This is a genomic window from Agrobacterium tumefaciens (assembly GCF_005221385.1).
Lineage (GTDB): Bacteria > Pseudomonadota > Alphaproteobacteria > Rhizobiales > Rhizobiaceae > Agrobacterium > Agrobacterium tomkonis.
Genome location: NZ_CP039904.1, coordinates 172,281 through 633,653 on the forward strand (window position 1 = coordinate 172,281; position 461,373 = coordinate 633,653).

Below are 461,373 nucleotides of genomic sequence, written 5' to 3' on the forward strand. Positions count from 1 at the left end.
GCTTCAGCCCGCCTCCCGGCAGGTGATGGTCGATGGCATCCACGCCGAAAGGCAAGCTCTCGTGCAGGCGATGAGGGCCGTTACCGATCCTTTCCAGCCTTTCACGCAGCTCTTCGACAACGAGCAACTGGTCCGCGCGCTTTTGCATGGCATGACGGGTTTCAATTCCGGATTTTTAATCTTACTGTTCTTGTTTTGTTCCTATTTCAGCAAAGAGTCAAGCAACAGGCTGCCGCTCATCAACAGTTTGCATGGGAAGAGAAGATTCAGCCCTTGCAGCGCTTCGTCCCGCCGTTAAAACGGAATTGTCCGCTCGCTGCCGTTCTTCTTGCGAGAACCAATGCGCCACGGACATCAGGGTTTTGGAGGAAACCGCCGATGATCGCCAGCATTCTGATTGCCGTGGTTGCGGCCATCCATATTTACATCGTCATTCTGGAAACGCTGCTGTGGGAAAAACCAACCGGCCGCAAGGCCTTTGGCCTCTCGGCGGATTTCGCCCGGCAGACAAAAGTCCTTGCCGCCAATCAGGGGCTTTATAACGGATTTCTGGCAGCCGGGCTGATCTATGGGCTCATGCAGGGCGATACCGGGCTGAGCTTCAAGGTCTTCTTCCTCACCTGCGTTCTGGTGGCCGGTATTTTCGGCGCCGTTACCGCCAATACCATGAAGATCCTGTTCATTCAGGCACTGCCCGCCCTTTTGGCGCTTGGCGCGCTCTGGATTGGAGTATGAACCGATGACCGCATGGAATGACAGCCGCGCCAAAGACGCCCTCAACCGGATTTTCCTGGCGGCAGTCGCAAGTGCCGATCCGGCAAAGGTGCTGCAACACCACCTTCCCTCCCCGCCCAAAGGCCGCTGCGTGGTGGTTGGGGCCGGCAAAGCCTCGGCCGCCATGGCCGCAGCGCTCGAAGCGGCATGGCCGCATGTCGATCTTTCCGGCGTGGTGGTGACCCGGTATGGCCATGCCGTTCCGACCAGTCGCATCGAAATCATCGAGGCCTCGCATCCCGTGCCTGACGACAGGAGCGCGGAAGCCGCAAAACGCATTCTCGCCGCCGTTGAGGGCCTGACCGCCGACGACATGGTCATCGCGCTGATTTCCGGCGGTGGTTCGGCGCTGATGGTCGCCCCCGCCGAAGGCATGACGCTTGCCGACAAGATGGCCGTCAATCGTGCCCTTTTGACCAGCGGTGCGACGATTTCCGAAATGAACGCCGTGCGCAAGCACCTCTCCCGCATCAAGGGCGGGCGGCTGGCGCTGGCCGCCAAACCGGCCAAGGTCGTATCGCTGCTGATTTCCGATGTACCGGGCGACGACCCCTCCGAGATCGCCTCCGGCCCGACGGTTGCCGATCCAAGCGACATTGAAACCGTGCGGGAAATCGTCTCGCGTTATGAGCTCGATCTTCCCGAAACCGTACGCAAGGTATTGGAAAAGGGCGAGGAGACACCGAAGGCCGGCGATATCGATGAGGATGTCAGGATGATCGCCGCCCCCTCGCTTGCCCTGCAGGCGGCGGCGGAAGAGGCGGTGAAGCTCGGCCTTACGCCGCTTATCCTCGGCGATTCCCTTGAAGGCGAATCCAGGGATGTCGGTGCCGTCATGGCCGGCATCGCCCTTTCCGCCAGCCGCAAGGGCCTGCCGGTCAAAGGCCCGGCCGTGCTGCTTTCCGGCGGCGAAACCACTGTCACGCTGAACAGGGGAGTTGGCGGCAAGGGACCGGCCGGCAAGGGCGGCCGCAATACGGAGTTCCTGCTGAGCCTTGCGCTGACGCTGAAGGGTGCAGACGGCATCTGGGCCATTGCGGGCGACAGCGACGGCATAGACGGCGTGGAGGATGCGGCGGGTGCCGTGGTGACACCGGATACGCTTGCCCGCATGCGGGCTGCCGGTGTCGATCCGCGCCAGTCGCTCGTAAACCACGACAGCTATACCGCTTTCAAAGGGGTCGGTGATCTCGTGGTGACGGGGCCGACGCTGACCAATGTGAATGATATCCGGGCGATTTTGATCGGCTGAAATCGGCAGCGTTCGAGGCCATCAGCTGCGTCCATCCTCAGGCAAGACCATTTTGACTATATTCTCGGAGAGGTATAACCTGAGGGCATGTCCTTTGGAGCCTCAGCCATGCGTTCTGGAGTGCTCATAGCCGGGCTGATCATGGCCCTCATGCCCACCTTGGCGGATGCTCACAATTGCAAATGCCGAAATCGCGGCACCATGTTCGAACTCGGCCAGACATCCTGCCTGAAGGTTGATGGCGGCTCCTATCTCGCGCGCTGCGAGATGAAGCTCAACGTCTCGTCCTGGACCAAGGTTCAGGACGGCTGCCCCGTAACACAACGGATGCCGCAGCAGTCGACACGCATCAATTGATTGTCGTCTTATGCCCCTGCCCGAAGTGCAAATAGCGGCGCGTTCTGCCCTTCGACCATGATGGTGATGTCTTCAGCGGCCACGGGCTTCGAAAACAGGTAACCCTGCAACTCATCGCAGCCGCACAGATGCAGGATGGCGGCCTGTTCCTCGGTCTCGATGCCTTCCGCCGTCACCGGAATATCGAGCGATTTGGCCAGCGCCACGGTTGCCTGCAGCATTTCCAGCGACCTGCCGCCGTGTTCCAGCGCCATGACCAGCGAGCGGTCGATCTTCATCCGGTCGAACCCGAAGCGGCGCAGATATCCGACGCTTGCAAATCCAGCGCCGAAATCATCAAGCGCAATATGCAGGCCAAGCTGTTTCAGCTTGTCGATTGCAGCACTTGCCCGCTCCGGATGCTGGATGAAATAACCTTCCGTCATTTCCAAGCGCAACCTTTCGGATGGCGTCTGCGTGGCCGCGAGAATATCCGCCACATAACCGGAAAAGGCGGGATTGCGGAATTGCACCGGGGAAATGTTGACCGATAACTTGATGGACGGCCATTGCTGCGCCGTCTCGCAGGCCTTGTGCAGGACGAGAAGGCCGAGCCGGTCGATAAGGCCGCTGGTTTCGGCAGCGGCAATGAAGATATCCGGCGGCACGAAACCATATCCCGGCCGCTGCCAGCGGGCCAGCGCCTCCACCCCGGTGATGCAGCGCGTGGCAGCGCTGACGACCGGCTGGTAGACCACCTGTATCTCGTCGTTGAGGATGGCGGAGCGAAGATCGGCTTCGAGCTGCAGCTTTTCCTCGCGCAGCGCATCCATCTTCAGCTCATAGGAAACGTAACGCCCGCGCCCGTTCTCCTTGGCCTGATACATGGCCATATCGGCACGGCGCAGCAATTCCTCGCCATTGATATCACCGGCACGGGAGACCGAAGTGCCGATGCTGCAGCCGATGCTCGCCACCCTTTCACCGATGCTGAAAGGTTCGGTGAAAAGTTCAAGCAGCGCCAGACACAGCTTGCGGCCTTCCGACCAGACATCGTTGCCCTGAATGGCGATGGCGAATTCATCGCCGCCGAGCCGCGCCAGCACCGCGCCTTCCGGCATCAGCACCCGAAGCGCCGCCGCCACGCCCTTGATCAGCCGGTCACCGGCAGCATGGCCGTAGGAATCATTGATTTCCTTGAAACCGTCGAGATCGAGGTAGAGCAGCTTGATATCGGTCTTGTCGTGACGGGCCTTGCCAACCATGCGGTTCAATTTGGCAAACAGGCCGGCGCGGTTGCTGAGCCCGCTCAGGCGGTCGCGCAGCGCCTCTTCCCTTGCCGCCGCCTCATCCGCCTTCAGCCGGTCAAGCGTGGCCGAGCCGATGATGAGAAGCACCAGAAAGAACGTGCCGGCAATACCGAGCGCGGTGAAAACGATCGGCCTTGCCTCGCTGAAGCTGACATCGCCCGGCAGGTGCGAACGCCAGGCGAGCCGGGCCAGCACATTGCCCAGCGGATTGACGATATCCACATGGTTCTCCACCGGTCCATCACCATATTGCAGTTCCAGGCCGTCGATGACGTAGTTGCGGGCAAGCTTGTCCACGGTCGCCTGCCGGAGATGGCGGGCGAAAATCAGATAGCGCCGCTCAGCGCCAACCGGTGGAAGAACGCCCGATTTGAGCCGCACCAGCGCCACGCCGGCGGCGGCGATACCGTCTTCGGTCTTCACGAAACCCGTGACCTGCGAAGCAATGCCGGGACGCATGGCCTGCACGCGTTCAATCATCTCTCTCAGGCCACTACCAAAATAGATGTCATGCGCCCATTTGACCGGCTTGCCGTTCTGATAGGCCATGCGAATCCTGCCATCCTCATCGAGAATAACGGCGGTGTCGAAAAGCTCGTTGTTGACCGTCATGTCGCCGTAATTGCTGGCTACCCAGTCGAACCTGTCAGGCGCATAGACATATTCGGCGGCGTCGTCCCAGGCGGCGTAGTCATTCAGCGTAGCGCCAAGCTGCTCGCGGAAGGTGACCAGAGCGCCCGCCGTGGTCTCGCGTGAGCGGGCATTGTCAAGCAGGTTCGCCTTTTCCCGGACCTGGCTGAGGGCGGACAGCACCAGCGCGGTGACGATGAGAAGCACCAGCGCAAAGGTGGACAATACGATGCCGACGGCGGTTCTGCGCCCGACCGGCAAATATTCCCCAATGTTTCGCGGCGCAATCCGCATAAATTCCCCTTCGAAAGCATCATCTTGCGAAGGAAACATTCAAAAGCCGTTAAACGGCATTGTGACGCCGCCCCAAAAAGATACGGGTATAAAACGACAGTCTGGCCACGAAGCTGAAAAATCCTTCCCTAAAATGGCGGGGGTTTTTCATGAAAGACGGATTTCCCGCCCAAAGGAAAAGAAAAAACCTCCCCCGCGAACGGGAGAGGCCAGAACTTTTGCACTTGCGAACCGGATTACCAGGACGGGATGACCGTGCCGTTGTACTTTTCCAGAATGAAGGCCTTCACTTCCGGGCTGTGGTAGGATTCCACCAGCGTCTTCACCCAGGGCTTGTCCTTGTCCTGCGCACGGACGGCGATGATGTTGGCGTAAGGGGACTTCTCGCTTTCGACGGCGATGGCGTCCTTCTTCGGGTTCAGGCCGGCAGCCGTCGCATAGTTGGTGTTGATGACCGAAGCGTCGGTGTCGTCAAGCGAACGCGGCAGCTGGGCGGCGTCAAGCTCGACGATCTGGATGTTCTTCGGGTTTTCGGTGATGTCGGCAGGCGTTACCTTCAGGCCGGCCTCTTCCTTGACCTTGAGCACACCCTTGGAAGCGAGAACCAGCAGCGCACGGCCGCCATTGGTCGGGTCGTTCGGGATGCCGATGGTCGCGCCGTCCTTCAGCTCGTCAAGGTTCTTCACCTTCTTGGAATAAACGCCCATCGGGGTGGTGATGGTGGTGCCGACGCTGACGAGATCGAACTTGCGGTCAGCGATCTGGTTGTCGAGGTAAGGCTGGTGCTGGAAGGAATTGGCCTGCAACTCGCCATCGTTCAGCGCCTGGTTCGGCACGACATAGTCGGAGAATTCGATGATATCGATATCGAGGCCCTTGGCGGCTGCGATCTTCTTCACCTGTTCCATGATCTGCGCGTGCTCGGCGGGGGTGACGCCGATCTTGATGGTCTCGGCCAGCGCCTGACCGGCGGTGAAGAGGGCGGCGAGCGAAGCCGCGAGGATGAGTTTTTTCATGGGTGTCTCCTTGGGTTGTTATTATAAACGCAGTTAATTCTTGCGGGTCCGCTTGTCGAAGCTGCGCGCCAGCCGGTCACCGGCGCTCTGCACCAGCTGCACCAGCACGATGAGCACCAGAACCACCGCCAGCATCACGTCGGGCATGAAGCGCTGGTAGCCATAGCGGATGCCGAGATCGCCCAACCCGCCGCCGCCGACCGCGCCGACCATGGCCGAATAACCGATGAGGCTGACCAGGGTGAGCGTGAGCGCCAGCGTGATGCCGGGCTTGGCTTCGGCGAGCAGAACCTTGGTGACGATCTGCAGCGGGGTAGCGCCCATGGCGCGGGCAGCCTCGATGAGACCCTTGTCCACCTCGCGGATTGCCGCTTCCACCAGCCTTGCAATGAAGGGCACGGTCGCGACCGTCAGCGGCACGATGGCCGCATTGGTGCCGATCGACGTGCCGGCGACGAGACGGGTGAAGGGAATGATCGCCACGACAAGAATGATGAAGGGGGTGGAGCGCGCCGCATTCACGATGAGGCCGAGGATGCGGTTGGTCATCGGGGCGGGAAACAGTTCGCCCTTGCCGCTGGTGGCGAGGAAAACGCCCATGGGCACGCCCATGATGGAGCCGACGATGCCGGCGACCGCGACCATGTGCATGGTCTGTAGCAGGCCCTTCAGCAGAAGGTTGAAGATCATATCAGGCGACATAACCGAGCACCTCCGTGTGAAGACCGGTTTCCGCATAAAAGCGGCCGGCGCGGGCCGTGACGTCAGCCGAAGCCGGATAGGAGACAACGAGCGAGCCAAAGGGTTCGCCGGAAATTTCCTCGATGGTGCCGGCGAGAATGTTCACGTCGGGGCCGATTTCAGCGACCAGACGGGCCGTCAGCGGCTGGAACGCCGTTTCGCCGAAGAAGACGAGACGCACCAGAACGCGATCGCCTTCCGCCGCCTGCGGCTTCAGACCCGAAGTGACCCAGTGCGGCAGCTTCACGCCGACCGAGGACGACAGCAGGCTGCGGGTCGTCTCGTGTTTCGGCGCGGTGAAGATGTCGAAGGTCGTGCCTTCCTCGACGATCAGGCCCCTGTCGATGACAGCCACCTGCGAGGCGATGGTCTTTACCACTTCCATTTCGTGGGTGATGAGCAGCACGGTCAGGCCAAGTTCGGCATTGATGCGCTTGAGGAGTTCGAGAATGGACTGCGTCGTTTCCGGGTCAAGCGCCGAGGTCGCCTCGTCGGAGAGGAGCAGCTTCGGCTGGGTGGCAAGCGCGCGGGCAATGCCGACACGCTGCTTCTGGCCACCGGAGAGTTCGGCCGGATAACGCCTCGCCTTGTCGGAGAGCCCGACGAGATCAAGCAGCGGTCCAACGCGGGTCTCGATTTCCCTTTTGCCCATGCCTGATATTTCGAGCGGCAGCGCCACATTGTCGAAAGCGGTGCGCGACGACAAAAGGTTGAAGTGCTGGAAGATCATGCCGACCGAGCGGCGCAGCGTGCGCAGGCTCTTTTCATCCAGCGCCGCGACATCGACGCCATCGACGACCACACGGCCGGACGAGGGTTTTTCAAGGCCGTTGGCGAGGCGGATGAGCGTCGACTTACCGGCACCGGAGCGGCCAATAATGCCGGTGATCGAGCCTTTCGGCACGACGTAATCGATACCGGCAAGAGCTGCGAAGCCGGGCTTGCCGTCGGCGCCGCCGAATGTCTTGGTCACGCCTTCGAACGTGACCATCGGGTCGTTGACCGCCCGCTCCGGGGCCGCCTGTGGCCGGGTCGCGGGCGGTGCCGCGGATGATAGAAAACTCATTGTAAACTCTGGGAAAACGCGTGACGGATCGGGTCTCAAAAAATCCTGTTGCGGCACGAAACCGCTCTCTTCATGCAGCCTAGGGGCACATTCGATAACAGCTGATTTTCCGGGTCATTTCGTCAGGCTTTCACTCAGAAATGCCGGGGATCGGCAATTCGATGGCGCATACTTGCCCGCACGCGCCACCTTTTAACAGGGATGTTTTTTCAATTATCTGAAAAGAGAGAAAAAATCTACCGCAAAGCCGCCTTGGCGACCCTGCGGCAGTCAAGATTTCGCGACGATATGAAAATCACACGCGGCTGGTGAATTCCGCAAGCGGGCGGCGCACCTTTTTCAGGTTCACCAGCCAGTCGCCATCGGGCTGGCGATAACCCAGCGGCAGGATGGTAACGGAGCGCAGACCCTTTTCTCGCAGGCCCAGAATTTCATCGAGCTTCGCCGGATCAAAACCTTCCATCGGGGTGGAATCCACACCCTCGAAAGCGGCCTGCGCCACCGCCATGCCGAAACCGATATAGGCCTGACGGGCGGCATGTTCGAAATTCACCTGCTGGTCGCGCTGCGGATAAGAGGTAAGAAGCATCTGACGATAGGCTTCCCAGCCTTCATTCTTGATGCCGCGTTCTTCATTGACCAGATCGAACATGTGGTTGATCCGCTCTTCGGTGTAGTTGTCCCACGCCGCAAATACCAGCAGATGCGAGCCTTCGGTCACCTGCGCCTGGTTCCAGGCGATTTCACGGATCTTTGCGCGCACGTCAGGATCGGTGACGACGATCACCTCGAAGGGCTGAAGACCGCTGGAGGTGGGCGCCAGCCGCGCCGCCTCGACAATGCGCTCGACCTTGTCTTCGGACACCGTCTTGGAAGGGTCCATTTTCTTGGTGGCATAACGCCAGTTGAGTTTTTCGATAAGCATGTTCGTTTTCCCTTGGGAGGACCAGCCCGCCCTGCCCCTTGGGTGACAGAACGGGCGCTACGCTTCGTAGCCTGTCTGACATAGGCGACGGGCTGGCGGGCACAAGCAGGCACCGCCAGGTAACCGATAAAAAAGTTTGTAAAACTGATAATAAGGAGAGAGAACTTTTTACGGGGAGGCTTCGCGTCCTCGCCTGTCAGGGGTGCGACAGGTGAATTTCACGCGCCTGCCAGCCTCCCCACCCTCATTCCTGTGCTTGTCACAGGAATCCAGCCGGCGCGCGTCTGCGCGACGGAGAGACTCCTTTCAGCCCAAGGACTTGGGCTGGCTGGATCCCTGTGACGAGCACAGGGATGAGGGCGAAAGCCTCACCCCTTCGCCAAACCATGGTTGCCCTTCGGGAAACCCGAAGCCAGCGCGCTGTACCATTTGCCGCTGTTCTTCAACGTACGCACCTGCGTGTCATAATCCACATGCACGAGGCCGAAGCGCATGCGATAGCCTTCGGCCCATTCGAAATTATCCATCAGGCTCCAGGCGAAATAACCGCGCATCGGGTAACCGTCACGAATGAGATCGGCGACGATGCCGAGGTGTTCGGCGTAATAATCAAGCCGCGGCTGATCATTCACCTCGCCGTTTTCTATGCCCATATTATAGCAGGCGCCGTTTTCGGTGATGTAGCACTCCGGCAGGTCGTATCGCTTGTAGAGGGTCTCGACCAGCGACTGCAGCGCCGGCGCGTAAACCTCCCAGCCGATATCGGTCTTCACATCACTCACGGCGGGAGCCGGTGTGGTGGCGGGGAATTCCGCACCCGGCGTCGCATCGTCGGCAACGCGCATCGGCGTGTAATAATTCAGGCCCCACCAGTCCAGCTTTTGGCTGATGATGGCGAGGTCTTCCGCCTCCACGACAGGCATGCGGCTGCCCAGCGCTTCCATCATCTCAGCCGGATATTCACCCTTGAAAACCGGATCGAAAAACGCGCCGTTGTGGAACTGGAAGGCCCGTTCGGCGGCTTTCAGATCAGCTTCGCTGTCGGAAGCGGGAATGACGGAATGGGCGTTCAGCACCAGCCCCACCGGCACCCTTGGCGCGACATGGCGGGAGGCCTCCACGCCGAAACCATGGGCGAGATTGATGTGGTGCATGGCGGCAAGGGCCGCCTCCATGTTGCGTTCGCCCGGCGCATGAATGCCGTAGAGATGGCTGAGCCACACCGCGCACCAGGGTTCGTTGAAGGTCGCCACCGCATCCAGCCGGTCGCCGAGGCGGGCCATGACGGTCTTGGCATATCGCTGGAAGGCATGGGCGGTGGAACGCGACGCCCAGCCGCCGTCGCCCATCAGCGTCAGCGGCAGGTCCCAATGGTAAAGCGTCGCATAGGTCTTGATGCCGCGCGCCTTGCAGCCATCAACGAGCCGGTCGTAAAAATCGAGCCCCTTCTCATTGATCGGTCCAAAACCGTCAGGAATGATGCGCGGCCAGGCGATGGAGAAACGATAGGCCTCGACACCCATCTCCTTGATGAGATCGAGGTCTTCTTCCCAGCGATTATAATGGTCGCAGGCGATATCGCCATTGTGACGCCCGAAGACATGGCCCGGCATGTTGCAGAAGGCATCCCAGATGGAGGGCTTGCGGCCATCCGCTTTGGTGGAGCCTTCGATCTGGAAGGATGCGGTTGCCACACCGAACAGGAAATCGCCGGGAAAACGGGCTGCAAGCGCTTTGGGATCGGTCATCGGAGAGGCCTTCTCATATCCATCGAGCGTGAAAAGATGAACAGCGGTTTAGACCAAGTCGGCCAGCAGGTACAGCCGGAGCTGTTGAAATCTACAACGTTTCAGAATGGGAGGTTAACAAGTCCAAAGCGCTTTACGCACGGAAATTCACCGCGGCGGCAAGGCAGCGGGGCGAGACATCGGTCCGGCAAATGCGGATGGGATGAAAGTGTGGTGAAAGTCGTGCATTTGCCGGACCGCGTCTTGCGGGCCGTGATAATGGCCCCTTTTTGGTCAGGGTATTTTCACGGCACCTATCGGATCGGTCCCTCCCCGCTTCTGGCATTGCGGGGCGCCTTTCCGAAACATGATCTGCCAGAACCACGCTTGTCGATGCCGGCCACCGGTTCGCGAAGGACGCCGCGCGTATCGCCCTGCCGTTCCGGTTGCGGGAACAATGATGCGGCCGAAAGAGGCGATGGGGAAAAGCGGGGAGCAATTTTGCGGCAAGTGATTGGGCGAAAAGAGCCGGCGGCGGAAAATCATCCACCGCCTGCCTGTGTTATTCGAGCAATGCGTGACGGTCACGCAGCCTGCGGCGCAAGACTCGCCGAGCCAGGCTTTCTGAGCAGCAGCACCGAGACGGCGGCAATCATGCACATCAGGCCGGCAATCTGCAGCGCGGGCATATAGGTGTCGAAGTCGCTCTTGAAGAAACCGGCGCCGAAGGCGGCAGTGGCGGCGCCCAACTGATGACCGGCAAAGACCCAGCCGAACACCAGCCCCGCCTTTTCGCGGCCGAAATTCTCTGCGGCGAGCTTCACGGTCGGCGGCACGGTCGCCACCCAGTCCAGCCCGTAAAATACGGCAAAGACCGAAAGCTCCACGAAGCTGAACCCGGAAAAGGAGAGATAAAGCAGGGACAGGCCACGCAGACCGTAAAACCAGAACAGCAGGAAACGGTTATCGAAACGGTCGGAAAGCCAGCCGGCAAAGATGGTGCCGAAGAAATCGAAAATGCCAATCACCGCCAGCGTGCCCGCCGCCGTGACGGCGGCCATGCCGAAATCACCGCAGATCGAAATCCAGTGGGTCTGGATAAGGCCGTTGGTGGAAAGCCCGCAGACGAAGAAAGTACCGAACAGCACCCAGAAAACCGGGTTTCCGGAAACGCTTTTCAGCGTCAGAATCGGCGATACCAGCGTTGCGAGGAATTTGTGATCCTGCTTTGGCGGGTGCACCACAACCGTCTCGCCATAGGCCGGCAGGCCGAGATCGGCGGGATGATCGCGCATCAGCAGCAGCACGAGCACCATTGCGACCGCAATCACCGCAACCGTCATCGTCAGGGCCATCCGCCAGCCATAAGCTTCGGTCAACGCGGCAAGCAGAGGCAGGAAAACCAGCTGGCCGGTGGCGTTGCTCGCCGTCATCAGGCCGATCACCAGTCCCCGCCGCTTGGAAAACCAGCGTGTCGCAACCGTCGCCCCGAGCACCAGCGCCGTCATGCCGGTGCCGACCCCGATCACCACGCCCCAAAGCAGCAGCAATTGCCAGACCTCAGTCATGAAGAACGAAAGGACGATGCCGCCCATGATCAGGGCAAGCGCCGTCGACACCACCTGCCGGATGCCGAAATGGTTCATGAAGGCGGCGACGAAAGGTCCGAGCAGGCCAAAAAGCACCAGGCGCACGGCCATGGCGGTGGAAATATCGGCGATATCCCAGCCGAACTCCTGATGCAGCGGCTGGATCATCACCCCCGCAGACCCCATGGCGCCGGCGGTGGCCAGCATGGTCAGAAAGGTGGTGGCGGCGACAACCCAGCCATAATGCAGGTTTCTGCCGGCCATCCAGCTGGCAAGGCGTGTGGAGAGCATGTTCAAGGTCCCTTTCCAGCGGCCTTTGGCCGAGTCCTGCGGGCATATACCCGATTTTACGGGCAGATACCCGCTTCATGATCAAAAAATTACAGGGCGGCGAGCAGTTCCTGCAATTGCGCGGTCTTTTCCGGCCCCAGCCGGGCCTCAATCTCGTCCTGAACGCCGTCCCAGAGCGGCGCGCCCGTCTTCAGGATCGCCTGCCCCTCGTCCGTCACGGTCAGCACCGCTTCCCGCTGGTCCTCGCCGTGGCCGATCGCCACCAGCCCCATGCGCGCCAACACCTTGGCGTTGCGACCGACGGTGGAACGATCCAGCTCCACCCGGAAAGCAAGATCAGTGAGCGACACCGGCGCGGTGCGATTGATGTTTCGCAACAGGCTGAACTGGCCGATATTGACGCCAAGCGGCGCCAGCGCCTCGTCATAATAGGACGAGACCTTGCGGGATGCTTTGCGCAACAGAATGCAGTGGCAGCTATTGTTTGGCATTTGTCTGGGTATATACCCGCAAATCCCCAAGGGCAAGAGGCGTTCGGGAAAATTATCGGCAGGGAAAGGCCTTCGCACAGACCATATGGCGGAAAGAATAAACCCCGGCTTGAGCCGGGGTTTGATATCAGCATCGGGGCTCGGCTCAGGCCGAAAGCCGGCGGCCATTTGCCACCAAAAGACCGGCAGCGCCTTCCAGCCATCCGGCTTTCAGCTCCAGCGCCAGGAAACGGCTGCGCTCGAACGGGCCGGGCATGATCAGGTGCTGCGCCTTGTTGGCAAAAAAGCCGAAGCGCTCGTAATAGGGCGCATCGCCGACCAGAAGGATGGCGCCATGGCCGCGTCTGGTGGCTTCGGCGATCGCCGCGCGCATCAGCGCCGAGCCGATGCCCTTGCCCTCATGGGCGGCATCGACGGCCAGCGGGCCGAGCAGCAGCGCATCGACGGCGCGGCCTTCGCGCGAAATGCCCGCCTCGACATTCCACAGGCGCACCGTGGCGATGACATGGCCGTCCTCATCACGGGCGACCAGCGCCAGGCCTTCGGCCGGAACGCGGCCTGCACGCAGCTTCTCGGAAGACTTGCGGCGGCGGCCGGCGCCCATGGCGCGGTCCAGCAGGTTCTCACGGGCAACGACATCGCCCGGATTTTCCTGATCGACATGAAATGTCTGCGGTGTAAAAAATGCCCGTACCGAATTCAAAAGAGCGGCCATCCTTGGCCTCCCGTCACACAACCGCCCACACGCGGCCCTTGATGAAAAATGGTGGAGCCGTTCCGGCCCGCCGACACGCTTTCCTCGGCTGGAAGAGGAGCAGCAAGCAGGGATTTGCGCAACAGCACAATCGGCAGGGCCGGAACGGAAGCTTGGTCGAGACGCCGCCCTTTTCAGCGGACGGCGTTCGGACTTTCAATCAGCATCGGATTTCCCGAAAAGCGCGTACGGCTTTCGGTTGGATGCCTTAGATGACGTAGGCCTTCAGCGGCTCGAAGCCATTGAAGGCAACTGCCGAATAGGTCGTCGTGTAGGCGCCTGTGCCTTCGATCAGAACTTCGTCGCCGATGGTCAGCGAGACCGGCAGCGGGTACATGTTCTTTTCATACAGCACGTCGGCGCTGTCGCAGGTCGGGCCGGCCAGAATGCAGGGCTGCATCTCGTCCTGATCACGCTCGGTGCGGATCGGGTAACGGATAGCCTCATCCATGGTCTCGGCGAGACCGCCGAACTTGCCGATGTCGAGGAACACCCAGCGGTGGTTGTCATTGTCGGACTTCTTCGACACCAGAACAACTTCCGCCTTGATGACGCCCGCATTGCCAACCATGCCGCGGCCCGGCTCGATGATCGTCTTCGGGATCTGGTTGCCGAAGTGCTTGCGCAGCGCCGTGTCGATTGCCTGGCCGTATTCTTCAGCGGCAGGAACGTCGCGCAGGTACTTGGTCGGGAAACCACCGCCCATATTGACCATCTGCAGGTGAATGCCCTGCTTGGAAAGCGAAGCGAAGACGCGCTTTGCATCGGCAAGTGCTGCATCCCATGCGTCGAGGTTCATCATCTGCGAACCGACATGGAAAGACACGCCGTAGGATTCCAGACCCATCTGATGCGCATAGACCAGAACGTCGACGGCCATCTGCGGCACGCAGCCGAACTTGCGCGACAGCGGCCATTCAGCGCCTTCGCCATCCGTCAGAACGCGGCAGAACACGCGGGCGCCGGGGGCGGCACGGGCAACCTTCTCGACTTCCTCATGGCTGTCCACGGCGAAGAGATCGATGCCGAGCGCGTAAGCGCGGGCGACATCGCGTTCCTTCTTGATGGTGTTGCCGAAGGAGATACGGTCGGCCGTTGCACCGGCATCGAGTGCCATCTGGATTTCAGCCACGGAGGCGCAATCGAAGCTGGAGCCGAGCGAAGCGAGCAGCTTCAGGATTTCCGGAGCCGGGTTTGCCTTGACGGCATAATAGATCGCGCTGTTCGGCAGGGAATGCCGGAACGCGTTGAAATTGTCGCGCACGACGTCGAGATCAACCACAAGGCAAGGGCCTTCGGGACGTCGGGTCTTGATGAAGTCGAGAATGCGTGCAGTCGTCATCGATATATTCCCTATAAAACCGACTCCGGAAAAATCCGGAGGACAAAGGACGCTCGAGATATGCATTCGAATCAGCCGGTGGAGGCGCAGAATCGATAGCATACGCTCAAGGCGTGAATATGAACGATGCCCTGCCAGAGCATCATTCGGCTTTGTCTGCCATCGATTGGAGGGATTGACCCGACCGCACTTCAGGCAATGATGGTGTGCCTCTTCAGTACCCCGGCTGATGGAAAGCCGGCAGAGAACCAGAAAGGCCCGCACCGTCGTTGCTTCATATGTCCTCGCATTTCCCGGTTGGCCGGAATAGCGACTGGAGGGGTTAGTTCCAGGTACCTTACCTAAATCCTCACCACATCGAGGACTCGGCGGACACACATGGGCACGTGCGACTTTGGGCAGCACGGGAAATAAGAATATTCGCAGTCATAATCAAGAGGTTTTTTTCACCATTTAGCGGATTTTTTCAGCAATGAATTTAGGGTTGAACAGTCGCCCTTCAGCGTTCAATTATATGGAACGAACCGGAGGATTTCCATGGACACGCTGACCCGCATCCGCGCCTTTATCGATGTCGTCGAGGCGGAGGGTTTTTCCGCCGCCGCGCGCAAGACCGGGCGCTCCAAGGCGCTTCTGTCCAAATATGTGCGGGAACTGGAGGATGATCTCGGCGCATTGCTCCTCAACCGCACGACAAGGCAGTTCTCGCTGACCGAGGCCGGGCACACCTATTACCGCACCGCTTCCGACATTCTGAAGGAGATCGACAACCTCGCCGATCTGGTGCGCGAGAAGAATGCCGATCTGAAGGGCAAGCTCAGGATTTCGGTTCCGCGCACCTTCATCGACGCCGATGTCGGCCAGAGCCTGATCGATTTCGCCAAGGAAAACCCTGAACTGTCGCTGGAAATTGTCGCGGAAGATCGATTCGTTGATCTGATCGAAGAGGGTTTCGACCTTGCCGTCCGGATAACCCGGCTCGAGGATTCGGGCCTCATCGCCCGCAAGCTTTCCGATTTCCGCGTCTATGCGGTGGCGACGGCGGATTTCGTGGCCCAGCATGGGCCGCTCAACGGGCCGCAGGATTTTTCCCGCGTTCCCTTCATCATCGACACCAATACGCGTTTTCACAATACGGTGCGATATCTGGAGCCGGATGGCGGCTCGAACTCAGTCACGATCAGCGGGCCGATCGAGGTCAACAGCCCGCAGGCAACGCTGCGCGCCGCCCGCGCCGGCCTCGGCATCGCCATGGTGCCGGATTTCATCGCCCGGCCCTATATCCAGTCCGGCGAGCTGGTGACGCTGTTCGACGATTATATTTCCAAGGACCGCGGCATCTATGCGGTCTATCCGCATCGCCGTTACCTGCCGGCCAAGGTGCGCAGCTTCGTGGATTATCTCTCCGCGTGGTTCAGGAAGAATGGGTGAGAAGTGGAGAGCCGGATGGCTTTCACCGAGCACCCCTCCGTCATGCCGGACTTGATCCGGCATCCAGCCACGGCGCGTCTGCGCCGTGAAAGAGTCTTTTGCGATCAATGACTTGATCGCGCTGGACCCCGGATCAAGTCCGGGGTGACGGTGTGCGGATGCAACGGCCTCATTAAAACCTGATCTCTGCAAGTTTTTCCACCCATCACCACGCCCGCCTTCCAGCGGGCGTCGCATGGCCGGAGCCCTTATCAGAACGGCGAATCCGGGAAGTAGAACTGCTCGGCATTCTCCTTGGTGATCAATGTCGCGTCGAGAATATAATTCCCGGCAACCGGCACCTGATCGTAAAAATGCCCGGCCGTCAGCTGCATGGCGGTCGCCACCATCGCCGGCGGATAGAGCACGTCGACCGGCACCAGCTTGTCGCCATCCATGACCTTCTTGATCATGTCCTTGGAGCCGGCACCCGCAACGATATACTGGATATCGGTGCGTTTCGCCTGCTGGATCGCTTCCAGCACGCCGATCGCCATGTCGTCATCCTGGCACCAGACCACATCGATCTTCTTGTATTTGGTCAGATAGTCCTGCATCACGCGGAAGGCGTCGTCGCGGTTCCAGTTGCCGTATTGGCGGTCGAGAACCTTGACGTTCGAGCCGGCGATGCCCTTGTCGAAACCATCCTGGCGCTGCTGGTCGATGGGGATCGGCAGGCCGCGAATGACCACCACTTCCGCATCCGGCGTGGTTTTCTTGATGTATTCGCCCGCCACCTGGCCAAGCGCCGGGTTGTTGCCGGCAACATAGAGATCGCGGATGGAATTGTCGTTGACGCTCGGCGCGCGGTCCACCAGCGCAACGAAGGTGCCCTTGTCCTTGATCTCCTTGATGGCGTTGACCAGTGGATCGGGATCGGACGGCAGCACGACCAGCGCGTCCAGCCCCTGAACGGCCAGATCCTGAAGCGCGTTAGCCTGATTGGCGGCGTCCGGCGATGTCTTTACGATCACATTGAGCCCCGGATGCTCCTGCATCAAAAGCTTCGCCACCCGCTCGGCATGGTAGACGACACCCGCCGTCCAGCCGTGATCGGCGGCCGGAATGGATACGCCGATCGTGACCTTCTTGTCCTGCGCATGGGCCGAGCCCGCCAGCACCGCAGCCAGCGCGGCAAAGGCCACGCCGATGAATTTTCTACGCATAGTCTCTTTCCTCCCAAGACCGGGGCGTTCCTCCTTCAACCGCACCTGCCCCACATGGCGCGGCGTGATACGTCACCTGCGGCTGAGCGAACGCTGCACCAGCATGGCGATGATGATGATGGCCCCCTGAATGGCGCCGATCAGATATTCGCTGACGAAGTTCGACAGGATCATGATGTTGCCGACGATCTCCAGAATGAAGGCGCCGCAGATCGTGCCCCAGATGCGCCCCACCCCGCCGCGCAGCGCCGTGCCGCCGACAACGACGGCGGTGATGGCCTGCAGCTCCCACAACATGCCCGTGGTGGCCGAGGTGGAGGCAAGACGCGGCACATAAAGCAGCACCGCCACCGCAACACACAGCCCCTGCACCACATAGGCGATGGTGCGAACCCGGGCGACCGAAATACCGGAGTAACGCGCCACATCCTCACTGGACCCTACTGCGGTCAGATGCCGGCCGTAACGGGTGCGGTACAGCACGAAGGCGGCTATTGCCGCAGTGACGAAGATGACGATGACTGGTACCGGCACGCCCAGAACATTGCCGAAATAGACCGGTCGATAAAGCGTCTGGATTTCCGGATTGCGCAGCGTGATAGCACCACCCTGCGACAGCCATGTGGTCAGCCCGCGATAGATGCCCATGGTGCCGAGCGTGGCGATGAATGGCTCGATGCGGCCGATGGTGGTTATGAGGCCGTTCGCCAGCCCGCAGGCCGCGCCGATGGCGAGCGCCAGCGCCATGGCGGCAAGCAGCATTAAAAGCGGACTGGTGATGACGCCGCTGTTCATGAACAGGATCATCAGGCTCGCGACAAAAGCCACCATAGCTCCAACAGAAAGATCAAGCCCGCCCGAGGTGATGACGTAGGTTGCGCCAAGCGCGATGATGGCGATGAAGGCGCTGCGGGTGACGACATTCAGCAGATTGTCGATGCCGATGAAATTGGGATTGGCGATAGTGCCGAGAACCAGAAGCAGGGCCAGCGCCACAAAGGGCGCCACGGCGCGCAGATCCCAGTCCTTCGAGGTCTTCGGCGTCTTGCCGGTGTCAGTTGCGGCCTCGGTCATGTTTCCCCTCAATTGTCTTTTCTTCAGGCCATATCTTTCGAAACCCGCAGCCTCAGGCGGGTTCCTGCGTGTGAACGCCGGTCGCCAGCGCCACAATATCGTTTTCGGTCATGCGCTCGCCCGTTACCTCGCCGACGATCCGGCCGGAACGCATCACCAGAATGCGGTCGCAGATGCCGATCAGTTCCGGCATTTCCGAGGAGACGACGATGATCGAACGTCCTTCGTCTGCAAGCTTGGCGATGAAGCGGTAGATCTGTTCCTTGGTGCCGATATCGATGCCGCGCGTCGGCTCGTCGATGATGACGATGGACGGATCGAGCAGCATCATCTTGGCGAGAAGCAGCTTCTGCTGGTTGCCGCCGGAAAGTTGGCCCGCCAGCAAATCCTTGCGGCCGGTGCGGATATCGAAATCATGGATGGCATCATCCAGCGCCGCCGTTTCCCGGCGGGTATCGATCTGGAACAGCCGGCTGAATTTTTTGAGCGAAGCAAGCGTGAGATTGACCCGCAAATCCTTGGTGAGCAGCAAGCCCTTGCCCTTGCGGTCTTCGCTCAGATAAACGATCCCGGCCTTCAGGCTGTCTTCGGCCTTGGCGAAATGCACCTGTTTGCCGAGATGGCGGATCGTGCCCCGCCCGGCCCGCAGGCCAAGCACGCCCTCCATAAGCTCGGTCCTGCCCGCGCCGACAAGACCGGCAAAACCGAGGATTTCGCCTTTGCGCAGGCCGAAACCGGCATCCTGCGCATAACCGGGGACGTTAAAATGCTCCACCTCAAGAACCGGCTCACGCTCGCTGCCAGCGTTCCGGTCGGGATAGAGCTTGGCCACATCCCGCCCCACCATCAGCCTCGCCATATCAGCCGGCTCCAGCTCCGAAGCAGGATGCGAGGCGACCAGCCTGCCGTCGCGCAGCACCGTCACCCGGTCGGCTATCTCCTTCACTTCCGGCAGGCGGTGCGAAATATAAAGCACGGCCACGCCTTTCGCCCGGATGTCGCGGATGACGTTCAAAAGCGCGTCGGTTTCGATAGGCGTCAGGCTCGCGGTCGGCTCGTCGAAAATCACCACGCGATGCGGCACCAGCAGCACACGGGCAATCTGCACCAGCTGCCGCTGGGCAATCGACAGACTGCCGACGATGGCGTCGGGATCGATCGTGCCGCCGAGATCGCCAACGGCCTTGCGCGCACCATCGCGCATGGCGCGGTCGTCCATCATTGGACCTTTATGCAATTCGCGGCCGAGATAGATGTTCTGCGCCACCGTCAGATCTGGCGCCAGCAATATTTCCTGATGTACGAGAACGATGCCGCGATGTTCGGCATCCACCGGCCCGCCAAGCGTAACGGCTGCGCCATCGATGAGGATTTCACCGCCCGACGGCTTTTCATTGCCGGCCAGCAGCTTCATCAGCGTCGATTTGCCGGCGCCGTTCTCGCCGATGATGGCGTGCACCTCGCCGGCGCGCACCGCGATCTCGATATCCTTCAGAACCTGAACCGGCCCGAAGGATTTCGACAGCCCGACCGTCCGGACAAGAACGGGGGCTGAAGTTTCGTCAGCAGAAGCCATGCGCCGTCACCGACAGCCGGTGAGAACGAACGGTTTTTGCCCCTCGATTTTTCCTGATTTGACCATAGGCGAACTCCTCCCAAAGCTCAGGGAAGAAGCTAACGTCCGTTTTGAGGTACGTAAAGCAAATTTCGCTCGTCTTTTAGAATACACTGAAATTTGAAGGGGACTTCCCAGCCCGACGGCGGATCGGGTCAGGGATTGGCGGCGCGCCTGAAGCCTTTCATCAGGCTATGCACGGCCTTACCGCCGTCTTTTGAAAGGTCGAAGCGCTTGCCGAACAGCAGCCAGTCGGAACAGATGCCTTTCAGCAGCCAGTAGAGTGCCCCGAGCGCCGATTCCGCTGTCCAGTTGTCGTTGAAGGCACCTTCCGCCTGCGCCCGCTCGAAAGCGGCTTCCAGCCGATCCTTGTGGTAGCGGTCCAGCTCCTCCTGCGCATGCAGGACAGGGGCGAATTCGTCTGAATAGCTGGTACGCAGGCTGATGGTCATGATGCGCTGGCGTTGTTCGTCCTGCGCCAGAAGTGCCAGCCACTTGCAGGCCGCCTCCTCGATCTTGGCCAGCAGGGTCAACCCCTTGAGATCAGGATCATCGAAATTAAGCAGATCCGATTCCGGCAGCGCCACCGATTTGTAAAGGCCGATGAAAAGGTCGGTCTTGCTGGAGAAATGCCAGTATATCGCCCCGCGCGTCACCCCGGCCGCGACCGCTACCTCGTCCAGTGAGCTATTGGCCACGCCCTTTTTGAAGAACACACGCTCGGCAGCGGCAAGGATCGCCTGACGCGTCTCTTCTGCCTCGGCCTTGGTACGGCGCATGCTGATGTCTCCTTCCAATCGTGACACGGCGCTTTCGCACCGTGCCTTTTTTTGTCGTGCCGGGCTGTCATTCACATGAATACACTCAGATGACTTTCGGCCAGGCCTTCACATCCGTTTTATTCCGCCGGCGACACGGCGTCAGCAGCAATCTTGTCGTCCTTCTTCCGATCCCCGAAAAACTTCATGACAAACACGAAGAAGACGGGGACGAAGAAGATCGCAAGGATCGTCGCCGAGATCATGCCGCCCAGAACGCCGGTACCGATGGCGTTCTGGCTCGCCGCACTGGCGCCCGACGCAATTGCCATCGGCAGCACGCCGAGCGAGAAGGCGAGCGAGGTCATCAGGATTGGTCGGAAGCGCAGGTGCGCCGCCTCCACCGTCGCATCATAGGTGGATTTGCCCTCTGCGCGCAGATCCTTGGCGAATTCGATGATCAGGATCGCGTTCTTGGCCGAAAGCCCGATGATGGCGACGAGGCCAACCAGGAAGTAGACATCGTTCGGCATGCCGCGCAGCATCACCGCCGCCACCGAACCGATGACGCCGAGCGGCACCACCAGCATGACGGAGAGCGGAATGGACCAGCTTTCATAAAGCGCCGCGAGAAGCAGGAAGACGAACAGCACGCTGAGGCCGATAAGGGCCGGCGCCTGCGAGCCGGACTGGATTTCCTGCAGCGACTGGCCGGTCCATTCGAAACCGAAGCCGTTTGGCAATTCGCCCGCCAGACGCTCCATTTCGGCAATCGCATCACCGGAGGAATAACCGGGCGCCGACTGGCCGCCGATGCGGATCGCCGGATAGCCGTTGTAACCCACCACCTGCGAGGGGCCGCGCACCCATTCCACCGTGGCGAAGGAGCTTACCGGCACCATGCCGCCATTGGCATTGCGGACGTTGAGGTTCAAGAGATCCTCGGTCTTCATGCGCTGGCCCTGCTCCGCCTGCACCGTCACGCGCTGCATGCGGCCGGCATTGGGGAAGTCGTTGACGTAAGACGAACCCATATTGGCCGAGATGGTGGCGTTGATGTCGCTGAAGGTCACACCGAAGGTGTTGGCCTTTTCACGGTCGATGATGAGGTTGACCTGCGGAGAGTCCGGCATGCCTTCCACGCGCAGGCCGGCCAAAATGGGGCTTTTCTGCGCTGCCGCCATCAGCTGTGCTCCGGCGGCGCTCAGCGCCGTCTGTCCGGCACCCCCGCGATCCTGCAGGCGGAAGGTAAAGCCGCTGGAATTGCCGAGACCCTGAATGGGCGGCGGCGACAGCGTGAAGGACATGGAACCCGGCAGGCCCCACAGCTTGCCGTTGATGCGTTGGGCGATGGCGGAGGCGGAATCCTCCGGTCCACGCTCGCTCCAGTCCTTGAGCGTCGCGAAGGCGAGACCGGCATTCTGGCCGGAACCGGAGAAGGAGAAGCCCGAAACTGCAATCACGCGATCGACCGCCGGCTCCGCCAGGAAGATCTTTTCGATTTCCTGGATGGATTGCAGGGTGCGTTCGCTGCTGGCTTCCGCCGGCGCCTGAATGTCGACGATCAGGTAACCCTGGTCCTCATTGGGCAGGAAGGAGCTGGGCAATTGCATATAGGCCCAGCCGAGACCGGCAAGCAGCGCCGCATAGATGACCATGAAGCGGCCGGAACGCTTGATGATGCTGCCGACCGACGAGGAATATTTATGCGAGGCCTTGTCGAAGCCGCGGTTGAACCAGCCGAAGAAGCCCTTCTTCTCATGGTGCCCGGCCTTGATCGGCTTCAGGAACGACGCGCAGAGCGCCGGCGTCAGCGACAGGGCAAGGAAGCCCGAAAACAGGATGGAAACCACCATGGTCAGGCTGAACTGCTGGTAGATGATGCCGACGGCGCCGGGGAAGAAGGCCATGGGCACGAACACCGCCGTCAGAACCAGCGTGATGCCGATGATGGCGCCGGAGATCTGGCCCATTGCCTTGCGGGTCGCCTCCTTCGGCGACAGATGCTCTTCCGCCATGATGCGCTCGACATTTTCCACCACGACAATCGCGTCATCGACGAGAATGCCGATGGCGAGAACCATGGCGAACATGGTGAGAACGTTGATCGAGAAGCCCGAAATATACATGATGGCGCAGGTGCCGAGCAGCGCCACGGGCACGACCAGCGTCGGGATGATGGTGTAGCGGATGTTCTGCAGGAAGACGAACATCACCACGAAGACGAGGATGATCGCCTCCACCAGCGTGTTGATCACCTTCTGGATCGAGATTTTCACGAAGGGGCTGGTATCGTAGGGAATTTCATATTCGATACCCGCCGGGAAATAACGCGACAGCTCCTCCATCGTGGCGCGCACGCCCTCGGAAGTCTGCAACGCATTTCCCGTCGGCGAAAGCTGGACACCGATGGCCGCACTGGGCTTGCCGTTCAGGCGGCTCGAGAAGGTGTAGCTTTCCCCGCCCACCTCGACCCGCGCGACGTCGCGCAGCCGGACGGAGGAACCATCCGGATTGGCGCGCAGCACGATGGAGCCGAATTCTTCCGGCGAGGTCAGCTGGCCCTGCACGTTGACGGTGGCAGAAATCTGCTGGCCAACGGGGTTTGGCGATGCGCCGATGCGGCCAGCCGCGACCTGCGAGTTCTGCGCCTGGATGGCGCCGATGACATCGCTCGAGGTCAGGCTGAGACCCAGCATCTTGTCGGGGTCCATCCAGATGCGCATGGAGCGCTGGGTGGCGAACAGCTGCGCGCTGCCGACGCCGGGAACGCGACGCAACTCACCAACCACGTTACGGCTGAGATAGTCGCCAAGGCCGATGGCGTCCGTATTGCCGTCCACGGACGTCAGCGCCACCATCATCAGAAACGAGGTTCCGGCCTGCTCAACGCGCAGGCCCTGCTGCGTCACCGCCTGCGGAAGTCGGGGTTCGACGCGGGCGATACGGTTCTGAACCTCGACCTGCGCCTCACCGATATTGGTGCCGGGTTCGAAGGTGACGTTGATCGAGATACGGCCGGAGGATTCCGACGTCGATTCGAAATAGATCAGACCCGGGACGCCATTCAGCTCTTCCTCGATGGGACGCGTGACGCTCTGATAGATATCTTCCGGCGATGCGCCCGGATAGGTCGTGCCGACGGAAATCTGCGGCGGGGCCACATTCGGATATTGCGCAATCGGCAGCATGGGAATGGCGAGCAGGCCCGCCAGCATGATGAAGATGGCGACGACCCAGGCAAAAATGGGCCGATCGATGAAAAAACGTGCCATGGAAATCGGTCCTTATTGCTTCGCGGCCGGGGTCTCAGACGAGGTCTCGGCCGAAGCCGCGCCTTCGCTGCCGGCGGCGGCAGCGACATCGGGCTCCGCAGACCATGGCTCAGGCTTCACCTTGGCGCCCGGCGCGGTTTTCTGGAAACCTTCGGCAACGACGCGGTCGCCGTCCTTCAGGCCTTCCGTAATCACCCAGCGATCGCCAATCGAGCGGCCGACGCTGACGCGGCGCTGTTCGACCGTGTCTTCGGCATTGACGACAAGCACGCTCGCCTGCCCGCCCGCATCGCGCTGCACCGCCTGCTGCGGCACGGCAAAGGCTGCCTTCTGGATGCCCTGCTGGATCTGCACGCGGACATACATGCCCGGCAAAAGGTCGCCGTTCGGGTTGGGGAATTCGCCGCGCAGCGTCACCTGGCCGGTGGTTTCATCCACTGCCGCTTCGGAGAACAGCAGGCGGCCCGAAATCGGATAACGGGTGCCGTCATCAAACAGCAGATTGACTTCCGCCTCGTTTGGGCCGGTCATCAACTGGCCATCCTGCAGGGCCTTGCGAAGGCGAATGAGATCGGCGGCCGGCTGGGTGAAGTCGGCATAGATCGGATCGAGCTGCTGGATCGTTGCCAGGTTCTCCGAGCCGGTGGCACTGACGAGTGCGCCTTCGGTAATGCGCGCCCGACCGATCATGCCGCTGATGGGTGCGGTGACATTGGCATATTGCAGATTGAGCTTGGCTTCCGCAACGCCGGCCTCGGCCACCGCCACTTCGGCATCCGCCTGCGCCAGCTGGGCGATAGCATTGTCGAATTCCTGCTGCGAACCAACATTCGAACGGCGCAGCTGCTGCTGCCTGTCAGCCGTCTGCCGCGCCTGCAGCTGTGCGGCCTGCGCCCGGCGCAACGTGCCTTCGGCGCTATCGACGCGCACCTGGAACGGCGCGGGATCGATCCGGTAGAGCACATCGCCCTCCTTCACCAGCGAGCCCTGCTCGAACACCCGCTCGACAATGATGCCGGAGACGCGCGGGCGTACTTCGGCAAGCCGCGTCGGCGCGATGCGTCCCGGCAATTCATTGGTGATGGGCAGCTCTTCCTGGCTCACGGTCACGACCTTGACCGCGCCGGGCGGCGGCGCGCCGGGCGCAGAGGCCTGCTCGTCGCTACATCCGACCAGAACGATGCCCGTCAACAACACCGCTACGATCTGCCCCAATTTCTTCGCCATACTGCGCTCCGACTCCACAAAAAAGGTCACATTTACATACATACTAAGACGTATGTAAAATTCGGGCAACGGAATTGTTGCAGCGCAACAGCGGCCTCACGCGCTTGTGAAGATGTGTAAGGCCCTGACAGAACACCAAGGAAGAGTGGAACCGTGAAATGGGAGAGAGGGTCGGGCCAATTGCGCCGACGTCATCCTCGGGCCTATCCCGAGGATCTGCCACCGTATCGATTTTATTCGACGTGGTTAGATCCTCGGCACAAGCCCACGGATGACGTCGGGATGATGCAAATCGTCGCGGAAGACAAGAACGCCCCGCGCCTTGAAGCGCCCTCGCCTTTCTTCAGAACAGACGCTTTAGCGAAGTGGCTTCCGGCTGCGGACTGCTCTTCGGCGTCTCACTATTGTCGGCGGATCTGCTGCGCAGGGCCGCATAATAGGCGTTCTTATGTTCGTACATATTCATATCGGCGCGGCGCACCAGCGATTCCATCGCTTCGCCGGATTCGCTGGTCGCCACTCCCAGCGACAGGCTGAGCGGCGCACTTGAATAAAACTGGTTGTTGATCTTCAGCAGCTCATAGACTGTTTCGACCATGGCGGCGGCAATCTGCTTGTCGGCGCCGGGAAGAAGAATGGCGAATTCATCGCCGCCGATGCGCGCAGCATGGTTGGGCGCGGCCACCACGCCGTTCAGCACCTCGCCCACCCGCCGCAGCAGGGCGTCGCCGGCATCATGGCCGAGCTTGTCATTGGCCTCTTTCAGGCCGTTGAGATCGATGACAATGGCAGAAACGGGCCGCAGCGCACTGCGCTCCAGCCGGTTCAACTCGTCCGAATAAAAGGCGCGGTTATGCAGTTTGGTCAGCACGTCGTGCTTGCCGAGATATTCGAGATAGGCTTCCGCCTTCTTGCGCGCGGTGATGTCCGTCAGCGCCACCTGCACCAGCGACCAGTCGCGCTCATGGCCGGGGAAGACGGAAAAATGCAGGAGCACATGCCGCTCCGAACCATCCAACGCGTAATTCACCACCTCGCGATGGTGAGTGAGATTGCCGTTCCAAAGCTCCATCAGCTGTTCCCGGAACGGCTTTTCCATCTCGCCGCGGAAAATATCGCCGAGCCGCTGCAATAGAACCTGCCGGTCCGGCGCGCAGAACAGGTCAAGCGTGGCGCGATTGACGTCGATGACGCGGATTTCGCTCATGCATTGGCGCACAAATTCGGGATGCACATCCATGAACACGCGGAAATCGATGATGCCGCGTTCCCGGACTTCCTCGATCAGTCGCCGCACCCGGCTGAAATCCTCCACCCAGAGCGAAACCGGCGAATGCTTGAACATGCCCTCGGCATAACGGCGGTTGAGAAGCTCCTTGCGGCGGGCTTCTTCCCGTTCCGTCACATCCTCGGTGGTCAAAAGCAGCCGGCCGAGCGTGTTCTCGTGGCCGGGTATGACCGCGCCGCGCAGCTGGATATCAAGCCGCCTGCCGCCGATCGAATAATTCACCGCATTGCTGGTGAATTCCGTCCGCCCCGCCCAGAGTTCGGAAAGCTCGTTCACATGGCTTTCCAGCATGTCGTCGCGAAAAATCCGATGCAGATTGTCGACGAGATGCGCCTGATCGCGCGCCTCGAACAGTTCCAGCGTCTTGGCATTGACCTGGATGACGCGGATTTTCTGCGAACACGCCGCCACACGCGATAAATCTTCCAGAAGAAACGCCCTGAGATCCTCGACGCCCTCAGCCCGCCAGATATCGAACTGGCTCTTCACCGCGCTGAAATCCTCGATCCACATCGCCACCGGCGCGAGATTGAAGATATTGGTATCGATCGTCTCACTCATACGGGCAGTCTTCTCAAGGGTGGATGCAGGCGGATGCCAAACGGTGCGGCACGGCGACGACCGCCCGCATATCGGGATTTATTAGGGATATTCGATTTAACGCAAGCATTTATCGCGCAACCTGCCGGATTGCGCGATAATTCACGGATTTCGCCGCTGGGATGCCCTTTACCAGAGCTTCACGTGACGGTTCACATCCTTGTAGAGCAGGTAACGGAACCGGCCCGGGCCGCCCGCGTAACAGGCCTGTGGGCAATAGGCGCGCAGCCACATGAAGTCGCCCGCCTCAACTTCCACCCAGTCCTCGTTCAGCCGGTAGACCGCCTTGCCCTCCAGCACGTAAAGACCGTGTTCCATCACATGGGTTTCCATGAAGGGAATGGTCGCACCCGGCTGGAAGGTAACGATGTTGAGATGCATGTCGTAACGCACGTCTTCGGGATCGATGAAGCGGGTCGTCGCCCATTTGCCATCGGTATCGGGCATGGCCGACATGGCGATCTCGTCTTCATGCGAAAAGATCGCCGGCGGCGGCTCCAGCCCGTCAACCGCCTGAAACGCCTTGCGGACCCAATGGAACTTGACCGGCGCCTTGCCGGAATTCTTGACCTGCCAGCGCGCACCGGCCGGCAGGAAGGCAAACGAGCCCTCCCGCAGCGCATGCTGCGCGCCCTCGAACGTCACGGTCATTTCGCCTTCGACAACGAAGATCGCCGCTTGCGCCCTCTCGTCCGGCTCCGGCCGCTCGCTGCCGCCATCGGGCTGCACTTCGACGATATATTGCGCGAAAGTCTCGGAAAACCCCGTCATCGGCCGGGCGATGATCCAGGCCCGCGTGCCGGTCCAGTGCGGCAGCACGCTTGTCACGATATCGGACATCACGGTCTTGGGGATGACCGCATAGGCGGTCTTGAAAACAGCCTTGCTCGACAGCAGTTCCGTCTGCCCCGGCAGACCGCCCATATCCGAATAATATCTCTTCATTTCAGCCATTCCATTCTGCAACGCATTCCGCGCGGATTCTTAGGCCCGCGATGTGGTTTAATCAAATGGTTATTGGCAGAGGGCGGCCTAAACAACGATGACATTGGGCACGGAGGTGGCCGCGCATTTCTTCTCCGCGCCGGGGAGAAGGTGGCCCGAAGGGGCAGATGAGGTGGCAACGCCAGCGATATGAGGAGAGCTCGCCCCCTCATCCCGCTGCCGCGGACTTCTCCCCGGCGGGGAGAAGACACAAGCGGCACGCGCTCGCTTCCCGCGAAGGAATAACGAGCGCGGCTTTCTGTCTCACACCTTCTTACGCATCGTCGCATAGACGATATTGTGGTTCTCGCCGAAGAACACCTCCGCCTCGATACTTGCAGGATCGGCGCTGGCATTGACGATCCGCCACATATCCGCCTTCGAGCGCAGCAGCAGCGCCCAGTTCATGAAGGTCTCCATATAACCGTCGACGACGATATCTTCGGAGAAGTTGGCGAAGAGGAACATGCCGCCGGGTTTGAGCATCTCCATGCAGCGCCGTGTCAGCTTGATCGCCACACGGTCGTTCAGATAATCATACAGGCCGGCCGCATAGATCAGATCGAAGCTGCCGAGCTCCTGCGTGCGCAGCACGATATCGCGGACCGAACCGTCAATTGCCTCCACACCGCGGCCGCCGAAATCACGGGCGACGGAGCCGACACTCAAGGGATCCTGATCCAGTGCCACCCAGCGCTTGATCCTGCCCTCTTTCAGCGCCACCGAAGCATCGGCCTCACGCAGGTGGCCGGAGGCGATGGTGAGGATTTCCGTCTCTTCGCCGTGGCGGGCGGCAGCCTCATCCACGAACCGCGTCAGCAGATCCCGCCGCTCGCGCACGGCAACCGAGGAACTAGCGTCCTTTGTGTAATCGTAAAGGGCGGCCCCCAGCGGCGAAGCGTTCTTCACCAGTTCGGCAACGCTGTCATGAGCGTAGATGAAGTCGAGCAACTGGGCGTCGCCGGAATAACCCCTCGGCTTTTCGAACGACCACCGGGTGAAGGGATCTTCGAGAAAACGCTCCGACACGGAGTGATTCTGCACCAGGGGGATCAACTCCGCCCACACGCTGGAGTGGAGCTTATCTCGCAATCCATGCAGTGCGCCCGCCGTTCGATGTATTATCTCACGCGCCGAAACGCCATTGTCGAATTGCTGCTGTGCCAATTCGAGAATGATGGCGATCTCTGCTTTCGCAACTGCGAACTGCTCATCGAATGTCTCCGTTCTGCGTGCAAAAATCTCTTTTGCGACAGTATCCGGGGTAATCAGACTTGCCCCGTCAAGATTTTTCTTCTTTACCCGCACCACTTCAGCCTCCAGTATTAACACATTGTTAACTATACGTTTCTCGGAGACGGAAGGCCACTCGCTTTCGATTTTTGAGCGGTGTAGGGATAGATTAGTAGATTAGCGTATTTTTTTGGTCACACTCGTGGGCATAGGAGAAAGCGGATACGCGATTTAGTGAAACTTAATGTTGCGAACGTATGATGCGTTCTTCCTTTCCATGTTCTCCGCACGCATCGGCGAAGATCGGCAGGAACCCGCACCGGGTGCGACAGCACACGGAAAAGTGGAATAAGCAGTTACTTAATAAAGTATACGCAACACTATGGGAAAGTGCATGAAGCACACATTGGGAGAGGTGGGAGGACAGCAAGACTATCGGCGGCCGGACTCCCGGTTTTCTGATGAACTTCTTGCCCTTTACCAGCAGGAAGGTGAGCGCAGCCGCCGTGGTTCGATCAGACAGGGCCTGTGGACGGCCGTTTTCATCTATCTTCTGTTTGCCGTCACCGACATCATTCTGATACCCGACGTCGCTTTCTACGCCATCATCGCCCGTCTGGTCGTGGTCTTCTCCTCGCTGCTGACGCTGGAAATCCAGCTGCACAGGGGCGCCAGCACGGCTGCCCTCGACCTCACCTGCGCGACTGCGCTCGTCATGGGCTATATCGGCTGGCTGCTGCCTTCGCTTTTGACCGACAACCTTGAAAACATGTCCTATTACATGGTTTTCGGGGCGATCTTCATGATGGGCGCCAACCTGTTCTTTACCTTTCGTTTCCACCTGTCGCTCGTGTCATCAGGTATCATTCTCGTCACCTATTTTCTGGCGTTGACGCAGTTTCCTGAAGATGTGTTCTACAAGGTGGCTTTCGGCACCTTCTATATTTCCTGCTTCGTTTTCACCTCCTATGTGAACTGGAACCTGAACCGGGAACGGTATCACGTCTTTCTCAACGCGCTGGAGGCCAAGGCCCAGCAGAAGGCTGCGGATGAACGCGGCCAGGCGCTGCTGCGGCTTTCAAATACGGATTCGCTCACGGGCCTGCAGAACCGTCGCGCCATCGACCATCAGCTGCGCCTGCTGTGGGACAATTGGAGCAAGAAGGAGGAAGGTTTCGCCGTTCTCCTCATCGATGTCGACTTCTTCAAGAAATACAATGACCGTTATGGCCACCAGGAAGGCGACAAATGCCTGGTTACGGTGGGCAATGCGCTGCAGGATGCAATCGCCGGGCATGGCGCTTCCATCGGCCGTTATGGCGGTGAGGAGTTCATCGTTCTCGTGCCGTTCAAATCCAAGCAGCAGGTGGGCGAGCTGGCCGAAACGATCCGCCACACCGTCGAAGACCTGTCGCTTGCCCACGACCAGCGCCGGGACGGCACCTTCGTCGTCACCGTCAGCATCGGCGCGTCCTTCACCCGCGCCAATCCGGACGGCAAGCTGGAGAAAATCATCAACGAGGCCGACCGGGCGCTCTACATTGCCAAGGGCAATGGCCGCAACTGCATGAAGCTGTTCGATCCGGACGATCCGCAAACCAGCGACGAGACGGAAAACATCGCAGCGCTTCTGAAGATCGCCATTGCGGAAAACCTCATTTCCCTCGTCTACCAGCCGATCCTCAACGTCTCGACCAATGAAACGCCGGGCGCCGAAGCGCTGATGCGGCTTCGCCTGCTCGATGGCAGCGCCGTTTCGCCCGGCATCTTCATTCCGATTGCCGAGCGCACCGGTACGATCATGGAACTCGGCCTCTGGACCATCAAGACCGTCTGCAAGCAGATTCTTGCCGATGACCGGGTGGACGTGGTCAGCGTCAACGTATCCCCCATGCAGCTGAAGAATCCGGGCTTTGCCACCTCGGTTGCAGCAATCCTCGTCGAGGCCGGCATCGCCGGCAACAGGCTCGCCTTCGAGATCACCGAAGGTCTGGATATGGAGATGCATTCGGATGTGCTGCGCTGCCTGAATGACCTGAAAACGCTCGGTATCAACATCTGGCTCGATGATTTCGGAACCGGGTTTGCCGGCCTTTCCTGGCTGCGCATGACCGATTTCGACACCGTCAAGATCGACCGCTCCTTCCTGCATGACAGCAATACGCCGCGCGGCCGGGCAATGCTGCAGGACATGATCCGCCTCATCCGCAACCGTGGCCACAAAATCCTGATTGAAGGCGTGGAGACGGAAGAACAGCTGCGGCTGGTGCGCCAGCTGGAGATCGATTATGCGCAGGGCTATTATCTCGGACGCCCGGTCGTCGCCGAACGGCTGGGGGCGGCGAGAACCCCCTATCCGCGTCCCAACATGCTGCTGCGTCCCGCCTGACGGACTACGGCCCCTGCCTTAGTGATAGGCGGGCGGCACGATCGAGAATTTCGACGCCAGTTCCGCAAAGGCCGCGCGGGTAACGGGATCAACGGGCGCGCCTTCCCTTTCCCGCCTTGCCGCAACCGCCCATTCCCGGTCGCCCGGTGCCATGACCTTGCAGTCCTCGCGCGCGGGTGAGCCGCGCAGCACTTCGAGATAACGTTTCATGCCCTCATCGAACACTTCCCGTTCAAGGAAGGCTTCGGGCTTCAGCGCCAGAACGAAGGCTCCTAGTCCACGCGGCGTGGAAAAATCGGGCCCGCCCATGGGGTCTATGTCGAAACTGAGTTTCATGCCGCTGAGAACGGCGCTGAAAATCTCGACCATGCCCGCCAGCGCCGCGCCCTTGAAGCCGAAAGCGCCGCCGAGTGGCGCCAGCATTTCAACGGCATGGGGATCGCGCGTGTCGATGCCGTCACCGTCAGACGCGACACCATCAGGCAATTGCTGTTCGAGGCTGCGGTAAAGCAGAACCCGATTATAGGGCACGGCACTGGTGGCCATGTCCAGAAGCCAGGGCATGTCATCCGCCGCAGGCACGCCAACGGCAATCGGGTTGGTGCCGTGGAAGCGCATCGCGCCATCATGCAGGCGCACGAAACTGTCGGAATTGCAGACGGCAAGGCCGATATAACCCTGCCGCGCCGCTTCCAGCGCATAGGCGCCGGCAGGGCCGAAATGCGAGGAATTGCGGATCGCCACCGCGCCGATGCCGAATTTTTCGGCCAGCGTCATGGCATTGTCCATGGCCGCATAGGTGGCGCGGGCGCCGTGGGCATGGTCGGCATCGATGGTCGCCACCGCGCCGAAGCCCGAGACGCGGCGGATCTGCGGCCGCCGATTGAGACGTCCGCCTTCAAGGGCGGGAATGTAGTGGGCAAGCAGGCGCACGCCGTGGCTGTCGACGCCGAGCCTTGTGCCATGCATCATGGCGCGGGTTGCGGCATCGGCCGTCTCGTCATCCGTGCCGGCGGCCAGGAAGGTGCTGCGGCAGAACCGCTCCAGCTCATCCAGCCTTGCGAGAACGGTGGCGTTTTCATTGCTGTGCGACATGCGGGGAACCCTCCCGATTCCAGAATCCATGCCGCACAGGCTATTCACGGAGCGCGTTTTTGCAATCGAATATCGCGCCCAGCGCATCGGCCCGAAAATCGGAACGATTTTCGACAGGAACGATGTGCGGACTCTGGGTGTTAGAGCGTCCTTTGTGCGCCCGAACGGGCGCACGGCGCTCTGATAATCAAATCAGTCGTCCGTCCCCATCGCATCATAGGGATCACGCTCACCGGCGATGATCGCGCGCTTGCCGACATGGTTTGCAGGGCCGACAATACCTTCCTGCTCCATACGCTCCACCAGCGAGGCGGCGCGGTTGTAGCCGACCGACAGGCGGCGCTGGATATAGGACGTCGAGCACTTCTTGTCGCGCATCACCACCTTGACGGCCTTTTCATAGAGGTCGTCGCTGTCATCGTCGCCCATCGAAGTCTTGTCGAAGACGGCGGCATCCTCTTCCGCCTCTTCATCCGCCTCTTCGGCGTCTTCCGTGACGGTACCGAGATATTCCGGACGCCCTTGCGTCTTCAGATGTGCGACGACCTTTTCCACTTCCTCATCCGATACGAACGGACCGTGGACACGGGCGATGCGTCCGCCACCCATCATGTGCAGCATGTCGCCCTGGCCGAGCAGATGCTCCGCGCCCTGTTCGCCAAGGATGGTACGGCTGTCGATCTTCGACGTCACCTGGAAGGAGATGCGGGTCGGGAAGTTCGCCTTGATCGTGCCGGTGATGACATCGACCGAAGGACGCTGGGTGGCCATGATGAGGTGGATGCCGGCGGCACGCGCCATCTGCGCCAGGCGCTGGATCGCCCCTTCGATCTCCTTGCCCGCGACCATCATCAGGTCGGCCATCTCGTCAACGATGACGACGATGTAGGGCATGGCCGTAAGGTCCATTTCCTCCTGCTCGTAAACAGCCTCGCCGGTGGCGCGGTCAAAGCCGGTCTGCACGTTGCAGAACACCGTTTCGCCCTTGGCGCGGGCAGCGGCTGCCCTTGCATTATAACCGTCGATATTGCGCACGCCGAGACGCGACATCTTGCGATAGCGGTCTTCCATTTCGCGCACGGCCCATTTCAGCGCCATGACCGCCTTTTTCGGATCGGTAACAACCGGCGTCAACAGATGCGGAATGCCGTCATAGACCGACAGTTCGAGCATCTTCGGATCGACCATGATCAGGCGGCATTCTTCCGGCTTCAGACGGTAGAGCAGCGACAGGATCATGGTGTTGATGGCGACCGACTTGCCGGAACCGGTGGTGCCGGCAACCAGCAGATGCGGCATCTTGGCCAGTTCGGCGATGACGGGTTCGCCGCCAATGGTCTTGCCGAGGCAGAGCGCGAGCTTCTGGCGGGTTTCGGCATAATCCGTCGCTTCGATCAGTTCACGCAGATAGACCGTTTCGCGCACCGGGTTCGGTAGTTCGATGCCGATGACATTGCGGCCGGGCACGACGGCGACACGGGCCGAGAGCGCCGACATGGAGCGGGCGATATCATCGGACAGACCGATGACGCGCGAGGATTTGACGCCGGGGGCCGGCTCGAATTCGTAAAGCGTCACGACAGGGCCGGGGCGGACATCGATGATCTCACCCTTGATGCCGAAATCCTCCAGCACGCTTTCCAGAAGCCCGGCGCTCTGTTCCAACGCTTCGGGCGTCATGGTCGTGGTCTGCTGGACACGGGCTTCCTGCAGCAGATCGATGGAGGGATATTGATATTCTCCCTCGGCAAAGACCGGCGCTTCGCGGAACATCGGCTGCGAAGCCTGAATAGGTGCGCGGGGCGTGAAGCGCGGCTCTGCCGCCACTCTTGCTGCCGGCTGGCTTTCAATCGGCTGGGCCTGCTCGATCGGCCGCTGCGGCTCGACGAAGACGGGGACTTCCGTAACCGGCTGCGGCGCGATTTCCTGTTCTGCGGCCGGAGTGGCGACCGGAACGACAGCCTGACGCACACCAATTTCCCGGTAAAGCCGGATCGCGGAACCGCCCGGCACGGTGACGACCGGAGGCTCGGCTGAAAGCACGACGGCAGCGGCCGCCGACACAGAAACGGCAGGGATCGACACCGTCAGCGCCGGGTTCGTCAAAGCGGGATTTACCAGGGCGGGATTTGCCAGAGCGGGATGTGCAAGGGCCGGATCGGCAAAATTGGCCCGCAGATAGGCGGGAACGGTCTCGCCCGCTGCCACCGGCAGATCAAGCGTCATGACTTCCCAAAACAGCTCATCCGGCAGATGGGCGGCGAAGGCGGGAACGGATGCAGCCGGCATGGGGGCCTGCGCCGCAGCAACTGGCTGGACGGCAGGCAGCGACTGAACGGAGGAGAATACCCTCTGTAACGGCGCTTGCACCATGGGCGCGAATGTCGCGGCCTCCGCTGGCGCCAGTGCGGCGGCAGCGGCTTCTTCCGCCTGCTTGCGGGCAAGTTCGAGACGCAATTTATAGGTCAGCGCCCTGGCACCGCGCGCATCGGGCGGCTGCGGCAGGAACGGCATGCGCGGCGGCGGCACACGCTGCTCCGCCGGCTTTACGACCGGCTGAGCTATGGTAGCAGCGTCCTCATGTGCGACGGCCTGCTGCGCCGTCGCCTCCGGCTCCATCGTGTCCGGCGCAGCGACAGCCACGACTTCCTCTTCGAGAATATGGAGTTCTTCCGGAATATTCGGCGTCTCGACCGGCATGCGTCGACTGAAGGCGCTTTCCGGCGTGCGGGTAAAGCGCACATTGGGGCCAAGCACAAAAGCATTCTGCCAGCCGGGCATTTCGGCACGGCCTTCAATGGCGTCGGCTGCGCTGACATCGGCATTTGGACGGGGCGCGGCATTTGCCTTCATCGCCGTCTGCTGCCCGGCAACCGCCTTGCCGCCGGCATGACGGGCGTTTTCGCTCCCCTCCCCTGCGTTATTGGACGAATTCTGGAATCTGGATCGGGAGAAGCTCATGGCAGCGTGCACACTCATCATAAACGTACATATTTCGGTCTCCCTGAAATAGAAAATAAAGGTTAATTACCCCTTTCCAAACGGCGCCTCGGCGGCAGATTTCACCTCACCCACTGGCCCTTTTGGGTATGCGCCCATGGCAAAAACGAAGATCAACAATTTGTTTTCATTTAATTAAATCGATTTTTCCGCCGGCTGGGGATATTCCGCAGCAACCGGGGAAAACCAGATTGGCGTGCGTGAGGCATATTGTTTCTTCAAACTCACCCGCAACGTAAAATCATTGCTGTAAAGGCCGCGAATTAACGTGGACACTGCCGAGGTTGCAGTCTTAAGATCGGCGTGCCGCGGGCCAAGCGGAAAAGCCCGTCTCGCCCTCATTTCCGGAGTGAAATTCATGTCGCCTGTCCAGCTTTCCCGCCGCTCGCTTCTCAAGACCTCGCTTGCTCTTGCCGCAACCACGGGACTGGCGGGAATTGCCGCAGCGCAGGAGAAAGCCGCAGGCCGGCTGATCGTCGCGGCCGATTCGGAGCCGAAGAACCTCAACCCGGCCATCGTCGCCTCGAACGGCGTGTTTTATATCGCCAGCAAGATCGTCGAGCCGCTGGCGGAAGCCTCCTTTAATGGCAAGGACGGGCTTGAGCCGCGGCTTGCGACCGAATGGCAGGGATCGGATGATGGCCTCAGCGCCACCTTCAAGCTGCGCGAAGGCGTGACCTGGCATGACGGCAAGCCCTTCACCTCTGCGGATGTGGCCTTTTCGGCGCTCTCCGTGTGGAAACCGTTGCAGAACCTCGGCCGGCTGGTCTTCGCCAATCTGGAAAAGGTGGAGACACCTGATGACCACACGGCCGTCTTCCGCTTTTCCAAGCCCACGCCGTTCCAGCTCATCCGCAATGCGCTGCCAGTCGTCACCAGCGTCGTGCCGAAACATCTCTATGAAGGCACCGATATCGCCACCAATCCGGCCAACACCAAACCGGTCGGCACCGGGCCTTTCGTTTTTGCCGAATACAAACCCGGCGAATATTACCGCCTGACCCGCAACCCGAATTACTGGGACAAAGGCCAGCCGCAGCTCGAGGAAATCATCTATCGCGTCTTGCCCGACCGCGCAGGGGCCGCCTCGGCGCTGGAAGCGGAAGAAATACAGCTGGCCGCCTTCTCCGCCGTGCCGCTCGCCGATCTTGCCCGCATCGCCAAGCAGCCGGGCATCAAGGTGATTGCCGACGGCTACGAAGCGCTGACCTATCAGCTGGTGGTGGAAATCAACCACCGCCGCAAGGAACTGGCCGATCTCAAGGTCAGAAAGGCCATTGCCCACGCCATCGACAAAAAATTCGTCATCGACAAGGTGTTCCTCGGTTACGCCACGGCATCGACAGGTCCCGTGCCGAAAAACGCACCGGAATTTTACACCGACGATGTCGAAACCTATGATTTCGACGTCGCCAGGGCCAATGCCCTGCTGGATGAGGCCGGTTATGCGCGCGGACCCGACGGAAAGCGTTTCGCGCTGAAGCTTCTGCCCGCGCCCTATTTCAACGAAACCAGACAATTCGGCTCCTATCTTCGTCAGGCGCTTCAGGAAATCGGCATCGATGCCGAGCTGGTCAATAATGATGCCGCCGCCCACCAGAAGGCCGTCTATACCGACCACGCCTTCGATCTGGCCGTCGCGCCGCCGGTGTTCCGGGGCGATCCGGCAATCTCCACCACCATTCTCGTGCGCTCCGGCATTCCCGCTGGCGTCGGTTTCTCCAATCAGGGCGGATATGAGAACAAGGCGCTCGATACGCTGATCGACAAGGCGGCGGAAACCGTGGATACGACTGCGCGCACCGCGCTCTACAAGGATTTCCAGAAGCAGGTTACAGCCGATCTGCCGCTCATCAACGTCGCCGAATGGGGTTTCATCACGGTGGCGCGCGATACGGTCAAACATGTCGCCAGCAATCCGCGCTGGGCGGTTTCCAACTGGGCGGATACCGCGGTCGATAGTTGAGGCCGCGCCGTGAAACGTGCGACGTCTTTGCTGCGGCGAAGGGCACTCAGCGCCATTCCGGTGCTGCTGATCGTTCTCATCTTCACCTTCGTCCTGCTTGAAAATGCCTCCGGTGATGCGGTGGATGCCTATCTAGTTTCCATCGGCGGCGGCGATGCCGGGCTGCGGGACGCGCTGCGCGAGCAATATGGCCTCAACGGTTCGATGCTCGCCCGTTTCTGGCTTTATGCCAGTTCGGTGCTGCGGCTCGATCTTGGCTGGTCGCTTGCCTTTGACCGGCCGGTGCTGGGGCTGATCCTTGAGCGGCTGCCGAACACGCTGTTGTTGATGGGCAGTGCCACGGCACTCGCCTTCATCCTCGGCACCGCGCTCGGCATCGTCGCCGGCGCGCGTCCCGGCGGGCTGACGGACCGCGTACTCTCCACCTTGTCGCTCACGCTTTACGCCACACCCGGCTTCTGGCTCGGCCTCGTTCTGGCCATCGTCTTTGCCGTGCAGCTTCGCTGGCTGCCAACCTCGGGCATAGAAACCATCGCCTCGGGCAAACAGGGATTTGCAAGGGCGCTGGATATTGCCCGCCATCTCGTGCTGCCAGTCGCCAGCCTCGGCCTCATCTATCTGGCGCTGTTCCTGCGCGTCATGCGCACCGCCATGGCGGCAGTCTGGCCGCTGGATTTCGTGCTCTTTGCCGCGTCCAAGGGGCTTTCCAGACGGCGCATCGTGTTGCGTCACGTTGCCCGCAACGCGGCGCTGCCGCTCATCACTGTGCTTGGCCTGCAGGCCGCCACCATGCTGGGCGGCAGCGTGGTGATCGAAAGCGTCTTTGCCATTCCGGGTTTCGGCCGGCTGGCGCAGGAGGCTGTCAGCGGCCGCGATACGCCGCTCCTGATGGGCATTATCCTCACCAGCGCCGTCTTCGTCATCCTCGTCAATCTCGTCGTCGACATTCTCTATTCCGTTCTCGATCCGCGCATCGGCAGCGGGGAGAGTGCGGCATGAATTTCGTTCTCCGGCTCCTGCGCAGCTTCGAAGGTGTGACGGGCACCGTCATCCTCACATTGCTGGCGGTGACCGCGCTTTCCGCTCCACTCCTGTTCCCCGGTGACCCGCTGGCGATCGTCGGCGAGCCGCTGATTGCGCCCTTTACGGATGTCGCCCTGCCGCTCGGCACCGACCGGCTGGGCCGCAATGTGCTGGCCGAACTTGCCCATGGCGCGCAGGCATCGCTGCTCGTCGGCATGGGTGCGGCCGCCGCAGCACTTGTTTTCGGCACCGTTATCGGCACGATTGCCGGTTTTGCCGGCGGCCTCGTGGATGAAGCGCTGATGCGCGTCACCGATGCCTTCCAGATCGTGCCGAACTTCCTGCTGGCGCTTGCCTTCGTCAGCACCATCGGCCCCTCCATGCCGACAGTCATTCTGGCCATTGCGCTCGGCGCATGGGCGGATCCGGCACGGCTGATGCGGGCGCAGGTGCTGAGCATCCGCGAGCGCGATTATGTGCAATCCGCCCGCGCCATCGGCATGCATCCGCTGGAAATCGCCTTCCGGCAAATATTGCCCAATGCCCTGCCGCCGGTTCTGGCGCTCGCCGCCATCATCGTCGCCGCCGCCATCCTCACCGAGGCCGCGCTCTCCTTCCTCGGGCTTGGCGATCCCAATATCGTCACCTGGGGTTCGATGATCGCGGAAGGACGCAACGTGCTCCGCTCAGCGGCGTTCCTGTCCGTCATCCCCGGCATCGGCCTGCTGGTCACGGTACTCGGCGTCTACCTTCTCGGAGAAGGCATCAACAGGGCGATGGCAACGAGGAGGCAAGCGCCATGAGCGGCAACGCCCTTTGCCGGATCGACGACCTCAGCGTCCGCTACACCGCGGCCGACAGCCCGGCGCTGTGCAAGGTTTCCCTGACGATACGGCAGGGACAAAGGCTGGCGATCATCGGCGAAAGCGGCTCGGGCAAATCCACACTCGGCAAGGCAATCGCCGGTCTTCTTCCCAGAACAGTACGGGTCTCGGGCGATATATCCTGGAGCCGCGACAGTGGTCTTTTCACCGGCAGGCCGATGCCGGGGCGCGATATCGGCACGATCTTTCAGGATACCGGCGCGACGCTGAACCCGGTCCTGACCATCGGCGAACAGGTGGCCGAAGGCGCGGTGCGGCATCTCGGTCTCTCCTGGAAAGCGGCGCGCGATCTTGGCCGCGATCTTCTGGAAAAGGTGCGGCTGCCGCATCCCTCCCATCTGCTCTCCGCCTATCCGCACCAGCTTTCCGGCGGACAGAGGCAACGTGTGGCGATTGCCGCCGCCATTGCGGCGCGCCCTTCGATCCTGATTGCCGACGAGGCGACGAGCGCGCTCGACACGGTGACCCAGGCGGCCATCGCCACCCTTCTCGATGATCTCGTGCGCGAGGAAGAAAGGACGCTTGTTTTCATCACCCATGATATCGGTCTTGCCTCCAGCCTTGCCGACGACATCGCGGTTTTAAGCGCCGGAGAGCTGGTGGAACACGGCCCGGCCCGTCGGGTGCTTTCCGCGCCCGCGCATGCCTACACCCGGACCCTGCTTGCCGATTACCTCGATCTTTCGACCCCGCCGCTCGTCAGCGAGGCCGCGCCATGAACGAAACCCTTCTGAGCGTGGATGGCCTTTGCAAAAACTACCGCACCGGCGCAAGAACGGTGACGGCGCTCTCCGATATCTCGTTTTCGCTCAAGCGTGGCGAGACGCTGGGGCTTGCCGGCCCCTCCGGCTGCGGGAAATCGACACTGGCGCGCATCCTCATGCGGCTGATCCCCGCCGACGAAGGCGCGGTCCGTTTTGAAAACCGCAACTGGCTTGCACTCGGCGGCAGCGCATTGCGCGCCGCCCGGCAACAGATGCAGATGGTGTTTCAGGATACGCATGGTGCCTTCAACCCCCGCGCAACCGTCGAAGATGCCATAGGCGAGCCGTTGCGCATTCACCGCATCGTTCAGAGGCGTGACCGCCCGGCGGAAATACACCGCCTTCTCGACCGTGTCGGCCTGCCCGCCGCCTATGCCGGCCGCTCCGTTTTCGAACTTTCGGGCGGGCAGAGGCAGCGTGTGGCGATTGCGCGCGCCATTGCGCCCAAACCGTCGCTTCTCATTCTGGACGAAGCGGTCTCGGCGCTCGATGTTTCGGTTCGCCGGCAGATTCTCGAACTTCTGGTGGAAATACAGCGGGAAACGGCGATTTCCTGTATTTTCGTGTCCCACGATCTCGCCGTCATCCGCGCCGTCTGCCACCGTGTCGCGATCATGGAGACGGGTCGGATCGTCGAAATCGGCGGGACCGGGGCCATCATTTCCGCGCCGCAATCCTCAACCGCCAGAAGCCTGATCGCCGCTGCCCCTCGGCTCACCACCACCATGCAAGGATAAGACATGCCCGCCCCGGATTACGCATTGCTCCTCGACCCGCCCGCTTTCCCGGCCGAACGTTACGCCATGCTGGCCGACCGGCTGGCGGCCCTGATGGGCACAAAAAACGACGTGCTGCTGATACAGGCGGAAGCCGTGCTGGCGCTGGAGGCGGCGGCGACAAGCCTTGCGCGGCCGGGGCTGAGGGCGCTCAACATCGTCACCAGCCCCTATGGCGCATGGTTCGGCGGCTGGCTGGAGCGCGGCGGCGCGACGGTGCGCAACCTGACGGCCAGCCCGGCAAAGCCGGTGACGCTGGCCGAGGTGGAACGGGCGCTGGATGAAGGGCCGGGTTTCGATCTTCTCGCCATCGTGCATGCGGAATCGGCAAGCGGCATTCTCAACCCCCTGCCCGCCATCGCCGCGCTCGCGCAGGCCAGAGGCGTTATCACCCTTGTCGATGCCGTCGCCTCGATTGGCGGCCATGCCTTCGAGGTCGACAGGCTGGGCATTGATATCGCTGTCATCGGGCCGCAGAAGGCGCTGGCTGGCCCGGCCGGCATATCGGCCATCTCGGTCAGCCCAGAAGCGTGGGAACTTCTTTCGCACGACAAGGCGCCCAGCAACTCCATGCTCTCGCTTCTCGACCAGAAACAGCTCTGGCTGGATGCCGGCCGCGGCGCGCTGCCCGGAACGCCGGCGCCGCTGGAATTCTACGCGCTGGAGGCGGCGCTCGACAGGATTGAGGCGGAGGGTCTGCCAGCCGCCAATGAGCGCCACGAGCGGGCAGCGGCGGCCACCCGTCATGGCATCAGGGCACTCGGCATTCCCACTTGGGTGGAAGACGCGCACGCATCAGCCCTCGTTTCCACGGCGATCCTGCCGGATACCGTCGAAGCCGGAGCGTTTCTCGCCGCCATATCCAAGGAGCATGGCGCGGATATTTCCGCCGGCGTCGGCCCCGGCGCGGAGCGGCTGATAAGGCTCAACCACACCGGCCGGCGCGCGCATCCGCAAGCGGTGAAAGCCAATATCGCAGCCGTCTCAAGCGCCCTGAAAAACCTCGGCCATGCCACCGATACCGATTCCGCACTGCAAGCGGCTGCAAAGAGCTATTCCGAGGCCGCTTCGAAAGAGGTTTGACGGTACCGACAAACATTCATTGCGTGAAATCCGGCACCGGTGGAACGTCAATCACGACATTGTTGTTAAAAATAGTAGACAAATTCCGTGGCCAATCTTGACGAAATCATGGCAACGCGCGAAACTTAACACACCGTTAACTCGCGTGAAGAAGGGAACTGGCCATGGTAGCAGGGTTCAACATGCTCTCCTTTGACCTCTTTGGCATCGGCCGAAGAATGCCCGTCGTCAATGAGCGGGTGGAGACCGAGTTTCAGGACAAAACACCGCGCAGACCGGACGATGAACAGCATGATGACGACCGTGACCAGGAATATGAACTGTTCTTCTGGTCGCTTTATCCGGTGATCTAAATCACCCGCAGTGGCTCGCTGGCATGAACCTTGCCAAGAACGGCAGGTTCATTCAATGATTGCCACATGCCGTCTGGAAATGAAAAGAACTCTGCAAACAGAGACTTGTTGCTCCTGCGCCGCCTGCTGCGCGCCAGGGATCATATGGACGCGGCACCGCATGAGGCATGGCCCGTTTCACGCCTTGCAAAAGTCAGCGGTGCCTCGCAGGCGCATTTCGCAAGATCGTTTCGCGATGCCTTCGGCATACCCCCTCACCGCTATCTGCTGACCCGCCGGGTGGAGCGCGCCGTGGCGCTTTTGCGCGACACCGACTTTCCAGTCATCGACATCGCCTTGCAGACCGGCTGGAACAGCATCGGCACATTTGGCCGCGTCTTCCGCGATGTAACCGGTGAGAACCCGAGCGAAGTGCGACGACAAATGCGGCTTTCGCCTGCCAATTTCGAGCAGGTTCCCCATTGCTTCGTCAGCGCCGCCCACCGCCCCCATCTCACAATCGCAGTTTCGGAGAAGCGCCGACAGGCGAAAGGCGCTACGCATGGTGAGTGAAAGGGAGATAGCTCATGAAAAATGGTGTTCAAGTCGTCGGGCTTTACGTTCATGACCAGGACGAGGCGCTGCAATTTTATGTCGAAAAACTTGGATTTCGTGTGCATACGGACGCACGCAACGGCGATTATCGCTGGTTGACCGTGCAGCATCCGGACCAGCCGGATTTTCAGCTCGGCCTGTTTCGGCCGCAGACTCCGACCGTTGACGAGGCGACGGCGCAGGATCTGAACGAAGCCGTGGCCAAGGGCGCCATGCCGCCTTTGGTTCTGGTGGTCGAGGATTGCCAGAAGGCCTTTAACGCCATGCACAAACGCGGCGTCGAATTCACCCAGGAACCGATCACGCGTTACGGCTCGGTGGATGCGAGTTTCCGCGACCCTTCCGGCAATGGCTGGAAGCTCGTTCAGGCCCGTTGAGGCAACCGTGTGTCACATTCCATCATGGATGCTTTTTCTTGGGGGCGACTTTGATCTTGCAAAAATGGATAAGGCAGAGCCATCGGTGGTTGGGCATTCTGCTGACCGTCACCATTCTGGCGAACTTCGCTTCGATGGCTTTCGGCCCGACACCACCGGTGATCGTTTATGCCCCGCTTCTTCCGCTGACTTTGCTTGTCGCCAGCGGGCTCTACATGTTCTTCCTGCCTTATCTGGGAAAGCCACTCTCCCATTCGAAGGAGTAGGCAGGCGGGCGACGAGGCGCTGTATGTCTCACACATCAGGAACATTACGGCGGTTTTGAAGAGCGACGCTTATCGAATGTCCGAAAATATTTCAGCCCCGGGGCGGCACCCCGGGGCTGATTTTTAGCTGTTTTTTAAAAGCGATCGGCCGAAACGGCCTTGCCTTTAGTGGTTGTCGCGCGGCAGGCCCTTGGTCTGGGCGATGCGCTGATACTTCACGGCCGGTTCCAGAACCGCGCCGGTTTCCATCTGGCTGACGATGCCGCGCTGGATTTCCTGCCATGGCGTCTGGTGGTCCGGGAACTTGTAACCGCCTTCGGCCGAAAGCGCCTCGTAACGCTTGGCCAGTTCTTCACCTGAAATCAGGATATCCGCCTTGCCGCGGCCCACATCGATGCGGACGCGGTCGCCGGTCTGCAGGATGGCGAGACCGCCGCCGGCTGCTGCTTCCGGAGACGCATTGAGGATGGACGGGCTGCCCGACGTGCCGGACTGGCGGCCGTCACCGATGCAGGGCAGCGAACTGACGCCTTGCTTCAGAAGATAATCCGGTGCGCGCATGTTCACCACTTCCGCTGCACCCGGATAACCGATCGGGCCTGCACCGCGCATGAACAGGACGGTGTTGGCGTCGATGCCGAGCGACGGATCGTCGATGCGGTGATGGTAATCTTCCGGACCGTCGAACACCACGGCACGGCCTTCAAAGGCTTCCGGATCGTTCGGGTTGGAAAGGTAGCGGCCACGGAATTCTTCCGAGATCACGCTCGTCTTCATGATGGCGGAGGAGAACAGATTGCCGCGCAGAACGCGGAAGCCGGCACGCTCCTTGAGCGGCTGCTCATAGGGGCGGATGACCTTTTCGTCTTCGATGATCGCGCCACGGCAATTGTCGCCGATGGTCTTGCCGTTGACGGTCATGGCATCTTCCATGATCAGCCCCTGGGTCATCAGCTGGTTGACGACTGCGGGAACGCCACCGGCATGGTAATAATCCTCGCCGAGATATTCACCGGCCGGCTGCAGGTTGACGAGCAGCGGCACGTCTTCGCCATAGGTCTGCCAGTCATCGACCGTCAGCTCGACACCGACGTGGCGGGCAAGGCCGTTCAGATGGATCGGCGCATTGGTGGAGCCGCCGATGGCCGAATTGACGCGGATGGCGTTGATGAAGGCGTCCTTGGTCATGATATCGGAAGGCTTGAGGTCTTCCTTGACCATTTCGACGATACGCAGGCCGGTGAGGTAGGAGACTTCCTGACGGTCACGGTAAGGCGCCGGAATGGCGGCGGAGCCCGGAAGCTGCATGCCGAGCGCTTCGGCCAGCGAGTTCATGGTCGTTGCCGTGCCCATGGTGTTGCAATAACCGGTGGACGGCGCCGACGAGGCGACGAGCTTGACGAAGCCCTGATAGTCGATCTCGCCCTTGGCCAGCAGTTCGCGCGCCTTCCAGACGATGGTGCCTGAGCCGGTGCGTTCGCCACGGAACCAGCCGTTCAGCATGGGACCGACGGAAAGGGCGATGGCCGGAATGTTGACGGTGGCCGCCGCCATAAGACAGGCAGGCGTGGTCTTGTCACAGCCGATGGTCAGAACGACGCCATCGAGCGGATAGCCATAAAGCACTTCCACGAGGCCGAGATAGGCAAGGTTACGGTCAAGGCCGGCGGTCGGGCGCTTGCCTGTTTCCTGGATCGGATGGACCGGAAATTCAATCGCGATGCCGCCGGCTTCGCGGATGCCTTCGCGCAGGCGGTTTGCCAGTTCCAGATGGTGACGGTTGCACGGCGAAAGATCCGAACCGGTCTGGGCAATGCCGATGATCGGGCGGTCGGACTGAAGCTCGGCCTGGCTCAGACCAAAATTCATGTAACGCTCGAGATAAAGTGCCGTCATATCCGCATTGGCGGGGTTGTCGAACCACGCGCGCGAACGAAGCTTGCCTTGGGTTGCAGGCAGATTGTCGGATTTGGTCATGATGCAGGTCTCCAGCCGGAAGTGGCCAACGGTAAAATATTACGAAATGCGACAAGCTTATGTTGTGCGCAAGGAAAATGGAATCAGCTTTCGGAGATCACGCATAACCGACAGAGCCGGTCCAGACGAGTGGATCGGCACCGTTCTTCGGCTTTAGCCGAATATTTTTCGGTGCTTACGATGATACCGGCTATGTGCAACGGTCTCTCCCTCCCTGCCCTGGCGGATAGCGACTGGCCTTGGGCGCCACGCTCCGTTTCAAGCTGATCTATTTATTTGTATTACTATTAGATGTCATCTTGGCCTGTCAAGGCGGATTGGGCGCCATTTCGAATGCATTTTCGAAGCGAAAAAAGATGAGTAAAACACGCATAAATCTTTGATTCATTGGAATTTAAGGTGAAATTTCGTTCCAGCTGACATCAAGCAAATTTCGAAAGCGCTAAAAAACCACTTTTCAAGAGTATTACTATATGCTCATAGTATCGCCGTCACGCTGACATCATCTCTGGGAGGATAAGATGAGAAAAGCTCTTGCGGCATTCACTGTCGCCGTTTCCGCATGCCTTGCATCCAGTGTTTCCGCACAATCGCTTACCGTCGGTTTCTCGCAGATCGGCTCGGAATCCGGATGGCGCGCGGCTGAAACCACAGTCACCAAACAGCAGGCCGAAAAGCGCGGCGTCACGCTGAAATTCGCCGACGCACAGCAGAAGCAGGAAAACCAGATCAAGGCGGTGCGCGGCTTTATCGCGCAGGGTGTCGATGCAATCCTGATCGCGCCCGTTGTCGCCACCGGCTGGGACGCGGTGCTGAAGGAAGCCAAGGAAGAAAAAATCCCCGTCATCCTGCTCGACCGCCAGATCGAGGCGCCTGATGATCTTTACCTGACCGCCGTGACCTCCGATCAGGTGCACGAAGGCAAGGTTGCCGGCGACTGGCTGGTCAAGGATGTCGGCTCCAAGGATTGCAAGGTGGTGGAATTGCAGGGCACGACCGGCTCTTCGCCCGCCATCAACCGCAAGAAGGGTTTCGAGCAGGCCATCGAATCCCACAAGAACATCAAGATCGTGCGCTCGCAGACGGGTGACTTCACCCGCACCAAGGGCAAGGAAGTGATGGAAAGCTTCATCAAGGCCGAAGGCGGTGGCAAGGATATCTGTGCCGTCTACGCCCATAATGACGACATGGCCGTCGGCGCCATCCAGGCGATCAAGGAAGCCGGCCTGAAGCCCGGAACCGACATCAAGATCGTCTCCATCGACGCCGTGCCTGACATCTTCAAGGCCATGGCGGATGGCGAGGCCAATGCGACGGTGGAACTGACGCCGGACATGGCAGGTCCTGCCTTCGACGCGCTTGAAGCCTATCTGAAGGACAAGAAGGCGCCTGCGAAGTGGATCCAGACGGAATCCAAGCTTTATACGGCGTCCGATGACCCGATGAAGGTTTACGAGGCGAAGAAGGGCCTGGGGTACTGAGCCATGTCTTCGGAGGGAGCGGCGCATGGTTTGCGCCGTTTCCGCCCAGGCTGCAGAACGATCACATATGAAGCGAGCGGATGAGACTTGCTTCTTCTCCCCGCCGGGGAGAAGTCCGCGGCAGCGGGATGAGGGGGCAAGCTCTCCGAAATCCGGCAACGTTGCCCCCTCATCCGACCCTTCGGGCCACCTTCTCCCCGACGGGGAGAAGAAACAGGCGGCATCCGCTCACTCCATCTGGGATCACTCTGCGCTTTTAAGCGCCAGACCCATATCCATACGGAATTAACTCATGCCCGAAACCGCCTCTCTTCTGGAAGCACGCGCCATCGGCAAATCCTTTCTCGGGATCACGGCGCTTGATGGCGTCGATTTTTCGCTCGGGCGCGGTGAAATCCACGCGCTGCTCGGCGAAAACGGCGCGGGCAAATCGACGCTGATCAAGATCCTGACCGGGGTTTACCACCGCGACAGCGGTTCGATCTTTCTGGAGGGCGCAGAGATTTCACCCGCCAATGTCGGCGAGGCGCAGGCGCTTGGGATCGGCACGGTCTATCAGGAAGTGAACCTTCTCGAAAACCTGACGGTTGCCGAAAACCTGTTTCTCGGCCGCCAGCCGCGCCGTTTCGGGCTGATCGACCGCAGCGAGATGCAGAAAAAATCGCAGGCGCTGCTTGCCCAATACGGGCTTTCGATTGACGTCAGCGCGCTTCTCTCCAGCTATTCCGTCGCCATCCGCCAGATCATCGCCATTGCCCGCGCCGTCGATCTTTCCGGCAAGGTGCTGGTGCTGGACGAACCCACCGCCAGCCTTGATGCCCATGAAGTCGAGATGCTGTTCGGCGTCTTGAGAAACCTGCGCGCACGCGGCATCGGCATCGTCATCATCACCCACTTCCTCAATCAGGTCTATGATATCGCCGACCGGGTGACGGTGCTGCGCAACGGCCGCCTTGTCGGCACCCGCGACATTGGCAGCCTGCCGAGATCCGAACTGATCTCGATGATGCTCGGCCGCGAGCTTCAGCACATCACCCATGAACATCAGGCGACCGAAGATACGGTTGCCGAGGGCGAGCCGCCGATCCGTTTCGAAGGTTACGGCAAACGCGGCAGCATCGCCCCCTTCGATCTCGGCATCCGCCCCGGCGAAATCGTCGGTGTTGCCGGGTTGCTCGGTTCGGGCCGAACGGAAACAGCCTTCCTGCTGTTCGGCATCGACCGGCCGGATACCGGAAAGGCTGTCATCGACGGCCAGACGGTGGCGATTTCTTCGCCGGAGGCCGCCATCACCGCCGGGTTCGGTTTCTGTCCAGAAGAGCGCAAGACTGACGGCATCATCGGCGACTTTTCCGTCACCGACAATATCGCGCTGGCGCTTCAGGCCCGTCAGGGCTGGGCGCGGCCGATCTCACGTCGGCAGAAAGCCGAACTGGCCGAAAGCTTTATCAAGTCGCTCGATATCCGCCCCGCCGATCCCGACCGGCCGATCAAATTCCTGTCCGGCGGCAACCAGCAGAAGGCCATTCTGGCACGCTGGCTCGCCACCCATCCCCGGCTGCTGATCCTCGATGAGCCGACACGCGGCATCGATATCGGCGCGCATGCGGAAATTCTGAAAATGATCGAAAAACTCTGCAGCGAAGGCATGTCGCTGGTCGTCATCTCCTCCGAACTGGAGGAACTCACCGCCGTCGCGCACCGTGTCGTCGTGCTGTCCGACCGCCGCCATGTCAGCGAGTTGAAGGGCGGCGAAGTGACCGCAGATAACATCATGCGGGCGATTGCCGATGCGGCAAAAACGGAGGCGGCATGATGGCAGCAGTGACACGACGCCTGAAAAGGCTTGCTCCGCAGCTTGCCGCGCTCTTCATCATTCTGGCAGCGATTACAATCCTTTCGCCGGGTTTCCTGCATGTCTCGTTCCAGAACGGCAGGCTCTATGGCAGTCTAGTGGATATTCTGGTGCGCGCCGCACCGGTTGCGCTTTTGACCATTGGCATGACGCTGGTCATCGCCACCAAGGGCATCGATCTGTCCATCGGCGCTGTCATCGCCATCTGCGGCGCGGTCGCGGCCACGCTCATCAGCAATGGCCATTCCATCCCTTCTGTCATCGTCATCTCGCTTGCGGTCGGCATTGCCTGCGGGTTGTGGAACGGCGTGCTTGTCGCCCTTCTCGACATACAGCCGATCATCGCCACGCTGATCCTGATGGTGGCGGGGCGCGGCATCGCCCAGCTCATCACCGAAGGCGTCATTCTCACCTTCAACAATGACGGTTTTTCCGCCATCGGCTCCGGCTCATTCGCAGGCATTCCGCTGCCCGTCATCATCTGGGTGGCGGCGGCGCTCGTCATCGGCCTTCTGGTGCGCAAGAGCGCGCTGGGCTTCCTCATCGAAGCGACCGGCATCAATCGTCGCGCGGCAGCGCTTGCCGGGGTACGGGCCCGCTTCCTCCTGTTTTTCGTCTATGCGGTTTCCGGTCTCTGCGCCGCCATCGCCGGCATGATCGTCACCGCCGATATTCGCGGTGCGGATGCCAATAATGCCGGGCTGTGGCTGGAGCTGGACGCGATCCTTGCGGTGGTCATCGGCGGCACATCGCTGAATGGCGGGCGCTTCTCCATCACCGCCTCGCTGATCGGCGCGCTCATCATCCAGACCATCAATACCGGCATTCTCGTCTCGGGCTTTCCGCCGGAATTCAACCTCATCATCAAGGCGGGCATCATCATGGTGGTGCTGACGCTGCAATCGCCGGCGATCATGGCCGTCCTCGGTTTCGTGAAAGCGCCGAAGCCGCACGTCAAACCGGCGGCCACCAATGGCATGACCAAGGAAGGAACCGCGCGATGATCCACAGTCGCAACCTGCCCTTCCTCACCACGCTGACGATCTTCGTGATCGCCTATCTTCTCTGCGTGCTGCAATATCCGGCGATCTTCTCGACACGGGTGATCGGCAATCTCTTGACCGACAATGCCTTCCTCGGCATCGCGGCCGTGGGCATGACCTTCGTCATCCTGTCGGGCGGCATCGATCTGTCCATCGGTTCGGTCATCGCCTTCACCAGCGTCTTCGTCGCCGTCATGGTCGGCACCTATAATATCCATCCGCTGCTGGCCTTCGCCATCGTGCTGGTGGTCTCCACCCTGTTCGGCTGCCTGATGGGGGCGATGATCCGTTTCCTGTCCATCCCGCCCTTCGTGGTGACGTTGGCCGGCATGTTTCTGGCGCGCGGCGCGGCTTACCTTATCTCCACCCAGTCTGTTCCGATCTCGCATCCGTTCATCGATGCGATACAGGGGTTTTATTACCGTTTCCCCGGCGGCGGCAGGTTGACGGCGCTCGCCATGCTGATGCTTCTCGTCTTTGCCGCCGGCATGCTGATCGCGAGCCGCACCCGCTTCGGCGCCAATATCTATGCGCTCGGCGGCAACCCGCAATCGGCCGAGCTGATGGGCGTGCCGATCGGCGCGACGACCATCGGCATCTATGCGCTTTCCGGTTTCCTCTCCGGCCTCGCCGGCATCGTCTACACGCTCTACACCTCGTCGGGTTATTCGCTGGCGACGGTTGGGGTTGAACTCGACGCCATTGCCGCCGTCGTCATCGGCGGAACGCTGCTCACCGGCGGCACCGGGCTGGTGGCGGGAACCTTCATCGGCCTGCTGATCCAGGGGCTGATCCAGACCTATATCGTTTTTGACGGAACACTGTCCTCCTGGTGGACGAAAATCGTCATCGGCGTGCTGCTTTTCGTCTTCATCGTGTTGCAGCGCGCAATCATCTGGTATTCAAACAGGAGACTGGCCGGACCGCATCCGGCATAACCGCAAACGGAGGCTTGCTTGGGGCTGCTCGAAACGACGATAAGCGGACGAAAACGCCGGAACAGCCACGCCCATGTGGTCTCCGAACTCGGCAGCGCCATCGTCTCGGGCCGAATTGCGGAAGGTTCCCTGCTGCCCAACGACGCCGAACTGTCCTTACGTTTCGGCGTCTCGCGCACCGTGCTGCGCGAAACCATGAAGACGCTGGCGGCGAAGCGGCTGGTGGAACCGAAAGCAAAGGTCGGCACCCGCGTTCTTGATCGCTCAAGCTGGAATTTCTTCGATCCTGACGTGCTCGGCTGGCGCTGCGAAGCCGGCATAGACGAGGAGTTCGTCACGCATCTGGCGGAAATCCGTCTGGCGCTGGAGCCGGCAGCCGCAGCAGCAGCGGCCCTGCAGGCCTCCAATGATGATATCGTTTCGCTTTACGTCATCGCCGCGAAATTCGATAATCCGCAGCATACGCCGGAAAGCATCGCCAAGGTCGATCTCGAATTCCACCTTGCCGTGGCGCATATGTCCGGCAACCCCTTCATGCGCTCGGCAAGCGGGCTGATTGAAGCCGCGCTCGCCATTTCCTTCCAGCTTTCGTCGCCGGCCGCCTCACCCGGCACCATCGCCGAAATCGCCTCGAACCATCTGCGCATCGTGCATGCCATTGCCGCACGTGATGCCGATGCCGCCATAAAAGCCATGCGCCACGTGATCGAGGTGGGCAAGGACCGGACCCAGAAGGCGATCAAGACGCCCTGAAGAGACTGCCGCTCCCCTGTCTTCGGAAGCGAGAAACGGGTCGCAACGCCCTGAAAAGAATCAGAGAAAATTCAGCGTCACCAGCGCCAGCAAAAGGTAGCGCCCGACCTTGGCGATGGTGACCAGCAGCAAAAAGACCGGCAGCGGCTCTTTCATGATGCCGGCCGCAACCGTCAGCGGATCGCCGATCAATGGCGCCCAGCTTAAAAGCAGCGACCACCGGCCGTAACGCCGATACCAGTTCTGGGCGCGTTGCAGCGCGGCCTCGCCGACGGGAAACCAGCGCCTGTGCCTGAAACCTTCGATACCGCGGCCAAGCAGCCAGTTGACGAAGGAGCCGGCCACATTGCCGGCACTGGCGACGGCCACCAGCAGCCAGACCGGCTGCGATTTCAGGAGGATGAGACCGGCCAGCGCCGCCTCCGATTGCATGGGCAGAATGGTCGCCGCCACAAACGCCGTCAGAAACAAACCCGCATATACCGCCAGATCGGCCATTGTCCGCCCTTCATCATCAGCGAATTCCGCCGCTGCCCCTGAAGTGCCGGATGATGGCACGCACCGTCAAGCACGCCCTGACATCACTGAGGGGATATCAGGCCGAATTCGTCGCGATGACACGCACAATATCGTCATGATCCACCTCCAGCAGCGCCTTGTGAATGGACAATTGCCTGATATCACCGGATGCGGACAGGATGACGATCACCGTTTCGCGTGGCGGGCAATCCGGCAGGGCGCAGGACAGCTCGCTGACGGTGACGATGTCATCCGCATGCAGATTTAACAGGTCGCGCGCCCATTGTTTCAGAAGCCGGGCCTGCGAGACGAGCGCGGAGCCGCTGCGCGCAAGGGGGTTGTTCATGAAACACCCTTTCGCCTCGCCTGCGAGGCCAATGTGTCGAAAAGGTCGCGGATCGGCTGTTGCGGCATATCCATGCCGATCAGCACGAGACGCGTGGCACGGTCGCCATCCGGCCAGCTTTCCAGCCTTGCCAGCGGATAAAGCCGGTGCTGCACGGCGTGGGCAACCACCGGCCGATCCGGATCGTCCGTCGCCTGGAAAATACCTTTCAGCCGCAGCAGGCCGGAATGCACGTTGCTGGTGACGAGTTCGAGAAAGGTAACGATCATCTGCGGATCAAGAGCGCCGTCGAAAGTGAGATCAAAAGCCTCGACGCCGACACCATGGCGGTTGATATCATGGACATGGTCCGCATGCAGGCTCAGCCTGTCGGCCGCCAGCCATCCCGGCACATCCTCCGGCTTGCCGCGCAGCGAGTAATTCTTCGTTGCAAAAAGCGACATGAGATCGAAGCCGGCCGCATTGCGGTCATGCAACAGGGCGGCGGGGTTGAGGTCTGCAAGGCCTTCACGGTCCATCGCGGTCGCGTCGGCAAGGTCGGTTTTCGTCAGGACAATGTGGTCGGCAAAGGCAAGCTGTTTCCAGCCTTCAATGAAACTGTCGAGCATCGCCCGGCCGGACGTGACATCGAAGACAGTGACCACGCCGGAAAGATGAAAGTGCCGGGCGACGATATGGTCGCGCAGGCCAAGCGCCGGTGTGCCGCCGGCAATCAGGCTGTTGATGATCGGCGCGGGATCGGCAAGTCCCGTCGTTTCGATAACGACACGCGAGATTTCCGGCATCACCCCTTCCAGAAAGGCCTGATGCAATTCGTAAAGCGAGGTGCGGATATCGCTGGTCGCGTTGCAGCAGATGCAACCCGTCGTGGTTCTGAAATACCGTTCCGAACCGCTGCGCACCAGACCGTGATCGATGGGCACGGATCCGAATTCATTGACGATGACGGCGGCGTCACGCATGGCCGGTTCGTTCAGAAGCTCGTTCAGCAGGGTAGTCTTTCCCGCACCCAGAAAGCCGGTAAGCAGGGTGACCGGCACCGTCCTGACGGGCGGGGAGACAGCAGTGTCATCTCCTCGCGCAACCGTTTTCTTCCGCTTCATTCCGAACACATCCACACCTTTTAACCGCATAAAATCCGCGGCAGCTTAATATGTAATGTAATAACATATCAATACTATTCTGAAAGCATCCGACACTCCCCATCATCGTTACCCGGCTGCGAAAAATCATGCGGCCCGAGGCGTCGGCATAGAGACGCATGAAAAAACCATGAGCAGGAAAAATGGAATAATAAAATCGTTTCTTTCACTTTCGTTTTATTCGTTCCACGCTCTATTGCATTTTCGTTCAAGTTCGTTTTTAATTCCAAATGCTAATACAGAAAAGATCGCCCACAGCTGGATCGAGGAGGAAGGCTGTAATAAGGGACTGTATCTTTTACTGTTTTCACAATGGGAGGAATCGCCTTGAAAAAACTCAGCTACCGCCTTGCTGCGGCATCCGCGCTTTCGTTTTTTGTCACATCGAATGCTTTCGCTGCGACGGAGATCCAGTGGTGGCACGCCATGACCGGCGCCAATAACGAAGTCGTGGACGCGCTTGCGAAAGAGTTCAACGACAGCCAGAAAGACTACAAGATCACGCCCGTCTTCAAGGGCACCTATCCGGAAACCCTGAATGCCGGCATTGCCGCCTTCCGCGCCAAGCAGCCGCCGGCCATCATTCAGGTCTTCGATGCCGGTTCCGGCGTGATGATGGGTGCCGCCGGTGCCATCAAGCCGGTGGCGGATGTGCTGAAGGAAGGTGGCTACACCTTCAACAAGGATGAATATCTGGCCGGCATCGTCGCCTATTATTCCAAGCCTGACGGCACCATGCTGTCCTTCCCTTACAATTCGTCCTCGCCGATCCTCTATTACAACAAGGATGTCTTCCAGAAGGCTGGCCTCGATGCCGCCAATCCGCCGAAGACCTGGCCGGAAGTTTTCGAAGCCGCCAAGAAGATCAAGACCAGCGGTGCAGCGCAGTGCGGTTTCACCTCCACCTGGCTTACCTGGATCCAGACCGAAAACTTCGCCGCCTGGAACAATGTCTCCTATGGCAGCAATGAAAACGGGCTTGGTGGTACGGATGTGAAGCTTGCGGTCAATGCGCCGCTCTTTGTCGAGCATTTCCAGGCCATCGCCGATCTCGCCAAGGACGGCACCTTCCGTTATGGCGGACGCACCTCGGAGGCCAAGCAGCTGTTCATGTCCGGTGAATGCGGCATCCTGACCGAATCCTCCGGCGGTCTCGGCGATATCGTCAAGACCGGCATGAATTACGGCATCGGTCAGCTGCCCTATTACGAGGGCCATGGTCCGCAGAACACCATTCCCGGCGGCGCCAGCCTCTGGGTCTTCGGCGGCAAGAGCGACGCCGAATATAAGGGTGTTGCCGAATTCTTCCATTTCCTCTCGCAGACCAAGATCCAGTCTCGCCTGCATCAGGTCTCCGGCTACATGCCGGTAACGATCGCGGCCTATGAGGAAACCAAGAAATCCGGCTTCTACGACAAGAACCCTGCCCGCGAAACGCCGCTGCTGCAGATGATGGGCAAGCCGCCGACAGAAAACTCCAAGGGCGTGCGCCTCGTGAACCTGCCGCAGGTGCGCGACATCATGAACGAAGAGTTCGAGGCGATGCTGGCCGGCAAGCAGGATGCGAAAGCCGCCCTCGACAAGATCGTGGAGCGCGGTGACGCAGCCATCAAGCAGGCCGCCGGCAACTAAACGATCCCTGCCACCGCCCGCGCTCTCACAGGGTGCGGGCGGCGTTTCCATCTCATCAGGAGATCGCCGTGCAAAGCGTCGTATTCCCCAACAAGATCCTGCCTTATCTGCTGGTCGCACCGCAGATCATCCTGACGGTGATCTTCTTTTTCTGGCCCGCAAGCCAGGCGCTCTACCAGTCGACCATGCGCGAGGACGCCTTCGGGCTGAACAGCAATTTCGTCGGTCTGGCCAATTTTTCCGCGGTGCTGTCAGATGAGAGCTATCTCAACTCCCTGCACGTCACCGTCATCTTCAGTGTGCTGACCGCACTCGTCTCCATGGGACTTGCGTTGCTGCTGGCGACGGCGGCTGACCGCGTGGTGCGCGGCAAGGGCTTTTACCGCACCATGATGATCATGCCCTATGCCGTGGCGCCTGCTGTCGCCGGCATGTTGTGGCTGTTCATGTTCAACCCGGCCATGGGAACCTTCTCTTATATCCTGCGCCGCAACGGCATCATGTGGGATCCGCTGCTCGACGGCAATCAAGCCATGCTGCTGGTGGTCGCCGCCGCTGCGTGGAAGCAGATCAGCTATAATTTCCTGTTCTTTGTCGCAGGCTTGCAGGCAATTCCGAAATCATTGCTGGAAGCCGCCTCCATTGACGGCGCGCGCGGTTCGCGGCGCTTCTGGACCATCGTTTTCCCGCTGCTGGCGCCGACAACCTTCTTCCTTCTGGTCGTCAACACGGTTTACGCCTTCTTCGATACCTTCGGCATCATCCATGCCGTCACCGGCGGCGGCCCCGCCAAGGCGACGGAAACGCTGGTTTACAAAGTCTATAATGATGGCTTCGTGAACCTGAACCTCGGCTCTTCCGCCGCGCAATCGGTCATCCTGATGGTGATCGTCATTGCGCTCACCGCCTTCCAGTTCCGCTTCGTCGAGAAGCGCGTGCATTACGGCTGAGGATTTCACAATGATTGAAAATCGCCCGGTCGCCCGCATGGTCGCCCATCTGATGCTCATTCTCGGCATCATCGTTGTGGCCTTCCCGATCTATTACACCTTCGTCGCTTCTTCCATGACGTCGACGGATATCATCCGCCCGCCCATGTCGCTTTTGCCTGGCGACCATCTGAGCACCAATTACACCGACGCCATGGCCGGCGGCGTTGAAAGAGTGGTCGGCGTCAGCCTCGAGCGGCTGCTGTTCAACAGCTTCGTCGTGGCGCTCGCCATCGCCATCGGCAAGATCGTCATTTCGTTCCTGTCGGCCTTCGCCATCGTGTTTTTCCGCTTTCCCTTCCGCATGGGCTTTTTCTGGATGATCTTCATCACGCTCATGTTGCCGGTGGAAGTGCGTATCCTGCCCACCTACAAGGTCATCGTCGATCTTGGGCTGATCGATACCTATGCGGGACTGACGCTGCCGCTGATGGCATCTGCCACGGCAACCTTCCTGTTCCGGCAGTTCTTCCTGACCATTCCCGGTGAGCTGGTCGAGGCGGCGCGTATCGACAATGCCGGTCCGTTCCGCTTCATGCGCGATATTCTGCTGCCGCTGTCGAGAACCAATATCGCAGCACTTTTCGTGATCCTGTTCATCTATGGCTGGACCCAGTATCTCTGGCCGCTGCTCGTGACCAACGACGCAAAGATGAACACGATCATCATCGGCCTCAAGCGCATGGTGGATTTCACCGACGCTTCGACGCCCTGGAATTATGTGATGGTGACGGCGATCCTCGCCATCATCCCCCCGATTATGGTTGTGGTGCTGATGCAGCGCTGGTTCGTCAAAGGTTTGGTGGAGACCGAAAAATAATGGCAAAAATTGCGCTGAAAGACGTCCGCAAGGTTTATGGCGGCAATGTCGATGCGATCAAGGGCGTATCGATGGACATCGCCGATGGCGAAATGATCGTGCTGGTCGGCCCCTCCGGCTGCGGCAAATCCACGCTGCTGCGCATGATCGCCGGGCTGGAAAGCATATCGGGCGGCGAGATCGTCATCGGCGACCGCGTCGTCAACGATCTTGAACCCTCCGACCGCGACATCGCCATGGTGTTCCAGAATTATGCACTTTATCCGCATATGACGGTGCGGCAGAACCTTGCCTATGGCCTGAAGAACCGCAACACGCCGAAGGAGGAGATCGAGCGGCGCATCACCGAGGCGGCCAAGGCGCTGGAGATCGAGCAGTTCCTGGAGCGCAAGCCGCGCCAGCTTTCCGGTGGCCAGCGCCAGCGCGTGGCCATGGGCCGCGCCATCGTGCGCAAGCCGGCCGCCTTCCTGTTCGACGAGCCGCTCTCCAACCTCGATGCCAAGCTGCGCGTGCAGATGCGTGTGGAAATCCGCCGCCTGCAGCGTTCGCTCGCCACGACCAGCGTTTATGTCACCCATGACCAGATGGAGGCCATGACGCTGGCTGACAGGCTGGTGGTGCTGAATGCCGGCCGCATCGAGCAGATGGGCACGCCGATCGAGCTTTACGAAAAACCGGCGACCACTTTCGTCGCCACCTTCATCGGCTCGCCTTCCATGAACCTTCTCGCCCATGGCGCAGCCTCATCCACTGGCTCGACCGGCTGGTCGGTGAACGGCGCGACAGTGCTACCGCAAACTGTCGCAACGCTCGGCATTCGCCCTGAAGATATCACCCTTGCGACGGAAGCCCCTGCCGACGCCGCCTTCGCCGGCACCGTGCAGGTGGACGCCGTGGAACTGGTCGGCGCCGAAAGCTATGTACACGGCTCTTTCGCCGATGGCACCACCATCGTCTTCCGCGTCCACGGCCGCTCGCAACTGCGCATCGGCGAGACACTGAAGATTGCCGCCCAGGCGAAGGATTTCCATCTGTTCGATACGACGGGCAAGCGGATTTAAACTTATCGACGAAAATCGAACACCCGCCATTCGGCGGGTGTTCGAGCATCGCCAAAACCTCGGGCAGTCCCCTACCACGCCAACTCCACCTGCGGCCGGCCGTTGGAGGTTTTTTCCACCGTGCGGCCGGATGCGTCGATATTGCAGTGGACGCGCTGCCGGAAGGCGGAGAAGCTTTCGAAGGTCACGACGTCGACGGGATTATCGAGATGGAGGGTGAGGCGATAGCGTTCCGGGTCACCGCCGAGCGTCTGGACGCCGAGCACGGAGGCGACGAAAGGCTGGCCGAGATAAAGGCCTTCCACTCTCGAACCCAGAAGATAGGGATTGAAGGCGGGGCGGTTTCCGGCTGCCGCATGCAGGGTATTCCAGTCACGGAAGCCATATTGCGCGGCGATGAGTTCCAGCGCCTTTGAGTGGGTGATTGTCTGTCCCTGTTCCTCAAGCGCTGAGCGCAGGCGTTTTGCCTGTTCTTTCAGCCCCTCAAGGGCGGGAAGCGGTTTGGACACGTGCATAACGGTTCTCCAACATTGACATGCCGAATTTTCCGAAGGGGGTCCGCGTTGCCATCGACGACATGCAAAACATGGGATGACCGTTATCAGGGATAAGAGCTTCACCAGGGGCAAAAATGCCTGCGGACGGCCGGGGCTCTCTGCCCGTGGCCGTCCGTATAACTCAGAACGCGCCGCCCGTCAAAGGCGGCGCTGAAGCCGTTCCGGGATCAGAAGCGATAGGTGATGCCAGCGCCGATCAGCCAGGGATCGAGCTTCGCCTTGCCGCTGATCGGTGTACCACCCAGTTCGGCGGTCCAGTCGGTCTTCAGGAAGATTTTTTTCACGTCGAAGTTCACGCCCCAATGCTCGTCGAGCATATAGTCGAAACCGACCTGCACGGCAGCACCTAGCTTGTTCTTGACGTCGAGATTGCTGAAGCCGGGCTCTTCGGACTGGTTGTAGAACAGCGAATAGTTCACGCCTGCACCGATATAGGGCTTGAAGGCGCCGAAATCGGTGAAGTGATATTGCAGCGTCAGTGTCGGCGGCAGCAGCCATGTCTTGCCGACCGGCGTGCCGGCCAGCACACCCTCGCCATTGATCTTGGCATAGGTGGTGCCGAGAATGAGTTCAGCGGCAAAATTCGGAGTGAAGAAATAGGTGATGTCCAGTTCCGGGATCACTGTATCCGAATAGGAAAGGCCGGCACCCGGCACACCGTCAACGCTGCCGCTGTCATTGGTGATGACGCCGAGACCGCGCACGCGCAGCATCCACGGGCTTGCCGCCGCAATTGCCTCTTCGGCGGTGGGCGCCGGTGCTGGCGGGGCCAGATCGGCGGCCATGGCATTGGCCGATACCAGCATCGCCGCAACACTAACCGCAACGCTGGCAAGCAAGGCGGTTCTTTTGTTCCTGTTCGTCATTCCATCTCTCCTTTAGCGCAGCCTGCATCCGTTCGGACATTCCCCAGGGCGCATCTCACCTTCTCGAACCGGCGCATCGGAACTTGCCGATGCCACAGCCGTCACCGGGCAACCCAGAAACCGGCTGATGACGGCCGGCTGCGAATCCTCGGTGCCAAGACCGTCACGGCCACTATGGCGAAGGGCGGGACACACCAATTGAGATGGATCAAACCGTCACGGCATTGCCCCCTGCAGACGACGTACGAGCGAAGATTGTGACAATTGCGCAACAAAAGAAGGCGAGAGACAGGCGCGAAATTGCCCTGGAACAGCGCACAAAAAAGGCGGGAGATGATCCCCCGCCGCGCTTTTTCAACAATGGACTTCCGTGTCAGACGTAACGATTGACGACGTTTTCCAGATATTCCTGACGACCGGATTTCGGCTCGGGATTGATATCCTCCCGCTCCACCAGCGCGGTAATCTCGTCAAGCTTCAGTTCGCCGCGCAGCATCTTCTGGGCCTCCGGCGAATCCCACTTGGCGTAACGCTCCGCAAGCGGCTTCGACAGCGCGCCGTCCTCGACCATCTTCGCCGCCGCCTTCAGGCCGCGGGCGCAGCAATCCATGCCGCCGATATGACCGATCAGCAGATCCTGCGGATCGAGCGACTGGCGACGCAGCTTGGAATCGAAATTGGTGCCGCCATTCTTGAAGCCGCCACCAGCAAGCACGTGGTAGTAGGCGAGCGCCATTTCCGGCACGTTGTTGGGGAACTGGTCGGTATCCCAACCGGACTGGTAATCGTTGCGGTTCATGTCGATGGAGCCGAAAATGCCGAAGGCATTGGCCATGGCCAGCTCATGTTCGAAGGAATGGCCGGCGAGAATGGCATGGCCCTGCTCGATATTGACCTTCACTTCCTTTTCCAGACCGTTCTTCTGCAGGAAGGCATAAACGGTGGCGACGTCGTAGTCGTACTGGTGCTTGGTCGGCTCCTGCGGTTTCGGCTCGATCAGGATCGTGCCTTCAAAGCCGATCTTGTATTTATATTCCACCACCAGGTTGAGGAAGCGGCCCAGCTGGTCAAGCTCACGCGACAGATCGGTGTTGAGCAGGGTTTCGTAACCTTCGCGGCCGCCCCACAGAACGTAGTTCGCGCCGCCGAGCTTCTTGGTGGCGTCCATGCAGGTCTTCACCGTGGCGGCGGAGAATGCAAAGACATCAGGGTCCGGATTGGTTGCCGCACCGGACATGAAACGCCGGTTGGAGAAAAGGTTCGCGGTGCCCCACAGCAATTTTACGCCGGTCTGAGCCTGCTTTTCAGCAAAATAATCAACGATTTCGTTGAGGTTCTTCGTGTTTTCAGCAAAGTTTTTGCCTTCCGGGCGCACATCGGCGTCATGGAAGCAATAAAATGGCGAACCGAGCAGCGAGAAGAATTCGAAGGCCACATCTGCCTTCAGCTTCGCAGCCTGCATGCTGTCTTCGAACCACGGGCGCTGGAAGGTCTGGCCGCCGAAGGGGTCTCCACCCGGCCAGGTGAAGGTATGCCAGTAGGCCACCGCGAAACGCAGGTGATCTTCCATGCGCTTGCCGGCAACGACTTCATCGGGGTTATAGTGGCGGAAGGCCAGCGGATTGGTGCTGTCGGGGCCTTCATATTTGATCTTGGCGATATCGCCGAAAAAACCTGTGCTCATGGTGATCCTCCTCTTGGGGTGGGTTAGGTGGTGTTCGGTATAGGTTGGAGGGCGCGGCTCACCCCCCTCTGTCCTGCCGGACATCTCCCCTCAAGGGGGGAGATCAACAAGCGGCTACGTCTTGTCCTCACGCGAGGTTGAAGATGGAGCGAGAGGTAGCGTTCTGCCGATCTCCCCCCTTGAGGGGGAGATGCCCGGCAGGGCAGAGGGGGGTAAACCGCACACTCCGCGTCTCAATGCGAAAGCGCCCGAATAGCCGGATAAAGCGCGTGATACCGCCGATAGGCCTCCTCATAGGCCCCGGCCAGATCAGCCACCGGCTCAATCGTCCGCGCCGTCTCCGGCTGCGAGCAGACCGCCACCGGATCGGCGCCTGTCGCGGCGATGAGGCCAAGGCGAGCAGCACCGAAGGCCGCACCGAAATCACCTTCTGCCGGAATATCCACCGGCACGCCGAGCGAGGTGGCAATCGAGGCAAGCCAATAGGCCGAGCGCGAGCCGCCGCCGATGGCGGTGACGCGGGAGATCGAGGTGCCGGCGGATTTCAGCGCTTCGAGATTGTCCCTGATAGCAAAGGTCACACCTTCCAGCACCGCCTGGGTCAGCGCCTTGCGGTCGCTTTCATGCGAAAGACCGATGAAGGAGCCACGAATGGCCGCGTCATTATGCGGGGTGCGCTCGCCGGAAAGATAGGGCGCGAAGGTAACGCCGGTGGGCGCAAGCAGTGTCTCGCCCAGCTCGCCGGTCAGATCGGCGGCGGATTGCCCGGTGAGGCGGGAATACCAGTTCAGCGCATCGGTGGCGGAGAGGATGACGCCCATCTGGTGCCAGGTGTTGGGCAGCGCGTGGCAGAAGGCGTGCACGGCGCTTTCCGGCTTCGGCAGATAGGAGGCATTGGCGGCGAAGAGCACGCCGGATGTACCAAGCGAAACGAAGGCGTGGCCCTCCTTCACCGTGCCCATGCCGCAGGCGGAGGCGGCGTTGTCACCCGCACCGCCGGCCACCACGGCACGGCCGGAAATGCCCCATTCACCGGCGAGTTCGGCGCGAAGAACGCCCGCCTCATCCGTACCTTCCACCAGCGACGGCATGTGTTTTTCATAAAGGCCGGTGGCGGCGAGAAGTTCGGAAGACCATTTGCGCGCGCCGGTATCAAGCCATGAGGTGCCGGCGGAGTCCGACATCTCGGAGATATATTCGCCCGTCAGCCACAGCCGCAGATAATCCTTCGGCAACAGCACCTTGGCCACTTTGGCGAAGATTTCAGGTTCGTTCTTCGCCACCCAGGCAAGCTTCGGCGCGGTGAAGCCGGGGAAGACGATATTGCCGGTGATCCTGCGGAAACGTGGATCGGCGTCGAGTGCTGCGGCCTCGGCATGGGAGCGGGTGTCGTTCCACAGGATGCAGGGGCGCAGTACCTTGCCCTCGGCATCAACAAGCGTCGCGCCATGCATCTGGCCGGAAAGGCCGATGCCCTTCACTGCGGCAAGCTCCTTCGGGAACTTCTGCTTCAGGCCGCCGACGGCGGTTTTCGCGGCGGCGATCCAGTCCGCCGGATCCTGTTCCGACCAGCCATGATGCGGACGCGAAACCTCCAGCGAGCCATTGGCCGAACCGACAATCTTCTGATCGCCATCCATCAGCAGGGCTTTGATGCCTGAAGTGCCAAGATCGAGACCGAGATACATGTATTTCTCCATTCCGGCGCTCCATGCGCCACTTTCAGCGTTTTTTAAAAGTCACCGCATTTCCGGACGGAAAACCGGCGGCCACTTTTCCTGGAAATGCTCTCATCAGGGAAGATTGTCCCTGAGGAATATGTCGATACGGATACGTTCCTGCGCTGCGATGACGGGCTGGCCGTCGGCACGCGCTTTCAACACGCGGATGGCGCTGCGCACCTCATGGCCGGCATCCTGATTGAGCACGGCGTCAAGCACGCCTTCCCGCAGCGCATTGGCGGTGTTTTCCGTCAGTTCATGGGCAATGACAGACAGCGACCTTTCACCGCCGGCGGCTCGGAGCGCCCGGATGAGGCCGCGATTGCCGGCGCCGAGACTGTAGATGCCGGAGAGTGCAGCATTGCCAAGCGCTCCGGAAACCAGCGCCTCGACGGTTGCCGGGTCATCCTTGCCCTCCAGCACCGGCAGAAGCCGCAATTGCGGAAATTCGGCTTCGATGACCGCGCGAAAACCCTCCAGACGTTCGCGATGGTCGCGCACCAGCATGGAACCGGCGACAACAGCGATATCGCCACCGCAGCTGGAGAGGAAACGTCCCATCAGGCTCGCCGCCGTGCGCCCCGCCGCGGCATTGTCGACACCGGCATAATGGTCGCGGCGCGAGCCGGAAAGATCGGACACCAGCGTCACCGTGGCGATGCCGTCTTCCGCCAGCCGGTCTGCCGCTTCCGCCACATCTTGCGAATCCGTGGCGACGAAAGCCACGCCCGACGGTTTTTCCCGCCGTGCCACCTCCAGAGCCTCGGTCAGCGCCGCGGCATTAAAGGGCGGCACCTCAATGATACGGATCGCCGTGCGCTCCAGATGGGAGCGGGAGGCGGCGGCCCGAACCTCGGCCCTCAACGTTGCCATGAAGGAATTGTCGTTGCCCGGCAGGATGAAGACCAGCGAGTAATTACGGCCCTTGGCCAGATTGGCGGCGGCGATATCGCGCACATAACCAAGCTCGGCAATCGCCGCCTCCACGCGGGCGCGGGTGGCGGCGTGAACGCCCGGACGCATGTTCAGCACCCGGTCGATGGTGGCGAGGCTGACGCCTGCGCGCTCGGCAATATCATGAACTGTCGGCTTCATGGCTCCTCCCCTCGCCTTTGAATATCCAGCTTTGAGGCCGAGGTAAACCGAAAAATGATGTACGTACCTCATATTTCTTCGGAAGGCGGTATCGGGTTGGCGGCTCTTGGCGAAACGGTGCCGCGCGTTTCTTCTCCCCGAGGGGGAGAAGGTGGCCCGAAGGGTCGGATGAGGGGGCCAGCTCTCGGTTATCTCTACCCTCGCCCCCTCATCCCGCTGCCGCGGACTTCTCCCCGGCGGGGAGAAGAAATGTGCCGCCCCCGCTCGCTCCATATTCAAAACAAAAAAGGGGCCGTCATTTTCGACGGCCCCAGCTCTGCGGTGGATGGGAGGGGATTTTTATCAGTGCGCCGCATCTGGCGGCGGCGCTGCCTTGGGTTTCTGGATCAGGATTGTCATGAAGATGAGGCTGCCGAACAAAAGCGTCAGCGCGAAGAACACATCCGCGAAGGCCAATATCCATGCCTGCTGCGAGACCATGCCGACCAGTTTCTTGATCGCGACGGAAGCGCCGTCCAACCCGTAGGAATCGTAGTTCGCGCCGACATTGTTCAGCCATTCCAGCGCCTGCGGATTGGAATAGCTGATATGTTCCGCCAACCGCACATAATGATCGTCGGTGCGCTGCGACAGCAGGGTGTTGATGACGGCAAGGCCAACCGCGCCGCCGAGGTTACGGGTGAGGTTGAACAGGCCGGATGCATTGCGGATACGGGCGGGCGGCAGCGTGCCGAGCGCGATGTTGTTGATCGGCACCATGCACATCATCAGGCCAAAACCGCGCAGGATCTGCGGGATCAGCAGTTCATAGAAGTCCCAGTCGGTCGTCACATAGGTCATGATCCACGTGCCGCAGCCGAAGCTGATGAAGCCGATGGCCATCATCGCCCGCGGGTCGAGCTTGGTGGAGACCTTGCCGGCAATCGGCGCGGTGAAGAACATCGCAAGGCCGGAGACGAACATGGTCTCACCGATCATCAGCGCATCATACCCCCTCACCCGGCCGAGATAGAGCGGGTAGAGATAGGTCAGCCCATAAAGCCCGATGCCCATGACGAAGGAAAACAGCGAGCCGATGGAGAAGTTTCGGTCGGCGAAGGCGCGGATATCGACGACCGGGAATTCCACCTTGAAGGCGCGCCAGAAGAACACGACGGCACCGATGACCATGGCGATGGAGCCAAGGACGATATGCTCATCGTTGAACCAGTCCTTGTTATTGCCCTCTTCCAGCACATATTCCAGCGAGCCGAGGAAGACCGCCATGGAGATCAGCCCCCACCAGTCGAACTTCTTCCAGAGCGACTTTTCCGGCTTGTCGAAATCGATCAGGCTCCAGGTGAGGATGGTGACGATGATGCCGGGGATGATGTTGACGAGGAACAGCCAGTGCCAGGAAAAGGCATTGGAGAGATAACCGCCGACCGTCGGCCCGATGGTGGGCGCAAGCGTGGCGACGAGACCGATGATTGGCGACACGACCGAGCGCTTCGAGGGCGGGAAGATCGTAAAGGCGGCAGCAAAGACCGACGGGATCATGCCGCCGCCGATAAAGCCCTGGATCGCGCGGTAGACGATCATCTGGTCAATATTGGTGGCGGTGGCGCAGAGCGCGCTCGAAAGCGTGAAGCCGGCCGCACAGGTGGCGAAGAGCACACGTGTGGACAGGATGCGCGCCAGCGTGCCCGACAGCGGGATCATGATGACTTCGGCAATCAGATAGGAGGTCTGCACCCAGGCGATCTCGTCCGAGCCGGCGCCGAGACCAGCCTGGATTTCTGCCAGCGAGGCGGAAACGATCTGAATATCGAGAATGGACATGAACATGCCGAAGACCATCGCGAAGAACGCGATGAGCCTGCGCCTGTCCATCGGAGGATCGGCGGGGATCGACGCCCCGCCCGTACCGACAACCGTAGCCGCCATGATCTTGCCCTCGACGACGCTTTACTTGGCTTGCGCCGTTTTCGTATTTTCAGGCGCCGTGCGCGTGTCGACATCAACGACAACGCTCAGGCCCGCACGCAGATTGTGCTTTGCAAGATCGTCCTTCGAGAACACGATACGAACAGGCACGCGCTGGATGACCTTGGTGAAGTTGCCCGTGGCATTTTCCGGCGGCAGCATGGAGAAGACCGAACCGGAGCCGGGCGAGATCGACTGCACCGTGCCTTCAATGGTCGCATCATCGAAGGCGTCCACATGGACACGAACCTTCGAGCCGGGAACAACGCTGGCCAGCTGCGTTTCCTTGAAATTGGCGTCGATATAAAGCTCATTCATCGGCACCAGCGAAGCCAGACGCTTGCCGACTGAGACGAGATCACCCGTCTGCACCGCCAGATTGCCGATGACGCCGTCATAGGGCGCTTTCAACACGGTGAAGGACAGGTCGCGAGCGGCCTTGTCGCGGGAAAGCTGCAGCGAGCGGATGGTGCTTTCGGCCTCTTCGCGCTGGGCGCGCAGAAGCTCGACATTGGCTTTCGCGGAGGAGATCGCCGCATCGCCGGCCACGACATTCGCCTTGGCCTGATCGAGCGCAACCTGGGCATTGTCGGAAGCGGCAACGGTGCCGACGTCCTTCGCCTGCAATTCGCTGGCACGCTTCTGGGTGATTTCCGCCCCGCGAAGGGCGGCATCCAGCGCACCCTTCTGGGCAACGGCCTGTTCCTGCGATGCCTCGCCGCCAATGATCTGCGCATCGATACGCTTCAGCGACAGCTCCTCTGTGCGGATCTGCGCCTCAGCCTGTTCAAGCGCAATGCGATAGTCGCCATCATCCAGCGTCACCAGCGGATCGCCCGCCTTGACTTCCTGGTTTTCAACCACATTCACCTTGGCAACGTAACCCGACACCTTGGGCGCGATGACGGCGATGTCACCTTCTATATAGGCATCATCGGTCGAGACCATGAAGCGGCCATCGATCCACCAGTTGTAACCGTACCAGCCGGCACCGGCGAGAAGGGCGACGGCGATGACCGGCAGGAGCTTCGAACGCTTCTTCTGCTTCGGAGCAGCGGTTGTCTGGGGCGGCTGTTGCGGCGGGGCATCAGCCGGCTTTGCCGGAGAGGTCTCGGCCTTGGCGGAGATATCCGCCTCTTCCGCATCGTTGACGGCGCGAACCGCGCTATTCTTCTGGGCCGACATGAGAGTATACCGTGATAGATTGAAAAAAGTTTTTCGAACTGAACCGTTCGGTTCGATTGACTTAATCTCTTTCCTGACACATATCAAGTGTTATCGAACCGATTGGTTCGACGTCTGGTTAATTTTTTTACGCCATTGTGGTGCTAGGAGGCGATAACGATGGCAGGGGGAAACATGGATATGGAAGCGGACATGGAAACGGGCTGTCCCGGAAACCCCGCCGGACGTTTTGCGGCGGGTGAGGACCCGGCAAAGCGCGAGCAGATTCTGGCCGGCGCCTGGCGCGTTTTCAAGCGCAAGGGCTTCGACGCCGCCAGCATGAACGACATCACCCGGGAAGCGGGCGTTTCCAAGGGTACGATCTATGTTTATTTCTCCAACAAGGAAGATCTGTTCGCCGCCCTCGTCGATCAGCACCGGCAGGAATTCGCCACCTCCATGCGCAACATTCTGGCCGGCACCGAAGAGGTGCGCGAAGGCCTGAAGCAGTTCGGCAAGGCCTTCGCCAACAAGATGATCTGTTCGGACATGGTCCCTGCCATGCGCTCGGTCATCGGCGTCATCGACCGCATGCCGAAGCTGGCGCAGCGTTTCTTCATCGCGGCGCCCAATAATGTGCGCACCGTGCTTCAGGATTTCATCGAGCACCACGTGGCGCTCGGACACCTGAAAGTGGATGACGTCGAGCTTGCCGCCCGGCAATATATAGAGCTTTCCACCGGCACCTTCTTCAAGCTGCGCCTGTTCGGAGAAATCGACGGTCCGGTTCCCGAAGAGGAACTCGACCGGGTGATCAACAGCGCCATCACGGTATTCATGGCGGCTTACGGAACCAACAGGGCCTGATTTCATTCAGCAACGGCACCAGCGCCGACACCCGGCCTGCGCGAAATTTCGATGAAATCTTGCGTGGTGGGGGCCTCATGCGCTTGTTTCTCGCGTATTGCGCTATAAATTCCACCCACCGAATGTTTCGGCTGGCCTTGTTGCTGAAAGGAAAACCTACCTGATGGAGTCCATTCTCCCTCTTCTATCTGACCCCGCCGCCTGGGTGGCGCTCGTCACGCTGATCGTCATGGAGGTCGTGCTCGGCATCGACAACCTGATCTTCATCTCCATCCTCACCAACAAGCTGCCGCCTGAACAGCGCGAAAAAGCCCGCAAGATCGGCATCGGCCTTGCCCTCGTCATGCGTCTCGGTCTGCTCGGCACCGTTGCCTGGATCGTGCAGCTCACCACACCGGTGTTTGAAGTCTTCGGCCACGCCTTCTCGTGGAAGGACATGATCCTGATCGCCGGCGGTCTCTTCCTCGTGTGGAAGGCCACCAAGGAAATCCACCACAATGTCGATCCTGAAGATCACAAGGAAGACATGGTGGGTGGCCCGGTGGCGATGAACTTCGGCGCTGCCATCGGCCAGATCCTGCTGCTCGACCTCGTCTTTTCGGTCGACAGCATCATCACCGCCGTCGGAATGACGCCACATCTGCCGATCATGATCGTCGCCGTCGTCGTCGCCGTTGCCGTCATGCTGCTCGCCGCAACCCCGCTCGCCAACTTCATCGAGCGCAACCCCACCATCGTCATGCTGGCGCTCGCCTTCCTGATGATGATCGGCACGACGCTGATCGCCGAAGGCATGGGCTTCCATGTTCCCAAGGGTTATGTCTATGCCGCCATGGCGTTTTCTGCGTTGGTGGAAGTGCTTAACATGTTTGCGCGCAATGCGCGGCAGCGCAAGAAGGCAGAAGCTTCGGGCGACACCCGGCATTAACGCCCGGATATCAACGCCATTGTCCCTGTCATGCCGGATCAAGTCCCGGCATGACAGGAGAGATATGAAGCTCCGGCCCGGAACCGCATGACCCCGCCTTGCGTTCTTCGACACCATCACCGATAGAGCCCTCTATCGGCGCCTCTCCTTCGAAAGCATAGGCAAGCATGACGACTGACCAGATCCTCGCCTTCACCGTGATCGCCGGCATGATGGCAGCATTCATCTGGGACAGGTTCCGTTACGACGTCATAGCCTGCAGCGCATTGCTGGTGGCGGTGGCGCTTGGCGTCGTGCCTTTCAACAAGGCTTTCTCCGGTTTTTCCGACGATATCGTCATCATCGTCGCAAGCGCGCTGATCGTCAGTTCGGCCGTGGCGCGTTCGGGGGTCGTTGATATGACGATCAAGAAATATTTCCCGGAAATGCACTCCAAGGGCCTGCAACTGGCCTTTCTGATGATCGTCGTCGCCATCATGTCGGCTTTCATCAAGAATATCGGCGCACTTGCCATCATGATGCCCGTCGCCTTCCAGTTTGCCCGCAAATCCGGCAGCCCCGTTTCTTATTATCTGATGCCGATGGCCTTTGCCGCGCTGCTGGGCGGGTTGATGACGCAGATCGGCACCTCGCCCAACATCGTCGTTTCCCGGCTGCGGGAGGAAATGACCGGCCAGAGCTTTTCGATGTTCGACTTCACCCCCGTCGGTGCGGGGCTGACCGTGATCGGCATCATCTTCCTGACCTTCGGTTACCGGCTGCTGCCGGTGCGCAACCGCCAGCAGGCATCGGTGGAGGATGCTCTCGACCAGGCGGCCTACACGGCGGAGGCAACGCTGCCGGCCGACAGCACCTTTGCCGACAGGCCGCTGCGCGAACTTTTGAAACAGGCCGATGGCGACGTGATCGCCAGCACCATCCTGCGCGGACCGCGGCGCATCTCCCCCTTCCCCGACGTCAAGCTGAAGGCCGGAGACACGGTTCTGCTTGAAGGCAGCCCCGAAGGGTTGGACCGCATCGTTTCGCAGGCGAAATTGCTGCTATCCGGCAAACCGCTAACCGAAAACGGCCAGAAAACCGGCGATCTCATCTCCATGGAAGCGGTGATCAGCAATGAATCGGTGCTAACAGGCATTTCAGCCCGCGAACTTTCCCTGTCCTACACGCGCGGCGTCAATCTGATCGCCGTCAGCCGTCGCGGCCAGCGCGTCAGCCAGCGGCTTTCCGACCTGACCTTGCAGGCGGGCGACGTCATCCTGCTGCAGGGCAGCCGCAAGAACCTGCCGCACGTATTGCAGGAATTCTCCCTTCTGCCCTTGGCCCAGCGGGAAATCCTGCTCGGCGTGCAGCGCCGTGCGCTTCTGCCCGTCATCGTGCTGGCCGCGGCCATGCTTGCCGCCGGCAGCGGGCTGGTGCCGGTCTCGGTCGCCTTTTTCGCCGCCGCCTTCCTGATGATCGTCGTCGGCGCCATTCCGCTTGCCGAAGTCTATAAATCGATCGACGGGCCGATCCTCGTCATGCTCGCCGCCCTTATTCCCGTCAGTGACAGTCTTCGCACCAGCGGCGCCAGCGAATTGATCGCCGCCTGGCTTGGCCAGGCAGCGCAAGGGCTGCCGCCTTTCGCGGCGCTCGGCATGATCCTCTTGACCGCCATGGCAGTGACGCCCTTCCTCAACAATGCCGCCACCGTGCTGGTCATGGCTCCCATCGCCGCCGGTTTCGCCACCACGCTCGGGTTCCGGCCGGAGGCCTTCCTGATGGCGGTGGCGATCGGCGCCGGCTGCGATTTCCTCACCCCCATCGGCCACCAGTGCAACACGCTGGTCATGGGTCCCGGCGGTTACCGCTTCAGCGATTATCCGCGCCTCGGCCTGCCGCTGTCGATCATGATCGTCATTGCCAGCATTCCCATGCTGCTTTACGTCTGGCCAGTGAACTAGGACTCTGGGCCAGGACGCTGAACCAGCGCGTCCCGTCGCCGTGCGAAGACAGCGCAGGCTTCGTATTTCCTTGACGCCTGCGGCAGAATATGGCCTAAGCCGAAGCCGAACGGGAATGTGCAAAAGACGCTTTCATTGCGTCTTCCAACATGATTTCCTGCCGCATCCAAACGAAAACATCGTGACAGAAGGGTGAAACCGCCCCGATGTCACTGCCACGTCACGACGAGTGAATTTCATGACCACTTCCGGCGTTCGCGTCCGCATCGCACCTTCCCCCACCGGCGAGCCGCATGTCGGCACCGCCTATATCGCGCTGTTCAACTATCTCTTCGCCCAGAAACATGGCGGCGAGTTCATCCTGCGCATCGAGGATACCGACGCCACCCGCTCGACCCTTGAATATGAGCAGAAGGTGCTGGAAGCCCTGCGCTGGACCGGCCTCACCTGGTCGGAAGGCCCCGATGTCGGCGGCCCTTACGGTCCCTACCGCCAGTCCGAGCGCAAGCCTATGTATTGGCCCTATGCAGAAGAACTGCTGGAAAAAGGCCATGCCTTCCGCTGTTTCTGCACGCCCGAGCGGCTGGAAGAAATGCGCGAAGCGCAGCGCGCCGCCGGCAAGCCGCCGAAATATGACGGCCATTGCCTCAACCTGAAGGCCGAGGAAGTCACCGCCCGCGTCGCCGCCGGCGAGGCCAATGTCGTGCGCATGAAAATCCCGACCGAAGGTTCGTGCGATTTCCATGACGGCGTTTATGGCGATGTCTCGATACCCTGGGATTCGGTCGATATGCAGGTGCTGATCAAGGCCGACGGCATGCCGACCTATCACATGGCCAACGTCATCGACGACCATCTGATGAAGATCACCCATGTGGCGCGCGGCGAGGAATGGCTGGCATCCGTGCCCAAGCACATTCTGCTTTACCGTTATTTCGGCTGGGACCAGCCCACGTTCATGCATCTTTCGCTGATGCGCAACGCCGACAAGTCGAAGCTTTCCAAGCGCAAGAACCCGACCTCGATCTCCTATTATTCCGCGCTCGGTTACCTGCCAGAAGCGCTGATGAACTTCCTTGGCCTGTTCTTCATCCAGATCGCCGAAGGCGAAGAGCTTCTGACCATGGACGAGCTGGCGGCGAAGTTCGACCCGGAAGCGCTGTCCAAGGCCGGCGCCATCTTCGACATCCAGAAGCTGGACTGGCTGAACGGCCGCTGGCTGCGCGAGAAGCTTTCGCCGGAGGAGTTCATTTCCCGCACGCTGGAATGGGCGATGGAAAGTGCCCGTCTGACCGAAGGCCTGAAGCTAGCGCAGAGCCGCATTTCAAGGCTCGGCGAATTGCCGAACCTTGCCGGCTTCCTGCTGGCGAGCGATGTCGGCCTGACGCCGGCTTCCTTTGCCGGGCTGAAGAGCAAACCGGAGGAAATCCACGAAATCCTCACCACGGTTGCCGCAGACCTCGAAAAAATGCCGGACTGGAATGTGGAAGCGATCGAGGCCGAGCTGCGCGATGTCGCCGAACGCACCGGCAAGAAGCTGCGCATCGTGACGCCGCCGCTCTTCGTCGCCATGTCCGGTTCCTCGCGCTCGCTGCCGCTGTTTGACTCGATGGCGCTGCTTGGCCGCTCCGTGGTGCGCCAGCGGCTGAAGATGGCGATTGCCGTTGTGGCCACGATGGTTGGCAGCGGAAGCTGATGATGACGTGCTGGCGGTGACGGCAGCATTCTAGAATACGCCCTCTGCTTGGGGCTTACCCCCCTCTGCCCTGCCGGGCATCTCCCCCTCAAGGGGGGAGATCAGGTGCCGCACCCGCTCGTTCCATGGGCAAGGTGCCCGCCGCTTGTCGATCTCCCCCCTTGAGGGGGAGATGTCCGGCAGGACAGAGGGGGGTAAGCCCGGAGCGCACAGGGTAACCGCAACGAACAAGCCCGCTAAAGGCGAACACCATGAACGACAAGACGACCGAAACCACCGCCCTCTCCTCCGACGCGACAGAAGTGCGCCGCCAGAAACTTGCGCTGTTGCGCGAGCAGATCGGCGATGTCTATCCGGCGCATTTCCACCGCACGCTGACCAATGCGGAGCTTTCGGAAAAATACGCCGATATCGAAGCTGACGTTGAAACCGGCGATACGGTGACGGTGGCCGGCCGCGTTTATTCCTCGCGCAATTCCGGCATGTTCATGGATATCCATGACGCCTCGGGCAAGGTGCAAATCTTCTCCCACAAGGATACGACGCCGGAAGCGGCGCGCAACCTGCTGCCGATGATCGATATCGGCGACATCATTGGCGTCACCGGCAAGGTGCGCCGCACCAAGCGCGGCGAGCTGACGATCAACGCCGAAGAAATCACCATGCTGACGAAGTCGCTGCTGCCGATGCCCGAGAAGTGGCATGGCGTCTCCGACATCGAGCTGCGTTACCGCAAGCGCCATCTGGATATTCTCTCCAACGAGGAATCCAAGCTGCGCTTCCTGCAGCGTTCGAAGATTCTCTCCGGCATCCGCCGCTTCATGGAGGCCGAAGGCTTCCTCGAAGTGGAAACGCCGATGCTGCAGACCATCTATGGCGGCGCGACGGCCGATCCGTTCAAGACCTTCCACAACACGCTGAAGATGGACATGTATCTGCGCATCGCGCCGGAACTGTACCTGAAGCGCACGCTGGTTTCGGGCCTGACCGACAAGGTCTTCGAAATCAACCGCAACTTCCGTAACGAAGGCGTTTCCACAAGGCACAATCCTGAATTCACCATGATGGAGTGCTACTGGGCCTATGCCGACTACGAAGACATCATGGGTCTCGTGGAGCGGCTGTTCGAGACGCTGGCAATTGCCTTGCACGGCACGACCGAAGTTGAATTCCAGGGCCAGACGATCTCCTTCAAGGGTCCGTTCAAGCGCGTACCGATGCCTGAAGCCGTGAAGGAAGCGACCGGTATCGATTTCCTCGCCATCAAGACCGACGAAGAAGCCCGCGCTGCCGCCAAAGCCGCCGGTTTTGCGGTGGAGAAGGACTGGACCTGGGGCGAATGCCTTGCCTTCATCTTCGAAGAGAAGGTGGAAGGCACGCTGATCCAGCCGAGCCACGTCACGCATTTCCCGAAGGACATTTCGCCGTTTGCCAAGGAAGTGCCGGGCGAACCGCGCCTCGTCGAGCGTTTCGAAAGCTATTGCAACGCCTGGGAAGTGGGCAACGCCTTCTCGGAACTCAACGATCCGGAAGAACAGCGCCGCCGCATGGTGGAACAGCTGGAACAGGCGCACGCCCGCGGTGAAAAGGACAAGCAGCTGGACGAGGAATTCCTCGATGCCATCGACCAGGGCATGCCGCCCGCCGGCGGTCTCGGCATCGGCGTCGATCGCCTGATCATGCTGCTCACCAACGCCCCGTCGATCCGTGACGTCATCCTCTTCCCGGCCCGCCGCAACAAGGCGGATTGATCGAACGAAAACGAAGGCGGCCTCACGGCCGCCTACTCCGGATGAGATTTTCTTCATCGCCATGCTTTGGGACAGGCCCACTGCTGTCCGGTTTAAATTTTCGCGCGCCGCCTATAACATAGATTTTTAATGATGGTCAGACGTCACGCGCCCTTCGGACACGAATGAAGTATGGGCGTCCTTCGATGAAGGGCAAACCTCGCCAGACACTCTGACGTCATCCTCGGGCTTGTCCCGGGGATCTGCAATGGTTTGATTTTGTTGACGTGTTTAGATCCTTGGGACAAGCCCAAGGATGACGTCGTTACAATTGGCCTGACTCGCTTTTCTATCGGACAACGGCCTCCGTTTAAAACGGACGCCCCTAGTGCCCGGCCTTGCCCGCACCCGGCTCCTCAGCCGCCGGTTTTTCCTCCGCCGCCTGCGCGGTCGTCGAGCCTTTTCCGAAGATCAACGATTTCAGATAGGTCAGGCTGAAGATGCTGCCGCCATCGGCTTCCGGTGTCGAAGTCAGCAATTCATCGGCACCGGGTTCGCCCCGCGCTTCGGGAGACGGCTGTTCTCCGTGCGCTTCCGCACCGGCCCCGCCTTCATCCGTTTCCGCGGGTGCTGCACCATGGCCGCCGCCCTCGTCCTTGGCTTCGCCATGCCCGGCCGCGCCTTTCGCAGCCTTGCCTTCATGGCCTTCAGCACCGGCATCCGAAGCCGGCGTCGCGCAATCGGCGGTATCGCTCAGGCTTGCGGCCATGGTTTCGGCGTCCTCAAGCGGCAGATCGATACGCAGCCCATAAAACTGGCCGCTGCCATTGGCCGCGCCATCATAATAAAAAGCGGAATAACGCTGGGCATCGGCGCCCTGCGGAATCTTGGTGGGATCAGGAATGAAGACGACCTGTGCGGCAATGGCCCGGCCGCGCATTTCCGAGCGCAATTGCGGGCCATTCCTGTCGAGCACCGACACCTGTACCAGATCTGGCTTCTGTTTATCGTAAACTGCCTTGGCGACGCGGAGTGCGGTTTTCAACCGCTCCGTGCCATCGCCACCTGCGGTGCGGATGAATTTCCGCACCCATAAGGAACCGTTCTTGCGGATGTTGACCGTCTGGACTGCGTCGCAGGAAAGCCCGTTGGTGGAAGCGTAGGATGGGCCAAGCAGCCGATCGCTGCCGATGAACACGGCAGCAGAACCGGTCGCACCCGCCAAAAGCAGGATCCCGCCTACGATCACAACGAGTTTGCGCGAAAACCGCATTCGTCCGAATACAGCTTTCACCCGCAACATCCTGACATCAAGTACCCCGCCTTATCGCCCTCACCCCGAAACGTGGCTCTGATGATGAGGAACACACGCGGGATAAAGCTCGTAACCTCGTTGTCCGAGCCTTACGATACTGCCGCTTTCTCATTGAAAAAAGTTTAACCACCCCGGCGCAACGCCGGCAAAAACGCACCATTTTCAGACATTTTCAAATGACGCTAAATTGCGAATGATTTGCAATAGCGTTGACAAGTGTGATTTTATAACAGATGGTATTGCGAATTAATCGCAACAAACATTCGGTGACAGACGTGAACTTCCAGAAAATCCGGCATGCTCTTTTTGCTTTTTCACTTTTTCTCCCCGCCGCCGCAGTGGCACAGGAAAAACCGAAGGTGGTGACGACCTTCACCATCATCGCCGACATGGCTCGCAACGTGGCGGGCGATGCGGCCGAAGTGGAAAGCATTACCAAGCCGGGTGCTGAAATTCACAACTATCAACCAACCCCGCGTGACATCCTCAAAGCCCGCAAAGCCGATCTGGTGCTGCGCAATGGTCTCAATCTGGAATTGTGGTTCGAGAAATTCCTGGCCAACCTCTCCGGCGTGCCGAGCGTGACGGTGAGCGATGGCGTGACGCCGATGGCGATCAGCGGCGGGGCATACCAGGGAAAACCCAATCCGCATGCCTGGATGTCTCCCGATAACGCCTTGATCTATGTGGAAAATATCCGCAAGGGCCTTGCCGGGATCGACCCCGCCCATGCCGATGTCTATGCCGCCAATGCCAAGGCCTATTCGGACAAGATCAAGGCGACCGTCCAGCCCATTCGCGATACGCTTTCCGTTCTGCCGGAAAACAAGCGCTGGTTGGTAACGAGCGAAGGCGCCTTCTCTTATCTCGCCCGCGATTTCGGCCTGAAGGAACTGTTCCTGTGGCCGGTCAATGCCGACAGCCAGGGCACACCGCAGCAGGTGCGCGGCGTAATCGACGCCATGCGCGAGCACAATATCCAGGTTATCTTCAGCGAAAGCACGGTGTCCGCCGATCCCGCCGAGCAGGTGGCAAAGGAAACCGGCGCAACCTATGGCGGCATACTCTACGTGGATTCGCTGAGCGAAGCGGACGGCCCGGTTCCGACCTATCTCGATCTGCTGCGGGTGACGAGCGAAACCATCGCAAAAGGCCTGTCATCATGAGAATGGGCGGAAAAAAAATAGCCGGCGGCCTGGCGGTTCAAAATGCGACAGTGACCTATCGCAACGGCCACACAGCATTGAGAAATGCCAGCTTCTCCATCCCCCGCGGAACGATCACTGCACTTGTCGGCGTCAATGGCGCCGGCAAGTCCACGATTTTCAAGGCGATCATGGGTTTCGTGCCGCTGGCCGCCGGTTCCGTCTCGATCTTCGACCTGCCGGTGAAAGAGGCGCTCAGGAAAAACCTCGTTGCTTACGTGCCGCAGGCCGAGGAGGTGGACTGGAGCTTTCCGGTGCTGGTGGAGGATGTGGTGATGATGGGCCGTTATGGCCACATGAACTTCCTGCGCATCCCGTCCAAACGCGATCACCAGATGGTGGAAGAGGCGCTGAAGCGCGTCAACATGCTCGATTATCGCAAAAGGCAGATCGGCGAGCTTTCCGGCGGGCAGAAGAAGCGGGTATTTCTGGCCCGCGCACTGGCGCAGGAAGGCCAGGTCATCCTGCTCGACGAACCCTTCACCGGCGTCGACGTGACGACGGAAGAACAGATCGTCGCCCTTTTGAAGGCATTGCGCGACGAGGGCCGCGTCATGCTGGTCTCCACCCATAATCTCGGCAGCGTGCCGGAATTTTGCGACCGCGCCGTCTTCGTCAAGGGGACGGTGCTGGCGTCAGGTAAAACCGAGGATACCTTTACCGAGGAGAACCTGCAAAAAGCCTTCGGCGGCAGCCTGCGCCACTTCATCCTCGGCGGGGCCGACCTGCATGACGATGCCGATCCACGCCGGGTGAAGGTCATCACCGATGACGAACGGCCTTTCGTGATTTACGGCAAGAATGGCCAGAATGGGCACGATCCTGAGGCTCCGAAGGAAAAAGTCGATGATAAACAGCCTTCTTGAGCCCTTCACCTACGGCTACATGCTGAACGCCATCTGGGTCAGCGCGCTGGTCGGCGGCGTCTGCGGCTTCCTGTCTGCCTATCTGATGCTGAAGGGCTGGTCGCTGATCGGCGATGCGCTCTCCCATGCCATCGTTCCGGGTGTTGCCGGCGCCTATATGCTGGGCCTGCCGTTTTCGCTGGGGGCCTTTCTTTCCGGCGGGCTTGCCGCCGGCTCCATGCTGTTCCTGAACCAGAAGACGAGGCTCAAGGAAGACGCGATCATCGGCCTGATCTTCACCTCGTTTTTCGGGCTGGGGCTGTTCATGGTTTCGCTGTCGCCCACCTCGATCAATATCCAGACCATCGTGCTTGGCAATATTCTGGCGATCACGACCGAAGACACCATCCAGCTGGCGCTGATCGGCGGCATCAGCCTTTTGGTGCTGGCGTTGAAATGGCGCGACTTCATGGTCGTCTTCTTCGATGAGAACCATGCCCGCACCGTGGGGCTGAAACCGGAAGTGCTGAAGGTGATCTTCTTCACCCTGCTCGCCGCCTCCACGGTTGCCGCCCTTCAGACCGTCGGAGCCTTCCTCGTCGTCGCCATGGTGGTGACGCCGGGCGCTACCGCCTATCTCTTGACCGACCGTTTCGAGCGGCTGATCCTGATGAGCCTCATCATCGGCGCGACCACCAGCTTCGTCGGCGCCTATCTCAGCTATTTCCTCGATGGTGCCACCGGTGGCGTCATCGTTGTGCTGCAAACGGCGATTTTCCTTGCCGCCTTTGTCTTTGCACCCAAACACGGCCTCCTCGCCTCCAGAGCCAAGGCCCGCAAGGCGCTCGGAGAAACGCCATGAGTGAATATCTCGAACTCGCCATCCTGCCGTTTCAACTGCCCTTCATGCAATATGCCTTCGTGATCACCCTGATGATCGCCGTGCCGATGGCGATGCTCTCGTGTTTTCTGGTGCTGAAGGGCTGGTCGCTGATGGGGGATGCGGTTTCCCATGCCGTGCTGCCGGGCGTGGTGATCGCCTATATCATCAACATTCCGCTTTCCATCGGCGCCTTCATCGCCGGCATGATCTGCGCGCTCGGCACCGGTTTCATCAAGGAAAACAGCCGCATCAAGGAAGATACGGTGCTCGGCATCGTCTTTTCCGGCATGTTCGGGCTGGGGCTGGTGCTTTACGTGAAGGTGCAGAGCGACATGCACCTCGATCATATCCTCTTCGGCGACATGCTGGGCATTGCCCCCTCAGACATGCTGGAGACCGGCCTGATCGCGCTTTTCGCCACGCTGTTCCTCGGACTGTTACGCAAGGATCTGCTGGTCAATGCTTTCGATCCGCAACATGCCAAGGCGATCGGCCTGCCGGTGCGTATCCTGCATTACGGTTTGCTGATGGTCCTGTCGCTCACCGTGGTCGGCGCGCTGAAGGCGGTGGGCATCATCCTCTCGGTCGCCATGCTGGTCACGCCGGGCGCAATCGCCTTTCTGCTGACACGCCGCTTTTCCGCCATGCTTATTGTGGCGATCATGGTGGCTGTCATCTCATCACTGTCAGGCATATGGCTGAGCTTCCTGATCGACAGTGCACCGGCTCCCACCATCGTGCTGTTCATGAGCATCGCCTTCGTCGCAACCTTCATCCGCACCACCTGGAAAGCCCGCCGGATCGACGCGGCGGCTGAAAAAGGGATTTAAAACAACGATTTTTGCGGGCGCATGGAACATTTTCGCCTTTTGCGCGTCATTTTCGAGAGTCCGCTGCGAGACGGCAGACTCTTGAAAATTAAGCGAAAGGGGAAGCTCCATGCTGAAATGGGCTCTTATTTTCTTTGTTATCTCTTTGATCGCGGGCGTATTCGGCTTTACCGGCATTTCGGCAGCGGCGGCGGGCGTGGCCCGAATCCTGTTCTTCATCGCCGTGGTGATCTTCCTGGTCTTCCTCGTGCTTGCACTGATGGCCGGAAGCGCCGTCGTCTGAATGAAAAAAGGCGACCGGCTTTTACGCCGGTCGCCTCTCCTCTTTTCTTTAAAAAAAGCTCAGCCCGTCCAGCCGCCGTCGATCACATGGATCTGGCCGGTGGTGAACCCTGCCTCATCCGAAGCAAGATAAGTGACGAGCGCCGCGATTTCTTCCGGCGTGGCGATGCGGCCCATCGGCTGGCGGGCAATGAAGTCCGCGAGCGCCTGTTCGTAGTTGCCGGTGGCGCGCAGGCGGTCATGCAGGGACGGGCTATCGACCGTTCCGGGGCAGATGGCGTTGCAGCGGATGCCCCTGGTGACGAAATCGGCGGCAATGGCCTTGGTCAGACCCACGACGGCCGCTTTGGATGCGGTATAAGCGAAACGGTTCGGCACGCCCTTCACGCTTGATGCAACCGAGGACATGTTGACGATCGCGCCCTTGCCCTTTTCCAGCATGCCGGGCAGAAAGGCGCGGCAGGTGCGGTACATGGCCTTGGCATTGAGATCGAAGGAGAAATCCCAGTCCTTTTCCTCGCAGTCGAGAATGGTGCCGGAATGAACGAAACCGGCGCAGTTGAACAGCACGTCGGCATGGCCGATATCGGCGGCGAAATCCTTGACGCCTTCGCCATCCAGCACATTCAAAACCCGCGTTTCCGCACCATTCAGGGTGGAAAGCGCCTGTTCGTTGATATCGGTGGCAATGACGCGCGCACCGAGCGATATGAACCGCTCCGCCGTCGCCCGGCCGATACCCTGACCGGCGGCGGTGATCACCACTGTCCGGCCGTTAAAATCCTGCACCATGAATAGCCTCCCGCTATAGCGCGCCCGCCCACCGGGGTTCAGGCCGCTGAATTTCAGTGATCTCAAATATGGATCGACAATTCATATGTAAACGCGGTATTCATATGGCGTCAAGCAAACTTGCGCCGTAACCGCGCAAAACGCATCGAGGCCAGATGACAGACGAAGACAGCGAAAGATACCGCGCCCCCGCCCTCGACAAGGGCCTGGACATTCTCGAGCTTCTGGCCCGCACCGATGGCGGGCTCACACAGATCGAGATCGCCAAGGCCGTCGGCAAAAGCCCCAACGAACTTTACCGCATGCTGGACCGGCTGGTGCGCCGGGGTTACGTGCAGCGGCTTGAGGGCGACCGGTTTTCGCTGACGCTGAAAATGTTCGGGCTGGCGCATTTCCACGCGCCGATCCGCCGGCTCGTCTCTTTTGCCGCCCCTGTCATGCGCGATTTTTCCGCAAGCGCCGAGCAGGCCTGCCATCTGGCCGTTTATGACCGTGGCAGCGTGGTCGTCATCGCCCAGCAGGAATCCTCCACCTATTGGGCCATGTCAATGCGGGTGGGCGCGCAGATGAGCCTGTTCCACACCGGCTCCGGCCATGTGCTGCTGGCCTTCCAGACCGAAGCGCAACGCCAGATCATGATCACCGAGCAGGTGCGTGGCAGCGGCGAGACCGTGCCCCCTGATCTGACCGAGCGGTTAAGGCAGGTGCGCAGCAACGGTTTCGAATCCATGGACAGTCTTCAGACTGCCGGCGTGCGCAATATTTCCGCTCCCGTTCTGACGTTGGACGGAACGGCTCTCGCCGTCATCACCTGCCCCTACATCACGCCGCTTGGCGGCAAGGCGCCGACCCGTGAGGCCTGTGAAGGGCTGATCCGCGATGCTGCAAAGCGCATTTCCGAAGTGGCGACCGGAAACGAGAACAACTGAGAAGAACAAAAAAAACGCGACCGGCAGGGACCCGATCGCGTTTTGAGTGACTGGAGATTTATATCTCTTAAACGCAAGGGGAACGTGGATTGTTCCCCTTTTTTTATCAGGCGGCCGCCAGCGTCAGTTCCTTGCGGACCATTTCGCGCAGCGTCACCAGATCCTTGGCGAACAGGCGAATGCCTTCCGAGAGCTTCTCGGTTGCCATCGCGTCTTCGTTCATTGCCCAGCGGAATGCCTTTTCGTCGAGCGACTGCAAAGGCTCGGGCTTGGCATTGTCGGGCGAAAGCTTGCGAGCAAGCGTGCCGGTGTCCTTGTCCAGCTCTTCCAGCAGCGCCGGGCTGATCGTCAGGCGGTCGCAACCGGCCAGCGCTTCGATTTCGCCGACATTGCGGAAGGACGCACCCATGACGACGGTGCTGATGCCGTTGGCCTTGTAATAATTGTAGATGCTGCGCACCGAAACAACGCCCGGATCGGTTTCGGCGGTGTAGGTCTCGCCGGTAGACTTCTTGTACCAGTCGAGGATACGGCCAACGAAGGGCGAGATGAGGAAGACCTTGGCTTCCGCGCAGGCAATTGCCTGAGCCTGCGAGAAGAGCAGCGTCAGGTTGCAGTCGATACCTTCAGACTGCAGAACTTCGGCTGCCTTGATACCTTCCCAGGTGGAAGCAAGCTTGATGAGGATGCGCTCGCGCTCGATGCCGCGCTCCTTATAGGCCGCGATGATCTGGTGCGCCTTGGCGATGGAAGCCTGCGTATCGAAAGAAAGGTCGGCATCCACTTCGGTGGAGACGCGGCCGGGAACGAGACCTGCAAGTGCTGCGCCCACGGAAATGGCAAGACGATCAGCCACGGCGGCAACCACGGCGTCGGACTGGCCGCCCTGCGTCTTGCCCCAGGCGACGGCTTCCTTCACCGCATCCGCAAAGGCCGGCGTGCCGAGTGCCTTCAGAACGATGGTGGGGTTGGTGGTGCAATCCACCGGCTTCAGGCGCGCAACCGCCTCGATATCGCCGGTGTCGGCAACAACCGTGGTGATGGCGCGAAGTTGTTCGAGTTTGGACGTCATATCGAATGATCCTTCATGATCTCTTGAAAACTTGCTCACCCGTTTTTTCGTTCCCGCACCATGGGTGCGCCCAAGGCCGAAATCGCGGTTTGTCCGGCTCCGACTATCGCAAGCGGCATGGTCGAAAGTCAAGACATTTGCGCATCGCAATTGACATAAGTTTCACGCCTGCGATACTCCGTACCATAAAGAGAATGGCGGAAACCGTGGCGAAACTGAGAAGAGAAACCCATACGGCCTATTCGGAAGCGGCTTCGCTGAGGCTGCGCGCCGCGTGGCTCTATTATAATCAGGGCATGACGCAGAAAGACGTCGCCGAAAAACTGGGGATCAGCCGCTCCACCGTCATCCGCCTGCTCGACGAGGCGATGAAACGCTCGGAAGTGCAGATCTGGATCAATGAGGGCATCGAGGACTTCGTCGCTTTGGCCAGCCAGCTGGAAGCGGCCTACGGGCTGGATGAAGCCGTCATCATCCCCTGCCCCGAGAAGGCAAGCGCCGAAAGCACCGCCAAGGCAGTCGGTCTGGCGCTCGGGCAATTCCTCTCAGAAGTGGTGCCGAACGGCGCCACCATCGGTGTCGGCTGGGGCCGCACCATGACCGCTTCGCTTTCCAGCTTCCGCCCGCCGCGCCGGGAAAACTGCAAGGTCGTCTCGCTGCTCGGCGGTATCGTCGCCGTGCACCAGACCAACCCGCTCGACTACACCTGGCGGCTGGCAAGCGCGCTTGGGGCGGAATGTTACATGTTTCTGGCACCGCTGCTGGTGGATTCCGTCGAGACCAAACGGGCGCTGATCGAAAAATGCGGGCTCGCCACACTTTACGATCTGGCCGAGACGCTGGACCTTGCCATCGTCTCCTGCGGCGATATCGGCCCGCATTCCACGTCACTGTCGGAAGGTTTCATTTCGAAGGAGACGCTGCGCGAGCTCATCGATGCCGGCTGCGTCTGCGACACGATGTTTAATTTCATCGATGCGGAAGGCCGCTCCGTCGATCACCCGATCAACCAGCGCGCCATGGCGATCGATCTCGATACGTTGCGCAAGGCCAAACACATCGTTCTCGCCTCCGGTGGCGCCCACCGCGCCATCGCCATCCGCGCCACCATCAAACGCACCGGCTGCAATACGCTGATTACCGACGAGGCGGCGGCACGGGCGTTGATGGAACTGGTTTAGGCTGCACGCTTAAAACACCCTGCCATTCCGGGACTGAGTTGAGGCCTTCTCGGTTTTACTCTCACCGTCATACAGGCCTTGAGCCGGTATCCAGCCAGTCCAAGTCCTTAGGCTGAAAAGACTCTTTCCGTCGCGCAGACGCGCGCCGACTGGATTCCGGCTCAAGGCCGGAATGACGGAAGTGGTACGAAAGTTCGGCAAAGACGATCCAAGTCTCCCTCACACCTTACCCGTCTCCCAACCAAGCATCGCCCGCTTGCGGGTCAGGCCCCAGTGATAGCCCGTCAGCGCCCCGCTTTTACCGACGGCGCGATGGCAGGGAACGACGAAGGAGACCGGGTTGGCACCGACCGCCGCACCCACGGCGCGGGAGGCGGTGGGCTGGCCGATATCGCAGGCGATGTGCGAATAGGTAACCGCGCGGCCCATCGGGATTTTCAAGAGGCTTTCCCACACCCGCACCTGAAAATCCGTGCCGAGCAGCACGACGCGCAGCGGCCTGTCCGCCGACCACATGGACGGATCAAAGATGCGCGCGGCGTAGGGCGCCGTCGCTTCGCGATCCTCGAGATATTCCGCATTCGGCCAGCGGCCGGCCATGTCCTCGAAACAGGCCCTTTCCTCGCCCGGATCGGCAAAAGCGCAGCCAGCAAGGCCACGATCGGTCACCATGACCAGCGCAAGCCCGAAGGGCGAGGTGTGGAAACCGTAACGGATCGTCAGCCCGCCGCCCTTGGCCTTCCATTCGCCGGGCGACATCGCCTCATGGGTGACGAACAGATCGTGCAGGCGGCCCGGCCCGGACATGCCAACCTCGATCGAGGTTTCGAGCAGCGGCAGATCCTCTTCGCGCAACAGCCGCTTGGCGTGATCCAGCGTTACGGCCTGCAGGAATGCCTTGGGTGAAAGGCCGGCCCAGCGGGTGAAGGTCTTCTGCAATTGCGTCGGCGACTGGCCGAGCCTTGCGGCAATGGCTTCGAGGGAGGGCTGCTCGCGATAATCCAGCGTCAAAAGCTCGATAACCCCGCGCACCGTCTCGTAATCGGTTCCGATCGGGGTGATGTCTTCGTTCAGCATGATGTTGGCGTTCATTGCATTTCTCCTAACGCCTCACAGAAAACCACTAAAGCGCGTTCGTCTCCACCCGTTTCTTGCGTCCAACACTCTTCGATCTGGAGCAGCGCAATTTTCCACTTATGGTCCGATTGACAGCACCGCATAAATGTTCCCTAATAAAATTGGTAAGACAATCTTACCGCTTGCGCGATCGAGGGAGACTTTCGCGCTGGGAGGATACCATGTTTGTGGCTCTGGAGCCGCGCCGCCTATATCGGCTGGTCGCGGAACAAATTCGTTTGCTCATCGAGAGCGGGGAACTGACGGATGGTCAGCGCCTGCCGGCGGAACGCGACCTTGCCGAACGCTTCGGCGTATCCCGCCCAACGGTGCGGGAAGCGCTGATCGTGCTGGAAGTGGAAGGCCATATCCACATTCGCATGGGTTCGGGCGTCTATGTAAACGCATCACGCAAAGCGGACACGCAAAAGCCGCCGCTGCCGGATGCGCACGGTCCGTTCGAAATCCTGCAGGCGCGCTGCATCATCGAGAGTGCGATTGCGGAAGAAGCCGCAAGGCTCGCCACGCCGGAATGCATCGTCAAGCTCGACGACATCATAGAGCGCATGGCGGGCGCGCTCGACAATTCACCGCAGGCGCTCAATCTCGACCGTGCCTTCCACACCGCCATTGCCGATATCATCGGCAATTCGGCGCTCAATCGCTTTACCGGTCTGATCTACGACGAGCGCAGCCTGTCACCCTATTTCGAGAAGCTCGCCAGCTATTTCGAGGGACCGCATACCTGGATCCTCGCCGTGCAGGAACACCGGGTGATCCGCGACGCGATCGCGGCGAATGACCCGGAAGGCGCACGCGAGGCCATGCGACAGCATCTGACGCTGTCGCAAAAAAGATTTTCCGAAAGTTTCGGGGAGGAAACGATCGGAGAAGAGTGACCGCGCCGCAACCGGCGACGGGAAAAACAGAAATCTGACTTTAATTCGGGAGGAGTTAAGAATGAAAATCAGATTGTCGACTTTGATGGGTGCCACCGCTGCCATTCTGCTTTCAGCCTTGGCGGCACAGGCGCAAACGGCGCTGAAATGGGCGCATGTCTATGAGACGTCCGAACCGTTCCATACGGATTCGGTATGGGCCGCGGAAGAAATCGCCAAGCGCACGGACGGCCGTTACAAGATCGATGTCTTTCCGGCCTCACAGCTCGGCAAGGAAGCCGATATCAACCAGGGTTTGAAGCTCGGAACGGTGGATATCATCATCTCAGGCTCGAGCTTCGCCGCGCGCGACCACAAGCCGATCGGCGTCACCTATTTCCCCTATATCTTCCGCGATCCGAGCCATCTGATCGCCTATACCAAGAGCGATGTCTTCAAGAAGCTTGCGAAAGGCTATGAAGACAAGACCGGCAACCACATCGTCGCCGTCAGCTATTACGGCACGCGCCACACCACCTCCAACCGGCCGATTGAAAAATGCGGTGACATGGCCGGCCTGAAGATGCGCGTTCCCGACGTTCCCGCCTATCTGGCCATGCCGCGCGCCTGTGGCGCCAACACGACGCCAATCGCCTTTGCGGAAGTCTATCTGGCGCTTCAGAACGGCACCGTCGAGGCTCAGGAAAACCCGCTGACGACGATCGAGGCGAAGAAATTCTACGAGGTCCAGAAGAACATCGTTCTGACGGGCCACATCGTCGATCACCTCAACACCCTGGTTTCCAAAACCCGTTGGGCGAGCCTTTCGGATGAAGACAAGAAAATCTTCACCGAGGTGATGCAGGAAGCGGCGGCCCGCACGACGAAGACGATCGAAGCCCGTGAAAAGGCGCTGGTCGACGAGTTCAAATCCAAGGGCATCACTGTTGCCGAGGTGGACAAGGCCGACTTCGAAAAGAACGTCATCGACAAGGTGAAGCTTGAAGACTTTGGCTACGAAAAGGCCGATTGGGACGCCATTCGCGCCATAAAATAATTCGTGAGCCTTTCCCGGCGCTCTCAGGCGCCGGGATATCCTCAACCGAGACATTCGGACTGGAGTTCCCGCCAATGACCGACCATCAAAACGCACCCATCAGTGTGGAAGAAATGGCGCATGCCTTCGAAGAAGATACCGGCCCCGTCGACCTTTCGCCCTATGCCGTGGAAGACTGGATAACCCTTGCCGTTTTCTGGGGCATGGGCCTTTCCGTCTTCCTGCAATTCTTCACCCGTTACGTGTTGAACGACAGCTTCGCATGGACGGAAGAAATTGCCGCCAATTGCCTTGTCGTCGTCGTCTTTCTCGGCTCGGTCATGTGCGTTCGCATGTTCCGGCATATTCACGTCGACCTGATCTACCGCTTCGTGCCGAAATCCGTTGGACGACTTCTGGAACTGATCGTCGATCTCATCACCATCGGTTTCTTCGCCTACATCACCTGGCTGATGTGGCGTTATCTCGAAATCGTCGGCGATGAGCGCATGGTCACCGTCGACCTGCCGCGCGGCATTGTCTTCTACACCGTTTTCGCCGCTTTCGCCCTGATGTTCCTGCGTGCCCTGCACAATTTCATCAAGGACATCACCGGCAAGCAAACCGTGCGTGAAAAGGCTCAGGAAGCCGTAAGCACACAGGGAATCTAGTCCATGCTTTTGCTCATCGGTTCATTTCTTCTGCTTCTCATCATCGGCACGCCGGTGGCCGTTTCCATGGCCGTCAGTTCGCTTCTTTATCTCATCCTCTACGACGTGGCACCCGATATCATCGCGGCCCAGCGTATGATCGCCGGCGTCGAAAGCTTTCCGCTTATTGCCGTTCCCTTTTTCATCCTCGCCGGCAATCTGATGAACATCGCCGGGGTGACAAGCCGCATCTACCGCTTCGCACTGGCGCTCGTCGGCTGGATGAAGGGTGGCCTGGCGCAGGTCAACATCATCGGTTCGGTGGTTTTTTCCGGCATGTCGGGGACAGCACTTGCGGATGCCGCAGGCATCGGCACCATCGAGATCAAGGCCATGAAGGATCACGGTTATCCCGTCGATGCCGCCGTCGGCGTCACCGCCGCCTCGGCGACGCTCGGCCCGATCTTCCCGCCCTCACTACCCTTCGTGATCTACGGCATGATGGCCAACGCCTCGATCGGCGCGCTGTTCATGGCCGGCATCATTCCCGGCGTCGTCATGACCGTGCTGATGATGGTGACGGTCTATATTTTCGCAAAACGAAAGGGCTGGGGGTCCGACACGCCCTTCCAGCTGAAGCAGCTGCTTTCAGCCTCCATGGAAATAGTGATCGTCTTCAGCTTCCCGGTCGCTGTGTATCTGATGATACTTGCCGGGTTGTCGCTCAATGTCGCGGTCCTTATCGGCCTCGCCGTGCTGGTCGCACTGGACTGGTATTACGATTTCTCCGCCGTCATGGCCTTGATGACGCCGGTACTTTTGATCGGCGGCATGACGATGGGCTGGTTTACCCCGACAGAGGCGGCGGTCGCTGCAGTTCTCTGGTCGCTTTTTCTCGGGCTGGTGCGCTACCGCACCATGACGTTTAAGACATTGGCCAAAGCCAGCTTTGATACGATAGAGACCACGGCTTCGGTTCTCTTCATCGTGACCGCGGCGTCGATCTTCGCATGGTTGCTGACGGTGAGCCAGGCGGCGGCGCTGTTCTCCGACTTCATGTTCTCGATGACGGACAACTGGTGGACCTTCCTCATCATCGTCAACATCCTGCTTCTGATCGTCGGCGCGTTCCTCGACACCATCGCTGCCATCAGCATTCTGGTGCCGATCCTGATGCCGGTCGCTGCCCGCTACGGCATCGATCCCGTCCACCTCGGCCTGATCGTGACGCTGAACCTGATGATCGGTCTCCTGACCCCGCCCGTCGGCATGGTGCTGTTCGTGCTGTCGCGTATTTCGAAAATGTCGGTGGAGAGAACCACCCTCGCCATCCTGCCGTGGATGATACCGCTTTTCGTGGCGCTGGCCCTCATCACCTTCATACCGGCGATCACGCTGTGGCTGCCGACCCAGCTCGGCCTCATCCGCTGAACGAACAGGAACTGCGCGGCCCGGCGCCGCGCAGATTTCCGACATGAATGCATTTGAAAGGATCCCGTCATGCAGACACGCGTGGCACGTCTATACGGCCGTGAGGATATCCGCGTCGAAACGCAGGACATGCAGCCCCCCGGTCCCGGCGAAGTGCTGCTGACCATGGCAGCGGGCGGCATTTGCGGCTCCGATCTTCATTATTATCAGGATGGCGGTTTCGGCCCGGTGCGGGTGCGTGAGCCGATCATCTGCGGCCACGAGGCATCCGGCCATGTGGCGGCTTTGGGGGCGGGCGTCAGCGGGCTCGCCATCGGGCAGCTCGTCGCCGTCAACCCCTCGCAGCCCTGCGGCCATTGCCACTTTTGCCTGAAGGGTGAGCCAATCCATTGCCTGGAAATGCGCTTCATGGGTAGCGCCATGCGCCTGCCGCACGAACAGGGCATGTTCCGCGACCGGCTGGTGGTTCCCGCCAGACAATGCGCGACATTTGCAGACGACACATCGGCTGCGGAAGCCGCCTGCACCGAGCCGCTCGCCGTCTGCCTGCATGCCGTCGCACAGGCCGGCGACCTGAAAGGTGCAAAGGTACTCGTGACCGGCGCCGGCCCCATCGGTCTGTTGACGATCGCCGCCGCCCGCCATGCCGGTGCGGCCACCATCGTCGCCACAGACCTCACCGATGCCGCGCTGGACCGGGCCCCGGCCATGGGTGCCGACCGGACCGTCAATGTCGCAAAGGACGCCGACTCGCTTTTGCCCTATCAGGAAAACAAGGGTTATTTCGACGTCATTTTCGATTGCTCCGCCGCAGCTCCAGCACTTCGCACCGCCTTTGCCTGTGTGCGCCCGCGTGGCACAATCGTTCAGGTAGGCGTCACAGGTGACATCACCATTCCGCTCAATGCTTTGGTGGGCAAGGAAATCCTCTGGCGCGGCTCGCAACGTTTCCACGATGAGTTCACTATTGCCGCCGGGCTTATCTCCACGCGCGGGATCGATGTGCGGCCGATCATTTCCCACAGCTTCCCGCTTGGCGAGGCGAAAGCGGCCTTTGAACAGGCCGGAGACCGCTCCGCCGCCTGCAAGGTGCAGCTGACATTTTCCGCAGACTGATATTTGAGGATTTAAGATGAGACATACATGGCGCTGGTTCGGCCCGGTCGACAAGGTCACGGTTCAGGATGCGGCACAGGCGGGCGCGGAGGGCATCGTCAGCGCACTGCACCACATCGCCACGGGCGATGTCTGGCCGGTGGACGAAATCACCAAACGGCATGAGGCCATCAAGGCCGGCGGTCTTTACTGGGACGTGGTGGAAAGCGTGCCCGTCTCCGAAGATATCAAGACCCAGACCGGCGACTGGAAAAATCACATCGCCAACTGGCAGGAAACGCTGCGTCGCCTCTCCGCCTCCGGCATTCGCACTGTCTGTTACAATTTCATGCCCGTGCTGGACTGGACCCGCACCGATCTGCGCTGGGAAACCAGACACGGCGCAAAGGCGATGCGCTTCGATCTTCCCGATTTCGCCGCCTTCGACCTTCATATTCTGAAACGCCCCGACGCCAAGGCGGATTATCCGGAATGGCTGCTGGAGGAAGCGGCAAAACGCTTCGCCGAAATGCCGGATACAAAAATCACCGCCCTCGGGCGCAATATCGGTGCTGGCCTGCCTGGCTCGGCGGATGGCTATACGCTCGCCCAACTGCTCGAAAAACTGCGCTCCTATCACGGCGTCAACCGTGAAAGGCTGCAGCAGAACCTGATCGATTTTCTCTCCGAGGTGACACCGGTCGCCGAAGAAGTGGGCATCAACATCTGCGCCCATGGTGATGATCCGCCATGGCCACTGCTCGGCCTGCCGCGTATTCTCTCAACGGAGGCGGACTATGCCCACATGCTCTCAAAGGTCGACAGCCGCGCCAATGGCGTGACGCTGTGCACCGGTTCGCTCGGCGCAAGGGCGGATAACGACCTGCCCTTCATCGCCAGCCGTTTTGCCGATCGCATCCATTTCGTGCATCTGCGCAATGTGACGCGCGACACCGATACCGTGCCCTGCTCCTTCTTCGAGGACGAACATCTGGAAGGCGGCACCGACATGGTCGCCGTCATCGCCGCACTTCTGTCTGAGGAAAACCGCCGTCGCACCGAAGGCCGTGAAGACCACACCATTCCGATGCGTCCCGATCACGGGCAGGAAATCCTCGACGACCTGACGCGGGGGGCGCAGCCCGGTTATCCCGCCATCGGCAGGCTGAAAGGGCTGGCGGAGCTGCGCGGTATCGAGCGCACCCTGTCGCATGGCCGTTTCGGGCTGGGAACGAGCGCTGAATGAGTTCCTTAGTCCGTCATTCCGGCTCAAGGCCGGAATGACGGATGACCGAAGCTGCGGTCAATCGTGACCTGAACTGGAGATAGGAAAGAGCAGCCAGCCCACCGGCTATGGCGCCGGCGGCTTTCACCGCGGCATCCATCAGATGCGGATGACGTGTGGGCGACAGAAACTGCAGCGCCTCGATACCAAAAGCCGCAGTGACACCCGCGACGATGACGGCGAGCCAGTGGCGCGGATAGGCAAACACAAAAGCCGCCGAGCAGAAAGCGAAGGCGGCGGCACGGTCTATCCCCACCGTGGTCAGCGTGTGAGGCCGAAAGCCAATCGGGCAGATTGTAACGATCACGATCACCAGAAGAACCGACCAGGCGATGTATTTCGGAAGTCTATTTGTCATCATGACGTCATATAAAACGCCGTGCGCGTAAACGGAAGCGGGTCTTTTTCACGTCTCGCCCAATTAATCACACTTTTTGATCAAATAGTTGAGAAACCGCCTTTCGCTCAGGCCCCGCACGGGCTAAGGCAGAAGGCAACCGGGCGAGGATCGCGGCTGATGGCGTTTGTGCTGTCGCCTTTCGGTCCATGTCACGGTGTCGGGTGGATTTTCCACGCAGGATCAGATTTTCAGGGAAGAGCACAATGAGTTTCAAGCCGCATGGCAAACATCTGGTTGCAGGAGAATGGGTCGCAACGGATGCAAAATTCCGCAGCGAGCCTGCACATGGCGAGGCTTTCGATTTTTCGGTCGGCACCGTTGATCTGGTGAACAAGGCTGCGGAAGCTGCCGAAGACGCCTTCTGGAGCTACGGCTACACCACCCGCGAAGAGCGCGCCGCATTCCTCGACACCATCGCCGATGAGATCGAAGCACGCGCCGACGCCATCACCGAAATCGGATCATCCGAGACCGGCCTGCCTGCAGGACGCCTGCAGGGCGAACGTGGCCGCACCGTTGGTCAGCTTCGTCTTTTCGCCTCGCATATCCGCAAGGGCGACTATCTCGACCGCCGTCACGACGAAGCCCTGCCGGATCGCCAGCCGCTGCCGCGCCCGGATATCCGCCTGATGCAGCGTCCGATCGGCCCTGTCGCCGTCTTTGGCGCCTCCAACTTTCCGCTCGCCTTCTCGACGGCCGGCGGCGACACCGCAGCGGCTCTCGCAGCCGGTTGCCCGGTAGTCGTCAAGGGCCATTCCGCCCATCCCGGCACCGGTGAAATCGTCGCCGAAGCCGTTCTGGCCGCCGTCAAGAAGCACAATCTGCATCCCGGCGTGTTTTCGCTGATCCAGGGCGGCCGCCGCGATGTCGGTTCCGCGCTCGTGCAGCATCCGCGCATCAAGGCGGTCGGTTTCACCGGTTCGCTCGCCGGCGGCCGCGCGCTCTTCGATCTCTGCGCACAGCGCCCCGAGCCGATCCCCTTCTTCGGCGAACTCGGCTCCGTCAACCCGATGTTCCTGCTGCCGGAAGCGGTTTCCGCCCGTGGCGAGGCCATTGCCAAGGGCTGGGCCGGTTCGCTCACCATGGGTGCGGGCCAGTTCTGCACCAATCCCGGCATCGCCGTCATTCTCTCCGAGCAGGCGGATGCGGTTGCTGAAACCGCGCGTGCCGCGCTTTCCGAAGTCGGCCCGCAGGTCATGCTGACCGACGGCATCGCAGCCGCCTATCGCGACGGCCGTGACCGTATCGCCGCCGGCAACGGTGTGCGCGACGTGCTGACCACCACCTGCGATCTTCGCAACGCAACACCTTACCTGTTCCGCGTTTCGGGCAAGGACTGGGTTGCCAACCACGCGCTTGCCGAAGAAGTCTTCGGACCGCTTGGCCTGATCGTCACGGTCGACAGCCCGGAAGAAATGCTGGAAGTCGCAAAGAGCTTCGAAGGTCAGCTGACCGCAACCCTGCATCTGGATGCCGGCGACGCCGAGCTTGGCCGCAAGCTGCTGCCGATCCTGGAGCGCAAGGCCGGCCGCGTTCTCGCCAACGGTTTCCCGACTGGCGTGGAAGTTTCAGAAGCCATGGTTCACGGCGGCCCGTACCCGGCATCGACGAACTTCGGCGCAACCTCTGTTGGCACCATGTCGATCCGCCGCTTCATGCGCCCGGTTTCCTACCAGAACATCCCTTCGGACGTTCTGCCTGACGATATCCGCTAAAATGTGATGAAGGCAGGCGCAGCGATGCGCCTGCCTGTTTTACCCGGCTTTATAGCCCTTCGGGAATACGGCCTGATGCTGAAGCGTCACTCGCCTCCTCTTTCCTCCCTCCTCCGCCTCACAGCCCCATCCAGATTTTTCCGTGCCAGGATGTCCGCATCGGTTGACATCGCCCCCGCACGTAATGCTAATACGCAATCTCGTAACGTAATAACATTACACCATCCTTCAGAACCGACACCGGTTCGTATCCACACAAGGATGATAACGTCTGGAAGGAACACCATGCGATTTTCCCTTCAACAGCACCTTGGCATGAGCGCGCTTGCCACGTGCCTTGCCCTTACCCTGCCGCTGGCCTCTGGCGTGGCGCAGGCGGAAGAAAGCGGCGACAGCGTCAAGGAATGGCGGCTCTTCATCGCCGATCACACCCAGCCGGTGGTGCGGGCGATCAACTTCGAAACCGGCAAGGAACTCGGACGCTACGACCTGAAGGGCTATGCCGCGCTGACCGCCAGCGCGTCCGGCAAGACTGTTTTCGCCACTCAGTCAGATTCGGATATCGTGCATGTGATCAAGACCGGCATCGTCTTTTCCGACCACGGTGAACATCGCGATCTGGATGTGGAAGATGCGGCGCTGCTGCCCGTCACCTTCGAAGGCAAACGTCCCTTCCATGTCGTGCCGCATGATGACCATGCCATCCTCTTCTACGACCGCGGCGGCAAGGCTGACATCATCGACGAGGCAGCACTGCTGGACGGCCAGGCCAAAGTCCGCACCGTCGACACGACCGCGCCGCATCATGGCGTGGCGGTGACGATGGGCCGTTACGTTCTGGTGTCCGTACCGAACACGCAGAGCGAAACCAAACCCGACACGCTGCCGCCCCGCATCGGGCTGCGTATTCTCGACAGGGAGGGCAAGCAGGTCGGCGAACAGGCGACATGCACCGATCTGCACGGCGAGGCGACATCCGCACGGCTTGCGGCTTTCGGTTGCAAGGAAGGCATTCTGGTTGCCCGGCCGGGCGGCACGGATGGTCCGAAGCTCGAAATGCTGGCCTATCCGGAAGAATTCCCGAAAGCCTATACCGGCACGCTGCTCGGCGGCAAATCCATGCAGTTCTTCCTCGGAAACTACGGTGAGGACAAGGTTGTCCTGATCGATCCTGACAGCAAGGACGCCTTCCGTCTGGTGGAGCTGCCGACCCGGCGCGTCGATTTCATTCTCGATCCCGCCAATCCGCGCAACGCCTATATCCTGACGGAAGACGGCGACCTGCATGTACTTGACGTGCTGGAAGGCGCCATCACGCGCAAGGCGAAGGTGACCGAACCCTACAGCAAGGATGGCCATTGGCGCGATCCGCGCCCGCGTCTCGCCGTTGCCGACGGGCAGGTTGTGATTTCCGATCCGCGCCATTCGCTGGTGCGCGTGGTGGACGCGGAAAGCCTGAAGGAAACCCGCACGCTTGCGGTGGAAGGCCAGCCCTATTCCATCGTCGCCATTGGCGGCTCCGGCGCTTCGCACTGATACCGAACAAAAGAAACCCCGTGCGCCCGAAGGACACACGGGGTTTCCTGATTTTGAAGGGCCGTATTATCAGGCCGACTGCACAGCCTGTATCTTCTCGATGCCGCCGACAATACCGGCGAAATCCTGCCACACACCCTGAGCGCCCTTGCGCCATTCGTCCAGTGCTTCCGGCTGCAGCACCTTGCCGCCCTTCGAAAGGGCAAGCTCGACGGACTTCACTTCGTCCTCGACAATCAGTTGGTTGAAATATTGCGCGCCTTCGCTCGATGCTTCCAGGAGAACCTTCTTCTCTTCGTCGTCCAGCTGGTTCCAGAAGGTCGCACCGTAATAAACGACGCCTGAAGCCCAGATGTGGCCAGTTTCCGTCAGATAGGGCACGACCTCGTAAAGCTTGAAGCCGGCATAGGCGGACTTGGTGAGGTCCATGGCATCAGCCACGCCTGTTGCCAGCGCATTATAGGTCTCGGTGATGGGAATACCCACCGGCGTGGTGCCGAAGGCGCTCCATAGCTTGGTGTGCAGCGGGCTCTGGATGACGCGGATTTTCTTGCCTTCCAGCTGCTCCGGCCGGGTGACGGGTTCCTTGGTCAGAAGATGTCGTGCGCCGTAATTGATGAAATCGGCGGCGATGAATTGCTGGGCGGCGAGCTTCGTCTTCAAATCGGTGCCAGTCTCGCCCGTCACCACCTTGCGCACATGGTCGGCATCGCGGAACAGGAAGGGCAGATCGAGGATCTGCAGTTCCGGCACCCAGCCGGAAAGCGAGGAAACGGTGGAAAGGCTCGCCTGAACCGATCCCAGCCGGATATTTTCCGCCACTTCCTTTTCACCGCCAAGGGCACCGCTCTTGACGATGTTGAAACGGAAACGGCCGGGCAGCTTCGCCTCCACCAGTTCGCTGATCTTCACCCAGATTTTCGTCTCCGGCTTGTCATCGGCAAACAGCGAGGCAACGGTGATGCTGCGGGTTCTGGCATTCGCCGTGCGCACGAAGGCCGGAGCGGCGAGCGTTGCGGCGCCGATGGCGGAGAGTTTGAGGAGATTGCGGCGATCGATAATAGTCATGAATGAAACCCCTGACTTAGAAGAAAATGGCCCAGGCGCACAAAATGGCGAGGGAAACGAGAAGGGAAACGAGATAGGGAACGACGGCCCGGAAAAGTGCTGTCGCCGGAATGCGGGTGACGCCGCTAACGACGAAGATCAGCATGCCGAGCGGCGGTGTCAGGCCATGGATCATCAGGTTGACCACCAGGATGACGCCGAAATGGATCGGATCGATGCCGGCCGCCACGGCGGCGGGCAACAGGATCGGCCCGAACAGCAGGATGGCAGCACCGATATCCAGCACCAGACCAACCACGAGCAGGATGAGGTTGGAGAGCAGCAGCACCGCAATCTTGCTGCCGCCCAGAAGCGTGACAAAGTCGGTGACGAGGCCGGAAACATTGTCCACCGCCAGCAGGAAGGCGAAAGGCCCCGCCGTGCCGATCAGAAGGCCAATGGCCGCCGCCTCACCTGCTGATTGGCGGAAAGTCGCGAAAATGCGGCCCGCGCCCAGCCGGTAACCGAAACCGAGAAACAGCGTGTAGAGGGCGGCAAGGGCCGCAGCTTCCGTCGTGGTAACGACACCGATGCGGATGCCGACCACCACGATGACGCCAAGCCCGAAGGCGGGTATCGCGGCAATGGCCGAGCGCCAGCGTTCGCTGCCTGTCGCGCGCGGCAAGGTATTGACGCTGCGCACGCTGAGATGGATCGCCACCGCAAGGCAGATCGCCATCAGCCCGCCCGCGAAGAAGCCGCCGACCAGCAACGAGCCGACAGACAGGTTGGTGGCCGTTGCGAGGATCAGGAAAGCGATGGAAGGCGGGATGACATTGTCCAGCACCGAGGTGGCGGCAATGATCGCACCGGCCTGCGCCGGCGGATAACCATGCTTGACGAGTTCCGGCTGGAAGGTGGACGCGCCGAAGGCGGCGTTGGCGACCGAAGAGCCGGATGCGCCGGAAAACAACACGCTGGTCAACAGTGTCGTTTGCGCCAGCCCCGCCCGCCGATGCCCGACCATGGAGGCGGCAAAACGAACCAGCTGGTTGGCGACGCCCGATTCCGTCAGCAGGCTTCCGGCCAGCAGGAAAAAGGGAATAGCAAGCAGCAGGAATTTCGACATGCCTGTCACCGTCGAGGAAACGATGGCCGGCTCCGGCAAGGTGCTGCCGAAGGCAATCGCCACATAGGCAGCGGCAAGGAAGGCATGGGCAAGCGGTGCGGCCAGAACCAGCCCCACGGCGGCCGTGAGTGCCAGAAACAGGCTCGGCGGCAGGCTCGTATCGATAAACAGTTCCGGCAGGCCGACATAAGAAACGACCGCGATGGCGACAGAGAGCAGAACGGCAAGCGCCTTGCCTTCACCGACCCGCTGAAGCGCCAGATAGACAAAGATCAGCGCGCCGCCTGCACCGAGAAAACCGAAGCGCACCCATTCCGGCAAGCCAAGTGTTGGCGATGTGCCGCCCAGCATGGCCGCGATCTCCACCCCGCCGAAGGCGAGGATGAGGGCTGCGACGAAGGAAAAGGCATCGGCCAGAACTTCGGTTGCGGCTTGAAAGCGTTCCGGCAGGAAGCGCACGAATACATCCAGCCGCATGGCCAGAGCACTCTTGAGGCTGAGCGGCGCGCCGACCGCAATCATTGCCACATTGAGCCAGATGCCAAGATCTTCCGCACCGATGAAACCGGTATGGAACAGGTATCGCAGGGCGACATTGACCAGCACCACCACAAGAAGCGTCGCAAGGATCGCGGCGGCGACCGCACCGAGCGCCTTGTCCAGAACGGCAAGCGCCCGCTCGGCCACACGTTGTGGACCGAAGCGCCGTTGCGAAATTGTTGTTGCCGGACTTGCCGTCATGTCTTGTCTCTCCACTCCCGCACCATGCTCAGGAGGCCTTGGCCGAGAGGTCACGGTCAAACAGGGTCGACCAGGTGAATTGTTTGGCTGCCGAGACTTCCCGCGACACATCAAGACGCGGCAGAACCTTTTCCCCGAAGCGGAAGGCTTCTTCCAGCAATGGCATGCCGGAAAGGATAAAGGTATTCACGCCCGCCTTCTTATAGGCTTCCAGCGTGCGGATGACAGTATCCGGCGAACCGACAATCGCGGTTCCCGGTCCCGGCCGGACAAGCCCGATGCCGGCCCAGAGGTTGGGCGCGATTTCGAGATCGCGCAGGTTTTCCGGCTTCTGCCCGCCATGCATCGCCGTCATGCGCTGCTGGCCGACGGAATCGGTCTTGCCGACGAAACGCTGGTTGGCGGCAATCGCGCGCTCATCCATGCGCCCGTAAAGATCGGCAGCAGCAGCCCAGGCTTCTTCATCGGTATCGCGCACGATGACATAAAGGCGAATGCCGTATTCCAGTTCGCGGCCAAGCTGTTCCGCCCGCGCCTTGACGAGATCGACCTTCGCGCCGATCTGGTCCGGCGTTTCACCCCAGGAGAGATAGGTCTCGACATGTTTGGCGGCCACGTCGATGGCCTTGTCCGAAGAACCGCCGAACCATAGCGGCGGCGGCTCTATGCCCTGCCCCACCGGCAGCGCGAGTTTTGCGCCCTCGGTCTGGAAATGCCGCCCTTTGAAATCCACCGTCTCGCCGGCGAAAAGACGGTGCCAGATCTGCAGATATTCATCCGCCATATCGTAACGCTCATCATGCGGCATGGTCATGCCGTAAGCGCCGAGCATCTTCGCATCGCCAGAGACGACATTGATCAGCAGGCGGCCGCGCGAAAACTCCTGAAGCGTCGCCGCCATCTTGGCAAGCAGCGTCGGCGCGATCAGGCCCGGATGGATGGCGACCAGCAGTTTCAGCCGCTCGGTATAGGAGAGAAGCGCGCCCGCCAGAACCCAGACGTCGTGCGCCCCGGTGGCAAACAGAGCGCCGGTGTAACCAAGCTGATCGTAAGCGAGCGCCAGCTGCTTGTAATAACCGAGATCGACCTTGCGGGAGCCTTCCGGCTGCCAGGGATAGGCGCCGTCGGGCGCGCACATATACCAGAAAATATTCATCGGTCGCCTCCCGCGCTGGCTGATTGTGGGATTGGGCTTTGTCCAGTCAGAACCGGTAAAGAGAAATGACCGTGCCTGTAAAGCGTATCGGCCTCCTCCTGCTGTTCGGCAAGGATATTTTCGGCGGCAGGCACCACGGAAAGATCGCGCGAGCGCAGCACCTTCGCCCAGGATGCCGCATCACCCTCGCTGCCCGGCTCGGCGGCGAGCAGGGCAGCAGCCTTGTCGATATCCGCCATGACAGCCCGGCCGACGCGATCCAGTTCGGCCGCAATCGCCTGCCGTGTCTCCTGCGCCATGTTGTGACGCGCCAGCGTCCAGAATAGAGATCGGTTGGGAATGGTTGAACCACAACGCACAAGAAGGCTGATCTCCTCATGGGTCAGGGCTTTTTCCAGCCGTGGCGACATCGTCACCCAGGCATCAACGCGGCCTTCCACGAGGTCAAGCAGGCTGTCGCTATCACCGCTTTCAATGCGCGTCACATCGACAAGGCCAAGACCCGCCCCTTCCAGGCTACGGGCCAGAAGATAGGTGTGAAACGATCCGTCGATCAGCGATATGCGCTTTCCCGAGAGATCGGCGGCGGAACGGATAGGGCTGTCGCGCCGCACGAGGATTGCGCCATTGGCGGGCCTCGGTGCGGAAGCGGCGATATAGATTGCCGAAAGCCCGCGCGCATCCGCTTCAATGGGCGGCGTAGAACCGGTGCCGCCGAAATGGATGTCGCCCTTTTCCAGAAGCGCCGCCGTATCGCGCCCTTCGCGATAGGTCACAAATTCCGGATCAAATTGCTTGAAAGCGCCGGGCCAGAGCCGGGCGAGCCGTAAATGCAGATTGTTGGGATGGACCCCGATTTTCATGTCGACACCTCATTTCACAATCAATCTACTTTTTTATAGAGTGTTTTCGAGGAACGTTTTGGCGATCCTCAGCCAGAAAGCGAAAGAGAAATCTACTAATCCTGTAGATTTTAAAAATTTTGCAACCGACTGAAAACCGCCCACATCAAGCCATTGAAATTCATCGCTATACAATTTACTTTTTTATAGTTTGAAAAATGGGCCTTCAGTCGTGACGAAACCGGTTTCCAATCTCATCTGCCGCAGCGTGGTCGAAGCGAGCGAGCTTTTGAAGCTTGTTGCCAACGCCAACCGTCTGGCCATCGTCTGTTACCTCATGGAAACGGAAGCGTCCGTTTCCGCGCTGGAATATGAACTCGGCATCCAGCAGCCCACACTTTCGCAACAGCTTGCCGAATTGCGCGACGCGGGTGTCATCGAAGGCACGCGGGAAGGCAAGGCAGTGATCTATCGTGTCACCGACCCCCGCATTATCCAGCTGGTTCTGACCCTGCGTGGTCTTTACAAGGACCTTTCCGATGTGACGGGCAAGAAAGGCCGGCGCGCGTTGCCGCTGGATGAGGCGATGTTCGACTGACATGATCGATCTTTACACCTGGATCACGCCGAACGGCCTCAAAATCTCGGTTGCGCTGGAAGAACTCGGCCTGCCCTATCGCAGCCACGCCATCGACATCGAAAAGGGCGAGCAATTCGCGGCCGATTACATCCGCATCAATCCCGGCTCGAAAATTCCGGCAATCGTCGACAATGACAACGACACCGTTCTGACGGAATCGAACGCGATCCTCCTCTATCTCGCCGAAAAGGCCGGCCGGCTTCTGCCCGCCTCCGCCACCGAGCGACTTACAGTCACCGAATGGCTGATGTGGCAGGCCGCCAATTTCGGCCCGACACTCGGTTATGCCCATTATTTCCTGACTTATCATGCCGGAGAGGCCCCCTTTGCCGAGACGCGTTTTGCCGCGGATGTGGAGCGCCTCTATCGGACATTGAACGACCGTTTAACGGGGCTGGAGTATGTGGCCGGCAATTTTTCCATAGCCGATATCGCCATCTGGCCATGGGTCTCGCGTTTCGCACGCCACAAAATCAATCTCGATGATTTTCCGGCGATACAGCGGTGGTATCGCCAGCTTGGACAACGGGAAAGTTTTAAGCGCGGTTATCGCGTACCCTTCGCAACGTCGGACGTACCGGGGCTTTAACAGGCGACGAGGTGACCGGGCGAAACCTCGCGATATTCACGCGGCTTGACGGCATAATCGACAGCACGGATCGGGCTTTTCAGCTCGTCATTCGCCGCACCGCGCCTTGTGTTGCGGCGGTCCGGGTCCGGCACCGGCACCGCGGCCATCAGCTTGCGGGTATAATCATGCTGCGGATTTTCGAAGACATCAGCACGCGGACCAATCTCGACGATCTCACCGAGATACATCACCGCCACCCGGTGGCTGACGCGTTCCACCACCGCCATATCATGGCTGATGAACAGGAAAGCGAGGTCGAGGCTCTGCTGCAAATCCAGCATCAGGTTGATGACCTGCGCCTTGATCGAGACATCCAGCGCCGAAACGCTCTCATCGGCGACAATCACCTTCGGCTGAAGGGCGAGCGCGCGGGCGATGCAGATGCGCTGGCGCTGGCCGCCGGAAAACTCATGCGGGTAACGCGCCGCCATATCGGGCGAGAGGCCGACCTTTTCCAGCATGTCGGCCACCACGTCCTTCGCCTCGCGGGCGCTGCCCATGCGGTGCTCCAGAAACGGTTCTGCAATCGCCGCACCCACCGTCATGCGCGGGTTGAGCGAGGCGAAAGGGTCCTGAAAGATCATCTGCACCGTCTTGCGCATTTCGCGCATGCCGGATTTGTCGAGGGTGAGAATATTTTCGCCATTGACCACGACCGAACCGGCATCCGGCTCGATCAGCCGCATGATGGCACGACCGGTGGTCGACTTGCCGCAGCCGCTTTCGCCCACCAGCGACAATGTTTCGCCAGCCCTCAGATCGAAGGACACATTCTCCACCGCGTGTACGCGGCCACTGAGCCGACCCAAAAGGCCGGAGTGGATATCGAAACGCTTGGTCAGTCCCTCCACCTTCAGCACCGGCTGCGCGCTCGCGTCAACCGTATCGGCCGGACGCGCCGGTTCCTGCGTTTCGCCCGTGGTGGTGTTGACGATGGGAAAACGGAGCGGTCTTTCCTCGCCCTTCATCGACCCGAGAACCGGAACGGCGGACAAAAGTGCACGGGTATAGGGATGTTTGCCGCGATGGAAAATATCCGCCGTCGCGCCAACTTCCACCTGCTCACCGCGATACATGACGACAGTACGGTCAGCGATCTCAGCCACAACGCCCATGTCATGGGTGATGAACAGGACGGAGGTGCCCTCCTCTTCCTGAAGCGTCTTGATGAGATCGAGAATCTGGCCCTGAATGGTCACATCGAGCGCCGTCGTCGGCTCGTCGGCGATCAAGAGCTTCGGCCGGGAAGCGAGCGCCATGGCGATCATGACGCGCTGGCGCATGCCGCCGGAAAAGCGGTGCGGATATTCATCGAAACGTGAGGCGGCCGAGGGAATGCGGACCTTTTCCAGCAGGCGGATCGTCTCGGCCCGCGCATCTGCTTTCGACATCGGCTGGTGGCACAACAGAGCCTCGGAAATCTGGTCGCCGATGGTGAACAGCGGATTGAGGCTGGTCATCGGCTCCTGAAAGATCATGGCGACCTCGTTGCCCCGCACCCGCCGCATGGCGTCTTCGGAAAGGGAGAGCAGGTTGCGCCCGCCCAGCAGGATCTCACCCTGAACCCTGCTGCTTTCCCGATCCAGCAGCCGCATGATGGAGAGCGAGGTGACGCTTTTGCCCGAGCCGCTTTCGCCGACGATCGCAACCGTCTCGCCCGGCCCGACGTCGAAGGAAATATCACGCACCACGGGTTTCCAGCCGCCATCCACGTGAAAGGACGTGGTGAGATTGCGGACGGAAAGCACGGCATCTTCTGCACCAAGCGGTGCTGCCTGCGGCATGGTCATGATCGTTCCCTTCTTTTTATGTTTCAACTCAAGCACGGCGTTGCGGCAAATTTCTTCTCCCCGAGGGGGGAGAAGGTGGCCCGAAGGGTCGGATGAGGGGGCAACGCCAGAGATAGACCGCACCCTTGCCCCCTCATCCCGCTGCCGCGGACTTCTCCCCCTCGGGGAGAAGAAATACGCGGCACCCGCTCGTTCCATTTAGTCCGGCCAGCGCAGCATGCCGTCGAAACGGTGGCGGCTGCGGTCTTCGAACGGCGTGGCAATCACCTCGTTGGAGGCGCGCGCCTTGTCCAGTTCCTCGGCCAGACGGGAGGCAACGATGGTCTCCTGACCCGGATGCAGGTTGCAGGGGTCGAGATAGAAATAGCGGTGTTCCACCTCGTGATCGCGGGCAATGATGGGCGGATTGCCTTTGGCCAGCGCCGTTGTCAGGTCCCATGCCGTGATATGGGCTTCTTCGGCATCGATGATGACGCGCAGCCGGTCGAGCGGGTTGTCGGTCGGGTCGGGCTCGATTAGCGCCGTCACGCCGGGGCGCCCGTCCAGCGTTTTTTTCCAGAGGTTGAGATAGCCGGTCTCACGCTCACGGATGCCGTCATGGTCGCGCTTTTCCCAAGCTTCCAGCGCCGCCATGACGCCATAGATGCTTTCCTTGCCGACCTTCATGCCGCGGCCGACACCCATATTCTGCAGGAAGGCATGGCGCACCAGTTCCTTCTTGCCAGCGACGATGCCGGAAGTGGGGCCGCCGAGGAACTTGTGGCCGGAATAGAGCACCACATCCGCGCCCGTCGCCAGAAACCGCTTGAGATCATATTCGGAAGCCGCATCCACAATGACAGGCACGCCCTTGGCATGAGCGATTTCGACGAATTCGGAAAGATGCAGCAGGCCATAATCGACCACATGATGCGAGACGACATAGACCGCCGCAGCCGTTTTTTCGGTGATGGCATTTTCCATGTGGAAACGATGGGTCGATGTCGCCTGACCGATCAGCACCACCTTGCCACCGCCGAGGCGGATAGCCTGATCCACCGGCGCGCCGTAGCTCACCACATGTCCCATCTGCACCAGCACTTCGTTCTTCTCTGGCGCGACATCGGGCAGCTTTTCGATGGCCAGCAGATTGTTGCCGGTGATCGCACCCGCCACAGCGAGGCTGATGCCGGAAGAGCAGGACGCCGTGACGAAACCGGCCTCGCCGCCCGTCAGCCTTGCAATGATCGCGCTCGCCTTGCGTTGCAGATCATTGATCTCGACGAATTGCGGCAGGATGGCCGCCATGGCCTGAACGGCCTCGGGAACGACAATCGACGCGCCGAGCGAGGTCATGGTGCCCGAGACGTTGATGACCGGGCGAAGGCCGATCCTGCTTCTGATATCCTCGGTCATGTCTTTCTCCTGTCTTTGCGATGCGATGGGCATCGACATATATGCCATAATAATGTAATAGCTTCTCAAAACCCATGAGGAGCCAAAATTGGACGCCCATAGACTGGACGAAATAGCTTCAACCGCCGTATCTCCCACGGAGGAAAATCCGGACGCGAAGGCGGCCAAGCGCTCGCGCGTCAGCGGCATCGACCGTGCGCTTCAGGTGATTGATTACCTTTACGAAACCGGATCGCCGGCCGGCGCTTACGCCATCGCCAAGGCGATCAAGGCGCCGCTTTCCACCGTCTATGTGATCATCGACGATCTCGTCGAAAAGAACATGCTGGCGCGCAATGCCGATGGCAGCATCTGGCTCGGCGCGCGGCTTTACCATTATGGCCTGGCTTACGCCCGCTCGCTGGATTTCATGGGTGTCGCCACCCACGAAATGCACGATCTGTGCCGCCATGCGGGCGAGACCGTGCAGCTTTGCGGCCGCGATGGCGACCATATGCTTGTTCTGGCCATGGCCGATGGTCCAAGCCATTTTCAGGTCGCGTCGCGCGTCGGCACCCGTGTTCCCTTGAACTGGACGGCCTCCGGCCGCCTGCTCGTCGGCCATCTGCCCGAGGCCGAACGCGTCGAGCTTTTCCGGCGCTGCGCCCGCACGTCGCCGACCGGCCGCGCGGAAATCAACCCCGAAACCCTGTCGCAATCGGCGGCTGCCGCCTTCCATGACCGGCTGTCGATACAGGTCGCCGAATCCGATTACGCCGTCGCCTGCATTGCCTCGCCGATCTGCGACAGCCACGGAGAATGTGTCGCGACGATTTCCATCGTGCTGCCGGAGCAGAAGGTGCTGGCGGACGAAAACCATTATACCGAACAGGTCAGGGTCTCGGCGGAACGGATCGAAAAGCTGATGGGCTGGCGCAACCATTAAACGGCCTCACCCCTTGAGCGCGACGATGGCTTCGATCTCGACGGTGATGTTGCCCGGCAATGAGCCGAAACCCACGGCGGAGCGGGCGTGTTGTCCCGCATCGCCGAACACATCGATGAAGAGATCGGAACAGCCGTTGATAACGCTCGGGTGATCGCGGAAATCGCTGACGGCATTGACCATGCCAAGCAGCTTGACCACCTTTTTCACCCGCGACAGATCACCCAGCGCCTCATGCATGACGGCAAGCAGATTGATGCCGGTGAGACGCGCATGGTTATAGGCCTCTTCCAGCCCGATTTCCGCGCCCACCTTGCCGGCATAGAGATGGCCGTTTTCTTCCCGAGGCCCTTGGCCCGAAAGATAAAGCATGTTGCCTTCCACCACATGGGTGACAAAATTGGCAATCGGCGGCGGCGGCGGCGGCAGGGAGATGCCGAGCGCAGCGAGCCGGTCATAGGGCGAAAGGTGCCCTTCTGCATCAAGCGAAGACTGTTTCACGCGAATTCCTCATAATGCCGGGACCTGTATCCCGTAATGTCTGCGGAAGGCGGAGGACATACCCCCGCCATTCCATTCGGGTTCAACGCCAGGAATAACCATGGCTGTGGCGCACCAGCTTGCGCGCCCTTGGAATATAACGGCTGGCGGCAATCGCCTCGGCACCGATCACCGCGTAACGCGGCTCGAACAGACGCGTCAGGCGCGCCACGTCGCCATTGGAATCGGTCGCTTCCAGATCGGAATCCACTAGATCGAAAATGGTGAAGTCGGCGCGCTGGCCGACATCAAGGCGGTTTTCCATATCGAGCCGAATGACGGAGGCCGGATTGCGGGTAACGGCCTCGATGACATTTTCGAAGGGCATATCAACCGACAGCAGTTTCGACATGGTCGTCGCGAGATCCCAGACCGGGAAATTCATCGAATGGCCATGCAAATCCGTCGAGATCGAGAAGGGCAAAAGGCCGCGCGCAATCGCCGCTTCCGCCACCTTGAAGGAGAAGGATGCGCCGCCATGGCCGATATCCAGCCGGATGCCTTCACCGGCGCAGCGTTCGGCAAGGTTGAACAGGTCCTCGTCTTCCATAATGCTGGAACCGGACTTGCCGTTGAAGCAATGGGTCACGACATCGCCGGGGCCGAGGATTTCCAGCACCTCGTCATAAAGTGCGGGCGGTTCGCCCACATGCACCATCATCGGCACTTTCAGGATCTTGGCGATCTTCTTGCCGAGCTTGACCGGCGTCACACCCCAGGAGCCGGTGATGACATGGCTAGCGCGCACCTTGAGGCCGACGATATGTTCGCTGTTCTCAGCGTAACATTCGAGGATGCGATCAAGGTCGATATCCTTGATGTCGCGCAGTTCCGGCACCCGGTTACAGGCGACCAGACCGATGGAGCCGAGATTGAGGAAGGCCTTGATGCGCTCTCTCGAAGGCTCGATGATATATTCCCGGAAACCGTGGAAATTCGCCTCACCCGCCGAACCGGCATCCACCAGCGTCGTCACGCCCCGTTCCGCCCCGCATTCGGAGGGGCGGATGGAGATATCGGTGCCGCCGTGCCAGATATGCACATGCAGATCCACCCAGCCGGGCGAGATGAAGGCACCTTTGGCATCGATACGCTGCGCATCCGCAGGCGCCTGCAGGGCAGAGCCCACCGCGGCGATCTTGCCGTCGCCGCCGATCAGAATATCGGTCGAGGCCTGGGACGCCCCCTTTCCGAAACCGACGGGTTTGACATTGGTGAGAAGAATGGGAGCTTGAAGAGGCGTTTTCGCCTGTTCACCTGATGTCATATTACAAATCCCTTCGCAGTCTTGGGTCGAGCATGTCCCGCAGCCCGTCACCGACCATTTGCAGCGACAGCACGGAAAGAATGATGGCAAAGCCGGGGAAATAGGTCATCCAGTCGGCCTGGCCGATATATTGGCGGCCGGCGGAGATCATGGTTCCCCAGGTTGGAATTTCGGGGCTGACACCAAGCCCCAGAAAGGAAAGCCCGGCCTCGGCCAGCATGGCGCTGGCGAAAAGGAAGGTACATTGCACGAGGATCGGCGAGACCAGATTGCGCAGCACATGCCGCGTCATGATGTGGAAGGTGGAGATGCCGAGCGCCTTGGCCGCCTCCACATAAGGTAACTCGCGGATCACCAGCGTCGAGGCGCGCACGATGCGGGCAAGACGCGGCGAATAAACGACGGCAAGCGCGATGATGACAGTCGTGAGCGACGGGCCGAGTGCCGCTACCAGTGCGATGGCCAGCAGAATATCCGGAAAGGCCATCATGGCATCGATCAGCCGCGCGATCGGTGTATCCAGCTTCTGGAAGAAGCCAGCGAGCAGGCCGAGCGTGATGCCGATCAGCGCCGAAAGCGCCACAACGGCGGCACCGACCAGGAGCGACAGTCTTCCGGCATAGATGGTGCGGGAAAACACGTCGCGGCCGAACTCGTCGGTGCCGAACCAGTAAATTTCGCTCGGCGGCTTCAGGCGATTGACGATCGACAGTTTCGACGGCGAATAAGGCGCAATCATCGGCGCGAAAACGGCAAGCAGCACGAATACGAGCAGCACGATGAGACCGGCAGCGACGGTCTTGCGCTTCAACAGGCGCCGAATAAACAGGATGGTCGGGTTGCGCGCCGGCGGGGTGGTGGAAACAATATCGGCCATCAGTAACGAACCCTCGGATCGACCAGCAGGTAAAGCATGTCGATTGCAAAATTGATGAGCACGTAAAGCCCGGCGATGATGAGAAGCGCACCCTGGATGACCGGATAATCACGCCGGAGCACGGCCGACACGACAAGATTGCCGACGCCCGGCAGACCGAAGACGGTTTCCGTCACCACTGCACCGGAAATCAACACGGCGGCGGTGAGGCCAAGCACGGTGAGGATGGGGATGAGCGCATTCTTCAGCGCGTGTTTCATCACCACCCGGCGCTCCTTGACGCCCTTGGCTCTGGCAGTACGGACATAATCGTCACCGAGAACATCCAGCATCGAGGCGCGGGTGAAGCGCAGAATGAGAGCCGAAGAGACGAGGCCGAGCGCGATTGCCGGCAAGGTCAGGTGATACATGCGCTCCATGAAGCTGGCACCCGGCCCGCCATAACCCGACACCGGGAACATATCGAGCCTCACGGCAAAGACCTGCATGAGGATGAGGCCGAGCCAGAAGCTCGGAATGCTCGCCGCAAGCATCGCAATGGTGGTCGCGGCCTGATCCACGAAGGAACCGCGCCGGTAGGCGGCGTAGATGCCGATGGGCAGCGCGATGACGCTGGCAATTAGCAGCGAAAAGATCGTCAGGAAGAAAGTCGGCTCCGCCCGGTCCAACAGCGCGGATCCAACAGGCATGTTGAGGAAGATCGACTGGCCGAGATCGCCCTTCAGCAATTGACCGATATAATAGAGATATTGCACGCCAAGCGACTGATCGAGACCGAGCCTTGTGCGCAGCTCCGCAATATCCTGCGCCGAGGCATCCGGCCCCAGCATCACGGCGGCCGGATCTCCTGGCGTGACGCGCAGGATGACGAAAACGATGGTGACGACGAGGAACATCACCACGATCATTCCGGCAAGTCTCTGGAAAATATACCGTATCACGTATGAAGGCTCCGAAGCGCGTGATGGGCCGCCATCAGGCGACGGTTGAACAGAGTTGTCGATGAGTGCCGGTAATTCCGGCACTCACGGTCGGAAAACACTTGCTTCCGTCATGCCGGTCCTCGGGTCAGGCCCGAGGATGATCCGGCATCCAGCCACCACGCGTCTGCGTGGTGAAAGGCTCCCTTGCGATCAAAGACTTGATCGCGCTGGACACCGGCTCGAGGCCGGGTTGACGGCGTGCGGATGTTATGCCCGACATCCACGGCGAGGCTGGTCTTACTTCGTGACCGAAGCGTTCCAGAAATAGGGCCAGGGAGCCGGATCGACGCCTTCCAGCTTGTTGGACTTGGCCGCCACCGCGTTGAAGTCGCCGATCTTGATGAGCGGAAGCTCGGCATACATCGTTTTCTGTACATTGGCCCAGAGTGCGACGCGCTTGTCCGGATCCGCCTCAGACGTGAAGGCATCAACCGCCGCCTTGCGCGCCGGCGTATCCCACCAGCCGGGCGAGCCGGTGGAGAGCGCACCGATCAGTGCCGGTTCCGGCAGGAAGGGGCTGTGGGTGATATAGATATCCCAGAGCTTCGGATCGGCGCGGCGCTGCGTCAACGTCGCCCAGTCCACCACCTGCATATCCACCTTGAAACCGGCGAGTTTCAGATATTCGGCGGCAACCTGCGCCATCTTGTAATGGAACTCGTATTGGCGGCTGGTGAGGATGCGCAGCGGCTCGCCATTATAACCGGCAGCCTTCAGCTTTTCGGCGGCGGCTTCCGGGTTGCCGACATTATAATTGCCCTCGACGCCCTCTTCCGTGTGCCAGGAAAAATTGTCGGGGTAATAGGCACCATCAAGCGCGTAAAAATCCGTGCTGCCGAAAGCGGCTGCCAGCATGTCTTCCATGTTCAGCGCTTCGGTCACCGCCTTGCGAACCTCCAGCTTGGAGGACAGCCCCTCCTTGGTATTGAACACGAAGACCGGATAACCGAAGGGCTTCAGCATCAGCGGCTGCGAGGCGGAAGAAGACTTCACCTTATCGAAGGATTCCACCGGAATGGAATCGACATAGTCATATTGGCCGGAAACGGCAGCTTCGACGCGGGTATTCGGATCAGGCACCGGAACGAAACGAATTTCATCGAGATATTGATGACGGGCACCACCATAACCGTCGCTTTCGCCATCACGGGATTTGTAACCGTCAAAACGCACGAGCTGGATATATTGGTCCGCCTTGCGTTCCTTCAGCATATAAGGACCGGTGCCGACAAATTCGGCCATCGGCTCAGCCTGTTTTTCAGCCGGCAGAATGATAGCGGCGGAATTGTTGAAAGCCAGAAGCGAGGTCAGCGGCGCATAGGGCTGCTTGAGGGTGATCGTCACCGTTCCGGCATCTGGCGCGGAAATATTGTCGATGAAACCGGCGGCCTGCTTGCCGCGCGAGGCGATCTTCATCCAGCGGCCGAGCGAGGCGACGACATCTTCCGAAGTCATGTCGCTGCCATCATGGAACTTGATGTCCTGCCTGAGCTTGATGGTGTAAGTTTTGCCATCCGCACTGATTTCGGGCAGGCTTTCGGCCAGAAGCGGCGTCACCTTCCAGCCCTTGTCGAAGGTATAAAGCGTTTCGAAAATATGCTGCGTGACGATGCCGACGAGATCGGCGGTCGAGGCCATGGGGTCGAGTGTCGGCGGCTCGCCGATCGTCGCGACGTTGATGACGCCACCCTTCTCCGCAGCCATCATCACACCCGGCGCCAGCAACAGCGCGGCGGTGGCAAGAAATGCAATTTTACGTCTCATGGTCAAGCTCCCAGCTCTTTTTTTCAACTCGATGTTCCATTATTATGTTATATGCATCTTTATAACAGAATATCTCGATAAGACGCCTTGTCAATGACCTTGCGACGACATGAGAAGATTCAAGGTTGGGGAGAGGAGCTTCAGCAAGGCAGCAGCGGATATCCGCCTGGTGGCTTGAGCGCACAAATCCACGCCACCACCAGCTCAATGCAGCATGAACGGCTTTTGAAAGTGTAGACATTTCAATCACGTCGGCGACCAGTACAAATGGGTTGCGCTGATTGATTTATGCAGGTTTATACATCTGGACGACATTATGCATTCGGCGCATTAATCAGTTTTTCCAGATCATCTTTAAACAGCATTGCCTAATTTCACTGATCGTGCGATTTTCGCGCAGTTTTAGGTGTTGATATGTTTTTATTTAATTCTTTTTTAACAAAAAATAGGCGCGCTTTTTTCGCTGTCGGCCTCGCCAGTGCGCTGATGAACATACTTAATCTTTCCGGCTCGCTCTTCATGCTGGAGGTTTACGACCGCATTTTGCCCAGCAAGAGCATCCCTTCGCTTGTCGCGCTGGTCGTTCTCCTCATCATCCTCTACGCCTTTCTGATGGGTTTTGATGTCTTGCGCAGCCGGATATTGGCCCGTATCGCCGATAATATCGACGACGCGCTCAATCAGAAGCTTTTCAGGGCATCGATCGGCGCTCCTCTTCTTGCCTCCGCCAAGATCGACGGATTGCAGATCGTCGGCGATCTCGATCAGATACGTCAGTTTCTGTCCGGCCCGGGGCCGGGAGCATTTTTCGACATTCCGTGGCTACCCATCTATCTGCTGATCTGTTTTGCCCTGCATCCATGGATCGGCTTTGCGGTGCTTGGCGGCGCCGTCATTCTTGTTGTCCTGACACTTTTGACCAATTGGCTCACCGAAAAAGCGACCAAACAGGCTTATGCCGCGCGTGGACAGAGAAACGCACTCGTTGGCAATAGTCAGCGCAATATTGAATCCATCAGAACCATGGGGATGATGGGTGCGGTAACGTCGATGTGGAGCGAACTGCATTCGCGATATCGCGCCGTCACACTGTCGACATCCGATACGGCGGGCATGCTTGGCGCGATATCGCGCACATTCCGCCTGCTGCTGCAATCCGGCGTCATGGCGATCGGCGCCGTGCTGGTCATCGAGGGCAATGCATCAGCGGGCAGCATCATCGCAGGCTCGATCCTTTCGGCAAAGGCGCTTGGCCCCGTCGAACATGCGATAGCCAACTGGCGCAGTTTCATGACGGCGCGACAGGGCTGGAAACGCATCAACGAATTTCTTGAACTTGTGCCGGAGCCGCCACCGCCACTTTCCCTGCCGCGGCCGCAATATACCGTTGCCGTCGATCGCGTGACGGGTGGGCCGCCGAGTGCCGCGCGCGACACGGTTGCCGATATTTCCTTTACGCTGAATGCTGGCGACGGGCTTGGGATCATTGGCCCAAGCGCCTCTGGAAAATCAACGCTGGCGCGCCTGATGACGGGAATCTGGCCCTATGACCGCGGTTCCGTGCGCTTCGATGGTGCCGCGTTGAACCAATGGGATTTCGAGGTTCTCGGCAAATCCATCGGCTACATGCCCCAGCAGGTGGAATTGATGGCGGGAACCGTCGCGCAGAATATCGCGCGTTTTGACCGTGATGCGACAGCGGAAGCAATCGTTGCAGCGGCCAAGGCCGCTCAGGTTCATGACCTGATCCTGAGCCTGCCCAACGGTTACGACACCTATATCGGCGATCGTGGCGGGGCCTTATCAGGCGGGCAGAAGCAACGCATCGGCCTTGCGCGCGCGCTTTTCGGCGAGCCGTTTTTTGTGCTTCTCGATGAGCCCAACTCCAATCTGGACAGCGAAGGCGAGATGGCGCTGCGCAATGCAATCGGCGACATCAGGGCGCGGGGCGGCATCGTTGTCGTCATCGCCCACCGCCCCAGCGCCATCGAAAGCGTCAATCTCGTCATGGTCATGAGCGGCGGCCGGATGCTTCGCTTCGGCACGAAGGAAGAGGTGCTGGCGCAAATCCTGCGGCAAAACCTGCATCAGGTGCCAGTAGCGGAGGAAGAAACGCGCAAGATCGAAAACCGGGTGGGCGAAAATGGTTGAGCAGGAAAAAGCCGGCGTCACGAATGCGTCTCTCGTAAAGCACTCCTTGGCAGTGATGGTTCTCGCCATCGGCCTTCTCGTCGGATTGGGTGGCTGGGCGGCCATGGCAAAGCTTGCCGGCGCAGTCGTCGCCACGGGACGGGTCGTCGTCGAAGGAAACTCCAAGAAAATCCAGCACCTTTCCGGCGGGATTGTCAGCGAGATCAAGGTCGCCGAAGGCGACAGGGTCGATGCAGGGCAGATTTTGCTGCGGCTGAGCGACACGATCGTTCAGGCCAATTTATCCATCGTTGAGAACACGCTCGCGCAACTTTATTCACGCCGTGCGCGCCTGCGCGCCGAAATTACCGAAGCCTCATCTTTCACCGTGCCGGAAGATCTGGTGGGATTGACCAATCCGAAAGCCGCCAGGACATTCATCGACAGCGAACAGGGGCTTTTCAACAGCCGCCTCAGCGCGCTGACCGGCATGAAAAAACAGCTGGCAACGCGCAAGGAGCAACTTCTTGATGAGGCGCGAGGCATGGGCGTTCAGGTTGAGGCAACCGAAAACGAGCTTGCCATCGTCAAGGAAGATGTTTCCAAGACGCAGGAACTTTACAGCAAGGGGCTCGTAACGCTTCAGCGGCTCAATCTTTTAAAGCGGCAGCTTTCCAACCTCGAAGGCCAGCAGGGCCAATATATGGCGGCCCGCGCCCAGACGGTGGGCAAGATGAGTGAAATGGACCTGCAGCTGCTTCAGCTTGACGAAGACCGCAAGTCCGAAGTTACCAAGGACCTGACATCGGTCGAGGCAACGGTCGCCGAATATGAAGAACGGCTTACCGCAACCCGCGATCAGCTGGATCGCCTTGATATTCGTTCACCGATCACCGGGCGTGTCTATCAGCTTTCAGTGCACAATATAAACGGCGTCATTCAGCCGGGCGAAGTGCTGATGCTTGTGGTGCCAGAGAAAGACGACCTTGCAATCGAAGCCGACATACTTCCGCGAGACATCGACCAGATTTACGTCGGCCAGCCGGTTACCATCCGGTTCACGGCCTTCAACCAAAGCACGACGCCTGATGTCGTTGCCGAAGTCGCCGTCGTCGCTCCCGATCTGCAGATGGATTCCCGAACCGGCGCATCCTTTTACACTCTGCGAATCAAACCGGATAAAATCGGCATGCAGCATCTTCCGGGCGGGAAACTATACCCCGGAATGCCGGCGGAAGTCTTCATACAGACGAGTGAGAGAAGCGTTCTATCCTATTTCGTGAAACCGTTTCAGGACCGGCTTAATAAAACGTTCATACAGGAATAAGCTTCTTTACACCGAATGCTATCCAAATGAAAACATTCGTAAATATCCAGATAGATGCTCAATATACTTTTAAAAATAGCGTAATTTAGTCTCTTGTTTTATTATTTTTTATGGATTAAATGTCGCATGCATTGCTAAGTTTAAAGTAAATTTCAATTCATTTCAGTCTCAAAAAATTTATGGGAGAGTAACATGGCTCTAACTGTCACCTTCGGTAATGGCGGCGCTTCAACAGTTTCGTCGCTCACAAATCTCGTCGATCAGGAAGCTTACGAGCTCCTCACGGAATCGACGACGCAGACCAAAATCGGCTCCTCCCTCGACACCGGCGTGGTCAATGTCGGTGCGGTTACCGTTCCCGGCAGCGGTACGGGCGGCAAGGTCGATGTCGGATACAACGCCGGCACGAACGGCTTCACCTTCGACGTGTCGTCGGCATGGAATTCGGTCAAGAATGCTCTCGCCAAGTCCGACACTTCTGAAAACCTCTCGTTCAAGGATTTCGTTCAGGTTGACGTTCATCTCGGCGGCACGGGTTCTTCCAGTGTTGAAGTCCTCAATGCCAAGCGCGGCAACATCTCCACCGGTGCGGGCAACGACACGGTCGTGCTTTCTGTCGTTTCGAACGACAAGGGCTGGGTAAACGCCTTCAATATCGATACTGGCGCAGGCAACGACACGATCACCGTCAAGGCTGGCACTGCATTTAACGACGCCTCCGGTTCAGGCATTGTCGGCACCCAGGCTGTGAATGGCGGCGCTGGCGTCACCGACGGCAGCTTCACCTCCGTCAAGATCGATGCCGGCGAAGGCAACGACACGATCGATCTGAGCGGCGTCAAACTTGCCTCCTCGCTGGTAACCGGCGGCAAGGGCATCGATCACATCATCGCCAGCAGCGGCGCCGATACTTTCGTGTTCAATCTCGGCGACATGGCCAAGAGCCTTGCCACCGACACCATCACTGGTTTCAACGCCAGCATGGACAAGCTCAAGCTGGTCGGCACGACTATCTCGAACTGGACGCTGTCGAACTTTGATGACGACACCATCCTCAGCTACAATGTGGATGGCGCGCACAAGGGTGAGAAGATCGTCGTTTCGGGCGTTCACCTTACTGGCAGCGACTGGTTCACTGCATAATTCTCTCAAAGAGAATTTGCGCTAGCAGCCTCATCGCCTAAAAATGATCGTGGTCCGGATTTCTGGACCACGATTTTTTTGTAGGACACAAAGAAGCAATCAAGAAACAGCTCGTAACTGATGTGAAAACACTGCGCTTAATTCAGCGGCTTGAACAAAAATAACTTTTCAAAAGCAATTGATTAATCTGAACCGATATCAAAAAACGAAGAAACTGCGCGAGCGTGACAAAACTGCACTAGCGCAATGCAGCAATCGAAGAGATTATGATCTCCGACTGAATATTAAAACAACAATATCAACGCTCCTCTGAACCATGAATTGCAGATGATTGCAGCTTTCTGGCAAAGATGGTCGATGAAGAACTTGAAGCATCACCTGGAATTCGGCATATGCCCAATGCAGGTGGAAGCAGTTTCTAAATACGATTCTGCTTAAGGGATATAATACCGGTTGAGGTTCCTTTACCGGCGCTGTTTATGACGTGTCTATTTTTAAAATTATACGATGTCCGGACTGTTTTTACTTTTTGGACGAAATTCATTTTGAGGACCAAATGCGTTTATTGAATGTTTCGATTCTGCTTGCCTCCGCAGCGCTGGCGGGCTGCACGGTCACAGCGGCGTCCGGGCCCGATGCGGCGTCAATCGAATCCAACGCTTCGGTCAAATTCGGTTCCAAGGACAAACAGAAAACCGCAGGCGTCGACTACGCGCTGATCGACATAAACAGTTCCGTCCTGAATTATGTCGGCGACACCACGACGACGACCCTGCTCGGCAGCTTCGGCGGTGGCAAGGGCGGTGTGCCTGCGCTGCCAATGGGTGTCGGCGATGTGGTGCAGGTGGCGATTTTCGAAAGCCAGGCGGGTGGTCTGTTTATTCCGAACGATGCGGGCAGCCGCCCCGGCAACTTCATCAGCCTGCCGAACCAGACGGTGGATAGGGAAGGCAATATCAGCGTGCCCTATGCCGGCAAGATCCGCGCGACCGGCCGCAATGTCGAGGATGTACAGAGCGAAATCGAGGAGCGACTTGCAAACCGCGCCATCGAACCGCAGGTTCTTATCACCAAGATTTCCAGCCGTTCGGCGCAGGCCTCCGTGCTTGGCGATGTCAAGGAACCGACAAAGGTCCAGCTTTCGGAAGCGGGCGATCGCGTTCTTGACGTGATTTCCTATGCCAAAGGCCTCAGCGCCCCCAATATCGAATCCTATGTGACGCTGATCCGCCGCGGCAAGACTGCGCGCGTCAACTATAATCACCTCGTCAGCACGCCGACCGAGAACATCTATGTGGTTCCGGGCGACACGATCATGGTGGAACGTGAGCGCCGCACCTATCTGGCCTTCGGCGCTTCCGGCCTCAACGGCCGTTTCGAATTCGAGGACGCCGATCTCAAGCTTTCGGATGCGCTTGGCAAGGCGGGCGGTTTGCTCGATTCCCGCGCGGACCCGGCCCAGGTCTATGTTTATCGCACCGTCAAGCGCGACCTGCTGGTCAAACTCGGCATCAATACATCCAAGTTCCCCGGACAAGACGTTCCGGTCATCTTCCGCGCCAATCTGCGCGATCCGTCGACCTTCTTCGCCAGCACGAAGTTCCCGATGCAGGATCGCGACATCATCTACGTCACGAATTCGCAGGCAACCGAACTTTACAAGTTCCTCGATCTCGTCGGCTCCGTTCCCGCAACGACGGGCAATGTGGCCGAGGATGTCCTTGCGACGCGCAACGCCATCCGGGCCTTCTGACCCATGGCATCGCCCCGCTGACACCAAAGCCGCCCCGGAAACGAGGCGGCTTTTTCTTTGGCTGAAACCAACGGGGGGAATTGTCTGCCGGTCAGCATGCATATCGACGATACTCCGCTCCATCAACTGATGGCACTAGTGAACACAGATGCTGATCCTGGAGGCACGGTCCGAAGCGGGCAGCGGCTGCCGTGCGGTAAGGCCGGTGACCGGCATCGGCCGAAAGCCGTCCCCCCCTGCTCCGCAAGGCGTAGCGCCGTGGACATTGTCGCCGCCATTACAAAAGTTTAAGGTGATTTCGCAGCGCAATGGGTATCTTCTGGGTGGCAAGCTGCTCCCAAAGCTTGCCGCACATGTTCGGGAAAGCATGTATCGCTCTCATTATGCGGAACCTTCAGATGAAACGTTTCTGGACCGCCCTCAGCGTTCTTGCCATCGCAGCCATCGGCGCGTGGTATTTTAGGGATCGCCTGCCGCTCGATCAAATTCCCTATCTCAAGCAATTCGCCAGCGTCTCGCAAAAGACGGAACCTGCCGCAACGGATACCAGGGCGCAGCACGCACAAAACGGCCAGTCCGCCCCACAGCAGGGCCAAAGACAAGGGGGCGGACGGCGCAATGGCGGACCGCCCACCGTCAGCACCATCGCCGTCGACAAGGCGACACTGCCGATGGATGCCATGGCAACGGGGTGGGCGGTTGCGGCCGATATTACCAATATCGCCCCGCTTCAGGCCGGTCTCGTCACCGAAATCACGGCAAAGGACGGCCAGCATATCAAGGCCGGCGATCTGATCCTGAAAATGGATGACCGCATTGCCCGCGCGGCCGTCGACAAGGACAAGGCCAATATTGCCGCCGATCAGGCGACGCTTGATCAGGCAGAGGCGGCCTTCCAGCGCGCCGCCAATCTGGTCAAGCAGAATGCCGAAGCCCAGCAGGTGCTGGATCTGGCCAAGGCGGCGCGGGATTCGGCCAGCGCCAAGATCAACGCTGACCGCGCGGCACTGGCCTCCGACCAGGTGACGCTCGAGAATATGGAGATTCGTGCGCCTTTCGATGGGCGGCTGGGCGATATCAGCGTCAGCCCCGGCGCTTATCTCAGCGCCGGCGTCAATATCGTGACGATCACGAAATACGACCCCATCGACGTCAGTTTCCGCCTGTCCCAACGTTACCTGCCGCAATTGCGCGAGGGCCTGGAGAAAGGAACAGCTGTAAATGTCGACCCGGCGGCGACCGGCGGCGAGGCCATGCAGGGCGTGTTGCGCTTTTACGACAATACCGTGGACCAGACCTCCGGTACCGTGCTGGCGAAAGCGGAATTCAAGAACGACCGCGGCCTTTTATGGCCCGGCCAGTCCGTCAACGTCACCGCCCACTTCGTTTCGGATGAGGAGATGATCGTCGTGCCGACGGTGTCGGTTCGGCCGGGGCCGAAGGGAAGTTTTGTCTATACTGTCGATGAGAACCACCGGGTCCACATGACGACGGTGGAAGTCGCCCGATCGAACGGCGATCTCACCGCCATCGCCAGCGGCCTGTCCGGTGGAGAGCATGTGATCGTCGAAGGCCAGTCGGAACTCACCGACGGCCAGCAGGTTGTCGAGCAGTTTTCCGACAAGGGTGGCGCAGACGGCAATCTGGCCGCCAATGTTCCGCAGGAAGGGGCTGGCAAACCATGATCTCCAATTTCTGCATCAACCGGCCCGTCGCAACCACTCTTCTCGCCATCGGCCTCGTGCTGGCCGGGCTGGCCGGTTTCCGTCTGCTGCCCGTCGCCGCACTGCCGAAGGTCGACTTTCCGACAATCAGCGTCTCGTCGTCGCTATCAGGCGCTTCGCCGCAGACCATGGCCACATCGGTCACCACCCCGCTGGTCAAGCAGTTCGAGACCATTCCGGGCGTCAGCGAGATCAGCGCCACCAATACGTTGGGCAACAGCTCGATCGTGCTGCAATTCGACCTCAACCGCGATATCGATGCGGCGGCTGCCGACGTTCAGGCCGCAATTTCGCGGGCGCAGCGGCAATTGCCGAGCAACATGACGACAACGCCGAGCTACCGCAAGACCAACCCGGCCGATGCGCCGGTGCTGCTGCTTGCCGTCAACAGCAAGGAAATGCCGACCAGCAAGGTAGATGAAATCGCCGAAGATATTATCTCGCCGCTTCTGTCGACCATTTCCGGCGTCGCGCAGGTGAGCATCTACGGCGCGCAGACCTATGCCGTGCGGATCGGCCTCGATCCGGCGCAACTTCAGGCAAGAGGGCTCGGCGTCGATACCGTGACAACGGCCATTGCGCAGGCGAATAATCAGGTGCCTGTCGGCGCGTTGCAAAACGATAATCAGCGCCTGACGATCGAGGCGGATACCCAGCGCACCGATGCTGCTGCCTTCCGCTCGCTGGTTGTCGCGACTAACAACGGCGCTCCCATCCATCTCGGCGATATCGCAAATGTCACCGATAGCATCGACAATACCAACGCAGGCAGCTGGTTTGATGGCGAACAGGCCATCGTGCTTGCCGTGCAGCGCCAGCCGGACGCCAATACCGTTGATGTTGTGGATGCCATAAAGGCCAAGCTGCCGGCACTTCGCCAGCAATTGCCGCCCTCGGTGAACATCAACGTCATGAACGATGCCTCGACAGCCATCACGGACGCGATCTCCGATGTGCAATTCACGCTTTTCCTTACCATCGGGCTGGTCGTCGCGGTCATCTATCTTTTCACCGGCCACCTGACGGCGACCATCATTCCAGGCCTTGCCGTGCCGCTGTCGCTGATCACCGCCTTTGGTGCGATGTATGTGCTGGGTTACAGCATCGACAATATCTCACTGCTTGGCCTGACATTGTCCGTGGGGCTTGTGGTTGACGACGCCATCGTCATGCTGGAAAACATCCTGCGCCTGCATGAAAAAGGGCTGACCATGCGGGAGGCGGCGCTTCAGGGGGCGGCGGAAGTCAGCAACACCATCCTGTCCATGTCCATCTCGCTGGTTGCCGTGTTCATTCCCATCCTGTTGATGGGTGGGGTGATCGGCAGGTTATTCAACGAATTCGGCATGGTCGTCACGCTCGCGATCATGGCATCGGCGCTGGTATCGCTCACGGTAACGCCGATGCTCGCCTCGCGCCTTTCCGGCAATTCGTCGAGACCGCCAGCCATTGTCCGCTGGTTCGATGCCGGTTTCGAGCGCACGCTGCGTGGTTATGGTCGTGCCGTCGGCTGGTGCCTTTCCCACCGCCGTGTGGTTCTGGCTTCGTTTCTGGCCTCGATCGCCGCCTCGCTCTTTCTGTTCGAGACCCTGCCCTCCAGCTTCTTCCCGCAGGAGGATATTGGCCGCCTTTCCGTGTCGACGCAGGCACGCGAAGACATTTCCTATACTGCGATGCGTGACCTTCAGGCTCAGGTCGCGGACCAGATCCGCAAAAATCCGGCCGTTGTGCATGTCACGTCCATCGTCGGTGGCAATTCCCGCAATCCGCTGAACAACGGTTCGATGTTCGTGGAACTGAAGCCCAAGGAACAACGCGCGCCGCTCAGCCAGGTACTCACGGAACTGGGGCAGGCCACATCGAAAGTCGCCGGCATCCGCACCTATATCAATCCGCAGCAGAGCCTGCGTTTTGGCGGGCGCAGCTCCGCCAGCCAGTACCAGCTCGTCGTTCAGGGCCTGAACGCCGACACCACCAATGACTGGTCGAACAAGCTGATGGAAGCGATGCGCCGCGACCACACCTTCACGTCAGTCACCTCAGATGCCCAGAACGGCGCGATCGCCGCAACGATTTCCGTCGACCCGGAAAAGGCGGCCGCCTTCGGCATCACCAACGACCAACTGCGCAAGACGCTGGAAATGTCCTTTGGCGGTTATACGGCGGCGCAAATCCAGTCGACCGGCGATAGTTACGACGTGATTATCGAATTCGACAGCTCGAAACAGTGGAATGACGATTTCCTCAGCGATATCAACATTCTCTCCGCCAAATCTGGCGTTCTTGTTCCGCTGTCCAACTTCGCCAGCCTGACCCGCACCCAAGCACCGGTCACCATCAACCAGACCGGCCAGCTCGTCTCCACCACGATTTCCTTCAACTTGCCGGATGGGGTGGCGCTTTCCGATGCCACCAGCCAGATCGATCAGCTCAAGAGCACGATCGGTCTGCCACAGGACGTTTTCACCAGCTATGGCGGCACGGCGGCGATCTTCCAGCAGAGCCAGGGCAATACCGGCATCCTCATTCTGGCGGCGGTGCTGACCATTTATGTGGTTCTCGGCGTTCTCTACGAAAGCTTCATCCATCCGCTGACCATCTTGTCCGGCCTGCCGGCGGCCGCCTTCGGCGCTCTGGTGGCATTGAAGGTGATGGGCATGGATTTTTCGATCATCGCGCTTATCGGCCTTTTGATGCTGATCGGTATCGTCAAGAAAAACGCGATCATGATGATAGACGTTGCGGTAGAACTAATGCGCGAAAAGGCGGAACCGCCCGTCACCGCCATCCACGAAGCCTGCGTTCGCCGGTTCCGGCCTATCATGATGACGACCTTCTGCGCGCTGCTTGGGGCGCTTCCCATCGCACTCGGCTCAGGTGCAAGTTCGGAGCTGCGCCAGCCGCTCGGCGTCGCCGTGGTTGGCGGCCTCATCGTCTCGCAATTGCTGACGCTGTTCATCACGCCTGTCATCTTCGTGGAGATGGACCGCTTCGGCCATTTCCTCACTGGCCTGTTTTCCCGGAAAAAACCAGCCGGAAAACATGCCGAGCCGCAAAAACCGGAAAGCGAAGGTCAGCCCGATTCCGTTGCTGCCTAACCTCTTTTTCCGAGGCGCTTCAGCGCCTCGGAAAAACCTGCCGTCTGCAGTCGTGGATAAATACGGAGTGCGGCGGGCGCACTCCGTGAAAAATTAACCGGGCGGCAGCAGCACCGCCAAGTTTTTCCTACTGTCTGGAGAACCGGCCGAAGGCGCCGCCTGAAAAGCACAGGGGATCACCATCGCGGTGGGCTGCACGCAGCACTTCGCCGACGATGATCGTGTGATCTCCCGCATCATGGGCGGCGGCCTGCCGGCATTCAAACCGGGCGAGTGTTCCGGGAATGACCGGCACACCCTCATCGTTCATTTCCCAGTCCAGATCGTCAAAGGCACGGCCGTTGCGGGTGAAGCGGGCGCTCAGCACATCCTGATCGGCGCTCAGCACATGAATGGCGAAATGGGTGGCGCCGCTGAAGGCCGGATAACGCGACGAATTTTTGGCAGGCGACCACAGCACCAGCGGCGGATCGAGCGACACGGACGCAAAGCTGTTGACCGTCATGCCGATCGGGCCTTCCGGTGTTGTGGCCGTCACCACCGTGACCCCCGTCGTGAAGGCGCCAAGCGCGTTGCGAAAACTGCGGCTGTTTTCGCCGCCGGGAACGAATACATGCTCATTGGGCATTTTGATCGCCTCTGCCATTGCCACTGTCATCACGGCACCTCGTTTCCGATTGCGAGTGTATAAAGCTCAAACCATGTCTGGCGGTCGATTGTGACACGCAGGGCGTCAGCCGCCGTTTTGATGCGTTCGATATTGTTAGTGCCGAGCACCGGCACGATCTTCGACGGATGGCGCAAAAGCCAGGCGATGGCGACAGCGGTGGCATCCACGCCCTGCTCCTTGCCGATGCGCTGCAGCGCCGCCATTGTTCCACCATGGGCCCCGGAAAACAGCGAACCGCCGCCAAGCGGCGACCAGGCCATCGGCGAAACCCGCTTTTCCTGCAGGAAGGCGAGATCGCCATTGGTGAAACTATCCGTGGCAAGCAGGCTCATTTCGATCTGGTTCGTCACCAGCCGGTTTTTCATGGCAGATTGCAGCAGCGAGAAATCCCATGGGCGGAAGTTGGAGACGCCAACGGCCTTCACCTTGCCCGACGCCACCAGTGCGTCGAGCGCCTTGCCGGTTTCCTCCGCATCGATCAGCGGATCAGGTCGATGAATGAGCAGGAGATCGACATAGTCGGTTCCCATGTCGCGCAGGGATGCCTCGACCGACGCATTGATATGGCCAGCCGTCGTATCGTAATGCTTGACGCGGGCGGCGGAGTGCCGGCCGGCCGGCGCGACGATGCCGCATTTGGTGACGATCTCGATCTTGTCACGCAGTCCCGGAGCAGCCTTCAGGCCTCCACCCAGAATGGCTTCCGCCGTGTATCCGCCGTAAATATCGGCCTGATCCATGGTAGTGATTCCCTGCACCAGGCAGGCTTCGATCTTGGCCTGCACATGGGCGGGCGACGTGTCCTTATCGTCACCGATGCGCCACATGCCGTAAACGATGCGGCTGAGTTCCAATGTTTCAGAAAGAGCGATGCGTTCCATCAGTGGCGTTCCCCGTTGCCGAGCGGCGTGGCAGGCGTTTCAGAAGGCACCCGGCCGTAAGCATGCGGCAGGGAGCAGGTTTTCATCTGCGGCAGAACCTTGCTGCCGAAGTGTTCCGCCTCGTCAATATGCGGATAGCCGGAAAGAATGAAGGCGCGAATGCCCATCTTCTGGTATTCTTCCAGCGTCGACAGAACCTGATCCGTCGAACCGACAAGGGCCGCACCACAGCCGGAGCGCGCCCGGCCGATGCCGGTCCACAGATTGGGTTCAACATAACCGAACTTGTCAGCCAGTTCGCGGGCACGCGCCTGGTGCGACACGCCGAGCGAGCCGCTGTCATGGGCGCGGTTGCGGATCAGCTGGCCATATTCGTCATCCAGCTTCGAGACGAGATGCTCTGCATATTCGCGGGCTTCCTGTTCGGTATCGCGCACCACCATATGGACACGCAGGCCGTAATCCAGCGTGCGGCCATGGGCGGCAGCGCGTTCGTTGGCGGCGCGCATGCGGTCCGCCAGCTGGTCCTTCGTCTCCGGCCACATCAGATAGACGTCGCATTGCGCGCCGCAAAGTTCGAGCGCATCCGGCGAATATCCGCCGAAATAAAGCAGCGGTCCGCCATTCTGCTGGTAGGGTCGTGCCGGCTCGGTGGAGACGCCCTTGAACTGGTAGATCTCGCCGTCATGGTCGATGGTGTCACGTGTCCATGCCTGACGCAGTATCTCAACGACCTCATGGCTGCGCTTGTAACGAAACGCGCTGTCGGCCACTTCACCGGGAAAGTCGGAACTGATGACGTTGAGCGTCAGGCGGCCTTTCAGCATGTGGTCGAGCGTGGCCACCGTGCGTGCGAGCATGATCGGCTGCATCTCGCCGCAGCGTATCGCCGCGAGGAAATTGATACGGTCGCTGATCGGCGCGCAGCCGGCGACGAAGCTCAGCGTATCCTGCCCGACCTGATAGGATGAGGGGCAGAGGATGTTGCGGAAACCGAGTTCCTCGGCCTTTTTGACGATATCGGAACAATGCTCAAAACTGGAGCGCAGGCTACCGTCAGGCACGCCCAGATAGGCGTAATCATCGGAGCACAAAGCGGAAAACCAGGAGACCTCGGCAGCATCGAGATCAGCGGATGTAACGGGTACGACGGTCATGCAATTCCTCCTCAGGGCCGCTCTTGTTTTTCTTGCATAACATCAAGAAATATGTAAATCAATGATGTATCAATTTTTGTTTCGGGGAGGAAACGGCATCATGAAACACACTGGCGGCAGCCTGCCCATGTATCTGCAGATCGCTGAAATGCTGGTGCGCGAGGTGGCCGCGGGCCGGCTGATCGACGGCGAAAAGCTGGCGCCGGAACGGGATATGGCTGCCGATCTCGGCATCGCCGTCGGCACGCTTCGCAAGTCGCTCGCAGAACTGCAGGAGCGCGGGTTGCTGGAACGCGTGCAGGGTTCGGGCAATTACATCCGTGCCGTCAGCGATCCGCAAAGCGTTTACGCCTTCTTCCGTCTTGAGATGATCGAGGGCGGCGGCCTGCCGACGGCTGAGGTTCTGGATGTGGCGCGGCTTGCCAAGCCCGCCGCCCTGCCCGCTTTCGGCACCTCAGCGGAAGGACATCGCATCCGCCGCCTCCGGCGCATTGCCGGAAAACCGGCGGCAATCGAGGAAATCTGGCTTGATGGCTCTTATGTCGACACGATCGCCATCGAGCACATGTCGGAATCCCTCTATCTCTATTACCGCACCCGTCTCAATCTCTGGATATCGAAGGCGGAAGACCGCATCGACCTGGGCGATGTACCCGAATGGGCGCCCGAGGCCTTCGGTCAGAAGCCGGGCGCGCCGGTGCCGCGCGTGCTGCGTCTCAGCCAGGCGCAGGATGGCGCGGTGGCTGAAGTTTCATGGACCTGGTTCGACCATACGGTTGCCCGCTACGTTTCTCGCATACGTTGAGATCACCGCATATTCGCGTGATCCACATGGAGGCAAGAATTTGACGGGAGGCAAGGAAGCGACAACCTGCCTTGCGGCGAGTTTCGCCACTATATTTCTTTAAATCAACAACTTAATAGTTTTTGATTTCTGTCAGAAATAAAATTGATACACTATTGATTTCCTTTTTGTGAAAGGTAATATCACGGAATTAGGGAGACAGGCGTTTCGCCATCCCACGTTATCGCCGGATAATCGGAACAGATTTTCGACAGAGCGATGCGTGGAACTTGAAGGTTGATACCGGCTTTTGCGTCCATCCGGATTTTGGACGCGCCGGTTGTGAGGAGGAAAATATGGCTTCAGTCAGCCTGCGCAAGCTGGACAAGAGTTACGGTGCCCTGCGCATCGTCAAGGGCATCGACCTTGAAATCAACGATGGCGAATTCGTGGTTTTCGTCGGGCCTTCCGGCTGCGGCAAATCCACGACGCTGCGCATGGTCGCGGGGCTTGAGAGCATCAGCGGCGGTGAGGTCATGATCGGCGATCGCGTCGTCAACCGGCTGCCGCCGCGTGAACGTGACATCGCCATGGTGTTTCAGGACTATGCGCTTTATCCGCACAAGACCGTGCGCGAAAACATGGGGTTCAGCCTGAAAGTGCGCGGTGTGAGCGCCTCGCAGGCCAATGCCAGCATCGATGAGGCGGCGAAGATGCTCGGCATCGAGCATCTGCTTGACCGTCGCCCCGGCCAGCTTTCCGGCGGCCAGCGCCAGCGTGTGGCCATGGGCCGTGCCATCGTGCGCCGTCCCCAGGTCTTTTTGTTCGACGAGCCGCTTTCCAACCTCGACGCCAAGCTGCGCGGGCAGGTTCGCACGGAAATCAAGCGCCTGCACCAGCAGCTCGGCACGACAATCATCTATGTCACCCATGATCAGGTTGAGGCCATGACGCTGGCCGACCGCATCGTTATCCTGCGCGGCGGCGATATCGAGCAGGTCGGCACGCCGGACGAGGTCTATAACCGTCCGGAAAGCGTCTTCGTCGGCGGTTTTGTCGGTGCACCCGCCATGAATTTCGCCCGCGCCAGGGTGAACGGCGACCGGCTGACATTTTCCGACGGCAATTCCCTGCCGATGGGGGCCATCCGGCCAGCGCGCGAAACGGGCCTCGAAGGCCGCGAAGTCATCGTCGGCATTCGCCCCGAACATTTCGGCCCCGCCGAGGGCTTCGATACGCAGCTTGCGGTCAAGGTGCAGGTGGTGGAGCCGCTGGGTTCAGACACACTCGTCCATTTCAGCCTCGGAGATGCGGCGCTGACCGCAAGGATGCCGCCGCAGCTTCGCCCGGCACCGAACGAGGAGCTTAGGATCGGGCTCGATCCGTCCAAGGTTCATCTTTTCGACGCCGCGACGGAACGCTCAATCCACTGATTGCCGGGCGTGGAAACGCTGCGGCCAACGGGTTTAATAACGGGAGGAACACATGAAATTCAAAGCCATAACCGGGGCAGCGCTCTGCGCGACCATGCTCACTTTTTCGGGACAGGCGTTTGCCGATGCCGAACTGAAGATCTTCGTTTCCAGCCAGCACCAGCCGGATGTCTGGCGCAAGGCGCTCGATCAATATGAGGCGAAGACGCCGGGCGTGAAAGTCGTCATCGAGACCGGCGGCAACACCTCGGAAATGCAGGCGCAATATCTCAATACGGTGATGTCGGCCAAGGATTCCAGCCTCGACGTGCTGATGCTCGACGTCATCCGCCCCGCGCAATTCGCCACCGCCGGCTGGACCAGCGATTTCTCCGGCAAGGACATGTCCGCCTATCTGCCGACCTATGCCGAAGCCAACACCGTGGACGGCAAGATCGTGGCGCTGCCGGCCTTTGCCGACTCCATGTTCCTCTATTACCGCAAGGACCTGCTCGACAAATACGGCATCCAGCCGCCGACCACCTGGGACGAGCTGAAAGAAGCCTCCAAGAAGGTGATGGAGGGTGAAAAGAACCTCGAGCTTCAGGGCCTGTCCTTCCAGGGCAAGGCGATCGAAGGCGCGGTCTGCACCTTCCTGCTGCCCTATTGGAGCGAAGGCAAGTCACTGGTTGAAAACGGCAAGCTGAATTTCGACAACAAGGCGGCAATGGATTCGCTGAAGCTCTGGAAGAGCTTCGTCGATGAAGGCATTTCCAAGAAGAACATTTCCGAAGTCGCGACCGACGACACCCGCAAGGAATTCCAGGCCGGCAAGGTTCTTTTCGCCGTCAACTGGTCCTATGCCTGGACCCATTTCCAGGGCAAGGAATCGCAGGTGAACGACAAGGTCGGCGTCGCCCGCCTGCCGGCCGTCAAGGGCGGTGAGCAGACGACCTGCCTCGGCGGCTGGGAATTCGGCGTTTCCGCCTATTCCAAGCAGCAGGAAGAAGCCAAGAAGCTGGTGGAATATCTGTCCGGTCAGGATGTGTCGAAGTTCATGGCCATCAACGCCACGCTGCTGCCGACCTATGCTGCGCTTTACAAGGATGCCGACGTGACGAAGGCAATCCCGTGGTTCGCCGATGCGCTGCCCGTGGTTGAAACCGCCAAGGCCCGCCCCGTGACGCCGCGTTACAACGAGGTCAGCGAGACGATCCGCACCACCGTCAACGGCGTGCTTGCAGGCGTCATGACGCCGGAAGACGGCGCAAAGCAGATGGAAAGCCGTCTGCGGCGCGTTCTGCGCTAAGCTTCAAGGCCGGAAAGCGGCATGGTTTCATGCCCTTTCCGGCTGCTTCGACTGAATAAGAATAAACGCGCCCGGGCGGCGCGATAGACGGGCCGGATATGAACCGGTCCGATCGGGAGACGATGACGTGAATCCAGTTGCGGGAGTGGCAGGTGTGACAATGTCGGAAAGAACCATGGTCCGGGTGGACGAAAAGCAGCTGCCGCGCTGGACGCGGTGGCTCGATCTCGGCGACCGGTCGCTTGCCGTGCTTCTGCTGGCGCCTGCCGCCATTCTTCTGTCGCTGATCATCGTCTATCCGGTGGCGCGGCTCGTCTATACCTCGTTTTTCAGCCTGTCGCTGACATCGGGCCTGCCGGCCGAATTTATCGGCTTTGAAAACTATACGGCGATGTTCGATGATCCGATCTTCTGGGAAACGACCTGGAACACGGTGCTGATAACGCTGATTACCGTGCCCGGCGCCCTGTTCATGGGCCTCGGCCTCGCGCTGCTCGCCAACTTGCCCTTTTCCATGCAATGGCCGATGCGCCTGTCGCTGCTCATCCCGTGGGCGCTGCCGCTCTCCTTTGCCGGCCTGATCTTTGCGTGGTTTTTCCACTACGAATATGGCGTGGTCAATGATGTGCTGAACCGGCTGGGCTTTGAAGGCGTCATCTGGTTCAATTCCCCGAACTGGGCCTTTGCGGCCATCTGCCTGACGATCATCTGGAAGACATCCTCCTTCATGGCGCTGATGATCCTTGCCGGCCTGCAGACCATTCCGCGCTCGCTTTATGAGGCGGCAGATGTGGATGGCGCCGGCAAAATCCGGCAATTCTTCGAAATCACTCTGCCGCTCCTGAAGCCCTCGATCGTCGTCGCGCTCATCTTCCGCACGATCACGGCGCTGCAGACCTTTGATATTCCTTACATGATGACCGGCGGCGGGCCGGGCACATCCACCACAACCCTTGCCATGTATATCCACCAGAACACCGTTTCCTTCCTCGACCTCGGTTACGGTTCGGCCTTGGCGGTCATGATGTTTGCGCTTTCCATGTGCGTCACCGCCGTTTACCTCCGCATCATCAGGACGAAGGACTAAAGCCATGAGCACCGTTGCAAATTCCGGCCTGTCCTCCTTCTTTTCCGGCAAGCCGCTGCGCTTCATCGCGGCCTCCATCCTTCTGGTCAACGGGCTGTTTCCGGCAATCTGGATCCTCTTCACCTCGCTGAAGACGGAAGCGGAACTGACGGCGAAACCAATCACCTGGTTTCCGCACGCGCCGACGCTGGCCAACTACATGCAGGCCTTTTCCGACCAGCCGCTGCATCTCTTCCTGTTCAACAGCTTCATGGTGGCGCTGCTTTCGACCGCGCTCACCATTCTGATTTCGGTGCTGGCGGCTTACGCGCTGGCGCGGCTTAACCTCAAATACCGGGCGCTGATCCTCTCGCTGATCATCGCCGTTTCCACCTTTCCGCTGGTGACGCTGCTGGTGCCGCTGTTCGAGATCATGCGGGCGCTCAACCTGCTCAACAGCTGGACGGCGTTGATCCTGCCCTACACCGTGCTGTCGCTGCCGGTCTGCACCCTGATGCTGGTCTCCTTCTTCGAAAGCATCCCGCGCGATCTCGAAAACGCCGCCATGATCGATGGCTGCACCCGCATCGGGGCGCTGTTCAAGGTGGTGGTGCCGCTCTGCGCACCGGGCGTTTTCACCGCCGGCATTCTCGCCTTCGTTAATGCCTGGGATGAATTCCTGCTGGCGCTTTCCTTCAATTCCAACCCGGCGCTCCGCACCCTGCCCGTCGGCATCCAGCTTTACCAGGGTGAATTCGCCTTCCCCTGGCCGGTCATTTCGGCTGCGCTGGTAGTCGGCATCGTGCCGGTCGCGATCCTGATCGTCATCTTTCAGGAACGGGTTGTCTCCGGCCTCACCGCCGGCGGTCTCAAGGGCTAAACAGGTACAGTCATGCATTTCGAAAAGACCAAAGACGGCTTCACGCTCGCAATCGACGGCCGCACCATCCTGTCCCATTCGCCCGAAAACCCGGCCGTCTTCGCCGGTTTTGGCAAGGAGCGGATGGATATGTATCGCGGCAATTTCGATATCGAGGACTATGTCATCGAGCGAACCGCCCTGCGCCACGCCGAGTTCAGCGGCGACGGCGTCACGCTCTCCTCCGCACCCGGACAGGCACCGCGCCTTCGCCTGACGCTGGACGGCAACGCTATCCGGCTGACGGCGCTGGATGAAAGCGTCAACCGCCTCTGGCTGCGCATTGTCGCGGAAATGGATGAGCACATCTGGGGCGGCGGCGAGCAGATGTCCTATTTCGACATGCGCGGACGGCGTTTCCCGCTCTGGACGTCAGAACCCGGGGTCGGCCGCGACAAGACCAGCGAAATCACCTTCAAATCCGACGTCAGCGGCAAGGCGGGCGGCGATTATTACAACACCAACTATCCGCAGCCCACCTATCTGTCATCGCGCAGATATGCGTTGCATATTGAAACCAGCGCCTATTCAGTCTTCGATTTCCGCAATGGCGATTTCCACGAAATCGAGATCTGGGCGATCCCCGAAAAGATCGAGTTCTTCAGCGGCGAGAGTTTCGCCGAGATCGTTTCCGCCCTTTCGCTGCGGTTCGGACGCCAGCCGGAATTGCCGGAATGGGTCTATAATGGCGCGATCATCGGATTAAAGGACGGCGTCAACTCCTTTGCCCGATTGGAGAAAATTCGCGCAGCCGGCACGAAGGTTTCCGGCCTCTGGTGCGAGGACTGGGTTGGACTTCGCCAGACATCCTTCGGCGCGCGCCTCTTCTGGGACTGGCAGGCCAATGAGACCCGCTACCCGCATCTGCGCCAGAAGATCGCCGAGCTTGCCGATCACAACATTCGCTTTCTCGGTTATGTGAACCCTTACCTCTGCGTCGATGGACCGCTTTTCCCTGTCGCGGAAGAGGCCGGTTATTTCGCCACCGGTGCGGACGGCAAGACGGCGCTGGTGGATTTCGGCGAATTCGACTGCGGCGTGGTCGATTTCACCAATCCCGCCGCCGCCGAGTGGTTTGCCGAAGAGATCATCGGCAGGAACATGCTGGATTTCGGCCTCTCCGGCTGGATGGCCGATTTCGGCGAATATCTGCCGATCGACATCAACCTCTCCAACGGCGTCGATGCCAAGCTGATGCACAATGCCTGGCCCACCCTCTGGGCCGAGGTTAACGCGAAGGCCGTCGAAAGCCGGGGCAAGACGGGTGAGGCGCTGTTTTTCATGCGCGCAGGCTTCACCGGTGTGCAGGCCCATTGCCCGCTCATCTGGGGCGGCGATCAGTCGGTGGATTTCTCCCGCCACGACGGGCTTGTCACCGTCATCTGCGGCGCGCTCTCCTCGGGCCTCATGGGCAACGCCTATCACCATTCCGATATTGGCGGATACACCAGCCTGTTCGGTAATGTGAGGACGGCGGAACTCATCATGCGCTGGACGGAGATGGCCGCCTTCACCCCCGTCATGCGCACCCATGAGGGCAACCGCCCGCGCGACAATCTCCAGATCGACCAGGACGAAACGGTGCTCGGCCATTTTGCCCGCATGACGGCGATCTATGTCGCGCTCGCCCCCTATCTGAAATCGCTTTCCGCTGAAGCCGCCCAGACCGGCCTGCCGGTGCAGCGGCCGCTTTTCCTGCATTACGAGGATGACCGGCAGACCTACGCCATTCAGGACTGCTATCTCTATGGAGCCGACATGCTGGTCGCACCGGTCTGGAAAGCCGGCGAAACGCAACGCACGCTCTATCTTCCCGGCAACGGAGAATGGGTGCACCTGTGGAGCGGCGCACGTCATTCCGGCGGGCGTGAGATCACCATCGAAGCGCCACTCGGCCAGCCGGCTGTGTTCTATCGTGCCGAGAGCGGTCACGTCTCCTTGTTTGAACAGCTTCGCAGCATCTGAGCCGTTGACAGCCAGCTAAAAAAGCGACAGTTTCCGACCCATTCCGAGGGGAGCACCTGACGGTGCTGAGATGGCGATGAGCCGGACCCTTGAACCTGATCCGGGTGACGCTCACAACTGTTTTTGTTGATTTTTCAGCGTTTTTTGGGACACACTTATTAGCAATTCCATTAGCAATTTACGCGGTAATCGCGTCTTTATCTCTCTTCTCCGGGACAATTTAGGGCTACGGTTGCTCACCCAAAATGACCGGTGCAAGCGCTTCTAACTCTGCGCTGGGATCAAAGCCAATGACCCGAGCAATCCTCACATACTCAATCACATCAACACGCCGTTCGTAGCTTTCGAGATGCGCTACCCAAGGCTGTGTCTGCCCGAGCGCTTTAGCTACGTCTTCTTGCTTTAGCCCTGCCGCTTTCCGCTTATCGATAATGAGGTCAATGAGAGCGCGATGACCTTTAGACCAGATCGTTTTTTGCAAGAAAAAGCCCTCTTTGGTTGAAAGGGCTCTTTAAGTATATGGAAAAATCCGATATGGAAAAATTCCATATTAAAGAGTGATCTCGTGGTGGGAAAACGCGAGCTAACACGCCTACGACTGGTTGAATTTAAGGGACTAAAAGAGGGCTAAGTGAAATCAGACAGTTTATGGAAAACATGCGAAGACTGCGGAAAGCAGTTTCCGGTGAAGGCGAAGTCGTGTCCGCAGTGCGGTAAGGGCGGCAGGCGTTTTACGAAATTGAAGTGGTTTGGCGGCGGTTTCGTCGTGCTGATGATTGCCACTGCAATTTTTGGTTCGGGTGAGTCAGAGAAAGGCGCTGCTGCTGGCAACGGTACCAACGCTGTTCCTGCGTCAGCCGTAAAATCTGCCGCCTCGCTTTTGCCAGAACAGCAGGCAAGCTTCATCGCAGCAATCAGCGACTACAAAACCCGTTTTGAATCTTCTGGAAACGAACTTCAGCAAAGTGTTTTGCGAGACGAACGCCGTATGGCGATCTTGAAAGCGGTGGATGGACAGCTTCGCGCTGAAGGATGGCTAGGGACACTTCGCAAGCTGGAAACCAACAGTGACGGCAACGCGATAGTCATCGTTCGTGTCGCGCCGAATATTGATCTGGCGACATGGAATAACGCGATGTCCGATATCCTGCATTCGACCCTGATCGAAAAGGGAACTCCGATTTACGCTGCCCTCGTAAATATGTCGGTTGGCGACAAGGTAAAGGTTTCCGGCAACTTCATCCGCGCTGAAGCGGACGGCTTGTTCGAACAAAGCATTACCATTCGCGGCGCAATGACCGCTCCAGAATTCCTTTTCAAATTCACTGACATTTCCAAATAGGAGAATTGACCATGGCGCTTATCAGCTGCCCGGAATGCAACAACAACGTCAGCGACGCGGCATTCAAATGCCCATCTTGCGGTACACAGCTTCGTAAGCCAAAGCGCGGTTTCTTCGGGAAACTGTTCAAATGGTCCTTCATCGGATTCAACGCGCTGATGCTGCTATGGGCTGTTGCAGGCTTCAATGCTGCCACGAAAGATATGGGGACTCTTACGGGTGCGGAACAAGCCGGAGCGGCAATCGGGACAGGTATTGGTATGGCGATGGTGCTGACCGTGTGGGTATTAGGCGCAATCGTCCTTGGGATGTTCGTACTCTTCACCAGACCGAAGGTCGTCTAATTTGGAGATCAGAGGCGAAATATTCGCCCGCGTGCCCTGTAGATTTTAATGCAACTGATGGATTGCTGATGCTTGCGAAACTCTCTGGCATTTCGTTTCTTGCGGTTGTCGTATCGGCAACAGTCGCCAATTCTGCTTGCCTGAAGGAAGCAGATATTCAACGCCACAATGCGGATTTAAAATCCCATTCGGAAGATATCGGACGAAAGGATGGCAGCGTCGTTTCCATCTATCGACAAAAAGGCAGCGCACGCTTTGTCGAGGTCGTTCGTCAAAACCGCTGTATCACGACTATCAAAGTCCTGAGCGCTGATGAGTTGGATCGAAAATACGATCTTATGGCTGCGCTTTGGGATGAACGCGCCATTGCTCAAGCAGAAGCTCTCGACAACGAAGGAATGGATGAAGGCGACGACATTGAAGTAGTCTCGGATGCCGATCTGCCATTCCTGTCTATGGACAGATTTCCTGTATCCGGCATCTACTCAGCTCCGATCAGACTCCCCGATTTCAAAGGTAGGGATCGCGACTTCGCCACTTTTCGCACACGCATCTCCAACGGCATGAAGGCAGGGGTGAATTTCTCCGGACAGTACGCGATTACGCAAATCGGCTGCGGATCGAGTTGTTCGATAGCCTTCGTAAGTGATCTCAAGACGGGTCAGCAGTTTCGCTTTCCGCATGGCGGTGAGGAAGCCGGACCTATGACGCTAAAGCACATTGCGGGCAGCCGGCTCCTGATCGCAACGTGGCGCGATGGCGATCAATGTGTACTTGAGTCAATGATCTTCAATGCCGGAACCTGGGACTCGTTGGCGAAGCATCCAATTGGCGATTCAGACGCCTGCTATGAAGACATTGATGACAATATCAGCGCATTCAAAAACAGACGGGACATTAGCGGGGCAAACGCAGCTCTCGCTTCAGGAAATAAAAGCGCCAACACTGGTCACCTTAAAACGCCGATGAATCAGGAACAGCCCGCCAGCGTCGCACCGGACGCGGGGATGACCGAATACGACAACATCAATGTCGCGGCGTTGCTGGACCTTTATGAAGGCTACGACTCTATCCGCGCTTGCTTCAAAGCCAGAGAAAATCAGTTCCCGCCTTATCTGTCACGACAAGAGATGGAAAAAGCGGAAGCGCACTTCCGGAGGGATGAGGCGGAAATTTTAAAGCGTGACCCAAGGATCGATAAGCAAGCCGTGTCTCGAAAAGCGCACGAGTTGAACAAGTTGTTTACAATGGCTGTCGTTCTAACGGGGATGAAAGATATGAATTATCAACACTGGAAGGCATGCCAAAAACTGGCATCGTTTTTTCCACCCGGTATCGAAAACGCGAGATTGAAAAAGCGCGAAGTTATTGGACAGAGAAATAAGACTGGTGGACTCATCGTCCCTCAAGACCCTCGCTTCAGATGAGCTTTTCAGAATGAAATCGCGGGGAAATTGCACGTTCTTGCCGGAGGCGACAGGATGAAAATTCGCTTGCTTCCGAGATCAATACAGTGAATTGCCCCAGTCGATGCTCCAAGCGTTTTCAGGAATGTTTTTTAATACGGCTGAGAGATGCGAAGTCGCCCCCTCATCATCTCCTTTTCGGGTTGAAAGTCTCGACCAAACGAACGTATGGCGTCCATCAATCGTACCTTTCTTAGCAAAGCTACTATGGTTTTCGAATAGCGAGGCGAGACCTTGATCTACATGAACGACGATCTGTTGTTTGAAACTTCCAAACCCATTTGATTTCATTCGTCGTCCTAATAGTGAGATAAACTGTAGGGCTCAATTACCGATCACGTTTGGTCACCAAAGCGGCTCCAAAATGGAAAATCGATGGACGGCGCTGGGTAGAAATTGAACGGAGCATAATTTGTTCGATTATCTCTCAAGTGCCGTTCAAATTTCAGCGAGTAGCCCAGAAATTGGTCGAGGTCGCACAAGCTATCTACCGGCTTAAAGTCTATCAATGAAATATCGGCTGTTGGGTTAGTTATCTTATATCCGCCCTCCGGAGTCAAAAACCTACGATTATTATGCCGGAAATTTTCAAGTGTTCTTTCATGAAACAAAATGGCTCCATGAGCATGCGGATAAAGCGAATTTACTTGAAAGCCGTTTTCGCGACTTCCTTCAATATCAAAAGCTGTGAAAGCCATGGGCTGTAGTTTTTTGTTCCGCCGTGACACTTTACCGTAAGCATCCGGCGAAGGCCGCAGGTCAGGCCGCCTGAGCACTCAGCGTCTTGGGTGTCCAGTTCCACGGCAGCAATTGCTCGAGCCTGCTGATCGGCGTGTCCGCAATGTTGGCGAGGACGTCGGCAAGCCAGGCCTGCGGGTCGATGTCATTGAACTTGGCGCTCATGATCAGTGTCGCCATGAACGCCGCACGTTCAGCACCACGATCCGATCCGGCAAACAGCCATGACTTCCTGCCGAGCGCAAAGCCTCTGAGCGCTCGTTCGGCAGCATTGTTCGTCAGGCAAATCCGGCCGTCTTCCAGGAATGACGTGAAGCCATCCCATCGCTTGAGCATGTAATCTATCACCTCGGCGACGGGAGAACTGCGCGACAATTTTGCCCGCTCGGTTTGGAGCCAATCATGCAGCTCTTCGGCGAGTGGCTGGCTGTCTTTGCGGCGGCGCTCCAGACGCTGCTCGGCGGCAAGACCGTTGATCTCCCGTTCGACATAGAACAGGGCATCGATCCGTTTGACGGCCTCCAATGCCATTGGCGAGATCGGCGCAGCTTTGCTGCCACGTTTGGCGTTCGCGGCGATGTCGGCCAGCACGAAGAACTTGCGGCGTGAATGTGCCCAGCAAAGTGCTTGGCGCAGAGGCGCGGGATCGCGATCTACCTTGAACAGCGGATTGTAGCCGCCATAGGCATCCGCCTGCAGAATGCCGGAGAAGGTCTTCAGGTGGCGTTCGGGATGCTCCTGTCGCCGGTCTCGCGATGCGTAGAACAAAGCCGCAGGCGGTGACAGCCCGCCAAACGGCCGGTCATCCCGGACATAGGTCCAGATGCGGCCCGTATCGGTCTTTCCCTTCGCCAGGATCGGCACGGTCGTGTCGTCGCCATGCAGTCGCTCGGCCGCCAGGACATGGGCCTCGATTAACGAATGGATTGGCTTCAGGGCCGCTGCACAAGCGCCGACCTGATCGGCCAGCGTCGACATGCTGAGGTCGATCCCCTCGCGGGCATAGCGCTCGCTCTGGCGATTGAGCGGCTGATGCTGGGCGAACTTCTCGAACAGGATCATCGCCAGAAGGTTCGGGCCGGCAAAGCCGCGCGGCGTCACATGGAAGGGTGCTGGCGGCTGCGAGATCTTCTCGCATTCGCGGCAGGAGAACTTCTCCCGCACGGTCTGAATGACCTTCCACTGACGCGGGATGACCTCCAGGGTCTCCGTGATGTCCTCACCGAGCTTCGACAGCTTGGCCGAGCCGCAGCAGGGGCAACTCGTCGGGGCAGCGATGACGACGCGCTCGCGCGGCAGATGTTCGGGGAACGGTTTCCGTGATGGTCGCTTGCGCTCGAAGGCCCTGACGGTCGAGGCATTGGCTGCGATCTCCGCCGCCAGTTCATCTTCGCCAGCATCAGCCTCCAGCTCCTCGAGCTGCAGTTCCATCTGTTCGAGAAGCCGCGCTTTGCGCTCGGAGCGGCTGCCGTAGAGCTCGCGGCGGACCTTCTCGATCTCCAGCTTCAACCGCGCGATTAGCGCCTCGGAATGCGATACGAGCGCCTTCGCGCTGGCGGCCTCTGCCTTGGCGGTCGCGGCCTCTGCCTCGGCCGCAATCCGCAGAGCACGCTCCGCCGCCAGGGCCGCAAGTGCGCCGGCAAGGTCGTCGGGAAGCTGTTCAGCCGCATCGTCCATGACCTGATGGAATCATATTCCATCCAGCGATTCCAGCGTTTTTGCTTATCCGGCCGACGTCGGTCGCCAGGTTTTTTGCGGCATCCGCCAGTCGATCCCTTCCAGCAAATAACCGAGTTGCCCAGGGGTAATCACGACCGTCCCATCGGCCGACGATGGCCATATGAAGCGTCCACGTTCCAGCTTCTTCGTGAACAGGCAGGCTCCTTGGCCATCATGCCAGATGACCTTGATCAGGCCACCGCCACGACCGCGGAAGACGAACAGGTGTCCGCACATCGGATCGCGCTTCAGCGTCTCTTGCACCATCAGTGACAGACCAGGGAAACCCTTGCGCATGTCTGTATGGCCTGTCGCCAGCCAGACCTTCACACCAGCGGGGACCGGGATCATCGCCGACCCAGCACACAGTCGAGAATGCGACCGAGCGCCTCCGTGTCGATGTCGCTGTCCACACGGACACGGCGACCGCGGCCCAGCTCAATCGTCACATCGCTACGCTTCCGACGGGGTTGCGGCGCGACTGGCGTTTCCGTGGCGGCGGGCTGGACTGCCGGCGAGGCCTCCGACACGATCACGGGCACCAACGTGCTCGCCGTATCAGGCCTCGGTTCCTCGATTCGGCAGAGTTCCTTGCGCCACCGAAAGAGCTGGCTCACGTGGATGCCGGCCGCACGGGCAATCTCGGAAAGAACCGCACCAGGCTCAAGGCAGGCTGCAACTAGCCGCTCTTTGTCCTCGCGAGACCAGCGCCGACGGCGCTCGACAGACGTGATCACTTCAATCGGATGCTTCGTCATAGGACTACTCCTAGTGTTTGCACTAGGACTTCCGATGTTCGCATCAAGCTCGCAAGACGGCCCTCACCGTGGGCTTACACTTTACCAGTGTTAAAGCATTGAGGTCTGAGAACAGAGGCGTGATAGCGTCCGAAAGCTTTTTCAACTTTGCGCTGTGCCTCGATAATGTTTTGATAACTACCATAAGTTTGTAATTGCAATGTAATAATAAAAGAATTTTTTCTAATGTAATTTGGCGCTCTTCGCATATTTGCATTGTCTGAATTTATTATATCGAATTCTGCTTTCTGGATAATAGTATCTAAAACCCATTCTTTTGTTTTATTGATTGTCATCTTTCTCTGTAATAGGCAATATAAATCTAATTGCGCCATTCGTGAAATGGCACATGTGAAAAATTAATAAAGAAAACCAAGATCGCTCTAGTGAGCGGACCCCTGATTACCGAAAATCGGTTGCTTCTTATTTAGTTGAGGGATTTTTACCGCGTTGAACTCCAAGGATGAGTTCTTTTGCGACTGTTATACTGTATCAAATTAATGTAGTTTCATCAACTAAATTATTGATAAATTACATAATTTCCTTGTCGCGATACACATTCGAGTTCCAGCGATGTCATCATTGTACGGAAGATCGCAATTTTCAAGATAATCGATCCAGCGTCTGCCAATCGTGCAACGCAAGGGGCTAGTGTGTCCGATAAGGTATAGCTCTGCGTACATCCAAAACCCCAATCTAATTGGTGTCCGATAGGATTGACTCCAGTCAACGTACATGCATTTAATCGGTCAAGACCTATTCGGACACTTGGAGCCGCTATGACCACCATCCTTTACGCCCGCGTATCAACCCTCGAACAAGACCTTTCACATCAGGAAACCCATGCGCGGGAAGCCGGTTTCGAAATAGATGAGGTAATTGCCGATCATGGGGTCTCAGGTGTCAGCACAAAGCTTTCCGAAAGACCAGAAGGAAGGCGACTGTTCGACAAGCTGCGCAAAGGTGATGTACTTGTTGTTCGTTGGGTAGACCGTCTTGGCAGGAACTACGAGGATGTGACCGAGACCATTCGACACTTCATGAAAATGGGTGTAATCGTCCGAACCGTCATCAACAAAATGACTTTCGATGGATCGACTGACGAGCCAATTGAGAAGGCAGTCAGAGACGCCCTGATTGGCTTCATGGCAGCAACCGCCCAAGCACAGGCAGAAGCGACGAAAGCCGCTCAGAGAGCCGGTATTGAAGCGAAGAAGGGTGATCGCGAACTGTATCGAGGGAAGAAGCCAAGCTTCGACAGGAAAGGCTTTAGTGATGTCATGGACATGCTGGCAAACGATGCAGGCGCATCAGCCATTTCCAAAGTGACAGGACTTACACGACAGACCATTCTCCGCATTAAAGCAGACCCGGCAGCGGCTGAAACCGCATTGCAGAGATGGGGTATGTGATTGTTCTATAATAGTGGAATATGGCGGAAATGCTGGTAGAAAGCTGGAGGTTTGACCGGCACTGGCTGAATTTGTGGTCAACGTCACTCTTTATCCGCGACATCAGAGTTAAAGTCGTCACCTACGATTACTATTTCCGGCATCGAGATTATCTGCCCTGATGCCAGAAGGTCAGCCTGAGTAGGTTTCATTTTCCACCTATCGGTCGGAGATAACGTCTGCCTCTTCGGTTCATTAATCTCCGTGAGCCGACTAGATAAACGTGCGATCTCTTTTTGAACCCCCTGCAATTGGTCGATAATGAATTGTTGAGAACCAACTTCCTGGGTTTGTAGTTCAGTGACTTTCACGCGATGGAAATGTTTCAGAAATGGTGAGTAGTCTGGATCAGCATCCTTCAGTTTGACACTCGCGATAATAGCCGCAGCGACTATTTCTTGAAATTCGCGCACGTCGTCAAAACGCAGATCGGCACGATAATTGATGTGTTTGATCGTCGATGTATCGAACGAATATTCCGTTTTATGATCTTTGATGATGATAGTTGGTTTGTCGAAAGCCAGTCGCATTCCCAATTCGAACATGACGTTGGGATTTCTTCCCGACACGTCGCAAACAACAATCGGATCGTCGTAAAGATTTTGGACGATCCTCCCGTGAATAACGCCAGTTTCTTCGCTTTCACTCACTATTCGTGGAAAATAGCCAGCTTCTTTAATAGCTTCGTCTAATGCAATTCGAACACGACCCCAATGACCGGGTTCATACCCTGCCATGTCAGCAATGGGCATGATGATACCGCAGATGGGCAAGGCTTTCTGTTGGGCAGTTTCTTCAGTATTCGGCTTTTGCGGTTTGGAGTTCATGGTTTGCTCTTTTATTTGAACAGCCGGTAAAGCTAATCAGTTGTCATTAATTCGCATAGAGTTGTAAAATCGATCTCGTTCCGTAGGCAACCGAAACTGATCTGTGAGCCAGCTTCGACGTTCATTTATCAAAACTCTTGTTTCATCATCGAACTTCATGATCGTTTCTCCATAGGAGCCGACTGATGGGACTTTCGGGCATTGACGAAGCTGAATTAGATCGTAAATGCCGTCCGAAATTTCTTCGAACCAATCACATATATCATCACCGAAAACAAAGCGGGCGCGTTGTATTAGGTCGTTCAATTCCAAATAGGCAGCGTCCAAATCATGCATATTTGGAAATTTTTTTCCGAACTTCACGAAGTCGCTGTAAATATTATATCTCTCACCAAACAAGCTTAATCGGTAGGTCTTTTTTGCGGTCTCTTCAGCCAACGTGTGCTGCTGTTGTAGCAATTCAGATTGTTTGTTGATTGTTCTCAATTGCGCATCAACAACTTCTTGATTTTCCTTGAATTGAGTTCGTGTCTCAACCAATTCCTGCCTTTGAGTAAGAACTGCCGCCACTAGCCAAATAAATGCTAATGGTGAAAAGACACCCGCGAGAAAATCACCAACTTCGTTCAGGTCTGGTGAAGATAAAAAGACCCATATTTTATAAAATTCGACCTTCCATACAATGAATGTGATGTATGCAGTTGTGGAAACTAAAGCGACGATAAGCCAATTTATCCGGTTCCAAACGCTCTTCATCTACTCACCAATTATCCGTTTAAAGAGTTATATCTGACTGGATAAATCGACCCGCCATTTTGATACGATTTGCATAGGATGCAAAAATCGGTCGTCGGCTTTTCCGTTGCATAAAGTCATATTCAGCTTCAAGTATCTCGTAACCAATTTGAAAAACAAAGCTCTGGGCATGCCATTGGGCATTGTCATGTAGTGCGACTTTGTCTTTGTGGGCTTGAAATAAAGTCTGATGTGAATATTTACTTATAGTTAAATATAATTCGTTGATACTTTTGTTGTCTATTGAAAGGTCATAATAAGAATTGTTTCGGTTTTTTATAAGAAAAACTTCGTCTATTTCTTCTTTAGTATTCAAGGGATTTCCCTTGAGAAACGCGACGATCATAGGGAATATTAGTGTCGTTTCTATCGGGACCACTTCATCCCATGTTGAGCAAATTACTGATAGCAGATCGATAGCTTTTTCGATCTGGCGAATCTCTAAATCGAATCGCTTGCAAATTGCGGAAATGTAGGTGGCTTCGTCAATGCCAATCGAAATTCGCCTCTTGTCTTCTTCCATTGTTGACGTGCTAATGAGATGTTTCACCATCTCTAAGCGTTCTGGCGCTGCGAGCATGTACGAGCGATCAAAAAACCTTGCCAAATAGTGCCGACTATCGAATTTGCTTCCGTAAACTGCTTTGATCGAATTCGCCAGTTGGGTGGTGTCAGTGCCAAGAACGAACACAACGTTTTCGACTTCAAATAGGTGCTTGATACGCTCCAGCATTTCGATTGCGTAAGTTGGGCGACAGCGATCCAACTCGTCAATGAGAATAAAAAAAGGAGGGCTGTAGGTTTTAGCCGTGAGAACCCCCACTGCTTTACCTAAGCTTGTCTGGAAACTATCAAGACTGAGCTTTGCTTCGTTGAATTGCGCCAGCTTCCGTTCCGCGAATTTATCGATATTGGCTTCGGCAATTTTAATCACTTCGCCGGTAGCGTCATCAAAGATATTTTCAAATTCGACTTTTCCGGAAACGATGTTTTTTGCGGTTTCGGCAATTTCTCCTGCGGCTTCACCCACGACATATGTTGTCGCTCGCTTTGCAATGCCCTTTGCTGTTAACAGCGACAGCCTCCCAACGTTCCGCCTGAATTCTTTACCCGCAGCTTTGACCTTTGTCTTCAGGGACCGGTCGGAAGATTTGAATTTGGTAAGGAATTGATCGAATTCGGCAACGACAGCGGTCAAAGGATCGTCTGAGAAGTCATCCCGCCATGCATCGATCATAATCACTGGATGTCCAGCTTCTTTCAGGTCGGCACATAGCCCTTTCATAAAAAAGGTTTTGCCTTCACCCCATGTCGCATCAATGTTCAGGACATATGAGCCGATCTTGCCGCGTTCAATTCGTTCAAGCACACGCTGCTGAAGAAACTTGATGATGTATGCCGACTCTTCAGCCCGCCCAAGCTTGTCTTGGTTTCTAGTCCAGTATGACACGTCAGCCGCCTGATTTGTAATCTACCCCTATGCAAACTAAATCATGCGTTGAGTTTGGCTTGCAATACTATTTTTACGAGGAAGGTCGCGCTTTTCGAGATATGCCCAGATTACTGCTAATGCAGTTAGGGCGATGACCGACGCCAGCACAACTGACAGCACACCTTGCGCGGTAACTTCGAGTCCCAGGAATTTTATGGTGATTTTGGGCATTGGGCGCACGTTTTCATTTAGAAAACAAATGAAGGCGCTGCCGCTGCTTCGCATAGTGAGAACCAGCGAAGATTCGTCAATGATATTGTTGCAACATTATTCTATCCACAGCAGCTAATATTACCTGCCGATGGAAAACGGGGGCGCGCAATAGCCGACTGGCGTCATGAGATTCCCAAAACCGACGCGAGAGCGGTGAGGAACAAACTTGAAAAAATCGCCCCAAGAACAATACGGTTCGCGGTCGCGGCATCTTTGTTCTCTTCGAGACGGTTCACGGGGAATGCCCATTTCACATATCCAAAGAGAGCGCGGTACGCGAACAATGAAATGCCGATGCTATAAATGAAGAACGCTATGCGGTAGGACCAGTTTGGACGATCTTCGGGGAAGAAATATTCGGCGTAAACTGCGATCCAGTATAGTGCGTAAGGAAAAGCGCAAAGCCATAGCCCGATGTCATAGGTGAATTTTGCGTGGATGAACGAGTACCATCTCCTCTTCGAATTGAGGCGTTGGCGCACAATTGTCTGTGCAGCCCTGAAGAAGGTCACGTCTTGGCATTCAAGAACGGCTTCGCTTTCGTTCGGAGTGGGGTCTGAAACAAGCGGGTTTGGATCGAACAAGGGCGGTTTGTCGAAAGTCAGCGTGACTGAGAAAAAATTGGAAGGCTTGTTGCCGTTGGCGTTCCGTTTAAACGCAGTAAGGTTCGTAAAATAAACCGCTTTAATTGGGAACGGTACATCGTCAGCGTCGAATACGTCTTGCGTTTCGCCGTACACAGTCTGTCCCTCAAAACCAATTATAGAGACAGTAACTCTGAATGCATCTTTAAGAAGAAAGTCCTTTCGGCTTACGAAGGCTTCATCACTTTCGTTTTCAAGCTTGACGAGTTTACCGATGATCGACGCCCCTTCACGCGCGTTGAGTTGCTGAAGTTCGCGGTAGGAAAACTTAACATCGGAAAGCTTGAAGTGATTGCCGCGAATTGGAATTTTCTCTTCGTACCAGACGGCATCCGCATTGTATCGCTGAGCTATATTAGTTTCCGACATCAATTTTGCCTACCTAAAACCAACTTACGCTGGAATCTTCAAGTAGGTTGCTGATTCCGTCAAGCATTCCGCCGCTCCTTCAACGACTTTAACGTTGCCGAGAAAACACGAATGCAAAAGCTATCGATGTCAGTAAGATACGAGAAACACCAGCAACGCACTCACTGCTGTATCTTTCTCCCTTAGTAGTAGATGATTAGATTGAGTTCATCTTGAACCCGTTTTTTCGCCTTAGCGAGTGCGAGAGCCGCGTCGATAAAGCCTTTTTCTTTGGCGATACGAATTAGCCAATCATAGTGATCGAAGAATTCGTTTCGTAATTTCTCGCTCTTAACGAGCTTTTCAAATGTGAATTTCTGCAATTTTCATATTCCATGATAGGAATATGCCGGTATTCATAATATAAATTCATTTCACGTTTCAGCATATTGAGTTGATATTCGGCTTTTTAGATTGGTAGCTTTGCGTATTGGATAGCTTTTTCCAGCGCCTCCTTTTTGTTCTCGATATCGTATCCATCGCCGTAGTGCATCGAATGGGATTTGGTGTTTGTGTGCCCGAGAATTGAATCCTTCAGGGTGTCATTCGCACCGCTCCGGCGAAGCCAATCCGCCATGTTGTGACGGAAGCTTCCGAAGCCCTTCCCCTTGCCCGGCGTGACCCTCCTGAAAAAGTCCGACATCGCGCAGTTGACCTGAGTTGGTCCTTCATTCGTATGGAAAATAGTGAAGCCGATTGGAAATTCACGCATGGCGGCGAGCGCATCGCCAACTAGCGGCACATCTCTGTGACGCGCCCCTCCCCGCTTCACCTTGCCGCGAAGTTCATTGGGGCGAATGGAAATGTACGGATCAGGCGCATCGAGATGTATATCGGTCGGCGTGAGTAGCGCGATTTCCTTCGCGTTCGCACCTGTACACATGCCAATGCGGATAAGAGCTTTGATTTCAGGTCGTGCGCCTGACGTTTTCAAGCCTTCGGTAACGGCTGATATCTCGGTAGCCGTGAACGGTGCTCGTTTGCCATCGTCTTCGTAGCCAGAAATCCTGATGCCTGCGAAGGGATTTTCCCTGCCTTCGTATTCCTCATCGAAGACGGTTTCCAATATGACCCCAAGCCAACTAATCTTCTTATTAGCTTCGTTGCTTAGAAACTCGCCGTTATCGATCTTTTCCTTCAAAACTTTACGGTATTTTTTTACATCGGTCTTGGTGATCTTCAGCACATCAGTATCCCCCATCGCAGCGATGTAATCTTCGGTCTTAACTTCGTAGCGCCGCCAGAAACGTTTTGTCTGAAGCTCGTTCTTACCCTTCACCTTCTCCGAAGAGAGAGCTTTAAATTTTTCGAATGCCTCTACCCAAGAGAGCGACGGCGTCTCTATTGCGCCGACTAAAGCAGCGGTCTGCACAACATTTGGATTCGGCATCACGGCGCGGACATCAACGATTTCATTGATACGCTCTATCAACTGATCGACGGTTTGTTCGGAAACTGCCTTATGCGGTTCGTACTTTCCGGTCAGTTTCTCGGCGGTTGCCTTAACCCGCTTGTAGTCAATATGAGCTTCATCGGGCAGACGGTTTTCATCGAAGAGCGGCAGGATTTGAGCGACATGCGTCGCCACCCGCTTCTTCGCCGTCGCTAAATCTCTGGTCCTCAAAGAGCGAAGAATTTGCCGTCTCGTCGTTGACGAGAGCAATCGCGTTGGGATGTTGACGCAGAAGTAATAATAACCGTTCTGCCGTTTATGAATGTAATTTTGCGTAATCATGGAACTAAAACCTCATCAATGCAACTGGAAGAAACCTCCTTCGATTGTGAATTCTATACCCGGGATCACGAATATTCGTCAACTATAAATTTGCTAATGCTGAATTTTTTACTTTCAATTCGTTTTGAAAGCAAGTCAGATATAGAAATATATTTTGAAAACAACTTAGAAATCGCCTGGTATTTTGTTTTTGATTTAACCGCTCCGGCAGACTTATTAGCAATTTCATTGGCAATTTGCCGATGCGGCGGCGCAAAAAGGAACATTAGAAGAAGAACATTTGACATGAGTTTTGAATTCTCCTAAGAAATCAACCTCTTCCGAGGGGTGTGCTGCGGCACTGAGACGGCATTGCGCCGAACCCTTATATACCTGATCCGGGTCATGCCGGCGTAGGAACGGAAACTGTCGCACCCTTCAGGCGCTGCCCTTTCTCTTCTCCGCTTGGCCATGATCTCCGTGATTGTCACATCTGGAGACCGAATGATGATGCTGAAACCTTCTGTCCTTCGCACATGGTGCGTTTGCGTCTGAGGTCCGGCTCATGCGTGCCACCCATGCATTGAACGGTATCGGCCTTCTGCTGCTTCTCTGGCAGGCAGGCACGTGGCTGTTTGCGCCGCCGCGCTATATCCTGCCGTCGCCAGCCGATGTCGCCGCCGCCTTCTGGCGCCAGCCCGGCTTCCTGTTCGGGCAGGCCATGGTGACATCAGGCGAAATGGCGTTCGGGCTTGCGGCAGGCATCGCCGCCGGCATCCTCGTTGCCTTTACAGTCGCCGCCATCCCGCGTCTTGGCCGCCTCGTCTGGCCCATGGTTCTCGTGCTGCAGGCGTTTCCGGTTTTCGTACTCGCCCCCATCCTCGTGCTCTGGTTCGGTTTCGGCATGGCCTCGAAAGTGGTGATGACCGCGATCATCATCTTCTTTCCGGTCGCCTCCTCCTTCACCGATGGCCTGAACCGCACGGATCGCGCCATTCTCGATGCCGCCTCGCTGACGGAGGCGAGCCACTGGCAGATCCTCACGCGGCTGCGCGTGCCGCTGGCGTTGCCGTCGCTCATTTCCGGGCTGAGGGTGGCCGCCCCACTCGCCCCGCTTGGCGCCGTCATTGGCGAGTGGGTGGGCGCATCAGCCGGGCTCGGTTTCGTCATGATCCAGTCCAATGCCCGCATGCAGACCGACACGATGTTTGCCGCCATGGCCATTCTCGCCGTCATGGCGGTGCTGCTGCGGCTCATCGTCGACCGGGCGACCGCCAATCTGGCCCCCTGGGCCAAGGAAACAGAACACACCATTCCTCTCAGATATTTACGGAGACTTTCGGCACCATGAAACGAACGCTTCTTTCCCTCGTCATCGCCGCAACAACCGCGCTTGCCCCCATGCAATCGCAGGCCGCCGACAAGCTTACCGTGTTGCTCGAATGGTTCGTGAACCCCGATCATGCGCCGATGGTGATCGCCAGGGAACGCGGTCTGTTTGCCGATGCCGGACTGGACGTGGAACTGGTGCCGCCGGCCGACCCTTCCGCCGTGCCGCGCCTCGTCTCGGCGAAACAGGCCGATATCGGCGTGCATTACCAGCCGAACCTCTATCTCGATCACGATGCCGGTCTGCCGCTCGTGCGTTTCGGCACGCTGGTCGAAACCCCGCTCAACACCGTCACGGTTCTGGCCGACGGGCCGATCAAAAGCCTGAAAGACCTGAAGGGCAAGAAGGTCGGTTTTTCCGTTTCCGGTTTTGAAGATGCTATGCTGAAGCGCATGCTGGAAAAGGACGGGCTGACGAAGGATGATGTCGAACTCATCAACGTCAATTTCTCGCTCTCACCATCGCTTATCGCCGGCAAAGTGGATGCAACGCTCGGTGGTTTCCGTAATTTCGAACTGACGCAGATGAAGCTCGAAGGCCATGAAGGCCGCTCGTTCTTCCCGGAGGAGCATGGCGTGCCGGCCTATGACGAGCTGATCTTCGTCACCCATCGCGATCTCGCAAAAGACAGCCGCCTGCCGCGTTTCCTCTCCGCCGTGGAGCAGGCCGCGATCTTCATCACCAACCACCCGCAGGAATCCTGGCAGCTTTTCATCAAGGCCTATCCGAACCTTGACGATGCGCTGAACAAGCAGGCTTTCTTCGACACGTTGCCGCGTTTCGCCAAGCGTCCCGCCGCACTCGACCGCAGCCGCTATGTCCGTTTCGGTGAGTTCATGCGGGATATGCAACTGATCAAACAGGCACCGAAGGCAGACGATATCGCCGTGGAGCTGCAACAGCCATGACTGGCACTTTTCCAACAGCGGCAAAAGCCGCCGACATTCTGGAGCGGGTGCGCAAGACGCGCCCGCGCGTGCATTGCCTGATGAACACCGTGGTGCAAAAATTCACCGCCGACGGCATCACCGTCATCGGTGGCATTCCGTCGATGACCACTTCCCTGGAAGAAATAGAGAGCTTCGTCACCAAGGCTGATGCACTGACCGTCAATCTCGGCACGCTGGATGCCGAGCGGCGCAAGGTCATCCGGCTGGCAATCGAGATCGCCAATGCATCCGGCAAGCCGTGGATCGTCGACCCGGTGCATTGCGACTACTCGCCGTCCCGTCTGGAATTTGCCCGCGAACTCATCGCCCTCTCCCCCACCATCGTGCGCGGTAACCGCGCCGAGATGAGCCTGATCGGCAATGTGCCTGACGCGGTGCGGATCGAAACCGGACCGGTCGATCATCTCCGCGACACGACCCGTGGCGTCAGGATCGTCAACGGTCATCCATGGATGGCGAAGGTGACCGGCACAGGTTGCCTCTCGGGCGGCATCATCGCCGCTTTCATGGCCGTGGAGAAGGATGCGCTGACGGCAGCGGCCGCAGCCCTTGCTGTCACAGGCGTTTCCGCCGAATTGGCTGCAAAACAGGCCAGGGGCCCCGGCACCTTCGAACCGGCATTTCTGGATGCGCTTTCCGAAATCTCGGGGGAAGACATCATCAATCACGCGAGGATAGAGCATGAACAAGGTTGATTACCGCCTCAACGCATTGGTCGATGCCAGCCTTGCCGATGTCGCGCCCTTGGCCGAGCTTGCTTTGGCCGCCGCACTCAACGGCGCGACCATTCTGCAGTATCGCGACAAGCACGGCTCGACGCGCGAAATGATCGACAACGCCCGCGCCATTCATGAAGCCATCGCCGGCACCGGCGTGCCGCTTGTTATCAATGACCGCATCGATGTGGCGCTCGCCTCCGGCGCGGATGGCGTGCATCTCGGCGCCGATGACATGGATGCAAAGACCGCAAGGCGTATTCTCGGCGAAAAGGCGATCATCGGCCTCACCGTCAAGAACCGCGCCGATGCCGAACGGGCGGCCTCCATGCCCGCCGATTACGCCTGCATCGGCGGCGTTTTCGAGACGGTCTCCAAGGTGAACCCCGACAAGCCGGTCGGTATCGATGGTTTTGCGACGCTTCGCGCCCTTTTGAAGGAATGGCGGCCTGATATGCCTGTTGGCGCCATTGCCGGTATCGACCTTGCCCGCGTGCCATCTGTCATCGAGGCCGGCGCGGATGGTGTCGCAGTTATTTCCGCCATCTTCCGGGCAGGTGATATTGCCAGCGCAACCAAGGGCTTCCGCTCTGCAATTGACGCGGCGCTGAAAGCGAGACAACCATGACACCAATTGCATTGACCATTGCCGGCTCCGACAGCGGTGGCGGCGCAGGCATTCAGGCCGACATCAAGACCTTTTCCGCGCTCGGAGCCTATGCAGCCAGCGTCATCACCGCCATCACCGCCCAGAACACGAGGGGCGTGACGGCGGTGGAGGATATTTCGGTCACCACCATCGTTGCGCAGATGGATGCGGTCTTTTCCGATCTTGCCGTCAATGCGGTGAAGATCGGCATGGTATCGCGGATAGAGACAATCGCCGCCATTGCGGAGCGGCTTCGGCGGCAATCGCAACCGGTGGTGCTTGATCCTGTCATGGTGGCGACATCGGGCGACCGGCTGCTGCATGAGGACGCCATCGAGACATTGCGGCGGGAGCTTTTGCCGCTGGCCGCCATCGTCACGCCGAACCTGCCCGAAGCGGCGCTGCTGACCGGCACGCCGATGGCGGAGGCACAGACGGACATCAACCGCCAGGCCGAGACGATCCTCAAGGCCGGTGCAAAAGCCGTGCTCATCAAGGGTGGGCATGGCGATGGGCCCGAGAGCACGGATTATCTGTTTGCTGATGGCACCATGTTGGCGCTTGCCGCACCGCGGGTGGATACGAAGAACGACCACGGCACCGGCTGCACATTGGCGGCGGCGATTACGGCTCATCTTGCCAAGGGTTGTGAGCTGCGAGAGGCGGTAGGGCTGGCGAAGGAGTATCTGAACGGGGCGCTTGAGGCTGGGCGGGGACTTGCCGTTGGGAATGGGCGGGGGCCGGTGCATCATTTTTATCGGTGGTGGGGGTAACAAAGCGAGGGTGGAGCATGCGGCTTACCCCGTCTGTCCTGCCGGACACCTCCCCCTCAAGGGGGGAGATCGACAAGCGGCTTGCTCACCACATTCCGTAAGCCACGGGATCATTAGTGAGACGGTCGCATGGGACCGAGCGACTGCCGCACCCAATCTCCCCCTTGAGGGGGAGATGTCCGGCAGGACAGAGGGGGTAAGCCCCACACTCGACGCTATTTCGCCTTCGGCGTCGCCAACACATTCCGGATCGCAAAACTCGAATGAATCCGCGAAACCCCCGGCAATTTCGACAAAATCTCCTTATGAATCCGCTCGAAATCCCCCGCACTTTCCGCCTCGCAGCGCAGGAAATAATCCGAGCCGCCCGTCATCAGGTAACATTCGCGGATTTCCGGATACCGCCGCACCGCATTTTCGAAACGGTTGAGAAAATCTTCCGTCTGGCGGTCGAGCGTGATCTGCACGATGACCGAGATGACCTCACCACCCGCAAGGCCGCTGGTCAGCGCCGTATATCCGCGAATAATGCCTTCCCGTTCGAGGATATCGACCCGGCGCAGGCAGGCCGAGGCCGAAAGCCCGACTTCCGCTGCCAGTTTTGCATTGCTGATGCGGGCGTTGAGCCGAAGCAGGCGAATGATGTGACGGTCGGTCGCATCAAGTGACGACATAGAAAATTCCAATCCGACAAAGAAAATTGCGCGATTTTGAATTATATCGCATTTTCTTCGAACAATCGCCAAGAAATTCGATAATCGTTGCAATACTCTCATGGGATAAAAATGAGGGTGAACGACCATGGACATGCAGATCAGCCGCCAGCAGGCAGCCGGTGGTGCAAGCGGCCATCTGACTATCGATCTTGGTGCATTGCGCGACAATTATCTGACGCTTGCGGCGATGGCCCCGGCCTCGCAAACGGCAGCGGTCGTCAAGGCAGACGCTTATGGCCTCGGCGCAGATATCGTCTCGCAAACCCTGTTCGAGGCGGGATGTCGCAATTTCTTCGTCGCCCATATCGATGAAGCACTGGCGCTCCGGCTTCGTCTGTCGGCGCAGGCACGGATTTTCGTGCTCAACGGTCTTCAGCCCGGCAATGAGACCTCCTGCGCCGCCATGGCCGTCACCCCGGTTCTGAACTCGCTGGAGCAGATTGCACAATGGTCGACCCATGCGCGCCATCTCGGCAAGACGCTGCCGGCAGCAGTGCAGATCGATACCGGCATGTGCCGTCTCGGTCTCTCCCCCGCAGAGCTGGAAGTCCTCGCCTCCCAGCCGCAATTGCTCGAAGGTCTCGACATCGCCTTCGTGATGAGCCACCTCGCCTGCGCCGACGAGCCGGAACACCTCTCCAATGCCGCGCAGCTTGCGGTGATGCGAAAGGTCGCCACCGCTTTCCCCGATGCGCCCCTGTGCTTTTCCAATTCCGGCGGCATCTTTCTGGGCAATGATTACCACAATCATCTGCTGCGCCCCGGCATCGCGCTTTATGGCGGCGCGCCGTCCGTTGCCCGCCCCAACCCGATGAAACCGGTCGTGCGTCTCGATCTCGCCGTCATCCAGACCCGCACCGTGCCCGCCGGTTCGCTGGTCGGTTATGGCGGTTCTTTCGAAGCCGCAAGCCCTACACGTCTTGCGACAATCGCCGCCGGTTATGCCGATGGTCTGCCCCGCTCACTCAGCAATCGTGGGGCGGCGTGGTATAATGGCATTCGCCTGCCGATTGCCGGGCGCGTTTCGATGGACAGCATCATTCTCGACATATCGGCCCTGCCTGAGGGAACATTAACCCAGGGCAGCCTCGTTCAGATGATCGGGCCTGACCAGACTTTGGAAGACATTGCAAACGACGCGGGCACGATTGCCTATGAAATCCTGACCGGCCTCGGACGCCGTTACCGCCGCAGCTATATCCAGCCGGGAGAAACCCCGGCGACCGCTTCAACATCAGTCAATCACAAGTGAGACGATCATGAACGTCACTATCCTCGGAGCCGGCGTCGTCGGCGTGACCTCTGCCTGGTATCTGGCCAAAGCCGGACACAAGGTGACGGTGATCGACCGCCAGCCGGCCGCAGCGCTCGAAACCAGCTTCGCCAATGCCGGTGAAGTTTCGCCCGGTTATTCCTCGCCATGGGCGGCCCCCGGCATTCCGATGAAGGCGATGAAATGGCTGTTCATGAAACATGCGCCGCTGATCATTCGCCCGACGGCCGATCCGGCGGCCTGGCGCTGGATGAGCCAGATGCTGCGCAACTGCACCTCGGCACGTTATGCCATCAACAAAAGCCGCATGGTGCGCATCGCCGAATATAGCCGCGATTGCCTGATGGCGCTGCGCGACGAAACCGGCATTCAATATGACCAGCGCATGCAGGGCACGCTGGAGGTCTTTCGTACCCAGAAGCAGTTCGACGCCATCGGCAAGGATGTCGACGTGCTGACGGCCGGCGGCGTGCCCTTCGAAATTCTCGACCGCGACGGCTGCGCTGCCATCGAACCCGGTCTTTCTCCTTCCAGAGAAAAGATTGTCGGGGGCCTACGCCTGCCCGGCGACGAGACCGGTGACTGCTTCATGTTCACCACCGAGCTTGCCCGCATGGCGGAAGAGGCCGGCGTCACCTTCATTTACGATACCGGCATCATGCGCCCGATCGTGGAAGCCGGCCGCATCAAGGCCGTGGAGACCACCAAGGGTCTTATGGAAGCCGATATTTTCGTTGCTGCGCTGGGCAGCTATTCCCCGCAATTCGTGCGCCAGCTCGGTCTTGATCTGCCGGTCTACCCGGTCAAGGGTTATTCCATCACCATTCCGGTCGTGAAGGAGGAGCGCGCGCCCGTCTCCACCGTGATGGACGAGGCCTACAAGGTGGCGATCACCCGGCTGGGTTCGCGTATCCGCGTCGGCGGCATGGCGGAGATCGCCGGTTTCAGCAAGGATTTGCCGGCCGCACGGCAGGGAACGCTGACCCATTCGGTCGAAGACCTGTTCGGTGGCGCGGGAGATCAGACCCAGGCGAAATTCTGGTGCGGCCTGCGCCCGATGACGCCTGACGGCACGCCTGTCATCGGCGCCACCCGCTACAGCAATCTTTACCTCAACACCGGCCATGGCACGCTTGGCTGGACCATGTCCTGTGGTTCCGCCCGCGTGCTGGCCGATCTCATCAGCGGGACCAAGCCGCAGATCGACACGCACGATCTGGCGATCAGCCGTTACGCCGCATGATCAATGCTTGCCGCGCCGCCACCCGGCGGCGCGGCTTTCGAAAATCGGGACGCGCTCGAATTTCGGCCGTCAACACGCCACAATTCATTCAGCACCCGTTCAGCAGCGGCGCTATATTTCTTTAACCATCGAATTTGCAACTGGCAGCGCCCCTGCCGTTCTGGATGGAAAAAGACCATGTCGTCCTTTGCAGCTAAAACCGTTCTGGCCGTCGCCGTTGCCGCCGCGACCATCGTTCCTTTCAACACCGCGTCTGCCGACGACTGGGGCCGCCGTGACCGCCGCGACGCCGCCATTCTGGGTGGCGTACTTGGCCTTGCCGCCGGTGTCGCCGTCGGCTCCGCCCTTTCCCGCCCGGCACCGGTGGATGATGAGCGCGTCTACATCGACCCGCCGCGCCGTTATGAGCCGAGCTATGTCTATGATGAGCCGGATTACCAGGAATACCGGCCGCAGCCGGTCTACCGCCCCGCACCCGTCTATCGTCCGGCACCGGTCTATCGCCCGCAGCCGGTTTATGACAGCCGCCCGGTCTATGGCCAGCGCGCCACCTATCGCACCATCGAGCCGTGGACCAACGCCTGGTACGACTATTGCTCGCAGCGCTACCGGAGCTTCAACACACGCACCGGCACCTACACGGATTATGACGGCCAGCGTCATTTCTGCGTCGCGGGCTAATCGCGACAGCGGCTTCCAGCAGAAGCGACAGCAGAGAGGCTGAGCCTGATACTGGCGATGCGCGCCAACGTCTCCTCCGTCATCCTCGCCCTTGAGGCGAGGATCCACACTTTCGAGCGCCAATGGATCCTCGCCTCAAGGTCGAGGATGACACCGAGGGTGGGAAAGCCACCCAAAGCGTTGCGGCTCTTTCACGCCCCCTTCAGTTCTTCACATAATCCGCCCGGTTGATACCGTGGCGTTGCAGCTTGTCGTAAAAGGTTTTGCGGGCAATGCCGAGCGTCGCGATTGTCTCCGCCACATCCCCATTCGACTGCACCAGCGTTTCGCGAATGATCCGCGCCTCGATCGCATCCATACGCTCGGGCAAGGTGCCGGACGCGGGAATGGCAGTCTGCGCAACAGGTGCGGCGGCCGCTTCCGTTTCCAGCCCCAGAACCACTCTTTCGGCGAAATGCCCGAGTTCGCGTACATTGCCCGGCCAGTCATGCTCCTGAAGCCGGCGGGAAATGCCGGCGCTGATCTGCGGCACGGCCATGTTGAAACGGTTGGCGGCCTTGGTGACGAAGTGGGAAAACAGCAGCGGAATATCCGCCTTGCGCTCCCGTAACGGCGGGATCGACAGCGTCACCACATTCAGCCGATAATAAAGATCCTCGCGAAAAGTACCGCGCTCAGTCGGATCACCGAGATCGACCTTGGCCGCCGCTACCACGCGGATATCGACCGGCCGTTCCTCGTTTGAACCCAGTGGCGAGACCTCGCGCATTTCCAGCACGCGCAGCATCTTCACCTGCACGGCAAGCGGCATGCTTTCGATCTCGTCCAGAAACAGCGTGCCGCCGCTCGAATGTTCGATGCGGCCGACGCGCTTCTTCTGAGCGCCGGTAAAAGCGCCCGGCTCGTGGCCGAAAAGCTCGCTTTCGATCACCGTTTCCGGTAATGCGCCGCAATTAAGAGCCACGAAATTACCCCTGGAGCGCTTTTTACTCCAGCGGTGAAGCGCCGTTGCCACCACCTCCTTGCCGCTACCCGTCTCGCCTGCCACCAGCACGTCCACATCCGTATCGGCAATGTGCCTGAGCGTGGTGCGCAGGCGCTCCATGGCCGGCGTCTGGCCGATCAGCGGCAGATCGTCCTCCGCCTGCCCAGCGGCCCGACGAAGCGCACGGTTTTCCAATACCAACCGGCGCTTTTCCAGCGCCCGGCGGGCACTTTCCACCATGCGTTCGGCCGGAAAGGGCTTGGCGATGAAATCATAGGCGCCGTTGTGCAGCGCATCGACCGCCATCGGCACATCGCCGTGGCCGGTAATGAGGATAACCGGCAGATCCGCATCGATCTTGCGGACATGGTCGAAAAATTCGAGTCCGGTCATGCCGGGCATACGCACATCGGTGATGACGACCCCGTCGAAATCCTCGTTCAATGCCGCAAGCGCCTGCTCGGCACGGGAAAATGAGGTGACCGGCAATCCGTCGAGTTCCAGCGTCTGCACCATCGCCTTGCGCAGCTGGGAATCGTCGTCCACCAGGAATATGGTTCCATCCACCGTCATGTCATGCTCGCTTCAGATATACGGAAAAAGACGTGCCCGCTTCGCTGCTCGTTACTTCGATACGTCCGCCATAGTCCGAGGCGATGTCGTTGGAGATGACGAGACCGAGGCCGAGGCCGCTTTCCTTGGAGGTATTGAAGGGTGAAAAAAGCTGGGCGCGGATGTCTTGCGGAATACCCCCGCCATTGTCGCTGACGGAAAGTACCACCATGCCGCCCTCCTCCCGCACACGCACCTCAACGCGGGCTTCGCCAATCTCTTCCGTGGCTTCCAGCGCATTTTGCAGAAGGTTGATGAGGATTTGCTCCAGCCGGATGCGGCTGCCGAGCACTTTCAAATCCTGATCCGGCACGACGATATCCAGCGCGTCCATCTGCCCGGAAAAACGACTGCGCAACAGCATGACCGCGCCTTCGATGACCAGCTTGAGGCTGACCGGCTCGGCGGCGGTGCGGCCCTTGCGGGCCAATATTTTCAGGTCACCGGTAATCGTGCCGATGCGCTCTGTCAGGGCGGCGATGTTTTCGAGATTCTCGGTCGCCTCGGACATGCGGTCGCGTTTCAGCAGGGTGCGGGCATTGTCGGCAAAGGCGCGGATGGTCGCCACGGGCTGGTTGATCTCATGCGCCACGCCCGCCGCAACCTGCCCCAGAATGGAAAGGCGGTTAGCCTGCACCAACTCATGCTGCACATTGCGCAACTCGCCTGTTGTCTTTTCATGCAGGGCGATTTCAGCCTGCAGATGGTCGCGGGTCTTCGTCAGGTCGCGGGTCCGCTCCTGCACCTTCATTTCCAGCTCGGTGCGGGCGCGCTGCTCCTCTTCCTTTTCCTTCAGCGCCTTGTGTCTGCGCCACAGCCACAGGGCCGAAAGACCCATCAGCGGCATCAGCGTCGCCAGCGCCACAACCCGGCCCTCGCGGATGGCGGCGTTCAACGCAGGGGCTACGGGTTGCAGGTAATGCAGGGTCCAGGAGGTGGTCGGCACCGGCATTTCCAGCTGCAGATAATCACCGCGCTCCCGCCCCGGTTCATCGACATGGATAAGCGGAACATCATCGCCCGATGAGCGGGCTGCCCGGAACGGCAGGATCGCCAGCGCCTCATTGCCGAATTGCAGGCTTTCGGAAATGACCTTTCGCCGCACCTCGTCAATTGGAGCAACGGTCTTGAAGCGCCATTCCGGCACGCTCGTCATCAGCACGACGCCGTTTCTGTCGACCACATAGACCGGCTTGCCGCCAATGTTCCAGTCCGATTCCAGACGGTTGAATTCCACCTTGGCGATGACAACGCCGAGCGGCCTTCCGTCCGCCGCATCGATACGGCGGGAGATATAAAGACCGGGCCGGCGGCTGACATTGCCGAGCGCATAATGTTCGGACATGCCGGTCTTCATCGCTGCCTGAAAATATTCGCGGAACGCGTAGTTGGAACCGACGAAGCTGTCCTCCTCCCGCCAGTTGCTGGAGGCGATGGTCAGACCGGTCGGCCCGGTCACATAGATGACCGACGACTGCGTGCCTTCGATCAGCCCCTCCAGCTTGCGGTTCAGCCGGTCGACGGCGACGTCGTCACCGCCATCCAGCGCGGTAGAAAGGTCGGGATCGCCTGACAGAACCAGTGGAATGGCCCGCGGCCGCTCCAGCGCGACATTCAGCAACGCAATCTTCAGTTCGGCATCGGTTGAAGCCTCGAAACCCGCCGTTCGCATTGCCTGGTGACGGGCGAATTCATCGGCCACCAGCAGGGCACCAAGACTGACGAGCAGCCACAGGCCAGCCAGCGCCAGCCATTGCGCGCGACGTTTCGCCTGAGAATGAGGTGCCTGATCCTGATAGGTCATGCGCTAATTGTGCGGTTTTACACACAGATCGCAAGAGAATTTGTCCGGAATTCCGCACAAATGCCTGTGAGCCGGCAAAGCGTCAATAAAAAGTACTTTTTAAATCAGTCAGTTACATCAAATAAGCAAGTCTGGCATGCGTATTGCACATGACTCCGCAATCGGCGCGAAGCCGTCAACGACACGGCGATCCCGGGAGGCCAATAAAGGCAGGGTGAGGCCGAGGAGGAAAAAACATGATCGATAGCACAGCCGTGGCCGCAGGCCACGCCAAGCAGCCATTTTACAAGCACCTGTATTTCCAGGTTCTGGTCGCCATCATCGCCGGTATCGCGCTTGGCCATTTCTATCCGACCTTCGGTGAGCAGCTGAAGCCGCTCGGCGACGGCTTCATCCGCCTCGTCAAGATGATCATCGCTCCCGTCATCTTCCTCACCGTCGCAACCGGCATCGCCGGCATGAACGACATGAAGAAGGTTGGGCGCGTGGCCGGCAAGGCCATGATCTACTTCCTGGTGTTCTCCACCCTCGCGCTCGTTGTCGGCCTCATCGTCGCCAATACCGTGCAGCCGGGCGCCGGCATGAACATCGATCCTTCCACGCTGGATGCCAAGGCCGTCGCGACCTATGCCGACAAGGCCCATGAGCAGACCATCACCGGCTTCCTGATGAACATCATCCCGACGACCATCGTCGGCGCATTTGCCAGCGGTGACATTCTGCAGGTGCTGTTCTTCTCGGTTCTGTTCGGCATCGCGCTCGGCATCGTCGGCGAAAAGGGCAAGCCCGTCACCGATTTCATGCATGCCATGATGTATCCGATCTTCAAGCTGGTCGCGATCCTGATGAAGGCCGCCCCCATCGGCGCTTTCGGCGCCATGGCATTCACCATCGGCAAATACGGCATCTCGTCCGTCACCAACCTCGCAATGCTGATCGGCACCTTCTACATCACATCGGCCTTGTTCGTGTTCGTGGTCCTCGGTGCCGTCTGCCGCTACAACGGCTTCTCAATCGTCGCGCTCATCCGCTACATCAAGGAAGAACTGCTGCTGGTTCTCGGCACCTCGTCTTCGGAAGCCGCTTTGCCGGGCCTGATGAGCAAGATGGAAAAAGCTGGCTGCAAGCGCTCCGTCGTCGGCCTCGTCATTCCCACCGGTTACTCCTTCAACCTTGACGGCACCAACATCTACATGACGCTGGCGGCGCTCTTCATCGCGCAGGCAACCGGTATCCACCTGTCCTTCGGTGAACAGATCCTGCTGCTGCTCGTCGCCATGCTCTCCTCCAAGGGTGCGGCCGGCATCACCGGCGCTGGCTTCATCACGCTCGCCGCAACGCTCTCGGTCGTGCCTTCCGTTCCGGTTGCCGGCATGGCGCTGATCCTCGGCATCGACCGCTTCATGTCGGAATGCCGCGCGCTCACCAACTTCGTTGGCAACGCCGTCGCCACCATCGTCGTCGCTCGCTGGGAAGGCGAACTGGATCAGGAGCAGCTTGCCCGCGTGCTCAGCGGTCAGGAAGAAATCTCCGGTATCGCGGATGTGGATACGGCACTGCCGGCATCGGTTCAGCCCGCCGAATAATACGACCTCCCAAGGTCCGGCCTGTCCCGGCTCCGTCCGGACAGGCTCTTACATGAAGGCCGGCGCATCGTGATCGATGCGCCGGCCTTCCACGTTCAGATACAGCAGTGAAAACAGTTCTTATCGCCGGGCAGATGCTGTAGAGCCAGACGGGACCGAATGGATGAACGGAGTCGGCATCACATGAAGAACCTGTTTCTGGCCTGGCAATTCTGGGCGCTGCTCTCGGCGGCTTTTGCGGCGCTTACCGCCATTTTTGCGAAGATCGGCATAGAAAACGTCAACTCCGATTTCGCCACCTTCATCCGCACCATCGTCATCCTCGCCGCCGCCGGCCTGATGGTTTACATCACCGGCAACTGGCAGCAGCCCTCCACCATTTCCGGGCGCACCTGGTTGTTCCTCGTGCTTTCGGGTTTGGCGACCGGCGCATCGTGGATATGTTATTTCCGGGCACTGAAAATCGGCGATGCCGCCCGCGTCGCCCCCATCGATAAGCTGAGCGTCGTGTTCGTCGCCGTCTTTGCTGTGCTGTTTCTGGGGGAAAGGCTGTCGTTGCCCAATTGGCTCGGCGTCGTCCTGATCGCCTGTGGTGCGGTGCTCGTCGCCTACAGGGGATAGGCCAGCCGAGCAGGAACGCTCGGCCAGCACAATCGATAAAGTCGTCAGCCGCGGGCGGCCGCGACCTTGTCGAGTCCGCGTTTCACGCCAGCGAACAGCTCATCCAGCTGCTCCGCCGTGATGATCAGTGGCGGGCAGAAGCAGATGGATTCACCGATCGGCCGAGTGATGACACCCTCCTCTTCGATGGCGGCGGCAATGGCGAGCGTCGTATCCCCGGCCTTCAGGCCTTCCCATGGCTTCACCTCCAGCGCCCCAAGGAGACCGACACCACGCGAGGAATGAATGAGCGGGTGATCGGCAAGCGCCTTCAGATGATCGAGAAATTTGCCCTCCAGCCGGGCGACATTGCCGACCAGATCACGCTCCTGAATGATCTTCAGGTTTTCCAGCCCCACCGCAGTCGCGACTGGGTGACCGGAGGCGGTGTAACCATGGCCGAAGGAGCCGATCCGGTCGGACTCGTCGGCAATCGGCTGGTAAAAACTGTCATTCATGATGATCGCCGAAAGCGGCATGTAGGACGACGAGATCTGCTTGGAAACGACAAGCACATCCGGCTTGATGCCATAGGTCTCGCAGGCAAACATCTTGCCGGTGCGGCCAAAACCGCAGATCACCTCGTCAACGACAAGCAGAATGTCGTATTTCTTCAGGATCGCCTGCACGCCTTCCCAGTATCCTTCCGGCGGCAGGAGAACCCCACCGGCGCCCATCACCGGCTCGCCCCAGAAGGCGGCGACGGTTTCGGGGCCTTCGCGAAGGATCAGGTCTTCCAGCTCCTTCAGGATACGCGTGGTGAAATCCGCCTCGCTTTCGCCATCCTTGCCGAAATGCACATAGGAGGGGCAAGCGGTATGCAGCATACGGTCCAGCGGCAGGTCGAAGCTTTCATGGTTGCGCGGCAGGCCGGTGATCGAAGCGGACGCGATGGTCACGCCATGATAACCCTTGATGCGGCCGATGATCTTTTTCTTGTCCTTTTTGCCCAGCGCGTTCGAGCGATACCAAACCATCTTGGCGACCAGATCATTCGCCTCGGAACCGGACGACGTGAAGTGCACCTTCGACATCGGCACCGGCGAAAGCTCGATCAGCAATTCGGCGAGATCAACGGATGGGCCATGCGTCTTGTAAGAGAACGTGTGGTAATAGGGCAGCTTCTGCATCTGCTTCGTTGCGGCATCCACCAGCCGCTGTTCACCAAAACCGAGCGCCACCGACCACAGCCCCGCCATCGCCTCGATGTAACGCTTGCCGCTACTGTCGGTGACATAGATGCCCTCACCGCTTTCGATCACCAGACCGCCGGTCTTTTCGAATTTGCGCAGGTTGACGTTCGGGTGCATCTGATAGGCGATATCGCGTGCCTCGACGGAATTCGGCAGAATGGTCATCGATAAAGGCTCCGTTCGGTTGGATGGGCTTGAAGCGTCAGACGTGCTGGCCGCCATTGATGTGAATTTCCGCGCCGTTAATGTAGCTCGACTGGTCCGAGCAGAGGAAATAGATGGTCTGCGCCACCTCCGCCGTGGTGCCAAGCCGGCCGAGCGGCACCTGGGCTTCAACCAACTCCGCCGTTCCGGGGGAGAGGATGGCGGTGTTGATCTCGCCCGGCGCAATGGCATTGGCGCGCACGCCGCGCGGGCCGAATTCATGCGCCAGTTCCCGCGTCAGCGCCGCAAGCGCTGCCTTCGAGGTGGCATAGGCCACACCGGCGAAAGGATGCACGCGTGAGCCGACAATCGAGGTGACATTGACGATGGAGCCTTTCGCGGCCTCCAGTTCCGGCAAAAGCGCCGTTGAAACGAGGTTGACGTTGAGTACCCGCGTCCAGATGTCAGCCGTGGTATCCGCCACGCCAAGTCGGCTGCCGCCTTCGCCTTTCGGCGAAATCCCGGCATTATTGACGAGAGCCGCGAGCTTTCCCTCCGGCAGGCGCGAACGCACCTCGGCCGCCAGATCTTCAATACCGGATAAATCCTCGAGATCGGCCTGGATATGGCTCTCCCGCGCCGATGGCCAGCGGCATTCCTCCGAGAATGGTTGCCGCGATACCGTGAGGATTCTCCAGCCCTTTTCCTGAAACAACTTGACGGTGGCGTGTCCTATTCCACGGCTGGCGCCGGTCAGAAGCATAAAAGGAACTGCCATATGAGAACTCCCGTACCATGCGGACCGTTGAGCCGATCGAACATTCAGCCCGCATGTTAGAGAGTTACAACCGGTGGACAAGGGCTTTTTTGTCGCGGCGCACCAGCGGCAAACGCCCCACGGGCTAATCCCATTTGATGGGCGCCTTTCACCCGAAGGGAATATTTGAAGCCAGCCGTTTGCCCATAAAATGAAGCCTCCCGAATGTGTGATCTGTATTGGGAGGGGGCAAGAATGCGTATCGACATCATCGACACCGACGCCGGTTTCGAGGCGATCCGGCAAAACTGGGAAGCGGTGTTCATGGCCGATCCCCATGCGCGGCATTTCCTCTCCTGGGGCTGGCTCAGGGATTATATGCCGCGCCGCAAGCGCTGGTTCATTCTGGCTCTGCGCGAACGCCCGGAAGGCTCGCCGTATGTGGCGTTTTTCCCGCTGCGCCTTGTCACCGAGCCGGATAAAAAAACCGGCCGCTTCCACGACAGCATCGTCATGGCCGGCAATGCGGCGGCGGATTACACCGGCTTCATCACCCTGCCGGATTATGAAAATCACGCCGTCGCCGGTTTCTGCTCCTACATTCGCCAGCAGAACTGGACCGAACTCAAGCTCGATTACCTCTCCGGCCCGCCGCAACGGCACAGTGCGATGATCCGTGCGCTTCAGGGGCCGCTTGTCATGTTCCGCGACAACATGCCGACCAACCCCTATAACATCAACAATTGCATCTGCCCGGTCGTCAGCCTGCCGGACACTTTCGACGGCTATCTCGACAGCCATATGAGCAGCCAGACCCGCCAGAAGCTCAGGCGCTTTCTGCGGAAAGTGGAGGGCGACGATGAATATCGCATCACTTTCGCAACGAAAGAAACGATCAAACGGGACATGGACATCCTGTTCGACTTCTGGCGCATCCGCTGGGCGCCGCATAAGGGCAAGGAACGCACGGAACTGCTGATCGGCGCAACACGGCAGATGCTGATGGATGTCTATATCCGTGGCGATCTGGAAGTGCCTGTCCTGTGGTTCGGCGACCAGCCGCTGGGCGCGCTTGCCAACATCATCGACCGGCAGAAAAAGTCGGTGCTGTTCTACATCACCGGCCGCGACGAAAACTGGAAGACCCCCTCGCCCGGCCTCGTGCTGCACGGGCACTGCATCCGCAGGGCAATCGAGCAGGGTTTCAAAACCTATGACTTCCTGCGCGGCAACGAGCCGTATAAATATTTCTTCGGGCCGGAAGAGCAGAAGCTCAGCTGCACGCTGTTCCGCACCCGCTCGGGCGACAATCTCGGCGGCACGCTGCATCCGCGCAGTATCCGTTTCGTCTATGAACAGGGCCTCAAATTTTACAAGTCCGGCAGTAAACCGGCCGCCAACATCGCCTTCACCCAGGTATTGGCGGCAGCGCCCGACCATTCCGGCGCGCAGTTTGGTCTCGCCAACCTGACTTTCGACCGGGGTGAGTTTCGGGAGGCGGAAATCGCCTTTCTGGCGCTTCTTGCCAGCGGTCAGGACCCGGTTCTGCTCTGGATGCGCATCGGTGAGGCGCGGCTGGCGCAACAACATTACCATGAGGCATCCGAGGCCTTCCGACAGGTGACCAATCGCGCTCCGTTCCACCGCGAGGCGCTCTATAAATGCGCCGTCGCCCTCATCGCCGCCGAAAGAGCGATGGAAGGTGCTGAAATCCTCGACAGGCTGCAGCACTATCATTCGGACGACGCCGCGCATCTGGAATATGCCGAGAAAGCACGCGCGGCCCTTGCACGGCTGGAACTGGCCAAACCAAAGACCGCTATGCCTGCCGATGTCATCACCCTTGCCGCCAAGCCCAAGACAACGGGCAAACGCTGGCACCCGCCAAAGGTTTTGCATTGAAGGCGATGATCTGTAAGTTGCGTATGGGAAAGCCGACCGCAACTTACAGGGATTTTTATGTTTCTGACCAATAAGGACATGCTCGATCTCGTCGAGCTTCGCCATGATCTGCATCGCCATCCGGAAATCTCCGGCGAAGAAAAGGAAACGGCGGGGCGCATCCGCGCTTTCCTCGAGCAGGCAAAACCCGACCGGCTTCTCGCCGATCTGGGTGGTCATGGCGTTGCAGCCGTCTATGACAGCGGCAAAAACGGCCCGGCGATCCTGATCCGCTCGGAACTCGATGCGCTGCCCATTCACGAAAAAAGCGAGGCCGAATACCGCTCCGGCACCGACGGCAAGGGCCATCTTTGCGGCCATGACGGACATTCGACCATTTTGACGGCGCTGGCGCTTGGCCTTTCCCGCAACCGACCGCAAACCGGCAGCGTCATCCTCCTTTACCAGCCGGCGGAAGAAACCGGCGCGGGGGCGGCGGCCGTCATCGCCGATCCGCGCTTTGGCGAGATAAAGCCGGATTATTCTTTCTCGCTGCACAATCTCCCCGGCCTGCCATTCGGCCATGTCAGCGTCGTGAAAGGGCCGGTCAACTGCGCCTCACGCGGCATTAAAATCCGCTTCTCCGGCAAGACGGCGCATGCCTCCTCGCCGGAACACGGTGTTTCGCCGATGCGGGCAATATCGCAGTTGATGCCGGCTTTGACCGATCTCGGTTTCGGTTTTCCACCACAGCCCGATTTTTCGATGGTGACGATCACTCATGCCGCCATGGGAGAAGCCGCCTTCGGCATTTCCCCGGCTGATGCGGAAATCTGGGCGACGCTCAGGACGCTGACCGACGACCGAATGGAAAAGCTTTGCGCGGACGCGGAATTGCTGGCGAAGAAGATCGCGGATGATCAGAAGCTGACCCTCGACATCAGCTATGACGATATTTTCCTGCATTGCGAGAATGCACCGGAAGCCGTCGCCTATATCCTGCAGGCGCTGCTGGAAGAGAAAGTTTCAAGCAGCTCGGATGGTCTGCCCATGCGGGCTTCGGAGGATTTCGGCCGCTTCCGCGCCGTCTCGTCATCGGCAATGTTCTTTTTGGGTGCTGGCAGGGACTACCCCAATCTGCACAATCCCGACTATGACTTTCCGGATGGGCTGATCGATATCGGCGCACGCATCTTCATGCGCATCATCCGCAATCTCACCGACGCGGAATAAGCAGCGGCCACTCTTGGCCGCCGCCGTCAGCCGCCGCCCTGCGGCCCATTGCTTGGTCTGGCCGAGCGGACCGCGGCCAGACCCCTGATGCCTTCCTTATCGCCGATTGACGTCAGGCTTTCGAAAATCTGCGCAGCATCGGCATAGCGGCGCATGGCAAGGTAGGAATATCCGCGCAGCACCATCAAATCGGTTCGTTCATCGGCAAGCCGCGCCCGTTGATCGAGCAGGAGAAGCGTTTCCGCATAACGTTTCGACTGGAAGGCTGAAACCGCCCTGTCCGCCAGGATCGAGACCTGCAATTCCGTCGCCCGTGGACGCTCCATCTGGGATTTCGTCGCCGAAACGGCCGCATGGTCCGTCAGCCCCATGCGCAGATAGGCAAGACTCTGGCCATAGGCTGCATCGCTTTTGACCGTCGACTGGCCACCTTCGATGGCGGATTCGAAAGCTTTCAGGGCCTCCGCCGGTCGGTTGGTCTCCATCAGGCACCAGCCGAGATCGAGTGCCTGCTGCGGCGGCAGTCGCTGCGGATCAGGATAGGCTGCGCAGGAACGGGAGCGCGATGCGGCGCTGGCTTCCCGCTGCGCCTGCGCCGGGCGGCGTGCCTGCTTGCGCGAAGGCTCCGGAGCCGATTGCTGAACGGCTGCCTGGCTGTAGACCACTCCCGTCTCCGCCTGCGGCGCATAGGGCGCGGGTGCCGTCATCGGAGATGTTGCGGCAACAGGCGGTGCGGTTACCGGCGCCATCGGCTGGCCGGACTGGTCCACCATGCGCGCGGTTCCCACATCGGCGATGCGCTGCGAGCGGCTTGCCCATTGCTGCTGGATGCCGCGCAGACCGGCAAGATTGCGCAGGTCATGATAGCTGAGCGCCACACCATAAGCCGAAGGTTCGTCATCCGGTTTCCAGCCTAGCGCCGTACTGAACCATTGCAAGGCAAGCGGCGTCTGCCGGAAGGCGAGCGAATACCAGCCGAATTGCTGTGCCGTCGCCGCATCCTTGCGCGCCACCGTTTCGGCGGCGATGCGTTGCAGCACATCCGGCGGCAGCACGACAGGCGGCTCCAGCGCCAGAAGATTGGCCGTTGCGGCAAGATAGGTGGCGAGCGCGTCATCGGAGGAGGTGCGCCATTTATACATGACGTCCTCGGCCTCACGCGGCTCGTTGCGGTCGATCAAGGCCAGCGCCAACCCTTGCGAGGCAGAAGCGCTGTCTTCTTCCTCTCGCGCCTTGCGGAACCATTTTTCCGCCTCTGTCATGTTCTTCTGGCGAATATTGTACCAGCCGAGCAGCAGGGCGTCGCTGGCCAGCTTGTCGGTCTCGGCAAGTCTTTCAAGCCGCATCAGGTAAGCGGAAGGAACGGAAATGCCTTCCTTCTCCCCCGCCTTTGCCACGAACTGGCGGGCGAGATCGTTCTTGACCGGTTCGAATTCCAGCTGGCCGTCGGCGCCGGGCTTTTCCTTGGCCAGCAGCTCGCTCATCATCTCCGCTGGCAAAAGCGCGGATGCCTTCTGCACCGTGGCGAGCCTGTCGCTCGGCATCGTGCAATTGTTGAGAATGTAGAGATAGGCGTCCCGCGCCCGCCCCATGCGGTCGGTATTGGCAAATGCATCGGCCACCCGCCATAAAACATCGACTTCGCTGCAGGTCAGCAGGCCGGGATTGTTTGCCGCCGCATCAACCACCGTCGCATATTGCTTGAGATCAGACGCATTGACGAGCCGCTGGCGGGCCTCGGCAAGGGAAAGCATGCCCGTCAGATTGTCTGGTGGCTGCCAGCCGGGTTCCGCTTGCTGGCGGTCGGCGATCGCCTTTCTCACTTCGGCGTAGCGGCCATCGGTATAAAGCTGCCACATGGCATCGAGTTTCGGATCGCCATTTTCTGGAATGGCGAGAGGATCGGCCGGTGGCGTCCAGTTCGGATAAAGCGTGCGCAGCCGGGCAATTTCGGCCTGAAGGCGCTGGGTATCGCCCCTAGCTGCGAAATAACGCAATGCGCTGAGATCGACTTCAGGCATATCCGCCGAGGCCGGCTGGGCCGCGCGGGATGCGGGTGCCTGCGCCGTCAGTGTCTGCGGTGTCTGCCCACCGGTCTGTGTCATCGGCGGCGGATCGGTCGCCGGCACGGTCACGGGTGGTGTGGCAGGCTGTGTCAGCTGCGCCATCTCTCGGTTTTTGACGAAAGCGTTGATTTGCGCAGGATTGGCCGCTGCCGGAGACACGCGCGGTACCGCGCGGTTGTCGCCCACCGCCGAGGTGTGCACATCCGACACTCGTCCAAGAATGCTGTCGCGCCAGTGGAAGGCGGCAAGCGCAATCAGAAGCAGGATGAGAGCCGAGGTCGACAGTGGCTTGTTCATCGGCATTCCCCGTTATTTCTTGCCAGAAACGACAATGCCAGAAGATGCAATGTGGAAGGATAATAAAGTGTTGGCTGGAAGCTTTTAAGTTCGGCGGGAATGGCCGGGCCACCGGCAACGCAGGCCGCCAGCGCCGGAATGACCCGATAACCGGCATCCGACAGCACATCCTTGACCGCTCCGCTCTTCAGGTCGAAAGTCCCTGCGGCACCGCTTTCCACCGTCATGCCGTCCTTCAGCCGCGCAAGCAGTTCCGGCGCTCCCATTTTTGCCCTTGAGAGGTAAAGCGGTATGCGCACCGCATTATAACCGAATTCCGGAGGAAAACCCGCCGCCGGCTGCGGCTTCGTCTTCACCGATACCCAGTCGGCCGGCAGCTTTCTGTCGCTGAAGGCGAAAGCGCCGACCTGCGCCACGCCGTCATCGGCGAGCGCTTTCCACAGCGGTGATGGCGCAACCAGATCAAGGACCGGAAACGCCTCGAAAATGAGATAGGAGGGGTTGACCACCGGGCCATCGCCTCGGTCATCCTCACCAAAACCGCTGGCGGCCGGCAAAAGCAGCGTTCGCCCACCGCGCTGCACCACGGTCTTTTTGAGGATGGCGGATGCGATGGCTGCGGATGCCTCGGCATAGTCCTGCCGGTTCCACTGGCCGGCGGCGAGCGCCAGCGCATAGGCGATCAGGATATCGCCATCGGTCGCGTTGTTGATGTCAGTGACGTGCGGCCGGGTGCGCGGATCCCATTTCCAGGCGGAAAGCCCGTCGTCGCGCACCAGCAGTTCGGTGCGGGTAAAACTCCAGATCAGTTCGAAATCGGCAAGGTTGTCGGAGAGCACGGCGAGCCACATGCCGTAACCCTGCCCTTCGCTATGGCTGATATTGCCGTTGCCGGTATCGATGATGCGCCCGCCGGGATCAAGGAAGGCATTTTTATACGCGGACCACGCCTCCGGCGACACCGATGCAGCGCGGCCGGCGGAGATGCTGGCGGCCAACGCCATCACGGACAGGCAGATAATGCGGGCAAGTTTCGAAATCCGGCCCATCATCGATGTCGTCCCATCAGGCGCAGCATCACGAACGTGGCGAAGCCCAGAAGCGACACGAAGCCAATGAATGCCAGCGAATAGGAAAGCACATTGGAGGACAGCCAGTTGGCAGCGATCAATCTCCAGTTCCAGAGCGAAAACGCCCCGGTAATATAGAAATACGGCCGTTCCACCTCGACTGTCTCAACCTTTTCCGCAGCCACGTCGTAAGCGGCGACCCGTCCGGTGACGTCACCCCAGCGGTTCTCGCGCGTCATCGCCGACATGCCGTCGAGAAGCTCTGCCGACGTCGGCGCGGTGGCTAGCGTCCAGACGCCTTCGCCGGAAGGGCTGAGCCCCTGCGCCAGCATGAAGGACGCGTTGGCAGGCGGGGCATAGGGTTGCTCGGCGGCCGGCAGGAAACGCAGCGTATCCGAACTCAGATCGAAATTCCGCTTCATCCAGTCCTCAAAGGACGAGACCTGCCCCTCCCAGACGCCGCCATCGACCCTCTCCCGCCAGTCGTTGAACAGGGTTTCGCTGTTTTGCGCGGAGGGCTGGACGCCGGTTCCCACTTTCCAGGATATCTGGCTGGAGGGAACGAGATTGAACTGGCTGATCAACGCTTGCGGGAATTGCGAAATCGTTCCGACAAACAGCGCGTCTCGATCGCCGATGACCAAAGGCGAGGCAACGGTCTCGACGTCGATCGGATGTCCCGCAACACTCGCAAGCCGGCTGACGAGAGTTGCCGCCGCAGACATGGTGTCGGTATCGAACCGGTCGAGGGAAAGCGCGACCGGGCCTCCAGCAGCCCTGTAAGGCTGACCAGTGCCGGCCATCGCCGCGAGATCCGGCTTGCGACCGATGCGGGCATAATCCGGAATATGGATTTCGGTGGTGTCGAACAGGGCAAAACGCGGGGTCGTGCTGGCCGGCGCACCCGGCGCGCAGGCCTGATCCTGCGCCGTCATCAACACCGCCTCGATCGTTATCTTGTTTGGTCCCGGCTTCAGGTGGCGCATCGTGACTTTAATGGGCAGATGCCGGAAAATGCCGCCGCCATTGTTGGAGATCGGCACGGTCGAAGCGATCTCGTTATTAACGTAGATGTCGATATGGCTGCCGGGCAAGACCTGCGAGGAATAAGCGGCGTCGAGCAGCAGCGATGCCTCGCCATAGGCTGACGCATAAAAATCGGCTGGCATGCCGATATAAAACTCGTTGCGGAAACGGCGTCCGCCGAATTCGCTGCTCTCAAGGCCGAGTTCGGAAAGCGCGATACGGCGGTCCGAGGTGATGAGCGGAACATCCGGCGCATGCCAGCTGCGGGTCGAAAAAGCCGTTCTCTGGGCGCCGGGGGCGCGCGAGATCGAAGAAAACAGTGTCTCTATCGCCGCCTGCACCGCCTGCGGAGTGGGACCGCTGACGAAAAGCGGCGAGAAACCGCCCGGCGCAGCACTGCCAAATCCGGCGAAGGCGCCTGCCGACGCTTCGGACGGTAACGCGCCGGAGATACCCGCAATCTCACGGGCGGTGCCCACCAGAACCGTCAGTGTTCCGGGCTTGCGCTCGGTGGAAGGGGCTGTCACGAAGCGGATCGACTGGTTCGGCATCAGGGTTCGGAGCGCCAGCGCCTGCGAGAGGCGCAGGAGTGAATCTGCAAATGCCGGATTACCGAGCGACGGCGCGACGATCTCGATCGAGGTCGTGGCTTTACCATCAGGTCCAGTCGCCTGGATGTCGTCTATATTGGCGAAAGCGCCGGCAACATCGGCATTAAAGCCGATATAGGTGTTGGCCGGGTTGACGTCGGTCCACAGATCGTAGGTGGACTGGATCGTGCAATCGGTCCTGTGTCGCTGCTGCACACCGAGCGTCACGACATTTGAGCCGACCTGCAGCACGCCGGGCGGGATTTTCAGGGAGACATTGCCCTCGCCGTCAGGCGCTTCAATGCGCGCCACATCCAGTGGAACATTGTTCAGGCTGACCTGAAAGTTCGAGCTTTCAGGCGCGACCACGATGGCGTTCTGATAACCGATATTAAGTGAAACGGCGGCATTGGCTTGCTCGGGCGTCAGATAGATGCCCCATTGCCGCCGGTCCATCTCACCGGAAAGGCTGAGCTTCTCGTAGGGCAAAATGTAACGGCGGCGGCTATCAGCAGCGGATAAGGGGGTCTGCACCGTGGCAGATCCTGCTCCCTCCTGACGCGGAGGAACGGTAACGGGCGGAGTTAATGCCGGCGGAACGACGGGAGGCTGCTGCGGTTGCGACACGGGTGCCGGTTGAACCACGAAGGGCGGCTGCGCCGGTGGTATGGCCGGAGGCTGGACCGGCTGGCGGGGCGCTGGTGGAATGGCGGGCGGCGGCACTGGTGCGGGGGCAGTCTGCGCCGGCCTTTCGGGCGACATATCAAAGGGTGAGGACTGCGCCATCGCACCGGTTGCGACGGCACCCCACATCAATGCTGTCAGAGAACCCCTGATCTTTTTACCGCCGGTCATTTTACAGCTCCGGCAGGTTTGACGCTTTTGGCGGCGGGCCGGAGCGCCTTCGCCAGATAAAAAAGACCGCGCTGCGTCTGAAACAGCGATATGGCCAGAAAGATCGCCGTACCGCGAATGAGGCCGGGGTTCCTGCGGCGCACGCGCTGGAACTCGCTCCACTGTTCGGAATTGGCAAAGATCAGGTCGGCGATCAGGCGGTGATCGACGGCACGCTGCGGTGAGAAGGTGCAGCCGATGGACACCAGTCCTTCGCCGCGAACCGTCCGGACCACCTTGACGGGCATGGTTTCCGGCACGCCTTCGCTGTGTGGCTTGACCTTCACGATCGCTGTCGTGTCCTTTTCGACGGTCGTGGCACTGTCGAACAGATTGATCAGCAGCCCATGCACAGACACGTTGTCGATGGAGGCCGGCACCCATGCGTCGCTGCCTTCGAGCTTGACCTCGCAGCGCCGTTTGACGGTGATGCGTCGTGACGCCGACTTGTCACCGCGTTCGGAAACGACGCCGAGCGCACAGCCTGCGAAGATGAGGTTGAGCAGGTTCCAGCCGCCGACAACGAGCGTCACATCGGCCTTGTAGGGCTCGCTGTAGATGCGCCAGATGGCAAAGGCCATCGCCACCACCAGAAGCGCGAAAATCACGAAGAACGGGCGGCTGATTTCCGATAGCCGCGCCTCGGCGATGGATTCGTCCTTGGCCGTCACCTTGAAGGTCGGTTTGCCGGGATTGAAGATCACGGACACAACCGCAGGCAGAAGGTGGACCGTCTGCACATATTCATAAAGTTCCGAAATCCACGGCCAGCGGAAGCTGCCATAGAGATAGTTCTGCATCATCAGGTTCACGAGCATGTAGGCCGCCGTATAGGCGAGGAATTCGCCACCCGAAGCCACGAAAATCTGAAGGTCGAAGAACAGGTAGAACAACGGCGCGAACAGGAAGATCGTGCGCGGGAACGGAAACAGCCAGAACAGCGTCGACGACATGTAACAAAGACGCTGTGTGAAGGAGAGGCCACGCTTGAACAAAGGCTGGCGAAAGATCAGGATCTGCATCATGCCCTGCGCCCAGCGGCTGCGCTGGCCGATAAAGCTTGCAAACGTGGCCGGCTGAAGGCCGGCAATCAGCGGCTTGTCGACATAAATACTGTTCCAGCCGCGCGAATGCAGCGCCAACGCAGTTTCGCAATCCTCGGTGATGCTGACACCGCTGAAGCCTTCGGTATCCTGCAGCGCCTCGCGCCGCAGCACGGCGGCGGAACCGCAGAAAAATGCGCCATTCCACTTGTCGAGACCGCGCTGGATGATGCCGTAAAACATCTCGTTTTCGCTCGGCATCGTCTCGAAGGTGCGCAGGTTGCGCTCGATGGGATCGGGATTGACGAAGAAATGCGGTGTCTGCACGAGGAAGAGCCGGGGGTCTTCCTCGAAATAACCAACCGTCTCCAGAAGGAAATCGCGGGCGGGCGCATGGTCGGCATCAAACACCGTCACCAGTTCGCCGGTCGAATGGGCAAGACCGTTGTTGAGATTTCCGGCTTTGGCGTGGACATTGCGCTCGCGCGTCAGATAACGCACGTCGAGGTCCTCACAAAGCTTCTTCAGCTCCTCGTGACGACGCTGCGCCGCCTGCGCCTCGACGATGTTGCTGGCATTGCGCTTCTGCACCGAGCCGCCATCGTCCAGCAGCCAGACGGTGAACCGGTCGGCCGGATAATCCATGTTCTTGGCCGCCGCCAGCGTGTTGGCCAGAAGCTCCGCATCCTCATTGTAGCTCGGCACGAAGACATCGACCGTCGGCCGATAATCCGGCGAGCCGGGCCGCGTCTTGCGCGACGGCAGCGGCATGGAGACGATGACCAGGCTGAGGCCCAGCATCAAAACACTGTACATTTCCGCGAGATAGAGCAGAAAGCCCGGGATGAAGTTCTCGAGTTGGTTGACGGGCGGCAGCGTGCTGGTGGTGCGCCAGTAGACGTAACGCAGAACGATGGCCGTGCCGAAACCCAGCGCCACCAGACGCCAGGCCCCCTGCCCGTTGAACCCTTTGATGGTCGCCAGAAGAACGAGCGAGATCGCGGTGGCGACCAGATGCGTCTGCAGACTGACCGGCATCGTGATGATGGCCAGAACGCAAAGCGACACAAGCAACCAGACAATGACTGTGATGGCCTTGTTCATCCAGAAACTTTCCGTTCTCGTCGCCATCCGGAATTTCGGCCCGGAATTTCCGCTTTATTCCCGGTGATCATCTGCATCCCTGGGCCGCCCCCGAACCAGCCAGGCATGCTGGCGAGGGAATGGACACCTGCGGAACCTGCGATGGCTGCTCGCCGCTCCTTGCCGTTCCGCTCACAGCGCGCTGGCCCATTGCTGCTGGTCGTGCAGGTTGAACGGGCGCGCCAGCCGATGCGGGTGACGGAATACTGACAGCAGCAACGGGCGGCAGCGGCTGTGGTTCCGGCTGCACCGGCGGTGCAACGGCAGCCGTGCGGCGAACGGGCCGGGGCGGCACGCTGGCCGTCACCTCGCCGCCGGGCCGCATCGGCACATCATCCGTTTTCATGGGATAGACCGGATGGCCCGGCCGTCCGAGATTTTTATCCACCGCCTGCGGCGTGCCGTAAGGGTTCCAGCTTGGCGAGGCGTAGGTGCCGGTGATCGTGTAATTATACATGACCGCCAGCAGTCGCTCGACGCTTGCGCCCGACTGACAAAGGCGCAGACGCACCTTGATGCGGCCGAGATTGCGGAAATCCTGCCGCATGCTTTCCGGCGAGCGTATATCCTGCCAGCCATAAAGGCAGGTATCTTCACCACGGCCGCTGCCGGCGGCATAGGAAAACGCGCCATAACCATTCTGCAGGTAATTTGCCGACATGGCGATGTTTTGACCCGGAAACTCGGAACGGATTTCCCGCGCGACGGAGGCCGCCCGGAAACCGCTGAAACCTAGAGCGTCGCGATCGGTATCGCCGGCCTGCTGCGGGCCGAAAAACTCCGCCTTGATGTAGTTCTGCCCGGGCGTGGCAGCCTCCGAGCGCAATATGATCTGCTGCGTCACGGCGTCGGAATAGGTGCGATTGACCACAGTGACGATTTCGGGACCACCGGGCGGCGGGAAAACCAGCGCCTCGGAAGCAGACAACATCTGGGGACCCCCGAACGACCGAACGCCCGCGGGAGTATTGCAGCCCGACAGGGCCGCAATGGAGAACAGCAATGAAGTATAGGCAGAAAATTTCACTGCCCTACGCCCCTTTATTTCCCCAACGCCGCCCAGGTTAAAAGGAGACCGAATCACTAATGACCAGACCATTGCTACGAAATACGTGAGGACTACGAATAAGCAATCTCTAATTTTCGTTGTAATTTCTAATACTTTATGCGCAGACGAATCACCAATGCCACTCCATGCTAGCCATGGAAGAAGGTGGAACCAATCGCGCGGCCGGGGGTTGGCTTCCTGTCGGGCCGTTAATTTTGCGGTTGCAGCGCAATATGTCCCATGGTCTACTTGCCTCCAGAATGACGTATTCTTATTGGTCCGCTTTTTATTCAACTGTAAAAACAGAAAGTTGACGTATGACAGTGCAATTTCCGAGTGCCGCTCAGGCGCTTGCCGAAGAAATCGGGACATTACGGAAATGGCTGGATGAGGATGCACTGCCCCTGTGGTGGGAGGCGGGTTCGGCCCGCCCCGACGGCGGCTTTTACGAACGTCTCGGCCAGGATGCCAAGCCGGTTTTTTCCGATGACCGCCGTGCCCGGGTTCAGCCGCGTCAGGCCTATTGTTTCGCCGCCGCCGGCCAGCACGGCTGGCAGGGGCCATGGAAAGACGCGCTCCTGCATGGCCTCGGCTGGTTCGAAAAAGTCTATCGTCTCGACAACGGTCTTTACGGCAACCTCGCCGACCAGACCGGCAGACTGATCGATCCGTCCTTCGATCTCTACAATCAGGCCTTTGCGCTTTTCGCCGCCGCCCAGACCGCCGCAAGCCTTCCCGAACGCAAGGACGAGATGCGCGGCCGGGCGCTGGATATTCTTGCCATCCTCAAGCGCGACTACAAACATCCCGTCGCCGGTTTCGAGGAAGAAAACCCGCCGCGCACGCCGCTCTGTTCCAATCCGCATATGCATTTGTTCGAGGCGATGCTGGCCTGGGAGGTGCAGGATCCGGATGGTCCGTGGACGGCTTTGGCTGACGAGATCGCCGATCTGGCGCTGACCCGCTTCATCGATGGCGGCAATGGCGGCTTGCGCGAATTTTTCGAGCATGACTGGACGCCGCATAAGAGCGACAAGGGCCGGATCATGGAGCCGGGCCACCAGTTCGAATGGGCATGGCTTCTGGTGCGCTGGGGCAGCCTGCGCCGGAATGGCGAGGCGATCGACAAGGCAAAACGGCTGTTTGCGATCGGCGAAGAGCATGGCATCTGCCCGCGCCGCAAGGTGGCGGTGATGAGCCTCTACGACGATTTTTCGGTGCATGACGGGTTGGCGCGGCTGTGGCCGCAGACGGAATGGCTGAAAGCGGCGGTGCGCCTTGCCAGCGTCACCTCCGGCGAGGAACGGCAGCGTTACCTTGCCTCCGGCGTGCGGGCCATCGGCGCGCTGCAGCCATTCCTTGACACGCCGGTGAAGGGTCTCTGGTTCGACAAATGGCCGGCCGACAGGCCGATGCTCGACGAGCCGGCACCAGCCAGTACCTTTTATCACATCGTCTGCGCCATCTATGAGGCTGAGGCCGTGCTGGCGGTCAGCGGATAATGTCCGGGCGGGCGAGCGGGCCGGGCGTCCGCTCGGCCCGCTCCGGCCTCAATCAAGCCTTGGCCGGACGCACCACGCGCCAGTCGGGCTTGCCGAGATTGTGCGGCCAGGGGTGCACATCCTTGTCGTTGAAATAGACGACCTCTTCCAGCTTCGGAAAATCCGCCTGTTTCAGCGTCACGTCGTTCATCCAGGGACGGACATAGGAATCGCCGCCTTCATAACCAAGTTCGGCGACCCAGACCGGCCGGTTGAAGGTTTCAACAAGTCCGTATCCCTTGCGCAGCAGATCGGAGAAGGTCTTCGGTCCGCCATATTCGATCTTGTCGTAATCTTCGAGGCCGAAGACCGAAAGGCCGACAAGATCGGCGTAGTTATCGCCGGGATAATAAGCCCGAAGGCCATCAAGCCCCTTGGGCGACCACATCACCTTGACGCCGGGAACCGCCCTGCGGGTCATGTCCACCATGCGTTTATAGGCCGTGATATAGTCCCGCGGGTTCCAGCCGGACCACGAGAAGCGGCCGGACGTGTCTTCCATTTCCTGTCCCCAGCGCAGGATCAGCGGGCTTTTCATCGCCGACATGCGTGCGGCTATCGCCTGCATGTTCTTGTCGTAGTCGCCTCCCAGCACCTTGCGGCGCAATTCATCGGAGGTGAGCCGCCAGTTGACGTCCCATGACCAGGGTTCGACGGTGATCAGCACATTGCGCTTGCGCTCCAGGGCATAGGCGTCCGCGAGCGCGAGACTGTCGAGATCCACGTCTTCCCAGGGCAGGAACAGATGTTCCGTCGCCACCCCGGCCTGTCCGGTGAAATCACCGTGCGGATCGTAAGCGCCGAAACGGATACCATCCGCATGCAATGTCGGACGTTTGTCGGCAAGCGTTTTCATGCCCGTGGCGCCCATGGGTGCAACACCCTGCGCATCCAGTTTGAACATGGGGTACATGCTGGCTGAAAAAGCCACGGCAGCCCCGCTTGCGAAGAGAAGTTTTCTTCTTGTTATCTGCATGACACTTTCCTCCCTACCGCGTCGCCGTCATCGCCTTGCCATAGGCGGCGATCTGCGGGGTGACGTCGTCCTTGCGGACAAGTTTCAGGAATTCATCGCCGGGCCTTGGCGGGTTGTGCCGGAACACATACCACTGGCCGCCCTGCTTGCGCTGGTAGAGCACCTTGCCGATGCGGCCATGGTCGAAGCAGGTATCAGCCTTGCCGCTTCCATTATCGGCTTTCCAGGTGGCGCGCATGCACAGCGTGCCGTTGGCATCGACGGTCCAGATACCCTCACCGACGGATTTTTTGCCTTTTTCTTCCGTCAGGGCGATGAATTTGCGGCCATCGGCAATGAAGCGTCCGCCGCCCGTATCCCATTTCCAGGTCTTGTCGAAGTACATTTCCACGACTTCGCTGGTTCTGAGCGGTTTCGGCGTCTTCGTGCCGCCTGCGGCGTGGACGGCACTGGGCGCGATCACCGCAAGGCAGAGTACGAAAGCGGAGAATCCGCAGTTGCTTATTGTTGTTCTCATCACAGCCTCCTCCTTCTATTGTCCGACCCTATTGTCGGCCAGCATGATTTCTCCGGTTGCCACTGTCGGCGACGGTGCGACGGCCGGTTCCGCCTGCATTTCCCGATAACCGGGCAAGCCCGGCAGGGTGATGCGCAGCTTCACGCGCACCGATCTCGCACCCTCCACACCCGCACCGGCAACCGTAAAGCGCGTTTCGGTGAAGGTGACGTAGGGCTGCCCGTGCGACAGGGCTTCGAGGCCGCCAATCGCATGGGAACTCAGTTCCGCAGCGCTGCCGGCAACGAGCAACAGTGAACAGGCGGCAGCGGTCGCGCCGCCGCGCATGGCCGGCAATCGCGGCAGGCCGTTTTCCATCGCGTGGCGAATGAGCAGAAACACGGAAAGTCCCGCATAGATCGCCACATTGATCGCCCCGAAAATGAAGAAGCCTTCCGCTCCGCTATCGCGTGGCGCCAGCACCATGGCGAGAAGGCTCGCCGCCGCCAGCACCATGTAGGGCAAGATCACCCGCAGCGGCAGCGGCGGTTTGGCCTGCGTGCCTTTCGGTGTAATGCGGAAATCGACGAAATCACCACGGATCGTGTCGCGTATCGCCGCCAGAACGCCCATCAGCGACCAGGGCCAGCGCAGGAACAGGAACACCATGCCTTCCCAGCTGAAAAGCTTCGCATCATGCGGGCGGAAAGCGCCTGTTGCCCGCCAGAAGAAGGCAAACACGATCATGATCAGCGAAATGGGCAGGAAATGCGCCAGGAACGCCGGATAGGACGCGTTGACCAGCACATGCCCCCGCATCAGGGCGACAGCGGGAAGCACGAACATCAGTGCCATGAAGCCGGAAAACAGCGGATACCAGAGCTGCGAAAACAGGAACTGGAACTTCAGCCGCAAAGGCAGCTTCGGCACATAATGCCGTGAATATTGCAGCAGGATGGTCATCAGGCTGCGCGACCACTGGAATTCCTGCACGATGAGATCGGCAAAGGTCGCCGGCCCGTCGCCATGGGCGATGGCGTTGACGGCATGAACGCCGCGCCAGCCACCGGCATTCATCAAAAGCGTGGTGGAATGATCCTCGGCAAGCTCGGGTCCGAGACCGCCTACCTCACGCAGCGCCTTGGTGCGCACGGCATAATGCGAGCCGATGCAGAGCGGCGCCCAGCTATTGTTGTAACCGAGCTGCAGCGCGCCGTGCAGGCTTGCCTCCGCATAAAGCCTGCCACGCGCGGCCCAGCTTTCTTCGGCATTGGCATCACAGATGCTCGGGGCGGAGACATATCCAACCGACGGATCGGCAAAGGGACGAATGATCTCGCTCAGATAATCCGCTTCCGGCACGTGATCAGCGTCGAATTGAGCGACGAAATCATAACGGTCATAACCGTAGTGATCGTAGAAATAGGCGAGATTGCCTTCCTTGCAGCGGGTGCGGCGCGGCCATGTCTTGCGGTGATAATCAGCGACACCCTTTCGTGTCGAGACGAAAACGCCATGCGCACCACACCAGGCCAGCGTCTGCGCGTCAGGATCTTCATCCGCGAGCCAGACGTCAAATTCCAGGCCCTTCTGTTCCAGCATGGCCAGTAGCGTCTTGCGCACCACGGCGAAAGGCTCCGATGGGGCCTTGGTGACGACCATCGCCACCCGGCCCCTGGGCAAAGGGGAGCGCCGGTCGACGACCCTGGCGTTCAAAAAAATGAAGATGAAATAGGACGGCAGCAGCGTGATCCACGCCAGCGTCAGCGTAACGACGGTATAATAGGGCCAGTCTATCACCCGGTCACGGTCGAGCCACCACACCCAGAAATAGGCAAGCGTCACCAGCCAGCCACCAATGCCCAGACGATAGGCCATGCGGTTCCAGCCGGTGAAGACCGGGAGCATCCGCAATGCGCCTGCGGCGGTACGTGCCGGTTGAACAGAAGGGGTGGAGCGCACCGTCATGACCGCACCTCCAGTCCGAAACCGGGACCGGCCGTGCGAATGATCGTATCGATATCGGAGTGTTTTGGCGCAAAGCCGAGCGTCTGCCTCGCCCTTTCAATATCAGCGAACAGTGCCGGCGGATCGCCTTCGCGCCTTTCGCCGAAATGCACCGGCACTTCCTGCCCCGTGACGCGGTGGATCGCCTGGATGATATCGCCAACCGAGGTGCCGTGACCGGAACCGAGATTGACGCGCAGCGTCTCACCGCCATCGGCCAGATAATTGACGGCGGCTACATGGGCATCGGCGAGATCGCTGACATGAATGTAGTCGCGAATGCAGGTGCCGTCCGTCGTATCGTAATCAGCACCGAAGACATCGAGCTGCGGCAACCGCGCCGCAGCCGCCATCAGCGCCCTGGGGATGAGGTGGGTTTCCGGCTCGTGGCGTTCGCAAAGCTCGCCATCCGGGTCGGCACCGGCCGCGTTGAAATACCGCAGCGCCACGAAACGCAGGCCATAGGCCGCGGCGTAATCATCAAGCGCCATTTCGAAAATCAGCTTGGTGCGCCCATAGGGATTGACCGGCATCTGCGCGGTTTCCTCTCGGATCGGCAATTGCGGCGGTACGCCATAGGTGGCGCAGCTGGAGGAAAACACCAGCCCGCCAATATTCTGATCTAGACAGGCATCCAGCAGCGAAAGGCTGCCGCCGACATTGTTACGGTAATATTTGCGCGGATCTTCGACGGATTCGCCGACATAGGCATTGGCGGCACAATGGATGACGAATTCCGGTGAGAATTCCTTGAGCGTGGCCTTCAGCAGGCCACGATCAAGAATGTCGCCCTCGATGAAGGGCCCCCAGCGAACCGCGTCCGCATGGCCGGTCGAGAGATTGTCGTATGCGATGGGCTTGAAGCCGGATTTTGCCAGCGCCTTGCAGATGTGGCTGCCTATAAATCCGGCCCCGCCCGTGACGAGGATTGCGCGGGCCATCTCATACGGCCTCCGCCACTTTCCTGCCGGACAGCAACGCATCGAAATAGACGATGGTTTTTTCCAGTCCGATTTCGAGCGGAACACGCGGTTGCCATCTCAGTTGCTCGTTGGCCCGCGAAATATCCGGGCGGCGCTGCTGCGGATCGTCGATCGCCGCCGGCAGATGCACGATGCGCGAGCGGGAACCCGTCATCCGAATGACGATATCGGCCAGCTGCCGCACCGGAATTTCGCTCGGATTGCCGAGATTGATCGGTCCCGTGCAATCCTTCGGCTTGGCCGAAAAACGCAGGAAACCATCGATCAGGTCATCGACATAGCAGAAGGAGCGCGTCTGGCTGCCATCGCCATAAATGGTGATGTCGGTTCCCTTCAGCGCCTGGACGATGAAATTGGAAACCACGCGTCCATCATCGGGTCGCATGCGCGGCCCATAGGTGTTGAAGATTCGCCCCACCTTGATATCGACGCCATAAAAGCGGTGATAATCGAAAAACAGCGTTTCGGCGCTTCTTTTTCCCTCATCGTAACAAGCTCGCGGCCCGATTGTATTTACATTGCCAAAATAGCTCTCAGGCTGCGGATTGACGTGCGGATCGCCATAGACTTCCGACGTCGAGGACTGCACTACGGTTGCACCGCATCGGCGCGCGACCTCCAGCACATTGACGGCGCCAAGCACATTGGTGAGCAAAGTGCCGACGGGATCGCGCTGGTAATCCGGCGGCGAGGCCGGCGAAGCGAAGTTGAAGATCAGCGAGACGTCGATGTCATAGGGTTTGCGCACGTCGTGCTCGACCAGCAAGAACCGCTTATTGTCCCGTAAATGCTCCACATTCGCCGTCCGTCCGGTCGAGAGATCGTCGAGACAGACCACTTCGTGGCCGCAGGCCAGCAGACGTTCGCAAAGATGGGAACCAAGGAAACCAGCGCCGCCATTGACGAGAACGCGCTGGCCAGGACGCCATTCCGAGTAGATTGTGACGCCATTATCATGCTCGTTGGGAACGAAATTACGCATTACACACTCCTCCCCATGAGGAATCAGCCCGGCTGATTCACCTTGAACTGGATCAAACTCCCGATTGTGCGGTATCTTGAATATCATCCTCCGGTTTTTATTTCTTCTGGAGGTTTTAATATTTCGATTCGATAGTTTTCAACTTTTATGATAGGCGCGGCGAAAAACAGGTCAACTTCATTTTATCGAAATATTACAATTGATTACCCTGAATTACTAAAAATAGCCCTCGATTTAATACTTTTTAACTACGCCTCCATTATGCCTTTCTTATTGAGCATTAGCGCAAGCTTCGCTCAACCAGTCGGGACTATCCTGGTTTTGTAAGGCTCGGTCCACCGGGACAAAACCGCCCGGCAAGATGCGACAGACAGTCGATTTCAGGGGACATACACGATGAATGAAATGCCTTATTCCAAGAGTGGCAAAGCAGCCAGACGCAATCATTTTGCGCTCGTTGCCGCAGCCCTTGCAGCACTCACTTTCGCGACGGCCTCATGCGCCGTGGTCGAAGACGCTGCTTTCATCAAGACCGCATCCGCGGATGCGACGACAATGAAGACGCGGGTTGCTCCAACCAAGGCCTCCTACGGCTACGACAAGACAGGCAATGCAGCTGTGACGCTTGTTGCCGACGCGTCGTCCGAGACACCTTCGATATCGCGACATTCCTATTCCGGTTCTTCTCCCTATATTTGCTCGCCGAGCGGATTTGGCCAGAAGTCCCGCTGCTTCCTGAGACCATAAGTCTCAGGCAGTAACATCGGCGGAAACTGGCGCCCGGGCGGCCTCGGCCTGCCTGACCCTCAGTTCTTCCAGCCGGAGAAGGTAGCGTCGTCGCCCTTGTTGAAGAAGCGCGACGCCGCCTCCGTTCGGTTGCGCACGTTCATCTTCTTATAGATGTTGCGAACGTGAACCTTCACTGTGTTCTCGGACAGATGCAGCCTGTCAGCGATGATCTTGTTTTGCGTACCCTTGCAAAGCAGGTCGAGGATTTGCACCTCACGCGTCGTCAGCGCCGCCATTTCGCCCCTGTTTACTGCAAGGGCGTCGGCGCGGTTGGCGATCACGGCGTTGTTCTGAACGCTCTTGCCGCTGACGGCCTGGGAATAGGGAGTGAGCTTACCGAGAAGAGCCGCGGGAAAATGTTCTCCGCCCTTCATCAAAAGGTCGACCGCCGCCATGAACACGTCAAGCCGCAGATTGAGCGGCAACACGCCATCGATGACGCGCATTCCCACCAGCTGCTTCAGCGGTTCCTCAAACCTGTCGATGGTTTCGACCACCAGTGCGATCGGCGCATCCGGGTGCTTCTCGCGGATTGCCGCAAGAACATTATGAAGCCGCTCGCCCGACATGCGATATGGCAGCACCAGCCGGACATTGGCGCCGTAGTCGTCATTGATAGTCGCCGACGAAGTAACGCTCACCACGGCGAATGTGGGGAACTTTTTGCCCAGCGCCTCCACGAGGCACTCGGAAAACAGGTCCGGATCCGCTATGATCAATAAAGTTCCATTTATAGGTGAAACGGCGTTTTTTTGTTTTGCCGCATAATCTGAAGTTCCCATGAACATTGACGCCTCCCTAAAGCGCTTACGCATTACATTCTTTTGGTTGTGCGATATGTCGTTCGTCAGGCTACCCTTGAAAACCCAAGGGGCATTTTGACCCTGAAGCCATGTCAACTATCATTAATTACCCGTTAATTAAGGAGGCTAATACGAAAAGCTGTGTAAATAAATGGCCCATACGGGTTATTTTTTACATTAGGCATACAAAATTGATTACGGTGATAAAGAATCATTCACTTTGAAATCGCCCGGGGAACAAAGGCGTTGGAAAAGCGTCCGTTCCGGTTTTGCAATCCGAGAAAATATAACTTTTAGTTGAGATCTCTTTGCATACCTACCTGCCGAACGAGCCTCACGGATGTTCCGTTTCGGGATAAAAGCCCCTTCCCTCCGAAATAAACCATGTTTTTCGAAAAGCCGCTTCCTGTAGCCGAAGCTACTGTTTTTTTACGGCGGCAGAGGTGGAAGCGCGCCTGCATTCGCCCTCTCACATATATATTCGGGGGTAAAGGTGCCGATATGGCTAACCCGAATTGATATCTAGGAAGCGCGATTTTTCTGCGGCACAGTCTGACCGTCGCTGAACGGCGGCTGATTGAAAGACAAGTCCGGCCTTTGACGTGTGTTTGCTAAAGCCGGTTCCTTTTCAAGAAAACATGCAAACGAAAAGACGAAAGCCACCGCGCTCCCCTTTGGAGCGAGGAACGGATTTGTGCGCCTTTTTATCGAGTAGCGCACAAGGGCTGAACGAAAAGAGCCCGGTCACGGGCCGATGCCGAACCGCAGATGAGACGTACCGAGTGCATCTGCAAACATCAATCTTTGTGCAACACGGAGCAAGCGCGAAAAAATCCCGTTTGAGATGAGAGGGATTTCGAAAGCTGCTCCGAGCTTTTTCGGAGGAAATCGAAATGGGTTACAATCCACAGCCGGCCGGCGACGACATCACCAAGATCGGCGCGCTTGCCGACGGTTTCGCCAACACCTCGACCAATGACGCCAAGGTGGAAGACAGCAATGTCGGCACCGCAAACGGTGAAAACCGCAACAACGACAACAGCGACAACAGCACCAATGTGGATGTTGACGCCAAGGTCGATGTTTCCGCCAATAACGGCGACAATCGCGACAACGACTATGACTGGAGCTATGACAGCAAGTCCTATAGCGATAACGACACGACCACCAAGACCAGCACCGAAACCAACACCGATATCAAGGTCGATTACGACTGGAGCTACGAAAGCAAGTCGTATAGCGACAATGATACCAATGTGAAGACGATCACGGATACGGACACCAAAACGTCCAACTATTCCGACAACGACACCTCCACCAAGACCACGACGACCTCCGACAGCTTCAACTCCGCGGACAGCTACTACAAGTCGGATGACGACTTCGGTAACATCACCGGCGTCAAGGATGTCGGCAATCTCGGCATCGCCGGCGGGGACCTCACCTTCAACCTGGGTGACGACTTCTCCTTCACGCTCGATGTCGACAACATCCTCAACAGCTCGCTTAACGGCGACGGCAATGACACCGGCTTCAGCATGGTGCAGGCCAACCACCTGGCGGATCAGGATCAGGCCTACGACATCAAGATGCAGAATGGCGGTGCGGAAAACCACCTGAGCGCCAATGCCGGCGACGCCTATGGCGCGGAAGGCATGGACGGCAAGGGATGGGACCTCAAGGCCGGCGACGACGCAGCAGGCACCAGCACTGCGGATGCATCGGCAATCCTTGCAAATTCCGGCTTCCATCTGGAACTCGTGCAGGGCGCCAACATGCTCTCCAATGCCGTTGACGTCACGATCACAGGCGGTAACTCGCATGTGTCTGATGTCGGTGAGGATCACTCCTGATACCCACCTCTTGACGAAAAGAGCTGCACCGGCACCCGCCGGTGCAGTTCGCGGTTGAAGGACCAGTCTGCGCAAACGAAGCGCCGCCTCTGAGACGGGTGCCGTGCGCAGCCTCAGGCTCTGCCGCGATGATCAGGGAGGGACCTCCAATGCATATCGACAAGATTTCCGACATGATCGCGCATTTCATCGGCATGTTCGACACGGTGGTCGAGGAAGCGCGTCTGAGAAGCAACTATAGCGAAGGCCCTGCGCATTCCGATCCTGACCGGTTACCGGAGGATGAGGCGGCAAGGCTGCTCGACAAAAACTACGACGTCCCGCTCGAGGATTACGATCCCGGCGTCAAATATCGCTCCGGCTATTACGATTTCGACTACATACGGCCGCATTTCGCCCGCGCTGTCGAATACGACATGCAGCAGCTTGCAAATGCCATCCCGGTCGATATTTCCGGCGCGCATTTCCGTTTTCCCGGCCGCCTTTCCTTTGATGAGCGCGAACTGGTGGTTCATACCGGTCCCGGCTCGGTAGCCGGCCATCTTACGCAGGTCAATATTCTCCAGGACGATGACTATCTGAACATGACGGACGGCCCGAATGTGGCGCGCGACACGACCTTCGTGACCGCGCGCACCGTCGAGTTTTACAACGAAGCCGCCGTCTTCACGCCCTTTTCCACCTTCCAGCGCACCGACAGCTACGACGCCTTGCAGGCGCTCGCCAAATCCGCGCACGACTATATCGAACACGCCCGCGACAATGACGTTACCTCGCTTGGCACCGGTGCGGACCAGGATTTCGTTCTGGCCGGCAATGATATCAACGGTCTTTATATCAATGGCGCGGTGGCCTACGACAAGCCGACGCTCGATGACTTCATGCCGGACCGCGGCATTGCCAAACCCGCCGAGGCACCGGAAAAAAGCGACGTTTCCCTGCATGAGGATAGCCCGGCCGGCAACAGTCTCGATATCGCAGCAGGCGCCAATGTCGTCGCCAACATCGCCACGCTGGTCAATACCGGCGTCATGACCTCTGTCACCGCCGTCATGGGCGATTATCACCAGATCGACGCCATCACCCAAGCCTATATCTACAGCGACCGGGACGAGATTTCTTCCGTCTTCACGCACTCGGAGGATCAGGCGGCAACGGCCGCTTACAACATCGCCAGCTTTCAGCGCAGTGTCTATCCGGGCGCTGAAAATGCCGCAGCTGACAGCCATGAGAGCGGCGAGCCGCCGATATTCCCCACCGCCTGGCGCGTCAGCGTGCTGGAAGGGGATGTGTCCTTCGTCCACTGGATCGAACAATACCAGTTCATCAGCGACAATGACACGATGACCGTCACCACCTCGGGTGCGAGTGTCAGCCTTTTGACGGGCGGCAATGCCGCGCTCAACATCGCCAATTTCCTCGGCATCGGCATGCAGTACGATCTGATCATCGTCGGCGGCAATGTGCTGGACATGAACCTCATCAGCCAGATTGCCGTGCTTTACGACAATGACTGGGCCCGCGCCAATCCCGATGCACCTGGTGGCGCCACCATTCAATCTGGCAATAACCTGCTCTGGAACGATGCCAGCATTCACAATGTCGGCAGCAATGACCGTTTCGAGACCATGCCGGACTATATGCACCAGACGGTGAACGCGATCAACGAACGCGATCCCAACATGCCGGATGCGCTTGCCCACGACGCCAACTTCGCCGGCTATCAGGGGCTGAACGTCCTTTACATCACCGGCAACCTTTATGATGTCAGCATCATCAAACAGGTGAGCGTGCTCGGCGATTCCGACGACGTGACCCAGGCCGCCGCCAAAGTCCTCGAAAACAACGACAATGCCACGATCCATATCGATACCGGCAGCAACGCCGTCGTCAATATCGCACAGATCGTCGATTACGACAGCTTCGGCTCGACCACCTATGTCGCGGGCGGCGTTTATTCCGATGCCATCCTGATACAGGGCGGCATCATCGAAAACGACACGTCGCAGCCGACGCAGCACGGCCAGCTGGCAAACGAGGTCATCGCCTTTCTTCACGACGATCCCGCCACCATCCAGAACGAATCCGACGGCGTCATCAATGGCGGCCACGACCTCTCATGGTCCAATGCCCACCCATCCGACGTCATGCAGACGGTCGTTGCGTAACGTCCGGCGAGCGGGGCGGCAAACACGCCCCGCAATAGCCGAACCCGCAAACACCGCAAGATCACCGGGGACCGATATAAAATGGATCATATCTCAAGGAAAACGATTGCCGACGGACGCTCGCTGGACTTGCCGCTGGATCAGGAAGCGGAAGACAGCAAACTGACGGACGCCTGTATTTCAGCCATCAACGAAGCCGTCGAAAATCTGCGCCAATTATCCGGAGCGGAACAGGCAGCAAAAACCATTGCATCCCCCACCCAGCCAACACCCCCGCAAACTCCATCCGAACCGCTTGCGAAAACAGGACATCCCGAACAATTGCGGGACGTTCCCCCGGTGAGGCCGGCACCACAGCCGGACCGGCAGCCAGCCTCCCCAACGCAACCGCAGGCCAAGATTGACAATACAGACCTGCCTTTCGTCAAAACCATCGACAATAATGACGGTCCGATCCGCGAAAACGAACGCCGGCCAGTGACGGGTGGTGGCGGCAAGGAGCCGACGGACAATGGCGGCGGAGGAGGCGGAGGTGGCGGCGGCGGAAGCCAGAGCGGCTTCCACAAGCGCAGCGAGCCGATCAATTTCGCCGCAAGTCTTGCCAAGGGCATCGCTGCCGTTCGCCGCAACATGGTGGTGGTGATGCTGTTCACCATCGCCATCAATATCCTGCTGCTCGCCATCCCGCTTTATCTGTTCCAGATTTCCGACCGGGTGCTGACCAGCCGCTCGATGGATACGCTTGTCATGCTGACGGTGGCCGTGCTTGGCGCGGTTCTGCTGCAGGCTTTCATGGACGCCATCCGTCGCTTTATCCTGATGCGCACCGCTGTCGAGCTTGAGGTGCAGCTTGGCGCGCCGATCCTTTCGGCCGCCGCCCGCGCATCCCTGCATGGCAACGGCAAGGACTACCAGATCCTGCAGGACCTGCAGCAGCTGCGATCCTTCCTGACGTCGGGAACGCTCATCGCTTTCCTCGATGCACCGCTGATGCCGCTCTTCATCGTGGTGGTCTATCTCGTCCATCCGCATCTCGGCATCATCATCATGGTCTGCTGCGCGGTGCTGTTCATCATCGCCTGGCTGAACCAACGTTTCACCGCAAGGCAGTTTTCCGAAGCCTCCGGTTATCTCAGCCGCGCCAATTTCCACCTCGATTCCATGTCGCGCAATTCGCAGATCATCAATGCGCTCGCCATGATACCCGAGGCGGTGAAGATGTGGGGCCGTGAAACGGCCGGATCGCTGAAGTCGCATGTGGCGGCGCAGGATCGCAACATCATGTTCTCCGGCGTCTCCAAGGCCGCCCGCATGATCACCCAGGTGGCGCTTCTGGGCTGGGGTGCGCATCTGTCGCTTTCCGGCGAACTGACCGGCGGCATGGTGATCGCGGCCTCCATCATTTCCGGCCGTGCGCTGGCGCCCATCGAAGGCGCGATCGAAGGCTGGCACCAGTTCAACAAATCCGCTGCCTCCTATGGCCGCATCAAGCAGCTTCTCATCAGCTCTCCGCTGAATTTCCCGCGCCTGCGCCTGCCCAATCCGGAGGGGCGTCTCGATGTGGAGCGCATTCTCTTCGTACCGCCGCCGCAAAAGAAGGTGATTTTGAACGGCATTTCCTTTTCGCTGAAAAAGGGGGAATCACTCGCCATCATCGGCAATTCCGGCTCCGGCAAGACGACGCTCGGCAAGATGCTGGTCGGCTCCATCCTGCCCACCTCGGGCAATGTGCGCCTCGATCTCATGGACCTGCGCAACTGGGACCAGCGGCAATTCGGTGAAAGCATCGGTTATCTGCCGCAGGACGTGCAGCTTTTCCCCGGTACCATCAAGGCCAATATCTGCCGCATGCGCGACGACATCGACGATCGGCAGATTTACGAGGCGGCGGTGCTCGCCGATGTGCATGAGCTGATCGCCGGTTTCCCGCAGGGTTATGAAACCGTGGTCGCCGCCGATGGTGCGCCGCTGTCCGGCGGCCAGAAACAGCGCATCGCGCTTGCCCGCGCATTCTTTGGTGATCCCAAATTCGTGGTGCTGGACGAACCCAACTCCAACCTCGATACACAAGGAGAACAGGCGCTGGCCAAGGCGCTGCTGCACGCCAAGAAACAGGGCATCACCACCGTCACCATCACCCAGCGCCCCGCACTTTTGCAATGTGTCGACAAGATCATGGTGCTGAAGGACGGATCGCTCGCCATGTTCGGTGAAAGGATCGAGGTGCTGAAAGCGCTTTCCGGCAATGGCCGTCCGGCCAACCAGTCCCCGCAGATCGAGGGTTGAGGATCGTCATGTTCAAGAAGAAAAACGCTATTGCCGAAATCAAACCACAGGGCCAGCTGGAATGGTACAGCGAGGTGCCGCGCTCCATCCGCCTGCATAGTTCCATCGGCCTTGCCGTGCTGCTCGCCTCATTCGGCGGCTTCGGATATTGGGCCGGCACCGCACCGCTCTCCTCCGCCATCATCGCCCAGGGCAGCTTTGTCGCCACCGGCAACAACAAGATCGTCCAGCATCTGGAAGGCGGCATTATCAAGGAAATGATGGTCAGCGAGGGCGATACGGTCAAGGAAGGCGACGTCCTGCTGACGCTCGACAAGACGACGGCGCTTGCCAATGAGCGCATGTTGCAGCTGCGGCGTCTTCGCCTTGAAACCATCGTGACGCGCCTGCGCGCCGAAGCGCAGGGCGAAAAAAGCTTCAAGGTGCCGGAAATCGTCATGAAGGAAGCCGGCGATCCTGACATCAACTCCATCATCCAGAGCCAGAACATCGTGTTCCACAGCAAAATCGTCAAGCTCGACGAGCAGTTGAACCTGATCGAAAAGAACATCCGCTCTCTGGAATTCCGCTATACGGGTTATAACGGGCAAAAACAGTCCTTCGACCGGCAACTCGCCCTTCTGACGCAGGAACGCGATTCCAAGGAACGGCTCGCCAAGGACGGCGTCATCCGCAAGACCGATATGCTGGCACTGGAACGCGCGATTGCCGACGCCATGGGCGATATCGCCCGTCTGACCGGCGAAATGAACCAGAGTGAGGCGGAAATCGCCAAGTTCAAGCAGGAAGCGGTCATCGCCGTCAACGCCAACAAGCAGGCGGCGCTCGACGCGCTGGAAACAGCGGAATCCGATCTCGACAGTGTCCGGGAACAGGTGCGCGGCGCCGCCGAAGTGCTGGAACGCACCGTCATCCGCTCCCCCGTCAACGGTACCGTGGTGCGAGCCTATTATCATACCCCCGGCGGCGTCATCACGACAGGCAAGCCGATCATGGAAATCCTGCCCGCCCATGTTCCCCTGATCCTAGAAGCACAGGTGCTCAGAACTTCGATCGACCAGCTGCATGAGGGCCAGACCGCCGCGATCCGCCTGTCGGCGCTCAACCGCCGCACCACGCCGGTCCTGAACGGCAAGGTCTTTTACGTTTCGGCCGACAGCATCGAGGAAAATGCCGGCCTTCAGGTCAAGGACGTCTATATCGTGCGCGTGCAGGTTTCCGACGACGAGATCGCCAAGGTCCATAATTTCCACCCCGTGCCCGGCATGCCGGCCGACGTTCTGATCCAGACCTCGGAGCGCACGTTCTTCGAATATCTGACCAAGCCGATCTCCGACAGCATGTCCCGCGCCTTCAAGGAAAGATGAAGAAATATCAGTAACCTATACTGTCTTTTCCGCAGCGCTCAGCATATAATATCCGAATATATTTCGCCGGGACGGGAGAAGCAGCATGGCGGTGATGTCGGATGTGTTGCTGCTGGTCGGCAGGCTGAATTATGTATGGACCAACACCGAAAGCCTGATGATCTATCTGATCGTCCATCTTCTGAAAGTGGAGAAGGAAGCGGCGATCGTCGTGTTTCTGACGCTCAATACCACACGGGCGCGCATGGACCTCATCGAGCGTCTGGCGAAACTCCCCTCAACGCCGACACAGGACCGCAAGACCATTCTCTCCATCATGGCGCGGCTGAAGAAAGAAGCGCGGACGCGCAACAAATACAATCATTGCATCTATTCCTTCGACGAAAAGGGCGAAATCGCCAGCACCCAGCTGATGCGGCTGGTGGAGGACGACAGCAAGGTTCGTTACGGCAAGGTCGAACGCATGGACGAGAAGGAAATCGAGCATCTGGAAAAGTCGATTGCCGATATCGTCGATGTCAGCAAGGACATGTGGAAATTCATCCACGCCAGCCCACATGTCTCAGCGGATTACCTCTAGGCTCTCGTCTGCAACCGCATACCGATCGCCGGGTGAGTTTCACCATTCTGCGCCGCTTTCACTGGCAGGCACAGTTTGCCCGCAGCGAAATAAAGCAGGAACGAGCCGATCTGGTAGGGGAAGATGATATCGATCTCCACGAAGGAGCGCACCACGAACAGCGCGCAGATCGCAAAGAGAATAACGCCCTGCGGATCGCTCTTGCGCATCAGCACCGAGCGCAGATGTCCGAGCAGCGTGCCGTAAAGCACCATGCCGAGCAGCACCATTCCGACGATGCCGTTCTCTACCACCGTCTCGATATAGGTATTATGGAAATGGAAGCCGGTGCGGCCGGTAATGAAGAAGTCGTTCCAAAGCCGTTCGGCATCGGCAAAACCCGCCACCCAGAACCCCTGATAACCGACACCGAGGATCGGCGTCTGTTTTGCCGCCTCTATGCCCTGCTGCCAGAGATAGGTGCGGCCGGTAAGCGTCGAATCCTTGCCGAAAACCCCGAGAATGGCATCGAGCAGGCCGAATTGCAGGGAGGCGACCGCAAGCAGCGCACCAAGGCCGCCAAGCACGAAAAATGTCATCTTGCGATTGGCGGGAGACAGCATGCCGATCGGGATGAAGCCGATGATGAGCGCAACCACGGCCGCCGTGGTGATGGTGGATGTGGCCGATTGCGATGCGATGAGGCTATAGGCCGATAAGAGCCCGGTAACACCGGCAATCGGCAGCCAGATGCCTCTCTGTTTCAGGACCAGCACGGAGGCCGCGGCAAAAATGACGCCGAGCGAGGCATAAAAACCGAGCTGGTTCTTCGATGAGAAGGCGCCGACGAAACTATAGGTGCCGTCCAGCGCATCGAAGAGATAGATGCCGAACAGCAGCGAATAGAGCAGAACCACGGCGATGCCGATCAGCGCGCCGCGCGTCAGCGTGCGGATCGAGATGACGCGCATGGCGATCAGGGCGCAGACAATATGCGTCATATATTGGATGGAGGCGCGCATGGTTACCGACGCGGCCTCCGACCAGAAGCTGGACAGCACAGTCAGGATGCCGAAGGCGAAGATCCACAGATAACGCGGATAATTGCCGAGCACCTGCCGGTAATTGACCACCACCAGCGGCAGCCACATGCCATAATAGGCCAGAACCGAGATTTGCCCGAAACGCGACGAATAGGCGAACACGAAGAATGACAGCGCAATAGCCGCCATTCCGAAGATTTCATTGCGTTCGGGATCGATCAGCGCCGATTTGGCAATCCGCATGCAAACCTCACTGCATCAGGATTTCGGACGAAACCTTGATGACGTCGCCGGGCTGAAGCAGGGTGTTTTCTTCCACCTTCACTTCCTTCGGCTTGCCATTTTCCTCACGCACCACGAGATAGGTGATGGTCGCGGATTTGCCCGATGGATCGAAGCGGATCGCTTCGGCCGATTGCGCCAGCGCCTCCGACATCAATTCACGGCTGGTGGTCAGCTGCAGATTGAGCTTGTCGAGTTCCGCTTCGGTGTCCTGCAATTCCTTGGAACGCTGCGCCACCCAGTCGTTGCGCAGGTTGATCTCGTCCTGGGTCGCCTTGTTGATGTCCTGCTTGGCGCGCAGAGACTGCGTATCGATATCAAGAAGGGTGGATTCCACCTCCGCCGCGCGCTCTTCCGCCGAGATACGCCGCTGCGATAGCGCAAGCCCCTGTTCATTCAGCCGGTTGACGCGGTCGCGGTCTTCGTTGGCGAGCTGGAGCTGGCGGTTCTGTGTTTCCGATTTTTTATTCAGCGATTCGACTTCACTCTGCAAAAGGGCATGCAGATCCGTCAACGCCTTCAGCTGAAGCGTATAACGCTCGGTGCGGGATTTCATCAGCGCGCTTTCGCTGGCGAGAAGCGTATCGATCTCGCTGATCTTTTCCATTTCAGGCGTCTTGGCGATGGCCTGATCGCCCTTGACCTCGGCAATCAACCGCGCCTGGCGCGCCAGCAGCCTTGCCCGCTGATTGTCGTAGACGGCGGCATCGCCGCGCGCATTGATGAAGTCGCGGGCAAAACGCTGGCCGGCGTCGGAGCGACGCAGGCCGCCGGCAAGGCTGACGGCCTTCAGCACCGTGAGATTGGCGGCATAGGGATATTCGCCCGGCGTCTGCACGTCGCCGCTGAGAAAGATCGGCCGGAACTGGGCGATTTCGACGGAAGCCGAGGGAAGGTTGCGAAGTGCGAATTTGCTCTGAAGCTGGGCGCCGATCGCCTCACCGACTTCCGAAGGCGTTTTCCCCGAAACATCCAGCTGGCCGATAAATGGCAAGGACAGCGCGCCGGATGGGCCGACGGAATAATCGCCATTGATGACGTCCCAGTTGCGGATGCTGCCATCGGCCGGCTGCCATTCGGCAACACGGATGCGCAGCTTGTCGGCGGTGCCGAGCTTATATTGCCCACCCTCTGCCGCCATTGCGGAGAGCGGTGCGGCCAGGGCGACGGAAGCGGCAAGCACGAGGGCGGCAAGCGGACGGCGGGGGGTGGCAAAAAGGCCGTTCATCGGGAGACTCCCTGTTTGCTGATCGCCATGCAGGCGATCAGACGATAGGCAACCGGGCAAGCCCGGCTGCGCAGCGCCGCAGAAGCGGCCGCTATTGTTAGCACCAATGACGCACCCGAAGACCGGACTTGGGATCCCGGTCGGGTGCGTGTCGAAACGAAAATCGATAAAGCCGAACTCAATATTGATTTCAGTAGCTGCCGCGCGACAGGCACACGGCGGGAATGGTCTTGACAATGATGAAGACATCCTGCCGCATCGACCAGTTCTGCACATATTGCGTGTCGAAAGCCACGCGGGTCTTGTAGGATACGTCGTTACGGCCGCTGATCTGCCACAGGCCGGTCAGGCCCGGACGGGTGCTGAGATAATAAGCGGCAGCGCTTTCATAATAGCTCAGCTCCTCGTCAACGACGGGGCGCGGGCCAACCACGCTCATTTCACCACGGATGATGTTGAGGAGCTGCGGCAGTTCATCAAGGCTAAGCTTGCGTAGCACGGCGCCGACGGCGGTGACACGCGGATCGTTCTTGAGCTTGCGGGTCGCGCGCCATTCCTCGGCGGCTTCCGGGTTGGCGGCAAGATATTGCCGCAACATCTCGTCACCGTTCATCGCCATCGTCCTGAATTTCAGGCAATGGAAATAGCGGCCATTATGTCCCACACGCCGGTGACCATAAAAGATCGGACCGGGATCGGAAAATTTCACCAGAGCGGCGATCAGCAGGAAAATCGGGCTGAAGATGAGCAGCGCAAGTGCAGCCGATGCCATATCGAAGCTGCGTTTTGCGATGCCCCCGATAGGGAAACTGACATCGAAATCTTCGGAACTGAGTGTCTGTTCAGCCGATTGGGTCGCGGACTTCATAGAGAGAACTCCATTTATGTTTTGCGATTGGTCGGTGCCCGAAGGCGCGTCTTTCCGTCTAAAGGAGATAACAAGTCTGTGTTCGGAATTTGATGCTAATGGATTTTTTGTAAGGCACATTGCCCATGACCGTCTATGCGATTTCTTGCGGCGGCGGTCGATCAACCTCCGGGCAATATTAAGCGTTGCATAAAAAAGAAACAAATGCGCTTACGGCCATGTGCGTAGAGCATGGGTGGCCTCCTGGCATGTATTGTATTTTCGACCGCCTACAGTCTTTTCTTATATGTTTCTTATGGCTTAATCGGATGACACAGGAACGCCAAGAACAGCCATGCGTGTAACAGACTATTAAATTTTTTTGCGCCGCAGCAAGATTGCGGCAATGCATATAAAATTTGACATATTAGCCGGGATTTTTTTACCCGACACTCGGCCTTGGCCAAGAAAAAGCGATGGAAAAATTGCAAGAGCGGCGCAAAAGCGGCAAAACAATGGCAAAAAACTGCGCTGGAGCCGCAGAATATCTTCAAAATATTCGAGCCCCGGCCGGGATTCGGCTCCGCTTGCGATAAGCAGAGTGCTCTGCGACCCTCACATCAAGCAGAACGCTGTGGAATCAGAAGGTGGGCGGCGTACAGGCGCTGATGACTTCGCAGGGCACGGGACCGACGCAGCGGAAGCGATGCGGCCTGCGGCTCTCGAAATAATAGGCATCGCCCGGCCCCAGCACCCGCCGCTCCTCATCAACCGTCACTTCCAGACGCCCGGAGAGGATGATGCCCCCCTCCTCGCCATCATGCACCAACGGCACCTTGCCGGTATCGGCACCCGGCTGGTAACATTCCTTCAGGATTTGCAGACTGCGGCCGAAGACGTTGTCGCCCACCTGCCGGAAGGAGATCGGCCCCTTGCCGATTTCGACCAACTCATCCGCCCGATAGAAGGCCTTGCGGTTTGTCTCCGGCTCGAAGGCGAAGAATTCGGCGAGGCCGATCGGTATACCGTCCAGAATACGCTTCAGCGCTCCGACGGACGGGTTGGAGGTATTGCTCTCGATCAGCGAAATCGTTGAATTGGTCACACCGGCGCGCCTTGCCAGTTCACGCTGGGAAATGTTGTGACGCAGCCGCAAATGGCGCAAACGCCCGCCTATATCCACCGACATGCTGCCGCCCCCGTTACCGTTGTTCGAAATATCGAAAACACTGCATTTCGCCTACAGCATTTTCAATGACTTGGCCACAGAGAGAAAAGGGCTTGTTCGCTCTGAAAAATAGCTTTCAATCATCGGCAACGAACAGGAGAACCATGATGGACAACCCCAGCCGATCCAATTCCACCTCACTCGACAGCTACTGGATGCCATTTACCGCCAACCGGCAGTTCAAGGCCAATCCCCGCCTGCTGACGAGCGCCGAGGGCATGTATTACACCAGCAATGACGGCCGCCAGGTTCTCGATGGCACGGCTGGCCTGTGGTGCGTCAATCTCGGCCACGGCCGCCAACAGATCGCCTCCGCCGTCAAGCACCAGCTTTCGACCATGGATTACGCGCCCTCCTTTCAGATGGGCCATCCCGTCGCCTTCGAATTCGCCGAGCGGCTGGCGGAAATCGCCCCCGGCCCTGAAGGTGCAAAGCTTGATCGCGTTTTCTACACCGGCTCCGGCTCGGAATCGGTCGATACGGCCCTTAAGATCGCCATCGCCTATCAGCGCGCCATCGGCCAGGGCACCCGCAGCCGCCTGATCGGCCGTGAGCGCGGTTATCACGGCGTCGGTTTCGGCGGCATCTCCGTCGGCGGCCTCGTCAACAACCGCCGGGTTTTCCCGCAGATACCCGCCGACCATCTGCGTCATACTCATGATCCTGCAAGGAACAGCTTCGTGAAGGGCCAGCCCGAGCACGGCGCAGAACTTGCCGACGATCTGGAGCGGCTGGTCGCCCTGCATGGCGCGGAAACCATCGCTGCCTGCATCGTCGAGCCGGTGGCCGGCTCCACCGGCGTGCTGGTGCCGCCAAAGGGTTACCTGGACCGCCTGCGTGCCATCTGCGACAAGCACGGCATTCTGCTGATCTTTGATGAAGTCATCACCGGTTTCGGTCGCATGGGCTCATCCTTCGCAAGCAACTATTTCGGTGTTACGCCTGATATCGTCACCACCGCCAAGGGGCTGACCAATGGCGCGATCCCCATGGGCGCGGTCTTCACCAGCCGCAAGGTGCATGATGCGCTGATGCATGGCCCGGAAAGCCAGATCGAGCTGTTCCACGGTTATACCTATTCGGGCCATCCCGTCGCCTGCGCCGCCGGCATTGCCGCGCTCGATATCTATCGCGATGAAGATCTTTTCACCCGCGCATCCGAATTGCAGGATATCTGGCACGACGCCATCCATTCGCTGAAGGGCCTGCCGAACGTTATCGACATCCGCACTATCGGCCTCATCGCCGGCATCGAGCTGCAATCGCGCGACGGCGCCATCGGCGCGCGCGCCTATGATATCTTTGTGGATTGCTTCGAGCGCGGCCTGCTTGTCCGCGTCACCGGCGACATCATCGCCCTCTCGCCGCCGCTGATTGCCGAAAAATCCCATTTCGACGACATCGTCTCGATCCTCGGTGACGCGCTGAAACGCGCAAATTAAAAGTATAAATTTCTAATATAGGAAAGGCTGCAATACAAATTGCAGCCTTTTTTCGCTTTTATCAAAATCAGCCCGCACATAGATCATTTATTAAGCATGTTCTATTATTTTTCCGCAGTATAACCAACAGCGCGGGAACGTCTCCATGGCGTCGATTCAGAAAAAGATAATATTGGCAAGCATTGCGATCTTTTCCATCACCGGCGCCGCCACGGGCGTTGGCATGTGGGCAACGGAAACGCTAAACCGTAACAGTGAATATGTCGCACTTTCGGCCGAAGTGCTGCGCAACCACATGCAAGCGGACATGATGCATGATGCATTGCGCTCCGACGTACTTGCCGCCATTCTTTCCACCAATGCCAGCATGGGCCTCGACCTTAAGGCGGTTGAGGCTGACCTTGGCGAACATGAAGCCAGCTTCCGCGAAATGATCGAGGCCAACAGGTCCCTGTCAGCAGGCACAAACGTCAAGGCCGTGATTGATGGCGTCGAAAAACCACTGCTCGCTTATATGGAAGCGGCCAATGCGGTTGTCGGCCTTGCGGGTTCCCGCCCGGAAGAGGCGATCAAGCTGATGCCCGAGTTCATGCGGCAATTCTCGGCGCTGGAAAAAGCGATGGAAGTGGCCGGCGACCAGATCGAGGCCCTGTCCGATGCCGCCTCGGCCGAAAGCGAAAAGACCAAGGCGACGATCAACCTTGCCTTGAAGGTCCTGCTGGTTCTGGCGGCAATCTTCTCCGTCGGGCTTTTCCTTCTCACCCGCAGATCGGTTATCCACCCCATCCTGCAATTGTCAAAGAACATGGAAACATTGGCGGGCGGCGATACGTCTCAGCCACCCTCCAGCATCGATCGCAAGGATGAGATCGGCTCCATGTCCGGCGCGGTCGAAATATTCCGACAGGCGGCAATCGCCAATCAAGTACTTGAAGAACAGGCGGCGGCAGCCCGCCGGCAGGCGCAAGCCGATCAGGAAGCAGCGCGCCAGCAGGCCGAGGAGGACGCTTCCGAACGGCTGCGCATCGCCACATCCGGCCTCGCAGCCGGTCTGAAGCGACTGGCTTCGGGTGATCTGGCGTTCCAGCTCGATCAGGCCTTCGCCCCGCAATTTGAAGCCCTGCGGCATGATTTCAACAGTTCTGTCCGGCAGCTGGCCGAAACATTGTTTGCGATTTCCGATGGCATCGGCACGATAGACGGCAGCAGCCGCGAGATTGCCGCCGGCGCATCTGACCTTTCCCGCCGCACGGAAAATCAGGCAGCCTCCCTCGAACAGACCGCCGCAGCGCTCGAGGAAATCACGGCCAATGTTTCAAACGCCAACAAACGCACTTCAGAAGCGCGGCTTGCCGCCACCGACGCCAACCACAGCGCCCTGAAATCGGTCGAGGTGGTCAGCCACGCCGAAGAGGCGATGCGCCGCATCGAGACATCATCGCGGCAGATTACCGGCATCATCGGCGTCATCGACGAAATTGCCTTCCAGACCAATCTTCTGGCGCTGAATGCCGGGGTGGAGGCCGCCCGCGCCGGTGAGGCCGGTAAAGGTTTTGCCGTGGTGGCGCAGGAAGTGCGTGATCTTGCCCAGCGTTCCGCAAAGGCCGCAAGCGAAATCCGTGACCATATCCGCCAATCATCGGCAGAAGTGGAAAGCGGCGTGAAGCTGGTTCTCGATACCGGTACGGCGCTGAAGGATATCGGCGAACGCATCGCCGGCATCGACCAGCACATGACGGCGATTGCGACATCAGCCGCCGAACAATCGACGGGGCTCGCCGAAATCAACGCGGCCGTAAACTCCATGGATCACGCCACCCAGCAGAATGCGGCCATGGTGGAGCAATCCACCGCAGCTTCGGCCACGCTTGCCGCGGAAACGGCAAAGCTGCGCGCGCTGGTTTCACGTTTCCGTCTGGATATGGAAGATGTTGGTGACCAAGACATTATCCGTCGCGTGGCCTGAGGCGGAAGCATTGCGCTGCCATCCGTCCATTGTTTCCAGCCGCTGATTTCAGCGGCTGGAAATTCTTGTCTATCAGTAAGTCTGAACCGGCTGCGACAGGCCGTCGCCGACAACGCCATTGCCATATTGGGCAACGGGCACACCTTCCTGGCCGATCGGCACGCCCTGCTGCGCCGGGCCGAGCGCCGTCACCACGATCGGCGTGCCATCCGGCACGCGATTATAGAGATCGACGATATCCTGGTTGATGAGGCGCACGCAGCCTGACGATACCGACTTGCCGATGGTCCACCATTCGGGCGAACCGTGCAGGCGGTAGATCGTGTCCTTGCCGTCCTTGAAAATATAGAGTGCACGCGCGCCGAGCGGGTTCTTGAGGCCCGGCTCCATACCGCCATTGCGGCTGCTATAGGGCTCCAGCTCCGGCTGACGGGCGATCATTTCATCGGGCGGTGTCCAGCGCGGCCATTGGCGCTTGTACTGGATGACGCCGCGGCCGGCCCATTCGAAACCGGCGCGGCCGAGGCCGACGCCATAACGCATGGCCTGACCGTTCTCATAGGTGAGGTAAAGGAAATGGTTGGCCGTATCGACGACGATGACGCCGGGACGCTCGCCCGTGGGATTGGCCACCATCTGCCGCAGGAACTGGCGCGGAATCCGCTTATAGGGAATTTCCGGCAGCGGAAACTGTTCGTCCGGCTTGGGGCCGTACATCAGCGCATACATCGGATCTTCTGCGGGGGCGGCCGGCCGTGCGGCTTCACGCGCCGTGGTGTTGCAGCCGGCAAGGCCGGCAAGCGCCAATCCACCTGCTCCAAGCAGGAAACCCCGCCGGGTCGTTGTCGTCTCGTTCAATTGAAAAACCTCATTTACGTCATCTCACACTGGCAAAGGGGTCTGCCAGCGCCGCATCGGGGCGGCTGATAGGGTACTTCGTGCCGGAAACCTGCGATGCCATGGACTTGGCGCCGCTGGACTTCAGAATGGCACGGAAGCTCGGATGCATGCCGCCGTCTACATACGCGCTGAGAGGTACGGAAGTTCCCTCGTTCATCGCGGCGGCAATTTTTTGTTGTTCCTCGGCCAGTTTCGACGCCACCGCCGGGTCCGGCTGATTGGTGGCTGGCGGGCAGGCCGCCAGAGGATCAGCAGGCTCGCCTTCGGCGAATTCGCTGTTGAAGACATATCGCCGGCCGCAAACGGAGACCTTGGGCTGGCGGCGCGTCACCTCGAAATAGTCGTAGCCTTCCTTGAGCGTACGCCAGAAGGGCATGTTGGGATCGTCGCGATGCGCCACCATGTTTCGTGCGCTCATGCGGAAGGGATAGGCCTGTACCTGAAAACGATCCTGCCCGCCCTGCAGCGCACGCGCCACGACGGCGTAAATCTCGCCCACCTGTTGGTCGGTCATGGCGTAACAGCCGGACGACGAACAGGCGCCATGCACCATCAGCGCTTCGCCGGTGTAACCGAGCGCCGATTCCAGCCGGTTGGGATAACCGAGATTGAAGGAGACGTAATATTGCGAATTCGGATTCAGCATGCCGGCCGAGACGTGATAAAAACCTTCCGGCGCCTGCCGGTCACCGGTCTTCATCTTCGGCCCGAGCTTTCCGGACCAGCGGCACATGGGATAGGTCTTCAGCAGCGCATAGCTTCCGGTCTTGTCGATCTTCCAGACCTCAAGCTCGCTTTCCTGCTTGAAAATACGAACGAGGACCGGGCTTTCCGGTCGCATGCTCTTGGCAGACATCTGCGCCATCATCTTGGACGACAGCTTCGGCGGGTCCTTCTTGACGCTATCGAGACCCATGGAGGTGCACGCGGCAAGACCGCCGCCGATCGCGACGACCGCAGCTACTCTTACCCCCGCCATCACCTTCAGCCGTAACCCCGCAACCGCGAAATCCAGCAATGCCTTCATGTCCATGGATCGTTCTGCCCGCCTGATTTGCCCGCCTTTCCGGCAGACGCTTAACTAGCGAAGGTGGCCATAACGCGGCAACCTCGCACATGGACAAAGTCTCGTGAACAGACGTTACCCTTTCGTTAATCATAGGGACACAAGCCCGTGAGGAGCGGGGCAGACGGATACACTTATCGAAGCAGCCCCTGCCCGCCATCGATCCATACCGGTGTGCCGGTAATATGGCGCGATGCGTCCGATGCCAGAAAACCGATCAGCGCGGCGACATCGTCGCTCGACCCCGCCACGCCGCCGGTCACGGGAATATCGCCAGCCGGAAAACGAACCGGCACCTCGGTCTTTTCGCGTCCGCGTATATCGGTGTTTTCGTCAATTGCCGTTTCAATCTCGCCCGGACACACGGCATTCACGCGGATGCGGTGACGCCCAAGCTCCAGCGCCAGTTGCTGGGCCATGGCAAGCTGCCCCGCCTTGGTCACGGAATAGGCGGTAGCACCGGGGGAGGTAAAGGTGCGGGTGCCGTTGATCGAGGAGACGATCACGATGGAGCCGCCACCGGCCGCCTTCAGATGCGGTACGCTGGCATGCACGGTGAGATAGGTGCCGCGCAGGTTGATGCGGATCGTATCGTCCCACTCGGAAGGCTTCAACTCATCGATGGGCGCCCAGACACCGTTGACGCCAGCGTTCGCCACCACGACATCGAGGCGACCGAAATCCTCCACGAGCGCTGCGACCGCGTGTCGCATGGCCGCCTCGTCCGAAACATCGGCGAGAAGAACTTTGGAAGAGCCGGATGCGGTCTTTATCTCCTCGGCCACGGCCTGCAGTTCGGATTCGGTGCGGCCGAGCAAGCCAACCGAAAAACCTGCCGCAGCCAGATGAAGGGCGGCGGCACGTCCGATGCCGGAACCTGCGCCGGTGACGAGAGCAACTTTGCGATGAGCCAATGTCACACCCCGCCTTTTCTCGAGGCTATCGAGGTGACCGTGGCCGAAACCGGATCGCTGGCTGGAAAGCTGTCTTCCAGTCCCTCGTCCAATTCCTCTTCCAGAATATCGCGATCCTTCGCGGTGCGGGCGCTTGCCTGACCATGCGGAACATCACCCTGCGCCGTTCCAAGCGCGGAAAACTGCGACGACGCATCAGCGCCGTGGCGGGTGCCGAAAGCTGTCAACTGAACCATCACCGCACTGGCGCGCTTGATGGCCTCTGCATCATCGATCCCTTCCAGTCCGTCGGCGAGGCGGACGGAGACCTGGTCGCCGTCGCTGCCGACGAACTCGACGGATATGACGCCGTTATTGCGTTTTACATAGGTCGTGGAAAGTTGCATGACATGCCCTCCGATTTGAAAAGTATCGGCTTATCCAGCCGATGCGGTAACACTGAAACCTGAATTCACAACGACGGCAGAGCGGAAGGGGTTCCAGATGAATCAGGCCTTTAGCCCGGAAATGCAGGCGAATTTCTTCAAGCGTGACGCGCTGGATGTGGCCCGCGCGCTCATCGGTGCGGAATTTCGCGTCGGCAATGCCGGTGGCATCATCGTGGAAACCGAAGCCTACCATCCGGACGACCCGGCATCCCACGCCTTCAACGGGCAGACCCCACGCAACAGGGCGATGTTCGGCCCGGCCGGCCATCTTTATGTCTACCGGTCCTATGGTATTCACTGGTGCGCAAATTTCGTGTGTGCGCCCGGCTCTGCCGTGCTTCTGCGGGCGATCGAACCGCTGACCGGCCTGGACATGATGAAACTGCGGCGGGGAACGGACAAGCCAAAACTTCTGTGTTCCGGCCCCGGCAGGCTTTGTCAGGCCATGGCCATTACCGGCGACATGGACGGCATGCCGCTCGACGCCCCTCCGTTTTTTCTGCGTTTGCCGAAGGAAGCCGCAGCGGTTACCAGCGGCAGGCGCATCGGCATCAGCCGCGCGGTGGATTATCCGTGGCGCTTCGGGCTTGCAGGCTCGGTGTTCATCAGCAAGAAGTTCGAAAACTCCGACAATAAAGCCATCTAGAGGACTTTCGGCGGCTGATCGTTTTCGTCGGGATTGGGGGTCGGAATTTCATCCGGCAGCCTGTCGGGTTCCGGCTCTTCCACCGGCGGAATATCCGGCTGCGGCGGCACCGGCATTGGTGGTTCGGGATAGGGTTCGACGGGAACGGTCGACATCGCGGCCTCCTGATATAAATGCGCGATCCGAAACAGATTGCTATTTCATCTATCGGGACAACGCGCCTGCGCCGTCGCCATTCAGGCGGCGCAACGCACAAATTCGCCCATCGGTCATATGCCGATCAGGTCCCTCCGGTCCGGTTGCGCCGCCCCGCGGTTGTACAGGGAAAACGCCGGGACCGGCCGTCCGTTCCGTTTTTTGAAGAAGCTTTTTTTGACGGCTCAGGCAAAACCGAGCGCGCTACGGGAAACATCGCGGTTTTCGCAATAATCGCGGGAGTGGGCCTCATGGCCATGCTCACGGGCGGTCGAACGGGTCAGTTCCGGGCTTGGAACATTGAGCAGCGCGTCCGCGTAGGTGCCGGTCGCTTCCACATCATCAATCACAGGCTGCTGTTGCGGTTTTAAAAATTCAAACATCCGTCGTCCTCCTTCGACACGTCCCCTCAACGCGCCGGCCCAAGTCCTGTTCCATAACGAACACGACTGCTTCGATTATACATGAGATGTCGCCGCCGTATAGATGACGAAAGGCGAACGCTATCAACTGACGTTCACAAAATGGAGTGGAATCAGTGAGCTATGCCGACAAGCTCAGGCAGGTCCCACCGACTCCCGCAGGATCAGCTCCACGGGCCACAATTCCTGCACTTCGCGCACCGGCCTGCCGCCGATGATCTGCAGAAGCAGGTCCGTCACCCGCATGCCGGCCATGCGCATGGGGGAGCGGGTGGTGGAAAGCGGCGGCATCATGCTTCCCGGGGTGAGATAGGGAAACACATCATCATGGGCGATGACGGAGACGTCCTTGCCGATCGTCAGACCCAACTGGGTCGCCGCGCGATACACACCTTGCGCTGTCATCATCGCACCCGCAACGAAGGCCGTCGGGCGCGGTGTCTGCTCCAGAAGCGAGCGGGCGAAGCGAAAAGCCGTCTCCTCGCTGAAATGCTCGCTGATCATGAAACGCGGATCCGGCGTGATGCCATGGGTCGCCAGCGCATCGCGAAAACCCTGTTCCCGATCCTGCACGAAAGTACGGCCGACCGGACCGTTGATGAGAGCAATCCGCCTGTGTCCACGCTCCAGAAAATGGATCGTCGGACGATAGGTCACGTCATGATTGTCGATATCGAGCCAGGCATGTTCGAAGGGTGTCTTCGAGCGGCCATGCACGATGAACGGCACACCCAGCCGGTTGAGCAGCGCAATGCGCTCATCCTCCGGGCGCGGTGAATGCACGATGATACCATCCACCCGTCCGCTCGACGCAAGCCTGCTGAAAATCGCCAGTTCCTCGTCAAGGTCATTGTCGACAGTCACGCTGACGAGGATGTCGGTCTCTTCCCCTTCCAGCCGGGTCGCCATTCCACCCATGAATTCCGAGAAGAAATGCCCGCCGCCTGAACGACCCATGACGACACCGATGGCACCCGCCCTGCCGGTTGCCAGCCTGACCGCGTTGGCATTGGGCCGGTAGCCGTATTTCAGCGCAGCCTCCATCACCCGCTGCCGCGTTTCCTCGCGCACCTCGGGATAGCCGCCAAGCGCCCGGCTGACGGTGGTGGGCGACAGCCCGACCTTCTCTGCGAATTCCTTGAGCTTCATATTTTTTGCCAATTTGCCCCTGCATGCGTTGCCGCTGCGGATTTTTCAAGCCGACAAAAATTGAAAACGATTTCAATTTTTTTTCAACTGAAACCTTACAGTTGGATTTTCTGAAAGGCAAAGCCGAAAAATTCCAGACGAAAACCCCCAATTTTCGCTCAATTAGAAAGAGTATTGACAGATTGTCTAGCTTTTGCGAGCTTTCCGTCAGTCAAAAGCGCTTTCAATTTTGAGGATAATCGGGAGCGTCAACGGAGGAGTTTGACAATGAATATTTCCATGAAGACTTTGTTCCTGTGCGGAGTGGTGTTTTCTGCCGCTGTTTCCGCGCAGGCAGCTGAACTTTCCATCGCCGCCAATTCGACCGGCAAGAACGTCGCGTTCTTCCGCGAACGCATCGCCGCCTTCGAGAAAGAAACCGGCCACAAGGTCAATCTCGTCACCATGCCGTCATCATCAAGCGAGCAGTTCAGCCAGTACCGGCTTTGGCTTGCCGCCGGCAACAAGGATGTCGACGTCTACCAGACCGACGTGATCTGGGCGCCGCAGCTGGCCGAGCAATTCGTGGATCTGACCGCAGCGACCAAGGATGTCATCGGCGATCATTTCCCCTCCATCGTCGCCTCGCAGACAGTTGACGGCAAGCTCGTCGCCATGCCGATGTTCACCGACGCGCCGGCACTGTTTTACCGCAAGGACCTTCTGGAAAAATACGGCAAGCAGCCGCCGAAAACCTGGAAGGAACTGAGCGAGACCGCCAAGGAAATCCAGGACAAGGAACGCGAGGGCGGACAGAAGGACCTCTGGGGTTTCGTTTTCCAGGGCAGCGCCTATGAAGGCCTGACCTGCAACGCGCTGGAATGGATCGCCTCCGCCGGCGGTGGCCATATCGTCGAAAGCAACGGCGATATCTCGATCAACAACGAGAAGGCTGCAGCCGCTATCGAAACAGCCAAGGGCTGGGTCGGCACCATCGCGCCGCAGGGCGTGCTTGCTTATAAGGAAGAGGAAGCGCGCGGCGTCTGGCAGACCGGCAACTCCGTCTTCATGCGCAACTGGCCCTATGCCTATGCGCTCGGTAACGGCGCCGACAGCGCCATTAAAGACAAGTTCGGCGTCACCCCGCTTCCGGCCGGTGCAGAAGGTGAAGCCCCTGCCTCGACACTCGGCGGCTGGAACCTCGCCGTTTCGAAATATTCCGACGATCAGGAAGCGGCCATCCAGCTCGTGAAATTCCTGGCATCGAAGGACACCCAGAAGCTGCGCGCGATCCAGCTTTCCAACATGCCGACGATCGCCTCGCTTTACGACGACAAGGATGTCGCGGCCGCCCAGCCGTTCATGCCGACATGGAAGCCGATCTTCCAGACCGCCGTTCCGCGTCCATCCGCCTCGGCCAAGGTAAAATACAACGAGGTTTCGGCCAAGTTCTGGGGCGCCGTGCACAACACGCTCTCCGGTAACGGTACGGCGGCGGAAAATCTCGAACTTCTCGAGGTTGAACTGACCGATCTCAAAGGCAACGGCTGGTAATCCGGCCCGCGCGGGAGGCGGTCTCGTCTGATCGTTTTCCGCGCCCCAACCGCGAGATATCCCCATGAACGACATCGCCCTTCAAAGGCCGGTCGCGGCATCCAGCACCGGCTCCGACCTGCAGTCGGAACGACTGAAATCCGCCTGGCTGTTTCTTGCCCCCACATTTCTGGTGCTGGCGCTGGTGGCAGGCTGGCCGCTCGTGCGCACCGTCTGGTTCAGCCTCACCGACGCCTCGCTCACCAATCTCGAAGGTGCGCAATTCGTCGGCCTCAAGAATTACCTGACATGGATCACGCTCAGCAGCGGCCGCACCATCTATCGCGGCCTGCTTGCCGATCCCGCATGGTGGGGCGCAGTTCTCAACACGCTAAAATTCACCGTCGTCTCTGTCAGCCTCGAAACGGTACTCGGCCTCATCGTCGCGCTGGTGCTGAATGCCGAATTCAAGGGACGCGGCCTCGTGCGCGCCGCCATTCTCGTGCCCTGGGCCATTCCCACCATCGTTTCTGCGCAGATGTGGGCATGGATGCTGAACGACCAGTTCGGCATATTGAACGACCTGTTCCTCAATCTCGGGCTGATCTCCAGCAAGATCGCCTGGACCGCCAATCCGGAAACCGCGATGGTCGCCGTCTTGATCGTCGATATCTGGAAGACCACGCCCTTCATGGCGCTGCTCATTCTCGCCGGCCTGCAAATGGTGCCGAAGGATATGTATGAGGCAGCCAAGGTGGATGGCATTCATCCGGTCAAGGTGTTCTTCCGCGTCACCCTGCCGATGATCCGACCCGCGCTCATGGTCGCCGTCATCTTCCGCATGCTGGATGCGATGCGCGTCTTCGACCTCATCTACATCCTGACACCGAATAATGCCCAGACCCGCACCATGTCGGTGCTGGCTCGTGAGAACCTGTTCGATTTCGACAAGTTCTCCTACGGTGCTGCCGCCTCCACCATGCTGTTCCTCATCATCGCCTCGATCACCGTGATTTACATGTGGCTTGGGCGCGTCAACACCGATGGAGCCGCGCGATGACCCTGCCCAGCATCCTGAAAACCACCGCCTTTTATGCGCTGGTCGCCATCATCATGGTGATTTCGGTATTCCCGTTTTATTATGCGATCCTGACGAGCCTGAAATCCGGCTCGGCGCTGTTCCAGGTCAATTATTGGCCGCGTGACTTTTCGCTGACCAATTACAGCTTCGTCATCGGCAACGGCACGTTCCTGCGCAATCTCGGCAATTCGCTGTTCGTTGCATCTTCCGTCGTCATATTGTCGCTGTTCCTTGCGGTAACGGCATCCTATGCCTTGGCCCGCGTCCGCTTTCGTGGCCGCTCGCTGCTGCTGCTCACCATCCTGTCGGTTTCGATGTTCCCGCAGATCGCCGTTCTCGCCGGCCTGTTTGAACTGATCCGCTGGGCGGGCATCTTCAACACGCCGCTGGCGCTGATCTTTTCCTACATGATCTTCACCCTGCCCTTCACGGTCTGGGTGCTGACAACCTTCATGCGTGACCTGCCGATCGAGATCGAGGAAGCAGCGATTGTCGATGGCGCGACGCCATGGGTCATCATCACCCAGGTGTTCATGCCGTTAATGTGGCCCGCACTCGTCACGACAGGGCTTCTCGCCTTCATCGCAGCGTGGAACGAATTCCTTTTCGCGCTCACCTTCACCTCATCGAACGAGCAGCGCACGGTGCCCGTCGCCATCGCGCTCCTGTCGGGCGGCTCGCAGTTCGAAATCCCGTGGGGAACGATCATGGCCGCGTCGGTCATCGTCACCGCCCCGCTCGTCGTCCTCGTTCTGATCTTCCAGCGACGCATCATCTCCGGCCTCACCGCCGGCGGCGTCAAAGGCTAGGAGAAAATTCATGACCACCATTCAACTGCGCGATCTTCGCAAATCCTTCGGCGCCTTCGATGTCATCAAGGGCATCGACATGGATATCCGCTCCGGCGAGTTCATGGTTTTCGTCGGCCCTTCCGGCTGCGGCAAGTCCACGCTTTTGCGCCTCATCTGTGGGCTGGAGGAAATTTCCAGTGGTACGCTTTCCTTCGACAACGAGACGGTGAACCGCCTGCCGCCCGCCAAGCGTGGCGTCGCCATGGTCTTCCAGTCCTATGCGCTTTATCCGCATATGACCGTGTTCGAAAACATGGCCTTTGGCATGAAACTCTCGGGCGCGGACAAGGAACAGCGCAAGAAGCGCGTGGAGGCAGCAGCCGAGATGCTGCAGCTCACGCCCTATCTGGAGCGCCTGCCGAAGCAGCTTTCCGGCGGCCAGCGCCAGCGTGTCGCCATCGGCCGCGCCATCGTGCGCGATCCCAAGGTATTCCTGTTCGACGAGCCGCTTTCCAACCTCGATGCGGCATTGCGCGTCGCCACGCGTCTGGAAATCGCCAGGCTGCACCGCTCGATGCATGACACGACGATGATTTACGTCACCCACGACCAGGTGGAGGCGATGACGCTCGCCGACCGCATATGTGTGTTGCGCGACGGTCGGGTCGAGCAGATCGGCACGCCGCTGGAGCTTTACGAAAGCCCTGTCAACACCTTCGTCGCCGGCTTCATCGGCTCGCCGAAGATGAACTTCCTGTCCGGCAAATATGCCGAATCCGAAGGCGCAAAAACCATTGGCATCCGCCCCGAACACATTACCATCGCCACAGATGGCAGCGGCTGGAGCGGCGAAATCGTGCATTCGGAAATGCTGGGATCGGACAGCTATATCTATGTCGAGATCGGCGCGGGTGAACCCGTCGTCGTTCGCGAAGAGGGCGTCACCAACCGCACGGCTGGCGAACGTATCGCCATCGTGCCGGATGCGGCGCAGATCCACCGTTTCGACGCCGAAGGCCGGGCGCTTGCCCGCAACCCCGCCCGGGGTGCTGCCTGAAATTTCCACTTTCGCCGGGATCACCCAAGGTCCCGGCTTTCACCGAGGAGCATGAAAATGACCATCAACACCGTTGTATGGGGCGAAAATATCCACGAACACATCAATGAGACGGTGCGTTCGATCTATCCAAACGGCATGCACAACACCATTGCCGACGCGCTGAACCAGAACCCCGAGATCAACGCCACCACCGCCACGCTGCAGGAGCCGGAACACGGGCTTTCGCAGGAGCGCCTCGACAAGACCGATGTTCTGGTCTGGTGGGGCCACAAGGATCATGGCGCGGTGCAGGATGAAATCGTCGAGCGTGTCGCCAAGCGCGTCTGGGAAGGCATGGGCCTCATCGTCCTGCATTCCGGCCACTTCTCCAAGCCGTTCAAGCGCCTGATGGGCACGCCTTGCGCGCTGAAATGGCGTGAGGCGGGCGAACGCGAGCGCCTGTGGACCATCAATCCGCGCCATCCGATTGCAGCCGGCCTGCCCGAGCATTTCGAGCTGGAAAACGAAGAAATGTATGGCGAACAGTTCTCCGTGCCGGAGCCTCTGGAAACGGTGTTCATCTCCTGGTTCCAGGGCGGTGAAGTCTTCCGTTCCGGCCTCACCTGGCGTCGTGGCGCAGGCAACATCTTCTACTTCCGCCCCGGCCACGAGACCTATCCCACCTATCACGATGCCAATGTCCAGAAGGTCATCAGCAATTCGGTGAAATGGGCCTATAATCCGGTTGGCGCACTGAAAAGCATTCACGACGCCCCCAATGTTCCCGTCGACAAGGCTCTGGAGCCGATCGAGGAACGCGGCCCCAAGCTGCACAAGGCAGGCGAAGCAGGTTACAGGTAACAAGCCATGAGACTTCTCATTCTCGGAACCGGCGGCATGGCCAATAACCATGCCACTTATTTCTCGCAGATCCCCGGCGTCGAACTCGTCGCAGCGGTGGATGTGGACGATGTGGTGGTGCGGGGCTTTGCGCTCCGCCACAACATCCCGCTCTCCTTCACCTCGCTGGATGACGCCATTGCCTGGGGTGAATTCGATGCGGCAGCCAATGTCACGCCGGACGCGATCCACCATCCGACCAGCCTGAAGCTGCTCGCGGCCGGCAAGCATGTCTTCTGCGAAAAGCCGCTGGCGGAAAACTACGCCAAGGCCGCCGAAATGGCCGATGCCGCTGAAAAGGCCGGCCTCGTCGCCATGGTCAACCTCACCTACCGCAACGTCGCCCCCTTGCAGGCGGCGCGCGAGATGGTACTGGCCGGCAAGATCGGCAAGGTGCGGCATCTGGAAGCCTCCTATCTCCAGAGCTGGCTCGTTTCCAAGGCCTGGGGCGACTGGATGACGGAGAGCAAGTGGTTGTGGCGGCTTTCCACCAAGCATGGCTCGAACGGCGTGCTTGGTGATGTCGGCATCCACATTCTCGACTTCGCGTCCTATGGCGCGGGCAGCGATGTGGAGCGCATCTTCACGCGGCTGAAAACCTTCGACAAATATGAAGGCAACAAGATTGGCGTCTACGACCTCGACGCCAATGACAGCTTCACCATGACCGCAGAACTGGAAAACGGCGCCATGGGCGTCATCCATGCCAGCCGCTGGGCGACGGGGCACTTGAACGAACTTCGCCTGCGCATCCACGGCGACAAGGGCGCGCTGGAAGTCACCCACACGCCTGACTATTCCAGCCTGCGCGCCTGCATCGGCGAGGATGTGGAAAAGGCGATCTGGAAGACGATCGATGTCGACCCCGTGGCAACGAATTACGAAAAATTCGCCAAGGCCGTCATGGAAGGCGGCCCCGCCGACCCGGATTTCCGTCATGCCGCCAATCTGCAAAAGGTGCTCGATCTGTCGATCATCGCGGATCGGGAGAGGCGCGAGCTGGCCGTTTCGGCTTGATGTGAAAGAACAATATGCGGCAAAACGTTGCCGCATGTTTCTTCTCCCCAAGGGGGAGAAGGTGGCCCGAAGGGTCGGATGAGGGGGCAAGCTCCCCGAATATCGCTGACGTTACCCCCTCATCCCGCTGCCGCGACCTTCTCCCCGGCGGGGAGAAGAAGCAAGTGGCACCCGCTCACTCAATCCGCTATGCGCTTTCTTAAAGACGCGGACTACGGCGTGGAATTTCACTCCCGCACAATCTACACGCCGCGCTTATTCCCCCACAACAGCACATGCAGCTGCGGCAGCACCCGCGCCGAAAACCAGCGGTCTTCGCTGACCTTGTTTACCAGCCACAACATCCGGTCCATCACCCCATCGATATCCACGCGCGCATCGTCATCATCCGGCGGCGGCGGGGTATGGTTGCCGGGCTGAAGATAAACCGGCAGATGCGGGAAACGCGCGGATGCCGCCTTGGCATAGGCATAATCCGCATCGTCGAACACCACGATCTTCAGCGCCACCTGCGGTCCGTCGTCTGCGGCGGCAAGACAGTCTTCGAAGGCCTGCCAGTCCGTTTCCATGCCGCTTGATGGCGGCTTTGGGCTCAGAACCAGATGGTCGAGATCGGCAAACCAGTCCTTGGCGATACTGCCCTGCGTTTCCAGCGCGAAACGATACCCCTCGCCCTGCCCTTTTGCGATCAGCGACCCCAGCGGCTGGATGGCGGGATTACCGCCTGACAGTGACACCGTCAGCGGCACGCCGCCGGAAAGCCGCCGTACCTCCTGCCAGATCGCCTCGACCGGCATCGGTTTCCACGTGTCGCGGTAATCGCTGTCGACCGCATGCAGCGTATCGCACCAGGAACAGCGGTAATCGCAGCCACCGGTACGCACGAAGACTGTCGGCAGACCGATCAGAAGACCTTCGCCCTGAATGGTCGGTCCGAAGATTTCGCTAATGCGGATCGTGGTTTCCTTCGCTGCAATCTTTTGTGCAGCCGCCGTCATGGCCGGTATTCCGCCCAGGTCTTGGCAGTTTCGCTGACCCGCACGGCGCTGGTTTCCGGCAAGCGATCCTTGCACCAGTCATAGAAATGCTTCGCCAGGCATTCCGCCGTCACCCGATCATGGCCGATAACGTCGTTCAGGTGGCGATGGTCAAAATGATCGTCGATATAACGCTTTAGCGGCGAAAGCTCGTGATAGTCGCGCACGAAACCGTGCTCGTTCAGGGCTTCGCCCGATAATTCGACCTCAACGATGTAATTATGGCCGTGCAGACGGTTGCACTGGTGATCGGACGGCAGGCTTTTTAGCTGATGCGAGGCGGAGAAGTGAAATTCCTTGGTAATGCGGAACATCAGCGCACCTCCTGTGCCGCAAAGGCATGGGTGGCCGCTACCCAGAAGTCCGGATCCTCATAATCGGTCGGATCGGTAACACCGGCCAGATGAAAGGCCTCGCGCCGCTCCACGCAGGTGCCGCAACGACCGCAATGGGTGAGACCACCCTTGTAACAGGACCATGTTTCGCCAAACGGCGTGCCGTATTTCACCGCATCGGTAACGATTGCCGCTTTGGAAACCGCGACATAGGGCGCAAACAGGGCGACATCGGCATAACCTTCCAGCGCATGCGCCTGCATGGCATTGAAGCTGTCGATGAAGCCCGGCCGGCAATCGGGGTAGATGAAGTGATCGCCGCCATGCACGGCAATCGCAACAGCATCCGCCTGCTGCGCGGCAGCCAACCCAAAAGCGATGGTGAGCATGATGGCGTTGCGGTTCGGCACCACGGTGGAGCGCATGGTCTCTTCCGCATAATGCCCATCCGGCACCGCAATGTCGTCCGTCAACGCCGAACCGGTGAGATGCGCGCCGATGGTTCTGATGTCGATGACATGATGCGGCACGCCGAGCCGTTTCGCACAATCGGCGGCAAAATCCAGCTCCTTCCTGTGGCGCTGGCCATAGTCGAAGGAGACGAGAGCGAGAAGTTCGTGTTCCGCCGCGATTTTATGCGCAAGCGAAACGGAGTCCAATCCGCCGGAGCAGATGACGATGGTTTTCATAATTTTGGATCCCTTGTTTTGACCGGGTGGGCTGCGACCGGATTACAGGGGGCGGCTTTAAAGCAAAATGCGGGATTTGTGAAGGGCTTTGCGGAAAGTCCGAAAGCGGCGAAGTCGCCTTCGCCGCTTTCAAGATCATAAAGGCCTCAGCGTAGCAGCGCCTGCGCCTCCTCGATGCCCAAAGCCGCCGGCTGGGTGCAGGTCGTCGTCATCTCGATGAAGCGGCCTTCCTCGCCGGACTTCAGGATCGAGGTCATCACGTCGATGCCATGCAGCGAGCGATCGAGCGAGCAGCGGGCATCTCGGCCTTCAAGGATGGCAATCGCCATATCGGCAAGGCCGGCGGTGCGGTAATTGGCGCGCGGGCCGTTCGGGCTTTCCTGATTGGCAATGCCGAAGGGATGCGCCCAGTCTTCCAGCGGCTGGATGTTCTTGTCGCGACTACTGGCTTCGACCACGCCGCCAAAGAAGTTCGGGTCCGGCACGTAGATCGAGCCTTCCGTGCCGTAAAGCTCCATATTGGCGTGGCGATGCGACCACACATCCCAGCTGGCTGAAAGCGTGATCGTCGCTCCGTTCACGAATTCCAGAAGCGCGTGGATGTTGGTTGGCGTTTCGACCGGAATGATCTCACCATTCAGCGGCTGGCTGGTCACCGTACGGGTGGGGTTTGCCATGGAGGTCAGCGCGCCGACGCGTTGGACCGGGCCGATGAGGTTGATGAGGTTGGCGACGTAATAGGGACCGAGATCGAGGATCGGCCCGCCGCCCTTCAGGAAGAAGAAGCCCGGATTGGGGTGCCACATTTCCATGCCGGGGCTCATCACGTGGCAGGTGCCTGACGTGATGCGCCCGACCTTGCCGTCATCGATATATTGCCGGGCAAGCTGATGCGCACCGCCGAGGAAGGTATCCGGTGCGCAGCCGACGGAAAGCTTCTTTTCGCGGGCGATGCGCCGCAATTCCTCGCCTTCTTCCAGCGAAAGTACCAGCGGCTTTTCCGAATAAACGTGCTTGCCCGCCTCGAGGGCTGCCTTCGACACCGGAAAATGCGCGGCGGGAATGGTGAGGTTCACCACCACATCGATTTCGGGGTTGGCGAGCAGTTCCTCGATGGACTGCGCGACGACACCGAATTCTTCCGCCCTCAGCTCCGCCGCATTGCGGTTGAGGTCAGCGCAGGCGAGCACCTTGATGCCCTTGAAGAGCGGCGCCAGCGAGAAATAAGCAGACGAGATATTGCCGCATCCGATGATGCCGACGCCAAGATCCCTGGCCATGATGAAAACTCCGAAAATTGAAACTCAGTAGGTTTTGAAGGATGCGATCGAGCGGGTGATCAGCCGGTCGATATCTTTCGGATTGTCGTGCTCAACCACGAAATGTTTCGTGGCGGATTTCGCCTTCAGCGCGGCGACAAGGACCTTCCAGTCAACCGTGCCATGGCCGACATCCGCCCAACCGTCTTCATCCGCATTTTCCCCTGATGGTGCGATATCCTTCACATGCACGGCGGTGATGCGCTTGCCATAGCTTTCGATCCAGGCGAGCGGATCGGCATTGCCCCTGATAATCCAGGCGATATCCGCTTCCCATTTCAGGTCCGGTCCGCCGGCAAGAATCTGCTCCTGCGGGGTGGAACCATCGGCAAGCGCCTTGAACTCGAAGTCGTGGTTGTGCCAGCCGAAGGTAAGCCCGGCATCGACGAAGGGTTTGCCGGCTTCCTGCAGCCGCTTGCCGAAGGCGAACCAGCCTGCGGCATCCGCCGGGCGCTGGTCGGGCATAAGGTAAGGGCAATAGATCGCCTCCACGCCCAGAACCTTGGCAATATTGAGCGCCTTTTTCGGATCGCCTTCCAGAAGGTCAAGGCCAAAATGGCCTGTTGGCATGGAAAGACCGTTGGCGTCGAGTTCGGCGCGCAGAGCCTTCAAGCCGGCATCATCCAGCGACGCATACATGGCGCCGTAACCTTCTACCTGTTTGTAACCCGCCGCCGAGAGCTTCTTCAAAATATTGGAAAAAGGCTGGAAATTGCGGGCGCTATAAAGCTGAAAACCGAGTTCTGTCATTGTCTCCTCCATAGAGATGTGGGGTCTTGGGATTGTGTGTGGGGGAATTATCGAGCCTCTAAAGCCGATCCTCGCTCTCGGCGTCGAACAACGAGGCCATGGTCAGGTCGAGACCGAGGCGAACCTTGGTGCCCGGCGAAAACCGCCTGTGGCCGCCGACACGCACGGACATCGTATGGCCGGCATGTTTCAGCCAGATCAGATTGTCGGCGCCCATCGGCTCCTCGATATCGACGATCGCCTCATGCACCTCACCGGCGACGATATCGGCATCGACCCGCACATGTTCGGGGCGCACGCCGAGAACCACGGCGCGGCCGGCTGCAAGCGGCGCCTCCGGCTGATATCCGTCCAGCGAGAAGGTGACGCCATTGGTGGTGAAGACGACCTTGCCGTCCTTCTCGATCAGCTCGCCGCGCAGGAAGTTCATCGAGGGTGAACCGATGAAGCCGGCGACGAAGAGGTTCTTCGGCTTGTTGTAAATGGTAACGGGATCGGCGAGCTGCTGGATGACGCCGCTTTTCATGATGGCGATGCGGTCCGCCAGCGTCAGCGCCTCGATCTGGTCATGCGTCACATAGATCATGGTGTTCTTCAGCGACTGGTGCAGCCGCTTGATTTCGACACGCAGTTCCGAGCGCAGCTTGGCGTCGAGGTTCGAGAGCGGCTCGTCAAACAGGAACACATCCACATCGCGCACCAGCGCCCGTCCGATCGCCACGCGCTGGCGCTGTCCGCCGGAAAGCTCGGCCGGCTTGCGCTTCAGCAGCGGTTCGATCTGCAGGATGCCGGCCGCCCGTTTCACACGCCGCTCGATTTCCTCCTTCGGCACCTTCGCGACCTGTAGGCCGAATGACAGGTTCTTCTCCACCGTCATCTGCGGATAAAGCGCATAGGACTGGAACACCATGCCGATACCGCGATCCTTCGGCTCTTCCCAGGTGACGTTGCGGTCCTTGATGAATATCTGCCCATCGGTCGGTTCCAGAAGGCCCGCAATGCAGTTGAGAAGGGTCGACTTGCCGCAGCCGGAAGAGCCGAGCAGCACGAGGAATTCGCCGTCGTAAATATCGAGATTGAGGTCTTTCAGCACGGTAACGGCACCGAAGGACAGGGAAAGATCGCGGATGGAAACGCTTTTGTTCATATAGCTCAACCTTTTACTGCGCCTGCGGCAATGCCGCGCACGAATAGCCTGCCGGAGACGAAATAAACGATCAGCGGCACGGCACCCGTCAGAAGGGTTGCGGCCATGTTGACGTTATATTCCTTCACGCCCTGCACGGAGTTGACGATATTATTGAGCTGCACCGTCATCGGGTAATATTCCGGCCGCGTGAACACCACGCCGAACAGGAAGTCATTCCAGATGCCGGTCACCTGCAGGATCATCGCCACAACGAAGATCGGCAGCGACATGGGCAGCATGATGCGGAAATAGATCTGCCAGAAATTGGCGCCATCGATGCGCGCCGCCTTGAACAGCTCCTCCGGCAGAGAGGCGAAATAGTTGCGGAACAATAGCGTCAGGATCGGCATGCCGAAGATGGTGTGCACGATGACGAGGCCGGTCAGCGTGCCATAAACGCCCATTTCCCGCAGCACGATGACGATCGGATAGATCATCACCTGATAGGGGATGAAAGCGCCGATGATGAGGATCGAGAAAAACAGCTCCGATCCCCTAAACTTCCAGTTGGCCATGGCGTAGCCGCTGACGGAAGCGACAACGATCGAAATGACGACGGAAGGCACGAGAATGCGCACCGAGTTCCAGAAGCCGCGTGAAAGCCCGTCGCAGTTCAAGCCCGTGCAGGCATTCGCCCAAGCTTTCACCCAGGGCTCAAAGGTGATTTCCACCGGCGGCGCAAAGATGTTGCCGAGACGGATTTCCGGCATGCCCTTCAGCGAGGTGACGACCATCACGTAAAGCGGCAGCAGATAATAGGCGGCGGCGACGAACAACGTGCCGTAAAGAATGATGTTGCGGCGGGAAAAGGTTTTCCTCGGCTTCCTGCCGCGCGGGCCGGAAAGGTCTTTGGCAACCGCATCGGTGGCGGCCACGACCGTGTTTAGTGTGCTGATATTAGCCACGCTTCTTGCCTCCGAATTCGAGGTAGGCCCATGGAATGACGATGATCGCGACAGTCAGAAGCATCATGGTCGAGGCGGCAAAGCCCTGCCCCAGGTTCTGCGCCTGAAACATGTAGTCATAGACATATTTCGCGGGCACCTCAGACGCGATGCCCGGCCCGCCGCTGGTCTGCGCCACGACAAGATCGTAGACCTTGACGATGCCGCTGGCGATGATGACGAGGGTGGTGATGAACACCGGTCGCATCATCGGAATGATGATGAGGATATACGTCTTCCACATCGGGATGCCGTCAACACGCGTCGCTTTCCAGATATCCTCGTCTATGCCGCGAAGACCGGCCAGCATGAGGCACATGACCAGCCCCGTGCCCTGCCAGAGCGCTGCAATCAGGATGCCGTAGATGACGATCTGCGAATTATAGAGCGGATCGAAGGTAAAGCTTTCCCAGCCGAGCGAACGGACCACGGACTGGATGCCGAATTCCGGGTTCAGCAACCATTGCCAGACAAGGCCGGTAACGATGAAGGACAGCGCAAAGGGATAAAGGAATATGGTGCGGAAGGTGTTTTCGAACCGGATTTTCTGGTCCATCAGTGCCGCCAGCACGAAGCCGATGACGAGGCTGAAGATCAATGACAGAACGCCGTAGATCGCCAGATTCTGGATGGAAACAATCCAGCGTGGTGCTGCCCACAGTCGCTCATACTGGTCAAAACCGATGAAGCTTGCCCGCGGCAGAAGCTTGGAATTGGTGAAGGAATAAATCACCGTCCAGACCGTACCGCCGAGGAAGATCACCATGGCGGTCAAGATCATGGGAATGGAGGCAATCTTGGAATTGAGATTGCGAAAAAGCTGATTGGGACGCCTGGAGCGCGTTTGACCTGCCATGTTACCTCCTCCTGTAACGTTACAGTCAACGGTCAGGCAAAAGCCCTACCGCATGAAACCCCTGCCCGCACTGGTGATTATTGCACGGACCGGACGTCGGAGCGGGGAGCGGCGAACCGCTCCCCAACCCGGAGAGATCACAATCAGTCAGCTGAACCGATAAGGTCCGCAAAGCGCTTCTGGCCATCTGCCGCCGACATCGAGCCGGCGAAGAATTCCGCCATCAGGTCTTCCTTCTGTTTCTGCGTATCGGCGGAAATCAGCTGGTCGGTGCTGGTGAGCGCATTGCCCTTGGCCAGAATTGCCAGACCCTTCTTCATGCAGTCATTGGCGGCGTTGAGATCGACGTCGCCACGGATCGGCAGCGAGCCCTTCTTCAGGTTGAAGGCGACCTGCGTTTTCGGATCGACGATGGTTTCGGCCAACACGTCCTGCGCCTTGGTTTTCGCCTCGTCTTTCAGGACCGGGAAATAAAAGGCGTCGCCGCCGGTGGTGATATAGTCATTGAGGCCGAGACCCGGCAGGCAGGAGTAATCCGTACCCGCTTTCTGGTTTGCAAGCTGGAATTCGCCCTGCGCCCAGTCGCCCATGATCTGGCCGCCAGCCTTGCCTGTTATGACCATGTTGGTGGCCTGGTTCCAGTCCTGAACATTGGTGCCCTTGGCCATATCACGGGCCTCGACGGCCGCTGCGAAAATCTTCGCCATCTCTGGCCCGGCTGCCGCCTCGGCATCCTTGTCGCCATAGACCTTCTGATAGAGGTCTTTGCCGCCGATCGAAAGCGTCAACGTGTCGAACAGGCCGTTCGCCTGCCATGCCTGACCACCGAGCGCCAGCGGCTGGATGCCGGCCTTTTTCAGCGCCGGTGCGGCTGCAACGAATTCCGTCCAGTTCTTCGGAACCTCGACGCCCGCCTTCTTGAAAGCTTCGTTGGAAAGCCACAGCCATTGCCAGGAATGGATATTGACCGGTGCGCAATAGATCTTGCCGTCGATGGTGCAGCTGTCGAGCAGACTTGCCGGCTTGATGACCTCTTTCCACTTGCCCTTTTCGGCAACGTCCGACAGGTCGCGCATCAGGCCGGCCTGCACCAGCTCTTCCGCCTGCCGACCATGGTTGAACTGGGTTGCGCCCATCGGGTCGCCGCCGGTGATGCGGCTGATCATGATCGGACGGGCGGTGCCGCCCGAACCGGCAATCGCGCCATCCACCCATTTATTACCGGTGGCATCGAAAGCCTTGGCAAGCTCGGCCACCGCTGCGGCTTCGCCGCCCGATGTCCACCAATGAGTCACCTCAAGATCGGTGGCCCCTGCAATACCCGCTGGAATCATAACACTGGCCAAAAAGGCCGCAGAAATAACACGCATTCGCATGAGTCTCCTCCCTCACTGAAACGTTGCAGTTGGAACGTATGCGAAGATTTTTGATTAGGCAACCGCCTTAATATACGAATCTCGCCAGCGCTCTTCCGAGGCGTTTCGAAGAGCTGCAAGGCCCGTATATTGTCTGGAATTCTGAAGCGGAAAAGGATATGCCGCGACACGAAGGCGGCGCTACCACGGGTATAAATCCTCAACTGACCGGCCGGTAGACCGATCAGTGCAATAAGGGCGATTGCCCGTATTCTCTTTTAAGGCGCCGCTTCGGCCTCGACGGCAACCTACTGCCTTTTATAGTCATCCTCGATGCGGATGACATCATCCTCGCCGATATAGGCCCCGGTCTGGATTTCGACCAGTTCTAGCGGGATCTGCCCCTCATTGGCCAGCCGGTGCGGCTGGCCGATCGGGATATAAACCGACTCGTTTTCCGTCAGCAGCTTCGTCTCTTCGCCAATCGTCACCGTCGCCGTTCCCTTGACGACGATCCAGTGTTCCGAGCGGTGATAATGTTTCTGGAACGAGATGCGGTGGCCGGGATCGACCGTGATGTGGCCAACCCGGTAACGCTTATCCACATACATGTGTTCGATATAACCCCAGGGGCGATAAACGCGCTTGTGCGCCTGCGTCTGAGGCGCATGGTCGCCGTCCTTCAGCGTCTCCACCAGACCCTTCACATCCTGCACCCGGTTTTTCGGCACCACCAGAACCGCATCCTTGGTGGCCACCACCACCAGATCCTTGGCGCCCACCACCGTCGTCAGCAATTGCGTGGAGTGAATGAGGCAGCCCTCGGAATCGATGAACACGCCATCGCCCTCGAGCGCATTGTCATTGCCGTGCTTGTCGGCAATCTCCCAGATCGCATCCCAGCTGCCGATATCCGACCAACGGAAATGGCCATGCACCACCGCCATGCGCTTGGTTTTTTCAATAACCGCATAATCGATGGAGTTTTTCGGCGAGGCCTCAAAGCTTGCCTGATGCAGGCGCACGAAACCTAGATCGCTTTCATATTGCTCGACCGCCTGCGTCACCGCCGCCAGAATTTCCGGCGCGAAGGCCTTGAGTTCGGCGATCATCACGTCGGAGCGGAACAGGAAGTTGCCGGAGTTCCACAGATAACCTTTTTCCAGATAGGAAATCGCCGTCTTTACATCCGGCTTTTCGACAAAGGCATCGACGGTGCTGAGATCGGCCTCGCCGTCGATCGCCTCACCCGGCTTGATATAACCGTAGGAGGTACGCGGCTCGGTCGGCACCAGACCGAAGACGACGATATTGCCCTGATCGGCGGCCTTGGCGCCAAGTTTCACGGCATCGGAAAACTTGTCGGCATCCAGCACCACGTGGTCGGCGGCAAGCGCCAGTACCAGACATCCGGGCTCGCGGCGCTCCGCCAGCACGGCGGCAGCGGCCATCGCGGCGGCGCTGTCGCGGCGGGCAGGTTCAAGCACCACCGTTGCCGGCAGATCGATCTCTTCTGCCTGACGGCGGGCGAAAAAACGAAAATCCTCGTTGGTGATGACAAGCGGCTCAGCGTAAAGCCCCTTGTCGCCCACCCGCATCAGTGTCTGCTGATAGGTCGAAAGATTGCCGACCAGCGGCTGGAACTGCTTGGGCAACTGGTCGCGCGAAACAGGCCAGAGCCGAGAGCCCGCGCCGCCTGCAAGAAGAACCGGCGTGATCTTTCGAGAATGTTCCTTCACAATAAAACCTTTCCAACTCTAAAAAATTTCCCGGCGCGCCGGACAATATACATTTTTGCCAATGCTGCCATCATCGGTTCACGGGCAGACAAGCACAAGCTCATAAATTCGCCCTGTGAAAGCTTGGTGAACGGATGGCGGGGGCAGCTGAAGGGCATGTGGATTGCCTGCGGGCTCCTTCCGCTAACGCGAGGTGGCTTGTGAGGTTCCATCCGCGCCGGCACCAAATATCGCGGAGTATCGAAGGCCGCATCTGCAGCCTGAATGATGATGGATCGAACCTGCCGACCCCGCGCCGGGTGAAGAATATTGACTTAATCGATTGAATCGGCCGCAAATTTCATCACGCTTAAATTTGCTGCACTGAACAACATTCAACGCTTGGCAGGCGTGCAAAAAATACCATAACAACAACGAATATTTTTATACTGATAACGACAGGAAAGCGCACACAGCCCATGTCCGACACGCCAAAACCCGCCAGCACCAGAACATCGGTTACGGATCAGGAAGCCCTGGATTTCCACGCGCAAGGCAGACCGGGGAAACTGGAAATCACCCCGACCAAGCCGATGGCAACGCAGCGGGATCTGTCGCTCGCCTATTCGCCTGGCGTGGCTGTACCGGTGAAAGCCATCGCCGAAAATCCGGCAAGTGCTTACGATTATACGACGCGCGGCAACATGGTGGCGGTCATCTCCAACGGCACCGCGATCCTCGGTCTCGGCAATCTCGGCGCGCTCGCCTCCAAGCCGGTCATGGAAGGCAAATCGGTTCTGTTCAAGCGCTTCGCCGATGTCGATTCCATCGATCTCGAGGTCGATACCGAAGATGCCGATGAATTCATCAATTGCGTGCGCTACCTCGGCCCCTCCTTCGGCGGCATCAATCTGGAAGACATCAAGGCGCCGGAATGTTTTATCATCGAAAGCCGCCTGCGCGAGCTGATGGACATTCCCGTATTCCATGACGACCAGCACGGCACCGCCATCATCGCCGCCGCCGGCCTCATCAACGCCATCGAACTGACGGGCCGCGACTTCAAGACGACGAAGCTGGTCTGTAACGGCGCGGGCGCTGCGGCAATCGCCTGTATGGACCTCATCAAGGCCATGGGCTTCAACCCCGAAAACATCACGCTTTGCGATACCAAGGGCGTGATCTATCAGGGCCGCACCGAAGGCATGAACCAGTGGAAATCCGCCCATGCGGTGAAAACCAACAACCGCACGCTGGCGGAAGCCATGAAGGGTGCGGATGTTGTATTCGGCCTCTCCCAGAAGGGCGCTTTCAGCGAAGAGATGATCCGCTCCATGGCGCCGAAGCCGATCATCTTCGCCATGGCCAATCCGGACCCGGAAATCACGCCGGAAGAAGTCTCGCGCATCCGCGACGACGCCATCATGGCGACCGGGCGCTCGGATTATCCGAACCAGGTCAACAACGTCCTCGGCTTCCCTTATATCTTCCGCGGCGCGCTCGATGTGCGTGCCCGGCAGATCAATGATGCGATGAAGATCGCCGCCGCGCAGGCGCTGGCCGATCTTGCCCGTGAGGACGTGCCTGATGACGTCGCAGCCGCCTATCAGGGCAATCGCCCGCGTTTCGGGCCGCAATATATCATTCCCGTTCCCTTCGATCCGCGTCTGATCTCGGCCATTCCGGTGGCCGTGGCGAAAGCAGCCATCGAAACCGGCGTCGCCCAGCGCGAACTGCCTGACCTCGACGCCTATGCCCGCGAGCTATCCGCCCGTCGCGACCCGATGGCTTCGACGACGCAGCGTCTCTACGAGCGCGTGCGCCGCTCGCCGAAGCGTGTCGTTTTTGCCGAAGCGGAAGAAGAACAGGTCATGCGTGCGGCAATTTCGTTTACCGCTCAAGGTCTTGGCACCGCCATCCTCCTCGGCCGCGACGATATCATCAAGGCCAATGCGGAACGTGCCGGCATCGATCTCGACCGCGCAAATATCGAGATAACCAATGCCCGCCTCTCCAGCCGCGTCGATGCCTATGTCGATTATCTCTATGCGCGGCTGCAGCGCGGCGGCTTCCTGCTGCGCGACGTGCAGCGCCTGATCCATAATGACCGTAACCACTTTGCCGCCTGCATGGTGGCGATGGGCGATGCGGATGCCGTGGTAACCGGCGTTACCCGTAACTATTCCACGGCGCTGGAAGATATCCGCCGCTGTATCAACACCAAGCCCGGCCACCGCGTCATCGGCGTTTCGCTGGTCGTTTCGCGCAACCGCACCGTCTTCGTCGCCGATACCGCCGTGCATGACATGCCGTCCGCCGAAGACCTTGCCGATATCGCCGAAGAGGCGGCCGGCCTCGCCCGCCGTTTCGGTTACGAACCGCGTGTGGCGATGCTTGCCTATTCCACCTTCGGCCAGCCGACCGGCGAACGGTCCGACAAGGTGCGCGAGGCGGTGAAAATCCTCGACCGGCGCAATGTCAACTTCGAGGTCGACGGAGAAATGTCTGCCGATGTGGCGCTCAACCATCATCGCATGCAGAGCCAGTATCCCTTCGCCCGGCTTTCCGGCCCGGCCAACGTGCTGGTCATGCCCGCCATCCATTCCGCCTCCATTTCCACCAAGATGCTGCAGGAACTGGGCGGCGCAACCGTCATCGGCCCGCTTCTGGTCGGTCTCGACAAATCGGTGCAGATCACCTCGATGGGTGCGAAGGACAGCGATATCGTCAACATGGCGGCGATTGCAGCCTATAATGCCGGGCGGTGACGACGGCGCGAAACGTTGCCACTTGTTTCTTCTCCCCGCCGGGGAGAAGGTGGCCCGAAGGGTCGGATGAGGGGGCAACGTTGCCGTACCTCACGACCCTTGCCCCCTCATCCCGCTGCCGCGACCTTCTCCCCGACGGGGAGAAGAAACAAGCGGCACGCGCTCGCTCCGCATGTGGCCATCCGGTCCTCAGCAACATCCGGATTACTCTCCCGCCCCTGACGGATAGGCAAACAGCAACGGGCGGAAAGAACAGGATTCTACGATTTAAAATTATTAGGATATTTTTTCGCGCTCAAGGCTTTATTGGAACACGATTTTATTCATAGTTTTTTTTGCGCAATGCCAATTCTCGCTCTTGGCGGGTGCCTCATGTAGTTTCCATCCACAATCAAAAGGAAATACCCATGGCCCTCTCTTTTTCCAGATTTGCTGCAAAACTCATCGCCGGAACCGTCGTCATCGCTTCGATGGCCTCTGCCGCTCATGCGGATGCAACGCTTGACCGTATCAAGGGTCGCGGCAAGCTCACCGTCGGTGTCATCCTCTCTGGCGCGCCTTTCGGTTTTATCGATCCGAAGACGCAGGAACAGAAAGGCCTCAATATCGATGTCGCCAAGGCGCTGGCCGCCGGCCTCGGCGTTGAGCTGGTCACCGAAACCGTGACCCCGCCCAACCGCGTGCAGTTCCTGCAGCAGGGCAAGGTCGATATTCTCATCGCCAACATGCAATACACCGAAGAACGCGCCAAAACTCTCGATTATGTGCCCACCCCCTATGACCGCCAGGGCGGCGCCGCCATCGGCCGCAAGGACAGTGGCATCAAGGACTGGTCAGACCTGAAGGGCAAGATCGCCTGCGTTTCGCAAGGCTCGAACTACACCCAGCCGCTGATCGAGCAATATGGTGCACAGGTCAAGGCCCTGCCGAGCCAGCCGGAATCGCTGCTGGCGCTGAAGGGCGGCAATTGTGATGTTTCCGTTCACGTCAACGGCACGCTGAGCCTGATGCTGCAGGACCGCGCCGACGAGTGGAAGGATTACGGCATCCTTATCCCCACCGACCTCATCCCTTCCGATTCCGTGATCTGGCTACGCAAGGGTGAGGCTGACACGCAGGCCGCTCTGGACAAGATCGTCAAGGAGCTGCACGCTTCCGGCAAGATGATCGAATTCGCCAAGGCAAACCGCCTGCCAAGTATCGGCTACATGGAAGAGCAGCAGAAGAAGCTTTCCGCCGCGCAATAAGCTAGGCGCAGGGTCTCTCCGTTCCATGCCTGTCCTCACCGAAGGGTGAGGATGATGCCGAACAGGCGGAATGGTTTCCCATGACCATCAGGAACGGCCGGTTTCGCCTGCCGTTCTTTTCTGCTTTATAACAAGGCAGGCCATTCTGGCGCCGCCCACCCAGCGGTTCCGCGATAACAGCATGGATTTCCGATGCAGGATTCATTTACAGCGCGCTTCATTGAACTCGCCGCGCATCTCGGCCTCAACTATGATTTTCTGAACAGCGGTTACGAGGTTCAGATCTGGCTTGATGGCATGAAGATGACGCTCATCCTCGTCGCCGTTACCTTGCCGCTCAGCCTCATCTTCGGCTTCATTTTCGCGGCCATGCTGACGTCAGGCAAAGTCTGGCTCGCCGGCCCGGTGCGCGCCTATGTGGAACTGACGCGCAACACGCCGACGCTGGTGCAGCTGATGTGCGGTTTCCTCGTGCTCAACATGCTGATTTCCAACGTGCTGGGCGGCGCGCAGAACAACCCGCTGACGCCCTTCTTCTGGGTCGTCGCCATTACCGGCCTGCATATCGCCGCCTTCCATGCGGAGGCCTTGCGCGGCGGCATCGAGGCGGTTCCAGCCACCACCATCGAGGCGGCACGTGCGATCGGCTTCAGCTCCTTCGAGGTTCTGCGTTACGTGGAGTTTCCGCTGGCGATCCGCACGGCGCTGCCCTCCATCATCAACAACCTCGTCAATCTGGTGAAGCTCACAACCGTCGGCTCGGCGATTGCGGTCGGTGAAATCACCTATGCCTCGATCCTGATCTGGACGCAGCGCGACAATGTGGTCGAGCTGATGCTCGTCATCCTCCTTTTCTTCAGCGTCATCAATTTCACCGTCGCAAGGGCCGGTCTCTGGCTTGAACGACGCCTTGCGGTTCCGGGGTTCGGTCAATGAGCGCGGTGGTTTCTCAAACGCGGGCGGCAAAAAAGCTGCCCTTCGGCACCATTCTGCTGCTCGGCGTGCTGATTGCCGTCGTGTCATGGCTGGTTCTCGATCCCTCGCTCGGCCAGGTGCTGCTGCAATGGCTGCCCTATCTGGCCAAGGGTTTTGCCATGAATGTGCTGATCAGCATTCTGGCGATCGCCATCGGCACCTTCATCGGCGTCCTGCTCGGCATCATGGAGCTTGCGCCCTATCGTCTGGTGCGGGCGCCGGCGCTCACCTATGTGCAGGTTTTCCGCAACGCCCCGCATCTGGTGCTGATCTTTGCGGCGACCTACATCTTCCCCTTCGAGATCGTCGCCTTCGGCAACTACATTCCGTTTCCGGACTGGATCAAGGCCGTGGTCGGGCTTGCCATTCCGGCCAGCGCCCATATCGCCGAAATTACCCGCGGCGCCATCCAGTCCATTCCGACAGCGCAATGGGAGGCCGCGCAGGGCCTTGGTTTTTCGCGCAATCAGACGCTGCGCTGGATCATCCTGCCGCAATGCGTGAAACGTTCGCTGCCGCCATGGATGAACCTTTATGCCTCCATCACCATGGGCACGGCGCTTGCATCGCTGGTTGGCGTACATGAGCTTCTGCATGCCGCGACAGATGCCAGCACCGCCGTGCAGCGCAATGACTTCACCGTCGTCGTTTATCTCACCGTTCTGATGGCGTTCTTCCTGTTCTGCTATCCCGTCTCCCGTTTCACGCAGCGCCTCGAGCGGCGCTTCGCTTCCCGCTGATTGGAACAAGCCATGTCCGCACCCGCACCACAAACCAACGCAAAAGCTCTGGTAGAACTGGAAGGCATACACCTGTCCTTCGGTGACAATCAGGTTCTGAAGGGCATCGATCTTACCGTGAACAAGGGCGACGCCGTCTCCATCATCGGCCCTTCCGGCTCCGGCAAATCCACGATCCTGCGCTGCATCAACGGCCTGCTCATTCCGCAATCCGGCAAGATCACCGTCGGCGGCACCCGCGTAGACCTGTTGAAGACCGAGGCCGAGCGCATAGCGCTGCGCAAGCGCATCGGCATCGTCTTCCAGCAGTTCAACCTCTTCCCGCATCTGACTGTCATGGAAAACATCACCATCGCGCCGATCAAAATCCTCGGCACGCCGAAGGCGGAAGCAGAACGCCACGCCCGTGAACTGCTGGAAAAAGTACGCCTCTCCCAGAAAGTCGACGCCTATCCCGGCCAGCTTTCCGGCGGCCAGCAGCAGCGCGTGGCCATTGCCCGAGCATTGGCCATGCGGCCGGAACTGGTGCTGTTCGATGAGGTTACTTCCGCACTCGATCCGGAAACCGTGGGCGAAGTGCTCGCCGTCATCCGCGATCTCGTCAATGACGGCATGACCAGCATTCTCGTCACGCACGAAATGCGTTTTGCCGAGGAAATCAGCGACAATATCGTTTTCACTGAAAATGGCCTGATCGTTGACCAGGGCGCGCCGGATCATATCTTCTACAAGTCGACCAATCCGCGCATCAACGCCTTCGTCAAGGGTCTGGGAGGACAGGCGGCACGGCTCAATGATGGCGAAGGGATCTGACGCCATGGCCGCCGAGGAAAAACTCACCCTTCATCTGGCCGAAGCCATCGCCGCTTCCGATCCGCTGCGCGACGATGAGGCCGTGACGATTGCCCGCACGGCGCTGATCGATTTTTTCGCCTGCGTGCTGGGCGGCGCTGCCGACAGAAGCACCAAAATCCTGATCGACAGTTTTACCTCGGGCACCTCAGGCACGGCAGGTATCATCGGACACGATCTGCGCACCGATATCTTTACCGCCGCCCTCATCAACGGCCATGCTGGCCATGTGCTTGATTATGATGATGTGCATGGCAGCGTGCGCGGTCACCCCACCGTCGCCATCATTCCCGCACTTCTGGCCGCTGCTGTCGAGGAAAATTCGACGGCGGATGCCTTCATCGCCGCCTATATTGTCGGGCTGGAGACGATGGCGCGGATTGGCCTGTCGCTCGGCACCAAACATTACGAAAATGGCTTTCACGCAACCGCGACGCTCGGTCCAATCGGTGCCGCGGCAGCCATCGCCCATCTTCTGAAATTCGATCCACAGACCACAGCCGTCGCACTTGGCCTCGCCGCCACGCAATCGGCCGGGCTGCGTATGCAATTCGGGTTCGATGCCAAGCCGCTGCATGCCGGGCTCGCCACCCGCGCCGGCCTCACCGCCGCGCGGCTGGCGCGATCAGGGTTTCAGGGCGCGCCGGATTTTCTGGAAAACCCCATCGGCTTTTATTCCGCCTTCGCCTTCGGCGCCGAACAGCCGAAACGCGTTCTCTCCGGCTGGGGCGCACCCTGGCAGATCGTCTCGCCCGGCTTGACGCTCAAGGCCTTTCCCTGCTGCACCGCCGCCCACCCCGTCGCTGTCGGTGCGCTGGCACTGCGCAGCGCGCATGATCTGACGCCGGACGAAATCGCAACTGTTATCATCACCTTCCCGCCGGGCGGCGATGCGGCCCTCGTCGGCCCCGCCACGCCCACGACCGGCATCGATGCGCGCTTCAGCGCCGAATATGTTTTCGCCGCAGCGCTTGCGGATGGAGCACTCGGGATTGGCCATTTCGACGAGCGCCCGGCACGCGCCGACCTGCTTACACTTTCGGCAAAAGTCTCGCGCCGGCATGATGAAACAGCCCGTCGCCTGTCCCCCGATCCGACCACCCGTTTCGTGGTAATCGATGTGACAAAGAAAGACGGCACGTTGCTGTCACGCCGCATCGACGGCCTGCCCGGCATCGACGATCCAACGGAGAAATTCGCCGATGCCACCGGCGGCAATAAGAAATTCGCCGAAATTCCGGCACTGGTGCGATCCATGAAAACCGCAGCCGATCTCAGGAAGCTCGAAACGCTTCTGGCAACTGAAATATAACTCGACCGACATGAAGGCATGACCCCATGACTACGACCCGCAAAAGACAAATGCATCTCGGCCTTTTCCTGCAGGGCGCGGGGCACCACGTTTCCGGCTGGCGTCACCCCGATGCGGAAGCTGGCAGCGAGAATTTCGATCTGCTCACCCGTGTTACCAAAATGGCCGAGGCGGCGAAGTTCGACATGGTTTTCCTCGCCGACGGCCTGACCAGCGGCGTCGACGCCCATCCGTCGATGATCGCGCGCTTCGAGCCGCTGACCCTGCTTGCCGCACTTGCCATGGTGACCGACAGGATCGGGCTGGCCGCCACCGCCTCCACCACCTATGGCGAGCCCTATCACACCGCCCGCGCCTTCGCTTCCATCGACCATCTCAGCCACGGTCGCGCGGCTTGGAACATCGTCACCACCTCTTATGCCCGCACGGCGGCAAACTTCTCCAAGGACCACCCTGAGCATGACGAGCGTTATGCGGTGGCGGAGGAATATGTGAATGTCGTTCGTGGCCTGTGGGACAGCTGGGATGACGACGCCTTCGTCAAGGACAAGCAGGCAGGCCGTTACGTCGATCCGGAAAAGGTCCATATCCTCAATCACGAAGGCAAATATTTCACGGTCAAGGGACCGCTCAATATTCCGCGCTCGCCGCAGGGGCACCCTGTGCTCATTCAGGCCGGCTCTTCCGGCCCGGGACAGGATCTCGCCGCCCGCACCGCCGATATCGTCTTCACCGCCCAGCAGGCGATTTCCGAAGCACAGGCCTTTTATACGAGCCTTAAAGCCCGCGTGGAGAAATTCGGCCGCGATCCGGCAAGTGTGGCCGTGATGCCGGGCTTCATGCCGATCATCGGCAGAAGCTTCGAAGAGGCCGGTGAAAAGCTGAAGGAACTGAACCGCTGGACGGACATCAAGAACGCCATGCCACTGCTTGAGGAACGCATCGGCCACAGCCTTACTGAATACGATCTCGACGGCCCGTTGCCGGATTTGCCGATCTCCGACCAGCTGCGCAGCCGCGCCGAACTGCTGACCGAGCTGGCGCGTCGGGAGAATCTGACGATCCGCGAACTCGCGCTGCGTGTCGCCGCCGGCCGCGGCCACCACATTGTCATGGGCACAGCGAAAGACGTGGCCGACCGAATGCAGCAATGGTTTGAAAATGGCGCCGCCGATGGCTTCAACGTCATGCCGCCCTTCTTCCCCGGCGGGCTGGAAGAGTTCAACCGCGAAGTCGTGCCGCTTTTGCAGGAGCGCGGCCTGTTCCGCAGGGATTACGAGGGTACGACGCTGCGCGACCATCTCGGCATCGACCGTCCGGCATTGCGGGCATAACGGCGCGCGGACGCCTTTGACCAGAGGCATCCGCATCACCAAATCTCATAGACAAGTCAGGGCGGGCAGATGCCCCGCCCTGTCACGCCGCAGCGCGCCCCGCCTGTTGATCGCGCCGGCCGGCATTTGAAAATTCCGACCGGACGGACGATCCGTCTTCACGCTGAACGTTACGGCGGTTCAGTTTGAACAGGCTGACAAGCTGCGCAAGCACATCGGCACCCTGAGCCAGCGTGGCGCTGATTGCGGTGGTGCGCGCGCTCATCGCCGCATTTTCCTGCGTCATCCGGTCGAGCCGGTTGACCGCCTTGTTGATTTCGCTGATGCCAACGGCCTGTTCGTCGGCCGCCTTTGAAATCATCTCGACATTGCCGTCGATGTGTCTGACCAGCGCGTCGATCTGCTTCAGCGCCTCGCCGGTCTCGCCGACCAGCCTGACGCCTTCGAGAACCTCGCTGCCGGAATTGTTGATGAGCGCCTTGATTTCCTTGGCGGCATTGGCGGAACGCTGCGCAAGTTCGCGCACTTCCTGCGCCACGACGGCAAAGCCCTTGCCGGCATCACCCGCCCGCGCCGCCTCAACGCCGGCATTCAGCGCCAGAAGGTTGGTCTGGAAAGCAATCTCGTCGATAACACCGATGATCTGGCTGATTTCGCGCGATGCCGTCTCGATGCGCTGCATCGCATCCACCGTCCGCTCGACCACTTCCGTGGAGGCTACCGTGGATGTCCGCGCGCTCTGCACGAGTTTGCGTGTCTCTTTCATGTTCTCGGTGGACGAGCGAACCGTCGCGGTTATCTCTTCAAGCGCTGCCGAGGTCTCTTCCAGCGCCACCGCCTGCTCGCGGGAGCGCTCGGCAAGATTGACGGAGGCTTCACTCACTTCCTGGCTGCTGCGGGTCAGGTCACCGGTCTGGCCGAGAACATTCTCCAGCGTCTTCTGGAATTCCGCGATGGACTTGTTGAAGTCCCGCCGCAGCCCCTCGAACTCGCCGACGAACGGCTTGTCCAGCGTGACGCGGATGTTGCATTGGGAAAGTCGCTCCAGCGCCGCGCCGAGCTCTTCCACGGCATGCACCCGGTCCGACACGTCAAAGGCGAATTTGGCAACCTTGAAGACCTGCCCCCGATCATCGAGGATTGGATTATACGATGCCTGGATGAAGATGCGTTTGCCATCCTTGCCAAGCCGCATGAACTGGCCGGTGGAGAAACGGCCGGTTCGCAGTTCTTCCCAGAAGGTGCGGTATTCCGTCGACCTGGCATAAGAAGGTTCGCAGAACATGGAGTGGTTCTTGCCGATGATCTCCTGCGCCTGATATCCCATCGCTTCGAGGAAATTTTCGTTGGCGCTGAGGATCGTTCCATCCGGCGAAAACTCGATCATGGCCTGGGCACGGGAGAGTGCCGCGAGCTTGCCGTTGTCATCGGCGCTCTGGCGCTTGATGGCCGTAATGTCGGTCGCAATCTTGACGACCTTGTAGGGTTTGCCGAAACGGAAGACCGGATTGTAGGAGGCTTCGATCCAGATATCCGCGCCGCTTTTCGCGCGCCGGCGATATTGCCCCTTGTCGTGCTCGCCGCGCGACAGTTTTTCCCAGAAAGCCTTGTACGACGCAGACGCCGCATCTTCGGCGGAAAGGAACGTGCGGTGATGGAGCCCGACGATCTCGTTTTGGCTATAGCCGATGGCCTTGCAGAAATTATCGTTCGCTTTGAGAACCTTGCCGGTCAGATCAAACTCGATGATGGCCTGTGAGCGGTTCAGGGCTTCCAGCACTGCAGATGCATCCAAACCAAATTTAGAAAAGTGAGACATGCTTTCGAACCCCCAACAATGACCAGTTTGCGGACCTCCTCAACCCTGAATAAACAAGAGATGAAACCGATCGGTCTGCCCGCAGGCAAACTAGCGGGACACCGTTAAATAGCGATTAATGATGAGTTATAACCATCGTCTCAAAGACCGAATTTGCTGACAAAAAACCGAGAGGCCCCAACCCTCCAGCATGTGGCATCTCCTCAGATGTGGACCGCTTATTTGCCACAGTGCTGATATTTCTGCGGCTGCGGCGCAATGCGGCCTTTCATTGAAACCGCATTCATTGTTATGGCGGGCTTGAAAGATTTGTGTTGCAGGAGCGCTAATGACCAAAACCCTGAAATGCGACGTGCTAGTGATCGGCACCGGCATTATCGGTTCCATGGCGGCGCTTTACCTGCAAAATGCCGGACGTGAGGTTGTTCTTCTGGAACGCGGCGAAGTTGCCCGCGGCGCAAGTTCCGGCAATGCCGGCATCCTGGCCTTTCCGGAAATCATCCCCATACCCTCACCTGGCATCATGAAGAAAGCACCACGCTGGCTTTTCGATCCGCTCGGCCCGCTCAGCGTGCCACCAGCCTATGCCGCAAAGATTGCCCCCTGGCTCTGGCGTTTCTGGCGTGCCAGCGCCGAGCGCAACTTTCGTCATGGGCTGAGGGTACTCAGCGAGATCAACCGGCTGGCCGCCAATGAAATGGCGCATGTCGCCGCCATGCCGGAGCTTTCATCCTTCGTTTCAAAAACCGGTACACTCGATCTCTATGACAGCGAAGCAAGCTTGAATGCCGCGGCAAGGGACTGGGATGAGAAGCAACGCGCGGGTTTCTCCTTTGAGCGTGTCGGCCGTAATGAAATAGACGAACTGCAGCCGGGCCTTGCCCCGCAGTTCCGCCATGCCATGTTCTCCCCTGATGGCCTGCAGGTCTCCGACCCCTTTGATTTCACCCGCGCCATTTTCGATCTGGTGATTGCCCGCGGCGCAAGCCTGCGCAAGGGTGAGGCGGAACGCATCGACGCCGTTGGTGAAAGCACGATCGTCACCCTGGAAAATGGCGACAAGATCGATGCCGACAGGGTGGTAGTCGCCTGCGGCGCCTGGTCGAAGAAACTTGCCGCGACGCTTGGCAATATCGTGCCGCTGGAAACCGAGCGCGGTTACAACACCACCCTGCCCGCAAGCGCCTTCAACCTGACGCGCCAGCTCTATTTCAACGATCACGGCTTTGTCGTGACACCGCTTTCTTCAGGCATCCGCATCGGCGGCGCGGTCGAGCTCGGTGGGCTGGAGCTGGAGCCGAACTTCAAACGGTCGGAAGCGATGCTGAAAAAGGCGGGGCGCTTCCTGCCGGGTCTCAAGATGGAAGGCGGAACGCAATGGATGGGTTTCCGCCCGTCAATGCCGGACTGTCTTCCCGTCATCAGCACCGCGCGTACCACACCCTCCGTCATCTACGCCTTCGGCCATGGCCATCTGGGACTGACGCAATCAGCTGCCACTGCCCGCCTCGTGACCCAGCTGGCGAACGGCGAAGAGACCACGATTTCGGTCGATCCTTTCCGACCGGGGCGTTTTTCGTAAGCGAAGAACGAGGAGCCCGCCCCAAAGCTGCACTGACAGCAATATGCGGGTTATTTCACCGGCTGCATGGAATCGTCAGGGAATTCCACCGTGGCGAAGGACGGATAGACTTTTCGCAGGATCGTGACCTGCTGCTGATCGCTCACACGCAGCAGATACCAGTCCGTGCCGTCCATCAAGGCCAGTGTATGGGATTTTGCCTCGATCGTCTGCCCGCCGGTTTCCATCACCGTCTTTGTCGGAATGAGCGCATAGGGCGTTCCATCAGGCGTTTGCTCAACGCTGATCGCGCCTTTATCCATGGTGAATTCGGTTATCTTGACCGCCGCGAGCGCCATCTGCATCTGCGTCGTCAAGGCGCTGCGCAATTGCTCGACGGTCACGCCCGCATCGCTTGCGATAAATTCGAAGATTTTGGGCGGTACCGTCTTGCCGACGGTTTCGAAATCCTGTCCGTTCAAGGCGGCGCTGAACCGTTCAATCTGCGTATGCAGCCTGTCCTGCTCAGACGGCAAAAGATCCCGCGACAGAACGGGCTGTGAAAGCGCCGCAAACAGGATCAGGCAGGATATCAGGCGTTTCATGGCTCGCCTTTCCGATGTCCGGTGTCACCGGGTTTCCGCGCCGGGAAACCGCTCGCGAAGGAGATCGTTCAGCGCAGCAGAATAAAGCCTGCGGCAGAAAGCACGAGAAACACGATAAGGCCGCCAAGAAAACCTGCGGACGCGAAGAAACCAGCGACCATGGCCAGCATCAGCACGCACAGAAGCATGGTGCCGTATTTCGTCAAAGCCAGAAAACCGTTATAGGTCTTTTCATGCTCGGCGTAATTCATCTCGGCACCAACTTCGACCGGGCCTGTGTGGTGTTCGCTCATTCCGCTTCCCCTTTTGCTCCATCCGACATTCCCGTACCGCGAGGGAACTTGGCCTGCCCGCGATCACGGGCATACGCCGGATTCTCCGGAGCCAGAGGTAACATGAAGTCGCTGAAAAGTGCAATGGATCATCAACCCGCGCGGTTGGTTCCGACATCCGTGGAAAAACGAATTTTAATCCGCAGCAGAAGGGCCATGCTGTAGCGCCCAAGGCAAAATCAGTGCACGATAAATCATTGCAAGTGCTTGCCATACGGGGTTCTCGGAGGATGACCATACCGTTCTGAGTTGCTTTTTGAAAAGCGGTTCAATAAGCACCTGCAAACAACAAAAAACGAACTTGCTTGGCGGCAAGTTCAATAAACCGCCACTAAAAAAAGCCGCGGTCCGGACCTTGTATCTGGTCCTGAGGAGGGGAAAGTGAAAATTTTTTTGGGAATCAGCCGGGCCGTTGATACGGTCACCACGGTTATCGGTCAGTCTGTGTCCTGGTTGTTGCTGGCAGCCGTCCTGATCAGCGCCACCAATGCCGTCGTGCGCAAGATGTTCGACATGTCGTCAAACGCATGGCTCGAGGTGCAATGGTATCTCTACGGCACCGTTTTCATGCTGGCGGCGGCTTACGCGCTTCTGAAAAACGAACATGTAAGGATCGATATCCTGTCGTCCACATGGTCGAAGCGCACGCGCGACATCGTCGATTTCGTGCTTCACATCATTTTCCTCGTCCCATTTGCCGGATTGATGACCTATCTGGCATGGCCGTGGTTCTGGGTCTCCTTCAAATCCGGAGAAATGTCGTCCAACGCCGGCGGGCTGATCATCTGGCCCGCAAAACTTGTTGTCCTGCTGGGCTTTGCTCTGCTTCTGCTTCAGGCGTTTTCGGAAATCATCAAGCGATATGCAGTGATTGCGGGATATATTGATGATCCCCGCGAAACGGTGCTGTCCGATTCCGAAACAGAAACCCACGGCACGGCAGGGAACTGACATGATAGACTTGATTGCGCACAACCTGCCGCTGGTCATGTTCAGCAGCGTGATGCTGATGCTGTTGCTCGGTTATCCCGTTGCCTTCACCCTGGCCGCCGGCGGCCTCATCTATTTCGCTCTGGGCGTGGAGCTATCGTGGATTTCTCCGGAAATCCGCCTCTTCTGGCCATTATTGCAATCTCATCCGGAACGCATCTACGGGATCATGTATAATGATACCCTGTTGTCGATCCCATTTTTCACCTTCATGGGCATCATTCTCGAGCGTTCCCGCATGGCGGAGGATCTTCTCGATACGATAGGCCAGCTTTTCGGTCCGATCCGTGGCGGCCTCGCCTATGCGGTCATTCTCGTTGGCGCGTTGCTCGGCGCCACCACCGGCGTCGTGGCGGCTTCCGTCATGGCGATGGGCCTTATCTCGCTGCCGATCATGATGCGTTACGGCTATAACCGTCCGCTCGTCGCGGGCACGATCGCCGCCTCCGGAACACTGGCCCAGATCGTCCCGCCGTCTCTCGTCCTGATCGTCATGGCGGACCAGCTCGGCCGTTCGGTCGGTGACATGTATGTCGGCGCACTCTACCCCGCGCTTTTGATCGTCGCGACCTATTGCGCCTACATCTTCGCCATTTCAATTTTCAAACCAGCGCTCGTGCCCGCGCTTCCAAAGGAAGCCCGCACTCTCGGAAACGGCGTTACTTCGCTGCTGGTGATGATCGCACTTTCAGTGGCGCTTTATTTCCTCGGCATGCATGTGCTCTTCAGCGGCATAACAAGCCCGGAATGGCGGCTCGTCACGGCGCTCGCCTTCGCCGTATTTGCGGTTTATCTCGTTGCTATTTTTAATAGCGCCGCCAGCAAGAAGGTCATTTCTCGTCTCGCCGAACAGGTCATCATCGTTCTGGTGCCGCCACTGGCACTCATATTCCTGGTCCTCGGCACCATCTTCCTCGGCATTGCCACGCCGACCGAAGGCGGCGCGATGGGCGCAACCGGCGCGCTTATCCTCGCGCTCGCCAAAGGCAGACTTTCCCTTGCGATCGTCAAGAATGCGCTGGATGCAACGACGAAGCTTTCCGCCTTCGTCATGATGATCCTCATCGGCGCCCGCGTTTTCGGCCTGACCTTCTATGGCATCAACGGCAATGTCTGGATTGAGGAATTGCTGCTTGCCCTGCCCGGTGGGGAATACGGCTTCCTGATCGTTGTCACGATCATCATTTTCATTCTGGGCTGCTTTCTCGACTTCTTTGAAATCGCCTTCATCATGGTGCCGTTGCTCGCCCCGGTAGCCGACAAGCTCGGGATCGATCTCGTCTGGTTCGGCATCATTCTCGGCATCAACCTGCAAACCTCGTTCCTGACCCCGCCCTTCGGCTTTTCGCTTTTCTTCCTGCGCTCAATCGCGCCCAACTCCACCTGGGTGGACAAGGTAACGGGCAAAAAAATGCCCGGCGTGAAAACAACGGAAATATACAAGGGTGTATTCCCCTACATCGTCATCCAGTTTGTGATGATCCTGGTCGTCATCGCATTCCCCGGTTTGGTCCTGACGTACAAGAGTGGCCACACCAGCGTTGATCCCAGCACCATCAAGATCGAGATACCCGGCGGGCCGGGAAGCAACGGCCTGTCATTGCCTCCGCTCGGCGGCGGTGCTCAGCAACAGCCATCCATGGGTCTGCCGCCGCTCAACCTCGGCGGGCCGGCTCCAGCCCCATCCGGCCAGGAGAACCAGGCTCCGGCGGCACCACCGGCACTCGGTTTGCCACCGCTCAATTTGGGCGAACCGCAACCTCAGCAGCCCGCGCCGACCCAACCCGACCTTAGCCAGCCACCCAAGATCGGGCCATAAAAGCACGGCCGGCGCAGCGCGGCGGTGATCGAGAGCGATCCGCGAAACGCTGCGCCGACCCATTGCCCATCCAGGGCATCAGGCACGCGGATGCCGCAAATTGAACAATGCCTGGTGACAGGCCAACGAGGCCGCAATTCCTGCTAAAAAACAAAAAGCCCCGGAGACCGAAGTCCCCGGGGCTTTCTGCCGGTCCGCCTTTACCGAAAGATCAGAGCTTTCCGTTGCGCTGCTGAATCATCATGAATGTATCAAACGTATATTCCGCAAGCTGCATCCACAGATAGCCCTCTCGCTTGAAGGCCACCTGGTCCTCGTAAATCTTTTTGAAGTCGGGGTTGGATGCCGAGATATTGGCATAGACTTCCAGCGCAGCCTTGTAGCAAGCTTCAAGGATTTCCTGGCTGAACGGCCGCAGAACAGCCCCTTCAGCCACCAGTTGCCGCACCGCCGTCGGGTTTTTGGCGTCATATTTCGCCATCATGCTGGTGTTGGCGAAGGCGCAGGCATCCTGCAACACCGTCTGGTAGTTCTTCGGCAGGCTGTTCCATTTGTCCAGATTGACGAAGGAATGGATGACCGGGCCGCCTTCCCAGAAGGCCGGATAATAATAATATTTCGCAACCTTGTAGAAACCGAGCTTGTGGTCGTCATAGGGACCAACCCATTCGGCAGCGTCGATGGTGCCTTTTTCCAGTGCCGGATAGATGTCGCCGCCGGCGATCTGCTGCGGCACGACGCCAAGCTTTTCCACCACCTTGCCGGCAAGGCCGGCAATGCGCATCTTCACGCCCTTGAAATCTTCGACGGTGTTGATTTCCTTGCGGAACCAGCCACCCATCTGCGCGCCGGTATTACCGGAGATCATGCCGTAGAGATTGTGCTTGGCGTAAAATTCGTTGAGCAGCTTGTTGCCATTGCCTTCATAAAACCAGGAATTGGTCAGGCGGGCGTTAAGACCGAAGGGTATCGCCGTGCCGATGGCAAAGGTCGGATCCTTGCCGACGTAATAATAGGAACAGGTGTGGCACATTTCCACCGTGCCTGATGACACGGCATCGGCCGCCTGCAGGCCGGGCACGATTTCGCCCGCGGCAAAGGGCTGGATGGTAAAATTGCCATCGGTTGCGGCGGCAACGTGCTTGGCAATATCCTCGGCACCGCCATAGATGGTGTCGAGCGATTTCGGAAACGACGACGTCAGACGCCAGGTGATCTTGGTATTCTGCTGTGCAATGGCAGGCGCGGCCAGAGCCGTCGCGGCTCCCGCAAGCGCACCTTTTTTCATAAAGGAACGGCGATCCATCTATATCCTCCCAGATATGAACGCTGCCCGCAGCTTTGAATTCCCCTCTTGCTGTTCAGGCATCACAGCAAAGTAAGCACGGTTACCGCCTGACTGACAAGCGCCCGCGACGAGAATTAATCGCGGAAAACCGGCCTTTTCGGAAAGTCTCCTTCGTATTTTATTTGCAACTGAAATATCCTCGCGACGCCTTATACTTTAGGCGCATCCATTACCGGCAAAACGCAAAACACCTGCTTGACTTGGCTCACCTGCAGTCGCACAAATTTCGGAGATTCGTCCCGGAGCCACCATGCCAAAACCCATCATTGCCGTTCCCGCCGACATAAGGCATTTCGCCGGAGCCGACTGGCACGCCGCGCAGAACCAGTATCTTTCCGCAGCGTTGAAGGTTGCCGGCGTCATGTCCTTCATCGTTCCGGCTTTCGAGGACGGTAACGAGGTCGACGCCATTCTGGACCGGGTAGACGGCCTGCTCGTCTCCGGCTCGGCAACCAATGTTCACCCTGCCCTTTACGGCAAAGAGGCACGGGAAAGCGACGGCCCCTTCGATCCCGCCCGCGACGCGACCAGCCTGCCGCTCATTCGCCGCGCCATCGAACGCGGCATTCCGATGCTGGCCATCTGTCGCGGCATTCAGGAATTAAACGTTGCGCTCGGCGGCACGCTTGCTTCGGAAATTCAGGAGCAGCCCGGCGTCTGGGATCACCGCAAACCCGAACATGACGACCGTGACGTGGCCTTTGCCATTCGCCAGCCGGTGCAGGTGCGTGAAGGCTCCTGCATTGCGCAGCACCTCGGCATGTCGGGCGAAATCCAGATCAATTCGCTGCACCGGCAGGCAATTGCCGAGACAGCGCCGCGCCTGCAGGTCGAAGCTACGGCGGCCGACGGTACCATCGAAGCCGTTTCCGTCATCGACGCCAAGGGCTTTGCGGTCGGCGTGCAATGGCATCCGGAATATTGGGCCGAGACGGATGCGCCATCGCGCGCCTTGTTCGAGGCCTTCGGCAAGGCTGTTCACGAATACCGAAACAGCAAGACCTAAAAATCGCCCCCTGCCCTCCAACGCAAATCGCGTATCCGAGGCCAGCGCATAAAAAAGGGGCAAGCCTGAAAGCTTGCCCCAAGTCCGGGAGGAGGAGTGCTTAGCGCTTTGCGCGTTTCTTCTGTCGGTAAACGTCGGCGACGACGGCAGCCACGATGATCAGGCCTTTGACGATCTCCTGGTAATAGGCATCGACCCTGAGGAACGTGAAGCCTGATGTCATGACGCCGAGAATGATGGTGCCGATGACCGTTCCGGTGATGCGGCCAGCGCCGCCGGCAAGCGACGTGCCGCCGATGACGGCTGCGGCGATGGCGTCGAGTTCATACATCACGCCCATGCCGGCCTGCGCCGTCTGTGCACGGGCGGCGGTGACGACACCGGCAAGACCAGCCAGCATGCCGGCAATGGCATAGACCTTGATCAGATGCGCCTCGATATTGATACCGGAAACACGTGCCGCCTGCTGGTTAGCGCCGATCGCATAGGTGAACTTGCCATAACGCGTGTAACGCAGCGCGATGTGGAAGATGGTGGCAACGACGAGGAAAACGACGACCGGCCAGATGCCCGTGCCGATGAAGTTGAAGCCATCGGTCAGGCCGGAAATCGGCTGGCCCTTCGTGTACCACTTGGAAAGACCACGCGCCGTCACCATCATGCCGAGTGTTGCGATGAAGGGCGGGATTTTCGTGCGCGCAATCAGCTGCCCGTTGATGAACCCGGCCAAAGCCCCGGCCAATATGCCGACAGCGAGCGGTATGAAGAATGGCAGGTCGGTGAGGCCAGGGTAAAGCGCCCGCGGCCAGGTGGAAGATTGCGCCACGCTGGCAGACAGCATCGCCGTCAGGCCGACAACCGAACCGGAGGACAGGTCGATGCCGCCGGTAATGATGACCTGCGTCACGCCCACGGCGATGATGCCGATCACTGACACCTGCAGGATCATGATCGTCAGTCGCTGCTGGTTCATCAGGAAGCTCTGGCCGATGAAAATCCAGCCGAGTATTTCATAGACCAGCGCGATGCCGATCAGCACGAAAAAGATATTGGCTTCCGGCGGTATGCGCCTGTGCGGCTTGCGTCCGGATTTTGCATCCAACTCTGCGTTGGCGGTGGCGTTCGTATTCATAATCATTCCTCCTCGAGAAATCCCGGCGCGCCTCACCGCGATGCGAGATCCATCACCTTCACCTGCGTGGCTTCACTTCTGTCAAGGAAACCCGTCACTCGACCCTCATGCATGACCATGACACGGTCGCTCATACCCAGAACCTCCGGCATTTCGGAGGAAATCATGATGACGGCGACGCCTTGGCGCGCCATCTCGCAAACCAGCTTGTGAATCTCCGCCTTGGCCCCGACATCGATGCCGCGCGTCGGCTCATCCAGAATGAGGATGCGCGGCTTGGTCAGCATCCAGCGACCGATCAGCACCTTCTGCTGGTTACCGCCGGACAGGTTTTCGATACGCTCGTATAGATGCGGCGTCTTGACCCGCAGCTTGCGGCACATCTCTTCGCAGGCATCCGAAAGGGCGCTTTCCTGCACGAAGCCATTGGCGACATATTTGTCCTGCAGGACGGCGATCTGCATGTTCTCCAGAATGTTGAGGATCAGCAGACATCCCGTATCCTTGCGGTCCTCGGTCAGGAACGCCATGCGGTGGCGGATGGCCTCTGTCGGGCTGTCGATCGCAACCTGTTTACCGTCGATTGCAACGGTACCAGAGGAGGCAGGCGTGACGCCGAACACCGTCTCGGCAACATTGGAGCGTCCCGAGCCGACAAGACCAGCAACACCCAGAATTTCGCCGGCGCGGACATCGAACGACACATCATGGAAAACACCATCAAGCGTCAGGTTCTTGACCGACAGCACCACATCGCCGATCGGAACCTCTTCCTTCGGGAACATCTGCGTGATTTCGCGGCCCACCATCATGCGGATGATGTCGTCACGCGTCACATCGGTGGACGCGTGTGTGCCGATATATTTGCCGTCGCGGAAAACGGAGAATTCGTCGGCGATCTCGAACAGCTCGTTCATCTTGTGGGTGATGTAGACGATGCCGATACCACGTTCCCTGAGGTCGCGGATAATTCGGAAAAGATGCTCGACCTCGCGCTCGGTCAGCGCCGATGTCGGCTCGTCCATGATCAGAACGTCGGAATCGTAAGAAACTGCCTTGGCGATCTCGACCATCTGACGGCTCGCGACCGACAGCTCGCCGACGCGTGTTTCCGGGTCTAGGTCGATGCCGAGCCTTTCAAGCAGCGTCTCCGTGCGGCGATACATTTCACCATGGTCGATGAAACCAAACCGGTTTTTCGGCTCGCGGCGGATCCAGATGTTTTCGGCCACCGTCATATAGGCCATCAGGTTGAGTTCCTGATGGATCATGGCAATGCCGTTTTCGAGCGCATCGAGTGGGGAATCGAGGCGTATCGGAGCACCTTTCAGGCGGATTTCACCAATGTCCGGCTGGTAGATACCAGCGAGAATCTTCATCAGCGTCGATTTGCCGGCGCCGTTCTCGCCCATCAGCGCATGCACGGTGCCGCGCTTGAGGTGGAACGACACATCATCAAGCGCCACGACACCGGGAAATTCCTTGCGTATACCGTCCGCTGCCAGAAGAAATTCTGCATTCGGCACGACGCCGCTGGCGCGCACCGCGGCCATTGTCGATGGACTGACGACCATCTCACCCTCCACAATAGACAAAAATGACCGGAAAATGGGCCTGCGAAATCGCGGCCTTCCTCCGGGGAGGCTTACAGCGCCGTGTCAACAAAGACAGGCATGGGCGCTGTAACACTTTGAATTCACTGAAATTATATTTTCCACATCAGCCCGCAGGCTGGGCCTTCCGTTGGCGTCCGGGTCCGGCACCTGCTCCCGATGTTATTTCAATCGAGCACAGATGCCGAAACGGGATCGTCAGTTCTTGGCCACGTAACCCTTGACGTTCTCAGGCGTGACGAGCTGGAAGGGAATGTAGACCTTCTTGTCGACCTTGTCGCCCTTGACGAGCTTCAGCGCTGCGTCGAGAGCGCCCTTGCCCTGGCCGGCAGCATCCTGGAAAACAGTCACGTCGAGATCGCCCGCCTGCATGGCAGCAAGAGCGTCCTGGGTGGCGTCAACACCGGCAACGACATAGTCCTTCATGTCCTTGCCGGCGGCTTTCAGCGCCTGAACCGCGCCGATCGCCATTTCATCATTGTTGGCGATAACGGCGTTGAATTCGATACCGCTGGAGAGCCAGTTGGTGACAAGGTCGGAACCCTGCGTGCGCTGCCAGTTGGCGGTCTGCTCTTCAACAACCGAAATGCCCTTGCATTCGTCGGTCTGCAAAACATCCTTTGCAGACTGTGTGCGCATGCGTGCCGCCTGGTTCGAAAGCTCGCCCATCATGATGACGGCCTTGCCCTTGCCACCGAGAAGGCGGCAGACTTCTTTTGCTTCAAGCGTGCCGGCCACGGTCTCGTCAGAGGCGACGAATGCCTGTCCATCCGGCAGGGTATCGACGTTTACCGGCTGACGGTTGACGTAGACCAGCGGAATCTTGGCTTCAGCGGCAAGTTTCGACATGGCCGCCGTCGCATCCGTATCAACCGGGTTGACGATGATCGCATCGACCTTGGAAGCGATGAAATTCTGGATCTGGCTCTGCTGCTTGGCAACGTCGTTCTGAGCGTCTTCAACCTGCAGGGTAACGCCCTTCAGTTCCTTGGAATAGTCCTGCATGCCGTTGCGCAGCACGGTCAGGAAGTTGTCGTCGAACAGGGCCATCGAAACACCGACGGTCTCCGCATGAGCTGCCGTGCCCAGAAGCACAGACATGGCCGCACTGATGATAAGCTTCTTCATTGTTTTTCTCCTCCATGGTGTCCGGCGCCACCTCTCCCAGCCGGAAGCGGACCCGAAAGCCCGCCGCTACCTCATCCAGAAAACGGAATAATGAAACCGATTTTCTGCCGTTCGATATATTTATTCCATTTTTGGTTCGAACGTCAATGTTTTCTTCGCGGTCTGACAGCGAAGCGGCACACAAGGCGGTGATGACGGGAGTTTTAAGGAGAACCGGGTACTGAGACCGGATGCCGAAAGGCGTGCCAAATCTTTCCCGTGTCATCCCCGCCCTTGAGGCGGGGATCCATAAGCCGTTGAAATTATGGATGCTCGGAACGAGCCAGAGGATGATGTCGAGCGTGGTGCAAGGTCTGCCGTCAATATCGGGCGCTTCGCCGCCGAGACGGACGTCGCCGCAAGCGCGGCCTACCCGTGCGAGCCGGGCATCACATCCGCAGGAATGGGGCAGACATAGTCGCCGCCTTCCGTCTTTTCCCGCCATTCCCTTTTAGCGCTGGCAAGCAGTTCAGGCGAGGTCATCAACGAAAGACCGGTCGATGCCAGCGTCTTGGCGGCATGCGCCATGGCCTTGTGGGCGGCGGGGCTTTTGCCCTGTGCCACCACCTGCCAGGTATGCGGATTGGTCCCGATCGCCCAGGCCGGCGTCCAGCACTGCGCCGTCGGCGTGATCCAGCTGACGTCGCCGACATCGGTGGAACCCGCCCGAAAATGCGACTCGCCCTCGAAATCACGCAGGCCGAGATGCAGGGGCGTCGAACCATCGACCTTCCGGTTGGAAAAGACGTCACCCTTTATCTGGTAGAGCCGGATGCTGCTTTTGATCGCTTCTTCGGTAAACGTATCCTGTATGCGTTTGGCGAAGTCGATATCCGCCTCATCAAAGGCGATGGGCCCAAGCGTCACCATGTTTTCATGCATCGCCGTTTCCAGCGTTATGTTGGGCAGAAGGTTGGTGGAGGCGGTATCGAAGACGATCTCCACCTCGGTTTCGGTCATCATCGCCGCGCCGCGCGCGACCTTGTCCACCCTTGCTGCGAGGTCGAGCGCCTGGCGCATTTCCGGCGCGCGGATCAGATAGAGGACTTCCGCCTTCGCCTGCACCACATTCGCCGCCTTGCCGCCGGTGTCGGTGATTGCATAATGCACCCGGCAATCCTGCGGCATGTGTTCGCGCAGGAAGTTGACGCCGACATTCATGAGTTCAACGGCATCGAGCGCCGAGCGGCCGAGATGGGCGGCATTGGAGGCATGGGCCGCAACACCCTTGAAACGATAAAAATATTCCAGCACGGCCAGATTGTTGGTGGAACGCACGCCGTTGAAGGGTGCCGGATGCCAGGTCAGAGCCGCATCGACATCGTCGAACAGGCCGGCGCGCACCATGAAGGTCTTGCCGGAACCGCCCTCCTCGCCGGGGCAACCGTAATAACGCACCGTGCCGGGCAGATTGTTGGCTTTCAGATGCCGGGCCAGCGCAATGGCGGCCATCAGCGAGCCGACGCCGAGCAGGTTGTGACCGCAGCCATGGCCTGTGGCGCCCGCCTCGCGCGGCTGCACCTGTGCCACATCGGCCAGCTGGCTCATGCCGGCCAGCGCATCGAATTCACCGAGGAAAGCGATGACCGGCTTGCCGCTGCCGAATTCGCCGATGAAGGCCGTGTCCATGCCTGCCACGCCGCGGCGAACCGCAAAGCCGTTTTCCTCAAGCGCTTTTGCCAGAACGCCGGCGGATTGCTGCTCTTCGAATTTCAGCTCGGCAAAATCCCAGATGCTGTCGCTCAAGGTGGTGAAATCAGGCTTCATGGCCTCGACTTCGGCGGCAATCGACATCACGGCATCACGGTTCATGGCTTGTCCTCGCATTTCCGCCCTTTGCGGGCACGCGCAAGCACTTCGGCGGAGGCACCGCCAAATCCTTACGCTCTATGATGGAAAGCCCGCGCCGGGGTCCGCCTTCGGCGCGGGCGATAGTGGATCAGTTGTCGACCGAGACTTCCCAGAGGCGGGCGTTCGACTGCCAGACCGGCTGGCCCTTCAACTTCTTCGTCGCGCCCCAGACATCGACCATGTCGTAAAGGAAGATGCCCGGCATTTCCTTCAGCATCAGTTCGTGAAACTCGTCGAAAATCTTCTGGCGCTTCGTCTGGTCGGCCTCGACATAGGCCGCCTTCATCAGCTCGATCGCTTTCGGATCGTCCCACATCAGCGAGGCGTTCTTGTCCTTGTTGCCGACATAGAAGGCATACATCAGCGCCGGGTCCAGACGCGGGGCGACCGACTGCGAGATCACCTGATAATTGCCGGAGCGGCGACGGTCCACCTGCGTGGCATAGTCCAGCACCTCGATCTGCACATTGAGACCCGCCTGCTGCATCATGGCCTGCGCCATGACGGCAGCCGGGAAGCTCGGCACGTTGCCGCGCTTGTTGGCGATGATGGAGATCGGCTCGCCCTTGTAACCGGCGGCCTCCAGCTCCTTCTTCGCAGCCTCGACATCATAGGCCGGGCGCTTTTTCTGGGCCTCGTCATAATAAACCGAGTCCTGTGAGACCATCGAACCGTTCGCCTCACCCGTGCCGTTGGATGCGGCGGCGACCAGTTCATCGAGATCGAGCGCCATCGCCATGGCGCGGCGCACGCCGGGATTGCTCAGAACCTTGTCGCGGGTCTGGATGTAGAACAGGTTCTTGCCGTTGTTGCGGGCAACGATGAGCTGCATCTTGTCGTTGGTCTTGAACTCAGGAATGAGATCGGGAGAAATCTCGGCCGTATCGAGCACGCCGGATTCAAGCCCGGCCTTCACGGTCGAGGCATCGGGAATGACCATGAACTTGATGCCGTCGGCCAGCGGCCGCTTGGAGCCGACCATGCCATCCGGCTTGCCGTCATTTGCCGGCGAAACATAATCGGCAAATTTGGCGAGGCGGATATATTCGCCCTTCTTCCACTCGTCCCACTGGAACGGCCCAGTGCCGATCGGCTTGACGAAGTTGCCATCGGCAGCAACCGATTCCGGCGAGATCATGCCGGTATAACCGCATTCCGGCCGCGACATGAGGCCGAGGAAAACGGCGGAGGGTTTTTCAAGGGTGATCTCGACCGTGGATGCATCGCTGGCCTTGACACCGGTGACATGCGCTGCCCCGCCTTCCGCGAAATCGTTGAGGCACGCCCATTTGGTTTCCGGCTTCAGGTAACGTGTCCAGTTCCAGACGACATCCTCTGCGGTGAGTGGCTTGCCATTGTGAAATTTCACGTCCTTGCGCAGCTTGAAGGTATAGGTCAGGCCGTCAGGCGCAACCTCGACACTCTCGGCGAGCAGCGGCTTCACCTCGCCGGCATTGTTATAACCGACAAGGCCTTCGACGATGTGCAGGATAACCCCGTCCGTATTGCCGTCGCGGTTCACCCCCGGATTGTTGCTGCGCAGATCCGAACTTTGCGCGATGGTGATATCGCGTGCTGCGGCCATATTGGCGGTCACGAGCAGGGCAACGCCTGCGAGAAGAAGTTTTTTCACTGTTCTACCCTCTTTGTTGTCGTTGATATTGATTGATTAAAAACCGTCCCAGCAGGCCTGTGCCAGCCGGCCGATCGTTTCGAGCGCTATGGTATAGCCCGGCGTGCCATCAGGCATGGTTTGCGGCACCTCGTCGGTATAGGTGGTGATGATGAAGGACGGCGCGCCATTTTTGTAGACGATGCCGGCATCCATGCGACCGCGCTTGCCGCGGCCGCTCTTGCTGGCCACCACGGCCTCGAAAGGCAAGCGGGAGCGAATTCCATACCGCAAAATCTGGTTTTTCAGCGTCTGCATGGCCCATTCGCACAATTGCGGGCTGCAACCGAGCTTTGCCTGCGCCTCCGGTGAGGACTGGGCATCGAGAATGGTCTGCAGCAGAAGCACCTGATCCGCCGCCGAGGTGGTGGTGACGGTTTTCAACGGATGGTCAGCCGCCAGCGCCAGCGGCGGAATGAGGAAACGATGATGGGTATTCGCCATGCCGAGCGCCTTGCAATAGCCGTCCACCTCTTCCAGCGTCAGCCGTTCCAGCACCATCTTGGTGCAGACATTGTCGCTCAGCACCATCATGCCGGCGACGGCATCGCGTAGCGAAATGACGATACCTGGCGTCATATAACGGAACATGCCGCTCGCAACCTCTTCCGCCAGCCGCTTTTCATAGGTGACGGGCTGGTCGAGATCGATCCGCCCTTCGCTTGCGGCCTTGAGCACCGCCATCATGATCGACGTCTTGCGGGTGCTGCCCGATGGCGTCTCCTCGTTTTCTCCCCGCCCGATCTCTTCGCCGGTCAGGAGATTGCGCACCATGAAGCGCGTCACGAAAGGCTGTGCATCACAGATCGCATTCAGTTGGGCAGCCACGGTCATTGTCATCTTCCTGTTAAACTTCATCTTCCAGACGCCATTTCAGTGTCACGCCGCCCTTTTCATTCTGGTCGAGGGCGGGAATGGCCGAGAGCAGCCGGCGCGTATAAGCCTCTCTCGGACTGTCGAAAATCGTGTCGCGGTCACCCTCTTCGATGATGCGACCGTCCTGCATGACAACGACACGGTCCGCCACCTGCTCCACCACACCGAGATCGTGGCTGATGAACAGGCAGGAAAAACCGTAACGTTTCTGCAGATCGGAAAAGAGATCGAGCACCTGCGCCCGCACCGTCACGTCGAGCGCCGAGACCGGCTCGTCGGCGATCAAGAACCGCGGACGACGGGCAATGGCGCGGGCAATGGCCACGCGCTGGCGCTGGCCGCCGGAAAGTTCGTGCGGGTAACGGGTCGCGTAATCTGCGTCCAACCCCACCTCTTCCAGCGTTTCAAGCGCCCGCTTGCGCTTGGCGGCCTGATCGAGACCGGGAACGAGGCGCAGCGCCTCTTCCACAAGCGCCAGAATGGTCATGCGCGGATCGAGCGAGGAATAGGGATCCTGAAACACCATCTGGCAATTCAGGCGATAGTCCTTCCAGTCCTCGTTGCGCTCCCGCCCCTGAAAGCGGATATGCCCTTCGCTCTCCTGCACGAGCCCGGCAATGGTGCGGCCAAGCGTGGTCTTGCCGGAACCGGAACCGCCGACCAGCGCCACGACCTCACCCTCATGAATATCGATGCTGACGCCGTGCAGCGCCCGCTTGGGCTTGGCTTTCTTCAGCAGGGATTTGCGTCCGGCATAATCGACGACGATATCGCGGGCCGAAACCATCGGCGCCTTGGACGTGTCGATGGCGCGCGGCTCGCCGCGGAACGGCAGGGAGGAAAGCAGCTTTTTGGTATAGGGATGCTGCGGCGCGTCCAGCAGGTCTTCGGTGCGGCCCTGCTCGACGATCGCACCTTTTTCCATCACCACGATGCGGCTGGTATAACGCGCCACCATCGGTAGATCGTGGCTGATGAGCAGCACGGCCGTGCCTTCCGCTCGCGTCAGCTCCACCATCAGCTCCATGACATCACGCTGGATGACCGCGTCAAGCGCCGTCGTCGGCTCGTCGGCGATCAGCAAAGCGGGTTTCAGCAGCATGACCGAGGCCAGCATGATGCGCTGGCGCATGCCGCCGGAAAACTCGTGCGGATAGGCCGTCAGCGCACCTTCGGGATCGCGGATGCCGACCCGGCGCAGCATGTCGAGAATTTTCTCGCGGCGTTCTTCCGGGGATAATTTCGTGTGAAGGATCAAGCCCTCTTCCAGCTGCCGGCCTATCGTCATCGATGGGTTGAGGGAGGTCATCGGCTCCTGAAACACGACGCCGATCTCCGCGCCGCGCAGACGCCGAAGATCCTTCACCGGCAGGGACATGACATCCTGCCCCTTGTAGATGATCGACCCGCCGGTGACGGCGATGGCCGGTGGCAGAAGCGAAATGAGCGCGCGGGTTGCGAGCGTCTTGCCCGAGCCGCTTTCGCCGACGATGCCGAAGATTTCGCCCGCGGCAATATCGAAGGACACATCCTTGACCACCCGATGGCCGGTTCTGGCAACTTCGAGCGAAAGGCCGCGAACGGTGAGAAGTGTAGTGTCCGTCATTTGAGACCTCTCATGCGCGGGTCAAGCCTGTCGCGCAGGGCATCGCCCAGAAGATTGATGCCAAGCAGCGTCAGCGCGATGCAGAGACCGGGGAAAAGCCCGAGCCACACGGCCTGCTGGATGAAGGGACGGCCGGCGGCCAGCATGTTGCCCCAGGTGGGCGCCGGCGGCGGCACGCCGAGGCCGAGGAAGGACAGCGCACTTTCCGAAAGGATCGCCCAGCCGAACATGGACGTGGCAAGAACCGTGATCGGCGCGATGCAATTGGGCAGGATGTGGCGGAACATGGTGTAGATCTCACCATTGCCCATTACCAGCGACGCCTCGATGAATTCCCGCTCACGCAGAGAAAGCACTGCGCCACGCACAACGCGGGCCATGGACGGCGTATATGCGATGCCGAGCGCAAAGATGATGCCATACTGGTTGGCACCGAAAACCGCGAGCAGGCCGAGCGCCAGAAGAATGCCCGGAAAGGCGAGCAGCGCATTGTTGATGGCCATGATGACGCCATCCACCCAGCCGCGCGCATAACCGCTGACAAGGCCGATCAGCGTGCCGAAGATTGTCGCGAAGCTGACCGTCAGAAAACCGATCCAGACGCTGGCACGCGCGCCGACCATCAGGCGGCTCAAAACATCGCGCCCGAATTCGTCGGTGCCGAGAAGATGGCTTGGGCCGGGCGCGGCGAGACGCGAGGCGAAACCGAGCTTCATCGGATCATAGGGTGTCCAGAACAGGCCGGTCACGGCGGTGATGAGCAGGAGGGCGATGAGAAAGCCGCCGATAAGCCCGTTGAGTGTGAACTTTTTCATTCGGCAACCACACGCGGATCGAAGAGGGGATAAAGCAGGTCGACGAAGAGGTTGACCAGCACATAGGACAGCGAGACGAACAGCAGGCAGCCTTGAATGACGGGATAGTCACGGGCAAAAATACTGTCGACCATCAACCGCCCGAGACCGGGAATGGTGAAGACCGTCTCGATGACGGCGATACCGCCGAGAAGATTGCCGAGGATAAGGCCGATCATTGTCCAGGTGGGACCAAAGGCGTTCTTGAAGGCATGCCGCCAGAGAACCGCGCTTTCCGAAAGGCCCTTGGCGCGGGCATGGGTAATGTAATCCAGCCGCAGCACTTCCAGCGTCGAGGCGCGCGCCATGCGGATCAGCACACCCATTTCATGGATCACCAGCGTCATGACGGGCAGGACGAGATAAAGCATGCCGCCGACGAGATTGTCGCTGATCGACACATATCCGAGCACCGGCAGCCAGCCGAGCTTGAGGCCGAAAAACAGGAGAAGCAGAAGACCCAGCCAGAATGTCGGAATGGACAGTAGCAGCGTCGCCGTTCCCACCAGCGCGAGATCGGTCAGGCTGTTCTGTTTCCAGGCGGCGATCACGCCCGCAGGAACCGCAATCAGGCTGGCGAGCAGCACGGCGACAACGACGATCTCGGCGCTGACGAGGAAGCGCGAGACGACCAGCGGCAGCACCGCCTCGTCATTGACGATGGAGCGACCGAAATCGCCCTGCACCACATTACCCGCCCAGATGACGAATTGTTGCGGCATGGACTTGTCGAGGCCGAGTTCGGTCCTCATGGCTTCGATCTGTTCCGGTTGCGCCATGTCGCCCAGCATCAGGGCAGCCGGATCGCCCGGAATGAAGCGGATGAGCGCGAAAACCGTGATCGACACGAATGCGATCGTCGGCAGCGCCATCAAAAGACGGCTCAGTATGAATCTTATCATCGGTTCCCCACGATTGATGGCGGGGAATGATATCCCGCCTCTATCGGTTTCGTTGCTGGTGACTATGACGGATTGATAAATAAGGCGCAATATTATGCGTAAACGTCATATATCTATGCAGAATGGCGGCGCGTTTCATCCTGATGAGGACAATGAGATTTTCCGCCCAAAATCCCGTTTTCAGTCGATTTTTTGCGAAAGCTGGATTTCCCGCTTCAAGGCATCGCTCAGCGCCTGTGCCGCGATGGACAACGGTGCACCGGAGGCGCGGGCTAGACCGAATTCCTGCGTCGCCTGCGGAACGAATGGCCGGGCGACAACGGGAAGATGCCGGTAGAGGTTGGCATAAAAGCTGCTGATGATCGTCACCCCCAGCCCATGCGCCACATAGGCGCAGGCGGAACTGTTTGTGTGGGTCTCGATCTTGACCATCGGCTTGACGCCGGCCTTCTTGAAGACCTGATCGAGCGCCATGCGGTTCGGCCGCTGCCGGCCAATCAAAATGAGCGGAACATTGCGCAGGTCCTTGACGGTAATTTCGTCGAGTTTGGCCAAGGGATGATCCTCCCGGACCACACAGACGCTTTTGCCGGTCGCGACACGCTCGACATCGATGCCCGGGCCAATCTCGCCTTCCATCCGCAGGAAACCGAGATCGATCACCCGCTCGCCGACAAGCTTGTTGATGGCGGTCGTCGTTTCGAAAAAAGTCTCGATGCGAACGCCGGGAAAATCCCTGACATAGTCAATCAGCATGGCGGGCGCGAAATTCTCCCACATGCTGCTCGGCAGGCCGATGCGGACGATCTCCGGGCCAGCAGCGCCGTTGCGCAAATCCTCGGCGTGGCCGGACATGCGATCAACGGCAAGCAGCACATTTTCCGCATCGCGGGCAAGAAGTGCGGCCTCGGGCGTTGGGATCAACCGTCCCTTGTCACGGGCAAACAGCGTCAGCGACAGGTCCGCCTCAAGCTGCGCCAGAAGCCGGCTGATACCGGACTGGCTGAGCCCCATGGCCTTTGCGGTGGCGATGGTGGAGCCGGTGGAAAGAAGCGTGCGCAGGACTTCGAGCTGCTTGATATTCATGAGGCAAGCACCATGGGTGAAAGGACGAGCCGGTTTCGGTTCAGACGTTTTGCCGCCGATGACGCTTGATGTCACCGGTTTTTTTAGCACCGTCATGCGGCCCCGTCTGGCCGCCGCTTACAGTTCCACCTCATAGACCCTGTCGTGGGTGGCAACACGCGCCTCTCCGGAGGGCGTCACCCAGCCGCGGAACATGCCAGGCGTATTGTAGGGTGCGGATATGCCGCCTTCGGCGTCTATCGCGACGAGACCGGCGCCGATATCGTAAGGCGCCAGATCCTTATGGACGAGATCGCCGGCCGCAGTCTCCAGATCCTGCCCGAGATAGGCGACACGGGACGCGATCTCGTGGCCGACGACATAACGGATGAAAAACTCACCCTTGCCGGTGCCGGAAACGGCGCAGGCTCCATCACGCGCATAGGTGCCAGCCCCGATCACCGGGCTATCGCCCACCCGGCCGTTTGGCTTGTTGGTATAGCCGCCCGTGGAGGTCGCCGCTGCAAGATGCCCGGCCGCATCGAGCGCCACCGCGCCGACGGTTCCGTGCTTTTCGTTTTCCGTCGCTTCCGTTCCAGCGGCGGCATGGACCTTCATGGCCGCCAGCGCCTCGATACGTTTTTGCGTGGTGAAATAGGATTGAGGTTCGGTGGCAAGCCCCTGCTCTTTCGCAAACTGGTCAGCCGCTTCTCCAGTGAGATAGACAGCACGTTCATCCGCCATCAGCGCACGGGCCGCCTTTACCGGGTTTCGGATGGCGCGTGATGCGCTGATTGCGCCCGCCGCCAGCGTCTTGCCGTCCATGATCGAGGCGTCGAGTTCGTGAATACCGTTCTCGTTCAGCGCCGCCCCATGGCCTGCATTGAAATGCGGGCTGTCCTCCATGACGACGACCGCCGCCTCAACCGCTTCAAGCGCGGTTCCACCGGCCTTCAGCACGCCATAACCGGCCCGCAAGGCCGCCGCCAGATCGTCGCGCGCCGCCTCCCATTCCGCAGGCGTCATGCTGTGTTCCGGCATCACGCCGCAACCGCCGTGAATGGCCAATGCGATCTTCGTCATGTCCTCACTCCACTGTCACCCCGCCACAAGCAGGGCCTCTTACCATCAATGAAAGGCGATATCGCCGATGACCCGCACCCGCACCCGCCGCGCGCCGCCCGGCAGATAGGCGATCGGAATATCCTCCACCTCAAGCGTCTTGAGGCTCGCCCGCTCCGCGCCCGAAGCGACCGCCGCGTTCTGCGCTTCGGTTTCTGCTTTCGCAAGGGCCTCGTCGCGGCTCAAGCCGGAAAAGACCTGATCCACTTCGCCCGAAACCTGCGCCATGGCTGCACCCAGCGCATTGGCAACGCCTGCATTTTCCACACGCAACACCTCGGATGCGCCCGGAACCCGCTCCGGTATCAGGAACGCCCCGCCGCCGACCGCAACCAGCGGCACATCTTCCGCAGACGTCTTCATCTGGTCGAAACTGTCGGCCACCATGTCGCGGATACGGGAAAGCGTCGCCTGCACGAATGCCGGGTCGAGGTCTTTCACACGATCCTTGTCGCCCATCTCGATCAAGCCTGCGGCCACGGCGATATCCGATGTCGTCAGCGTCTCGCCGCCGAACACGCGGGCTTCCGTCAGGATGCGATATCCGACCGAGCGCGGGCCGATCTTTCCGGTCTGCGGATCGACGATGGTGCCGCCGCCAAGGGCGACAGGCAGAAGGTCGGGCATACGGAAGAGCGTGCGTACCCCGCCAATATGGACGATATTGTTCGCCTCGCGCGGAAAGCCGCCGACAAGGCAGCCGATATCGGAGGTGGTGCCGCCGACATCCACCACCATGGCATCGGAAAGACCGGTGAGGAAGGCCGCACCACGCATCGAGTTCGTCGGGCCGGAAGCGAAGCTGTGCACGGGGTTCGCGGCGGCCACATCCGCAAGTGCCACGGTGCCGTCATTCTGGGTCAGATAAAACGGCGCCTTCACGCCCGCTTCGCGCAGCGCATCTGAAAATGCCTGAACCGTAGTCTTGCCGAGCGTTTGCAGCGCTGCGTTCAGGAGGGCGACGTTTTCCCGCTCCAGAAGCCCGATGCGGCCGAGCGTATGGGAAAGCGTGATGCGCGCATCGGGAATGACCGAACGGACGATCTCCGCCGCCCGCACCTCGCACTCCGTCGTCAGCGGCGAGAAGGTCGCGGAAATGGCGATGGAGGTGATGCCCGCATCGCGGATTTTCATTGCCGCCTCACGGATTTCATCCGGGATCATCGGCACCAGCGGGCTTCCGTCATATTCGTGGCCACCATGAACCATGAAGATCAGCGGATTGACGGCCTCGTGCAAATCCCCAGGCCAGTCGCACATCGGCGGCAGCGAAGAACCGGTCGGCAGCGCGATGCGGATGGCGGCGACCCGCTCCAGCCGGGCGCGCTCCACCACCGCATTGGTGAAATGTGTTGTGCCGATCATCACCGCGTCGATGGGCCGGTCCGCCGCGCCGACATGGCCCGCCACATGGGCGAGCGCCGCCTTTACGCCGGACAGGACATCCTGCGTGGTCGGAACCTTGATGGAGGCGACGATGGTGTCTCCATCGATCAGAACGGCATCCGTATTGGTGCCGCCAACGTCAATACCGATGCGTTTCATGGGAATACCGATCTGAAATCAATGTCATAACCGAAGGCGCGCGGGCCGACGGCGGCGATGCCGGCAGGTGTCGTCAAAAGTTCCGGCGCCGGCAGGGCGACAACCGTGACGCGCTGGCCATAACGCACAGATTCCGTGCCGATGGCGCTGCCCGAGATAGTGTCGAGAAGGCAGAGCAGGTCCGGCGTCATGGCAACCGGCTGGCCATCACGGAAGGCGACCGCCCATTCGTTCTGGAAGGCGAGTTCCAGTCGCGAGCCTTTATCCGCATCGATGCCTTCAATGGTCGTGCTGCCGCGCAGGAAACCGCCGGTGGTTTCACGCGCCACATCCACCACCTTGCCGCGGAACAGCTGCTTGCCGCCCTCATGGTCGAGAACCGCCTGAACGGGGTCATCATGGCGTTGACGCGCCGCCATCACCGCGCGGCCGAGTTCAGTCGCCTTGGTGACGGTGTAGTGAATGCCCCATTCCTTCACTTCCTTGCCGGTGCGTGGCGCCTTGCAGGTGGCGGCGGTGGAGCCGACTTCGGTGCAGACCTTGCGCGAGATGCGCTCCATCCATTTCCACGAAGCCGCCCGCGTGACGATCACCTCATTGTCGCGCACATCGACCAGCGACAACGGGAACATCGGCAGGTTGCCGATGGCGAAGGAGGTCATCTGCGCTTCGGGATAGGCGCGCCCCATGGCATCGGCATTAACGACCGGCCGGTCGAGCATGGCGGCGGCAAGGAAGGACGACAGCGCATTCGAACCGCCGATTTCCACGCTCATGATCGCCCGGAACGGCTTGCCGAGATAATCCTCCATCACCTCGACAGCGCGGGCGAGATGGACGGGGTCCCCCAGCCGCTCCTGACCAACAAGCGGCGCCCCCATCTTGGAGACAACGGCAACCATGTCGTCATCGGCAAGCGCCATGGGATCCATGACCTTCACCCGCCTGCCCTCGGCATAAAGACGGCGCAGGTTGAGCGTCGAGATATAGGGGTTGCCGCCGCCGCCCGTTCCCAGAATCCAGGCGCCGGTGGCCAGAGGTTCGATATCGTCTTCGGAAAATTCCTGGATCATGCGTCATCCTCGGGCATGCCGCAGCCTTTCCGGCGCAAGCGATGCTCCTTCCCTTTGAAGTTCCAAGTCTCATCGGCCCCGCCCTGCGGCGAGACCGGTTTTCATCAGGCGGAGATCACTCCGCCTTGCAGTCCCAATGGAAGTTGGAGAAATTCAGATCCCAGCTCTGCATGGGAATGAACTCGTAACCCTGAAGGCACTTGTTCGCCGCATAACGGCGGTTCGGTGCAACCGCCCAGACGTCAGGCTGAAGATCGACGATCTTCGTCTGCAGCTCCTTGTAGGTGGCGTTCTGTTCGCTGACATCGGTGGTGGCGCGGACCTTGTCGATCAGCCCGTCGATTTCCGCGCTCTGCAGCCATTCCATCGACATCCAGGTGCCGGAGGCTTTGGAATGGTACTGGTTGTAGAACATCGCATCCGGCGACGGGTAGGTCGGCGAGATGTTCACCTGCGTCGATGCGGGCGTCGTTTCCGGCTTGGAGGACAGTTCGACAATGCGGTTCCACGGCTCGGGCTTGATATCGAGCGTGATGCCGATCTGCTCGAGGCTGGACTGCAAAAGGAGCGCCACTTCGGCCTCGAAGGCAAGCGAAGCGACATAGCTGTTGACCAGCGTGATCTTCTGGCCGGCATATTTCGACTTCGCCAGTTCTTCCTTGGCCTTTTCCAGATCATAGACGCCGGGCTGGATATCGCCGTTATGCGCATCCTTGAAGGCGTCGGAGAGCGGACCCTTCATGTCGAAACCGGGATAGATCACTTCCTGGATCGTCTTGTAGTCGGTCGCATAGGCAATGGCGCGGCGCACGTGCACGTCGTCGGTCGGATAGACCTTGGTATTGAGCTTGATGACAAAACCGCCGGCGGTGCGGGTCTGGATCAGCTTGTAGCCCTTCATGCGGCCGATGGATTCATAGGTGTCGTTGCCAAGTCCGTGCGAGGAAAGGCCGAGTTCGCCCTTTTCCGCCAGCGCCTTTACGGTGGCGTCGTCGCTGGTCTGCACGAAGCGCACTTCATCGATCGGCTTGCCCTTGGTCCAGCCGAGGAAATAATCGGCATTGCGGGCAATGACCATATCGGCCGAGCGGTTGTAGCTGACCAGCTTGTAGGGGCCGAAACCGGCGGAATGTTCGCCAACATAGGCCTCACCCCATTTGTCTTCGGGCTTGGCATTGGCTTCGATCAGCGTCTTGTTCATCGCCATCATCAGCGGCGTCGCCGCCATGAAGGGCGAGAACTGGCGCTCGATCTTCATGACCAGCGTGGCATCGTCGGGTGCAGTGACGTTTTCGGGCTTCAGCACGCCGACGATGAGGTTCGACGGGCCCTTGTTGATGCCGAGCAGACGCTGGATCGACCAGGCAAGATCGGCAGCCTTTACCGCCGTGCCATCCTGAAATTTCGCGTCGTCGCGCAGGTGGAAGGTGTAGGTCAGGCCGTCTGGCGAAATATCCCAGGATTTCGCCAGATGCGGTACAATTTCGCCCTTGGCGTTCACCGTGGTCAGGCCGTCATACATGTTCACGATGGCCATGTAGCCGGTGTAATCGGTCACCTTCGCAGGGTCGAGCGAGCTGAATATCTGCATGGTGTTGACCGCAACTGACACCTTGTCTTCCGCAAGGACTGCAGAAGAAAAAAGCGGCAACGCGAGCGCTGTGCCGAGCGCCAGCGCGGCGAGACGGGAAGCAAGTACAGGCATTTTCATTATCGTTCTCCTCTTTATTGCGGAGCATTGGCCCCGCTTATGGTTAGGCAGCCTTGCTGACCGGGACGGGCAGCGGTGAGAAAGGAATGTCCGGATAGCCAAATGCCGCCGGCCCGACGACCTCAAGCGCGCGGGCGCTGCGCAGCAGGTCGTGGCAGGGGATGGCGATAACGGCCACGCGCTGGCCATAACGCAGCACTTCGGTAGTGATCGGATAACCCGTATCGACATCGAGCAGGACGATCAGGTCGGGAACCGTCACTTCCACCTTGCCATCCCGGGAAAACAGCAGGAATTCGTTCTGAATGGCGACGCCCGCCGTCTGGCCCGCGCAATCATCGAAGCCGGACAGCGTGAGATCACCGACAGCAAAACCGCCGCGCAGGTGGCGCTTCAGATCGGTGATCTTGCCGTTGAAGATGCGCCTTCCGCCTTCCAGTGCGCAGACCGCGGCAATCGGGTCTTCCTGCTGCTTGCGGGCACGGATCACTGCCTCGCCGATGGCAATCGCCTTGGTGTAGGTTTTCGGAATGCCATACTGGTGCACGTAATGCGCCTGCATCGGCGCGGTCGCCAACATCGCGCCGCCGCCCTGCGAAACGACGCAGGCGCGCGCCATGCGCTCGTGCCAGACCTCGGAAACGGCATGGCTGAAAATGACGGCATTGCCGTGCAGATCGCACATCACCGAGGGCGTGGAACTGTGGCCATAGATGGAGAAGGTGGTCATCTGCATTTCCGGGAATGCCCGGCCCATGCCGTCGCAATCGAGGATCGGCAGGCCGCCGAGCGCCGCTGTCACCAGCGGATTCATGGAATTGGAACCGCCGATTTCCTCGCAGACGATGGCATCGACCGGGGTGCGGATCAGCTCCTCCATCGCCCGCAGGCAACGCAGGCCCTCGCGGCCTTCGCGAATGCGCTCAACGCCGACGACAGGTGCGCCGATGCCGCCGATGGACATGCAGAGCGCATCCGGTTCGATGGCATCGGTGGCAAGGATCTTCATCTCGTAACCGGCCTTCATGGCTTCCAACGCCAGAAGCTTGCCGAGATAGGGATTGCCGCCGCCGCCAGTGCCGAGAATGCCCGCACCGATTTCCAGCGCGTCGAGATCTTCCCGCGTCAGCGTCCGCAATGCCGCTTCGTCATATTTCAGCTTGCGTGTCTCAGCCATGGTTGGCTCCCATTTCTCCAACAACTTTCACATGAATGCGGGTGGCATTACCGGGCAGGTAGGCAAGCGGCATGTCCTCGCGCTCAATCACTTCCAGCGTCTCGGCGACCGCGCCGGCCGCAATCGCCTTCTCGCGCGCCTCGGCTTCTGCTTCTGCCAGTGCGCTCTCGCGCGTGCGTCCGTCCACCAGCGAGAAGACCCGGTCGGTCTCGCCGCTGATCTGCGCGATTGCCGCGCCGACGGCATTGGCCACCGCGAAATTCTCGGGCCGGATGACCTCAAGGTCACCGATACGATCCGGCATCAGGATGGAACCGCCGCCAACGGCAATCACCGGCACCGGTGACGACGAGATGCGGCTGCGCTCCACGCAGGCCTCGAGCATGTCGTTGATCTTGTCGACCGCCGCATCCACGAGCTTTTTGTCGAGACTGGAGACCAGCGCCTTCTCACCCACATCCGCCTTGCCGGAGGCAACGGCGATATCGGTTGCCGTCAGGGTCGAGCCGCCGAAGCAGAGTGCATCGCGGCGAACGCGGTAACCGACGGATTTCGGGCCGACGGTCAGCCCATGGTCGCCCTTGACCACCAGCGAACCACCACCGAGACCGATGGAAAAGACGTCAGGCATGCGGAAATTGGTGCGCACACCGCCAATATCCACCGTCGTGGAAGCCTGACGCGGAAAGCCATGCGACAGCGAGCCGACATCGGAGGTGGTGCCGCCGACATCCACCACGACGGCATCCTTGAGACCAGTAAGGAAAGCCGCACCGCGCATGGAATTCGTCGGGCCGGAAGCGAAGGTGAGCACGGGGAAGCCACGCACCACATCCGCCGCCATCAACGTGCCGTCGTTCTGGGTAATGTAGAACGGGCAAGTGATGCCCGCCGCCTTCAGCGCCTCGCCGAAAGCGGCGACGGTGCGGTCGGCAAGCGACAACAGGCTGGCATTCATGATCGCCGCGCTCTCGCGGGCGAGCAGACCGTGACGGCCGATATCCTTGGACATGACAACCGGCAGGCCGGGGCAACGCTCCTGCAGGATTTCCTTCGTCCGCAGTTCCATCGCATCGTTGATGCCGCTGAAAACGCAGGTGACGGCAGCGGCCTTCAGGCCCTTGGCGCGGATATCGGCGGCGATGCGGACGATCTCATCCTCATCGAGGGCTGAAATCTCACGACCGTCGAATTCGTATCCGCCGCGCACCTGATAACCGTGGTTGCCGACGATTTCCCGGAGATCATCCGGCCAGTCGACCATGGGCGGCAGGCCGGCGCCGGACGGCAGGCCGAGACGGATGGCGGCCACCTCATCCATATGCCGGCGCTCGATCACCGCATTGGTGAAATGCGTGGTGCCGATCATCACGGCGCCGATGCGCGCCCTGTCGATGCCCGACGCCTCGATGACCTTTTCAAGGGCTTCGATGACACCGGACGTCACATCCTCTGTCGTGGAGGCCTTCACTCCCGCCAGAACCGTTTTATCCTGCAACACAACGGCATCGGTATTCGTGCCGCCGACGTCAATTCCAACGCGATACACGTCAGGCTCCTCTTTCATCAATCAGTCGTTTTTACGAGGAAGCGCATGCGCTCTTCCTCGGTCACGGTGGGTTTGAGACGTTCTTCCTCGTCGGTGACGACGGGGATGGCCGCGATCAGGGCGCGGGTATAGGGATGGGCCGGCTCGGCGAAGACCGCCGACGTCACGCCCTCCTCGACAATCTCGCCGCGCAGCATGACGGCGATGCGCGAGCAGAAATTGCGCATCAGCGACAGGTCGTGCGAGATCATCAGATAGGTCAGGCCAAGCTCCTCGCGAAGCTGCAACAGAAGGTCGATCACCGTCTTCTGCACGGAAACATCGAGCGCTGCCGTCGGCTCATCGAGGATCAGGATTTTCGGTTCTGCCGCGAGCGCACGGGCAATCGCCACGCGCTGCTTCTGGCCGCCGGAAAGCTCATGCGGATATTTGCCGAGATAGGATTGCGGCAGCCGCACCAGCCCCATCAGTTCCTGCATCCGGCTTTCCCGCGCCTGCCCATCCATGCCGATGGATTTCAGCGGCAGGGCAAGCGTCTGTTTCACCGTGCGCTTCGGATTGAGCGAGGTGCCTGGATTTTGATAGACGATCTGCGTCAGCCGCTTGCCGCGCTCAGGCGCCGAGGCGTCGATGACGAGATTGCCGGAGGTGGGACGCGAAAGGCCCATGATCATGCGGGCAACCGACGTCTTGCCGGAACCGGATTCGCCCGCCAGACCGAAAACCTCGCCTTCCTTCAGCGTCAGGTTCACATCGCGCACGGCATGATAACCGTTGCGCCTGCCGTAAATCTTGTTCAGCCCTTCGATGGTGACGATGGGCGAGCGCTCGCTCTGCGCCAGATCGGTGACGCGCGGGCCATAAAGCGGCGGCACGGCATCCAGCAGCGAACGCGTATAATCCTCGGCAGGAGCATGCAGGATCTGCGTGCAGGGACCGGTCTCGACAATATCGCCGTGGTGCATGACCACGACCCGGTCCGCCACCTTGCGCACGACGCCGAGATTGTGGGTAATCATCAACAGCGCCATGTTTTCTTCGGCGACCAGCTGGTTGATGAGGTTAAGGATTTCATCCTGCGTGGTAACATCCAGCGCCGTGCCCGGTTCATCGGCGATCAGGAGCTTGGGCTGGTGCAGCAGGGCAAGCCCGATCAGCACGCGCTGACGCATGCCGCCCGAAAGCTCGGACGGATAGGCATTCATCACCCGCTCGGTATCGGCAAGTTGCACCCGGCGCAGCACCGCTGCGATACGGGTGCGACGCGCAGCCTTCGACGAATTGATGCCATCGCGCTTGTCGGCAAAGCGCATGACGTCGTCGAGATGCGTGCCGATCTTGAAGACCGGATTGAAGGAGGACAGCGGGTCCTGCATGATCAACGAAAACGCCGTGCCCTTCAGCGCCTCACGCTCCCTGCGCGGCATGGCGAGCACATCCCGGCCATCGATGATGATGGCGCCGGAAGTAATCGCGGCATTCTTCGGCAGGGTGCCGATGATCGCCTTGGCGGTGACGGACTTGCCCGATCCGGTTTCGCCGATCAGCGCCACACGCTCACCGGCAGCAACCGTGAAGGCGACATTGCGCAGCACCTGCCGGGTGCGGCCGTAATTGGTGAAGGTGACGTTGAGGTTTTCGACCTTGAGAAGCGGTTCAGTCATGGTTTTAGCTTTCCACGTCGAACATGTCGCGCAGGCCGTCGCCCAGCAGGTTGAAACCCAGCGTCACGTAAAGCACGGCCGCACCGGGGCAGAGGACTTCCCACCAGAAATCCGGCATGAACTGGCGCCCGTCGGCAACCATCGATCCAAGGTCGGGCGTCGGCGGTTTGACGCCGAAACCGAGGAAGCTCAGCGTCGCACCGAAGAGGATGACGAAAGCCGCATCCAGCGTCGTCTTGACGGATATGACCGAGACGCAATTGGGCAGGATTTCGCGGAAGAGGATGTGCAGCGGCCCGGCGCCGGCAAGACGCGCGGCTTCGATGTAGTCTTCAGAGGCGATGGACTTCGACACCGAATAGATCAGCCGCGCGTGCCAGGTCCACCATAGCAGCGTGATCGCGATCATGGCGTTCGTCAGCGTCGGTTCCAGGAGGTTGGAGACCGCCAGCGCCATGACGAGAGGCGGCATGGCCAGCATCACATTCGTCAGGCCGCTGATGATTTTTTCGGTCCAGCCGCCGAAATAGCCGGCGATCAGGCCAAGAACCGTACCGACGGGAACCGAAATGCCGAGCACGCCGATGACGAGAAGGAGAGAAACACGCAGCCCGAAGATGGTGCGGGAAAAGATATCGCGCCCCGCCTTGTCAGTGCCGAACCAGTGTTCCAGATCCGGCGGCATGTGGCGGGCGCGGAAATCGACGACGGCGCCGATATGTTTGGGATAGGGCGTGAGCCAGGGCGCAAAGACCGCCAGCACCAGCACCGATAACAGGATCAGCGAGCCGATGACGGCTGCCGGATTGCGGCTGAAGCGATACCACATCATGTAACCGGCGCTTAAACCGCGATCGGTGGGTTCCAGCATTTTCATATCAGCCATCAGCGAGCCTCCTTGCGGCGCAGGCGCGGGTCGATGATCGAGATCAGGACATCCACGATCAGGTTCGCAACGATGAAGAACAGGCCGGCCACCAGCACCACGGCGGTCACGGCATTAAGGTCTTTCTGCAGGATGGCGTTCAGCCCGTAGGAGGCAAACCCACCCCAGGCGAAGACCATCTCGATCACAAAGGCATTGCCGATCAACGACGCGAATTCGAGACCCATGATCGTCAGCGGCGCGATTGAGGAGAGTTTCAGCAGGTAACGGAAGATGATCACCCGCTCCGGCACGCCGAAGCTCTGGAGCGTCAGCACATGGTCCTTGCGCTGGTTCTCGATCATCGAGGAGCGGGTGATGCGGGTGATCTGGCCGATGCCGGCCATGGAAAGCGCAAAGGCCGGCAGCGCGAGATGCTTCAGCGCATCCAGCACCACATCGAACCGTCCGGCCAACGTGCCGTCGATCAGGATGAAGCCCGTCGGGCCACCCTGCCAGCCAAGCCCGTGGTCAAGCCTGCCGATGATCGGCCAGCCGGAGAGAAACCGGGCGGCCAGCAATTGCAGCGTGATGGCGAAGAGAAAGCTCGGGATCGTTACCCCGGTGAGCGAGAGGATGCGGCCGATATGGTCGAGCGGCCGGTCGCGATAATGCGCGGTGATAACACCCAGCGGAATGGCGACGGCGAACATGAAGATGACCGAGACCAGCACCAGCTCGACGGTGGCCGGAACGGTCTGCGCCAGATCGGTGGTGACGGGACGTTGCGACACCAGCGAGAAACCGAGATCACCGTGCAGGGCGTTGCCGATATAGTCGAGATATTGGACGGCCAGCGGCTTATCGAGACCCATCTCGCCACGTAGCGCATCCACCTGCTCCTGCGTTGCCGCAGGCCCCAGCGCCATGCGGGCGGGATCGCCCGGCACCACACGGGCCAAAGCGAAAATCATGATGGACAGGGCGATCATGACCAGCACGAAAGCGCCGAGCCTGTTCAAAATCGCGACCAGCGGATGTTGCTGCATCGGTGGAACGTTCCTTGTGCATCAGTTGCCTGAGCACAAGTTTTCACCACATGTCGGTTTGAACAATTGCCGAAAGGTATAGTTTTTTGAAGAATGAGTATAGGTTTTTATATCTGGATACCCTATCCCTTTCCCGATGACACTCCTGCCCCGCCCCCGCCTCTGCCACCGCATTGCCAGTGAAACCGCTGGCGTGGTGTTTGTTCGCGCGCCGGCGGGTGCCGGAAAAAGCGTGCTGCTGGAGATGTTAGCAAAAGAACTGGGAGCGCAGATATGCCGCACGCACCAGCCTCAAGGCGACGACGTGACAAATGGCTGTCTGCTCTGGGACGTTCCAGTCTTTGCACGGGCGGTACGCATGCCCGCCCCCATTCTGGAGTCGGTGCGTTTCGTCGTCATCGCCTGCCGGCCAGACCAGCGGATCAGCGGCATGGCGCGGCACATCCTGCATCGCGGCTCGCTCACCATAGGGGCGGACGAACTTGCCTTACGGCCAGATGAGGCGGACGGCCTTCCGCCCGAACAGAAGCATCTGGCACTCGAGGATTATGCGGGATGGCCGGCCTTTCTGTCGCTGGCGCGCCTGCCGGATGAAATGCTATGCGCCGACTACCTGCGGGAAAGCTATCTGCCGCATCTTTCCCCTGCCCAAACGGTCGAACTGTCCTTCTGGCTCGAAAATCCCTCTGCAGAGCCCGATGCGGACTGGACCAGGCTTCTGCCGCCCTTTCTGACGGGAAAGCCAGACGATCACCGCACGCTGATACGGCTTCTGACGGTCGCGGCAAAAGAACGCCTCGCCACATTGCAGGCCGGCAGCGCTGTGGTGGAGGTCGCATCGGCGTTTGAAAAGGCAGGGCGTTCGCTGGCCGCCATGGCTATGCTGCTGGACCGCGGTTACGAGACCCATGCCGCGCAAATCCTCGAGCGCGCCGATGGCCGTGAGCTGATCTACAGGAGCAGCGTCGACCGGTTTCGCGAAATCATCATGCGGTTTTCGCAAGATATGATCGCAGCGAACGAAACCGTGCTCTTTGCCGTCACCCGCGCGTTGCTGAAACAGGGTGAATTGCAACGCGTGCGCCATCTGCTCGGCAAAAGTCTCGGATCGGATTATCTCGATCCGCTGAAGGTGCTTGCCCGTGGTTCGCGGTTTTCCTTCGCCGCCCGCACCTTCCGGCTGAACCTGATGATTGCCGAGGACCTGACCCCCAATGACGCTGTGATAACGCGTCTCGCCGAGTTCATGGCCGATTATCCCATGGACGACCACGGCAAATGGGCGGCCTATTACAATGCGCTGCTGGAATTCGAAATCCGCCGCCGCAATTTCCGCGAGGCGGAGGCGGCAGCGGCCCGCGCGCTCATCTATCTGCGCAAGATGGGCGGGCAGCCCCTGCTCGAGTTCTTCATCCATCTTCACCAGATCGTGCTGCGGTTGATGAGCGGTGATGTGCTTCTGGCCCGCCGGGCGGCGCAGGAGGCGCGCGCACGGCTGGAACAGGTGCCGCATGATGCCGTGCAGGAGTTCCGGATGTTGCGGCTGGCGGAAGCCTGCCTTGCCTATGAGGCGGGAAAGCCGCGCGACCTTCTGCATTTCGTCGAGCACGAATTCGATCACTTCGCCGCTGCCGAGATCTGGCCGAGCCTGATGCAGTTTGCCCTGTTTTACGCCTCACAGGTGTTGATCGATCATTTTCCGATGACCGTTCGCCCCGGTTTTCTCGATGGCTTGTGGATCCATCTTTCGGAAGGGCTGCAATTCCATGCGATGATGGAAATCAGGACGGCCCTCGCCTATCAGAACGCCAACCGCTGGGCGGATGCCGCCGCGACGCTTTCGGCAATCCGCATGCCGATGGGCCGCAACTGGGTGGAAAGTGCGCATGAGGATCTTTCCCGGCTGACACGCCGGGACGAAATCGCCTATGTCATGGCATGGCTGCGCGATGCGGTGCATCTTTTCACGCCGCGCGCCTATCTCTCCCGGCAGATCGACGCGATGATCGCCAATCCCAAGGTCACCAATCGTGAGAAGGTCGCGCTGAGGATCTGGCAGAGCTATACCGCGCACCAGCGCCGCGACAATGCCGCCGCACGCGCCCATATCCTCACCGCTCTTGAATCGGCAACCCGTCTTGGCTGCAATGGCGTCCTGTCGGAGGAGCGCGTCTTCCTGTCGCCGCTTTTGAACAATCGCCGCATCCGCAGCTTCATCGAAACCTCGTCCGATGTCCGCACCGCGCTGTCGATTTTCGCCGCTTCAGTGAATTCACCGCAGGCGCGCGCCCTGCATGGCGGGCTTTCGCAGCGGGAAGCGCAGATGCTGCAACTGCTCGCCAGCGGCATGTCGAACAAGAAGATCGCCCTAACCCTCAATATCTCGGAAGTGACGGTGAAGTTTCACCTCGGCAACCTGTTCCGCAAGCTGGATTGCAAACGCCGCGCGGAAGCGATCCGCGCGGCGAAAGCACTCGGCTGGCTGTGAGGCTCAGCGATTGTTCTTCTTGCGCCATTCGGCAAAAGCCGTCTGGTGCTCATCCTTGGTGCAGGGATAAAGCCCGATAATCGTCTGGCCGGCCTTCACCTGCTCCACCACGAAATCCTCATAAGCCGTCATTTCCACCGCCTCGGTGGCGATCTCGTCGGCAATGCCGGCGGGAATGACGATGACGCAATCGGCGTCGCCGACGATGATGTCGCCGGGAAAGACCGGGGCGTCACCGCAGCCGATAGGTCCGTTTATTTCGATGGCTTCATGCTTGGTAAGGTTGGTCGGGCTGGAAGGCCGGGTGTGATAGGCCGGAATATCCAGTTCGGCGATGGTGGCGGCATCACGAAAACCGCCGTCGCTGACGATGCCGGCACCGCCGCGCACCATAAGGCGCGTTACCAGAATATCGCCGGCCGAGGCAGCGCTCGCATCCTTGCGGCTGTCGATCACCATCACATGACCCGGAGGGCAGGTTTCGATCGCCACCCGCTGCGGATGCGCAGGGTTACGGAATTCGACAAGCTGGTTGCGGTCCTCGCGGGCCGGCATGTAGCGCAGGGTAAACGCCGGGCCGACCATGTTCGTGCCCTTATAGCCGAGCGGATGTACGCCCTGTATGACCTGGTTTCGCAGGCCGCGCTTGTAAAGCGCTGTCGCCAGCGTGGCGACGGAAATCGTCATCAGTTTTTCCCGCGTTTCGCTGTTCATTTTAGTCTCCTCGCAATGACCGGATGGATGTGTTTCATGTCTTGTGAATGGGCTCGTCTATGAAGATGCCGCCCTGATATTTTGCGATTGCCGCCTCGGGATCGGGTCGCGGCACATCGCGCTCGATTTCCGCCCGGTAGCGCGCAGCATTGTCGCGCCGTTGCCAGCCGAGAAAATCCACGTGCGAATTGTCCCACCAGCTGTCGTCATTGGCGGAAACGCCCCAGATGACCGGGCAGCCGAGTTTCGGTGCGCGGTATATGGCCTCAATCAGCGAGACAAAATCGTCATGGCTGAACCAGGTCGACAACATTCGCCAGTTCGTGGGTTTTGCTTCGCAGGAGCCGATGCGGACGATGGCCGTCTCCTGGCCGAATTTGGAGTGGTAAAGGCTCGCCATCGCCTCGCCGAAAACCTTCGAGACACCGTAGAGGCCGTCGGGCAGAAAAGGCGTCTCGGGAGTAAGCTGCTTGCCCTGCGGATAATAACCGATCGTGTGGTTGCTGGAAGCAAAAACAATGCGCGGCAGGCCATGTGCCCTCGCCGCTTCATAGAGATTGTAGAGCCCGCGCAGATTGGCCGCCTCTATCGGATCGAAAGCCTTCTCGACGGAAACACCGCCGAGATGGATGATGCCGTCACAGCCCCCCACGAGATCATGAACCGCCTGCTCGTCCTCAAGCGCGCAACGAACGAGTTCCTCATGAGGCGCGGGTGAACCGAGATCAACGATATCAGAAAGGCGGATGGTCTCGGCGACATGGCCAAGCCGCCCCCGCAGCATGCTGCCCAGCTTGCCGCCAGCACCGGTGATGAGCAATCGCTTCAACATGATGGCGTCCTTAGAAAATATCGGGCTCGCCGGCGGTGCGGCCGAAATCCGTCTGCAGGAAGTCGAAATCGCAACCTTGATCGGCCTGCGTGACATGCTTGGAGAAGAGATAGCCATAACCGCGTTCATAGCGCGGCGCGGGCGCCTGCCACCCGGCACGGCGGCGAGCGATCTCTTCTTCGCTGACCAGCATGTCAAGCCGGCGCTGCGGCAGATCGAGACGCACGATATCGCCGGTTTTCAGGAGCGCCAGCGGGCCGCCGACGAAGCTTTCCGGCGCGACATGCAGCACGCAGGCCCCATAGGAAGTGCCGGACATGCGGGCGTCGGAAATCCGCACCATGTCGCGATGGCCCTTCTTGATCAGCGCCTTGGGGATAGGCAGCATGCCCCATTCCGGAAAACCGGGACCACCGAGCGGACCGGCATTACGCAGCACCAGAACATGATCCGGCGTGACATCGAGGTTCTCGTCGTCGATCGCCTTCTTCATTTCCGGATAGCTGTCGAAGACCAGCGCCGGGCCTTCGTGAACATGGTATTTCGGATCGCAGGCGGCAGGCTTGATGACGGCGCCGTCAGGGCAGAGATTGCCGCGCAACACCGCAAGCGAGCCTTCGGCATAAACCGGATTGTCGAGCGAGCGGATGACGTCGTCATTATAGACCTTCGCACCCTCGAGATTTTCGCCCATGCTGCGACCGGTCACGGTGAGCGCCGAACAGTCGAGACGGCTTTCGAGCTGCTTCATCAGTGCCCGCAGGCCGCCTGCGTAATAGAAATCCTCCATCAGATAGTCTTTGCCGGAGGGGCGGACATTGGCAATGAGCGGTGTTACCCGGCCAAGCTCGTCCAGTTCGTCCAGCGTCATCGGCACGCCGGCACGGCGCGCCATGGCAATCAGATGCACGACGGCATTGGTGGAACAACCGGTCGCCATGGCGACGATGGCAGCATTGCGAAACGCAGGCGCGGTCAGAATGCGGTCCGGCGTCAGCTCCTCTGCCACCATCTCCACAATACGCCGGCCGCAACCTGCCGACATGCGCTGGTGTTCGGCATCCACCGCCGGAATGGAGGAGGCTCCCGGCAGGGTGAGGCCAAGGGCGTCGGTGATGGCGGTCATGGTCGAGGCGGTGCCCATGGTCATGCACACACCAGCGGAGCGGGCGATGCCGCCCTGTACACCACGCCATTCCTCGTCGGTGACGTTGCCAGCACGGCGCTCATCCCAATATTTCCAGGCGTCAGAGCCGGAACCCAGCACCTTGCCGGCATAATTGCCGCGCAGCATCGGGCCGGCAGGCAGATAGATCATCGGCACGCCGGCCGAGATCGCGCCCATGACGAGGCCGGGTGTCGTCTTGTCGCAACCACCCATCAGCACCACGCCGTCGAGCGGATGCGAGCGGATCATTTCTTCCGTCTCCATCGCCAGCATGTTGCGGTAGAGCATCGATGTCGGCTTGGTGAAGCTCTCGTCCACCGAAAGCGACGGCATCTCCACGGGGAAGCCACCCGCCTGCAACACGCCGCGTTTCACATCCTTCACCCTTTCAGGGAAATGTGAGTGACAGGTGTTCAGCTCCGACCATGTATTCAGGATACCGATGACGGGTTTGCCGACAAAATCCTCCTCCGCATAACCAAGCTGCATCATGCGAGAGCGGTGGCCAAAGCTGCGCAGGTCATCGGGTGCGAACCAGCGGTCGGAGCGGAGTTTTTTATCGGTCATGTCAATGGTCCTGCGTTGCGGGTTGCGCCAAAAGCCTGTCAGTCCTGCCGGAGCGTCAGCCCGCTCGTCGTATCGAAAAGATGGATATGTTCCAGCGGCGCCGACAGGCGGATGACTTCGTCCGCCGATGTCGAGGTCTGGCCGGAAAGATGCAGCGTCACCCGCGTGCCATCCCCAAGAGTACCGTAAAGATAGGATTCGCCGCCCAGCTGTTCGGCGGTGCGCACGGACATGGTCAGCGCGCCGCCATCACCCGGCTCCACATGGTTCGGCCGGACGCCGAGCGTCACCTTCTGGCCGGGCTTATAGGAAAAGCCCGCCTGCGGTAGCGGGATCAATTCGCCGGTCGCGATCTTCAGGGACGGCGTTGCATCCGAAGTCACTTCACCGGCAAAGAAGTTCATCTTCGGCGAGCCGATGAAGCCCGCCACGAAGAGATTGGCCGGGCGATTATAAAGATCGAGCGGCACGCCGAACTGCTCGAGCTTACCGGCACGCAGAACGGCGATCTTGTCGGCCATGGTCATGGCTTCCACCTGATCGTGGGTAACATAGATCATGGTATTGCCGAGCCGCCGGTGCAGGCTGGAAATCTCGCCACGCATATCGACGCGCAGTTCCGCATCGAGGTTGGAGAGCGGCTCGTCGAAGAGGAAGACGCTCGGCTCGCGCACGACGGCGCGGCCAATCGCAACACGCTGGCGCTGGCCGCCCGACAGGTCCTTGGGACGCCGGTCCAGAAGCTGGTCGATCTGCAGCATCTTGGAAACCTGGGAGATCTTTTCGGCGATATCCTTCTTGGAAGTGCCGATATTTTCAAGCCCGAAGGACAGGTTTTCACGCACCGTCATATGCGGATAGAGGGCATAGGACTGGAACACCATCGCAAGCCCGCGATCTGCGGCCGGGACCGTGTTGACCACATCACCGCCGATGACAATATCGCCGCCACTCAGCTCCTCGAGGCCGGAGATCATGCGCAGCAGGGTCGACTTGCCGCAGCCGGAAGGGCCGACGAAAACACAGAATTCGCCGTGTTTGATATCGAGATCGACACCCTTGATCACATCGAGGGCACCATAAGTCTTTTTGACCTGACGAAGCTCTATACTTGCCATTGTCGTGTTTCCTCCCTGAGGATTATTTGCCGCCAGTCGATGCAATGCCGGTGGCGATGTATTTTTGCAGGAACATGAAGACCAGCGCGATCGGGGCGAGTGTCAGCACCGTCATGGCCAGCAGATTGCTCCATTCCGTCGTCATCTCCCCCTGGAAGGAGTTGAGCGCCAGCTGCAGGGTGAAGTTGTCGTTGCGCGTCAACACGATCAGCGGCCAGAGGAAATCGTTCCAGCGCCACATGATCGCAAGGATCGCCAGCACCGCAAGCGCCGGCGCCGAAAGCGGCAGGATGATGCGCCAGTAGATCTTCCACTCGCTCGCCTTGTCCATGCGGGCGGCATCGAGGATTTCATCCGGGATCGTCAGCATATATTGCCGCAGCAGGAAGACGCCTGTGGGTGTCGCTGCTCCTGGAATGATGACGCCCCAGAGACTGTTGATCATGCCGAGCTGACTGGTGATGAGAAACAGCGGGACCAGCACGACGGTCTGCGGGATCATCAGCGTCCCTACAACCAGCGCCAGCACCACGCCTCTGCCCTTGAACTGGTATTTCGAGAGTGCAAAGGCCGCCATGGAATTGACGATCAGCATGATGAGAGTTGACGTCACCGTGATGAAGGTCGAGTTCCAGAAATAGAGCGGAAAATTGAAGCGCTGGAAAAGCTCGGTGTAGTTTTCCGTGGCCAGCGCCACCTTTTCAGCCGACTTCAGCTCGTTGAACGGCATCTTCAGAACTTCGGCGGGCTTTGTGGGATCAACCACCTGGGCCACGAGACCGATGCGGCGAACCATGCCGAACTTGCGGCCATCCTTGTCGACATAGGCCGGCAGCGGCGCTGCCTGCCCGTCCACCACCACGGTTTCCTGCGTGTAAGGCAGAAGGCGCGGCGGAAAGCGCTGGAGATCGGCCTCCGTCTTGAACGAGGAAAGCACGAGCCAGACGACGGGACCAAACATCATCAGCACGGCCACGCCGAGATAGGCGTAGGATAGCCAGTCGGTCCAGTGCAGTTTGCCGTTTCGGCCGCGCGTACGGGTCAGAAATGCGCCAATCCTAGCCATCGACCTTGCTCCTGTTTGCCCGGAATTGTAGGGCGGTCAGCACCACGAGCACCACGGCGAGCAGCAGCGAAGCGGCAGCCGCCAGCCCGAAATTGCGGGGCGTCCCGGCAAAGCCGGTCTGATAGATGAACTGAATGATGAAGGTGGTCGCCGAACCCGGGCCACCGCCCGTGAAGGCGAAGACTTCATCGAAGGTCTGCACGCCCTTGATGAGCGACAGGACGAGAACGACGAGCATGGTGGGAGCAAGCAGCGGCAACGTAATGCGCCGGAAGATGCGCCACGGACTTGCCTTGTCGAGTTGCGCCGCCTCATAGACATCACGCGGGATCGCCTGCAGGCCGGCGAGAAGAATGAGCGTGTAGAAACCCATATGCGCCCAGACTGAGAGGAAGACCGACCAGCCGAAGGCAAGATTGGCTTCGAGCAACCAGTCGACCGAGCCAAGGCCGAGCCCCTCCATCGCCGCATTGAGAACGCCGAAACGCTGGAGAATCCACTTCCAGATCAAAGCCACAACGACGGGCGACAGCAGCACGGGGAAGAAGAAGACGGCGCGGAAGAACCCGCGCGCCCGGATATCGCGGTTAAGCACGATGGCCGTGATCAGCGAGAAGCCGACCATGAAACCGACCTGCAGCACCACGAAGAAAACCGTGTTCCAGACCGAGCGCCAGAACAGGTCGCGCTGACAGGAATTGGGGTCGAGGTAATTCTGACAGGAAAGAAGGACCGAAAAGTTTTCGCCGCCCACGGCAGGGCGTTCGGAAAGCAATATGTGTTCGCTGCCGGTCACGGAATAGGCCATGTTCAGCACAATCGGCAGAAAGGCGAAGACCGCGAACAGGATCAGATTGGGTGTAAGAAACACCCAGGCGATCCGCCGATGGCCAAGAACCTTCTGCAGGAAGGCAAAGGGCAGTTCGACGATGCCCATGACGGGCGCAAGAAATTTATACATGAGGGTCCTCCTTCGATCCGGCGCGGCGCGGCATGCGCCGCGCCGGAAGGCGATGGATCACTTCGCCTGTTTCAACGCTTCCTCGAGGTCCGTCTTCGCACGGGCCATGGCTTCATCAACGGTGCTTTCACCGACGATGGCCTGCGTGATGCGCTGTACGGAGATGTTGAACATGGCGCGATTGTTCTTGTAACCCTGATAGGTATAGGCAATCGGGCTGAGGCCGGGGATCTGGTCCAGCCAGGCGTTCATGGCCTTCTGCGTCGCAGGCGTCGCACCCGTATAGGTCACGCCCTTGTCAGCCACGGCCTTATGAGCGGGAACGTTGCGGGTGCGAACCGTGAAGTCGAGATAATTCTCGTCCTGAGCGAGGAAGTTCAGGATGTCGGCAACGATCTTCGGGTTCTTGGTCTGCTTGAAGCCGACAACGCCGGTACCGCCCGGCATGCCGGTGCAGGCAGCGCCGCCGCAGGGCTGCGGCACGACTTCCCAGTCGAACGCATCGCCGACCTGGCTGTCGAAGCGCGCGGTCTGCCAGCTGCCCGAATAATAATAGACGAGCTGGCCGTTGATGAATTCCTGCGCGGCGTCACGATAGGTATTGCCGCCCTGCCCGGCCCAGACGTCACGCGCCATGGTGCCGTCCTTGTTCCATTCCACGAATTTCTTCACGAAGGTCGTGAAACCTTCATCGACGAGAATGGGCTTACCATCAGCATCGAAAATCTTCGCGCCATAGGAAATGGCCGGACCGGCAATGCGGTGGCCGGAACGGTCAATGGCCATCGGGTAAGGCGTGCCGGTCGCCTTGGCGACGGCATTTGCGGCCTTCGCCCAGTCGTCCAGCGTTGCATCCTTGCCGGGTACGGCGACATTGGCCTGATCGAACAAAGTGCGGTTGATGAAGGCGCCGGTGATGGTGAGCTGGGTATGCATGCCGTAGATGCCCTTGTCGTCAGGGCCGCTGCGGTACCATTTCAGCACGTTGGAGAAATTGTCTTCCCAATATTTCGCGTCCACATAGGGCGTGAGATCGAGATAATAGCGGTTGAGACCGCCAAGGTCGGTCACGGTTGCGAAATCCGGGCCGCTGCCGCCGGCAAGCTGCACGGGCAAGCCTTCCAGCAGCGCCTTGTAGGGCACGACGTCAGTGACGATCTTTACGTCCGGATGCTGCTTTTCGTAACGCGCGAGAATGTCTTTCAGAATTTCGCAGCCGTTGCCGTCATAAGCGCAGGTGAAGCGTACTTCCTGGGCCGCCTGGGCGGCGCCTGCAAAGGACGCCGCGCCAATGGCGAGCGCCAATGCCATGCTGTATTTACCGATCATCTCTTTTCCTCCCTTAGATGATTATGCGTTGGCGGATGTGCGCGGAGCCCAGCCCTTGATCCACTCGCCTTCAGCGGCATCGGACAGGCGGACCGGCTTTCCTTCCCTGACCGAGCGATAGATGGCGGTAACGAGTTCGATGGACTGCAAGCCGTCATTGACGGTCACTTCCTTGCCGCCGCGCCCTTCCATCGCGTCAGCGATCGCTTCGACAAAACCGGCAAAGCCGTTTTCGCCATCGGCCACCGTTGCCAGAACGGCGTCGATCTGGTCCTGCGTGGTGGGTGCACGGGCGATGAAACGCCATGTGTCTTCGGCCGGGCGATAGGGCAGCGTGCCGCTCTCGGCGGTGAAGCCTTCGAAGCAGAAACGCAGGCGGGACGTATCTTCGGCGGCACCGAGCGTCACCGAACTCGTCGCCAGCGCGCCGCTTTTCATGCGGAAGCTGAGTGCGGCGCAATCTTCGGTTTCGATCTTGTTGACGCGCGTATCGGCCATGGCGAAAACTTCTTCGACCGGGCCGAGAACGTGGCAGAGAAGATCATGCGCATGGATGGCGTGACCGAGGATCGCGCCGCCGCATTCACCCTTCCAGGTGCCGCGCCACGGAATGTCGTAATAGCTGGCGCCACGGTTCCAGTGAACTTCCGAACTCGCGACGAAGGCCTTGCCCGCAAGGCCTGCATCGATGAGCGCACGAAGCTGCCGCATCGCATGTCCGAAACGGTACTGGAAGACCGGAAACACGCCACGGCCGGTCTTTTTAACGGAGTCGATGAGCGCATTTGCCTCTTCAAGCGAGCGGACGAGCGGCTTTTCGCAGACCACATCCTTGCCCGCCGCATGCGCCTTCAGCGTAACGGGGAAATGCAGGTGCGGCGGCAGGCAGACGTCGATCAGCTGGATGCTCTCATCCGCCAGAACCTCATCGAGATCGGTCGTCAGGCGGATGGACGTATCCTCACCCGCCACGGAACGGGCGCGCTCCAGATCGAGATCGCAGATCGCCTTGACGACGAAGCGCTTCGGCAGGGCCCGATAGCCGCTCAGATGCTGGGCGCCGATGCCGGCGCCAATGATGGCAACACCGATCATTTCGAAGCTCCCTCGGCCTTGGCCTGCGCCTGCAGCGACAGGTCGCATACCTTGAACACATGCTCCTGCGTCATCGCCGTTTCCGTGCGGTTGCGGATGTCGTCGCACAGGCGGCCGAAATAGGGCAGGCCAGCACCGGAAGCATCGATATATTCGCAGCGGTCGCCATTCACGAGAACGAGGCGGTCGGTGCCTTCCTTGTTGCCGACATCGACATATTTTCGCAGCTCAATGTAGCCCTCGGTGCCGAGGATCGTCAGGCGGCCGTCACCCCAGGTCGGCAGCGCATCGGGCGTGTACCAGTCGACACGGATATAGCCGTGGCCCTTGTCGCCGCGCAGCACGACTTCGCCGAAATCCTGCAGGCCCGGATCGCGCGGGTTGGCATAGTTGGCAACGGTGGCGGCCACGATCTCCACTTCGGTCGAACCGGTGAAGAACATGAACTGGTCGATCTGGTGGCTGGCGATATCGGTGATGATACCACCGTATGCTTCACGCTCGAAGAACCACTTCGGGCGGATCTGCCGGTTCAGGCGATGCGGCCCGAGGCCGACGGTCTGGATCACGCGGCCGATGGCGCCCTGCGCGACCAGTTCAGCGGCCTTGGTCACGCTCGGAACTTCAAAACGCTCGGAGAAGTCGACGGTCCAGATGCGCTTGGTCTTTGCCACGGTCTGTCGAAGGCGATCGAGCTGTTCGAAGGTAGTGCAGCCAGGCTTGTCGGACATCACGTCCTTGCCGGCCTCCATGGCGGCGATGGCAAGATCGGCGCGCTTGGACGGAATATCGGCGATGACGACGAGATCAATGGTGCCGTCCGCAAGCAGGGCTTCCTTCGAAGCGGCGCGCGGCACATTCGGGAAGCGCTTCACGAAGCCTTCCACGACGTCGGGTTCGCCCTCTGTCCACCAGCCGGCAAATTCGGCGCCGGCATCCAGCAGGTTCTGGGCCATGCCGAAAATATGCCGGTGCTCAATACCAAGAGCGACGAACTTGATTGCTTTACTCATCCTGCAGTTCCACTTCCTTGCCAGTATCGGCTGAGTTGATGATCGCGTCGATCAATCTGTGAGACAAAAGAGCCGCTTCACCGGTGACGACCGGCGCGCGCCCTGAGGAGATGGCATCTGCGAAATCTTCGAAGACGCCCTGATGCCATTCATGCGTGAAAGCCATGGGGTCGGCGCCGCCACCCGTGCCGGAGGCCGTGCCGCCGAAGGTCTCCTGCCGGCCATCACGCCAGTCGACATGCAGGAGGCCCGAGGCGAGCCGCAGGCTGGCATTGTCGAAATGCAGGACAATCGATTCAGGAGTGCCGGGAAAACTTGCAGTGCTTGCCACGAGCGAGCCGACGGCGCCGTTCGTGAACCGCAGACCGGCCGCGACATAATCTTCCGTTTCCATGCGATGAAACCGTGTCGTCGCCGCCATGGCCTGAACACGCGAAACCGGCCCGGCAAGGCTGAGCGCCAGATCGATGGTGTGGATTGCCTGGGAGATCAGAACACCGCCGCCGTCGCGCGCCAGGGTGCCGCGGCCGGGCTCATCATAATAGGATTGCGCGCGCCACCACGGCACGGAAATTTCGCAGAGACCCAGCGCTCCGAGCGTCCCGTCGTCCACAAGCTCACGGGCTTTTTGCGATGCCGCCCGCATGCGATGCTGGAAGATGATGCCGAGCGTGACGCCGGCGTCACGACAGAGGGCGACAAGGCCTTCGGCTTCCTGCGTGTTGCGGGCGATGGGTTTTTCCATAAGGATGTGTTTGCCCGCTTTCGCGAGCTGTCCGACGATATCAATGCGGGCATTCGGCGGTGTCGCGATGATGGCGAAATCGACATCCGCATCGCGCGCTGCCTCCTCGACCGAGGAATAAACGGCAACCTCATATCCAGCGTGTTTCGACGCTTCGGCCGCCAGCGCCCTGGCGCGGCCCGAACCGCCATCAACTAAACCCTTCAGGTGAATTTTTTCCGGACTTGCCGCACAGGCGAGCACATGCGTCTTCGCCACCATTCCGGCGCCAACGATGACGCAGGTCTTGATATTTTGCATTTCGGGAGCCTCCTTCCCATGCACAATAATTTGCATACCGGTATGCCGGTTGTCAACAGGCTTGTGTTCCGGTATACCGGTTATGAAAACACTGGAGGGTATATGCCGAAAATTCCCGTAACAGGTGGCACCGTGCCGACGATGGAGCGACTGGACCTTAACCGTCCGGTTGTGGACCAGATCTATTCCGCGCTGAAATCGGCCATCCTTTCCCGGGAGCTTTTTCCCGGCCAGGCGGTTTCGGAAAACGAAATCGGGCAGTCCTTCAATTCCAGCCGCACGCCGGTGCGCGAAGCGCTGAGCCGCCTGCGGGATGACGGCCTGATCGTCACCCTGCCAAGCCGTGGCACCTATGTCTCCAGATTGTCGGAAAAACACATTCGCAGCGCGCAATTCATCCGCGAGGCACTGGAAGTCGCTGCCGTTTGCAGGCTGTGCCAGATCGGCCTAACAGCGGAAGCCGAGCTGGAGATCGAACACGCCCTTACCGGCCAGCGCGCAGCCATGCACCGCGGGGACAGAAAGGCTTTCCGTGTGCATGACGACCAGTTCCACAGTGCGCTTGCCGCCGCAACGGGTCTGGAGAGGCTGGAAACGCTGTTGATCCGCGAAAAGGCGGGGCTGGACCGCCTGCGCGCGCTCGCCATCACCGACGAGGCGCATATGGCGCGGCTGCTCTCCGAACATGAGGCGGTGTACGATGCGATCAAGGTCGGGGACGAAGCCCGCGCGACCGATGGTTTGCGCAAGCACCTGCGACGCGTCCTCGGCATTCTTTCGCAGGTTTTCGAGAACCACCAGGACTATTTCGAATAATTCCGCGCCATCATTTTCAACGGTTCGAGCATCATGAACACGGCAAATCCCGAAAAAGCGCTTGCCATGTCGCAGGCGAGACTTCTGTGCGACACGATGAGCACACTTGCGGAATCCCCTGTCTGGGACGAGCGGCGACAGGTGCTTTTCTGGTGCGATATACTCGGCAGAACGGTGCGATCCGCAGCGCTTGAGCCGGGCCTTTATCGCGAATGGGCGTTTCCCAACACGGTATCGAGTCTCGGGCTGTGTCAGAACGGCGACCTCATTGTCGCCTGTGGCATGGATATTGTCATCCTCGATCCGGACAGCGGCAAAACGCGTCTCCTCCACTCCATTCCGGCGCTGGGCGGCATTCCTTGCCGGCTGAATGACGGACGGGTTGGCCCCGACGGCGCTTTCTGGGTGGGAACCATGCACAATGTGCCACTCGCGGACATGGAGCCCCATGGTGAACTTTGGCGGATCACCGAAAAGAGCGCCGAGCGCATGCAGACCGGCCTGACATGCCCGAACGGCCTCGCCTTTTCCCAGGACGGTTCCATCATGTGGCAGAGCGATTCCGTCCAGAAGTGGATACGCCGGCGAAAATTCGACAGCAGGAACGGCATGTTCGGTGAGGGCGTGCCGGTGGCCCATATGACGGAAGAGACAGGAAGACCCGATGGCGGCTGCCTCGACAGCAGCGGCACCTATTACAGCGCGGGCGTTTCCGCGGGCCTGTTGAACGTTTTCACACCCGACGGCGGGCATGCGGAGGTGCTCGCAGCGCCCGTCCCGCACCCCACCATGCCGTGCTTCGGAGGACCTGATTTCAGCATCCTTTTCCTGACATCACACCGCCACAACATGTCCGAAGACCGGCTCGCGAAAGCACCGTTTTCGGGCGGCGTCTGGGCGATCCCGACAACGACGAAGGGATTTGCAGCCTTCCGTTTTGGCGAAGGTGGATAGAGCCCGGAAACCGAGCGCAGATTCCTACTCCTCCCGGAAGGCGCGGCTGATCTGGTCCGTCAACGGCTTAGCGATATAGGACAGCGCCGTCCTTTCACTGGTCTGGATGAAAGCCTCTGCCGGCATGCCCGGCACCAGCGGCGCATTGTTGAGCTTTTCCCGCTCTGTGACCGGCACGGAAATCCGCGCCAGATAATAAGAGAGACCGGTGCGCTGATCGGTGGTGATATCCGCCGCGATGCGACTGATATGGCCCTCCAGTTCCGGCGTGACGCGCTGGTTGAAGGCGGTCATGCGCAGCATGGCCTTTTGCCCCACCTGCAACTGGTCGATATCCTTCGGTACGATCTGCACCTCGAGCGCCAGCTCGTCCCCATCGGGCACGATGAGCATGATGGGGTCTGCCGGCGTCACCACGCCGCCGACGGTATGCACCGCCATTTCATGCACCATGCCGGATTGTGGCGCGATGATATCGATGCGTTTCAATTCATCTTCGGCGGCGACCTTGCGCTCGACAAATTCACCCATCTGGGCCTGTATCTCGCGCAGCTCCCGCCCGACTTCGGTGCGCAATTCCTGATCGATCTGCAGGATTTGCAGCTTCGTTTCGGTGATCCGGCCGGCAGTCTGCGCCTGATAAGCAATTTTTTCGCCGCGCTCGCCGCCAAATGTCGCGGCCTGCGTCTGCAGGCTGTTCAGCCGCTGCACGGACACGACGCCCTGTTCCCGCAGGGATTTCTGCGAGGTGATTTCAGCCTGTAAAACCGCAAGACCGTTATCATAGGCGACTTCCTGCGCCTTCAAGCCTTCGATTTCATGCTCGAACTGGGTAATTCGTTCGGACAGCTGCGCTTTTCGACCCTCGCGATAGGACTTGCGGAACTCGAACAGCCTGGTTTCGCTGCGCATGGAGGAAGCGACATCGGGATCATCCTTGCGTGACAGCAGAGCCTGCGGAAAGACGAGTTCCGGCATATCGTCCCGCTCGGCTTCCAGCCTTGCCATGCGCGCATTCAGCTCATCCAGACGCTTTGTCACGATGGCGAGATTGGCGCGGGTCTGGGTCGCGTCGAGGCGCATGACGACATCTCCGGCCTTCACCCTGTCGCCCTCATTCACCAGAATTTCGCCGACGACGCCGCCGCTCGGGTGCTGTACTTTCTTGCTGTAGGAATCCACCACGAGATGACCGGAGGCGACCACAGCACCGGCAAGATTGGTCGTCGCAGCCCAGCCACCGACACCGGCCAGCAACGCAACGCCTGCGGCAAGGCCGGCAAGCAAATGTGTGCGGATGGAGCGGGATACATGGGCGCGCTGATCAGTGTTTGACATCCGCATCTCCTTCCTGGCTGTTCTCTTCCCGGGCATCTTCCAGCGCAACTGGCTGGGCTTGGGTATTGGCCACGACACGCAACGGCGAGACCGTCTGGGCGGATGCGGTGTATCCCTTGGGAGCCTGCCCTTTTTGAGCCTGACCCTGGGGAACGCGCAGCACTTTTGAGAGTACCTCGTCGCGCGGGCCGAAGGCCTTCATCCGTCCCTCTTCCATCATCAGAATGAGATCGACAACGCCGATGGCGCTCGGCCGGTGGGCGACGACGACGGCGATGCCCTTGCGCGCCTTGACCGACGCAATCGCCTTGACCACGGCGGCTTCACCTTCCGCATCAAGATTGGCGTTCGGCTCGTCCAGCACCACGATGAAGGGATTGCCGTAAAGCGCGCGGGCAAGCCCGATGCGCTGGCGCTGCCCGGCCGAAAGGGCAGAGCCCGCCTCGCCGATATCGCTGTCATAGCCCTTTTCGAAACGCAGGATCAGTTCGTGCGCTCCAGCAGCTTTTGCCGCGGCGATGATGGCCTCGGGATCGGGATTGTCCTCGAAACGGGAAATATTCTCACCGATCGTGCCGTCGAACAGCTCCACGCCCTGCGGCAGATAGCCGATATGACGGCCAAGGGCCTCGCGATCCCATTGATCGAAGCTCGCGCCATCCAGCCGCACCTTGCCGGCCGCCGGCATCCAGGCGCCCGTGAGAATACGCGACAGGGTGGATTTGCCGGAGCCGGAGGGGCCAATCACCCCGAGCGCATTTCCGGCAGTGATGACAAAGCCAAGGCCGGTGACAGTTGGCTTTCTCTCGCCCGGCGGAACAATGGTGGCGTTCTCTACCCGCAATTCCTTTTCAGGTTTCGGCAGTGCCATGGCTGTGGCATTGGCCGGCATCTGCGCGAAAAGCTCCCTCAGCCGCGCCCAACTCTGCCGAGCGGCCACGAAGGACTTCCAGTTGGAAATGGCAAGATCGACGGGCGCCAATGCCCGGCCCATCATGATCGAGCTGGCAATCATCACGCCGCCCGACGCCTCCTGGTTGATGACAAGCCATGCGCCAACCGCAAGAATGGCCGATTGCAGCACGACCCGCAGGGATTTCGCGATATTGCCAAGACCGCCGGCCACATCGCCCGCCTTGCGATTGGCGGCGAGATAGGCCTCGTTGGAGTTTTGCCAGCGCTTGCCGAGCCTGCCGCCAAGCCCCATGGCCTGCACAACCTCGGCATTGCGGCGCGAGGCCTCCAACTGCCGATTGCGGGCCATGTTTTCGACCATCGTGTCGCGGATCGGCTTCTGCGAAAAGATGTTGGTCAGGATCGTCAGCGATATGAGCAAAATGGCGCCGGCAAGGGCCGTCACGCCGATCCAGAAATGAAACAGAAAACATATGCCGAGATAAAGCGGCATCCACGGCAGATCGAAAAAGGCTGATGGACCCGTGCCGGAGAGGAAGCCGCGGACATTGTCGAGATCGCGCAGCGGCTGTAGCCCATCGCCCGGCATGCGGTTGACGAGCGGCAGGCGCACCACCGCATCATGCACCCTGCCGGAGTGTCGCATGTCGAAATCTTCGCCGATGCGGATCAGAACGCGGGCGCGGATGATATCAAGCAGGCACTGGAAACCATAGAGGCCGAGCGCGAGAAGGGCCAGCCCGACCAGTGTCGGCAGGCTGCCGCTGGCCAGCACGCGGTCGTAGACCTGCAGCATGAAGAGTGGCGAGGTGAGCGCCAGTATGTTGACGACACCGCTGACGAGCGCGACGCCGAGAAATGTGCTTTTAAGGGGCGAAACAACCGCCGCAGTGAGGGACTGCGGCGGTGTCTGCTGGTGGTTTTGAAAGCCCACAGCCTGTTTTTCCTTATGCGGCAAGCGCCGATGCGCTGGCGAAAATGAAGTCCGATGCGTCGAGTACGCTGGAATCTACACCAACGAGTGTGATCGAAACGGAGGCGTCGGAGTCTGATTCCACCACCGCATTGCCGTTGAGGTTATACCAGAACAGGTCTGCGACCGAGGTTGAACCCCAACCGGATACATCAAGCTTATCAGTACCATCCTGATAACCATAGGTGCCGGTTGGTCCAGCGGTTACGATATCGTTACCACCCGAGAAGACGAATGTATCAGCGCCGGCAAAACCGGTCAGCGTGTTCGAAGATGCAGTATCTTCGACTACAGTGCCGGTAGCCGCGAAGTAGTCATAAAAGCCGGCCAGCGAGCCGAAACGCGCAAGCTGGTAAACCGCGAGATCAAGTAGATCGCGCGCGCCGGCGAGCGAATAGGCGCTGTCGGGATCGATCAGCAGTTCCTGCTGGCTGACGGCGATGCCGCTGGTGGACTGGCTGTAGCCGGTGCCCAGAACAATGCTGTCAACCGAACCCGTCAGGTTGCCCTGGGAGTACTGCAGAGCGCCGCTCATGACGATGCCCTTGCCGCCGTTGCTGCCATCGCCCCACGCCTCATAGGTCGTGTTGGGATCGATGGTGGTCGTGGCGAGAGAGCTGGTCTGAGCGTCGTAGAACGCACCATAGGTCGAACCGAAACCGCTCGTCCAACCGTTGAGATAGCCGATCAGGTCGGAGGAAGACTGCGTCAGTTGAATTGTGGTAGCCATAGGTGTACTCCTTTGCTGGCCAATATCGATACCTTCGTCCTGTGACAAAGGCGTTTCATCTCCGGGACGGGCTGCAACCCGGCCCGGAGAATCTCTTCCGCGCCTCAGAATTTCACGTTCATCGTCGCGATAAAGGTACGGCCAGGCGCGGTGTAGGCGCTTGTTGCCGGAATATATTTACGATCCATCAGGTTATTGACGGCGAAACGAAGCGTTGCCTTGTCATTGAAAGCGTAGGACCCATAGAGGTCTACCGTCGTGTAGGGATCGGTCACCTCACGCAGATTGCCCTCCGTATCGAGCGTGCGCGATTGTGTCGGCGTGACGTGGTTCAACCGTGCGCCCAGAGAGAATTTTTCCTCAAAGAAACGCATACCGCCATCGAGCGTGAGCTTCACCTTTGGGGCCACATCGCCGGGCCAGGCGACGATCTCGCCGCTCGTTGTTGTGGTGCCGTTGGAAAAAACCTGCGTTTTGTCCGGCCAGTCTGTCTTCAGCAACGTTGCCGAACCACCAAGCCAGAAACTTCGTGCATCATAATTGCCCTCAAGTTCAAGCCCGCGCATATAGGTCGTGCCATCGAGATTGACGAAGCTTGTATAGGTGCGGCCAGGAACCTGATCGGTGACGAGATAGCCGAGCGCGATGTAATCTTTCACCTCGCGGCGGAAGGCAGCCATTTTGATGCGCACAGAATCGTGGTCCAGCAGCACACCGTCGAAGCTCATATTCGCACCGATCTCATAGGTGGTGGCTTTTTCAGCCCGGAGAGACTGGTTCGGGGCATATTCGTAACCAACGGAATCTCCGGGGCGCGCACCGGCAAAAAAAGCCTCCAGAGTTGTCGGCGGGCGCAGGCTTTGAGAATAGCTCACATAGGGGCGAAGCCAGTCGAATGGCTTGAATTCTATTGTGGCTGAGGGAAGCCACGCGCTATAGGTACGGTCGATGTCCGTCTCATAGGCAGGGTTTTCGACAACGGGATCATATCGTGTGGCCGAAGGCCCGGTTCCCGGCATACAGGTCGATGAAACATTGCTCCAGACTCGGCTGAGAAATCTTGCCTCGGTGATATTTGTGCCGGGATTTTGCGGGAGAAAAACAGCGTAATAATATTGCGACGCAGTGTAATTGTTGCCGATAGGATCGCATGCAACTGTAATCGTGCGCAGGTACGAAATCTCATCGTAATATGTCGACTTGCCTTTCAGGCGCGACCAGTCATATCGCACACCGCCACTTATCGTTACCCAATCCGCAGGTTCAAGTTCACCGTTTAAAAACAGACTCGCGACATCGCGCCGCCCAGGCGGACTAAAAGCGGTGTAGCTGCTGGCGAAGGCGGGGTTGTTCGCAATGGCGGAACTCGTGGTAACCGATGAGGAAATGTCCCTGAAAGCTTCCGCCCCGTAATTCAGGCTGAGGGCACCCGCTTTGGTATCGAAACGACTGGTATTCTCCACGCTGCCGCCGAAACTACGCAGGCCCATATCGAGATTTGTCTCTACCGCATAAGTACGCGCGCCCCGCAGTTCATGCGTCATGTTATCGTTCAGCCATAGTGACGACTTGAAATCGATGAGTTCGCTTTCGGGATTCCAGTCCAGCTTGGCCACGATGCTGTCGTTGCGTACGCTTTCCCGGTCGATAAAGTTGGATGCACCCTGCACAAAATCATTCTGCTGATGCATCCATGACAATGAAGTCTGCACATCCCCGAAATCGCCTTCGCCCTTGAAGAAGGTCGACCAGCCTTCCCGGCCGAGCAGGTCTTTCATCGTCAGCGCGGTGCTTTGGGCCTCACCTTTCGTTCCGATCTTGTATTCGTCCATGATCGTGCGGCTGTAACCTGCGACGAAAGAAAGAGGACCATCCGGCTCTCGAACAGCAGCCAGAACCGAACCCTGAAAATCGTAACCATTGGTGCCGCGGGAAATATTGACCTCTCCGCCTTTGTTCGCACCTTCGGGGATCAGATCGGCGGCTCGGATGGTGCGGAACTCAACCTTGCCGCCCAGAGAACCGGCATTGCCGGAGGTAGCGTTGGTCATTTTCTCAACTTCGACCGCACGGATAAAGGCCGTATCCACATAGGCTTGGCCGTTATTGGCGGAATAAATCGAGGCGCCGCCGGTGCTGAAACCACGCTGCGCATTCTGCCGCGCACCATCGATGGAGACGACCACGCGGCCGCTCTCCTGCAAACCGCGCACATTGGGTGAAACTGTCGGGAAACTGCCATTGCCTTCCCCGGCATAAACACCGGATACCCGGTTGAAGACATCGCGCGTATTGCGCACGCCGGCGGATTGGATCGCCTCGCGGCTGACAACGCTGACGCTGGCAGGGGTTTCATAAACCCAGTCCGGCGTTCCCTGATAACCGGTGCCGGCAATGGAATTACGCCCGGTTTTACCGGTGACGGTGATTGCTTCCAGAACAGTCGTGCCTTCGGCCCCGGAAAGATCGGCGGCCGCCTGCCCCGTGCCGATGACGACCGTTCGGCCATTTCCGGCGATGCGGAAATTGACGCCAGTGCCGGCCAGCAGCCGTGACAGGGCCTCCCTCACCGTGAAACTGCCCGTGACGGCATTGGTGCGCACATTGCCGGCGGATGGCGTGGCAAGCGTGACCTGAAGACCGGATTGCCGCCCGAAAGCGCCGACGACGGACGATAGCGATTGGGCGGGAATATTGAATGGCCGCGTTGCGCCCTGCTCACCACCGGCGCGCTGACCATTTGCGGTATTCGCCGCGGTCTGCGCAAAAGCCGGCATCGAAATTGACACGGCGACCACTGTCGTCGCCAGCAGGGCGGCCCTGCGCGCCCGCTGTCCCGTTTTTTTCTCTGAACCGGTCGTACGTATCTGGAGGCGCATACTAGCTTTGTCTTCCTGTCTTTCACTCCGGATATATCTTGACCGGATTACTCAACAAAAAGACGATTGCCTCGGCAATTTTTTTCAGGCTTTCGGAATAAATTTTATAAATTACTGAAAATAAACATGATTTTTTGCTTCATAGCGTTTCAGAAGCGGGTGATGATGCGGGCACTATCGCCAATCGCGTGAACTTTGCCCTTATAAGGCTCCACCAATGCTTCCAGCGCGCGGTCCGGTTCGCGTAGATCGTAAAAGCCCGTCACCCGCTGCTCGGCCAGCGTCTTGTCGGCCATCGTCAGCCATGCCGGATGGTAACGCTGGATCTGTTCCACCACAGAACCGATCGTCGCATCCACCACGTAAAGCTCGCCATTGCGCCAGCCGCCAATATCCTCGACGGACACATTTTCTTTGCGGATCGTGCCCGAAGCGTCGACAATCAGCATCTCGCCCGGCACGAGCCGGGTTGGCGGTGCGTTGCGGAAGGAGGCTTCCACGGAACCGTGGGCAAGTGCGACTTGCGTTACACCATCCGTCAGGTCGACGTCGAAAGCCGTGCCCAGCACCTGAACGGTGACGTTTTTCGCCTCCACGATGAAGGGGCGCGTGGTGTCCGGCACGACATCGAAGAAAGCTTCGCCCTTCAGCACTTTCACAGTGCGGCGACCATTGGTGAAATCCGTGGAAAGAGCGCTCGCCGCCGCAAGCTGTACCCTGCTGCCATCATCGAGAGTTATCGTGCGGCTTTCAGCGGTACTGGTCTGATAATCGGCCTTGATACGGACGAGAGACGCCGGGACGAACAGCACCGCAAGACAGAGAGCCGCCGTCGCCATCGCCGCACCGGCATAATGCCGCCCGGACCAACGCCGCCGCGATACCGGTTTCGCGGCCTTTTCCGGCAGATGCGGCGCATCTTCCCAGAGGCTCTTGAATTCCGGCTCTAGCAGACCGAGGTTGCGCCACGTCTTGCAGGTCCGCTCCCAGGCAAGACGGTTTGCCGGAGACGATGCCAGCCATCGGTCGAATTCAGCCTTCAACCGCGGTTCCACTGTGCCTGCCTGAAGGCGAAGCAGCCATTCGGCCGCTTCTTCCGCCTTCCCGTTCGGCAATTCTATTTTATTGTCTGGATCAATGGTCATTGAACCCGGCCAGTTCCTTTGGGCAGGCGGAGGAGCCGCCTCGTCTTCCGCGTTGTTATAAAGACGTTTGAGAGAGAGATTTTTTTCACGGGATGCGGCAAGCAGGGCAATTTTACTTCATTTCTTTGGTAATCGCGGCAATGCTGCCCTTGATCAGACGGTGAGCGCTGGCCACGGACACCCCGAGGTGACGCGCGATCTCTTCCATATTGTAACCACCGAATCTATGCATTTCCAACGCCACACGTGCCTGAACCGGCAGGGAGGCCAAAATAGTCTGCATCTGCCGGACTTCATCGCAGAACAGCGCATGTTCCTCCGGCGTGCCGTGATCCTGCGGCACACCCCAGAACGGGGTGTCATCCGGCCGCTCCCGCAGGTCCTGGCGACTTCGCCGACGGTTATCGAGAGCAAGGTTGCGAACGATGCGGAAGAGATAGGATTTGAGGTTGGAGGGGTTGCCGGAGGCCTCCGGAACGAATTTCAGGAATGCCTCCTGAACAACGTCTTCCGCATCCGCCCGCGACCCCAAAATGAGGGTGGCGTATTTGATCAGGTCGACCCTATGCGCGACGTAAGCGTTATAACGCTTGTCATCTTCCCGTATGCCCATGTCTCAACCGAGAGAAATTTCAAGGATCAACGAAACTGCACGCCGCTGTTTGGCAGCGCAGATTTCCGGTAAAAATCTCTAGCACTCAAACCGTCAGTCGAACAGATATTTCATGACAATTATCATCAAGAATTTGTGCGGCCGCCAGCAGATGCGGCCTGCTTCTGCTGGCGTTAGATAGCTCCGTCGACGATAACCATCGGCCGCCCCTGCGAACAGGGCTCGATACGGGCATCAATGCGATAGATATCGCGGAGCATGTCCGAGGTTATCACCGCCTCAGTACTGCCGCTCACCACCATTTCACCGCGCGCGATTACCATCGTATTCTCGCAATAACGCAGTGCATGGTTGAGGTCGTGCAGGGCGATCAACACGATCATGCCGGTTTTCTGGGCAAGCTCGGTCACGAAACCTAGAACCTCGATCTGCCGGTGAAGATCGAGCGCCGATGTCGGCTCGTCCATCAGCAAGACTTCCGGCTTGCGCGCCAGCGCCTGTGCCAGCGACACCAGCTGCCGCTGGCCGCCGGACAACTCGCCGAGACCGCGGAAGGCAAGATCGTGGATTTTCAGCGCCTTGAGAATGGCATCGATCTCAAACAGCTCATCATCCTGAACGCGCCAGCCGCCACCCTGCTTGGCGGAAAGAAGCACGGATTCATAGACTGTCAGCACGGCGTTGGCGCCGGTATCCTGCGGCATGTAGCAAATGGCGCGGTTACCGCGCGCCGTATCGGAGAGTTCGACCAGACCGGGACCGGAGATCAGGCTGGCGATACGCTTGAAAAGCGTGGATTTGCCAGCGGCGTTGGGTCCAATCACCGCCGTCACGCTACCGCTTTCCAGCGTATCGATGCCGACCTTGGACAGAACCGTAGTGCGGCCATAGGCGGCACCGACATCCTTCAGTGCGAGCGCTACCATGCGCGTCTCCTGTTGCCGAAAATGAGCACGAAAAAGAACGGTACGCCGACGAGCGCCGTGATGACCCCGATCGGCAAAATGGCGCCGGGGATGAGGACCTTGCTGATGACCGAGGTTGTCGACAGAAGCAGCGCGCCGCAGATGATCGAGCCGGGCAGGAAGAAGCGCTGATCTTCACCTACCAGCATGCGGGCGATATGCGGACCGACAAGCCCGACAAAACCGATGGTGCCGACGAAAGAAACCGGGATGGCCGCCAGCAGGCTGACCGTCAGCATCGTCTGCAACCGCAGCCGGCGCACATTGATGCCCATGCTGGCTGCCTTGTCATCGCCCAGCCTGAGTGCCGTCAGCGCCCAGGCGTTGCGCATGAACATCGGCACGGTGATGACGAGAATGGCCGCAGTCACATAGACTTTTTCCCAGGTTGCCTTCGTAAGGCTTCCCATGGTCCAGAAAACGACGGCGGCAAGCGCCTGTTCGGACGCCAGATATTCCAGCAGCGACAGCGCCGCATTGAAGGTGAAGACCAGAGCGATGCCGAGGAGCACGATGGTTTCAACCGTCACACCGCGCAGCGTCGAGGCGAAATGGATGAAGAGCGCCGCAACCATGGCCATGATGAAGGCATTGATCGGCACCATATAATGCACAGCACCCGGAAAGATCGCCACGCCGCCGACAAGCGCCAGCGCCGCACCAAAACTTGCAGCAGCCGAAATGCCGAGCGTGAAGGGGCTGGCAAGCGGGTTGGACAGGATGGTCTGCATCTGCGCACCCGCAACCGACAGCGATGCACCGACAGTGACAGCCATCAGCGCTATCGGCATACGGATGTCCCAGATCACGACCCGCAGCTGGTTTGCAGCGGCGGCCGGATCGGCAATGGTCGCCAGCACTTGGGAGATTGTATAGCGCGCCGGGCCGAGCGCCATATCCGCGGCCATGCTGAAACAAAGGGCGATGAAAAGCCCGAGAAGAATAACGATCCTGCGCGCGGCAAGGGCGCGATATTGATCGCGCCCGCTGACGCCAACGGCGCTTTCATTCAGCGAACTCATTGGTTCAAACCTTTTTCGAGCGAGGCGAAATAGCCCGGCTTATAGGTAACGGGGAGGAACTTCCGGTAAAATTCCTCAGCGTTTTTTTCCGGATCGAGATCGGCGAAGAGGTCCGGATGGAACCACTTGGCAAATTGCTGGATCGGCAAAAACTCGTAAGGCGCGCCATAAAACTGGTGCCAGACGGCATGGACATTGCCTTGCTTGACCGCCTTCAGTTCCGGAAACGGCGTACGCGTCATCAGATTGGCCAGCCGCTCGCGCGAAAGCGCCACGTCTGCGCCCAGCCCGAGGGGAACGAACTGGTTGATGTCGGATTCCGCCGCCCAGTTCGAGCCGGTGACGATGACATGATCCGGATCAGCGACGACCAGCTGCTCGGGATTGAGATCGCCGAAGGTCGTCTTGATGATGCCGTCGGCAATATTGTGACCACCGGCCAGATCGACCATCGCGCCGAAATTGGCAGGCCCAAAGGTGCGGCAGCAATTGTTCTCGCCGGAAATGCCCGGTGAACGCTCGATGAAGACATTCGGGCGCTTCAGGTCCTTGGCGCTGGCGAGCCGGTCGGTCACGCGGGCGATTTCAGCACGGCGATAGGCGATGAATTCCTTGGCGCGCTCATCGGCACCGAACAATTTCCCAAGGATTTCGATCGAGGCTTCGCTGTTCCTGTCGGGATCGATGCGGAAATCGAGATAGACGATCTTGATGCCGGCGGCAGCGGCCTTCTCTTCGAAACCACTTTCCTTGGCGGTTTTTTCTGTTTCCAGATTGAGGGTGATGACATCAGGGGAAAGGGTGATTGCCGTTTCCAGACTGAAATCACCCTGCGGCAGATAACCGAAGCGCGGCAGTTTCTCGATCTGCGGAAAACGCTCGACATAGGCCGTGTAGCTGTCAGGATCTTTCTTGAGCAGATCGTCACGCCAGCCGACGATGTTTTCGAATGTTTTATCGCCCTTCAGCGCCGCAATGACGTGGATCTGGCGGGCTTCGCCAACGATGACACGCTTGGCCGGCAGGTCCAACTCGACCTTGCGGCCGGTGACATCGGTGATCTCGCCTGCATGGGCTGTCATGGCGAGAAGAGAGAAGGCCAGCACCGCAAGATGCCTCAGAGCATTGAGCCGCATGAGAAGTCCTCATTGTGTTCCAAAAGAAAATGATGAAACCGCATCACTGCGGTCTCATCCATCGAACGGACGGCGCTCCTCTTCACCGTCCCTGTCTTATTTCGCGTCCTTCAGAGACACGAAGTAGCCGGGCTTGTAGTCAAGCGGCAGGAAGCGGGCATGCAATTCCTTGAAGGTCGCCTCCGGATCGAGGTCCTTGAAGAGATCAGGATGCAGCCACTTGGCAATTTCCTGAATGGCGACGAACTGGTAGGGATTGTTGTAGAACTGGTGCCAGATGGCGTGGACATTGCCGTCCTTCACAGCCTGCACACCGGTAAAGGCCGGGCGCTTGGTGAGGTTTTCCAGCTTGCGATGGGCTTCCTTCACATCCGCGCCATAACCGACGCCGACCCAGTTGCCGCCGGGAACGTAACCGTTCCAGTTGCCGCCGGTGATGATGATCTGCTCGGGATTGGAGGCGATGATCTGCTCCGGATTGACGGTGCCGAAGGTGCCGGGAATGATGTCCTTGGCCATGTTGATGCCGCCGGCAAGCTCGACCATCTTGCCGAAATTCTCGTTACCGAAGGACATGCAGCAATCGTCGGAATAACCGCCGGCGCGCTCGACGAAGACGACGGGCTTCTTCGGATTGGCCTTGGCGAGCGTATCGGTGACCTTGGCAATGGAGTCAGCACGGAACTTGATGAAGTCCTCAGCGATCTTTTCCTTGCCCGTCAGCTTGCCCATCAGGCGCATGCTCGGCTCGGTATTTTCCATCGGCTTTTCGCGGAAGTCGACATAAACAAGCGGAATACCGACCTTGGCGAGCTTCTCGATGTAGCCTGCCTCTTCGGTCGCCGTCTTGGCGTCGATATTCATCAGGATCACGTCCGGCTTCAGCGCAACCGCCTGCTCGACGTCGAAAGTGCCGTCCTTCATACCGCCGAAGGTCGGCAGCTTGGCGATCTCAGGATATTTGGCAAGATAGGCGTCATAGGTTTCCGGATCGGCTTTCGCCAGATCGTCGCGCCAGCCGACCACGTGCTGGAAAGGGTTTTCCTTGTCGAGCGCCGCGAGGAAATAGATCTGCCGTCCTTCGCCGAGGATGACGTGCGAAACGGGAACATTAACTTCGACATCCCGGCCGGTCACATCCTTGACGGTGACCTTTTCGGCCAATGCCGGCCAGGCGGCGGATACGAGAAGGCCAAGGGCAAGTGCCGCAGATTTGGCTGAGATGCGCATCGGATATTGCTCTCCAGTGTTGACTGGCGGGGCTGTATTATTTTCTGACTGTACTAGTCAACATTTATGTTTTAGAGCCATTCTCAACTGACCGGCGCACGGGTTGAAGACCAAATGATCGACACTATTCAATATGGCAAAAACGACAGCCTGAGAGATGAAATCAAAGCCTACTGGTCCGGCCGCGCCGCGACCTTCGACCTTTCCCCCGGACATGAGATTTTTTCCGAAGATGAGCGCGAAGCCTGGCATGCCCTGCTTTTGAAGCATCTGGGACCGGGAGAAGGCCGCAAGGCGCTTGATCTCGCCAGCGGAACCGGCGTCATTTCGCACCTGATGGACGATCTCGGTTTTCAGGTCACGGGCATGGACTGGTCGGAAACCATGCTGGCGCTCGCCCGGGAAAAAGCAAAAAGCCGCGCTCGCAACATCCGCTTTTTTGTCGGCGATGCCGAAAATACCATGGAGCCGGATGAAAGCGCCGATGTCATCATCACGCGTCATCTCGTCTGGACACTGGTGGACCCACAGGCGAGCTTCGCCGAATGGTTCCGCGTACTGAAACCGGGTGGACGGCTGCTGATCGTCGACGGCGATTTCGTCAATGTCGGCTGGCGCGAAAAACTCGTCAAGAGACTGGCTGCGGGCCTCGAACGCGCCGGCCTCGTGAAGCCGGACCAGCCGCACAAGCCGGCGGATCCGGGCAATACGTTCAACAGCATTCTTTCACGGGTCTATTTTTCCGACGGAGCGCGGGCTGACGATGTCGCGGCACTGTTGCGCGCCACGGGCTTCGAGCCCGTCGCAGTCGATCAGGAGCTAAAGGCCATCCATCGCGCCCAGTCGAAAAATTTCAGCCTGCTGAAGGGCATCCTGCGCGGCCTTCAGCACCGTTATGCGGTCTGCGCGGTGAAGCCGGATATGTCCGCGAAAGGCTGAGGACGACCAGAGCCGTCTCATTTTTCGGCCTGCTCAAAGAGATCGTCCAGCCGGGGTTTCGCTCGGCCGGGCACATCGATTTCCCTGTAGCTCTGCGGCAAGGTCGCCTCGCCCACCTTGATCAGCATGACCATGCCCATGCCGTAATGCGGCGAGCATTTGATGCCATAAAAGCCCGGCCTGTCAAAACCGGTCTCGAATTCGTCGTTGATGCGGCTCTTGAAGCCTTCGGCGCCTTCAGGAACCATACCGTCGATGGTCGCGGCATTGTGGCTCTTGTGGGTCGGCACGAAGCGCACACGGTCACCGGGTGCGATCTCCAGAAAATCGGGCTCAAACACCATCGGGCCTTTTTCGCCCCGGTTCAGCATTTTCACCTCAAAGGTTTCGGCCATGGCATGCAAGGGAAGGCCCGTGGCCAGCGCCAATACAATTCCGGCCAGAGCATTACGCCGCTGCACGCCAAGGCGAAGCTTTTTCAATCTCGTCATCGTGCCAATACTTTCTTTGCCTGATCGGCCATCCCATGGGCCGGCAGAAAACGAATATGGGAAAAGCCGCCTTCATCCGTGGTGACGACGGACTGCACCCCGAAAACATCGGCGATCGTCGCCGATGTGAGCACCTCGCGCGGTGCACCGGCCGCAATCACCTGCCCCCGATGCATGATGGCGACGCGGTCGCAGAACATGGCGGCGTGATTGAGATCATGCAGCGCCGCCACGACCGTCAGCCCCTGCCTGCGAACCAGATCGAGCAGACCGATCTGGTGGCCGATATCAAGATGATTGGTCGGTTCGTCGAGCAACAGAATGTGCGGTTCCTGCGCCAGGGCGCGGGCGATATGCAGGCGCTGGCGTTCGCCGCCGGAAAGGTGATGCCAGTATCGTTCCGCCTTGTCCGCCATGTCGACATTGTCGAGCGCGGCATTAGCGATGGCGTCGTCATTGGCCGACCAGGCGGAGAGCGGACCGAGATAGGGGGTGCGTCCAAGTTCGACGGCCTGTCGAGCCGTAATACGCTCGGTGGTTTCGGCCTGCTGCTCCACAAAGGCCAATCGGCGGGCGAGATCACGCCGTCCGAAGGAGGCAAGCGCGTCGTCACCAAGCGTGACGTGGCCACGGCGCGGCTTGCGGATACCGGCCAGCATGGAAAGCAGCGTGCTTTTGCCGGAACCATTCGGGCCGATAATGCCCAGAAACTCCCCGGAACCGACATCGATGGAAACACCCCGGACGATATCGACATTGCCGGCATGGAAATGCAGGTCGTGAGCGGACAATCTCATGATCGCCCCCTTTTCTGCCCGAGAATGAAGGCAAAGGCCGGCGCGCCGACGAGCGCGGTGATGACCCCGATCGGCAGCACCTGACCGGGAATGACGATGCGCGAGAGAATATCGGCGACGATCATGAAAACAGCACCGGTCAACGCCGTCACCGGCAGCAACATGCCATGGCGAACGCCGACGAAGATGCGCGCCGCATGCGGAATGACAAGACCGACAAAGCCGATGGAACCGACCAGCGACACCATCACCGCCGTCATGATCGCCGAAACCGAGATCAACACCGCATAGGTCCGGCGCACCGGAATTCCGAGCGAGGCGGCGGCCTGACCGCCGAAAGCGAAGGCATCCAGCGCCCGGGAATACCAGAGGCACACCGCAAGACCAGCGATACTGACCGGCAAAGCCATCCAGACATCGGGCCAGCGCACACCGGAAAGATTACCGAGAAGCCAGAACATGATGCCGCGCGCCTGTTCGGCATTGGCGGATTTGGTGACGATGAACGAGGTCATGGCATTGAACAGCTGCGAACCGGCCACGCCGGCCAGAATGATGGCGCTGTTGCCATGGCCGGCGCGCACCGCCAGAAGGCTGACCAGCGAGAACGCAACAAAAGCCCCGATCAGCGCCCCCACCGGCATGGTCAGAAAGCCTGCCCCGATACCCAGAAGCGCGACCGCCACCGCTCCGGTGGATGCGCCTGCGGAAATGCCGAGAATATAGGGGTCGGCCAGCGGGTTGCGCAAAAGCGATTGCAGCACCGCACCGGCAAGCGCCAGCGAAGCGCCGCAACAGGCGGCGACAACGGCGCGGCTCAGACGGTAACTCCAGACGATACCCTCATCCAGCGGCTCCAGCGGGTAACCGGCATGGAAGACACGATTGGCGATGGTTTTCGCCACCACGTCGAAGGGAATGGCGGTCTCACCGATGGCCGCTCCGGCCATCAGCGCGACGAGCAGCAGGGCGAGCGCGGCAAAAGCCAGCCCCGCCCTGCCGAGATTGACGGAAAAACCGTTCACTTGGCGAGACCGGCGGCCGAAATCGCCTCGGCCAGCGTTTCAATGCCTTCGATCGTGCGGATGGTCGGGTTCATCGCCTGCGCATCCATGTCGAAGACATGGCCTTGCTTGACGGCGGGCATGATGCTGGCCACGGGGTCGTCCGCGAGGAACTTGTGCTTGACGGCAACGTCATCGGCCGGGAAACGGCGGCGATCCATCTTGCCAGCGACGATGACGGACGGATTGGCCTTGGCGATGGTTTCCCAGCCAACGGTCGGCCATTCCTCATCGCTTTCGATGACATTCTTCAGCCCGAGCGCCGACATGATGTAACCGGGCGCGCCATGGCGGCCCGCCACATAAGGGTCGATATCCAGTTCGGCGCTGGAGAACCAGAAGACGGCGGAAATCTTGCCATTCGCCGAAGCGATCTTGGCGCGGGCTGCCTCCTCACGTTTCTTCAGATCGGCGACAACCTCTTCGCCGCGATCCTGCACGTTGAAGATTTTCGCGAGATCGCGGATTTCCTGATAGATCAGCTCCATGGTGAAGCCAGTCTTGCGCACGCCGTCACCGCCGCCGGAATTATCCTTGCCGACGCAATCGGCAGGCGAGGTATAAACGGGAATACCGAGTTCGGCGAATTGCGCCGGTGTTCCGACAACACCTTCGGGGCCGATCTGCCACTGGAACTGCGTCGTTACGAGATCGGGCCTCTTGCCGACAACGGCCTCAAAACTCGGATCATTGTCGGCCAGCCGCTCCACCTTGGCGTTGGCCTCCTCGTAACCCTTCAAAACCGGGCCGATCCACAGCGCCGTACCCATCACCCTGTCGGCAACGCCCAGCAGATAAAGGACCTCGGTCGTGCTCTGGCCAACGGATACCGTGCGGGCGGGCGCCTGTTTGAAGGTGATGTCCTGACCGCAGCTGTTGATCGTCAGGGGATAGACCGTTTCGGCAGCATGAGCGGAAGCGGCAGGCAAAACCGCAAGCACAGCGGCCAGAAGGCCGGCATAGGCCGGCAGGCGTCCAGGATTAAACATGTGTTCTCCAGTCGAAATTAAATCGCTTGTTCCAGAGCAGCAGGCGTTAGAACGCGCAGCAACAGCGGAACGTCTTGTACGGAGAACAACGACGGGACGCAAACCAAATGTTATGAAATAACATTACAATTTCCTCCTCCGGGCTTCCCCGCCCGTAACGATGGTTCATATTTTGACGGCAGGTCTCCTGGCTCACGGATTTGCGCCGTTCATCTGCCTTCCCGCATTCCGGAGAATGCAGTGGCATGACGCCTTTAAGGCGTCACGGGGATGAGCGGCAATCCGCTTACAGTTGCGGGGGCAGCCACGGCATTGGGCGATGAAAATCACCCGCACCATGTTCCCTATTAATCCCTTCGCCTTTCGGCTGCAGGAACCGTCGTCTTCTCACATAAGGGGCAAGAGGCGAGGCGTCAATCGCCAAAGAATGTCTCCCAAGGGTGTGAAAACTGTCCTGCGACAAACGCATGCACACGACAGGAACCCAAAATGCGTGACATGAATTCGATGGGAAGCGGCGTGCTTCAGCAAAGGGATGGGCCTGCCAGAGCAAAGATACCAGCAGAGCCGGTGCCTGCCGGCTGCGGTGCATTTTTTGACATCGTCGTCAGTGTTTCAATCACCACCAGCCCGGATTGCGCCAGAAAATCGGTGAAAAAACCGTCATCGCGCACGGCATCGAGCCGGACAAGCTGGTCGTCGAGATCGGCAAAATGCCGCCTGACCAGCGCGACTGCCTCGGCTTCCCCCTCTGCAACCACCGGGCCGATGATGTGGCCCCGCCCTGCCGCCCGCCGCAGCGCGAAGGCGGCCAGACGATCCGCCTCGAACAGGCCATAGCCGGTGTTTTCCCGCAGGAGACGCTGCAGCACGCCCCGGCGTGAAACGCCGAAAGCCTCCCGGTCCAGATCTTCCACGGCGGACAGATGATCTTCTGAAACCGGCTCGATCCTCTGTTTCTTGCCAAGCTGCGGCGTTTCAGTGGTGCAGCGGGCCTTGCCGCGCAGAAGATGCACCCTTTCCGTATCTCCGGTAAAACCGAGCCCCGCAAAAAGCCGCCGCGACCCCTCCGTGGCATTCAACCGCAAGGCAGCGGCAGGATATTTCGCCACAAGCTGCCTGACCAGCCAGGGTGCTACGCCCTGCCCCTGCAGGCGTGGGGAAACGATGACCATGCCAAGCGTCGCAAAAGCCCGATCATAGGGAAAAAGCATGGCGGTCGCGACAACCCGGTTGATCTCGTCCAGCGCCGCAAGGCCGACACCGCATTGGCGCAGGAAACACCATTCATTGGCATGATACCGCCATCCGACAGCCATGGAGAGGGCATGCAGGTGATCCGCCTCCACATCCGCGATATCCACGGTCCGCAACTCGAAACTATCGACTTTGAGCAGCTCCATAGCAAACGGCTCTCATTCCCTCCGGCGCGGAACCTTCGGTCCCGGCAGCCCAGCCCATGACATCCGAAGATAACCGGCCCTGCCGGCAGGAATTTTCTGAAAGCACTGGAAGGACACAACAATCTACCGAAATCATCGGCATTTCAGCAGATAAACGCCGCCGGCCACTCTAAGCTTCTGCGAGGAATAATCCGGCCAGCATAAACGACCGGCCAGTAGGGACGACCAGCGGGGACGACCATGAACGCAATCGAAATCCTTGAGCGTCTCGTCGCCTTCCCGTCCGTCGTCGGCACCGCCAATGGCGATATTGCCGGATGGATCGCCGACTACCTGGAAAGCCAGGGCGCGAAAGTCTCGCTGTTGCCGGGTCCGGAGGGCGACCGCGCCAATCTCTTCGCCACGTTCGGCCCGGCCGATCGCGCCGGTTATATCCTCTCCGGCCACATGGATGTGGTGCCGGCCGGAGAACCGGAATGGTCTTCCGATCCGTTTCGGTTGAGAACCGAAAACGACCGGCTTTACGGGCGCGGAACCACCGACATGAAAGGGTTTCTCGCCACTGTGCTCGCTGCAGCACCGGCATTTTCGCGCATGGCGCTTGAACGGCCGGTGCATATTGCCTTTTCCTATGACGAGGAGGCGGGCTGCCGTGGTGTCCCCCATCTCATCGCCAGCTTGCCGCAGCTTTGTGCCCCGCCGGCGGGTGCCATCATCGGCGAACCCAGCAATATGCGCGCCGTTCGCGCCCATAAGGGCAAGGCCGCAGCGCGCATCACCCTGCGCGGCCGGTCCGGCCATTCCTCACGCCCGGATCAGGGGATAAACGCCATTCACCTGATGACCGGCATCATGGCAAAGGCGGTCCAAACCGCCGATACGCTGACGCGGGGACCTTTCGAGGCGACCTTCGAGCCGCCCTATTCCTCGCTGCAGATCGGCACGGTCAAGGGCGGGCAGGCGATCAACATCATCCCCGATCATTGCACCATCGAACTGGAAGCGCGGGCAATTTCGGGCGTCTTACCACTCGCCCTGCTGGAGCCGGTACAAAGCGCCGTCGAAGCGCTTGCCGCAACGGGCGTCGATATCGAATGGACACCGATGAGCGCTTACCCCGCATTATCGCTTCCAGCCGAAGCGCCGCTTGCTTTGCTTCTGGAACAACTGACCGGCACCCCCAACCTCGCAGCCGTCAGCTACGGTACGGAGGCCGGACTTTTCCAGGCGGCGGGAATAGATGCCATCATTTGCGGCCCGGGCGATATCGGCCGCGCCCACAAGCCGGACGAATTCATAACCGAGGGCGAACTTTTCGCCTGCCAGTCGATGCTGGAAACACTCGGCCGCCGCTGCGCCGCTTAACCGAATGACGGATTTCAGATGACGTTTCTCTTCAATTCCGACGCAAAGCGCGGCGAAATCTTCCGGCAGGCTCTCGCCACCGAACTGCCGGGCCTGCCGTTTTCAATTGATGCCGCCACTGTCGATCCCGATGCGGTGCGTTACCTCATCACATGGACGGTGCCAGAGGATATCGCGCGTTACCGCAATCTCGAAATCCTGTTTTCGATCGGCGCAGGTGTCGACCAGTTTCACATCGATGCAATCCCGGAAACGGTGAAGGTCGTGCGCATGGTGGATGAAGGCATCATCCGTATGATGCAGGAATATGTCTGCCTCGGCGTGCTTGCCCTTCACCGCAACCTGCCGGCCTATCTGGAACAGCAGCGCCAAAACCTATGGAAAGCCCTGCCGGGCCAGCGGCAGGCGGAGGAATGCCGGGTCGGCGTTCTCGGCCTCGGCATGCTGGGCGTTGCGGCACTGGAACGGCTGAAACCTTTCGGTTTTCCGCTTGCCGGCTGGAGCCGTTCTCCGCGCAAGATCGATGGCGTCACCTGCCACCACGGCGATGATGGGCTGAAAGCCATTCTTTCCACCAGCAATATCCTCGTCTGCCTGTTGCCGCTGACGGACGAGACCACCGGGCTTCTAAATGCCGAGCGCCTTGGCCTGCTGCCGGATGGCGCGGCTTTCGTCCATGCCGGGCGCGGCAGACAGCTCCACCATGGCGCACTCCTCGATGCACTCGACAGCGGCAGGCTTTCCGGCGCGGTGATAGACGTCACCGATCCCGAGCCACTGCCTGGGGACCATCGTTTCTGGACCCATCCGAAAATCCTCCTGACGCCGCATATTGCCAGCGTCACCCAGCCCCATTCCGCCGCCCGCACCGTCGTCGACAATATCAAACGATACGAATCCGGCCTCGAGCCGCTCGGCCTTGTCGACCGCAGCCGCGGATATTGATCATCCGCCTATTTCAGAAAGGAAAATCCATGCCGCTTCTCAAGCCTATCGACACCAATCCCGATTTTGAGCCGAAGGCCTCCAAGGCCCTCCCGGAACGCCTGATCGCCGGCGACCCTTCATTCAAGACTTGGGCGCTGGACGAAGCCCGCGATGGAACCGTAAAGACCGGCATATGGGAAGCGACCCCGGGCGAAAGCCGCTCGATCAAAGGTGAGACCTTCGAGTTTTGCCATATTCTGGCCGGCGTCATCGAAATCACCCCTGATGGCGGCGAACCGCAGCGTTACACGGCAGGCGACAGTTTCGTCATGAAGCCCGGTTTCGTCGGCGTCTGGAAGACCATCGAAACCGTCCGCAAGATCTACGTCACCGTGAACGGATGAGGTAAAACCCGCCGTTTTTCGAGATCGCGCATGGTAGCGGTCAGAAACACACGACAGGCAGCGCGCCGCAAAAGATTGCGCTGTCTGTCGGTGACAAAACGGGATTTTCATTCATCGCCCGCGCCACAGTCGGTCGATTTCGCTTGGCGGCAGGGATTAGCTTTAAGGGCATATCCACAGAGGATTTCCCATGACGCTCAGCTTCGATCCAGACAGCCTGTCTTTGCCAATCGGCCATTTCATCGGCGACCGGCTGATCCCGGCTAAAGACGGCATCGACATGCACCGCCCATCGGACGGCATGGAATATGCCGGCTGCCCGAAGGCGGATGCGACGCTGGTGGATGAGGCGGTGCAAACCGCCAAGGCGGCGCTGAAAAGCAGCAACTGGGGCGGCGTGCGGCCGCGCGAACGCACCAAGGTCTTGCAGCGCTGGGCCGACCTGATCGAAGCGGAAGCCGAGACCTTGGCGAAAATCGAGGCGCTGTCCTCGACGCGGCCGGTGGGCCAGTTGATTGCCGGCGATATCGCCGTCACTGCCGAGCAAATCCGCTTCTTCGCCGAATTCGCGGACAAGGAAGGCGGCGATCTGGTGCCGACCGACGACACAAGCCTCGGCATGATCATGACCGAGCCCTATGGCGTTGTCGGCGCGATTACGCCGTGGAATTTCCCCGTCTCCATGGCCGGCTGGAAGCTCGGCCCGGCGCTGGCGGCCGGTAATGCGGTAGTGCTGAAACCATCGGAAATGACGCCTTTCTCCAGTATTTTCATGGCGCAACTGGCCATCAAGGCAGGGCTGCCCGCCGGTCTTATCAATATCGTGCTGGGTGATGGGCCGGTGACGGGCAACGCCATTACTGGACACCCTGAAATCTCCAAGGTCAGTTTCACCGGCTCCACCGCTGCGGGCGCTGCCATCATGGCCAATATCGCCCGCACCGGCATCAAGCCCATGACGCTGGAACTCGGCGGCAAAAGCCCGCAGCTGGTCTTTGCCGATGCGGATATCGAAAAGGCGGCAGCCGCAATCGCCGGCAATATTCTTTCCAATGCCGGGCAGGCCTGTGTGGCCGGCTCACGCATCATCGTCGAAGAAAGTGCGGCAGACGCCCTTTCCACTGCCATCATCGCCCGCATGAAGACGGTCAAGCCCGGCCCGACCTGGGACGAAGCCACCCAATATTCCCCGATCATCTCCGAAGTGCAGCGCAAGCGCATCGACGGCATCGTTCAGGCGGCCGTCGCCCATGGCGGAGAATGCCTGACCGGCGGTGCGAACATGGACGGCCCCGGCTATTTCTACCAGCCGACGCTGATCACCAATGTCGACCAGACCTCGCCCGCCGTCACCGAGGAAATCTTCGGCCCGGTGCTGACGCTGCAGACCTTCCGGACGGAAGAAGAGGCTCTGGTGCTTTCCGACCATCCGACTTACGGTCTGGCGGCGGGTCTTTTCAGCCGCGATATCTCGCGTGTGATGCGCCTGTCGCGCGCCATCCAGGCGGGAACGATCTGGGTCAACCGCTATGGCCGTTCGCGCGACCACATATTGCCGACCGGCGGTTACAAACGCTCCGGCATCGGCAAGGACCTCGGGCGGGAGGCCTATCTCGCGAACCGCAAGAGCAAAAGCGTCCTCATTGGACTGTAACAGGGGAAAAGTCTTGAAAACGCATCGCATCGCACTCATTCCCGGAGACGGTATCGGCAAAAGCGTGACGGACGCCGCATGGCAGGTTCTCAACGCCGCCGCCAAAAACTCCGGTTTTGCGCTTGAAGGCACCGAATTCCCCTGGTCCTGCACCTTCTACAAGGAAACCGGGGCGATGATGCCGAAGGACGGCATCGAAACGCTGCGCGGCTTTGACGCCATTCTGCTCGGCGCAGTCGGCTGGCCGGCGCAGGTGCCGGACTCGGTTTCGCTACACGGCCTGCTGCTGCCGATCCGCAAGGCCTTCGTGCAATATGCCAATATCCGCCCGCACCGGCTTCTGCCCGGCGTGCAGGGACCGCTGAAAAAGGATGGCTTCGACATTCTCTGCATCCGCGAAAATACCGAGGGTGAATATTCCGGCGCAGGTGGGCGCGTGCATCAGGGCACCGATGACGAGGTGGCCGTTGAGACCTCGATCTTTACCCGCAAGGGCGTGGAGCGCATCCTGCGCTTCGGTTTCGAACAGGCGCAAAAGCGGCGCGGCAAGCTTGCCTCCGTCACCAAGTCGAACGCCCAGAAATATTCGATGGTGTTCTGGGACGAGGTAACGCAAAAGCTCGCCGCCGAATATCCTGACGTCGAGGTTTCCAGCTATCACATCGACGCCATGGCGGCGCGCATGGTGATGGCTCCGGAAAGCCTCGATGTCGTAGTCGCCTCCAATCTCTTCGGCGATATTCTGACCGATCTGGGTGCTGCCATTCAGGGCGGCCTCGGTTTTGCCGCCTCCGCCAATATCAACCCTGATCGCAGCGCGCCGTCCATGTTCGAGCCGGTGCACGGTTCGGCTCCTGACATCGCCCATCTTGGCATCGCCAATCCCATCGCCGCCATCTGGTCCGGCGCGATGATGCTGGAGCATCTCGGCGAAAGCGATGCGGCAGCAAAGATCATGACGGCGCTGGAAACGGCGACTGGCCGGGGCGTTGGCACAGTGCCGGGCAAGGATAAGACGGATGCCATAACGGCTGCGGTTCTCGCGGCACTCGACTGATTTCGGAGAGAGATGATGCAGGGATTGAAGGACAAGGACCTTTTTCGCCAGACAGGTTTGATCGGCGAAGCATGGAAGGTTGCGGCATCGGGCAAGGTGGTCGACGTGATCGACCCGGCAACGCAGGCGGTGATCGGCACCGTGCCTGACATGGACGGCGCGGAGACCCGCGCGGCGATCGAAGCCGCCAACGCCGCCTTTGGTCCATGGAAGAAGAAAACCCATGCGGAGCGCGCTGCCCTTCTCGAAAAGTGGTTCGCGCTGATGATCGAACATGTCGACGATCTTGGCCTGATCCTCACCACCGAACAGGGCAAGCCGCTGGACGAGGCGAAGGGTGAAATTCGCTACGGCGCATCCTTCGTCAAATGGTTTGCGGAAGAAGCCCGACGCATCAGCGGCGGCACCATCCCCTCGCCGACTCCGGATCGGCGCATCGTGGTGCTGAAGGAGCCGGTCGGCGTCTGCGGCATCATCACGCCGTGGAATTTCCCGAATGCGATGATCACCCGCAAGGTCGCGCCGGCACTTGCGGCCGGCTGCACCGTGGTCATCAAGCCTTCGGAATTCACCCCCTATTCGGCCCTGGCGCTTGGCGTTCTTGCCGAACGGGCCGGCATTCCCGCAGGCGTCATCAACATCGTCACCGGCATGCCGACTGACATCGGCAACGAAATCATGGCCAATGAGACCGTGCGCAAGATTTCCTTCACCGGCTCCACCCGCGTCGGCTCACTTTTGATGCGCGGCGCTGCCGACAGCATCAAGCGGCTGTCGCTGGAACTCGGCGGCAACGCACCCTTCATCGTGTTCGACGATGCCGATCTCGATCTCGCAATCGAAGGCGCGCTGATTTCGAAATTCCGCAATGGCGGCCAGACATGCGTCTGCGCCAACCGTATTCTCGTGCAGTCGGGCGTTTACGACGCCTTTGCGAAAAAACTGGCTGACCGTGTCGATGCCATGCGGGTCGGCCCCGGAACGGAGCCGGGCGTTGCCATCGGCCCGATGATCAACGAGCCGGCCATCACCAAAATCCGCGCGCATATCGACGACGCTGTCTCCAATGGTGCGACGATCATCACCAGACCGCACGATCTGCCTGATGGTCCGCAATATACCGCACCCGTGGTGCTGACCGGCGCTACCACGGCCATGCGGCTGGCGAATGAAGAGACCTTCGGCCCGGTGGCGCCGCTTTTCCGTTTCGAGACCGAAGAGGAAGCGCTCGCCATTGCCAATGGCACACCCTTCGGCCTTGCCGCCTATTTCTACACCGAAAGCCTCAAACGCGCCTGGCGTGTGGGCGAAGCACTGGAATTCGGCATGGTCGGCCTCAACACCGGTGCGATCTCCACCGAAGTCGCCCCCTTCGGCGGCGTCAAACAATCCGGCCTCGGCCACGAAGGCGCGCAGGTCGGTATCGAGGAATATCTGGAAATGAAGACGTTCCACATCGGTGGGCTTGTCTGAGCCTTCAGTCTTTCTCCCCGCCTAAAGGGCCGCTTAGCGGCCCTTCTTTTTGTGAGCGTGGAACTGAAAAACCGTAGCATTTACACTCCGTCACCCCGGACTTGATCCGGGGTCCAGTGCGATCAAGTCCTTGATCGCAGAAGACTCTTTCACCGCGCAGACGCGCGGTGGCTGGATGCCGGATCAAGTCCGGCATGACGGAAGAACAAACAGCCCCCTTACTGAAACTTGTCCAGCATCTTGTAATAAAACCCCACCAGCGGCAGAAACCACGGCTTGCCGAAATGGCCCGGCACCGCCGGCCAGTCCAGCCCTTTCAGCGGGTTATTGTCCGGCCGTCCCAGAATGGCGTCGGCCATGATCATGCCGAGATGGGTGGAAAGCTGCGCGCCGTGGCCGGAATAACCCATGGCGTACCAGACACCATCATGAAAACCGGCGCGCGGATAACGATCCTTGGTCATGTCCACCAGGCCGCCCCAGCAATAATCGATAGGCACATGGGAAAGCTGCGGGAATATGCGATGTAGGGCTTCCGTCAGAATTGCTCCGCTCTTGGCGTCCGAACGCTGGTCGGAGGTTGCGGAAAAGCGGGCACGGCCACCAAAGATCAGCCGATTGTCTGGCGCGAGCCGGAAATAATTGCCGATATTCATGGAATTGACGTAAGTGCGATTGCCCGGAACCGAGGCCCTAACTTCCGCATCCGTCAGCGGCCGCGTGGCGATGATGAAGCTACCGACGGCGATGATGCGGCGGCGGAAATAGCTAAAGCCGGAGGGCGTGTAAGCGCCGGTCGCCACAAGAACATTGTCGGCCGTCACCTTGCCGCGCGTGGTTTCCAGCTCGTGGGTTTTGCCGTTCTGGATGTGCTTCGTCACCGCCGCATTTTCAAAGATCACCGCACCATGGCGACGGGCGGCCTCGGCAAGGCCGGCCACATAACGGCCCATATGCATCATCGCGCTCTTCTTCGAAAGCATGGCGCCATAAAAGGGCGAGCCGATCTCCGCCTTGAGATCGTCGACAGACAGAAGCGCCGTATCGGGGTCGACCTCGGCATGGACCGCCTCGAAGTTTTTCGCCAGCCCCTCGAAATGCTGCGGCTTCGAGGCCATTTTCAGTTTGCCGGCCCGGCGGAAATTACAGTCGATGCCTTCCTCGGCAATCAGACTTTCCAGCGTGTCGATTGAGGCGTCCAGCGCCTTGTAAAGTGCGATCGCCCGCTCCTTGCCGAGTTCGGCTTTGGCGGAGAGATAAGAATGGGCAAGACCGTTGTTGAGGTGGCCGCCATTGCGGCCGGAAGCGCCCCAGCCGACACGCTGCCCTTCAAGGACAATCACGCGTGCGCCAGCCTTGGCGAGCTGGCGCGCCGCACCGAGACCGGTGAAGCCGCCGCCGATGACGGCCACATCATAGTGGCCTTCCACAGGACCTTCCGCCGCCCCCGCGAACAGGGGGGCGGTGTCGTGCCAGTAGGAGACGAGCTTCATGGTCCGATCCTTTTCTTAAAGTCCGACGACGCCCGCAAGACCACCGATATTGGCGATTTCCACGTAACCGTAATAGGGGTTTGCCGGTTCATGGCCGCGGTTCACCCAGACCTTGTTCTTGATGCCGAGATCGTGGGCAGACATCAGATCGTAGCGGAACGACGAAGAGACATGCAAAATATCTTCCGGGCCGCAGCCGAGCATGTCGAACAAATATTCGAAGGCCTTGAAATGCGGCTTGTAGGACTGCGCCTGTTCGGCCGTATAGACGGCATGAAACGGTGCGCCAAGCTTTGCGACATTCGACATGATCTGCGAATTCATGGCGTTGGACAGAATGACCAACGGAATTTCCTTGGCGACCTTTGCCAGACCGGCTGGAACGTCGGCATGCGGACCCCAGGTGGGAACCCGCTCGTAGGTCATTACGGCATCCTCGTCCTTGAAGGAAACGCCGTTGCGTTTGCAGGTGCGCGACAGGGCATTGTGAACAACCTCGGCGTAAGGCTTCCAGTCATCCATGACCTCGTCAAGACGATAGGCCGAGAAGTTCTTGATGAACTCCTGCATCTCAGGCTCTCCCAGGCGATCGCCATAAAGATCGCGGGCAGCTTCTGCCATCTGGAAGTTGATCAAAGTACCGTGGCAATCGAAAGTGATATATTTGGGGCGGAAGATGGTCATGTCATCGTCATCCTTGCTTGGGGATCGGTGGTGGCCTCGATAATAAGATCATAATGGCCTTTGCCCGGTCGGCGCACCGCAATTGCCATTCGCGGAAGCAGATTGTTGCGTATGCAGCCGCCAGTTTGGCAGAGAGTTGCGTTCCAACGTCCTGCCCGTTTTCACCAGCCCCGTCTTTTCTCCCGAGGTGAACAACAAGCGGCATAAGATGCGGCGGCGGGTGAAAGCAACAGTGAAACATATCGAACCTTGCCATTCGTCGGGACAATGTTCTTTTACCCACGGTCTATCAATGAATGAGCAGAATAAACGGAGTTGGGCCATGCAAGCCAGCCTGATCGCTATCCAGAATTTCGAGCCTGAACACCTCGATGCCGCCGTCGAACTTTCCCGCCAGGCCGGCTGGCCGCACCGCCGGGAAGACTGGGCACTGGTCCTGGCACTCAGCAAGGGTTTCGTCGCATTGGAAAATGGCCGCGTTGTCGGCACTGCAATGGCAACGCTTCTCGGCAAAACCTGCGCCTCGGTCAATATGGTGATCGTGGATGAGACCATGCGTGGTCGCGGTCTCGGACGCCAGTTGATGAACGCCGCGCTTGAAGCCGCTGAAAATCGCGAATGCCGCCTGACCGCTACCGCCGATGGCCTTCCGCTTTACGAAAAGCTGGGGTTCGTTGCCTGTGGTGAAGTGCGCCAGCATCAGGGAATTCCAGCAGCCTCAGCTAAGCCCGCCAGTGTGGAATGGGCGGAAACGATTGCGCCGACCGAGCTTGCCGCCCTTGATGCGCAAGCTTTCGGCGCGGACCGCACCGCCCTCTTTACGGAACTTGCCGACAGGGCGCGTTTCGCGATCGTAAAAGAACAGGGCGTCATCACGGGTTTTGCCGGCCTACGCGCCTTCGGTCGCGGTGAAGTCATCGGCCCGGTTGTAGCGGAAAGCGCTGAAATCGCACGAGATTTGATCGCTTTCATGCTGTCGGAGCGCTCCGGTGCATTCCTGCGCTTAGACACCACGGTCGATACGGGCCTTGGCCCCTGGCTTGCCGAACAGGGGCTTGCCCTTGTCGGCGGCGGCATCGCCATGCGCCGGCCAAAGGCCGAAATTCCGACTGACAAAAAACTGAAAACCTTCGCATTGACCAGCCAGGCGCTGGGCTGAATCTGGAGAAACCCATGTTAAGCAATTCCCTGATCGAACTGGACCGCGCCCATCTGGTGCACCCCGTCTCTTCCTTCCGCGGCCATGAAAAGCTTGGCGTGCGAGTGCTGAAATCGGCGAAAGGCGCCACCGTCACCGATATGACCGGCCACCAGTTGATCGACGGTTTTGCCGGGCTCTGGTGCGTTAACGCCGGTTACGGTCATGACGGCATCGTTGAGGCGGCGGCAAAGCAGATGCGGGAATTGCCCTATGCCACCGCCTATTTCGACATTGGCAGCGAACCGGCCATCCGGCTGGCCTCCGAGCTTGCCGACCGGGCGCCCGGTGATCTCAACCACGTCTATTTCACGCTTGGCGGTTCCGATGCGGTGGACAGCACCATTCGCTTCGTCCGTTATTACTGGCATGCAAAGGGTGAGCCTCAGCGTGACCAGTTCATTTCCATCGAACAGGGTTATCACGGCTCCACCACCGCCGGTTCGGGCCTCACCGCCCTGCCCGCCTTCCATGCCGGTTTCGGGGTGCCTTACGACTGGCAGCATAAAATCCCGTCGCATTATGCCTATCGCAACCCGGTTGGAAACGACCCGGCCGCCATCATCGCCTCCTCACTGCAAATCCTGAAGGACAAGATCGAGGCCATCGGCCCGGACCGGGTCGCGGCGTTTTATGCCGAACCTATCCAGGGCTCGGGCGGCGTTCTGGTGCCACCACCGGGCTGGATCAAGGCGATGCGCGACCTCTGCCGCTCCTATGGCATCCTTTTCGTCGCCGACGAAGTGATTACCGGCTTTGGCCGCACCGGCCCGCTATTTGCCTGCGCCGACGAGGACATCGTGCCGGACTTCATCACCGCCGCAAAGGGCCTCACTTCCGGCTATGTGCCGATGGGTGCCGTCTTCATGGCTGATCATGTTTATGATACAATTGCCGACTTCGCAGGCGAAGCGGCCATCGGGCACGGATATACCTATTCCGCCCACCCTGTCAGCGCCGCCGTTGGCCTGGAAGTGCTGAAGCTTTACGAAGGCGGGCTGCTGGAGAATGGCCGCCGCGCCGGTGCGCGACTGATGGCCGGACTGGAGGGCCTGAGAAGCCATCCGCTGGTGGGCGATGTCCGCGGCCGCGGCATGCTTGCAGCGATCGAGCTTGTGACCGACAAGGAAAAGAAAACACCGCTTCCGGCAGCCGCCACCCCGGCCCGCAAGGTTTTCGACCGCGCGTGGGAAAACGGCCTCATCGTCAGAGCCTTCGCAAACGGCACCCTCGGCTACGCACCGCCGCTCTGCTGCACCGATGGCGAAATCGACGCCATTATCGAGCGGACGCTGAAAACCCTCGACCAGACGCTCGAGGACCCGACGGTGCGGGCGGCAATGGCCTGAGGCGCAACCCGGCTGTATCGCGGCACCTTCTCTAAATGTCGCAACACACCGCATATTCGCAATATTCTGCCGAAGAGCCGATCCATTTCGGCGAATCCGGCGTGCTGGAAGTGCCAAACTATCCTTAGAAAAAGCACAAAGCGCCATGAAAACCGGCGTTTTGAAAAATGGGAACGGGACAAGGATCTCGTCCGGGAACAAAATAAAATGCCGCAGCCTCCCCCAAGAGGAGGAGGCGGCAGAGCGGAGACCGACATTGCCCAAAAAATTGAACGACTTCAAATATATGAGCTTCGATGTGGTGGGAACTCTCATCGATTTCGAAGGGGGTCTGAAATCGACCCTGACGCAGATCGGTACTGAAAACGGTGTCGAGGTCGACGGTGAAAAGGCGCTCGGCCTTTACCGCGCGGCACGTTACTCAGACGCAACCGACCTGTTTCCCGACGATCTCGTCCGCGTATATCTCATCATCGCTCCGGAACTCGGTCTGCCGGCAGAGCGTGCTCTTGGCGAGCGCCTTCGCGACGCCGCCAAAAACTGGAAGGGTTTCGAAGACAGCCGTGCCGCCATGGCGCAGCTTGCAAAGACACACCGCCTCATCGCCATGACCAATGCCCAGCGCTGGGCCTTCGATTATTTCTCCAGGGAACTCGGCAATCCATTCCATGCCGCTTTCACGGCGGATGATACCGGCACCGAAAAGCCGGATCCGGCCTTCTTCGAGAAGGTGTTTGCCTTTGTTGAGAGCGAGGGCGCATCGAAAGACGACATCCTGCATGTCGCACAAAGCCAGTACCACGATATCGGCATTTCCCGGAAGCTTGGCATGACCAATTGCTGGATTGAGCGCCGCCACGACCAGAAGGGATATGGCGGTACGATTGAGCCGGAAAACTTTACCGAGCCGGATTATCACTTCACCTCGATGGCCGGTCTTGCCGAAGCCGCGAGGCAGGCGGGCGGCTAAACCGCCCTCCACCAAGGGCGTGGCGCGAACTGGGACGCGGCCCGCCGGAATTTTCTGCAGACGCATTTCAACAAATCATACAAAAGGGGAAGACCATGAGTGACAGGATTACAAACTGGACCCGCTCCGACGATGCCGCCGTTGAACAGGCGATCCGTCGCGGCGCGACGCGGCGTGAGCTGCTTCACATGATGCTGGCCGGCGGCGTCGCCCTTTCCGCCGGTTCGGCGATCCTTGGCCGCGCCTCGCAGGCGCTCGCGGCCACCCCGGTTTCCGGCGGCACGCTGAAGGCGGCCGGCTGGTCCTCCTCCACAGCCGATACACTCGACCCCGCAAAAGCCTCGCTTTCCACGGACTACGTCCGTTGCTGCGCGCTTTATAACCGGTTGAGCTTCCTCGACGCTTCCGGCGCGCCGCAGATGGAACTTGCCGAATCCATCGAATCCAAGGACGCCAAGACCTGGACGGTCAAGCTGCGTTCCGGCGTCACCTTCCACGACGGCAAGGCGCTGACGGCCGATGACGTGGTCTATTCGCTGAAGCGCCATCTCGATCCGGCTGTCGGTTCCAAGGTTGCCAAGATCGCCGCCCAGATGACCGGCTTCAAGGCGCTCGACAAGAGCACGGTGGAGATCACGCTCGCCAGCGCAAATGCCGACCTGCCGACGATCCTTGCCATGCACCACTTCATGATCGTCGCCGACGGCGCCACCGATTTCTCCAAGGGCAACGGCACCGGCGCCTTCAAGCTTGAAACATTCGAGCCGGGTGTCCGCTCGATCATGTCCAAGAACAGCAATTACTGGAAATCCGGCGGTCCGCACGTCGACAGCTTCGAGTTCTTCGCGATCTCGGACGATAATGCCCGCGTCAATGCACTTCTCTCCGGTGACATCCAGCTCGCGGCCGCCATCAATCCGCGCGCGCTTCGCCTGCTCGACAAGCAGGAGGGTGTCGTCCTGTCGAAGGGAACTTCCGGCAACTACACCAATCTCAACATGCGCCTCGATCAGGCCCCGGGCAACAAGGCCGATTTCATTGCCGGCATGAAGTCGATCGTCAACCGTGAGCAGATCGTCAAGGCGGCCTTGCGCGGTCTTGGCGAAGTCGGCAACGACCAGCCGGTTCCGCCCATGAGCCCCTATCATAATCCGGACCTGAAGCCGAAGGCCTTCGATCCCGAGAAGGCCAAGTTCCACTTTGAGAAAGCCGGCCTCCTAGGCCAGTCCATTCCGGTCATCACCTCGGATGCGGCAAATTCGGCCATCGATATGGCGATGATCATTCAGGCCTCCGCTGCCGAAATCGGCCTCAAGCTGGACGTGCAGCGCGTTCCCGCCGACGGCTACTGGAGCAATTACTGGCTGAAAGCGCCGATCCATTTCGGCAATATCAACCCACGCCCGACACCGGACATCCTGTTCTCGCTGCTTTATGCGTCTGACGCTCCCTGGAACGAGAGCCAGTACAAGTCGGAGAAGTTCGACAAACTGATGCTGGAAGCACGTGGCCTGCTCGATATGGAGAAGCGCAAACAGATCTACTTCGAGATGCAGACGATGATCGCCGACGGAGCCGGCACCATCATTCCCGCCTATCTTACCAATGTGGACGCCATCAGTTCCAAGCTGAAGGGCCTGGAGGCCAATCCGCTCGGTGGCATGATGGGTTACGCCTTTGCGGAATACGTCTGGCTCGAAGCCTGATAGACCATGGGGCCGGGCGCAAAAACAGCGCCCGGCCAAGTTTTCCGCCGGTGCGGAAAGCCTCCACAATCAGGCAGGTCGCAGGAGCATGTGAATGAACAGCCGGATATTGTCCCTTGTCGCCCGGCGGCTGGTCGTCATGCTGACGACGCTGCTGATCGTGTCATTTATCGTCTTTTCCGCCACCAGCCTGCTGCCCGGCGACACGGCGACGATCCTTCTCGGTCAGGCGGCAACGCCGGAGGCCGTGGCCGGCCTGCGCACGGCCATGCATCTCGACGATCCCGCCCTGCTGCGGTTCGTTCGCTGGGTTTTCGGCCTGCTGCACGGCGAACTCGGCACCTCCTATGCCAACAACATGGCGATTGCCGATCTCATCGGCCCGCGCTTCATCAACTCCATGAAGCTGGCCGGCATCACCACACTCATCGCCGTGCCGCTGGCGCTCACCCTCGGCATCAGCTCCGCCATGCTGCGCGGAACACTCTATGATCGCGTCGTCACGGTGCTGACCATCGGCGTCATCTCGGTGCCGGAATTCATGATCGCCACGCTCGCCGTCCTGCTTTTTGCGGTTTATCTGAAATGGCTGCCGGCGCTGTCGCTGGTCAGCGAGGTTCACACGCTATTCGATGTGCTGCGCGTTTACGCCATGCCCGTCATCACCCTTACCTTCGTCGTCTCTGCACAGATGATCCGTATGAGCCGCGCCGCCGTCATCGAGACGCTTGATACGCCTTATGTCGAAATGGCGCTTCTGAAGGGTGCGCCGCGCATGCGTATCGTGCTGCGCCACGCGCTTCCCAATGCGCTCGGCCCCATCGTCAATGCGGTGGCGCTGTCGCTTTCGTACCTTGTCGGCGGCGTCATCATCGTCGAGACGATCTTCAACTATCCTGGTATCGCCAAGCTGATGGTCGATGGCGTCGCTACCCGCGATTTGCCGTTGATCCAGACCTGCGCGATGATCTTCTGCGTCGGTTATCTCCTCCTCATCACGACGGCTGATATCATCGCCATCATGTCCAATCCGAGGCTGCGCTGATGGCCGACAATATCAAAACAACTTCGGGGACCTCGCGTTTGGGTTACAAGATCAACGCAGTCGGCGTTTTCGGCTTTCTCGTCATCTTCCTCTGGGCCATGGTCGCGATCTTCGCGCCCTATCTCATTCCCCATCCGGTGGGTGAAATCGTTGATCTCGATTACTTCGGGCCGATGACGTCGGATCTCTGGCTCGGTTCCGATTATCTCGGCCGCGACGTGTTCTCCCGCATCCTCATGGGCGCGCGTTTCACGGTCGGCATCTCGCTCGCCGCCGTCACCATCGCCTGCACCTGCGGCGTCGTGCTCGGCATGTGCGCCGCCGTCGTCGGCGGCTGGTTCGATGCGGCACTCAGCCGTTTCCTCGATGCGGTGAACTCAATTCCGAGCAAGCTTTTCGGCCTCGTGGTCGTCGCCGCCGTTGGCTCGTCCATTCCGGTGCTCATCGTCACGCTGTCGGTCATCTATACGCCTGGCGCCTATCGTTTCGCCCGGGCGCTTGCCGTCAATGTCAACACCATGGATTTCGTCACGGTCGCGCGCGTCCGCGGCGAGAGCCTGCTCTATCTCATCAGCTCCGAAATCCTGCCGAACATCGTCCGTCCCGTACTTGCCGATCTCGGCGTGCGTTTCGTATTCATCGTGCTGCTTCTATCTGGCCTGTCCTTCCTCGGTCTCGGCCTGCAACCGCCGAACGCCGACTGGGGGGCGCTGGTGCGTGAAAACATCGGCGGCCTGCCCTTTGCCGCGCCGGCCGTCATCTTTCCGTCGCTGGCCATTGCCAGCCTGACAATCAGCGTCAACCTGCTGATCGACAATCTGCCGCAGAAAATCCGCGACAGGAGCGAATAATGAACAATCTCGTTGAAATCCGCGGACTTAAGGTCGAAGCCACCACCGATTCCGGCCGCCGCATCGACATCATCAAGGGTGTAGACATCGATATCGCCGAGGGCGAAATCGTCGCGCTGATCGGCGAAAGCGGCTCCGGCAAGACCACCATCGCACTGACCCTGATGGGGTATGCACGACCGGGCTGCCGCATTTCCGACGGCAGCGTCACGGTGGCAGGCCGGGACATGGTGCAACTGTCCGAAGCCGAGCGCGCCAAGGTGCGCGGCACGAAAATATCCTATGTGCCACAGAGTGCGGCCGCCGCATTCAACCCGGCGCAGAAAATCATCGATCAGGTCATCGAAGTCACCCGCATCCACCATCTTATGCCGCCTCAGGAGGCGCGTAAAAAAGCGGTCGAGCTTTTCAAGGCATTGTCACTGCCCAATCCCGAAACCATCGGCGAACGTTACCCGCATCAGGTTTCCGGCGGCCAGCTGCAGCGCCTCTCCGCCGCCATGGCGCTGATCGGCAATCCTCAACTGGTGATTTTCGACGAACCGACGACCGCACTTGACGTGACGACCCAGATCGAGGTTCTGCGTGCCTTCAAATCGGCGATGCGCAAGGGCGGCATTGGCGGCGTCTATGTTTCGCACGACCTTGCCGTCGTCGCGCAGATCGCCGACCGGATCGTGGTGCTGAAAGGCGGCGAGGTTCAGGAAACCGGCACGACCAAGGATATTCTTGAGAATGCCCAACACCCCTATACCCGCGAATTGTTGACCGCCTTTAACGACAAGGTGCGCGTCGTGACGCCGCTCACGAAAAATGAGGCGACACCGCTCCTCGATATCGACCAGCTGATCGCCGGTTATGGCACGAAAGGCGAGGACCACATGCCGCTGGTGCGTGCGGTGGATTCCGTAAGCCTTGCGGTCTATCCCGGCCGTAATCTTGGCATCATCGGCGAATCCGGTTGCGGAAAATCCACCCTGGCGCGCGCCATTGCCGGCATCCTGCCAGCAGCAAGCGGTCATGTCATCTTCGAAGGCCGCGAACTCGATGCCGATGCACGCCGGCGCACCAGCGACCAGCTGCGCCGAATGCAGATCGTGTTCCAATATGCCGATACCGCACTCAATCCGGCAAAACCCATCGAAGATATTCTCGGCCGGCCGCTGACCTTTTATCACGGCATGAAAGGTAAGGCCCGGGATGCGCGGATCGATGAGCTGCTCGATATGGTGAAGCTGCCGCGCTCGGTCCGCCACCGCCATCCCTCCGGCCTTTCCGGCGGGCAGAAGCAACGTGTCAATTTCGCCCGCGCGCTTGCGGCCGAACCATCGCTCATCATCTGCGATGAAATCACCTCGGCACTCGATACGGTCGTCGCAGCCGCGATCATTGATCTGCTCGGAGAATTGCAACGGGAACTGAACCTCTCCTACATCTTCATCAGCCATGATCTTTCGGTGGTTGAGACAATCTGCGACGAAATCGTCGTGATGTATGGCGGCCAGAAGGTGGAGCATCTGGAAACGGAAGCGATCAAATCACCCACCCATCCCTATTCGAAGCTGCTCTTCTCCTCAGTGCCGAAACTCGATCCGACATGGCTCGACAATCTTCAGCAGGATGCGGAGCTGGTGCGGGCGTTTTCCAAGCGGTGAGACTGAAAAAAGCTGAGTATCTCTCCTCCACCATGCTCGGGCCTACCCACTGCTGTCCGTATTAAATTTCTCGGGCAGATTGCAGTACCCTCGAAGAGTATGAGCAAGGGCGCGGATCTTCTCGACGTCATCCTCGGGCTTGTCCCGAGGATCTAATCACGCTGAATAAAGCCAATGCGTTGCAGATCCCCGGGACAAGCCCGAGGATGACGTCGAGTATGAACAAGGCTCCACATTCTGGCGACTCTCTAACGCGCTACTTCCTGCCGCTCAGAGCGGAAACAGGCTGGTCAGCGGCATATGCGATTTGGTGATCGGCGATTTCAGCACCACGAAGCTGAAATATTTGTCGATGCCGACATCCATATCCGTCAGCCGCTCCATGATCGACTGATATTCAACGATGCCTGACGTGACGAATTTCAGCAGGTAGTCGTAACCGCCTGAAACGAGATGGCATTCCACCACCTGATCGATCTTTTCGACAACGCCGAGAAAGCGGGCAAAATCGATCTGGCGGTGGTTCTTGAGCGTGATTTCGGTGAAGACCGTCAGCGTCTGGCCGAGCTTGTTGATGTTGATCTGCGCCGAATAACCTTCGATGTAACCTTCGGACTGAAGTTTCTTGACGCGCATCAGGCAGGGGCTGGGCGAAAGATTGACAAGCTCCGCCAGTTCCACATTGGTGATGCGACCGTTTTTCTGCAGTTCGTAGAGGATCTTGATATCGATCCGGTCAAGTTTCATCACGTGCGGAACCCCTTTTTCGTTTTTTCGAGTGCGCGGCATAAAATTCTGACGCTGCGGTGGAAATCTTATCACATGCACGTGCCCTGTCGATGTAAGCATGTTTTTTTGATGCAGCATAAAGAGTTGCAGACATGGCCACGAACAGCAGGAGATTCCGGCAAACCGCTCAGTCTGGCAGCGTTTACACGCCAGCCAAGGTAAATTAGGACGAATATAAGGAGTCCGACCCATGCCCGCCCCGCTGCAACAGATCACGACATCGCCGGAGCTGCCGAAAGCCGCAGACGCCGTCATTATCGGCGGTGGGATCGTTGGGGTATTCGCCGCCTATTACCTTGCCCGGCGCGGCCTGAAAGTTGCGCTGGTGGAAAAGGGCCTTGTTGGCGCTGAGCAATCCAGCCGCAACTGGGGCTGGTGCCGGCAGCAGAACCGCGATGCGCGCGAATTGCCGATTTCGACCCAGAGTCTTGCGCTCTGGGAACAATTTGCCAATGAAAGCGGCGAAGACACCGGCTTTCGCCGCTGCGGATTGTTTTACCTGAGCGACAACGAGGCGGAACTTGCCGGCTGGGCGCGCTGGCGCGACTTCGCCCTCACCGCCGGCGTGACGACGCATATGCTGAGCGCCGATGAGGCAAGCGAGCGCGGGCGCGCCGCGGGCAAACTTTGGAAGGGCGGCGTCTTCTCACCCACCGACGGCACGGCCGATCCTTCCATGGCGGCACCCGCCGTGGCGCGCGCCATCATCAAACTCGGCGGCACGGTGCATCAGAATTGCGCCGCACGCGGGCTTGAGACCGAAGGCGGTCGGGTCAGCGCCGTCGTCACCGAAAAAGGTACGATCCGTACCAAAACGGCCATCATGTCCGGCGGCGCCTGGGCGTCTTCCTTTTGCCGCCAGCTTGGCATTCGTTTTCCGCAGGCCTCGGTCCGCTCCTCCATCCTCTCGGTAACGCCCGGTGCGGAAGGCCTGCCGGATGCGTTACACACCGCCGCCGTCTCGGCAACGAAGCGGCACGATGGCGGTTACACGCTCGCCATCAGCGGGCTGGGGCGCATTGACCCAACGGCGCAGCAGATGCGTTTTGCCCGCGAATTCATTCCGATGTTCCTCAAGCGCTGGCGCAGCCTCAGGCCGGGCGGGCTGGAAGGCATTCGCGGCGGCCATGAGACGCTGAAACGCTGGCGGCTGGATGCGCCGACGCCGATGGAACGGGTTCGCATTCTCGATCCGAAACCCAATGCCGCCGCCATCCGCGAGACCCATAGACGAGCGCTGGAACTTCTGCCTGCACTTCGCAAAACCCAGATTTCCGCCGCTTGGGCCGGCTTTATCGACAGCACGCCGGATGGTGTGCCCGCCATCGGCGAAACCAGCGAATTGCCCGGTTTCATTCTCGCTGCCGGCTTTAGCGGTCATGGTTTCGGCATCGGGCCGGGTGCCGGCCATCTGATCGCGGATATTGTGACGGGTTCAAACCCGATCGTTGATCCCGCTCCCTATCACCCCAGCCGTTTCCTGGGTTCGTCATGGGGTAAGGTCGCGGATTTCTGAGTTTTCTGCGCTGCGCGATTGACGCGTAACACAATATCCGCAGGCGAACCTGCGGATATTGCCGTCCGCCGCATTTTTTCTACCAGTCAGCTTTTTGGCAGGCCGGGTGGGTTGGTGCGCGATTCCGGCAGGGCCTCTTCCGCAAGCTGCCAGCGATCAAGAATTTTTGCGTAAGCGCCGCTCTTGATCAGATCATTGGTGGCAAGCGTCAGTGCATCCGCCAGTCCCGAACCCTTGCGGGTGGTGATGGCGACGTCGGAGCGTTCCGGCCAGCCGGCGGACAGGGTTCCGACACGCTTGATAGTCTTGTCGCGTGCGGCGATGAAAACCAGCTGCGCATGCGGCTGGACGATCACATCCGCCCGACCGGCTGAAAGGGCAACGAGCCGCGTGGCTTCGTCATCGTAATATTGCAGCTCGATCGGCTTCAAGCCGGCAGTGACATTCTCGTCGCTCCATTTCAGCAGAATGCGCTCCTGATTGGTGCCGGCACCGACGATGATCCTCAAACCTGCCGCATCCTTCGGCTCGGTGATGGAGGTTATACCGCTGTCGGACTTGACGAAGAAGCCATGCAGGCCCTGGCGGTAAGTGGAGAAATCGAATTTCTCCTTGCGCTGTTCGGTAACGCCGACATTGGAGATGACGGCATCATATTTGCCTGAGGCAAGGCCGAGCGGCCAGTCGGCCCAGGCCACGGCCACCAGTTCCAGTTCAAGGCCGAGACTATCGGCCACGGCAAGCGCGTAGTCCGGGTCTGCGCCCACAACGGTCTTCGCATCCGTCGCATAAGTGGCCAATGGCGGCCCGCCGGGAGAAACGGCGACGGTGAGTTTACCCGGCGTGACGAATTTGAAATCTTTCGGTACGGCGGCAATGGCGCCGGGATCTTTTTCAGCCCTGATACGACCGGGCTGATCCGGTGACAGATCGAAGACATCGGTTGCGAAAGCCGGGGCGAAACCGGAGATGGAAAGAAAGGCGGCGAGCGCGGCCGTGGCGAAACGAGAGGTGAAGGTCATCATGATTTCCCGATAAAGGATTGCGGGACGGAGGTAGCGCGGGCGGGAGGATGCCCGCGCCACCGGCTGAGTGATGTCCCACCTTCGACTCAGCTTTTGGGAACTCGGTTTTTCACGCTCAGCTCTTGGGCAGGCCGGGCGGATTGGTGCGGGATTCGGTGATGGCTTCCGAGCCGAGATTCCAGCGAGCGAGAACCTTGCCGTAGTTGCCGTTCTTGATCTGGGCATTCAGCGCAGCGGTGATGGCCTCGGCGATGCCGGCATCCTTTTTCGAAGCGACGGCGATTTCCGCCGCTTCCGGCCAGCCGCCCGAGAAGGTGCCGACGAGTTTCGTCTTTTTCTGGCTTGCCGCCTGGAAGGCAGAGGTGGCATTGGGGCCGAGATAGGCATCTGCGCGACCGGATTGCAGGGCGACGTCAAGCACGGCCTGATCGTCATAATATTGCACTTCGGTGTCGGCCAGTCCCTTCGCCTTGTTGTCCTTGATCCATTTCAGCAGGATCTGCTCCTGATTGGTGGCCGCGCCGACGATCACCTTCAGCCCGGCGACATCCTCCGGCTTGCCGATTGATCTGACCTTGCTGTTGTTGCCCACATAAAAGCCGAGCAGATCGTTGCGATAGCTGGAGAAATCGAACTTCTCCTTGCGCGCTTCCGTCACCGTGATGTTGGATGCGACGGCGTCGTATTTGCCGGAAGCGAGACCGAGCGGCCAGTCGGCCCAGGCAATCGGAACAAGCTGAAGTTCAAGTCCAAGGCTGTCGGCAACCAGCTGGGCAATATCCGGCTCCACGCCAACAGGCGTTTTAGTGTCGCTCGCATAATCGACCAGTGGCAGGCGGAAAGGCACGGTCGCGAGCGTCAACTTCCCATCGGCAATGAATTTATGGCCGGCCGGCAGAAGCTTGATTGCCTCCTCAACCTTTTCGGCGCGCACCCGGCCCTTCTGTTCGGGCGACAGATCGACCTCCTGCGCATGCGCAGCAGGAATGAGCGCGGTGGTGGCGGTGAAAAGACCGCCGGCGAGCAGGGACAATAATTTCGATGAAAAGGCCATGTGAGTGTTTCCTTTGTTATGATTAGAGAACTTTTGCGAGGAATTCGGCTGTGCGCGGATGTTCAGGGTTGTTGAACACCTTTTCCGGTGTGCCCGTTTCAACGATGCGGCCCTGTTCCATGAAGACGACCCTGTCGGAGACTTCGCGGGCAAAACCGATTTCATGGGTGACGATGATGAGGGTGACGCCGGAGCGGGAGAGCTCCTTGATGACGTCAAGCACTTCATTGACCAGTTCGGGGTCGAGCGCCGATGTCGGCTCGTCGAACAGCAGGACCTTTGGCCGCAGGGCAAGTGCCCGGGCAATCGCCACGCGTTGCTGCTGGCCGCCGGAAAGCTGACGCGGGTAGGAATTGGCCTTCTCTGCAAGGCCGACACGGGCCAGAAGATCGCGCGCTTCCGCCTCGGCCTGTTCTTTCGAGATGCCGCGAACGGCGACCGGCGCTTCGATGATGTTTTCAAGTGCAGTGAGATGCGGGAACAGGTTGAAGCTCTGGAACACCATGCCCACTTCGACGCGGCGTTTGAGGATTTCCCGCTCCTTCAGCTCATAAAGCGTATCGCCCTGCTGGCGATAACCGACCAGCTCGCCGTCTATGGCGATAAAGCCGTCATCGACGCGCTCCAGATGGTTGATGGAGCGCAGCAGGGTGGACTTGCCCGAACCGGATTGGCCAAGAATGGTGGTGACGCTGCCTGCCGGAATGGAAAGGGAGACATCATCCAGCACCTTGAGCGTGCCGAAAGATTTGGAAACACCGTGGATATTCACCGAACCGCCACGATTTCCGATGCGGAAGCCTCCCGCATGCGCAGATACCGAAGCTTCCCGCTTTGCAGGTACAGCCGCCACGGCCGCCGGCTCCGCCGCTGCCCGGCGTGGCAGGAACGTGCGGTAGACAGTGGCGAAAAGCGAAGGCGGCGGATTGCGCAGTGCACCGCGGGAAAAATGCCGTTCGATATGATGCTGAACGATCGATAGCGCCGTCAGGATCACCAGATACCAGACGGTTGCCACCATCAGCAGCGGGATCACTTCCAGATTGCGGCGATAGATGATCTGGATGGTGTAGAACAATTCCGGCAGCGCAAGGATGTATACCTGCGACGTCCCCTTTGCGAGGCCGATGATGTCGTTGAAGGCCGTTGGCAGGATGGACCGCATGGCCTGCGGCAGAACGATGCGGGACGCCTGCCGCCTGCGTGGAAGACCGAGCGCGGCGGCAGCTTCCAGCTGTCCCTGATCGACCGAGAGGATGCCGCCTCGCACGATTTCCGATGCAAAGGCCGCCTGATTGAGAGTGAGGCCCAGCACAGCGGCGGCAAAGGGCGTCATCAGCTGCGTCGTATTCCAGCTGAAGAAGTTGATGCCGGTATAGGGCACGCCGATCGTCACAGTTTCATAGAGATAACCGAGATTGTTGAGGATCAGCAGAAGCACGATCAGCGGGATCGACCGGAAAATCCAGATATAGGTCCAGGAGACAGCAACCAGCAGCGGCGAGCGTGACACACGGGCAAGTGCCAGCAGCGTTCCAAGAACAAAACCGAACAGGGCGCCAAGCGCCGTCAATAGCAATGTCCGGCCAAGGCCAACGAGCACCGGTTCGGCGAAGAACCATTCGGCAAAAACGTCCCAGCCCCAGCGTGGATTGCCGAAAACGGAATGCAGCACGGCCGCGATGATCAGGACGGAAAAAACCGTGCCCACGGTGCGCAAGGGGTAACGGGCAGGAACGATGCGGAAATGGCCGTAACCGCCTTTAACCGGCTCGCCCTTCTTCTCGCTGACCGCCACATGCGGAAAATCAGAGGCTATTGTCATCTAAAGAGCCTTTCACGGATGGGCGGAAGAGGGTTGCGGATGCACGGCCGGTATCGGCGCGCCGTCCGGTACCGGACCGGAAACCGCATCGGAAAGAAATTTTTCGAACGGCAGCGACCTGATCGTCTCAGGGTCGGCCGCCGTATCGAACAAGGCGCGATAACCATTGGTGAGATAAAGGCCGACGGCTTCCGGCTGGCGGAACCCCGTGGTCAGATAAACACGGGCATAACCCTGCCGGATTGCCTGCTGCTCCAGCTCCCGAAGCACGAGCTTCGCCAGCCCCTGCCGACGATGGGCCGAATGGGTCCAGACCCGCTTGAACTCGGCGGTCTCTTCGTCGTAACGCATGAAAGCGCCGCCGGCGATCGGCTTTCCGTCCCGCAGCAGCAGCAGGAAATTGCCGGATGGCGGACTAAAGGCTTCCGGGGGATATTTGTTCAGCTCCGCCCTTGCCCCTTCCGCATTGAAGAACGTGCCGTAGCGGCTGTCATATTCGAACAGCAACTCCTCCAGAAGCGGAGTTGCGAGCGGATCCTTGACCGATGTGTAGAAAAAACTGTCGCTCATGTCCTTGTCCTAAATTTCGTGTCAGGAGAGGTATGCTTCAGCCAGGCGCACCCAGAAGCGTGCCGCAGGCGCAATGATCGCATCGTTGAAATCATAGTGAGGGCTGTGCAGCGGCGCGCTGTCGCCATTGCCGACGAAGAGGTAGGAGCCGGGTCGCTCCTGCAGCATGAAAGCGAAATCTTCGCTCGCCGTGCGCGGCTGAAACCCTTCCGCGACCTGCCCGGCTGGAAAATGCCGTCTGGCGACATCGCGGGCGAAAACCGTCTGCGCGGCGTGATTGATGACAGGCGGAAAACCACGGGAATAAGCAACTTCCGCCTTGGCGCCAAAGCTCTCCGCCTGCGCTTTGGCGAGTGCCGGAAGCCGTTCTTCCAGCCTGTCGCGCACGGCGGGTGAAAAAGCCCGGGCGGTGATCTGCAATTCCACGCTCTCGGGAATGACGTTGGAGGCGGTTCCGCCATGAATGGAACCGACGGTCAGCACCGCCATTTCGCGCGGATCGACGTTGCGGGAAACGATGCTCTGCAGGGCGGTGATGAAGCTTGCCGAAGCGAGGACCGGATCGACCGTCTCATGCGGCGCCGCACCGTGGCCGCCTTTGCCAACGATCCGCACCTGCGCCTTGTCGACGGAGGCCATGGCAGGGCCTTCGACGAAACCGAACTGTCCGGTTTCCACACCCGGCCAATTGTGCAGGCCGAAGACCGCATCGACGGGAAACCGCTCGAACAGCCGGTCCTTTATCATCGCCCTCGCACCCGCGCCGATCTCCTCGGCGGGCTGGAAGATCAGCGTCAGGATGCCGGAAAAATTTGAAGTTTCAGCAAGATAACGGGCGGCCGCGAGCAGGATCGTCGTGTGGCCATCATGACCGCAGGCATGCATGACGCCCGGCGTTGCGCTGGCATAGGCAAGGCCTGTCTCTTCATGAATTGGCAGCGCATCAATATCGGCGCGGATGCCAAGACGTTTTTCACCATGGCCCCGTTTCAGGGTGGCAACGACACCGTAACCGCCGACACCCTCCGTCACCTCATATCCGTAAGACAGCAGATAACGCGCAACGAGCGCCGCCGTGCGTTTTTCCTTGAGCGACAGCTCCGGATGCCGGTGGAGATCATGCCGGATGGCGATGCTCTCCTCTATGAAGGCAAGGATTGCCCGTTCGGCGTCGTCCTGCGGACGCGCGCCGTCAATGCGGATATTCATGGTTCTGTCTCCTGCGCGGCCATTTGCGCGCGGCGTCCTATAATCTCCGCCGGGCGGCGGCCTCGTCGCCCGGCCGCAGCCTTATGCGATGGCCTTGTTCGAGCCGCTTTCACCGCTGGAATAGACGCTTTCCCGGAAAGGCAGGCCGAGATGATCTCGCAACGTCGCCCCTTCCAGATGCGGGTCGAAATAACCGCGCCGCTGCAGCACCGGAATGACGAGGCGGATGAAATCATCCAGCCCTTCGGCAATCACCGGGAAGCCCAGAATGAAGCCGTCGGCCGCATCATTTTCCACCCAGCGGATAATCTCATCCGCCACCTTGTCCGGCGTGCCGATGAAGCCTTCGCGCGGGGTTGCAGCCTCCAGCGCCGCCTCGCGCAGCGTCTGGTTTTTTTCCTTGGCGCGGCGCTTGATGCGGTCGGTCGTTGAACGGAAGCTGTTCTTGCCGATATCACCGAGTTCGGGGAAAGGCTCATCCAGCGGATAGGCCGTGAAATCATGGTGGTCGAAAAAGCGACCGAGATAGGCAAGCGCGTCCTCGATGGTGATGAGGTTGCGGATGACGTCATATTTCGCCTCCGCGTCTTCCTGCGTCTCGCCGACGATCGGGCCGATGCCGGGGAAAATCTTCACGTCGCTGGCGGATCTGCCCTGCGCAACCGCGCTCTGCTTTACACGTTTGAGGAAGGTCTGGTTTTCTTCCAGCGAAGCGGAATTGGTGAAGACGGCATCGGCATGTTTGCCCGCAAGGCCGATGCCCGCATCGGAAGAACCGGCCTGAAACACCACCGGCTGCCCCTGTGGCGAACGCTGGATGTTCAGCGGGCCTTCCACCTGGAAGAACCGCCCCTTGTGGCCGAGCGTATGGAGTTTGTCGCGCTCGAAGAACTGTCCGCTCTCCCGGTTGCGCACGAAGGCGTCGTCGTCCCAGCTATCCCACAACCCCTTGATGACTTCGAGATATTCATCGGCAATCTCGTAGCGCAGCGCATGTTCCGGATGATTGCGGCTGTAATTCTTCGCCGTGCCTTCAAGCGGCGTCGTCACGGCATTCCATCCGGCGCGGCCGCCGCTCAACAGGTCAAGCGAGGCGAACTGGCGGGCGATCGTGAAAGGGTCGCTATAGGAGGTCGAAACAGTACCCGCGAGACCGATCTTCGAGGTGACTGAGGCAAGCGCCGAAAGGATGGTCAGCGGCTCGAAACGGTTGAGGAAATGCGGGATCGACTTGTCGTTGATGTAAAGCCCGTCCGCCACAAAAGCGAAGGCAATGCCGGCGGCTTCCGCTTTTAGCGCCGTCTTCCTGAAGAAGTCGAAATTGACGCTGGCATCGACCGGGCTTTTGGGGTGTCGCCAGGCATTCATATGCCCGCCGGGACCCTGAAGCATGATGCCGAAACGAATTTTCTTTCTCGTCATGTCATTTCTCCTGAGGACAAGATCACGCCGCCCGGGAAAGGCGATGCGTGGCCAAGAGTTCAATCGAGGCAAGCCGCTGATCGGCTCCCACATGCGGCGGTTCGATGATGAATTCCTCGATGCCGTGTTCTTCGGAAAGAGCACGCAACGCCCGGTGAATATCTTCCGGCGCACCATGCAGGACGTTGGGCTTGCGCTCCTCGATGCGATAATCGCTGTCACCGGACTGGCGGGCGAACTCTTCCGCCTGCTCGCGCCGGCCGAGGTTGAACGCCCTGCCATCGCTCAAAAACACCCGGTAGATGCGCTGCCCCTCCACCTGCCTTGCGGCATGGTCAGGGTCACTCGCGGCAAAAGCCGACAGGGCAAGGATCGGGGCGTTTCCGCCGCTTTCCTCGCGGAAAGCCGAAAGGCTGCGGCGAAGAACCTCCGGATCACCATTGAGGTGGCCGGCAAAGACGAAGTTCCACCCTTTTGAGGCCGCGAGCCTTGCGCTTTCCGGGCTGGCGCCGAGCAGGAATCTCTCCGCTGCAACCGGCGGCGCCGGTGTCGCCTGCAATCCGGCCTGCGCGTGATCCTGCGGCGCGACACCGGACAAGAATGTGGTGAGTTCCCCGAAAGCTGTCTCGAAACCCGGCTTTCGCTCAGGGTCATAAGCCTGCTGCAGGGCTGAGGTTGCCAGCGGCAAACCGCCCGGCGTCTTGCCAACGCCAAGATCGACCCGGCCGGGCGCAAGCGCCGATAGCACGTTGAAGACTTCGGCAACCTTATAGGGGCTGTAATGCTGCAGCATCACGCCGCCTGAACCGACGCGGATGCGGGATGTCTTCGCCAGAATCCACGCCACCAGCGCCTCGGGCGAGGAACCCGCGAGTTCCGGCGAATTGTGATGCTCAGCCACCCAGAACCGACGGTAACCCAGATCTTCGGCGCGTCTGGCGAGATTGATCGTGTCGCGGAATGCGCCTGCCGCATCCTCACCCGCCGAAACGGGGCTCTTATCCAGCAAACTGAGAGTATACATCATCACCTCGCACGTCTTTTGATGCATACTTTGTCTACTGATTTTATATTCTAATAAAGAACGTTCGTTCCACGTTGCGACGCGATCAGAGAAAATATTGTTTTCCGTCACGATTCTGAAAACCGGTTCTGGCAAAAAATATCCGCAGCGCCGGAGATGCGACGTCGAAAAGGCGGAAAACAGGCGGTTTTCAAGACCATATCCGGACGAAACGGCTTGCGCCGGAATTCGCTAAAAACTACTTAGTAAGTTAGGAATAATATGGCCGGCGTTGCGGAATGTGCCGGCCCTCTTTGCGGATCAGGCGATGTTGACCAAAAAAGGCAAATACGGATTAAAGGCTCTGGTCGATCTGGCGCGGTTGCCGCAGGGAGAGACCGCCTTCGTGACCGAGATTGCCACGCGCAACAATATTCCGAAGAAATTTCTGGACACCATTCTTCTGGAGCTGCGCAACAGCGGTATTCTGCGCTCCAAGAAGGGACCGAATGGCGGTTATTCCCTATCGAAAATGCCATCCGAAATCATGATCGGCCAGGTCATCCGCACGCTGGACGGGCCTTTGGCGCCCATTCGCTGTGCGAGCCGCACCGCCTTTGAAGCCTGCGACGACTGTGACGATCCCGAGACCTGTCAGGTCAGGGTTTCGATGACGGACGTGCGTGACGCCATAGCAACCATTCTGGATAACATGACGCTCGCACAATTCGTCGCAAAGGATGGGCAGGACGCACTTTCCATTCCTGCCGGTAAATAGGCTTCGCTTATTGCCGGCGCAGATCATCCTCCAGAGATGCAATCAGCCCGGATTCACTCAGGCCATCGATAAGGCCGAGACGTGCCATCAGGATTTCAAGCGTGATGGCGTTGTTTCTGACGGAGCGAAAGGTAACGTTCTCCGAGCCCACCTGCGCCGCGTCGATATTTGCCGCCAGGCTGGAAATTTGCGCCTTCAGCAGTTCAATGGCGAGAAAAACCTCGCCGATGACGGGACGCGCCGCGCCTTCGTCTGCCAATCGGTCAATCAGCAGTGTCGAAAGTTCACGCTGTTTTTCACCCAGGGCCACCGCCGCTTTCAACAGGGTGGAGACGGAGGCGGCGAGATTTCCTGCGCCCTCCGCAAGAAACGTAACCTGATCGGCGCGCAGCAGGCCATCCCATGATGTGTCCGGCCGATTACGCAAGACCACGAGCAGGTTTTTTCCCGTGGCATTAACAGCCGGAACGACAATCCAGTCCGCATCGGTCGCAACAGAACGCACCACGTCGTCGGGAAGCCGCCGGGCGAAATCGTCGTCGTTCGTTAAAACCGTCTGCTCCGCACTGAGATCGGAGGGAGCAAGAGCGAAGGTTTCGCCAAGATCGAGACGGGCAAAGAGGGCCTTGCGTTGCTCTTCGCTGCCGGCATTCCGGATAAATTCAAGCGCAGTGAAATGTTCAACCAGATCACGCGCCGCCTCCGAATCCGCGGCAGCAATAATCGAAAGCGCCTGCGCGAGAATATCGTTGGTTATATCCGCTCCACCCAGTTCATTCGGAACGGAGAGGGCAAGAAGGCCGGAACGGGCGATCCGCGCTTGGATCTGCCCGCTATTTTCGAAGGGACATTTCCCGGCAATCGCCCGGGCGACGGTCAGCACATCGCCATCCGCGCCGAGACGTGGAGGAACGAAACGAATTCTTTCGCCGAGCGGCGTGACAGATCCCATGCTCAACTCCCTCAAAAAATAACCCGTTGAAAGCGCTTGAATGGCCGTCACTCAGTCCAGCGAATGATAACGCCCGTTCTGATAGACCAGCGAATGTCCGGAGCCGATACGGATCGCCTCCACCTTGCCGATGATGATGACGTGGCTGTGCCGCTCAATTGCCTCTTCGATGGTGCAATCGATAGCGGCAACGGCGTCCTCAAGGATGGGCGCGCCGCTTGCAAGCCTGGTCCACTCGGCACCGCGATAACGATCCGCACCCTTCAGGCCGCCGATGCCCGCAAACTGGTTGGCGATGAACTGGTGGTTCGCGCCGATTATGTTGACGGCGAAGTGACCGAAACGCTGCACCACCGGCCATGTGGAAGACGATCGGTTGAGCGCCACCAGAATTCTCGGCGGATCGACCGACAGGGCGGTGGCCGAAGTCACCGTCGCACCCGTGCGCGCCTCGCCTTCTCCGGCTGTGATGACGCTGACGCCGCCACCGAGCGTTCTCAGCGCCGCCTTGAGGCTGTCGGCATCCGCCGCCTTACCCGAGACCGGATCGTGAAGATTGATGAATTGTTGATCCTTAGCCGCATATTGCAGTGTCATCGATCGCTCCTGAAAACAGCTTGATTGTCCAATAGCTAGCAGCGGCGGCAGGTGATTAAATAGACATCGTTTTCCATAATATTTATATTCTATGGAAATAATGTTCTATCTGTCAGGCCCTTTCTTGCTCAACCCGGCCGGCAAGAAACCGGACAAAAAAGAGAGTAGCCAATTCCCCCGGCTATATAAGAAATTTCGTTCCAATTTTTCCGAAGAGGGGAGTGTTTATCTCCCCCACGAGCCTCGTCACACCGGCAGCCTGCAACCTCAGAAAACCGGATACAGGCTGAGCATGGCGAAGTTCATTTCGCAGATTTCTTCCCGTTCAAGCTCGAGATCGCTTTTTCCCTGCCTGATGCGCCCGGAATGATCCAGCGGATGAAGAGTACCTTGCTCATCTGCATGCAGCCGACGCCGGGTCAGACCAAACAGATCGAAAGTAAACGCATGAAATCCCTGCGGCATGTGCGCCTCCTTTGCTCAACGTCCACTATCCTCCGGCGACGATCCAAAATCGTCAATATTTTCCATAAAATTACTATTCTATAATTGGTCAGCAGCCTGCAAAGGCGGTCTAAGGTTGCCCGGATGCGGAAAATTCCATTTCGCAGGCCAGAATCGGCAGGATTTCAGCACATGAGTGTCACGGCCAGGCAAACCGGCGTTTGAGAATGAGGCCTGCAAAAGCGCCAAGACCACAAAAAAGGAAAAATACCCAACCCGACACCGCGCCCGCATGAATGCCCGACAGCAGCACGCCGATGGTGCAGCCAAGTGCTGTCATGCCACCCCAGCCCATCAGCACCCCTCCGGCAAAACGGGTTACCAACCCACCGGCAGACGGCCAGGATGGCTGGAATTTTCCCGCCGAAAGCGCGGCTGCGAAGCTCGCAAGGACCAGCCCCAGCACAAAGACGCCGTTAGGCGACAGGATCGTGGTTTTCACCGCGCTGATGCAGCCGCGCACCGTATCGAGGCCCGCGAGCGTTTCCGGCACCCATGCCGCGGATGCACCGGCCGTTCTGACGATGCTGCCGAGTTCGGCGGTGACCCCAAGCGGCGCGACGCGGAAATAGGAGAAGGCGCTGACAGCTGCAACCAGAACCCCGGTGACGACGGGCGGCCAGCGTTCAACAAAAACGCCTCGCAAGGCCTGCCGCAGCCGGTTTTCCGGTAAGCCCATTGGAACAGGCGCTGTCTTGTCGAAAAAGAGAACAATGAAAATCAGCCCGGCCAAAACGAAACCGGCAAGCAGCAGCGCCAAGCCATATCCCAGATGGTGCGGCAGCCAGATCGGCGGATCGTTGAAAACGCTGAGCGTATAAAGAAAATTCCAGCTGAGGAAAGCCAACAAAAAACCGAGGGCTGCACCGGCAATGGCAACAACGGAACCAAAGGCTCCCTCCCCCAGCCGGTAAAAATGCCCAGACAGGCAGGAGCCGGAAAGCGCAGCGCCTACACCAAAAACCGTAGACGCCAACGCCAGGACCCAGCCGACCGGGCCAATATGCGCGTTCGGCGGCAGGCGGCCGGGCTGCGGAACCGGCATCCACGCGATGGTGATGATCTGATAAAACACCACGCCCGCAAGAAGTGCGACGAGAATTGCGAGAACGCCATCCGAGCGCCTGTCGTCGATGAAATCCCGGAAATTGCAGAGGAAGCAGAACCGCCCGCGCTGCATCACGATGCCGAAAGCGATACCGGCCAACAGTGAAAATGCAAGCTGCCTGCCATTTTCAAGCGTCCCCAGTTGGTGAGCAGCGACAGTCAGCGTGCATAAAATGGCGAAGGCCGCGGAGCGGCGAAAGGTAAGATGCATGAAATACCGGATATGGCAGGAGAAAACGCCGGTGCGCCGCACTGGCGCACCGGCTTCAAAAAGGGAGGCTGCGGCTTATTTGCCCGTCCAGACCGTACCGGTCGGATTGCTGATGGGAACACCGACCGCATTGCCATATTCGGTCCAGGAGCCGTCATAGTTGCGGACGTCGTAACCGAGTATCTTCTTCAAGGCGAACCAGGTGTGGCTGGAGCGCTCGCCGATACGGCAATAGGTGATGACCGGAGCAGAGCCGTCGATGCCGTTTTCCGCATAGATCGCCTTGATCTCGTCTGCAGATTTGAAGGTGCCATCCTTGTTGACAATGGTGCCCCACGGCACGTTGACAGCGCCGGGAATATGGCCGGCGCGCACCGACAGCTCCTTGACGCCATCGGGTGCGAAAATCTTGCCGGAATATTCGTCCGCCGAGCGAATATCGACCAGCTTGATATTGTGTTTGCCTTCGGCCACGGCGACCACATCAACAAACCGCGCCCGCACCGACGTGTCCGGTTCGCCAAGCTTCAGCTTCGTTTCAGCCGTTGCGGGTGCCGATGTGTCGAAAGGCAGGCCCTGCGCTTCCCAGAGCTTGCGACCGCCATCCAGCAACTTCACCCGGTCACCAAGGCCATAGGTTTCAAAAACCCATGCACCCCAGGCGGCGAACCAGTTATTGTTGTCGCCATAAAGAACGATCGTCGTATCGTCACCGACACCGGCCTTCTGCAGCAGGGACTGGAAATTTTCCCGCGCGGCAATGTCACGCCGTTCCTTGTCGACGAGGTCCGTATGCCAGTTGAGGTTCACCGCGCCGGGAATATGTCCGCGCTCATAGACGCCGGTATCGACGCTGACCTCAAACACCCGGACCTTCGGATTGTCGAGATTTTCCTTCAGCCAATCGGCCGTTACCAGCGCTTCCGATGCTCCGGCAGCAGACAGCGATACCGTGGACAACAACAATCCGCCGAGAACCGACGCTACAGACTTGATCCTGGACATTCCCTTACCCCTTCCTGATTTGATGACCATTGAAAGGTCGCAACAAAATCGTCCGGAGCGAAGAAACAGTTTTTCATATTTTCTGTAGAAAATAAATGCAGCCACTCAAAACAATCAAAAGGTGAGATTCGAAATTTATTCCAGATAAAACAGCCATAAAGCTCTTAATGGTTGCATTTCGTTGACAAAAAAGGACTGAGCTGAAACATAACCCTTCATGAGCCGATGGATTATAACGCGCTTGCATCACCCTGAAGATGCGCACCACGAACCACCGGCAATCCCCGTATCCTCGATCTGGCCGTAGGCGATTGGGAGCCCGCTCCCGCTTTCAGGCGCGCCAGCAGGTCATATCCCTCTGGCCACCTTCCGAAACCGGCCGCGATATTGATGTGCCCTGCCGGGCCGAGATTGACGAGATCGCTTCCCCAGCTGGCGGCCGTGTGCGCCAGTTCTTCGGGGCTCATATAGGGGTCGTTCATACTGCCCACGAGAAGGCTGGGGAAGGCAAGCGGCGCTAGAGGAAAGGCTCCGAACCGGACAATACAGGGATGCATCGCTTCCACCCTGTCGAGATGGGCCGGTGCGACAAGAAGCGCACCTCTGATTTTTGCCGCCGCAGGCCGGGAGGCCATATTCGCGACCAGCAAGCAACCGAGGCTGTGGGCGACGACATAGGCGCTATCGACCGAGGCAAGTGCTGTTTCAAGACGGCCAAGCCAATCCCCGAGAACCGGGCATTGCCAGTCATCCTGATCTACCAGCTGCGCTGCAGGATCATCCAGCAGCCAGTGCCGCTGCCAATGCCCTTCATCCGAACCGTTCAGTCCGGGAACAATCAAGGTGGTACACATGCCTGCTCCGTGGTTGGGTGGTCCGTGCAAAGCATGATGATTTTTACGATTCCAGTCGAATGCTCGCTTACTCACCTTTCTGGATCAAAGAAAAAATCGATCTGAAGAAATTTGATACAGAAGAAAATGCGTTCTCGTTCGCTGATAAATCCCTATTCAGGCGGAATCATTTACTCATATTTTTTACATAGAAAATATGTGCAATATATTCACTTCCTGCGGAAAGCTTTTCCTCCGTCGCACACCAAATGAGACACCGCTGCTTGGCCCATCTGCCGCCGCTTTGTCATTCTCGTACCGCGACAGAAAACGAAAATTCAGGCGGATAATGTGAGCAGCACGAGCGAATTTCTCTGGTATATCCCCAATGACGTCAAACCCGGCCATAGGGGCGATGCCGTCAGCGACAACCATAACAGCCTCGACACATTGACCAGCCATGCAAAGGCACTGGAAAATCATGGCTGGAAAGGCGCGCTGATCGGCACCGGCTGGGGCCGGCCCGACACATTCACGGTGGCGGCAGCGCTTGCGGCGCGCACCACCACCTTCGAGCCGCTGATCGCCATCCGCCCCGGCTACTGGAAGCCTGCCAATCTCGCATCCGCCGCCGCCACGCTCGATCAGCTCTCGGGTGGCCGGGTACGGATCAATGTCGTCTCGGGTCGCGACGAGCTTGCTGCCTATGGCGATGAAGAAGGTGATCAGGCACAGCGTTATGCGCGCACGAAAGAGTTCATGCGGCTCCTGCGGCGGCTCTGGTCGGAGGAAAACGTCACTTTTAGTGGCGATCATTTCCAGGTGAAGAATTCCACTGTTTCGCCGCGCATCGCCGCGCGCGAAGGCCGGCCGCATCCCAGACTTTATTTCGGCGGCGCATCCGAGGCGGCCGAGCAGGTCGCCGCAACCGAGGCCGATGTACAATTGTTCTGGGGCGAGCCGCTCGCCGGTGTGGGCGAACGGATAGAAAGGCTCAGGCATTTCTGTGAAAAGCTTGGCCGCGACCTGCCGCCGCTGCAATTCGGCCTGCGGATCACCACGCTGGTGCGTGAGACGACGGCAGAAGCATGGCGCGACGCGGAAGCGAAGGTTGCTGAAATGGCCGCAAATAACGGAGCGCGCTGGAACGACCATCTGCAAGGCGTGGCAATCGGCCAACGCAGGCTGCTGGATTTGCACCGTCAGAGCGACGTGCTGGACGACAATCTCTATACAGCGCCCGGCAAATTCGGCGGCGGCGGTGCCGCAACGACATGGCTGGTAGGTTCGGCGGAAGACGTCGCCGCATCACTGCGCAAATACCGCGCGCTTGGCATCACCCATTTCGTGCTTTCCGACACGCCTTACCTGAAGGAAATCGCACGGCAGGGCGACAGCTTGCTACCGCTGTTGCGGGATTGATGAGCGTGGCTTGAACATGGGCGGCCCGCCTCAGGCAAGGCCGCCCTGTTGCTTCGTCGGTCAACCGCCCACCGCCTTGATGCTCTGGCGGCCGAGGATCGTTCTAATCATGTGGCTTTGCGGCGCATGTGCCCTTGCCGTGATGGCATCGCGATGATGGCGTTCGAGATTATAATCCCGGCGTAGGCCGCGATTGCCGCCAAGCTCCAGCGCCAGATCCGTCACCGCCACGGCATTGTCGATCACCACGTGGCGAACGGCGAGCGCATCGGTTCCCACCCTTTCGCCAGCGTCGATATCGCGGGCGACGGAAAGAAGCAGGCGTCTGTTTGTCGCCAGCAGCACCTCGATCTGGCCAAGACCTTCCTGAATACGGGGAATGGAGGAGAGCGGCGCACCAAGGCTTGCGGGAACATGGCCATTCAGATGGCGCAACAGATCATCCCGCGCCGAAAGCGCAACACCGTGATAGACGGAAGCCAGCAGCGCGAAGAAATTATAACCGTCTGCCTCATCGCGCCGCAGCGGCTCGTCCGCCGGCTGTTCGGCAACGATATCGGCAAGTGGCACCCTTACCTCCTCCAGCACCAGATCATGGCTGGCGGTGGCGTACATGCCGGTCGCCTCCCATGCCTTTTCCTGGGCGATCCCCGGTGCGTCGAGCGGCACCAGAAGCTGGATGAGGCGCGGCGTCTCTTCCGTCGTCACGGCGAGCACGATCGCCCATTTCAGCCCTGGTAGGCCGGTGACGAAACTCTTGCGGCCATTGACCACCCAGAAATCGCCCTCGATCCGCGCCGTCGTTTCCGGCAGGCCGCCATGGGCCGGCGAACCGACACCCGGCTCCGCCTGTGCATTGTTCAAAAGCGCCGGTTCCCTGCTATTGGCGGCCAGCACCCTTGCCGCAAGTGCTGCCGGCCACTTGCCGCGCCGGATCGCGGCATGAACGCTGTAATGCATGGCGAGAATGAGGGCGGTCGACGGATCGCCACTGGCAATGGCGGCGATGACGGCATGCGCCGTTTCCATGCCCTCGCCCCAGCCACCATCCTTTTCAGCCGTCACGAGACCAAGCAGGCCGGACTTGAAAAGCGCTTCGAAATTGCCGGCGGCGAATTCGCCGCTTTTGTCATGGTCCGCCGCCGTCAGGCTGAAATCTTCGGCCAGCACGGTTGCGACGGTAACGGGGCTGGATTGCTGTTCCGGCGGGCGCGGGACGGCGGAAAGTGCTACGCTCATGCCACCGCCCTTTCACTTGCCGTCACGAAACGGTCGTCAATCCATCCGCCGAGATCGAAGTCGTTCTCAAGGAAACCCCACTGGTGCAGGAAATCCTTGTAATGACCGACAGCAGCCACAAGCTCTGCATCAAGGCCGAGACCGAGATGACGGTGAACTTCCGGCCCGTTGGCAGCCAGAACCTGTTCTTCCGTCGCACCGGCCTCACGCGCAATGAAACGACGGGTTTCTTCCGGATGCTGCTCCGCCCAGAGCGAGGCTTTGCCGATGGCGGCAACCAGTCGCTCCACCAGATCGGGACGCTCATCGGCCAGACGCCCGTCCACCGTCAGCACCCGGGGCGAACCGGAATTGATGCGTATCTTCGGATCGGGGTGAAAACCGAATTCCACCACCTGCACCGCACCGATCAGATTGGCGGCGGCAATACCCGCCGTTCCCTTGACGAAAATCGCATCGACCTCACCCCGCAATAGCGCGATGATCTCCTCACCGAAGGATTGCCGGCGCTTCAGCCCGAAAAGAGACGGCCCCTCCTGCGAGGCCAATACCGAATCCGTGATGACGATATCCTTCAGTTCGACATCATCAACCGTCAGCCCTTCCAGCGAAAGCGCCGAGACGATGCCCTTCAGCGCCGTCGCCCGCATGAAATCGACAATGCCCTCCGGCCTGCGCGGCACGCCGAAACGTCGACCGACAAGATCGGCAATAGAGCGGATACCGGTCTCCGGCAGGGTGATGATCGCCTGAAACTCATCCGTCCAGGTAATGCCGATGAGGCGCGTATTGCGCCCTTCCGAACGGGCGCGAATGGGCGGCACATTGCCGCCGTGGCGGAAGGACCATTCCAGCGTGTGGTTGAAATGGCTCTGACGAACGGAGCGGTCAGGCGAATCGATGATGGATTTCAGCGCTATGCCGACCTCCTCGAATGTCTGCCCGAGATAACCGAGCTGCGCCGCCAGTCCCACGGGCGTGGGCACCGGGCAGCGTGTGTACCAGATTTCAGAAAGTGACGTGCTCATGGCTTTGTCCTCGATGAAAGGGAAAAATCCCGGCCCACCACAAATGGGGGCCGGTTCTGGTGAGACGATCAGGATGCGGCGATATGCGCGAAGGCGAGGCTTCCCGCCACACCTTCGGCACCGATGGTGTGATCGGCGATACGCTTGTTGAAGATGGTGATCTCCGGTGCCGCGACGATGTCGATGGCAGGCACGTCCTCCACGAGTATCTGCTGGATTTCCTTCCATTGCGCGACGCGCTTGTCCGGATCGATCTCGATGGCGGCGGCTTCGAGAAGCGCATCCACCTTCGGATTGCTGTAGGCAGCACCATTGGAGAAAGGCACGCCCTTCTTGAAGTTCTTCGACCAATAAAGCCGCTGCACGCCGACGGTCGGATCGAAGAGATTGCTCATGCCCTCATAGGCAAAATCGAAATCGCGATCCGTATAGATGCGCTTGGTATAGGTGGCGAAATCCTGCGTGCGCACCGTCACATCCACGCCGACCTTCGCCAGCGCCTGGCGAATATAATCCGCACCGCGCGGATAGGCCTCGGTGCTCGGCACATAGTCCAGATTGAGCCTGAAACGGATGCCATCCGCACCACGCTTGTATCCGGCCTCATCCAGCAGCGCTTCCGCCGCCTTCAGGTCGATCGGATAGGTTTTCAGATCATCCACAAACCATTTCGTCAGCTTCGGATTAATCGGCCCGGTGATCGTCGCGCCATAACCGTAATTGACCGTGTTGAAGATGACGTTGCGGTCAATGACATGGGCGAAGGCGCGGCGAACGCGCACATCCTTGAACACATCCTTTTCGAGATTGAACTCAACGCGGCTGACGGAATTCGAATATTGATAGCCGTTGGTTTCGAAGCCGAGGCTCGGCAGCTCCTTCAGCCGGTCGAGATCGCTATAGGCGACCGGCGTGCTGGGCGCGAGATCGATCTCGCCGGTTTCGATGGCAATCGCGCGGGCCGAAGCGTCCGGAATGAAGCGAACGATCAGCTTGTCGAGATAGGGGCGCGGCGCATCCCAGTAGTCCGCGTTGCGCTCGAAAACGATATGACTGCCGCGCACCCATTCCTTGAATTTGAACGGGCCGGTGCCGACGGGTGCGAGATTGACAGGATTTTCGGTCACCTTCGTACCCTCATAGAGATGTTTCGGCACGATGGGCGTTTCGGCGGCGGCGAGCGCCGTGATCAAATAGGGCGCAGGTTTGGAAAGAACCAGAACCGCCGTCAGCTCGTCCGGCGCCTCGACAGCAGTGAGGTTCAGGAATGTATTTCGGCCGCGCGGGTGCACTTCCTTGATTGTGTTGATGGAAAAGGCCACGTCGGCGGAGGTGAAGGGCTTGCCGTCATGCCATTTCACGCCGGGCCTCAGCTTGAAGGTGTAACGCAGGCCATCCGCGCTCACATCCCATGATTTGGCCAGGAGCGGCTTGGGGTTTAGATCGAAATCATAGGTCAAAAGTCCTTCGGTGACCTTGGGCGATATGTAGACGGAATTATAGGCCGTATGCGCAATCGTCGTCAGCACCGGCGGTTCCGACGAAATCAGCAGCGTGGCCGTGCCGCCACTTACCGGCTCCGCCGCGTTAAGCCTCAGTCCCGGCAAAGACACCACGCCAAGCGCCACCGACGCCAGCAGAAATCCACGCCGCGTCGTCTGGTTGAAAACAGTCATGCGATACCCTCTCCTTGATCGAACCGGCGAAAAACCGGCAAACTGAACGGCCGCGCTTAGGAAGAAGTTTGTTCCGCAGAGGAGAGTGAGTTTGGCATGAAGAACCAACCATTCTCATAATTAGGAATTATCTTTTCTTTATTGCGCATTTTTCCGTAAATTTCAGAAAATAATTCTATTACTCTTTGACAAATTCCATAAAATTAGTCAACTAATACCAACACCCTCACGGGCTGATTTCACATTTTCACGCTTACGGACTGGAGCCGATGTCGAATTCGAAACGGATTTTATCGCAGGCAAAGCGGGTGGCCATTCAGGCCATTCCGACGGTTCTCGGTATCGTCATCCTGAACTTCTTCCTGCTGCAGCTGGCGCCGGGCGATGCCGCCGATGTGCTGGCGGCGGAAGCGGGTTCGGCAACCGTCGAGACCATGGCAGAAATCCGCTCTCGCTTCGGTCTGGATTTGCCGGTTCTGCATCAGCTGATGAATTATCTCGGCAATCTCGCCCAGTTCAGCCTTGGTTTTTCGCCGCGATACGGCATGCCGGTGGCTGATCTGATTGGCCAGCGCCTGCCGGGCACGCTTGCGCTGATGGGCGCAGCCCTTGGTATCGCGATCTTCGTCGGCGTGTTCCTCGGCTCCATCATGGCGCTTTTTTCCGGCAAGCTGCCGGACCGGATCATTTCGATCGGCTCGCTGATCTTTTATTCCGTGCCCGGTTTCTGGATCGGCCTGATGTTGATCCTGACCTTCTCGGTCAAGCTCGGCTGGCTGCCTTCGGGCGGGGATAGCACCATTGGCAGCAGCCTTACCGGTTTTTCAGCCTTTCTCGACAGGCTTCGCTATATCGTCCTCCCTGCCCTTTCGCTGGCGCTTTATTTTCTGGCAATCTATGCCCGCCTCACCCGCGCGGCGATGCTGGAAGTGAAATCGCAGGACTATGTGCGCACGGCGCGTGCCAAGGGCGTTTCGCCGATCAGGCTCACCACACGCCATATCCTGCGCAACGCGCTTATCCCCATCACCACCATGGCCGGCATGCATATTGGCGGCTTACTCGGCGGCGCAGTCGTGGTCGAAACCGTCTTTAGCTGGCCGGGCCTTGGCCGCCTTGCTTTCGAAGCCGTGATGGCGCGGGATTTCAGCGTGCTGCTCGGCATTCTGCTTCTCTCCTCCCTCGTCGTCATCATCGTCAATGCCGCCGTGGACCTGTTGCAGGCATGGCTTGACCCCCGCATCGGAGAAAGCCGATGAACTCATCCCACACAACGGCGGTTCTCAACACGGCCGAAATTGGTGCTGAAGAGACCAATCCCAAACCGAAAAAGCCGGAAGAAAAGGCCTGGCCTTATATCCATGCCCCGGATGCGCTTTCGGCCCGCTCCGTCTCCGTGCCGCGGCGCGGCCTGCGGCGGGAACTGAAAATCTTCCTCACCAATCCCAACGTCATCGTCGGGCTGCTGTTTCTCGCGACCGTCATCGTCACCGCGCTGATCGCGCCATTGATCTATCCCGGTGATCCCCTGGAAATGGTGGCCCGCCCGTTCCTTTGGCCGGGCCAGAATGCGGCCTATCCGCTCGGCACCGATTCCATGGGCCGGGATGTTCTGGCCGGCATCGTGCATGGCGCGCGCATCTCGCTTACCGTCGGTGTCGTGGCAACACTGATCGGGCTGACGATCGGCATCGCCGTCGGCGCCTTCGCCGGTTATTTCGGCGGCGTCATTGACGACATCCTCGTCAAGCTGATCGAAATCTTCCAGACATTGCCCAATTTCGTGCTCTTGGTGGTGCTCGTCGCCATCGCCCAGCCATCCGTCACCACGGTCACGTCAGCCATCGGTATCATCACCTGGCCGCTCGTTGCACGTCTTACCCGTGCGGAATTCCGCGCCATCCGCGAGAAAGACTATGTGCTCGCCGCCCGCAGCCTGGGTTACGGCCACGCGCGCATCGTATTTCAGGAAATCCTGCCCAATGCGCTGCCGCCGATCATCGTCACCTCCTCCGTCATGGTGGCGGGTGCGATCCTCATGGAAGCAGCACTCTCCTTCATGGGGCTTGGCGATCCCAACCGTGTCTCCTGGGGGTCGATGATCGGTTCGGGCCGCGATGTCATCCGCACCGCCTGGTATCTGACCGCCCTTCCCGGCCTCGCCATCGTCTTCACCGTCATTTCGCTGAACCTCATCAGCGATGGTCTCAACGATGCGCTCAACCCCCGTTTTTCGGAGGAACGCCGATGAGCAAACTGATCGAAGTCCATGATCTCTCCGTCAGCTTCGGCTCGGCCCAGCCGGTAAAAGGCGTCAGTTTCGATGTCAGCCCCGGCGAAATGCTGGCTATCGTCGGCGAAAGCGGCTCTGGCAAATCCCTGACGGCGCTCGGCCTGATTGGCCTGCTGCCCTCCCACGCCAAGACCGGTGGGCGGGTTCTGCTTGAGGATCGCGACCTGCTGCCGCTTTCCGAACGGCAATGGCGCGGTATTCGCGGCCGGGATATCGGCATGATCTTTCAGGAGCCGATGACCTCGCTCAACCCTGTCCTGACCGTCGGCGAACAGATCATCGAGGTGCTGCGCATCCATGAGAAGATCGACCGGCACCAGGCGCGCAAACGCGCCATCGAGCTTCTGGATCTCGTCAACATTCCCGATGCCGGCCGCCGGGTGGATGATTATCCGCACCAGCTTTCCGGCGGCATGCGCCAGCGCGTGATGATCGCCATCGGTGTTGCCTGCAATCCTAAATTGCTGATCGCCGACGAGGCGACGACAGCGCTCGACGTGACGATACAGGCGCAGATACTCCAGCTGCTAGACAATCTGCGCCGCGACCTCAACATGGCGGTCATCCTCATCACCCACGATCTCGGCATCGTGGCGCAATGGGCGGACCGGGTGATGGTCATGTATGCCGGCCGCAAAGTGGAAGAAGGATTGCCGGAGCCGGTTTTCTCAAACCCCTACCATCCCTATACGCGCGGCCTGCTTGCGGCGTCACCGCGCGCGGAAGACGGCCAGCATTATCGCGATGGGCCGCTCATTGAAATTCCCGGTTCCATCGTTTCCGCCACGGGGGAACGCGGTTGTGCCTTCCGGCCACGCTGTCCGAGCGCCCGTGGTTTCTGCGGGCAGTTCGTACCGCCGCTGCGGCATATTTCGGAAGGTCGCTACGCCGCCTGCCCCTTCGTTGCTCCCACATCCAAGGAAGTATCCGATGACGCTCTTGTCAGTGCATAGCCTGTCCACCCATTACACGGGCGGACGCGGAACCGTGCGTGCCGTCGATGACGTCTCGCTCGATATCGAGGCGGGCGAGACCGTGGCGCTGGTGGGTGAATCCGGCTGCGGCAAATCCTCGCTCGGCAAGTCACTGATGCGTCTGGTCGAACCGTCTTCCGGCCGGATCACCTTCAAGGGCGCCGATGTCACGGCAATGACGTCATCGCAACTGCGCGGCATCCGCCGCCGCATCCAGATGATCTTTCAGGACCCCTTCGCCTCGCTCAATCCCCGCCAGACGGTGCGCACCATCCTTACCGGGCCGCTGAAGGTGCACGGCATCGGCGACCGGCCGCGCCAGCGGGAGATTGTTGAAGCCATCGTCGCACAGGTTGGCCTGCCGGCTGACGCGCTCGACCGTTATCCGCATGAGTTTTCCGGCGGCCAACGCCAGCGCATCGGCATTGCCCGCGCGCTGGTTCTGGAACCGGAACTGGTGGTCTGCGACGAGCCGGTTTCGGCGCTCGATCTTTCGATACAGGCGCAAATCCTCAACCTTCTGGTGGAGATGAAAAAGCGGCTTTCGCTGTCCTATCTCTTCGTCTCCCATGATCTTTCCCTGGTACGCTATTTCTCCGACCGCGTGCTGGTCATGTATCTCGGCAAGATCGTGGAAAGCGCCCCGACATCGGAACTCTGGGCTTCTCCGAAGCATCCTTATACTCGCGCCCTTCTCGCTGCCGTTCCCGATCCCGCCCGCCGCAAGCAGGCGGCCCCCATTTCCGGCGATCTGCCCAGCCCGCACGATCCGCCATCCGGCTGCCGGTTTCACACCCGCTGCCCGCTCGCTACCGATCTCTGTCGCGAAAAAGCGCCGGATTACAGCCTTTTCGGCAAGAAACACGCCGTGGCCTGCCACCATGCCCAATAACCTAAAGGAGCAACCATAATGGTCGATTATCGCTATCTCGGACGCAGCGCGCTGAAAGTTTCACCGCTCAGCCTCGGCACCATGATGTTCGGAGGCCCGACGCCGGATGACGTGGCCTTCCGCATCATCGACAAGGCGCGCGAACAGGGCATCAACTTCATCGACACCGCCGATGTCTATCACGACGGCAAGTCTGAAGAGGTCGTTGGCCGCGGCATCAAGTCCACGCGCGATCACTGGGTTCTGGCGACGAAATTCGTCAATTCCCACACCAAGGGTCCGAACCTTGGCGGCCATTCGCGCAAATGGGTGATCGAGACGGTCGAGAATTCACTGCGCCGCCTCAACACCGACTATATCGATATTCTCTATTTCCACCGCGCCGTCTTCGATGCGCCGCTGGAAGAGCCAGTGCGCGCCATCGCCGATCTCATCCGCGCCGGCAAGCTGCGCTATTTCGGCGTGTCGAATTTCCGTGGCTGGCGTATCGCCGAAATTTCGCATCTGGCCGATCAGCTCGGCATCGACCGTCCCGTTGCCAGCCAGCCGCTCTACAATATCGTCAACCGCACGGCCGAAGCCGAGCAGCTGCCGGCAGCCAATCATTATGGTCTTGGCGTGGTGTCCTATTCGCCACTCGCACGCGGTGTGCTGACCGGCAAATATCAGCCGGGCGAACAGCCGGGCGCCGATACCCGCGTCGGCCGTGGCGACAAGCGCGTTCTGGAAACGGAATGGCGTCCGGAATCGGTTGAAATCGCCCAGAAGGTTGCGGCCCATGCCGCTTCGAAGGGCGTTTCGGCGGCGGATTTCGCGCTCGCCTGGGTGCTGAACAACAAGTTCGTCACCGCCGCCATCACCGGCCCGCGCACCGAAGAACATTGGAACGGCTATATCCGCGCCCTCGATGTGAAGATCGATGCCGAAGATGAAGCGCTGGTCGACAGCCTTGTGACGACAGGCCATCCCTCCACGCCCGGCTTCAACGATCCGAGCCATCCCGTCGAAGGCCGCGTGCCGCGCAATCTCGAGCCCGCACCCCGCCCGGCGCTCAAGCCACGCGCGGTCGCCTGATCGTCCAGACGAACACGCCTGCGGCGCGATTGTGCCGCAGGCCCTCACATCCGTTCAGGGAAAACCGCAATGTCCAATCCGAAACTACAGACAACCACCACCGATAATTCCGGCGTGCCGAGCCGGGACGAGATTCTGGCCCGGGCAAAGGACATTGCGGCTATCGCGGCCAAGGATGCCGCCCGCCGCGAACGCCAGCGGGAACTTCCTTTCGATATCTTCGCCCTTATCAAGGAGGCAAAGATCGGCACGCTGCGCGTTCCCGAAGCCAAGGGCGGACCGGGCGGCTCGATTGCCGACTATATCGAAGTACTGATGATCCTCGGCGAAGCCGACAGCAATATTCCGCACGCGCTTCGCAGCCATTTCAATTTCACCGAAAACCTCGCTCTGGCCCCTATCGAGCTGGAGGACCGACGGCATCTCGAACATGTGCTTGCCGGCAAACTCTTCGCGGGCGCCAGCACTGAACAGGGCACCAAACGCCCCGGCGAAATCACCACGCGTCTAAGCGCCGACGGCGACCGCTACCGGCTGAACGGCCGCAAATGGTATGCGACCGGCACTGCCTTTGCCGATTTCGGTACCTTCAGCGCCATCGGTGACGACGAACAACCGATCGGCGTGCTCATTCCGCTCGATCGCGCCGGCATCACCATTCTCGACGACTGGGACAGCATGGGCCAGCGCATGACGGCAAGCGGCGGGGTGCTACTTGAGAATGTCGAGGTCCTGCCGCATGAGCTGACGACCCGCAAGCTCGGCACCCAGATCGGCCGCCACAGCTCGGCCATGCGGCAGCTGCATCTTGCCGCTTCGGCCGCTGGCGCTGTTCAGGGCGCGCTGAATGACGGTGTCGATTATGTTCTGCGCCAGGCGCGCACCACGCTTCACAGCGCTGCCGAAACCGCCAATCAGGATCCGTTCGTGCAGAAGATGCTCGGCGAAATCAGCGCCGGTGCCTTCGCGGTGAAGACCCTGATCCGCGAAGCGGCGAGAACGCTCGACCGCACCGCTGCGGCCTTCGCCACCGGGGACGAAGAGGCGATAGAGGCGGCCCTGCTGGAAGGCTCGCTCGCCACGGCCCGTACCCAGATCATCGCCTCGCAGCTTTCTTTGACGGTCGCCACCAATCTTTACGAACTCGGCGGCGGCTCGGCGACATCGAGCGATCGGAATTTCGACCGCCACTGGCGCAACATCCGCACTGTCTACAATCACAATCCGCTCGCCCACAAGGCGAGGGTGATCGGTGACTATTACCTGAACGGCACCACGACGCATCTCCGGGAAGGCCGGGTGTTCTGACCATGCGGAAGATGCAGGCGGCAAAGGAGGGACAGCAATGAGAACGGAGTTTGTTGCTCCCGCCGGGAGCCGGGCGGCTTTTCGCCTGCCCACACTTTCCCGGCTGCCACCGCTGACCGCCTTGCGCGCTTTTGTGGTGGCCGCCCGCCACGCCAGCTTCTCGCGGGCGGCGGAGGAGCTGCATGTCTCGACCGCGGCAATCGGCCAGCAGGTGAGAATTCTCGAAACCCATCTCGGCCAGCCGCTTTTCAGCCGCCAGCGCGGTGAATTGTTGCTGACCGATGCCGGCAATGCGCTTTATCCCGGCCTTGCGGACGCCTTCGAGACCATGATCGGCAGCCTTTCCGACCTGATGGTTTCGAACGCCCGACCGCAGCTGAAGGTGCTGGCCGAAGGCTGTTTTGCCGCCCGCTGGCTGGCTCCGCGGCTGGGCAGCATCGTTCCGGCACTCGGCGACGTCGAGCTTTCGATCGAATCCCTTGAAAGCGAAACCATCGACCTCACCCATTTCGATGCCGATTGCGCCATCGTCGCCACTCATGCGCAAATCCCGGGCTTCATTCAAGAGCCGCTTTTCGCCGACACGGTCAGCGCCGTCTGCACCCCGGATTTCGCGGCCCGCCATGCGCTTGCAGACGAACCGGAGCGGTTGCGAAATTTCGGTTTTGCGATGTTGCGTGGCAATGGCGTGGACCCCGCCTTCGAATGGGCAAACTGGCTTCGCGCCTGCCGCATTCCGCTCAGGCTTTCTGCCACCGGCCCCCGCTTTTCACGCCAGACCGCGCTGATAGAGGCGATTTTATCCGGCCACGGCATCGGCCTCGTGCGCCATTCGCTGATTTCGGAAGATTTGAAAAACGGCCGGCTGATCGCTCCTTTTGGCTCACCGCAGCCGACCGCCAGCCGTTATCACCTGCTGACCAGTCCCGACAGGCGGCGGCTGCCGGAGGTCGCATCTCTACTCGCTTTGTTGCGCGAGGATATGCGCTCTCTCGAGGCCGCCGCCTGAACACGCCCGTCCCACCTCAGGCGCGCTCCCTTTGCAGCTCCTGGGCCGCATAGATGTTTTCAGGCCGTGGCAGGCCATAATGGTCGCGCAGCGTATCGCCCTCATAGTCCTCGCGGAACAATCCGCGCCGCTTCAGGATCGGCACTACCTCGTCCACGAAGATATCGAACCCGCCATTCAGCCATGGCGGCATGATGTTGAACCCATCGGCAGCGCCCTCGCGGAACCAGGTCTCTATCCAGTCCGCCACCTGTTCCGGCGTTCCGGAAATAACCTTGTGGCCGCGCCCGCCGGCAAGCCGGTGCAACAATTGCCGGATCGTCGGATTTTCCCGGTCTATGACATCAAGAACCAGCTGATGGCGGCTGCTATCCGCCTGAGCGCGTGTCGCCTCGACGGCCTCAATCGGCAGCGGCTGGTCAAGATCGGCCGATGAAAGATCGATACCGGTGATGCGCTGCAATTGCCCGAGCGAAAAGGCAGGCTGGATGAGATCGTTGAAGGAGGCCTCAAGTTTGCGCGCCTCCTCTTCGGTTGACGCAATGAAGGGGCTGATGCCCGGCAGGATTTTTACATGGGCGGGATTACGCCCCGTGGCCGCGACACGTCGCTTGATGTCAGAATAAAAAGACCGCGCACTCTCCAGAGTCTGATGCGCGGTAAAGATTGCCTCGGCATAGTGAGCCGCAAAACCACGGCCCTCCTCCGAGGAGCCCGCCTGAACATAGACCGGCCGGCCCTGTGGTGAACGGGGTACATTCAGCGCGCCCCGCACCCGATAAAATTCGCCATCGTGATTGACGGGGTGGATGCGGTCTGTCTCGGCAAACAGACCGCTCTCCTTGTCGGCGACGATGGCATCGTCTTCCCAGCTATCCCAGAGCTTCGTCACCACATCGACGAACTCGATGGCCTGACGGTAACGATCGGCATGCGGCGGGTGCTTTTGCAGATTGAAGTTGCCGGCTGCGGCATCGGCCGAGGTCGTGACGATGTTCCAGCCCACGCGCCCGCCGCTGATATGATCGACCGAGGCAAACAGCCGGGCAAGATTATAAGGCTCATAATAGGTGGTGGAGGCCGTTGCAATGAAGCCGATCTTTTCCGTGACGGCGGCAAGCGCCGAAAGCATGGTGATCGGTTCCAGGCGATGGCGGGCGGCATAGCGGATATTGGCGTCCAGCACCGGCGCATCGGCAAAGAAGATGGCGTCCAGCTTCGCCGCCTCGGCCTTGCGGGCAATATCCTGATAGAGCGTGATATCGGTGACGCGGTGGGGCTCCGAGTCCGGATGCCGCCAGGCCGCCTCATGATGTCCACCCGGATAGATGAAGGCGTTGAGAACCAGCTTTTCGGATTTTCTGCTCATGGAAATGACCTCTTTTTCGCTCTGATGCGGCTTGAAACCGAAGGCAAGGCGGCTCACGCCTCCTTCGTCACCCAGGCTTTGGCGAGATTGCCGCTGAGACCTTCGGCCCCCGTCGCGTAATCCTTGATGCGGACGCTGCCGACAACCGGCTGGATGGGAGAGACGAGATTGATGACGGGAAGATCTTTCGCGATAACGGCCTGAAATTCCTTGAAGAAGGCAGCGCGTTTTTCGATATCCGGCTCCACCGCCGCTGCTTCCAGTAGCCGGTCCACTTCGGGATTGGCGTAGTGGCTGGCATTGGAGAATGGCAGGCCGATCTTGAAATTCTTGCTCCAGTAGACACGTTGGACACCGGCTGTTGGATCGAAGGTATTGGAAAGGGATTCAACCGACAGGTCCCAGGCGCGGTCGGTATAGACTACCTTCACATAGGTGCCGAAATCGAATTTCTGGATATCCGCCTCAATGCCGATCTTCGACAGCGCCTGCGCGATGAAATCCGAATAGGTCTGCGGATTGAACGGGTTGGTGGTAACCCGGAGCTTGAAGCGCTTGCCGCCATCCTTGCGCGGGAAACCGGCCTCATCCAGCAGCTTTTCAGCCTGTGCGACATCGAACTTGGCGAAACCGATATCCGGATTGTGGAACTTCGCAAGGCCGGGGCTGATCGGCGTCGGCGATGGCACGGCGTAACCATAAAGCACGGTATCTATGAGCGCCGGAACATCGATGGCATGGGCAATGGCCTGCCTGACCTTCAATTCCTTGAGATATTCATTCTCAAGGTTGATCACCAGCTGGTTCTGCTGGCCGGCATAGGCATAGATGCGGTCATCCACCCTCAGTGTCGGGATGGATTTCAGCCGTTCCAGATCGGCAAGCGCGACCGGGTTGGGGCCGATGTCCCCTTCCCCGGTTTCCAGCGCCGCAGCGCGTGCGCCCGCATCGTTGATGAGGCGGATGATGACGCGGTCAAGATAAGGGCGCGGCGCGTCCCAGTAGTCCGCATTCTTCTCCAGAAGAATATGGCTGCCCGGCACCCATTCCTTCAGCACGAAGGGGCCACTGCCGATGATCTGGGCGGGTTTCGGATTATCGGTCGGCTTGAAGGTCTCGAAGATGTGCTTTGGCACAACGGGCGATTCCGAGGAGGCAAGCGCGGTGATCAGGCCCGGTGCGGGTTTGGAAAGCTTCACCTTCGCAACCAGCGGATCGGAGGTATCGACACTCTCGACATGCGAGAACGTCGCCCGGCCGCGCGGATGGGCTTCCTTCAGCCGCAGGATGGAAAACTCCACATCCGCCGATGTCACTGGTTTGCCGTCATGGAACTTCGCATTCGGCTGCAGATGGAAGACATATTCCAGCCCGTCGGCCGAAACGCTCCATTCCTTCGCAAGACTCGGCTGGGGCGATAGCTCGTAATCATAGGTCAGAAGCCCATCGTAAATCTTTGAGCCGATGAACTGCGGGCCACCCGCGCTGGTATTGATGGCCACGAGCTGGGTCGGTTCAGGGAAATACACGATCTTGAGTGTGCCACCCGAAACGGGCTCTTCGGCAGCGGCAAAAGAACCGCCCGGAAGCGCCACGAATGCGCCGGCGGCAAGTGCAATCTTATGAAACTGGCGTCTGGAAATGGTCATGTCTGTCTCCGAAAAATCCGATATGCGAGGGAGCGGCAACTCAATGCAGCTGCGGGAACCCGTGGCGCTCGGCGAGGGTTTGCAAAATGCGTTTGGTGTCCTGAATGAAGTGCGTGTCGCCCTTTGCAGCAGCGTCAGCGGGCGCCTCGCCGGCAAAGACGAATAGCGGCAGCGACTGGTTTTCCTCCCCCACGGCGGCGATGATCGCCTCTCGCGGACGCTGAAAACCGACCCGGCGGATATCGATCTGCGCCGCTAGGTCTGGAAAGGCGGCAAGCAGTCCCTCGATCTGGTTACAATGCGGGCAGACGAAGCGGACACCGGGGTGTTTCGGATCCTCAAATCCGGGGGCGATCAAAAAAAGTGTATCCTTGGCCATGGCATCCATCATTTGTGGGTGAGATTTCCTGCTCACAGTGCAGGCAGCCAAAGCGTGGGTCCAGAAAGCAATTCTTGCTTTGAAACGAAGAATTGCTTTGCGCTAAATTATTGATGAAATTGATTTTTCCGAAATTTTAACGCATGGCATCGCTGTTTCGCCCGATCTGTTTCGTGCGCAAAGTTTTTCCCTGAAACGGGCTTGCCGCGCGAAGGTGCAAACAGGATGGAGGGTGGGTTTCGACAATAAAAAACCCGGCAGAATTGCCGGGTTCTGGTGAGATGCTGTTGGCGTAAAACCTCTCCTTCGTCATGCTCGGGCCTGTCCCGAGCATCTGCGAGCTACCAGGTCAGGATGCCCTGGTAGATCCTCGGTACAAGACCGAGGATGACGTCGAATATGGAGGAAAGTTCGCCGCTACTCTCGCTGCACAGGACGCCGGGTTCGCCCTCACTCGCTCTTCCAGGCCGTCGACAAATCCCCATAGGCAATGTCGATGGTCGTGACGAGCGACTTCAGACTGGTATTGCGCAGAATGACGGTCGGCAAAGCGACGATGGAGAAATTCGGCAGGTCGTCACCAGTGATTTTCTGGATGTCGCGGAATTGCGCCGCTCGCTTCGTTTCATCCACCTCGATGGCGGCCGCACGGAAAAGATCATCCACCTTGGGGTTGTTGTAATGGGCAGCGTTGACATAGGGCGCGGGGTTCTTGATGCCATCGGACCAGTAGAGACGCTGCACGCCAGCCGTCGGATCGAACAACCGGCTGATGCCGTTTACCGTCAGGTCAAAACCGCGCTCGGTGTAAACGCGCTTGATGAAGGTGGCGAGATCGCCTTCGACGATATCCACCTTCACGCCGAGTTTGCCGAAGGAAGAGCGTAGATATTCTGCTGTTTTGCGGAAGACGTCAGATGGCAGGAAGGCGAGCCGTAGTGAAAAACGGGTGCCATCAGCGCCTTTCGGGTAACCGGCCTTGTCCAGCAACTCGTTCGCCTTGGCCAAGTCAAATGGGTAGGTGAAGGGCTGCTCGTCATTATAGGCGGTGAAAACCGCCGGAATGTTCGAACCGGCCGGTTTGGCCGTTCCGAAGAAGATCGCGTCGTTGGTGAAATCGCGGTCGATGGCGTGGGCCAGTGCGTGCCGGACTTCCTTTTTGGCGAGGATCGGGTTTTCCAGATTGAACTCGAAGATGGCGGCATTGTTGAGATAGGAGTCTGTATAGACCTCCACCGCGAGCTTCGGATTTTGCCGCAACCGCTCCAGATCGCTGTAGGAAACGTCAGCGGTATAATCCGCCTCGCCGGTTTCCACCGAGATAGTGGTGGAGGCGGCGTCCGCAACGAAGCGCGCCACGAAACCGTCGAGATAAGGCAGATCGGCCTGCCAGTAGTTCGGGTTCTTCTTCAGCTTCACATAGCTGCCGCGTTTCCATTCCTCGAATACGAAGGGGCCCGTGCCGATTGGCGCGTTGCCGTTCGGGCTTTCATTGTAGTTTTCCGAAGCATAGGCATGAGCCGGCAAAATCGGCGTTTCGCCGCCCGTCAGCGCCCGCAGGAGATAGGGCGCGGGCTTGGACAGCACCACCACGGCCGTCAGCGGATCGGGCGTTTCGATATCGGCAACATTGGCGAAGGTGATGCGTCCGCGTGGACCGACCTTCTTGAAGGCCAGCAGGGAGAATTTGACATCCTGCGACGTGAAATTCTTGCCGTCATGCCATTTGACGCCCTTGCGCAGCTTGAACGTGTGGCGCAGCCCGTCGGCGGAGGTCTCCCAGCTTTCGGCAAGAACCGGATGCGGTTTGAACTCGCTGTCGAAACGTACCAGCCCTTCGAGGATTTTCGTGGAAATGGCGCGGGTGCGCGTATTGGAATCAGAAAGCGGCACCAGCGTCGTCGGCTCACCAAGACCCGCAAGCGTGACGATTCCGCCCTTTCTCGGCGTTTCCGCCGCCAGCGTGGGCAAGGACGGCAACAGCATGGCCCCGGCAAGAGCGGCACTCAAAAGCAATGTCCTACGTCTCGTAATATCCATGGATGTTTCCTTTTGCGAAATTGTTTTTAAATTTTCAGACAGCCTTCAGCCGGGTTTCCACCAGCCGGGCAAACAGGGTGGCGCCGACTGGAAGAATGGCGTCATCAACGATGAAACCGGGATTGTGAGCGGGCACGGTGCCGGAATGGCCAAGGGTGAAAAATGCACCGGGTGCATGTTTCAGGAGATCGGCGAAATCCTCACTGCCCATGAAGCGGCCGGGCTCGGTGGAAACGCGCTCGTCTCCAAGAACCTCGCGCGCCACGCCGGCGACGATCTCCACAGATGCATCGTCATTGGTGAGAACCGAGAATATGTCGCGAATATCCACCTCGGCGGTGAGGCCATGGGCGGCGGCAATGTGATCGGAAATCGTGTGGATGCGCTGCCGGATGGTTTCACGCACGCTGTCGGAGAAAGCACGCACTGTTCCGGCAATCGAGGCCGTTTCGGGAATGACGTTATAGGCCGATCCCGCCTCGATGCGGGTGATCGACAGGACGGCAGGATCGGTCGGCGACACGTTGCGGCTGACGATCGTCTGCAGGGCCTGAATGAGTTCGCCCGTTGCCGGCACCGGGTCACGCGAAACATCGGGGTGGGCGGCGTGGGCGCCTCTGCCCTTTAGCCGGATATCGAAGAAATCCGCACCTGCCAGAATGGTGCCGGGCGAAACCTTGAGATGATTGGGCGCAGCATGGGTGGAATTATGCAACCCGTAGATCTCATCAACGGGGAAATCCTTGAAAAGCCCATCGGCAATCATGGCGCGCGCGCCGCCCAGACCTTCCTCGGCCGGCTGGAAAATGAACACCACCGTGCCGGCGAAATCGCGGGTTTCCGCCAGATAACGGGCGGCGCCGAGCAGGATGGTGGTGTGCACATCATGCCCGCAGCCGTGGAACCTGCCGGGATAGACCGATGCATAGGGCAGCCCGGTTTCCTCCGGCATTGGCAAGGCATCCATATCCGCCCGCAGCCCGATGGAGCGATTGCCCGCATGGCGGCCGCGCAGCACGCCGACCACGCCGGTCTTGCCATAACCGCGATGCACCTCAATACCCCAGGAAGCGAGTTTTTCAGCCACGATGCCTGACGTGCGCACCTCCTCGAATCCGATTTCCGGATGCCGGTGCAGATCGTGACGGATGGAGACGAGTTCGGGAACATAGGCCCCGATCCGGTCCAGAATTTTCGGTGCGGATGTTTTGACGGGATCGACGGCGATATTCACGGTATCTCCTCAGGGCAAAAAATATCGTTTTCGCAATCGGGCGATTGCGAAGGGGTAGCTTCGGAACTGGAAAATCGGGGCTGGAAAGAGGTCAGAGCCTCAGGCCAGCCTCCTTCATCAAGGGCAGAATGCGCTCGGCGAAGTAATCTAGGTCTTCGCGGAAATCATAGAAATTCAGCTGCACACCATCAATGCCGGCTTTTTTCAAGCCGATCAACTGCTCGACCACCTGTTCCGGTGAACCGATGATTTCAATATTGCCACCGAGATTGCGCCCCTGCTTGTGGCGTGCATCGCCACGGCCGCGCCAGGCATGGGCGTCGCTGTCGTAATTATTGGTGGCGAAGGCGCGGGTGCCGGCCTGCGGTTTTCCCGCCGCGATGGCATCGGCATAGGCGATCGCCTCCTTTTCCGTATCGCGGCTGACGATAATCGGATTGATGAGCGTCTTCACCCGCCGGCCATGGGCTTTGGCACGGTTCTTAATCGTGGCGACATGATCGGGAAGCGTTTCCAGCGCGCTGTCTATATGCGCGCCGCCGGGCGAAGTGACGAAAACCAGATCGGAATGGCGCGCCGCGAAATCGATACCGGCAGGCGAACCAGTCGCCGTCACCAGTGGCGGGCGGCCAAAGGCGGGTTTCGGCGTGATCCAGCCATTGTTGATGGCCCAGGGATTGAGCTTGCCTTCATAGGAGAAGTTCTCGGTTTCGCCCCATAGCCGGTGAAGCACATCGAACAACTCACCCGCCATATCGTAACGCTTGTCATGGTCGATCCGCTGCCAGCCGAACATTTCATGCTCGATGGCGCGGTGGCCGGTGACGATATTGATGCCCCAGCGCCCCTTGGCGATATGATCCAGCGTCGCGCCATATTTGGCGAGATGCAGCGGATGCAGAGGCCCGTAAAGCACATGGATGGTGGAGATCAGCAGAATGTTCTTCGTCACCGCCGCCATGGCGCCGAGCGCGATGAAACTGTCGAGCGAGGATTCGCCGTCATAACCGCCCTTGGGCAGCCATTGCGTGCGGCTGAAGGCGATTTCGAAACCAAGCTCTTCCGCGCGCTTCACCAGTTCGACGTTATAATCGAAAGTCCAGCTATTGCTGGTCGGTAGGCTGGAGAAATTGATGTCCTGCAGATTGAGGAACAGGCCCAGCATCAGCGGCTGTTTTACCGCCCGGCTGAGCGGGCTGTCGTCAAAATCGGCAGGACTTTTCAGTTCAAGACCTTTCAGCTCCGAACCATCGGGCAAAGGAACACTCAGCGCCATGTCTTTTCTCCCTCGGAATGATCACCCTGCGGGGTAGCCGAAGCCAGCCGGGCGCGCAGATACCCCTCCACACTGCGGGGCTGATGACCGGTGATCTGGCAGATGGTATCGCTGACGGATGCCGCCAGACCTTCGCGGATGAGCTGCCCGAATTCGCCGATCGCTTTCTGTTCGAACACGCCGATATCCGGTGGAAAGGCCAGCACGGCATTATGCGAAACACCAATCGGAATGATCACCCTGCGGGGTAGCCGAAGCCAGCCGGGCGCGCAGATACCCCTCCACACTGCGGGGCTGATGACCGGTGATCTGGCAGATGGTATCGCTGACGGATGCCGCCAGACCTTCGCGGATGAGCTGCCCGAATTCGCCGATCGCTTTCTGTTCGAACACGCCGATATCCGGTGGAAAGGCCAGCACGGCATTATGCGAAACACCAACCGGCCGATGCAGGATACGGGCCGCGATGCGGGCGATCTCCAGCCCCGTCAACGCTTCGCCGCCGGTCAGCACCAAGGGGCCGGCAAGCGGCGCGTCGGCAGTCAATGCATGAACCGCCACATCGGCGATATCGTCGGCATCGATGAAGGAGACGGCCGCATTGCCGAACCGGGCGGGCACATCCTCTCCCTTGCGCAGCGCGGCGACAACGGGTTCCAGCGCCACCTGCATCCATGCATTCGGCCGCAGCACCGTATGCGCTACGCCGGTTCTGGCGAGATAAGCTTCCACCTCAGCATGGGCCGCACCCGAGATGGAGCTGGCGGCATTTTCAATGGTCCAGTCGGAGCCGGATATTTTCACGATCCGCGAAACCCCGGCGGTGAGAGCCGCATCGATGACCGCATTCTGATCAACCGTCAGCGTTTCACCGATGGGGGAAAGCACAAATATGGCGCTTATGCCGCGCGCAGCCTCCTTCAGACTAGCCGGATCGGAAAAATTCCCCTCCGCAATATCGACCCTGTCGCCCCACAGTTTCAGTGCATCCTCACGTCTGCGGCTCAGCACGCGAACTCTAGCCTGTCGTTGCAAAAGACGGCCGACAACACGCTGGCCGAGCTTGCCGGTTGCACCCGTTACAAGAATGGTGGCTGCCATGATGCCCTCACTTTCCCGCACTGTGTTGCGCGGCCGCTTGCAGTGAAGAAAGGGCGCGTGGATCGGCCCAGTCCCGCACATCGAAATCGTCAGGGATGAATTTCCATTCCAGCAGGAAATCCTTGAAGTGGCTCAGTGCGTCCAGCTCGGCCGGATCGAGATCGAGCCGCAAATTGCGATGCACGTCCGCGCCATTGGCAGCCAGCACCGCCTCTTCGCTGACGCCGATCTCGCGGGCGATGAACCGCACGGCTTCTGCCGGATTGTCATTTGCCCACTGGGCAACCCGCTGAATGGTGGCCACCAGTTCCGCCACCAGATCCGGCCGCTCATCGGCAAAGGTAGCGTCCACCGTCAAGGGACGCGGCGTGCCATTGTTGATGCGAATTTTCGGATCGGGATGAAACCCGGTCGATACGACGACCTGCGCGCCAATGAGATTGGCGACGGTGATACCTTCGGCACCCTTGACGAAAAACGCATCGATCTGGCCGCGGTGCAGTGCTGCAATTTCCTCGCCATAGGGAAGTCGCCGGCGCAGGCCATGGAACCGCTCATCCGTTGGACCAAGCAGCACGGGCTCCCGGGCAGTCAAATCGACAAGTTCGACATCCGCAACGGTGAGATCGGAAACGGTGAGTGCCGACACGATGCCCTTCAGCGATGTGGCGCGCTGGAAATCGATGGTTTCATTCGGACGTTTCGGCAGGCCGATGCGCCGCCCCTTCAAATCACGACCCTTGGCTATTCCGCTTGCGGGTAGCGCTATGACCGCCTGAAACTCATCGGTTCTCGTCAGTCCCACCAGCCGCGTCTGCCGGCCACCCGCCTTCGCCCAGATTGGCGGGATGTTACCGCCCTGGCGGAAGGACCAGTCCAGCCGATGATCGAAATGGCTTTGCCTGATAGCCGGATCAGCCGCATCCCTAATGGAGGAAACGGAGATGCCATGACCGGCAAAACGCTCCTCTATCCAGCCAAGCTGTACCGCGATGGAAAGCGGCGTGGGTGCCGGGCACCGGGTGTACCAGAGCGTTACGGGTTGGGTTGCTTGACGAAGGGCGGCATCAGCCATGGCAGTCGTCCTCGAAATTGCGATCTGGACAGCACGCTACACGCCGTTGAATATTTTCTATAGATAAAGTGTACTATTTAAGAGGCGATTGAAGAAATTCGTTTCCATAACACCAGCCCGTCACATGGCGAACGAAATATCGTTTCGAAAATGGCGTTATTTTCGAACGCGGCTTCCGATTGCATCCATTCACAACCGGGCGCTTACCTGGGAACAGGAAAAGCCATGCTCGAAAGTTTTTCTTCTCCGAGCAGCAAGGATTTTTAACTCGCGACCGCAATCGCGGCTGTTACGCTTTCAGACAAATGTGCCGGCTACAGGCTGGAATCCCCACACAGACGGAAAAGTAAAAGCATGAGCAAGACCGAACGCCGGCTCAATCTCAATGTCGGCATCAACACAACGGGATATCTTCCCAATGCCTGGAAATACAGAAGCGGAGACCGGCACGATATCAATGATATCGGCTATTATCGGCGGCTGACGGAACTGGCCCACAAAGGCCGGTTCGACGCCGTTTTCCTCTCCGATCACCCGGCATTGCTGACCGACCCGGCAAGTCGCCCATTTCACACCATCGATCCCCTCATCCTCTCCACATCGCTCGCCGCGCAGGTGCCGGATATCGGTTTCGTGGCAACCATATCCTCCACCTATAATTCACCCTATAATTTTGCGAGACGGACGCAGTCTATCGACGTCGTCACGGATGGCCGGTTGATCGTCAATATCGTCTCGTCCTTCAATCCCAATGTCGCTGCCAATTTCGGCAACGATCCGCTGCCGCCACGCAGCGAGCGTTATGCCAAGGCCACCGAATTTCTTGATGTCGCGAAAAAGCTCTGGTCTAGCTGGGATCCGCGCCGCGAAGGTGAGGTGCCGGAAGACCGCTTCTGGGATGCGGCAACGGCTGCAACCATCGATCACGAGGGGCAATATTTCCATGTAAAAGGCCCACTCAACGTTCCACGTGGTCCGCAGGGACATCCCGTCATCGCGCAGGCCGGCGCTTCCGAAGGTGGCATCGATCTGGCGGCTCGCCATGGCGAGATCATCTATTGCAACATCCTGTCACGCCCGGCGGGTCAGGCCTTCGGCAAAAAGGTGCGTGACCGCGCCGTCTCTTTCGGCCGCGATCCCGCAAGCATCCGCATCGTTCCCGGCCTCGTCGTCATTCTCGGCGAGACCCGTGAGGAAGCGCTGCGCAAACATGAACTCTTCAGCGGGACCGGCTCGGAAGACGGGCTTCTGGCGCGTTTCGCCAAGGAAAACGGCATTGATCCGCGCGATTTCAACCCGGATATAAAACTCGACGGCGAGCGCTTCATTCCCGACCAGAACCGGCAATGGGCTGTTGGCATGGGGCTTGGCCTGTCCGAGCTGCTGACCCATGAAAAGCTCACCGCCCGTGAGGCCGTGCGCCGCTCCGAGGGGCACCACCGGCTGCTGCTTGGCACACCGGAAGAGGTGGCGGATGGCATCATCGACCTATGGCAGGATGGCACTGTGGATGGCTACACCCTGCAGCCACCGCGCGCGCCCGATGATATTGCCGAATTTGTCGAAAAGGTCGTGCCGGTGCTGCAAGACCGCGGCGTTTATCCGCGTGAATATGACGGTGCGACGATCCGCGACCGCTATGGCCTGCCTTATCCCGATTGAACCAAGGATGTGGCGCGGGTAAAGCGCCACACCTCCATCGCCCCCCTTTGCGCCGTACATGGCAATGGGGGGCAAGGGCATATTATTGGCCAGCCGCCATTTTCAAAACTGGCCGCCCGCCGGAAAGCTGCGGCACGGCAGACGCGAAATCCGTGACGATCTGGCGATAATCTTCCGGCTGAAACTCATAGGGCAACTCCAGGCGGAATTCAGAGACATGCGGCAGCACGGGATCACGCGACAGCTTCTCCAGAATCTCCTCAGTCGTGCCAACGATGTCGGGCAGGAAAAGCGTGCGGCGCGCGCCATGCGGCGCATGTGTGCGCTTGTCACGCTCAGCGGCGAATTCCGCATAACGGCGGCGTGTCGCGGGACTTGCACTATCGGTCGGCAGGATCACCCGCCCAAGCGCGACACGCGGCTGGCGCTCATGCGCCCATTCCTGCCGGAAGCGGGCAACGAGAGCCGCCTGCGCGGTCAAAAAATCATCGGTATTTTCGCCACTGACGATATTGCCGGTCAGAAGATTGAACCCTGCTTTGCCGGCCCATCGGGCGGAATTCTGCGATCCGCCGCCGTACCACAGCCGGTCGGTCAAACCCTTTGCTAACGGACGAAGGCGCGGCACCTGCGCGCCGGCCGCATTTCCAGCCTCCGTGTCACTGGATAAAGGTTCCGATCTCAACGCCTTCGCCAGCTTTTCCGCCCGGGCGTGACTGTAATCCGCATCGGCAGCGTTATCGACATAATCCGAAATAAGATGCGCGAAGGGCGGCGCGCCCACCGAAACGCCAACATTCAACCGCCCGTGTGACAGGACATCAACCGTGGCGAGATCTTCGGCCAGCCTGAAAGGATTTTCATAACCCAGCTGAATGACGGCTGTGCCCAGCCCGATCCGCTTCGTGCGCTGCGATGCAGCGGCGAGAAAGGTGGCTGCCGAGGAAACGCCCCGTTCCAGATGGCGCTGACGCACCCAGGCGCTGTGATAACCCAGCGCCTCTCCGGCTTCGAAAAGCTGCAGGGTTTCTTCCAGCCCCTTTGCGGGGTCATCATCGTGATAATTGCCGGGAACCAGAAAAGCGAAATGGGAAATACGGGAGAGAGGCATAGTGCACGTCCGGGAATGGTTGTTGACGGAAGATGGGCTGAGGCGACGCGGCTGCGGCAGTTCTTCCGTGCCGCGCATACTCCAGCAGAATGCCTGATGAGGGGCGCGGCTTGCACGGCATGGTCTTTTATAGTGCCGGTCATTGTTGAAAGATCGTTGCGCGATTCAATAGTCTACTAAAATTATAGGTTATTCGCGACAATCCTGCCGCGTCCAGCTCTCCACTTCCCGCGCTCCTTCCGCCGTTTCTGCCAGCCACAAAGCCGGTCTGGCCCCCGACGCCAGATACGGGCCAGCCGACAAAAAACTTGATTTCCGCCTCAAACATGTAATACAGATTATCATACATGTTGACAAATAACGCAGACATGTATGACATTGCAGCAATCATGAACGCTGCGATACCTGCACGAGGGAGGAATTATGATCATCACCGACGTCGAGGTCCGTGTTTTCCGCACGACGACCCGTCGGCACTCGGACAGTGCCGGTCACGCGCATCCGGGTCCGGCGCATCAGGTGGAACAGGCCATGCTGACCATCCGCACGGAAGATGGGCAGGAAGGCCACTCTTTTACGGCGCCGGAGATCGTTCGCCCGCATGTCATCGAAAAATTCGTCAAGAAAGTCCTGATCGGTGAGGACCATCGCGACCGGGAGCGGCTGTGGCAGGACCTTGCCCACTGGCAGCGCGGATCGGCCGCGCAGCTGACCGACCGCACGCTGGCGGTGGTGGATTGCGCCCTGTGGGACCTTGCCGGCCGCTCGCTCAATCAACCTGTATACAAGTTGATTGGCGGTTATCGCGACAAGGTGCTGGCCTATGGCTCCATCATGTGCGGTGACGAGCTGGAAGGCGGGCTGGCGACGCCGGAAGATTACGGTCGTTTTGCCGAAACGCTGGTGAAGCGCGGATACAAGGGCATCAAGCTGCACACCTGGATGCCGCCCGTCAGCTGGGCGCCGGATGTGAAGATGGACCTCAAGGCCTGCGCCGCCGTGCGCGAGGCGGTTGGACCCGATATTCGCCTGATGATCGACGCTTTCCACTGGTATTCCCGCACCGATGCGCTGGCGCTTGGGCGTGGCCTCGAAAAACTCGGCTTCGACTGGATCGAGGAGCCGATGGATGAACAGTCGCTATCCTCCTACAAGTGGCTTTCCGACAATCTCGATATACCGGTCGTCGGCCCGGAAAGCGCTGCCGGCAAGCATTGGCATCGTGCCGAATGGATCAAGGCCGGCGCCTGCGATATTCTGCGCACCGGCGTCAATGATGTCGGCGGCATCACCCCGGCGCTGAAGACCATGCATCTGGCCGAAGCCTTCGGCATGGAATGCGAGGTGCATGGCAACACGGCCATGAACCTGCATGTGGTCGCCGCCACCAAGAATTGCCGCTGGTATGAGCGCGGCCTGTTGCACCCCTTCCTCGAATATGATGACGGCCACGATTATCTGAAGTCACTGTCCGACCCGATGGATGGCGACGGCTTCGTGCATGTCCCCGATCGGCCGGGCCTTGGCGAGGACATCGATTTTACCTTCATCGACAACAACCGGGTGAGGTAACAGGTAATGAAAACGGTGCTCGCCTTCGGAGACAGCCTCACCTGGGGCGCGGACCCGGCCACGGGCCTCAGACACCCCGTTGAAAACCGCTGGCCGGAGGTGCTGGAGGCCGCGCTTTCCGGAAAGGTGAAGGTTCACCCGGAAGGGCTTGGCGGGCGCACCACCTGTTATGACGACCATGCCGGCCCCGCCTGCCGCAACGGCGCGCGGGCGCTGGAAGTTGCGCTTTCATGCCACATGCCGCTTGATCTCGTCATCATCATGCTCGGCACCAATGACATCAAGCCGGTGCATGGCGGGCGGGCGGAAGCCGCCGTTTCCGGCATGCGACGGCTGGCGCAGATCGTCGAAACCTTCATCTACAAACCGCGCGAGGCCGTACCGAAACTGCTGATCGTCGCCCCGCCACCCTGCGTCGCAGGCCCGGGCGGAGAACCGGCGGGCGGGCGCGATATCGGGCAATCGCTCAGGCTTGCGCCGCTTTACCGTAAACTCGCCGCCGAACTCGGACATGCATTCTTCGATGCCGGATCGGTTGCCAGCGCCTCGCCGGTGGATGGCGTGCATCTGGAAGCACCGGCAACAGCCGCAATCGGCCGGGCGCTCGTCGCACCCGTCAGAGAAATTCTTGGCTGATCCTGCGACGCCCGAGGAGGAACCGGGCGTGTGGATCAAAACGTGGAAAGGCCGTATGAATCGGCCGTATTGGGAGGAAAGATGAAACATTTTCTTGCAACCGCAGCACTTGGCGCATTGCTGATCGGCGCCATGCCGCTCAGCGCCTTTGCCGAAACGCCGAAGGACCAGCTCATCGTCGCCACGACCATGAGCAATATCCTGACCCTCGATCCCGCCGCCATTACCGGCCGCGAAACGGTGCAGGTCTTGAACAACGTCTATGACACGTTGGTCGTGCTTTCTCCTAAGGATCGCAGTGTTCAGCCCCGCCTTGCCGAACGCTGGGAAATTGCCGAAGACCGGAAATCGATCCGCTTCCACCTGCGCGGCGATGCCAAATTCGCGTCCGGCAATGCGGTGACGGCAAAGGACGTGGCCTGGAGCCTGAAGCGGCTGCTCGCCCGCAACCTGGCGCAATCATCCTTCCTGAAAACCCGCGGTTTCAAGCTCGAGGAAGCCGACAAGCTCTTCGTCGCCGAAAACGACCAGACCTTCGTGCTGAATATCCCGAAGCCCGACGACCCCAACCTTCTGCTGATGATCCTTGCACAGAACGGCCCCGGCTCGATCATCGACAGCAAGACGGCGCTTGAGAATGAAAAGGACGGCGATCTGGGCGGCGCATGGCTGACGCTGAATTCCGCCGGCTCCGGCCCCTTCAAGCTGACCCAGTGGAAATCCAACGAATATATCATCCTCACCCGCAATGACGATTATTGGGGCGAAAAGGCCAAGATGAAGCGCATCCTGATGCGTCATCTGCCGGAATCGCAATCGCAACGGCTGATGCTGGAAAAAGGCGATATCGACGTTGCCTATTCCCTGCAGGCCCCGGACCTGAAATCGCTTGAGGCCGACAAGACCGTCACCATCGAATCCACACCCGGCTCCGGTTTTTATTACCTCAGCGTTTCGATGAAGGATGAGAAATTCGCCAACAAGAAGGTGCGCGAGGCCCTGCGTTACCTGATCGATTACGACGGTCTCGACAAGGCGGTCATGCCCTATTACGGCAAGCTGCATCAGCGCTCGCTCAGCACCGGCGTCATGGGCGCGCTGCCGGACCAGGGCTACAAGCTCGACATCGCAAAAGCCAAGGCGCTTCTGGCCGAAGCCGGTTACCCCAACGGTTTCAAGACGACGCTTCGCGTGCTTTCCGAAGACCCCTTCATGAAGGCGGCAACGGCGATCCAGAACACGCTGGCCCAGGCCGGCATTCAGGCCGAGTTGATCAGCGGCTCCGGCGACCAGATCTACGGCGCGATGCGCGAGCGGAATTTCGAACTGCTGCTCGGCCGCGGCGGTGGCGGCCAGCAGCCACATCCCGACAACAATCTGCGCTCCATCGCGTATAATCCGAACAATGCCGACGACGCCAAGCTCACCAATTATCAGAGCTGGCGCACCAGCTTCTTCGATGAGAAGCTGAACAAGATGATCGAGACAGCGCTGGTCGAGCGTGACGTGGCGAAGCAGACGAAGCTTTATCAGGACCTGCAGGGCTATATGGACGAGATCGTCATGTCCATTCAGCCCTTCTCGGAAGTCATCGACACCGCCGCCTTCCGCAGTGACGTCAAGGGCATGATCGTCAGCCCCTGGCTTTCGCGGTTTGAAGAGGTGAGCAAGGAGCGGTAATTCGCCGACACAGCGGTTACTCAGGAAAAGGCGCGGCTTACCCCGCGCCTTTTTTGTTGGCGGCAAGACTGCACAGAGCGGCTCCGACTGGCGAAAACATATCGCTTCCGTCATTCCGGCCTTGAGCCGGAATCCAGCCGACGTGCGTCTGCACGGCGGAAAGAGGCCTTTCAGCCCAAGGACTTGGGCTGGCTGGATACCGGCTCAAGGCCGGTATGACGGTTGGAGGGAGCCCAGCAAAACATCGCCCGTTCCTGCTTCATCATTACGTCAATACCCGATGGTGCAGTTGCCGGCCTGCTCCTCTCAAGCCATCCCCAAAAAAATGCCCGGCAGGGAGGCCGGGCAAGGAAGGAGGATGTTATTATCGTGATGCCCCGGAGGAGGACGGTCACGTTCTTGGAGCCGTCACGCGCCTTCATATTCCAGCGAGGCGCCGATCAGCTCGCGCGCATAGGGATGCGTCGCACCATTGCCGGCGATAGCCTCGCGCGGCAGGATTTCGGTAATTTCGCCGCGCAGCATCACCGCAAAGCGGTCGCACATATGATCGACCACGGCGAGATCGTGGGTCACCATGATATAGGTGAAGCCGCGCTCTTCCCGCAGGCGCTGGAGGAGGTTGAGGATTTCCGCCTGCACCGAGACATCGAGCGCAGACGTCGGCTCATCAAGCAGGAGCAGCGACGGTTCGAGGATCAGCGCCCGGGCAATCGCCACGCGCTGCCGCTGGCCGCCGGAAAGCTGGTGCGGAAATCGGTCGAGAAAGGAGACGGGCAGACCGACATCGGTGATGACCTTGCGCATGCGCTCTTCACGGTCACCGAGCTTGTGGATCGCAAGCGATTCCGAAAGCACGGTGCGCACCGACTGGCGGGGATGCAGCGAACCATAGGGATCCTGAAACACCATCTGCAGGGTGCGGCATCGTTCGATCAGCGGCATGTCACGCACCGACCGGCCATTGATGAGGATTTCCCCGCTCCAGAAATCATTCAGCATCGACACGCAGCGCAGCACGGTGGACTTGCCCGAACCGCTTTCGCCGACCAGCCCGAAACATTCGCCCGGCTCGACACGGAAGGATACCGAAGGCAGCACTTTCAGTGCCGTATGGCCGCTGCCGAAGGTGATGGAGAGATCGCGGGTTTCAACGGAAACGGCCATTATACGTTCTCCTCCAGCCATTCGGGACGGCGATCCAGCACCGCGAGGGGTGAGCGCGAGCCGCCGATACGCGGCTGCGCCGCCAACAGGCCGCGCGTATAGGGATGTTGCGCCTGATCGAGATCGCGCGCGGCAAGCGTTTCCACCACGCGGCCGGCATACATGATGAGAACCCGGTCGCAGAAATTGCGCACGAGATTGAGGTCATGGCTGATCATGATCAGGCCAATGCCGCGATCCCGCACCAGACCGTCGAGAATATTCAGCACCTGCAACCGCACCGTCACGTCAAGCGCTGAGGTCGGCTCGTCGGCAATGACGAGATCGGGATCGGCAAGCAGCATCATGGCGATCATGACGCGCTGGCCCATGCCGCCTGAGATCTCGTGCGGATATTGCTCATAGACACGGGCGGCATCGCGGATTTTCACCGCATCGAGCATGGCCAGCGCCTTTTCCCGAGCCTCTGACTTCGACGCCTTGAAGTGGCGAAGATAGGTTTCCGTCACCTGTTCGCCGACCCGGCGGATGGGGTTAAGGGAGAATTTCGGATCCTGAAGGATCATCGACATGCGTCGCCCACGAACCTTCAGCATCTCTTTTTCACTCAGCGCGAGAAGATCGAGACCCTCGAAATCCAGCCTGTCGGCGGTGATCGTCGCTGATGGCAGGAGGCGCAGAAGGGCACGGCCAACGGTGGATTTGCCCGAGCCGCTTTCGCCGACGATGCCCAGCCGCTCCCGGCCAAGGGTGAAGGAGATGCCGCGCACCGCCTCGGTGGGCGAGCCGCCGTAACGAATGCGGAGATTTTCGACGTCAAGGATTGGTTTTTCCATGGTCTTATCTCCGGTTCATCTGCTTGGGATCAAGCGCATCCCGCAGGCCGTCGCCTAAAAGATTGAAGGCGAGGCTGACGGAGAGGATCGCAACACCGGGGAAAGTAACCAGCCACCAGCTATCCAGCATGTAACGTCGCCCCGTAGCGATCATCGCCCCCCATTCCGGCAGCGGCGGCTGCGCGCCGAGCCCGAGAAAGCCGAGGCCGGCGGCGGTGAGAATGACGGTCGCCATATTCAGCGTCAGGCGGATGAGGACCGAGGGCAGGCACATGGGCATGATCGACTTGACGATGATGCGCAGTGGCGAGGCGCCCTGAAGCCGCGCGGCGGCAATGTAATCCGCCTTGCGGAAGGTCATGGCTTCGGCACGGGCAAGGCGCGCAATCGGCGGCCACGAGGTGAGCGCAATGGCGATGATCGCATTGTTGAGGCTCGGCCCGAGTGCTGCGACGAAGGCGAGCGACAGGATGAGGCTGGGGAAGGACAGGAAAATATCAGTGATGCGCATCATCACCGTATCGAACTTGCCGCCGAGATAACCGGATGCCGTGCCGACCAGAAGACCGACCGGGCCGACGATGATCGACACCAGCGTGATGATGGTGAGCGTAATGCGCGCGCCCCAGAGCAGGCGGCTGTAAATATCTCGCCCCAGCTCATCCGTACCGAAGACATGGCCATTGCCGGGTGGCTGCAGCGTGTTGGCGAGATCCTGCACGTAAGGATCGTGCGTCGCGAGCCAGGGCGCGAAAATCGCCGAAATGACGAGAAGCAGCAAGATCAACAGGCCGAAGGCCGATGTCGGGCTTTTCAGCAGGAAGAGGATGATGTTCTTCAGCGCGTTCAACGGCACCGGAAGACGAGAGGAAGTTTCTGCACGAGCCGTCATCAGCGGGTCCTCGGATCGAAAAAGCGATAGAGAATGTCGGACAGGAGATTGAGCCCGATGAAGATGACACCGACGATCAGAACGCAGGTCATCACGGCATTCATGTCGCCGATGATAAGATTGCTGGTGAGATATTGCCCGAAACCCGGCCAGGCGAAGACGGTCTCGATCAGCACCGCGCCTTCCAGCAGCGAGCCGTAAGCAAGGGCAATGATGGTGACCAGCTGCACGCGGATATTGCCAAAAGCATGCAGCCACACCGTCTGCCGCTGCGACAGGCCTTTGACGCGGGCTGTCGTTACATATTCCTGCCCCAGCTGATCCAGCATGAAGCTGCGTGTCATTCGGGTAATATAGGCGGACGAAGAATAGCCCAGCAAGGCGGCGGGAAGGATGAGGTGGTTGATGGCCGACCAGAAGACTTCCATATCGCCCGCAAGCAGGCTGTCGATCAGAAGAAAGCCCGTCCGTTCCTCCACCAGACCGATATAGAACTGGTCCATGCGACCGCCGCCGCCGACAAGGCCGAGATGGGCATAAAAAACGATCAGCGCGATCATGCCCGTCCAGAAAATTGGCATGGAATGGCCGAACAGGCTGAGAACCCGCACAAGATGGTCCTGCCAGCGGTCTTTCTTGACGGCGGCATAAACCCCCATGGGAATGCCGAGGCCGGCACCGATCAGGATCGCAAAGGTCGCAAGCTCCATCGTCGCCGGCATGACGCGTATGATGTCCTCGATGACCGGACGGCCGGTGCGGATCGAGGTGCCGAAATCGCCGGTGAACACATCGCCGAGATAATAGATGAACTGCTGCCAGAGCGGACGGTCGAAGCCGAGCGCATGATACACCTGTTCATAGGTCTCACGGGTTGCATCCTCGCCGACGATCGCCCGCACCGGATCGGCAGGCATCAGTCGGCCGATAAAGAAGGTCAGCAACAGCAATCCAAGCAGCGTAACGGCAATACTTCCGATCTGGCCGGACAGGCCATAAAGCGAAAGGCGTCTTTTTGACATGATTCCTCCCTTGCCAGAAACCGACCGGCGCAAGGATGATAGCGCAATCCTGTCTGACAACTATTCGCAAGTTGTCACAGGTGTCGAAAACTGTCAAGCACGGGTCGGCAAAATCGATAGTGCCAAAGGCTCCAAAAAATTTCTCCCGGTGGAAATTTCACCCTGCGGTTACCGGCGTTTCTACTTCGCGGGAAAATGAACCGCCTGCGTTGCTGCAACCGCAAAAGCCGGTGTTCTTCCGCTTCGAAAATATGCCGGCGCGGGTGCAGTTCCACGACACTACCGACAACATCGAGGGCTTCCGACGGAGAGCAAGAGATGGCCGATATGACGCTTCTGGCATTTGCCATGGTCGCTTTCGTCGGTATCGCTACGCCCGGTCAGACTGTTCTGCTGGCACTCTCGGATGGCTCGAAATTCGGAATTCAGTGCGCTTTGACCGGCATGGCCCGCGCCATTCTCTCCGATTTCGTTCTAATCGGTGCGGTTGCACTGGGGCTGGGGCTGGGGCTGGGGCTGGGGCTGGGGCTGGGAGCCCTGCTCGCTGCCTCGGAATTCTGGTTCAACGTCGTTAAATGGGTGGGCGTCTGTTATCTTGTCTTTCTCGGCTTCATGCTGCTTCGCTCCAGAAGCAAGCTCGACGGCGCGCTGCAACCGGCAGATAGGAACAGGGCAACATCCGCGCGCTCGATCTTCCTCAAAGCACTCTGGTCGCGGCGACCAACCCCAAGGGCTATCTGTCCTTTTCTGCTTTCCTGCTGCAGTTCATCAACCCTTTAGCGCCGCAAATCCCGCAATATGCGGTGCTTGCGCTGGTCTTTGCCGCCATCGATTTCATCGTGATGTTCGGATATGCCCTGCTGGGCGCATAGGCCGTCAGAATGTTGCGCAAATCTGGCGCCCTGTGGCTCGACCGGATTTGCGGCGGCGCGCTGTTGACGCTTGCCGCCTCTCTGGCGCTTTATCGCCGGGTAAGCACGTAAGCCATTGAGCTAACTATGTTTCCCGCTTACTCCGCCGCCGTACGGGAGCGCAGAAGCACCTTGTAACGTTCCAGACTGCCGCGCAGATGCGCCGCCATATATTGGCGCGCGGCATCCGCATCGCTTTCTATGATGGCGTCGACGATCCTGGCATGTTCCTCCTGCAGATGGAGATTATAGTCCTTCGGACGTGCGCCGGGTGCCGCGCCCTGCAATTCGCCACGCGGAATGATGCCGGAACGAATGAGTTGAAGGAACTCCGGAAAACGCCGGTTCTGCGTTGCCTGCGCAATTGCCAGATGGAATTCGAAATCGGCATCCCTTGTCGGCAGCCCGGCGGCCAGGCAGTCCCCAATCCGCCGATGCGCATCGACAATCGCCTCCACCTGCACGGCGGAACGGCGCGATGCCGCAAGGCCGGCAGATTCAACCTCGAAAACCGTGCGCAATTCCAGCAATTCGATCACCGAAGAAATCCGCCCGATAGCCAGATCGTTGAAGGGCAGTTCCTTGGCTGGTTTCGTCTCCACGGCAAAAACGCCCGCGCCCTTGCGGGCTTCAACGAGACCATCGGCGCGCAGAATGGCGATGGCTTCGCGCACCACGGTACGGCTTACGGAATATTCACGCGTCAGGGCGCTCTCGCTCGGAAGACGGTCACCGGGACGGAACACGCCCTCCGACAAATCCCGCCTCAGCGCCGAACTGATTTTCGCCGCGAGCGATACCCCCTGCTTCGTGCTGCTCTCAACGTCCATTCCAGCCCACCTGTTTTTAACCTGTCTGGCATGTTAGCAAACGTCCGCAACATTGCAAGGGCCGGGCGCCTTGACGATTGGCTGCCTTGCCTGCTCCTCGCGGTCATCCATCTTGGGCGATGCCTTGCACCAGCCAGAATGCCCTGTCACGAAGGATGTCAAATCAATCCAGTCACTCGAAAAGAAATTTCCAGCTCTTGCATGGAAACAATATACATTATATAATAACGTATATTAATTTAGAACAACAGGAGATGCTGATGAGCGCCGTGAAGATCAATGAGCGCCTGACCGTAGCCGGCCAGCCGGAGATCGCCGATTTCCCTTCGCTCTCCGCTCAAGGATATAAAAGCATCATTAACGCCCGACCGGATGGCGAAGATGTCGGCCAGCCGGGCAACATGCGGGAAAAAAGCGCCGCCGGTACGGCAGGTCTGACTTATAATTTCATTCCGGTCACCGGGCCGACCATGACCGAGGCCGATATTCGCGCCTTCCAACAGGCGATGGCCGCGGCCAACGGCCCTGTTTTTGCCCATTGCAAAGGCGGCACCCGCGCATTGACGCTCTACGTGCTCGGAGAAGCGCTTGACGCGCGTATGCAGCAAAGCGAAATCGAGGCTTTCGGCAGGACGCATGGTTTTGACCTGTCCGGTGCGGTTCGCTGGCTGGAGCGGCGGTCTTTGGCGGCGCAACACGTCAAGGCTTTCTTCGATCCGCGTACATCCAGCCTGCAATATGTCGTTTCGGACCCAGCGACCGGACGCTGCGCCATTATCGACCCCGTCTATGATTTTGATGAGAAATCCGGCGCGACGGGCACGATGAATGCCGATGCCATTCTGGCCTACGTCGAAAACAAGGGCCTGTCGGTAGAATGGATTCTCGATACCCATCCGCATGCCGACCATTTTTCCGCCGCCCATTATCTGAAACAGAAAACCGGCGCGCAGACCGCCATCGGCGCAAAAGTTACCGGCGTACAGAAACTCTGGCAGGCGAAATACAACTGGCCCGAACTTGAGACCGATGGCTCGCAATGGGACCGGCTGTTTGAAGCGGGTGACAGGTTCAACATCGGTTCGCTGGAGGCCCGCGTGCTGTTTTCGCCCGGACACACGCTGGCTTCCGTCACCTATGTGGTGGGCGACGCCGCCTTCGTGCATGATACGGTTTTCATGCCGGATTCCGGCACCGCCCGAGCCGATTTTCCAGGCGGCAGCGCCAAGGAGCTTTGGGCTTCCATTCAGGATATCCTCGTCCTTCCTGACGAAACACGGCTTTTCACCGGCCATGACTACCAGCCCGGCGGCCGCGCGCCGAAATGGGAAAGCACGGTCGGAGAACAGAAACGCAACAATCCGCATCTGGCCGACATGACGGAAGAAGGCTTCATCCGCCTGCGCGAAGCTCGGGATCGCACCTTGCCTATGCCCAAGCTCATTTTGCATGCGCTGCAGGTCAATATCCGCGGTGGCCGCCTGCCGGAGCCGGAGGCCAATGGTAAACGTTACCTCAAATTCCCGCTCGATGTGCTGGAGGGCAGCACATGGTGAAGGACAATAACTTGCAACAGGCTCGGCGCATCACCGAAATCCCCCTGCCCGCCATGGAGGAACGCGCCGTCGAAGTTGCGCTGCTTTTAAAAACACTCGCCCATCCCGCCCGGCTGATGCTCGCCTGTACGCTGGCCCAGGCCGAATTTTCAGTCGGCGAACTGGAGACGAAGCTTGATATTCACCAACCCACACTTTCCCAGCAGCTCGGCGTGCTGCGGGAAGCAGGTGTCGTCGAAACCCGGCGCGAAGCCAAGCAGATTTTCTACCGGATGAGCGAGACGAAAGCGGCCCAGCTTATCGAAGCTCTCTACGCCATATTCTGTGCACCGGAGGCGACCCCGTGAGCCCCTATTGGCCCTCGCTTTTCGGCGGCATGCTTCTCGGTCTTGCAAGCATCCTCCTGTTTTTATTCAACGGCCGCATCGCCGGCATCAGCGGTATCATGGGCAAGATGCTCGGCAGGGAGCGGCGTCTCACCGATCTGGCTTTCGTGGCTGGCCTGCTGGCCGGGCCCTATCTTTATGCGGCCGCATTTGGCCGGCTTCCCACGATAACCATAATCGCCCCATGGCCGCTGATCATCATTGCCGGCCTGCTTGTGGGTTTCGGCACGCGCATGGGCTCCGGCTGCACCTCCGGCCACGGCATCATGGGGCTGGCACGATTTTCCCGGCGCTCCATCGCCGCAACCGCAACCTTCCTGATCACCGGCATTCTCGCGGCAACGATCGCGGGAGCACTGTCATGAAAAATCAAGCCATGGCGCGTGTTATGCTGGCATTGGTTGCAGGAGCACTGTTCGGTTTCGGTCTGTCGCTCTCCGGCATGGTCGATCCGGCCCGCGTTTCAGGTTTTCTCGATCTGGCGAGCGGCCATTGGGACCCGAGCCTGATGTTTGTTCTTGGCGGTGCAGTCTCGGTCGCCGTGCCGGGTGTCCTGCTCAGCCGTTTTATTGGCAGACCGGTTCTTGCCGAAGACTTCAGCCTTCCGGCAAAAACCCGCATCGACCGGCCCCTTATCCTTGGTTCGGCCATTTTCGGCATCGGTTGGGGGCTTGCCGGTTTTTGCCCCGGCCCGGCACTGTCGGCTTTTACTCTTGGGCTTCTGCCGGTCATTCTTTTCGTCTGCGCCATGATTGCAGGCATGTTGGCGCATGATCGCCTCGTGGCAAAAGAGCCATAACGCAACCGGCCAACGTTCATACCCAGGCATAGTAAAAATGGGCTGCGCGGGTGGTAAAGCACCCGCGCAAGGACCTTCGATTACAGGTCGATCAGGCTCTTTCCCGTCATTTCCGGGGGCAGCTGCACGTTCATCAATTGCAGCAAAGTGGGCGCAACATCGGCGAGAATGCCGTCATGCAGCTTTGCGCCTTGCGGACCGCCAAACAGGATCACCGGCACCGGATTGATGGTATGCGCCGTGTGCGGGCCGCCGGTCACTGGGTCGACCATGGTTTCGCAATTGCCGTGGTCGGCGATTACCAGCATGGCGCCACCGACTTTTTCGAGAGCGGCAACGACGGCAGCAAGCCCGCGATCCACGGCTTCGCAGGCCTTGATCGCAGCCTGCAGATCACCGGTATGACCAACCATGTCAGGATTGGCGTAATTGGTGACGATGAGATCGTAGCCCTTACCGATCGCCTCGACGAATTTCTCCGTCACTTCCGGCGCGCTCATTTCTGGCTGCAGATCATACGTCGCGACCTTGGGGGATTTCGGCATGAAGCGGTCTTCGCCCACCTCCGGCTCTTCCTTGCCACCATTCAGGAAGAAGGTGACATGCGGATATTTTTCGGTTTCAGCAAGACGGAACTGCGTGAGCCCCTGTTTTGCCACCCATGCGCCCAGCGTATTGGCGATATCGCGCTTCGGATAGGCCGTCGTCATGAAAGCCGCGTGGCGGGTGGAATATTCCACCATACCAAGCAATGCCGAAAGCACGGGCTTTTCGCGCGCAAAGCCATCAAAATCATCCGCACCGATGGCAAGCAGGATTTCACGGGCACGGTCGGCACGAAAATTCAGGCAGAACAACCCATCGCCGGCCTTGAAGCCCTCATAACCATTGATCACCGTCGGCAGGATGAATTCATCTGTCACATTGTTCTTGTAGCTCTGAGCGACCGCGCTTACCGCATCCGACGCATGTTCGCCCTTGCCGAGAACCATGGCGTCATAGGCCTTTTCAACGCGCTCCCAGCGATTATCGCGATCCATCGCATAATAGCGGCCGATCACGGTGCCGATGCTGGCACCTTGCGGCAGGCTCGCGACGAGCGCCGCCACAAAATCCTCCGCCGATTGCGGCGCGACATCGCGGCCATCGGTGATGGCGTGCACGACGACTTTCAGACCGTGGCTGATCATCAGCTTCACCGCCGCCTGGCCGTGCAGGATATGGCCATGGACGCCGCCATCGGAAACGACGCACATCAGATGCGCCACGCCGCCCGCCGCCTTTACCGTGGCGGCGAAATCAAGCATCGCCGCATTGCGGAAAAAGCTGCCATCCTCGATCGCCAGATCGATCTGCCCGAGATCCATCGCAACGATACGGCCGGCGCCGATATTGGTGTGGCCGACTTCGGAATTACCCATCTGGCCGGTGGGCAGGCCGACATTCGGTCCGAAAGTGGTCAGCGTCGCATTCGGGCAGGTGGCGAAAAGCCGGTCCATGGTGGGCGTGTTCGCCAGCACCGGTGCGTTGCTGGATTTATCCTCGCTCAGCCCCCAGCCATCGAGAATAGTCAGGACAACGGGTTTGGGAGTGCGCATGGGAGGACCTTCTTCTTCATTCGGTTGCCGGCGGACAGCGGATCGCCGGGCACCGGAGCGCCCTCGTCCGCCACTATGATCATGATGAGAAAACATGCTTCTCGTTCTTCTCTTCTATACCCGAAGATCACGAACGCAAGCCTATACCGACACCGAAACAGTTCCGTGAAGCCGGATCGCTTCACGGAAAAAAGCTTTGGATGAAACCTCAGCCGTCGATGAATATCAGAGCCGGCTTTTCCAGGAGCGCCTTGATCGCCTGGATGAAGACGGCCGCATCCCAGCCATCGACCACCCGGTGATCAAAGCTGGATGACAGGTTCATCATCTTGCGGGGCACGAAGCGCGTGCCATCCCAGACCGGACGCGTCATGATCTTGTTGACGCCGATGATCGCCACCTCCGGATGGTTGATGATAGGCGTCGAAACCACGCCGCCCAATGCTCCGAGTGAACTGATGGTGATGGTGGAGCCCATCAGTTCTTCCCGATGCGCGGTGCCAGTGCGGGCTGCTTCGGCAACGCGTGCGACTTCGTCTGCGCATTCCCAAAGGCCGAGCGTTTCGGTGTGGCGCACGACCGGAACGGTGAGGCCGGACGGTGTCTGCGTGGCAATGCCGATATGGACGGCTTCGTAGTGGCTGATGACACCAACCTCGTCATCAAAAGTGGCATTCATGCCGGGATGATCGGCCACGGCTTTCACCAGAGCGCGCATCAGAAACGGCAGGATCGTCAGTTTCGGCTGTCCGGAACGGCGATTGCCGTTCATGGTCGCGCGCAAATCTTCCAAATCCGTCACGTCGATTTCCTCGACGTAGGTGATATGCGGAATACGGGAGGCGGAGAGCACCATCTTCTCGGCAATCTTGCGCCGCAGCCCCGTCACTTTCACTTCCTCGACGGCGCTATCGTGGGCCGCTGCCGGCTCGGGGCGTTCCGGCCGTCCCCGCACGGTTAAGAACCCATCCAGATCGGCATGGGTGATATGCCCGTCCGGCCCGGTTCCCTTGACCTTTGTGAGATCAATATCGAGATCGTCGGCGCGCTGGCGAACGGCAGGAGACGCCAGCGGTTTGTGATGCGGTTCGACTGGAAGGGGCGGCGACGCATCCTCGGCCTGGCGGACAGCCGGCTGGGTTTCAACGGGTGGCGGTGCTTCCGTCATATCCGCGGGCGCTTCGGCTTCCGGCGCGTTGAGCTCGGGGGCGTCGGCAGAGACATCGGTTTCGATGCGGACGAGCGGTGCTTTCACCGGCACGGTGTTTCCGACCGTCACGGCCAGCCAGGTGACGATGCCCGCCACCGGCGACGGGATTTCAACCGTTGCCTTGTCGGTCATCACAGCGGCCAGCACCATGTCCTCATGTACCGGATCGCCCGGCTTGACGTTCCATTCCACCAGTTCGGCTTCAGCAACGCCTTCGCCGACATCGGGCATCGTAATGGTATATTCCGCCATAATCAGGCCTCCATGACTTCGACAAGTGCGCGCCCGACGCGAGCGGGTCCGGGAAAATAGTCCCATTCCTGGGCATGCGGGTAAGGCGTATCCCAACCGGCGACACGGACGACGGGCGCCTCCAGATGATAGAAACAATGTTCCTGCACCAGCGACACCACCTCTGCGCCAAAGCCGGAGGTCAGCGTCGCCTCATGCACCATGACGCAGCGGCCGGTCTTGGAGACGGATTTGACGATACTGTCGAGATCAAGCGGCAGCAGGCTGCGCAGATCGATGATCTCGGCATCCACCCCGGTTTCTTCCGCTGCCGCCAGCGCCACATGCACCATGGTGCCATAAGCGATGACGGTGACATCGTTTCCGGGGCGGCGGATTTCGGCCTTGCCGATGGGAATGGTGTAGTGCCCCTCCGGCACCTCGCCCATATCGTGCTTGGACCACGGCGTTACCGGCCGATCGTGATGGCCGTCGAAGGGACCGTTATAGAGCCGCTTCGGCTCCAGAAACATCACCGGATCGGGGTCTTCGATCGAGGCGATCAACAGCCCCTTGGCGTCATAGGGGTTGGAGGGAACCACCACCTTCAGTCCGCAGACATGGGTAAAGAGCGCTTCCGGGCTCTGGCTATGCGTCTGCCCGCCAAAAATGCCGCCGCCGGTCGGCATTCTAAGCACGATCGGGCAGGTGAAATCGCCGTTTGAGCGATACCGGATACGCGCCGCTTCCTGGGTGATCTGGTCATAGGCGGGGTACATGTAATCGGCGAACTGGATTTCGACACAGGGCCGCAACCCATAAGCGGCCATGCCGATGGCGGTGCCGACAATGCCGGATTCGCTGATTGGTGCATCGAAACAGCGGGTCTTGCCGTATTTCCCCTGCAGCCCCTGCGTGGCGCGGAAGACGCCGCCGAAATAACCCACATCTTCGCCGAACACCACGACATCGTCGCTGCGCTCCATGGACACATCCATGGCGCTGCGGACGGCTTCAATCATCGTCATTCTTGCCATGTCTTACCATCCTGCCTTCTGGCGCTGGCGGGCGAGATGCGGCGGCATCTCGGCATAAACGCCTTCAAAAATATCTTTTTTCGGCGGTTTTTTGCCCTCATGCAGGGTGCCGTGGCTTTCCGACTCGCGTTGTGCTTCCAGCACTTCGTCGGCGATTTCCGCCTCCGCCTGCCGGTGCCGTTCTTCCGACCAGACGCCACGCAGGGTGAGATGCTTCTTGAGGCGGAGAACCGGGTCGCCCAGCGGCCATGCTTCGGATTCGGTCTTGGGGCGATAGGCGCTTGGATCGTCCGAAGTGGAATGGGCGCCGACGCGATAGGTGACATATTCGATCAGCGTCGGGCCGAGATTGCGGCGCGCCCGCTCCACCGCCCAGCGCGCCACGGCATAAACGGCGAGATAATCATTGCCATCGACCCGGAGCGCGGGAATACCGAAGCCAAGCCCACGCGCCGCAAATGTGCCGGAGCCACCACGCGCAATGCCCTGAAAGGTGGAAATGGCCCATTGATTATTGACGATATTGAGGATGACCGGGGCCTTATAGGTGGAGGCGAAGACCAGCGCGGAGTGGAAATCCGACTCCGCCGTCGAACCGTCACCGATCCACGCAGCCGCGATCTTCGTATCGCCCTTGATGGCCGAGGCCATCGCCCAGCCGACCGCCTGCACATATTGTGTGGCGAGGTTGCCGGAGACGGTGAAGAAACCATGCTCCTTCGAGGAATAAAGAACCGGCAACTGCCGCCCATGCAGCGGGTCGAGTTCGTTGGAATATATCTGGTTCATCATGGTGACGAGCGGATAGTCATCGGCGATCAACAGCCCGGCCTGCCTGTAGGTCGGGAAATTCATGTCGCCCTTGGAAAGCGCCTTGCGGAATGCGCAACTGACCGCCTCCTCTCCCAGATGCTGCATATAAAACGAGGTTTTGCCCTGCCGCTGCGCCATCAGCATGCGGGCATCGAAAGCCCGAAGCCGCATCATGTTCTTGAGGCCGACCAGCAATTCCTCGTCCGAAAGCAGCCCCGCCCACGGCCCGACAGCCTCGCCCTGATGATTGAGAACGCGGATGATCGAATAGGCGAGATCGCGCATGCTTTCAGGTGCGGCGTCCACCTCCGGACGCGGCACGGTGCCCGCCTTGGGTATCTTCACATTGGAGAAATCCGGCTCCCCGCCGGGCCGCACCGCAGGCTCCGGAACATGCAGGCTGAGATGTGGCGTTTCTGATATATCCATTCTACTCCTCCCGTCACGGTCTCCTCCAGACCGCGAAACAATCCTCACAGGTTCCGAGCGATCACCATGCGCTGGACATCGCTTGTCCCCTCGTAAATCTGGCAGATGCGCACATCGCGATAGATCCGCTCCACCGGATAATCCGCCATGTAACCATAACCGCCGTGAATCTGGATGGCGTCCGAGCAGACGCGCTCGGCCATTTCGGACGCGAAGAGCTTGGCCATCGACGCCTCCGAAAGACAGGGCTCGCCCGCTTCCTTCAGCGCCGCTGCATGCAGCACCAGTTGCCGCGCCGCCGCAATGCGCGTCGCCATATCTGCCAGCCGAAACGCCACCGCCTGATGTTCGATAATCGCCTGTCCAAAGGCCTTGCGCTCACGGGCATAATCCCGCGCCGCCTCGAAGGCGGCCTGCGCCATGCCGACGGCCTGCGCGGCGATGCCGATGCGGCCGCCTTCCAGATTGGCGAGCGCAATGCGATATCCCTGCCCTTCTTCGCCCAGCCGCAATTCGGCCGGGACCGCCATCTCGGTGAAAGCGATCTGGCAGGTATCGGACGAATGCAGGCCAAGCTTTTCCTCGACCCGAATAACCTCGTAACCCGGCGTATCCGTCGGCACGATGAAGGCGGTGATGCCCTTCTTGCCCGCCGCCGCATCGGTGACGGCAAAGACGATGACGACATCACCATTCTTGCCTGACGTGATGAACTGTTTTGCACCGTCCAGAATGTACCGGTCACCATCGCGCCGGGCGCGGGTCTTGAGGTTGGACGCATCGGAGCCGGCCTGCGGTTCGGTCAGCGCAAAACCGCCAATCCATTCGCCGGAAGCCAGTTTCGGCAGGAACCGATGCTTCTGGTCTTCGGTCCCGAATTTCAGGATCGGCACGCAGCCGACTGAATTATGCACACTCATGATGGTGGAACAGGCCCCGTCGCCGGCAGCGATTTCCTCCAGCGCAAGGGCATAGGCCACGGCACCGGTTTCCGACCCGCCATAATCCTCGGAGACCAGCATGCCAAGGAAACCGAGCGCACCCATCTCTTTCAACTCGTCTTTCGGGAAACGGCTTTCCCGGTCACGCGCGGCAGCCCCGGGGGCCAGTCGTTCGCGGGCGAAATCACGGGCCATGTCCCTGATCTGCTGCTGGGCTTCATTCAGGATCATCGCCGCCTCCCCTCAATGCCGCTCGATGCCGAGCGCGGTTGCTTCGCCGCCGCCGATGCAGACGGCGGCCACGCCGCGTTTCAACCCGTGGCGCTGCAGGGCGGCCAGCAATGTGACGACGATCCTCGCGCCGGAAGCGCCGATCGGGTGGCCGAGCGCACAGGCCCCGCCATGCACATTCACCTTGTCATGCGGCAGATCGAGATCGCGCATCGCCGCCATGGCCACCACGGCAAAGGCTTCGTTGATTTCGAACAGGTCGACACCCTTCGCCGTCCAGCCGGTTTTTTCAAACAGCTTTTTCATCGCGCCGATGGGAGCCGTTGGATATCCGGCGGGGGCATCCGCATAGGCGGCCTGACCGATAATGGTCGCCAGCGGTGAAAGACCCCGTCTTTCCGCTTCGGAGCGACGCATGAGAACGAGAGCCGCCGCACCATCGGAGATAGAACTGGAATTCGCCGCCGTCACCGTTCCGCCATCGCGAAAGGCGGGCTTCAGCTGCGGAATTTTCTCCGGCCTTGCCTTGCCCGGCTGCTCGTCCACGGCAACATCGCCAACAGGCGTGATTTCCGCTTCGAACGCACCTTCCGCTATGGCGCGCCGCGCCCGCTCCAGCGAGGTGAGCGCATAGTCGTCCTGCATGGCGCGGGTAAATTGGTAGTCTTGCGCGCAGTCTTCCGCGAAAGTACCCATCAGCCGGCCCTTGTCATAGGCATCCTCGAGACCGTCGAGAAACATATGGTCGATGACCTTGCCGTGGCCGAGACGATAGCCATTTCGGGCACGATCCAGCAGGTAGGGCGCATTGCTCATGCTTTCCATGCCGCCGGCCAGCACGATGGAGGCGCTTCCCGCCGCGACCTGGTCATGGCCCAGCATGATCGCCTTCATGCCCGAGCCGCACATCTTGTTGATGGTCGTTGCGCCAATCGAATTGGGAATGCCGGCGGCAATGGCTGCCTGTCTGGCGGGCGCCTGCCCCTGCCCGGCCGTGAGCACACAGCCCATCAGCACATCGTCAATATCAGAAACTGGAATAGCGGCCCGCTCGACGGCAGCGCGGATTGCCGCCGCACCGAGATCGGGCGCAGCCACCGATTTGAATTCGCCCTGGAACCCACCCATAGCAGTACGGGCGGCCCCGACGATCACGACAGGGTCATGCACAGCCAAATTCACCTCCCTTGGACATTCTCTCGCTTGAGAAAACGACCGTCATCGCGATCTCCTCCAGACCTCGACTGACATGAACGCTATCACCAACTCGAATTCATTTCAAAGCTATTTTGATTGACAGTTTTTTGATTGACGATATCTTTGATCCAACAATTAGTCATATCATAGAGCAAATGATCCATGATTGAGCTCGACAGTTTCGACCGCAAGATTTTGCATGTGCTCGGCGATGACGGGCGGGTGAGCTGGCGCGATCTGGCGGCCCGTATCGGTCTTTCCTTCACGCCGACGCTGCGCCGCGTGCGCAAGCTGGAAGAGGAAGGCATCATTCGTGGCTATACCGCCGTGTTCGATGAGAACCGGCTGCTCGGCAATATGGGCGTCTTCATCTCCGTCACGCTGGAGCGGCAGATCAAGGAAGCGCTGACGACCTTCGAACACCACGTCGCTTCTATCCCCGAAGTCGTGGGCGGTTACCAGACGAGCGGCAGTTCCGATTATCTGATCCACGCCATGGTGCGGGACCTGCCGCATTATCAGGAGCTACTGGATTTCCTGACCACGGTTCCCGGCGTGTCGCGCATCCAGTCCAACTTTGCCATCAAGACATTCGTGCGCCGTTCTGCCGCCTTCACCGGAGGTGACGCGCCGTAATCAAGGGTTGCCGGCGCGGAGGAGGTGCCGGCAGCTGACAAAAGGGACGGCAAATACCGTCCGGAGGAGGAGACGCGATGAGTTTGAACCTCGCCGCCATTTTCGACGCCGATCTCGGCCCGGAAATCGCAGCATTGCGCGACAGCGCAAGTGCATTCGCAGACGATAAAATCGCCCCGCTGGCGGCAGAAATCGATAGGGACGACCACTTCCCACGTCAGCTCTGGCCGCAAATGGGTGATCTCGGCCTGCACGGCATCACCGTTTCGGAGGAGTTCGGCGGTGCTGACATGGGCTATCTCGCCCATTGCGTGGCGATGGAGGAGATAAGCCGGGCTTCCGCTTCCATCGGCCTTTCCTATGGCGCTCATTCCAACCTCTGCATCAACCAGATCCACCGCTGGGGAACGCAAGAGCAGAAGCACAGATATCTGCCGAAACTCGTCTCCGGCGAACATGTCGGTTCGCTCGCCATGAGCGAGACGGAAGCCGGATCGGATGTCGTGTCGATGCGACTGAAGGCGGAGCGCAGGGGCGACCGCTACGTGCTGAACGGCGCGAAGATGTGGATCACCAATGGCCACGAGGCCGATACGCTGGTGGTCTACGCCAAGACGGATATGTCCGCCGGCCCGCGCGGCATCACCGCCTTCCTGATCGAAAAGGGCTTCAAGGGGTTTCGGCCGGCCCAGAAACTCGACAAGCTCGGCATGCGTGGTTCCCCCACATCAGAGCTGGTTTTCGAGGATTGCGAGGTGCCGGAGGAAAACATTCTCGGACGCCTCAATGACGGCGTGACGGTGCTGATGAGTGGTCTCGATTACGAGCGCGCCGTGCTGGCTGCCGGCCCGGTTGGCATCATGCAAGCGGCCATCGATCTGGTGCTGCCCTATGCCCGCGAGCGCAAACAATTCGGCAAACCCATCGGCGAATTCCAACTGGTGCAGGGCAAGCTTGCCGATATCTATTCGGCCATGAACGCCTCCCGCGCCTATGTCTATGCCGTGGCCCGGGCCTGCGACAACGGCCGCATCACAAGGCAGGATGCGGCAGGCGCGATCCTTTTCGCCGCCGAGCGTGCGACGCAGGTGGCGCTGGATGCGATCCAGCTTCTCGGCGGCTCCGGTTACGTCAATGAAAGCCCGGCCGGACGGCTGCTGCGCGACGCTAAACTCTACGAAATCGGCGCAGGCACCAGCGAAATTCGCCGGATGCTGATCGGCCGCGAACTGGTCAAGGGCAACGGGTGAGGACACGCGATGAAGCTTACATCCAGCCTGAGCCGCGACCCCGCCTTCACCGCTAATACCGCTCTCATGTCCGGTCTGGTGGAAGATTTGAGAGGGCACGTCGAAAAAATCTCCAAAGGCGGCGGCGACAAGGCCCGCGAGCGGCATCTTTCCCGCGGCAAATTGCTGGCGCGCGACCGCATCGAAGGCCTTCTTGATACCGGCAGCCCATTCCTCGAATTTTCGCAATTTGCAGCTTACGAGGTCTATGACGAACCCGTTCCCGCCGCTGGCATTATCACCGGCATCGGCCGGGTCTCAGGCCGCGAATGCGTGATCGTTGCCAATGATGCGACGGTGAAGGGCGGTACCTATTATCCGCTGACGGTGAAAAAACATCTGCGCGCGCAGGAAATCGCCACTGAGAACCGCCTGCCCTGCATTTACCTCGTGGATTCCGGCGGCGCGAACCTGCCCAATCAGGACGAAGTCTTTCCCGACCGCGATCATTTCGGCCGCATCTTCTATAATCAGGCCAACATGTCGGCGGCCGGCATCGCCCAGATCGCGGTGGTGATGGGCAGTTGTACAGCGGGCGGGGCCTATGTGCCGGCCATGAGCGACCAGTCCGTCATCGTCAAAAATCAGGGCACGATCTTTCTCGGCGGGCCGCCGCTGGTGAAGGCTGCGACCGGGGAAGTGGTGACGGCTGAAGAACTGGGCGGCGCGGATGTGCATTCGCGGCAATCCGGTGTCACCGATCATTATGCCAACGACGACCGCCACGCGCTGGCGCTGACCCGGCGGATCGTCTCCACGCTGAACCGTCGCAAACAGGTGGAGCTGGATATTCGCGAGCCGGCGGAGCCGCTTTATCCGGCTGAAGATCTTTATGGCATCGTACCCGCTGATACGCGAAAACCCTTCGAAGTGCGGGAGATCATCGCCCGTCTGGTGGACGGTTCCGAATTCGATGAGTTCAAGGCGCTTTACGGCACCACGCTGGTCTGCGGTTTTGCCCATATCCATGGCTATCCCGTTGGTATCGTCGCCAATAACGGCATTCTGTTTTCGGAATCGGCGCTGAAGGGGGCGCATTTCATCGAACTCTGCTGCCAGCGCGGCATTCCACTGGTTTTCCTGCAAAACATCACCGGCTTCATGGTCGGCAAGGCCTATGAGGCTGGTGGCATCGCCAAGGATGGCGCAAAGCTCGTCACCGCTGTCGCATCAGCCAGGGTGCCGAAATTCACCGTCATCATCGGCGGCTCCTTCGGCGCCGGCAATTACGGCATGTGCGGCCGCGCCTACTCGCCGCGCTTTTTGTGGATGTGGCCAAATGCCCGCATTTCCGTGATGGGCGGCGAACAGGCGGCGTCCGTCTTGGCGCAAATCCGCCGAGACGGCATCGAGGCTGATGGCCGCCACTGGTCGAAAGAAGGCGAAGAGGCGTTCAAGCAGCCGATCCGGGAAAAATACGAGCGGGAAGGCCATCCCTATTATGCCAGCGCAAGGCTGTGGGATGACGGCATCATCGACCCGAAAGATACCCGCCTCGTGCTTGGCCTTGGTCTTTCCGCGGCGCTCAACGCACCTATAGAACCCACCCGTTTTGGCATATTCAGGATGTGAGGCGACGATGTTCTCGAAAATACTGATCGCCAACAGGGGCGAAATCGCCTGCCGCATCATCCGCACTGCCCGCAGCATGGGCATACGCACTGTCGCCGTTTATTCGGACGCCGACCGTGACGCCATGCATGTGGCACTGGCCGACGAGGCAATTGCCATCGGCCCTGCGCCCGCGCGTGCCTCCTATCTCGACGGCGAAAAAATCATCGCCGCCGCAAAAGCGACCGGCGCGCAAGCCATTCATCCCGGTTACGGTTTCCTCTCCGAAAATGCCGGCTTCGCCGAAGCCTGCGCCGCTGCCGGGCTCGTTTTCATCGGCCCGCCGGCCACAGCAATCCGCGCCATGGGCGGGAAAAGCGAAGCGAAAGCGCTGATGGCGAAGGCCGGCGTTCCCGTCGTTCCCGGCTATCACGGGGAGGATCAGGCAGAAGAACGGCTGGGCAGCGAGGCGGAGGCCATCGGTTATCCCGTTCTGCTCAAAGCCTCGGCCGGTGGCGGCGGCAAGGGCATGCGCATCGTGCGGAAGAAACGCGACTTTGCGGCAGAGCTTGCCGGCGCAAAGCGCGAGGCGCTTGCCGCCTTCGGCGATGACCGCATGTTGATCGAGAAATATCTCGAACGGCCACGGCATGTGGAAGTGCAGGTCTTTGCCGATGGCCACGGCAATTGTGTCTCGCTTTTCGAGCGCGATTGCTCGATCCAGCGCCGGCACCAGAAGGTCATAGAGGAGGCACCCGCTCCCGGCCTGCCCGATGCCTTGCGGCAACGCATGTATGATGCGGCAACCGCCGCCGCCCGCGCCATCGATTATCGCGGCGCGGGAACCGTGGAATTCCTGCTCGACCCTTCCGGCGACTTCTATTTCATGGAAATGAATACGAGACTTCAGGTCGAGCATCCGGTGACGGAATATATTACCCGGCTCGATCTGGTCGAATGGCAGATCCGCGTCGCGAACGGCGAGGTCCTGCCGGAAAGCTGGACCGATCTCGACATCAACGGCCATGCCATCGAGGCGCGGATTTACGCCGAAGACCCGGCGCATGATTTGCTGCCGTCGATCGGCACGGTCAGCCATCTCGTTTTTCCCGATGAAGGCCCGTATCTCAGGATCGATAGCGGCATCCGCGCCGGAGACGCGATCACCGTGCATTATGATCCGATGATCGCCAAGCTGATCGTCTGGGATCATGACCGAGCCGCCGCCGTGCGGCGGCTGGGGCTGGCGCTGGAAAAACTGGCAATATGCGGTGTCACCAGCAATGTTGCCTTTCTGGCGCGGCTTGCAAGGCTCGAGGCTTTCGCCAACGCCGATCTCGATACCGGCTTCATCGCCCGCAACGAGGCGGCACTTTTCGCCCCCGCAGCCACCGGCGAGAGCGAGAAAGCTGTAGCCGCGCTTGGCCTTCTTCTTTTGCGACAGAAAGCGGCCAAGACTGGTTCTCTGTCATCGGCCGATCCCTATAGCCCTTGGAACAACACTAACGCTTTCCGCCTGAATGCACCAACGCGGGAAACCCTGAATTTCACTCTCGACCACCAGCCGCTCACGGTTGCGGTTACTCATGAGGAGGACGGGTTTTCGCTGGAGATTGACGGCGGGTCGATCCGTGTCGCCGGGAACCTCTCAGAAAATGGCGAGCTGCGTGCGGCCATAAATGGCAGGGGTAAGCAGGGCTATCTCTTTTCGGAAGGTAGCAGCACCGCCCTTTTTCTGGATAGCGAACACTATCGCATCAGCCAGCCGGACCCGGTCGATATTGCCGATTCCACCAGTCACACCGGCGGTCTGGAGGCGCCCATGCCGGGTGTTATCCGCGCTTTGCTGAGCCAGAAAGGTGCGCTCGTCGAAGCAGGCGAGGCGCTGGTGGTAATGGAGGCGATGAAAATGGAGCACACGATACGTGCTCCGGCGAAAGGTATCGTCGCCGCCATCAACTGTGCCGAAGGCGATATGGTGACCGCCGGTGCTGTGCTGGTAAACTTCGAGCCGGAAGGTGCGTGAGATGGACTGGCCCCGCAGCGTGAAGATCGTAGAGGTGGGCGCGCGTGACGGCCTGCAGAACGAAAGCGCCGAGGTTCCCGCCGCCATCAAGATCGAATTGATCGAACGACTTGCCGCAGCCGGTTTGCCAGCGGTCGAGGCAGGAGCTTTCGTGTCGCCCAAAAGAGTTCCGCAGATGGCGGCTTCGGCGGCGGTGTTTCGGGGCCTGAAACAGCGGCAAGGCACAGCCTATCCGGCGCTCGTTCCCAATATGAAAGGTTTCGAGGCGGCCATTGAAGCCGGCGTGACGGAAATCGCCGTTTTCGTCTCCGCATCCGAAGGATTCAGCCAGCATAATATTGGTTGCACGCGTGCGGAAAGCCTCGAACGATTACACGACGTCGCAGAGGCCGCAACTGGCCGAAATATCCGCATGCGCGGTTACGTCTCCTGCATCGCCGGCTGCCCCTATGATGGCGCGGTTGCGCCCGATGAGGTGGCGGCAATGGCTGAGGCGCTTATCGCGCTGGGCTGCTATGAGATTTCGCTCGGCGATACGATCGGCATCGGCACGGCCGGCCGGATTCGCAATGTCATCGAGCGTGTGTCGAGCCGCATCCCGCGCGAAAAAATCGCCATGCATTTCCATGATACCTATGGGCAGGGCGTCGCCAATGTGCTGGCCTCGCTTGAGGAAGGCATCGTCGTTTTCGACAGTTCCGTTGCCGGGCTGGGCGGCTGCCCCTTTGCGCCGGGAGCGAGCGGCAATGTCGCCACCGAAGATGTCGTTTATCTGCTGCAAGGGCTTGGCATCGGAACCGGTATCGACCTGATGGCGGTAGCGAAGACCGGTGACTGGATCAGCCGGCATCTCGGCAGGCCGAACGCGGCACGCGCCGGAAAAGCGCTGCTCGCCGCAAAACAGGAGGGTGACCTGAATGGCGGATGAGTTGTTGCGTGAGACACGCAAGGATGTTCTGTGGCTGACGCTCAACCGGCCCGAGGTGCACAACGCCCTTAATGCTGCGATGACGGATGCGCTCACGGATGCCATCCGCGCTGCATCCGGTGACCACAGCCTGCGCGCCGTGGTAATAACGGCAGCGGGAGACCGCAGTTTCTGTTCGGGAGCCGATCTCAAGGAAAGCGCGGGGGGCATGTTCCTTTCGCGCGATGGAACAAACCCGATCGCCGATGTGATGCGCGCCATCGAGCGATGCGAAAAACCTGTCATTGCCCGTGTCAATGGCAGGGTCTTGGCCGGCGGGCTAGGCCTCGTTGCCGCCTGCGATCTTGCCTATGCCGCAGATCACGCCGAATTCGGCCTGCCGGAAGTGCGGGTCGGGCTTTTCCCGGCCATGGTGGCGGCGAAGCTTCTGGCGAAAATACCGTTGAGTGGGCTTCAGGAAATGGCCTATCTCGGCCAGCCAGTCAGCGCCCCGGAGGCAACGCGTCTCGGCCTTGTCAATCGCGCAGCACCTGCGGCCGAACTCGATCGCTTGATCGAGGATGTTCTTGCAAAGCTGCGACAGAATGCGCCGGGCGCCATCGCAGCCGGAAAGGCAGCCTTGCTGGCGATGCGCGACATGCCGTCCGATGAGCGGCTGACCTTTGCCGAAAGTACCATCGCCACCATCAGCCGCAGCGATGAAGCCCGCGAAGGACGGCAGGCTTTTGCGGAAAAGCGGCCTCCTGTATGGGCGGGCACATCCTGAACAGCAGCACGCTCACCGTAGTCGTCGTCTCCCCGAGGCGTTAATCGATATAATGCCCGCAGCCGCGTTGACCCGGTTCAGCAAATCGCGTTCTATCCAGCACCTTTCGCCGGACGGTGATCGGGCAGCCGGAGGAGACCCTATGCGCCTTGTAAAAACCGTCGCCGAATTGCGGGATGCGATTTCCGCCTTTCGCCGCGAAGGCAAGACTGTCGGCTTTGTGCCGACCATGGGTTTTCTCCATATCGGCCACCTCACACTCGTTGCCAAAGCCAAGGCAGAAAACGACGTGACGGTGGTTTCCATCTTCGTCAATCCGCTGCAATTCGGCGCCAATGAGGATCTGGCGCGTTACCCGCGTGACCTCGCCCGCGATAGCGCGTTGCTGGAAGAGGCGGGCGTCGATATTCTGTTCGCGCCAGAGGTAACGGAGATGTATCCGCGTCCGATGTCGACCGTCGTGGATGTGCCGGAACTGGGCAGCCAGCTGGAAGGCGCGGTGCGGCCGGGGCATTTTGCCGGCGTCACCACCGTCGTAACCAAGCTCTTTAACCTCGTCCAGCCGGATGCCGCCTATTTCGGCGAAAAGGACTATCAGCAGGTGACGCTGATCCGTCGCATGGTCGAAGACCTTGCCCAGCCGGTGCGGGTCGTTCCCGTCGCCACGGTGCGTGAAGCGGATGGTCTCGCCTGCTCCTCGCGCAATGTCTATCTGACCCCCGAGCAACGTGCTGCCGCGGTGATCGTGCCGCGCGCGCTTGAAGAAGCTAACCGGCTTTATGACCAAGGCCTTGATGATCCCGCCGCCCTGGAAGCGGCGATAGAAAAGTTCATCGCCGCTGAGCCATTGGCTTCGCCGGAGGTCGTTGCGGTGCGCGATCCCGATACGCTGGCGCCGGTTACCTCCGTGCAGGCAGGTCCCGTTCTGGTGGCGCTGTTCGTGCGCTTCGGCAGCACGCGCCTTCTCGACAACCGCGTCATCTGCCGCGACAAAACCAATCAACAGGAGGCCGCACGATGAGCACCCATGGAAAACTGAAGCGGCTGACGACGGCCTCCATCCGGCAAATGAAAGGTGAGGCGCGCATCGTCTGCCTCACCGCCTATACGACGCCGATCGCCCGCCTGCTCGATCCGCATTGCGACCTGCTGCTGGTGGGAGATTCCCTGGGCATGGTGCTTTACGGCATGGACACGACGGTTGGTGTCACACTGGACATGATGATCGCCCACGGCCGCGCCGTCATGCGCGGCGTCAACCGAGCCTGCGTTATCGTCGACCTTCCCTTTGGCACCTATCAGGAATCCAAGGAACAGGCCTTCCGCAACGCTGTGCGGCTGATGCAGGACACCGGCTGCGACGGCGTGAAGCTGGAAGGCGGCGAGGAAATGGCGGAGACAATCGCCTTCCTCGTGGCCCGTGGCATTCCTGTCTTTGGCCATGTCGGGCTGATGCCGCAGCTTGTCCACACCGCCGGCGGCTTCCGCTCGCTCGGCCATTCGGAAGCGGAAACGCAGAAAATCTGGCGAGATGCGATTGCTGTCGATCAGGCGGGCGCCTTCGCCATCGTCGTGGAAGGCACCGTCGAGCCGCTTGCCCGAGAGCTGACCGAGAAACTTTCCGTCCCCACCATCGGCATCGGCGCATCGCCGGCCTGCGATGGGCAGGTGCTCGTTTCCGACGACATGCTCGGCCTCTTCACCGACTTCAAACCGAAATTCGTTAAACGTTTTGCCGATCTTGGTGCGGCGGTTTCGGATGCAGCCAGGGACTATGCCGATGAGGTGCGCTCCGGCGCGTTTCCGGGGCCTGAGCATACGTTTCAGGTTCGCAAGCCGTCGCGTTCGGGGGAGTGAGGGAACCGGGCTGATGTGCTGGACAACGCCCTGACCAAAACTCGACGTCATCCTCGGGTCGAGCCCGAGGGCGACGAAGGAGAAGTTGAGGCGCGACGCTGTCAGCTCTCAGCGGTGTACTCGGCCTGATCGCAGGCTTTTCACATCCAGCAAAGCGAACGACTACACAATCCCACCGCTGCCACCAACCGAGGCAGGTCGTTCCGCCGCCACCCGCTTGCGATAGCCGCTTGCCCTATAGGCCGCAATGGGGTCGATTGCGCCCCCAGCCAATTGCCGGGCCTGCGCGAGGATCGGCTCAACATCGGTGCGGTAAGCCCGTTTCAGCGTATCGGAAGCCAGCAGCGCATCATTTTCCTGCTGATAGCCATCCAAAGCCGCGCGATCGACCAGCAGCGCCTGCGCATAGGCGCGACGAATTTCATTGGCGCTGGAGATCAGGCTTTCAATCGGGTCCGTGACGTTATGCGACTGGTCGATCATATGAGCGGGATGGAAACCCTTCACGCCGCGATGTTCGGCATCGACAAGCTCGTTGAAAACAAGAAACAGGCGGTAGGGTTCGATTGAGCCTGCATCCAGATCGTCATCGCCATATTTGCTGTCGTTGAAATGGAAACCGCCGAGCTTGCCGAACTGGATCAGCCGGGCGACGATCATTTCAATATTGGTGTTCGGCGCATGATGGCCGAGATCGACGAGGCAGAAGGCCTTTTCGCCGAGCGTATTGGCGATCAGGTAATTGGTGCCCCAGTCCTGCACGACGGTGGAATAGAAGGCCGGCTCATACATCTTGTGTTCGGAGAAAATGCGCCAGTCATCCGGCAACGCCTTGTAGATATCGGCCATGCCGGCGAGATAACGCTCGAAGCTTCTGGTGAAGTTGCTCTGACCGGGGAAGTTGGAGCCGTCACCCACCCACACCGTCAGCGCCTTGGAGCCGATGGCGTTGCCGATCTCGATACATTCGATGTTGTGCTCCACGGCCTGCCGGCGCGTGGCGGCATCGGTGTGGCTGAGCGAACCGTATTTGTAGGAATGGCTCTGGCCCGGCGCATCCGAAAACGTATTGGAATTCATGGCGTCGAAGCCGAGACCCAGCGCATCGGCATGGGCTTTAAGCCGTTTCGGGTCTTCCTTATCCCATGGAATATGCAGGGAGACATTCGGCGTGGCGCGCGTCAGCTGGTTGATGACAGCGCAATCATCCAGCTTGTCGAAAATGCCGCGTGGCTCCCCCGTGCCCGGAAACCGTGCAAAGCGGGTGCCGCCGGTGCCGACGCCCCAGGAGGGCACGGCGACGAAAAACTCCGCCACCTTGGCCGTGACCGCATCGACATCGATATTTCGACGTGCAAGCTGATTGCCCAGCGCCTGATAATCATCCTTCAGCGCGGCGGCGCGTTTGTCGTTTTCTGCCGCGATCACATCGGCGGCGATTTTCGTCTCGGTCATGTCTTCCTCCCCGGTCATGGCGGCGCTGCCGCCGCCTGTCACCGTCCCATATTATCGCGTGAAGCTCTGCGCGTTACCGGCATCGACATTGATGATGTTGCCGGTCGATTTGGCGGAAGCATCTGACGCCAGGAAATAGATCGCCTCGGCGATATCTTCCGGGAACACATTGAGCTTCAGCATCGAGCGCTTGCGGTAATGTTCCTCCAGATCGGTCACCTCGATCTTGGACGAAGCCGCACGCTGCTCGCGCCACTCGCCGTTCCAGATTTTCGAACCACGCAACACGGCGTCGGGATTGACGGTGTTGACGCGAATGCCCGCCTCCGCGCCTTCGAGCGCAAGGCAACGGGCGAGATGGATTTCCGCAGCCTTCGCCGTGCAATAGGCCGACGCATTGGGCGAAGAGGCAAGGCCGTTTTTCGAGGCGACGAAGACGACGTTGCCGCCGAGATTTTGACGCCGCAGCAACCGGAACGCCTCCCGCGAGACGAGGAAATAACCCGTGGCGAGAATATCGATATTCTTGTTCCACATGGCAAGCGTGGTGTCTTCAACCGGCGCAGAGGACGCGATACCGGCATTGGAGACGAGAATATCCACGCCGCCAAATTCCACGCTCGCTTCCGCGAAGGCGGAAATGACGGCGTCTTCCTGCGTCACGTCCAGCTTGACGCTACGCACCGCGTCAGCGCTGTAACGCTTGACGAAATCGCCCTTGGCAGCCTCCAGCGCCGCCTCGTCAATATCCGCCAGAACCACGCAGGCGCCCTCCCCCGCCAGCCGTTCCGCCGTTGCCCGGCCAATGCCGCCGGCACCGCCGGTGACGAAGGCCACGCGGCCGGCAAGGCTTTTCGGCTTCGGCATACGCTGCAACTTCGCTTCTTCCAGCAGCCAATATTCGATATCGAAGGCTTCCTGCTCCGGCAGGCCCTGATATTCGGAGACGGTGGAGGCGCCGCGCATGACGTTGATGGCGTTGACGTAAAACTCACCGGCTATGCGAGCGGTGGCCTTGTCCTTGGCGAAAGACAGCATGCCGACGCCGGGGATCAGGAAAATCACCGGGTTCGGATCGCGCATCTTGGGCGAATTATCGTGGCGGCACGCCTCGTAATAACGGCTGTAGTCGGCGCGATAGGCGTCAAGCGCCTTGTCGAGACCGGCCATCAACGCATCCACATCGGGATTTGCCGTATCGAGATCAAGGATCAGCGGGCGGATTTTCGTGCGCAGGAAGTGGTCCGGGCAAGATGTACCGAGCGCACCGAGCGGCTTCAGATCTTTCGAATTGACGAATTCCAGAACCGCATCCTGATCATCGAAATGACCAAGCTTGCGCTCTTCGCGGCCAATGCGGCCACGAATTTCCGGCATCAACCGGGCGGCAATCGCACGGCGTTCGGCAACCGGCAGGCTTTTCGCCACCGCGCCGCCGAAAATCGTCTTGCCTTCGGTCTCTGCCGCAAACCATTCGATCGCCTTGTTGATGATGGCGAGCGTCAGTTCGTAACACGCCTTGGCGTCATTATCCCAGGTGAACAGGCCGTGGCTTTCCAGCACCACGCCCTTGGCCTTGGGATTGGCCTTGACGAAAGCTTCGAGATCGAGACCGAGCTGGAAACCGGGGCGACGCCAGGGCAGCCAGCCGATGTCATCGCCAAAGATCTGCTGCGTCAGTTCCTTCGAATTCTTCGAGGCGGCAATCGCAATGATCGCATCCGGATGCATGTGATCGACATGATCATAAGGCACGAAACCGTGCAGCGGCGTATCGATGGAGGCGGCGCGCGGGTTTAGGTTGAAGGTGCAATGCGGCAGGAAGCCGACCATGCGGTCTTCGTCTGCGACACCTTTATAAATGCCCTTCAGCGCTTCCAGCTTGTCGAGATAAAGCGTCGCAAAACCATCAAGCTTGATGGTGCCGACATCGCCGCCGGAGCCTTTCACCCACATGACGCGGACCTTCTCGCCTGTCAGCGGATCGGTCTCAAGCACCTTCGCGGATGTGTTTCCGCCGCCATAATTGGTGATGCGCTTGTCGGCACCCAAGAGATTGGAGCGATAAAGCAGCTTGCCGGGCTCATCGAGCGTCTTGGCGTAAGCGTCGTCCCAACGGCTTTCGAGAAGGCGGGATGTTCCCGTCATGTCTTCCTCCCAATATCTGTCTGCATTCGCGGAGCCGATATCGGCCCGCCTCCTTTGATGGCAGGTATCGCGCATCCAAAAGCACAATGTCAATCAAAAACGATCATAAATTTTCATGTTGCAGCGCGATATTGATTAATTTGATCGTTCTTGATTGACAACGTAAAGAGATTGCGAATAATCACAATCAGGAGGACCCCATGCACGAACGCGAACGCCATCGCATCATCTTGAGCGCCACACAGGAAAAAGCTGTCGTGACGGTGCAGGATATTGCTGAACTCACGGATGCGTCGGAAGCGACGATCCGCCGGGATATCGCGTCTTTGCATGTTCAGGGCAAGTTGCGGCGTGTGCGTGGCGGGGCGGAAGCGGTGCATCCGCCGCAGCTCGGAAATCTGGCCGCACGGCCATTCCGCGTGTCCGAATCGGTCAATATCGACAAGAAACGCGCAATTGCGCGCAAGGCGGTCGATCTCTGCAATGATGGCGATGCCATTATCCTGAATGGCGGCACGACGACATTCCAGATGGTGCATTACATGGCGGCGCGCCGCCTGCAGGTTATGACCAATTCCTTCGCGATTGCCGAGCATTTGGTCAAACATTCCAAATGCAATGTCAGCGTGCCTGGCGGCGCGATCTATCGCGACCAGAGCCTTATCCTGTCGCCCTTCGAGAATGATGCGATCCGCAATTTTTATGCGCGGCGGATTTTTCTCGGCGCGCAGGGCGTGGGCGCGCTTGGCATCATGGAATCCGACGCGCTGGTCATCCAGAGCGAACAGAAGCTGATGCGGCAGGCGGAAGAACTGATCGTGATGGTCGATTCCTCGAAATTCAGAAAACGGTCCAGCCTGATTTTATGCCCGCTCGAAAACGTCTCGACCATCATCACCGATGACGGGATTTCGGACGAGGCGGCAAGGATGGTGGAAGATGCCGGCGTCGAATTGCTGATTGCCGGCGCGGTGGCGGCGGGAAAAACCGCCGGTCCGCCGGATGAGGAGAATTCTTCTTCAGTCGCTTGAGGAGCGCTGGAGGGAAAAGCAAGGTTCAAAATGGGAGGAAAAGGGACATGAAACTTACACGCAGAACATTGACCAGCGTTTTGGCACTCAGCGCGGCGCTCTCCGTCGCGGGGCTTGGCAGCGTTGCTGAGGCAGCAGACGTCAAGATCGCACTGGTGGTCAAGTCACTCGGCAACGGCTTTTTCGAAGCCGCCAACAAGGGTGCGCAAGAGGCCGCAAAGGATCTCGGCGGCGTCGAGATCATCTACACCGGCCCGACCAGCACCACGGCGGAAGGCCAGATCGAAGTCATCAATTCGCTGATCGCGCAGGGTGTCGACGCCATCGCAATCTCCGCCAACGACCCCGACGCGGTTGTTCCGGCACTGAAAAAGGCGGCGCAGCGCGGCATCAAGGTCATTTCCTGGGATTCCGGCGTCGCGCCTGAAGGCCGCATTCTCCAGCTCAACCCTTCGTCCAACGCGCTGATCGGCAAGATGTGCCTGCAGCTCGCCGCATCGCATCTGGAAGGCGGCAAGGGTGACTTCGCCATTCTTTCGGCCACCACCACCTCCACGAACCAGAATATCTGGATCGACGAGATGAAGAAGCAACTGAAGGACTTCCCCGGCCTCAACCTCGTCACGACAGTTTACGGTGACGACCTTGCCGACAAGAGCTATCGCGAAGCACAGGGCCTGCTCACTTCACAGCCGAATGTGAAGGTCATCGTCGCGCCGACGACGGTTGGCGTTCTCGCTGCTTCGCAGGCCGTAAAGGATGCCGGCAAGATCGGTCAAGTCTTCGTGACCGGCCTTGGCCTGCCGTCGGAAATGGCCGGCGCCATCAAGTCCGGCGCCACCAAGGAATTCGCCATCTGGAACCCGATCGACCTCGGTTACTCCGCCACCCAGATCGCCTACCGCCTTGTGAAGGGTGAAGCCGACGGCAAGCCGGGCTCGGAAATCGAAGCCGGCCGCATGGGCAAGATCAAGGTCGGTGAAAACAGCGAAGCGGCCATGGCCGATCCGTTCGTTTATGACGCGAAGAATATTGATCAGTTCTCGAAGATTTTCTGATCTGAGCAATATCCGGCGGTGCGGAGGCTACCCCCTCTGCCCTGCCGGGCATCTCCCCCTCAAGGGGGGAGATCAGCTGGACGATAACGCTCGCTCACTCTCAACTTTAGTGATGGCCTCAACGGTGCCGCATATCGATCTCCCCCCTTGAGGGGGAGATGCCCGGCAGGGCAGAGGGGGGTGCCCCTCGTCGCTTCAATCAAACTGACCGGTAAGACGGATGATGCGTATCGAAACGAAAATTTTAGACATTGCCGACGCTTCAAATTCAACGCCCATTCTCGAAATGCGCGGCATCAGCCAGATATTCCCCGGCGTGAAGGCGCTGGATGGCGTCGATATCGCGCTTTACCCCGGCAAGGTCACCGCGCTGATCGGCGAGAACGGCGCGGGCAAATCCACGCTCGTCAAAATCCTCACCGGCATCTACCGCCCGAACGAAGGCGAAATCCTGCTGGACGGTACGGCCGTGACCTTTCACGGCGCGCAGGACGCCATCGATGCCGGCGTCACCGCCATTCATCAGGAAACCGTGCTGTTTGACGAGCTTTCGGTCGGCGAGAACATCTTCCTCGGCCATGCGCCAAAAGGCCGTTTCGGCCTGATCGACTGGAAGACAATCAATACGCGCGCCAGAGTTCTGCTGGAACAGCTCGAAAGCACCATCGATCCGTCCATCCGGCTGAAAGACCTGTCCATTGCCCAGCGTCACCTCGTGGCCATCGCCCGGGCGTTGTCGGTCGAGGCACGCATAGTGATCATGGACGAGCCGACGGCCGCGCTTTCCCGCAAGGAGATCGATGATCTCTTCCGCATCGTCGAAAACCTCAAGCGGCAGGGCAAGGCGATCCTCTTCATCAGCCACAAGTTCGATGAAGTCTATGAAATCGCCGAGAACTACGCTGTTTTCCGTGACGGCAAGATGGTTGGCGCCGGCAATCTGGCAGCCACGCCACAGGACGAGATCGTGCGCCTGATGGTTGGCCGCGACGTGACGAACGCCTTCCCCAAGCAGCCCGTCACGCTGGGCCCAACGGTTTTGTCGGTCCGCGATTATTCGCACCAGACGGAATTCCGCGATATTTCGCTGGAACTGCGCAAGGGTGAAATTCTTGGCCTTTATGGGTTGATCGGCGCCGGCCGTTCCGAACTCTGCCAGTCGCTGTTCGGCATCACCCGTCCGGCTTCGGGAGAAGTGACGCTGAACGGCCAGCCGCTCACCATCCGTTCGCCTGAGGACGCGATCCGTGCCGGCATCGTTTATGTGCCGGAAGAGCGTGGCCGCCACGGTCTGGCGCTGGACATGCCGATCTATCAGAACATGTCGCTGCCTTCGCTCACGCGCACCTCGCGCAAGGGGTTTCTGGCGGCCGCCAATGAATTCGCGCTGGCACGCAAATATGCGTCCCGTCTCGATCTGCGGGCGGCTGCACTCTCCGTTCCAGTCGGCACGCTTTCGGGCGGCAACCAGCAGAAGGTGGTGATCGGCAAGTGGCTCGCCACCCAGCCCAAGGTCATCATTCTCGATGAGCCGACCAAGGGCATCGATATCGGCTCCAAGGCCGCCGTGCATGGCTTCATCAGCGAGCTTGCGGCCGAAGGGCTTTCCATCGTCATGATTTCATCCGAACTTCCCGAAATCCTCGGCATGTCCGACCGCGCCATCGTCATGCGTGAAGGCCTGATGGCGGGCCAGTTCGAACGTGCCGATTTTTCTCCGGAAAAGCTGGTGCGCGCCGCCACCGGCAACGCCTGAGAGGGGCAAAACCATGCAACGTTTCCTCAAAAATCGCGAATGGCTGCTGGCAGGCATCATCATCATCATGATCGCCGGTTTTGCGCTGCGCGCCCCCGGTTTCAGCCGACCGGCCAATCTGGTTAACATCTTCAACGATACCTCGATCCTCATCATTCTGGCGCTTGGCCAGATGGCGGTCATTCTCACCAAATCCATCGATCTTTCGGTTGCCGCCAATCTCGCCTTCACCGGCATGGCGGTGGCGATGACCAATGCCGCATTTCCTGGCATTCCGCTGCCGCTTCTGATCGTCATGGCGGTCGGCATCGGTGCGTTTCTCGGCTCGCTTAACGGCGTACTGGTGTGGTGGCTCGGCATTCCGCCCATCGTCGTCACGCTCGGCACACTCACCATCTATCGCGGCATGGCCTTCGTGCTCTCGGGCGGCGGGTGGGTGAATGCGCACCAGCTTTCGCCCACTTTCCTCAATGTCCCACGCACCGTGGTGCTCGGCATGCCGGTTCTTTCATGGGTGGCGATCCTCATCATCGCCGGTGCCTGGCTGGTGCTCAGCCGCACCTCCTTCGGTCGCTCGGCCTATGCGTCAGGCGGCAATCCCGGTGCTGCCGTCTATGCGGGCATCGACGTCGGCCGAACGCGCTTCTTCGCGTTCGTACTCTCGGGGGCGCTTGCCGGGCTCGCCAGCTATCTCTGGGTCTCGCGTTATGCCGTTGCCTATGTAGATATCGCCGCCGGTTTCGAACTGGATAGCGTGGCGGCCAATGTGATCGGCGGCATCTCGATTGCCGGCGGCATCGGCTCGGTGGCGGGGGCGGTGCTCGGCGCGCTGTTTCTCGGCGTCATCAAGAACGCCCTGCCCGTCATCGGCATCTCACCCTTCGCGCAGATGGCGATATCAGGCGTGGTGGTCGTGCTTGCCGTCGTTTTCAACGCCCGCGCCGAAGCTCGAAAAGGCCGCATCATCCTGCGTGACCGGGCGGCAGCCGATCAGGCCAAGGAGGCCGCAGCATGAGCCCGATGTCTCAACCGGCACAGAGCCCACGTGTTATCCCCGACAAGCTCGGTACGCCGCTGCGCCGGGTCATGGCCAGCTGGGAAGTGTTGCTGCTTGGCGTTGCGATCCTCATCTTCATCGCCAATTCGCTCGCCTCGCCCTATTTCCTCAATGCCTGGAACCTCTCCGACGCAACCTTCAACTTCACCGAAAAGGCGATCATCGCCTTTGCCATGGCGCTTCTGATCATTGCCGGTGAAATCGATCTGTCCGTCGCCGCCATCATCGCGCTCGCCTCCACCGCCATGGGTGCGGCGGTGCAGATGGGTGTCGGCACACCCGGCCTCGTCGCCATCGGCATCGGCACCGGAGTTTTGTGCGGGGCTTTCAACGGCTTTCTCGTTGCGGGACTGAAACTGCCATCCATCGTCGTCACCATCGGCACGATGAGCCTGTTTCGCGGCATCTCCTATATGGTGCTGGGTGATCAGGCCTATGGCAAATATCCGGCCGATTTCGCCTATTTCGGACAGGGTTACGTGATCTCCGTCATCTCTTTCGAATTTGTGCTGTTCATCGTCATGGCCGTCCTCTTCGCCATTCTGCTGCATGCCACCAATTTCGGCCGGCAGGTCTATGTCATCGGCACCAATCCCTTCGCGGCCCGTTTTTCCGGCATCCCCGTCGAGCGCGTGAAGTTCATCCTCTTCCTGCTCACCGGCCTGATGAGCGGCATCGCCGCCGTCTGCCTCACCTCGCGGCTCGGCTCCACCCGCCCGTCGATTGCTCAGGGCTGGGAGCTTGAGGTGGTGACCATGGTGGTGCTGGGCGGCGTCTCCATTCTCGGCGGCTCCGGCACCATTGCCGGCGTCGTCATCGCCGCCTTCGTCATGGGCCTCGTCACATTCGGTCTCGGGCTGCTGAATGTGCCTGGTATCGTCATGTCGATTTTCGTCGGCCTGCTTTTGATCATCACCATCGCCATCCCTATCGTCGTTCGTCGCCTTAGAGCCATGAGAGGCTGAGCCATGCCGGAATTCGAAAAACACGCCTTCAAGATGAAACTCTTTCCCGGCAAGCAGGCGGAATACAAAAAACGCCATGACGAGATATGGCCGGAACTTGTGGCGCTGCTGCATGAAGCGGGTGTGAGCGATTATTCCATCCATCTCGACCCGGAAACCAACATTCTGTTCGGCGTGCTGACACGCCCGAAGAACCACGGCATGGCATCCTTGTCCGAAAATCCCGTGATGAAAAAATGGTGGGCGCATATGGCCGATATCATGGAGAGCAATCCCGACAATTCGCCAGTCGTGAAAGACCTCGTGCCGGTGTTCCATCTGCCATGAGCGATCCAATCATACCCGGCCGCATCGCGGTCATCGATATCGGCAAGACCAATGCCAAGGTCGTCATTATCGACACCGGCACTGGAGAAGAGATTGCCAGCGACCGACGGACGAACCCGGTCCTTCGCGACGGCATTTATCCGCATTACGATGTGGAAATGCTCTGGAGCTTCATTCTCGCCTCGCTTCGCCGATTTGGCCGTGAGCCAGGTTTCGACGCGATTTCCATCACCACCCATGGCGCGGCAGCGGCCCTTCTCGATGGCAACGGCGATCTTGCCATGCCGGTGCTGGATTATGAGCACAGCTATCCCGCCGCTATTCAGGAGGCCTACCTTGGCCTCAGACCCGATTTTTCAGAAACCGGCTCGCCACAACTGCCCGCCGGGCTGAACCTCGGCGCGCAAATCCATTTCCAGAAAGCGGCCTTTCCAGATGACTTCGCCAGGGTACGCAGCATCGTCACCTATGCGCAATATTGGGCGGGGCGGCTGACCGGCATTCACGCCACCGAAACAACTTCGCTTGGTTGCCACACGGACCTCTGGAACCCTCGGCGGAAAACCTTCTCCTCGCTGGTCGAACGTCTCGGCATCGAGCAATTGATGGCGCCAGTGCGTTCCGCTTTCGATGTGCTTGGGCCAGTTCGCACGTCACTGGCACAGGAAGCCGGTCTGTCTCCGGATGTGTCCGTCTATTGCGGCATCCACGATTCCAACGCATCCCTCCTGCCGCATCTGTTGCGCCGGCAGGGCGATTTTTCGGTCGTTTCCACCGGTACATGGGTGGTGAATTTCGCCATCGGCGGCACAGTGGATGCGCTGGACCCCGCCCGTGACACGCTGTTGAATGTCGATGCTCTCGGACGCCCCGTTCCTTCCTCCCGTTTCATGGGCGGCAGGGAATATGAAATGCTGACGCAGCAATTCGGGCCCGCGCCGGACGACGAGATCGAAGCCACGCTTAGTGGTGTGCTGGCCAAGGGCATGATGCTTTTGCCCAGCGTCGTCGGCGGTTCCGGCCCCTTCCCCGGCAAAACGGCGCACTGGATCAATGACGACAATGCCACGGTCGCGGAACGGCACGCGGCAGCATCCCTTTATCTTGCGCTTATGACGGAGTTCAGTCTTTCGCTGATCGGGCGAAAAGGCCCGGTGCTGGTTGAAGGCCCATTTGCCAGCAATGCGCTTTATCTCAAGGCGCTGGCGGGTTTTGCCGATGCGGAGGTGATCGCCGTCGGCGGTTCCACGGGCACCAGCGCGGGCGCCGCACTCCTCACCGGTACCAGGCCGCTTGCCGGCCGGGAGCGTCATTTCGCTCCTGATAGCATTGCCGGGCTTGGTTCATATCGTAGCGACTGGCTCGCGCGTTTGGATTGACCCAAAATACGAAACGCGGCCTCGAATGAAGCCGCATTCCCTTTCGCCCAAAGATCAGCCCTTGATGAAGGCCAGAAGATCGGCGTTCAGCACATCGGCATTGATGGTCAGCATGCCGTGCGAGAAACCGGGATAGGTCTTCAGCGTGCCTTTTTTCAGCAGCTTTACCGATTTCAGCGCGGAGTCGGCAATCGGCACGATCTGGTCGTCTTCGCCGTGCAGTACCAGCGTCGGAACACTGATCGCCTTCAGGTCTTCGGTCTGGTCGGTTTCCGAAAAAGCCTTGATGCCATCGTAGTGAGCCTTTGCGCCGCCCATCATGCCCTGCCGCCACCAGTTCTGGATCACGCCTTCCTGAGCGGCCGCACCCTCACGGTTGAAACCGTAGAACGGGCCGGACGGCACATCGCGGAAGAATTGCGCGCGATTTGCGGCAAGTGCCGAGCGGAAGCCGTCAAAAACCTCCATCGGCAGGCCTTCAGGGTTGGCCGCGGTCTTGAGCATCAGCGGCGGCACAGCGGAAACGAGCACGGCCTTGGCAACGCGGCCGGCGGGTTCGCCATGTTTGGCGACATAACGCGCCACTTCGCCACCGCCGGTGGAGTGGCCGATATGTACGGCGTTCTTCAGATCGAGCGCCTCGACGACGGCAAAGGCGTCGGCGGCGTAGTGATCCATGTCGTGACCGTCGGCAACCTGGGCGGACCGGCCATGGCCACGACGGTCATGGGCGACGACGCGAAAACCCTTGGAGAGAAAGAACAGCATCTGCGCATCCCAGTCATCGGAAGAGAGCGGCCAGCCGTGATGAAACATGATGGGCTGGGCATCCTTCGGGCCCCAGTCCTTGTAGAAGATTTCGGTTCCGTCTGTCGTCTTTACAAAGCCCATGATCATTCTCCTTCGGTTGCGTTGGCATCTTCCGGTGCGGCGTCAGTTGTGCGCCGGTTTGATGGAGGGATGATGACGCAGGACAACGGTTGCGACAATTGCAACAATAATTGGCAATGAATTGCTGTTAATGAAATTATCTTTTCGATCCGCATGGCTGCACACGCATCGAACCGCTCCGCGCCCTCACTCTGCAGTGAGAACGAGAGGATAGGCAGACGGTTCCGTGAATTCAATCACCTCTTGGGCGACCCTTATTTTCAGTCCACATCGGGATCGTATTCCCTGGGGCTGTCATCGTTGGAGAACAACACGCAGGGCCCGCGGGAACCGCGCGGATCATAGGCATAGCCCTTGGCCGTTAGCGCCTGCATGATGTCGCGAACCCCGGCGAGGCCATAAAGATGGTCGTGCAGCTCCACGAATATCCGCTCTACACCGGTAAGCTTGGCCCTGCCAAGCAGGTCGCGTTCGGCACCTTCAATATCCATCACGAGGGCAGTAATGCCGTGGCTGGCGATGAACTCGTCGATATTTTCGGAAGAGATTTCGATGCGCTGTTCATAAGGCCCCTGATTTTCGTCCATGGAGGACATCCAGAGATCCTTGCGGACATAGAAAGGATAGGTGCTCGGCGCATCGGCGGTGAGAAGCCCCTGCGAAAACACGACATTGCCACGGCAATTGGCCTTGAGCACCCGCTCTGCCAGCGCCGCCGTCGAAGGGTTGGCCTCGAAAGCCCACACCGAAACATCGTCTATGCCGGCGATGATGGAGGTGATGATGCCGATTCCGGACCCCAGTTCCAGCACGCGGTCGCCGGGCTTGATGGCTTTCAGGACGCTGCGGGCCTCTTTCGCCTCATAGCTGCCGTCGGTGAGCGCCTGCCAGATGACGGGCGATACCTCATCGGAAGAAAGAGGCAGGGCAACTCCATGCACGTCCAGTATTTCCATGTCTCAAGCCTTTTCGCAAAACCCGGTCGTTTCACCGGAACGATCCCGTATCGACCGGGAATGCTCTACAGCATCGGTGCGGCAACCGGTATCGGTTTTAGCAGGAACCAATGCATCCGGTTAAAATTTCGATACGCTTGCGATGGTGCGAAAACGAGGATTTCAGACGGAACTCCAGAACACCAGTTCCTTGGCCGGCAACGGCCTGCTGATCAGATAACCCTGCACCTGATCGCAACCCAAACGTCTGACGCATTCATATTGCTCTTCCGTCTCGATGCCTTCGGCAATCGTGGTCATCCGCAGACTGCGTCCCACCCCGACCACAAATTCGACGATCGCCAGCGCGTCGCGATCGCTGGTAATATCGCGCAGGAAGGACCGGTCGATCTTGATCTTGTCGAAGGGTACGCCGCGCAAATTCGCGAGCGAGGAATAACCTGTGCCAAAATCATCCATGGCGATCTTGATGCCGACATCCTTCAGCCGGGTCAGCGTATTGATCGTCTGGTCGCTCTTGTTCAGCAGGATCGATTCGGTGATCTCAAGCTCAAGCCGGCTCGGCTCCAGACCGCTTTTTTGAAGAGCACCCATGACGTTCTGGATGAGGTTGGTGCTGTGAAACTGAACCGGCGACAGATTGACCGCCACTTTCATGTCCTCGTCCCAGCCCATCGCCTCACGGCAGGCTGTCTCCATCACCCATTTCCCGAGCGAATGAATAAGGCCGGTTCGTTCCGCAACGGGAATGAACACGCTGGGCGGCACATCCCCCCGTACAGGATGCTTCCAGCGCAGAAGTGCTTCGAAACCGCAGAGCTTGCGTGTCTGCGTCGCCACCTGCGGCTGGTAATAGACTTCCATCTCATCGTTCTGCAGTGCGGTCTGCAGATCGGCCTCGAAGGATTTCTTTTCGGTCAGCTGCTTCTGCATACGGACCTTGAAAACACTCGCCCGGCCCGGGCCGATGGCTTTCGCCTCATAAAGCGCCAGATCCGCGCGCTTGAACAATTCATCCGCATCGACTGTGCCATGCGATATGGCGATGCCGATGCAGGTGCCGATTTTGACTTCCTGCTCGCCAAGCTGGTAGGTGCGACTGATCTGGTCGATGAGCTTGGAGGCAAGGCGGCGAGCCGTGTCCTCGTTAAGATCATCGGACACCACGGCGAATTCGTCGCCGCCCAGCCGGCACACCATGTCGTAATCTCCGCCGATAGCCGAAAGCCGCTGCGCCACAGCCTGGAGCAACGCGTCTCCCGCATCGTGGCCAAGCGTATCGTTGACGTCCTTGAATCCGTCGAGATCAAGCAGAAGGATCGCTGTCGTTCCTGTGCCGCCAAAGGATCGGCGCAACCTCTCGATCAGTTCCTGGCGGAACAGGGACCGGTTGGGCAACCCCGTCAGCGCGTCGTGATAGGCGTCATGCTCCAGCCGCACATTTTTCGCCTGCAGCTCCAGCGTTGCGGCGCGCAGATCGTCCGTCAGGCCGCGCATGCTCTTCTGCGCCCGGTTCAGCAGGTCATTCTGACGAAGCAGCAATATGACCAGCGCGATGCCGCACAGGATGAGGCCACCCGCCAACGCGGTATAGACGATGTGCAGCTTGCGCACATCCTCATGGGCCGTATCGATGAGATTGACATCATAGGCCACTGATGACGAGGCCAGTGTCGTCATCGGCGCATCGAGCGCGCTCATGGACGAGAGCAGATCCGGAACATCCGCCGGTTCCAGACTGTTCATCTGCTGTTCCAGGCGCGCCAGAACGGCGTCAAGCTGGGCTACGAGTTCCCGCCACTGCTGTTTTTCATTGATGAAAGCCCCCAGATTACCCTGCTTCAAAAGCTCCAGGCGGCTGAGCATGATGTCCAGACGCAGCTGCAGTTCGTCCCGGTCGAGCTTGCCCGGGCTCAGCGCGAATACGGCGAGCTTATTCTGAAGACGAAGATATTCCGCCACGGTCTGGCTGACAGCCCACGAATCGTTATAGCGGGCAAACTTCTGCAGAGCGGTTTGCCGCTCGGCAATGACGAAAGCGATATAGCCCGTTGCCAGGACGAAGCAACAGATGATCACCGCCACAAGTTTTCGCAAACGGCACCTTTATTCCACTATCAATTTGGCGACTTGCCACGCGGACCGCGAATAATAGGTCTGCTTCTGCAATTCCGGGTCGCTGTCATAGGGGTAGATGACGAACAACGGACCCTTTTCTCGAACCGTCATGTAGTTGCCATCCAGTTTGATCGCCAGAATAACGTTAAATTTCTTAAAATCCTCAACCGGTATCGTGCTGACATAATCATTGAGAGCGACCGCCGTGATGCTGGTGCCTGTCGCACCGACGACCTCCATCAATTTTGCCAGCGAAACACCGTCGAAACGGACGCGACCATCGTGCCATGGCGTCGTCGTCTCCACCGTCACCATGCCGAGCGCCTCCAGCATGTCGCGATCGAACTGCGCGGCACCGTCGGCGTTCGTATTGGTGATCTTTCCAGATATGGTTAATATCGGCTTGCCTTGCGGTTTGGCAATCGTCCCGGCTTGGGCACAGGAAAGCCACACGAGCGACAAGAACGCACTGAGAAGTACCCGGGCGAAACTCATACTTTTTCTCCATCGATAACGTTCAGGTCGAAGGTTTTCGCCAACCGCAATGGTCAAGGGAACCGACGTCCGCAATATATATCAGGAACGGATGTTATATCCTCACTGAGATTTTATCCGTATTTTCTCTAGGTTTTGAGTAAACCCTTTGGATAATTTTTCTGTCTTATTTGTACTTTTTTACGTTTCGCGCACTGTTATGACGCAAGCGAACCCCACTCATGCCGTCTCATCAAATTCGTCCGGCGGGACGAAGGCCAAATTGTGGCGGGAGCTTTCCTGCTCACATAGAGAAACGTGTGATTCGCGCGAACCGGAGGTTGTGATCGAAAATCCGGCATCGGCTTGCATGCTAAACATAAATGACAAAAGACAAGTTCCACGTCACAGAAAAATCATCGTCTTTGCCGGAGCCGACGGTTGAAACATACCGCGCGGAACTTAATATAAAGACTGTCGTTTCCGTTTCCGGCAACTCCAGAATCCCCGCCGGAAATGTCCATACACAAGTTCCGCGCAGCGAAAGCCGCGATGCCGGATATCGTCCGGCCAGGAAAATTCTGTTCACGTCTCCGGGCCTGACGGCACCTGCCGTATTGGCCGCATCATGAAGGTAGCCCCTATGCACACCTATCCCGACATCAAACTTCTCATTGATGGCGAATGGCGAGACGCCGTTTCCGGCAAGACGATCGCCGTGTCCGATCCGGCAACCGACGAGATCATCGGCGCGATCGCCCACGCAGAGAAAGAAGACCTCGATCTGGCACTTGCCGCCGCTGACCGTGGCTTCAAGGTGTGGCGCGACACCTCACCCTTCGAGCGTTCGAAGATCATGCGCAAGGCCGCGGATATCCTGCGCGAGCGCAAGGACAAGATCGCCTATGTGATGACCCGCGAGCAGGGCAAACCGCTGGCGCAATCCGCTACCGAAATCATGGGGGCCGCCGATACCATCGACTGGTTCGCCGAAGAAGCACGCCGCACCTATGGCCAGGTCATTCCCGCGCGTGCGACCGGCGTTTCGCAGCTTGCCATCAAGCTGCCAGTCGGTCCCGTTGCGGCGTTTACGCCCTGGAACTTCCCGATCAACCAGATCGTCCGCAAGCTTTCCGCAGCGCTTGCCACCGGCTGCTCCATCATCGTCAAGGCGCCGGAGGAAACCCCTGCCTCGCCGGCGGAGCTGATCCGTGCTTTCGTGGATGCCGGCGTACCGGCTGGCGTCATCGGCCTCGTTTACGGCGTTCCATCAGAGATTTCGGAATATCTGATCCCGCATCCGATCATCCGCAAGATTTCCTTCACCGGCTCCACCCCGATCGGCAAGCACCTCGCGGCGCTGGCCGGCAAGCACATGAAGCGCGCCACGATGGAACTCGGTGGCCATGCGCCGGTGATGATCTTTAACGACGCCGATATCGAAAAGGCGATTGAGGTGACTTCGCTTTCGAAGTTTCGCAATGCCGGTCAGGTCTGTGTCGCTCCCACCCGCTTCCTCGTGCAGGACGGCGTGGCGGACCGTTTCCTTGAAGGTTTCGTGGAAGCCGCCAAGGCGGTGAAGGTCGGCAACGGCCTGGAAGACGGTGTCATCATGGGTCCGCTCGCCAATGAGCGGCGTATTCCGGCGCTGGAAGGCCTCATCAGTGATGCGGTTTCCCATGGCGGCGAATTGAAGACCGGCGGCCGCCGCATCGGTAACAAAGGCAATTTCTTCGAACCGACGGTTCTCGCCAACGTGCCGACCACCGCCAAGATCATGAATGACGAGCCCTTCGGCCCGGTCGCGATCATCAACCGCTTCTCGAGCTTCGATGATGCGGTTGCCGAAGCGAACCGCCTGCCTTTCGGTCTTGCATCTTATGCCTTCACCGGTTCGGTCAAGACCGCGCATGCGCTCGGTCATCAGGTTGAGGCCGGCATGCTGACCATCAACCATAACGGCCTTGCGCTTCCCGAAGTCCCCTTCGGCGGCATCAAGGATTCCGGTTACGGCACGGAAGGCGGCTCGGAAGCGGTCCAGGCCTATCTGGAGACCCGCTTCATCAGCCAGATGAGCTGATTAGGTCTTGAAATTTCTTCTCCCCATCGGGGAGAAGATGCCTCGAAGAGGCAGATGAGGGGGCAAGCTCTCCGCACATCTCTGTGCTCGCCCCCTCAACTCGCTGCCGCGACCTTCTCCCCGGCGGGGAGAAGGAGGCAAGCCGCACTCGCTTATCCTTTCTCACGCCCTGGAAGTTGCTCAGCATTATCTTGCCTCCAGCTTCATCCTGCCTTAAAAGAACAAATAGTGAACTTTGAGGGCGATATGAGCGACACGGCGGCACCGGCATTGAAGGAAATCTTCAACCGCGAAAAATTGCGACATATTGCCGATCAGACGAAGGCCGTTCATCCACCATTTGACGTTTCCGCCTTCATGACGCTCGCAACGACAAATCTCGAGGCCCTCGGCATCATGCAGCGCATGCGGCAAGTGGCGACCAGCCTGCATGCCACATTGCCCGGCGACTATGCCCGCAATATCGAAATCCTGACCGCTGCAGCGCCCGGCATCGGCAACGGTTTCGCCTCCATTTCGCTGCCGGAATATGTGGCGCTTTACGGCCTCGATGATTTCGATCTTTCCATGCAGGCGCTGCAATATTTCACCCGTTTCGGCTCCTCTGAATTCGCCATCCGGCATTTTCTGCAAAGGGACATGGCCCGCACCCTTGCCGTGATGGAAACATGGTCCCGGCACGAGAACGAGCATGTGCGACGGCTGGCGAGCGAAGGCTGCCGGCCCCGCCTGCCCTGGTCTTTCCAGCTCAAACCCTTGATCGACGATCCGTCACCGGTCACGGCGATCCTTGAGACCATGAAAGCCGATGAGGCGCTTTACGTGCGCAAATCCGTTGCCAATCACCTGAATGACATCACCAAGGACAATCCCGCCTTCGTGCTGGCGCTGATCGATACATGGCCGAAAGACAATCCGCATACGCGCTGGATCATGCGACAAGCCCTGCGTACGCTGATCAAGAAAGGAGATGCAGCCGCACTTTCCCATCTTGGCGCGCATGAGGAAGCGCAGATCGCGCTTGCCGCGTTTCAGGTCTCACCGGAAAAGATCGCTCTCGGCAATCCCGTGCGGATTTCGGCCTCCTTCACCTCCACGGCAAAGAGCTCACAGAAACTGGTGATCGATTACGCCGTACATTACGTCAAGAAGAGCGGCGACGCCTCGGCGAAAGTCTTCAAGTGGAAGGAAATAGAACTTCAGCCGGGCGAAACATGCGCGCTGTCGATCAGCCGCGCCATGCGCGACTTTACCACCCGCAAGCACTATGCCGGTGTCCACAAGGTCGATCTCATGGTCAATGGCAGGCTGGTAGCCGAGGCCTCTTTCGAGCTCCTGATCTAAGGCTGTCGAGGGTCTCTCACGCCGCCGGGAAAATCTTTGCCCGGCGGATGATGACGGAACCACGGTCACCGGCGGCAACATCGTTTTCCGGCGGCACGTCGAATTCCAGCAGATCGCCGCCATCGGTGCTGGCGATCACCCGGCGCTCGCCCGCCCGGTCGAGAACCCGCGCCACCGAAGCAGGAATGCCTTCATGCAGGTCTTCCCATTCGAGATCGCCGGGACGGGCATAAATATCGACCGCGCCGTCCCCTTGCGCATAAGAGAAAGGGAGTTCGTTTTCACCGACATAAACCTTGCCGCCGCGCGCCACGCCGGACACCCGGTTGGCATCGCCGAGAAAACGCATGACGAACGAACTATTGGGCTGGCGGCACACCTCTTTCGGCGTGCCCTGCTGCACGATCTCGCCCTGATTGAGAATGACAACGCGGTCGGCGAGATCAAGCGCCTCTTCCTGATCATGCGTCACGAAAATTGTGGTGATGCCCAGTGCATCGTGAATTTCACGCAGCCAGCGGCGCAGGTCGCGGCGCACATTGGCATCCAGCGCGCCGAAAGGCTCATCGAGCAGAAGCACCTTCGGATCGACCGAAAGCGCACGCGCCAGAGCCACACGCTGGCGCTGTCCGCCAGAAATCTGCGCCGGAAAACGCTCGCCGAGGCCATCGAGCTTGACCAGGCTCAGAAGCTCCCTGACCCGGGCATCGATCGCCGCTTTGTCGCGCTTGACCTTCGAAACCTTCATGCCGAAAGCAATGTTTTCGTGCAGCGTCATATGCGGGAACAACGCATAGTGCTGGAATACGAAACCAACGCCGCGATCACGCACCGGAATATTGGTGGCGTCTTCATCTCCGAAGAAGATACGGCCGCCATCGGTATATTCGAGACCGGCGACCATGCGCAAAATCGTCGTCTTGCCGGAGCCGGAAGGCCCGAGCAGCGCAAGAAGCTCGCCGCTTTCGATATCCAGCGAAACATCGCGCACCGCGCGGAACGTATCGAAGGTCTTCACCACGTTTTCGAGGCGGATTTTCATGGGAATCAGGTCTCCGTGGCGATGGCGGCATCGCCGTTGGTCTTCTTGGCTCCGCGCCCGGCACCACGCCGTTCCAGCGCCACCTTGGCGATGATGGTGACGACGGCAAGCAAGGCGAGGATGGAGGCTGACGCGAAGGCGCCGGCCGTCTGGTAATCGTGGTAGAGCAGCTCGATATGCAGCGGCAGCGTGTTGGTCTGGCCGCGAATGTTGCCAGAAACGACCGACACCGCGCCGAACTCACCCATCACGCGGGCATTGCACAGAACGACGCCATAAAGCAGCGCCCATTTGATATTCGGCAGCGTCACCGAAAAGAAGGTGCGCCAGCCGGAGGCGCCAAGCGAGGTTGCCGCCTCTTCCAGATCTCGTCCCTGCGCCTGCATCAAGGGAATGAGTTCACGCGCCACGAAAGGTGCGGTGACGAACATGGAGGCGATGACGATGCCGGGCAGCGCAAAGAGTATCTTGATGTCATGCGCATCGAGGAACGGCCCGAACAGGCCCTGCAATCCGTAAACGAAGAGATAGGCGACGCCCGCAACGATCGGCGAGATGGAGAAGGGTATTTCGATCAGCACCAGCAGGAAGCGCCGGCCGGGGAAATCGAATTTGGTGATGGCCCAGGCAGCCGCAACGCCGAAGGCCGTATTGACGGGCACGGCGATCAGCGCCGTCAGCACCGTCAACATGATGGCGTGGCGGGTATCGGGATGGGTGATGGTGGCTGAATAGACCTTCCAGCCCTGCGAAAAAGCCTCGACGCCGATAATGATCAGCGGTGCGACAACCAGCAAAGCGCCGATGACCAGCACTAAGGCGATCAGGCTGCGGCGAACCCAGTTTGCATCTCCGACGCGCGGCGGCTTGCGGTGTTGGGAAAAGGCGCTCATGTCTAGCTCCTCACCGTGTAGCGCAACGCCCGTGTCTGCAGATAATTGGTCACGGCCAGCATTACGAAAGCGGTGATGAGCAGCACGGAGGCGATGGCGGCGGCGGCCTGATAATCATATTCCTCAAGCCGGATGAAGATCAGCAGCGCGGTGATCTCCGTCGAAAAAGGCTGGTTGCCGGCAATGAAGATGATCGCTCCGAATTCACCGAGGCTGCGGGCGAAGGAAAGCGACAGACCGGCCAGAAGAGCGGGCGTCAAAAGCGGCAGGATGACCTTGCGGAAGATTTCCAGATCAGAACCACCAAGCGATTGCGCCGCTTCCTCCAGCGCCGGATCGAGATCTTCCAGCACCGGCTGCACGGTGCGCACGATGAAGGGCAGGCTGGTAAAGGCCATCGCCACCATGATGCCAAGTGGCGTATAGGCCACCTTGATGCCGAGCGGCGCCAGCAGCGAACCGAACCAGCCATTGCCCGCAAACAGCGTCGTCAACGCAATGCCGGCAACGGCGGTGGGCAGCGCAAAGGGAAGATCGACAATGGCATCCACGAGACGCCAGCCGGGAAAGCGGTAACGCGTCAGCACCCAGGCGAGTGCCAGCCCGAAAATGACATTGAACAACGTGGCGGCCAGCGCGCAGAGCACGGTGACGCGATAACTGGCAACGGCGCGCGGCGAAGAAATGATCGCCCAATATTCGGCCGGCCCAAGGCTTGCCGCCTTGAATACCAGCGCCGAGAGTGGCAGGAGCACGATGATGGCAACGTAAGTCAGGGTAACGCCAAGGGACAATTTTAGCCCCGGCAGAACATTCCGCTTCAAACCCCCGCCCCCATTTCATCATGAAGCGACCCGGCAGTTTCCCGCCGGGTCGTTTTCAAGTTGCGTTTCGTTGTGATTAGCGGCTGCCGTAGAGCGTATCAAGCGTCGCGCCGGATGCAAAATGCTCTTTCTGGATTTTATCCCAGCCGCCGAACACGTCGTTGACGTTGACGAGGCGAATGGCCGGAAAGTCACCCTTGAATTCGCCGACGACTTTTTCATCGTGCACGCGGTGGCCGAACTGCGCCGCAATGCGCTGGCCTTCTTCCGTATAGAGGAAATCAAGGTAGCTCTTGGCCAGTTCACGCGAACCGCGCTTGTCGGCCACCTTGTCCACCACCGCCACCGGGAATTCTGCCAGCAGGCTGACGGAAGGCACGACGCCCTCAACCTTGTCCTTGCCATATTGCTTGGCAATGCCACGGGTCTCGGCCTCAAAAGTGATCAGCACGTCGCCGATTTCACGCTCGACGAAAGTGGTGGTGGCGGCACGGCCGCCCGTGTCGAAAACCGGGGTGTTGTCGAAGATTTTCTTGACGAATTCCTGGACCTTCTTCTCGTCGCCGTTGAACTTCTCCTTGGCGTAAGCCGTGGCGGCGAGATAGGTGTACCGGGCGTTGCCAGAGGTTTTCGGATTGGGGAAAACGACCTTCACGTCGTCACGGGCGAGGTCGTCCCAATCCTTGATGCCCTTGGGATTGCCGGCCCGCACGAGGAAGGACGGAAAGGAATAGAACGGCGACGCGTCGTTCGGGAAATCCTTCTGCCAGTCGGCGGAGACAAAACCCTGCTTCACCAGAAAATCAACGTCGGTCACCTGGTTGAAGGTGACGACATCAGCTTCCAGACCCTCAACAATGGCGCGCGCCTGTTTGGAGGTGCCGGCATGCGACTGATCGACAGTGACGCCCGGGTGCTGCTTGATGAAAGCCTCGTTCTCAGCGGCAAAAACCTCGCGGGCGACATCGTAGGAGGCGTTAAGAATAGTGGTCGGAGACTGCGCCTGCGCCGCGCCTGCAAAAAGGGCGGCAATGGCAGTGCCGATAATGAGAAGTCGTTTCATGAATACCCCCGGAAAATCGAATGGTCCTCAACATAGAGGGCGGAGGCAACTGCGGCGAGAAACAGCTGTGCTTTACGGGATCATGAATTGGAAATTTCGCCCAAAGAACAGAATTTCTAAAGGCGATAATTTCATATATGGCGACAAGCCGGATTTCTTTTGCGTCTACCTAGAGACGATGTTCGGGAAACAGATTGCCGGAATGATCGACTAGGTAGCGTGAAATATCCTCCTCCCGCACTTCATCCAGCCGCGCAGGTCGCCAGCGGGGGTTGCGGTCCTTGTCGACCAAGGCTGCACGCACGCCTTCGTAAAAATCATGCTGGCGCAATATCTCGGTGCCGGCGGCAAACTCCCGTTCCAGGCACTCGATCAGGCTCGCGCTTTCGCGGCCAAGTCGCAGAAGCTTCAGTGTCAATTTCAGGCTGGTGGGAGAGCGTTTTTGCAGAACCTCAAGTGTTTCTCGCGAAAAGGCATCATCCCGCGTCGAGAGCGCTGCGAAAATTTCCTCGACCGTATCGAAACGGAATGTCGCATCGATGATATCCCGGTTTGCAGCCAGTACGCCTTCACCCCCATCAATGGCATAGGCCGCTATCGCTGCCTCCACGCCTTCGACATCCGTCGTTTGCGACAGATCCTGCATCAGAGCTTCGAGACGGTCCGAAGGGACGAAATAATCGGCAAACCCGGCATAGATCGCGTCGGCAGCGGTAACGGCGTTGCCGGTTAGCCCGAGCCACGTGCCGCATTCGCCCGGCGCCTTCGGCAAAAGCCAGGAACCGCCGACATCAGGGAAATAACCAATGCCCGTTTCCGGCATGGCGAGCCTTGTGCGCTCGGTGACGATGCGGTGGCTGCCATGAGCGGAAATGCCAACGCCGCCACCCATGACGATGCCATCCATGAACGCCACATAGGGTTTGCCAAAACGGGCGATCCGATAGTTAAGCGGGAATTCTTCCCGCCAGAAATCAAGCACCTGCGGGTCGCCCGCCTTGCCGAGGTCGTGAATGACGCGGACATCGCCGCCGGCGCAGAGCCCTTTTTCGCCCTCCCCCGTCAGCACGACGCAGGAAATGCCGGCATCGTCCTCAAAACGCTGAAGCGCTTGAAACAGGGCACGCACCATCGGCAATGTCAGGCTATTGATGGCTTTCGGACGGTTGAGGCTGATGATGCCGGCGCCTTGCCGTTTCTCGACGATGACCTGCACCTCCGCTTCGGTTCTCAGTTCCAATCCCGCCTCCTCCGCTGCCAGTTATCCGCCCATCTTGGCGGCCTTGGCGCAATCACGCAACGTTGATCTTGTCGTGTGGGAACGTCTTTCGCCCAAACCGCTTTCTCAGGCGTAAAATGCCTGAAATCCGCTTTCGCAATGCAGCATGTTTGCTTGACGCCCGGAAGATCATGGCATGTAATGGGTCCTGGAAATGCCGGCATTGATTCCTGTCGAGCGTGTGCCGGACCAAGCGGAATGTAGCCTTCTCAAAGGCGCTGTAAACAGCAACGGGAGACGAGCATGCAGGTTTCGGAAAACGAGTGGATCAGCAAACGCGCCTATACACTCTGGGAAAAGGAAGGCCACCCCCACGGCCGCGATGCGGAACATTGGGAGCAGGCAAAACATGAATTTTCACTTCTGAAGACATCGGAAGCGACGAAACCAGCGCAGCGCAAGAAGGCAGCTCCCAAAGCCGTCTCCGCTGATGCGGCGGCACCGGATGCAGAAGCCCCGGCGAAACCCAAAGCCCGCGCTCGCAAGGCTGTCGCTGCGAAATAAAGCCCCCCAACGTAGTCATCTGAAGCACCAAATGAAAAAGCCCGACGAAATCTCGCCGGGCTTTGTCTGTTTAGCGTGGGTCGCAGCCTGGATCGCCGATCCGGCAGCCGCCCCGGAGATTTTCCGAAGCGGGCGCGCGGCGTGGATCATCCCACTGGCGACGTTCCGGAGGGAGCCGGCCCCCACTCTCATTTGGTTGACGGTCACGGTTGCGGTCGCGGTTTTCGTCTTCAACGCGGGGGCGATTGTCCTCCCGGCGCGGCCTGTCGCCCTGATTTCTGTCACCCTGATTGCGATCACCCTGGTTCCAGTCGCCATAACGACGTTCCCAGCGGCCGTCATTCGGTCCGCCGCCCTGGCGCGGATCACGCGACTCATCGCGGCGGCCATCGCGCCAGTCATCCCGGCGGCCATCACGCCACTCGTCGCGTGGACGCGGGCGATCCCAGTCCGCACGCGGCGGCGGAGGTGCGGCATTCCAGTAACCGCCGGACGGGCGACGCCAGCGATCACGCTCGCGGTAAAAATCGCGGTCGCGATAATAGCGGTCCCAATAGCGGCCGGCTTCGAAGGTGATGATCGGCACGCCGAGATCGCGGTAGTAGCGCGGCTCGACATAGACCCGGTTCTGCCGATAGGTGGTTTCGATATAGCGTCCGGCGACCCAGCCGCGACCGGCCACAAAGGAAACGTCGCACCAGGGTGTATCGGACAGGCAACCATGCACCGTGAGCGGTGCGCCGTTCGGGATCACGACGACGGCCGGGTAAGCCGTGCTCGGGCCGGAGCGCATATTCACGTTCGCTGTGGCAAAGCCGCGTGTCGCGGCTTCGGCAAGTGCCGGCGCAGCAAGCATGGCCACCAGCGCAATTGCGCCAAACAGTTTTCTCTTCACTTCTTTCTCCTCAAGCAAAGGCCCGCTTTGCCCTTGTCGGCATCCATCGTCTTAGATGGACGAGTATGCGTTCCGCATACTGCCACGATCGGAAAATACGCGTCTCTCCATGAACGCAGCATGAAACAAATGAGGTGCCCAATCAGTTCCACCTGCGGCATTGCGCCCCCGACAAATTGCCGGCGGAATGGCCCGTCGGTCTTGACTTCGGGGGGCAATCATCCGACTTCAGTGCAACAGCAATATGGAGCAGAACCATGAGCCAAACCGCACAGACGACCATCGACCAGAGCGAAGTGGATCGTTTCTCCGCGATGGCTGCCGAATGGTGGAGCCCGACGGGCAAGTTCCGCCCGCTGCACAAGTTCAATCCGGTGCGGCTGGAATATATCCGCAACCGCGTCTGCGAGAATTTCGGCCAAGACCCAAAGGCGCATCGCCCGCTGGAGGGGCTGCGCGTGCTGGATATCGGCTGCGGCGGCGGCCTGCTTTCCGAGCCCGTAGCGCGCATGGGCGCCACCGTGGTGGGCGCCGATCCCTCGGAGAAGAATATCGGCATTGCCTCCACCCATGCGCATGAAAGCGGCGTCACCGTCGACTACCGCGCCGTAACTGCCGAACAATTGCAGGAGGCCGGAGAAACCTTCGACGTCATCCTCAATATGGAGGTGGTGGAGCACGTGGCGAATGTTGATTTCTTCGTCACCACCTGCGCCAAAATGGTGCGCCCCGGCGGGCTGATGTTCGCCGCCACGATCAACCGCACGCTGAAAGCCAGGGCACTCGCCATCTTCGCCGCCGAGAACGTGCTGCGCTGGCTGCCACGCGGCACCCACCAATATGAGAAGCTGGTTCGCCCGGAGGAGCTTGAGCGGCCGATGGTGGCAAGCGGCATGGATATCATCCACCGCACCGGCGTTTTCTACAACGTGCTGCAGGATCGCTGGAATCTCTCGCCGGATATGGACGTCAACTATATGATGCTGGCGAAACGGCCGGTATAAGTCGGCATTCAGACTGGAATAGCCTGCACCGCCGACAGCAGTTCCTTTTGCCCGGCAGCATTTCTTGCGGCGATCTTCCGGACCTCGGCACGGTCGATTTCAACCGGAGTTCCGTTCGCCGCGAAAGGCTGTTTGAAATTGAACGCCTGTGGCGACGGGCCGTGGTCGTGCAGATGCTCGAACCTTCTGACGGCATCCGTCCAGAGGGGATTATCCGCCGCATCCACCCACCATAGAACAAGCGGCGGCCATTTCTGTGGAGTATTCCAGTTGCGTCCGTGCTTCAGGGCCTCCGCATGCACGCCGGAGTAGGAATACGCCATCAGCGATTCGAGATCGCGCCAGAGCGAAAAGGATGAAACACCGCTTGTAGCGCCGTTTTCCTTCAGGAAACGCGGGAAGACCTGCACGCCCCAGCTTGCGGGTCCTGGTTCGCCTTCGTAACCAGACCGACCGATGAAACCTTCCGAGCGTTCGGCGGACATGAAATTCAAAGGTTCGCGCCGGGCAAATCCCGCAACGGCGGGATCATCATAGGCGGCAATCTGTATTCCGAAATTATAGATTGCTACCCGCATACGCAAACTCAGTTTATATCGTCAGGTAACGACGGCAGCGGCGCGATTTCGATGCCCTCGTCCAGCAGGGCCTTGGCTTCCTGCACGGAGGCATTGCCGATGATGCCGCGCTCGTCCGCCTCGCCATAATGGATTTTGCGGGCTTCCTCAGGGAATTTATCCCCGACATCCTCCGCATTGGCGCGGATATTGGCGACGGCCTCGCGGATTTTCGCAATCGCTTCCTTTTTCGCCGTGTCCATGGCGAGCGTCTGGCGTTCATCTTTCTTGCGGGCGGTGGAGACCGAAGGCGCCATCAGAAGTTTGGAGACCTGCACGGAATTGCAGACCGGGCAGGACAGGAAGCCGCGCTGCAACTGATTATCGAAATCGTCGCTACCGGCAAACCAGCCTTCAAACTCATGGCCCTTCTCACAGGCCAGCGCATAACGGATCACGCCGCCTCACCTCCGGCAGGTTTCAGGGGAATAACCCTATCCAGCCCGAATTCGCGGGCATTGCGCAGATTGGGAATTTTTCCGCGCGCAGCCACCACCAGCGCCGTATCGATCTCGGCAAAGATGATCTCTTCCCCGCCGCCGCCGGCCATGGCCAGAACCTTGCCCCAAGGGTCGATGATGATGGAATGGCCGAACGTTTCACGCCCGTCCTCATGCACGCCGGCCTGCGCGGCAGCGATGACGAAAGCGCCGTTTTCAATGGCGCGGGCGCGCAGCAGGATTTCCCAATGGGCCTCCCCCGTCTGGCGGGTGAAGGCGGCGGGCACCGTCAGAACTTCGGCGCCGGCCAGCGCTTCTGCGCGGAAAAGCTGCGGGAAACGGACGTCATAGCAGATAGCAAAGCCGAATTTCGCCAAGGGAAGTTCGGCGATACGCGCCACTTCACCGGGCTCATAGGCAGCGCTTTCGCGCCAGCTTTCGCCATTGTCGAGATCGACATCGAACATGTGGATCTTGTCATAGTTGCAGATGCGCGAACCATCCGGCGCGAAGAAAAATCCTCGATTGGCGATCTTGCCATCCGGCCTGGCAATCGCCGTCGAGCCGACATGGACATGAATACCGAGTTCGCGCGCAAGGCGCGAGGCGGTCGCAACGATGATGTCACCGTCATCATCACGCAGCTGGGCACGAAGCGCCTGTCTGTCCTTCTGGATTGCACCCGTCATTTCCGGGGTCTGCACATAAACAGCGCCTTCCGCCGCAGCGGTGCGCACCAGCCGTTCCATGTCGGCGGCGTTTTTCGCCGGATCAACGCCGGAGCGCATCTGGATGGCGGCAGCCTTGAAACTCATCACATCCTCCGTCGATCGGGCCGATCAGGCAGCCAGCATCGCGTCCAGTTTGCCGGCACGCTCCAGGGCATGCAGATCGTCGCAACCGCCAACAAGCTCGCCATTGATGAAGATTTGCGGAAAGGTCGTTCCGCCGGATTTCTCGATCATTTCCTGCCGGTATTCCGGTGTCGTGGTGGCGTTATACTCCGCATAGTCAACGCCCTTGCTGTCCAGCAGCGCCTTGGCGCGCGCGCAATAACCACAAAAATCCCGCGTATAGATCGTTACCGGTGCCATGTCTTTCAAAGCCTCGCAAACGTGCGATCAGACGCACGGTTTCCTCATGTCATTCAGGCTTCATATAGGCCCGGAAATGGCCATTGCAAAGGTCAAAACTGTCACATCCGCGGCACCTGCCTTGCGCAGAGCGCGGCTTGCCGCACCCACCGTCGCTCCGGTTGTGTAGACATCGTCCACCAGCACCACGCGCTTGCCATGAACATCGGTTTCCCGGCCGGGCGCAAACGAAAAAGCACCGCGCACATTATCCCGCCGGGCAAGTGCGGAAAGCCCCACCTGACGCTCGGTCGGCTTTACGCGCAACAGCGTGCCGGCGAGCAGGGGTTTGCCGGCCGCCCTCGCCAGATGCCGCGCCAGCTCAGCGGACTGATTGAAGCGACGGCGCAGGAAACGATGACGATGTAAGGGCACGGGCACAACGCAATCGCAGGCATCCACCGTTCCGTCGCTTGCCCGCAGCATCCACAGCGCCATCAACCCGGCGAGATCGGTGCGGTCCTGATATTTCAGACGATGCACCAGCTTGCGGGCAGTGCCCTCATGGCTGGCGACGGCGCGCAGGCGATCAAAGGGTGGCGGATCGGCAATTGCCTGCGCACTGACAACGCCTTCGCCATGATCACGCGAAAAGGGGATGCCCAAAACCTCGCAGAAAGGCCGTTCGATGAAGGCAACCTCTCGCCAGCAATCGGGACACAATGCCCCCTCGCCGCCCGTCATGCGATTGCAGCCCGCGCAGGTTGGCGGATAAACCATGCGGAAGGCCGCGCGCAACAGACCACGGGCAGCGGCCGGCACGGTGGCGGACTTCGACATTAAACCCGAAAACAGATCGTCACCAGCACCCATGAGGTTGACTTTAGCGCCGAACGGGTGCCTTTGCGAGAGCGATATGGTCCGGCCAGTGACCGGAAAACGATGCCCCAAGGGGGCATGACAGCAAAGATACGGCCCGCCGATCCCGAAGGCGCTATTGGCCGAGCAGGCAAGACGATGGATATTCTCTTTGACCAGGCCCTGATCGAACAAAACCGCCGCCGGGCATGGAACCGGCGCGACGACAAGGCCCTGTTTCTTCTCGATATGGCAGCTGAAGAACTCGCCGACAGGCTCGCCATTGTCGAGCGCCAATTCGAGACCGCGATCGAACTGCATGGCGGAACCGGCATCACCGCGCAGCGCCTGGCCGCGACGGGCAAGGTGGAGGCAATCCGCCGTATCGAGACCGAGAGCTGTTTTGCCACGGATGGGAATATTCCGCAGGCAGCCTCAATGGAACATCTGCCGCTTGAGGAGGCGTCCGCCAATCTCGTCGTTTCGCCGCTTGCACTGCATCTCACCAATGATACGCCCGGCGCGCTGATCCAGATCCGGCGGGCATTGAAGCCGGATGGCCTGTTTTTAGGCGCCATTCCCGGCAGCGGCACCCTGCATGAACTGCGCGACGTGCTGCTGACGGCGGAGGCGGAACTGACCGGCGGCGCCAGCCCGCGCGTCATTCCCTTCGCCGATGTGCGTGATGTCGGGGCGCTTCTGCAGCGCGCCGGCTTTGCGCTTCCGGTCACCGATTCGGAAACCTATACGGTGCGGTACGATTCGATTTTCCCGCTGATGCGCGACCTGCGCGCCATGGGCATGGCCAATCCCCTGGCAAGCCGCAGCAGAAAACCGCTCAACCGCGCGTTCTTCCTGCGCGCGGCGGAGCTTTACGCAGAACGTTATTCCGATCCGGACGGACGGATAAGGGCGACTTTTTCCATCATTTATGTTTCGGGCTGGGCGCCGCATGAGAGCCAGCAGAAACCGCTGAAGCCCGGCTCCGCCAAGGTTCGTCTGGCCGATGCGTTGAAGACAACCGAGGTGAAACTGTCCTGAGTGGTCGGCCTAAAGGGGTTAAAACTCGGCAAAAGTATCGGCTATGAACTGGAATATGGCATTGATACTGGTGCTGACGGCACTTGCGCCGCCAATAATTCCGACAGAAATCACGGCGACGATCAGACCGTATTCAATTGCGGTCGCGCCGTCTTCGTTTTTGCAGAAATTGATAAAAGAACGCAGCACAGGATATTCCTCATCCACCATCCGGTTTATCCCGCCGGCCGGCACTATGCTTTATTGAAATCGAATATATCTTAAGGCGACGAGTGTGAGGAATCGGTTACGGATGATAGTAAACGATCAGCAACCGCTATCGTTGTTGTAACCGGTCACGACGCAGGGCATTTCCGGCATCGGCTGGGTTATGCTGCGGCGGATGGAATAGGTCTTGCCCATATCGGTTTTCTTGATCGAGCCGGTGCTGATCATGTCATAATTGTCGGGAAACTGAGCCACACGGGTGGATGATTTTCCGGCAAGCATCGGGGTGATGATCAGGGAGAGAGCGATAACGGCTGTGCCGAAAAGCAGCGCGACATTAAGAACGCCGGTGCGACGGGATTTATCGGAATAAGAGTGACGACCTTCCACCGTCTTCCAGAAATCCTCGTTCATGACCAACCTCGTCTCGCGCAGTTTACCGCTTCTTTAGATTAACAATCTGCCAGAGGGTGCTGAACGATCTCTTAACGCAGGCCCGTTTTGGCACGGCAAAGCGGGGTTACAAGGGCGTTTTCACGAAGCTGTTACGCGTAAAGCGGCAGGCGTCGCCTTAAAGCAGATCCTGCAGGAAAGGGATAAGCGGCTCGTCGGCCGGCGGCATGGGGTAGTCACGCAAGGCTTGCGGCTTTACCCATTTGAGCGCCTGCCCTTCCCGCCCATGCGGGATGCCTTCATAACGGCGGCACACATAGAGCGGCATCAGCAGGTGAAAGGTCTCATAAGTATGGCTGGCGAAGGTCAGCGGTGCGAGGCAGGCGACCTTGGTCTTGATACCCAGTTCTTCGTCGAGCTCGCGAACAAGGGTCTCTTCCGGCGTCTCGCCGTGCTCCACCTTGCCACCGGGAAATTCCCAAAGGCCGGCAAGCGATTTGCCTTCCGGACGCTGCGCCAGAAGGATACGGCCGTCCTGATCGAGAAGCGCGCAGGCAGCGACCAGCAGGATTTTTTTGCCCGCCTCACTCATTCTTCTGCACCCTTGTGCCAATAGCGGTAACGATAAGCCTCGGTGAAACCGAATTTTTCATAGAGCGCAATCGCGGCAGCATTGGTGGAAACCACCTGCAACCATGCGCTTTTCGCGCCGCTGATCCTGGCCCAGCGCAGCGCCGAGGCTAAAATCTGCGTGCCGAGACCCTTTTGTCGTTGCGACTTGTCGACATCGAGGGAGATGATGCCGGCAAGATCGTTATCCTGCACGCAAATAACAGTCGCAAGCGGGCGGCCTTCAACTTCTTCGTTGATGAACAGGCCGAGCGTCGGCTTGATGGAACTGACGATCTCGGCAATCGCCGGACGCAGGGCCACATCGCCATCGCTGACCTTGAGACTGGCTTCCACAAAGCGGCCAATATCGTGGCTCGGCAGGCTGACGAGCGTCTCCGGAAGCTCCATGCCGGAAAGATCAGCCGTCATCACCTTGACTTCCTCGAACACGGACCAGCCGTCCTTGACCAGAAAGTCCTTCAGTTGCGGCGGCATCAGCGTTGTTTCGCGTACCACCAGCGGGCGCCCGAAATCCTCAAAACGTTTGCGCGCCTTTTCCAGCCGCACCGCGCTGTTGCCATAGTCGGAGGGATCCAGCGGCACTACGCAGTTGATGCGCTTGGAGGGATGCGAACCCGTCAGGCGGATTTGCCAGCTGCCGTCATAAATTACCGACGAGGCAGGCCATGCCCGGAAGCTGACGGCTTCCAGACGGCGAACCAGCGGCAGATTGACGGCCTTGTTGTCCTGCATTCTCTTCGGCTCCAACGGTCAGCTCCGGTAGTCGCCGTTGATCGCAACATATTCCTTGGTCAGGTCGCAGGTCCAGACCGTGGCCGTACCCTGGCCGAGACCGATATCCACCTTCACCGGAATGTCTTCCAGCCGCATCACGGCGGTGGTCTCCACTTCCGAATAATCCGGGTCGCGCTCGCCATTCACGGCCACGCGCACGCCGCCGAACCAGATGGCGAGGCGGTCGCGATCAGCCATTTCGCCTGATTTGCCAACGGCCATGACGACACGACCCCAATTTGCGTCTTCACCTGCAACGGCAGTTTTCACCAGCGGTGAATTGGCGATGGAAAGGGCGATCTTTTTGGCGGCGGCATCGTTTTCCGCGCCGGTGACGGTGACTTCCACCATCTTGCGTGCGCCCTCACCGTCACGCACCACCTGCAGCGCCAGATCCTTCAGGAGATCATTGAGGGCGGTACGGAAGGAGGAGAGGCGCTCATCATCGGCGCTCGTCACCTTCACCTGGCCGTCCTCAGCCGCCGCACCGGTGGCAAACAGCATCAGCGTGTCTGACGTGGACGTGTCGCTATCGACGGTCACGGAATTAAAGGTCGGGCCGACACCGGCCGAAAGCAGGGATTGCAGCGCGGCAGGCTCAATATCGGCATCCGTCACCACAAATGAGAGCATCGTCGCCATATCGGGGGCAATCATGCCCGCCCCCTTGGAAATACCGTTGATCGTCACGATCACGCCGCCGATCTCGGCTGTGCGGGTCGCGACCTTGGGATAGGTGTCGGTCGTCATGATCGCCTTGGCAGCTTCCTGCCAGAAATCGGCTTCCGCCCTAACGTTCATGTCGCCGAGAACACCCGCAAATTTTGAGGCGTCCAGCGGTTCGCCGATCACCCCGGTCGAAGCCAGAAACACTTCACCTTCAGAGCAGCCGACGGCAGCGGCGGCGGATTTCGCCGTCAGCTCGGTTGCGGCCTTGCCCTTGATACCGGTGAAGGCATTGGCATTGCCGGAATTGACCACCACGGCACGTGCTGCGCCGCCGCCGAGATTGGCGCGGCAAAAATCGACCGGGGCCGAGGGGCATTTCGATTTGGTGAAAACGCCGGCCACACTTGCCGGCTTGTCGAACACCATCAGCAGAACGTCGGTGCGGTTCTTGTACTTGATGCCGGCAGCGGCCGTCGCCATGCGAACGCCGCGCAGCGCAGGCATGTCGGGATAGGATTTCGGAGCGAGCGGGGAAACGGCAACGGACATGGGAAGCGCCTGAAATTCTGGAAATGGGAGGTATGGAAGTGCCGGAGATGAAACGGGGCGGCCTCACAGCCGCCCCGTAACGTGGGTATTTATTACTGCTGCGGCTGCTGAGCCTGCTGTTCCTTCGTGGCTTCGTCGTAGCCCTTCTTCAGCGTCTCATCCATGATTTCGATCTTCTGGTCAGCCTTTGCCTTCTCGATGAGGGCAACGTACTTGTCACGCATGACAAGCTGACGAACCTGCGGCTCGACCTGCTCGAAAGCCGGCGGCGGGGCGATGCGCTTGTCTTCCAGCTTGATGACGTGGAAGCCGAACTGCGTCTTCACCGGGGTCTTGGTGTAGGCGCCCTTTTCGAGGCCGAAGGCGGCTTCTTCGAATTCCGGCACCATGCGACCCTTGCCGAACCAGCCGAGATCGCCACCGTCATCCTTGTTGGAATCGGTCGACTTTTCCTTGGCGAGTGCGGCGAAATCCTTGCCCGAATCAAGCTGCTTGATGATGTCCTTGGCGTCGTCTTCGCTGGCGACGAGGATGTGGGCAGCCTTGATTTCTTCTTCCTGCGGCAGGGCTGCGACTTCCTTGTCGTAGCGCGCCTTCACTTCGTCAGCGGTAACGGCATCAACCACATGCTTGCGGAAATAGGCATTGTGCAGCTCACGGTCCTGAATGAATTCCATGCGCTTCTTGAAGTCCTCGGTCTTTTCGAGGCCTTCTGCGCTGGCGTTCTTCACGAGAAGCTTGACGTCGATCGCGCCGGAAAGGGCTGCAACCTTCTTCTGCTCGTCGGGAAGCTGCGCGAGCTGCGGATCGAGGTTGCCCATGGCGAGGTCGAGTTCGGACTGGTGGATTTCCAGATCGCCGACCTTGGCGACAACCTTGTCTTCCTGTGCAAAAGCCGGAAGCTGGAGGCCGAGCGTGGCCACAATCACCGCAGCCGCAATTTTATTATAGCGCAACATTTTGAACCTTTCGGGGACAATGCCGGCTCCAGACATGGTTTCCGGCTCTGAAAAAACTTCCAAACACCGGATTGTGGCCATTCTGTAACGGGCAGAACCGTTGACATCATTTGCCCCCCCTCTTATCTGTCACGCAACCTCGCGTCCAGATACGTTGAAGGGCGAAGTCCGTCATTTGTTGCTGAAATCAGCGTGACGGAGAAAAGCGCCCGCGAAAACGGAATTTCAGAAAGGGCCAGTAAGATGGTCAGTCTCGGCGGAATAGCCCGCAAGTTGTTCGGTTCGGCAAATGAACGCCGCGTCCGCTCCTATAAAAGCAAGATCGCAGCCATCAATGCGCTGGAAGAGGCCACCAAGGCTTTGTCCGATGAGGCGCTGGCGGCAAAGACGGCGGAGTTTCGCCAGCAGCTTGCCGACGGCAAATCGCTGGACGATCTTCTAATCCCGGCTTTCGCTGTCGCCCGTGAGGCGTCGCGCCGTGTTCTGCACATGCGCCCCTTCGACGTGCAGCTGACCGGCGCCATGATCCTTCATGGCGGCGCCATCGCCGAAATGAAGACGGGTGAAGGCAAGACGCTGGTGGCGACCCTTGCGGTCTACCTCAACGCACTCGCCGGCAAGGGCGTGCATGTCGTCACCGTCAACGACTATCTCGCCAAGCGCGACGCGGCCACGATGAGCAGGCTATATGGCTTCCTCGGGCTGACGACCGGCGTCATCGTGCACGGTCTGGACGACGACCAGCGCCGCGAGGCCTATGCCTGCGACATCACCTACGCGACGAATAACGAGCTCGGCTTCGATTATCTGCGCGATAACATGAAATACGACCGCGCCCAGATGGTGCAGCGTAGCCACAACTATGCGATCGTCGATGAAGTCGACTCGATCCTCGTCGATGAGGCGCGCACGCCGCTCATCATCTCCGGCCCGCTGGACGACCGCTCCGACCTCTACAACACCATCGACGCCTTCATTCCGCTTTTGTCGCCGGAAGACTACGAAATCGATGAAAAGCAGCGCTCGGCCAACTTCTCCGAAGACGGCACCGAAAAGCTCGAGAACCTGCTGCGGCAGGCGGGTCTGCTGAAGGGCGAATCGCTTTACGACATCGAAAACGTCGCCATCGTTCACCACATCAACAATGCGCTGAAGGCCCACAAGCTCTTCACCCGCGACAAGGACTACATCGTCCGCAACGACGAAATCGTCATCATCGACGAGTTTACCGGCCGCATGATGCCGGGCCGCCGTTATTCCGAAGGTCAGCACCAGGCTCTGGAAGCCAAGGAAAAGGTGCAGATCCAGCCGGAAAACCAGACGCTTTCCTCCGTCACCTTCCAGAATTATTTCCGCATGTACGCAAAGCTCGCTGGCATGACCGGTACGGCTTCGACGGAAGCGGAAGAGTTCGGCAACATCTACGGCCTCGATGTTATCGAAGTGCCGACCAACCTGCCGATCCAGCGTATCGACGAGGACGACGAGGTTTACCGCACCGGCGAGGAGAAGTTCCTCGCGATCATCACCGAGATCAAGGCGGCGCATGAGCGTGGCCAACCGGTTCTGGTCGGCACGACGTCGATCGAAAAATCCGAGCTTCTGGCCCATATGCTGCGCCAGTCCGGCTTTACCGATTTCCAGGTTCTGAACGCCCGTTACCACGAGCAGGAAGCCTATATCGTTTCGCAGGCCGGCGTTCCCGGCGCCGTCACCATCGCCACCAACATGGCTGGCCGCGGTACTGACATCCAGCTCGGCGGCAACGTCGACATGCGCCTTGAGCGCGAACTGGAAGGCATGGAGCCGGGCCCTGAGCTTGACGCGAAGGAAGAAGCGATCCGCGCCGAAATCAAGGTGCTGAAGGAAAAGGCCCTCGCTGCCGGCGGTCTTTACGTCATCGCCACCGAGCGCCACGAAAGCCGCCGTATCGACAACCAGCTGCGCGGTCGTTCCGGCCGTCAGGGTGACCCGGGCCGCTCGAAATTCTATCTGTCGCTCCAGGATGACCTGATGCGCATCTTCGGCTCCGAGCGCATGGACTCGATGCTGCAGAAGCTCGGCCTCAAGGAAGGCGAGGCAATCGTCCATCCGTGGATCAACAAGGCGCTGGAACGCGCCCAGAAGAAGGTCGAAGCCCGCAACTTCGAGACCCGCAAGAACCTTCTGAAATATGACGACGTGCTGAACGACCAGCGCAAGGTGATCTTCGAGCAGCGCCTCGAACTGATGGAAGCCGACAATATCGGCGAAACCGCAGCTGACATGCGCAACGAGGTCATCGAGACGCTCGTCACCAAGCATGTTCCGGAAAATGCCTATGCCGAACAGTGGGACATCGCTGGCCTGAAGGCCGGTATCGCCCAGTTCCTGAACCTCGACCTGCCGGTGGAGGAATGGGCCAAGGAAGAAGGCATCGCCGAGGACGACATTCTCCAGCGCGTCACCGAGGCGGCCGACAAATATGCCGCCGAACGCGCGGAACGTTTCGGCCCTGAAATCATGACCTATGTCGAACGCTCGGTCATTCTCCAGACGATCGACCATCTGTGGCGCGAACATATCGTCAACCTCGACCACCTTCGCTCCGTCGTCGGTTTCCGTGGTTACGCCCAGCGCGATCCGTTGCAGGAATACAAGGCGGAAGCTTTCGAGCTGTTCCAGGCACTGCTTGCCAATCTGCGCGAAGGCGTTACCGCCCAGCTGATGCGCGTGGAACTGGTGCAGCAGGAACCACAGCAGCCGGAACTGCCGGAAATGACCGCCCATCATCTCGACCCCGTCACCGGCGAGGACGAGATGTCGTATAGCGCACCCGTCGCTTTGGTGCCGGCCGAGGAGCGTGATCCGAACAACCCCGCCAGCTGGGGCCGTATCGGGCGCAATGAAATGTGCCCCTGTGGATCGGGCAAGAAATACAAACATTGCCACGGTGTTTACGAACAGGCGTAAACCGCAGCCCCATTTTTGATAGCGATCGTCCGTAACCCCGTGTTACGGACGATTTTCTTTACGCCCGTTCATTGCTGTTGACGGATATCAGCGATTTCCAATATGGGAGCCTGACCATCTTCCAGAAAACGCTTTCATGAGCGTATCCGGTCCAGATGGAAGCGTCGGACGGGCTCACGATATTTGTTTTTTGCGCATTTTCCGGACGTAAACCGCTAAGCACTTTTGACGGAAATGCTCCATGGCTCCTCGCGATCTCGCCGCCTATATTTTTCTCGCGCTCGCATGGGGAATGTCTTTCCTGCTGCTTCTGCATGTCGTTGCGGCCTTCGGCTGGATCGGTGCCGTCACGCTTCGCTCGCTTGTCACCGCCGTCACCCTCTTTCTCATCGCGCGAGCCGCGCGCCGCAAACTCGCATTTTCCGCCAGCTGGCGTGCCTTCACCGTCGTTGGAGCGACAACGGTTGCCGGGCAGCTGATCGGCCTTTCTTATGCGACACCGCTGGTCGGCACCGCCATGGCTGCCATTCTGGTGGCGACAATCCCGCTTTTTTCCATGCTCATCTCGCAAATATGGGGGCTTGAGCGGCTGACGCGACAGGGTGTCGCCGGCCTTGTCATCGGCTTTGCCGGCATCATCCTGCTCGTTGGTTTTCCCGCCGTTCCCGTCACAACCGGTTTCATCATCGGCTGCGCCGCCGCTGTCGCCGCCTGCATCTGCGCCGCCTATGGCAGCAATTATGCCAGCCGCTACCTGAAAGGCGTTGGCTCCTGGGAAATCACCATCGGCTCCTTTCTGGCGGGCGGCCTGATGACCCTGCCGCTTCTTCTGGCCGTGCCATTGCCCGGAACGCCGGTTCTCATCGATTACGGCTACCTTTTGATACAGGCGGTGGTCATGAGCGGCCTGACCTACATCACCTATTTCCGGCTGGTCTCCAGAATCGGCGCGACGAAGACCATCAGCGTTGAATTTGCCGTAACCGTCGTGGCAGTTCTTATCGGCGCTCTGGTACTGGACGAGCCATTGTCGCTTCCCCAGCTTTTGGGCGCGGGCATCATCATTTTGGGCTGCGCGCTCGTGCTCGACCTTTTGCCCAAGAAAAAAGCGCCGCCCACGCCATCCGGTGCATGAAGAGTTTATTAGCGTTTTCCACTAATAGTCGTGGCGGCTACCGCTGATCACGCGTGATCGCGTTTGCGACGCGAGGGGAAAATGCAACCGGGCAAGTCAGATTATGAGCATTATTGGGATCCCTTGCGGGCTCTCCTCATGCTGCTCGGCATTCCCTATCACGCCTCCCTGCTCTACAGCCACGCCCTGCCCTGGGATATCAAGGATTTTGAGACCAGCCCGGTCCTGACGGCACTTGGCGCGGCGCTCGTCACCTTCCGCATGCCGGCGTTTTTTCTGGTGGCCGGTTATTTTTCCGCCATGGTCATCGGCAAGAAGGGCAAAGCGCCGTGGCTCAGGCAGCGTTTCCTGCGCCTTGGGCTGCCGTTCATCGTGGCCGTGCTGATACTGGGACCGCTGCAACTTTTCCTGCTGCAGCTGGCTGGCATCGCCAAGGGTGATATCCCCGCCGATCGGCTGATGCAGAGCCTGCCGGGTCTGTTGCGCCCAAGCGAACAATGGATCATGCATCTGTGGTTTCTGCCCGCCCTCGTTGCCTATTCCGCCCTGCTTGCCGGCCTGTTGTTCCTCGCGGAACGCCCGCCACTGGCATATGCCAGAGACTGGTTCGGCAGGGCGCGGGCAGGTTATCCGACCCTGTTTTTTGTCGCGCTTTGCGCCTTGCCTGTTCTGTGGGAGCTGATGGTCTATGGCTCAGGCCTGCTTGCGGGGAAAACCGGAAATAGCCTGTTTAGCCTCTACGAACGGGCCTCCGATCCCTACGCGCGCTATCTACCGTTCTTTCTCATCGGGGCGCTGTTGAACCGCGACCGGGTTCTCTTTCACCGCTTTCGCCAAACGGGGGCCCTCACCGGTATTATCGCCTTCGGCGCCATCGCAACAGCCGTGACGCTGCGGCTGCAAAATCCCTTTTCCAGTTCGACCATGCTCGTGCTGGTTTCGGCGATTGCGGCGGTGGCGGCAAGCCGCCTGCTGATTGACCTCGCCTGCCGTTATTTCGACAGGCCAAGCCGGATTGCCGGACGGATGACGGATGCCTCTTTCACCATCTACCTGTTTCATCACCCGCTGATTTACGCTTTCGGCACGCTTTTCATCCTGATCTCGCTGCCGCCCCTCCTCGAATTTACAATCATCGTCGCGGCGACGACCGCTACGGCCTATCTGCTGCATCAGGTGATACGCCGCAGTCCGCTTGCGCTTTTTCTTCTCAACGGCACCCGCAAGCCGCGGGCGGCAAACGACATCGGGACAGGCGCCGCCACCTCCCAAACCCTTCGTTAAGGATAAGGCGGTTACAATCCGGCTGCCTATTTAACTGGAAATGATGGCGTGTGGATCATGGCTATCCTCAACACGGCCGAAAAAGCCTTACCCGCAGGCCTGCGCGCGAAGCTCTCGCCGCTGGGAGCGAAAATCGCCGTCCTCGTTTCCGCACGCGATGATGTTTCCCGCGCTCAGCGCATGGCGCTGGTTGCCTTTGCGGTGCGCATCGTCAGCGCCGGCATCGCCTTCATCTCCCAGATCATCCTGGCGCGCCTGATGGGTGAGTTCGAATACGGCCTCTTCGCCTTTGTGTGGGTTCTGGTGATCCTGTTCGGCAATCTCTCCTGCCTCGGTTTCCACACCACCGTTATCCGCTTTTTACCTGGCTATCGTCTTGAGGACGCCCATGACAAGATCATGGGGCTGACCTCAACGGCACGCATTTTCGCCATGCTTTCGGCCAGCACGCTGGCGCTTTGCGGCTTTGTTTTCCTGTATTTCTTTGGTGAGCGTATCGCCGCCTATTACCTCATTCCCGTTGCACTGGCGCTTTTCACCCTGCCGATGGTGGCGCTTGGTGATGTGCTGAACGGCACTGCGCGCGCCAATGGCTGGGCGATCTCGGCCCTCAGCCCCACCTATATCGTTCGCCCGGTGCTGATATTGCTGTTCATGCTGGTGGCGATCGGGCTTGGTGCAGAAAAAACTGCGACAACGGCCATGCTCGCCGCGCTTCTCGCCACCTATGTCACCACGCTGTTCCATTTCGCTTTCCTCAACCGACGGCTCAACCGGAATTTCCGCAGCGCCGCCCGGCGGATCCATTTCAGCCACTGGATGCGGTTTGCCTTTCCCGTGTTCCTGATTGACGGTATCGGCTTCCTGATGACCAATTCCGACGTGGTGATCGTCGGCCTCTATCTGCCGCCGGATCAGGTCGGCATTTATTTCGCAGCGGCAAAAACCATCGTGTTGATGCAATTCGTGTTTTTCTCCGTGCAGGCGGCTGCAGCCCCACGCCTGGCTGCCCTGATTTCCGCCAATGACCGGCAGGGGCTTGCGGGTTTTGCCAGCCAGGCGGCACGCTGGGCCTTCTGGCCGTCGCTTGCCGTCGGCAGCGTTGTGCTTCTGGCCGGCCCATTCCTGCTGTCATTGTTCGGCCCCGGCTTCGTTCAGGGTTATCAGCTGATGTTCTTCCTCTTTGCGGGCTTCCTGGCAAAAGCGCTGATCGGCCCGGGCGAAACCTTGCTGAATATGGCCGGCAAACAAAAATTGTGCGTCGCGCTTTATATTATTATCTTTGGTTGCAACATTGCACTCAACATGGCGCTCATTCCGGTCTATGGTCTGGCAGGGGCTGCGGCAGCGGTCGCAATAGCCATGTGCATAGAAGCTGTGCTATTGCATATTGCCATTCGCCACACACTCGGGATCGTCCTTTTTGCCTTCAACGATCCCCGGGCGGGTCAAGACACTGGGAAGGCGGTGTAACGATAAGCATGTCCAGCGACCCAAAGAATCCGGATTTTCAGGACCCGCGCATCGCGGCGCTCATGGCGTCGGCGGAGCGTGACCGTCCCGTGGCAGACAGCAGCCGGCGCGTTGGGCGCGACGGCCGCGAATTCTGCATCTATCCGGGCCAGCTCGGTTACGACATGCAGGAAGAACTCGACTTCCTGTCCAACCGTGTCATGGAAGCGAATGTCTTCTTCACCGGCCGGCTTCTGGCACCGGCCATGCCGCGTATCGACGACAAGTCCGTGCGCTTCGCCCTCATTCGCGACGAAAACGGCGCCCGAAGCCGCATGCGCTTTCTGATGCCCTTTACCGTTGAAAAGCCCGGTTTCTCCATCGGGCCTTCCATTCTGCGCGTCTGGGCCAATCCCTTCGGCCCGCTCGGCACGCCGCTGGTCGATACCGAGGGGGCTGCGGAAACGCTCGACAATCTTTTCGACGCGCTTTCCGACCGGGAAATGCGGCTGCCGAATGTTCTCGTGCTGCCGGATGTGCGGCTTGAAGGACCTTTCGCCCGCATGTTCAGGGCGATCGCGCTCAGCCGCAACCTGCCGGTAACGACGACTGGCAATTATCAGCGGCCGATGCTGGAAAGCCTTCTGGATGGCGAGGCTTATCTGCGCAGCTCGCTCGCGCCGCACCATTTGCGGGAAATGCGCCGGCAATGGCGACAGCTTGAAAAACTTGGGGCCATCTCCTACACCGTGACCCGCCAGCCGAAGGACGTACGTTATCGTATGGAGGAATTCCTGGCGCTGGAGGCAAGCGGTTGGAAAGGGCGCAAACGCACCGCGCTGGTGAACGACCGTTACCGCGCCGCCTTCGCCCGCGAAGCAATCACCAATCTGGCCGAAGCCGATGCCGTGCGCATCCACACCATCGACCTTGACGGCGCGGCGATCGCATCCATGATCGTTTTCATGACGGCTGGCGAGGCCTATACGTGGAAGACAGCCTTTGACGAGAACTATGCGCAGTTTTCGCCCGGCAAGTTGCTGGTGCAGAAACTGACTGACTGGCATCTGGACGATGCCAATATTCTGCGAAGCGACAGCTGTGCGGTGCCCGATCATCCGATCATGAGCCGCTTCTGGCAGGAACGGCAGGAAATGGGCACATTGGTTGTCGGGTTGACACACAACAGCGACCGGGACGTGCGGCAGGTTTCCACGCAGGTGGATATGTACCGCAACACCCGCAACCTCGCCCGCAGCCTGCGCCAGAAAATCCTCTCCTTCGGACGCAAGGGTAATTAATCGCGAAGGACGCCGGGACGTCCTTCGGATTACCGTCGTGGCAAGACTTGCGTCAGCGTGACGCCGTTCTGATCATCTTGCACAATTGCGTCAACGCCGCATCATATCCGCCGCCCAGAATATCGGCACAACGGCGGGCGAGCCTGATCCGCTCGGTTCGCGACATATCGTTATAGGCCTGGATGGCGTTGCGCATCGCGCCGGGTGACATCGTGCCCGGGTTACCGGGATTGGACGGATTTCCCGGGATTCCAGGATTCCCTGGATTTCCCGGCGTGCCGGTGGAACCCGAACCGCCGATACCGACGCCGACCCCAAGGCCAAGACCGCTCGATCCGCCGACATTGGCCCCGACATTGGCATTGATGCCGTTGGAGCCGCCAACCGAAGCGTCCACACCGGCGCTGACGCCGCTGGAACCGCCGACGGATGCGTTGACATCCGCATTGACCCCGTTGCTGCCGCCGACAGACGCATTGACATCCGCGCCCAAACCGCCGCTGCTTCTACCGCCAACGTCGGCACTGGCATTGACACCATTGCTGCCGCCAACGGAAGCATCGACACCGAGCCCACCGCTGCCATTGCCGCCGACACTGGCATTCACCCCGTTTTCGCCGCCGATCCCGATATCCAGCGCATGCGCGTTGATGGGTAAGATGAGACAGGCAGACAGTAATAAATTGCGAGAAAGCGCCCTCATAATTTCCTCCCTATGAGTTCTGGCTATTCCCGCCCCGCGTGGAAATTCCACACTGGCATCATAATTCAATTAGTAATTGCGTATATTCTAATTTGTTAGAGGTATCTAATATTACGTTAATCCTGCAACTGCAGGTGTGTTGATACGGGACCTACGAACCCTCACCATCCCTTCACTACTGGGCCAGAACAGCCAGGCAATAGCCGCCATAAACACGCGCAAATAAGAAGGATAAATCAGCTTTGGGGTTGCACGCATGGCCCCGGCCATGATAGACGCCGTGGCATTACCACCGTTGCCCCAATGGCGGAATTGGTAGACGCGCCGCACTCAAAATGCGGTTCCGCAAGGAGTGCTGGTTCGATCCCGGCTTGGGGTACCATTTCCTGAAAATAGCATTGATTTTTCTGGTTTTTGTTCGGCGCACCGGCCCGTAACAATCATCCCGATGATAGCCGTCCAGAACGGATGCTGGCAAACGAAAATTTTCGTTTCAGCCTGTCGAAAGGCCGTCGCATTCATCTACATCCTTGCTATAGCCGAACCTGCCTCGGGATCAGGGGCTGCTCCCCCGTCATAATAGGATTTCACCGCATCGTGGCCGCGTAGTCCTTCTGGCCGATACGCCTTCGTTTCATCGTAATGGACCACACCAGCCAACTTGAAACGATCAACGACGCTTGGATGTATTGGCGCGTCGACAGGAATTTTGCGAACGCATGATTTCCACGGCAACCAGCCCGACTTAATTTCATCGTGCTGACCGCCTGCACTGGAGGGATATAAATGCAGCCATTTATCGTCTACGACGATGGGATGCGTCACATTCGTCGCTCTGTTCACCATCCACGCCAGCGCGATGTCTGATAGACGGGATTCCGTTTCCAGATAGCTCCCTCCAATGTCTGAGTGCACACCCGCAAACCAGACCTGCTCGAACCAACCGTCTTCCTTGTCTGCCGAGTCGCTCGATTCATCGGTCCATGGCACGCGAGCAAACTTCGCTCTATTCTCGTCAATGGAAAGGGCGTGTTTGGCATATTCGACGCGTGGATTGAGAACCGTGTCGTAGAATTTCATACGCCAGCCCGTCAGATGAATGGTTTTCCACCATGGGTCGCTCAGCCCTGTAGCCCACTTCAAATGGGTCGCCAGATACCACGTTACCATGAATGTCACCGCCACACCCACGCTGGCAAAAAGCCATGCGTTTAATGCAATCTGCCACGGCATCATCGCCCAGACGGCCGTGGCCAACAGGGCAACTCCCAAGGTGGCCGCGAGGAGGATGAGTATTTGCTGGATGGCATTGACCCCCAACGCGCCCACGGTGTCCCACACTCCGACGAAGTAAGGTACCGTATTGGCCCGGTTGGTTTCATCAGAGGATCGATATTTTTCGCGAAAGCGGGCGGCCAACTCTTTCCGCTGGGCGTCAAGCAGCTTGCTGCCTTTACCGGCTCCGTGCTGATAAATCGTTTTCACCGCTTCGTTTGCAACCTTGCGAGCGGTTTTCGGGTCACGATAAAAGGCAGTGACGCCGTCATCCATCCTTGTCGGCACGCCGCACCAACCCAGTACGCCACCCAAGCATCGCGCGGTGTAGGCGCCACGGCTGAATCCAAACAGGAAAATCCGGTCACCTGGCTCCCAAGACTGGAGAATAAAAGTGTAACAGTCCACGATATTCTTGGTTATTCCAAGTCCTGTCGCCTGTGAGAGAACGTTGTAGATCTTCCGGAAGGCACCGATCTTGATATCGTCGGCATCTGAAGCTGACCCCAACCCGGCATCGTAAAAAGCGATTTGATCATCGGGGTTCACGGCCGATTCTGGACCGCACCGGGTTGCACGAAATAATTTATAGACGTTACTGCGGCGCTCATCGGGAAGTAGCCCGCCGGCCTGACCTGTGCCATCTGAAAGTATAAGGATGTTCTTCGGCATGCGGCTTCGCTCCAATGAACCTCAGCCATCTTGCTGGATTTGTGATATTCAGTAAGCACAAAAGGATTTCAACCGGGAGTTTTCCCCAAAATTCTCTTCTAGTGAAGCCTCTATACGATGCAGAGAAACAAACCGCCGTTCGACTGTGTCATCGCCGCCGTAAAATCACGAAACTTTGCTCATCCACCTCCCGTTTATTAACGGGCTTTCATTTGCCAGAAGTAACGGACTGGATTAGACGAATCCCGTAACACACCGTTGACCGGCGACTTAATTTCGCCATCACGCCCGCCTTTTTGAAAGCCCGTCCGGGATATCTGCTTCTTCGCGAAGTTTGGGGAAAACATCATGGCCAATGCGACCACCGCCGACAACAGCCGTACGCTCGCCGCTCTCGGCGTCACGGCGGGAATGATCTTCACCGTCGGCTCCGCCCTCGGTTTCCAGCATATTGGCGGTTACACGCCCTGCGCCTTGTGCCTGTTGCAGCGCGATCCCTATTATTACGCCATTCCGCTGGGCATATTGGCCGTTGCAACCAGCGTCTTCAAACTGCCGGTTCAGATCACGCGGCTGCTCCTCGCCCTCATCGGCGTGGCCATGCTGATCGGCGCCGGTCTTGGTGTTTATCATGCCGGTGTGGAATGGGGTTTCTGGGAAGGTCCGATCACCTGCGCCACCGGCGCGCCGTCCATCACCACCAATGCCGGCGATCTGCTGGGCAATCTGAATGCCATCAAGGCGCCTTCCTGCAATGACGCAGCACTTCGGGTGCTCGGCCTCTCCTTCGCGGGCTGGAACGTCATCGCAAGCATTGCACTTGCGGCCATCGCCTTTTTTGGCGCGAGCCGTAAAAGCCGGTAAGCGGAAAAAGCCGCGTTGCAGTCCTGAGGGATCAGGGCTGCAGCTCGGTATCCCAGTAAAGATAGTCCATCCAGCTTTCGTGCAGATAGTTGGGCGGGAACAACCGCCCATTATTGTGCAAATCCTGAACCGTCGGCTGGAATGGCTTCTGCGCCGGGAACATGCCCGCCTGTTTGGGAAGCTTGCTGCCTTTTTTAAGGTTGCAGGGAGAGCACGCCGCCACGACATTGTGCCACGTGGTTTCACCGCCATGCGCGCGGGGGATAACATGGTCGAAGGTCAATTCATCCCGCGTGCCGCAATATTGGCATTCGAACTTGTCCCGAAGGAAAACGTTGAAGCGCGTGAAGGCGGGGTTGCGGGTGGGCTGCACATAGGTCTTGAGGCTGACGACGCTCGGCAGCCGCATGGAAAAACTGGGGGATGACACCGCGTGATCATATTCTGCAATGATGTTCACACGGTCTAGAAAGACAGCCTTGATCGCGTCCTGCCAGGACCACAACGACAAGGGATAATAACTCAGTGGCCTGTAGTCTGCGTTCAGAACGAGCGCCGGCAGGGCCTGTGGTGAAACTGCAATCGTCAAGGGCTTCTCCTGAGCGATTCGGCATCTGCACTTGTATATTAGGTCCGTTGTTACAGGATTGTGAAGCCTATAAATGCAGCGGAGAAGAGCTTAATTTTTCAGCGGGAAAAAGGCTCTTTTATGTTCCTGATGACCGGACGACAGTCCGCCCGATCGCTTACCGCCTGACAAGCGCGTGAACAGCGATTCGCCGCTCGCGGGCACAAAATCGGTCTCACGCTTGTTGCGCCATCGGTGATATGATTATCGCGACCGAGAGAGCGGCGCGCACATTCCGAACTGACACCTATCGGTCGCTCCATCAGCAGGAGGAGAGCGCATGGTTTCGCGCAGCAGGCATCATCCATCGACAGCGTTGCGGGCCGGGCTGGCAACAGGCCTGCTTGTCCTTACGATAAGTCTGGCCGCACTGGCCCATGCGCAGCAATATCAGAATTTCGAAGTCACGCCGGATGGTCGCGGTGGTGCGCAGGGCACGATCGGCAGGCGCAATTTCGAAATCGAACGCAACTATGACCGGCCGCCGGCAAACCGCCGCTCCTCATCGGACGCACGGCGCGACTATAGAAGCCCCGTGCCGCAGCAAACATGCCTTGTCGACACCGAGGGCAGAACCCGCTGCAACTAAACGCGGCTGCGCCGATTTCCCGGTCGGCTTCCTCTGCCGGCAACAAAATTCGATTTCACTAAAAAGCAATCTATCGACTTAAACGGCCTGCAAGAAAGGGCCGGTATGTTCAGGCACAGACAAAACAACTGTGCAGGGGCAGAGACATGGCAAAGAAAACAGGCCGTCTGGTAAAGACTTTGGCAGTCGCCGTCGGCATGGCGGCAAGCATCGCGACGACGGCTTCGGCCGTTCAGCTGGGCGGCCTTGCCAAAAACCCGGTCACAGCGCGGCCCGGCCAGTTCATGTCCACGAGCCGTCCGACCATCGCGCCCATCGCCTTTGCTAAATTCTGCGACAATGCCGCCGACCAGTGTGTCCGCATTGGCGATCGTGACACGATCGAGTTGACGAAACAGAAGCGCACGGAACTGCAGCGTATCAACTCCGAGATCAACTCCGCGATCGCCTATGTCGGCGAACTTGAGGGACAAGATGAGTGGAAGCTCAATCCGGCCAGCGGTGACTGCGACGACTACGCCGTGACCAAGCGACAACGCCTGCTGCGGGCCGGCTGGCCGTCGGGTGCGCTTCGCATCGCCACAGCCCGCACACCGAGCGGTATCGGCCACGCGGTTCTGGTCGTCAGCACGACCCAGGGTGATCTGGTGCTGGACAACCGCACCAACGTCGTCAAGCCATGGAAAGCGGTGGATTTGAAATGGATCAAGATACAGTCGCACGAAAACCCGCGCGTCTGGTTGAAGCTCTAGAACGTCTCCGGCAATACCCGCACATCCCATCGTTTCGCAGGACCGGATGCAGGCTCGACCAGCGATTTAAGGCGTCATGTATTTCGAATGCGAAAGAGGGTATGCTGCCCCCATATCGAAGCATTCTTGACCGAAAAAACGCCGCTGATGCGGCGCTTCAACAGAACGTTTGCTGAGATCATGGTATCCAAACGGCCCAGCCCGAGAAGGCTGTTCGGCCACCACAGTCAACGCTCTTGACCTTGTACCGGAGAGACAGTATCGGCAGCTATGCCTAAGGTGCTCAACTGGATTCGCGGTCGTAAACAACCAGCCCCCCGCGACGACCGGAGGCGCCGCCGGTTGGACCTTGGCGACAAGCCGACCTCCTTTCCGATCTATGCCATTGGTGACGTGCACGGTTGCCTCGACCTGCTTTTGCAGGCGGAACGGAAAATCCTCGCGGATCTGGGTCCCGACCCCTCCCCCGCTCTGGTCGTTCTCGTTGGAGACTATGTCGACCGCGGACAGGATTCCTGCGGTGTCATCGACCACCTTCTGCAGCCGCCGCCGGCGCCACTGCGCCGTATCGCGCTCTGCGGCAATCATGAGCAGCTGTTCAGCGACTTTCTCGAAAATCCGCAGGACAACATGCACTGGCTGGATTTCGGCGGCCGCCAGACGCTTTTATCCTATGGTGTCGATATCGATTATTTCATGCACAAGGGCCGTTTACGACTTCAGCCTTTCAGAGACGCACTGATCGGTGCGATCCCGCATATCCATCGCCAGCTTTTAGCCAGCCTGCCAGTCTATGCGCGCATCGGACCCTATATTTTCGTGCATGCCGGCTTCCGGCCGGGAGTGCCGCTGGATGCGCAGACCGATGAGGACATGTTATGGATCAGGGAGCCGTTCCTGTCGCAGGGAGCCGGGCTGGACCTGCTCGTCGTTCATGGCCATACGCCTGTTGCGGCACCCGAAACAGGCCCGCGACGGATCGGCATCGATACCGGAGCTTTTACGACGGGCAGGCTTACGATTTTAAGAATTTCAGACTCTGAAATTACCCTACTTGCATAATATTAAACGCATGGCATGATTTTTTATGGTCGCAGGACAAAACCCTGTCGAAATCCCCTTCTCAAGGTGAGAAAACCGGTAGGACTCGTCGTTAACAATAGCTAAAAGTTCCGTTCGAAGCGCTATTTTAACACTTGATCGTTCGTTTGGGCTGTGCGATTTAAAAAAGAGAAATTTTTACATGTTGGATAGTCATATTCGACATTGAATGTATTTAAAGTCGTATTTTAAAGATTTGGAGACGTATTATGTCCCGCCTTCACAACGGCCCGGCGCTTGCTGGCGCAATGTTGATCGCCAGCATGGGTTTTTCTTATGCGAACGCCCAGAGCATAGAGCCCGTTCCTCCGCCCGCACCTCAGCAGGCTACACCGGCACCGGTTGTGGCACCCGTAAAGACCGCCGACGAAACGACCGCCGCCTTCCTCGGCCGTGTCAACACCGCGAATCCGGAAACGGTTTCGCTTGCAGCCGCTGAACTCTTCAAGCAGTCTCCGACGCAGGTAACGGTGGGTGACTTGATCGCCCTTGCATCAAGCACGGATGCCGCAGCAGCGGACATGACCGGAAGAGTAACAAGCGGGTTTCCGATTATCGCCGTTTCCACCAACGCTGCGCAATTCTCCGAACAGCTTTCCGCACTGATTCTGAGTGATTCGAGCCAGCTGCCCACCATCGTTGCGCTGGCCAAAAAGGTCGCCAACAAGGACTTCTCCGAGGTCGTCGGCGAAGGTTTGGCGCTTGCCTATTCCACGGCGATGCAGAGGGGCGACACGATACTCGCAGCCGCGATACAGCTGCAGACCAAGAGCGTCGGCGTGCCATCCGATCTTCTTATTGCATTTAGCGAAAACGTTCAGGGCACGGCCGCCGGCCCTGCCGCTCCCGCAGCAGCCGCTGCAGCTGCCTCACCGATCGGTGGCGCCGGTTCCACACCTGCGAGCGGCAACAGCATTGGCGGCTCAGCGGCCGGAGGCGGTTCAGCCGGCACGGCACAGGCCGGAGGCGGAGCAGCTCCGGCTGGCGGTGGCGGCAGTGGAGCGTCGGGCAGCGCAGCAACTTCGCCGTCGATAACGGTTTCAATCGGTAGCGTAAGTACACCGACAAGCACAAGCCCGATTTGACACTGGCTTCCCGCGGTTTCCTCGGGTTATCGCGGTTTTCTGTCTTAAGACGCAACGGGACTTGGCGACCGCGGCGCCCGCTAAAAAACAACGAGGCTGACAGTTGTTGCAAAGGCACGATCCCCTGACGATGGCCGACTACGACAAAAGCGCGTTTACGGCCGATATTATCGATATCGAAACCGCTCTCGCGACGATCCGTCGGCAATGGCGTATTGTCCTCGCTGCTATTGCTGTCGCTGCAGCAATTGGTCTGACCTATATCGTGACCGCCGTCCCGATTTATTCTGCTACGGCAACCCTGCTGATCGACCGCAACAACAGCCAGATCGTCGAGCAACTTTCGACGATCGGCGGCGTCGTGGAGGACGAGGCATCCATTCTCAGCCAGGTCGAGGTTCTGCAATCGGAAACCATCGGGCTTGCGGTCATTAATAGTCTGAATCTGGCGGAAAATCAGGAATTCGGAGCCGCACGCGCGTCGCTTCTAAGCTCGATAATCGATACTATCCGTTCGCTCGTAAATGTTTCCCAATGGTTTTCGCCCGAAAAAGAAACCGTCATCGATGACGAAACCCTGAAACGAGCGCTGTCGGACCAGTTGCTGTCGAACCTCTCCGTCAAACGCATAGGCCGCACTTATGCACTGGAACTTACCTACAACTCTACATCGCCGGTGCTTGCCGCCCAGATCGTCAATGCGGTAGCTTCCGCCTATCTGGTCGACAAGCTGAACTCCAAATATGAGGCAACGAAGCGCGCCAGCGACTGGTTGTCCGATCGCATAGCCGAGTTACGCCAGAGGGCTCTCGAAACCGATCTGGCCGTGCAGAAATTTCGCGCCGAGCACAATTTGATCTCGGCCGGCAATAACGGCCTGCTCTCCGATCAACAGCTCGCCGAATCCAACAGCGCGCTGATCCTGGCACAATCGGAAACGGCGAGGGCGCGGGCGCGGGTGCAACGGATCGACCATATCCTCGCTACTGACGATGTCGATGCCGTCGTAACGGATATTCTCGACAGCTCAGTCGCAAATGATCTGCGCAAGAAATATCTCGAATCCTCCAAGGTCGAGGCGGAAATCACCGGCCGGCTTGGCGGCAACCACGTTCAGGCCGTGCGTCTGCGCAACGAAATGCAGGAATATCGCCGGCTGATGTTCCAGGAAGTCAGCCGGATAGCACAAAGTTACAAAAGTGATCTTGAGGTCTCGGAAGCACGCGAAAAATCACTGGCGGAGAGCGTCGCCAGGGCCACCGACGTCAGTAATTCGGCCAGCCAGACACAGGTTCAGTTGCGCGAATTGCAGCGCGAAGCGGAAACCTACAAGAACATGTATCAGACCTTCCTGCAGCGCTACCAGGAGGCGATGCAGCAGCAATCATTCCCAGTGACGGAAGCGCGCGTGATCTCCAAGGCAATGCCGCCTGAGGGGCCGAGCAAGCCAAATAAGCCGCTTGTTTTGGCGTTGTTCATGTTCATGGGCGCCGTAGCCGGCGGCGGCATGGCCGCATTCCGCGAATTCCGCGATCGCTTCTTCCGCACCGGCGAACAGGTTCGCGATGTTCTCGGGCTGGAGTTTCTGGGGAATACCCCTCTCATTCAAAACAAGCCTGCCACGGACAACCTACCGACAGGAAAAGAGAGCAATCCCGCTGCCACACGCCCCTCCAGCATTGGGCGCCACGCTGTAGACCACCCACTATCCTCCTTTGCAGAAACGCTGCGTAGCACCCGGCTCGCAATAGATCTCGGCATTGCTGCGAAAAGCGGAGCGCGGGTGGTGGGGGTAGTATCAGCCTTGCCGAGTGAGGGAAAATCAACGATCTCCATCAATCTGGCGCAGCTTCTCGCCGGGCAGGGCGCGAGAGTGCTGCTGCTGGATGCCGATATTCGCAATCCGGGCGCCACGCGCGCCCTGGCGCGTCACGCCGGAGAAGGCCTGCTCGAAGTGTTGCTGGAAGGTCGCAATGTTCGGGACGTGCTGCTGCACGACGAAAAGACGCGGCTCGCTTTCCTGCCCACAGTCGTCAAGCAGCGCGTACCACATTCCTCTGAGCTGCTGACATCGGCTCAGATGCATAAATTGCTGGCCGAAGCGAGTAACGCGTTCGATTATATTGTCGTAGACCTGCCACCTCTCGGGCCGGTGATTGACGCTCGAGCAATGGCTGGACGAATTGATGGTTTCATCTTCATCACCGAATGGGGTAAAACCGCCCGCAGGGCGGTACGCAATACGATCGAAAACGAAGTCCACATCCGCAAGAAGTGCCTCGGCGTCATCCTGAACAAGGTAGACACGGAAAAGCTGAAGCTCTATCGGGCTTATGGTTCGAGCGAATATTATCATTCGCGCTATACCCGATATTATCATGACTAGACGGGACTATGTGACGCGTCTGCGTAAGTTCTTGGCAGTCGCGCCGGTTCTGATCATTTCCACGTTTGTTTTATCCATCGCAGCACAAGCATTTTCCGAAAGCCGGCGTTTTTCCGATATTGTCGCGATGGCGAAGATCGCGGACGATAAGAACGGTCTGGCACCCGGTCTTCTGGCGAAAACTGTCAAAGGGCTGCATCCCGTCGTCGCAGAAAAAATCTGCCGTTCAGATATTATCAAGGGTGGATTGCGGCTGGTTCTCGCCGATCTCGATATAAATGGCAAAGATCAGGCCTCCGAGACAGCAGCCGCGCGTCTTGGTTTTGCCGAGACTTATATTCGTCATGCGCTTTTTTGTTTTCCTGCCAATGGCGACGTATGGCTGCGTCTTGCCATGGTTCGTGCATTGCGCAACGCCTCGCCCATGGAAATTGCCGTGCTGATGAATTTTTCTCAGCTTTACGGACCGGCCGACGCCAATCTGATACGTGGACGCTTCGTGATGTGGCAGCAATTTCCAAAAGAAGCCCTACCACAGGCAGACACGGCCCGCGATGCCGACACCGCGATCGTGTGCAGCAAAGGAGGGGAAGTCCTGCGCTGGACCTTGCGTAATATCTGCCCACAAAAGCCGCCGGACAGAATGAAACGCCCAGTCCCGCATCCTTGATCTAAAAGGGCGGCGCGGTCAGGTCTCACCTTCCTTTGAGGCACCGCCACAGCAGCCAATTCCCATAAAGCCGAAAAACCATGCAGCCCACCGAAGCCCTGCCAGAACCACTGTCCTCCTCGCAGCCCCAGCCGCTCGCATTTCAGGACTATTTCCGGGCAATTGCCATCGCCGCGTTCTGGGCGATCTTCCTGCTCACGCTTCTCAATCGGGGCGCGGTTGAGATTGAGAGCCGTATTGTCGTCACGGCGGCAATCTATCTTTTGCTGGTGTCCGCAATCCTTCTGCTTGGGCCCCCTCAGGCCGGTGCCGGCAAGGCCATCGCAGCGACCTGCCTTTTGTTGGGGGGGCTTATCGTTCAGCTGCTGTTTCAGGCATTGTTCCTGCCGGGCATCACTCCCTCGCATCCCGCCTGGTCTGTTGCCGCGATGTTCACACAGACCGCGCCCACCGCCACGATATCACTTACCCCGGCTGACGATCGTCTCGGCCTGCTGAGCGCCGCCCTGCCCTTCGGCGCCTTCATAGCTGGCCTCGTGATTTTCGATACGAATGAGCGAGCGGCAAAAGCACTGCGATGGTTCGCAATAGGCGGCGGCTGGCTCGCATTGTGGTCAATCATGCAGTTTCTGTTTTTTCCTGAAATGCTCGGCTTCATTCAGAAACGCTTTTATCTTGACAGTCTGACCGGTCTCTTCGTCAACCGAAATACCGCTGCAACCTTTTTCGGCCTCATCCTGCTCACACTTGTTGTGCTGCTGCATAAAAGGCTCCTGGCTCCCAACTGGAGCATGGTGAGGGCTCTGGTGGCAAATCGTCTGACCGTGCCGGATGAACAGAAACGTCTCATCCGCAGCGCGGCTTTCGCCAGTGCGCTTACTGCTTTTTGCTTCATCGCATTGATGCTGACCGGATCGCGCGCAGGGATCATGTCGAGCTTTGCGGCACTGTTGTTGCTTATCCTTTTGACCGTCTTCAACTCCCCCATTCGAAGAGGACGGAATGCGGCACCCCTATGGGGCGGACGGCACGGATCGAAACGACGAGCAGCGATCATGCTTGTCATCGCCATCGGGCTGTTCTCGCTTTTCGCCAATAGGGTGGCGCTTCGCATGGAAGCGCGGTTGGAAGACGACCTGCGCTTCTGCTACATGCCGGGCATCACACGCGCCATCGCCGATAATTGGCCGTGGGGATCGGGGCTCGCAAGCTTTAAGGAAGCCTACGCCCCCTATCATGCGGCGCAATGCGGCGTGAACAGCGTTGTCACCCATGCTCACAATGTCTATGCCGAGGGCTTGCTGACGCTGGGCATCGTATTCCCGTTTTACGTAGCTTTTTTTGTGCTCGCCCAATTGGCCATATTTTTTCGCGGGGCACGTAAACGCAAACGTTATCGTTACGCTTCCCATCTGGGCTTTGCTGGGCTCCTGCTTGTCGCACTACATTCGACGCTTGATTTTTCGCTACAGATCCCCGGCTTCGCAATGGCTTACGCCGTCTTCCTCGCCCCCGTTGTAACCCTTTGTCTGCATCCGCCGGGAACAGAACGGGATGGGCGGCAACGCCGGAGCCGACCTTCGGCCGATCCCCAGACAAATGAAAGGCTCATGCCGGTAACCCGTTTTACCGATGTCTTTACAGTAGCATCGGAAATCGTCGACACGGTCCCAACATTGGCAACCGGACCCAACAGGCAAAATTGATCAACCGATGAAGACAGGCGACATCAGTTTCCCCTGATGATAGAGTGGATACGGAAAGTGTTTAAACCCGTTTCATAAACGCCTAGGAGGACTTGAAGTAGTCCGTTCGGTTAAAACCAAACAGCATAACGTACTTTATATATTTTTATTTACTGCACTTTCCGGATAATAAAACCAAAATACTCCACCGGAATTGCCTTTGAGCCGAAATTAAGAGGCATCTCGGACTGAACTAGACTGGTTTTTCAAAAATATATTTTCCATAAATTTAAACAATTTAAGGAATGCCAATGAAAAGGTTTTTACAAAGATCTCTTATCTGCCTTTTCGCGGCATTCAGTCTTCTTTCTCTTCCTGCATTTGCACAACAGTCCGAACTCGTCAAAAACGGCTCTTTCGCCGGCCATATCTTCCCATGGTGGCCGCAAGGCTCGGCTATACGGTTGCAGAAAATAGCCGGACGCGAGGCTGCCTTGATTCCGTCCGGCATGGTCGTACAGGAGAAAATCAGCGTCTCCGGCGGGCGCAACTACCGCCTCTCAATGGATATCCGCAGTGAAGCCACGCAGCCGGGCACGGTTTATGCGCAGATGAGCTTTCGTGGGGCGGGCGTCACGGATGAATGGCAAGGGCCAGCCAAAGTCACATTAGATGGCCGCGAGAATGGGAAATGTACCGCTGATAAAGTTCCGCGGACCGAGAAAGCAGCTTTCGTTACAGGCGGCGATAAGGCCAAATGGCAATCCCTCGCCATTGTCTTTACCGCGCCGCCTGAAGCCGATCAGATGGTTCTTTACCTTCGTAAAGCTCCGTGCACCCCGGGCGCAGCGGCATTCACCGGCGTCTCCATGACACAGACAGAGGAGCCGGCAACCTCAGTTGCCGAAGCCGCACGTCAGACCTTGGTGGCAGAGTGGCTTCCACCGCCCGCGGAGCAGGCTTCTAACGCCGAACTCATGAGAAACCAGCTTGCTCGTCCCGTTCCACAGGATGGTCGACATCGCCTGGCGACAGCAAGAGACATGGCAATGCGTGTGCATGTTGGTGTCGATGAAGACGTGATGACGCTTCAGGCCGCCAGCGATCTCTCAAATTTTTCTGCGCAGGTTGCAGGTGCTGTTGGACCCAAACATCTGTCCATAGATGAAGCTGTCGCAGAGCAGCCGCTGCTCGTCGTCGGCCGCCTTAACGCATTTGCCCGCAAAGCGTTCACTGAGGCCGATTTTGAAGAACTGGGAAACGATGGCTTCCTCATACGTTCTTCCGGTCCCCACATCCTGATCGCCGGGCGTACACCGCGCGGCACCATGTATGGCGTCAACTGGTTCCTCGACCGTAAACTCGGCATTCGATGGTTGGCGCCGGATGCGACAAACCTTCCGCTGACGCCAGACATCACGCTACCGTTTCAACACGAGCGACAAATCCCGCGCTTTGGCTTTCGGGAGGTGCTCAGTGTCGAGGCGGAAGACAAGGCATGGCGTCAGCGTAACCTCATGAACGGTGAATCTCACGGCCCCTCCTTCCAATCGTCACCGCCGGCGCTTGATAGTTGGGATAGAAGCTGGGCAAGCCAGGGCATCATCGCCAATTTCTATCAATTATTGCCTCCGGCCATCTATAAGCCGGCTCATCCGGACTGGTATGCGGGCGGGCAACTGGCGATGATGAACGAGGAGATGCGCGCGGAGATGGCCCGGGTGGTTATCGAACGACTACGTGCCTTGCCGGGTTATCGCAGTATCTGGTTTTCCATTCACGATATGGATTGGGGCTGGGATATGGACGCAAGCAGCAAGGCATTCGCCGATCGTCATGGAGGGCATGCTTCGGCGCCACGGCTGGACATGATGATCGACATTGCCCGACGCGTCCGCGCCGAACTACCTGGCGCTCGTCTCGCCTTTAATGCCTACCACTGGAGCTTCACACCGCCGGAAGGCATGACCGTCCCCGATCACATCCTTGTCTATCCGATGACGATCCACGTTAACTACCGCGACGCGCTCAACGGCTCCGCTAACGCCGCCCTCGGCAAGGACATTGCCGGCTGGAACAAGATTGCCCGCAATGTTCTTATTTGGGATCACATCACGAATTTCGCCGGCTTCATTCAACCTACTCCAAACATCTTCCCAATCGGCAGATCGATCCAATGGCTGGCCTCACTGGACCACGTTGGGGGATATATGGGTGAAGGCAGCTTCAATACGCCGGGCGCCGAATTTGCCAGCCTGAGAGCGTGGGTGATCGCCCGCCTGCTCTGGGACCCAGAACAGGATATTGATGAACTGGTTCGTGAGTTCTGCGAGGCTTATTACGGGCCTGCGGCTTCTGATATCATCGAATATATCCGTTTCTACCATGACAAGATCAGCCGCACCGATGATGTTCTGGCAGAAAAGACGACTGTCGATATGGCTATGTTTGACGCCGAGTTTGTCAAACGGGCCGACAGCCTGTTTGACAAAGCCGAGGCATCGGTCCGCGGAACCCGCTATGAAGCCCGGGTGCAGACCGCCCGCATGCCGGTCGATTATGTAATCCTCCTGCGGCGGAACGAATATTCGGACTTGAAAGATCAGATAGGCTTCGACGTAAACACCGATAAAAATCAGCGCTCTGCCCGTTTTTGGAAGGCGATCTCGCAAGCCGGTGTTACCCAATACATTCAAAACGACAAGATTGCAGCCCTGGCTCCTCTTCTGGCCATAGAAAGGCGACTGCCCGAAAAGCCGGATATCGCCATGGATGGGGTGAGCTGGAAAGACATACAGGATATATCATTTCAACGTTTCGCCGGAACGAAAAGCGCGATCGTGGCCGATCCCCTTGCCTCTGACGGGGCAGCGGTGGCACTCGATCGGAGCTCGCCGGGTTGGAATATGCAGTTGAAGTTTGACAAATTACCCAAGCCCGGCGAATGGTGGCTTTATGCCGCCCTTCGTACGGATGACACGACGAAAAATGAAGCCGTCGCCAAACTCGGCGCGGCCCCCCCGATGGATTGTTTCGATACAATTGGGCCCGATCAGCTGACTTCCGCTGCATACTCCTGGTTCCAGGTGCCAGGTGGACCTTTTTCATACACGGCCGACCATGCTCGCAGTATTTATCTGGATCCGTTACGCGGGCCTGAGGGATCGAAGGTTATTATCGACAGAATAGTTGCATTATCTCGCCCGTGGCGTGAAACAACCGTTGATCTGCCCGGCAAAAATTTACCGCATGTCAGAACATCCTCCACGCAAAAATGCTAATATTCGCGCAGTGGGATGTGAACTCAGTTACATTCGAAATGCAAAGAAACAAATATAATTTAAGTGAAGACCGCGTTCGTACATGGATATACAAATTTTGATAAATCCATCCTGCTCCGCTCTGTTCACTTATTGCCTAAACATTTAGCGATACGAAAATGCCCCATTTTTGAAGGAATTTATGGGTGAATACCACCTACAGCCAGCCTTGGTCTTTGCCACAAAAAGATGCGATCCCCAAGCGACGAATGCTTCTTCTGGAGATAATTCTGGTCGGCGGCCTGCTTTTATTGCCGCTGCAGGCAGTGAAGCTGTCCATTGCACAACCCGCACATCTCTGGGTGTTAATCGCGCTGGTGGTGATGCTGTTTTATGAACGGCCTCGACTATCGGGAACAGAACTTATCGCCTATGCCGCATTCGTCTATTTTACGCTGGCTCTAACCTTCATGCAGGATTACACGCGCATAAAGGAAATGGATCAGCTCGTTAAATTTGTCCTTTTTTATCCGGCGTTTTATGTGGTGGGAAAATGGTTGGGATGGCACTTCGGTGACCGTTCGCTGCCATTGGCGTACGGCTTCCTATTTATCTTCCTGATTTTTCAATATGCAGCGCAGGCGCTGCATATACCCGTGATCTATGAGGAAATCAGCTTTGGGCAGGGTGCGCTCCATGGAACGTTCAAGGAGCGTAATTGGCTGGCGGTCTATTTTCTCCTTCTCTCCTATGTATTGCTCCTGAAGGATCGCTCAAATCGAGGCTTCTTGCTGTTCTTCGGTCTTAACATTGTTGTCATGCTTCTATCCGGCTCAAAGACGACGTTCATCGCTGCTGGAATCGTGTTTCTCCTGCAATCAAGGCTGCCTTTGTGGATAAAGATCCTGCCGGTTATCATCGGCGCAATGTTTTATCTGTCCATTTTTTCGGAAGAGCTCACCGGCGACAGATTGGCGGTCAAACTGGAGGAAGAACGGGGACTTGCATTCACTGTCAGCCTCGATCTGCTGCGCGCCAATCCGTTTGGTTACGGGCTGGGATTTGTGGAGGCGTTTTTCTCCAACACCTGGATTCAGGTAAGAGGGCTGGGAGAAGGCACAAACTCGGTATTCTCGGTCCCGCTTGATCTCTGGCTAATTGCCGGACCTTTCGGTTTTGCGATGTGGTTGGTGATCTTTGCCGGAGTGGGAAACTCTGCAACCAGGGTGTTGGCGCCAATTGCTGCCTTGTCGTTGCTTAACCCACTACACCAGTCCGAATTGGTCTATTTTTTCATGGGATTTTTGGTATCGCAGGACAAATTCCAGCGACTTGCATTTCAAAGAGCGAAGAAAATCGCGGAAAGTATCAACGCAACGAATGAATTCAGTCGCGAATACAAGCATAGGGCGGAGAAACTCCCGTAATGTCGGGGGTTTGCCCTCACTCCGCGGCGCATCCCGCTATGGGGGCCCAAGAATAGGCAATCGTCAATTTGGACGTCGCAGTATCACTTGATTGGTGATTTCTCGAAGTCGTTAATGTTGTCCGTGAATATCTGCAAATTCTGCGAACAGGGGAATTTTCGGTCGGCCACCAATCGCAAATTTGTCTGGTCAAAGCGATTTATTTCGCATATGCGAGAAGCAGTTCTATATTTATTTTATTTCTTAAATTCTTACAAAGCGGATTATAAGCCATGTTGGCACCAATTCACAGTGAGCTAGAAGCGCACGCTGCTGTAATGCGGGACCTCAAATCAAAGTTTTCGCAAATTAACGAATGTATCGGAACAGGGGCGAAGGTTGCATACATTGATTACCCCGCACATTTCAATACAGGAGACCTGCTGATTAATATTGGCACCGAAGCATTTTTTTCTCGAAATGGAATTAATGTCGTAAGTCGCTATGCAATCGGAGATCTTGGCAAATATTATTACGAATCCGATAAATTCATTCTAGGAAGACGCCTCCCTCAACTTGATGCGGATATCGCCGGCGGTGCGGTTCTGGTATTCCATGGGGGTGGGAGTTTCGGAGATGTATGGCCGCATCATCAAAAGCTCCGTGAAGCCCTGTTGGAGCGATATAGTGGCGTTAAAGCCATCGTGTTTCCCCAATCGATTCAATTTGGCGACCGAAGAAAATACGACGAAGCCGCCAAATTGTGCGGCAGGCATGGCAACCTGACAATATTCGTGCGGGACCAGGAATCACTTGAATTTCTGGCTGCGAGTGGGGTACCGGGTGAGATATTGCCCGATATGGCACATGAGCTTTGGGAAAACGCGGCGTTTTTTCCATTCCCTTACACGATCGGAACTGGTGAGCTCCAACAAACACGCATCGACTTGGAGGGGGGGAGCAGTCAAGCTGGCGCCAAAGGTGGTTTCGATTGGGATGACACCCAATCTTCTCGCGACAGGATATTATACAAGGTATTTTGTGCTTGGCGGCGTCTCAATCCCGTTCCGCGATCAGCTCCCAGCTATAAGGCATGGTATGTTTTGCGGGATCGCGTCATCGGCAATGGCGTCGAACATTTCCAGAAGTTTGAAAGTGTCAGGACCGACCGCTTACACGGTATGATTTTGTCATCACTGCTTTCCAAGCCGATATATTTTGATGATCGCAACAACAAATATCGGAAACTCCATCGATATCATACCAAGTGGCTCTCAGGGTCACCGTTAGTTACATCGGCTTGAGCTCTCGGAGGGACCATGAGCTCAAGACTGATATTTGGCCTTTCAGCCAACCTGGCAGGCGGCCTCGTGCCGATGGCGGTGACGTTGATCGTCACACCATTTTACCTTCATTTGGTCGGCCTGGAGCGTTTCGGCATATTATCTCTCATTTGGCTGCTGCTCGGATATCTCGGCATCTTTGACTTTGGTTTTGGGCGGACTGTAGCGAGTGCGGTCGCTCGCGAAAGTGACGAGCACCGACGGGCGGATTTTTTTTGGACCGGGCTTGCACTTAGCACCCTTGGCGGACTAGCGGGTGCATTTCTCGCTTATTGCATCGGCCGTTTCTTCTTCGACCGCATCTTTTCCGTGAGCGCTGACTTAAGTGGCGAAATTGGAACGGCACTCCTGACACTTGTGGCTATTTTGCCATTCGTGACCATTTCCTCGGTGCTGACTGGATACCTTCAGGGACGGGAACAATTCGGAAAACTCAATATCGCCCAGTCAGCAGGCACAATTTTGTTTCAGACTGCGCCGCTTCTGGCGGGGTGGCTGGTTTCGGTCGAACTTCCGTGGCTCGCCGTGGGCGCTCTTCTGGGAAGGGTCGGAGGCGTTGTTCTGCTCTTTGCGTACTGCCTGTCATTGTCAAAAGAAGCGCGAGTGCCGCGTTTTAGTATCTCCGATGTCCGCCCCATGCTTAGCTTCGGCGGCTGGACGATGGTCTCCGGCGTCATGAACCAGCTTATGCTAACCATGGACCGGTTTGTTATCGGTGCAGTTTCCTCCCTGCACGCGGTTGCCATATATAGCTTGCCGTATAATGTAATCATTCGGGTCACGCTCATCCCATATAGCTGGTTCTCGGTATTATTCCCGCGCTTCGCCGCAGCCAAACACGATGAAGAAGCTCGGCAGATACTTGAATTCGGAAGTCGTGTGATGTTTCTTACCATCACCCCGATTACCGTCTGCGGCTTAATCTTTCTTAAGCCTTTTCTGGACCTTTGGGTTGGCAGAGAAATAGCTGACCAGGCCGTCCCTCCGGGCACCATACTCATGGCTGGGTTCTGGTTCTACGCAATGACATTCATGCCCCTCGCATTCTTCCAGTCACGCGGCAAGGCTCGCGTGCCGACCCTTGCATATGCGATCGAGTTTGTTGTTTTCGTTCCACTTCTATACTTCGCCGTTGCCAAGGCTGGCGTAATTGGCGCTGCTGGTGCGTGGGTTTTTCGCACCATGCTCGACGGGATCATTCTTTACTGGGCTGCAAATAGAGTGACGGTCTACTGGAAGAATTTCGCCCTCGCCATGCCCTGTCTTTTACCAGTTTCACTGTTTGAGTTACTGGGACGCGATCTGGAATATTACAACGCCCTGAAATCCTTCCTTCTGATCGGATCGCTTGTTTATATCGCGTTTTGTCTCCTGCCCTCCGAACGTGGGATGGTCGTGCAGTTTATAAGATCGGTAAGGCGGAAGGCTCTTTGATTAAGGCACTTCGTAATTAAACATATTTCAAAATTTTCATGCACTGCAAAACTTCACCTTGCGATAGCGAAATGAATTGATAGACTACGGCTAAATTCATATCTGCCTGCTTTTTTTACTTTTATCTTTTTTTAGAAAAATACATTGTTTGATAGGGTTACTTTTGAACATTTCACTTGTGACGTCCACAATGCATCGCCCTCGACAAATCGGCGAGCTTTTGGAATCCCTAAAAATCCAGTCGGTACCAGCAACTCAGATCATTGTCGTTGATCAAAGTTCTGATGACGGTACCGAGGAGGTCGTGAAGCGCTTTGAAGGCAGTCTTCCGGTTCTATATATCCGGGACAGCCGCAAAGGGCTTTCTCGCGGCCGCAATCTAGGGCTTGAACATGTTACCGGCGATATCGTCGCCTTTCCAGACGACGACTGCATCTATCTGACGGATACCTTAAAACGGGTAAGCTCCGCATTCCTCGATGACGGCGACCTAGGTGTCTACACGGGCATGAGCATCACTCCTGCCGGCGTGCCTTCGCAAGGCCGTTGGGGGATGGTGCCGCATGTCATCAATCGCTTCAATATCTGGACCAGCCAAACCTCCTACACAACGTTCTACCGCGTGCCGACCCTCAAAAAAGCAGGCCGGTTCAACGAAGATCTTGGCGTTGGTTCTGGCACGGTATGGGGTGCTGGCGAAGAAACGGAACTATTGCTACGCGCACTGCGCGACGGTGCAAAGGGTTTTTATGATCCGGGCCTGCGCATCATGCATCCCGAACCGCTGGCGATTTTTGACGACGTCGCGATGAAACGTGGGCGCCTTTATAACCGAGGCTTTGGGCGAGTAATGCGCATGGAGGCGTATCCGCTCTGGTTCATCACCTATATGGCGGGCCGTCCGCTCATCGGCGCCATGGCCGCCCTCGCCAAAGGACAGCTGGGGCAAGCGCGTTATCGTGCCAGCGCGTTTCGCGAGCGCCTGCGCGGCTGGGCCGACGATCCTAACCGGCAAACACACCGTAATCACTAACTCTCGAAAACGGCTCTAACGGGATGGTATTGGTTTGACCGCATTACAGCCCAAACATTTCATTGCCATGATTGCGGACACCGTGTTGTCGGCAAGAGAGCCGTTTGGCTGCGCGAAAGTGATTGGGGCCGCACCGTCCCTGGTAAGTGGTCGCTATGCCGGATGGAGCGCATCTGTTGTTCCACAACAGAAAACAGCCCCCGGTCTGCGGGTAGATTCTTCCGATGGCTTTCCTGAAATCGATCATTCGACGGTCAACTACGCTTGCCATGAAGCAAACCTCCATCAGCACAGCAGCTCAGGCGCGCGCGCCAGGGCAACAACCAAGGAACCCTTAACGTGCGTCTGAGAAGTGGTGACACATATGCGCCCACCACAACTGTTTTTGCAGACCGGCGGTGGCCTGAAGAAACGGGCATCGGAAAGGTGCAGACCGAAATTGAGGCACGGCTTCCGGCCGACCTGCGCATAGTTGATGTTAAGGTGCGAGGACGGATAGGTTCGCCCTTGTCGCCGCTCTCTATCAGTCACTCGCTTGCCGGACGTGGCGGCAAAGGCGTGTTTTTCAGCGCGGGCTTCGTACCACCGCTAGTTACTAAACTTCCATCAGTGGTCGTTGTGCACGATCTCACCCATCGCCGTTTCTATGGCAAAACCAAGCGCGCTTATTATGACCTGATCTATAGGCCGCTGTACCGACGCTGCGCGGCAGTTATTTGTGTTTCAGAATATACAAGACAGGAGTTCATGGACTGGTCTGGAATGCCTTCAGACAAAGTCCATCTTGTTTATAATGGCACTGAACAGATGTTCCGCGAAGACGGGCTGAGACACAGCCCCGGCTACCCTTACATCTTCTACGGCGGCAATCACCGCAGCTACAAGAACCTGGACAGGCTCGTGCGAGCCTATGCAACCTCCAGCCTGCCCGGCCGGGGAATAAGACTGGTTCTGACCGGAAATCCCAATAATGAGCTTCAGGCGCTGGCCACCGAGCTTGGCATCGACCGGAATTTGATTTTCACGGGCCGACTGCCATCCGAGCAGATCCCTTCACTCTACAGAGGGGCACTCGCAGTCGCCTATGTCTCGCTGTTCGAGGGCTTCGGACTTCCAATCGTCGAGGCATATGCGTGTGGGGTACCGGTCATAACCTCAAATGTTTCGGCCATGCCGGAAGTCGCAGGCGGGGGCGCGCTTCTGGTGGATCCACAGTCCGTGGAAGAGATCAGGGAAGGGCTTGATCGGATCACCTCTGACGAAGCCTTCCGGCAACACCTTATCACGAGCGGCCGCAAGAGACGGGAAGATTTCGATTGGGGCGTATCGGCTCGACACCTTTGGGAAATAGTGAAGGGGGCTGCCATCTAGGCGGTAATTCGGAAACATGGTGAATATTATGGCCAAACGACAGAGACTTCACGTCATCCTTGTCAATTTCCGTACGCCAGAATTGACGATCCGCAGCGTCGGTTCGATACGGGAACGGGGTATCGCCAAGGCTGAAAATATTACTGTCGTCGAGAATTGCTCGGGCGACGATTCAATGCGCCTGATGCAAACCGCCATGCCGGATATCGAGATCAAGGCATCACTGGTCAATGGCGGTTTCGGTGCCGGTGTTAATTTTGGTGCTGCGGGAATAGACGCGGACTATTTGCTGATACTCAATCCCGACACCTATTTCGAGATGGATAGCGTAACACCTGTACTTGATCACATGGACGCCATGCCGGACATCGGAATTGCGGGTCTGGATTTGATCAATCCCGATGGTAGTCGGCAATACGGCGCCCGACGCTTCTACTCGGTACTGGACATCGCTACCCGACGCTTCGGTCAACTTCGTCCATTGATGAAGAGCCGTATAAATCGCCATCTCATGCTCGACGAAACCGATAGAGGCGAACCATTCAATGCTGAATGGGTGATGGGTACGGGTTTCATCATAAGGCGCGACCTGTTTAATCGGCTCGGCGGCATGGAGGAAAACTACTTCCTCTATATGGAGGACGTAGACCTGTGCGCACGCACCTGGATGAGCGGCCGTCGTGTGGTCTATTTCCCAGGCCTTCCACTTGTCCATGATCACCAGCGCCAAAGCGCAGCAAGCCCGTTAAGTTTCGCCGGCCGAGCACATATCCGCAGCCTATTGTTGTTTGCGCGGCGCTTCCATTTGCCACTGTTTCGCTCTCCCGGAATTGCAAACATCATCAGCAGCGGCCGCAAAAAACGGTGGTCGGAAGAACCGCCGACTAACGTGTTTACAACGACGTCTATTGATCTCTGAAGTCGATAGAACAAGCGGAAGATGGAAAAATGCAGTTTGAAAGACTGGATATACCTGACGTGATTTTGATCACGCCGAAGAAGTTCGGGGATGAGCGCGGATACTTTATGGAGTCTTTCCGGAAGAGCCTGTTCGAGGAAGCCGTCGGAAATTTTGACTTCGTTCAGGACAATCAATCCCTGTCAGCGGACGCAGGCACGATCCGTGGACTCCATTTCCAGCTGGAACCCAAAGCGCAGGGTAAACTGGTCTCCTGCGTCACTGGCGCCATCCTTGATGTAGCGGTCGATATCCGCACCGGATCTCCTACCTACGGACACCACGTGACGGCCGAACTTACCCCCGACAATGGGCAAATGCTCTGGGTTCCGGCAGGCTTCGCGCATGGCTTTTGCACGCTCGAGGCGAATACCAAAGCCAGTTACAAGGTCACAGAATATTATAGTCCCGAACATGATCGCGGTCTCGCATATGACGACCCCGAGATCGGCATAAACTGGCCGATCGCCAGCGGCAAAGCGGTCTTGTCAGCCAAAGACCGCCGCCAGCCTACACTGGCGGAGCTTGGCGCCGTGTTCACCTATTCACAGAGTTCTATCGGTTCATTGGAAGGGTAGCCCATATGCGTGTTCTGGTAACCGGGGGTGCCGGCTTCATAGGTTCTGCTGTTGTTCGTCACCTGGTGCTCGACAAAGGCTACGAGGTTCTAACGGTCGACAAGCTTACCTATGCGGGTACACTGGCCTCTCTTCAGAAGATTATCGATCATCCCAGACACCATTTTTTGAAAGCGGATATATGCGACAGTTCGGCGATCCATGATGCGTTCGAAAGCTTCCGTCCGCAACGTGTCATGCACCTTGCCGCTGAAAGCCACGTGGATCGCTCAATCACCGGCGCACGCGATTTTGTCGAGACCAATGTGTTGGGCACATTCAATATGCTCGAGCATGCACGTTGTTTTTGGTCGAGCCTGAAGGCCGACGAGAAAGAACCATTCAGATTTCTGCACGTCTCCACCGACGAAGTCTACGGCTCGCTCGGACAGGAAGGTCTTTTCACGGAGGAGACCCCCTACGATCCGAGTTCGCCTTACTCGGCATCCAAGGCCTCTTCCGATCATCTGGCGAAAGCCTGGGCCCGGACCTATGGTCTGCCGGTCATCGTCTCCAACTGCTCCAACAACTACGGCCCGTACCATTTCCCGGAAAAACTCATCCCACTCGTGATCCTCAACGCCCTGGCGGGAAAGGCGCTGCCAATATACGGGACTGGCGCCAATATTCGGGACTGGCTCTATGTCGAGGACCACGCCCGGGCGCTTGATCTCATCTCCGAGAAAGGCCGCATAGGCGAGACCTATAATGTGGGCGGTCGAAACGAGAGACGCAACATTGATGTCGTCGAGCGAATTTGTGCGTTGATGGACGAGTTTAATCCATCAGGTGCGCCACATGCACGGCTGATAACTTATGTGACCGACCGCCCCGGTCACGACGCTCGTTATGCCATCGACGCCACCAAGCTCGAAGTCGAGCTTGGATGGACGGCGCAAGAGAATTTCGACACCGGCATCGAAAAGACCGTCAAATGGTACCTGGACAATCAGTGGTGGTGGGAGCCGCTGAGACAAGATTACTCCGGAACACGGCTCGGATTGATTGAACAGCAGATCAAGGTCGCGTCATGAGCCAGCGGCTGCTTGTGACTGGAATACACGGACAGATCGCAATGGCGCTGGCTGAACGCGCTGTGCTCAACGGATCTTTCGAGATTGTCGCCCTTGGTCGCCCTCAACTTGACCTAGCCGACCCTTCAACGGTGGGTGCAGCGATCGAAATGGCATCGCCAGACATTATCGTATCGGCGGCAGCGCATACTGCGGTTGATCAGGCAGAATCGGAAGAGGAACTTGCCACACGCATCAACAGTCTCTCAGCAGGAGAGATTGCAAAGGCCGCCCATCGGCTTGGCGTGCCAGTCATCCAGATTTCCACCGACTATGTTTTTGACGGCCAAAAGAGCACGCCGTATTTGGAAGACGATCCCGTCGCTCCAGTCGGGGTTTATGGACGCTCCAAGCTTGCTGGAGAAATAGCGGTTCGCGCCGCAACAGACGAGCATGTGATCCTTCGCACTGCCTGGGTTTACAGCCCATTCGGCAAAAATTTTCTGAAGACGATGTTACGGCTGGCGGAAACGCGCGAAAACCTTTCAGTTGTCGACGATCAGATCGGTAATCCGACCTCAGCTCTCGATATCGCCGATGGCATACTCACAGTGGCCTCCAATCTTCTATCGGATCAATCACGCAGGCTCCGCGGCACTTTCCACATGAGTGGATCCGGTGCAGCAAGCTGGGCTGACTTTGCCGAAGAGATTTTTTCCCACGCCCGCTTGCAAAACGGTCCGTTTGCGACAGTGACGAGGATCGCAACAAGCGACTATCCCACGCCTGCAAAACGTCCGGCGAACTCGCGGCTCGATTGCTCGCGATTGCGGGATCTGCACGGCATCGTTTTACCCAATTGGCAAAGTTCGACCGCTCAGATTGTCGAACGGTTGATCGCCGAATTGCGAGCATAAGTCACCTTATCAAGACAAACGGAGAAAGCACGGCATGAAGGGCATCATACTTGCGGGCGGAAGCGGAACACGATTGCATCCGATGACTTCGGTCCTCTCGAAGCAACTCATGCCGATCTACGATAAACCGATGATTTTTTATCCGCTGTCGACGCTAATGTTGGCCGGCATCCAGGACATATTGATAATCTCGACACCCCGCGACCTGCCCAACTTCCAGGCGCTTCTGGGGGACGGTTCACGCCTCGGGATTTCATTGACCTACGCCGCGCAGCCGACGCCCGACGGCCTTGCCCAAGCCTTCGTTATCGGCGCCGATTTCATAGGCTCCTCGCCCTCATGTCTCATTCTGGGTGATAACATCTTCTACGGCCATGGTATAAGCGACGTGATCAAGGATGCGGCCTATCGCCTGGACGGAGCAACAGTGTTCGCCTACCAGGTTAACGATCCAGATCGATATGGCGTCGTTGAGTTTGATAGCTCCATGAAGGCAATTTCGATCGAGGAAAAGCCTGCCGTACCGAAATCCAACTGGGCGGTAACCGGGCTCTACTTTTACGACAATGACGTCATCGACATCGCGGCTAACCTGAAGCCGTCGGCGCGAGGCGAATTGGAGATCACAGACGTGAACCGTGAATATCTTGACCGTGGAAAGCTCAATGTCGAACTTATGGGCCGCGGTTACGCCTGGCTCGATACCGGAACACCCGATAGTCTTCTGGAAGCCAGTGAATTCGTAGCGACACTCGAACGCCGTCAGGGCTTCAAAATCTGCTGCCCAGAAGAAATTGCCTATCGCATGGGCTTCATAACTGAAGATCAAACGCGAAAACTCGCGGAGGGCTACGGAAAGAGCAGTTACGGTCGCTATCTTTCCAAACTGCTTGGCTAGAGCATTTCCAGGAAGAGTGCGTAGCGGCTGTACGCCCAGAAAATACGCGAAACAAATCTGGAGCGCGTCCGACGTTTCACCGTAACTGGATGCGCTCTAAGCTGTTTATGTGTCTACGTTTCCGGATACAAAGCACTATGCCACGTCGATGATTTCAATTTCCTTCCCACCCAAACTGACCAGATCACCGGCCGCTTTGCCCATCAACGCCCGGGCGACAGGGGAAACATAAGACATCGATCCCGCAGCGGGATCGGCCTCGTCTTCACCGACAATCCGGAATTGTTGCGTCCGTCCGTCATCGCGGCTGAAGGTTACCAGGCTGCCAAAGGCGACGATGCCGTCCGCAGGCGGGTGCGGCATGAGTTGGGCGGTGCGGAGACGCTCCGCGTAATACCTGATATCGCGCAGGGGGCTGGCGGAAAGCCGCCTCCTTTCATTGACGTCCTCAATGGCGTTGGCCGCTTCGCAAGCTTCACGCGCGGCGTGCAGTTGCAGTTCCAGCGCTTTCAGTCCGGCCTCGGTCACCAGATTGGGATGTGGCGAAATCACCCGATCGGGCAGAACCGTCTCGGCTGCTGTTTCGGCACTGTCTTCCTTGGTAAAGGCTACACTCAATCCTGGCACTCCAATGTCGTTGAGATGCCGCTTGGACATCTCTCTCCAGTCCAGTTTTGCCATTGCTCCCCGCGACGGAGCAAGAGCGCAACCGCAAGAAACCCGCATAGAGGGAACATACCCCTCATTTCTGGCTCTAACGGGAGGCTTTTTGCCCTGCTAGGTTGTCTTGCAGGAGGAGTGAGGACACCAACGCTAACGAACAGGAGACGGCAATGGCCCGGACAGTAGTGAATGCGCTTGGGGATACGCTCTATTATAGCGACAGTTCCACCGGATTTTTCTCCGCCACGGGTTCCGGCCCACTGCTCACCGGCACCGGCGGTAACGATTCCATGTGGGGCGATAGTTCCGTCAATGTGACGATGGCGGGCGGCACGGGCGATGATATCTATTATCTCTATTCCAGCATCAACCGCGCTGTGGAAAATGCCGGGGAAGGCATCGATACGATCGATACCTGGATGAGCTACACCCTGCCCGACAATTTTGAGAATCTCAGGGTGACGGGCGATGGCCGTTACGCTTTCGGAAACGCGCTCGATAACATCATCACGGGTGGATCGGGCAGCCAGACGATCGATGGCGGAGCTGGCAATGATGTTCTGATCGGCGGCGGTGGAGCCGACACTTTCGTCTTCACAAGCGGCAACGGCACCGATCTCATCATGGATTTCAGCGCCAACGATACGATCCGGCTTAACGGTTACGGCATCACATCCTTCGATCAACTCGTCAGCAATGCCACGCAGCAAGGCAGCGATCTGTGGCTGAATTTTTCGAATGGCGAAGCCGTCGTTCTTGCCGGAACGACCATCGACGACCTTCAGGCGAACCAGTTCGAACTCAGTCTCGACCGGTCATCTCTGACCCAGACCTTTGCCGATGAATTCAATGCACTGTCACTGCGTAGCGGCGATCAGGGAACCTGGGATGCCAAATATTGGTGGGCTCCGGAAAAGGGAAGTTCGCTGACGACGAATGGCGAGGCGCAATGGTATATCAACCCCGCTTATGCCGGCACGTCGGAGGTCAATCCGTTCAGCGTCGAAAACGGCGTGCTGACCATCACTGCTGCGGAAACGGCACAATCAGTCGCCGATGAAGTCGAGGGTTATGATTATACCTCCGGCATGCTGAACACCTATTCCTCCTTCAGCCAGACCTATGGATATTTCGAAATCCGCGCCGATATGCCGACCGACCGCGGCGCATGGCCAGCCTTCTGGCTTCTGCCGGAGGACGGATCCTGGCCGCCGGAACTCGATGTCATTGAAATGCGCGGCCAGAATCCCAACACGCTGATCATGTCCACCCATTCGAACGCCACCGGTGAACAGACATCGGTCGTCAACAATGTCAGCGTGCCGAGCACGGAAGGGTTTCACACCTACGGCGTGTTGTGGGATGCCGAACATATCACCTGGTATTTCGACGATGTCGCCGTGGCGCAGGCGGATACGCCTGATGATATGCACGACCCCATGTATATGGTCGTCAATCTTGCCGTCGGCGGCATGGCGGGAACGCCGTCAGCCAATGATTTCAGCGACGGCTCACAGATGATGATCGATTATATCAGGGCCTATTCACTTTCAGACTGGGCCGCCTGACAAAAACGCCGGCAGTCGCGTCCAGAACTGCCGGCGTTTAGACGTCAGCCTGCAGAGGCTGCGTCTTTTTCAGGTTCTTTATTCAGCCGCAAGCTGCGTGCCTACAGCGTTCAGCGACATCAGATGCTGCGCCGTTTTGAGGCTTGCGGGCTGCTCGGCCCGGTAACGGCGGCTGATTTCCATCATCAGCACCGTACCCGGCAGGAAGGTGAGCTCCGAGAAGATGCTCTCCCACTCAATATCACCCCAGCCGAGCGGCATGTGGAGGTCGCCGATACCGAGCGCTGTATTTTCCTGCGTGAAATAGGCCTCGTAGAAGCCCTGCGGCCGGCCGAAGGAATCGTGCACATGCAGGTGGCCGGCGACCGGAGCCATGGCGCGAAGCTGCTCGCGGAAATCGAGACCACGATAGGTGGATTCGAGATAGGCATGGCTGAAATCGATCAGCGCCACGAGATTATCGTGACCCACGGCCTTAACGGTCGCTGCCACTTCGGCCGGCGTCTGGCGATATTGCCCCGGTTCGGTGGTGAAGATGTTCTCCAGTGCAACGCGCACGCCATTGGGCTTGCAGAATTCCGCAAGTTCGAAAAGCGCTTCCCGCTCACGGCTGTCGGCATCGGCCCGCTCGGCAATCTGGTCGGCACGCAACGCACCACCATGCTGAACCAGGATGCCCGCGCCGATACGGTTACAAAGGACAGCGAGCGCCTTGGCGGCATCGATCTGGTAACGGCACGTCACCGGGTCCATGAAATTGGACGAAACCAGGCCATGCACGGTGTAACGAAAATCGAACTGCTTTGCGAGCGCCACGAAACGGTCGGCGCGCTCCTCGATGATGCGGCCGCCCGCAATCAGATCGAGGCTCGTCACGGCGATTTCAACGGTATCGCAGCCAATATCCGCAAGTGCGCGCAGATCACTTTCAAGCGTGGCCAGTTCACCGTCGTCGGAGCCGGCGTTGAAACCGGTACCAATAAGATTGCTCATGTCATCATCTCCAGGGATAGAAATTATGCAAGTTCACGCCGCCGCACGGGCGCGGCGCGCCGTATCGAACAAATCCGGTCTGTCGATATTGACGTAGTCTACCCCGGCCAATGCAATCTCATTATGAAGGTCGACGTCATCCCCGCCATAATAAACCATGACTTCGAGACCGGCCTTGCGGCACGCCGCGACAAGCCCCGGCCGCCGCATCTGCTCCGGCGTGATCTCTATGATCGAGGCATGGTGCACGGCCGCCGCCAGCGAGGGGGACCTGGCGATATCGAGCAACATCATCTTGCGGAATTCAGGCGCGGCTGCCTGCAGGCCCCGGCGCATATCCTCCGAAAATGAAAAGAAGAAAGTATCGCGCACCATGCCGAGATCCCGTACCAGCGCGGCAACCTTGACGGGATCGCAATATTTCAGCTCGACATAAACACCGCAGCGGCCTCGCAAATGGCGCAGATAGGCATCGAGACGCGGCACGACCGCCCCTTTGAAACCTTCCCCGAACCAGCTGCCCGCATCCAGCGCATCGATCTCGCCCGACAGGGCATGGCCGATCGGCCCCTTACCATCGGTGGTACGGTCCAGCGTTTCGTCGTGGAAGACATAGAGCACCCCATCCGCACTCTCGCGCACGTCAAGCTCGATATAGTCCGCGCCCTGCTGCAGGGCGAGATCGGCGGCGGCAAAGGTATTTTCGGGCGCGAACTTGTTGGCGCCGCGATGGGAGACGATTTTGGGCATGGAATTTCCTGTCAATTTACGGGCTCCGGCTCTCGCGCCGGAATGGTCGAATTGTGAGAAAGATCGGCGTGCAGCCCGGCAATGCGATTGCCGGTAGCATCAAAAACGAGGGTGAGGCCTGATTTGCAGCTGATGCCGACCCGATCACCCGGCGCGTGCCTTATCGTCTCGCCATATTCCAGCGCGTGGATCACGCCCGCGGGCGTGTCGATCGT

Annotated in this window: 407 protein-coding genes, 1 tRNA gene, 1 pseudogene and 2 riboswitches (2 of these 411 running past the window's edge); of the genes and pseudogenes, 186 read left to right on the forward strand and 223 right to left on the reverse strand. The window is 59.3% G+C overall.

All coding sequences use genetic code 11. The features are described 5' to 3' along the window. Positions 1–148, reverse strand: the 5' end (the start) of a protein-coding gene (locus CFBP6623_RS16010; protein WP_062654461.1) for an ImuA family protein. It extends 617 nt beyond the left edge of the window; only the first 148 of its 765 coding nucleotides appear in the window; the start codon lies at positions 146–148; the stop codon falls past the left edge of the window. Between the two features lie 230 nt (positions 149–378). Here CFBP6623_RS16010 and CFBP6623_RS16015 point away from each other — a divergent pair, with 230 nt between their 5' ends. From CFBP6623_RS16015 to CFBP6623_RS16025, 3 genes are all read left to right on the forward strand, one after another. Continuing rightward, positions 379–735 carry a DUF1304 domain-containing protein gene (locus CFBP6623_RS16015; RefSeq protein ID WP_046800876.1) on the forward strand — a complete coding sequence of 119 codons (357 nt, stop codon included), beginning with the start codon at positions 379–381 and terminating at the stop codon, positions 733–735. A 4-nt stretch (positions 736–739) separates the two neighbouring features. After that, positions 740–2,026, forward strand: coding sequence for a glycerate kinase type-2 family protein (locus CFBP6623_RS16020; RefSeq protein WP_046800875.1), 1,287 nt, complete (start codon positions 740–742; stop codon positions 2,024–2,026). Between the two features lie 108 nt (positions 2,027–2,134). Then, entirely contained in the window at positions 2,135–2,383 is a 249-nt protein-coding gene (locus CFBP6623_RS16025; protein ID WP_046801099.1) for a hypothetical protein, read from the forward strand. An 8-nt stretch (positions 2,384–2,391) separates the two neighbouring features. On the opposite strand, the gene CFBP6623_RS16030 is transcribed toward CFBP6623_RS16025, so the two are convergent. From CFBP6623_RS16030 to odc2, 10 genes are all read right to left on the reverse strand, one after another. Then, a complete protein-coding gene (locus CFBP6623_RS16030; protein WP_046800874.1) occupies positions 2,392–4,635 on the reverse strand; it encodes a putative bifunctional diguanylate cyclase/phosphodiesterase in 2,244 nt (747 codons plus the stop codon). Between the two features lie 197 nt (positions 4,636–4,832). Then, complete coding sequence (locus CFBP6623_RS16035; RefSeq protein WP_046800873.1) at positions 4,833–5,612, reverse strand: MetQ/NlpA family ABC transporter substrate-binding protein; 780 nt, start codon at positions 5,610–5,612, stop codon at positions 4,833–4,835. Positions 5,613–5,645: 33 nt separating this feature from the next. Then, positions 5,646–6,314, reverse strand: a complete 669-nt coding sequence (locus CFBP6623_RS16040; RefSeq protein WP_080842771.1) for a methionine ABC transporter permease — start codon at positions 6,312–6,314, stop codon at positions 5,646–5,648. Further along, positions 6,304–7,344, reverse strand: a complete 1,041-nt coding sequence (locus CFBP6623_RS16045; RefSeq protein WP_046800871.1) for a methionine ABC transporter ATP-binding protein — start codon at positions 7,342–7,344, stop codon at positions 6,304–6,306. The genes CFBP6623_RS16040 and CFBP6623_RS16045 overlap by 11 nt, the downstream gene beginning before the upstream one ends. A gap of 370 nt (positions 7,345–7,714) precedes the next feature. Beyond that, positions 7,715–8,344, reverse strand: a complete 630-nt coding sequence (locus CFBP6623_RS16050) for an NAD(P)H-dependent oxidoreductase (protein ID WP_046800870.1) — start codon at positions 8,342–8,344, stop codon at positions 7,715–7,717. A 368-nt stretch (positions 8,345–8,712) separates the two neighbouring features. Continuing rightward, entirely contained in the window at positions 8,713–10,092 is a 1,380-nt protein-coding gene (locus tag CFBP6623_RS16060) for a GH1 family beta-glucosidase (protein WP_046800869.1), read from the reverse strand. A 563-nt stretch (positions 10,093–10,655) separates the two neighbouring features. After that, the gene (locus CFBP6623_RS16070; protein WP_046800868.1) at positions 10,656–11,951 is read right to left on the reverse strand and encodes an MFS transporter; all 1,296 of its coding nucleotides are present in this window, start codon (positions 11,949–11,951) and stop codon (positions 10,656–10,658) included. An 89-nt stretch (positions 11,952–12,040) separates the two neighbouring features. Beyond that, positions 12,041–12,442, reverse strand: a complete 402-nt coding sequence (locus CFBP6623_RS16075) for a MarR family winged helix-turn-helix transcriptional regulator (RefSeq protein WP_046800867.1) — start codon at positions 12,440–12,442, stop codon at positions 12,041–12,043. 145 nt (positions 12,443–12,587) lie between these two features. Next, positions 12,588–13,157, reverse strand: coding sequence for a GNAT family N-acetyltransferase (locus CFBP6623_RS16080; RefSeq protein ID WP_046800866.1), 570 nt, complete (start codon positions 13,155–13,157; stop codon positions 12,588–12,590). Positions 13,158–13,404: 247 nt separating this feature from the next. Then, complete coding sequence (odc2, locus tag CFBP6623_RS16085; RefSeq protein WP_046800865.1) at positions 13,405–14,538, reverse strand: ornithine/lysine decarboxylase; 1,134 nt, start codon at positions 14,536–14,538, stop codon at positions 13,405–13,407. A gap of 537 nt (positions 14,539–15,075) precedes the next feature. Here odc2 and CFBP6623_RS16090 point away from each other — a divergent pair. After that, on the forward strand, positions 15,076–15,969 hold the full coding sequence (locus CFBP6623_RS16090; RefSeq protein WP_046800864.1) for a LysR family transcriptional regulator: 894 nt from the start codon (positions 15,076–15,078) through the stop codon (positions 15,967–15,969). 251 nt (positions 15,970–16,220) lie between these two features. Here the strand turns inward: CFBP6623_RS16090 and CFBP6623_RS16095 are convergent, their stop codons facing one another. The 9 genes from CFBP6623_RS16095 to CFBP6623_RS16135 all read right to left on the reverse strand — a co-directional run bounded on the left by CFBP6623_RS16095 (position 16,221) and on the right by CFBP6623_RS16135 (position 29,306). Next, positions 16,221–17,174 (reverse strand): substrate-binding domain-containing protein, encoded by a 954-nt coding sequence (locus tag CFBP6623_RS16095; protein ID WP_046800863.1) that lies wholly within the window; start codon positions 17,172–17,174, stop codon positions 16,221–16,223. A 72-nt stretch (positions 17,175–17,246) separates the two neighbouring features. After that, positions 17,247–18,248: an ABC transporter permease gene (locus tag CFBP6623_RS16100; RefSeq protein ID WP_046800862.1), complete on the reverse strand. Its 1,002-nt coding sequence runs from the start codon at positions 18,246–18,248 to the stop codon at positions 17,247–17,249. A 52-nt stretch (positions 18,249–18,300) separates the two neighbouring features. Further along, positions 18,301–19,824 (reverse strand): sugar ABC transporter ATP-binding protein, encoded by a 1,524-nt coding sequence (locus CFBP6623_RS16105; RefSeq protein ID WP_046800861.1) that lies wholly within the window; start codon positions 19,822–19,824, stop codon positions 18,301–18,303. A gap of 194 nt (positions 19,825–20,018) precedes the next feature. Continuing rightward, a complete protein-coding gene (locus tag CFBP6623_RS16110) occupies positions 20,019–20,642 on the reverse strand; it encodes a TetR family transcriptional regulator (RefSeq protein WP_080842772.1) in 624 nt (207 codons plus the stop codon). Positions 20,643–20,761: 119 nt separating this feature from the next. Next, positions 20,762–23,896 carry an efflux RND transporter permease subunit gene (locus CFBP6623_RS16115; RefSeq protein ID WP_046800860.1) on the reverse strand — a complete coding sequence of 1,045 codons (3,135 nt, stop codon included), beginning with the start codon at positions 23,894–23,896 and terminating at the stop codon, positions 20,762–20,764. Positions 23,897–23,908: 12 nt separating this feature from the next. Beyond that, on the reverse strand, positions 23,909–25,123 hold the full coding sequence (locus CFBP6623_RS16120) for an efflux RND transporter periplasmic adaptor subunit (RefSeq protein WP_080842773.1): 1,215 nt from the start codon (positions 25,121–25,123) through the stop codon (positions 23,909–23,911). A gap of 343 nt (positions 25,124–25,466) precedes the next feature. Beyond that, a complete protein-coding gene (locus CFBP6623_RS16125; RefSeq protein ID WP_046800858.1) occupies positions 25,467–26,972 on the reverse strand; it encodes a sensor domain-containing diguanylate cyclase in 1,506 nt (501 codons plus the stop codon). 168 nt (positions 26,973–27,140) lie between these two features. Beyond that, positions 27,141–27,965: a bifunctional allantoicase/(S)-ureidoglycine aminohydrolase gene (locus CFBP6623_RS16130; RefSeq protein ID WP_046800857.1), complete on the reverse strand. Its 825-nt coding sequence runs from the start codon at positions 27,963–27,965 to the stop codon at positions 27,141–27,143. 294 nt (positions 27,966–28,259) lie between these two features. Continuing rightward, positions 28,260–29,306: a class I SAM-dependent methyltransferase gene (locus tag CFBP6623_RS16135; RefSeq protein WP_046800856.1), complete on the reverse strand. Its 1,047-nt coding sequence runs from the start codon at positions 29,304–29,306 to the stop codon at positions 28,260–28,262. 316 nt (positions 29,307–29,622) lie between these two features. Between CFBP6623_RS16135 and CFBP6623_RS16140 the strand changes: the two genes are divergently transcribed. Beyond that, positions 29,623–31,617, forward strand: coding sequence for a putative bifunctional diguanylate cyclase/phosphodiesterase (locus CFBP6623_RS16140; RefSeq protein ID WP_046800855.1), 1,995 nt, complete (start codon positions 29,623–29,625; stop codon positions 31,615–31,617). A gap of 18 nt (positions 31,618–31,635) precedes the next feature. Here the strand turns inward: CFBP6623_RS16140 and CFBP6623_RS16145 are convergent, their stop codons facing one another. The 3 genes from CFBP6623_RS16145 to CFBP6623_RS26855 form a co-directional block, all read right to left on the reverse strand. Further along, positions 31,636–32,712: an Ldh family oxidoreductase gene (locus CFBP6623_RS16145; protein ID WP_046800854.1), complete on the reverse strand. Its 1,077-nt coding sequence runs from the start codon at positions 32,710–32,712 to the stop codon at positions 31,636–31,638. 192 nt (positions 32,713–32,904) lie between these two features. Then, positions 32,905–35,694, reverse strand: coding sequence for a DNA translocase FtsK (locus CFBP6623_RS16150; protein WP_046800852.1), 2,790 nt, complete (start codon positions 35,692–35,694; stop codon positions 32,905–32,907). A gap of 153 nt (positions 35,695–35,847) precedes the next feature. Further along, positions 35,848–36,072: a hypothetical protein gene (locus tag CFBP6623_RS26855; protein ID WP_162249040.1), complete on the reverse strand. Its 225-nt coding sequence runs from the start codon at positions 36,070–36,072 to the stop codon at positions 35,848–35,850. On the opposite strand from CFBP6623_RS26855, the gene CFBP6623_RS16155 reads away from it, so the two are divergent. The 10 genes from CFBP6623_RS16155 (at position 36,071) to CFBP6623_RS16200 (ending at position 43,798) form a co-directional block, all read left to right on the forward strand. Next, positions 36,071–37,678 carry an ABC transporter substrate-binding protein gene (locus tag CFBP6623_RS16155; RefSeq protein ID WP_046800851.1) on the forward strand — a complete coding sequence of 536 codons (1,608 nt, stop codon included), beginning with the start codon at positions 36,071–36,073 and terminating at the stop codon, positions 37,676–37,678. The two genes, CFBP6623_RS26855 and CFBP6623_RS16155, sit on opposite strands and share 2 nt — an antisense overlap. Before the next feature lie 9 nt (positions 37,679–37,687). Then, positions 37,688–38,677, forward strand: coding sequence for an ABC transporter permease (locus CFBP6623_RS16160; RefSeq protein ID WP_046800850.1), 990 nt, complete (start codon positions 37,688–37,690; stop codon positions 38,675–38,677). After that, positions 38,674–39,504, forward strand: a complete 831-nt coding sequence (locus CFBP6623_RS16165) for an ABC transporter permease (RefSeq protein WP_046800849.1) — start codon at positions 38,674–38,676, stop codon at positions 39,502–39,504. The genes CFBP6623_RS16160 and CFBP6623_RS16165 overlap by 4 nt, the downstream gene beginning before the upstream one ends. Then, positions 39,501–40,304 (forward strand): ABC transporter ATP-binding protein, encoded by an 804-nt coding sequence (locus tag CFBP6623_RS16170; protein ID WP_046800848.1) that lies wholly within the window; start codon positions 39,501–39,503, stop codon positions 40,302–40,304. Before CFBP6623_RS16165 ends, CFBP6623_RS16170 begins: the two co-directional genes overlap by 4 nt. Beyond that, positions 40,301–41,086 (forward strand): ABC transporter ATP-binding protein, encoded by a 786-nt coding sequence (locus tag CFBP6623_RS16175; RefSeq protein WP_080842775.1) that lies wholly within the window; start codon positions 40,301–40,303, stop codon positions 41,084–41,086. Before CFBP6623_RS16170 ends, CFBP6623_RS16175 begins: the two co-directional genes overlap by 4 nt. Positions 41,087–41,089: 3 nt before the next feature. Then, positions 41,090–42,208 carry a pyridoxal-phosphate-dependent aminotransferase family protein gene (locus CFBP6623_RS16180; RefSeq protein WP_046800846.1) on the forward strand — a complete coding sequence of 373 codons (1,119 nt, stop codon included), beginning with the start codon at positions 41,090–41,092 and terminating at the stop codon, positions 42,206–42,208. Between the two features lie 164 nt (positions 42,209–42,372). Then, positions 42,373–42,561 (forward strand): hypothetical protein, encoded by a 189-nt coding sequence (locus tag CFBP6623_RS26860; protein ID WP_046800845.1) that lies wholly within the window; start codon positions 42,373–42,375, stop codon positions 42,559–42,561. 105 nt (positions 42,562–42,666) lie between these two features. Beyond that, a complete protein-coding gene (locus CFBP6623_RS16190) occupies positions 42,667–43,113 on the forward strand; it encodes a helix-turn-helix domain-containing protein (protein ID WP_408606481.1) in 447 nt (148 codons plus the stop codon). A gap of 14 nt (positions 43,114–43,127) precedes the next feature. Continuing rightward, positions 43,128–43,532: a VOC family protein gene (locus CFBP6623_RS16195; protein WP_046800843.1), complete on the forward strand. Its 405-nt coding sequence runs from the start codon at positions 43,128–43,130 to the stop codon at positions 43,530–43,532. Between the two features lie 56 nt (positions 43,533–43,588). Beyond that, positions 43,589–43,798, forward strand: a complete 210-nt coding sequence (locus tag CFBP6623_RS16200; RefSeq protein ID WP_404801046.1) for a hypothetical protein — start codon at positions 43,589–43,591, stop codon at positions 43,796–43,798. A 165-nt stretch (positions 43,799–43,963) separates the two neighbouring features. On the opposite strand, the gene CFBP6623_RS16205 is transcribed toward CFBP6623_RS16200, so the two are convergent. Then, positions 43,964–45,775, reverse strand: coding sequence for an IlvD/Edd family dehydratase (locus tag CFBP6623_RS16205; protein WP_046800841.1), 1,812 nt, complete (start codon positions 45,773–45,775; stop codon positions 43,964–43,966). Positions 45,776–46,296: 521 nt separating this feature from the next. On the opposite strand from CFBP6623_RS16205, the gene ytfQ reads away from it, so the two are divergent. The 5 genes from ytfQ to CFBP6623_RS16235 all read left to right on the forward strand — a co-directional run bounded on the left by ytfQ (position 46,297) and on the right by CFBP6623_RS16235 (position 51,845). Then, entirely contained in the window at positions 46,297–47,256 is a 960-nt protein-coding gene (gene ytfQ / locus CFBP6623_RS16210) for a galactofuranose ABC transporter, galactofuranose-binding protein YtfQ (protein WP_046800840.1), read from the forward strand. Positions 47,257–47,548: 292 nt separating this feature from the next. Further along, positions 47,549–49,072 (forward strand): sugar ABC transporter ATP-binding protein, encoded by a 1,524-nt coding sequence (locus tag CFBP6623_RS16220; protein ID WP_046800839.1) that lies wholly within the window; start codon positions 47,549–47,551, stop codon positions 49,070–49,072. Then, positions 49,072–50,115, forward strand: a complete 1,044-nt coding sequence (locus tag CFBP6623_RS16225) for an ABC transporter permease (RefSeq protein ID WP_162249041.1) — start codon at positions 49,072–49,074, stop codon at positions 50,113–50,115. The genes CFBP6623_RS16220 and CFBP6623_RS16225 overlap by 1 nt, the downstream gene beginning before the upstream one ends. Then, entirely contained in the window at positions 50,112–51,092 is a 981-nt protein-coding gene (gene yjfF / locus CFBP6623_RS16230; RefSeq protein WP_080842777.1) for a galactofuranose ABC transporter, permease protein YjfF, read from the forward strand. Before CFBP6623_RS16225 ends, yjfF begins: the two co-directional genes overlap by 4 nt. An 18-nt stretch (positions 51,093–51,110) precedes the next feature. Further along, positions 51,111–51,845 carry a FadR/GntR family transcriptional regulator gene (locus CFBP6623_RS16235; RefSeq protein WP_046800837.1) on the forward strand — a complete coding sequence of 245 codons (735 nt, stop codon included), beginning with the start codon at positions 51,111–51,113 and terminating at the stop codon, positions 51,843–51,845. Positions 51,846–51,905: 60 nt separating this feature from the next. On the opposite strand, the gene CFBP6623_RS16240 is transcribed toward CFBP6623_RS16235, so the two are convergent. The 3 genes from CFBP6623_RS16240 to CFBP6623_RS16250 form a co-directional block, all read right to left on the reverse strand. Continuing rightward, positions 51,906–52,343, reverse strand: coding sequence for a YqaA family protein (locus CFBP6623_RS16240; RefSeq protein WP_046800836.1), 438 nt, complete (start codon positions 52,341–52,343; stop codon positions 51,906–51,908). Between the two features lie 97 nt (positions 52,344–52,440). Continuing rightward, the gene (locus CFBP6623_RS16245) at positions 52,441–52,710 is read right to left on the reverse strand and encodes a hypothetical protein (protein ID WP_046800835.1); all 270 of its coding nucleotides are present in this window, start codon (positions 52,708–52,710) and stop codon (positions 52,441–52,443) included. Further along, positions 52,707–53,813, reverse strand: a complete 1,107-nt coding sequence (locus CFBP6623_RS16250) for a CobW family GTP-binding protein (RefSeq protein ID WP_052820801.1) — start codon at positions 53,811–53,813, stop codon at positions 52,707–52,709. Before CFBP6623_RS16250 ends, CFBP6623_RS16245 begins: the two co-directional genes overlap by 4 nt. A 360-nt stretch (positions 53,814–54,173) precedes the next feature. Here CFBP6623_RS16250 and ugpB point away from each other — a divergent pair, with 360 nt between their 5' ends. From ugpB to CFBP6623_RS16270, 4 genes are all read left to right on the forward strand, one after another. After that, positions 54,174–55,484, forward strand: a complete 1,311-nt coding sequence (ugpB, locus tag CFBP6623_RS16255) for a sn-glycerol-3-phosphate ABC transporter substrate-binding protein UgpB (protein ID WP_170979857.1) — start codon at positions 54,174–54,176, stop codon at positions 55,482–55,484. Between the two features lie 68 nt (positions 55,485–55,552). After that, positions 55,553–56,434 carry a sn-glycerol-3-phosphate ABC transporter permease UgpA gene (gene ugpA / locus CFBP6623_RS16260; RefSeq protein WP_046800832.1) on the forward strand — a complete coding sequence of 294 codons (882 nt, stop codon included), beginning with the start codon at positions 55,553–55,555 and terminating at the stop codon, positions 56,432–56,434. Positions 56,435–56,444: 10 nt separating this feature from the next. Then, a complete protein-coding gene (ugpE, locus tag CFBP6623_RS16265; RefSeq protein ID WP_080842779.1) occupies positions 56,445–57,293 on the forward strand; it encodes a sn-glycerol-3-phosphate ABC transporter permease UgpE in 849 nt (282 codons plus the stop codon). Next, on the forward strand, positions 57,293–58,354 hold the full coding sequence (locus CFBP6623_RS16270; protein ID WP_046800830.1) for a sn-glycerol-3-phosphate import ATP-binding protein UgpC: 1,062 nt from the start codon (positions 57,293–57,295) through the stop codon (positions 58,352–58,354). Before ugpE ends, CFBP6623_RS16270 begins: the two co-directional genes overlap by 1 nt. A 71-nt stretch (positions 58,355–58,425) precedes the next feature. On the opposite strand, the gene CFBP6623_RS16275 is transcribed toward CFBP6623_RS16270, so the two are convergent. The 7 genes from CFBP6623_RS16275 to CFBP6623_RS16305 form a co-directional block, all read right to left on the reverse strand. Further along, positions 58,426–58,869, reverse strand: coding sequence for a glyoxalase superfamily protein (locus CFBP6623_RS16275; protein ID WP_046800829.1), 444 nt, complete (start codon positions 58,867–58,869; stop codon positions 58,426–58,428). Between the two features lie 209 nt (positions 58,870–59,078). Next, the gene (locus CFBP6623_RS16280; protein WP_046800828.1) at positions 59,079–59,777 is read right to left on the reverse strand and encodes an OmpW/AlkL family protein; all 699 of its coding nucleotides are present in this window, start codon (positions 59,775–59,777) and stop codon (positions 59,079–59,081) included. 373 nt (positions 59,778–60,150) lie between these two features. Further along, positions 60,151–61,461, reverse strand: a complete 1,311-nt coding sequence (gene xylA, locus CFBP6623_RS16285; RefSeq protein ID WP_046800826.1) for a xylose isomerase — start codon at positions 61,459–61,461, stop codon at positions 60,151–60,153. A gap of 233 nt (positions 61,462–61,694) precedes the next feature. After that, entirely contained in the window at positions 61,695–63,149 is a 1,455-nt protein-coding gene (xylB, locus tag CFBP6623_RS16290; protein ID WP_046800825.1) for a xylulokinase, read from the reverse strand. Between the two features lie 105 nt (positions 63,150–63,254). Further along, complete coding sequence (locus CFBP6623_RS16295; protein WP_046800824.1) at positions 63,255–64,277, reverse strand: LacI family DNA-binding transcriptional regulator; 1,023 nt, start codon at positions 64,275–64,277, stop codon at positions 63,255–63,257. Between the two features lie 342 nt (positions 64,278–64,619). Next, positions 64,620–66,203 (reverse strand): DHA2 family efflux MFS transporter permease subunit, encoded by a 1,584-nt coding sequence (locus tag CFBP6623_RS16300; RefSeq protein WP_046800823.1) that lies wholly within the window; start codon positions 66,201–66,203, stop codon positions 64,620–64,622. Between the two features lie 21 nt (positions 66,204–66,224). Continuing rightward, entirely contained in the window at positions 66,225–67,427 is a 1,203-nt protein-coding gene (locus CFBP6623_RS16305; protein WP_052820791.1) for an HlyD family secretion protein, read from the reverse strand. A gap of 159 nt (positions 67,428–67,586) precedes the next feature. On the opposite strand from CFBP6623_RS16305, the gene CFBP6623_RS16310 reads away from it, so the two are divergent. From CFBP6623_RS16310 to lysS, 5 genes are all read left to right on the forward strand, one after another. Further along, a complete protein-coding gene (locus CFBP6623_RS16310; RefSeq protein WP_046800821.1) occupies positions 67,587–68,273 on the forward strand; it encodes a TetR/AcrR family transcriptional regulator in 687 nt (228 codons plus the stop codon). 163 nt (positions 68,274–68,436) lie between these two features. Next, positions 68,437–69,201 carry a TerC family protein gene (locus CFBP6623_RS16315; RefSeq protein ID WP_046800820.1) on the forward strand — a complete coding sequence of 255 codons (765 nt, stop codon included), beginning with the start codon at positions 68,437–68,439 and terminating at the stop codon, positions 69,199–69,201. 167 nt (positions 69,202–69,368) lie between these two features. Further along, positions 69,369–71,141, forward strand: coding sequence for an SLC13 family permease (locus CFBP6623_RS16320; protein ID WP_052820790.1), 1,773 nt, complete (start codon positions 69,369–69,371; stop codon positions 71,139–71,141). Between the two features lie 238 nt (positions 71,142–71,379). Next, positions 71,380–72,837, forward strand: a complete 1,458-nt coding sequence (gene gltX, locus CFBP6623_RS16325) for a glutamate--tRNA ligase (protein ID WP_046801096.1) — start codon at positions 71,380–71,382, stop codon at positions 72,835–72,837. A gap of 251 nt (positions 72,838–73,088) precedes the next feature. Further along, entirely contained in the window at positions 73,089–74,588 is a 1,500-nt protein-coding gene (lysS, locus tag CFBP6623_RS16335; protein ID WP_046800818.1) for a lysine--tRNA ligase, read from the forward strand. 364 nt (positions 74,589–74,952) lie between these two features. Here the strand turns inward: lysS and CFBP6623_RS16340 are convergent, their stop codons facing one another. Beyond that, positions 74,953–75,870, reverse strand: a complete 918-nt coding sequence (locus CFBP6623_RS16340) for a hypothetical protein (RefSeq protein WP_232370442.1) — start codon at positions 75,868–75,870, stop codon at positions 74,953–74,955. A 287-nt stretch (positions 75,871–76,157) separates the two neighbouring features. Here CFBP6623_RS16340 and CFBP6623_RS16345 point away from each other — a divergent pair, with 287 nt between their 5' ends. From CFBP6623_RS16345 to CFBP6623_RS16365, 5 genes are all read left to right on the forward strand, one after another. Next, positions 76,158–77,048 carry a metal ABC transporter substrate-binding protein gene (locus CFBP6623_RS16345; protein ID WP_046800816.1) on the forward strand — a complete coding sequence of 297 codons (891 nt, stop codon included), beginning with the start codon at positions 76,158–76,160 and terminating at the stop codon, positions 77,046–77,048. Beyond that, positions 77,045–77,953: a manganese/iron ABC transporter ATP-binding protein gene (locus tag CFBP6623_RS16350; protein ID WP_046800815.1), complete on the forward strand. Its 909-nt coding sequence runs from the start codon at positions 77,045–77,047 to the stop codon at positions 77,951–77,953. Before CFBP6623_RS16345 ends, CFBP6623_RS16350 begins: the two co-directional genes overlap by 4 nt. Then, entirely contained in the window at positions 77,934–78,794 is an 861-nt protein-coding gene (locus tag CFBP6623_RS16355) for a metal ABC transporter permease (RefSeq protein WP_046800814.1), read from the forward strand. Before CFBP6623_RS16350 ends, CFBP6623_RS16355 begins: the two co-directional genes overlap by 20 nt. Beyond that, positions 78,791–79,645, forward strand: coding sequence for a metal ABC transporter permease (locus tag CFBP6623_RS16360; protein WP_046800813.1), 855 nt, complete (start codon positions 78,791–78,793; stop codon positions 79,643–79,645). The genes CFBP6623_RS16355 and CFBP6623_RS16360 overlap by 4 nt, the downstream gene beginning before the upstream one ends. Before the next feature lie 109 nt (positions 79,646–79,754). Then, entirely contained in the window at positions 79,755–79,928 is a 174-nt protein-coding gene (locus CFBP6623_RS16365) for a DUF1328 domain-containing protein (protein ID WP_003499086.1), read from the forward strand. 59 nt (positions 79,929–79,987) lie between these two features. Here CFBP6623_RS16365 and CFBP6623_RS16370 read toward each other — a convergent pair whose 3' ends face one another. After that, a complete protein-coding gene (locus tag CFBP6623_RS16370) occupies positions 79,988–80,719 on the reverse strand; it encodes an SDR family oxidoreductase (protein WP_046800812.1) in 732 nt (243 codons plus the stop codon). A 155-nt stretch (positions 80,720–80,874) separates the two neighbouring features. Between CFBP6623_RS16370 and CFBP6623_RS16375 the strand changes: the two genes are divergently transcribed. After that, positions 80,875–81,648, forward strand: coding sequence for an IclR family transcriptional regulator (locus tag CFBP6623_RS16375; protein ID WP_046800811.1), 774 nt, complete (start codon positions 80,875–80,877; stop codon positions 81,646–81,648). Positions 81,649–81,754: 106 nt separating this feature from the next. Here the strand turns inward: CFBP6623_RS16375 and tal are convergent, their stop codons facing one another. Next, positions 81,755–82,720, reverse strand: coding sequence for a transaldolase (tal, locus tag CFBP6623_RS16380; protein ID WP_046800810.1), 966 nt, complete (start codon positions 82,718–82,720; stop codon positions 81,755–81,757). A gap of 206 nt (positions 82,721–82,926) precedes the next feature. Here tal and CFBP6623_RS16385 point away from each other — a divergent pair, with 206 nt between their 5' ends. After that, entirely contained in the window at positions 82,927–83,901 is a 975-nt protein-coding gene (locus CFBP6623_RS16385; protein WP_046801095.1) for a sugar-binding transcriptional regulator, read from the forward strand. Between the two features lie 219 nt (positions 83,902–84,120). Here the strand turns inward: CFBP6623_RS16385 and CFBP6623_RS16390 are convergent, their stop codons facing one another. After that, a complete protein-coding gene (locus CFBP6623_RS16390; RefSeq protein ID WP_046800809.1) occupies positions 84,121–84,993 on the reverse strand; it encodes a methylated-DNA--[protein]-cysteine S-methyltransferase in 873 nt (290 codons plus the stop codon). Between the two features lie 206 nt (positions 84,994–85,199). On the opposite strand from CFBP6623_RS16390, the gene CFBP6623_RS16395 reads away from it, so the two are divergent. From CFBP6623_RS16395 to uxuA, 6 genes are all read left to right on the forward strand, one after another. Further along, the gene (locus CFBP6623_RS16395; protein WP_046800808.1) at positions 85,200–85,916 is read left to right on the forward strand and encodes a FadR/GntR family transcriptional regulator; all 717 of its coding nucleotides are present in this window, start codon (positions 85,200–85,202) and stop codon (positions 85,914–85,916) included. A 61-nt stretch (positions 85,917–85,977) separates the two neighbouring features. Next, positions 85,978–86,952 carry a sialic acid TRAP transporter substrate-binding protein SiaP gene (locus tag CFBP6623_RS16400; protein ID WP_046800807.1) on the forward strand — a complete coding sequence of 325 codons (975 nt, stop codon included), beginning with the start codon at positions 85,978–85,980 and terminating at the stop codon, positions 86,950–86,952. A 74-nt stretch (positions 86,953–87,026) separates the two neighbouring features. After that, positions 87,027–87,602, forward strand: coding sequence for a TRAP transporter small permease (locus CFBP6623_RS16405; protein ID WP_046801094.1), 576 nt, complete (start codon positions 87,027–87,029; stop codon positions 87,600–87,602). A 3-nt stretch (positions 87,603–87,605) separates the two neighbouring features. Next, the gene (locus CFBP6623_RS16410; protein WP_046800806.1) at positions 87,606–89,012 is read left to right on the forward strand and encodes a TRAP transporter large permease; all 1,407 of its coding nucleotides are present in this window, start codon (positions 87,606–87,608) and stop codon (positions 89,010–89,012) included. A gap of 69 nt (positions 89,013–89,081) precedes the next feature. Next, entirely contained in the window at positions 89,082–90,128 is a 1,047-nt protein-coding gene (locus CFBP6623_RS16415) for an L-idonate 5-dehydrogenase (protein ID WP_046800805.1), read from the forward strand. A gap of 16 nt (positions 90,129–90,144) precedes the next feature. Next, positions 90,145–91,353 carry a mannonate dehydratase gene (uxuA, locus tag CFBP6623_RS16420; RefSeq protein ID WP_046800804.1) on the forward strand — a complete coding sequence of 403 codons (1,209 nt, stop codon included), beginning with the start codon at positions 90,145–90,147 and terminating at the stop codon, positions 91,351–91,353. Positions 91,354–91,366: 13 nt separating this feature from the next. Here the strand turns inward: uxuA and CFBP6623_RS16425 are convergent, their stop codons facing one another. Then, a complete protein-coding gene (locus tag CFBP6623_RS16425; protein ID WP_232370443.1) occupies positions 91,367–91,750 on the reverse strand; it encodes an antibiotic resistance protein VanZ in 384 nt (127 codons plus the stop codon). A 245-nt stretch (positions 91,751–91,995) separates the two neighbouring features. Between CFBP6623_RS16425 and CFBP6623_RS16430 the strand changes: the two genes are divergently transcribed. Together CFBP6623_RS16430 and aztD are read left to right on the forward strand one after the other, a co-directional pair. After that, on the forward strand, positions 91,996–93,507 hold the full coding sequence (locus CFBP6623_RS16430; protein WP_046800802.1) for an aldehyde dehydrogenase (NADP(+)): 1,512 nt from the start codon (positions 91,996–91,998) through the stop codon (positions 93,505–93,507). A 285-nt stretch (positions 93,508–93,792) separates the two neighbouring features. Continuing rightward, positions 93,793–95,043: a zinc metallochaperone AztD gene (gene aztD, locus CFBP6623_RS16435; RefSeq protein WP_046800801.1), complete on the forward strand. Its 1,251-nt coding sequence runs from the start codon at positions 93,793–93,795 to the stop codon at positions 95,041–95,043. Between the two features lie 69 nt (positions 95,044–95,112). Here the strand turns inward: aztD and CFBP6623_RS16440 are convergent, their stop codons facing one another. From CFBP6623_RS16440 to CFBP6623_RS16455, 4 genes are read right to left on the reverse strand one after another with little or no spacing between them, the layout of a single operon-like run. Further along, positions 95,113–96,111, reverse strand: coding sequence for a TRAP transporter substrate-binding protein (locus CFBP6623_RS16440; RefSeq protein WP_046800800.1), 999 nt, complete (start codon positions 96,109–96,111; stop codon positions 95,113–95,115). Between the two features lie 16 nt (positions 96,112–96,127). After that, positions 96,128–97,960: a TRAP transporter large permease subunit gene (locus CFBP6623_RS16445; RefSeq protein WP_062654465.1), complete on the reverse strand. Its 1,833-nt coding sequence runs from the start codon at positions 97,958–97,960 to the stop codon at positions 96,128–96,130. A 28-nt stretch (positions 97,961–97,988) separates the two neighbouring features. Next, positions 97,989–99,116, reverse strand: coding sequence for an LLM class flavin-dependent oxidoreductase (locus tag CFBP6623_RS16450; RefSeq protein ID WP_046800798.1), 1,128 nt, complete (start codon positions 99,114–99,116; stop codon positions 97,989–97,991). Further along, entirely contained in the window at positions 99,113–99,979 is an 867-nt protein-coding gene (locus tag CFBP6623_RS16455) for an ABC transporter substrate-binding protein (protein ID WP_046800797.1), read from the reverse strand. The genes CFBP6623_RS16450 and CFBP6623_RS16455 overlap by 4 nt, the downstream gene beginning before the upstream one ends. Positions 99,980–100,190: 211 nt before the next feature. On the opposite strand from CFBP6623_RS16455, the gene CFBP6623_RS16460 reads away from it, so the two are divergent. Both CFBP6623_RS16460 and CFBP6623_RS16465 read left to right on the forward strand, forming a co-directional pair. Then, positions 100,191–100,556: an ArsR/SmtB family transcription factor gene (locus CFBP6623_RS16460; RefSeq protein ID WP_046800796.1), complete on the forward strand. Its 366-nt coding sequence runs from the start codon at positions 100,191–100,193 to the stop codon at positions 100,554–100,556. Between the two features lies 1 nt (position 100,557). Next, positions 100,558–101,187 (forward strand): glutathione S-transferase family protein, encoded by a 630-nt coding sequence (locus tag CFBP6623_RS16465; protein ID WP_062654466.1) that lies wholly within the window; start codon positions 100,558–100,560, stop codon positions 101,185–101,187. On the opposite strand, the gene CFBP6623_RS16470 is transcribed toward CFBP6623_RS16465, so the two are convergent. Both CFBP6623_RS16470 and CFBP6623_RS16475 read right to left on the reverse strand, forming a co-directional pair. Further along, on the reverse strand, positions 101,184–103,019 hold the full coding sequence (locus CFBP6623_RS16470; RefSeq protein WP_046801093.1) for an ABC transporter ATP-binding protein: 1,836 nt from the start codon (positions 103,017–103,019) through the stop codon (positions 101,184–101,186). The two genes, CFBP6623_RS16465 and CFBP6623_RS16470, sit on opposite strands and share 4 nt — an antisense overlap. Before the next feature lie 198 nt (positions 103,020–103,217). Then, positions 103,218–104,414, reverse strand: coding sequence for an aminotransferase class V-fold PLP-dependent enzyme (locus CFBP6623_RS16475; protein WP_046801092.1), 1,197 nt, complete (start codon positions 104,412–104,414; stop codon positions 103,218–103,220). Positions 104,415–104,526: 112 nt separating this feature from the next. On the opposite strand from CFBP6623_RS16475, the gene CFBP6623_RS16480 reads away from it, so the two are divergent. Beyond that, on the forward strand, positions 104,527–105,339 hold the full coding sequence (locus CFBP6623_RS16480) for an IclR family transcriptional regulator (protein WP_225341551.1): 813 nt from the start codon (positions 104,527–104,529) through the stop codon (positions 105,337–105,339). A gap of 6 nt (positions 105,340–105,345) precedes the next feature. On the opposite strand, the gene CFBP6623_RS16485 is transcribed toward CFBP6623_RS16480, so the two are convergent. From CFBP6623_RS16485 to CFBP6623_RS16505, 5 genes are all read right to left on the reverse strand, one after another. Next, on the reverse strand, positions 105,346–105,840 hold the full coding sequence (locus tag CFBP6623_RS16485; RefSeq protein WP_020011822.1) for a RidA family protein: 495 nt from the start codon (positions 105,838–105,840) through the stop codon (positions 105,346–105,348). Between the two features lie 82 nt (positions 105,841–105,922). Then, on the reverse strand, positions 105,923–107,146 hold the full coding sequence (locus tag CFBP6623_RS16490; protein WP_046800793.1) for an amidohydrolase/deacetylase family metallohydrolase: 1,224 nt from the start codon (positions 107,144–107,146) through the stop codon (positions 105,923–105,925). Between the two features lies 1 nt (position 107,147). Next, positions 107,148–108,023 carry an ABC transporter permease gene (locus CFBP6623_RS16495; RefSeq protein ID WP_046800792.1) on the reverse strand — a complete coding sequence of 292 codons (876 nt, stop codon included), beginning with the start codon at positions 108,021–108,023 and terminating at the stop codon, positions 107,148–107,150. Beyond that, positions 108,023–108,964, reverse strand: a complete 942-nt coding sequence (locus CFBP6623_RS16500; protein ID WP_046800791.1) for an ABC transporter permease — start codon at positions 108,962–108,964, stop codon at positions 108,023–108,025. The genes CFBP6623_RS16495 and CFBP6623_RS16500 overlap by 1 nt, the downstream gene beginning before the upstream one ends. A 279-nt stretch (positions 108,965–109,243) precedes the next feature. Beyond that, complete coding sequence (locus tag CFBP6623_RS16505) at positions 109,244–110,770, reverse strand: ABC transporter substrate-binding protein (RefSeq protein ID WP_046800790.1); 1,527 nt, start codon at positions 110,768–110,770, stop codon at positions 109,244–109,246. Between the two features lie 414 nt (positions 110,771–111,184). On the opposite strand from CFBP6623_RS16505, the gene CFBP6623_RS16510 reads away from it, so the two are divergent. The 6 genes from CFBP6623_RS16510 to CFBP6623_RS16535 all read left to right on the forward strand — a co-directional run bounded on the left by CFBP6623_RS16510 (position 111,185) and on the right by CFBP6623_RS16535 (position 121,945). Next, complete coding sequence (locus tag CFBP6623_RS16510) at positions 111,185–112,921, forward strand: type I secretion system permease/ATPase (RefSeq protein WP_046800789.1); 1,737 nt, start codon at positions 111,185–111,187, stop codon at positions 112,919–112,921. Continuing rightward, a complete protein-coding gene (locus tag CFBP6623_RS16515) occupies positions 112,914–114,227 on the forward strand; it encodes an HlyD family type I secretion periplasmic adaptor subunit (protein WP_046800788.1) in 1,314 nt (437 codons plus the stop codon). Before CFBP6623_RS16510 ends, CFBP6623_RS16515 begins: the two co-directional genes overlap by 8 nt. Positions 114,228–114,419: 192 nt before the next feature. Then, the gene (locus tag CFBP6623_RS16520; RefSeq protein ID WP_046800787.1) at positions 114,420–115,370 is read left to right on the forward strand and encodes a M10 family metallopeptidase C-terminal domain-containing protein; all 951 of its coding nucleotides are present in this window, start codon (positions 114,420–114,422) and stop codon (positions 115,368–115,370) included. Between the two features lie 556 nt (positions 115,371–115,926). Then, positions 115,927–117,123, forward strand: a complete 1,197-nt coding sequence (locus CFBP6623_RS16525) for a polysaccharide biosynthesis/export family protein (RefSeq protein WP_046800786.1) — start codon at positions 115,927–115,929, stop codon at positions 117,121–117,123. Between the two features lie 398 nt (positions 117,124–117,521). Next, entirely contained in the window at positions 117,522–118,808 is a 1,287-nt protein-coding gene (locus tag CFBP6623_RS16530) for an efflux RND transporter periplasmic adaptor subunit (protein ID WP_046801090.1), read from the forward strand. Then, a complete protein-coding gene (locus CFBP6623_RS16535; RefSeq protein ID WP_046800785.1) occupies positions 118,805–121,945 on the forward strand; it encodes an efflux RND transporter permease subunit in 3,141 nt (1,046 codons plus the stop codon). The genes CFBP6623_RS16530 and CFBP6623_RS16535 overlap by 4 nt, the downstream gene beginning before the upstream one ends. 127 nt (positions 121,946–122,072) lie before the next feature. Here the strand turns inward: CFBP6623_RS16535 and CFBP6623_RS16540 are convergent, their stop codons facing one another. The 3 genes from CFBP6623_RS16540 to CFBP6623_RS16550 are packed head-to-tail and all read right to left on the reverse strand — an operon-like array spanning position 122,073 to position 124,653. Then, positions 122,073–122,597, reverse strand: coding sequence for a flavin reductase family protein (locus CFBP6623_RS16540; protein WP_046801089.1), 525 nt, complete (start codon positions 122,595–122,597; stop codon positions 122,073–122,075). Between the two features lie 5 nt (positions 122,598–122,602). Further along, entirely contained in the window at positions 122,603–123,496 is an 894-nt protein-coding gene (locus CFBP6623_RS16545) for an aldo/keto reductase (RefSeq protein WP_046800784.1), read from the reverse strand. Next, positions 123,496–124,653 carry an LLM class flavin-dependent oxidoreductase gene (locus tag CFBP6623_RS16550; protein ID WP_046800783.1) on the reverse strand — a complete coding sequence of 386 codons (1,158 nt, stop codon included), beginning with the start codon at positions 124,651–124,653 and terminating at the stop codon, positions 123,496–123,498. Before CFBP6623_RS16550 ends, CFBP6623_RS16545 begins: the two co-directional genes overlap by 1 nt. A gap of 100 nt (positions 124,654–124,753) precedes the next feature. Between CFBP6623_RS16550 and CFBP6623_RS16555 the strand changes: the two genes are divergently transcribed. The 6 genes from CFBP6623_RS16555 (at position 124,754) to CFBP6623_RS16580 (ending at position 132,108) form a co-directional block, all read left to right on the forward strand. Next, positions 124,754–125,458, forward strand: coding sequence for a GntR family transcriptional regulator (locus CFBP6623_RS16555; RefSeq protein WP_052819037.1), 705 nt, complete (start codon positions 124,754–124,756; stop codon positions 125,456–125,458). Positions 125,459–125,793: 335 nt separating this feature from the next. Beyond that, positions 125,794–126,870 (forward strand): ABC transporter ATP-binding protein, encoded by a 1,077-nt coding sequence (locus CFBP6623_RS16560; RefSeq protein ID WP_046800781.1) that lies wholly within the window; start codon positions 125,794–125,796, stop codon positions 126,868–126,870. A gap of 52 nt (positions 126,871–126,922) precedes the next feature. Continuing rightward, complete coding sequence (locus tag CFBP6623_RS16565) at positions 126,923–128,158, forward strand: ABC transporter substrate-binding protein (protein ID WP_046800780.1); 1,236 nt, start codon at positions 126,923–126,925, stop codon at positions 128,156–128,158. Between the two features lie 175 nt (positions 128,159–128,333). Continuing rightward, a complete protein-coding gene (locus CFBP6623_RS16570; RefSeq protein ID WP_003519885.1) occupies positions 128,334–129,245 on the forward strand; it encodes a carbohydrate ABC transporter permease in 912 nt (303 codons plus the stop codon). A gap of 4 nt (positions 129,246–129,249) precedes the next feature. Beyond that, complete coding sequence (locus CFBP6623_RS16575) at positions 129,250–130,104, forward strand: carbohydrate ABC transporter permease (RefSeq protein ID WP_035220846.1); 855 nt, start codon at positions 129,250–129,252, stop codon at positions 130,102–130,104. Between the two features lie 12 nt (positions 130,105–130,116). Further along, entirely contained in the window at positions 130,117–132,108 is a 1,992-nt protein-coding gene (locus tag CFBP6623_RS16580) for an alpha-glucosidase (RefSeq protein WP_080842784.1), read from the forward strand. Between the two features lie 226 nt (positions 132,109–132,334). Here CFBP6623_RS16580 and CFBP6623_RS16590 read toward each other — a convergent pair whose 3' ends face one another. After that, positions 132,335–132,589 (reverse strand): helix-turn-helix domain-containing protein, encoded by a 255-nt coding sequence (locus CFBP6623_RS16590; RefSeq protein ID WP_045021911.1) that lies wholly within the window; start codon positions 132,587–132,589, stop codon positions 132,335–132,337. 150 nt (positions 132,590–132,739) lie between these two features. Between CFBP6623_RS16590 and CFBP6623_RS16595 the strand changes: the two genes are divergently transcribed. The 3 genes from CFBP6623_RS16595 (at position 132,740) to CFBP6623_RS16605 (ending at position 135,221) form a co-directional block, all read left to right on the forward strand. Continuing rightward, complete coding sequence (locus CFBP6623_RS16595) at positions 132,740–133,450, forward strand: hydrogenase maturation nickel metallochaperone HypA (protein ID WP_137002552.1); 711 nt, start codon at positions 132,740–132,742, stop codon at positions 133,448–133,450. A gap of 11 nt (positions 133,451–133,461) precedes the next feature. Further along, positions 133,462–133,794 carry a zinc ribbon domain-containing protein gene (locus CFBP6623_RS16600; protein WP_080842786.1) on the forward strand — a complete coding sequence of 111 codons (333 nt, stop codon included), beginning with the start codon at positions 133,462–133,464 and terminating at the stop codon, positions 133,792–133,794. 68 nt (positions 133,795–133,862) lie between these two features. After that, positions 133,863–135,221: a hypothetical protein gene (locus CFBP6623_RS16605; RefSeq protein WP_080842787.1), complete on the forward strand. Its 1,359-nt coding sequence runs from the start codon at positions 133,863–133,865 to the stop codon at positions 135,219–135,221. 78 nt (positions 135,222–135,299) lie between these two features. Here the strand turns inward: CFBP6623_RS16605 and CFBP6623_RS16610 are convergent, their stop codons facing one another. The 6 genes from CFBP6623_RS16610 to CFBP6623_RS16635 all read right to left on the reverse strand — a co-directional run bounded on the left by CFBP6623_RS16610 (position 135,300) and on the right by CFBP6623_RS16635 (position 138,810). Beyond that, complete coding sequence (locus CFBP6623_RS16610) at positions 135,300–135,551, reverse strand: hypothetical protein (RefSeq protein WP_137002553.1); 252 nt, start codon at positions 135,549–135,551, stop codon at positions 135,300–135,302. Positions 135,552–135,595: 44 nt separating this feature from the next. After that, positions 135,596–135,958: a hypothetical protein gene (locus CFBP6623_RS16615; protein ID WP_137002554.1), complete on the reverse strand. Its 363-nt coding sequence runs from the start codon at positions 135,956–135,958 to the stop codon at positions 135,596–135,598. Between the two features lie 61 nt (positions 135,959–136,019). Then, positions 136,020–137,675, reverse strand: a complete 1,656-nt coding sequence (gene tnpC / locus CFBP6623_RS16620; RefSeq protein ID WP_233282618.1) for an IS66 family transposase — start codon at positions 137,673–137,675, stop codon at positions 136,020–136,022. Between the two features lie 45 nt (positions 137,676–137,720). After that, entirely contained in the window at positions 137,721–138,068 is a 348-nt protein-coding gene (tnpB, locus tag CFBP6623_RS16625) for an IS66 family insertion sequence element accessory protein TnpB (protein WP_080842789.1), read from the reverse strand. Next, entirely contained in the window at positions 138,065–138,475 is a 411-nt protein-coding gene (tnpA, locus tag CFBP6623_RS16630) for an IS66-like element accessory protein TnpA (RefSeq protein ID WP_080842790.1), read from the reverse strand. Before tnpA ends, tnpB begins: the two co-directional genes overlap by 4 nt. A gap of 74 nt (positions 138,476–138,549) precedes the next feature. After that, positions 138,550–138,810 carry a hypothetical protein gene (locus tag CFBP6623_RS16635; RefSeq protein ID WP_137002555.1) on the reverse strand — a complete coding sequence of 87 codons (261 nt, stop codon included), beginning with the start codon at positions 138,808–138,810 and terminating at the stop codon, positions 138,550–138,552. 483 nt (positions 138,811–139,293) lie between these two features. On the opposite strand from CFBP6623_RS16635, the gene CFBP6623_RS16640 reads away from it, so the two are divergent. Continuing rightward, a complete protein-coding gene (locus CFBP6623_RS16640; RefSeq protein WP_080842791.1) occupies positions 139,294–139,926 on the forward strand; it encodes a recombinase family protein in 633 nt (210 codons plus the stop codon). An 83-nt stretch (positions 139,927–140,009) separates the two neighbouring features. Here CFBP6623_RS16640 and CFBP6623_RS16645 read toward each other — a convergent pair whose 3' ends face one another. The 8 genes from CFBP6623_RS16645 to CFBP6623_RS16670 form a co-directional block, all read right to left on the reverse strand. Continuing rightward, positions 140,010–140,792, reverse strand: coding sequence for a hypothetical protein (locus CFBP6623_RS16645; protein WP_080842792.1), 783 nt, complete (start codon positions 140,790–140,792; stop codon positions 140,010–140,012). Positions 140,793–140,828: 36 nt separating this feature from the next. Then, positions 140,829–141,548, reverse strand: a complete 720-nt coding sequence (locus CFBP6623_RS16650) for a hypothetical protein (protein WP_080842793.1) — start codon at positions 141,546–141,548, stop codon at positions 140,829–140,831. Between the two features lie 19 nt (positions 141,549–141,567). Further along, positions 141,568–143,037, reverse strand: a complete 1,470-nt coding sequence (locus CFBP6623_RS16655) for a KAP family P-loop NTPase fold protein (protein WP_167379180.1) — start codon at positions 143,035–143,037, stop codon at positions 141,568–141,570. A 36-nt stretch (positions 143,038–143,073) separates the two neighbouring features. Next, complete coding sequence (locus tag CFBP6623_RS26865) at positions 143,074–143,250, reverse strand: hypothetical protein (protein ID WP_167379181.1); 177 nt, start codon at positions 143,248–143,250, stop codon at positions 143,074–143,076. 164 nt (positions 143,251–143,414) lie between these two features. Then, complete coding sequence (locus CFBP6623_RS16660) at positions 143,415–144,305, reverse strand: hypothetical protein (RefSeq protein ID WP_080842795.1); 891 nt, start codon at positions 144,303–144,305, stop codon at positions 143,415–143,417. Between the two features lie 182 nt (positions 144,306–144,487). Then, entirely contained in the window at positions 144,488–144,667 is a 180-nt protein-coding gene (locus CFBP6623_RS26870; protein ID WP_080842796.1) for a hypothetical protein, read from the reverse strand. A gap of 86 nt (positions 144,668–144,753) precedes the next feature. Further along, positions 144,754–146,079, reverse strand: a complete 1,326-nt coding sequence (locus CFBP6623_RS16665; RefSeq protein ID WP_080842797.1) for a DUF6538 domain-containing protein — start codon at positions 146,077–146,079, stop codon at positions 144,754–144,756. Between the two features lie 65 nt (positions 146,080–146,144). Further along, entirely contained in the window at positions 146,145–146,366 is a 222-nt protein-coding gene (locus CFBP6623_RS16670) for a hypothetical protein (protein ID WP_137002557.1), read from the reverse strand. A 26-nt stretch (positions 146,367–146,392) separates the two neighbouring features. Then, positions 146,393–146,495: riboswitch (TPP riboswitch) on the forward strand. Positions 146,496–146,623: 128 nt separating this feature from the next. On the opposite strand from CFBP6623_RS16670, the gene CFBP6623_RS16675 reads away from it, so the two are divergent. Genes CFBP6623_RS16675 through thiD form a run of 5 tightly spaced genes read left to right on the forward strand, consistent with a single transcriptional unit; the run spans position 146,624 to position 150,536 of the window. Continuing rightward, positions 146,624–147,409, forward strand: coding sequence for an ABC transporter permease (locus tag CFBP6623_RS16675; protein ID WP_080842798.1), 786 nt, complete (start codon positions 146,624–146,626; stop codon positions 147,407–147,409). Further along, positions 147,406–148,356 (forward strand): ABC transporter substrate-binding protein, encoded by a 951-nt coding sequence (locus CFBP6623_RS16680; RefSeq protein WP_046800777.1) that lies wholly within the window; start codon positions 147,406–147,408, stop codon positions 148,354–148,356. Before CFBP6623_RS16675 ends, CFBP6623_RS16680 begins: the two co-directional genes overlap by 4 nt. Beyond that, positions 148,353–149,093, forward strand: coding sequence for a hydroxyethylthiazole kinase (locus CFBP6623_RS16685; protein WP_046800776.1), 741 nt, complete (start codon positions 148,353–148,355; stop codon positions 149,091–149,093). Before CFBP6623_RS16680 ends, CFBP6623_RS16685 begins: the two co-directional genes overlap by 4 nt. Continuing rightward, on the forward strand, positions 149,080–149,742 hold the full coding sequence (thiE, locus tag CFBP6623_RS16690) for a thiamine phosphate synthase (protein WP_046800775.1): 663 nt from the start codon (positions 149,080–149,082) through the stop codon (positions 149,740–149,742). Before CFBP6623_RS16685 ends, thiE begins: the two co-directional genes overlap by 14 nt. Then, complete coding sequence (gene thiD / locus CFBP6623_RS16695; RefSeq protein ID WP_046800774.1) at positions 149,739–150,536, forward strand: bifunctional hydroxymethylpyrimidine kinase/phosphomethylpyrimidine kinase; 798 nt, start codon at positions 149,739–149,741, stop codon at positions 150,534–150,536. Before thiE ends, thiD begins: the two co-directional genes overlap by 4 nt. A 215-nt stretch (positions 150,537–150,751) precedes the next feature. On the opposite strand, the gene CFBP6623_RS16705 is transcribed toward thiD, so the two are convergent. Next, the gene (locus tag CFBP6623_RS16705; protein WP_046800773.1) at positions 150,752–151,210 is read right to left on the reverse strand and encodes an Lrp/AsnC family transcriptional regulator; all 459 of its coding nucleotides are present in this window, start codon (positions 151,208–151,210) and stop codon (positions 150,752–150,754) included. A 127-nt stretch (positions 151,211–151,337) separates the two neighbouring features. On the opposite strand from CFBP6623_RS16705, the gene alr reads away from it, so the two are divergent. The 3 genes from alr to CFBP6623_RS16725 all read left to right on the forward strand — a co-directional run bounded on the left by alr (position 151,338) and on the right by CFBP6623_RS16725 (position 154,449). Then, the gene (alr, locus tag CFBP6623_RS16710) at positions 151,338–152,504 is read left to right on the forward strand and encodes an alanine racemase (RefSeq protein WP_046800772.1); all 1,167 of its coding nucleotides are present in this window, start codon (positions 151,338–151,340) and stop codon (positions 152,502–152,504) included. A gap of 7 nt (positions 152,505–152,511) precedes the next feature. Next, positions 152,512–153,768, forward strand: a complete 1,257-nt coding sequence (locus tag CFBP6623_RS16715; RefSeq protein WP_046800771.1) for a D-amino acid dehydrogenase — start codon at positions 152,512–152,514, stop codon at positions 153,766–153,768. A gap of 177 nt (positions 153,769–153,945) precedes the next feature. Then, a complete protein-coding gene (locus CFBP6623_RS16725; protein ID WP_046800770.1) occupies positions 153,946–154,449 on the forward strand; it encodes a BA14K family protein in 504 nt (167 codons plus the stop codon). Positions 154,450–154,651: 202 nt separating this feature from the next. Here CFBP6623_RS16725 and CFBP6623_RS16730 read toward each other — a convergent pair whose 3' ends face one another. Both CFBP6623_RS16730 and CFBP6623_RS16735 read right to left on the reverse strand, forming a co-directional pair. Further along, positions 154,652–156,007: a sigma-54-dependent transcriptional regulator gene (locus CFBP6623_RS16730; protein ID WP_046800768.1), complete on the reverse strand. Its 1,356-nt coding sequence runs from the start codon at positions 156,005–156,007 to the stop codon at positions 154,652–154,654. 1 nt (position 156,008) lies between these two features. After that, on the reverse strand, positions 156,009–157,850 hold the full coding sequence (locus CFBP6623_RS16735; RefSeq protein WP_046800767.1) for a sensor histidine kinase: 1,842 nt from the start codon (positions 157,848–157,850) through the stop codon (positions 156,009–156,011). Positions 157,851–158,086: 236 nt separating this feature from the next. Between CFBP6623_RS16735 and CFBP6623_RS16740 the strand changes: the two genes are divergently transcribed. Beyond that, positions 158,087–159,436: a dicarboxylate/amino acid:cation symporter gene (locus CFBP6623_RS16740; protein ID WP_046800766.1), complete on the forward strand. Its 1,350-nt coding sequence runs from the start codon at positions 158,087–158,089 to the stop codon at positions 159,434–159,436. A 183-nt stretch (positions 159,437–159,619) separates the two neighbouring features. Further along, the gene (locus CFBP6623_RS16745; RefSeq protein WP_046800765.1) at positions 159,620–160,057 is read left to right on the forward strand and encodes an EamA family transporter; all 438 of its coding nucleotides are present in this window, start codon (positions 159,620–159,622) and stop codon (positions 160,055–160,057) included. 44 nt (positions 160,058–160,101) lie between these two features. On the opposite strand, the gene CFBP6623_RS16750 is transcribed toward CFBP6623_RS16745, so the two are convergent. Both CFBP6623_RS16750 and CFBP6623_RS16755 read right to left on the reverse strand, forming a co-directional pair. Beyond that, entirely contained in the window at positions 160,102–161,454 is a 1,353-nt protein-coding gene (locus CFBP6623_RS16750; RefSeq protein WP_046800764.1) for an aspartate aminotransferase family protein, read from the reverse strand. 37 nt (positions 161,455–161,491) lie between these two features. Next, positions 161,492–162,211 (reverse strand): SDR family NAD(P)-dependent oxidoreductase, encoded by a 720-nt coding sequence (locus CFBP6623_RS16755; RefSeq protein ID WP_167379182.1) that lies wholly within the window; start codon positions 162,209–162,211, stop codon positions 161,492–161,494. Positions 162,212–162,445: 234 nt separating this feature from the next. On the opposite strand from CFBP6623_RS16755, the gene CFBP6623_RS16760 reads away from it, so the two are divergent. Both CFBP6623_RS16760 and CFBP6623_RS16765 read left to right on the forward strand, forming a co-directional pair. Further along, positions 162,446–164,092: a GNAT family N-acetyltransferase gene (locus CFBP6623_RS16760; RefSeq protein WP_046800762.1), complete on the forward strand. Its 1,647-nt coding sequence runs from the start codon at positions 162,446–162,448 to the stop codon at positions 164,090–164,092. A 57-nt stretch (positions 164,093–164,149) separates the two neighbouring features. Continuing rightward, positions 164,150–165,304: an amidohydrolase gene (locus tag CFBP6623_RS16765; protein WP_046800761.1), complete on the forward strand. Its 1,155-nt coding sequence runs from the start codon at positions 164,150–164,152 to the stop codon at positions 165,302–165,304. A gap of 26 nt (positions 165,305–165,330) precedes the next feature. Here the strand turns inward: CFBP6623_RS16765 and CFBP6623_RS16770 are convergent, their stop codons facing one another. The 5 genes from CFBP6623_RS16770 to bcsN all read right to left on the reverse strand — a co-directional run bounded on the left by CFBP6623_RS16770 (position 165,331) and on the right by bcsN (position 174,364). Further along, positions 165,331–167,673 carry a cellulose synthase gene (locus CFBP6623_RS16770; RefSeq protein ID WP_046800760.1) on the reverse strand — a complete coding sequence of 781 codons (2,343 nt, stop codon included), beginning with the start codon at positions 167,671–167,673 and terminating at the stop codon, positions 165,331–165,333. Continuing rightward, entirely contained in the window at positions 167,664–168,719 is a 1,056-nt protein-coding gene (locus CFBP6623_RS16775; protein ID WP_046800759.1) for a glycosyl hydrolase family 8, read from the reverse strand. The genes CFBP6623_RS16770 and CFBP6623_RS16775 overlap by 10 nt, the downstream gene beginning before the upstream one ends. Further along, the gene (locus CFBP6623_RS16780; protein ID WP_046800758.1) at positions 168,716–171,208 is read right to left on the reverse strand and encodes a cellulose biosynthesis cyclic di-GMP-binding regulatory protein BcsB; all 2,493 of its coding nucleotides are present in this window, start codon (positions 171,206–171,208) and stop codon (positions 168,716–168,718) included. Before CFBP6623_RS16780 ends, CFBP6623_RS16775 begins: the two co-directional genes overlap by 4 nt. After that, positions 171,205–173,394, reverse strand: a complete 2,190-nt coding sequence (gene bcsA / locus CFBP6623_RS16785) for a UDP-forming cellulose synthase catalytic subunit (protein ID WP_046800757.1) — start codon at positions 173,392–173,394, stop codon at positions 171,205–171,207. The genes CFBP6623_RS16780 and bcsA overlap by 4 nt, the downstream gene beginning before the upstream one ends. Positions 173,395–173,461: 67 nt before the next feature. Continuing rightward, on the reverse strand, positions 173,462–174,364 hold the full coding sequence (gene bcsN / locus CFBP6623_RS16790) for a cellulose biosynthesis protein BcsN (RefSeq protein ID WP_046801088.1): 903 nt from the start codon (positions 174,362–174,364) through the stop codon (positions 173,462–173,464). Positions 174,365–174,798: 434 nt separating this feature from the next. Between bcsN and CFBP6623_RS16795 the strand changes: the two genes are divergently transcribed. Then, positions 174,799–175,983 (forward strand): AGE family epimerase/isomerase, encoded by a 1,185-nt coding sequence (locus CFBP6623_RS16795; RefSeq protein WP_052819016.1) that lies wholly within the window; start codon positions 174,799–174,801, stop codon positions 175,981–175,983. 52 nt (positions 175,984–176,035) lie between these two features. Here the strand turns inward: CFBP6623_RS16795 and CFBP6623_RS16800 are convergent, their stop codons facing one another. The 5 genes from CFBP6623_RS16800 to CFBP6623_RS16820 are packed head-to-tail and all read right to left on the reverse strand — an operon-like array spanning position 176,036 to position 181,466. Continuing rightward, on the reverse strand, positions 176,036–176,998 hold the full coding sequence (locus tag CFBP6623_RS16800) for a glycoside hydrolase family 26 protein (protein WP_046801330.1): 963 nt from the start codon (positions 176,996–176,998) through the stop codon (positions 176,036–176,038). 13 nt (positions 176,999–177,011) lie between these two features. Beyond that, positions 177,012–177,515, reverse strand: coding sequence for a DUF995 domain-containing protein (locus tag CFBP6623_RS16805; RefSeq protein WP_046801331.1), 504 nt, complete (start codon positions 177,513–177,515; stop codon positions 177,012–177,014). Positions 177,516–177,530: 15 nt separating this feature from the next. Then, positions 177,531–179,462 (reverse strand): glycosyltransferase family 2 protein, encoded by a 1,932-nt coding sequence (locus CFBP6623_RS16810; protein ID WP_046801332.1) that lies wholly within the window; start codon positions 179,460–179,462, stop codon positions 177,531–177,533. After that, positions 179,459–180,442 carry a UDP-glucose 4-epimerase GalE gene (gene galE / locus CFBP6623_RS16815; RefSeq protein ID WP_046801333.1) on the reverse strand — a complete coding sequence of 328 codons (984 nt, stop codon included), beginning with the start codon at positions 180,440–180,442 and terminating at the stop codon, positions 179,459–179,461. Before galE ends, CFBP6623_RS16810 begins: the two co-directional genes overlap by 4 nt. Position 180,443: 1 nt before the next feature. Beyond that, the gene (locus CFBP6623_RS16820; RefSeq protein ID WP_046801334.1) at positions 180,444–181,466 is read right to left on the reverse strand and encodes a UDP-glucuronic acid decarboxylase family protein; all 1,023 of its coding nucleotides are present in this window, start codon (positions 181,464–181,466) and stop codon (positions 180,444–180,446) included. A gap of 396 nt (positions 181,467–181,862) precedes the next feature. On the opposite strand from CFBP6623_RS16820, the gene CFBP6623_RS16825 reads away from it, so the two are divergent. Continuing rightward, positions 181,863–182,213 carry a hypothetical protein gene (locus CFBP6623_RS16825; RefSeq protein ID WP_046801335.1) on the forward strand — a complete coding sequence of 117 codons (351 nt, stop codon included), beginning with the start codon at positions 181,863–181,865 and terminating at the stop codon, positions 182,211–182,213. A gap of 59 nt (positions 182,214–182,272) precedes the next feature. On the opposite strand, the gene CFBP6623_RS16830 is transcribed toward CFBP6623_RS16825, so the two are convergent. Further along, a complete protein-coding gene (locus tag CFBP6623_RS16830) occupies positions 182,273–183,043 on the reverse strand; it encodes a helix-turn-helix transcriptional regulator (protein WP_046801336.1) in 771 nt (256 codons plus the stop codon). 908 nt (positions 183,044–183,951) lie between these two features. Between CFBP6623_RS16830 and CFBP6623_RS16835 the strand changes: the two genes are divergently transcribed. The 5 genes from CFBP6623_RS16835 (at position 183,952) to CFBP6623_RS16855 (ending at position 191,312) form a co-directional block, all read left to right on the forward strand. Next, the gene (locus CFBP6623_RS16835; RefSeq protein ID WP_046801337.1) at positions 183,952–184,911 is read left to right on the forward strand and encodes a hypothetical protein; all 960 of its coding nucleotides are present in this window, start codon (positions 183,952–183,954) and stop codon (positions 184,909–184,911) included. Between the two features lie 149 nt (positions 184,912–185,060). After that, positions 185,061–187,079: a hypothetical protein gene (locus tag CFBP6623_RS16840; protein ID WP_046801338.1), complete on the forward strand. Its 2,019-nt coding sequence runs from the start codon at positions 185,061–185,063 to the stop codon at positions 187,077–187,079. An 81-nt stretch (positions 187,080–187,160) separates the two neighbouring features. Further along, a complete protein-coding gene (locus CFBP6623_RS16845) occupies positions 187,161–189,365 on the forward strand; it encodes a type I secretion system permease/ATPase (protein WP_046801339.1) in 2,205 nt (734 codons plus the stop codon). 8 nt (positions 189,366–189,373) lie between these two features. Further along, the gene (locus tag CFBP6623_RS16850; protein WP_046801340.1) at positions 189,374–190,732 is read left to right on the forward strand and encodes an HlyD family type I secretion periplasmic adaptor subunit; all 1,359 of its coding nucleotides are present in this window, start codon (positions 189,374–189,376) and stop codon (positions 190,730–190,732) included. Positions 190,733–190,817: 85 nt separating this feature from the next. Further along, positions 190,818–191,312: a hypothetical protein gene (locus tag CFBP6623_RS16855; RefSeq protein ID WP_046801341.1), complete on the forward strand. Its 495-nt coding sequence runs from the start codon at positions 190,818–190,820 to the stop codon at positions 191,310–191,312. On the opposite strand, the gene CFBP6623_RS16860 is transcribed toward CFBP6623_RS16855, so the two are convergent. The 4 genes from CFBP6623_RS16860 to CFBP6623_RS16875 form a co-directional block, all read right to left on the reverse strand. Then, positions 191,309–192,577 (reverse strand): O-antigen ligase family protein, encoded by a 1,269-nt coding sequence (locus tag CFBP6623_RS16860; protein ID WP_046801342.1) that lies wholly within the window; start codon positions 192,575–192,577, stop codon positions 191,309–191,311. The genes CFBP6623_RS16855 and CFBP6623_RS16860 overlap by 4 nt on opposite strands. A gap of 7 nt (positions 192,578–192,584) precedes the next feature. Continuing rightward, positions 192,585–193,844 carry a polysaccharide biosynthesis/export family protein gene (locus tag CFBP6623_RS16865; protein WP_046801343.1) on the reverse strand — a complete coding sequence of 420 codons (1,260 nt, stop codon included), beginning with the start codon at positions 193,842–193,844 and terminating at the stop codon, positions 192,585–192,587. Positions 193,845–194,034: 190 nt separating this feature from the next. Beyond that, on the reverse strand, positions 194,035–194,712 hold the full coding sequence (locus CFBP6623_RS16870) for a sugar transferase (RefSeq protein WP_046801344.1): 678 nt from the start codon (positions 194,710–194,712) through the stop codon (positions 194,035–194,037). A 619-nt stretch (positions 194,713–195,331) separates the two neighbouring features. After that, entirely contained in the window at positions 195,332–195,880 is a 549-nt protein-coding gene (locus CFBP6623_RS16875; protein WP_045018487.1) for a cupin domain-containing protein, read from the reverse strand. A gap of 146 nt (positions 195,881–196,026) precedes the next feature. On the opposite strand from CFBP6623_RS16875, the gene CFBP6623_RS16880 reads away from it, so the two are divergent. Next, positions 196,027–197,361, forward strand: a complete 1,335-nt coding sequence (locus CFBP6623_RS16880; RefSeq protein WP_046801345.1) for an aspartate aminotransferase family protein — start codon at positions 196,027–196,029, stop codon at positions 197,359–197,361. Between the two features lie 145 nt (positions 197,362–197,506). Next, a complete protein-coding gene (locus tag CFBP6623_RS16885; protein ID WP_046801346.1) occupies positions 197,507–199,327 on the forward strand; it encodes a methyl-accepting chemotaxis protein in 1,821 nt (606 codons plus the stop codon). Between the two features lie 72 nt (positions 199,328–199,399). On the opposite strand, the gene CFBP6623_RS16890 is transcribed toward CFBP6623_RS16885, so the two are convergent. The 4 genes from CFBP6623_RS16890 to CFBP6623_RS26875 all read right to left on the reverse strand — a co-directional run bounded on the left by CFBP6623_RS16890 (position 199,400) and on the right by CFBP6623_RS26875 (position 202,593). After that, positions 199,400–200,185 carry a L,D-transpeptidase gene (locus CFBP6623_RS16890; protein ID WP_046801347.1) on the reverse strand — a complete coding sequence of 262 codons (786 nt, stop codon included), beginning with the start codon at positions 200,183–200,185 and terminating at the stop codon, positions 199,400–199,402. Positions 200,186–200,204: 19 nt separating this feature from the next. Beyond that, entirely contained in the window at positions 200,205–201,260 is a 1,056-nt protein-coding gene (locus CFBP6623_RS16895; RefSeq protein ID WP_046801348.1) for a L,D-transpeptidase family protein, read from the reverse strand. A 167-nt stretch (positions 201,261–201,427) separates the two neighbouring features. Next, entirely contained in the window at positions 201,428–202,213 is a 786-nt protein-coding gene (locus tag CFBP6623_RS16900; protein WP_046801349.1) for an SDR family oxidoreductase, read from the reverse strand. Further along, positions 202,210–202,593, reverse strand: coding sequence for a hypothetical protein (locus CFBP6623_RS26875; RefSeq protein WP_046801350.1), 384 nt, complete (start codon positions 202,591–202,593; stop codon positions 202,210–202,212). Before CFBP6623_RS26875 ends, CFBP6623_RS16900 begins: the two co-directional genes overlap by 4 nt. A 97-nt stretch (positions 202,594–202,690) precedes the next feature. Between CFBP6623_RS26875 and CFBP6623_RS16910 the strand changes: the two genes are divergently transcribed. Beyond that, positions 202,691–203,281, forward strand: a complete 591-nt coding sequence (locus CFBP6623_RS16910) for a DNA-3-methyladenine glycosylase (RefSeq protein ID WP_046801351.1) — start codon at positions 202,691–202,693, stop codon at positions 203,279–203,281. Here CFBP6623_RS16910 and CFBP6623_RS16915 read toward each other — a convergent pair. The 3 genes from CFBP6623_RS16915 to CFBP6623_RS16925 form a co-directional block, all read right to left on the reverse strand. Next, complete coding sequence (locus CFBP6623_RS16915) at positions 203,278–203,436, reverse strand: hypothetical protein (RefSeq protein ID WP_080842802.1); 159 nt, start codon at positions 203,434–203,436, stop codon at positions 203,278–203,280. The two genes, CFBP6623_RS16910 and CFBP6623_RS16915, sit on opposite strands and share 4 nt — an antisense overlap. 225 nt (positions 203,437–203,661) lie before the next feature. Continuing rightward, positions 203,662–203,859, reverse strand: coding sequence for a hypothetical protein (locus CFBP6623_RS16920; protein ID WP_046801352.1), 198 nt, complete (start codon positions 203,857–203,859; stop codon positions 203,662–203,664). Between the two features lie 174 nt (positions 203,860–204,033). Next, positions 204,034–205,047 (reverse strand): substrate-binding domain-containing protein, encoded by a 1,014-nt coding sequence (locus CFBP6623_RS16925; RefSeq protein WP_046801353.1) that lies wholly within the window; start codon positions 205,045–205,047, stop codon positions 204,034–204,036. A gap of 267 nt (positions 205,048–205,314) precedes the next feature. Here CFBP6623_RS16925 and CFBP6623_RS16930 point away from each other — a divergent pair, with 267 nt between their 5' ends. The 6 genes from CFBP6623_RS16930 (at position 205,315) to CFBP6623_RS16955 (ending at position 211,387) form a co-directional block, all read left to right on the forward strand. Continuing rightward, positions 205,315–206,580 carry an ABC transporter substrate-binding protein gene (locus tag CFBP6623_RS16930; RefSeq protein WP_046801354.1) on the forward strand — a complete coding sequence of 422 codons (1,266 nt, stop codon included), beginning with the start codon at positions 205,315–205,317 and terminating at the stop codon, positions 206,578–206,580. Between the two features lie 64 nt (positions 206,581–206,644). Further along, a complete protein-coding gene (locus CFBP6623_RS16935; RefSeq protein ID WP_046801355.1) occupies positions 206,645–207,619 on the forward strand; it encodes a carbohydrate ABC transporter permease in 975 nt (324 codons plus the stop codon). Continuing rightward, complete coding sequence (locus CFBP6623_RS16940) at positions 207,616–208,449, forward strand: carbohydrate ABC transporter permease (protein ID WP_046801356.1); 834 nt, start codon at positions 207,616–207,618, stop codon at positions 208,447–208,449. Before CFBP6623_RS16935 ends, CFBP6623_RS16940 begins: the two co-directional genes overlap by 4 nt. A gap of 10 nt (positions 208,450–208,459) precedes the next feature. Further along, positions 208,460–209,488 carry an ABC transporter ATP-binding protein gene (locus CFBP6623_RS16945; protein WP_046801357.1) on the forward strand — a complete coding sequence of 343 codons (1,029 nt, stop codon included), beginning with the start codon at positions 208,460–208,462 and terminating at the stop codon, positions 209,486–209,488. Positions 209,489–209,545: 57 nt separating this feature from the next. Beyond that, positions 209,546–210,331: a ThuA domain-containing protein gene (locus tag CFBP6623_RS16950; RefSeq protein WP_046801358.1), complete on the forward strand. Its 786-nt coding sequence runs from the start codon at positions 209,546–209,548 to the stop codon at positions 210,329–210,331. Positions 210,332–210,337: 6 nt separating this feature from the next. Then, entirely contained in the window at positions 210,338–211,387 is a 1,050-nt protein-coding gene (locus CFBP6623_RS16955; RefSeq protein WP_046801359.1) for a Gfo/Idh/MocA family protein, read from the forward strand. Positions 211,388–211,629: 242 nt separating this feature from the next. Here CFBP6623_RS16955 and queE read toward each other — a convergent pair whose 3' ends face one another. From queE to CFBP6623_RS17005, 10 genes are all read right to left on the reverse strand, one after another. Then, positions 211,630–212,385, reverse strand: coding sequence for a 7-carboxy-7-deazaguanine synthase QueE (gene queE, locus CFBP6623_RS16960; RefSeq protein WP_046801360.1), 756 nt, complete (start codon positions 212,383–212,385; stop codon positions 211,630–211,632). Next, positions 212,382–212,738, reverse strand: coding sequence for a 6-carboxytetrahydropterin synthase QueD (gene queD, locus CFBP6623_RS16965; RefSeq protein WP_046801361.1), 357 nt, complete (start codon positions 212,736–212,738; stop codon positions 212,382–212,384). Before queD ends, queE begins: the two co-directional genes overlap by 4 nt. After that, positions 212,738–213,448, reverse strand: coding sequence for a 7-cyano-7-deazaguanine synthase QueC (gene queC / locus CFBP6623_RS16970; protein WP_046801362.1), 711 nt, complete (start codon positions 213,446–213,448; stop codon positions 212,738–212,740). The genes queD and queC overlap by 1 nt, the downstream gene beginning before the upstream one ends. A 146-nt stretch (positions 213,449–213,594) precedes the next feature. Beyond that, positions 213,595–214,728 (reverse strand): Gfo/Idh/MocA family protein, encoded by a 1,134-nt coding sequence (locus CFBP6623_RS16975; RefSeq protein ID WP_046801363.1) that lies wholly within the window; start codon positions 214,726–214,728, stop codon positions 213,595–213,597. A 24-nt stretch (positions 214,729–214,752) separates the two neighbouring features. Beyond that, entirely contained in the window at positions 214,753–215,517 is a 765-nt protein-coding gene (locus tag CFBP6623_RS16980; protein WP_046801364.1) for a sugar phosphate isomerase/epimerase family protein, read from the reverse strand. A gap of 58 nt (positions 215,518–215,575) precedes the next feature. After that, positions 215,576–216,664, reverse strand: coding sequence for an ABC transporter ATP-binding protein (locus CFBP6623_RS16985; protein WP_046801477.1), 1,089 nt, complete (start codon positions 216,662–216,664; stop codon positions 215,576–215,578). Positions 216,665–216,669: 5 nt separating this feature from the next. Further along, positions 216,670–217,611 (reverse strand): carbohydrate ABC transporter permease, encoded by a 942-nt coding sequence (locus tag CFBP6623_RS16990; RefSeq protein ID WP_046801365.1) that lies wholly within the window; start codon positions 217,609–217,611, stop codon positions 216,670–216,672. Beyond that, entirely contained in the window at positions 217,604–218,506 is a 903-nt protein-coding gene (locus CFBP6623_RS16995) for a carbohydrate ABC transporter permease (RefSeq protein WP_046801366.1), read from the reverse strand. The genes CFBP6623_RS16990 and CFBP6623_RS16995 overlap by 8 nt, the downstream gene beginning before the upstream one ends. A gap of 143 nt (positions 218,507–218,649) precedes the next feature. Further along, positions 218,650–219,882 (reverse strand): ABC transporter substrate-binding protein, encoded by a 1,233-nt coding sequence (locus tag CFBP6623_RS17000; protein ID WP_046801367.1) that lies wholly within the window; start codon positions 219,880–219,882, stop codon positions 218,650–218,652. Between the two features lie 287 nt (positions 219,883–220,169). Continuing rightward, the gene (locus tag CFBP6623_RS17005; protein WP_046801368.1) at positions 220,170–221,600 is read right to left on the reverse strand and encodes a mannose-1-phosphate guanylyltransferase/mannose-6-phosphate isomerase; all 1,431 of its coding nucleotides are present in this window, start codon (positions 221,598–221,600) and stop codon (positions 220,170–220,172) included. 458 nt (positions 221,601–222,058) lie between these two features. Between CFBP6623_RS17005 and CFBP6623_RS17010 the strand changes: the two genes are divergently transcribed. The 7 genes from CFBP6623_RS17010 to CFBP6623_RS17040 all read left to right on the forward strand — a co-directional run bounded on the left by CFBP6623_RS17010 (position 222,059) and on the right by CFBP6623_RS17040 (position 230,807). After that, a complete protein-coding gene (locus CFBP6623_RS17010) occupies positions 222,059–224,347 on the forward strand; it encodes an NADP-dependent malic enzyme (protein WP_046801369.1) in 2,289 nt (762 codons plus the stop codon). A 407-nt stretch (positions 224,348–224,754) separates the two neighbouring features. Then, complete coding sequence (locus tag CFBP6623_RS17015; RefSeq protein WP_046801370.1) at positions 224,755–225,594, forward strand: transporter substrate-binding domain-containing protein; 840 nt, start codon at positions 224,755–224,757, stop codon at positions 225,592–225,594. Between the two features lie 192 nt (positions 225,595–225,786). Then, positions 225,787–226,530: an amino acid ABC transporter permease gene (locus CFBP6623_RS17020; RefSeq protein ID WP_046801371.1), complete on the forward strand. Its 744-nt coding sequence runs from the start codon at positions 225,787–225,789 to the stop codon at positions 226,528–226,530. Continuing rightward, entirely contained in the window at positions 226,527–227,309 is a 783-nt protein-coding gene (locus CFBP6623_RS17025; RefSeq protein ID WP_046801372.1) for an amino acid ABC transporter permease, read from the forward strand. The genes CFBP6623_RS17020 and CFBP6623_RS17025 overlap by 4 nt, the downstream gene beginning before the upstream one ends. 12 nt (positions 227,310–227,321) lie before the next feature. Continuing rightward, a complete protein-coding gene (locus tag CFBP6623_RS17030; protein WP_046801373.1) occupies positions 227,322–228,122 on the forward strand; it encodes an amino acid ABC transporter ATP-binding protein in 801 nt (266 codons plus the stop codon). 4 nt (positions 228,123–228,126) lie between these two features. After that, on the forward strand, positions 228,127–229,473 hold the full coding sequence (locus CFBP6623_RS17035; protein WP_046801478.1) for an MmgE/PrpD family protein: 1,347 nt from the start codon (positions 228,127–228,129) through the stop codon (positions 229,471–229,473). 26 nt (positions 229,474–229,499) lie between these two features. Continuing rightward, on the forward strand, positions 229,500–230,807 hold the full coding sequence (locus CFBP6623_RS17040; protein WP_046801374.1) for an LLM class flavin-dependent oxidoreductase: 1,308 nt from the start codon (positions 229,500–229,502) through the stop codon (positions 230,805–230,807). 82 nt (positions 230,808–230,889) lie between these two features. On the opposite strand, the gene CFBP6623_RS17045 is transcribed toward CFBP6623_RS17040, so the two are convergent. Next, the gene (locus CFBP6623_RS17045; RefSeq protein WP_046801375.1) at positions 230,890–232,626 is read right to left on the reverse strand and encodes a methyl-accepting chemotaxis protein; all 1,737 of its coding nucleotides are present in this window, start codon (positions 232,624–232,626) and stop codon (positions 230,890–230,892) included. A gap of 328 nt (positions 232,627–232,954) precedes the next feature. Here CFBP6623_RS17045 and CFBP6623_RS17050 point away from each other — a divergent pair, with 328 nt between their 5' ends. Next, positions 232,955–234,208, forward strand: coding sequence for an NAD(P)/FAD-dependent oxidoreductase (locus CFBP6623_RS17050; RefSeq protein ID WP_046801376.1), 1,254 nt, complete (start codon positions 232,955–232,957; stop codon positions 234,206–234,208). Between the two features lie 50 nt (positions 234,209–234,258). On the opposite strand, the gene CFBP6623_RS17055 is transcribed toward CFBP6623_RS17050, so the two are convergent. Both CFBP6623_RS17055 and CFBP6623_RS17060 read right to left on the reverse strand, forming a co-directional pair. Next, the gene (locus CFBP6623_RS17055; protein WP_046801377.1) at positions 234,259–234,792 is read right to left on the reverse strand and encodes a hypothetical protein; all 534 of its coding nucleotides are present in this window, start codon (positions 234,790–234,792) and stop codon (positions 234,259–234,261) included. Positions 234,793–234,860: 68 nt separating this feature from the next. Continuing rightward, the gene (locus tag CFBP6623_RS17060; RefSeq protein ID WP_046801378.1) at positions 234,861–235,085 is read right to left on the reverse strand and encodes an aa3-type cytochrome c oxidase subunit IV; all 225 of its coding nucleotides are present in this window, start codon (positions 235,083–235,085) and stop codon (positions 234,861–234,863) included. Positions 235,086–235,505: 420 nt separating this feature from the next. Here CFBP6623_RS17060 and CFBP6623_RS17065 point away from each other — a divergent pair, with 420 nt between their 5' ends. Then, complete coding sequence (locus CFBP6623_RS17065; protein WP_046801379.1) at positions 235,506–236,075, forward strand: TRAP transporter small permease subunit; 570 nt, start codon at positions 235,506–235,508, stop codon at positions 236,073–236,075. Between the two features lies 1 nt (position 236,076). Beyond that, entirely contained in the window at positions 236,077–237,933 is a 1,857-nt protein-coding gene (locus tag CFBP6623_RS17070) for a TRAP transporter large permease (RefSeq protein WP_046801380.1), read from the forward strand. A 211-nt stretch (positions 237,934–238,144) separates the two neighbouring features. On the opposite strand, the gene CFBP6623_RS17075 is transcribed toward CFBP6623_RS17070, so the two are convergent. Next, on the reverse strand, positions 238,145–239,239 hold the full coding sequence (locus CFBP6623_RS17075; protein WP_046801381.1) for a TRAP transporter substrate-binding protein: 1,095 nt from the start codon (positions 239,237–239,239) through the stop codon (positions 238,145–238,147). Positions 239,240–239,531: 292 nt separating this feature from the next. On the opposite strand from CFBP6623_RS17075, the gene CFBP6623_RS17080 reads away from it, so the two are divergent. After that, a complete protein-coding gene (locus CFBP6623_RS17080) occupies positions 239,532–240,287 on the forward strand; it encodes a gamma-glutamyl-gamma-aminobutyrate hydrolase family protein (RefSeq protein ID WP_046801382.1) in 756 nt (251 codons plus the stop codon). 100 nt (positions 240,288–240,387) lie between these two features. Here CFBP6623_RS17080 and CFBP6623_RS17085 read toward each other — a convergent pair whose 3' ends face one another. The 19 genes from CFBP6623_RS17085 to CFBP6623_RS17180 form a co-directional block, all read right to left on the reverse strand. Then, a complete protein-coding gene (locus CFBP6623_RS17085) occupies positions 240,388–241,419 on the reverse strand; it encodes an ABC transporter permease (protein WP_046801383.1) in 1,032 nt (343 codons plus the stop codon). Between the two features lie 32 nt (positions 241,420–241,451). Next, positions 241,452–242,993 carry a sugar ABC transporter ATP-binding protein gene (locus CFBP6623_RS17090; protein ID WP_046801384.1) on the reverse strand — a complete coding sequence of 514 codons (1,542 nt, stop codon included), beginning with the start codon at positions 242,991–242,993 and terminating at the stop codon, positions 241,452–241,454. A gap of 237 nt (positions 242,994–243,230) precedes the next feature. After that, positions 243,231–244,160 (reverse strand): sugar ABC transporter substrate-binding protein, encoded by a 930-nt coding sequence (locus tag CFBP6623_RS17095; RefSeq protein WP_046801385.1) that lies wholly within the window; start codon positions 244,158–244,160, stop codon positions 243,231–243,233. Positions 244,161–244,568: 408 nt separating this feature from the next. After that, positions 244,569–246,011, reverse strand: a complete 1,443-nt coding sequence (locus CFBP6623_RS17105) for a M20 family metallopeptidase (protein ID WP_046801386.1) — start codon at positions 246,009–246,011, stop codon at positions 244,569–244,571. A gap of 127 nt (positions 246,012–246,138) precedes the next feature. Next, complete coding sequence (locus CFBP6623_RS17110; protein WP_046801387.1) at positions 246,139–247,683, reverse strand: ABC transporter substrate-binding protein; 1,545 nt, start codon at positions 247,681–247,683, stop codon at positions 246,139–246,141. A gap of 36 nt (positions 247,684–247,719) precedes the next feature. Beyond that, complete coding sequence (locus tag CFBP6623_RS17115; protein ID WP_046801388.1) at positions 247,720–248,556, reverse strand: serine hydrolase; 837 nt, start codon at positions 248,554–248,556, stop codon at positions 247,720–247,722. A 13-nt stretch (positions 248,557–248,569) separates the two neighbouring features. Then, on the reverse strand, positions 248,570–250,204 hold the full coding sequence (locus tag CFBP6623_RS17120) for an ABC transporter ATP-binding protein (RefSeq protein WP_046801389.1): 1,635 nt from the start codon (positions 250,202–250,204) through the stop codon (positions 248,570–248,572). Continuing rightward, positions 250,201–251,019, reverse strand: coding sequence for an ABC transporter permease (locus CFBP6623_RS17125; protein ID WP_046801390.1), 819 nt, complete (start codon positions 251,017–251,019; stop codon positions 250,201–250,203). Before CFBP6623_RS17125 ends, CFBP6623_RS17120 begins: the two co-directional genes overlap by 4 nt. Continuing rightward, a complete protein-coding gene (locus tag CFBP6623_RS17130) occupies positions 251,016–251,960 on the reverse strand; it encodes an ABC transporter permease (protein WP_003511005.1) in 945 nt (314 codons plus the stop codon). Before CFBP6623_RS17130 ends, CFBP6623_RS17125 begins: the two co-directional genes overlap by 4 nt. 180 nt (positions 251,961–252,140) lie before the next feature. Then, positions 252,141–253,046 carry a LysR family transcriptional regulator gene (locus CFBP6623_RS17135; RefSeq protein ID WP_046801479.1) on the reverse strand — a complete coding sequence of 302 codons (906 nt, stop codon included), beginning with the start codon at positions 253,044–253,046 and terminating at the stop codon, positions 252,141–252,143. A 117-nt stretch (positions 253,047–253,163) separates the two neighbouring features. Further along, positions 253,164–254,108, reverse strand: a complete 945-nt coding sequence (locus tag CFBP6623_RS17140; RefSeq protein ID WP_046801391.1) for an isoaspartyl peptidase/L-asparaginase family protein — start codon at positions 254,106–254,108, stop codon at positions 253,164–253,166. A gap of 45 nt (positions 254,109–254,153) precedes the next feature. Continuing rightward, a complete protein-coding gene (locus CFBP6623_RS17145) occupies positions 254,154–255,692 on the reverse strand; it encodes a hydantoinase/oxoprolinase N-terminal domain-containing protein (RefSeq protein ID WP_062653061.1) in 1,539 nt (512 codons plus the stop codon). Further along, a complete protein-coding gene (locus CFBP6623_RS17150; protein WP_046801393.1) occupies positions 255,689–256,765 on the reverse strand; it encodes a DUF917 domain-containing protein in 1,077 nt (358 codons plus the stop codon). The genes CFBP6623_RS17145 and CFBP6623_RS17150 overlap by 4 nt, the downstream gene beginning before the upstream one ends. 115 nt (positions 256,766–256,880) lie before the next feature. Next, on the reverse strand, positions 256,881–258,476 hold the full coding sequence (locus tag CFBP6623_RS17155; RefSeq protein ID WP_167379183.1) for an ABC transporter substrate-binding protein: 1,596 nt from the start codon (positions 258,474–258,476) through the stop codon (positions 256,881–256,883). A gap of 43 nt (positions 258,477–258,519) precedes the next feature. After that, positions 258,520–259,653 (reverse strand): DUF917 domain-containing protein, encoded by a 1,134-nt coding sequence (locus tag CFBP6623_RS17160; protein ID WP_004438394.1) that lies wholly within the window; start codon positions 259,651–259,653, stop codon positions 258,520–258,522. Further along, positions 259,646–261,202: a hydantoinase/oxoprolinase N-terminal domain-containing protein gene (locus CFBP6623_RS17165; protein ID WP_062653078.1), complete on the reverse strand. Its 1,557-nt coding sequence runs from the start codon at positions 261,200–261,202 to the stop codon at positions 259,646–259,648. Before CFBP6623_RS17165 ends, CFBP6623_RS17160 begins: the two co-directional genes overlap by 8 nt. Before the next feature lie 17 nt (positions 261,203–261,219). After that, a complete protein-coding gene (gene nikE / locus CFBP6623_RS17170) occupies positions 261,220–262,866 on the reverse strand; it encodes a nickel ABC transporter ATP-binding protein NikE (RefSeq protein ID WP_046801395.1) in 1,647 nt (548 codons plus the stop codon). Between the two features lie 4 nt (positions 262,867–262,870). Continuing rightward, positions 262,871–263,752 (reverse strand): ABC transporter permease, encoded by an 882-nt coding sequence (locus CFBP6623_RS17175; protein ID WP_046801396.1) that lies wholly within the window; start codon positions 263,750–263,752, stop codon positions 262,871–262,873. Beyond that, positions 263,752–264,780 carry an ABC transporter permease gene (locus CFBP6623_RS17180; protein ID WP_006311992.1) on the reverse strand — a complete coding sequence of 343 codons (1,029 nt, stop codon included), beginning with the start codon at positions 264,778–264,780 and terminating at the stop codon, positions 263,752–263,754. The genes CFBP6623_RS17175 and CFBP6623_RS17180 overlap by 1 nt, the downstream gene beginning before the upstream one ends. A gap of 136 nt (positions 264,781–264,916) precedes the next feature. Between CFBP6623_RS17180 and CFBP6623_RS17185 the strand changes: the two genes are divergently transcribed. Beyond that, positions 264,917–267,268, forward strand: coding sequence for a helix-turn-helix transcriptional regulator (locus tag CFBP6623_RS17185; RefSeq protein ID WP_046801397.1), 2,352 nt, complete (start codon positions 264,917–264,919; stop codon positions 267,266–267,268). Positions 267,269–267,271: 3 nt separating this feature from the next. Here CFBP6623_RS17185 and CFBP6623_RS17190 read toward each other — a convergent pair whose 3' ends face one another. The 10 genes from CFBP6623_RS17190 to CFBP6623_RS17235 are packed head-to-tail and all read right to left on the reverse strand — an operon-like array spanning position 267,272 to position 278,176. Next, positions 267,272–267,982 carry a ribonuclease activity regulator RraA gene (locus CFBP6623_RS17190; protein ID WP_046801398.1) on the reverse strand — a complete coding sequence of 237 codons (711 nt, stop codon included), beginning with the start codon at positions 267,980–267,982 and terminating at the stop codon, positions 267,272–267,274. 34 nt (positions 267,983–268,016) lie between these two features. Further along, complete coding sequence (locus CFBP6623_RS17195; protein ID WP_046801399.1) at positions 268,017–268,814, reverse strand: NAD-dependent epimerase/dehydratase family protein; 798 nt, start codon at positions 268,812–268,814, stop codon at positions 268,017–268,019. A 10-nt stretch (positions 268,815–268,824) separates the two neighbouring features. Continuing rightward, positions 268,825–270,549 (reverse strand): L-arabinonate dehydratase, encoded by a 1,725-nt coding sequence (araD, locus tag CFBP6623_RS17200; RefSeq protein ID WP_046801400.1) that lies wholly within the window; start codon positions 270,547–270,549, stop codon positions 268,825–268,827. Between the two features lie 38 nt (positions 270,550–270,587). Further along, positions 270,588–271,667 carry an ABC transporter ATP-binding protein gene (locus tag CFBP6623_RS17205; RefSeq protein WP_080842805.1) on the reverse strand — a complete coding sequence of 360 codons (1,080 nt, stop codon included), beginning with the start codon at positions 271,665–271,667 and terminating at the stop codon, positions 270,588–270,590. A 22-nt stretch (positions 271,668–271,689) separates the two neighbouring features. Then, positions 271,690–272,733, reverse strand: a complete 1,044-nt coding sequence (locus tag CFBP6623_RS17210) for a carbohydrate ABC transporter permease (RefSeq protein WP_046801402.1) — start codon at positions 272,731–272,733, stop codon at positions 271,690–271,692. Beyond that, positions 272,726–273,694: a carbohydrate ABC transporter permease gene (locus CFBP6623_RS17215; RefSeq protein WP_020011947.1), complete on the reverse strand. Its 969-nt coding sequence runs from the start codon at positions 273,692–273,694 to the stop codon at positions 272,726–272,728. Before CFBP6623_RS17215 ends, CFBP6623_RS17210 begins: the two co-directional genes overlap by 8 nt. Positions 273,695–273,751: 57 nt before the next feature. After that, on the reverse strand, positions 273,752–275,023 hold the full coding sequence (locus tag CFBP6623_RS17220) for an ABC transporter substrate-binding protein (RefSeq protein ID WP_046801403.1): 1,272 nt from the start codon (positions 275,021–275,023) through the stop codon (positions 273,752–273,754). A gap of 21 nt (positions 275,024–275,044) precedes the next feature. Beyond that, positions 275,045–276,118, reverse strand: coding sequence for a Gfo/Idh/MocA family protein (locus CFBP6623_RS17225; protein ID WP_046801404.1), 1,074 nt, complete (start codon positions 276,116–276,118; stop codon positions 275,045–275,047). Next, entirely contained in the window at positions 276,115–277,131 is a 1,017-nt protein-coding gene (locus CFBP6623_RS17230) for a Gfo/Idh/MocA family protein (protein WP_046801405.1), read from the reverse strand. Before CFBP6623_RS17230 ends, CFBP6623_RS17225 begins: the two co-directional genes overlap by 4 nt. Further along, complete coding sequence (locus CFBP6623_RS17235) at positions 277,124–278,176, reverse strand: Gfo/Idh/MocA family protein (RefSeq protein ID WP_046801481.1); 1,053 nt, start codon at positions 278,174–278,176, stop codon at positions 277,124–277,126. The genes CFBP6623_RS17230 and CFBP6623_RS17235 overlap by 8 nt, the downstream gene beginning before the upstream one ends. A gap of 102 nt (positions 278,177–278,278) precedes the next feature. Here CFBP6623_RS17235 and CFBP6623_RS17240 point away from each other — a divergent pair, with 102 nt between their 5' ends. Further along, positions 278,279–278,992, forward strand: coding sequence for a GntR family transcriptional regulator (locus CFBP6623_RS17240; RefSeq protein WP_046801406.1), 714 nt, complete (start codon positions 278,279–278,281; stop codon positions 278,990–278,992). 33 nt (positions 278,993–279,025) lie between these two features. Then, a complete protein-coding gene (locus CFBP6623_RS17245) occupies positions 279,026–279,946 on the forward strand; it encodes an SMP-30/gluconolactonase/LRE family protein (RefSeq protein ID WP_046801407.1) in 921 nt (306 codons plus the stop codon). 24 nt (positions 279,947–279,970) lie between these two features. Here the strand turns inward: CFBP6623_RS17245 and CFBP6623_RS17250 are convergent, their stop codons facing one another. The 10 genes from CFBP6623_RS17250 to CFBP6623_RS17295 all read right to left on the reverse strand — a co-directional run bounded on the left by CFBP6623_RS17250 (position 279,971) and on the right by CFBP6623_RS17295 (position 292,892). Beyond that, positions 279,971–281,284, reverse strand: coding sequence for an HlyD family type I secretion periplasmic adaptor subunit (locus tag CFBP6623_RS17250; RefSeq protein WP_046801408.1), 1,314 nt, complete (start codon positions 281,282–281,284; stop codon positions 279,971–279,973). Further along, positions 281,271–283,133: a type I secretion system permease/ATPase gene (locus tag CFBP6623_RS17255; protein ID WP_046801409.1), complete on the reverse strand. Its 1,863-nt coding sequence runs from the start codon at positions 283,131–283,133 to the stop codon at positions 281,271–281,273. Before CFBP6623_RS17255 ends, CFBP6623_RS17250 begins: the two co-directional genes overlap by 14 nt. 13 nt (positions 283,134–283,146) lie before the next feature. Further along, a complete protein-coding gene (locus CFBP6623_RS17260) occupies positions 283,147–283,902 on the reverse strand; it encodes a hypothetical protein (RefSeq protein WP_046801410.1) in 756 nt (251 codons plus the stop codon). A 104-nt stretch (positions 283,903–284,006) separates the two neighbouring features. Continuing rightward, positions 284,007–286,781, reverse strand: coding sequence for a TonB-dependent receptor (locus CFBP6623_RS17265; RefSeq protein WP_080842806.1), 2,775 nt, complete (start codon positions 286,779–286,781; stop codon positions 284,007–284,009). A 149-nt stretch (positions 286,782–286,930) separates the two neighbouring features. Then, a complete protein-coding gene (locus CFBP6623_RS17270) occupies positions 286,931–287,926 on the reverse strand; it encodes a FecR family protein (RefSeq protein WP_046801412.1) in 996 nt (331 codons plus the stop codon). A 112-nt stretch (positions 287,927–288,038) separates the two neighbouring features. Beyond that, entirely contained in the window at positions 288,039–288,539 is a 501-nt protein-coding gene (locus CFBP6623_RS17275; protein ID WP_046801413.1) for an RNA polymerase sigma factor, read from the reverse strand. Positions 288,540–288,712: 173 nt separating this feature from the next. Continuing rightward, entirely contained in the window at positions 288,713–289,465 is a 753-nt protein-coding gene (locus CFBP6623_RS17280; RefSeq protein WP_046801414.1) for an ABC transporter ATP-binding protein, read from the reverse strand. Next, positions 289,459–290,526, reverse strand: a complete 1,068-nt coding sequence (locus CFBP6623_RS17285; protein WP_046801415.1) for a FecCD family ABC transporter permease — start codon at positions 290,524–290,526, stop codon at positions 289,459–289,461. The genes CFBP6623_RS17280 and CFBP6623_RS17285 overlap by 7 nt, the downstream gene beginning before the upstream one ends. Next, positions 290,523–291,662, reverse strand: coding sequence for an ABC transporter substrate-binding protein (locus tag CFBP6623_RS17290; protein WP_046801416.1), 1,140 nt, complete (start codon positions 291,660–291,662; stop codon positions 290,523–290,525). Before CFBP6623_RS17290 ends, CFBP6623_RS17285 begins: the two co-directional genes overlap by 4 nt. A gap of 96 nt (positions 291,663–291,758) precedes the next feature. Beyond that, positions 291,759–292,892: an ABC transporter substrate-binding protein gene (locus CFBP6623_RS17295; protein ID WP_046801417.1), complete on the reverse strand. Its 1,134-nt coding sequence runs from the start codon at positions 292,890–292,892 to the stop codon at positions 291,759–291,761. A gap of 114 nt (positions 292,893–293,006) precedes the next feature. Here CFBP6623_RS17295 and CFBP6623_RS17300 point away from each other — a divergent pair, with 114 nt between their 5' ends. Beyond that, positions 293,007–293,831, forward strand: a complete 825-nt coding sequence (locus tag CFBP6623_RS17300; RefSeq protein WP_046801418.1) for a class I SAM-dependent methyltransferase — start codon at positions 293,007–293,009, stop codon at positions 293,829–293,831. 17 nt (positions 293,832–293,848) lie between these two features. On the opposite strand, the gene CFBP6623_RS17305 is transcribed toward CFBP6623_RS17300, so the two are convergent. From CFBP6623_RS17305 to CFBP6623_RS17325, 5 genes are all read right to left on the reverse strand, one after another. Continuing rightward, positions 293,849–294,322, reverse strand: coding sequence for a pseudoazurin (locus CFBP6623_RS17305; RefSeq protein WP_046801419.1), 474 nt, complete (start codon positions 294,320–294,322; stop codon positions 293,849–293,851). Further along, positions 294,319–295,119 (reverse strand): ABC transporter ATP-binding protein, encoded by an 801-nt coding sequence (locus CFBP6623_RS17310; RefSeq protein WP_080842807.1) that lies wholly within the window; start codon positions 295,117–295,119, stop codon positions 294,319–294,321. Before CFBP6623_RS17310 ends, CFBP6623_RS17305 begins: the two co-directional genes overlap by 4 nt. Next, on the reverse strand, positions 295,116–296,144 hold the full coding sequence (locus CFBP6623_RS17315) for a FecCD family ABC transporter permease (protein WP_046801421.1): 1,029 nt from the start codon (positions 296,142–296,144) through the stop codon (positions 295,116–295,118). Before CFBP6623_RS17315 ends, CFBP6623_RS17310 begins: the two co-directional genes overlap by 4 nt. Continuing rightward, positions 296,141–297,172, reverse strand: coding sequence for an ABC transporter substrate-binding protein (locus tag CFBP6623_RS17320; protein ID WP_046801422.1), 1,032 nt, complete (start codon positions 297,170–297,172; stop codon positions 296,141–296,143). The genes CFBP6623_RS17315 and CFBP6623_RS17320 overlap by 4 nt, the downstream gene beginning before the upstream one ends. Before the next feature lie 160 nt (positions 297,173–297,332). Next, positions 297,333–297,568: riboswitch (cobalamin riboswitch) on the reverse strand. 128 nt (positions 297,569–297,696) lie between these two features. Beyond that, complete coding sequence (locus CFBP6623_RS17325; RefSeq protein WP_046801423.1) at positions 297,697–298,575, reverse strand: GNAT family N-acetyltransferase; 879 nt, start codon at positions 298,573–298,575, stop codon at positions 297,697–297,699. Between the two features lie 240 nt (positions 298,576–298,815). Between CFBP6623_RS17325 and argE the strand changes: the two genes are divergently transcribed. The 6 genes from argE to CFBP6623_RS17355 all read left to right on the forward strand — a co-directional run bounded on the left by argE (position 298,816) and on the right by CFBP6623_RS17355 (position 305,455). After that, positions 298,816–299,940: an acetylornithine deacetylase gene (gene argE / locus CFBP6623_RS17330; RefSeq protein ID WP_046801424.1), complete on the forward strand. Its 1,125-nt coding sequence runs from the start codon at positions 298,816–298,818 to the stop codon at positions 299,938–299,940. A gap of 18 nt (positions 299,941–299,958) precedes the next feature. After that, entirely contained in the window at positions 299,959–300,885 is a 927-nt protein-coding gene (locus CFBP6623_RS17335) for a 2-hydroxyacid dehydrogenase (RefSeq protein ID WP_046801425.1), read from the forward strand. A gap of 29 nt (positions 300,886–300,914) precedes the next feature. Then, entirely contained in the window at positions 300,915–301,271 is a 357-nt protein-coding gene (locus CFBP6623_RS17340) for a cupin domain-containing protein (RefSeq protein WP_004438300.1), read from the forward strand. Between the two features lie 190 nt (positions 301,272–301,461). Then, positions 301,462–302,925 carry an aldehyde dehydrogenase family protein gene (locus tag CFBP6623_RS17345; protein ID WP_046801427.1) on the forward strand — a complete coding sequence of 488 codons (1,464 nt, stop codon included), beginning with the start codon at positions 301,462–301,464 and terminating at the stop codon, positions 302,923–302,925. Between the two features lie 13 nt (positions 302,926–302,938). Then, positions 302,939–303,982 carry a tartrate dehydrogenase gene (locus CFBP6623_RS17350; RefSeq protein WP_046801428.1) on the forward strand — a complete coding sequence of 348 codons (1,044 nt, stop codon included), beginning with the start codon at positions 302,939–302,941 and terminating at the stop codon, positions 303,980–303,982. A 15-nt stretch (positions 303,983–303,997) separates the two neighbouring features. Beyond that, positions 303,998–305,455, forward strand: a complete 1,458-nt coding sequence (locus tag CFBP6623_RS17355; protein ID WP_046801482.1) for an NAD-dependent succinate-semialdehyde dehydrogenase — start codon at positions 303,998–304,000, stop codon at positions 305,453–305,455. 218 nt (positions 305,456–305,673) lie between these two features. On the opposite strand, the gene CFBP6623_RS17360 is transcribed toward CFBP6623_RS17355, so the two are convergent. Both CFBP6623_RS17360 and CFBP6623_RS17365 read right to left on the reverse strand, forming a co-directional pair. Continuing rightward, entirely contained in the window at positions 305,674–306,948 is a 1,275-nt protein-coding gene (locus CFBP6623_RS17360; RefSeq protein ID WP_046801429.1) for an NAD(P)/FAD-dependent oxidoreductase, read from the reverse strand. 15 nt (positions 306,949–306,963) lie between these two features. Further along, a complete protein-coding gene (locus CFBP6623_RS17365; protein ID WP_046801430.1) occupies positions 306,964–307,632 on the reverse strand; it encodes a haloacid dehalogenase type II in 669 nt (222 codons plus the stop codon). Positions 307,633–307,954: 322 nt separating this feature from the next. On the opposite strand from CFBP6623_RS17365, the gene CFBP6623_RS17370 reads away from it, so the two are divergent. From CFBP6623_RS17370 to CFBP6623_RS17400, 7 genes are all read left to right on the forward strand, one after another. Next, positions 307,955–308,791 carry a GNAT family N-acetyltransferase gene (locus tag CFBP6623_RS17370; protein WP_046801431.1) on the forward strand — a complete coding sequence of 279 codons (837 nt, stop codon included), beginning with the start codon at positions 307,955–307,957 and terminating at the stop codon, positions 308,789–308,791. A 14-nt stretch (positions 308,792–308,805) separates the two neighbouring features. Further along, complete coding sequence (locus CFBP6623_RS17375) at positions 308,806–310,179, forward strand: aspartate aminotransferase family protein (RefSeq protein ID WP_080842808.1); 1,374 nt, start codon at positions 308,806–308,808, stop codon at positions 310,177–310,179. 286 nt (positions 310,180–310,465) lie between these two features. Then, positions 310,466–311,149, forward strand: a complete 684-nt coding sequence (locus CFBP6623_RS17380) for an HAD-IA family hydrolase (protein WP_408606502.1) — start codon at positions 310,466–310,468, stop codon at positions 311,147–311,149. 95 nt (positions 311,150–311,244) lie between these two features. Beyond that, the gene (locus tag CFBP6623_RS17385) at positions 311,245–312,855 is read left to right on the forward strand and encodes an ABC transporter substrate-binding protein (RefSeq protein ID WP_080842809.1); all 1,611 of its coding nucleotides are present in this window, start codon (positions 311,245–311,247) and stop codon (positions 312,853–312,855) included. A 94-nt stretch (positions 312,856–312,949) separates the two neighbouring features. After that, positions 312,950–313,900 (forward strand): ABC transporter permease, encoded by a 951-nt coding sequence (locus CFBP6623_RS17390; protein ID WP_046801435.1) that lies wholly within the window; start codon positions 312,950–312,952, stop codon positions 313,898–313,900. Further along, positions 313,900–314,751, forward strand: coding sequence for an ABC transporter permease (locus CFBP6623_RS17395; RefSeq protein ID WP_046801436.1), 852 nt, complete (start codon positions 313,900–313,902; stop codon positions 314,749–314,751). Before CFBP6623_RS17390 ends, CFBP6623_RS17395 begins: the two co-directional genes overlap by 1 nt. Then, complete coding sequence (locus CFBP6623_RS17400; RefSeq protein WP_046801437.1) at positions 314,751–316,406, forward strand: ABC transporter ATP-binding protein; 1,656 nt, start codon at positions 314,751–314,753, stop codon at positions 316,404–316,406. Before CFBP6623_RS17395 ends, CFBP6623_RS17400 begins: the two co-directional genes overlap by 1 nt. A gap of 270 nt (positions 316,407–316,676) precedes the next feature. On the opposite strand, the gene CFBP6623_RS17405 is transcribed toward CFBP6623_RS17400, so the two are convergent. Further along, positions 316,677–317,153: an Lrp/AsnC family transcriptional regulator gene (locus tag CFBP6623_RS17405; RefSeq protein ID WP_046801438.1), complete on the reverse strand. Its 477-nt coding sequence runs from the start codon at positions 317,151–317,153 to the stop codon at positions 316,677–316,679. A gap of 232 nt (positions 317,154–317,385) precedes the next feature. Here CFBP6623_RS17405 and CFBP6623_RS17410 point away from each other — a divergent pair, with 232 nt between their 5' ends. Continuing rightward, positions 317,386–318,711, forward strand: a complete 1,326-nt coding sequence (locus CFBP6623_RS17410; RefSeq protein ID WP_046801439.1) for an NAD(P)/FAD-dependent oxidoreductase — start codon at positions 317,386–317,388, stop codon at positions 318,709–318,711. Positions 318,712–318,797: 86 nt separating this feature from the next. Here CFBP6623_RS17410 and CFBP6623_RS17415 read toward each other — a convergent pair whose 3' ends face one another. From CFBP6623_RS17415 to CFBP6623_RS17445, 7 genes are all read right to left on the reverse strand, one after another. Then, positions 318,798–319,733 carry an ABC transporter substrate-binding protein gene (locus tag CFBP6623_RS17415; protein ID WP_046801483.1) on the reverse strand — a complete coding sequence of 312 codons (936 nt, stop codon included), beginning with the start codon at positions 319,731–319,733 and terminating at the stop codon, positions 318,798–318,800. 118 nt (positions 319,734–319,851) lie between these two features. Next, entirely contained in the window at positions 319,852–320,790 is a 939-nt protein-coding gene (locus CFBP6623_RS17420) for an ABC transporter substrate-binding protein (protein ID WP_046801440.1), read from the reverse strand. 22 nt (positions 320,791–320,812) lie between these two features. Continuing rightward, positions 320,813–322,615, reverse strand: coding sequence for an amino acid ABC transporter permease/ATP-binding protein (locus CFBP6623_RS27210; protein WP_080842810.1), 1,803 nt, complete (start codon positions 322,613–322,615; stop codon positions 320,813–320,815). Between the two features lie 12 nt (positions 322,616–322,627). Continuing rightward, positions 322,628–323,185 (reverse strand): GNAT family N-acetyltransferase, encoded by a 558-nt coding sequence (locus CFBP6623_RS17430; RefSeq protein ID WP_046801441.1) that lies wholly within the window; start codon positions 323,183–323,185, stop codon positions 322,628–322,630. 21 nt (positions 323,186–323,206) lie between these two features. Further along, positions 323,207–324,394 (reverse strand): M20 aminoacylase family protein, encoded by a 1,188-nt coding sequence (locus CFBP6623_RS17435; RefSeq protein ID WP_046801442.1) that lies wholly within the window; start codon positions 324,392–324,394, stop codon positions 323,207–323,209. Positions 324,395–324,475: 81 nt separating this feature from the next. Continuing rightward, entirely contained in the window at positions 324,476–325,816 is a 1,341-nt protein-coding gene (locus CFBP6623_RS17440; protein ID WP_046801443.1) for an LLM class flavin-dependent oxidoreductase, read from the reverse strand. 22 nt (positions 325,817–325,838) lie between these two features. Then, positions 325,839–326,843: an LLM class flavin-dependent oxidoreductase gene (locus tag CFBP6623_RS17445; RefSeq protein WP_046801444.1), complete on the reverse strand. Its 1,005-nt coding sequence runs from the start codon at positions 326,841–326,843 to the stop codon at positions 325,839–325,841. A gap of 304 nt (positions 326,844–327,147) precedes the next feature. On the opposite strand from CFBP6623_RS17445, the gene CFBP6623_RS17450 reads away from it, so the two are divergent. After that, positions 327,148–327,597 carry an RrF2 family transcriptional regulator gene (locus tag CFBP6623_RS17450; protein WP_046801485.1) on the forward strand — a complete coding sequence of 150 codons (450 nt, stop codon included), beginning with the start codon at positions 327,148–327,150 and terminating at the stop codon, positions 327,595–327,597. Positions 327,598–327,604: 7 nt separating this feature from the next. Here the strand turns inward: CFBP6623_RS17450 and CFBP6623_RS17455 are convergent, their stop codons facing one another. The 6 genes from CFBP6623_RS17455 to CFBP6623_RS17480 all read right to left on the reverse strand — a co-directional run bounded on the left by CFBP6623_RS17455 (position 327,605) and on the right by CFBP6623_RS17480 (position 332,827). After that, positions 327,605–328,549 carry an acyl-CoA dehydrogenase family protein gene (locus CFBP6623_RS17455; protein WP_046801445.1) on the reverse strand — a complete coding sequence of 315 codons (945 nt, stop codon included), beginning with the start codon at positions 328,547–328,549 and terminating at the stop codon, positions 327,605–327,607. Between the two features lie 51 nt (positions 328,550–328,600). After that, the gene (locus CFBP6623_RS17460) at positions 328,601–329,146 is read right to left on the reverse strand and encodes a flavin reductase family protein (protein ID WP_046801446.1); all 546 of its coding nucleotides are present in this window, start codon (positions 329,144–329,146) and stop codon (positions 328,601–328,603) included. 267 nt (positions 329,147–329,413) lie between these two features. After that, the gene (locus CFBP6623_RS17465) at positions 329,414–329,611 is read right to left on the reverse strand and encodes a hypothetical protein (RefSeq protein ID WP_046801447.1); all 198 of its coding nucleotides are present in this window, start codon (positions 329,609–329,611) and stop codon (positions 329,414–329,416) included. A 178-nt stretch (positions 329,612–329,789) separates the two neighbouring features. Further along, the gene (locus CFBP6623_RS17470) at positions 329,790–330,968 is read right to left on the reverse strand and encodes a YeeE/YedE family protein (RefSeq protein WP_046801486.1); all 1,179 of its coding nucleotides are present in this window, start codon (positions 330,966–330,968) and stop codon (positions 329,790–329,792) included. Between the two features lie 75 nt (positions 330,969–331,043). Next, entirely contained in the window at positions 331,044–331,973 is a 930-nt protein-coding gene (locus tag CFBP6623_RS17475; protein WP_046801448.1) for a sulfurtransferase, read from the reverse strand. A gap of 230 nt (positions 331,974–332,203) precedes the next feature. Further along, complete coding sequence (locus tag CFBP6623_RS17480) at positions 332,204–332,827, reverse strand: alpha/beta hydrolase (protein ID WP_046801449.1); 624 nt, start codon at positions 332,825–332,827, stop codon at positions 332,204–332,206. 330 nt (positions 332,828–333,157) lie between these two features. Here CFBP6623_RS17480 and CFBP6623_RS17490 point away from each other — a divergent pair, with 330 nt between their 5' ends. Then, positions 333,158–334,228: an LLM class flavin-dependent oxidoreductase gene (locus tag CFBP6623_RS17490; protein WP_046801450.1), complete on the forward strand. Its 1,071-nt coding sequence runs from the start codon at positions 333,158–333,160 to the stop codon at positions 334,226–334,228. A 60-nt stretch (positions 334,229–334,288) separates the two neighbouring features. On the opposite strand, the gene CFBP6623_RS17495 is transcribed toward CFBP6623_RS17490, so the two are convergent. The 3 genes from CFBP6623_RS17495 to CFBP6623_RS17505 form a co-directional block, all read right to left on the reverse strand. After that, positions 334,289–335,467, reverse strand: coding sequence for an acyl-CoA dehydrogenase family protein (locus CFBP6623_RS17495; protein ID WP_046801451.1), 1,179 nt, complete (start codon positions 335,465–335,467; stop codon positions 334,289–334,291). After that, positions 335,464–336,495: an ABC transporter substrate-binding protein gene (locus CFBP6623_RS17500; protein ID WP_046801452.1), complete on the reverse strand. Its 1,032-nt coding sequence runs from the start codon at positions 336,493–336,495 to the stop codon at positions 335,464–335,466. Before CFBP6623_RS17500 ends, CFBP6623_RS17495 begins: the two co-directional genes overlap by 4 nt. A 68-nt stretch (positions 336,496–336,563) precedes the next feature. Continuing rightward, positions 336,564–338,171 carry an ABC transporter substrate-binding protein gene (locus CFBP6623_RS17505; RefSeq protein ID WP_046801453.1) on the reverse strand — a complete coding sequence of 536 codons (1,608 nt, stop codon included), beginning with the start codon at positions 338,169–338,171 and terminating at the stop codon, positions 336,564–336,566. A 269-nt stretch (positions 338,172–338,440) separates the two neighbouring features. On the opposite strand from CFBP6623_RS17505, the gene CFBP6623_RS17510 reads away from it, so the two are divergent. From CFBP6623_RS17510 to CFBP6623_RS17540, 7 genes are all read left to right on the forward strand, one after another. Beyond that, positions 338,441–339,430 carry an ABC transporter permease gene (locus CFBP6623_RS17510; RefSeq protein ID WP_046801454.1) on the forward strand — a complete coding sequence of 330 codons (990 nt, stop codon included), beginning with the start codon at positions 338,441–338,443 and terminating at the stop codon, positions 339,428–339,430. Further along, entirely contained in the window at positions 339,427–340,422 is a 996-nt protein-coding gene (locus CFBP6623_RS17515; protein WP_046801455.1) for an ABC transporter permease, read from the forward strand. Before CFBP6623_RS17510 ends, CFBP6623_RS17515 begins: the two co-directional genes overlap by 4 nt. Further along, positions 340,419–341,417 (forward strand): ABC transporter ATP-binding protein, encoded by a 999-nt coding sequence (locus tag CFBP6623_RS17520; protein ID WP_046801456.1) that lies wholly within the window; start codon positions 340,419–340,421, stop codon positions 341,415–341,417. Before CFBP6623_RS17515 ends, CFBP6623_RS17520 begins: the two co-directional genes overlap by 4 nt. Then, entirely contained in the window at positions 341,395–342,330 is a 936-nt protein-coding gene (locus tag CFBP6623_RS17525) for an ABC transporter ATP-binding protein (RefSeq protein ID WP_080842812.1), read from the forward strand. Before CFBP6623_RS17520 ends, CFBP6623_RS17525 begins: the two co-directional genes overlap by 23 nt. A gap of 18 nt (positions 342,331–342,348) precedes the next feature. Further along, positions 342,349–343,404 (forward strand): aldo/keto reductase, encoded by a 1,056-nt coding sequence (locus tag CFBP6623_RS17530; RefSeq protein WP_046801458.1) that lies wholly within the window; start codon positions 342,349–342,351, stop codon positions 343,402–343,404. Positions 343,405–343,473: 69 nt separating this feature from the next. Beyond that, complete coding sequence (locus CFBP6623_RS17535) at positions 343,474–344,712, forward strand: acyl-CoA dehydrogenase family protein (RefSeq protein WP_062653059.1); 1,239 nt, start codon at positions 343,474–343,476, stop codon at positions 344,710–344,712. 37 nt (positions 344,713–344,749) lie between these two features. Continuing rightward, positions 344,750–345,721, forward strand: a complete 972-nt coding sequence (locus CFBP6623_RS17540; protein WP_080842813.1) for a LysR substrate-binding domain-containing protein — start codon at positions 344,750–344,752, stop codon at positions 345,719–345,721. A 16-nt stretch (positions 345,722–345,737) separates the two neighbouring features. On the opposite strand, the gene CFBP6623_RS17545 is transcribed toward CFBP6623_RS17540, so the two are convergent. The 9 genes from CFBP6623_RS17545 to CFBP6623_RS17585 all read right to left on the reverse strand — a co-directional run bounded on the left by CFBP6623_RS17545 (position 345,738) and on the right by CFBP6623_RS17585 (position 355,844). Further along, positions 345,738–347,090: an LLM class flavin-dependent oxidoreductase gene (locus CFBP6623_RS17545; protein ID WP_046801487.1), complete on the reverse strand. Its 1,353-nt coding sequence runs from the start codon at positions 347,088–347,090 to the stop codon at positions 345,738–345,740. 53 nt (positions 347,091–347,143) lie between these two features. Beyond that, positions 347,144–348,739: an ABC transporter substrate-binding protein gene (locus CFBP6623_RS17550; RefSeq protein WP_046801461.1), complete on the reverse strand. Its 1,596-nt coding sequence runs from the start codon at positions 348,737–348,739 to the stop codon at positions 347,144–347,146. 40 nt (positions 348,740–348,779) lie between these two features. After that, on the reverse strand, positions 348,780–349,130 hold the full coding sequence (locus tag CFBP6623_RS17555) for a DUF3088 domain-containing protein (RefSeq protein ID WP_046801462.1): 351 nt from the start codon (positions 349,128–349,130) through the stop codon (positions 348,780–348,782). Positions 349,131–349,568: 438 nt separating this feature from the next. Continuing rightward, entirely contained in the window at positions 349,569–351,158 is a 1,590-nt protein-coding gene (locus CFBP6623_RS17560) for an ABC transporter substrate-binding protein (RefSeq protein WP_046801463.1), read from the reverse strand. A gap of 34 nt (positions 351,159–351,192) precedes the next feature. Beyond that, positions 351,193–352,392 (reverse strand): M20 aminoacylase family protein, encoded by a 1,200-nt coding sequence (locus CFBP6623_RS17565; RefSeq protein ID WP_046801464.1) that lies wholly within the window; start codon positions 352,390–352,392, stop codon positions 351,193–351,195. Positions 352,393–352,483: 91 nt separating this feature from the next. Next, positions 352,484–353,668 carry an LLM class flavin-dependent oxidoreductase gene (locus tag CFBP6623_RS17570; protein WP_046801465.1) on the reverse strand — a complete coding sequence of 395 codons (1,185 nt, stop codon included), beginning with the start codon at positions 353,666–353,668 and terminating at the stop codon, positions 352,484–352,486. After that, complete coding sequence (locus tag CFBP6623_RS17575) at positions 353,659–353,847, reverse strand: hypothetical protein (RefSeq protein ID WP_210238631.1); 189 nt, start codon at positions 353,845–353,847, stop codon at positions 353,659–353,661. The genes CFBP6623_RS17570 and CFBP6623_RS17575 overlap by 10 nt, the downstream gene beginning before the upstream one ends. 31 nt (positions 353,848–353,878) lie before the next feature. Next, positions 353,879–354,769 carry an NmrA family NAD(P)-binding protein gene (locus CFBP6623_RS17580; RefSeq protein ID WP_137002560.1) on the reverse strand — a complete coding sequence of 297 codons (891 nt, stop codon included), beginning with the start codon at positions 354,767–354,769 and terminating at the stop codon, positions 353,879–353,881. 7 nt (positions 354,770–354,776) lie between these two features. Then, positions 354,777–355,844 carry an ABC transporter substrate-binding protein gene (locus CFBP6623_RS17585; protein WP_046801466.1) on the reverse strand — a complete coding sequence of 356 codons (1,068 nt, stop codon included), beginning with the start codon at positions 355,842–355,844 and terminating at the stop codon, positions 354,777–354,779. Positions 355,845–356,198: 354 nt separating this feature from the next. Here CFBP6623_RS17585 and CFBP6623_RS17590 point away from each other — a divergent pair, with 354 nt between their 5' ends. Further along, positions 356,199–357,506 (forward strand): NtaA/DmoA family FMN-dependent monooxygenase, encoded by a 1,308-nt coding sequence (locus CFBP6623_RS17590; protein ID WP_046801467.1) that lies wholly within the window; start codon positions 356,199–356,201, stop codon positions 357,504–357,506. 82 nt (positions 357,507–357,588) lie between these two features. Here CFBP6623_RS17590 and CFBP6623_RS17595 read toward each other — a convergent pair whose 3' ends face one another. Continuing rightward, positions 357,589–358,617 carry an LLM class flavin-dependent oxidoreductase gene (locus CFBP6623_RS17595; protein WP_046801488.1) on the reverse strand — a complete coding sequence of 343 codons (1,029 nt, stop codon included), beginning with the start codon at positions 358,615–358,617 and terminating at the stop codon, positions 357,589–357,591. Between the two features lie 423 nt (positions 358,618–359,040). Here CFBP6623_RS17595 and CFBP6623_RS17600 point away from each other — a divergent pair, with 423 nt between their 5' ends. The 3 genes from CFBP6623_RS17600 to CFBP6623_RS17610 all read left to right on the forward strand — a co-directional run bounded on the left by CFBP6623_RS17600 (position 359,041) and on the right by CFBP6623_RS17610 (position 362,505). Next, positions 359,041–360,189, forward strand: coding sequence for a mandelate racemase family protein (locus CFBP6623_RS17600; RefSeq protein WP_046801469.1), 1,149 nt, complete (start codon positions 359,041–359,043; stop codon positions 360,187–360,189). Positions 360,190–360,195: 6 nt separating this feature from the next. Further along, a complete protein-coding gene (locus CFBP6623_RS17605) occupies positions 360,196–360,825 on the forward strand; it encodes an SGNH/GDSL hydrolase family protein (protein ID WP_046801470.1) in 630 nt (209 codons plus the stop codon). Positions 360,826–360,906: 81 nt separating this feature from the next. Next, positions 360,907–362,505, forward strand: coding sequence for an ABC transporter substrate-binding protein (locus CFBP6623_RS17610; RefSeq protein WP_046801471.1), 1,599 nt, complete (start codon positions 360,907–360,909; stop codon positions 362,503–362,505). A gap of 408 nt (positions 362,506–362,913) precedes the next feature. On the opposite strand, the gene CFBP6623_RS17615 is transcribed toward CFBP6623_RS17610, so the two are convergent. From CFBP6623_RS17615 to CFBP6623_RS17630, 4 genes are read right to left on the reverse strand one after another with little or no spacing between them, the layout of a single operon-like run. Continuing rightward, complete coding sequence (locus CFBP6623_RS17615; protein ID WP_046801472.1) at positions 362,914–363,672, reverse strand: ABC transporter ATP-binding protein; 759 nt, start codon at positions 363,670–363,672, stop codon at positions 362,914–362,916. Then, complete coding sequence (locus CFBP6623_RS17620; protein WP_046801473.1) at positions 363,672–364,508, reverse strand: ABC transporter ATP-binding protein; 837 nt, start codon at positions 364,506–364,508, stop codon at positions 363,672–363,674. The genes CFBP6623_RS17615 and CFBP6623_RS17620 overlap by 1 nt, the downstream gene beginning before the upstream one ends. A 4-nt stretch (positions 364,509–364,512) precedes the next feature. Further along, on the reverse strand, positions 364,513–365,400 hold the full coding sequence (locus CFBP6623_RS17625) for an ABC transporter permease (protein ID WP_046801474.1): 888 nt from the start codon (positions 365,398–365,400) through the stop codon (positions 364,513–364,515). Further along, a complete protein-coding gene (locus CFBP6623_RS17630) occupies positions 365,400–366,422 on the reverse strand; it encodes an ABC transporter permease (RefSeq protein WP_046801475.1) in 1,023 nt (340 codons plus the stop codon). The genes CFBP6623_RS17625 and CFBP6623_RS17630 overlap by 1 nt, the downstream gene beginning before the upstream one ends. A gap of 318 nt (positions 366,423–366,740) precedes the next feature. Between CFBP6623_RS17630 and CFBP6623_RS17635 the strand changes: the two are divergent. Continuing rightward, positions 366,741–367,405: pseudogene (locus tag CFBP6623_RS17635) on the forward strand (LysE family translocator). 26 nt (positions 367,406–367,431) lie between these two features. Here the strand turns inward: CFBP6623_RS17635 and CFBP6623_RS17640 are convergent. Further along, complete coding sequence (locus CFBP6623_RS17640) at positions 367,432–368,163, reverse strand: FadR/GntR family transcriptional regulator (protein WP_046801915.1); 732 nt, start codon at positions 368,161–368,163, stop codon at positions 367,432–367,434. A 260-nt stretch (positions 368,164–368,423) separates the two neighbouring features. Between CFBP6623_RS17640 and blh the strand changes: the two genes are divergently transcribed. From blh to CFBP6623_RS17660, 4 genes are read left to right on the forward strand one after another with little or no spacing between them, the layout of a single operon-like run. Further along, on the forward strand, positions 368,424–369,719 hold the full coding sequence (gene blh / locus CFBP6623_RS17645) for a bifunctional sulfur transferase/dioxygenase Blh (RefSeq protein ID WP_080842816.1): 1,296 nt from the start codon (positions 368,424–368,426) through the stop codon (positions 369,717–369,719). Then, positions 369,713–370,066 (forward strand): sulfite-sensing transcriptional repressor BigR, encoded by a 354-nt coding sequence (gene bigR, locus CFBP6623_RS17650; RefSeq protein ID WP_046801913.1) that lies wholly within the window; start codon positions 369,713–369,715, stop codon positions 370,064–370,066. Before blh ends, bigR begins: the two co-directional genes overlap by 7 nt. After that, positions 370,063–370,470: a YeeE/YedE family protein gene (locus tag CFBP6623_RS17655; protein WP_046801912.1), complete on the forward strand. Its 408-nt coding sequence runs from the start codon at positions 370,063–370,065 to the stop codon at positions 370,468–370,470. The genes bigR and CFBP6623_RS17655 overlap by 4 nt, the downstream gene beginning before the upstream one ends. Then, positions 370,467–370,904 (forward strand): YeeE/YedE family protein, encoded by a 438-nt coding sequence (locus tag CFBP6623_RS17660; RefSeq protein WP_046801911.1) that lies wholly within the window; start codon positions 370,467–370,469, stop codon positions 370,902–370,904. The genes CFBP6623_RS17655 and CFBP6623_RS17660 overlap by 4 nt, the downstream gene beginning before the upstream one ends. An 80-nt stretch (positions 370,905–370,984) precedes the next feature. Here the strand turns inward: CFBP6623_RS17660 and gpmI are convergent, their stop codons facing one another. From gpmI to CFBP6623_RS17695, 6 genes are all read right to left on the reverse strand, one after another. Further along, positions 370,985–372,502, reverse strand: a complete 1,518-nt coding sequence (gene gpmI / locus CFBP6623_RS17665) for a 2,3-bisphosphoglycerate-independent phosphoglycerate mutase (protein ID WP_046801910.1) — start codon at positions 372,500–372,502, stop codon at positions 370,985–370,987. Positions 372,503–372,710: 208 nt separating this feature from the next. Further along, positions 372,711–373,964: a dihydrolipoamide acetyltransferase family protein gene (locus CFBP6623_RS17675; protein WP_046801909.1), complete on the reverse strand. Its 1,254-nt coding sequence runs from the start codon at positions 373,962–373,964 to the stop codon at positions 372,711–372,713. A gap of 2 nt (positions 373,965–373,966) precedes the next feature. Further along, a complete protein-coding gene (locus CFBP6623_RS17680) occupies positions 373,967–374,980 on the reverse strand; it encodes an alpha-ketoacid dehydrogenase subunit beta (protein WP_046801908.1) in 1,014 nt (337 codons plus the stop codon). 3 nt (positions 374,981–374,983) lie between these two features. Beyond that, positions 374,984–376,222 carry a 3-methyl-2-oxobutanoate dehydrogenase (2-methylpropanoyl-transferring) subunit alpha gene (locus tag CFBP6623_RS17685; protein WP_046801907.1) on the reverse strand — a complete coding sequence of 413 codons (1,239 nt, stop codon included), beginning with the start codon at positions 376,220–376,222 and terminating at the stop codon, positions 374,984–374,986. A 44-nt stretch (positions 376,223–376,266) separates the two neighbouring features. Continuing rightward, the gene (locus tag CFBP6623_RS17690; RefSeq protein ID WP_080842818.1) at positions 376,267–377,394 is read right to left on the reverse strand and encodes an acyl-CoA dehydrogenase family protein; all 1,128 of its coding nucleotides are present in this window, start codon (positions 377,392–377,394) and stop codon (positions 376,267–376,269) included. 12 nt (positions 377,395–377,406) lie between these two features. Next, complete coding sequence (locus tag CFBP6623_RS17695) at positions 377,407–378,570, reverse strand: acetyl-CoA C-acyltransferase (RefSeq protein ID WP_080842819.1); 1,164 nt, start codon at positions 378,568–378,570, stop codon at positions 377,407–377,409. A 183-nt stretch (positions 378,571–378,753) separates the two neighbouring features. Between CFBP6623_RS17695 and CFBP6623_RS17700 the strand changes: the two genes are divergently transcribed. The 8 genes from CFBP6623_RS17700 to panB all read left to right on the forward strand — a co-directional run bounded on the left by CFBP6623_RS17700 (position 378,754) and on the right by panB (position 387,644). Continuing rightward, positions 378,754–379,227, forward strand: coding sequence for an Lrp/AsnC family transcriptional regulator (locus CFBP6623_RS17700; protein ID WP_035221263.1), 474 nt, complete (start codon positions 378,754–378,756; stop codon positions 379,225–379,227). Positions 379,228–379,304: 77 nt separating this feature from the next. Beyond that, the gene (locus tag CFBP6623_RS17705; RefSeq protein ID WP_046801904.1) at positions 379,305–380,477 is read left to right on the forward strand and encodes an isovaleryl-CoA dehydrogenase; all 1,173 of its coding nucleotides are present in this window, start codon (positions 379,305–379,307) and stop codon (positions 380,475–380,477) included. 9 nt (positions 380,478–380,486) lie between these two features. Further along, positions 380,487–382,088 (forward strand): carboxyl transferase domain-containing protein, encoded by a 1,602-nt coding sequence (locus tag CFBP6623_RS17710; protein WP_046801903.1) that lies wholly within the window; start codon positions 380,487–380,489, stop codon positions 382,086–382,088. A 7-nt stretch (positions 382,089–382,095) separates the two neighbouring features. Continuing rightward, positions 382,096–384,093: an acetyl/propionyl/methylcrotonyl-CoA carboxylase subunit alpha gene (locus CFBP6623_RS17715; protein WP_080842820.1), complete on the forward strand. Its 1,998-nt coding sequence runs from the start codon at positions 382,096–382,098 to the stop codon at positions 384,091–384,093. A gap of 1 nt (position 384,094) precedes the next feature. Then, positions 384,095–385,021, forward strand: coding sequence for a hydroxymethylglutaryl-CoA lyase (locus CFBP6623_RS17720; protein WP_046801901.1), 927 nt, complete (start codon positions 384,095–384,097; stop codon positions 385,019–385,021). After that, entirely contained in the window at positions 385,011–385,787 is a 777-nt protein-coding gene (locus tag CFBP6623_RS17725) for an enoyl-CoA hydratase-related protein (protein WP_046801900.1), read from the forward strand. Before CFBP6623_RS17720 ends, CFBP6623_RS17725 begins: the two co-directional genes overlap by 11 nt. A gap of 142 nt (positions 385,788–385,929) precedes the next feature. Continuing rightward, positions 385,930–386,808 (forward strand): pantoate--beta-alanine ligase, encoded by an 879-nt coding sequence (gene panC, locus CFBP6623_RS17730; RefSeq protein ID WP_046801899.1) that lies wholly within the window; start codon positions 385,930–385,932, stop codon positions 386,806–386,808. Then, positions 386,805–387,644 carry a 3-methyl-2-oxobutanoate hydroxymethyltransferase gene (panB, locus tag CFBP6623_RS17735; protein ID WP_046801898.1) on the forward strand — a complete coding sequence of 280 codons (840 nt, stop codon included), beginning with the start codon at positions 386,805–386,807 and terminating at the stop codon, positions 387,642–387,644. The genes panC and panB overlap by 4 nt, the downstream gene beginning before the upstream one ends. 162 nt (positions 387,645–387,806) lie before the next feature. Here panB and rhaI read toward each other — a convergent pair whose 3' ends face one another. Further along, entirely contained in the window at positions 387,807–389,099 is a 1,293-nt protein-coding gene (gene rhaI / locus CFBP6623_RS17740; protein ID WP_046801922.1) for an L-rhamnose catabolism isomerase, read from the reverse strand. Positions 389,100–389,150: 51 nt separating this feature from the next. After that, positions 389,151–391,247, reverse strand: a complete 2,097-nt coding sequence (locus CFBP6623_RS17745) for a bifunctional rhamnulose-1-phosphate aldolase/short-chain dehydrogenase (protein ID WP_046801897.1) — start codon at positions 391,245–391,247, stop codon at positions 389,151–389,153. A gap of 200 nt (positions 391,248–391,447) precedes the next feature. On the opposite strand from CFBP6623_RS17745, the gene CFBP6623_RS17750 reads away from it, so the two are divergent. From CFBP6623_RS17750 to CFBP6623_RS17785, 7 genes are all read left to right on the forward strand, one after another. Further along, positions 391,448–392,278: a DeoR/GlpR family DNA-binding transcription regulator gene (locus CFBP6623_RS17750; protein WP_052818884.1), complete on the forward strand. Its 831-nt coding sequence runs from the start codon at positions 391,448–391,450 to the stop codon at positions 392,276–392,278. Between the two features lie 47 nt (positions 392,279–392,325). After that, positions 392,326–393,336, forward strand: a complete 1,011-nt coding sequence (gene rhaS / locus CFBP6623_RS17755) for a rhamnose ABC transporter substrate-binding protein (protein ID WP_046801895.1) — start codon at positions 392,326–392,328, stop codon at positions 393,334–393,336. Between the two features lie 220 nt (positions 393,337–393,556). Beyond that, a complete protein-coding gene (locus tag CFBP6623_RS17765) occupies positions 393,557–395,092 on the forward strand; it encodes a sugar ABC transporter ATP-binding protein (RefSeq protein ID WP_046801894.1) in 1,536 nt (511 codons plus the stop codon). Positions 395,093–395,105: 13 nt separating this feature from the next. Then, the gene (locus tag CFBP6623_RS17770) at positions 395,106–396,107 is read left to right on the forward strand and encodes an ABC transporter permease (RefSeq protein WP_080842821.1); all 1,002 of its coding nucleotides are present in this window, start codon (positions 395,106–395,108) and stop codon (positions 396,105–396,107) included. Next, the gene (locus CFBP6623_RS17775) at positions 396,104–397,114 is read left to right on the forward strand and encodes an ABC transporter permease (protein ID WP_046801892.1); all 1,011 of its coding nucleotides are present in this window, start codon (positions 396,104–396,106) and stop codon (positions 397,112–397,114) included. The genes CFBP6623_RS17770 and CFBP6623_RS17775 overlap by 4 nt, the downstream gene beginning before the upstream one ends. 3 nt (positions 397,115–397,117) lie before the next feature. Beyond that, positions 397,118–397,441, forward strand: coding sequence for an L-rhamnose mutarotase (rhaM, locus tag CFBP6623_RS17780; protein ID WP_046801891.1), 324 nt, complete (start codon positions 397,118–397,120; stop codon positions 397,439–397,441). Beyond that, a complete protein-coding gene (locus CFBP6623_RS17785) occupies positions 397,438–398,820 on the forward strand; it encodes an FGGY-family carbohydrate kinase (protein WP_046801890.1) in 1,383 nt (460 codons plus the stop codon). Before rhaM ends, CFBP6623_RS17785 begins: the two co-directional genes overlap by 4 nt. A gap of 54 nt (positions 398,821–398,874) precedes the next feature. On the opposite strand, the gene CFBP6623_RS17790 is transcribed toward CFBP6623_RS17785, so the two are convergent. The 4 genes from CFBP6623_RS17790 to CFBP6623_RS17805 all read right to left on the reverse strand — a co-directional run bounded on the left by CFBP6623_RS17790 (position 398,875) and on the right by CFBP6623_RS17805 (position 403,280). Beyond that, complete coding sequence (locus CFBP6623_RS17790; protein WP_046801921.1) at positions 398,875–399,711, reverse strand: alpha/beta fold hydrolase; 837 nt, start codon at positions 399,709–399,711, stop codon at positions 398,875–398,877. A gap of 260 nt (positions 399,712–399,971) precedes the next feature. Then, on the reverse strand, positions 399,972–400,667 hold the full coding sequence (locus CFBP6623_RS17795; RefSeq protein WP_046801889.1) for an FkbM family methyltransferase: 696 nt from the start codon (positions 400,665–400,667) through the stop codon (positions 399,972–399,974). Between the two features lie 162 nt (positions 400,668–400,829). Continuing rightward, the gene (locus CFBP6623_RS17800; protein ID WP_046801888.1) at positions 400,830–402,764 is read right to left on the reverse strand and encodes a putative bifunctional diguanylate cyclase/phosphodiesterase; all 1,935 of its coding nucleotides are present in this window, start codon (positions 402,762–402,764) and stop codon (positions 400,830–400,832) included. 9 nt (positions 402,765–402,773) lie between these two features. Further along, complete coding sequence (locus CFBP6623_RS17805; protein ID WP_046801887.1) at positions 402,774–403,280, reverse strand: oxidoreductase; 507 nt, start codon at positions 403,278–403,280, stop codon at positions 402,774–402,776. 362 nt (positions 403,281–403,642) lie between these two features. Here CFBP6623_RS17805 and CFBP6623_RS26880 point away from each other — a divergent pair, with 362 nt between their 5' ends. From CFBP6623_RS26880 to CFBP6623_RS17820, 3 genes are all read left to right on the forward strand, one after another. Continuing rightward, entirely contained in the window at positions 403,643–403,891 is a 249-nt protein-coding gene (locus CFBP6623_RS26880; protein ID WP_046801886.1) for a hypothetical protein, read from the forward strand. Positions 403,892–403,902: 11 nt separating this feature from the next. Next, positions 403,903–405,339, forward strand: a complete 1,437-nt coding sequence (locus CFBP6623_RS17815; RefSeq protein ID WP_046801885.1) for an NAD-dependent succinate-semialdehyde dehydrogenase — start codon at positions 403,903–403,905, stop codon at positions 405,337–405,339. A gap of 246 nt (positions 405,340–405,585) precedes the next feature. Then, positions 405,586–406,683: a DNA alkylation repair protein gene (locus tag CFBP6623_RS17820; RefSeq protein WP_046801884.1), complete on the forward strand. Its 1,098-nt coding sequence runs from the start codon at positions 405,586–405,588 to the stop codon at positions 406,681–406,683. 16 nt (positions 406,684–406,699) lie between these two features. Here the strand turns inward: CFBP6623_RS17820 and CFBP6623_RS17825 are convergent, their stop codons facing one another. The 5 genes from CFBP6623_RS17825 to CFBP6623_RS17845 form a co-directional block, all read right to left on the reverse strand. Continuing rightward, complete coding sequence (locus CFBP6623_RS17825; RefSeq protein ID WP_046801883.1) at positions 406,700–407,725, reverse strand: sulfate/molybdate ABC transporter ATP-binding protein; 1,026 nt, start codon at positions 407,723–407,725, stop codon at positions 406,700–406,702. A gap of 5 nt (positions 407,726–407,730) precedes the next feature. Continuing rightward, positions 407,731–408,618 carry a sulfate ABC transporter permease subunit CysW gene (cysW, locus tag CFBP6623_RS17830; protein ID WP_046801882.1) on the reverse strand — a complete coding sequence of 296 codons (888 nt, stop codon included), beginning with the start codon at positions 408,616–408,618 and terminating at the stop codon, positions 407,731–407,733. A gap of 2 nt (positions 408,619–408,620) precedes the next feature. Then, positions 408,621–409,442: a sulfate ABC transporter permease subunit CysT gene (gene cysT, locus CFBP6623_RS17835; protein ID WP_046801881.1), complete on the reverse strand. Its 822-nt coding sequence runs from the start codon at positions 409,440–409,442 to the stop codon at positions 408,621–408,623. Between the two features lie 76 nt (positions 409,443–409,518). Continuing rightward, on the reverse strand, positions 409,519–410,505 hold the full coding sequence (gene cysP, locus CFBP6623_RS17840; RefSeq protein ID WP_046801880.1) for a thiosulfate ABC transporter substrate-binding protein CysP: 987 nt from the start codon (positions 410,503–410,505) through the stop codon (positions 409,519–409,521). A 169-nt stretch (positions 410,506–410,674) separates the two neighbouring features. Next, positions 410,675–411,745: an enoyl-CoA hydratase/isomerase family protein gene (locus CFBP6623_RS17845; protein WP_046801879.1), complete on the reverse strand. Its 1,071-nt coding sequence runs from the start codon at positions 411,743–411,745 to the stop codon at positions 410,675–410,677. A gap of 282 nt (positions 411,746–412,027) precedes the next feature. Here CFBP6623_RS17845 and CFBP6623_RS17850 point away from each other — a divergent pair, with 282 nt between their 5' ends. Then, positions 412,028–412,288 carry a DUF2934 domain-containing protein gene (locus CFBP6623_RS17850; RefSeq protein WP_046801878.1) on the forward strand — a complete coding sequence of 87 codons (261 nt, stop codon included), beginning with the start codon at positions 412,028–412,030 and terminating at the stop codon, positions 412,286–412,288. Positions 412,289–412,358: 70 nt separating this feature from the next. Here the strand turns inward: CFBP6623_RS17850 and CFBP6623_RS17855 are convergent, their stop codons facing one another. Beyond that, the gene (locus tag CFBP6623_RS17855) at positions 412,359–413,183 is read right to left on the reverse strand and encodes an SH3 domain-containing protein (protein ID WP_046801920.1); all 825 of its coding nucleotides are present in this window, start codon (positions 413,181–413,183) and stop codon (positions 412,359–412,361) included. A gap of 257 nt (positions 413,184–413,440) precedes the next feature. Here CFBP6623_RS17855 and ubiG point away from each other — a divergent pair, with 257 nt between their 5' ends. Beyond that, positions 413,441–414,187, forward strand: coding sequence for a bifunctional 2-polyprenyl-6-hydroxyphenol methylase/3-demethylubiquinol 3-O-methyltransferase UbiG (ubiG, locus tag CFBP6623_RS17860; RefSeq protein ID WP_046801877.1), 747 nt, complete (start codon positions 413,441–413,443; stop codon positions 414,185–414,187). An 8-nt stretch (positions 414,188–414,195) separates the two neighbouring features. Here the strand turns inward: ubiG and CFBP6623_RS17865 are convergent, their stop codons facing one another. Genes CFBP6623_RS17865 through CFBP6623_RS17885 form a run of 5 tightly spaced genes read right to left on the reverse strand, consistent with a single transcriptional unit; the run spans position 414,196 to position 417,190 of the window. Continuing rightward, positions 414,196–414,765, reverse strand: a complete 570-nt coding sequence (locus CFBP6623_RS17865; protein ID WP_046801876.1) for a DUF3291 domain-containing protein — start codon at positions 414,763–414,765, stop codon at positions 414,196–414,198. A gap of 8 nt (positions 414,766–414,773) precedes the next feature. Beyond that, positions 414,774–415,202: a DUF1178 family protein gene (locus CFBP6623_RS17870; protein WP_046801875.1), complete on the reverse strand. Its 429-nt coding sequence runs from the start codon at positions 415,200–415,202 to the stop codon at positions 414,774–414,776. Continuing rightward, positions 415,199–416,059, reverse strand: coding sequence for a carbon-nitrogen hydrolase family protein (locus CFBP6623_RS17875; protein WP_046801874.1), 861 nt, complete (start codon positions 416,057–416,059; stop codon positions 415,199–415,201). Before CFBP6623_RS17875 ends, CFBP6623_RS17870 begins: the two co-directional genes overlap by 4 nt. 24 nt (positions 416,060–416,083) lie before the next feature. Beyond that, positions 416,084–416,338 (reverse strand): glutaredoxin 3, encoded by a 255-nt coding sequence (grxC, locus tag CFBP6623_RS17880; RefSeq protein ID WP_046801873.1) that lies wholly within the window; start codon positions 416,336–416,338, stop codon positions 416,084–416,086. 60 nt (positions 416,339–416,398) lie between these two features. Further along, entirely contained in the window at positions 416,399–417,190 is a 792-nt protein-coding gene (locus CFBP6623_RS17885; protein ID WP_046801872.1) for a ComF family protein, read from the reverse strand. 144 nt (positions 417,191–417,334) lie between these two features. Here CFBP6623_RS17885 and CFBP6623_RS17890 point away from each other — a divergent pair, with 144 nt between their 5' ends. Continuing rightward, positions 417,335–418,216, forward strand: coding sequence for a methyltransferase domain-containing protein (locus CFBP6623_RS17890; protein ID WP_046801919.1), 882 nt, complete (start codon positions 417,335–417,337; stop codon positions 418,214–418,216). A gap of 18 nt (positions 418,217–418,234) precedes the next feature. Here the strand turns inward: CFBP6623_RS17890 and CFBP6623_RS17895 are convergent, their stop codons facing one another. The 6 genes from CFBP6623_RS17895 to CFBP6623_RS17920 all read right to left on the reverse strand — a co-directional run bounded on the left by CFBP6623_RS17895 (position 418,235) and on the right by CFBP6623_RS17920 (position 422,400). Further along, a complete protein-coding gene (locus CFBP6623_RS17895) occupies positions 418,235–418,426 on the reverse strand; it encodes a Flp family type IVb pilin (protein WP_046801871.1) in 192 nt (63 codons plus the stop codon). A gap of 96 nt (positions 418,427–418,522) precedes the next feature. Further along, positions 418,523–418,837 carry a hypothetical protein gene (locus CFBP6623_RS17900; RefSeq protein WP_046801870.1) on the reverse strand — a complete coding sequence of 105 codons (315 nt, stop codon included), beginning with the start codon at positions 418,835–418,837 and terminating at the stop codon, positions 418,523–418,525. Positions 418,838–418,994: 157 nt separating this feature from the next. Beyond that, complete coding sequence (gene mutT, locus CFBP6623_RS17905) at positions 418,995–419,408, reverse strand: 8-oxo-dGTP diphosphatase MutT (protein ID WP_046801869.1); 414 nt, start codon at positions 419,406–419,408, stop codon at positions 418,995–418,997. Further along, the gene (locus CFBP6623_RS17910; RefSeq protein WP_046801868.1) at positions 419,405–420,181 is read right to left on the reverse strand and encodes a GNAT family N-acetyltransferase; all 777 of its coding nucleotides are present in this window, start codon (positions 420,179–420,181) and stop codon (positions 419,405–419,407) included. Before CFBP6623_RS17910 ends, mutT begins: the two co-directional genes overlap by 4 nt. 18 nt (positions 420,182–420,199) lie before the next feature. Further along, complete coding sequence (argJ, locus tag CFBP6623_RS17915; RefSeq protein WP_046801867.1) at positions 420,200–421,441, reverse strand: bifunctional glutamate N-acetyltransferase/amino-acid acetyltransferase ArgJ; 1,242 nt, start codon at positions 421,439–421,441, stop codon at positions 420,200–420,202. Positions 421,442–421,533: 92 nt separating this feature from the next. Further along, entirely contained in the window at positions 421,534–422,400 is an 867-nt protein-coding gene (locus CFBP6623_RS17920; protein WP_046801918.1) for a peptidylprolyl isomerase, read from the reverse strand. A gap of 243 nt (positions 422,401–422,643) precedes the next feature. Between CFBP6623_RS17920 and secA the strand changes: the two genes are divergently transcribed. The 5 genes from secA to CFBP6623_RS17945 all read left to right on the forward strand — a co-directional run bounded on the left by secA (position 422,644) and on the right by CFBP6623_RS17945 (position 430,524). Then, complete coding sequence (gene secA / locus CFBP6623_RS17925; protein ID WP_046801866.1) at positions 422,644–425,352, forward strand: preprotein translocase subunit SecA; 2,709 nt, start codon at positions 422,644–422,646, stop codon at positions 425,350–425,352. Positions 425,353–425,593: 241 nt separating this feature from the next. Then, positions 425,594–426,487, forward strand: a complete 894-nt coding sequence (locus tag CFBP6623_RS17930) for a DMT family transporter (protein ID WP_046801865.1) — start codon at positions 425,594–425,596, stop codon at positions 426,485–426,487. Between the two features lie 81 nt (positions 426,488–426,568). Beyond that, positions 426,569–427,771: a glucans biosynthesis protein MdoC gene (gene mdoC / locus CFBP6623_RS17935; protein ID WP_080842823.1), complete on the forward strand. Its 1,203-nt coding sequence runs from the start codon at positions 426,569–426,571 to the stop codon at positions 427,769–427,771. A gap of 57 nt (positions 427,772–427,828) precedes the next feature. Then, complete coding sequence (gene uppV, locus CFBP6623_RS17940) at positions 427,829–429,244, forward strand: Wzx-type polysaccharide biosynthesis protein UppV (protein ID WP_046801863.1); 1,416 nt, start codon at positions 427,829–427,831, stop codon at positions 429,242–429,244. 8 nt (positions 429,245–429,252) lie between these two features. After that, the gene (locus CFBP6623_RS17945; protein ID WP_046801862.1) at positions 429,253–430,524 is read left to right on the forward strand and encodes a GNAT family N-acetyltransferase; all 1,272 of its coding nucleotides are present in this window, start codon (positions 429,253–429,255) and stop codon (positions 430,522–430,524) included. A 52-nt stretch (positions 430,525–430,576) separates the two neighbouring features. On the opposite strand, the gene uppQ is transcribed toward CFBP6623_RS17945, so the two are convergent. Further along, positions 430,577–431,227, reverse strand: a complete 651-nt coding sequence (gene uppQ / locus CFBP6623_RS17950) for a polysaccharide biosynthesis GNAT family N-acetyltransferase UppQ (protein ID WP_052818861.1) — start codon at positions 431,225–431,227, stop codon at positions 430,577–430,579. A 297-nt stretch (positions 431,228–431,524) separates the two neighbouring features. Between uppQ and CFBP6623_RS17955 the strand changes: the two genes are divergently transcribed. Next, a tRNA-Leu gene (locus CFBP6623_RS17955) sits at positions 431,525–431,609 on the forward strand. 140 nt (positions 431,610–431,749) lie between these two features. Here CFBP6623_RS17955 and CFBP6623_RS17960 read toward each other — a convergent pair. Next, positions 431,750–433,174 (reverse strand): DUF2235 domain-containing protein, encoded by a 1,425-nt coding sequence (locus CFBP6623_RS17960; protein WP_046799773.1) that lies wholly within the window; start codon positions 433,172–433,174, stop codon positions 431,750–431,752. A 348-nt stretch (positions 433,175–433,522) separates the two neighbouring features. On the opposite strand from CFBP6623_RS17960, the gene CFBP6623_RS17965 reads away from it, so the two are divergent. After that, positions 433,523–434,038: a disulfide bond formation protein B gene (locus CFBP6623_RS17965; protein WP_046799774.1), complete on the forward strand. Its 516-nt coding sequence runs from the start codon at positions 433,523–433,525 to the stop codon at positions 434,036–434,038. 31 nt (positions 434,039–434,069) lie between these two features. Here the strand turns inward: CFBP6623_RS17965 and CFBP6623_RS17970 are convergent, their stop codons facing one another. Beyond that, on the reverse strand, positions 434,070–434,627 hold the full coding sequence (locus CFBP6623_RS17970; protein WP_003585610.1) for an HNH endonuclease: 558 nt from the start codon (positions 434,625–434,627) through the stop codon (positions 434,070–434,072). Positions 434,628–434,946: 319 nt separating this feature from the next. On the opposite strand from CFBP6623_RS17970, the gene CFBP6623_RS17975 reads away from it, so the two are divergent. The 19 genes from CFBP6623_RS17975 (at position 434,947) to rfbA (ending at position 457,184) form a co-directional block, all read left to right on the forward strand. Continuing rightward, positions 434,947–435,255: a hypothetical protein gene (locus CFBP6623_RS17975; RefSeq protein WP_046799775.1), complete on the forward strand. Its 309-nt coding sequence runs from the start codon at positions 434,947–434,949 to the stop codon at positions 435,253–435,255. Positions 435,256–435,401: 146 nt separating this feature from the next. Beyond that, complete coding sequence (locus CFBP6623_RS17980; RefSeq protein ID WP_046799776.1) at positions 435,402–436,007, forward strand: transglutaminase-like cysteine peptidase; 606 nt, start codon at positions 435,402–435,404, stop codon at positions 436,005–436,007. A gap of 270 nt (positions 436,008–436,277) precedes the next feature. Next, the gene (locus CFBP6623_RS17985) at positions 436,278–437,069 is read left to right on the forward strand and encodes a metallophosphoesterase family protein (RefSeq protein ID WP_046799777.1); all 792 of its coding nucleotides are present in this window, start codon (positions 436,278–436,280) and stop codon (positions 437,067–437,069) included. A 248-nt stretch (positions 437,070–437,317) separates the two neighbouring features. Beyond that, positions 437,318–438,193: a hypothetical protein gene (locus CFBP6623_RS17990; protein WP_046799778.1), complete on the forward strand. Its 876-nt coding sequence runs from the start codon at positions 437,318–437,320 to the stop codon at positions 438,191–438,193. Positions 438,194–438,323: 130 nt separating this feature from the next. After that, entirely contained in the window at positions 438,324–440,579 is a 2,256-nt protein-coding gene (locus CFBP6623_RS17995) for a polysaccharide biosynthesis tyrosine autokinase (protein ID WP_046799779.1), read from the forward strand. Continuing rightward, positions 440,572–441,249 carry a hypothetical protein gene (locus tag CFBP6623_RS18000; RefSeq protein WP_046799780.1) on the forward strand — a complete coding sequence of 226 codons (678 nt, stop codon included), beginning with the start codon at positions 440,572–440,574 and terminating at the stop codon, positions 441,247–441,249. Before CFBP6623_RS17995 ends, CFBP6623_RS18000 begins: the two co-directional genes overlap by 8 nt. 80 nt (positions 441,250–441,329) lie before the next feature. Further along, complete coding sequence (locus tag CFBP6623_RS18005) at positions 441,330–442,955, forward strand: O-antigen ligase family protein (RefSeq protein ID WP_080842824.1); 1,626 nt, start codon at positions 441,330–441,332, stop codon at positions 442,953–442,955. 290 nt (positions 442,956–443,245) lie between these two features. Beyond that, a complete protein-coding gene (locus CFBP6623_RS18010; RefSeq protein WP_167379184.1) occupies positions 443,246–446,215 on the forward strand; it encodes a DUF4838 domain-containing protein in 2,970 nt (989 codons plus the stop codon). Positions 446,216–446,400: 185 nt separating this feature from the next. Next, entirely contained in the window at positions 446,401–447,621 is a 1,221-nt protein-coding gene (locus CFBP6623_RS18015; RefSeq protein WP_137002561.1) for an O-antigen ligase family protein, read from the forward strand. Between the two features lie 272 nt (positions 447,622–447,893). Next, positions 447,894–448,904 carry a polysaccharide pyruvyl transferase family protein gene (locus CFBP6623_RS18020; protein WP_046799781.1) on the forward strand — a complete coding sequence of 337 codons (1,011 nt, stop codon included), beginning with the start codon at positions 447,894–447,896 and terminating at the stop codon, positions 448,902–448,904. 15 nt (positions 448,905–448,919) lie between these two features. Next, the gene (locus tag CFBP6623_RS18025) at positions 448,920–450,377 is read left to right on the forward strand and encodes a flippase (protein ID WP_046799782.1); all 1,458 of its coding nucleotides are present in this window, start codon (positions 448,920–448,922) and stop codon (positions 450,375–450,377) included. A gap of 163 nt (positions 450,378–450,540) precedes the next feature. Continuing rightward, positions 450,541–451,410, forward strand: a complete 870-nt coding sequence (locus CFBP6623_RS18030; protein WP_137002562.1) for a glycosyltransferase family 2 protein — start codon at positions 450,541–450,543, stop codon at positions 451,408–451,410. A 34-nt stretch (positions 451,411–451,444) separates the two neighbouring features. After that, a complete protein-coding gene (locus CFBP6623_RS18035; RefSeq protein WP_137002563.1) occupies positions 451,445–451,759 on the forward strand; it encodes a hypothetical protein in 315 nt (104 codons plus the stop codon). Beyond that, entirely contained in the window at positions 451,750–452,781 is a 1,032-nt protein-coding gene (locus tag CFBP6623_RS18040) for a glycosyltransferase family 4 protein (RefSeq protein WP_080842826.1), read from the forward strand. Before CFBP6623_RS18035 ends, CFBP6623_RS18040 begins: the two co-directional genes overlap by 10 nt. A gap of 28 nt (positions 452,782–452,809) precedes the next feature. After that, on the forward strand, positions 452,810–453,700 hold the full coding sequence (locus tag CFBP6623_RS18045) for a glycosyltransferase family 2 protein (RefSeq protein ID WP_046800016.1): 891 nt from the start codon (positions 452,810–452,812) through the stop codon (positions 453,698–453,700). A 29-nt stretch (positions 453,701–453,729) separates the two neighbouring features. Continuing rightward, entirely contained in the window at positions 453,730–454,317 is a 588-nt protein-coding gene (gene rfbC, locus CFBP6623_RS18050; protein WP_046799784.1) for a dTDP-4-dehydrorhamnose 3,5-epimerase, read from the forward strand. Positions 454,318–454,322: 5 nt separating this feature from the next. Beyond that, positions 454,323–455,390: a dTDP-glucose 4,6-dehydratase gene (gene rfbB / locus CFBP6623_RS18055; protein ID WP_046799785.1), complete on the forward strand. Its 1,068-nt coding sequence runs from the start codon at positions 454,323–454,325 to the stop codon at positions 455,388–455,390. Beyond that, positions 455,387–456,286 carry a dTDP-4-dehydrorhamnose reductase gene (gene rfbD / locus CFBP6623_RS18060; protein ID WP_046799786.1) on the forward strand — a complete coding sequence of 300 codons (900 nt, stop codon included), beginning with the start codon at positions 455,387–455,389 and terminating at the stop codon, positions 456,284–456,286. The genes rfbB and rfbD overlap by 4 nt, the downstream gene beginning before the upstream one ends. A 34-nt stretch (positions 456,287–456,320) precedes the next feature. After that, positions 456,321–457,184, forward strand: coding sequence for a glucose-1-phosphate thymidylyltransferase RfbA (gene rfbA, locus CFBP6623_RS18065; RefSeq protein ID WP_046799787.1), 864 nt, complete (start codon positions 456,321–456,323; stop codon positions 457,182–457,184). Positions 457,185–457,319: 135 nt separating this feature from the next. On the opposite strand, the gene greA is transcribed toward rfbA, so the two are convergent. Further along, the gene (gene greA / locus CFBP6623_RS18070; RefSeq protein WP_080843221.1) at positions 457,320–457,802 is read right to left on the reverse strand and encodes a transcription elongation factor GreA; all 483 of its coding nucleotides are present in this window, start codon (positions 457,800–457,802) and stop codon (positions 457,320–457,322) included. 215 nt (positions 457,803–458,017) lie between these two features. Between greA and CFBP6623_RS18075 the strand changes: the two genes are divergently transcribed. After that, positions 458,018–459,415, forward strand: coding sequence for a family 16 glycosylhydrolase (locus CFBP6623_RS18075; RefSeq protein ID WP_046799788.1), 1,398 nt, complete (start codon positions 458,018–458,020; stop codon positions 459,413–459,415). A gap of 78 nt (positions 459,416–459,493) precedes the next feature. Here CFBP6623_RS18075 and CFBP6623_RS18080 read toward each other — a convergent pair whose 3' ends face one another. The 3 genes in view from CFBP6623_RS18080 to CFBP6623_RS18090 are tightly spaced (at most 33 nt apart) and all read right to left on the reverse strand, a layout consistent with a single transcriptional unit that may run on beyond the window. After that, positions 459,494–460,408 (reverse strand): TIM barrel protein, encoded by a 915-nt coding sequence (locus tag CFBP6623_RS18080; protein ID WP_046799789.1) that lies wholly within the window; start codon positions 460,406–460,408, stop codon positions 459,494–459,496. Positions 460,409–460,441: 33 nt separating this feature from the next. Further along, positions 460,442–461,158, reverse strand: coding sequence for a glycerophosphodiester phosphodiesterase family protein (locus tag CFBP6623_RS18085; protein ID WP_046799790.1), 717 nt, complete (start codon positions 461,156–461,158; stop codon positions 460,442–460,444). An 11-nt stretch (positions 461,159–461,169) separates the two neighbouring features. Then, positions 461,170–461,373, reverse strand: partial view of an ABC transporter ATP-binding protein gene (locus CFBP6623_RS18090; protein WP_046799791.1) — the end only. It continues 909 nt past the right edge of the window; only the last 204 of its 1,113 coding nucleotides appear in the window; its start codon lies off the right edge, out of view; the stop codon is at positions 461,170–461,172.

Coding starts and splice junctions, on each gene's coding strand:
- CFBP6623_RS16015 (WP_046800876.1), top strand. CDS start 379: ATGATCGCCAGCATTCTGATTGCCGTGGTTGCGGCCATCCATATTTAC.
- CFBP6623_RS16020 (WP_046800875.1), top strand. CDS start 740: ATGACCGCATGGAATGACAGCCGCGCCAAAGACGCCCTCAACCGGATT.
- CFBP6623_RS16025 (WP_046801099.1), top strand. CDS start 2,135: ATGCGTTCTGGAGTGCTCATAGCCGGGCTGATCATGGCCCTCATGCCC.
- CFBP6623_RS16030 (WP_046800874.1), bottom strand. CDS start 4,635: ATGTTTCCTTCGCAAGATGATGCTTTCGAAGGGGAATTTATGCGGATT.
- CFBP6623_RS16035 (WP_046800873.1), bottom strand. CDS start 5,612: ATGAAAAAACTCATCCTCGCGGCTTCGCTCGCCGCCCTCTTCACCGCC.
- CFBP6623_RS16040 (WP_080842771.1), bottom strand. CDS start 6,314: ATGTCGCCTGATATGATCTTCAACCTTCTGCTGAAGGGCCTGCTACAG.
- CFBP6623_RS16045 (WP_046800871.1), bottom strand. CDS start 7,344: ATGGTCACGTTCGAAGGCGTGACCAAGACATTCGGCGGCGCCGACGGC.
- CFBP6623_RS16050 (WP_046800870.1), bottom strand. CDS start 8,344: ATGCTTATCGAAAAACTCAACTGGCGTTATGCCACCAAGAAAATGGAC.
- CFBP6623_RS16060 (WP_046800869.1), bottom strand. CDS start 10,092: ATGACCGATCCCAAAGCGCTTGCAGCCCGTTTTCCCGGCGATTTCCTG.
- CFBP6623_RS16070 (WP_046800868.1), bottom strand. CDS start 11,951: ATGCTCTCCACACGCCTTGCCAGCTGGATGGCCGGCAGAAACCTGCAT.
- CFBP6623_RS16075 (WP_046800867.1), bottom strand. CDS start 12,442: ATGCCAAACAATAGCTGCCACTGCATTCTGTTGCGCAAAGCATCCCGC.
- CFBP6623_RS16080 (WP_046800866.1), bottom strand. CDS start 13,157: ATGGCCGCTCTTTTGAATTCGGTACGGGCATTTTTTACACCGCAGACA.
- odc2 (WP_046800865.1), bottom strand. CDS start 14,538: ATGACGACTGCACGCATTCTCGACTTCATCAAGACCCGACGTCCCGAA.
- CFBP6623_RS16090 (WP_046800864.1), top strand. CDS start 15,076: ATGGACACGCTGACCCGCATCCGCGCCTTTATCGATGTCGTCGAGGCG.
- CFBP6623_RS16095 (WP_046800863.1), bottom strand. CDS start 17,174: ATGCGTAGAAAATTCATCGGCGTGGCCTTTGCCGCGCTGGCTGCGGTG.
- CFBP6623_RS16100 (WP_046800862.1), bottom strand. CDS start 18,248: ATGACCGAGGCCGCAACTGACACCGGCAAGACGCCGAAGACCTCGAAG.
- CFBP6623_RS16105 (WP_046800861.1), bottom strand. CDS start 19,824: ATGGCTTCTGCTGACGAAACTTCAGCCCCCGTTCTTGTCCGGACGGTC.
- CFBP6623_RS16110 (WP_080842772.1), bottom strand. CDS start 20,642: ATGCGCCGTACCAAGGCCGAGGCAGAAGAGACGCGTCAGGCGATCCTT.
- CFBP6623_RS16115 (WP_046800860.1), bottom strand. CDS start 23,896: ATGGCACGTTTTTTCATCGATCGGCCCATTTTTGCCTGGGTCGTCGCC.
- CFBP6623_RS16120 (WP_080842773.1), bottom strand. CDS start 25,123: ATGGCGAAGAAATTGGGGCAGATCGTAGCGGTGTTGTTGACGGGCATC.
- CFBP6623_RS16125 (WP_046800858.1), bottom strand. CDS start 26,972: ATGAGTGAGACGATCGATACCAATATCTTCAATCTCGCGCCGGTGGCG.
- CFBP6623_RS16130 (WP_046800857.1), bottom strand. CDS start 27,965: ATGGCTGAAATGAAGAGATATTATTCGGATATGGGCGGTCTGCCGGGG.
- CFBP6623_RS16140 (WP_046800855.1), top strand. CDS start 29,623: ATGAAGCACACATTGGGAGAGGTGGGAGGACAGCAAGACTATCGGCGG.
- CFBP6623_RS16145 (WP_046800854.1), bottom strand. CDS start 32,712: ATGTCGCACAGCAATGAAAACGCCACCGTTCTCGCAAGGCTGGATGAG.
- CFBP6623_RS16150 (WP_046800852.1), bottom strand. CDS start 35,694: ATGATGAGTGTGCACGCTGCCATGAGCTTCTCCCGATCCAGATTCCAG.
- CFBP6623_RS16155 (WP_046800851.1), top strand. CDS start 36,071: ATGTCGCCTGTCCAGCTTTCCCGCCGCTCGCTTCTCAAGACCTCGCTT.
- CFBP6623_RS26855 (WP_162249040.1), bottom strand. CDS start 36,072: ATGAATTTCACTCCGGAAATGAGGGCGAGACGGGCTTTTCCGCTTGGC.
- CFBP6623_RS16165 (WP_046800849.1), top strand. CDS start 38,674: ATGAATTTCGTTCTCCGGCTCCTGCGCAGCTTCGAAGGTGTGACGGGC.
- CFBP6623_RS16170 (WP_046800848.1), top strand. CDS start 39,501: ATGAGCGGCAACGCCCTTTGCCGGATCGACGACCTCAGCGTCCGCTAC.
- CFBP6623_RS16175 (WP_080842775.1), top strand. CDS start 40,301: ATGAACGAAACCCTTCTGAGCGTGGATGGCCTTTGCAAAAACTACCGC.
- CFBP6623_RS16180 (WP_046800846.1), top strand. CDS start 41,090: ATGCCCGCCCCGGATTACGCATTGCTCCTCGACCCGCCCGCTTTCCCG.
- CFBP6623_RS26860 (WP_046800845.1), top strand. CDS start 42,373: ATGGTAGCAGGGTTCAACATGCTCTCCTTTGACCTCTTTGGCATCGGC.
- CFBP6623_RS16195 (WP_046800843.1), top strand. CDS start 43,128: ATGAAAAATGGTGTTCAAGTCGTCGGGCTTTACGTTCATGACCAGGAC.
- CFBP6623_RS16205 (WP_046800841.1), bottom strand. CDS start 45,775: ATGACCAAATCCGACAATCTGCCTGCAACCCAAGGCAAGCTTCGTTCG.
- ytfQ (WP_046800840.1), top strand. CDS start 46,297: ATGAGAAAAGCTCTTGCGGCATTCACTGTCGCCGTTTCCGCATGCCTT.
- CFBP6623_RS16220 (WP_046800839.1), top strand. CDS start 47,549: ATGCCCGAAACCGCCTCTCTTCTGGAAGCACGCGCCATCGGCAAATCC.
- CFBP6623_RS16225 (WP_162249041.1), top strand. CDS start 49,072: ATGGCAGCAGTGACACGACGCCTGAAAAGGCTTGCTCCGCAGCTTGCC.
- yjfF (WP_080842777.1), top strand. CDS start 50,112: ATGATCCACAGTCGCAACCTGCCCTTCCTCACCACGCTGACGATCTTC.
- CFBP6623_RS16240 (WP_046800836.1), bottom strand. CDS start 52,343: ATGGCCGATCTGGCGGTATATGCGGGTTTGTTTCTGACGGCGTTTGTG.
- CFBP6623_RS16245 (WP_046800835.1), bottom strand. CDS start 52,710: ATGAACAACCCCCTTGCGCGCAGCGGCTCCGCGCTCGTCTCGCAGGCC.
- CFBP6623_RS16250 (WP_052820801.1), bottom strand. CDS start 53,813: ATGAAGCGGAAGAAAACGGTTGCGCGAGGAGATGACACTGCTGTCTCC.
- ugpE (WP_080842779.1), top strand. CDS start 56,445: ATGATTGAAAATCGCCCGGTCGCCCGCATGGTCGCCCATCTGATGCTC.
- CFBP6623_RS16270 (WP_046800830.1), top strand. CDS start 57,293: ATGGCAAAAATTGCGCTGAAAGACGTCCGCAAGGTTTATGGCGGCAAT.
- CFBP6623_RS16275 (WP_046800829.1), bottom strand. CDS start 58,869: ATGCACGTGTCCAAACCGCTTCCCGCCCTTGAGGGGCTGAAAGAACAG.
- CFBP6623_RS16280 (WP_046800828.1), bottom strand. CDS start 59,777: ATGACGAACAGGAACAAAAGAACCGCCTTGCTTGCCAGCGTTGCGGTT.
- xylA (WP_046800826.1), bottom strand. CDS start 61,461: ATGAGCACAGGTTTTTTCGGCGATATCGCCAAGATCAAATATGAAGGC.
- xylB (WP_046800825.1), bottom strand. CDS start 63,149: ATGTATCTCGGTCTCGATCTTGGCACTTCAGGCATCAAAGCCCTGCTG.
- CFBP6623_RS16295 (WP_046800824.1), bottom strand. CDS start 64,277: ATGAAGCCGACAGTTCATGATATTGCCGAGCGCGCAGGCGTCAGCCTC.
- CFBP6623_RS16300 (WP_046800823.1), bottom strand. CDS start 66,203: ATGGCGGCTACGGTTGTCGGTACGGGCGGGGCGTCGATCCCCGCCGAT.
- CFBP6623_RS16305 (WP_052820791.1), bottom strand. CDS start 67,427: ATGTCGGCCCAGAAGAATAGCGCGGTTCGCGCCGTCAACGATGCGGAA.
- CFBP6623_RS16310 (WP_046800821.1), top strand. CDS start 67,587: ATGGCAGGGGGAAACATGGATATGGAAGCGGACATGGAAACGGGCTGT.
- CFBP6623_RS16315 (WP_046800820.1), top strand. CDS start 68,437: ATGGAGTCCATTCTCCCTCTTCTATCTGACCCCGCCGCCTGGGTGGCG.
- CFBP6623_RS16320 (WP_052820790.1), top strand. CDS start 69,369: ATGACGACTGACCAGATCCTCGCCTTCACCGTGATCGCCGGCATGATG.
- gltX (WP_046801096.1), top strand. CDS start 71,380: ATGACCACTTCCGGCGTTCGCGTCCGCATCGCACCTTCCCCCACCGGC.
- lysS (WP_046800818.1), top strand. CDS start 73,089: ATGAACGACAAGACGACCGAAACCACCGCCCTCTCCTCCGACGCGACA.
- CFBP6623_RS16340 (WP_232370442.1), bottom strand. CDS start 75,870: ATGTTGCGGGTGAAAGCTGTATTCGGACGAATGCGGTTTTCGCGCAAA.
- CFBP6623_RS16350 (WP_046800815.1), top strand. CDS start 77,045: ATGAGAATGGGCGGAAAAAAAATAGCCGGCGGCCTGGCGGTTCAAAAT.
- CFBP6623_RS16355 (WP_046800814.1), top strand. CDS start 77,934: ATGATAAACAGCCTTCTTGAGCCCTTCACCTACGGCTACATGCTGAAC.
- CFBP6623_RS16360 (WP_046800813.1), top strand. CDS start 78,791: ATGAGTGAATATCTCGAACTCGCCATCCTGCCGTTTCAACTGCCCTTC.
- CFBP6623_RS16365 (WP_003499086.1), top strand. CDS start 79,755: ATGCTGAAATGGGCTCTTATTTTCTTTGTTATCTCTTTGATCGCGGGC.
- CFBP6623_RS16370 (WP_046800812.1), bottom strand. CDS start 80,719: ATGGTGCAGGATTTTAACGGCCGGACAGTGGTGATCACCGCCGCCGGT.
- CFBP6623_RS16375 (WP_046800811.1), top strand. CDS start 80,875: ATGACAGACGAAGACAGCGAAAGATACCGCGCCCCCGCCCTCGACAAG.
- tal (WP_046800810.1), bottom strand. CDS start 82,720: ATGACGTCCAAACTCGAACAACTTCGCGCCATCACCACGGTTGTTGCC.
- CFBP6623_RS16390 (WP_046800809.1), bottom strand. CDS start 84,993: ATGAACGCCAACATCATGCTGAACGAAGACATCACCCCGATCGGAACC.
- CFBP6623_RS16395 (WP_046800808.1), top strand. CDS start 85,200: ATGTTTGTGGCTCTGGAGCCGCGCCGCCTATATCGGCTGGTCGCGGAA.
- CFBP6623_RS16400 (WP_046800807.1), top strand. CDS start 85,978: ATGAAAATCAGATTGTCGACTTTGATGGGTGCCACCGCTGCCATTCTG.
- CFBP6623_RS16405 (WP_046801094.1), top strand. CDS start 87,027: ATGACCGACCATCAAAACGCACCCATCAGTGTGGAAGAAATGGCGCAT.
- CFBP6623_RS16410 (WP_046800806.1), top strand. CDS start 87,606: ATGCTTTTGCTCATCGGTTCATTTCTTCTGCTTCTCATCATCGGCACG.
- CFBP6623_RS16415 (WP_046800805.1), top strand. CDS start 89,082: ATGCAGACACGCGTGGCACGTCTATACGGCCGTGAGGATATCCGCGTC.
- uxuA (WP_046800804.1), top strand. CDS start 90,145: ATGAGACATACATGGCGCTGGTTCGGCCCGGTCGACAAGGTCACGGTT.
- CFBP6623_RS16425 (WP_232370443.1), bottom strand. CDS start 91,750: ATGACAAATAGACTTCCGAAATACATCGCCTGGTCGGTTCTTCTGGTG.
- CFBP6623_RS16430 (WP_046800802.1), top strand. CDS start 91,996: ATGAGTTTCAAGCCGCATGGCAAACATCTGGTTGCAGGAGAATGGGTC.
- aztD (WP_046800801.1), top strand. CDS start 93,793: ATGCGATTTTCCCTTCAACAGCACCTTGGCATGAGCGCGCTTGCCACG.
- CFBP6623_RS16440 (WP_046800800.1), bottom strand. CDS start 96,111: ATGACTATTATCGATCGCCGCAATCTCCTCAAACTCTCCGCCATCGGC.
- CFBP6623_RS16445 (WP_062654465.1), bottom strand. CDS start 97,960: ATGACGGCAAGTCCGGCAACAACAATTTCGCAACGGCGCTTCGGTCCA.
- CFBP6623_RS16450 (WP_046800798.1), bottom strand. CDS start 99,116: ATGAATATTTTCTGGTATATGTGCGCGCCCGACGGCGCCTATCCCTGG.
- CFBP6623_RS16455 (WP_046800797.1), bottom strand. CDS start 99,979: ATGAAAATCGGGGTCCATCCCAACAATCTGCATTTACGGCTCGCCCGG.
- CFBP6623_RS16465 (WP_062654466.1), top strand. CDS start 100,558: ATGATCGATCTTTACACCTGGATCACGCCGAACGGCCTCAAAATCTCG.
- CFBP6623_RS16470 (WP_046801093.1), bottom strand. CDS start 103,019: ATGACCATGCCGCAGGCAGCACCGCTTGGTGCAGAAGATGCCGTGCTT.
- CFBP6623_RS16475 (WP_046801092.1), bottom strand. CDS start 104,414: ATGACCGAGGATATCAGAAGCAGGATCGGCCTTCGCCCGGTCATCAAC.
- CFBP6623_RS16490 (WP_046800793.1), bottom strand. CDS start 107,146: ATGACATCAGGTGAACAGGCGAAAACGCCTCTTCAAGCTCCCATTCTT.
- CFBP6623_RS16495 (WP_046800792.1), bottom strand. CDS start 108,023: ATGGCCGATATTGTTTCCACCACCCCGCCGGCGCGCAACCCGACCATC.
- CFBP6623_RS16505 (WP_046800790.1), bottom strand. CDS start 110,770: ATGAGACGTAAAATTGCATTTCTTGCCACCGCCGCGCTGTTGCTGGCG.
- CFBP6623_RS16510 (WP_046800789.1), top strand. CDS start 111,185: ATGTTTTTATTTAATTCTTTTTTAACAAAAAATAGGCGCGCTTTTTTC.
- CFBP6623_RS16515 (WP_046800788.1), top strand. CDS start 112,914: ATGGTTGAGCAGGAAAAAGCCGGCGTCACGAATGCGTCTCTCGTAAAG.
- CFBP6623_RS16520 (WP_046800787.1), top strand. CDS start 114,420: ATGGCTCTAACTGTCACCTTCGGTAATGGCGGCGCTTCAACAGTTTCG.
- CFBP6623_RS16525 (WP_046800786.1), top strand. CDS start 115,927: ATGCGTTTATTGAATGTTTCGATTCTGCTTGCCTCCGCAGCGCTGGCG.
- CFBP6623_RS16530 (WP_046801090.1), top strand. CDS start 117,522: ATGAAACGTTTCTGGACCGCCCTCAGCGTTCTTGCCATCGCAGCCATC.
- CFBP6623_RS16535 (WP_046800785.1), top strand. CDS start 118,805: ATGATCTCCAATTTCTGCATCAACCGGCCCGTCGCAACCACTCTTCTC.
- CFBP6623_RS16545 (WP_046800784.1), bottom strand. CDS start 123,496: ATGGAACGCATCGCTCTTTCTGAAACATTGGAACTCAGCCGCATCGTT.
- CFBP6623_RS16550 (WP_046800783.1), bottom strand. CDS start 124,653: ATGACCGTCGTACCCGTTACATCCGCTGATCTCGATGCTGCCGAGGTC.
- CFBP6623_RS16555 (WP_052819037.1), top strand. CDS start 124,754: ATGAAACACACTGGCGGCAGCCTGCCCATGTATCTGCAGATCGCTGAA.
- CFBP6623_RS16560 (WP_046800781.1), top strand. CDS start 125,794: ATGGCTTCAGTCAGCCTGCGCAAGCTGGACAAGAGTTACGGTGCCCTG.
- CFBP6623_RS16565 (WP_046800780.1), top strand. CDS start 126,923: ATGAAATTCAAAGCCATAACCGGGGCAGCGCTCTGCGCGACCATGCTC.
- CFBP6623_RS16570 (WP_003519885.1), top strand. CDS start 128,334: ATGGTCCGGGTGGACGAAAAGCAGCTGCCGCGCTGGACGCGGTGGCTC.
- CFBP6623_RS16575 (WP_035220846.1), top strand. CDS start 129,250: ATGAGCACCGTTGCAAATTCCGGCCTGTCCTCCTTCTTTTCCGGCAAG.
- CFBP6623_RS16580 (WP_080842784.1), top strand. CDS start 130,117: ATGCATTTCGAAAAGACCAAAGACGGCTTCACGCTCGCAATCGACGGC.
- CFBP6623_RS16600 (WP_080842786.1), top strand. CDS start 133,462: ATGGCGCTTATCAGCTGCCCGGAATGCAACAACAACGTCAGCGACGCG.
- CFBP6623_RS16605 (WP_080842787.1), top strand. CDS start 133,863: ATGCTTGCGAAACTCTCTGGCATTTCGTTTCTTGCGGTTGTCGTATCG.
- CFBP6623_RS16610 (WP_137002553.1), bottom strand. CDS start 135,551: ATGAAATCAAATGGGTTTGGAAGTTTCAAACAACAGATCGTCGTTCAT.
- CFBP6623_RS16615 (WP_137002554.1), bottom strand. CDS start 135,958: ATGGCTTTCACAGCTTTTGATATTGAAGGAAGTCGCGAAAACGGCTTT.
- tnpC (WP_233282618.1), bottom strand. CDS start 137,675: ATGGACGATGCGGCTGAACAGCTTCCCGACGACCTTGCCGGCGCACTT.
- tnpB (WP_080842789.1), bottom strand. CDS start 138,068: ATGATCCCGGTCCCCGCTGGTGTGAAGGTCTGGCTGGCGACAGGCCAT.
- tnpA (WP_080842790.1), bottom strand. CDS start 138,475: ATGACGAAGCATCCGATTGAAGTGATCACGTCTGTCGAGCGCCGTCGG.
- CFBP6623_RS16635 (WP_137002555.1), bottom strand. CDS start 138,810: ATGACAATCAATAAAACAAAAGAATGGGTTTTAGATACTATTATCCAG.
- CFBP6623_RS16640 (WP_080842791.1), top strand. CDS start 139,294: ATGACCACCATCCTTTACGCCCGCGTATCAACCCTCGAACAAGACCTT.
- CFBP6623_RS16645 (WP_080842792.1), bottom strand. CDS start 140,792: ATGAACTCCAAACCGCAAAAGCCGAATACTGAAGAAACTGCCCAACAG.
- CFBP6623_RS16650 (WP_080842793.1), bottom strand. CDS start 141,548: ATGAAGAGCGTTTGGAACCGGATAAATTGGCTTATCGTCGCTTTAGTT.
- CFBP6623_RS26865 (WP_167379181.1), bottom strand. CDS start 143,250: ATGCCCAAAATCACCATAAAATTCCTGGGACTCGAAGTTACCGCGCAA.
- CFBP6623_RS16660 (WP_080842795.1), bottom strand. CDS start 144,305: ATGTCGGAAACTAATATAGCTCAGCGATACAATGCGGATGCCGTCTGG.
- CFBP6623_RS16665 (WP_080842797.1), bottom strand. CDS start 146,079: ATGATTACGCAAAATTACATTCATAAACGGCAGAACGGTTATTATTAC.
- CFBP6623_RS16670 (WP_137002557.1), bottom strand. CDS start 146,366: ATGTCAAATGTTCTTCTTCTAATGTTCCTTTTTGCGCCGCCGCATCGG.
- CFBP6623_RS16675 (WP_080842798.1), top strand. CDS start 146,624: ATGCGTGCCACCCATGCATTGAACGGTATCGGCCTTCTGCTGCTTCTC.
- CFBP6623_RS16680 (WP_046800777.1), top strand. CDS start 147,406: ATGAAACGAACGCTTCTTTCCCTCGTCATCGCCGCAACAACCGCGCTT.
- CFBP6623_RS16685 (WP_046800776.1), top strand. CDS start 148,353: ATGACTGGCACTTTTCCAACAGCGGCAAAAGCCGCCGACATTCTGGAG.
- thiE (WP_046800775.1), top strand. CDS start 149,080: ATGAACAAGGTTGATTACCGCCTCAACGCATTGGTCGATGCCAGCCTT.
- thiD (WP_046800774.1), top strand. CDS start 149,739: ATGACACCAATTGCATTGACCATTGCCGGCTCCGACAGCGGTGGCGGC.
- CFBP6623_RS16705 (WP_046800773.1), bottom strand. CDS start 151,210: ATGTCGTCACTTGATGCGACCGACCGTCACATCATTCGCCTGCTTCGG.
- alr (WP_046800772.1), top strand. CDS start 151,338: ATGGACATGCAGATCAGCCGCCAGCAGGCAGCCGGTGGTGCAAGCGGC.
- CFBP6623_RS16715 (WP_046800771.1), top strand. CDS start 152,512: ATGAACGTCACTATCCTCGGAGCCGGCGTCGTCGGCGTGACCTCTGCC.
- CFBP6623_RS16725 (WP_046800770.1), top strand. CDS start 153,946: ATGTCGTCCTTTGCAGCTAAAACCGTTCTGGCCGTCGCCGTTGCCGCC.
- CFBP6623_RS16730 (WP_046800768.1), bottom strand. CDS start 156,007: ATGACGGTGGATGGAACCATATTCCTGGTGGACGACGATTCCCAGCTG.
- CFBP6623_RS16735 (WP_046800767.1), bottom strand. CDS start 157,850: ATGACCTATCAGGATCAGGCACCTCATTCTCAGGCGAAACGTCGCGCG.
- CFBP6623_RS16740 (WP_046800766.1), top strand. CDS start 158,087: ATGATCGATAGCACAGCCGTGGCCGCAGGCCACGCCAAGCAGCCATTT.
- CFBP6623_RS16745 (WP_046800765.1), top strand. CDS start 159,620: ATGAAGAACCTGTTTCTGGCCTGGCAATTCTGGGCGCTGCTCTCGGCG.
- CFBP6623_RS16750 (WP_046800764.1), bottom strand. CDS start 161,454: ATGACCATTCTGCCGAATTCCGTCGAGGCACGCGATATCGCCTATCAG.
- CFBP6623_RS16755 (WP_167379182.1), bottom strand. CDS start 162,211: ATGGCAGTTCCTTTTATGCTTCTGACCGGCGCCAGCCGTGGAATAGGA.
- CFBP6623_RS16760 (WP_046800762.1), top strand. CDS start 162,446: ATGCGTATCGACATCATCGACACCGACGCCGGTTTCGAGGCGATCCGG.
- CFBP6623_RS16765 (WP_046800761.1), top strand. CDS start 164,150: ATGTTTCTGACCAATAAGGACATGCTCGATCTCGTCGAGCTTCGCCAT.
- CFBP6623_RS16770 (WP_046800760.1), bottom strand. CDS start 167,673: ATGCCGATGAACAAGCCACTGTCGACCTCGGCTCTCATCCTGCTTCTG.
- CFBP6623_RS16775 (WP_046800759.1), bottom strand. CDS start 168,719: ATGATGGGCCGGATTTCGAAACTTGCCCGCATTATCTGCCTGTCCGTG.
- CFBP6623_RS16780 (WP_046800758.1), bottom strand. CDS start 171,208: ATGACCGGCGGTAAAAAGATCAGGGGTTCTCTGACAGCATTGATGTGG.
- bcsA (WP_046800757.1), bottom strand. CDS start 173,394: ATGAACAAGGCCATCACAGTCATTGTCTGGTTGCTTGTGTCGCTTTGC.
- bcsN (WP_046801088.1), bottom strand. CDS start 174,364: ATGTTGTCTGCTTCCGAGGCGCTGGTTTTCCCGCCGCCCGGTGGTCCC.
- CFBP6623_RS16795 (WP_052819016.1), top strand. CDS start 174,799: ATGACAGTGCAATTTCCGAGTGCCGCTCAGGCGCTTGCCGAAGAAATC.
- CFBP6623_RS16800 (WP_046801330.1), bottom strand. CDS start 176,998: ATGCAGATAACAAGAAGAAAACTTCTCTTCGCAAGCGGGGCTGCCGTG.
- CFBP6623_RS16805 (WP_046801331.1), bottom strand. CDS start 177,515: ATGAGAACAACAATAAGCAACTGCGGATTCTCCGCTTTCGTACTCTGC.
- CFBP6623_RS16810 (WP_046801332.1), bottom strand. CDS start 179,462: ATGACGGTGCGCTCCACCCCTTCTGTTCAACCGGCACGTACCGCCGCA.
- galE (WP_046801333.1), bottom strand. CDS start 180,442: ATGGCCCGCGCAATCCTCGTCACGGGCGGGGCCGGATTTATAGGCAGC.
- CFBP6623_RS16820 (WP_046801334.1), bottom strand. CDS start 181,466: ATGCGTAATTTCGTTCCCAACGAGCATGATAATGGCGTCACAATCTAC.
- CFBP6623_RS16825 (WP_046801335.1), top strand. CDS start 181,863: ATGAATGAAATGCCTTATTCCAAGAGTGGCAAAGCAGCCAGACGCAAT.
- CFBP6623_RS16830 (WP_046801336.1), bottom strand. CDS start 183,043: ATGTTCATGGGAACTTCAGATTATGCGGCAAAACAAAAAAACGCCGTT.
- CFBP6623_RS16835 (WP_046801337.1), top strand. CDS start 183,952: ATGGGTTACAATCCACAGCCGGCCGGCGACGACATCACCAAGATCGGC.
- CFBP6623_RS16840 (WP_046801338.1), top strand. CDS start 185,061: ATGCATATCGACAAGATTTCCGACATGATCGCGCATTTCATCGGCATG.
- CFBP6623_RS16845 (WP_046801339.1), top strand. CDS start 187,161: ATGGATCATATCTCAAGGAAAACGATTGCCGACGGACGCTCGCTGGAC.
- CFBP6623_RS16850 (WP_046801340.1), top strand. CDS start 189,374: ATGTTCAAGAAGAAAAACGCTATTGCCGAAATCAAACCACAGGGCCAG.
- CFBP6623_RS16855 (WP_046801341.1), top strand. CDS start 190,818: ATGGCGGTGATGTCGGATGTGTTGCTGCTGGTCGGCAGGCTGAATTAT.
- CFBP6623_RS16860 (WP_046801342.1), bottom strand. CDS start 192,577: ATGCGGATTGCCAAATCGGCGCTGATCGATCCCGAACGCAATGAAATC.
- CFBP6623_RS16865 (WP_046801343.1), bottom strand. CDS start 193,844: ATGAACGGCCTTTTTGCCACCCCCCGCCGTCCGCTTGCCGCCCTCGTG.
- CFBP6623_RS16870 (WP_046801344.1), bottom strand. CDS start 194,712: ATGAAGTCCGCGACCCAATCGGCTGAACAGACACTCAGTTCCGAAGAT.
- CFBP6623_RS16875 (WP_045018487.1), bottom strand. CDS start 195,880: ATGTCGGTGGATATAGGCGGGCGTTTGCGCCATTTGCGGCTGCGTCAC.
- CFBP6623_RS16880 (WP_046801345.1), top strand. CDS start 196,027: ATGGACAACCCCAGCCGATCCAATTCCACCTCACTCGACAGCTACTGG.
- CFBP6623_RS16885 (WP_046801346.1), top strand. CDS start 197,507: ATGGCGTCGATTCAGAAAAAGATAATATTGGCAAGCATTGCGATCTTT.
- CFBP6623_RS16895 (WP_046801348.1), bottom strand. CDS start 201,260: ATGGACATGAAGGCATTGCTGGATTTCGCGGTTGCGGGGTTACGGCTG.
- CFBP6623_RS26875 (WP_046801350.1), bottom strand. CDS start 202,593: ATGCAACTTTCCACGACCTATGTAAAACGCAATAACGGCGTCATATCC.
- CFBP6623_RS16910 (WP_046801351.1), top strand. CDS start 202,691: ATGAATCAGGCCTTTAGCCCGGAAATGCAGGCGAATTTCTTCAAGCGT.
- CFBP6623_RS16915 (WP_080842802.1), bottom strand. CDS start 203,436: ATGTCGACCGTTCCCGTCGAACCCTATCCCGAACCACCAATGCCGGTG.
- CFBP6623_RS16920 (WP_046801352.1), bottom strand. CDS start 203,859: ATGTTTGAATTTTTAAAACCGCAACAGCAGCCTGTGATTGATGATGTG.
- CFBP6623_RS16925 (WP_046801353.1), bottom strand. CDS start 205,047: ATGAAGCTCAAGGAATTCGCAGAGAAGGTCGGGCTGTCGCCCACCACC.
- CFBP6623_RS16930 (WP_046801354.1), top strand. CDS start 205,315: ATGAATATTTCCATGAAGACTTTGTTCCTGTGCGGAGTGGTGTTTTCT.
- CFBP6623_RS16935 (WP_046801355.1), top strand. CDS start 206,645: ATGAACGACATCGCCCTTCAAAGGCCGGTCGCGGCATCCAGCACCGGC.
- CFBP6623_RS16940 (WP_046801356.1), top strand. CDS start 207,616: ATGACCCTGCCCAGCATCCTGAAAACCACCGCCTTTTATGCGCTGGTC.
- CFBP6623_RS16945 (WP_046801357.1), top strand. CDS start 208,460: ATGACCACCATTCAACTGCGCGATCTTCGCAAATCCTTCGGCGCCTTC.
- CFBP6623_RS16950 (WP_046801358.1), top strand. CDS start 209,546: ATGACCATCAACACCGTTGTATGGGGCGAAAATATCCACGAACACATC.
- CFBP6623_RS16955 (WP_046801359.1), top strand. CDS start 210,338: ATGAGACTTCTCATTCTCGGAACCGGCGGCATGGCCAATAACCATGCC.
- queE (WP_046801360.1), bottom strand. CDS start 212,385: ATGACGGCGGCTGCACAAAAGATTGCAGCGAAGGAAACCACGATCCGC.
- queD (WP_046801361.1), bottom strand. CDS start 212,738: ATGTTCCGCATTACCAAGGAATTTCACTTCTCCGCCTCGCATCAGCTA.
- queC (WP_046801362.1), bottom strand. CDS start 213,448: ATGAAAACCATCGTCATCTGCTCCGGCGGATTGGACTCCGTTTCGCTT.
- CFBP6623_RS16975 (WP_046801363.1), bottom strand. CDS start 214,728: ATGGCCAGGGATCTTGGCGTCGGCATCATCGGATGCGGCAATATCTCG.
- CFBP6623_RS16980 (WP_046801364.1), bottom strand. CDS start 215,517: ATGACAGAACTCGGTTTTCAGCTTTATAGCGCCCGCAATTTCCAGCCT.
- CFBP6623_RS16985 (WP_046801477.1), bottom strand. CDS start 216,664: ATGAACAAAAGCGTTTCCATCCGCGATCTTTCCCTGTCCTTCGGTGCC.
- CFBP6623_RS16995 (WP_046801366.1), bottom strand. CDS start 218,506: ATGGCAGGTCAAACGCGCTCCAGGCGTCCCAATCAGCTTTTTCGCAAT.
- CFBP6623_RS17000 (WP_046801367.1), bottom strand. CDS start 219,882: ATGCGAATGCGTGTTATTTCTGCGGCCTTTTTGGCCAGTGTTATGATT.
- CFBP6623_RS17010 (WP_046801369.1), top strand. CDS start 222,059: ATGTCCGACACGCCAAAACCCGCCAGCACCAGAACATCGGTTACGGAT.
- CFBP6623_RS17015 (WP_046801370.1), top strand. CDS start 224,755: ATGGCCCTCTCTTTTTCCAGATTTGCTGCAAAACTCATCGCCGGAACC.
- CFBP6623_RS17020 (WP_046801371.1), top strand. CDS start 225,787: ATGCAGGATTCATTTACAGCGCGCTTCATTGAACTCGCCGCGCATCTC.
- CFBP6623_RS17025 (WP_046801372.1), top strand. CDS start 226,527: ATGAGCGCGGTGGTTTCTCAAACGCGGGCGGCAAAAAAGCTGCCCTTC.
- CFBP6623_RS17030 (WP_046801373.1), top strand. CDS start 227,322: ATGTCCGCACCCGCACCACAAACCAACGCAAAAGCTCTGGTAGAACTG.
- CFBP6623_RS17035 (WP_046801478.1), top strand. CDS start 228,127: ATGGCCGCCGAGGAAAAACTCACCCTTCATCTGGCCGAAGCCATCGCC.
- CFBP6623_RS17040 (WP_046801374.1), top strand. CDS start 229,500: ATGACTACGACCCGCAAAAGACAAATGCATCTCGGCCTTTTCCTGCAG.
- CFBP6623_RS17045 (WP_046801375.1), bottom strand. CDS start 232,626: ATGTCTCACTTTTCTAAATTTGGTTTGGATGCATCTGCAGTGCTGGAA.
- CFBP6623_RS17050 (WP_046801376.1), top strand. CDS start 232,955: ATGACCAAAACCCTGAAATGCGACGTGCTAGTGATCGGCACCGGCATT.
- CFBP6623_RS17055 (WP_046801377.1), bottom strand. CDS start 234,792: ATGAAACGCCTGATATCCTGCCTGATCCTGTTTGCGGCGCTTTCACAG.
- CFBP6623_RS17060 (WP_046801378.1), bottom strand. CDS start 235,085: ATGAGCGAACACCACACAGGCCCGGTCGAAGTTGGTGCCGAGATGAAT.
- CFBP6623_RS17070 (WP_046801380.1), top strand. CDS start 236,077: ATGATAGACTTGATTGCGCACAACCTGCCGCTGGTCATGTTCAGCAGC.
- CFBP6623_RS17075 (WP_046801381.1), bottom strand. CDS start 239,239: ATGGATCGCCGTTCCTTTATGAAAAAAGGTGCGCTTGCGGGAGCCGCG.
- CFBP6623_RS17080 (WP_046801382.1), top strand. CDS start 239,532: ATGCCAAAACCCATCATTGCCGTTCCCGCCGACATAAGGCATTTCGCC.
- CFBP6623_RS17085 (WP_046801383.1), bottom strand. CDS start 241,419: ATGAATACGAACGCCACCGCCAACGCAGAGTTGGATGCAAAATCCGGA.
- CFBP6623_RS17090 (WP_046801384.1), bottom strand. CDS start 242,993: ATGGTCGTCAGTCCATCGACAATGGCCGCGGTGCGCGCCAGCGGCGTC.
- CFBP6623_RS17095 (WP_046801385.1), bottom strand. CDS start 244,160: ATGAAGAAGCTTATCATCAGTGCGGCCATGTCTGTGCTTCTGGGCACG.
- CFBP6623_RS17105 (WP_046801386.1), bottom strand. CDS start 246,011: ATGAACCGTGATGCCGTGATGTCGATTGCCGCCGAAGTCGAGGCCATG.
- CFBP6623_RS17115 (WP_046801388.1), bottom strand. CDS start 248,556: ATGACCGTGGCTGCCCAACTGAATGCGATCTGTGATGCACAGCCTTTC.
- CFBP6623_RS17120 (WP_046801389.1), bottom strand. CDS start 250,204: ATGACGGACACTACACTTCTCACCGTTCGCGGCCTTTCGCTCGAAGTT.
- CFBP6623_RS17125 (WP_046801390.1), bottom strand. CDS start 251,019: ATGAAAAAGTTCACACTCAACGGGCTTATCGGCGGCTTTCTCATCGCC.
- CFBP6623_RS17130 (WP_003511005.1), bottom strand. CDS start 251,960: ATGATAAGATTCATACTGAGCCGTCTTTTGATGGCGCTGCCGACGATC.
- CFBP6623_RS17135 (WP_046801479.1), bottom strand. CDS start 253,046: ATGAATATCAAGCAGCTCGAAGTCCTGCGCACGCTTCTTTCCACCGGC.
- CFBP6623_RS17140 (WP_046801391.1), bottom strand. CDS start 254,108: ATGACGAAGATCGCATTGGCCATTCACGGCGGTTGCGGCGTGATGCCG.
- CFBP6623_RS17145 (WP_062653061.1), bottom strand. CDS start 255,692: ATGAAACGCATCGGTATTGACGTTGGCGGCACCAATACGGATGCCGTT.
- CFBP6623_RS17150 (WP_046801393.1), bottom strand. CDS start 256,765: ATGATCCAGGAATTTTCCGAAGACGATATCGAACCTCTGGCCACCGGC.
- CFBP6623_RS17155 (WP_167379183.1), bottom strand. CDS start 258,476: ATGAAAATGCCTGTACTTGCTTCCCGTCTCGCCGCGCTGGCGCTCGGC.
- CFBP6623_RS17160 (WP_004438394.1), bottom strand. CDS start 259,653: ATGGCTGAGACACGCAAGCTGAAATATGACGAAGCGGCATTGCGGACG.
- nikE (WP_046801395.1), bottom strand. CDS start 262,866: ATGACTGAACCGCTTCTCAAGGTCGAAAACCTCAACGTCACCTTCACC.
- CFBP6623_RS17175 (WP_046801396.1), bottom strand. CDS start 263,752: ATGGCTGATATGAAAATGCTGGAACCCACCGATCGCGGTTTAAGCGCC.
- CFBP6623_RS17180 (WP_006311992.1), bottom strand. CDS start 264,780: ATGCAGCAACATCCGCTGGTCGCGATTTTGAACAGGCTCGGCGCTTTC.
- CFBP6623_RS17185 (WP_046801397.1), top strand. CDS start 264,917: ATGACACTCCTGCCCCGCCCCCGCCTCTGCCACCGCATTGCCAGTGAA.
- CFBP6623_RS17190 (WP_046801398.1), bottom strand. CDS start 267,982: ATGAACAGCGAAACGCGGGAAAAACTGATGACGATTTCCGTCGCCACG.
- CFBP6623_RS17195 (WP_046801399.1), bottom strand. CDS start 268,814: ATGTTGAAGCGATTGCTCATCACCGGTGCTGGCGGCAAGCTGGGCAGC.
- araD (WP_046801400.1), bottom strand. CDS start 270,549: ATGACCGATAAAAAACTCCGCTCCGACCGCTGGTTCGCACCCGATGAC.
- CFBP6623_RS17205 (WP_080842805.1), bottom strand. CDS start 271,667: ATGGCAAGTATAGAGCTTCGTCAGGTCAAAAAGACTTATGGTGCCCTC.
- CFBP6623_RS17210 (WP_046801402.1), bottom strand. CDS start 272,733: ATGGCTAGGATTGGCGCATTTCTGACCCGTACGCGCGGCCGAAACGGC.
- CFBP6623_RS17215 (WP_020011947.1), bottom strand. CDS start 273,694: ATGTATAAATTTCTTGCGCCCGTCATGGGCATCGTCGAACTGCCCTTT.
- CFBP6623_RS17220 (WP_046801403.1), bottom strand. CDS start 275,023: ATGATCGGTAAATACAGCATGGCATTGGCGCTCGCCATTGGCGCGGCG.
- CFBP6623_RS17225 (WP_046801404.1), bottom strand. CDS start 276,118: ATGATCGGTGTTGCCATCATTGGCGCCGGCATCGGCGCCCAGCATCTG.
- CFBP6623_RS17230 (WP_046801405.1), bottom strand. CDS start 277,131: ATGAGTAAAGCAATCAAGTTCGTCGCTCTTGGTATTGAGCACCGGCAT.
- CFBP6623_RS17235 (WP_046801481.1), bottom strand. CDS start 278,176: ATGCAAAATATCAAGACCTGCGTCATCGTTGGCGCCGGAATGGTGGCG.
- CFBP6623_RS17240 (WP_046801406.1), top strand. CDS start 278,279: ATGCCGAAAATTCCCGTAACAGGTGGCACCGTGCCGACGATGGAGCGA.
- CFBP6623_RS17245 (WP_046801407.1), top strand. CDS start 279,026: ATGAACACGGCAAATCCCGAAAAAGCGCTTGCCATGTCGCAGGCGAGA.
- CFBP6623_RS17250 (WP_046801408.1), bottom strand. CDS start 281,284: ATGTCAAACACTGATCAGCGCGCCCATGTATCCCGCTCCATCCGCACA.
- CFBP6623_RS17260 (WP_046801410.1), bottom strand. CDS start 283,902: ATGGCTACCACAATTCAACTGACGCAGTCTTCCTCCGACCTGATCGGC.
- CFBP6623_RS17265 (WP_080842806.1), bottom strand. CDS start 286,781: ATGCGCCTCCAGATACGTACGACCGGTTCAGAGAAAAAAACGGGACAG.
- CFBP6623_RS17270 (WP_046801412.1), bottom strand. CDS start 287,926: ATGACCATTGATCCAGACAATAAAATAGAATTGCCGAACGGGAAGGCG.
- CFBP6623_RS17275 (WP_046801413.1), bottom strand. CDS start 288,539: ATGGGCATACGGGAAGATGACAAGCGTTATAACGCTTACGTCGCGCAT.
- CFBP6623_RS17280 (WP_046801414.1), bottom strand. CDS start 289,465: ATGGTAGCGCTCGCACTGAAGGATGTCGGTGCCGCCTATGGCCGCACT.
- CFBP6623_RS17285 (WP_046801415.1), bottom strand. CDS start 290,526: ATGAGTTCGCTGAATGAAAGCGCCGTTGGCGTCAGCGGGCGCGATCAA.
- CFBP6623_RS17290 (WP_046801416.1), bottom strand. CDS start 291,662: ATGCGGCTCAATGCTCTGAGGCATCTTGCGGTGCTGGCCTTCTCTCTT.
- CFBP6623_RS17295 (WP_046801417.1), bottom strand. CDS start 292,892: ATGCGCATCTCAGCCAAATCTGCGGCACTTGCCCTTGGCCTTCTCGTA.
- CFBP6623_RS17300 (WP_046801418.1), top strand. CDS start 293,007: ATGATCGACACTATTCAATATGGCAAAAACGACAGCCTGAGAGATGAA.
- CFBP6623_RS17305 (WP_046801419.1), bottom strand. CDS start 294,322: ATGACGAGATTGAAAAAGCTTCGCCTTGGCGTGCAGCGGCGTAATGCT.
- CFBP6623_RS17310 (WP_080842807.1), bottom strand. CDS start 295,119: ATGAGATTGTCCGCTCACGACCTGCATTTCCATGCCGGCAATGTCGAT.
- CFBP6623_RS17320 (WP_046801422.1), bottom strand. CDS start 297,172: ATGTTTAATCCTGGACGCCTGCCGGCCTATGCCGGCCTTCTGGCCGCT.
- CFBP6623_RS17325 (WP_046801423.1), bottom strand. CDS start 298,575: ATGGAGCTGCTCAAAGTCGATAGTTTCGAGTTGCGGACCGTGGATATC.
- argE (WP_046801424.1), top strand. CDS start 298,816: ATGAACGCAATCGAAATCCTTGAGCGTCTCGTCGCCTTCCCGTCCGTC.
- CFBP6623_RS17335 (WP_046801425.1), top strand. CDS start 299,959: ATGACGTTTCTCTTCAATTCCGACGCAAAGCGCGGCGAAATCTTCCGG.
- CFBP6623_RS17340 (WP_004438300.1), top strand. CDS start 300,915: ATGCCGCTTCTCAAGCCTATCGACACCAATCCCGATTTTGAGCCGAAG.
- CFBP6623_RS17345 (WP_046801427.1), top strand. CDS start 301,462: ATGACGCTCAGCTTCGATCCAGACAGCCTGTCTTTGCCAATCGGCCAT.
- CFBP6623_RS17355 (WP_046801482.1), top strand. CDS start 303,998: ATGCAGGGATTGAAGGACAAGGACCTTTTTCGCCAGACAGGTTTGATC.
- CFBP6623_RS17360 (WP_046801429.1), bottom strand. CDS start 306,948: ATGAAGCTCGTCTCCTACTGGCACGACACCGCCCCCCTGTTCGCGGGG.
- CFBP6623_RS17365 (WP_046801430.1), bottom strand. CDS start 307,632: ATGACCATCTTCCGCCCCAAATATATCACTTTCGATTGCCACGGTACT.
- CFBP6623_RS17370 (WP_046801431.1), top strand. CDS start 307,955: ATGCAAGCCAGCCTGATCGCTATCCAGAATTTCGAGCCTGAACACCTC.
- CFBP6623_RS17375 (WP_080842808.1), top strand. CDS start 308,806: ATGTTAAGCAATTCCCTGATCGAACTGGACCGCGCCCATCTGGTGCAC.
- CFBP6623_RS17380 (WP_408606502.1), top strand. CDS start 310,466: ATGAGCTTCGATGTGGTGGGAACTCTCATCGATTTCGAAGGGGGTCTG.
- CFBP6623_RS17385 (WP_080842809.1), top strand. CDS start 311,245: ATGAGTGACAGGATTACAAACTGGACCCGCTCCGACGATGCCGCCGTT.
- CFBP6623_RS17390 (WP_046801435.1), top strand. CDS start 312,950: ATGAACAGCCGGATATTGTCCCTTGTCGCCCGGCGGCTGGTCGTCATG.
- CFBP6623_RS17395 (WP_046801436.1), top strand. CDS start 313,900: ATGGCCGACAATATCAAAACAACTTCGGGGACCTCGCGTTTGGGTTAC.
- CFBP6623_RS17400 (WP_046801437.1), top strand. CDS start 314,751: ATGAACAATCTCGTTGAAATCCGCGGACTTAAGGTCGAAGCCACCACC.
- CFBP6623_RS17405 (WP_046801438.1), bottom strand. CDS start 317,153: ATGAAACTTGACCGGATCGATATCAAGATCCTCTACGAACTGCAGAAA.
- CFBP6623_RS17410 (WP_046801439.1), top strand. CDS start 317,386: ATGCCCGCCCCGCTGCAACAGATCACGACATCGCCGGAGCTGCCGAAA.
- CFBP6623_RS17415 (WP_046801483.1), bottom strand. CDS start 319,733: ATGACCTTCACCTCTCGTTTCGCCACGGCCGCGCTCGCCGCCTTTCTT.
- CFBP6623_RS17420 (WP_046801440.1), bottom strand. CDS start 320,790: ATGGCCTTTTCATCGAAATTATTGTCCCTGCTCGCCGGCGGTCTTTTC.
- CFBP6623_RS27210 (WP_080842810.1), bottom strand. CDS start 322,615: ATGACAATAGCCTCTGATTTTCCGCATGTGGCGGTCAGCGAGAAGAAG.
- CFBP6623_RS17430 (WP_046801441.1), bottom strand. CDS start 323,185: ATGAGCGACAGTTTTTTCTACACATCGGTCAAGGATCCGCTCGCAACT.
- CFBP6623_RS17435 (WP_046801442.1), bottom strand. CDS start 324,394: ATGAATATCCGCATTGACGGCGCGCGTCCGCAGGACGACGCCGAACGG.
- CFBP6623_RS17440 (WP_046801443.1), bottom strand. CDS start 325,816: ATGACGAGAAAGAAAATTCGTTTCGGCATCATGCTTCAGGGTCCCGGC.
- CFBP6623_RS17445 (WP_046801444.1), bottom strand. CDS start 326,843: ATGATGTATACTCTCAGTTTGCTGGATAAGAGCCCCGTTTCGGCGGGT.
- CFBP6623_RS17450 (WP_046801485.1), top strand. CDS start 327,148: ATGTTGACCAAAAAAGGCAAATACGGATTAAAGGCTCTGGTCGATCTG.
- CFBP6623_RS17455 (WP_046801445.1), bottom strand. CDS start 328,549: ATGGGATCTGTCACGCCGCTCGGCGAAAGAATTCGTTTCGTTCCTCCA.
- CFBP6623_RS17460 (WP_046801446.1), bottom strand. CDS start 329,146: ATGACACTGCAATATGCGGCTAAGGATCAACAATTCATCAATCTTCAC.
- CFBP6623_RS17465 (WP_046801447.1), bottom strand. CDS start 329,611: ATGCCGCAGGGATTTCATGCGTTTACTTTCGATCTGTTTGGTCTGACC.
- CFBP6623_RS17470 (WP_046801486.1), bottom strand. CDS start 330,968: ATGCATCTTACCTTTCGCCGCTCCGCGGCCTTCGCCATTTTATGCACG.
- CFBP6623_RS17475 (WP_046801448.1), bottom strand. CDS start 331,973: ATGTCCAGGATCAAGTCTGTAGCGTCGGTTCTCGGCGGATTGTTGTTG.
- CFBP6623_RS17480 (WP_046801449.1), bottom strand. CDS start 332,827: ATGTGTACCACCTTGATTGTTCCCGGACTGAACGGTTCGGATGAAGGG.
- CFBP6623_RS17495 (WP_046801451.1), bottom strand. CDS start 335,467: ATGAGCGTAGCACTTTCCGCCGTCCCGCGCCCGCCGGAACAGCAATCC.
- CFBP6623_RS17500 (WP_046801452.1), bottom strand. CDS start 336,495: ATGAGCACGTCACTTTCTGAAATCTGGTACACACGCTGCCCGGTGCCC.
- CFBP6623_RS17505 (WP_046801453.1), bottom strand. CDS start 338,171: ATGACTGTTTTCAACCAGACGACGCGGCGTGGATTTCTGCTGGCGTCG.
- CFBP6623_RS17510 (WP_046801454.1), top strand. CDS start 338,441: ATGTCGAATTCGAAACGGATTTTATCGCAGGCAAAGCGGGTGGCCATT.
- CFBP6623_RS17515 (WP_046801455.1), top strand. CDS start 339,427: ATGAACTCATCCCACACAACGGCGGTTCTCAACACGGCCGAAATTGGT.
- CFBP6623_RS17520 (WP_046801456.1), top strand. CDS start 340,419: ATGAGCAAACTGATCGAAGTCCATGATCTCTCCGTCAGCTTCGGCTCG.
- CFBP6623_RS17525 (WP_080842812.1), top strand. CDS start 341,395: ATGACGCTCTTGTCAGTGCATAGCCTGTCCACCCATTACACGGGCGGA.
- CFBP6623_RS17530 (WP_046801458.1), top strand. CDS start 342,349: ATGGTCGATTATCGCTATCTCGGACGCAGCGCGCTGAAAGTTTCACCG.
- CFBP6623_RS17535 (WP_062653059.1), top strand. CDS start 343,474: ATGTCCAATCCGAAACTACAGACAACCACCACCGATAATTCCGGCGTG.
- CFBP6623_RS17540 (WP_080842813.1), top strand. CDS start 344,750: ATGAGAACGGAGTTTGTTGCTCCCGCCGGGAGCCGGGCGGCTTTTCGC.
- CFBP6623_RS17545 (WP_046801487.1), bottom strand. CDS start 347,090: ATGAGCAGAAAATCCGAAAAGCTGGTTCTCAACGCCTTCATCTATCCG.
- CFBP6623_RS17550 (WP_046801461.1), bottom strand. CDS start 348,739: ATGACCATTTCCAGACGCCAGTTTCATAAGATTGCACTTGCCGCCGGC.
- CFBP6623_RS17555 (WP_046801462.1), bottom strand. CDS start 349,130: ATGATGGATGCCATGGCCAAGGATACACTTTTTTTGATCGCCCCCGGA.
- CFBP6623_RS17560 (WP_046801463.1), bottom strand. CDS start 351,158: ATGGATATTACGAGACGTAGGACATTGCTTTTGAGTGCCGCTCTTGCC.
- CFBP6623_RS17570 (WP_046801465.1), bottom strand. CDS start 353,668: ATGGCGCTGAGTGTTCCTTTGCCCGATGGTTCGGAGCTGAAAGGTCTT.
- CFBP6623_RS17580 (WP_137002560.1), bottom strand. CDS start 354,769: ATGGCAGCCACCATTCTTGTAACGGGTGCAACCGGCAAGCTCGGCCAG.
- CFBP6623_RS17585 (WP_046801466.1), bottom strand. CDS start 355,844: ATGGCTGATGCCGCCCTTCGTCAAGCAACCCAACCCGTAACGCTCTGG.
- CFBP6623_RS17590 (WP_046801467.1), top strand. CDS start 356,199: ATGAGCAAGACCGAACGCCGGCTCAATCTCAATGTCGGCATCAACACA.
- CFBP6623_RS17595 (WP_046801488.1), bottom strand. CDS start 358,617: ATGCCTCTCTCCCGTATTTCCCATTTCGCTTTTCTGGTTCCCGGCAAT.
- CFBP6623_RS17600 (WP_046801469.1), top strand. CDS start 359,041: ATGATCATCACCGACGTCGAGGTCCGTGTTTTCCGCACGACGACCCGT.
- CFBP6623_RS17605 (WP_046801470.1), top strand. CDS start 360,196: ATGAAAACGGTGCTCGCCTTCGGAGACAGCCTCACCTGGGGCGCGGAC.
- CFBP6623_RS17610 (WP_046801471.1), top strand. CDS start 360,907: ATGAAACATTTTCTTGCAACCGCAGCACTTGGCGCATTGCTGATCGGC.
- CFBP6623_RS17615 (WP_046801472.1), bottom strand. CDS start 363,672: ATGGCCGTTTCCGTTGAAACCCGCGATCTCTCCATCACCTTCGGCAGC.
- CFBP6623_RS17620 (WP_046801473.1), bottom strand. CDS start 364,508: ATGGAAAAACCAATCCTTGACGTCGAAAATCTCCGCATTCGTTACGGC.
- CFBP6623_RS17625 (WP_046801474.1), bottom strand. CDS start 365,400: ATGACGGCTCGTGCAGAAACTTCCTCTCGTCTTCCGGTGCCGTTGAAC.
- CFBP6623_RS17630 (WP_046801475.1), bottom strand. CDS start 366,422: ATGTCAAAAAGACGCCTTTCGCTTTATGGCCTGTCCGGCCAGATCGGA.
- CFBP6623_RS17640 (WP_046801915.1), bottom strand. CDS start 368,163: ATGGACGTTGAGAGCAGCACGAAGCAGGGGGTATCGCTCGCGGCGAAA.
- blh (WP_080842816.1), top strand. CDS start 368,424: ATGAGCGCCGTGAAGATCAATGAGCGCCTGACCGTAGCCGGCCAGCCG.
- bigR (WP_046801913.1), top strand. CDS start 369,713: ATGGTGAAGGACAATAACTTGCAACAGGCTCGGCGCATCACCGAAATC.
- CFBP6623_RS17660 (WP_046801911.1), top strand. CDS start 370,467: ATGAAAAATCAAGCCATGGCGCGTGTTATGCTGGCATTGGTTGCAGGA.
- gpmI (WP_046801910.1), bottom strand. CDS start 372,502: ATGCGCACTCCCAAACCCGTTGTCCTGACTATTCTCGATGGCTGGGGG.
- CFBP6623_RS17675 (WP_046801909.1), bottom strand. CDS start 373,964: ATGGCGGAATATACCATTACGATGCCCGATGTCGGCGAAGGCGTTGCT.
- CFBP6623_RS17680 (WP_046801908.1), bottom strand. CDS start 374,980: ATGGCAAGAATGACGATGATTGAAGCCGTCCGCAGCGCCATGGATGTG.
- CFBP6623_RS17685 (WP_046801907.1), bottom strand. CDS start 376,222: ATGGATATATCAGAAACGCCACATCTCAGCCTGCATGTTCCGGAGCCT.
- CFBP6623_RS17690 (WP_080842818.1), bottom strand. CDS start 377,394: ATGATCCTGAATGAAGCCCAGCAGCAGATCAGGGACATGGCCCGTGAT.
- CFBP6623_RS17700 (WP_035221263.1), top strand. CDS start 378,754: ATGATTGAGCTCGACAGTTTCGACCGCAAGATTTTGCATGTGCTCGGC.
- CFBP6623_RS17705 (WP_046801904.1), top strand. CDS start 379,305: ATGAGTTTGAACCTCGCCGCCATTTTCGACGCCGATCTCGGCCCGGAA.
- CFBP6623_RS17710 (WP_046801903.1), top strand. CDS start 380,487: ATGAAGCTTACATCCAGCCTGAGCCGCGACCCCGCCTTCACCGCTAAT.
- CFBP6623_RS17715 (WP_080842820.1), top strand. CDS start 382,096: ATGTTCTCGAAAATACTGATCGCCAACAGGGGCGAAATCGCCTGCCGC.
- CFBP6623_RS17720 (WP_046801901.1), top strand. CDS start 384,095: ATGGACTGGCCCCGCAGCGTGAAGATCGTAGAGGTGGGCGCGCGTGAC.
- CFBP6623_RS17725 (WP_046801900.1), top strand. CDS start 385,011: ATGGCGGATGAGTTGTTGCGTGAGACACGCAAGGATGTTCTGTGGCTG.
- panC (WP_046801899.1), top strand. CDS start 385,930: ATGCGCCTTGTAAAAACCGTCGCCGAATTGCGGGATGCGATTTCCGCC.
- panB (WP_046801898.1), top strand. CDS start 386,805: ATGAGCACCCATGGAAAACTGAAGCGGCTGACGACGGCCTCCATCCGG.
- rhaI (WP_046801922.1), bottom strand. CDS start 389,099: ATGACCGAGACGAAAATCGCCGCCGATGTGATCGCGGCAGAAAACGAC.
- CFBP6623_RS17745 (WP_046801897.1), bottom strand. CDS start 391,247: ATGACGGGAACATCCCGCCTTCTCGAAAGCCGTTGGGACGACGCTTAC.
- CFBP6623_RS17750 (WP_052818884.1), top strand. CDS start 391,448: ATGCACGAACGCGAACGCCATCGCATCATCTTGAGCGCCACACAGGAA.
- rhaS (WP_046801895.1), top strand. CDS start 392,326: ATGAAACTTACACGCAGAACATTGACCAGCGTTTTGGCACTCAGCGCG.
- CFBP6623_RS17765 (WP_046801894.1), top strand. CDS start 393,557: ATGATGCGTATCGAAACGAAAATTTTAGACATTGCCGACGCTTCAAAT.
- CFBP6623_RS17770 (WP_080842821.1), top strand. CDS start 395,106: ATGCAACGTTTCCTCAAAAATCGCGAATGGCTGCTGGCAGGCATCATC.
- CFBP6623_RS17775 (WP_046801892.1), top strand. CDS start 396,104: ATGAGCCCGATGTCTCAACCGGCACAGAGCCCACGTGTTATCCCCGAC.
- rhaM (WP_046801891.1), top strand. CDS start 397,118: ATGCCGGAATTCGAAAAACACGCCTTCAAGATGAAACTCTTTCCCGGC.
- CFBP6623_RS17785 (WP_046801890.1), top strand. CDS start 397,438: ATGAGCGATCCAATCATACCCGGCCGCATCGCGGTCATCGATATCGGC.
- CFBP6623_RS17790 (WP_046801921.1), bottom strand. CDS start 399,711: ATGGGCTTTGTAAAGACGACAGACGGAACCGAAATCTTCTACAAGGAC.
- CFBP6623_RS17795 (WP_046801889.1), bottom strand. CDS start 400,667: ATGGAAATACTGGACGTGCATGGAGTTGCCCTGCCTCTTTCTTCCGAT.
- CFBP6623_RS17805 (WP_046801887.1), bottom strand. CDS start 403,280: ATGAGTTTCGCCCGGGTACTTCTCAGTGCGTTCTTGTCGCTCGTGTGG.
- CFBP6623_RS26880 (WP_046801886.1), top strand. CDS start 403,643: ATGACAAAAGACAAGTTCCACGTCACAGAAAAATCATCGTCTTTGCCG.
- CFBP6623_RS17815 (WP_046801885.1), top strand. CDS start 403,903: ATGCACACCTATCCCGACATCAAACTTCTCATTGATGGCGAATGGCGA.
- CFBP6623_RS17820 (WP_046801884.1), top strand. CDS start 405,586: ATGAGCGACACGGCGGCACCGGCATTGAAGGAAATCTTCAACCGCGAA.
- CFBP6623_RS17825 (WP_046801883.1), bottom strand. CDS start 407,725: ATGAAAATCCGCCTCGAAAACGTGGTGAAGACCTTCGATACGTTCCGC.
- cysW (WP_046801882.1), bottom strand. CDS start 408,618: ATGAGCGCCTTTTCCCAACACCGCAAGCCGCCGCGCGTCGGAGATGCA.
- cysP (WP_046801880.1), bottom strand. CDS start 410,505: ATGAAACGACTTCTCATTATCGGCACTGCCATTGCCGCCCTTTTTGCA.
- CFBP6623_RS17850 (WP_046801878.1), top strand. CDS start 412,028: ATGCAGGTTTCGGAAAACGAGTGGATCAGCAAACGCGCCTATACACTC.
- ubiG (WP_046801877.1), top strand. CDS start 413,441: ATGAGCCAAACCGCACAGACGACCATCGACCAGAGCGAAGTGGATCGT.
- CFBP6623_RS17865 (WP_046801876.1), bottom strand. CDS start 414,765: ATGCGGGTAGCAATCTATAATTTCGGAATACAGATTGCCGCCTATGAT.
- CFBP6623_RS17875 (WP_046801874.1), bottom strand. CDS start 416,059: ATGAGTTTCAAGGCTGCCGCCATCCAGATGCGCTCCGGCGTTGATCCG.
- grxC (WP_046801873.1), bottom strand. CDS start 416,338: ATGGCACCGGTAACGATCTATACGCGGGATTTTTGTGGTTATTGCGCG.
- CFBP6623_RS17885 (WP_046801872.1), bottom strand. CDS start 417,190: ATGGGTGCTGGTGACGATCTGTTTTCGGGTTTAATGTCGAAGTCCGCC.
- CFBP6623_RS17890 (WP_046801919.1), top strand. CDS start 417,335: ATGGATATTCTCTTTGACCAGGCCCTGATCGAACAAAACCGCCGCCGG.
- CFBP6623_RS17895 (WP_046801871.1), bottom strand. CDS start 418,426: ATGGTGGATGAGGAATATCCTGTGCTGCGTTCTTTTATCAATTTCTGC.
- CFBP6623_RS17900 (WP_046801870.1), bottom strand. CDS start 418,837: ATGAACGAGGATTTCTGGAAGACGGTGGAAGGTCGTCACTCTTATTCC.
- mutT (WP_046801869.1), bottom strand. CDS start 419,408: ATGAGTGAGGCGGGCAAAAAAATCCTGCTGGTCGCTGCCTGCGCGCTT.
- CFBP6623_RS17910 (WP_046801868.1), bottom strand. CDS start 420,181: ATGCAGGACAACAAGGCCGTCAATCTGCCGCTGGTTCGCCGTCTGGAA.
- argJ (WP_046801867.1), bottom strand. CDS start 421,441: ATGTCCGTTGCCGTTTCCCCGCTCGCTCCGAAATCCTATCCCGACATG.
- CFBP6623_RS17920 (WP_046801918.1), bottom strand. CDS start 422,400: ATGTTGCGCTATAATAAAATTGCGGCTGCGGTGATTGTGGCCACGCTC.
- secA (WP_046801866.1), top strand. CDS start 422,644: ATGGTCAGTCTCGGCGGAATAGCCCGCAAGTTGTTCGGTTCGGCAAAT.
- CFBP6623_RS17930 (WP_046801865.1), top strand. CDS start 425,594: ATGGCTCCTCGCGATCTCGCCGCCTATATTTTTCTCGCGCTCGCATGG.
- mdoC (WP_080842823.1), top strand. CDS start 426,569: ATGCAACCGGGCAAGTCAGATTATGAGCATTATTGGGATCCCTTGCGG.
- uppV (WP_046801863.1), top strand. CDS start 427,829: ATGGCTATCCTCAACACGGCCGAAAAAGCCTTACCCGCAGGCCTGCGC.
- CFBP6623_RS17945 (WP_046801862.1), top strand. CDS start 429,253: ATGTCCAGCGACCCAAAGAATCCGGATTTTCAGGACCCGCGCATCGCG.
- uppQ (WP_052818861.1), bottom strand. CDS start 431,227: ATGAGGGCGCTTTCTCGCAATTTATTACTGTCTGCCTGTCTCATCTTA.
- CFBP6623_RS17960 (WP_046799773.1), bottom strand. CDS start 433,174: ATGCCGAAGAACATCCTTATACTTTCAGATGGCACAGGTCAGGCCGGC.
- CFBP6623_RS17965 (WP_046799774.1), top strand. CDS start 433,523: ATGGCCAATGCGACCACCGCCGACAACAGCCGTACGCTCGCCGCTCTC.
- CFBP6623_RS17975 (WP_046799775.1), top strand. CDS start 434,947: ATGGTTTCGCGCAGCAGGCATCATCCATCGACAGCGTTGCGGGCCGGG.
- CFBP6623_RS17980 (WP_046799776.1), top strand. CDS start 435,402: ATGGCAAAGAAAACAGGCCGTCTGGTAAAGACTTTGGCAGTCGCCGTC.
- CFBP6623_RS17985 (WP_046799777.1), top strand. CDS start 436,278: ATGCCTAAGGTGCTCAACTGGATTCGCGGTCGTAAACAACCAGCCCCC.
- CFBP6623_RS17990 (WP_046799778.1), top strand. CDS start 437,318: ATGTCCCGCCTTCACAACGGCCCGGCGCTTGCTGGCGCAATGTTGATC.
- CFBP6623_RS17995 (WP_046799779.1), top strand. CDS start 438,324: ATGGCCGACTACGACAAAAGCGCGTTTACGGCCGATATTATCGATATC.
- CFBP6623_RS18000 (WP_046799780.1), top strand. CDS start 440,572: ATGACTAGACGGGACTATGTGACGCGTCTGCGTAAGTTCTTGGCAGTC.
- CFBP6623_RS18005 (WP_080842824.1), top strand. CDS start 441,330: ATGCAGCCCACCGAAGCCCTGCCAGAACCACTGTCCTCCTCGCAGCCC.
- CFBP6623_RS18010 (WP_167379184.1), top strand. CDS start 443,246: ATGAAAAGGTTTTTACAAAGATCTCTTATCTGCCTTTTCGCGGCATTC.
- CFBP6623_RS18020 (WP_046799781.1), top strand. CDS start 447,894: ATGTTGGCACCAATTCACAGTGAGCTAGAAGCGCACGCTGCTGTAATG.
- CFBP6623_RS18025 (WP_046799782.1), top strand. CDS start 448,920: ATGAGCTCAAGACTGATATTTGGCCTTTCAGCCAACCTGGCAGGCGGC.
- CFBP6623_RS18045 (WP_046800016.1), top strand. CDS start 452,810: ATGGCCAAACGACAGAGACTTCACGTCATCCTTGTCAATTTCCGTACG.
- rfbC (WP_046799784.1), top strand. CDS start 453,730: ATGCAGTTTGAAAGACTGGATATACCTGACGTGATTTTGATCACGCCG.
- rfbB (WP_046799785.1), top strand. CDS start 454,323: ATGCGTGTTCTGGTAACCGGGGGTGCCGGCTTCATAGGTTCTGCTGTT.
- rfbD (WP_046799786.1), top strand. CDS start 455,387: ATGAGCCAGCGGCTGCTTGTGACTGGAATACACGGACAGATCGCAATG.
- rfbA (WP_046799787.1), top strand. CDS start 456,321: ATGAAGGGCATCATACTTGCGGGCGGAAGCGGAACACGATTGCATCCG.
- CFBP6623_RS18075 (WP_046799788.1), top strand. CDS start 458,018: ATGGCCCGGACAGTAGTGAATGCGCTTGGGGATACGCTCTATTATAGC.
- CFBP6623_RS18080 (WP_046799789.1), bottom strand. CDS start 460,408: ATGAGCAATCTTATTGGTACCGGTTTCAACGCCGGCTCCGACGACGGT.
- CFBP6623_RS18085 (WP_046799790.1), bottom strand. CDS start 461,158: ATGCCCAAAATCGTCTCCCATCGCGGCGCCAACAAGTTCGCGCCCGAA.